The sequence below is a fragment of the Thermosynechococcus sp. QS41 genome, assembly GCF_031583515.1.
GTDB lineage: Bacteria > Cyanobacteriota > Cyanobacteriia > Thermosynechococcales > Thermosynechococcaceae > Thermosynechococcus.
On the sequence record NZ_CP134181.1, the window covers coordinates 56,541 to 517,913 of the forward strand.

The 461,373-nt window shown below is 53.8% G+C and carries 401 protein-coding genes, 10 tRNA genes, 1 other RNA gene, 10 pseudogenes, 2 CRISPR repeat arrays, 1 riboswitch and 1 other annotated feature (2 of these 426 running past the window's edge); of the genes and pseudogenes, 176 read left to right on the plus strand and 246 right to left on the minus strand.

Features of this window, described 5'->3' with window-relative positions; translation table 11 throughout:
• A protein-coding gene (locus tag RHJ80_RS00275; protein WP_206200572.1) for a GNAT family N-acetyltransferase crosses the window boundary here: on the plus strand, positions 1–414 show its 3' portion. 87 nt of this gene lie to the left of the window's left edge; the window shows 414 of its 501 coding nt (coding positions 88–501); the start codon falls outside the window, past its left edge; it ends in the stop codon at positions 412–414.
• Here the strand turns inward: RHJ80_RS00275 and RHJ80_RS00280 are convergent.
• Positions 395–721 (minus strand): hypothetical protein, encoded by a 327-nt coding sequence (locus RHJ80_RS00280; RefSeq protein ID WP_310801222.1) that lies wholly within the window; start codon positions 719–721, stop codon positions 395–397. The two genes, RHJ80_RS00275 and RHJ80_RS00280, sit on opposite strands and share 20 nt — an antisense overlap.
• Positions 722–724: 3 nt before the next feature.
• Positions 725–1,273, minus strand: a complete 549-nt coding sequence (locus RHJ80_RS00285) for a thioredoxin family protein (RefSeq protein WP_310801223.1) — start codon at positions 1,271–1,273, stop codon at positions 725–727.
• A 264-nt stretch (positions 1,274–1,537) separates the two neighbouring features.
• Here RHJ80_RS00285 and RHJ80_RS00290 point away from each other — a divergent pair.
• Positions 1,538–1,610 (plus strand) — tRNA-Val (locus RHJ80_RS00290).
• Positions 1,611–1,626: 16 nt separating this feature from the next.
• On the opposite strand, the gene RHJ80_RS00295 is transcribed toward RHJ80_RS00290, so the two are convergent.
• From RHJ80_RS00295 to RHJ80_RS00310, 4 genes are read right to left on the minus strand one after another with little or no spacing between them, the layout of a single operon-like run.
• A complete protein-coding gene (locus RHJ80_RS00295; RefSeq protein WP_206200575.1) occupies positions 1,627–2,325 on the minus strand; it encodes an OB-fold-containig protein in 699 nt (232 codons plus the stop codon).
• A gap of 4 nt (positions 2,326–2,329) precedes the next feature.
• On the minus strand, positions 2,330–3,118 hold the full coding sequence (locus RHJ80_RS00300; RefSeq protein WP_310801224.1) for a TIGR03943 family putative permease subunit: 789 nt from the start codon (positions 3,116–3,118) through the stop codon (positions 2,330–2,332).
• 33 nt (positions 3,119–3,151) lie between these two features.
• The gene (locus RHJ80_RS00305) at positions 3,152–3,604 is read right to left on the minus strand and encodes a cytochrome C (protein WP_310801225.1); all 453 of its coding nucleotides are present in this window, start codon (positions 3,602–3,604) and stop codon (positions 3,152–3,154) included.
• Positions 3,605–3,641: 37 nt separating this feature from the next.
• A complete protein-coding gene (locus RHJ80_RS00310; protein ID WP_286626093.1) occupies positions 3,642–4,016 on the minus strand; it encodes a DUF4346 domain-containing protein in 375 nt (124 codons plus the stop codon).
• 119 nt (positions 4,017–4,135) lie between these two features.
• Here RHJ80_RS00310 and RHJ80_RS00315 point away from each other — a divergent pair.
• Positions 4,136–4,208: transfer RNA gene (locus RHJ80_RS00315), tRNA-Met, on the plus strand.
• 19 nt (positions 4,209–4,227) lie between these two features.
• On the opposite strand, the gene RHJ80_RS00320 is transcribed toward RHJ80_RS00315, so the two are convergent.
• The 10 genes from RHJ80_RS00320 to RHJ80_RS00365 all read right to left on the minus strand — a co-directional run bounded on the left by RHJ80_RS00320 (position 4,228) and on the right by RHJ80_RS00365 (position 20,508).
• The gene (locus RHJ80_RS00320; protein ID WP_310801226.1) at positions 4,228–6,897 is read right to left on the minus strand and encodes a DEAD/DEAH box helicase; all 2,670 of its coding nucleotides are present in this window, start codon (positions 6,895–6,897) and stop codon (positions 4,228–4,230) included.
• A complete protein-coding gene (locus RHJ80_RS00325; RefSeq protein WP_310743910.1) occupies positions 6,894–11,156 on the minus strand; it encodes a response regulator in 4,263 nt (1,420 codons plus the stop codon). Before RHJ80_RS00325 ends, RHJ80_RS00320 begins: the two co-directional genes overlap by 4 nt.
• Positions 11,157–11,174: 18 nt before the next feature.
• Positions 11,175–14,342, minus strand: coding sequence for a methyl-accepting chemotaxis protein (locus tag RHJ80_RS00330; RefSeq protein WP_310743911.1), 3,168 nt, complete (start codon positions 14,340–14,342; stop codon positions 11,175–11,177).
• Positions 14,343–14,541: 199 nt separating this feature from the next.
• Positions 14,542–15,072, minus strand: coding sequence for a chemotaxis protein CheW (locus tag RHJ80_RS00335; RefSeq protein WP_149817107.1), 531 nt, complete (start codon positions 15,070–15,072; stop codon positions 14,542–14,544).
• A gap of 4 nt (positions 15,073–15,076) precedes the next feature.
• A complete protein-coding gene (locus RHJ80_RS00340) occupies positions 15,077–15,442 on the minus strand; it encodes a response regulator transcription factor (protein WP_149817109.1) in 366 nt (121 codons plus the stop codon).
• Positions 15,443–15,522: 80 nt separating this feature from the next.
• Entirely contained in the window at positions 15,523–16,713 is a 1,191-nt protein-coding gene (locus RHJ80_RS00345) for a response regulator (protein ID WP_302676941.1), read from the minus strand.
• A gap of 58 nt (positions 16,714–16,771) precedes the next feature.
• Positions 16,772–17,407 carry a MerR family transcriptional regulator gene (locus RHJ80_RS00350; RefSeq protein ID WP_149817113.1) on the minus strand — a complete coding sequence of 212 codons (636 nt, stop codon included), beginning with the start codon at positions 17,405–17,407 and terminating at the stop codon, positions 16,772–16,774.
• A gap of 321 nt (positions 17,408–17,728) precedes the next feature.
• Complete coding sequence (gene aroA, locus RHJ80_RS00355; protein ID WP_310801227.1) at positions 17,729–19,051, minus strand: 3-phosphoshikimate 1-carboxyvinyltransferase; 1,323 nt, start codon at positions 19,049–19,051, stop codon at positions 17,729–17,731.
• A gap of 48 nt (positions 19,052–19,099) precedes the next feature.
• Positions 19,100–19,642 (minus strand): hypothetical protein, encoded by a 543-nt coding sequence (locus tag RHJ80_RS00360; protein ID WP_310437800.1) that lies wholly within the window; start codon positions 19,640–19,642, stop codon positions 19,100–19,102.
• Between the two features lie 14 nt (positions 19,643–19,656).
• Positions 19,657–20,508, minus strand: coding sequence for a hypothetical protein (locus RHJ80_RS00365; RefSeq protein WP_310437801.1), 852 nt, complete (start codon positions 20,506–20,508; stop codon positions 19,657–19,659).
• Between the two features lie 73 nt (positions 20,509–20,581).
• On the opposite strand from RHJ80_RS00365, the gene RHJ80_RS00370 reads away from it, so the two are divergent.
• A complete protein-coding gene (locus tag RHJ80_RS00370) occupies positions 20,582–21,607 on the plus strand; it encodes an alpha/beta fold hydrolase (RefSeq protein WP_310801228.1) in 1,026 nt (341 codons plus the stop codon).
• A gap of 8 nt (positions 21,608–21,615) precedes the next feature.
• Here RHJ80_RS00370 and RHJ80_RS00375 read toward each other — a convergent pair.
• The 3 genes from RHJ80_RS00375 to RHJ80_RS00385 all read right to left on the minus strand — a co-directional run bounded on the left by RHJ80_RS00375 (position 21,616) and on the right by RHJ80_RS00385 (position 23,935).
• A tRNA-Cys gene (locus tag RHJ80_RS00375) sits at positions 21,616–21,687 on the minus strand.
• 64 nt (positions 21,688–21,751) lie between these two features.
• Positions 21,752–23,656 (minus strand): sulfite reductase, ferredoxin dependent, encoded by a 1,905-nt coding sequence (gene sir, locus RHJ80_RS00380; RefSeq protein WP_310801229.1) that lies wholly within the window; start codon positions 23,654–23,656, stop codon positions 21,752–21,754.
• Between the two features lie 108 nt (positions 23,657–23,764).
• A complete protein-coding gene (locus tag RHJ80_RS00385) occupies positions 23,765–23,935 on the minus strand; it encodes a hypothetical protein (RefSeq protein WP_190278128.1) in 171 nt (56 codons plus the stop codon).
• A gap of 158 nt (positions 23,936–24,093) precedes the next feature.
• Here RHJ80_RS00385 and zds point away from each other — a divergent pair, with 158 nt between their 5' ends.
• Both zds and RHJ80_RS00395 read left to right on the plus strand, forming a co-directional pair.
• Complete coding sequence (gene zds / locus RHJ80_RS00390) at positions 24,094–25,533, plus strand: 9,9'-di-cis-zeta-carotene desaturase (RefSeq protein WP_310801230.1); 1,440 nt, start codon at positions 24,094–24,096, stop codon at positions 25,531–25,533.
• Positions 25,530–25,979 carry an SRPBCC family protein gene (locus RHJ80_RS00395; protein WP_310801231.1) on the plus strand — a complete coding sequence of 150 codons (450 nt, stop codon included), beginning with the start codon at positions 25,530–25,532 and terminating at the stop codon, positions 25,977–25,979. The genes zds and RHJ80_RS00395 overlap by 4 nt, the downstream gene beginning before the upstream one ends.
• Before the next feature lie 7 nt (positions 25,980–25,986).
• Here RHJ80_RS00395 and RHJ80_RS00400 read toward each other — a convergent pair whose 3' ends face one another.
• The 3 genes from RHJ80_RS00400 to RHJ80_RS00410 form a co-directional block, all read right to left on the minus strand.
• Positions 25,987–26,979 carry an inorganic phosphate transporter gene (locus tag RHJ80_RS00400; RefSeq protein WP_310801232.1) on the minus strand — a complete coding sequence of 331 codons (993 nt, stop codon included), beginning with the start codon at positions 26,977–26,979 and terminating at the stop codon, positions 25,987–25,989.
• A 3-nt stretch (positions 26,980–26,982) separates the two neighbouring features.
• On the minus strand, positions 26,983–28,365 hold the full coding sequence (gene thiC, locus RHJ80_RS00405) for a phosphomethylpyrimidine synthase (RefSeq protein ID WP_302679175.1): 1,383 nt from the start codon (positions 28,363–28,365) through the stop codon (positions 26,983–26,985).
• 10 nt (positions 28,366–28,375) lie between these two features.
• Positions 28,376–28,474: riboswitch (TPP riboswitch) on the minus strand.
• Positions 28,475–28,508: 34 nt separating this feature from the next.
• Complete coding sequence (locus RHJ80_RS00410) at positions 28,509–29,441, minus strand: septal ring lytic transglycosylase RlpA family protein (protein ID WP_310801233.1); 933 nt, start codon at positions 29,439–29,441, stop codon at positions 28,509–28,511.
• 519 nt (positions 29,442–29,960) lie between these two features.
• On the opposite strand from RHJ80_RS00410, the gene RHJ80_RS00415 reads away from it, so the two are divergent.
• From RHJ80_RS00415 to RHJ80_RS00440, 6 genes are read left to right on the plus strand one after another with little or no spacing between them, the layout of a single operon-like run.
• On the plus strand, positions 29,961–31,766 hold the full coding sequence (locus RHJ80_RS00415) for a DUF2339 domain-containing protein (protein ID WP_310801234.1): 1,806 nt from the start codon (positions 29,961–29,963) through the stop codon (positions 31,764–31,766).
• Entirely contained in the window at positions 31,763–32,398 is a 636-nt protein-coding gene (pdxH, locus tag RHJ80_RS00420) for a pyridoxamine 5'-phosphate oxidase (RefSeq protein ID WP_310801235.1), read from the plus strand. Before RHJ80_RS00415 ends, pdxH begins: the two co-directional genes overlap by 4 nt.
• 35 nt (positions 32,399–32,433) lie before the next feature.
• Positions 32,434–32,736, plus strand: coding sequence for an urease subunit beta (locus tag RHJ80_RS00425; RefSeq protein WP_310743917.1), 303 nt, complete (start codon positions 32,434–32,436; stop codon positions 32,734–32,736).
• Between the two features lie 33 nt (positions 32,737–32,769).
• Complete coding sequence (locus RHJ80_RS00430) at positions 32,770–33,525, plus strand: HEAT repeat domain-containing protein (protein WP_310743918.1); 756 nt, start codon at positions 32,770–32,772, stop codon at positions 33,523–33,525.
• A gap of 12 nt (positions 33,526–33,537) precedes the next feature.
• Positions 33,538–34,335, plus strand: a complete 798-nt coding sequence (locus tag RHJ80_RS00435; protein ID WP_310743919.1) for an ABC transporter ATP-binding protein — start codon at positions 33,538–33,540, stop codon at positions 34,333–34,335.
• 37 nt (positions 34,336–34,372) lie between these two features.
• Positions 34,373–35,536, plus strand: a complete 1,164-nt coding sequence (locus tag RHJ80_RS00440; protein WP_310801236.1) for a glycosyltransferase family 4 protein — start codon at positions 34,373–34,375, stop codon at positions 35,534–35,536.
• 6 nt (positions 35,537–35,542) lie between these two features.
• Here RHJ80_RS00440 and prmA read toward each other — a convergent pair whose 3' ends face one another.
• The 9 genes from prmA to RHJ80_RS00485 form a co-directional block, all read right to left on the minus strand.
• On the minus strand, positions 35,543–36,442 hold the full coding sequence (gene prmA / locus RHJ80_RS00445; RefSeq protein ID WP_310801237.1) for a 50S ribosomal protein L11 methyltransferase: 900 nt from the start codon (positions 36,440–36,442) through the stop codon (positions 35,543–35,545).
• A gap of 8 nt (positions 36,443–36,450) precedes the next feature.
• A complete protein-coding gene (serA, locus tag RHJ80_RS00450) occupies positions 36,451–38,034 on the minus strand; it encodes a phosphoglycerate dehydrogenase (protein WP_206200595.1) in 1,584 nt (527 codons plus the stop codon).
• A 145-nt stretch (positions 38,035–38,179) separates the two neighbouring features.
• Entirely contained in the window at positions 38,180–39,079 is a 900-nt protein-coding gene (locus RHJ80_RS00455; RefSeq protein ID WP_310801238.1) for a J domain-containing protein, read from the minus strand.
• Between the two features lie 32 nt (positions 39,080–39,111).
• Entirely contained in the window at positions 39,112–41,067 is a 1,956-nt protein-coding gene (locus tag RHJ80_RS00460) for an RAMP superfamily CRISPR-associated protein (protein WP_310801239.1), read from the minus strand.
• A gap of 12 nt (positions 41,068–41,079) precedes the next feature.
• Positions 41,080–41,469 carry a hypothetical protein gene (locus RHJ80_RS00465; RefSeq protein WP_310801240.1) on the minus strand — a complete coding sequence of 130 codons (390 nt, stop codon included), beginning with the start codon at positions 41,467–41,469 and terminating at the stop codon, positions 41,080–41,082.
• Positions 41,470–41,471: 2 nt separating this feature from the next.
• Entirely contained in the window at positions 41,472–42,269 is a 798-nt protein-coding gene (cmr4, locus tag RHJ80_RS00470; protein WP_302678557.1) for a type III-B CRISPR module RAMP protein Cmr4, read from the minus strand.
• Between the two features lie 72 nt (positions 42,270–42,341).
• Positions 42,342–43,448, minus strand: coding sequence for a type III-B CRISPR module-associated Cmr3 family protein (locus RHJ80_RS00475; RefSeq protein ID WP_310801241.1), 1,107 nt, complete (start codon positions 43,446–43,448; stop codon positions 42,342–42,344).
• Positions 43,449–43,526: 78 nt separating this feature from the next.
• Positions 43,527–46,583, minus strand: coding sequence for a type III-B CRISPR-associated protein Cas10/Cmr2 (cas10, locus tag RHJ80_RS00480; RefSeq protein WP_310801242.1), 3,057 nt, complete (start codon positions 46,581–46,583; stop codon positions 43,527–43,529).
• Positions 46,584–46,958: 375 nt separating this feature from the next.
• Positions 46,959–47,396 carry a hypothetical protein gene (locus tag RHJ80_RS00485; RefSeq protein ID WP_310801243.1) on the minus strand — a complete coding sequence of 146 codons (438 nt, stop codon included), beginning with the start codon at positions 47,394–47,396 and terminating at the stop codon, positions 46,959–46,961.
• Positions 47,397–47,593: 197 nt separating this feature from the next.
• Between RHJ80_RS00485 and gshA the strand changes: the two genes are divergently transcribed.
• Both gshA and lpxB read left to right on the plus strand, forming a co-directional pair.
• Positions 47,594–48,733, plus strand: coding sequence for a glutamate--cysteine ligase (gene gshA, locus RHJ80_RS00490; RefSeq protein ID WP_206200603.1), 1,140 nt, complete (start codon positions 47,594–47,596; stop codon positions 48,731–48,733).
• Positions 48,734–48,735: 2 nt separating this feature from the next.
• Complete coding sequence (gene lpxB / locus RHJ80_RS00495; protein ID WP_310801244.1) at positions 48,736–49,923, plus strand: lipid-A-disaccharide synthase; 1,188 nt, start codon at positions 48,736–48,738, stop codon at positions 49,921–49,923.
• Between the two features lie 50 nt (positions 49,924–49,973).
• On the opposite strand, the gene RHJ80_RS00500 is transcribed toward lpxB, so the two are convergent.
• The 3 genes from RHJ80_RS00500 to RHJ80_RS00510 all read right to left on the minus strand — a co-directional run bounded on the left by RHJ80_RS00500 (position 49,974) and on the right by RHJ80_RS00510 (position 51,408).
• On the minus strand, positions 49,974–50,414 hold the full coding sequence (locus RHJ80_RS00500; RefSeq protein WP_310744674.1) for a Spy/CpxP family protein refolding chaperone: 441 nt from the start codon (positions 50,412–50,414) through the stop codon (positions 49,974–49,976).
• Positions 50,415–50,485: 71 nt separating this feature from the next.
• Complete coding sequence (locus tag RHJ80_RS00505) at positions 50,486–50,806, minus strand: hypothetical protein (RefSeq protein ID WP_206200606.1); 321 nt, start codon at positions 50,804–50,806, stop codon at positions 50,486–50,488.
• Entirely contained in the window at positions 50,803–51,408 is a 606-nt protein-coding gene (locus RHJ80_RS00510) for a sigma-70 family RNA polymerase sigma factor (RefSeq protein WP_149817174.1), read from the minus strand. Before RHJ80_RS00510 ends, RHJ80_RS00505 begins: the two co-directional genes overlap by 4 nt.
• 158 nt (positions 51,409–51,566) lie before the next feature.
• Here RHJ80_RS00510 and RHJ80_RS00515 point away from each other — a divergent pair, with 158 nt between their 5' ends.
• The 4 genes from RHJ80_RS00515 (at position 51,567) to RHJ80_RS00530 (ending at position 53,831) form a co-directional block, all read left to right on the plus strand.
• Positions 51,567–52,226 carry a MotA/TolQ/ExbB proton channel family protein gene (locus RHJ80_RS00515; protein ID WP_206200607.1) on the plus strand — a complete coding sequence of 220 codons (660 nt, stop codon included), beginning with the start codon at positions 51,567–51,569 and terminating at the stop codon, positions 52,224–52,226.
• 105 nt (positions 52,227–52,331) lie between these two features.
• Positions 52,332–52,733: a DUF3110 domain-containing protein gene (locus RHJ80_RS00520; RefSeq protein WP_206200608.1), complete on the plus strand. Its 402-nt coding sequence runs from the start codon at positions 52,332–52,334 to the stop codon at positions 52,731–52,733.
• Positions 52,734–53,396, plus strand: coding sequence for a glycosyltransferase family 2 protein (locus RHJ80_RS00525; RefSeq protein ID WP_310801245.1), 663 nt, complete (start codon positions 52,734–52,736; stop codon positions 53,394–53,396).
• Positions 53,397–53,417: 21 nt separating this feature from the next.
• Positions 53,418–53,831 carry a hypothetical protein gene (locus RHJ80_RS00530; protein ID WP_310801246.1) on the plus strand — a complete coding sequence of 138 codons (414 nt, stop codon included), beginning with the start codon at positions 53,418–53,420 and terminating at the stop codon, positions 53,829–53,831.
• 61 nt (positions 53,832–53,892) lie between these two features.
• Here RHJ80_RS00530 and RHJ80_RS00535 read toward each other — a convergent pair whose 3' ends face one another.
• On the minus strand, positions 53,893–54,267 hold the full coding sequence (locus RHJ80_RS00535; protein ID WP_310801247.1) for a DUF4278 domain-containing protein: 375 nt from the start codon (positions 54,265–54,267) through the stop codon (positions 53,893–53,895).
• Positions 54,268–54,440: 173 nt separating this feature from the next.
• Here RHJ80_RS00535 and RHJ80_RS00540 point away from each other — a divergent pair, with 173 nt between their 5' ends.
• On the plus strand, positions 54,441–56,756 hold the full coding sequence (locus RHJ80_RS00540) for an ATP-dependent helicase (RefSeq protein ID WP_310801248.1): 2,316 nt from the start codon (positions 54,441–54,443) through the stop codon (positions 56,754–56,756).
• Here RHJ80_RS00540 and RHJ80_RS00545 read toward each other — a convergent pair.
• Complete coding sequence (locus RHJ80_RS00545) at positions 56,737–57,375, minus strand: hypothetical protein (RefSeq protein ID WP_149817184.1); 639 nt, start codon at positions 57,373–57,375, stop codon at positions 56,737–56,739. The two genes, RHJ80_RS00540 and RHJ80_RS00545, sit on opposite strands and share 20 nt — an antisense overlap.
• 47 nt (positions 57,376–57,422) lie before the next feature.
• Complete coding sequence (locus tag RHJ80_RS00550) at positions 57,423–58,115, minus strand: HAD family phosphatase (RefSeq protein ID WP_302676970.1); 693 nt, start codon at positions 58,113–58,115, stop codon at positions 57,423–57,425.
• 350 nt (positions 58,116–58,465) lie between these two features.
• Between RHJ80_RS00550 and RHJ80_RS00555 the strand changes: the two genes are divergently transcribed.
• Together RHJ80_RS00555 and RHJ80_RS00560 are read left to right on the plus strand one after the other, a co-directional pair.
• Positions 58,466–60,940, plus strand: coding sequence for an ATP-dependent Clp protease ATP-binding subunit (locus RHJ80_RS00555; protein ID WP_149817189.1), 2,475 nt, complete (start codon positions 58,466–58,468; stop codon positions 60,938–60,940).
• 14 nt (positions 60,941–60,954) lie between these two features.
• Positions 60,955–62,676 (plus strand): transglutaminase domain-containing protein, encoded by a 1,722-nt coding sequence (locus RHJ80_RS00560; RefSeq protein WP_310453085.1) that lies wholly within the window; start codon positions 60,955–60,957, stop codon positions 62,674–62,676.
• Positions 62,677–62,682: 6 nt separating this feature from the next.
• On the opposite strand, the gene RHJ80_RS00565 is transcribed toward RHJ80_RS00560, so the two are convergent.
• Entirely contained in the window at positions 62,683–62,838 is a 156-nt protein-coding gene (locus RHJ80_RS00565; RefSeq protein WP_206201713.1) for a hypothetical protein, read from the minus strand.
• 10 nt (positions 62,839–62,848) lie between these two features.
• Positions 62,849–64,660 (minus strand): translation elongation factor 4, encoded by a 1,812-nt coding sequence (gene lepA / locus RHJ80_RS00570; protein WP_206200614.1) that lies wholly within the window; start codon positions 64,658–64,660, stop codon positions 62,849–62,851.
• A 103-nt stretch (positions 64,661–64,763) separates the two neighbouring features.
• Between lepA and RHJ80_RS00575 the strand changes: the two genes are divergently transcribed.
• Positions 64,764–64,837, plus strand: a tRNA-Pro gene (locus RHJ80_RS00575).
• A 90-nt stretch (positions 64,838–64,927) separates the two neighbouring features.
• Positions 64,928–66,289 carry a TrkH family potassium uptake protein gene (locus RHJ80_RS00580; RefSeq protein ID WP_206201554.1) on the plus strand — a complete coding sequence of 454 codons (1,362 nt, stop codon included), beginning with the start codon at positions 64,928–64,930 and terminating at the stop codon, positions 66,287–66,289.
• Here RHJ80_RS00580 and RHJ80_RS00585 read toward each other — a convergent pair.
• Both RHJ80_RS00585 and RHJ80_RS00590 read right to left on the minus strand, forming a co-directional pair.
• Positions 66,286–67,362, minus strand: a complete 1,077-nt coding sequence (locus tag RHJ80_RS00585) for an isocitrate/isopropylmalate dehydrogenase family protein (protein ID WP_206200615.1) — start codon at positions 67,360–67,362, stop codon at positions 66,286–66,288. The genes RHJ80_RS00580 and RHJ80_RS00585 overlap by 4 nt on opposite strands.
• 199 nt (positions 67,363–67,561) lie before the next feature.
• Entirely contained in the window at positions 67,562–67,861 is a 300-nt protein-coding gene (locus tag RHJ80_RS00590; protein ID WP_149817201.1) for a 30S ribosomal protein PSRP-3, read from the minus strand.
• 91 nt (positions 67,862–67,952) lie between these two features.
• Here RHJ80_RS00590 and RHJ80_RS00595 point away from each other — a divergent pair, with 91 nt between their 5' ends.
• Positions 67,953–68,750, plus strand: coding sequence for a TIGR01548 family HAD-type hydrolase (locus tag RHJ80_RS00595; protein WP_310437815.1), 798 nt, complete (start codon positions 67,953–67,955; stop codon positions 68,748–68,750).
• Here the strand turns inward: RHJ80_RS00595 and rnhA are convergent.
• The 7 genes from rnhA to secE form a co-directional block, all read right to left on the minus strand.
• Positions 68,683–69,162 (minus strand): ribonuclease HI, encoded by a 480-nt coding sequence (gene rnhA, locus RHJ80_RS00600; protein WP_310801249.1) that lies wholly within the window; start codon positions 69,160–69,162, stop codon positions 68,683–68,685. The genes RHJ80_RS00595 and rnhA overlap by 68 nt on opposite strands.
• 79 nt (positions 69,163–69,241) lie before the next feature.
• Positions 69,242–69,640, minus strand: coding sequence for a 50S ribosomal protein L7/L12 (gene rplL, locus RHJ80_RS00605; RefSeq protein ID WP_149817205.1), 399 nt, complete (start codon positions 69,638–69,640; stop codon positions 69,242–69,244).
• A gap of 75 nt (positions 69,641–69,715) precedes the next feature.
• Positions 69,716–70,243 (minus strand): 50S ribosomal protein L10, encoded by a 528-nt coding sequence (gene rplJ / locus RHJ80_RS00610; RefSeq protein WP_149817208.1) that lies wholly within the window; start codon positions 70,241–70,243, stop codon positions 69,716–69,718.
• 18 nt (positions 70,244–70,261) lie between these two features.
• Positions 70,262–70,394 (minus strand) — a sequence feature (ribosomal protein L10 leader region).
• 32 nt (positions 70,395–70,426) lie between these two features.
• Positions 70,427–71,143 carry a 50S ribosomal protein L1 gene (gene rplA, locus RHJ80_RS00615; protein WP_190278287.1) on the minus strand — a complete coding sequence of 239 codons (717 nt, stop codon included), beginning with the start codon at positions 71,141–71,143 and terminating at the stop codon, positions 70,427–70,429.
• 84 nt (positions 71,144–71,227) lie between these two features.
• The gene (gene rplK / locus RHJ80_RS00620; protein ID WP_206200619.1) at positions 71,228–71,653 is read right to left on the minus strand and encodes a 50S ribosomal protein L11; all 426 of its coding nucleotides are present in this window, start codon (positions 71,651–71,653) and stop codon (positions 71,228–71,230) included.
• A gap of 14 nt (positions 71,654–71,667) precedes the next feature.
• Positions 71,668–72,351 carry a transcription termination/antitermination protein NusG gene (nusG, locus tag RHJ80_RS00625; protein ID WP_149817215.1) on the minus strand — a complete coding sequence of 228 codons (684 nt, stop codon included), beginning with the start codon at positions 72,349–72,351 and terminating at the stop codon, positions 71,668–71,670.
• 30 nt (positions 72,352–72,381) lie between these two features.
• On the minus strand, positions 72,382–72,597 hold the full coding sequence (gene secE / locus RHJ80_RS00630; protein WP_149817217.1) for a preprotein translocase subunit SecE: 216 nt from the start codon (positions 72,595–72,597) through the stop codon (positions 72,382–72,384).
• A 95-nt stretch (positions 72,598–72,692) separates the two neighbouring features.
• Here secE and RHJ80_RS00635 point away from each other — a divergent pair, with 95 nt between their 5' ends.
• A complete protein-coding gene (locus RHJ80_RS00635; protein WP_310801250.1) occupies positions 72,693–73,574 on the plus strand; it encodes an alpha/beta hydrolase in 882 nt (293 codons plus the stop codon).
• 6 nt (positions 73,575–73,580) lie between these two features.
• On the opposite strand, the gene RHJ80_RS00640 is transcribed toward RHJ80_RS00635, so the two are convergent.
• Complete coding sequence (locus RHJ80_RS00640) at positions 73,581–74,375, minus strand: hypothetical protein (RefSeq protein ID WP_310801251.1); 795 nt, start codon at positions 74,373–74,375, stop codon at positions 73,581–73,583.
• A 128-nt stretch (positions 74,376–74,503) separates the two neighbouring features.
• On the opposite strand from RHJ80_RS00640, the gene RHJ80_RS00645 reads away from it, so the two are divergent.
• Complete coding sequence (locus RHJ80_RS00645) at positions 74,504–77,560, plus strand: glycoside hydrolase family 38 C-terminal domain-containing protein (protein WP_310801252.1); 3,057 nt, start codon at positions 74,504–74,506, stop codon at positions 77,558–77,560.
• A 154-nt stretch (positions 77,561–77,714) separates the two neighbouring features.
• Here RHJ80_RS00645 and RHJ80_RS00650 read toward each other — a convergent pair.
• The 7 genes and pseudogenes from RHJ80_RS00650 to pseF all read right to left on the minus strand — a co-directional run.
• A pseudogene (locus RHJ80_RS00650) lies at positions 77,715–77,822 on the minus strand (IS630 family transposase); the annotation flags it as partial.
• Between the two features lie 231 nt (positions 77,823–78,053).
• Positions 78,054–78,365, minus strand: coding sequence for a helix-turn-helix domain-containing protein (locus RHJ80_RS00655; protein ID WP_310801253.1), 312 nt, complete (start codon positions 78,363–78,365; stop codon positions 78,054–78,056).
• Positions 78,366–78,401: 36 nt separating this feature from the next.
• Positions 78,402–79,556, minus strand: coding sequence for a hypothetical protein (locus RHJ80_RS00660; protein WP_310801254.1), 1,155 nt, complete (start codon positions 79,554–79,556; stop codon positions 78,402–78,404).
• A 7-nt stretch (positions 79,557–79,563) separates the two neighbouring features.
• Complete coding sequence (locus RHJ80_RS00665) at positions 79,564–80,244, minus strand: class I SAM-dependent methyltransferase (protein WP_310801255.1); 681 nt, start codon at positions 80,242–80,244, stop codon at positions 79,564–79,566.
• A 56-nt stretch (positions 80,245–80,300) separates the two neighbouring features.
• Positions 80,301–81,356 carry a pseudaminic acid synthase gene (pseI, locus tag RHJ80_RS00670; protein WP_149817230.1) on the minus strand — a complete coding sequence of 352 codons (1,056 nt, stop codon included), beginning with the start codon at positions 81,354–81,356 and terminating at the stop codon, positions 80,301–80,303.
• A gap of 25 nt (positions 81,357–81,381) precedes the next feature.
• Positions 81,382–82,473: a UDP-2,4-diacetamido-2,4,6-trideoxy-beta-L-altropyranose hydrolase gene (gene pseG, locus RHJ80_RS00675; RefSeq protein ID WP_206200627.1), complete on the minus strand. Its 1,092-nt coding sequence runs from the start codon at positions 82,471–82,473 to the stop codon at positions 81,382–81,384.
• Between the two features lie 79 nt (positions 82,474–82,552).
• The gene (gene pseF / locus RHJ80_RS00680; RefSeq protein ID WP_310801256.1) at positions 82,553–83,260 is read right to left on the minus strand and encodes a pseudaminic acid cytidylyltransferase; all 708 of its coding nucleotides are present in this window, start codon (positions 83,258–83,260) and stop codon (positions 82,553–82,555) included.
• A 48-nt stretch (positions 83,261–83,308) separates the two neighbouring features.
• On the opposite strand from pseF, the gene RHJ80_RS13160 reads away from it, so the two are divergent.
• Both RHJ80_RS13160 and RHJ80_RS00685 read left to right on the plus strand, forming a co-directional pair.
• Positions 83,309–83,437 carry a DUF29 family protein gene (locus RHJ80_RS13160; protein ID WP_149817236.1) on the plus strand — a complete coding sequence of 43 codons (129 nt, stop codon included), beginning with the start codon at positions 83,309–83,311 and terminating at the stop codon, positions 83,435–83,437.
• Entirely contained in the window at positions 83,412–84,329 is a 918-nt protein-coding gene (locus RHJ80_RS00685; protein ID WP_310801257.1) for a histone deacetylase, read from the plus strand. The genes RHJ80_RS13160 and RHJ80_RS00685 overlap by 26 nt, the downstream gene beginning before the upstream one ends.
• On the opposite strand, the gene RHJ80_RS00690 is transcribed toward RHJ80_RS00685, so the two are convergent.
• From RHJ80_RS00690 to RHJ80_RS00710, 5 genes are read right to left on the minus strand one after another with little or no spacing between them, the layout of a single operon-like run.
• On the minus strand, positions 84,326–85,180 hold the full coding sequence (locus RHJ80_RS00690; RefSeq protein WP_310801258.1) for a hypothetical protein: 855 nt from the start codon (positions 85,178–85,180) through the stop codon (positions 84,326–84,328). The two genes, RHJ80_RS00685 and RHJ80_RS00690, sit on opposite strands and share 4 nt — an antisense overlap.
• A 55-nt stretch (positions 85,181–85,235) precedes the next feature.
• Positions 85,236–86,045, minus strand: coding sequence for a class I SAM-dependent methyltransferase (locus RHJ80_RS00695; protein ID WP_310743937.1), 810 nt, complete (start codon positions 86,043–86,045; stop codon positions 85,236–85,238).
• 31 nt (positions 86,046–86,076) lie between these two features.
• Positions 86,077–87,000 carry a glycosyltransferase family A protein gene (locus tag RHJ80_RS00700; protein ID WP_310801259.1) on the minus strand — a complete coding sequence of 308 codons (924 nt, stop codon included), beginning with the start codon at positions 86,998–87,000 and terminating at the stop codon, positions 86,077–86,079.
• On the minus strand, positions 86,990–88,045 hold the full coding sequence (locus tag RHJ80_RS00705) for a glycosyltransferase family 2 protein (protein WP_310801260.1): 1,056 nt from the start codon (positions 88,043–88,045) through the stop codon (positions 86,990–86,992). Before RHJ80_RS00705 ends, RHJ80_RS00700 begins: the two co-directional genes overlap by 11 nt.
• A 25-nt stretch (positions 88,046–88,070) precedes the next feature.
• Positions 88,071–89,150 carry a hypothetical protein gene (locus tag RHJ80_RS00710; RefSeq protein WP_310801261.1) on the minus strand — a complete coding sequence of 360 codons (1,080 nt, stop codon included), beginning with the start codon at positions 89,148–89,150 and terminating at the stop codon, positions 88,071–88,073.
• 140 nt (positions 89,151–89,290) lie between these two features.
• Between RHJ80_RS00710 and pseB the strand changes: the two genes are divergently transcribed.
• From pseB to RHJ80_RS00740, 6 genes and pseudogenes are all read left to right on the plus strand, one after another.
• Positions 89,291–90,319 carry a UDP-N-acetylglucosamine 4,6-dehydratase (inverting) gene (gene pseB / locus RHJ80_RS00715; RefSeq protein ID WP_310801262.1) on the plus strand — a complete coding sequence of 343 codons (1,029 nt, stop codon included), beginning with the start codon at positions 89,291–89,293 and terminating at the stop codon, positions 90,317–90,319.
• Positions 90,320–91,483 (plus strand): UDP-4-amino-4,6-dideoxy-N-acetyl-beta-L-altrosamine transaminase, encoded by a 1,164-nt coding sequence (gene pseC, locus RHJ80_RS00720; RefSeq protein ID WP_310801263.1) that lies wholly within the window; start codon positions 90,320–90,322, stop codon positions 91,481–91,483. It begins immediately after the preceding gene.
• A 163-nt stretch (positions 91,484–91,646) separates the two neighbouring features.
• Positions 91,647–91,751 (plus strand): annotated as a pseudogene (locus tag RHJ80_RS00725) (IS630 family transposase); the annotation flags it as partial.
• Between the two features lie 102 nt (positions 91,752–91,853).
• Complete coding sequence (locus RHJ80_RS00730) at positions 91,854–93,596, plus strand: M48 family metalloprotease (protein ID WP_310743943.1); 1,743 nt, start codon at positions 91,854–91,856, stop codon at positions 93,594–93,596.
• A gap of 24 nt (positions 93,597–93,620) precedes the next feature.
• Positions 93,621–95,048: a protein adenylyltransferase SelO family protein gene (locus RHJ80_RS00735; protein ID WP_310801264.1), complete on the plus strand. Its 1,428-nt coding sequence runs from the start codon at positions 93,621–93,623 to the stop codon at positions 95,046–95,048.
• A complete protein-coding gene (locus RHJ80_RS00740; RefSeq protein WP_310801265.1) occupies positions 95,045–96,235 on the plus strand; it encodes a lipid-A-disaccharide synthase-related protein in 1,191 nt (396 codons plus the stop codon). Before RHJ80_RS00735 ends, RHJ80_RS00740 begins: the two co-directional genes overlap by 4 nt.
• Before the next feature lie 77 nt (positions 96,236–96,312).
• Here RHJ80_RS00740 and psbC read toward each other — a convergent pair whose 3' ends face one another.
• The 3 genes from psbC to RHJ80_RS00755 all read right to left on the minus strand — a co-directional run bounded on the left by psbC (position 96,313) and on the right by RHJ80_RS00755 (position 99,275).
• A complete protein-coding gene (psbC, locus tag RHJ80_RS00745; RefSeq protein ID WP_190278038.1) occupies positions 96,313–97,698 on the minus strand; it encodes a photosystem II reaction center protein CP43 in 1,386 nt (461 codons plus the stop codon).
• Positions 97,682–98,740 carry a photosystem II D2 protein (photosystem q(a) protein) gene (psbD, locus tag RHJ80_RS00750; protein WP_149818344.1) on the minus strand — a complete coding sequence of 353 codons (1,059 nt, stop codon included), beginning with the start codon at positions 98,738–98,740 and terminating at the stop codon, positions 97,682–97,684. Before psbD ends, psbC begins: the two co-directional genes overlap by 17 nt.
• Positions 98,741–99,125: 385 nt before the next feature.
• On the minus strand, positions 99,126–99,275 hold the full coding sequence (locus RHJ80_RS00755; RefSeq protein ID WP_310453105.1) for a hypothetical protein: 150 nt from the start codon (positions 99,273–99,275) through the stop codon (positions 99,126–99,128).
• Here RHJ80_RS00755 and rbfA point away from each other — a divergent pair.
• Positions 99,274–99,660 (plus strand): 30S ribosome-binding factor RbfA, encoded by a 387-nt coding sequence (gene rbfA / locus RHJ80_RS00760; protein ID WP_149820016.1) that lies wholly within the window; start codon positions 99,274–99,276, stop codon positions 99,658–99,660. The genes RHJ80_RS00755 and rbfA overlap by 2 nt on opposite strands.
• Here the strand turns inward: rbfA and RHJ80_RS00765 are convergent.
• From RHJ80_RS00765 to RHJ80_RS00775, 3 genes are all read right to left on the minus strand, one after another.
• Positions 99,657–100,544: a sulfite exporter TauE/SafE family protein gene (locus RHJ80_RS00765; protein WP_310801266.1), complete on the minus strand. Its 888-nt coding sequence runs from the start codon at positions 100,542–100,544 to the stop codon at positions 99,657–99,659. The genes rbfA and RHJ80_RS00765 overlap by 4 nt on opposite strands.
• Positions 100,545–100,547: 3 nt before the next feature.
• Positions 100,548–101,090, minus strand: a complete 543-nt coding sequence (locus RHJ80_RS00770) for a rhodanese-like domain-containing protein (protein WP_310801267.1) — start codon at positions 101,088–101,090, stop codon at positions 100,548–100,550.
• A gap of 63 nt (positions 101,091–101,153) precedes the next feature.
• The gene (locus RHJ80_RS00775) at positions 101,154–101,852 is read right to left on the minus strand and encodes an MBL fold metallo-hydrolase (RefSeq protein ID WP_024124642.1); all 699 of its coding nucleotides are present in this window, start codon (positions 101,850–101,852) and stop codon (positions 101,154–101,156) included.
• A gap of 200 nt (positions 101,853–102,052) precedes the next feature.
• Between RHJ80_RS00775 and RHJ80_RS00780 the strand changes: the two genes are divergently transcribed.
• From RHJ80_RS00780 to RHJ80_RS00800, 5 genes are all read left to right on the plus strand, one after another.
• Positions 102,053–103,516, plus strand: a complete 1,464-nt coding sequence (locus tag RHJ80_RS00780; protein WP_310801268.1) for an FAD-linked oxidase C-terminal domain-containing protein — start codon at positions 102,053–102,055, stop codon at positions 103,514–103,516.
• Positions 103,517–103,520: 4 nt separating this feature from the next.
• A complete protein-coding gene (gene cobW, locus RHJ80_RS00785) occupies positions 103,521–104,537 on the plus strand; it encodes a cobalamin biosynthesis protein CobW (RefSeq protein WP_310801269.1) in 1,017 nt (338 codons plus the stop codon).
• A 6-nt stretch (positions 104,538–104,543) separates the two neighbouring features.
• Entirely contained in the window at positions 104,544–106,880 is a 2,337-nt protein-coding gene (locus tag RHJ80_RS00790; protein WP_310801270.1) for an NAD-binding protein, read from the plus strand.
• A 284-nt stretch (positions 106,881–107,164) separates the two neighbouring features.
• Positions 107,165–107,818 (plus strand): FHA domain-containing protein, encoded by a 654-nt coding sequence (locus RHJ80_RS00795; RefSeq protein WP_310801271.1) that lies wholly within the window; start codon positions 107,165–107,167, stop codon positions 107,816–107,818.
• Positions 107,818–108,720 (plus strand): MnmC family methyltransferase, encoded by a 903-nt coding sequence (locus RHJ80_RS00800; RefSeq protein ID WP_310801272.1) that lies wholly within the window; start codon positions 107,818–107,820, stop codon positions 108,718–108,720. Before RHJ80_RS00795 ends, RHJ80_RS00800 begins: the two co-directional genes overlap by 1 nt.
• Here the strand turns inward: RHJ80_RS00800 and RHJ80_RS00805 are convergent.
• Both RHJ80_RS00805 and infC read right to left on the minus strand, forming a co-directional pair.
• Positions 108,713–109,456: a M50 family metallopeptidase gene (locus RHJ80_RS00805; RefSeq protein WP_310801273.1), complete on the minus strand. Its 744-nt coding sequence runs from the start codon at positions 109,454–109,456 to the stop codon at positions 108,713–108,715. The two genes, RHJ80_RS00800 and RHJ80_RS00805, sit on opposite strands and share 8 nt — an antisense overlap.
• A 17-nt stretch (positions 109,457–109,473) precedes the next feature.
• Complete coding sequence (gene infC / locus RHJ80_RS00810) at positions 109,474–109,968, minus strand: translation initiation factor IF-3 (protein ID WP_220131114.1); 495 nt, start codon at positions 109,966–109,968, stop codon at positions 109,474–109,476.
• A gap of 278 nt (positions 109,969–110,246) precedes the next feature.
• Here infC and RHJ80_RS00815 point away from each other — a divergent pair, with 278 nt between their 5' ends.
• The 3 genes from RHJ80_RS00815 (at position 110,247) to RHJ80_RS00825 (ending at position 117,095) form a co-directional block, all read left to right on the plus strand.
• The gene (locus RHJ80_RS00815) at positions 110,247–111,455 is read left to right on the plus strand and encodes an efflux RND transporter periplasmic adaptor subunit (RefSeq protein WP_310801274.1); all 1,209 of its coding nucleotides are present in this window, start codon (positions 110,247–110,249) and stop codon (positions 111,453–111,455) included.
• A gap of 6 nt (positions 111,456–111,461) precedes the next feature.
• Positions 111,462–114,596: an efflux RND transporter permease subunit gene (locus tag RHJ80_RS00820; protein ID WP_310801275.1), complete on the plus strand. Its 3,135-nt coding sequence runs from the start codon at positions 111,462–111,464 to the stop codon at positions 114,594–114,596.
• A 63-nt stretch (positions 114,597–114,659) separates the two neighbouring features.
• Positions 114,660–117,095: a DNA topoisomerase (ATP-hydrolyzing) gene (locus tag RHJ80_RS00825; RefSeq protein WP_310743951.1), complete on the plus strand. Its 2,436-nt coding sequence runs from the start codon at positions 114,660–114,662 to the stop codon at positions 117,093–117,095.
• On the opposite strand, the gene tilS is transcribed toward RHJ80_RS00825, so the two are convergent.
• Both tilS and ccsB read right to left on the minus strand, forming a co-directional pair.
• Positions 117,016–118,050, minus strand: coding sequence for a tRNA lysidine(34) synthetase TilS (gene tilS, locus RHJ80_RS00830; protein ID WP_310743952.1), 1,035 nt, complete (start codon positions 118,048–118,050; stop codon positions 117,016–117,018). The two genes, RHJ80_RS00825 and tilS, sit on opposite strands and share 80 nt — an antisense overlap.
• A gap of 13 nt (positions 118,051–118,063) precedes the next feature.
• Entirely contained in the window at positions 118,064–119,023 is a 960-nt protein-coding gene (gene ccsB / locus RHJ80_RS00835) for a c-type cytochrome biogenesis protein CcsB (protein ID WP_310453114.1), read from the minus strand.
• A gap of 183 nt (positions 119,024–119,206) precedes the next feature.
• Here ccsB and RHJ80_RS00840 point away from each other — a divergent pair, with 183 nt between their 5' ends.
• Positions 119,207–119,989: a YaaW family protein gene (locus tag RHJ80_RS00840; protein WP_190278036.1), complete on the plus strand. Its 783-nt coding sequence runs from the start codon at positions 119,207–119,209 to the stop codon at positions 119,987–119,989.
• On the opposite strand, the gene RHJ80_RS00845 is transcribed toward RHJ80_RS00840, so the two are convergent.
• The 5 genes and pseudogenes from RHJ80_RS00845 to RHJ80_RS00865 all read right to left on the minus strand — a co-directional run bounded on the left by RHJ80_RS00845 (position 119,986) and on the right by RHJ80_RS00865 (position 128,870).
• Positions 119,986–122,985, minus strand: a complete 3,000-nt coding sequence (locus tag RHJ80_RS00845) for a DEAD/DEAH box helicase (protein ID WP_310801276.1) — start codon at positions 122,983–122,985, stop codon at positions 119,986–119,988. The two genes, RHJ80_RS00840 and RHJ80_RS00845, sit on opposite strands and share 4 nt — an antisense overlap.
• 9 nt (positions 122,986–122,994) lie before the next feature.
• Positions 122,995–123,786, minus strand: a complete 792-nt coding sequence (locus tag RHJ80_RS00850; protein ID WP_310801684.1) for an EAL domain-containing protein — start codon at positions 123,784–123,786, stop codon at positions 122,995–122,997.
• 87 nt (positions 123,787–123,873) lie between these two features.
• Positions 123,874–126,879 (minus strand): annotated as a pseudogene (locus RHJ80_RS00855) (PAS domain S-box protein); the annotation flags it as partial.
• 159 nt (positions 126,880–127,038) lie between these two features.
• Positions 127,039–127,761, minus strand: coding sequence for a tRNA (guanosine(37)-N1)-methyltransferase TrmD (gene trmD / locus RHJ80_RS00860; protein WP_310801277.1), 723 nt, complete (start codon positions 127,759–127,761; stop codon positions 127,039–127,041).
• Positions 127,761–128,870: a S49 family peptidase gene (locus RHJ80_RS00865; RefSeq protein ID WP_310801278.1), complete on the minus strand. Its 1,110-nt coding sequence runs from the start codon at positions 128,868–128,870 to the stop codon at positions 127,761–127,763. The genes trmD and RHJ80_RS00865 overlap by 1 nt, the downstream gene beginning before the upstream one ends.
• A gap of 171 nt (positions 128,871–129,041) precedes the next feature.
• Between RHJ80_RS00865 and pipX the strand changes: the two genes are divergently transcribed.
• Complete coding sequence (pipX, locus tag RHJ80_RS00870; RefSeq protein ID WP_315863353.1) at positions 129,042–129,311, plus strand: transcriptional coactivator PipX; 270 nt, start codon at positions 129,042–129,044, stop codon at positions 129,309–129,311.
• A gap of 47 nt (positions 129,312–129,358) precedes the next feature.
• Positions 129,359–130,744, plus strand: coding sequence for a glutathione-disulfide reductase (gene gor, locus RHJ80_RS00875; protein ID WP_310801280.1), 1,386 nt, complete (start codon positions 129,359–129,361; stop codon positions 130,742–130,744).
• Here gor and ctpA read toward each other — a convergent pair.
• From ctpA to RHJ80_RS00890, 3 genes are all read right to left on the minus strand, one after another.
• Positions 130,731–131,969, minus strand: coding sequence for a carboxyl-terminal processing protease CtpA (gene ctpA, locus RHJ80_RS00880; RefSeq protein WP_310801281.1), 1,239 nt, complete (start codon positions 131,967–131,969; stop codon positions 130,731–130,733). The two genes, gor and ctpA, sit on opposite strands and share 14 nt — an antisense overlap.
• Positions 131,970–132,034: 65 nt before the next feature.
• Positions 132,035–132,898, minus strand: a complete 864-nt coding sequence (gene truB, locus RHJ80_RS00885) for a tRNA pseudouridine(55) synthase TruB (protein WP_310801282.1) — start codon at positions 132,896–132,898, stop codon at positions 132,035–132,037.
• Complete coding sequence (locus tag RHJ80_RS00890) at positions 132,898–134,337, minus strand: TolC family protein (protein ID WP_310801283.1); 1,440 nt, start codon at positions 134,335–134,337, stop codon at positions 132,898–132,900. Before RHJ80_RS00890 ends, truB begins: the two co-directional genes overlap by 1 nt.
• A 147-nt stretch (positions 134,338–134,484) precedes the next feature.
• Between RHJ80_RS00890 and RHJ80_RS00895 the strand changes: the two genes are divergently transcribed.
• The 5 genes from RHJ80_RS00895 (at position 134,485) to RHJ80_RS00915 (ending at position 141,610) form a co-directional block, all read left to right on the plus strand.
• Positions 134,485–135,123, plus strand: a complete 639-nt coding sequence (locus RHJ80_RS00895; RefSeq protein WP_310801284.1) for a methyltransferase domain-containing protein — start codon at positions 134,485–134,487, stop codon at positions 135,121–135,123.
• Positions 135,124–135,159: 36 nt separating this feature from the next.
• A complete protein-coding gene (gcvP, locus tag RHJ80_RS00900; protein WP_310801285.1) occupies positions 135,160–138,030 on the plus strand; it encodes an aminomethyl-transferring glycine dehydrogenase in 2,871 nt (956 codons plus the stop codon).
• A gap of 96 nt (positions 138,031–138,126) precedes the next feature.
• Positions 138,127–139,578: a cytochrome ubiquinol oxidase subunit I gene (locus RHJ80_RS00905; RefSeq protein ID WP_310801286.1), complete on the plus strand. Its 1,452-nt coding sequence runs from the start codon at positions 138,127–138,129 to the stop codon at positions 139,576–139,578.
• An 11-nt stretch (positions 139,579–139,589) separates the two neighbouring features.
• A complete protein-coding gene (gene cydB / locus RHJ80_RS00910; RefSeq protein ID WP_206200665.1) occupies positions 139,590–140,603 on the plus strand; it encodes a cytochrome d ubiquinol oxidase subunit II in 1,014 nt (337 codons plus the stop codon).
• 176 nt (positions 140,604–140,779) lie between these two features.
• Positions 140,780–141,610, plus strand: a complete 831-nt coding sequence (locus RHJ80_RS00915) for a Tab2/Atab2 family RNA-binding protein (RefSeq protein ID WP_310437850.1) — start codon at positions 140,780–140,782, stop codon at positions 141,608–141,610.
• 1 nt (position 141,611) lies between these two features.
• On the opposite strand, the gene RHJ80_RS00920 is transcribed toward RHJ80_RS00915, so the two are convergent.
• The 4 genes from RHJ80_RS00920 to RHJ80_RS00935 form a co-directional block, all read right to left on the minus strand.
• Positions 141,612–143,102, minus strand: a complete 1,491-nt coding sequence (locus tag RHJ80_RS00920; RefSeq protein WP_310743958.1) for a hypothetical protein — start codon at positions 143,100–143,102, stop codon at positions 141,612–141,614.
• 9 nt (positions 143,103–143,111) lie between these two features.
• Entirely contained in the window at positions 143,112–144,158 is a 1,047-nt protein-coding gene (locus RHJ80_RS00925; RefSeq protein WP_302678611.1) for a PstS family phosphate ABC transporter substrate-binding protein, read from the minus strand.
• Positions 144,159–144,238: 80 nt separating this feature from the next.
• A complete protein-coding gene (locus RHJ80_RS00930) occupies positions 144,239–145,603 on the minus strand; it encodes a glycosyltransferase family 2 protein (RefSeq protein ID WP_302678612.1) in 1,365 nt (454 codons plus the stop codon).
• Positions 145,524–146,531 (minus strand): radical SAM protein, encoded by a 1,008-nt coding sequence (locus tag RHJ80_RS00935; protein WP_206200669.1) that lies wholly within the window; start codon positions 146,529–146,531, stop codon positions 145,524–145,526. Before RHJ80_RS00935 ends, RHJ80_RS00930 begins: the two co-directional genes overlap by 80 nt.
• A gap of 344 nt (positions 146,532–146,875) precedes the next feature.
• Here RHJ80_RS00935 and RHJ80_RS00940 point away from each other — a divergent pair, with 344 nt between their 5' ends.
• From RHJ80_RS00940 to RHJ80_RS00955, 4 genes are all read left to right on the plus strand, one after another.
• Complete coding sequence (locus RHJ80_RS00940; RefSeq protein ID WP_255521475.1) at positions 146,876–147,031, plus strand: Mo-dependent nitrogenase C-terminal domain-containing protein; 156 nt, start codon at positions 146,876–146,878, stop codon at positions 147,029–147,031.
• On the plus strand, positions 146,995–147,099 hold the full coding sequence (locus RHJ80_RS00945; protein WP_255521522.1) for a Mo-dependent nitrogenase C-terminal domain-containing protein: 105 nt from the start codon (positions 146,995–146,997) through the stop codon (positions 147,097–147,099). The genes RHJ80_RS00940 and RHJ80_RS00945 overlap by 37 nt, the downstream gene beginning before the upstream one ends.
• Positions 147,100–147,165: 66 nt before the next feature.
• Positions 147,166–149,955: a preprotein translocase subunit SecA gene (gene secA, locus RHJ80_RS00950; RefSeq protein ID WP_310743959.1), complete on the plus strand. Its 2,790-nt coding sequence runs from the start codon at positions 147,166–147,168 to the stop codon at positions 149,953–149,955.
• Between the two features lie 102 nt (positions 149,956–150,057).
• A complete protein-coding gene (locus RHJ80_RS00955; protein WP_310743960.1) occupies positions 150,058–151,791 on the plus strand; it encodes a phosphodiester glycosidase family protein in 1,734 nt (577 codons plus the stop codon).
• Here RHJ80_RS00955 and RHJ80_RS00960 read toward each other — a convergent pair.
• Complete coding sequence (locus RHJ80_RS00960) at positions 151,788–152,942, minus strand: peptidoglycan DD-metalloendopeptidase family protein (protein ID WP_310801287.1); 1,155 nt, start codon at positions 152,940–152,942, stop codon at positions 151,788–151,790. The two genes, RHJ80_RS00955 and RHJ80_RS00960, sit on opposite strands and share 4 nt — an antisense overlap.
• A 45-nt stretch (positions 152,943–152,987) precedes the next feature.
• Positions 152,988–154,313 carry a cobyrinate a,c-diamide synthase gene (locus RHJ80_RS00965; RefSeq protein ID WP_310743961.1) on the minus strand — a complete coding sequence of 442 codons (1,326 nt, stop codon included), beginning with the start codon at positions 154,311–154,313 and terminating at the stop codon, positions 152,988–152,990.
• A gap of 156 nt (positions 154,314–154,469) precedes the next feature.
• Here RHJ80_RS00965 and RHJ80_RS00970 point away from each other — a divergent pair, with 156 nt between their 5' ends.
• Both RHJ80_RS00970 and RHJ80_RS00975 read left to right on the plus strand, forming a co-directional pair.
• Positions 154,470–156,668, plus strand: coding sequence for a phosphoketolase (locus tag RHJ80_RS00970; RefSeq protein WP_206200674.1), 2,199 nt, complete (start codon positions 154,470–154,472; stop codon positions 156,666–156,668).
• 6 nt (positions 156,669–156,674) lie between these two features.
• Positions 156,675–157,865, plus strand: coding sequence for a Coenzyme F420 hydrogenase/dehydrogenase, beta subunit C-terminal domain (locus RHJ80_RS00975; RefSeq protein WP_310743963.1), 1,191 nt, complete (start codon positions 156,675–156,677; stop codon positions 157,863–157,865).
• Positions 157,866–157,939: 74 nt separating this feature from the next.
• On the opposite strand, the gene psbA (RHJ80_RS00980) is transcribed toward RHJ80_RS00975, so the two are convergent.
• Both psbA (RHJ80_RS00980) and psbA (RHJ80_RS00985) read right to left on the minus strand, forming a co-directional pair.
• A complete protein-coding gene (psbA, locus tag RHJ80_RS00980) occupies positions 157,940–159,022 on the minus strand; it encodes a photosystem II q(b) protein (protein WP_181494996.1) in 1,083 nt (360 codons plus the stop codon).
• A gap of 312 nt (positions 159,023–159,334) precedes the next feature.
• The gene (psbA, locus tag RHJ80_RS00985) at positions 159,335–160,417 is read right to left on the minus strand and encodes a photosystem II q(b) protein (RefSeq protein WP_206200677.1); all 1,083 of its coding nucleotides are present in this window, start codon (positions 160,415–160,417) and stop codon (positions 159,335–159,337) included.
• Positions 160,418–160,681: 264 nt separating this feature from the next.
• Between psbA (RHJ80_RS00985) and RHJ80_RS00990 the strand changes: the two genes are divergently transcribed.
• Both RHJ80_RS00990 and RHJ80_RS00995 read left to right on the plus strand, forming a co-directional pair.
• Positions 160,682–161,869 (plus strand): TRC40/GET3/ArsA family transport-energizing ATPase, encoded by a 1,188-nt coding sequence (locus RHJ80_RS00990; protein WP_206200678.1) that lies wholly within the window; start codon positions 160,682–160,684, stop codon positions 161,867–161,869.
• 19 nt (positions 161,870–161,888) lie between these two features.
• A complete protein-coding gene (locus RHJ80_RS00995) occupies positions 161,889–162,590 on the plus strand; it encodes an ABC transporter ATP-binding protein (RefSeq protein WP_315862896.1) in 702 nt (233 codons plus the stop codon).
• Here RHJ80_RS00995 and RHJ80_RS01000 read toward each other — a convergent pair.
• Together RHJ80_RS01000 and purD are read right to left on the minus strand one after the other, a co-directional pair.
• Positions 162,587–162,880, minus strand: coding sequence for a DUF3082 domain-containing protein (locus tag RHJ80_RS01000; protein ID WP_206200680.1), 294 nt, complete (start codon positions 162,878–162,880; stop codon positions 162,587–162,589). The genes RHJ80_RS00995 and RHJ80_RS01000 overlap by 4 nt on opposite strands.
• Positions 162,877–164,181 carry a phosphoribosylamine--glycine ligase gene (gene purD / locus RHJ80_RS01005; RefSeq protein ID WP_310453131.1) on the minus strand — a complete coding sequence of 435 codons (1,305 nt, stop codon included), beginning with the start codon at positions 164,179–164,181 and terminating at the stop codon, positions 162,877–162,879. The genes RHJ80_RS01000 and purD overlap by 4 nt, the downstream gene beginning before the upstream one ends.
• Positions 164,182–164,758: 577 nt before the next feature.
• On the opposite strand from purD, the pseudogene RHJ80_RS01015 reads away from it, so the two are divergent.
• Positions 164,759–165,419 (plus strand): annotated as a pseudogene (locus tag RHJ80_RS01015) (IS630 transposase-related protein).
• On the opposite strand, the pseudogene RHJ80_RS13165 reads toward RHJ80_RS01015, so the two are convergent.
• From RHJ80_RS13165 to RHJ80_RS01080, 12 genes and pseudogenes are all read right to left on the minus strand, one after another.
• Positions 165,372–168,072: pseudogene (locus RHJ80_RS13165) on the minus strand (BPTD_3080 family restriction endonuclease); the annotation flags it as partial. The pseudogenes RHJ80_RS01015 and RHJ80_RS13165 overlap by 48 nt on opposite strands.
• A gap of 108 nt (positions 168,073–168,180) precedes the next feature.
• Complete coding sequence (locus RHJ80_RS01030) at positions 168,181–169,065, minus strand: DUF3800 domain-containing protein (RefSeq protein ID WP_310801290.1); 885 nt, start codon at positions 169,063–169,065, stop codon at positions 168,181–168,183.
• Between the two features lie 2 nt (positions 169,066–169,067).
• Positions 169,068–170,303: a restriction endonuclease subunit S gene (locus RHJ80_RS01035; protein ID WP_310801291.1), complete on the minus strand. Its 1,236-nt coding sequence runs from the start codon at positions 170,301–170,303 to the stop codon at positions 169,068–169,070.
• 14 nt (positions 170,304–170,317) lie between these two features.
• A complete protein-coding gene (locus RHJ80_RS01040) occupies positions 170,318–171,085 on the minus strand; it encodes a DUF3800 domain-containing protein (RefSeq protein WP_310801292.1) in 768 nt (255 codons plus the stop codon).
• The gene (locus tag RHJ80_RS01045) at positions 171,066–172,586 is read right to left on the minus strand and encodes an N-6 DNA methylase (RefSeq protein WP_310801293.1); all 1,521 of its coding nucleotides are present in this window, start codon (positions 172,584–172,586) and stop codon (positions 171,066–171,068) included. Before RHJ80_RS01045 ends, RHJ80_RS01040 begins: the two co-directional genes overlap by 20 nt.
• Positions 172,583–175,246: an EcoAI/FtnUII family type I restriction enzme subunit R gene (gene hsdR, locus RHJ80_RS01050; protein ID WP_310801294.1), complete on the minus strand. Its 2,664-nt coding sequence runs from the start codon at positions 175,244–175,246 to the stop codon at positions 172,583–172,585. The genes RHJ80_RS01045 and hsdR overlap by 4 nt, the downstream gene beginning before the upstream one ends.
• 38 nt (positions 175,247–175,284) lie before the next feature.
• Positions 175,285–175,695 (minus strand): annotated as a pseudogene (locus RHJ80_RS01055) (type III restriction endonuclease subunit R); the annotation flags it as partial.
• Positions 175,696–175,715: 20 nt separating this feature from the next.
• Positions 175,716–175,928 carry a DUF2283 domain-containing protein gene (locus tag RHJ80_RS01060; RefSeq protein WP_310801296.1) on the minus strand — a complete coding sequence of 71 codons (213 nt, stop codon included), beginning with the start codon at positions 175,926–175,928 and terminating at the stop codon, positions 175,716–175,718.
• Positions 175,925–176,173, minus strand: coding sequence for a DUF4258 domain-containing protein (locus tag RHJ80_RS01065; RefSeq protein ID WP_310801297.1), 249 nt, complete (start codon positions 176,171–176,173; stop codon positions 175,925–175,927). The genes RHJ80_RS01060 and RHJ80_RS01065 overlap by 4 nt, the downstream gene beginning before the upstream one ends.
• Positions 176,173–176,790, minus strand: a complete 618-nt coding sequence (locus tag RHJ80_RS01070; protein ID WP_310801298.1) for a hypothetical protein — start codon at positions 176,788–176,790, stop codon at positions 176,173–176,175. The genes RHJ80_RS01065 and RHJ80_RS01070 overlap by 1 nt, the downstream gene beginning before the upstream one ends.
• A gap of 6 nt (positions 176,791–176,796) precedes the next feature.
• A complete protein-coding gene (locus RHJ80_RS01075; RefSeq protein WP_310801299.1) occupies positions 176,797–178,929 on the minus strand; it encodes a DUF559 domain-containing protein in 2,133 nt (710 codons plus the stop codon).
• A gap of 437 nt (positions 178,930–179,366) precedes the next feature.
• Positions 179,367–182,210, minus strand: a complete 2,844-nt coding sequence (locus tag RHJ80_RS01080) for a UPF0182 family protein (RefSeq protein ID WP_302677038.1) — start codon at positions 182,208–182,210, stop codon at positions 179,367–179,369.
• A 102-nt stretch (positions 182,211–182,312) separates the two neighbouring features.
• On the opposite strand from RHJ80_RS01080, the gene RHJ80_RS01085 reads away from it, so the two are divergent.
• The gene (locus tag RHJ80_RS01085; RefSeq protein WP_310453140.1) at positions 182,313–182,852 is read left to right on the plus strand and encodes a peroxiredoxin; all 540 of its coding nucleotides are present in this window, start codon (positions 182,313–182,315) and stop codon (positions 182,850–182,852) included.
• A 4-nt stretch (positions 182,853–182,856) separates the two neighbouring features.
• Here the strand turns inward: RHJ80_RS01085 and RHJ80_RS01090 are convergent, their stop codons facing one another.
• Entirely contained in the window at positions 182,857–183,702 is an 846-nt protein-coding gene (locus RHJ80_RS01090; protein ID WP_206200691.1) for a lipopolysaccharide assembly protein LapB, read from the minus strand.
• Between the two features lie 135 nt (positions 183,703–183,837).
• Here RHJ80_RS01090 and RHJ80_RS01095 point away from each other — a divergent pair, with 135 nt between their 5' ends.
• The 3 genes from RHJ80_RS01095 to RHJ80_RS01105 all read left to right on the plus strand — a co-directional run bounded on the left by RHJ80_RS01095 (position 183,838) and on the right by RHJ80_RS01105 (position 185,620).
• Positions 183,838–184,065 carry a hypothetical protein gene (locus RHJ80_RS01095; protein WP_206200692.1) on the plus strand — a complete coding sequence of 76 codons (228 nt, stop codon included), beginning with the start codon at positions 183,838–183,840 and terminating at the stop codon, positions 184,063–184,065.
• Between the two features lie 21 nt (positions 184,066–184,086).
• Positions 184,087–185,112, plus strand: a complete 1,026-nt coding sequence (locus RHJ80_RS01100) for an ABC transporter permease (protein WP_302677774.1) — start codon at positions 184,087–184,089, stop codon at positions 185,110–185,112.
• A 70-nt stretch (positions 185,113–185,182) separates the two neighbouring features.
• Positions 185,183–185,620 carry a peroxiredoxin gene (locus RHJ80_RS01105; protein ID WP_206200694.1) on the plus strand — a complete coding sequence of 146 codons (438 nt, stop codon included), beginning with the start codon at positions 185,183–185,185 and terminating at the stop codon, positions 185,618–185,620.
• A gap of 60 nt (positions 185,621–185,680) precedes the next feature.
• Here RHJ80_RS01105 and RHJ80_RS01110 read toward each other — a convergent pair.
• Positions 185,681–185,767: transfer RNA gene (locus tag RHJ80_RS01110), tRNA-Ser, on the minus strand.
• Between the two features lie 94 nt (positions 185,768–185,861).
• Here RHJ80_RS01110 and RHJ80_RS01115 point away from each other — a divergent pair.
• A complete protein-coding gene (locus RHJ80_RS01115; RefSeq protein WP_310743980.1) occupies positions 185,862–186,545 on the plus strand; it encodes a class I SAM-dependent methyltransferase in 684 nt (227 codons plus the stop codon).
• Positions 186,546–186,579: 34 nt separating this feature from the next.
• Here the strand turns inward: RHJ80_RS01115 and RHJ80_RS01120 are convergent, their stop codons facing one another.
• The 5 genes from RHJ80_RS01120 to RHJ80_RS01140 all read right to left on the minus strand — a co-directional run bounded on the left by RHJ80_RS01120 (position 186,580) and on the right by RHJ80_RS01140 (position 192,925).
• Positions 186,580–186,933 carry a hypothetical protein gene (locus RHJ80_RS01120; RefSeq protein ID WP_310743981.1) on the minus strand — a complete coding sequence of 118 codons (354 nt, stop codon included), beginning with the start codon at positions 186,931–186,933 and terminating at the stop codon, positions 186,580–186,582.
• Positions 186,934–188,037 (minus strand): cobalt-precorrin-5B (C(1))-methyltransferase CbiD, encoded by a 1,104-nt coding sequence (cbiD, locus tag RHJ80_RS01125; RefSeq protein WP_310743982.1) that lies wholly within the window; start codon positions 188,035–188,037, stop codon positions 186,934–186,936.
• A 5-nt stretch (positions 188,038–188,042) separates the two neighbouring features.
• On the minus strand, positions 188,043–188,723 hold the full coding sequence (locus RHJ80_RS01130; protein WP_302677043.1) for a HEAT repeat domain-containing protein: 681 nt from the start codon (positions 188,721–188,723) through the stop codon (positions 188,043–188,045).
• A gap of 107 nt (positions 188,724–188,830) precedes the next feature.
• Positions 188,831–191,269 (minus strand): phosphoenolpyruvate synthase, encoded by a 2,439-nt coding sequence (gene ppsA / locus RHJ80_RS01135; RefSeq protein WP_310801300.1) that lies wholly within the window; start codon positions 191,267–191,269, stop codon positions 188,831–188,833.
• A gap of 360 nt (positions 191,270–191,629) precedes the next feature.
• Positions 191,630–192,925 (minus strand): glutamate-5-semialdehyde dehydrogenase, encoded by a 1,296-nt coding sequence (locus RHJ80_RS01140; protein ID WP_310801301.1) that lies wholly within the window; start codon positions 192,923–192,925, stop codon positions 191,630–191,632.
• A gap of 121 nt (positions 192,926–193,046) precedes the next feature.
• On the opposite strand from RHJ80_RS01140, the gene glgA reads away from it, so the two are divergent.
• From glgA to RHJ80_RS01165, 5 genes are all read left to right on the plus strand, one after another.
• Complete coding sequence (glgA, locus tag RHJ80_RS01145) at positions 193,047–194,471, plus strand: glycogen synthase GlgA (RefSeq protein WP_206200701.1); 1,425 nt, start codon at positions 193,047–193,049, stop codon at positions 194,469–194,471.
• 20 nt (positions 194,472–194,491) lie between these two features.
• Positions 194,492–195,790 (plus strand): recombinase family protein, encoded by a 1,299-nt coding sequence (locus tag RHJ80_RS01150; protein ID WP_310801302.1) that lies wholly within the window; start codon positions 194,492–194,494, stop codon positions 195,788–195,790.
• Between the two features lie 136 nt (positions 195,791–195,926).
• Complete coding sequence (gene hrcA / locus RHJ80_RS01155) at positions 195,927–196,985, plus strand: heat-inducible transcriptional repressor HrcA (protein WP_310801303.1); 1,059 nt, start codon at positions 195,927–195,929, stop codon at positions 196,983–196,985.
• Positions 196,986–197,078: 93 nt separating this feature from the next.
• A complete protein-coding gene (gene carA, locus RHJ80_RS01160) occupies positions 197,079–198,227 on the plus strand; it encodes a glutamine-hydrolyzing carbamoyl-phosphate synthase small subunit (protein WP_206200704.1) in 1,149 nt (382 codons plus the stop codon).
• Positions 198,224–199,102 (plus strand): carbohydrate ABC transporter permease, encoded by an 879-nt coding sequence (locus tag RHJ80_RS01165; RefSeq protein ID WP_206200705.1) that lies wholly within the window; start codon positions 198,224–198,226, stop codon positions 199,100–199,102. Before carA ends, RHJ80_RS01165 begins: the two co-directional genes overlap by 4 nt.
• On the opposite strand, the gene RHJ80_RS01170 is transcribed toward RHJ80_RS01165, so the two are convergent.
• The 8 genes from RHJ80_RS01170 to RHJ80_RS01205 form a co-directional block, all read right to left on the minus strand.
• Entirely contained in the window at positions 199,095–201,122 is a 2,028-nt protein-coding gene (locus RHJ80_RS01170) for an IMS domain-containing protein (RefSeq protein ID WP_310437900.1), read from the minus strand. The two genes, RHJ80_RS01165 and RHJ80_RS01170, sit on opposite strands and share 8 nt — an antisense overlap.
• 224 nt (positions 201,123–201,346) lie before the next feature.
• The gene (locus tag RHJ80_RS01175) at positions 201,347–201,805 is read right to left on the minus strand and encodes a hypothetical protein (protein ID WP_302677050.1); all 459 of its coding nucleotides are present in this window, start codon (positions 201,803–201,805) and stop codon (positions 201,347–201,349) included.
• A 25-nt stretch (positions 201,806–201,830) separates the two neighbouring features.
• Complete coding sequence (locus RHJ80_RS01180; protein ID WP_302677051.1) at positions 201,831–202,361, minus strand: hypothetical protein; 531 nt, start codon at positions 202,359–202,361, stop codon at positions 201,831–201,833.
• A 42-nt stretch (positions 202,362–202,403) separates the two neighbouring features.
• Entirely contained in the window at positions 202,404–202,997 is a 594-nt protein-coding gene (locus RHJ80_RS01185; RefSeq protein WP_310743983.1) for a 2OG-Fe(II) oxygenase, read from the minus strand.
• 33 nt (positions 202,998–203,030) lie between these two features.
• Complete coding sequence (gene lptC / locus RHJ80_RS01190) at positions 203,031–204,260, minus strand: LPS export ABC transporter periplasmic protein LptC (protein WP_302678631.1); 1,230 nt, start codon at positions 204,258–204,260, stop codon at positions 203,031–203,033.
• Positions 204,247–204,942, minus strand: a complete 696-nt coding sequence (locus RHJ80_RS01195) for an NYN domain-containing protein (protein ID WP_149821272.1) — start codon at positions 204,940–204,942, stop codon at positions 204,247–204,249. The genes lptC and RHJ80_RS01195 overlap by 14 nt, the downstream gene beginning before the upstream one ends.
• Before the next feature lie 65 nt (positions 204,943–205,007).
• Positions 205,008–206,597, minus strand: a complete 1,590-nt coding sequence (metG, locus tag RHJ80_RS01200) for a methionine--tRNA ligase (protein ID WP_302678633.1) — start codon at positions 206,595–206,597, stop codon at positions 205,008–205,010.
• A 13-nt stretch (positions 206,598–206,610) separates the two neighbouring features.
• Entirely contained in the window at positions 206,611–208,671 is a 2,061-nt protein-coding gene (locus RHJ80_RS01205; protein ID WP_310743984.1) for a hypothetical protein, read from the minus strand.
• A 66-nt stretch (positions 208,672–208,737) separates the two neighbouring features.
• Here RHJ80_RS01205 and pxcA point away from each other — a divergent pair, with 66 nt between their 5' ends.
• A complete protein-coding gene (gene pxcA, locus RHJ80_RS01210) occupies positions 208,738–210,123 on the plus strand; it encodes a proton extrusion protein PcxA (RefSeq protein WP_310743985.1) in 1,386 nt (461 codons plus the stop codon).
• On the opposite strand, the gene RHJ80_RS01215 is transcribed toward pxcA, so the two are convergent.
• A complete protein-coding gene (locus RHJ80_RS01215; protein ID WP_302678636.1) occupies positions 210,124–210,540 on the minus strand; it encodes a heavy metal-responsive transcriptional regulator in 417 nt (138 codons plus the stop codon). It lies immediately after the preceding gene.
• Positions 210,541–210,663: 123 nt separating this feature from the next.
• Here RHJ80_RS01215 and RHJ80_RS01220 point away from each other — a divergent pair.
• Positions 210,664–210,744 (plus strand) — tRNA-Leu (locus RHJ80_RS01220).
• Positions 210,745–210,748: 4 nt separating this feature from the next.
• Here the strand turns inward: RHJ80_RS01220 and cax are convergent.
• Positions 210,749–211,819, minus strand: a complete 1,071-nt coding sequence (gene cax, locus RHJ80_RS01225) for a calcium/proton exchanger (RefSeq protein ID WP_302678637.1) — start codon at positions 211,817–211,819, stop codon at positions 210,749–210,751.
• A gap of 12 nt (positions 211,820–211,831) precedes the next feature.
• Here cax and folB point away from each other — a divergent pair, with 12 nt between their 5' ends.
• The 4 genes from folB to RHJ80_RS01245 are packed head-to-tail and all read left to right on the plus strand — an operon-like array spanning position 211,832 to position 215,896.
• Positions 211,832–212,215: a dihydroneopterin aldolase gene (gene folB, locus RHJ80_RS01230; protein WP_255521478.1), complete on the plus strand. Its 384-nt coding sequence runs from the start codon at positions 211,832–211,834 to the stop codon at positions 212,213–212,215.
• Positions 212,199–214,235 (plus strand): thioredoxin domain-containing protein, encoded by a 2,037-nt coding sequence (locus RHJ80_RS01235; RefSeq protein ID WP_310743986.1) that lies wholly within the window; start codon positions 212,199–212,201, stop codon positions 214,233–214,235. Before folB ends, RHJ80_RS01235 begins: the two co-directional genes overlap by 17 nt.
• A complete protein-coding gene (gene gcvT, locus RHJ80_RS01240) occupies positions 214,228–215,304 on the plus strand; it encodes a glycine cleavage system aminomethyltransferase GcvT (protein ID WP_302678638.1) in 1,077 nt (358 codons plus the stop codon). The genes RHJ80_RS01235 and gcvT overlap by 8 nt, the downstream gene beginning before the upstream one ends.
• A gap of 49 nt (positions 215,305–215,353) precedes the next feature.
• Positions 215,354–215,896 carry a hypothetical protein gene (locus RHJ80_RS01245; protein WP_302678639.1) on the plus strand — a complete coding sequence of 181 codons (543 nt, stop codon included), beginning with the start codon at positions 215,354–215,356 and terminating at the stop codon, positions 215,894–215,896.
• On the opposite strand, the gene RHJ80_RS01250 is transcribed toward RHJ80_RS01245, so the two are convergent.
• From RHJ80_RS01250 to RHJ80_RS01290, 9 genes are all read right to left on the minus strand, one after another.
• A complete protein-coding gene (locus tag RHJ80_RS01250; RefSeq protein ID WP_302677061.1) occupies positions 215,893–216,360 on the minus strand; it encodes an EVE domain-containing protein in 468 nt (155 codons plus the stop codon). The two genes, RHJ80_RS01245 and RHJ80_RS01250, sit on opposite strands and share 4 nt — an antisense overlap.
• Before the next feature lie 23 nt (positions 216,361–216,383).
• Positions 216,384–217,331 carry an NAD(P)-dependent oxidoreductase gene (locus tag RHJ80_RS01255; RefSeq protein ID WP_310801304.1) on the minus strand — a complete coding sequence of 316 codons (948 nt, stop codon included), beginning with the start codon at positions 217,329–217,331 and terminating at the stop codon, positions 216,384–216,386.
• Positions 217,331–218,362, minus strand: a complete 1,032-nt coding sequence (gene hemE, locus RHJ80_RS01260) for a uroporphyrinogen decarboxylase (RefSeq protein WP_206200720.1) — start codon at positions 218,360–218,362, stop codon at positions 217,331–217,333. The genes RHJ80_RS01255 and hemE overlap by 1 nt, the downstream gene beginning before the upstream one ends.
• A 158-nt stretch (positions 218,363–218,520) precedes the next feature.
• On the minus strand, positions 218,521–219,099 hold the full coding sequence (locus tag RHJ80_RS01265) for a hypothetical protein (RefSeq protein WP_206200721.1): 579 nt from the start codon (positions 219,097–219,099) through the stop codon (positions 218,521–218,523).
• A 105-nt stretch (positions 219,100–219,204) separates the two neighbouring features.
• Positions 219,205–219,804, minus strand: a complete 600-nt coding sequence (locus RHJ80_RS01270; RefSeq protein WP_206200722.1) for a hypothetical protein — start codon at positions 219,802–219,804, stop codon at positions 219,205–219,207.
• Positions 219,805–220,108: 304 nt separating this feature from the next.
• Positions 220,109–221,812: a R3H domain-containing nucleic acid-binding protein gene (locus RHJ80_RS01275; RefSeq protein ID WP_206200723.1), complete on the minus strand. Its 1,704-nt coding sequence runs from the start codon at positions 221,810–221,812 to the stop codon at positions 220,109–220,111.
• Positions 221,805–222,833: a circadian clock protein LdpA gene (gene ldpA / locus RHJ80_RS01280; protein WP_302678644.1), complete on the minus strand. Its 1,029-nt coding sequence runs from the start codon at positions 222,831–222,833 to the stop codon at positions 221,805–221,807. The genes RHJ80_RS01275 and ldpA overlap by 8 nt, the downstream gene beginning before the upstream one ends.
• Positions 222,834–222,852: 19 nt before the next feature.
• A complete protein-coding gene (locus tag RHJ80_RS01285) occupies positions 222,853–223,638 on the minus strand; it encodes an RNA polymerase sigma factor SigF (protein WP_310743990.1) in 786 nt (261 codons plus the stop codon).
• Between the two features lie 233 nt (positions 223,639–223,871).
• Complete coding sequence (locus tag RHJ80_RS01290) at positions 223,872–224,693, minus strand: undecaprenyl-diphosphate phosphatase (protein ID WP_206200726.1); 822 nt, start codon at positions 224,691–224,693, stop codon at positions 223,872–223,874.
• A 134-nt stretch (positions 224,694–224,827) separates the two neighbouring features.
• On the opposite strand from RHJ80_RS01290, the gene RHJ80_RS01295 reads away from it, so the two are divergent.
• The 4 genes from RHJ80_RS01295 to folE all read left to right on the plus strand — a co-directional run bounded on the left by RHJ80_RS01295 (position 224,828) and on the right by folE (position 230,870).
• Positions 224,828–225,676 carry a hypothetical protein gene (locus RHJ80_RS01295; RefSeq protein ID WP_206200727.1) on the plus strand — a complete coding sequence of 283 codons (849 nt, stop codon included), beginning with the start codon at positions 224,828–224,830 and terminating at the stop codon, positions 225,674–225,676.
• Between the two features lie 15 nt (positions 225,677–225,691).
• Positions 225,692–228,079 (plus strand): ATP-dependent DNA helicase RecG, encoded by a 2,388-nt coding sequence (gene recG / locus RHJ80_RS01300; RefSeq protein WP_310743263.1) that lies wholly within the window; start codon positions 225,692–225,694, stop codon positions 228,077–228,079.
• 61 nt (positions 228,080–228,140) lie between these two features.
• Positions 228,141–230,036: an ATP-dependent zinc metalloprotease FtsH2 gene (ftsH2, locus tag RHJ80_RS01305; protein ID WP_206200729.1), complete on the plus strand. Its 1,896-nt coding sequence runs from the start codon at positions 228,141–228,143 to the stop codon at positions 230,034–230,036.
• Between the two features lie 183 nt (positions 230,037–230,219).
• Positions 230,220–230,870, plus strand: a complete 651-nt coding sequence (gene folE / locus RHJ80_RS01310) for a GTP cyclohydrolase I FolE (RefSeq protein WP_310437911.1) — start codon at positions 230,220–230,222, stop codon at positions 230,868–230,870.
• Positions 230,871–230,957: 87 nt separating this feature from the next.
• Here folE and RHJ80_RS01315 read toward each other — a convergent pair whose 3' ends face one another.
• From RHJ80_RS01315 to psaA, 3 genes are all read right to left on the minus strand, one after another.
• Entirely contained in the window at positions 230,958–232,565 is a 1,608-nt protein-coding gene (locus RHJ80_RS01315; protein ID WP_225901611.1) for a mechanosensitive ion channel, read from the minus strand.
• Positions 232,566–232,881: 316 nt separating this feature from the next.
• A complete protein-coding gene (psaB, locus tag RHJ80_RS01320) occupies positions 232,882–235,107 on the minus strand; it encodes a photosystem I core protein PsaB (RefSeq protein WP_206200733.1) in 2,226 nt (741 codons plus the stop codon).
• A gap of 23 nt (positions 235,108–235,130) precedes the next feature.
• Positions 235,131–237,338 (minus strand): photosystem I core protein PsaA, encoded by a 2,208-nt coding sequence (gene psaA / locus RHJ80_RS01325; protein WP_399364942.1) that lies wholly within the window; start codon positions 237,336–237,338, stop codon positions 235,131–235,133.
• A gap of 414 nt (positions 237,339–237,752) precedes the next feature.
• Here psaA and RHJ80_RS01330 point away from each other — a divergent pair, with 414 nt between their 5' ends.
• Entirely contained in the window at positions 237,753–238,151 is a 399-nt protein-coding gene (locus RHJ80_RS01330; protein WP_206200735.1) for a RidA family protein, read from the plus strand.
• Here the strand turns inward: RHJ80_RS01330 and RHJ80_RS01335 are convergent.
• The 6 genes from RHJ80_RS01335 to RHJ80_RS01360 form a co-directional block, all read right to left on the minus strand.
• A complete protein-coding gene (locus RHJ80_RS01335; protein ID WP_206200736.1) occupies positions 238,138–238,656 on the minus strand; it encodes a DUF4330 domain-containing protein in 519 nt (172 codons plus the stop codon). The two genes, RHJ80_RS01330 and RHJ80_RS01335, sit on opposite strands and share 14 nt — an antisense overlap.
• 49 nt (positions 238,657–238,705) lie before the next feature.
• Entirely contained in the window at positions 238,706–239,713 is a 1,008-nt protein-coding gene (locus RHJ80_RS01340; protein ID WP_225901612.1) for a WD40 repeat domain-containing protein, read from the minus strand.
• A gap of 11 nt (positions 239,714–239,724) precedes the next feature.
• The gene (locus RHJ80_RS01345) at positions 239,725–242,352 is read right to left on the minus strand and encodes an FHA domain-containing protein (RefSeq protein ID WP_310801305.1); all 2,628 of its coding nucleotides are present in this window, start codon (positions 242,350–242,352) and stop codon (positions 239,725–239,727) included.
• Between the two features lie 69 nt (positions 242,353–242,421).
• On the minus strand, positions 242,422–243,051 hold the full coding sequence (locus RHJ80_RS01350; RefSeq protein WP_302677081.1) for a response regulator transcription factor: 630 nt from the start codon (positions 243,049–243,051) through the stop codon (positions 242,422–242,424).
• 18 nt (positions 243,052–243,069) lie between these two features.
• The gene (locus RHJ80_RS01355) at positions 243,070–243,417 is read right to left on the minus strand and encodes a YbaB/EbfC family nucleoid-associated protein (protein ID WP_206200739.1); all 348 of its coding nucleotides are present in this window, start codon (positions 243,415–243,417) and stop codon (positions 243,070–243,072) included.
• 61 nt (positions 243,418–243,478) lie between these two features.
• A complete protein-coding gene (locus RHJ80_RS01360) occupies positions 243,479–244,180 on the minus strand; it encodes a lipid-binding SYLF domain-containing protein (protein WP_310744718.1) in 702 nt (233 codons plus the stop codon).
• 272 nt (positions 244,181–244,452) lie between these two features.
• Between RHJ80_RS01360 and RHJ80_RS01365 the strand changes: the two genes are divergently transcribed.
• The 5 genes from RHJ80_RS01365 to RHJ80_RS01385 all read left to right on the plus strand — a co-directional run bounded on the left by RHJ80_RS01365 (position 244,453) and on the right by RHJ80_RS01385 (position 251,603).
• Positions 244,453–246,432: an NAD(P)H-quinone oxidoreductase subunit 5 gene (locus RHJ80_RS01365; protein ID WP_310801306.1), complete on the plus strand. Its 1,980-nt coding sequence runs from the start codon at positions 244,453–244,455 to the stop codon at positions 246,430–246,432.
• Between the two features lie 49 nt (positions 246,433–246,481).
• The gene (gene ndhD1 / locus RHJ80_RS01370; RefSeq protein ID WP_310801307.1) at positions 246,482–248,065 is read left to right on the plus strand and encodes a photosynthetic/respiratory NAD(P)H-quinone oxidoreductase subunit D1; all 1,584 of its coding nucleotides are present in this window, start codon (positions 246,482–246,484) and stop codon (positions 248,063–248,065) included.
• Complete coding sequence (locus tag RHJ80_RS01375) at positions 248,062–248,883, plus strand: alpha/beta hydrolase (protein ID WP_310801308.1); 822 nt, start codon at positions 248,062–248,064, stop codon at positions 248,881–248,883. Before ndhD1 ends, RHJ80_RS01375 begins: the two co-directional genes overlap by 4 nt.
• 84 nt (positions 248,884–248,967) lie before the next feature.
• Positions 248,968–250,557 carry a glucose-6-phosphate isomerase gene (locus tag RHJ80_RS01380; protein ID WP_310801309.1) on the plus strand — a complete coding sequence of 530 codons (1,590 nt, stop codon included), beginning with the start codon at positions 248,968–248,970 and terminating at the stop codon, positions 250,555–250,557.
• On the plus strand, positions 250,545–251,603 hold the full coding sequence (locus tag RHJ80_RS01385; protein WP_310801310.1) for an extracellular solute-binding protein: 1,059 nt from the start codon (positions 250,545–250,547) through the stop codon (positions 251,601–251,603). The genes RHJ80_RS01380 and RHJ80_RS01385 overlap by 13 nt, the downstream gene beginning before the upstream one ends.
• Here RHJ80_RS01385 and RHJ80_RS01390 read toward each other — a convergent pair.
• Both RHJ80_RS01390 and RHJ80_RS01395 read right to left on the minus strand, forming a co-directional pair.
• The gene (locus RHJ80_RS01390; RefSeq protein ID WP_310801311.1) at positions 251,600–252,880 is read right to left on the minus strand and encodes a CCA tRNA nucleotidyltransferase; all 1,281 of its coding nucleotides are present in this window, start codon (positions 252,878–252,880) and stop codon (positions 251,600–251,602) included. The two genes, RHJ80_RS01385 and RHJ80_RS01390, sit on opposite strands and share 4 nt — an antisense overlap.
• Entirely contained in the window at positions 252,880–254,187 is a 1,308-nt protein-coding gene (locus RHJ80_RS01395) for a pentapeptide repeat-containing protein (RefSeq protein WP_206200746.1), read from the minus strand. Before RHJ80_RS01395 ends, RHJ80_RS01390 begins: the two co-directional genes overlap by 1 nt.
• A 92-nt stretch (positions 254,188–254,279) precedes the next feature.
• Between RHJ80_RS01395 and RHJ80_RS01400 the strand changes: the two genes are divergently transcribed.
• Positions 254,280–254,552 carry a YciI family protein gene (locus RHJ80_RS01400; protein ID WP_302677089.1) on the plus strand — a complete coding sequence of 91 codons (273 nt, stop codon included), beginning with the start codon at positions 254,280–254,282 and terminating at the stop codon, positions 254,550–254,552.
• Here the strand turns inward: RHJ80_RS01400 and RHJ80_RS01405 are convergent.
• From RHJ80_RS01405 to RHJ80_RS01415, 3 genes are all read right to left on the minus strand, one after another.
• A complete protein-coding gene (locus RHJ80_RS01405; protein WP_310801312.1) occupies positions 254,549–255,754 on the minus strand; it encodes an argininosuccinate synthase in 1,206 nt (401 codons plus the stop codon). The genes RHJ80_RS01400 and RHJ80_RS01405 overlap by 4 nt on opposite strands.
• Before the next feature lie 84 nt (positions 255,755–255,838).
• Complete coding sequence (locus RHJ80_RS01410) at positions 255,839–256,837, minus strand: 2-hydroxyacid dehydrogenase (protein WP_310801313.1); 999 nt, start codon at positions 256,835–256,837, stop codon at positions 255,839–255,841.
• A gap of 212 nt (positions 256,838–257,049) precedes the next feature.
• Positions 257,050–258,204 carry a DegT/DnrJ/EryC1/StrS family aminotransferase gene (locus tag RHJ80_RS01415; protein ID WP_310801314.1) on the minus strand — a complete coding sequence of 385 codons (1,155 nt, stop codon included), beginning with the start codon at positions 258,202–258,204 and terminating at the stop codon, positions 257,050–257,052.
• Positions 258,205–258,323: 119 nt separating this feature from the next.
• On the opposite strand from RHJ80_RS01415, the gene RHJ80_RS01420 reads away from it, so the two are divergent.
• Positions 258,324–259,673 carry a pentapeptide repeat-containing protein gene (locus RHJ80_RS01420; protein WP_310801315.1) on the plus strand — a complete coding sequence of 450 codons (1,350 nt, stop codon included), beginning with the start codon at positions 258,324–258,326 and terminating at the stop codon, positions 259,671–259,673.
• Here the strand turns inward: RHJ80_RS01420 and malQ are convergent.
• From malQ to RHJ80_RS01455, 7 genes are all read right to left on the minus strand, one after another.
• Positions 259,670–261,226, minus strand: coding sequence for a 4-alpha-glucanotransferase (gene malQ / locus RHJ80_RS01425; RefSeq protein WP_310801316.1), 1,557 nt, complete (start codon positions 261,224–261,226; stop codon positions 259,670–259,672). The two genes, RHJ80_RS01420 and malQ, sit on opposite strands and share 4 nt — an antisense overlap.
• A 25-nt stretch (positions 261,227–261,251) precedes the next feature.
• A complete protein-coding gene (locus RHJ80_RS01430; RefSeq protein WP_206200753.1) occupies positions 261,252–261,584 on the minus strand; it encodes a DUF3007 family protein in 333 nt (110 codons plus the stop codon).
• 5 nt (positions 261,585–261,589) lie between these two features.
• A complete protein-coding gene (ndhL, locus tag RHJ80_RS01435) occupies positions 261,590–261,820 on the minus strand; it encodes a photosynthetic/respiratory NAD(P)H-quinone oxidoreductase subunit L (protein ID WP_181495109.1) in 231 nt (76 codons plus the stop codon).
• Positions 261,821–261,851: 31 nt separating this feature from the next.
• Complete coding sequence (gene ndhK, locus RHJ80_RS01440; protein WP_206200754.1) at positions 261,852–262,565, minus strand: photosynthetic/respiratory NAD(P)H-quinone oxidoreductase subunit K; 714 nt, start codon at positions 262,563–262,565, stop codon at positions 261,852–261,854.
• Positions 262,566–262,685: 120 nt separating this feature from the next.
• A complete protein-coding gene (locus RHJ80_RS01445) occupies positions 262,686–263,612 on the minus strand; it encodes an isoaspartyl peptidase/L-asparaginase (RefSeq protein ID WP_310801317.1) in 927 nt (308 codons plus the stop codon).
• A gap of 76 nt (positions 263,613–263,688) precedes the next feature.
• On the minus strand, positions 263,689–264,840 hold the full coding sequence (locus RHJ80_RS01450) for a hypothetical protein (protein ID WP_310801318.1): 1,152 nt from the start codon (positions 264,838–264,840) through the stop codon (positions 263,689–263,691).
• A gap of 249 nt (positions 264,841–265,089) precedes the next feature.
• Positions 265,090–266,589, minus strand: coding sequence for a cryptochrome/photolyase family protein (locus RHJ80_RS01455; RefSeq protein ID WP_310801319.1), 1,500 nt, complete (start codon positions 266,587–266,589; stop codon positions 265,090–265,092).
• Positions 266,590–266,690: 101 nt separating this feature from the next.
• On the opposite strand from RHJ80_RS01455, the gene trpC reads away from it, so the two are divergent.
• Both trpC and RHJ80_RS01465 read left to right on the plus strand, forming a co-directional pair.
• Positions 266,691–267,617, plus strand: coding sequence for an indole-3-glycerol phosphate synthase TrpC (gene trpC / locus RHJ80_RS01460; RefSeq protein WP_206200758.1), 927 nt, complete (start codon positions 266,691–266,693; stop codon positions 267,615–267,617).
• An 11-nt stretch (positions 267,618–267,628) separates the two neighbouring features.
• The gene (locus RHJ80_RS01465) at positions 267,629–268,342 is read left to right on the plus strand and encodes an HAD family phosphatase (protein ID WP_310801320.1); all 714 of its coding nucleotides are present in this window, start codon (positions 267,629–267,631) and stop codon (positions 268,340–268,342) included.
• Here the strand turns inward: RHJ80_RS01465 and RHJ80_RS01470 are convergent.
• Genes RHJ80_RS01470 through RHJ80_RS01480 form a run of 3 tightly spaced genes read right to left on the minus strand, consistent with a single transcriptional unit; the run spans position 268,339 to position 271,202 of the window.
• The gene (locus tag RHJ80_RS01470; protein ID WP_310801321.1) at positions 268,339–269,739 is read right to left on the minus strand and encodes an NAD(P)(+) transhydrogenase (Re/Si-specific) subunit beta; all 1,401 of its coding nucleotides are present in this window, start codon (positions 269,737–269,739) and stop codon (positions 268,339–268,341) included. The genes RHJ80_RS01465 and RHJ80_RS01470 overlap by 4 nt on opposite strands.
• 5 nt (positions 269,740–269,744) lie before the next feature.
• Positions 269,745–270,023 (minus strand): NAD(P) transhydrogenase subunit alpha, encoded by a 279-nt coding sequence (locus RHJ80_RS01475; protein WP_206200761.1) that lies wholly within the window; start codon positions 270,021–270,023, stop codon positions 269,745–269,747.
• Between the two features lie 24 nt (positions 270,024–270,047).
• On the minus strand, positions 270,048–271,202 hold the full coding sequence (locus tag RHJ80_RS01480) for a Re/Si-specific NAD(P)(+) transhydrogenase subunit alpha (RefSeq protein ID WP_310801322.1): 1,155 nt from the start codon (positions 271,200–271,202) through the stop codon (positions 270,048–270,050).
• A 763-nt stretch (positions 271,203–271,965) separates the two neighbouring features.
• On the opposite strand from RHJ80_RS01480, the gene RHJ80_RS01485 reads away from it, so the two are divergent.
• Together RHJ80_RS01485 and RHJ80_RS01490 are read left to right on the plus strand one after the other, a co-directional pair.
• On the plus strand, positions 271,966–272,397 hold the full coding sequence (locus RHJ80_RS01485; protein ID WP_310743271.1) for a universal stress protein: 432 nt from the start codon (positions 271,966–271,968) through the stop codon (positions 272,395–272,397).
• 3 nt (positions 272,398–272,400) lie between these two features.
• Entirely contained in the window at positions 272,401–274,881 is a 2,481-nt protein-coding gene (locus tag RHJ80_RS01490; protein WP_310801323.1) for an HAD-IC family P-type ATPase, read from the plus strand.
• Here the strand turns inward: RHJ80_RS01490 and RHJ80_RS01495 are convergent.
• Both RHJ80_RS01495 and gpmI read right to left on the minus strand, forming a co-directional pair.
• Complete coding sequence (locus RHJ80_RS01495; protein WP_310801324.1) at positions 274,878–276,689, minus strand: ABC transporter ATP-binding protein; 1,812 nt, start codon at positions 276,687–276,689, stop codon at positions 274,878–274,880. The genes RHJ80_RS01490 and RHJ80_RS01495 overlap by 4 nt on opposite strands.
• A gap of 76 nt (positions 276,690–276,765) precedes the next feature.
• Positions 276,766–278,361 carry a 2,3-bisphosphoglycerate-independent phosphoglycerate mutase gene (gene gpmI / locus RHJ80_RS01500; protein ID WP_310801325.1) on the minus strand — a complete coding sequence of 532 codons (1,596 nt, stop codon included), beginning with the start codon at positions 278,359–278,361 and terminating at the stop codon, positions 276,766–276,768.
• Between the two features lie 281 nt (positions 278,362–278,642).
• Between gpmI and chlP the strand changes: the two genes are divergently transcribed.
• Positions 278,643–279,851: a geranylgeranyl reductase gene (gene chlP, locus RHJ80_RS01505; protein WP_310801326.1), complete on the plus strand. Its 1,209-nt coding sequence runs from the start codon at positions 278,643–278,645 to the stop codon at positions 279,849–279,851.
• Between the two features lie 25 nt (positions 279,852–279,876).
• Here chlP and RHJ80_RS01510 read toward each other — a convergent pair whose 3' ends face one another.
• From RHJ80_RS01510 to rpsD, 3 genes are read right to left on the minus strand one after another with little or no spacing between them, the layout of a single operon-like run.
• Positions 279,877–280,146 (minus strand): YciI family protein, encoded by a 270-nt coding sequence (locus RHJ80_RS01510; RefSeq protein ID WP_310801327.1) that lies wholly within the window; start codon positions 280,144–280,146, stop codon positions 279,877–279,879.
• 9 nt (positions 280,147–280,155) lie between these two features.
• Positions 280,156–281,250 carry a peptide chain release factor 1 gene (prfA, locus tag RHJ80_RS01515; protein ID WP_149821148.1) on the minus strand — a complete coding sequence of 365 codons (1,095 nt, stop codon included), beginning with the start codon at positions 281,248–281,250 and terminating at the stop codon, positions 280,156–280,158.
• Positions 281,251–281,268: 18 nt separating this feature from the next.
• Positions 281,269–281,877, minus strand: coding sequence for a 30S ribosomal protein S4 (rpsD, locus tag RHJ80_RS01520; protein ID WP_181495092.1), 609 nt, complete (start codon positions 281,875–281,877; stop codon positions 281,269–281,271).
• 156 nt (positions 281,878–282,033) lie between these two features.
• Between rpsD and RHJ80_RS01525 the strand changes: the two genes are divergently transcribed.
• The 9 genes from RHJ80_RS01525 (at position 282,034) to pgl (ending at position 288,629) form a co-directional block, all read left to right on the plus strand.
• Complete coding sequence (locus RHJ80_RS01525) at positions 282,034–282,210, plus strand: transposase family protein (protein WP_399384399.1); 177 nt, start codon at positions 282,034–282,036, stop codon at positions 282,208–282,210.
• Positions 282,211–282,380: 170 nt separating this feature from the next.
• The gene (locus RHJ80_RS01530; RefSeq protein WP_310801328.1) at positions 282,381–283,049 is read left to right on the plus strand and encodes an amino acid ABC transporter permease; all 669 of its coding nucleotides are present in this window, start codon (positions 282,381–282,383) and stop codon (positions 283,047–283,049) included.
• A gap of 29 nt (positions 283,050–283,078) precedes the next feature.
• Positions 283,079–284,050: an L-histidine N(alpha)-methyltransferase gene (egtD, locus tag RHJ80_RS01535; RefSeq protein WP_206200773.1), complete on the plus strand. Its 972-nt coding sequence runs from the start codon at positions 283,079–283,081 to the stop codon at positions 284,048–284,050.
• Between the two features lie 92 nt (positions 284,051–284,142).
• Complete coding sequence (locus tag RHJ80_RS01540) at positions 284,143–284,739, plus strand: ATP-dependent Clp protease proteolytic subunit (RefSeq protein WP_225901614.1); 597 nt, start codon at positions 284,143–284,145, stop codon at positions 284,737–284,739.
• A 46-nt stretch (positions 284,740–284,785) separates the two neighbouring features.
• Positions 284,786–285,196 carry a hypothetical protein gene (locus tag RHJ80_RS01545; RefSeq protein ID WP_310744000.1) on the plus strand — a complete coding sequence of 137 codons (411 nt, stop codon included), beginning with the start codon at positions 284,786–284,788 and terminating at the stop codon, positions 285,194–285,196.
• A gap of 12 nt (positions 285,197–285,208) precedes the next feature.
• Complete coding sequence (locus RHJ80_RS01550) at positions 285,209–285,682, plus strand: Tic20 family protein (protein ID WP_310801329.1); 474 nt, start codon at positions 285,209–285,211, stop codon at positions 285,680–285,682.
• A gap of 64 nt (positions 285,683–285,746) precedes the next feature.
• Positions 285,747–285,863 (plus strand): photosystem II reaction center protein I, encoded by a 117-nt coding sequence (locus RHJ80_RS01555; RefSeq protein WP_011056917.1) that lies wholly within the window; start codon positions 285,747–285,749, stop codon positions 285,861–285,863.
• A 78-nt stretch (positions 285,864–285,941) separates the two neighbouring features.
• A complete protein-coding gene (locus RHJ80_RS01560; RefSeq protein WP_310801330.1) occupies positions 285,942–287,891 on the plus strand; it encodes a DUF3769 domain-containing protein in 1,950 nt (649 codons plus the stop codon).
• 12 nt (positions 287,892–287,903) lie between these two features.
• A complete protein-coding gene (pgl, locus tag RHJ80_RS01565; RefSeq protein WP_310801331.1) occupies positions 287,904–288,629 on the plus strand; it encodes a 6-phosphogluconolactonase in 726 nt (241 codons plus the stop codon).
• Here pgl and mutY read toward each other — a convergent pair.
• Both mutY and RHJ80_RS01575 read right to left on the minus strand, forming a co-directional pair.
• Entirely contained in the window at positions 288,626–289,732 is a 1,107-nt protein-coding gene (gene mutY, locus RHJ80_RS01570; RefSeq protein WP_310801332.1) for an A/G-specific adenine glycosylase, read from the minus strand. The genes pgl and mutY overlap by 4 nt on opposite strands.
• Before the next feature lie 3 nt (positions 289,733–289,735).
• Positions 289,736–290,062 (minus strand): DUF760 domain-containing protein, encoded by a 327-nt coding sequence (locus RHJ80_RS01575; RefSeq protein ID WP_024124133.1) that lies wholly within the window; start codon positions 290,060–290,062, stop codon positions 289,736–289,738.
• 185 nt (positions 290,063–290,247) lie between these two features.
• On the opposite strand from RHJ80_RS01575, the gene deoC reads away from it, so the two are divergent.
• The gene (gene deoC / locus RHJ80_RS01580) at positions 290,248–290,901 is read left to right on the plus strand and encodes a deoxyribose-phosphate aldolase (RefSeq protein WP_310801333.1); all 654 of its coding nucleotides are present in this window, start codon (positions 290,248–290,250) and stop codon (positions 290,899–290,901) included.
• On the opposite strand, the gene RHJ80_RS01585 is transcribed toward deoC, so the two are convergent.
• Entirely contained in the window at positions 290,902–292,242 is a 1,341-nt protein-coding gene (locus tag RHJ80_RS01585) for a TldD/PmbA family protein (protein WP_310801334.1), read from the minus strand.
• Between the two features lie 142 nt (positions 292,243–292,384).
• On the opposite strand from RHJ80_RS01585, the gene RHJ80_RS01590 reads away from it, so the two are divergent.
• Entirely contained in the window at positions 292,385–292,714 is a 330-nt protein-coding gene (locus RHJ80_RS01590; RefSeq protein ID WP_310743277.1) for a hypothetical protein, read from the plus strand.
• Between the two features lie 14 nt (positions 292,715–292,728).
• The gene (locus tag RHJ80_RS01595) at positions 292,729–293,364 is read left to right on the plus strand and encodes a ribonuclease H-like domain-containing protein (protein WP_310744730.1); all 636 of its coding nucleotides are present in this window, start codon (positions 292,729–292,731) and stop codon (positions 293,362–293,364) included.
• Here RHJ80_RS01595 and RHJ80_RS01600 read toward each other — a convergent pair.
• Genes RHJ80_RS01600 through RHJ80_RS01610 form a run of 3 tightly spaced genes read right to left on the minus strand, consistent with a single transcriptional unit; the run spans position 293,329 to position 296,565 of the window.
• Positions 293,329–294,099, minus strand: coding sequence for a PD-(D/E)XK nuclease family protein (locus RHJ80_RS01600; protein WP_310743279.1), 771 nt, complete (start codon positions 294,097–294,099; stop codon positions 293,329–293,331). The two genes, RHJ80_RS01595 and RHJ80_RS01600, sit on opposite strands and share 36 nt — an antisense overlap.
• A 3-nt stretch (positions 294,100–294,102) precedes the next feature.
• A complete protein-coding gene (locus RHJ80_RS01605; protein ID WP_310801335.1) occupies positions 294,103–296,166 on the minus strand; it encodes a zinc metalloprotease HtpX in 2,064 nt (687 codons plus the stop codon).
• 18 nt (positions 296,167–296,184) lie between these two features.
• Positions 296,185–296,565, minus strand: coding sequence for a DUF2237 family protein (locus RHJ80_RS01610; RefSeq protein ID WP_149821117.1), 381 nt, complete (start codon positions 296,563–296,565; stop codon positions 296,185–296,187).
• 134 nt (positions 296,566–296,699) lie between these two features.
• Here RHJ80_RS01610 and clpS point away from each other — a divergent pair, with 134 nt between their 5' ends.
• The 3 genes from clpS (at position 296,700) to RHJ80_RS01625 (ending at position 298,935) form a co-directional block, all read left to right on the plus strand.
• Positions 296,700–296,984, plus strand: a complete 285-nt coding sequence (clpS, locus tag RHJ80_RS01615; RefSeq protein ID WP_206200784.1) for an ATP-dependent Clp protease adapter ClpS — start codon at positions 296,700–296,702, stop codon at positions 296,982–296,984.
• Between the two features lie 110 nt (positions 296,985–297,094).
• On the plus strand, positions 297,095–298,810 hold the full coding sequence (locus RHJ80_RS01620; protein ID WP_302678679.1) for a diflavin flavoprotein: 1,716 nt from the start codon (positions 297,095–297,097) through the stop codon (positions 298,808–298,810).
• 43 nt (positions 298,811–298,853) lie between these two features.
• Positions 298,854–298,935 (plus strand) — tRNA-Leu (locus RHJ80_RS01625).
• Between the two features lie 130 nt (positions 298,936–299,065).
• Here the strand turns inward: RHJ80_RS01625 and RHJ80_RS01630 are convergent.
• From RHJ80_RS01630 to RHJ80_RS01655, 6 genes are all read right to left on the minus strand, one after another.
• Positions 299,066–299,139 (minus strand) — tRNA-Val (locus tag RHJ80_RS01630).
• Positions 299,140–299,168: 29 nt separating this feature from the next.
• The gene (locus RHJ80_RS01635; protein ID WP_206200786.1) at positions 299,169–299,657 is read right to left on the minus strand and encodes a Ycf51 family protein; all 489 of its coding nucleotides are present in this window, start codon (positions 299,655–299,657) and stop codon (positions 299,169–299,171) included.
• A complete protein-coding gene (gene sufU / locus RHJ80_RS01640; protein WP_302678680.1) occupies positions 299,657–300,142 on the minus strand; it encodes a Fe-S cluster assembly sulfur transfer protein SufU in 486 nt (161 codons plus the stop codon). The genes RHJ80_RS01635 and sufU overlap by 1 nt, the downstream gene beginning before the upstream one ends.
• 57 nt (positions 300,143–300,199) lie before the next feature.
• Positions 300,200–300,610 carry an MAPEG family protein gene (locus tag RHJ80_RS01645; RefSeq protein WP_310801336.1) on the minus strand — a complete coding sequence of 137 codons (411 nt, stop codon included), beginning with the start codon at positions 300,608–300,610 and terminating at the stop codon, positions 300,200–300,202.
• Positions 300,611–300,613: 3 nt separating this feature from the next.
• Complete coding sequence (locus tag RHJ80_RS01650) at positions 300,614–301,486, minus strand: 6-carboxytetrahydropterin synthase (RefSeq protein WP_206200789.1); 873 nt, start codon at positions 301,484–301,486, stop codon at positions 300,614–300,616.
• 93 nt (positions 301,487–301,579) lie between these two features.
• Positions 301,580–302,635: a phytoene/squalene synthase family protein gene (locus tag RHJ80_RS01655; protein WP_181496817.1), complete on the minus strand. Its 1,056-nt coding sequence runs from the start codon at positions 302,633–302,635 to the stop codon at positions 301,580–301,582.
• A 477-nt stretch (positions 302,636–303,112) separates the two neighbouring features.
• Between RHJ80_RS01655 and RHJ80_RS01660 the strand changes: the two genes are divergently transcribed.
• Entirely contained in the window at positions 303,113–303,763 is a 651-nt protein-coding gene (locus tag RHJ80_RS01660) for a phosphorylase (protein ID WP_310744732.1), read from the plus strand.
• A 28-nt stretch (positions 303,764–303,791) separates the two neighbouring features.
• Entirely contained in the window at positions 303,792–305,204 is a 1,413-nt protein-coding gene (locus tag RHJ80_RS01665; RefSeq protein ID WP_310801337.1) for a serine/threonine-protein kinase, read from the plus strand.
• Here the strand turns inward: RHJ80_RS01665 and RHJ80_RS01670 are convergent.
• Together RHJ80_RS01670 and secG are read right to left on the minus strand one after the other, a co-directional pair.
• Positions 305,170–305,667, minus strand: a complete 498-nt coding sequence (locus RHJ80_RS01670) for a GNAT family N-acetyltransferase (RefSeq protein ID WP_310801338.1) — start codon at positions 305,665–305,667, stop codon at positions 305,170–305,172. The genes RHJ80_RS01665 and RHJ80_RS01670 overlap by 35 nt on opposite strands.
• An 11-nt stretch (positions 305,668–305,678) precedes the next feature.
• The gene (secG, locus tag RHJ80_RS01675; protein ID WP_149821094.1) at positions 305,679–305,912 is read right to left on the minus strand and encodes a preprotein translocase subunit SecG; all 234 of its coding nucleotides are present in this window, start codon (positions 305,910–305,912) and stop codon (positions 305,679–305,681) included.
• A 109-nt stretch (positions 305,913–306,021) separates the two neighbouring features.
• Here secG and RHJ80_RS01680 point away from each other — a divergent pair, with 109 nt between their 5' ends.
• From RHJ80_RS01680 to radA, 3 genes are read left to right on the plus strand one after another with little or no spacing between them, the layout of a single operon-like run.
• Positions 306,022–306,342 carry a phasin family protein gene (locus tag RHJ80_RS01680; RefSeq protein WP_149821092.1) on the plus strand — a complete coding sequence of 107 codons (321 nt, stop codon included), beginning with the start codon at positions 306,022–306,024 and terminating at the stop codon, positions 306,340–306,342.
• Positions 306,336–306,824 (plus strand): FKBP-type peptidyl-prolyl cis-trans isomerase, encoded by a 489-nt coding sequence (locus RHJ80_RS01685; RefSeq protein WP_149821090.1) that lies wholly within the window; start codon positions 306,336–306,338, stop codon positions 306,822–306,824. Before RHJ80_RS01680 ends, RHJ80_RS01685 begins: the two co-directional genes overlap by 7 nt.
• Positions 306,825–306,842: 18 nt before the next feature.
• The gene (radA, locus tag RHJ80_RS01690; RefSeq protein ID WP_310801339.1) at positions 306,843–308,234 is read left to right on the plus strand and encodes a DNA repair protein RadA; all 1,392 of its coding nucleotides are present in this window, start codon (positions 306,843–306,845) and stop codon (positions 308,232–308,234) included.
• A gap of 3 nt (positions 308,235–308,237) precedes the next feature.
• Here radA and cobU read toward each other — a convergent pair whose 3' ends face one another.
• From cobU to cutA, 13 genes are all read right to left on the minus strand, one after another.
• On the minus strand, positions 308,238–308,804 hold the full coding sequence (cobU, locus tag RHJ80_RS01695) for a bifunctional adenosylcobinamide kinase/adenosylcobinamide-phosphate guanylyltransferase (protein ID WP_310801340.1): 567 nt from the start codon (positions 308,802–308,804) through the stop codon (positions 308,238–308,240).
• A gap of 16 nt (positions 308,805–308,820) precedes the next feature.
• Positions 308,821–309,651 carry an ABC transporter permease gene (locus RHJ80_RS01700; protein WP_302678686.1) on the minus strand — a complete coding sequence of 277 codons (831 nt, stop codon included), beginning with the start codon at positions 309,649–309,651 and terminating at the stop codon, positions 308,821–308,823.
• Between the two features lie 7 nt (positions 309,652–309,658).
• The gene (gene argF, locus RHJ80_RS01705) at positions 309,659–310,573 is read right to left on the minus strand and encodes an ornithine carbamoyltransferase (protein WP_302678687.1); all 915 of its coding nucleotides are present in this window, start codon (positions 310,571–310,573) and stop codon (positions 309,659–309,661) included.
• Between the two features lie 141 nt (positions 310,574–310,714).
• Positions 310,715–311,350, minus strand: a complete 636-nt coding sequence (gene plsY, locus RHJ80_RS01710) for a glycerol-3-phosphate 1-O-acyltransferase PlsY (RefSeq protein WP_310801341.1) — start codon at positions 311,348–311,350, stop codon at positions 310,715–310,717.
• 10 nt (positions 311,351–311,360) lie between these two features.
• A complete protein-coding gene (locus RHJ80_RS01715) occupies positions 311,361–312,329 on the minus strand; it encodes a DUF3086 domain-containing protein (protein ID WP_206200799.1) in 969 nt (322 codons plus the stop codon).
• Positions 312,319–312,723, minus strand: coding sequence for a DUF3119 family protein (locus tag RHJ80_RS01720; RefSeq protein ID WP_206200800.1), 405 nt, complete (start codon positions 312,721–312,723; stop codon positions 312,319–312,321). The genes RHJ80_RS01715 and RHJ80_RS01720 overlap by 11 nt, the downstream gene beginning before the upstream one ends.
• 9 nt (positions 312,724–312,732) lie before the next feature.
• Positions 312,733–314,076 carry a hypothetical protein gene (locus RHJ80_RS01725; RefSeq protein ID WP_310801342.1) on the minus strand — a complete coding sequence of 448 codons (1,344 nt, stop codon included), beginning with the start codon at positions 314,074–314,076 and terminating at the stop codon, positions 312,733–312,735.
• 69 nt (positions 314,077–314,145) lie between these two features.
• Positions 314,146–314,850, minus strand: a complete 705-nt coding sequence (locus RHJ80_RS01730; protein WP_310801343.1) for a biotin--[acetyl-CoA-carboxylase] ligase — start codon at positions 314,848–314,850, stop codon at positions 314,146–314,148.
• A gap of 9 nt (positions 314,851–314,859) precedes the next feature.
• Positions 314,860–316,386 carry an NYN domain-containing protein gene (locus RHJ80_RS01735; protein ID WP_310801344.1) on the minus strand — a complete coding sequence of 509 codons (1,527 nt, stop codon included), beginning with the start codon at positions 316,384–316,386 and terminating at the stop codon, positions 314,860–314,862.
• A 75-nt stretch (positions 316,387–316,461) separates the two neighbouring features.
• Positions 316,462–317,931, minus strand: a complete 1,470-nt coding sequence (locus RHJ80_RS01740; protein ID WP_310437930.1) for a glycosyl hydrolase family 57 — start codon at positions 317,929–317,931, stop codon at positions 316,462–316,464.
• A gap of 3 nt (positions 317,932–317,934) precedes the next feature.
• Positions 317,935–319,116 (minus strand): ABC transporter permease, encoded by a 1,182-nt coding sequence (locus RHJ80_RS01745; protein WP_302677132.1) that lies wholly within the window; start codon positions 319,114–319,116, stop codon positions 317,935–317,937.
• A 70-nt stretch (positions 319,117–319,186) separates the two neighbouring features.
• Positions 319,187–320,353, minus strand: a complete 1,167-nt coding sequence (locus tag RHJ80_RS01750; protein WP_310437931.1) for a DarT ssDNA thymidine ADP-ribosyltransferase family protein — start codon at positions 320,351–320,353, stop codon at positions 319,187–319,189.
• 2 nt (positions 320,354–320,355) lie between these two features.
• Entirely contained in the window at positions 320,356–320,733 is a 378-nt protein-coding gene (cutA, locus tag RHJ80_RS01755) for a divalent-cation tolerance protein CutA (RefSeq protein ID WP_315863339.1), read from the minus strand.
• 31 nt (positions 320,734–320,764) lie between these two features.
• Here cutA and RHJ80_RS01760 point away from each other — a divergent pair, with 31 nt between their 5' ends.
• On the plus strand, positions 320,765–321,859 hold the full coding sequence (locus tag RHJ80_RS01760) for a beta-ketoacyl-ACP synthase (RefSeq protein WP_206200808.1): 1,095 nt from the start codon (positions 320,765–320,767) through the stop codon (positions 321,857–321,859).
• On the opposite strand, the gene dxs is transcribed toward RHJ80_RS01760, so the two are convergent.
• The 3 genes from dxs to RHJ80_RS01775 form a co-directional block, all read right to left on the minus strand.
• Positions 321,856–323,769, minus strand: coding sequence for a 1-deoxy-D-xylulose-5-phosphate synthase (gene dxs, locus RHJ80_RS01765; protein WP_310801345.1), 1,914 nt, complete (start codon positions 323,767–323,769; stop codon positions 321,856–321,858). The genes RHJ80_RS01760 and dxs overlap by 4 nt on opposite strands.
• A gap of 104 nt (positions 323,770–323,873) precedes the next feature.
• On the minus strand, positions 323,874–324,452 hold the full coding sequence (locus tag RHJ80_RS01770) for a hypothetical protein (RefSeq protein ID WP_310801346.1): 579 nt from the start codon (positions 324,450–324,452) through the stop codon (positions 323,874–323,876).
• A 77-nt stretch (positions 324,453–324,529) separates the two neighbouring features.
• On the minus strand, positions 324,530–325,045 hold the full coding sequence (locus RHJ80_RS01775; RefSeq protein ID WP_310801347.1) for a cofactor assembly of complex C subunit B: 516 nt from the start codon (positions 325,043–325,045) through the stop codon (positions 324,530–324,532).
• Positions 325,046–325,187: 142 nt separating this feature from the next.
• On the opposite strand from RHJ80_RS01775, the gene RHJ80_RS01780 reads away from it, so the two are divergent.
• Positions 325,188–326,606 (plus strand): sugar transferase, encoded by a 1,419-nt coding sequence (locus tag RHJ80_RS01780; protein ID WP_399384584.1) that lies wholly within the window; start codon positions 325,188–325,190, stop codon positions 326,604–326,606.
• Here RHJ80_RS01780 and RHJ80_RS01785 read toward each other — a convergent pair.
• Complete coding sequence (locus RHJ80_RS01785; protein ID WP_302678694.1) at positions 326,559–329,087, minus strand: EAL domain-containing protein; 2,529 nt, start codon at positions 329,085–329,087, stop codon at positions 326,559–326,561. The genes RHJ80_RS01780 and RHJ80_RS01785 overlap by 48 nt on opposite strands.
• Positions 329,088–329,403: 316 nt before the next feature.
• On the opposite strand from RHJ80_RS01785, the gene RHJ80_RS01790 reads away from it, so the two are divergent.
• A complete protein-coding gene (locus RHJ80_RS01790; protein WP_225901617.1) occupies positions 329,404–330,897 on the plus strand; it encodes a pitrilysin family protein in 1,494 nt (497 codons plus the stop codon).
• Between the two features lie 118 nt (positions 330,898–331,015).
• On the plus strand, positions 331,016–331,378 hold the full coding sequence (locus RHJ80_RS01795) for a hypothetical protein (protein ID WP_302677141.1): 363 nt from the start codon (positions 331,016–331,018) through the stop codon (positions 331,376–331,378).
• A 154-nt stretch (positions 331,379–331,532) separates the two neighbouring features.
• Here RHJ80_RS01795 and RHJ80_RS01800 read toward each other — a convergent pair whose 3' ends face one another.
• The 4 genes from RHJ80_RS01800 to RHJ80_RS01815 form a co-directional block, all read right to left on the minus strand.
• Complete coding sequence (locus RHJ80_RS01800) at positions 331,533–332,450, minus strand: ABC transporter substrate-binding protein (RefSeq protein WP_310801349.1); 918 nt, start codon at positions 332,448–332,450, stop codon at positions 331,533–331,535.
• A 65-nt stretch (positions 332,451–332,515) separates the two neighbouring features.
• Entirely contained in the window at positions 332,516–335,401 is a 2,886-nt protein-coding gene (gene infB / locus RHJ80_RS01805) for a translation initiation factor IF-2 (RefSeq protein WP_310801350.1), read from the minus strand.
• 199 nt (positions 335,402–335,600) lie between these two features.
• The gene (gene rimM, locus RHJ80_RS01810) at positions 335,601–336,152 is read right to left on the minus strand and encodes a ribosome maturation factor RimM (RefSeq protein ID WP_310801351.1); all 552 of its coding nucleotides are present in this window, start codon (positions 336,150–336,152) and stop codon (positions 335,601–335,603) included.
• The gene (locus tag RHJ80_RS01815) at positions 336,133–336,747 is read right to left on the minus strand and encodes a precorrin-8X methylmutase (RefSeq protein ID WP_149821050.1); all 615 of its coding nucleotides are present in this window, start codon (positions 336,745–336,747) and stop codon (positions 336,133–336,135) included. The genes rimM and RHJ80_RS01815 overlap by 20 nt, the downstream gene beginning before the upstream one ends.
• A gap of 186 nt (positions 336,748–336,933) precedes the next feature.
• On the opposite strand from RHJ80_RS01815, the gene RHJ80_RS01820 reads away from it, so the two are divergent.
• The 3 genes from RHJ80_RS01820 (at position 336,934) to mtnA (ending at position 339,561) form a co-directional block, all read left to right on the plus strand.
• A complete protein-coding gene (locus RHJ80_RS01820; protein ID WP_206200818.1) occupies positions 336,934–337,425 on the plus strand; it encodes a CGLD27 family protein in 492 nt (163 codons plus the stop codon).
• 43 nt (positions 337,426–337,468) lie between these two features.
• Complete coding sequence (locus RHJ80_RS01825; RefSeq protein ID WP_255451666.1) at positions 337,469–338,416, plus strand: asparaginase; 948 nt, start codon at positions 337,469–337,471, stop codon at positions 338,414–338,416.
• Between the two features lie 77 nt (positions 338,417–338,493).
• The gene (gene mtnA / locus RHJ80_RS01830; RefSeq protein WP_310801352.1) at positions 338,494–339,561 is read left to right on the plus strand and encodes an S-methyl-5-thioribose-1-phosphate isomerase; all 1,068 of its coding nucleotides are present in this window, start codon (positions 338,494–338,496) and stop codon (positions 339,559–339,561) included.
• Here mtnA and RHJ80_RS01835 read toward each other — a convergent pair.
• Entirely contained in the window at positions 339,558–339,905 is a 348-nt protein-coding gene (locus RHJ80_RS01835) for a hypothetical protein (RefSeq protein WP_310800394.1), read from the minus strand. The two genes, mtnA and RHJ80_RS01835, sit on opposite strands and share 4 nt — an antisense overlap.
• An 88-nt stretch (positions 339,906–339,993) precedes the next feature.
• Between RHJ80_RS01835 and RHJ80_RS01840 the strand changes: the two genes are divergently transcribed.
• From RHJ80_RS01840 to ilvD, 3 genes are read left to right on the plus strand one after another with little or no spacing between them, the layout of a single operon-like run.
• A complete protein-coding gene (locus tag RHJ80_RS01840) occupies positions 339,994–340,299 on the plus strand; it encodes a hypothetical protein (protein ID WP_206200821.1) in 306 nt (101 codons plus the stop codon).
• Positions 340,289–341,266 carry a stage II sporulation protein M gene (locus RHJ80_RS01845; RefSeq protein ID WP_310801353.1) on the plus strand — a complete coding sequence of 326 codons (978 nt, stop codon included), beginning with the start codon at positions 340,289–340,291 and terminating at the stop codon, positions 341,264–341,266. Before RHJ80_RS01840 ends, RHJ80_RS01845 begins: the two co-directional genes overlap by 11 nt.
• A 41-nt stretch (positions 341,267–341,307) precedes the next feature.
• Positions 341,308–342,990: a dihydroxy-acid dehydratase gene (ilvD, locus tag RHJ80_RS01850; protein ID WP_310801354.1), complete on the plus strand. Its 1,683-nt coding sequence runs from the start codon at positions 341,308–341,310 to the stop codon at positions 342,988–342,990.
• Here the strand turns inward: ilvD and RHJ80_RS01855 are convergent.
• The 10 genes from RHJ80_RS01855 to RHJ80_RS01900 all read right to left on the minus strand — a co-directional run bounded on the left by RHJ80_RS01855 (position 342,953) and on the right by RHJ80_RS01900 (position 350,084).
• A complete protein-coding gene (locus RHJ80_RS01855; RefSeq protein WP_310801355.1) occupies positions 342,953–343,744 on the minus strand; it encodes a cobalt-precorrin-6A reductase in 792 nt (263 codons plus the stop codon). The genes ilvD and RHJ80_RS01855 overlap by 38 nt on opposite strands.
• The gene (locus tag RHJ80_RS01860) at positions 343,745–343,921 is read right to left on the minus strand and encodes a hypothetical protein (protein WP_206200825.1); all 177 of its coding nucleotides are present in this window, start codon (positions 343,919–343,921) and stop codon (positions 343,745–343,747) included.
• Between the two features lie 21 nt (positions 343,922–343,942).
• Positions 343,943–344,905, minus strand: a complete 963-nt coding sequence (locus RHJ80_RS01865) for an aldo/keto reductase (protein WP_206200826.1) — start codon at positions 344,903–344,905, stop codon at positions 343,943–343,945.
• Positions 344,906–345,009: 104 nt separating this feature from the next.
• Positions 345,010–345,195: a hypothetical protein gene (locus RHJ80_RS01870; RefSeq protein WP_206200827.1), complete on the minus strand. Its 186-nt coding sequence runs from the start codon at positions 345,193–345,195 to the stop codon at positions 345,010–345,012.
• Positions 345,192–345,749: a 16S rRNA (guanine(966)-N(2))-methyltransferase RsmD gene (rsmD, locus tag RHJ80_RS01875; RefSeq protein ID WP_310453186.1), complete on the minus strand. Its 558-nt coding sequence runs from the start codon at positions 345,747–345,749 to the stop codon at positions 345,192–345,194. Before rsmD ends, RHJ80_RS01870 begins: the two co-directional genes overlap by 4 nt.
• A 171-nt stretch (positions 345,750–345,920) precedes the next feature.
• Entirely contained in the window at positions 345,921–346,451 is a 531-nt protein-coding gene (gene ftnA / locus RHJ80_RS01880; protein ID WP_310801356.1) for a non-heme ferritin, read from the minus strand.
• Positions 346,417–346,665: a FeoC-like transcriptional regulator gene (locus RHJ80_RS01885; protein ID WP_206200830.1), complete on the minus strand. Its 249-nt coding sequence runs from the start codon at positions 346,663–346,665 to the stop codon at positions 346,417–346,419. Before RHJ80_RS01885 ends, ftnA begins: the two co-directional genes overlap by 35 nt.
• A gap of 2 nt (positions 346,666–346,667) precedes the next feature.
• Positions 346,668–348,965 carry a Fe(2+) transporter permease subunit FeoB gene (gene feoB, locus RHJ80_RS01890; protein ID WP_310801357.1) on the minus strand — a complete coding sequence of 766 codons (2,298 nt, stop codon included), beginning with the start codon at positions 348,963–348,965 and terminating at the stop codon, positions 346,668–346,670.
• Positions 348,966–348,979: 14 nt separating this feature from the next.
• On the minus strand, positions 348,980–349,519 hold the full coding sequence (locus tag RHJ80_RS01895; protein WP_399364497.1) for a ferrous iron transport protein A: 540 nt from the start codon (positions 349,517–349,519) through the stop codon (positions 348,980–348,982).
• A gap of 322 nt (positions 349,520–349,841) precedes the next feature.
• Entirely contained in the window at positions 349,842–350,084 is a 243-nt protein-coding gene (locus RHJ80_RS01900; protein WP_310744014.1) for a hypothetical protein, read from the minus strand.
• Positions 350,085–350,532: 448 nt separating this feature from the next.
• On the opposite strand from RHJ80_RS01900, the gene RHJ80_RS01905 reads away from it, so the two are divergent.
• The 3 genes from RHJ80_RS01905 to RHJ80_RS01915 all read left to right on the plus strand — a co-directional run bounded on the left by RHJ80_RS01905 (position 350,533) and on the right by RHJ80_RS01915 (position 351,538).
• Positions 350,533–350,606 (plus strand) — tRNA-Pro (locus RHJ80_RS01905).
• A gap of 57 nt (positions 350,607–350,663) precedes the next feature.
• Entirely contained in the window at positions 350,664–351,317 is a 654-nt protein-coding gene (locus RHJ80_RS01910; RefSeq protein WP_302678700.1) for a DUF3318 domain-containing protein, read from the plus strand.
• 2 nt (positions 351,318–351,319) lie between these two features.
• Complete coding sequence (locus tag RHJ80_RS01915; protein WP_206200833.1) at positions 351,320–351,538, plus strand: hypothetical protein; 219 nt, start codon at positions 351,320–351,322, stop codon at positions 351,536–351,538.
• A gap of 69 nt (positions 351,539–351,607) precedes the next feature.
• Here the strand turns inward: RHJ80_RS01915 and RHJ80_RS01920 are convergent, their stop codons facing one another.
• On the minus strand, positions 351,608–352,699 hold the full coding sequence (locus RHJ80_RS01920; protein ID WP_302679141.1) for a chlorophyll a/b binding light-harvesting protein: 1,092 nt from the start codon (positions 352,697–352,699) through the stop codon (positions 351,608–351,610).
• Positions 352,700–352,927: 228 nt separating this feature from the next.
• Here RHJ80_RS01920 and RHJ80_RS01925 point away from each other — a divergent pair, with 228 nt between their 5' ends.
• Together RHJ80_RS01925 and RHJ80_RS01930 are read left to right on the plus strand one after the other, a co-directional pair.
• On the plus strand, positions 352,928–354,604 hold the full coding sequence (locus RHJ80_RS01925; protein ID WP_206200834.1) for a diguanylate cyclase: 1,677 nt from the start codon (positions 352,928–352,930) through the stop codon (positions 354,602–354,604).
• Positions 354,605–354,672: 68 nt separating this feature from the next.
• Positions 354,673–355,317 carry a response regulator transcription factor gene (locus tag RHJ80_RS01930; protein WP_206200835.1) on the plus strand — a complete coding sequence of 215 codons (645 nt, stop codon included), beginning with the start codon at positions 354,673–354,675 and terminating at the stop codon, positions 355,315–355,317.
• A gap of 48 nt (positions 355,318–355,365) precedes the next feature.
• Here the strand turns inward: RHJ80_RS01930 and RHJ80_RS01935 are convergent, their stop codons facing one another.
• The 3 genes from RHJ80_RS01935 to RHJ80_RS01945 form a co-directional block, all read right to left on the minus strand.
• Positions 355,366–357,792, minus strand: a complete 2,427-nt coding sequence (locus RHJ80_RS01935; RefSeq protein ID WP_310801358.1) for a sucrose synthase — start codon at positions 357,790–357,792, stop codon at positions 355,366–355,368.
• A gap of 82 nt (positions 357,793–357,874) precedes the next feature.
• On the minus strand, positions 357,875–359,305 hold the full coding sequence (locus tag RHJ80_RS01940) for a sodium/glutamate symporter (RefSeq protein WP_310801359.1): 1,431 nt from the start codon (positions 359,303–359,305) through the stop codon (positions 357,875–357,877).
• 54 nt (positions 359,306–359,359) lie between these two features.
• Positions 359,360–360,280 (minus strand): alpha/beta fold hydrolase, encoded by a 921-nt coding sequence (locus RHJ80_RS01945; RefSeq protein ID WP_206200838.1) that lies wholly within the window; start codon positions 360,278–360,280, stop codon positions 359,360–359,362.
• A gap of 83 nt (positions 360,281–360,363) precedes the next feature.
• Between RHJ80_RS01945 and sat the strand changes: the two genes are divergently transcribed.
• Positions 360,364–361,560: a sulfate adenylyltransferase gene (gene sat, locus RHJ80_RS01950; protein ID WP_302678705.1), complete on the plus strand. Its 1,197-nt coding sequence runs from the start codon at positions 360,364–360,366 to the stop codon at positions 361,558–361,560.
• A 756-nt stretch (positions 361,561–362,316) separates the two neighbouring features.
• Here the strand turns inward: sat and RHJ80_RS01955 are convergent.
• Positions 362,317–362,460, minus strand: coding sequence for a hypothetical protein (locus RHJ80_RS01955; RefSeq protein ID WP_181495457.1), 144 nt, complete (start codon positions 362,458–362,460; stop codon positions 362,317–362,319).
• Between the two features lie 349 nt (positions 362,461–362,809).
• Between RHJ80_RS01955 and RHJ80_RS01960 the strand changes: the two genes are divergently transcribed.
• From RHJ80_RS01960 to rlmB, 3 genes are all read left to right on the plus strand, one after another.
• Positions 362,810–364,369, plus strand: a complete 1,560-nt coding sequence (locus tag RHJ80_RS01960) for a glycoside hydrolase family 3 N-terminal domain-containing protein (protein WP_310744016.1) — start codon at positions 362,810–362,812, stop codon at positions 364,367–364,369.
• Between the two features lie 85 nt (positions 364,370–364,454).
• Positions 364,455–365,765 (plus strand): META domain-containing protein, encoded by a 1,311-nt coding sequence (locus RHJ80_RS01965; RefSeq protein ID WP_206200841.1) that lies wholly within the window; start codon positions 364,455–364,457, stop codon positions 365,763–365,765.
• A 28-nt stretch (positions 365,766–365,793) separates the two neighbouring features.
• Positions 365,794–366,681 (plus strand): 23S rRNA (guanosine(2251)-2'-O)-methyltransferase RlmB, encoded by an 888-nt coding sequence (rlmB, locus tag RHJ80_RS01970; protein WP_310744017.1) that lies wholly within the window; start codon positions 365,794–365,796, stop codon positions 366,679–366,681.
• Here the strand turns inward: rlmB and RHJ80_RS01975 are convergent.
• Together RHJ80_RS01975 and RHJ80_RS01980 are read right to left on the minus strand one after the other, a co-directional pair.
• Positions 366,678–367,886 carry a 4-hydroxy-3-methylbut-2-enyl diphosphate reductase gene (locus RHJ80_RS01975; protein ID WP_206200843.1) on the minus strand — a complete coding sequence of 403 codons (1,209 nt, stop codon included), beginning with the start codon at positions 367,884–367,886 and terminating at the stop codon, positions 366,678–366,680. The two genes, rlmB and RHJ80_RS01975, sit on opposite strands and share 4 nt — an antisense overlap.
• Positions 367,887–367,928: 42 nt before the next feature.
• Positions 367,929–369,116: a 1-deoxy-D-xylulose-5-phosphate reductoisomerase gene (locus RHJ80_RS01980; RefSeq protein WP_310801685.1), complete on the minus strand. Its 1,188-nt coding sequence runs from the start codon at positions 369,114–369,116 to the stop codon at positions 367,929–367,931.
• A 117-nt stretch (positions 369,117–369,233) separates the two neighbouring features.
• Between RHJ80_RS01980 and RHJ80_RS01985 the strand changes: the two genes are divergently transcribed.
• Positions 369,234–370,412: a DNA double-strand break repair nuclease NurA gene (locus tag RHJ80_RS01985; protein ID WP_310801360.1), complete on the plus strand. Its 1,179-nt coding sequence runs from the start codon at positions 369,234–369,236 to the stop codon at positions 370,410–370,412.
• Between the two features lie 2 nt (positions 370,413–370,414).
• On the opposite strand, the gene RHJ80_RS01990 is transcribed toward RHJ80_RS01985, so the two are convergent.
• Positions 370,415–371,905: a hypothetical protein gene (locus RHJ80_RS01990; RefSeq protein WP_310801361.1), complete on the minus strand. Its 1,491-nt coding sequence runs from the start codon at positions 371,903–371,905 to the stop codon at positions 370,415–370,417.
• Positions 371,906–372,022: 117 nt separating this feature from the next.
• Here RHJ80_RS01990 and RHJ80_RS01995 point away from each other — a divergent pair, with 117 nt between their 5' ends.
• Both RHJ80_RS01995 and RHJ80_RS02000 read left to right on the plus strand, forming a co-directional pair.
• On the plus strand, positions 372,023–372,724 hold the full coding sequence (locus RHJ80_RS01995; RefSeq protein WP_206200846.1) for a YggS family pyridoxal phosphate-dependent enzyme: 702 nt from the start codon (positions 372,023–372,025) through the stop codon (positions 372,722–372,724).
• 379 nt (positions 372,725–373,103) lie between these two features.
• Entirely contained in the window at positions 373,104–373,400 is a 297-nt protein-coding gene (locus tag RHJ80_RS02000; protein WP_310801362.1) for a hypothetical protein, read from the plus strand.
• Positions 373,401–373,550: 150 nt separating this feature from the next.
• Here RHJ80_RS02000 and RHJ80_RS02005 read toward each other — a convergent pair whose 3' ends face one another.
• The gene (locus RHJ80_RS02005; protein WP_310801363.1) at positions 373,551–373,691 is read right to left on the minus strand and encodes a hypothetical protein; all 141 of its coding nucleotides are present in this window, start codon (positions 373,689–373,691) and stop codon (positions 373,551–373,553) included.
• Positions 373,692–373,922: 231 nt separating this feature from the next.
• Between RHJ80_RS02005 and RHJ80_RS02010 the strand changes: the two are divergent.
• Positions 373,923–374,315 (plus strand): annotated as a pseudogene (locus tag RHJ80_RS02010) (transposase); the annotation flags it as partial.
• A gap of 23 nt (positions 374,316–374,338) precedes the next feature.
• On the opposite strand, the gene RHJ80_RS02015 reads toward RHJ80_RS02010, so the two are convergent.
• The 5 genes and pseudogenes from RHJ80_RS02015 to RHJ80_RS02035 all read right to left on the minus strand — a co-directional run bounded on the left by RHJ80_RS02015 (position 374,339) and on the right by RHJ80_RS02035 (position 379,538).
• Positions 374,339–374,719, minus strand: a complete 381-nt coding sequence (locus RHJ80_RS02015) for a GxxExxY protein (protein ID WP_302678709.1) — start codon at positions 374,717–374,719, stop codon at positions 374,339–374,341.
• Complete coding sequence (locus RHJ80_RS02020; protein ID WP_149820529.1) at positions 374,716–375,657, minus strand: GDP-L-fucose synthase; 942 nt, start codon at positions 375,655–375,657, stop codon at positions 374,716–374,718. Before RHJ80_RS02020 ends, RHJ80_RS02015 begins: the two co-directional genes overlap by 4 nt.
• Before the next feature lie 2 nt (positions 375,658–375,659).
• Positions 375,660–376,169 (minus strand): annotated as a pseudogene (locus tag RHJ80_RS13170) (GDP-mannose 4,6-dehydratase); the annotation flags it as partial.
• Positions 376,170–377,201: 1,032 nt separating this feature from the next.
• Positions 377,202–377,777 (minus strand): annotated as a pseudogene (locus RHJ80_RS02030) (GDP-mannose 4,6-dehydratase); the annotation flags it as partial.
• 3 nt (positions 377,778–377,780) lie between these two features.
• Positions 377,781–379,538, minus strand: a complete 1,758-nt coding sequence (locus tag RHJ80_RS02035; RefSeq protein WP_310801364.1) for a TolC family protein — start codon at positions 379,536–379,538, stop codon at positions 377,781–377,783.
• A 225-nt stretch (positions 379,539–379,763) separates the two neighbouring features.
• On the opposite strand from RHJ80_RS02035, the gene RHJ80_RS02040 reads away from it, so the two are divergent.
• The 3 genes from RHJ80_RS02040 (at position 379,764) to RHJ80_RS02050 (ending at position 380,805) form a co-directional block, all read left to right on the plus strand.
• Positions 379,764–379,855 (plus strand) — tRNA-Ser (locus tag RHJ80_RS02040).
• A 137-nt stretch (positions 379,856–379,992) separates the two neighbouring features.
• Positions 379,993–380,199, plus strand: a complete 207-nt coding sequence (locus RHJ80_RS02045) for an NAD(P)H dehydrogenase subunit NdhS (RefSeq protein WP_315862972.1) — start codon at positions 379,993–379,995, stop codon at positions 380,197–380,199.
• Positions 380,200–380,202: 3 nt separating this feature from the next.
• Positions 380,203–380,805, plus strand: coding sequence for an HAS-barrel domain-containing protein (locus tag RHJ80_RS02050; RefSeq protein ID WP_310801366.1), 603 nt, complete (start codon positions 380,203–380,205; stop codon positions 380,803–380,805).
• Here the strand turns inward: RHJ80_RS02050 and RHJ80_RS02055 are convergent.
• From RHJ80_RS02055 to RHJ80_RS13075, 13 genes and pseudogenes are all read right to left on the minus strand, one after another.
• Positions 380,789–381,454, minus strand: coding sequence for a cytochrome b/b6 domain-containing protein (locus RHJ80_RS02055; protein WP_310801367.1), 666 nt, complete (start codon positions 381,452–381,454; stop codon positions 380,789–380,791). The genes RHJ80_RS02050 and RHJ80_RS02055 overlap by 17 nt on opposite strands.
• Positions 381,455–381,456: 2 nt before the next feature.
• Positions 381,457–382,287, minus strand: coding sequence for a M48 family metallopeptidase (locus RHJ80_RS02060; RefSeq protein ID WP_302677174.1), 831 nt, complete (start codon positions 382,285–382,287; stop codon positions 381,457–381,459).
• 196 nt (positions 382,288–382,483) lie between these two features.
• Positions 382,484–386,464, minus strand: a complete 3,981-nt coding sequence (locus RHJ80_RS02065; RefSeq protein WP_310801368.1) for a DNA-directed RNA polymerase subunit beta'' — start codon at positions 386,462–386,464, stop codon at positions 382,484–382,486.
• 19 nt (positions 386,465–386,483) lie between these two features.
• Positions 386,484–388,352 (minus strand): DNA-directed RNA polymerase subunit gamma, encoded by a 1,869-nt coding sequence (locus tag RHJ80_RS02070; RefSeq protein WP_302678714.1) that lies wholly within the window; start codon positions 388,350–388,352, stop codon positions 386,484–386,486.
• 77 nt (positions 388,353–388,429) lie between these two features.
• Complete coding sequence (gene rpoB, locus RHJ80_RS02075) at positions 388,430–391,756, minus strand: DNA-directed RNA polymerase subunit beta (RefSeq protein ID WP_302677177.1); 3,327 nt, start codon at positions 391,754–391,756, stop codon at positions 388,430–388,432.
• 235 nt (positions 391,757–391,991) lie between these two features.
• Positions 391,992–392,636 (minus strand): Uma2 family endonuclease, encoded by a 645-nt coding sequence (locus tag RHJ80_RS02080; RefSeq protein ID WP_310744024.1) that lies wholly within the window; start codon positions 392,634–392,636, stop codon positions 391,992–391,994.
• Between the two features lie 41 nt (positions 392,637–392,677).
• Entirely contained in the window at positions 392,678–393,373 is a 696-nt protein-coding gene (locus RHJ80_RS02085) for a DevA family ABC transporter ATP-binding protein (protein ID WP_206200858.1), read from the minus strand.
• A 9-nt stretch (positions 393,374–393,382) separates the two neighbouring features.
• Positions 393,383–394,537 (minus strand): ABC transporter permease DevC, encoded by a 1,155-nt coding sequence (gene devC / locus RHJ80_RS02090; protein WP_206200859.1) that lies wholly within the window; start codon positions 394,535–394,537, stop codon positions 393,383–393,385.
• A gap of 9 nt (positions 394,538–394,546) precedes the next feature.
• Complete coding sequence (locus RHJ80_RS02095) at positions 394,547–395,710, minus strand: ABC exporter membrane fusion protein (RefSeq protein WP_206200860.1); 1,164 nt, start codon at positions 395,708–395,710, stop codon at positions 394,547–394,549.
• A gap of 91 nt (positions 395,711–395,801) precedes the next feature.
• Positions 395,802–396,401: a pseudouridine synthase gene (locus RHJ80_RS02100; RefSeq protein ID WP_302678716.1), complete on the minus strand. Its 600-nt coding sequence runs from the start codon at positions 396,399–396,401 to the stop codon at positions 395,802–395,804.
• Between the two features lie 10 nt (positions 396,402–396,411).
• Positions 396,412–396,598, minus strand: a non-coding RNA gene (gene ssrS, locus RHJ80_RS02105) — 6S RNA.
• A gap of 37 nt (positions 396,599–396,635) precedes the next feature.
• Positions 396,636–398,714, minus strand: coding sequence for an LAGLIDADG family homing endonuclease (locus tag RHJ80_RS13070; RefSeq protein ID WP_315863355.1), 2,079 nt, complete (start codon positions 398,712–398,714; stop codon positions 396,636–396,638).
• Positions 398,715–398,735: 21 nt separating this feature from the next.
• Positions 398,736–401,126 (minus strand): annotated as a pseudogene (locus RHJ80_RS13075) (ATP-binding protein); the annotation flags it as partial.
• A gap of 126 nt (positions 401,127–401,252) precedes the next feature.
• Here RHJ80_RS13075 and miaA point away from each other — a divergent pair.
• Complete coding sequence (gene miaA, locus RHJ80_RS02115; RefSeq protein WP_310801370.1) at positions 401,253–402,155, plus strand: tRNA (adenosine(37)-N6)-dimethylallyltransferase MiaA; 903 nt, start codon at positions 401,253–401,255, stop codon at positions 402,153–402,155.
• Here miaA and RHJ80_RS02120 read toward each other — a convergent pair.
• Both RHJ80_RS02120 and RHJ80_RS02125 read right to left on the minus strand, forming a co-directional pair.
• Positions 402,134–402,877: a type 1 glutamine amidotransferase gene (locus RHJ80_RS02120; RefSeq protein ID WP_310801371.1), complete on the minus strand. Its 744-nt coding sequence runs from the start codon at positions 402,875–402,877 to the stop codon at positions 402,134–402,136. The genes miaA and RHJ80_RS02120 overlap by 22 nt on opposite strands.
• A gap of 6 nt (positions 402,878–402,883) precedes the next feature.
• Entirely contained in the window at positions 402,884–404,479 is a 1,596-nt protein-coding gene (locus RHJ80_RS02125) for a DUF6930 domain-containing protein (RefSeq protein WP_310801372.1), read from the minus strand.
• A gap of 42 nt (positions 404,480–404,521) precedes the next feature.
• On the opposite strand from RHJ80_RS02125, the gene RHJ80_RS02130 reads away from it, so the two are divergent.
• The 5 genes from RHJ80_RS02130 to RHJ80_RS02150 all read left to right on the plus strand — a co-directional run bounded on the left by RHJ80_RS02130 (position 404,522) and on the right by RHJ80_RS02150 (position 409,635).
• Complete coding sequence (locus RHJ80_RS02130; protein ID WP_302678719.1) at positions 404,522–404,953, plus strand: resolvase; 432 nt, start codon at positions 404,522–404,524, stop codon at positions 404,951–404,953.
• Positions 404,954–404,991: 38 nt separating this feature from the next.
• The gene (locus RHJ80_RS02135; RefSeq protein WP_310801373.1) at positions 404,992–407,028 is read left to right on the plus strand and encodes a ribonuclease R; all 2,037 of its coding nucleotides are present in this window, start codon (positions 404,992–404,994) and stop codon (positions 407,026–407,028) included.
• Between the two features lie 5 nt (positions 407,029–407,033).
• Entirely contained in the window at positions 407,034–407,417 is a 384-nt protein-coding gene (locus RHJ80_RS02140) for a YkgJ family cysteine cluster protein (RefSeq protein WP_302678721.1), read from the plus strand.
• A gap of 67 nt (positions 407,418–407,484) precedes the next feature.
• Entirely contained in the window at positions 407,485–407,838 is a 354-nt protein-coding gene (locus tag RHJ80_RS02145; protein WP_302677191.1) for a hypothetical protein, read from the plus strand.
• Positions 407,839–407,865: 27 nt separating this feature from the next.
• The gene (locus RHJ80_RS02150; protein ID WP_310801374.1) at positions 407,866–409,635 is read left to right on the plus strand and encodes an ABC transporter ATP-binding protein; all 1,770 of its coding nucleotides are present in this window, start codon (positions 407,866–407,868) and stop codon (positions 409,633–409,635) included.
• Positions 409,636–409,748: 113 nt separating this feature from the next.
• Here the strand turns inward: RHJ80_RS02150 and RHJ80_RS02155 are convergent, their stop codons facing one another.
• Positions 409,749–409,892 (minus strand): hypothetical protein, encoded by a 144-nt coding sequence (locus RHJ80_RS02155; protein WP_310437954.1) that lies wholly within the window; start codon positions 409,890–409,892, stop codon positions 409,749–409,751.
• Between the two features lie 149 nt (positions 409,893–410,041).
• Here RHJ80_RS02155 and RHJ80_RS02160 point away from each other — a divergent pair, with 149 nt between their 5' ends.
• On the plus strand, positions 410,042–410,791 hold the full coding sequence (locus tag RHJ80_RS02160; protein ID WP_310801375.1) for a pseudouridine synthase: 750 nt from the start codon (positions 410,042–410,044) through the stop codon (positions 410,789–410,791).
• Here RHJ80_RS02160 and RHJ80_RS02165 read toward each other — a convergent pair.
• Positions 410,761–413,097 (minus strand): heavy metal translocating P-type ATPase, encoded by a 2,337-nt coding sequence (locus tag RHJ80_RS02165; protein ID WP_310801376.1) that lies wholly within the window; start codon positions 413,095–413,097, stop codon positions 410,761–410,763. The two genes, RHJ80_RS02160 and RHJ80_RS02165, sit on opposite strands and share 31 nt — an antisense overlap.
• Before the next feature lie 226 nt (positions 413,098–413,323).
• Between RHJ80_RS02165 and eno the strand changes: the two genes are divergently transcribed.
• A complete protein-coding gene (gene eno / locus RHJ80_RS02170) occupies positions 413,324–414,604 on the plus strand; it encodes a phosphopyruvate hydratase (protein WP_206200874.1) in 1,281 nt (426 codons plus the stop codon).
• 3 nt (positions 414,605–414,607) lie between these two features.
• Complete coding sequence (gene rsmA, locus RHJ80_RS02175; RefSeq protein ID WP_315863356.1) at positions 414,608–415,402, plus strand: 16S rRNA (adenine(1518)-N(6)/adenine(1519)-N(6))-dimethyltransferase RsmA; 795 nt, start codon at positions 414,608–414,610, stop codon at positions 415,400–415,402.
• On the opposite strand, the gene RHJ80_RS02180 is transcribed toward rsmA, so the two are convergent.
• From RHJ80_RS02180 to pheT, 3 genes are read right to left on the minus strand one after another with little or no spacing between them, the layout of a single operon-like run.
• Positions 415,379–416,167 (minus strand): E3 ubiquitin ligase family protein, encoded by a 789-nt coding sequence (locus RHJ80_RS02180; protein ID WP_310801378.1) that lies wholly within the window; start codon positions 416,165–416,167, stop codon positions 415,379–415,381. The genes rsmA and RHJ80_RS02180 overlap by 24 nt on opposite strands.
• A gap of 60 nt (positions 416,168–416,227) precedes the next feature.
• The gene (bioB, locus tag RHJ80_RS02185) at positions 416,228–417,238 is read right to left on the minus strand and encodes a biotin synthase BioB (RefSeq protein ID WP_206200876.1); all 1,011 of its coding nucleotides are present in this window, start codon (positions 417,236–417,238) and stop codon (positions 416,228–416,230) included.
• Positions 417,239–417,247: 9 nt separating this feature from the next.
• Complete coding sequence (gene pheT / locus RHJ80_RS02190; RefSeq protein ID WP_310801379.1) at positions 417,248–419,713, minus strand: phenylalanine--tRNA ligase subunit beta; 2,466 nt, start codon at positions 419,711–419,713, stop codon at positions 417,248–417,250.
• 501 nt (positions 419,714–420,214) lie between these two features.
• Here pheT and RHJ80_RS02195 point away from each other — a divergent pair.
• Positions 420,215–420,880: a transposase gene (locus RHJ80_RS02195; RefSeq protein WP_310744253.1), complete on the plus strand. Its 666-nt coding sequence runs from the start codon at positions 420,215–420,217 to the stop codon at positions 420,878–420,880.
• A gap of 3 nt (positions 420,881–420,883) precedes the next feature.
• On the opposite strand, the gene RHJ80_RS02200 is transcribed toward RHJ80_RS02195, so the two are convergent.
• From RHJ80_RS02200 to RHJ80_RS02215, 4 genes are all read right to left on the minus strand, one after another.
• Entirely contained in the window at positions 420,884–421,528 is a 645-nt protein-coding gene (locus tag RHJ80_RS02200; protein WP_206200878.1) for a ribonuclease HII, read from the minus strand.
• Positions 421,529–421,530: 2 nt separating this feature from the next.
• The gene (locus RHJ80_RS02205) at positions 421,531–422,910 is read right to left on the minus strand and encodes a UDP-glucose/GDP-mannose dehydrogenase family protein (RefSeq protein ID WP_206200879.1); all 1,380 of its coding nucleotides are present in this window, start codon (positions 422,908–422,910) and stop codon (positions 421,531–421,533) included.
• Between the two features lie 14 nt (positions 422,911–422,924).
• Positions 422,925–423,881 (minus strand): UDP-glucuronic acid decarboxylase family protein, encoded by a 957-nt coding sequence (locus RHJ80_RS02210; RefSeq protein WP_149820594.1) that lies wholly within the window; start codon positions 423,879–423,881, stop codon positions 422,925–422,927.
• 102 nt (positions 423,882–423,983) lie between these two features.
• Positions 423,984–425,294, minus strand: coding sequence for a dihydroorotase (locus RHJ80_RS02215; RefSeq protein ID WP_310801380.1), 1,311 nt, complete (start codon positions 425,292–425,294; stop codon positions 423,984–423,986).
• A gap of 190 nt (positions 425,295–425,484) precedes the next feature.
• Between RHJ80_RS02215 and nuoH the strand changes: the two genes are divergently transcribed.
• From nuoH to RHJ80_RS02270, 11 genes are all read left to right on the plus strand, one after another.
• Positions 425,485–426,603, plus strand: coding sequence for an NADH-quinone oxidoreductase subunit NuoH (gene nuoH, locus RHJ80_RS02220; protein WP_302677202.1), 1,119 nt, complete (start codon positions 425,485–425,487; stop codon positions 426,601–426,603).
• Between the two features lie 29 nt (positions 426,604–426,632).
• Positions 426,633–427,223: an NAD(P)H-quinone oxidoreductase subunit I gene (gene ndhI / locus RHJ80_RS02225; protein ID WP_310801381.1), complete on the plus strand. Its 591-nt coding sequence runs from the start codon at positions 426,633–426,635 to the stop codon at positions 427,221–427,223.
• An 11-nt stretch (positions 427,224–427,234) separates the two neighbouring features.
• Positions 427,235–427,837, plus strand: a complete 603-nt coding sequence (locus RHJ80_RS02230; RefSeq protein WP_206200883.1) for an NADH-quinone oxidoreductase subunit J — start codon at positions 427,235–427,237, stop codon at positions 427,835–427,837.
• 9 nt (positions 427,838–427,846) lie between these two features.
• On the plus strand, positions 427,847–428,152 hold the full coding sequence (gene nuoK, locus RHJ80_RS02235) for an NADH-quinone oxidoreductase subunit NuoK (RefSeq protein ID WP_011056517.1): 306 nt from the start codon (positions 427,847–427,849) through the stop codon (positions 428,150–428,152).
• A 75-nt stretch (positions 428,153–428,227) separates the two neighbouring features.
• Entirely contained in the window at positions 428,228–429,397 is a 1,170-nt protein-coding gene (locus RHJ80_RS02240; RefSeq protein WP_206200884.1) for an HhoA/HhoB/HtrA family serine endopeptidase, read from the plus strand.
• Position 429,398: 1 nt separating this feature from the next.
• Entirely contained in the window at positions 429,399–430,412 is a 1,014-nt protein-coding gene (locus tag RHJ80_RS02245) for a DUF3326 domain-containing protein (protein WP_302678731.1), read from the plus strand.
• A 39-nt stretch (positions 430,413–430,451) separates the two neighbouring features.
• Complete coding sequence (locus RHJ80_RS02250) at positions 430,452–430,727, plus strand: DUF2887 domain-containing protein (RefSeq protein ID WP_310743310.1); 276 nt, start codon at positions 430,452–430,454, stop codon at positions 430,725–430,727.
• Positions 430,728–430,730: 3 nt separating this feature from the next.
• The gene (locus RHJ80_RS02255; RefSeq protein ID WP_206200887.1) at positions 430,731–430,925 is read left to right on the plus strand and encodes a hypothetical protein; all 195 of its coding nucleotides are present in this window, start codon (positions 430,731–430,733) and stop codon (positions 430,923–430,925) included.
• A 116-nt stretch (positions 430,926–431,041) separates the two neighbouring features.
• Positions 431,042–431,752, plus strand: coding sequence for a phosphoadenosine phosphosulfate reductase (gene cysH / locus RHJ80_RS02260; protein WP_255521485.1), 711 nt, complete (start codon positions 431,042–431,044; stop codon positions 431,750–431,752).
• Between the two features lie 4 nt (positions 431,753–431,756).
• A complete protein-coding gene (gene glyQ / locus RHJ80_RS02265; RefSeq protein ID WP_206200889.1) occupies positions 431,757–432,644 on the plus strand; it encodes a glycine--tRNA ligase subunit alpha in 888 nt (295 codons plus the stop codon).
• Between the two features lie 24 nt (positions 432,645–432,668).
• The gene (locus RHJ80_RS02270) at positions 432,669–433,592 is read left to right on the plus strand and encodes a polysaccharide deacetylase family protein (protein ID WP_206200890.1); all 924 of its coding nucleotides are present in this window, start codon (positions 432,669–432,671) and stop codon (positions 433,590–433,592) included.
• Here the strand turns inward: RHJ80_RS02270 and RHJ80_RS02275 are convergent.
• Positions 433,589–434,095 (minus strand): hypothetical protein, encoded by a 507-nt coding sequence (locus RHJ80_RS02275; RefSeq protein WP_206200891.1) that lies wholly within the window; start codon positions 434,093–434,095, stop codon positions 433,589–433,591. The genes RHJ80_RS02270 and RHJ80_RS02275 overlap by 4 nt on opposite strands.
• Before the next feature lie 103 nt (positions 434,096–434,198).
• Between RHJ80_RS02275 and RHJ80_RS02280 the strand changes: the two genes are divergently transcribed.
• The 11 genes from RHJ80_RS02280 to RHJ80_RS02330 all read left to right on the plus strand — a co-directional run bounded on the left by RHJ80_RS02280 (position 434,199) and on the right by RHJ80_RS02330 (position 451,499).
• The gene (locus RHJ80_RS02280; RefSeq protein ID WP_302678735.1) at positions 434,199–434,819 is read left to right on the plus strand and encodes a flavin prenyltransferase UbiX; all 621 of its coding nucleotides are present in this window, start codon (positions 434,199–434,201) and stop codon (positions 434,817–434,819) included.
• Positions 434,819–435,334, plus strand: coding sequence for a hypothetical protein (locus RHJ80_RS02285; RefSeq protein WP_302678736.1), 516 nt, complete (start codon positions 434,819–434,821; stop codon positions 435,332–435,334). Before RHJ80_RS02280 ends, RHJ80_RS02285 begins: the two co-directional genes overlap by 1 nt.
• Positions 435,335–435,364: 30 nt before the next feature.
• Complete coding sequence (locus tag RHJ80_RS02290; RefSeq protein ID WP_286668649.1) at positions 435,365–436,027, plus strand: SDR family oxidoreductase; 663 nt, start codon at positions 435,365–435,367, stop codon at positions 436,025–436,027.
• 55 nt (positions 436,028–436,082) lie between these two features.
• Complete coding sequence (locus tag RHJ80_RS02295; RefSeq protein ID WP_399364952.1) at positions 436,083–436,706, plus strand: lysozyme; 624 nt, start codon at positions 436,083–436,085, stop codon at positions 436,704–436,706.
• 194 nt (positions 436,707–436,900) lie between these two features.
• A CRISPR array of direct repeats spans positions 436,901–437,609; the repeat unit is 36 nt; unit sequence CTTGCTTCCCTTCGGGGAAGTAGATTAAATGGAAAC.
• A 216-nt stretch (positions 437,610–437,825) separates the two neighbouring features.
• Positions 437,826–441,377: a methionine synthase gene (gene metH, locus RHJ80_RS02300; RefSeq protein WP_310801382.1), complete on the plus strand. Its 3,552-nt coding sequence runs from the start codon at positions 437,826–437,828 to the stop codon at positions 441,375–441,377.
• A 269-nt stretch (positions 441,378–441,646) separates the two neighbouring features.
• Positions 441,647–442,990, plus strand: a complete 1,344-nt coding sequence (locus tag RHJ80_RS02305; RefSeq protein ID WP_310801383.1) for a four-carbon acid sugar kinase family protein — start codon at positions 441,647–441,649, stop codon at positions 442,988–442,990.
• 95 nt (positions 442,991–443,085) lie between these two features.
• Complete coding sequence (locus tag RHJ80_RS02310) at positions 443,086–443,460, plus strand: cytochrome c (RefSeq protein WP_310801384.1); 375 nt, start codon at positions 443,086–443,088, stop codon at positions 443,458–443,460.
• A gap of 92 nt (positions 443,461–443,552) precedes the next feature.
• Complete coding sequence (sipA, locus tag RHJ80_RS02315) at positions 443,553–443,768, plus strand: regulatory protein SipA (RefSeq protein ID WP_310801385.1); 216 nt, start codon at positions 443,553–443,555, stop codon at positions 443,766–443,768.
• A 13-nt stretch (positions 443,769–443,781) separates the two neighbouring features.
• On the plus strand, positions 443,782–444,921 hold the full coding sequence (locus RHJ80_RS02320) for a glycosyltransferase (protein WP_310801386.1): 1,140 nt from the start codon (positions 443,782–443,784) through the stop codon (positions 444,919–444,921).
• Positions 444,922–444,976: 55 nt separating this feature from the next.
• Positions 444,977–448,131: a CRISPR direct-repeat array (repeat unit 36 nt; unit sequence GTGCTCAACGCCTTACGGCATCAGAGGTAGAGGCAC).
• 465 nt (positions 448,132–448,596) lie between these two features.
• Positions 448,597–449,610 (plus strand): 23S rRNA (adenine(2503)-C(2))-methyltransferase RlmN, encoded by a 1,014-nt coding sequence (gene rlmN / locus RHJ80_RS02325; protein ID WP_310801686.1) that lies wholly within the window; start codon positions 448,597–448,599, stop codon positions 449,608–449,610.
• A gap of 53 nt (positions 449,611–449,663) precedes the next feature.
• Entirely contained in the window at positions 449,664–451,499 is a 1,836-nt protein-coding gene (locus RHJ80_RS02330; protein WP_310801387.1) for an NYN domain-containing protein, read from the plus strand.
• Here the strand turns inward: RHJ80_RS02330 and RHJ80_RS02335 are convergent.
• On the minus strand, positions 451,496–452,224 hold the full coding sequence (locus tag RHJ80_RS02335) for a response regulator transcription factor (protein WP_206200901.1): 729 nt from the start codon (positions 452,222–452,224) through the stop codon (positions 451,496–451,498). The genes RHJ80_RS02330 and RHJ80_RS02335 overlap by 4 nt on opposite strands.
• A gap of 482 nt (positions 452,225–452,706) precedes the next feature.
• On the opposite strand from RHJ80_RS02335, the gene RHJ80_RS02340 reads away from it, so the two are divergent.
• Together RHJ80_RS02340 and RHJ80_RS02345 are read left to right on the plus strand one after the other, a co-directional pair.
• Positions 452,707–454,374: a DUF3370 domain-containing protein gene (locus RHJ80_RS02340; RefSeq protein ID WP_310801388.1), complete on the plus strand. Its 1,668-nt coding sequence runs from the start codon at positions 452,707–452,709 to the stop codon at positions 454,372–454,374.
• A gap of 11 nt (positions 454,375–454,385) precedes the next feature.
• Entirely contained in the window at positions 454,386–455,141 is a 756-nt protein-coding gene (locus RHJ80_RS02345) for a metallophosphoesterase (protein WP_310801389.1), read from the plus strand.
• Here RHJ80_RS02345 and lspA read toward each other — a convergent pair.
• Positions 455,138–455,614, minus strand: coding sequence for a signal peptidase II (gene lspA, locus RHJ80_RS02350; RefSeq protein ID WP_310801390.1), 477 nt, complete (start codon positions 455,612–455,614; stop codon positions 455,138–455,140). The genes RHJ80_RS02345 and lspA overlap by 4 nt on opposite strands.
• Positions 455,611–456,690 carry an Mrp/NBP35 family ATP-binding protein gene (locus RHJ80_RS02355; protein ID WP_149820305.1) on the minus strand — a complete coding sequence of 360 codons (1,080 nt, stop codon included), beginning with the start codon at positions 456,688–456,690 and terminating at the stop codon, positions 455,611–455,613. Before RHJ80_RS02355 ends, lspA begins: the two co-directional genes overlap by 4 nt.
• Between RHJ80_RS02355 and RHJ80_RS02360 the strand changes: the two genes are divergently transcribed.
• The 3 genes from RHJ80_RS02360 to RHJ80_RS02370 all read left to right on the plus strand — a co-directional run bounded on the left by RHJ80_RS02360 (position 456,689) and on the right by RHJ80_RS02370 (position 460,444).
• Entirely contained in the window at positions 456,689–456,901 is a 213-nt protein-coding gene (locus tag RHJ80_RS02360; RefSeq protein WP_310801391.1) for a hypothetical protein, read from the plus strand. The two genes, RHJ80_RS02355 and RHJ80_RS02360, sit on opposite strands and share 2 nt — an antisense overlap.
• Entirely contained in the window at positions 456,898–458,505 is a 1,608-nt protein-coding gene (gene guaA, locus RHJ80_RS02365) for a glutamine-hydrolyzing GMP synthase (protein ID WP_302677225.1), read from the plus strand. Before RHJ80_RS02360 ends, guaA begins: the two co-directional genes overlap by 4 nt.
• A 61-nt stretch (positions 458,506–458,566) precedes the next feature.
• Entirely contained in the window at positions 458,567–460,444 is a 1,878-nt protein-coding gene (locus RHJ80_RS02370; protein WP_206200906.1) for a hypothetical protein, read from the plus strand.
• Positions 460,445–460,511: 67 nt separating this feature from the next.
• Here RHJ80_RS02370 and RHJ80_RS02375 read toward each other — a convergent pair whose 3' ends face one another.
• Positions 460,512–461,270 (minus strand): ChaB family protein, encoded by a 759-nt coding sequence (locus RHJ80_RS02375; protein WP_302677228.1) that lies wholly within the window; start codon positions 461,268–461,270, stop codon positions 460,512–460,514.
• A gap of 102 nt (positions 461,271–461,372) precedes the next feature.
• Position 461,373, minus strand: partial view of a replicative DNA helicase gene (gene dnaB / locus RHJ80_RS02380; protein WP_310744039.1) — a 1-nt sliver only. Its footprint extends 1,349 nt past the window's final position; a 1-nt sliver of its 1,350-nt coding sequence is all that appears in the window; its start codon lies beyond the right edge, outside the window — the gene reads right to left on this strand; its stop codon straddles the right edge of the window (only 1 of its three bases is visible, at position 461,373).

Sequence of the window (461,373 nt, forward strand, 5' to 3'; positions counted from 1 at the left end):
CAGCCTTTGGGGTCAGAAGTAGACTGGATTGTCCAGTGGGTGGGCGATCGCTTTAGTGCCGGTTGGCGCAGTGAAGTGGCTCTTGCCTTGAGTCAGCGTCCGCCACGGGGACTGATTGCCGTTGAAAATGGCGAACTTCTAGGCTTTGCCTGCTACGATGCAGCCGCCCTAGGACTGTTTGGGCCAATGGCTGTGGCCGAACCCTATCGCGGGCGGGGGATTGGTCGCCTGCTGTTGCAGTTAACCTTGGCTCAGATGCAGGCAGCGGGCTATGCCTATGCCGTGATTGGCTGGGTTTCCTCAGAGGACTTTTATGCGAAGACCGTTGGTGCCATGCCGATTCCCAATTCGCGGCCCGGACTCTGGCAAACGGCCTTAAACCTTGGGCAGTTGACTAACCCGTCAGGCTCTTAACCAAAATGCCAAGGACAAATCCCAAACCAGCAAAGCGGACAAAGTGCCAAAAGTTTTCTTGAGCCAGAATGTCCTGCCAGCATTCCCGCGCTGCTTCCCCTAAATGGAACAGGAGGGTCAGGCCAAACTCCGCCTCTAGTTGCCGCAGCTCTTGGACGAGGCGATCGCGCTCTTGATCTAGGGCAGCCTGATTACGTCCTTTTAACCGTGCTTGGGTGGCTTTGATCTGCTCGTACTCACGGTAAAGCTCTGCCATCCGTGTTTGCGTCTCTTCATAAACCTGACGCACCTCATCTTGGGGTTCCACAACCTAGCCCCCATGACTGCGGGGATCATCCCTGCGTTGGCGGGCGAGGGGACTCGTGAGTTGGGACATTTCACCCGTCAGTTGACCGTAGGGCAAGGGGAGGTTATTGCTGAGGGCTTCAAGATTTTTGGCCATCACTTCCTTGGGTTGCAGGCCGATCGCCACCGCTTGGGGTTCCTGTCGCCGATTCAGAAAGACAAAATGGGGAATGCCATCCACATTAAAGCGCTCAATTTCCGGTAGCCACTTGGTGTTGTCCACATTCAGCATGACGAAGTTCAGGCGATCGCGATATTGCGCCTTTAATTCCGCCAAATCCTTGGCCATGGCGCGACAGGTGCTACACCAGTTGGCGTAAAACTCCAAAAGTGTCGGCTTGCCATTGACTTGAGCCTCCTCCCAAGGGGTGGCTTGGCGGGCTTGCTCGGCGAGGGTGAGGGGTTGATTGCTACTGCGCAGACCCGCCAATAGGGCAAGACTAATGAGAATGGCGACAACAGCAATCACAAAATTCCGTAACCGTTGACCACTGGCTGCCGTTGCTGCTCCCATAGGGCATTCCTTGCACGTCTCGACACGTTGATCCTAGCGGATTTTCTTCGCAAGAGTTGACCCATGTTGACGTAACACAGCGCTTTTCACAGGGATTGAACGGGCTTGAAAGGTTCAAACTTCTTTGACACTCATCCCGCTAACGCTAGGCGTATAGCAGGAGATTCCCCGTTCACAGAGTCATAGAACAAGTTCCTATCCGCTTTGTGTACCGTTTTTTAGAAACAGGCTATACCTTATGCTATGATAGATATTCTGGAACTTGGGCGGTTAACTCAGTTGGTAGAGTATCTCGTTTACACCGAGGCTGTCGGGGGTTCGAGTCCCTCACCGCCCATCCTAAAATCAATGCCTCAGGAATCTTCGCTATCTTTGATCTGAGATTGCCGCTGCTGGCGTAACCATGTGGCTTCATCCAAGCTGTCTTTGGCCACGACGATGTACTCATTCTCTTGGTGATCAATAATTAAAATCTCCTGACCATGCTGGGGGGTGACCGTTGCCCAAGGGGGGAGCACTGCCGGCAGAATCAGCCGATTGCGATTGGCATCCAAAACACTCACTTGGCCAATACCAGTACCACTGTGGGGAATATGGGCAGAACTGACGTGGCCACTGCACCCCAGCAGGCGATCGCGACTGGTATCTTCACTAAACTGCGCAAAAATTTGCCCCAAAGGCCGTGAACACAGCCCCCCAATTGTTAGCGCTAACAGCAGTGCCGCGATCGCAATCACCCCAGACCACACCACCCCCGGCCAACTGCCACTCAGGGTGTAAAAGAGAACATTAAAAAACCAGCCCAGCACGCCCAAAAGGCTAAAGTCTAAGGCGAGCAAGAGAATGAGGGGCGCTCTCCCCACCCCCAACCAATGCAAAATTGTCAGAAATGAGATGCCCTCCTCTAGATCGACCTCCACTTCCAAGGGATCGGCATCTCCCTCTAGCTCGACCTCTTCAGCGCCCACATCGCCAAAGATCACCGTCAAAAAGAGCAAGACCCCCATGCCCAAGACAATCCAGTAGGGAGTGTGAATCAAGTGAAATAGCATTGCCTTAGTACATAAAGGGATTTTCAGGCTCAGGAATCGGCGTTATCGTCTCAGCAACCAATACCAATTGGCGGCGGTCGTTGAGGGTTTCTGTGGTCATCCGACCTTCAACGCGAAACCACTGATCTTGGGGATAGGCTTGGCGCGATCGCCCCAATTTCACGGGCAGTCCCACAGGATAGGCATCCGCTGCACAACAGGTAATGACAAAACGGGTGAGCGTGAGATAAGTCTCTGGCAGTTGGGGACTATGAACCGCAAATCCCTCAATGCGAGCGGGCAACCCCCTATAGGCATCGGGTTCGGGATAGACATCAAGGGTGCGAATCCAGTCAATGAGCGTCCGCTCCTCAGGCCGTTGATTGAGGCGAAAGGCCACTGGACTATTGCGGGTCACTGTCAAGCCATCCTCGAGACCGCGATGAATGGCCGTGGCACTATTGAAAGGACGGGGCGTCATCACCAAACCCACGACTGCCGCGAAAATCAGAATACTGAGCGTCCAACGAGCCGGTAAGAGGGCAACATGCTGCACAGGTGTCACTCGCCCCCGCCATAACCGCCACCCTTGCCAACCACTCACGGCAAGTAGCACAAAACCAGCGGCGATCGCCAGCGCAAAATAGTTGGGGTGAATTAGTAACCCCAGTCGCCCCTGCCACCAATATCGAAGAAACAACATTCCCCAGAGGAGAAGTGCCCCAACCGTCCACCACTCTTGCTGTAGCCAGCGACGGCGCATCATCATGCGTTGGACACGCGGAGAATAGCGATTGGAGGAGCTAGAAAACATCGGGCGGTGGAAAATTCGCCATCCCTAAACATTCTAGGGGGAATCCTGCCACTGCGGACTTAGCTCACGAAAGTTAAAGAGGGTGGCCTTGGGATGACATTGGGCACAACCATCGAGGGTAACGGGCTGCGGTACCGCAACACGGGGATGGAGGATGCGAAAGAAGGGCGATCGCCCGACGCGAAAGGGAATTTGGGCATCGTTGGGCAGGGGTCGAGAATAGGTGCGCAAATAGTTCCACAGGGGAACCAGCTCTGGGCGGGGAATGGGTTCGAGGGTTGCGCCGTAGTGATTGGTATCTTGAATCAGTACCTGCCATGCCTGAGTGGGCAATGTTTCCGGGGGGACTGCGAGGTGACAACTGCCACAGCGCCGCAGATAGATTTGCGCTCCCAACTGGGCATTCAAGGGCAAAACATCGACGGTACCGCTCCAGTCTGGGGTGGCGATCGCTGCTAAGGCTGTACCCACTAGGGCACAGAGCATCAAAAGAACTGCCCCTACCCCCCAGCGCCAGTGTTGTCTAATCTTGGATATACTCAAGCCCTTCATCCAAACAAAACTGTGCCCGCATCAATTCACGACCGAGATAGGCCGCATGGTCAAACATCGTCACCAGTTGGCGATCCTTTTCAAAGAGTTCAATACACAACTCCTTGGCTGTTCGACCGCTAAGTACTAGATCGGGTTCCCGCGTTACTTTCCCTTTGGTGGGAATGGGTTCTCCCGTATCGGGATCCACCGCTAAGCCCTTCTCATTGATGTCATTGGGATAGTGTTTCATCCAGATCAGTTCTTGCTCAGGGTCAATGTAGATAATGAAATACCCTGCCGGATCGAGATGAATAAATCGCTGCGATAGCTTGTTGTCAAGCGCCGTGCGTTCTGCTTTGCTCAACGCCTATCTTTCCTCTAATGGATCCACTCTTTATTGTACGGCGAACTCGACTGGAATCTGCAGGCCGAGCCTTGAGTTTTGGGACATTTGCGTTATAATGAAAATCACGCAAAAATTTCGGCTCAGTAGCTCAGTGGTTAGAGCAGGGGACTCATAAGCCCAAGGTCGCAGGTTCAAATCCCGCCTGAGCCACTCCTTATGACGATTCAAACTATACCGTTGCTGCCTCTAGCTCGACTCCTTCTAGCAAGTCATTCACGGGGAAGCGATCGAGGAGGTAGCGTGCCTGCTGGGCGCTTTGGCGTAGTTGCGGACTAGTGTGGGGCGCATGGGGAATCTGGGAAAGAAAATCGAGGGTGCGCCGCAGCAACCGCACAATATCGCCGGCATCGAGATTGGTTTCAGTGCACAATTCATTCCACGGCGTGCCCAAAGCCCACTGCTCTACCAAGCCAATGAGATCCCACTCGTACCAGAGGGGAAAGATGATGTGATGGCGACGCTGCACCTGAAACAGCCGGCGGCGAATCGGACTAAGGGCGGCAAGGCGTTCTTCCACTTCACTGGGAATGGGGTAGTTGCACCAACTGTCGGAACGGGGCGTTTCAGTCACTAGAGCTGCGATCGCTGCCGCCAAGAGGTGGGGGGGCAAGTCATCGAGTTCACCAGAGGCCAAGGCCAGAGCCAACCACAGTTCATTTTCGCCGCGCAGAGCAGCGGCCATTTCCCCAAGGGGGGTGGGGGTTAGGTCGTTGAGGCCACCAAAGTCCTGCAGGGCAGCAATGAGGGCAAGAAATTGCTCCCAGTGGCGTTGGGACTGTTGCTGGAGCTTGTGCTGGCGATCGCGCAGTTCCGTTTGTAGCCGTTCTTCGCGACGAACTAAGCGTAGCAGCGAATGGACATTTTGCGGCAGACTGGCTTGGAGTTGCGTGAGTTTGGCCTCAAGGTCAGCGATTTTAGCGGCTTGAGCCGCCACTTCCGGCGCGGCTAAGACAGGTGGCAGATCCGGGAGGGTACCGAGGTAGTGATTCGCCTCATTGCAGGGATAACTTTCCCCTAGGCGCAGTTTCATTGCCTCTGGGGGCGGGGGGAGATTGCTACAGGGGGGGCGATCGGGATAGACAGCCAAAATGTCATCAATGCCAACGACCCGAAAGCGACCATCAGCCGCAAGGCACAGCCAGTGGGGCAACTGCCCGGAACCAGCAACGGGTTGACAGAGGACGGCGGCTAAGGGGGGATGGTCTCGCAGGGGGGATTTGATATGGAGCCATGTCCCCGGCGGCACCGCCATCATAAAGGGGAGGAGTTCTTGGGCACGTTCCTGCTCCGCCTGCTGTTCGAGGATTTTCAGGAGGCGTTGATCCTGTCGTAGCCGTTCCCGCAGCTTTTGATACTGCGCTAGTTGCTGCCGATCAATGCCTGTGAGGCGTTGTTGCACGGTTTGCAATTCCGTTTCCAGTTGGGCGATCGCCTGCCGTTGGGGCGTGAGTTGCAATGTGGCCAAGTATTGACCAAAACTGCGCTCCACCAATTCCCGCGCTTCTTCAAGGGTGTGGCGTTGGAGCAGGTTCAAGACCATGCCATAGCTGGGGGTAAATTGGCTAATGAGGGGATCCGGGGCGGCGGTGGCCAAAAATGCTGCTTCATGGGCGCCCTCAAAGGGGGTTTGCAGCGTCACCACATGACCCACGGTATCCATACCGCGGCGGCCGGCTCGCCCTGCCATTTGCAAAAATTCAGAGGCCGTCAGGAGGCGATGACCGCTGTCGGTGCGCTTCGAAAGGGTGGAAATGACGGTGGTGCGCGCGGGCATATTGATCCCTGCGGCCAGCGTTTCCGTGGCAAAGACGAGTTTGATCAGGCCTTCTTGAAAGAGGGTTTCCACAAGGGTTTTCACCACGGGTAGCACCCCGGCATGGTGAGCGGCAATCCCTTGGTAGAGGGGGGCAATCATTTGCGGGGCAACAATGTCCTGATGTTGTGCCAAAAAGGCCTCGACCCGCTCCGCTAGTGCTTGCTGTTCTGCCTTGGTGAGGAGATTCATGCCCAGGACCTCTTGAACCGCTTGGTCACAGCCGCGCCGACTAAAGATAAAGTAAATGGCCGGCAGCATCTCCCGCTGTTGCAGTTGGCTGACCACGTAGCGGATGCTCAAAAAGTCCCGCTTGCCGCCGCGTCGCCGCAGTTCGGGCTGGCCGTGGAGCTTCGGGTTGAGGCGTTTGCGTTGGCCGTCCAAGAGGGGGAAGAGTCCCTTGCTGTTGCAAAAGTAAAAGTGCAGCGGTATCGGTCGCCAGTCGGAGTAGATCAGTTCAGCATCCCCATGGACGGATTGAATCCAGTCGGTGAGTTGTTCGCCGTTGGCGATCGTGGCGGAGAGGGCGACTAGTTGAATTTCCTTGGGGCAGTAGATGATCGATTCTTCCCAAACGGTGCCCCGCTGGCGATCGTTCATGTAGTGGCATTCATCGAGCACCACCACTTCAACCCCCGCAAGGGAGGTACCCACTTCGCCAATGGGAGTGCCGTAGAGCATATTGCGGAAAATTTCCGTCGTCATCACCAGAATCGGGGCATCGCGGTTAATCGAGACATCCCCGGTCAAGAGGCCGACCTGCTCTGCACCAAACTGCTGCTGAAAGTCACGCCACTTCTGGTTTGAGAGTGCCTTGAGGGGGGTGGTGTAAAAAACCCGCTGCTGCCGCGTCAGGGCACGGTGAATCGCATACTCACCAATGAGGGTTTTACCTGACCCCGTAGGAGCACAGACCACCACAGAGCGACCGGCATCAAGGGCAGCGATCGCCGCTTCTTGAAAGGCATCCAGTTCAAAGGGGAGTTGGGCAAGGAAGTCTGCTAGGGCCGGCGATCGCTCACTCATGGGGTAGGTGTCGGCTCCTGCTGCACCAGAACTTCACCCCTGAGGAGCCGTGCCGCCGCATCCAGTAATTGCTCCTCGAGATAGGGCTTGGTAAAGTAGCCCCGTGCCCCCAGTTGTGCGGCCATCTTGCGGTGGCGATCGGCGCCCCGTGAGGTCAGCATGGCGATCGGCAGATGGTTGAGTTTGGGATCTTTTTGAATCCGCGAGAGCAACTCCAAGCCATCCATGCGTGGCATCTCAATGTCACAAAAGACTAAGTCACAGGGCAAGCCCGAGCGCAGTTTTTCCCACGCATCTTGACCATCCCGTGCCTGCTCAACGCGGTAGCCTGCCCGCGTAAAGGTCATTGAGAGCAACTCCCGCACTGTAATCGAGTCGTCGATAATCAGCACCAAGGGTTCGGAGGCTTCCTCGGGTTCCGCAACATCCATGGTGTGACCAAAGCCACGCCAGTCGCGATCCATGCGTCCTAGGGACAGGTCAATAATTTCCAGCACGTCGGCGATCGCCATCGCGCGACCATCCCCTTGAACTGTGACTCCCGCTACCCCCACCGGCTTCGGCACCGGTCCAGACAACTGCTTAATCACGATTTCCTGTTCGCCGATGACCTGATCCACCTCCATGGCCACGAGATCATCGCCGCTGCGCAGCACAACAATTGAGACCATGCCATCGTCTTGGCTGCTCCCGCCATAGACATTGCTGCGGCTAATATTGCGGCTGTACTTGAGCAAGTCCCCAAGTTTACGCACTGGCAGCAGGCGATCGTGCCACGAGAGGACACGTTGACCATCTTCTAGGGTTTGGATGCGCTCTTGGGGAATATCCAGCATATCCTCCACACCGTCAATGGGGAAAGCAATGCGGCAGTGGTTATCAATGCAGCAGAGGGCTTTGGTAATGCTCAGCGTCAGCGGCAAGCGGATCGTAAAGGTGGTGCCTTTGCCCACCGTAGAGTCAATGTTAATCGTGCCGCGAATGTCCTCCAGATTTTTGCGCACCACATCCATCCCCACACCGCGACCGGCAAGGGCATCGGCTTGATCTTTGGTGCTAAATCCCGACTGAAAGAGGAAGGCATAGACCTCTTGGCGCGACAGGTTGGGGGCATCCGCCTCCTTCAGGAGACCCTTCTCGATTGCCTTGCGTTTTACCCGTTCTGGGTCAATCCCCGCCCCATCGTCACTGACGGAGATAATCGCTTGACTGCCTTGATAGAAGGCTCGCACGCGAATCAGGCCTTTTTCAGGTTTGCCCAATCGCCGCCGCTCTTCGGGGGGTTCAATACCGTGATAGACGGCGTTATTGATCAGGTGGGTCATCGGGTCAAAGAGCTTTTCGAGAATGCCCTTGTCAATGAGGGTATCTTCCCCTTCAATCTTCAGTTCCACCTGTTTGCCAATGGTACTGGCAACGCGGCGCACGGCACCCGGCAAGCGGACAGACATTTCACGGAAGGGCACCATTCGTGAGCGGCTCAACCCCTCTTGAACTTGGGTAGTGACTTGACGAAACTGCCGTGCCACCTGCTCCACTTCATCAATCACGTACTGGATGTCATCCGCTGCCTCCCGCACCCGCACGATCCGCTCAATCACCTCCTGAGAGAGGGTGTGGAAACCGGTAAAGCGATCCATTTCCAAGGCATCAAACTCGACCCCCGTGGCGTGGGTTCCCCGTTCCCCTTGGCCATTGGCTGCCCGTGCTGTCGTTACGCCCAACAGTGAACTCTCAAGGAGCGATCGCTCGTAGAGGTCTTGCATTTGTTGGCTGACATCCCCAAGTTGTTGGACTTGGTAGAGCAAGTTATCAAGAAACTGCCGCAGGCGTTCTTGGGTGTCTTCGAGGCTATTGCGGTTGACCACCAACTCCCCAACGAGGTTACTCAAGGTATCGAGGTGGCGTACGGGTACCCGCATGGTTTGCTCCACCAAGGCGCTACCTTTTGGCCCTGCCCCGGCTCGGCGAGGAGTGGCCGCCTTCGCACTACTCCCTGCGGGTTGGGGAATTAATTTCTCTAAATCGGCAAAACTATCATCCGCAGTCGAGGGGGCTGTTGTGGCCGGCGGTGGGGTGGGTGCCGTAGGGGTGGCTTGACCCAAGAGTTGCTCGAGATCCTCAAAGGCCGGTGGCGCCACCGTCTCTAAAAGCTGATCCAATTCGTTGAACGTGGCAGCCTCAGCTGGGGTTGTACTCGTTGCACTTTGCTCAATCAACCCCTCCAATTCCTCTAGGACGCTTTCGGGGGTGGCAGGCACAGTGGCATCATTCATCAGTGCCTCCAGTTCAGCCATGCTGGCAGCTTCAGGGGAGGGAATGGATTCCTCCACCACCGCTTCGGGTTCCGTCATGCCTGCAGCTTCAGGAGAGGTGAAGGAGGCTTCCATGAGGGATTCTCGCTCGGTAATGCTACTAGCAGTCTCAGGAGCGGGTACAATCTCCTCCACTAGGGGTTCGGGTTCAGCAATATTTGCCGCTGTGACTTCAGGCATACTTGGCTCAGCGATCGCCGGTGCCTCGGATAGCGTTTCTGCCCAAGGATCATCAGGGCTTGGCGGAGCAATAAATTCCGCGAGGGCTTCTTCCGCCGCATTATCCACAACCAAGTTTTCTAGGACATCGTTGAGACCCGGCACCTCTTCGAGGAACTCAGCCACATCCTCAGCAACATCACTGAGAGCAGGGATCTCAAAGTCCTCTTCTAAGGGAAGCAGATCGGGAGCCTCAGTGGTTTCCACCTCACCCAAAAAGTCTTCTAGGGAAGCAACTGCCTCATCAAGAGCGGCCATCTCTGAGGGGGCTTCCTCGGCGAATTGTTCAAGAAATGCATCCAGACCAAGTTCGGCGGGTTCTGCGGCTGCACTCTCCTCAAGAGGACGGTCAAGTGTCAAGGGCGCCTCAAGGGCCTCAGCCATACTTTCGGCGATCGCTGGCGGTGTGAGGTCATCGAGGGGGGCTTCCTCCACCTCCGCAGAGACCAGCTCACCCGAGAGTTCTTCAATTTCATCGAGAATGGCATCAAGGCGGGGTTCTGCCTCAGGCAACTCCTCAGCAGCGGTTATGTTCAAAAAGTCGGAAATCTCCTCATCAAAGGCCGCTTCATCCCCCAGCTCTAAACTGGCCAAATCCTCCTCAAGGGTGTCCTCCAGCCAGGCCGTCGGCAGCGCTGTGGCATCACTAAAAATGTCACTCAATTCTTGGAAATCAGTCCCACTCTCCTCACCAAAAACAGTGACACCATCGCCACCGCTGCTCATTGGCTCCATTGGCTCGGAAATCTCTTCTTCAGGCACCCTCACCTCTAGCGGAGCAACCTCAGAGGCCATTTCAAGGGGTTGCAGTGGTTCCTCAAGGGTGACGGGAGCTGATTCTAAGACCACAGGCTCTGGCGCTTCTGGAACAACAGCCGGCGCTTCCTCAATCACAGGGGGCTGAAGCGCCACTAAACTGTCACTGGGACGAATCGCACTGCCTTGACCATTGAGCACCAAGTCGCGAGCCGCCATAATCTCTTTAATCACCACGGGTGCCAAGGCCGTGAGGGGCTGAGCTGTGTTACTCACCGCCTGTTGGGCGATCGCCAGCAGTTCAACCCACTGGGGCAGCGCAAAGGTTTCCCCCAATTGACCCAAATTAGAACAGGCCTCCGCCAATTCTTGCCGCACTTGGGGCGAATCGGGTTGCTTAAAGAGTTGCAACATTGCCCGCAAGCGATCGGGCACCTCCGTTTGAAAGACTAAGCGGTAGCTGGAGTCAGCAACGGGTTGCACCGGCGGCTTAACAGGTTCGGCCACAGGGGGAGAAGGCGCAGCTACAGGGGGCGCCACCTCTGCTCCTTGGGTCAGGTGGCTCAAGTGGGCTTGCAGTTGATTGAAGACTGGCTCCACCCGATTCAGCGTTGCCGTTGCTGTCTCCTCCGTCAAACCAAAGGGGCCTTGCAATTCATCGAGGAGTTCCCGCAGCGCATCAAAGGCTTGCAAAAAGAGTTGCTCTAGGGTTTCATCCACCGTTACGGGGTGTTCCCGCAGAATTTTGAAGTAGTCCTCCAGCTTGTGGGCGGTGTGCTGAATGCTATGGAGTCCGAGCATAGCCGCTCCCCCTTTGACGGAGTGGGCTGCCCGAAACATTTCACTCATCGCCTCGGGGTCATTGACCACCTGCTGGAGATTCATCAAACTGTCTTCAATGGTGGTCAGGTGTTCCTGCGCCTCCTCAATGAAGTAGCCAAGAATGCGCTTTTGTTGATCGCTTTGCATAGCCCCCTCCCGGATTGCTTAGGCTTGATCTTCAGTATTTTCAACGCGGAACCGTTCCACCGATGCCTGCAAGTTGCGCGCCACACTCACTAGACCTTGCAACGAGTCAGACACCCGCTGTGCCTCCTGAGAGGTGGCCTGCGCTGTCAACTCAATGGATTGCATCACCTGAGCCATGGCTCGCGCCGATTCTGTTTGCTCGACCGTAGCGTTGGTAATCGAGCGCACAAGGGTATCAATTTGCGACGACACTTGGATGATGTCCTCAAGGGAGTGCTTGGCCTGTTCAGCCCGCTTCGTCCCCTCAATCACCTGCTGTGTCCCTTCTTCCATGGCGGTCATCACCGCGCCGGTTTCACTTTGAATTTGCAACACAATCTGCTCAATTTCTTTCGAGGCTTTGGCTGCGCGGTCTGCCAGTTGGCGCACCTCATCGGCGACCACCGCAAACCCCCGACCTGCTTCCCCAGCTCGTGCGGCCTCAATACTGGCGTTCAAGGCCAACAGGTTCGTGCGGTTGGCGATCGACGAGATCACACCGACAATCTTGGCAATCTCTTGGGAAGATTCCGCTAGGCGCTTCACCTTGCGGGTGGTCTCGGCCACCGTTTCCCGAATTTGCAAAATACCCGCCACTGTGCGTTCCACCGCCTCACCACCACGGAGGGCTGTTTCTGAAGCATTGCGTGCCACCTCATTAGCTTCTTGGGCACTTTCGGCCACCCGCTGAATCGCATTGGTCATCATCTGCACCGAGTTCAGGGTGACGGCTAGCTCCTCCGCTTGCCGCAGAGCATCTGCTGAGAGACTACGGGCAAAAGTTTCGTTTTCTGCCGCACCGCGACTCACCTGCTGGGCGGCAATTTTCACCTGTTGCACAATCGTCCGCAGGTTGTGAATTGTCAGGTTAAAGGAGTCGGCCACTGCGCCGAGCACGTCCGCTGTCACTTCCGCTTGTACGGTCAGGTCACCGCGGGCAGCCCCCTCCACATCATCGAGGAGTCGGATCACTTGGCGCTGTAAATCATCCCGCTGCCGCTCGTTTTCCTCTGCTTTTTTCTGGGCATCAGCAGTAATTTGCTGGATGGTATCCGTCATTTGGTTAAAGCTTTGTGCCAAGAGTCCCAGTTCATCGTTACTGGTGACCGGCACCCGCGCCGTCATATCACCGGCAATCACGGCATTACACTGTGCCTGCAAATCCGTACAGAAGCGCTTGATGCGGCTGACACTGCGCTGCCCCATGGCATAGACGGCCACCCCGGCGGTGAGACCAGCAGCAGTACCACTCACTAAAGGCGCAGGGCCGGAGGCACTAAAGCCTAAACTAACGGCACCCGCAGCCAAGGCGGAAAGGACACCACTGGTTACGGCTGAGGTAATGTTTTGCTGGCCAAAGGAACTCGTGGCCGTTGAGGTTGCTGGGACTGTTCTAGCCACAGGACTAGGACTACGGGAAGGTGTTGGCGCAGTAGCTGCTGGTGCTGCAACGGGTACTTGCTCGGTAAAGGCTGACAGATCCTGACTTGCTGCAGGGGGTGGGGTTTCAGCGCGGCTAGCAGTGCTTTGACTCAGGTCGAGGCTAAAATCGGCCAAGTCCTCAAGACTTTGCTGGCTGAGATCAAATTCATCCGGTAAAACTGCAAAGGTCTCGGTGCCGGCATCGGCCATCACGGTGGCATCTGAGCCAACAGCCCCCATACCATGCACTTGAGGATTGGCAATGGTCATTTCATCATCAAATCCCGCACCGGAGAGATCTGCATTGCCAAAGGAGAGATCCTCTAGATTAAAGTCGGCAATGGATTCAAAGGGTTCAGCACCACCAGAGCTCGCTTCCCCTTTCGCGATCGCTGGTGCCTCTGGCTCCCTAACGGTTTCACCTGCGGGAAACTCAGACATGGCGATCGTTTGCTCATCCTCAAAGGTAGCGGGGTCAAAGGCCTCAGGAGACAGGGGTTCTGCCACAATATCTGGGGCTTCAAAAGCCTCAAGGGAAACCGAAAAGTCGCCAAAGAGATCGTCTTCCTCCTCGGCTGCATCAGAGGAACTTAATTCCGGCTGCGGCAACAATTCAATGGCATCTGCCGCCTCATTGGTCAACAAATCACTGATACCAGCGGCAGAGGTAGAGACTTCAGGAACATTGGTCTCAATGGATTCCGTCAGATTTGGCAAGAGGCTCTCTTCAGGAATGCTGGCTGCTGGGGCTTCCTCAATATCGCCAAAGAGACTTTCTGCCGACATATTTGCCGCTAGGGATTCCTCAAGACCGGGAAAAAGGCTCTCTTCAGAAGCGTTGGCTTCTCCCGATTCTGTAAGCCCCCCAAAGAGACTCTCTTCAGATACGGCTACTTCAGCAGCAAAGGGATCATCAAATGTTTCGAGGGCGGGGGGCGTCATTTCTTGAAACGGAGCCGCAGTACTTTCTGATGTCTCACCATCAAAAATAGGTCTGGCTGGTTCGGACGGGGTCAAAGGAGAACTTCCCATGAGCATTGTGACATCATCATCACTGATGGACTCTGTACCTAGGGGCTGCACGGATTCGCCGATGGGAATTTCTGGAATGTCCGCGACTGGCTCCTCCAAAGAATTGGCCGAAAAGGCAAAGGGATCCTGAACCGCCGCATCTTCGTCGAAGGGATTAAAGGCACCCTGTTCTAAACTGGCGCCAAATTCTTCCTCAATGCCGCCCACCTCAAGATCGTCAAAGGGGTTACTTGTCCCTAAATCGCTACCAAAGTCATCAAAGTGATCAAGACTCAATTCCTCTGAAGGGTTTGCGGCTTGGGGTTCCACAATGGGTGGCGTGGTTTGCAAAAAGGTATTGTCCCCCTGCAGTTGGGTGTGATCTCCTTGCAGGGGGGGGTGGTGTTCGCCGCCGTTTTTGGCAGGTTCAGCAGCGGGAATCAAATCCTTAATCTTGGCAAGGCTCTCGTTGGCCAAGTTGATCAATTCTGGATCCGTTGTGGCATTGAGAACCGCATGGTACTGCTCTTGAGCCTCGCTGTAGCGTTGTTGACAGCAGTAAATGTGCCCCCGCAGCAGCCGCAGGTTTGGATCGCCCGGTCGGGTGCCCACCAACTGGTCAGTGATTTTGGCTGCTTCTTCATAGTTGCCTTGCACATAAGCGGCAACCGCTTTTTGATATTCTTGGGTGTGTTGGGTGCTGCTGGATGCCATGGGCTTACTCCCAGAATGGACGATGACGAGGGGCAGAGAATTCTTAGGGACTACATCAAGGAAGCTTTAATTACTAAAGTATGCGCCAATCCTTGGGAAAGATAGCACGGGGGTGTTAATTTTCCTAAAGTGACTGGTGTTGATGGGTTCCATCGTGACACTTGCGGGCGAGTGTCATTGAGATTCTACTTTTTCTAGTTTAGAGTCCCCAACGAGCACTGCGTAAAATGGCGAGGGGATCCAAGAGCTTAACAATGTCCTGTTGCTCGGCATCAAAAACCCATTCGCCACGGACAAAGGGAGCCATCTGATCGCTGACATGGGTCGCGGGCTTAATGGTGTCATTGTTGAGCCACTCCATGCCTCGGACCTGATGAACTGCTAGCCCTACCATTAACTCATCATCTTCAATGGCAATAATCGATAGCTCAGAGCGATCGGTATTCAAGGGGGTGTCATCGCCAAGAAACTTACCGGTATCCGCGACCCAAATCACCTGCCCTCGCAAGTTCAAAATCCCCAGTAGCAGATTGGAGGTATTGGGCACTGGCGTAATGCGATCGGGAGTCACGGCCACAACTTCGCGTACCCCAATAGCCGGTAGGGCTAGGGTATCACCGCTAGGGATGGTAAAGAGGATATGTAAATCCCCCTCTGGGGTTCTGAGGTCATCGATATTGCCACTTTCGATGGGGGCATTGGTTGCGAGTAAGTCTGAGCTACTAAACATTTTTTTAGCCTCGCAAGAGTTGCTTGATGGTGCCAACCAATTCTTTGGGGTCAAAGGGCTTCGTAATATACGCATCAGCCCCCTGTTTCATGCCCCAATAGCGATCAAACTCCTCACCTTTGGAGCTACAGATCACCACGGGAATGGATTGGGTGCGGGGGTCGGACTTAATTTGGCGACAGACTTCATACCCATTCATGCGGGGCATGACAATGTCGAGGACAACCACATCGGGCGTGCTCTGCTGCAATTGCTCCATGGCCTCGACACCATCGGTGGCAACGGTTACTTCAAAGCCTGTTTTCGCCAGCAATTCGCTGATCATTTCCCGCTGGGGTGGACTATCTTCGACAACTAAGACTTTACTCATAGGGGGTTACACGTAGAATTCAGGGTTTGCTTTATATTCTAAAAGCCTAAGAGGTTGACAGGTTGATGATAGCTAACCTGCTAACGGGGCGTCTCAAGGCCTGATTTTGGTTCTAGCACGTCGCCAAAGGACTCGTCTGTTAAGGAGGTCACAGGTGGCGCTGCACCAATGTAATGGTGCGTAATTGTTAACAATTCTTGAGTTGAAAAGGGCTTGCTGAGGTAATCAGTGGCACCGGCCACTTTGGCGCGCAGGCGATCGCTCCAACCAACGAGGCTAGTCAGCATAATAATCGGCGTATAACGGAAGCGAGGGGTGTGCCGTAGAAGGGTGCAAAATTCGTAGCCATCCAATTCGGGCATGGCAATATCGAGGAAAATCAGGTCGGGGTTGAGTTGGAAAATGAGACTCAAGGCCGTTAAGGGGTGGGCGATCGCCGTGGCTTCATAACCTGCGGCTTGCAGGGTGGATTCAACCACTTGACGGACAGTGGCGGCATCATCCACACACACGACCCGGGGCGATCGCCGCCAAGAGAGGGGGGGAAATGTACGGGTGTGGCCATTGGTTCCCCAAGAACTGACTTGTAAGTACCCTTGATGGAGATAGGGCAGCAGGAGTTTGCCCACCGTCACGCCATCTCGTCCCAGTTGCCGACTCAGACGGCGCAAGGTGATCCGCTCGCGCACGAAGGGTTCCAGTTGGCGAAACCACTGATCCGCTGGATCGTTGCCTGTGGGTTTAATATCCGTCAGTTCGAGGGATTGATCAAGGGAACGCAACTCTGGATGCAGTTTTTTCCATTCCCGCAGATGACTCAGGCTGTCATTGAGCAGCATTGTCAGGGAGAGATTGTGCCATTGGGGGGTGAGGGGACTCGCACTATAAAACTTGAACCAAGCGCGATTGAGGCTAACAACGTCAAAGAGACTCTCCCGCAGCAGCGCCCGCCACACGCTATGGATTTGATTGAGCTTGCAGTGATCGAGGAGCCACCACAGGCATTCGTATTCCACCCAACTGGCACCGGCTTTGCTTTCGATGAAGCTATCGGGACTCGGCCAAGGAATGCCCTGCCCATAGAGCAGATCCTGCAACCGCTCTAAACTGTGGCTGTGGCGATCGGCAATATACACTAGGTGGCCATGACTCAAAAAGAGAAGCCACGTATGACCGGCATCATCTTCGAGGTAGAGTTCCCCGGTGCGCTGGCCAAGGGCAAGGGTTTGGCACAGCGTGTAAATATCCGTATCGTTGAGGCATCCTTCCATGGCGCTATTATAGCGATCGCCAGCGGGCTGACCGCGACACCGGATAGTTCAGTCTCAGTTAGCGCTGGGTATAGCTAGAGAGCAATTGCACCAGTTGCTTCACAAGGGCTTCCTGATCGCGATTGATCTGGGGAAAGTTAAAGTCATCGCGAATATGAACCTCAAAGCCCGGCACCACCTCAATGCGCTTCCAAGATTCTGGTTGCGGTGAATGGCTCGGGGGCGGTACCTCGCGGCGGCTGACACTGGGACTGACGCGCATGGGTTCCCCATAGCGATGCTCAGAGCGGTCTTGTACCTGTTGCAAAAAGGCCAAAGCTGGGTTGATCGGGGGTGGATTCAATTGCAGATGAACCCCTTGCTCAAGGAGTGCCCGCAGTTCTGGGGTGCTCATACGATACACCAGCTTGTAAATGGCACCTGCGGTATAGCCCTCCATCAACAGCCGCCGCACCACCAGCAATTGCACTAGGTGGCGATAGCCGTAGCGCCCTTCGCGGCCAATGCGAGCGGGACGGTCAATCAATTTGCAGGAGGTGTAATGGCGCACCAGACGCGGGTTGACCTCTTCCAAAACACGGTTTTTGGAATCCTCCTGGGGGAGGTGCTGGGGTAAGAGTTCGTTGGCGATTTCCACCAACTCATCTAATGACCATTGATCCTGAACGTGGATGAAATCTTGAATTGTTGCCATGATGAACAAACACAGCCTTTTTTGAACGAAAAAACAAAGAAGTCAGTTAGAGAGGGATTTTCCTGTCCCAGATAGAGCGCAAGGGCGCCCCTAGAGCAGGAGTGAAACTATATTATCGTATTTTTTTGGTTCTGTATCATTTTGGGTCTAATTTAGTCTTACAATTATCAAGGAAAGTAAACACCTGAATATTACAAGGCTACAGAGAGTTCAACGCAACGCGAAGCTGCATTGTGACACCAAAACAATTTATTTGATGCTAGCATACAGCGTTTGGTGTTGAGTGAAGTTGTCCCAAAAATTACTGGGATTTTTGTGTTGTCAAGCAATTTGTTGCAGAGTTGTTACAAATTCAGGATAGGAGACGGCTGCCGCACTGGCGTTGTGAATGTGGCTGGTTCCTGTGGCATTGAGGGCAGCGATCGCCAGACTCATGGCCATGCGATGATCGCCGTAGGTTTCCACATGGGTGCCTTGCAAGGGTACGCCCCCCTGAATATCGAGGCCATCACTGAGTTCAGTGACCTTAGCGCCCATTTTTTGCAATTCTGTGGCCACGGCCTTGAGGCGATCGCTTTCCTTCACCCGTAGTTCTGCTGCATCCCGAATTTCGGTGATCCCTTCGGCAAAGGCAGCAGCCACAGCCAAAATCGGAATCTCATCAATCAAGCGGGGAATCAATTCACCGCCAATACGGGTTCCCTTCAGCCTCGCCGATCGCACCCGCAGATCTGCCACTGGTTCGCCTGTGACGAGCCGCTCATTTTCAAGGGTAATCTCGGCCCCCATTGCCCAAAGCACGTCGAGAATGCCGGTGCGGGTGGGGTTAACTCCCACATTGGTCAGTACTAGTTCTGAATCAGGGGTAATGGAGGCTGCCACCAACCAAAAGGCGGCTGAACTGATGTCGCCGGGCACAATCACCTTCTGACCCTTTAAGACCGCAGGTCCTTCAAGACTCACCGTACAGGTGCCCTCATCTACGCTCAAACAGGCACCAAAAGCCTGAAGCATACGTTCACTGTGATCCCGTGAGCGGTGGGGTTCGCGAATAATGGTGGTGCCTTCGGTGTGGAGGGCGGCGAGCAATAGCGCTGATTTCACCTGAGCGGAGGCAATGGGACTGTAGTAGGTGATTGGCTCTAAGGGCTGCCCCAAAACGGCCAAGGGGGCACGGCTGTGGTGTTGACGCCCCCAAATCTGGGCACCCATCTGCATCAAGGGTGTGACGACCCGTGCCATGGGGCGCGATCGCAATGAGGCATCCCCAGTCATCGTAAAAAAGCGACCTGTTTGCGCTGCCAATACCCCCAACAACAACCGCATCGTTGTACCAGAGTTGCCGGCATTCAGGACATCCACGGGTTCTTGGAGATGGCCAATTCCCAAGCCTTGAACCGTGACTGCTGTGGCATTGAGATCTGAAATCTCGGCACCAAGGGCACGAAAACAGGCGGCGGTACTACAGGTATCTTCACCCACGAGCAGGCCTTCAATATGGGTAGTGCCCTCTGCCATTGCTCCCAACATCAGGGCACGGTGGGAAATGGATTTATCTCCCGGTACCTGGAGGGTGCCCTGCAGGGGATGGCCATCGGCCTGAATTTGCCAAGTGTCGTCGGATGTAATCTGAATAACCGCCATGGGATATTTGGATAAAACCGCGTTCTCGATTGTCCCACGTCTGTTGCGCTATAGCCCCATTGAGCGCTTCAGTTCCTCAAGGGCAGTTTGCAGTTCCAAGCGGCGAAACTCAGCTTCAATTGGGTCATTCAGGTCACTGGTCATGCGTGGTGGCGGTGGGGGCGGTGGTGGGGGCGCACTGGCGGTAGGCACACGGTTCATGATTTCTCGCCGGCGATCGCGAATCTTTTGCAGCAGCTGCTGGGTAACGGGAATTTGATTGAGGGCGTCGAGGCGTTGCGTCCACAATTGTTCCCCCCGTTGGCGCAATTCGGCCTCCCGTTGTCGTGCCAATTCGGCCAGATCAGGACGCTGAGCGGCCATAGCGGTGTGGGTACGATCGCGCCAGCGGCGAATCTCGGAAACAAGGCCTAAAATTTGCTGTTCGCAGGTATTGACTTCCTGTTGCAGCCGCAGTAGCCGCTCTTGGGTTTCCCGTTCTTGATCCTCTAGCTCAAGGAGCAGTAGATTGAGTTCAAGCTGCGGATTGGCACGAATAAAGTCCTCGAGTTTTTGCTCTAGGAATGCATTCAAGTCGCGGAAAAAGCTCATGAGTGCCCCTTTTTTTAAAAACTTTGGCCAACAGTGAGGGAGCGCACTTCCCCTTGACGCCGTAGCACCGCCCGCTGATTTTGAATCTGTACCAGTTGCCAGCCGTCGTTGCCAATTGTATCGCCCACACTCAAGCGCAGTGTTTGGCCATTGCTTTGAAAAAGAGCCACTGAGCGATCGCCCAGTTCGAGGATGCCAACTAAGGTATGTTGGGGGGGCGCCGGTGTAGGGGCAGGGGGTACCGGTGTGGCTGCCGGCGTAGGAGCTGTCACCGTTGGTAAATTGGGCAGGGTCACCGTTGGCGCGCTGGGGGCTTGGTAGACGGGAACGTAAATGCGTTCAACCGTCGGGGTGGGGGTTGAGGGGGTGGGAACCGAATTGCTGGCGATCGCTGGCGATGCAGGGGTTGGGGGGGCGGCCCGTTGGCTGAGCAGCTGAAGGGAGGTTTGCAGATACTCAGCGAAGGCAATGTCCGCAGGGCTGGTGGTTGTGGTCACCGTAGCGTCAGGGGCAACTGCAACTGGTTGGCGATTCAGACTGATCCAAAGGCCAACTCCTAGGACAAAGGAGGCAATGCCAACCCCCATCAAAAAGCGATCGCCCCAAGAAAAGGCCTGCTCTGGTTCCGATCGGTGCAGCCAGCGAGAAGGTTCCGCCGGTGGTGGGGGCGGAGGAGGAGTTGTCGCTTCAAAGGGGACGAGGAGGGAAGGTTCCGGTTCTAAGACCGCTGCTAGGGATTCTGGCTCATTGAGGTCGGCCTCCACAGCGGCAAAGACTTCATCCAGCAAGCGGTTGGCTTGGACATCTGTCAGACAGGTTTCCATGGTATAGGGGTCTGTCCTTTGCGGATCATCGCTCCGTGTCATCACCCATGCCTCACAATGATCACCAAAAACGCCCAACCTTACCTATTTTGCTTACGATGGATGACTAAATTCTATGCAATCCCTATCCTATTGGCCACCACTGCCGCTGCACTCTGGCGTGATCCACACGGTCTTTACTGCCTATGTCCAACGCTGGGGGTGCCTCTACCCTTGGCAACCACAAACCAGCCATGTTTTCCATGGGGCGGCGGGCGTGCCCCTGTACGGTGAGGGGTATCGGGTTGGCCAAGCACGCGGAACCATCATTGCCACCTACGGCATTACGGGTGATCTCAAGAATCAATGGTACTTGCATACCCTTGCCCATTGGGCGATCGCCCGCCGCTTTGATGTGGTGCTCTTCGACTGGCGTGCCCATGGCCGCAGTGCTGAACTTTCTCCGGCGTTGACCAGTGATGGGCTTTACGAAGGCCAAGACTTTGTCGCGATCGCCCAACAGTGCCAAGAACTGGGCTATAGGCCGCCCTACTGGTTTGTTGGCTATTCCTTGGGGGGGCAGTTAGCCCTTTGGGGGGCGTGGTATGCCCAACAGCAAGGGACAAAAGAGATTGGGGGGGCGGCTGTGATTTGCCCCAACCTTGACTCCAACCGCTCCCTTGCCCACCTCGGCACGACTTTTTGGGGACGGCAATTTGAACGCGCCATCAGCCGTCAACTCCAACACTTAGCTCGCCACCTGCATCGCCTTCATCCTCAAATCTTTGATCTCAACACCATTGCCCAGATTGACACCATTGCCGGTTTTGATGCCGCCCTCGTCATTGACCGCCTTGGCTTTGGCAGTGTGGCCGAGTATTACGCTGCCAGCAGTCCCTTGCCGTTGCTGCCGCAACTGAACCTACCAGTCTGGATTCTCTATGCCGCGGATGATCCCCTATTTGATCCCAATCTGGTGCCAGAACTCCTAGCCATTGCCGAGGCCAACCCTGCCCTCACCCTGCTGATGACAGAGCAAGGGGGTCACGTGGGCTTTACCAGCGATCGCAAGTGTCAACGCCTCTGGGGCGATCCCGACTACTGCTGGGGGATTCATCGGCTCTTGGATTGGCTAGCACAGCAGAGTTACACCAGAAGCTAAATGACCAAAGGCGGCACCCGGATTCGAACCGGGGGATAAAGGTTTTGCAGACCTCTGCCTTACCACTTGGCTATGCCGCCCTATTTGGCGATTTCTCATTATAGCCGATAGCGCTCTTCCCATCCTTGATTGTTTTAGCTTACCTTACTGACCAGATTGCTCAAGGTAACGCTGGATGGCTTCACGGGTCACTGCCGCCAGAGACATGCCCTTGGCCGCTGCTAATTCCTTAAGCTGCTGGTATTGATCGGCACGCACATCCACGCGGTAGCGCTTTGTCGCGGTAGCTGGAATATAGGTAGCGGCAAATTCCCGCAAGGCAGCCAAGCCGACGCGGTGGCAAAAGTCCCCAAAGGATTCGCCCTTGTGCCGGCGATCGCGATAAAAAACTAGCAATGGCTCTAGGGCTGTTTCCAGTTCGGCAATCGGTAACCGCTCAATATAGACCTCTGCTAAGCGGGTTTGATCGGGACTCCCCCCCAACCAAGTCTGATAGGCGCCGGGGACAATGCCAACAAAGCCCAATTCCGCCAAGTAGGGGCGGGCACAGCCATTGGGGCACCCCGTCATCCGAATCACAAAGTGCTCTTCTTGGAGTCCCAGCCGATCCATGAGGCGACGAATCCGCTCCAGTACCCCCGGAATTGCCCGTTCCGACTCGGTAATGGCCAAGCCACAGGTAGGCAACGCCGGGCAGGCCATGCTATAGCGTTCGAGGGGATCAATGGCATTGACATCACGCACCCCGTGCTGCTCAAGGATGTGCTGAATTGCATCCTGTTGATCGGGAGAGACATCACACAGGAGCAGATTTTGGTGAGGCGTGACCCGCAGGGGGAGCTGAAAGTCTTTGATGATTTTCTTGAGGGCCGACTTGAGTTTGAAGTTCCCCTGATCAAGGATGCGGCCATTGGCAATGGAGAGGCCATAGAAGAATTTGCCATCTCCTTGGGGGTGCCAGCCCAAAAAGTCCTGATAGCGCCACGGCGGCAGCGGGCGAAAGGGTTCGAGGGGTTTGCCAAAGTATTCTTCCACCTTGGCCTTGAATTTTTCGACTCCCCAATCGTGGATCAGGTATTTCAAACGGGCGTGGCGCCGATTATAGCGATCGCCATAGTCCCGCTGGGTGGCCACGATCGCCTTCACCGCCTCATAGACATCTGCCGCTCGGACAAAGCCAATTTCATCAGCCATGCGGGCAAAGGTTTCTTCTTTGTTGTGGGTGCGCCCCAAACCACCACCGGCATAGATATTGAAGCCCTCAAGATGGCCTTGGGCATCTGTAATCACCACCAGTGTCAAATCTTGGGAGAAGAGATCTACGGAGTTATCCCCCGGCACCGTGACACAGCACTTAAATTTGCGGGGCATATAGTGATCGCCGTAGATCGGCTCTTCGTTATTGGGAAAGATCGTGCCATTGCCATTGCGCTGCCGTGCCGCCTTGACATCGGGGTGCTCTTCGGCGGAGATCACCTTTTCACCATCGAGCCAAATCTCGTAGTAGGCACCGGTTTGTGGGGTCAGCAGATCGGCAATGCGGTGGGCATACTCATAGGCAAGGGCATATTCCGGGCGATCGCGAAAGGGGGCGGGTGGCGCCATGACATTGCGGTTCAAATCACCGCAGGCGCCCAATGTGGATCCCATGCTGCGAATAATGGCTGCGATCGCTGCTTTCAGATTCTTCTTGAGAATGCCGTGCAACTGGAATCCTTGCCGCGTTGTTGCCCGCAGGGTGTGGTTGCCATACTCATCCGCCAAGCGATCCAAGGTTAAATAGAGCTGCGGCGGAATATACCCTCCTGGACTGCGGGTACGCAGCATGAACTGGTAGTCTTTCTCCTGACCCTTGACGCGGTTATCGCGGTTGTCCTGCTGATAGGAGCCGTGGAACTTGAGGATCTGCACCCCCTCTTCGCTAAAACGATTCGTTGGTTCTAGCAGTTCTGTGGCTAGGGGTTCCCGCAGATGTTGGCTTTGTTCCTTGAGAGCCTCAATTTTTGAGCGTTTCAGGGCAGCATCAGCAGAGGGGGGCGAAGCAACCATAGTGTTCTTTTTTCCAGCAGGTGAAAGTAACTAAAATGACGACAGCCAAAAGTCCCTAATCTTGATCGGGAAAGTGAGCTATCTCATTTTAGCGAACCTGTGGAACGATTAACAGGAGGGTTCTTCCTTGGAGGCACAGTCCTTTTGCCAGCAGCGTTCGAGGTAAGCATCGTAATACTGCCGCCAGAACCGTTTGGGATTGAGGGTAAAGCCCGGACTAAATAGCCGTTGGTTCAAATACTGCCAGAGGGGAAAGGCGAGGACACGACGCGTAGCCATAAGCACACCGTGAGCGTGAGCGATTCAAAAACTTCAACTTACCTTGATCATAGACGAGGGTTCTGGGGGGCAAGGGTCTCTGCCAAGTTTCTTAACGCGCGAGAAACCGTCCGAGGGGCGAAAAATGTTAAAATCTGTAAAGTTTTCTGGGATCACCGATGCGGGTTGTCATTGTTGGTGCAGGATTAGCCGGCTTAGCCGCCGCAGTGGATTTGGTGGATGCCGGTCACAGTGTTGAAATCTATGAATCCCGTCCCTTTGTGGGGGGCAAAGTCAGCAGTTGGCAAGATGCCGATGGAAACCACATTGAGATGGGGCTGCATGTCTTCTTTTACAACTACGCCAATCTCTTCGAACTGATGACCAAGGTGGGGGCGATCGCTAACCTACTACCTAAGGAACATACCCACACCTTTATTAATCGCGGTGGTCAGGTGGGAGAACTGGATTTTCGCTTTCCCTTGGGTGCCCCCTTCAACGGTCTCAAGGCCTTCTTCACCACCAGTCAACTCTCTGCTGCCGATAAATTCTTTAATGCCATTGCCCTTGGCACCAGTCCTGTGGTGCGGGGTCTGGTGGACTATGAGGGGGCAATGCGCCAAATTCGCGCCTTAGATCGGGTCAGTTTTGCGGAGTGGTTTCGGCGGCATGGCGGTTCAGAAAATAGCCTCAAACGCCTCTGGAATCCCATTTCCTACGCCTTGGGCTTCATTGATACCGAGCAGATGTCCGCTCGCTGTATGCTGACGATCTTTATGATGTTTGCCGCCAAAACCACTGCCTCACGGCTCAATATGCTCAAGGGATCACCGGCAGAATACCTGCTCAAACCCTTGGTGAACTACATTGAAGCGCGGGGGGCTAAGATTCATCTGCGGCGACGGGTGAAGGAAATTCGCTTTCGCGGCGAGGATCCGAGCACTTGGCAGGTGGAAGGGTTGGTGATTCCCCTAGGCGAAAAACTAGAAACAGTTACAGCGGATGCGTATCTGTGTGCCTGTGATGTGCCGGGGATTCAGCGCCTGATTCCGGCGGCGTGGCGATCGCACCCGACCTTTGACAACATCTTTAAGCTCGAGGCCGTGCCTGTGGCCACGGTACAACTGCGATTTGATGGCTGGGTTACGGAACTGCAAGACCCCAGTAAGCAAAAACAGGTGGCGGCAACGGGTATTGATAACCTGCTCTACACTGCCGATGCTGACTTTTCCTGCTTTGCGGATCTGGCCCTCACTAGTCCAGCGGACTACTATCGCGAAGGTCAAGGCTCCTTACTGCAAGTGGTGCTTACTCCCGGTGATCCCTTCATCAAAGCCAGCAATGAAGAAATTGCCCAACATGTGCTGCGCCAAGTCCATGAACTTTTCCCCTCGTCGCGCCATCTGAACATGACATGGTACAGTGTCGTCAAATTAGCGCAGTCCCTCTATCGCGAAGCCCCCGGCATGGATCCCTATCGTCCGCCCCAAAAAACACCCGTTCCTAACTTTTACTTGGCGGGCAGCTATACGCAGCAGGACTACATTGACAGCATGGAGGGCGCGACAATGTCCGGACGACAAGCCGCCCAAGCGATTTTGGCAGGAGGTCATGGATGAGTTGGTTAGAGCATACGGTTCAGATTGAAGTGGCAGCCGATGTCGATCGCGTCTGGGCACTGTGGTCGGATCTGGAGAAAATGCCCCTGTGGATGAAGTGGATTGAATCTGTGGTCGTCACTGAAGAAGACCCTACCCTATCGCGCTGGACATTGACCACGGGCAACTGGCACTTTAGCTGGCGATCGCGCATTTGCCGCCAAGTGAAGCACCAAATGATTCAGTGGGAGTCCGTGGATGGGCTGCCCAATCGGGGTGCAATTCGCTTTTACGATCGCCATGGCAGCACCATTGTGAAGCTGTCGGTGTCCTATGCCATTCCGGGAATTTTGGGACAAATGATGGATCGCCTTTTCCTTGGCCGCGTAGTTGAAAGTACATTGCAAGCAGATCTCGAACGCTTTCGTGAATATGCCCAACAGATGCAGCCCACACAGGTTTCCTGAGGTTGACTCAAAGTTGGGATAGACCAAAAGAGATCGCGATCGCCAGCAGGGCTGCACCGGGAAACGTGAGTACCCATGCCATGAAAATTTGCGCCCACACTTGCCAGTTCACTTCCCCTTGATGGCGATAGCCAGCACCCGTAATCGCACCCACCACGACTTGTGTCGTACTGACGGGAAAGCCCACCAGACTTGCGGCTCCCACGGTCAAGGCGGCACTGAGATTCGCTAAGCAGCCACTCACAGGGTCAAGGGGTGTAATTTTCTCCCCCGTGGTGCGGATAATGCGTTCGCCGCCGCCATAGGTACCGATCGCGATCGCCAAGGCACAGGCAGCCATCACCCAAAAGGGCACACCCGCCTCCGGTAACAGTTGTCCCCAACTCACAAGGGCAAGGGTGATCACCCCCATTGTTTTCTGGGCATCGTTGGCACCGTGGGCAACGGCCATCAATGTTCCGGAGAGAATCTGCAACCGTTGCCAGTGCTCTGGGGGGAGTTCTCCTTGCCATTGCAACCACTTTTCGACTAGGGTCATCAAACCAAGGCCGATGGCGATCGCCACCAAGGGGGACACGACCATGGGAATCACCACCGCCTCAACAATCCCCTGCCAATAGATGATTTGTGGGGACACTTGAAAGAGGGCTGCCCCCACCAAGCCACCAATGAGGGCATGGGAAGAACTACTGGGTAAACCCCAATACCAAGTGAGCAAATTCCAGCCCATCGCACCGAGGAGCGCGGCACTAATCACGCCAAACCAATGGGCACCCAAGGCACTGCTGTTGAGAATGCCGGCTTCAATTGTTAGCGCCACCCGCGTACTCAAGAAGGCACCACCAAAATTAGCCGCAGCAGCAAGGATGAGCGCCGATCGCAGGGAAAGGGCACGGGTGGCCACCACCGTTGCAATGGCATTGGCAGCATCATGGAAGCCATTGGTGACATCAAAAAGGAGGGCGATCGCAATCAACCCCCCCTTGAAATCAATGGCCATGCCCTAGGCAGAGGCACTCACTTGATCTTTGTCCTTGGCGAGGAATTTCTCCAGTTCGGCAAGGGCATCGGCATCTACCTTCGTTTGCATGGGGCAGAACTTCGGCCCGCACATGGAGCAAAACTCAGCCGTTTTATAGATATCTGCCGGTAGGGTTTCGTCGTGGTATTCCCGTGCCCGATCCGGATCGAGAGCCAGTTCAAATTGGCGGTTCCAGTCAAAGTTATACCGTGCCCGCGACAGTTCATCATCGCGATCGCGCGCCCCCGGACGATGACGGGCAATATCCGCTGCGTGAGCCGCAATTTTGTAGGCAATCAAGCCATTGCGCACATCTTCAGCATTGGGTAAGCCAAGGTGCTCTTTGGGGGTCACATAGCAAAGCATGGCCGTGCCGTACCAACCCGCCATCGCCGCGCCAATGGCACTGGTAATGTGGTCATAGCCGGGGGCAATATCCGTGACCAAGGGCCCAAGGACATAGAAAGGAGCTTCAGAGCATTCTTCCATCTGCTTGCGCACATTGAATTCAATTTGATCCATGGGCACGTGGCCGGGGCCTTCCACCATCACTTGGACATCGTGTTCCCAAGCCTTGCGGGTGAGTTGACCGAGGGTTTTCAATTCCGCCAATTGTGCTTCATCAGAGGCATCATGGAGACACCCTGGCCGCAGCGAGTCCCCGAGGGAGAAGGAAACATCGTATTTTTTGAAGATCTCAATAATGTCGCGGAAGTGGGTGTAGAGGGGATTTTGTTTGTGGTGATACAGCATCCACTTGGCGAGAATGCCGCCGCCGCGCGACACAATCCCAGTGATGCGGTTTTTTACCAAAGGCAGATATTCAATGAGAATCCCCGCATGGATCGTCATGTAGTCCACCCCCTGCTGGGCGTGCTTTTCAATGACATGGAGAAAGTCATCGGGGGTAAGCCGCTCAACGCTACCGTGGACGCTTTCAAGGGCTTGATAGACGGGCACCGTTCCAATGGGCACGGGTGAGGCATTAATAATGGCGGTGCGAATGGCATCCAAATCCCCCCCACCCGTGGACAGATCCATCACCGTGTCGGCGCCGTATTTAATCGCTAGCCGTAGCTTTTCGAGTTCCTCCTCTAGACTGGAGGAGTTGGGAGAGGCACCAATGTTGGCATTGACTTTGCACTTGGCAGCAATCCCGATCGCCATCGGCTCGAGGTTGGGGTGATTGATATTGGCGGGAATAATCATCCGCCCACGGGCGACCTCATCGCGAATCAATTCCGCAGGTAGGTTTTCCCGCCGTGCCACATAGTGCATTTCTTCGGTGATAATCCCTTGGCGGGCATAATGCATTTGGGTGACATTGTCGTGCCCCTTACGGGCGGCAATCCATTCGCTACGCACCATTGATAGAATCCTCTCTAGACAGCTTCCCTGCGCCAGCATGATCTGGTTCAGGTTCTAAGGGTTTGCTCTCAGCCTGCTCTGACCGCAGACACCCCTAGCATGTCGTTCATTCTACCACTTTGCCCTTGGGGGGGTGGGGATCAGTCTAAAACGTCAATGCGTACAGGCCCGACACCGGCACCAATGAGGCCAATGGCAGCCGCAGCCCCCCGCGAGAGGTCAATTTCCCGTCCCCCCGTAAAAGGCCCGCGATCGTTAATGCGCACCACTACTGAGCGGCCATTCTGGAGATTTGTCACCCGTACCCGTGTCCCAAAGGGCAGTGTGCGATGAGCCGCCGTCAGGGCATCCTGATCAAATCGCTCGCCATTGGCAGTGCGGGCACCATGGAAGCCGGGGCCATACCACGAGGCAATACCCGTCAACTGCATCCGAATTGGTCCCATGGCCACAACGGTATTTGGGCTACCCTCTACGCTGGTTAGGGCAGGGGCATTCCCCAGTTGGCGGCGGATCAGGTTAGCAATGCGCAGGGCGTTTTCATCATTGCGTTGTGAACTATTGGGAAGCGTGACTTGATGGTTCAGAGTCAGGAGAGGTTCTTTGTCAGCGTAGATGCGATAGTTCTGTTGTTGGGCATCCCAACCCACGCGCACAAGGTTGGCATCAAAGCCCTGTTCGTGGAGCTGATTGAGGCGAGCGGTGAGAAGGGTTGCCTGTTGGGCTGCTTCTGAGAGGGTGGTTTGCTCTGGTATCCCGGCGCCGTTGGCGGCAGCGACTTTGACGCCCTCTGTAGCTGCTACCCGTTGACCCAAGAAGGTGAGTACGGGAATCCCCCGCAAATAGACGGTTACGGCTTCGCGGCCTTGCTGTTGGTGACGATGCAGACTGGCGATCGCCCGGCTGGTGGGGGCAGTGGATTGACGTTCCCCCACTTTGGTGGCAACGACGGGGGAAGAGGGGGCTGAACCTGACTCTATGGCTGGTGTCGTCGTGGTTGCACGGCTACTGGAAAGGATTCCCAACACAGCCAACGTGGTTGTTGTCAGACCCACATAAAGCGTTTTTTTCATAGGCGTCCGTTAAAAAGGGCATCCATACGGCTGGACAGTAGGGCACCAACATCACACAGGGGTTACCCCTACTGGTGCCGTGTTCGCTCTCATCGCGGAACTGTTTCAACCTACCACGAAGGCCTAGAATCAAGCATCAGGGACATTTTGTTCATGGTAAACATTTTGAAAAAGAATAAAAAAGCGCTGAAGGCGGTGAAACCTACGCAGACTGGCATATTAACGGAATTTACAGTTGACGAAAGAAAATAAGAAAATTTTATAAACTTTTAACAAGTCGTTTTTAATTTCTGAAGATTTCTGTGACTCAGATCACCAAAAATAAAAATTTATCTAAAAGAGAAAATTTGCTTTTTGCGACCTTTTCTGTGTGCCATAGGACGATTTCTCACCCAATTTTGTTTCCCGTTTTACCCCTTTTGGCATGCGCCTCTAGCCACTTCATAAAGTGCATTGCCCAAGGAATGGCTCTCTCCTCTAGCGCATAAAACGGGGATATAGTCCGTAGGGAGCCGAACCATGGAAGATAGGGATGACTTGCGGCGTCGTCTTGAAAACTTAGAAGCCGCTGTGGCTGCCCTGCAGCGATCGCTCGAGATTCTGCAAAGAGCCATTCTCCGTGAAGACCTCTCCTCTTCTGGAGTTCCAGAACCTGCAACACCATCAACGCCACCTGAGGAACCGACGGCGATCGCTCCTGCCCCTGCGACTGAATTACAACCCCCAGCGCCTGAATCTCCAGCGGTGCCACCGTTACGCCCAGTGAGGCCTTCCCAAGCTGACTGGCTACAAAATTGGGAACTGTGGCTCAACCGTCTCGGCATCGGCCTGCTGCTGTTGGGGATTGGCTTCCTCTTTCGGTACGCCGTTGAATTGGGCTGGATTACCGATGCAGTTCTTGTGGCCATGGGCTTTATCATCGGTACAGTGCTGATGGGGTTAGGCTGGCGGTTGCAGCAGCGAGCCATCTTTAGCCAGTTTTTGCAGGGGGGCGGTCTGGCGACCTATTACCTGACGATCTTTGCGGCCTATCAGTTTTTGACCGTCATGCCTTGGGGTGTGGCCTTCCCGTTGATGGTGTTAGTGACCCTAGGAGCATTTTTCATCTCGTTGCGCCAAAATCGAGCCATTTTTGCGGTGATTGGCGTGGTTGGCGGCTTAGCAACCCCTTTGCTGCTCTACAACACAGAGATGAGTCGTCCCTTGGCCTTGGCCAGTTATACCTTTTTAATTCTCTTGGGCAGTTGGGCAATTTACGCAGTGAAGGGCTGGCGATCGCTCCTGCTGTCAGCTTTTTGGTTGGGATGGCTGATGTTAACGGTGTCTATTACTGCTCAACGGCTTGATCGGGTCGTGGCATTACAGATCATTCTGGCGTTGACTTGGCTGGGCTTTACGGTATTACCCCCTTGGTATCAGGGACGCGATCGCGACAGGGCAGGGGAGCTGTATCGCCCTCAGGAGACTTCCCCACGGTCCTATGGTCAGACGATCGCCCTCTTTAATCCGCTGATTGCTTTGGGCTTAAGTGCCTTCCTCTGGGATTGGTCGGCAACGCTAACGGGGCGGGTGTTTGTTGTTTTTGGGGTGCTCTACCTTGGCACCAGTCTGTTCTGGCGACACTTGCCGCAATCTTGGCGCTGGGTCTATAGCTTGACGGGACTGGTGCTCATTGCCCTTGGCATTGTTGTTCGTTACTACAGCAATCGCTTTATCCTCGCACCGCTGGCGATCGAGGGGCTGATTTTGCATTATTTGAGCCAACACTATGCCTCGCGCACCCTGCGGGTTATTGCCCATCTTTGGTGGGGACTGCTCGGCCTTGGTTTTGTTGGGCAACTGCTGTTTACTGCCGCCGATCGCCCCCCGCTGTTGAATCTGGCTTTTTTCTCCCATTTGGTGGTGCTTGGCGCCGCAGCAGTCAGTATCCGTTTTTTGCCCCCACCCACCCGCCCCCTCTACTGGATATTGGGCTATGGGGTGACGATGATCTGGATGCAGCACGAACTGGCGCCCTTTGGCACCGGGGCAGCCACCCTTGTCTGGGGACTCTTTGGCGTCGGACTGCTGATCTATGGGTTGCAACGGGACACCTCAGCGGTGCGCACGGTGGCTTTAATCACGCTGATCATTACTTTGGTGCGGCTTTTCTTCGTTGATCTCATCCATCTTGCGCCGGTGTGGCGAGTACTCCTGTTTATGGGGTTTGGTTTGATTTTTTTGCTGCTGAGCTATTTTTTCCGCGCCCTGTGGCGGCGATCGCCCGTGGAATCCTCTAGGATCAGTGAAGAAAGCCCAACCAACAAGTCCGAAGAAACCCCATGACCCGCATTGCTGATCTGCGCCGTGATTACCGTCGTCAACGTCTTCTGGAAAGCGAAGCCGCGGCAGACCCGATCCAACAGTTTCGCCTTTGGTTTACTGAAGCCGTTAAAGCAGAACTACCGGAACCCAATGCGATGACACTGGCCACCATTGGCTTGGATGGTATGCCCGCTGCGCGAGTGGTTCTGCTCAAAGATGTGGACGATCGCGGGTTTGTCTTTTTTACGAACTATCGCAGTCGCAAAGGTCTAGAATTAGCCGCTCATCCCAAGGCTGCCCTTGTCTTTTGGTGGGCAGAGCTAGAACGGCAGGTGCGCATTGAAGGCACTGTTGAGCAAATTAGTGCAGCGGAGTCCGATGCCTACTTCCAGAGTCGTCCTTTGGGTAGCCGTTGGGGGGCATGGGCATCCCAGCAGAGTGAGGTTTTAGAATCCTACGCCGAGCTGGAAGCCCGCCTTGCGGCAGTGGAAGCCCGCTATGGCGAAAATGTCCCTCGGCCAGAGCATTGGGGGGGCTATCGTGTTCTACCGACCCTGATTGAATTTTGGCAAGGGCGACCCAATCGCCTCCACGATCGCCTGTGCTATCGGCGCCAAGGAGACCACTGGCAGCGGGTGCGCCTCTACCCCTAGGATAGGGATATCTTTAGAGATTGGCTGAGATGCCCATGATTGCCGGTGAACTTATCCCCGCAGAGGGAACCATTGAACTCAATGCTGGCCGGCCAACGGTGACGTTAACGGTGGCCAATACGGGCGATCGCCCAATTCAGGGGGGATCTCACCACCACTTTTACGAAGTCAATCCAGCCCTCCAATTTGATCGTGAACAGGCACGAGGAATGCGCTTAGATATTGCCGCTGGCACCGCCATTCGTTTTGAGCCGGATGAGCGGGTGGTGCAACTGGTGGCCTTTGATGGCAGTCGCCAAATCTATGGCTTTCGCGGCGAAGTCAACGGTGCGCTCTAGTCGGGATTCCAAGCATCCTGTAGATTAAACAGTATGGATGACAATGATTTTCCCCTTCTCGACACTTCAGAAGATGCACTAGCGGCGCTGCCGAGTGAGGAGAGCGATCGCCCCGATCCCGAAGCCATGTTGCCCCTGCTGGCCTCCGCCGATGTGACGGAGCGGATGTTGGCGGCTCGCGCCTTTTGCGAATTGCAGGATGAACGCGCCACACCCTATCTCATCAATCTCCTGCAAGAACCCTGTCCCCTTGTCCGTGTCAGTGCCGCCTATGCCCTTGGCCGTAACCCCAGTTTGGCAGCGGTGGATGCCCTCATTCAGCAATTGGAGCGGGACTGGAATGGCTATGTCCGCAAAGGCATTGTTTGGGCATTGGGTAACTGTAGCGTGCGCTTTCCCTTGCCAGAAATTTATCGACGCACCCTTGATCCCTTGATTCGTGCCCTGCAAACAGATATTTCTGCCGTGCGTCTCTGGGCAGCGAGTTCCTTGGGTCAGGTGGCCGAAGCCAGTGAAGAGGCGGCGACGCTTGCCATTCCTGCCCTTGCCCTTGCCTTGGCTCAGGATGCAATTGCCGCTGTGCGCAGTAACTGTGCTTGGGCCTTGGGGCATGCCTGTCGCAAAATTCCCCTTGGGCCTCTTTACACGCAAGCCATTGATCAACTGATTGCTGCCCTGCAGGACAGTGATATGGGTGTCCAAGAAGATGCTAAAGCAGCCCTCTTTAAGCTGGGGGATGCACGGGGATTACAGGCGATCGCAGACCTGCAATTAGAAGCCTTTGGCTAGGGGATGCATCAAATGACTGAACCACTGGTAGAGCTGCGCGGTGTCTGCAAAGCCTTTGGCCATCAGCAGGTGCTCAATCATGTGGATTTGGCCATCTACCCCGATGATGCCTTAGTGATTCTAGGACCTTCGGGAACCGGTAAGTCAACCCTTTTGCGGATTATTGCCGGCCTAATCGCTCCCGATAAGGGTGAAGTGTATGTTGCAGGTGAGCGTCGCCAAGGGTTACGGCAAGAAGGTCTCTGTCGGATGCGCATGAGCATGGTCTTTCAGCAATCTGCCCTGTTTGATTCCTTAACAGTTGCTGAAAATGTTGGCTTTTACCTGTACCAGCATACGCGTTTGCCGGAGGCACGCATTCGGGAAATTGTTAGGGAAAAACTGGCGATGGTCGGCCTCGCTGGTATGGAAGACCTCTACCCAGCGCAGTTGTCTGGGGGAATGCGCAAGCGAGTCAGCTTTGCCCGCGCCATTGTGGATAATCCCGAAGATCCCAATGACAACCCCTACCTGCTGCTTTACGATGAGCCAACGGCAGGGCTAGATCCCATTGCCTCGACAGTGATTGAGGATTTGATTCGCGAATTGCGGGAGAAGACGGGGCATGCCTACGTTGTCGTTACCCACCAAAACAGTACCATTGAGCGCACGGGCGATCGCCTGATTCTCCTCTATCAAGGGCGCATTTGTTGGCAGGGCACCCATGCCGAAGCCCGCACGACCGATAATCCCTATTTACGGCAGTTTCTCAGCGGCGATGTCAATGGCCCCATTCGCATCATTGATCAGGTGGGTACCGCTACTCTATAAATAACGAAATAACGTAATAAATCAGGAATTAATAATTGTGACTTTACACATCGCGTGGCTTGGCAAAAAATCTCCCCCCTGCGGCAATGTCACCTATAGTCGTGAAATTACTAATGGGCTACTGGATCGCGGTTATCAGGTGAGCTTTCTGCATTTTGCCCAAGAGGATGAACAGGACGTTGAGAACGCAGGGGAGATGCCAGATGTGACGCTCCCTTGCCTCTATAAATCGCAAGTCTATACCCTGCCCTCCCTGCGAGCCAACAAAGTTCTGGTTGAATCCCTTAAAAAACTCAAACCCGATATTGTCCACGCCTCATTGACCCTGTCCCCCCTCGATTTCTTTCTGCCCGACATCTGCGAAGAGTTAAACATTCCCTTGGTTGCCACGTTTCATCCAGCCTACAGCGAAAAGTATCGTACCCTAACGGCGGGCACCGCCTTAATGACTTACCAACTGTATGCCCCCTTTTTGGCTCGCTATGACCGCGTGATTGTCTTTTCCCAATCGCAAAAGGAACTACTGATTCGTCTTGGGGTCGGTGCTGAGACGCTGCGGGTGATTCCCAATGGCGTCGATACGCGCAAATATACACCGGGACCTTCTACGGCCAAAGAGGACTTTAAGGCACGCTACCTCTATATCTATCAAGGCCGGATGGCTATTGAAAAAAATGTTGAAGCGCTGCTGCGCTCTTGGTGTGCAGCGGAAATGCCGGCGGATTGTAAGTTGCTGATGGTGGGTGGCGGTGCCCTGATGCCCTCCTTGATGGCCAATTATGGTCCGGATCAAAATATTCTCTGGCTGGGCTCGATCGTTAATGATCAAGAGCGGCTGCAAATTTTACGCGGCTGTGATGTGTTCATTTTGCCCTCACAAATTGAGGGGTTATCCCTGTCGCTCCTAGAGGCAATGGCCTGTGGCTTGGCCTGCTTGGCTACCGATGTGGGTGCTGATGGTGAAGTGCTCACTGGAGCAGGGATTGTCTTGAATCCCCAGTATGTAAAAACCCAGTTGCAAACGCTGCTGCCCATTTTTTATCAGCATCCGGAAATGATTCGCCTCTTGGGGGACAAAGCCCGCAAACGGGTGCTGGAGCACTATAGCCTCAGTCACAACTTGGATCGCCTAGAGGCCTGCTACCAAGAACTAATGGCTTCGTATTCTTTGGCGCGCCCGGCGGCCAAGGTGAAAAGCTAGCTCCCTCTAGTCTGGCAAACGCTCAAAGCGAGCATTGAGACAACACCATTCGTGCCGTCGCCAGACACTGCCCAAGCTCCAGCCCTGTTGTTCCAGTTGTTCTGCCACTCGATCCGCCTGATCTAAAAGAATGCCACTAAAGATGCCCCAGCCCTTGGGTTTCACAATTGCTGGCAAGTGGGGCAGAATCTCGATAATCACGGGTGCCAAAATGTTGCAGACAAGGCCATCCACCAGTTCGAGGACTTGTTCCCAACTCCCTTGCTTGACAATCAACTGGTCGGCTCTGATGCCATTGAGTTCAGCATTGCGTTGAGTCGCAGTCACCGCCAGATCCGAGGTGTCCACGGCATAGGCTTTGTTTGCCCCTAGCAAGAGGCTGGCGATCGCCAGAATGCCGCTACCACAGCCAATATCAGCCATCACCGTGGGTGGCAGCGGCTCAAAGGTTTGATCCAATTGCATCTCTAGAGCCTCAAGGCAAAGCTGGGTGGTTTCATGGGTGCCGGTGCCAAAGGCCATGCCAGGATCCAGTTTGATCACCAAGCGGGTGTTGTCAAGGGGTGGGGTTTCCCAAGCGGGACAAATGAGCAGGCGATCGCCCACCGGTATTGGATGCCAATAGGCTTGCCAACTATGGGCCCAATCCTGTTCATTCACCAACTGCCAGTGGAGTTTTGGCGAGAGGTAGCCCTGCGCCACCACATCTTGCTCAATCCAAACCCCTAGGGCAGCAATGTCCAGTAGGGTCACCTGCTGCTGCGGCACATAGCCTTGGATCAACACCCGCCCCTGCTGTTGCTGGGTTGCCGTACCTTGACAGCCAAAGGATTGAAGGCGCCAATAGACCAGCTCTTCCGCCTCAGCTTGACAAGTGACGGTAATTTCCCACCAACGCTGTACCACAACCGTGCCTACAGATTCACGATATAGGCATCACGAATACCGGGGACTTTCAAGATTTCCTCCAAGAGGCCTTCGGGTAGGGGATCGTCCAAGCTAATCACCATCACCGCGTTACCGCGTACCATCTTGCGTCCCACTTGCATACTGGCAATGTTGACATTAAAGCTCCCTAACTGGGTGCCAATTTTACCAATAATGCCTGGCATATCGCGGTGTAGCGTCAGCAACATATAACGGGTTGGCGCCACACTAATGGGAAAGTCATCAATACTGGTGATGCGCAATTCACTGTGAGCCAGCAAGGCACCAGACACCGAGCGGGTTTCCGAGGGGCTTTTAGCAATCAACGCTAGGGATCCCGCATAGTCACGCTGTGATTCATCGCGGGTTTCGACCACGCGAATTCCCCGTTCTTTAGCTTCTAACCCAGCATTCACGTAGTTCACCCGTTCCCGCAGCGCTGGTGAGAGTAGCCCCTTCAAAGCAGCAATCACAATCGGTTGACTGTCATTGGTGGCCAATTCCCCTTGCAAACGGACTTCCAGAGACTCGACCCGACCACCCGCCAATTGCCCCACAAGATTACCAAGAGTTTCCGCCAACTGCATGTAGGGCGCCAGTTTCTCAAGAACCTCCGGACGCAGACCCGGAATATTTACCGCCGATCGCGCCGGCAACCCTAGGAGCACATCGCGAATCTGCTCGGCAACATCAATGGCCACATTCACCTGTGCTTCTTCCGTGGAAGCCCCCAAGTGAGGGGTCAAGATGGCTTCCATCCCCAAGGCACGCAGCGGAGACTCCGCCTCAAGGGGTTCAGTTTCAAAGACATCGAGGGCAGCCCCCGCCAGCTTACCCGTCTTGAGCGCCTCCACAAGCGCTGCCTCATCAATAATGCCCCCCCGCGCACAGTTAATGATGCGGGCTGTGGGCTTCATCTTGGCAATGGTTTTGGCGTTAATCAGATGCTGCGTTTCTGGGGTCTTCGGCAAGTGCAGCGTAATAAAGTCGGATTCCGCAAAGAGAACATCCAACTCCACGAGGCGGCAGCCCAGTTGTTCGGCGCGTTCCGTAGATAGATAGGGATCGTAAGCAAGAAGCTTCATGCCCATAGCACGGGCAACGGTGGCCACGTGGGAGCCGATTTTTCCTAGGCCAATAATGCCCAAGGTTTTCTTATAAATCTCTACGCCCGTAAAGCGTTTGCGATCCCATTGACCTGCTTTCACCGCAGCATTCGCATCGGGAATATGACGGGCAAGGGAGAGCATCATCGCCAAGGTGTGCTCCGCAGCAGCAATGGTGTTGCCCTCTGGGGAGTTGACCACCATGATCCCTTTACGGGTGGCCGCAGGCACATCGATGTTATCTACACCAACCCCTGCCCGACCAATAATCTTCAGTTGGTTGGCGGCCTCAATGACCTCCTTTGTGACCTTGGTTCCCGATCGAATCATCAGGGCATCGTACTCGGGAATGATTTTGATCAGTTCTGCCTCTGAGAGGCCAAGTTTGACATCGACTTGTGCCACTTGGGCAAGTAAATCAAGCCCCACCTGTTCAATGGGATCGGAAACCAGAACTTTGGGCATAGGTAAACACTAGGTATAATGCCAGAACAGTTATGCTATCACATTTTATTTCGCTAAGGGTAGGGGTAGAATGCGTTTCAGCAAAACTCTTCCTAATAGGGGGGCGATCGTTCCTCCCTTCCTGTTTTTCTTGATTGCGCTCAGATTAGAATGGCTCACCCAAAAAGAGTTGCGACAGAAGTAGAACCACACCCGCTGCTGCAGCAATCTCTACACCGGCTGCAACTGTGCGCGCCCACTGCTTATCATCCTCTTTTTCTTTGATGGCCAAGAGCAGGAAAAACTGATCTTCATCACTTAAATTTTGAACGAAGGATTCTGAAAGCATTTCCAAGGGTAGAGTTTTGAAATAGTCAATCTGACGACGAATGTAACTAGATTGCTCCTGTAATCGTCGTTCTTTTTTCTGCGCAGCAGCGGCCTTTGCTGCTTCAGTTTCCTTTTTAATCTCACAGAGAATTTTGTATTTTCGGGGACTCACTGTTTTTGTCAGCATTGCCCCCAAGGTTCCCCAAAAGCAGAAGAAAGCCCACAGGTATCCCAGAAAGCCCAAAAGACCGCCTACACTCCCTACCAATAGGCCAACCAACAAGAGAATCCCCCCCTGAATAACATTGCCCCATTTGGTTGCTGGATCGACTGTATCCAAGTCGTCAATCTTGAGGCCGTGGCAAGCTAGCTTTTGCCGCTGTTGTTGGTCAATAGCATTGATTGATTGCTGATACTGCCGTTGAATGGCCTGCCGCTCTGTCTCCAGTTTCCGAGCTACGGCTTCCATACGAGCGGGATCGAAAATGGAGCGGGCAGTTCTAACATCTGTTGCTGGTTGGGTAGGTGGGGGCGGGCGATCGCCCTGCTCCATGAGGTAGGCATAGGCTTCGTTGATTTGCTTGAAGTGCTCCTCGACGATTTGCCGCGCCTTTTTGGGGGTCTCAGGAGGCAGTTTATCAGGGTGGCACTCTTGGCAGAGGCGGCGATAGGCTGCTTTGATCTGCTCTTTGGAAGCACCCGGCTGCAAGCCAAGAATGTCGTAGTAGTCGGTCATGGCTCCTTAGGTATTTATTCAAGCTCAAAAGGTCAAGAAGATTTGAAAGGAAATAGTTGCAAACATCTTCCAGACGTATTCAAGTGTTTCAGAAACTCGAGGCGCGGATCTTTATTGACGCCAAAAATCGTAATAACTTGATAGTTCCCTAAGTCAGCCACCCAAACTGGCGAGGGTTTGCCAGTGGAACCACAGAGGTTTTTGTCGTAGTTACCATTCACCTTAAGGCTAGGGTCATGAAGAAGGTTCACCTTAAGGCTAGGGTCATGAAGAAGGGCAAGGCCGTAGGGCTTTTCTCCTTTGGAATCACCACTGCAAACGACGATACGGCAGTTTCGATCAATTGCTTCTGCCCATTGGCCGGTAGTAACAGTGCCAATGGATAATGGTTGATTCGGGTTGATTGGGTGATTACTAAGCTGCCCTAAAGCTTTATAAAACCTTTGCAGTCGCTGTTGAAAAATTTCTTTGAATTCCTTGGCACAGCTGGGGCGTTCCCAAAAGGGATTATTGTTTTTAGGAATCAGATTAGAACCACGCCACCAGGGTGCTTGGTTACGGGTTTTACGAGAGTAGCAAGGGCGACGTGCCCCTTGACCAATGCCACCCAAGTGAAACATGAGCCACATCAAGTTGCTTGCCAGCTCTTTTAGCGTTTCTTTGTGGGCATCAGGAACTTCAGAAGAATAGTCTAATACCAGTGTCCCCTCTTCTTCTCCACAGGGATCGTTTTTACCTTGCTGATTAGGGCGTGCCTCAGGTTGGGTCACCCTCCCATTAATCACCCGTACCCGCAGGTAGCCATGTTTGGGTTGCGGCTGAATTGCACCAAAAATCATTCCTTCAAGGCTTTGGACTTCTGCTGGGGGCAACACCCCCCGCGCAAAGGCACGAAACCAGTATCGCAGCAGGGACTTAAAGGCTGTAGCTCGCACCTCGGCCTCTGGTTGCCCGCGCATCTGCCACGCTTGATTTCTAACGTTCCATTGCCATGACGTAGACGTACACTTTTGGCAACCGTGGATGAGTTGGCCTTGAACGGTAAAATCCACACTAAAGAAGCCACGCCCCACCTGTTTTAGGGATTCGACTAAAATGCCGTAGCCTGCATTCACTTGCGAACCAATTCCTTGGGTCAGGCCGCGAATCAACCAGTTCTTGACCTGTTTAAGCATTTGAGGAGAGCAATGATTGGTAGGTTTAATACCAATAAGAAATGAAGCTTCTCGCAGGGAAAAGAACACGTTTGGGTTGGCAGCATACTTGAGGTTGCCATTATTCCATGACCAAAGGTTGTTGGCCATGTCCACTGCTAGTCCCCCGTTCTTTTGTTCAGGCAAGGGGTAGGCGTCGAGGAAAATAATTTTGCCAGCTTTTTCGCTAGAGTCCCTGCTGTCGAGATAACCAAAGTAACGCTGGCCGACGAGTTTGTCTGCTTCAGCCCAAGGTACACCTTCGTTTTGCATCACCTCCCGAATGGCTTGGGCACGAGCAACACCTCGTAAGGTACTGGAGGGAATATAGGGAATGCCTAGATTATCAAAGGCAGGCAGAAGGATACTTTCAGGACCACGGTGGCCACCAACACGGATGCGCCATGGGCAGGTGACTGCAAAACAATTGTTTTTGCCGGCAATTTGGCGAGTGCGCTCTGTTAAGACCTGCAAACGTTGGCGATAGTCACCCTGCTCTGCCATTGTCATTAGTTCCACTTTCGTACCATCTTTGGCGGGGCTAGCGGGCGATCGCATCCAGCGCAGATACTCGACAAACCCTGCACTTCGATGGGGGTTGGGATTTGGATCAAGGGGATGTTCGAGCCATGGGGAAGGACGGGGTGGAGTGTTCCCACTGTTCCCACCCTTTTGGGAACCACCACTATTGCCTCTGCCACCTTTACCACTACCGCTATTGCCAGCGTTTCTTGAATTGGGACGCTGTGTTGCTTTATGAGTTTGAGGTCGCTGTAATGCAGGGTTATTTGTCATGTTGTCCTCCTCCTAGTCTGCATTGCCGATGTCAACGTAAAGGGCGGTTGTCCAGAAGCTAAATTCACGGGCAATTTGTAACCCTAAGCCGGTTAAGCCAAGGTAGGATTCTGTGTCAAGGTTCTTGAGGGTCTCCAAGCCTTTGTCATCCGCCAAATTCTGAACATGCGCTGTTTCTTCAAGGGCACGGAAAAAGGCTTTGACAACCTCCTTCTTCCCCTCTTGACTGAGAGCAGCTTCTTCCGCTTTTAGGCGCATCAGTCCCCAAGTGGCCAAGTAGGTGTAGAGTTCAACGGCTTGGCTTTTTTGCTCCCGCAGCCGGGTGTCATCTGCTGTGCGATGCCGTAGTTCGCTCAAGGCTTTATAGACTGGCTGTGCCATTGTGCGTGGATCAAAGGCCATAGCTAACTCCCAAGGGTTACAAGTTGGACAAAGCCGCGACCAAGGCTTTCTTGACCACCAATTTGGAGAATTGGGTGGCTATCGAAAACATCCCGCAGATCGCTTTCCACTTTTTCTGCGGCGCCATTGAGTTGGGCAACCGTCCCCCACGGGAAGTACATCAATGTATCGGGGGGAATGGCTTCCTCGTAGCGAAAACCGCCTTCAACGGTTTTATGCTGATCGAGTTTCACCTTGACCTGTCGCCACAGGCTGGTTTCAATGAGGGTTTTGCAGTGCTGATCGGGTAGAACCAAGACCTGTTGAATTTGGGTTTGCTCGCGGATCGGAATCCACTCTTGCCATTTCTCCCAAGGCTTGAGCTGATCGCCTTTGAGGATCGCGTCCTTGAGATAAACAGGTTTGCTGGTGTCTAAACTGGTGCTGTAGGCAGCGACTGTTCCTGAGGACTGACCAGTGAGGCGTTGCCAACGATGCAGCAGCATGGGGCAGCTAATCCAGATCACGCCATGGCTGAGGGAGGGAACCGGTACCCACAGGAGTGAACCATCGCCGACCCACACTTGCCCTTGGGTAAGGTTGGTGTTTTCGCCGCCCATGACATCTTCAATGGTGTTGCCCCAAAGGCGGTTGCGGTCTTTGTCGGGGGTACTGGCACGCAAGCGACCCCGAATCGTGCTGGAGGGAATGTAGGGCAACTCTGTGTGGGACTCCCGCGCAATGCCGAGAAGGTTGCCCTCTTGAGTGGTGCCACCCGTGTGGAGGGGGGAGAGAAGGTAGAGGTAGGCAAGGTTAAACATTGTTGATCATCCAGTCTCTTTGAGCTCAACATGTATCGGTGCTCACCTATTTATCCATTCGTATTCGGGGGGTTATGCAGTGCCCCAGAGCAATTGGCCGTAGTGAAGTTTTTCAAAGGTGGTGCGAGCTTTGGGGGCTACACCGCCGAGGAGTTGTTGGGGCTGGGGAGAGGGAGGCTGAGCAAAGCGATAGATAGTTCCCGGCCTGACATAGGCACGCTGTGCGGAATAGCCCAATTGGGGTTGCCCATTGCGACGGGTAAAGGTACTGAGACCACCAGCTAAAAGGGGGCGATCGCCCACCACACCAATCAGATGCTCTTGCCAATCATGGGGATACAGTCCATAAACAGGTGCGTCAGCCACCACGGGCGCCAAGCCGGGAGTCAGCACGTAGGCTAGGGTTTCTTGACCGGTGCCTTGAAACCCCTCTAGGTCTGCAAAGGGAGGTTTCTTTAGGGCATGCACCTGGGCTTGATGCCCCTCACCCCCAATGCGCACGACTCCCTCTAGATTGGCAACACTGATGCCGGCCACAAAGCCCCAGCCCGGATGCATCCGGTTGGCCACTTCCGTAAAGTAGCCGGCTTCGTCCTCCACATTGCGACTCTCAGCTTGCATTTTGATGTGGGGGAGGACTTGGGTTGACCACGGCAAATCATGGAAGTGCTCTTTGGCGTTGAGCTGATCCAGCTTTCCTTGGAGATAGAGGACAAGAGCATCCAAGCGCATGAGGGGAGCCGGTCGGCCTTGGGCTTGCTCATTCTCCCTAAGGGTCGGTTCCACAATAGGGCGTAACTTTCCCGGCAACGGATGGCGGACATCTTTCCAAGCAGGGTCGTCGGTGGCAGCGGGTTGAGTGCGGGCAAAACCCTTGACTTTACTGAGGTCGGCACGATCGTTGATGTCGGCTTCCTCGTTGCTTTTGTTGCCAATGCACACCAAATCTTTGGGCGTGTCTACCCAGACTTGGTTTTTGGCATCAATGAGGAAAGGCCCAAGAAACTCCAGATTTTGCGCGTAGGGATCACACAGGGAGCGTAAGGCTTGAAAGACCGTAATCGGCAAGGGAGGAAAGAGACTTTTTGCCCAAGAGCCTTCTCCCGGTTGAAAGGGTCGGGAGTCACGAAAAAGGAGGACATCTAGGGGATCTAGACGATACCAACTTAATTCAGTCATGATAATCAACCTCATGTGTCTTTCGTTATCCTTGAAGCAGAATAGTTTTGCCCAAATGAGTTTTAGAACTCTCTGCTTTCATCGATCGCCATCCTGATTACTCCCTGGGGGTACAAACCGTTTATCAATGAAGAAGGCCATGAGCCGCAACAGGTTGAGCAGGTCTTGCAGATCCGTTCCTAGCTGACCTTCATGCTGGAGTGCCCAGTCTTCCCATTGATTGCAACACCGACAAAGCTGCTCAATCAGTTCTGAAGGGATGTCTTTTTCGCGGCGATTGGCAATGCTAGCGATCGCCTTCTCAATGACCCGCTCTTTGCTCAACCAACAGTGTTGGGGCAACTCTGTCACGAGTCGGTACAGCAGCGGACTCACATCGTCATTTGCTTGCTCAAGTAGTCGGCTCCAAGCCTCTAGCAGTTCACCCTTCAACACTGCTTCGAGGACATTGCCAGACCCATAGAGCACCCGGAAACAGAGGCCATCTTTGCCGGGGAGTTTTTTCGCCCGTTCCTTTTCGGCTTGCCAGAGGTTTTCTAGAACCGTGGGCAGAGGAACACTCTTGTAGGCAATGACCACGCCCATACTCATTGTTGCCCCTTTGCCCATCGTAAACAGGCGACGCATGTCCAAGACCTTAGCCGCTGTCTTGCCCTGAACCGTTTGCCAGTAGTCGCCGTGGGGTTCAAATTCGCCGGCTGGATCCGTACCGCCACACCATGCTTGACGTAGGAGATGAATCGCCGAGAGGGCATCCTCTAGGGGCAAGACGGCCATGACATCATCGCCACCGCTATAGACCACACGGCCACAGTGACGTTGCTCCACTAAGTAGGGCACCAGACGATTCGAGAAATCTAGCAGGGCACGGTTGAGTCCCACATGGGTGGCAGGTCCCATGCGTTTGGGGGTCTGGTTGAGCAGTGTTTGCCACTCATCAGGATTTTCGATGTAGCTCTTTCTTTGCTGAATGTCTTCAATAATTTCAATAATGTTCGTAGCAACATACTCACGATACTTCTTCAGGTTACGACCGCGGACGTAGTTGCCCATGCTGTCGCCATCGGCCAAGAGGATACACCACCAGTCAGCAGGGGAGCGATCGCCCCAACCCACTCGTTTTTGTGTCTGATTCACCGCCCTCCGAAGTTCGGCCAGCTCCTGTTTACTGTCAAGACCTAAGGCTTCTGCCAACCACTTGGCCGAGAACATGACACCGTTGTAATTCCCTAGCCTGGCATCTACTTGGGGAATCTGGGTTGGGCGGCAAGTGGTGCTGTTAAAGCGAGCGTGATAGGGCTGTAAAGCCAGATCGGCAGTAAATTCTTGGTTCAATTCTCGCCAATACCGCTTGACCTGATTGGGATACTTCACCATAAAGCGAGCGGCAGCGATACTGCTGGCATTGGGAAAGCGCACCAAGTTTTCATAGTCCTCCTCAGGGCACGCAACTCCCAAAGACTCAGCGACACCGCCATGTTTCCATGCCATTCGCTTGGTGACTTCAATCGCATTCAAGCGCTCACTGCCATTAAATAGCCCCGGAAAGGCTTGGCTCATCACATACCAAAACAGGCGCAGGGAACTCGCCGGCAGGCCATGCCCCTCGCGAAAAGGATCACGGTACAGCAAATTCGGGTGCAGGGCACTGTAGGCTCCAGAAATCGAGGAGCGCTCACCCGGCGAAGCGGGAAACTGCCAGTTGCGAGTGTTTTTGACAGCGGAGAGGGCTGACCCAAGGCGCTGTTGCAGCAATGGCCACCATGTACCCACGTTAATCGTGGCATACACCTTTTCCTCAACCTGAGTGGGCAGGGGATCCTCGGCTTTTGCTAACGTGGTTTGGGCGGTTTTCCAAGTTGGGTAGGTGGATGCTCCACGCTGGCAGGTTAGAGGTTGGGTTGGCTCCCCAAGGGGCAAAGCGATCCAGTAGCTTTCCCAAAAATTCTCTAATTGGGCTTGCCAAAGGGCATTCCACTCCCAGCGTCCTCCCTGCTGCCAACTGAGAAACTCTTTCTTTAACTCCTCTTGTTCTGCCGCAGGAAACTGTGTATCAATCCACTCTTCAATGTGAGCAATCCAGTGACAATCTTCATAGCCACTCCGTACCTTGGTTTTGATGGCTTCGCGCACATTTTTGCCAAGGTTGAGCCATGTTTCCCGCAAATGGTCTTGAAGCTCTTTGCCAATCGTGTCTTTGTCTTGTTCAGGAATGAGTGCCGTAATCACGTTGGGAAAACCCGCTGTCACCAAGCTGGAGGACGGCTGCTCTTGCGCCTCAACTGGTTTGGGGATACCAAATTCCGCAAAGTAGGGTTCAAAGTCTGGGTATTTTTGCAGCAGAAAGGCATCAATGATCGTTTGGTTGTAGAGATTGGGGGTAATCACAACATCAGGGCCATAGCGTTCGGCAAGGAACCAGCAGGCCTTGGCACTTAGGTAATGGAGTAGATAGGAGCCTGACCAAAAGTCCAGCAGCTTGCGTGAAGATTTAATGAATTCCTGAACCGGTGAAAAGGAAAACATCAACAGCCATGGGTGCTGCGGTTTATCCCCATTACTGGCGTTTCGGGGAAAGAGGGTGCCGGCAAGGGCAGCGGTAATCGAGGTGTGAGCTTCGAGGGGGCAGTCGGGAATGCGTGTGTCTGAGGGTAACAGCAAGACATCTTTGGCATAGACCGCTTGATCTTTGATGCGCTGATCGCCAGCAATAGCTTCGCCATAAAACCGCCAAAACCACCAAAAGACCTTTTCAGCATCGGTTTCTTGGCGAATCTTGCTCCAGATGGACTGCGCCTCAATTTCAGCTAAAATCTCATCGCTGAGACTCCCTGCAAAGGCAAAGTTCAAATCACTTTTGGCACCAGTAATCGGGTGGCGAATTTCCACTTGGGTGATATTTGCAGTGGTTGTTGGAGGGGTGCTCATGCCGCGCTGAAAGCTTAGGCGATCGCTGGCCGAGGCAATATGGTCTGCGGTAACACCGCCGTGATGCTTCCACCAATTTTGCAAATCTTCGGCATGTTGATTCAGGCAAGACACCTGTTGCCATGAGCCTTTGAGAGCTTTGTTGCCGTACAACGCCTTGAGGTAGGGGTCGTGGAGGAGGGCAAAGAGTTTGCGTTCGTAGTACATGGATGGCCTTCCTAGAACAATTGACTCCACTGCGAATCGGCGACCGTGCGCCTTGGGCGATCGCAGCTAATGTTTTATCCAGTGTCGTGAGTTGGGATATGCAGTGGAAGCAAAATAAAAATTCTTTTGTAATATTTAACAGTTTTTTCTACTAGCTATAAGAATTGAAACATTTGGGTCTTGCTTCCGAGAGATCTGCCAAGTTGCCTCCAACCCTGATGCTTTCGTTGAATCCCTTAGCGTTTCTCAGGAAGCGGGTTTGAGTATTTTCTAGTATTTCAGGTGAAAATGACAATCCCTACCTAGGGGCGGAGCATTCAGAAGCTCCCCACTGGCCTCAAACCCTGATTTTAAGGGGACTCACTGCAAACTAACCTAGAAGCGATCGCCCGCCTCAAGAACTTTTTCAAGTTCGTCTGCCACCTCAAGAACCACGCGGATACTGGTGTAAAGGGCTTCGGGGTCACAGTCAGCAGCAACCTTCGTACAAAATACAGCGATATACCTATTGTCAGCAAGGGGACGCAACTCCCAAGCGCCAATTTTCTTATTGGCATTTTCAATTAACAGATAATTGGCTATCTCTTGGTCAAGAAAGCCCTCGCAACTGTAGCCCACAGACCAGACATCCCGAATTTCATAGCTTCCCAGCTGCTGGGTTCTGGAGTCAATAAAGGCCTGTTGCGTTCGACCGTTGGATAGCTCAAAGACAACGCGGTAATCACCATCCTCATCCACTTGATAGCGGATTCCCAGGCGATCCAAAACGCGACTGACACGGACATCTGCTTCGACTCGCCGCTGACCAAACATCTTGAGATTCTCACTATAGGGGTGATTTGTGTCATTGATAATACAGGTTAACTGATCAGGTTTTGATCGCCACAGGGGGGGTTTTACGAATGTTCATATGTGCGGCAGGGACGCGGGCATGGTATTGTGGCTAAGTAGCTCAAAATTCCCACTTTCTGCGAGGGGGCTCGCTGACCCAAGTTAGCCAAAGGGATGCCATGTTGTCAAAGGGCTTTGAGGTTGAACTCTACACGGGTAAGCCCACGGGCGAGATTGTGGGACTGTCGGATCGCATTGTGAGGGACTTACCGGGCTTTGTGCGTGAACCCGATAGCCGCAATGTTGAATTTACAACCCCGCCGGTCTTTCTATATGATCAAGCCCTCTGTGACTTGCTGCGTCCTCGTTTTCGGCTGCGCGCTTATTTGCAATCCCTAGGGGATTTAACGCTGGTTCCCGGTAGCACCCTGAGTCTAGGGGACAGTCAACGCTTTTATCGCTCTGACCCCCAGAATCCCTACCACACCTACATTGAGCAAACCTATGGCACAAGGGTTGTCACCGCCAGTGTCCACATCAACATTGGCCTGCGGGATCCAGAAGAGTTGATCCGTGCCTGTCGGCTAGTGCGGCTGGAGGCGTCCCTGTTTCTGGCGCTCAGTGCTGCGTCGCCGTTTCTTGATGGCAAGGTAACGGGCTATCACTCCACCCGTTGGGCAATCTTTCCGAAAACCCCACCGCAAGTGCCCCTATTTACTAGCCATGCCCACTTCATTGAGTGGACAGAGCAGCAACTCCAACTCGGCACGATGCAAAATGTGCGGCACTTGTGGAGTGCTGTGCGCCCCAATGGCGATCGCCGACCCTATGATCTCAATCGTCTTGAACTGCGAATTTGTGACCTAGTCACGGATGCCATTGCCCTACTGGCGATTACCGCCCTTCTAGAGGCGCGGCTTCTGCAATTGCTAGATACCCCTGATCTTGATCCCCTGCGGTGGGGGGATGGCGATATGTTGGCACAACTGGCAGACAACAATGAGCAGCTCGTCGCAAAAAGTAGTTTAGAGGCGGTGTTAACCCACTGGCGCGATCGCCGGCAACTAACGGCAGCCGCTTGGGTAGCCGAACTCTACGAAGAGGTTTGGCCGATCGCCAAGGCACAGGGCTTTAGCTGCTTTCTGGCACCGATTAAGAAAATCCTGCGACAGGGAAACACCGCCCAGCAATGGCTGGCTCACTATGCAGCGGGGCAATCGATCCCTGAGATTATGGCCACCGCCGTACAAGAAATGGCCGCTAGCGAACAGGAATTTGCCGATCAACTCTGTCAACCAGTGGCGGCAGTGCGGGGCTAGGCATGGCGCATTTGTTCATTAGCACCGGCGAAGTCTCTGGGGATTTGCAGGGGGCCCTGTTGGTCAAGGCACTCTATCGCCTCGCAGCAGAGCGGGGGATTCCCTTAGAAATTTCTGCCCTTGGGGGCGATCGCATGGCCGCTGCGGGGGCAAAGCTACTCTTTAATACCGGAGGAATTGGCTCCGTGGGGCTACTAGAAGCCCTGCCATTGATCAAGCCAACGATCGTGCTCCAACTCAAGGCTCGCCGCTATTTACGGCAGCATCCCCCTGATTTAGTGGTTTTAATTGACTACATTGGTGGCAATGTCGCCATGGGGCGGTTTATCCGCAAACATTTTTCTATTCCCATGGTTTACTACATCGCTCCCCAAGAGTGGGTCTGGTCCCATAGTTTGAAGGCCACTCGGCAAATTGTTGCCCTCAGCGATCGCCTGATTGCCATTTTTCCAGAAGAAGCCACCTATTACCGCCGTCATGGTGCCAATGTGGTCTGGGTGGGGCATCCCCTCTTGGATCGCATTGCTGCGGCTCCCAGTCGCGAAGTGGCACGCCAAAGTTTGGGCATTGCTGCCGATGAGCTGGCGATCGCCCTGTTGCCCCTTTCTCGCAAACAGGAAATCAAGTCCCTCTTGCCTCTAATTTTGGGGGCTGCCACAAATATCGCCAAAGCCTATCCTGAAGCCCGCTTTTGGTTACCCCTTTCGCTGCGGCAGTATCGCCCAGCCATTGAAGCAGTTCTCAAGGAATATCCCATTCGCGTCACATTGGCGGAAGACTCCCTGCAAGTTCTAGCGGCCGCAGATCTGGCGATCGCTAAATCCGGCACGGTGAATTTAGAAACCGCGCTGTTGAATGTGCCTCAAGTCGTGATCTACCGCGTCCATCCCCTGAGTTTGTGGCTTTATCGGCGTTTCCTGAAGTTTGACCTCAAATTTGTCTCTCCCCCCAATTTACTCGTGAATAGAGACATCGTCCCCGAACTCCTTCAGGAACGAGCCACTGTTGCCAACATTACCGCTGCTGCCCTTGCGCTATTGGATCATCCTGAAAAACGCCTAGCCATGCAGGCAGGCTATGCCAAAATGCGAGCTGCGATGGGGACTCCCGGCGTGGTCGATCGCGCTGCCACCGAGATTCTTGATCTGCTGAGCAACAAAAAAGTGCAGGATCCGCTGTCCCGCACTTAGGGAAGTCATGAACTCCTTTAGAGCTTTAGAGCGTTGCCAAGTTTAATGGGTTACTGCTGGGGTTTCATGGGGCGATTGCCCGGCCGCCGCTGCTGCATTTGGGCGGCCAAGGCTTGCCGTTGCTGCGGTGTGAGAATGCCCCGCATGGCCAGCATGCTTTCAAAGCGGAGAGAGGCGAGTTGGTTTTCCAGTTGGCGCACCTGTTGGTGCTTGCTGCGGATTTGATCCTCCGAGGCATTGCCACTCATCATCTGCCGCAGTTCTGTCTTGGCGGTGCGCAGTTGGTTGCGAGTTTGTTCCATTTGGCCTTGGTATTGTTGCTGCACGGCTTGTAAACGTTGCCGCTGTTCAGGTGTGAGGTTTAGGTTGTCCAGATTGGCTCTCCAGCGAGGTCCGCCATAACCGGGGTCAGCGACGCTCGGGGGAGCGATCGCCAGTAGGGGGCTGAGGCTACCACATATAAGAAGCGTGGCTAAAGATTTTTTCAACATAGCTGTGTTCTCCTTTGTCAAAACTTAACTTGTCAAAACTCAACAAAGAGTAAAAGTAGGGTGGACAGAATTTAGTCGAAGATGGCGGGTTCTGCGTCCTGAAACATTGCTTGCCAATTGGTGGTGATGAAGATAGCCACTGCATCCGGGGAGGTCTGCTTTGCCACTTGAGTTGAGGGTTTGAGGAACCACACACTGGTGGCGGTGGCGATCACCCCAGCCCCCAAAAGAGACACGATTTGCCAGCGTCGCTTACTCAGTTGATGTTGATGCAGAGCCGCTTGGACAATGCGCTGCTCCAAATGGGGGTGGGGGGGCGGGGGCGTCCCCGCATAGGTTTGTAAAAATTTAACCAAGGGTGTATCCTCCACAGGTGGGGGTTCACGTTTCATAAAGTGATTCCAGCCTCCGTAAAGTAAGTCCGCAATGTGCCTCGGGCACGAAAGAGGCGGGATTTCACTGTACCCACGGGAATCCGCAGAATTTCAGCAATTTCTTTTTGGGGCAAGCCCTGCAGATCATGCAGGACCAAAACACTGCGGTACTCCAAGGGCAGTGTGGCTAAACCGCGCTGAACTAAATCTTCGTAATGCAATTGTCGTAGATCCAGTCCAGGAGTGAGTGGCTCACTTTGAGACAGGTATTGCTGATGTCGCGATTTGCGCGTTGCCAGTTGACGGCGATAGTCGCAAGCCACATTCCAGGCAATCCGATAGAGCCATGTTGAAAACTTTGCCTCATGTTTGAGACCCTTTAGCCCCTTCCATGCCCGCAAGAAAACCTCCTGCACTAAATCATCAAGGGCAACCGCACCGCACAACTGAAACAGGAGCGATCGCACCCGTTGCTGATGCCGTTGATAGAGTTCCCGAAACCCATTTGGATGTCCGGAAAGGCACTGCTCAATAATCCGCCGATCGGGATCGATCACTTGGGGTCGGGTCACGATAGCCGTTGATGCCGTTGCCGCTGATAGGGGTAAAGATACACTCATGCGAGGTATCACTCCATTAACGTAATTGTCTATTTAGACGGGGCATCAAAAAGAGCGGTTCAAGACCCTTGGCACCACGGTTCGCTAGAATTTGGTAAACAATTGCGGCTACTGGCTGGACTATACTAAACGTCGGATGCTCTGACAGGGAACTGATCGTGAATATCGCCGAAATTTTTAACCGTGGTGGCTTGGCCATGTGGCCACTACTGATTCTCTCGATCTTGACCTTAGGCACCATTTTTGAGCGGCTTTGGTTTTGGAGCATTGTTCTCCGAGGAGAGACGAAACTGGCCGAGCAGATTCTGGATGCCGCTCGCCACGATTGGCAAGAAGCCATTGAATTAGCAGCCAATGCCTGTGACCAACCGATTGGTCGCTTCCTCTATACCCCTTTACAACTGATTGACACCAACCCAGAAATCTTTCGCCTAGCCCTAGAAGCTGCGGCTGATGAGGAGCTGAGTGCCATGCGGCGGGGAGAAAAGGTCTTGGAAGCAACGATTACGATGGCACCTCTACTGGGTTTGTTGGGAACGGTGTTAGGTCTGATTAGTGCCCTCAGTTCTATTCGCTTGGGGGATATTGGCACACCTGCAACCATGGGCGTGGGTCTCGGGATTAGTGAGGCCTTGATTAGTACCGCCTCTGGCCTGGTGGTGGCAATCATTGCCCTTGCCTTTCAGCGGCTCTTTCAAGCGTTTCTCTTGCAGCAGGCACAAATTTTTCGCCGCACCGGCAATGAATTAGAACTCACCTATCGCCAAGCATGGCTAGAGCAGCGGATCAAAGGGGAACCTGAAAAAACATTGTTCTAACTCAAGCTATTTTTGCCCCTTTGACAGTTCTGAAGGGGAAAATCCTACGGGTAGGGGGAACCAAAATCGTTATAATCGCTGTTGAGATTTCATTAGCGAGGCATCATGCGCGTTTACGTGTTGCTCTACAACCCGGGGACTGAAAATGAGGGCATTCATTCTCTGCAACTGGGCGATCGCAACCTGATTCTGATGTTTGAAAGCGAAGACGATGCCAGTCGCTATGCCATGCTTTTAGAGGCACAGGATTTTCATCCCCCCAGCGTTGTCCCCATTGATGCCAAGGAAATTGAAGAATTTTGCGAATCCTCAGGCTACACCTGTCACTTGGTTCCCGAAGGATTTGTGCCGACAAACGATGCTGAGCGTCTTTTCTTGGCACCCCCTGAACGCAATGTCGAAGAAACCGACTGGGAACTAGAAAATCGCGTGCCCCCCGCTGCTGAGAGTGAGTTCTCCGAAAGTGAACTGAATCAGTTGCGCCAACAACTTGAAAAGCTGCTGTAGATGGTGCGGGTCTGTGCCTGTCTAATTGTCAAAAATGAGGCAGCCCATTTGGCACGCTGTCTGGGCAGTGTCCAGCTTTGGGTAGATGAGATCGTTGTGGTAGATACTGGGTCAACGGATGAGACGATCGCGATCGCCCGCCAGTTTACAGAGCGCATTTTTACCTTCCCTTGGCAGGATGATTTTGCCGCTGCCCGCAATTACTCTCTAGAGCAGGCCACGGGCGATTGGATTTTGGTCATTGATGCTGATGAGGTGCTTGTGGCAGTGCAGGAGCCGCCTATTCCCCTAGGGCAACAGTTGGAGGGGAGCCCCCTGACTGCTTATCAACTCCTACGACGGGAAATCGGCACGGGGCAGCAATTTTCTGACTTTGCCATTGTGCGACTCTTTCGCAACCTGCCGACGCTGCGCTATCAGGGACGCTTCCATGAGCAGTTGGTTTCGACAGACGCAGAACCGCTGACCATTGGTACTCTGGAAACGCTGCGCATTGACCACTATGGCTATCAACCCGCACAAATTCAAGCCAAGATGCGCGATCGCAACATCCCGATTTTGGAACGCATCCGCGCTAGTGAAGGTCTGCCTTTGAATCTCCTCTTTGCCTTGGCGGATATGTACCACGCTGTGAATAACCCCACGGCTGCGGATGACTGCTAACAAGAACTTTTTGAGCGGCTCTTGCCCCATCTCCTCACCAGCCAACTGCCTGAGAATGCCCCTAGCGCCCTGCCCGAAATTCTGAATCAACTGGGGCGGCGTCTGCTGGCTATGGGGGATCACGAAACATTGCAACTCCTCTGTCAGCAAAGTCTGGTGTGGTTTCCCACCTATCCTCCCCTCAATGATTTGGCCGGGCGCTGGCTGATGGCTTTAGGATTCCCCTTGGGAGCAACGGCCTACTTTGAGTATTGCCTTGAACTGGGGCGCACCAATGGCTACAGCAAGCAGATGATTTTTCCCTTGGGCTATGTGCGGGAGATTGCAGCCGAACAACTAGGGCGTGCCTATGAAACCTTGGGCGATCGCGAGCGGGCGGCGGCGGCCTTTGCCCAAGCAACAGCTTTTCGCCAAGAAAGGGGCAATCACCAATAGAAAATAAAAAAAGTGCCGCTGTTAGCAACGGCACCGCAGTTTGGGTTTCGGTGATCCAACCTTAGGCAAATTGCTGCCACTCTTCTTCCAGCAGACTGATGAGATCTTCATTGCCCTGACTCCGAGCCACTTGCAGCCGCCGCTCAAGAGTTTTCAGAATTGCATGGCGATGGGCTTCGGCCAAGGAGTCACGCTTACGCTGGGGAAGTACTGAAGGGGCAGTACTCGTCGTCGGAGCGGTTGTGGTAACTGGTGTACCGTTCGTTTGGTAGGTCACCCCCCGCCAGCAGAGGACATGATTGGGTTGAGGAACCGGTTCAGCCGCTTTGTGCCCTACCCATTGCGCCCCCCGGTAGAGACCCTTGGCGCCCGATTCAACAAGGGGAATGTGCTGCTCAGAAGTTTCGTATTTAACGCCACGATAGATTACTTGCATAATTAAATCAAGGCTTCTAGGTGAATACTATTGACTCGTTATCAAGCTTTAGGTGGTCTGCGTTAGGAAACAACTTGCTTTTAAATTTCTGTATTCTATTATACGATTTTTCGATCTTCATTGGGTAGAAGCCGGTTTTTTTAACAAATCTTTAGCCCTCCCACAGTCCTCCTATGAACGTGTTGTCACTCCCCGCCAATGCCAGTCACCTTCTAAGGACGTTGCGTCCGGGTCAACGGGAAATTAGTGAATGGCAAGGGGGTCTCTTGGCGGTATCGGCAGTGCCCGGAGCAGGCAAATCCCATGGCATGGCCGTAGGAGCCGCGATCGCCATCGCTCGCGAAAAACTCCATCAGCAGCGGCAACTGGTCGTAGTCACCTATAGTCGTTCGGCAGCGGCCAATATCAAGGTGCGGATTCGCCAGTACCTGCGGGAAATGGGCTTGCCCCGCAATGGTTTTAGTGTGCAGACGCTCCACAGTTTGGCCTTGAAAATTGCCACCAGTCACCCCACAGCGGGTCTGCGTTGGAGTGGCGAGAATTTAATGAGTGAGCATGAGCAGCGACGCCTGTGTGTTACCTGTGTTAAGGAATGGGCGCGATCGCACCCCGATATTCTCGAGCAACTGATCCAAGGCTGCGATACCAGTCCCCTGAGTGACGTTGAACACGATGGTCGCAGAAGTGCGCTTTTGACTGACATCTTGGTGAAGTTGGCACAAACCGTTATTAGCAGTGCCCGCAGTATGGCGTTGACGCCCCATGATCTGCGGCAGTTGTCCCAGCAGTTGCGCTCCCAAAGTGCAGCCGCGGCAGAACCCTACCCCTTTTTAGAAATTGGTGCCGACCTTTTGGAACTATACCAGCACCATTTAGCGCAGCGAGAGCAAATTGACTATGATGAGATGATTTTGGCAGCGGTACAACTCCTAGAGGGCGATCGCCAGTGCCGCCAAGAATGGCAACAGCGGGTGTATGCCGTCTTTGAGGATGAGGCGCAGGACTCGACCCCCTTGCAATCGCGGTTACTGCGACTTCTCGCCGAGGACAACACCACAGGGCAAGTGAATTTTGTGCGGGTGGGGGATCCCAATCAAGCCATTAACTCCACATTTACGGCGGCAGACCCGCTCTTTTTCAATGAATTCTGTGACGAATGTGCCCGGCAGCAGGCCTTCTATAAAATGACCCAAGCGGGGCGATCCACTGAGTTGGTGATTCGAGCTGCTAACTATTTGGTGCGATGGGTCAATCGTGCGCTAAAGGATCAGGAACTCCCCTTTCGAGAGCAAGCCATTCAGCCCGTCTCGACGGATCCGCAACCGGGGGCGAACCCACCCCCCTGGGGAGAAGGGGTAGAAATTGCCCGACCAGCAACCGTTTTCGAGACCGTGCGCGAGCTAGCAGCACGTATTTCTGAGGTTTTAGCAGAGTATCCTGAGGCCTCAATTGCGGTACTGGTGCGTACCAACCGCCAAGGGGAATTTGTCGCGGATCTGTTGCGATCGCCCGCTAGCTTCAGCATTAATACCGACCTTGCCGCTCAGGGGATTCCGATTCTCGATGTATCGGGCATTGAACGGCGATCGCAGGTGCCCAAGGAATTGCTGGACATTCTTTATTTTCTCCACTGTCCCTATTCTCCCGAAGCGGTCAAAGCAGCTCTGACTGTTCTTCAGGAGCGCAAACGCATTTCTGTCCAAAATTTGGATCGCTTAGCCGCCCAGCCAGAGGTGTTTCTCTATCCTGGTCCTTTAGACCCCCCTGCCGAGGAACCGGTACTCAAGGCACGGCACTACTGTCAACGTCTCCTCAAAGCCCGCCTAGAGCTATCTCTATTTCCTTTGATCACGTACTGCGCTCAGGAATTGGGCTATGATGCCGCTGAATTGGCCACCAGCGATCGCCTGATCTGCCACTTGGCACAGCAGGAACCAACGCAACTGTGGGAGCGTATCCATCCCCGTTGGCAGGAGTTGGTGGCGACGGATCGCTTTGACGCTGTTGAGATGGAAGACCTCCATAGCCGCTTGGTGCGATCAGGGCAAGTGACGATTATGACGATGCATCGCGCCAAGGGTCTGGATTGGGATGCCGTTTTTGTTCCCTTCTTAGAGGCAAGAACCCTCCCCGGTGAGAGCTGGGTGGCGGCCAATGCCAAGTTCCTCAGTCCAGAGGTGGATTTTACGGATGTGGTGCGATCGCAACTGCGAGCCTACGGCCATCAGCAACCCCTTCCTGACTGGCAAACCGCCTATCAAAAAGCCACAGAGGCCAAAGTTGCCGAGGAATACCGCCTGCTTTACGTGGCCATGACCCGTGCTAAGCGTTTACTGTGGCTCGCCGCCGCCCACCAAGCCCCCTTTAACTGGCAGACCTTTGACTGGCGAGGGTTTTATCAACTGCAAGACAGTGACCCTTGTCCTTTCTTACCTGCCCTAGAGCAGAAGCTAAAGAAACATGCCAAGGCTACTCGCGGCGATCGCTAAGGCTATCACGCCCCGGCAAGCGTTCCATGGCTGCCAAGACGGCCCGTTCTGCTGCCAGAATATCCCGCTCCGCGCCCCCCAAAAAGAGTCGGCCAAAGCTGCCCACGGCTGAAATCTGCAAGATATTAATGAGTGCTGCCTTTTCCGCTTCATTGGCGGCCAGTGCGGCATAGGCGGCAGGTTCCACTTCAAACACATAGAGGGTTTGCCCCGCCAAAATCATATTGCCCCGCCGCGAACGGTTAATTAGTTGGGTGTGGTGGGCATCAATATTGCGAATGACTTGACTCGAAATCACCCGTGGCCGCAAGCAATCCTGTACCCGAGCGCCAATGGCATCTAAAATTGCTTGCCCTGCTGCGCGTACTTCCCCCTGATTGCCCGAATGCACCTCCAATAGTCCGTAGAGTCGCTCGATAAACAAAACTCCCGGCCGCACCACCGCAGACTTCAAGGCAATATCCAAAAGGCGATTGACATCAATCCCCGGTGAAATCTCCACCCAGAGGGAGCAATCCCCCGGCAAAGGCAAAAACCCTTGAGCCACGGTTCCCAAGTAGGCCGCGTGTTGCGGTTGAATCGAGTCGAGATAGACATAACTGCGCAGATCAACGCCCAAGGTGGTGGATTCCTAACGCGCCAGTACCCATGATCGCCGAAAATGCCCTAGGACAATAGCCATTGCAGGCGTGGATCCGTAAAGTCCTCAATGCAGACCTCTGCTCCTGCGGCTTGCAGTGCCGTTTCCGATTGCGTTGTTAACACTCCCCAGCAGAGCATCCCTGCCCGCACCGCTGCCATCACCCCTGCCACGGCATCCTCAAAGACAAGACAATGCTGCGGCAACACCTGCAACCGCTCCGCCACTAGGAGATAGCATTCTGGATCGGGCTTGCCCCGCTGCACATCCTGCTCCATCACCACCGTATCGAAAAAGTTGCCCACCCCCTCGCAGGAGAGCACCAATTCCACATTGGCAGCACAGGCCGAGGTGCCTAAGCCCAAGCGATAGCCTTTTTCTTTAGCACTTTTGAGAAAGGGCAATAGCCCCAGCAACAGTTCCAAATGGGGTGCCAAGAGTTCCCGAAAGACAGCCTCTTTGCCCGCGCCCCAGCGTTCGACTTCCGCTTCAGTGACCGATCGCCCCAAGAGTTCTGGCAGGAGTTCGGCATTGCGTTTACCCCCCATTTGCCGCAACTGTTCCAAGTTAATCTGCTGCCGCAGTTCAGGGGTGCGATCGACATAGACCCGCCAAGCTTCAAGGTGGTAGGGCATAGTATGGCAGATGACCCCATCCATATCAAAAATCAGGGCACGCTGCGAGGGTTCAACGGCAAGAAACTGGGAAAAATTAGCCATTGGCGAAAAATTTGGGCATCAGCAAGTGTAGTCTATCGTCTTTTGAGACTAAAGAGGCTGGCCAATCGATCAATCGAATTTTGCTGCAGGCTAGTCCCCAAAATCTCAATTAAAATACGGGCAACCACACCTGCAAAAAAATGAGTCAACATCTACAGTAGGAGTACAGCCCTTTATCTAAGCTATAGGGTACGTCAAGGGACGTTGATCCTGTTTAAGAGTGGATTTGACGGTTCTGGGTCTGTTCCATCTTTTGGGAAGAGGGCTGTAAATTGGCATACAAAAACACGCCAAAGTGGACGTGTTAAGATGAGTGTTACCAGCACGCAGGAGCCATTAGGGGAAGGGTCATGTTTGAACGGTTTACAGAAAAAGCCATTAAAGTCATCATGCTGGCACAGGAAGAGGCTCGCCGCCTCGGCCACAACTTTGTCGGTACCGAACAAATTCTCCTCGGATTGATTGGTGAAGGCACCGGTGTGGCTGCGAAGGTGCTACGTTCCATGGGGGTGAACCTCAAGGATGCCCGCATCGAAGTGGAAAAAATTATTGGCCGTGGGTCTGGTTTTGTGGCGGTGGAGATTCCCTTTACCCCCCGTGCCAAGCGAGTGTTGGAACTCTCCCTCGAAGAAGCCCGCCAACTGGGACACAACTATATTGGTACTGAGCACCTTCTTTTGGGTCTGATTCGCGAAGGGGAAGGGGTAGCAGCACGGGTTCTTGAAAATCTCGGCGTTGACCTGTCGAAAGTGCGCACCCAAGTGATTCGCATGCTGGGTGAAACCGCCGAAGTGGCTGCCGGTGCCAGCCAAGGGCGTACCAAAACACCGACGCTGGACGAATTTGGTGCCAACCTCACCCAGATGGCCATTGATGGCAAGCTAGATCCCGTGGTGGGTCGGCAAAAAGAAATTGAGCGGGTGATTCAAATCCTTGGCCGCCGCACCAAAAATAACCCTGTGCTGATCGGTGAACCGGGGGTAGGTAAAACCGCTATTGCTGAAGGCCTTGCCCAACGCATTGCCAATAAAGATGTCCCCGATATTCTGGAAGACAAGCGGGTAGTCACCCTCGATATTGGCCTGTTGGTGGCGGGCACGAAGTACCGCGGTGAGTTTGAAGAGCGGCTGAAGAAGATCATGGATGAGATCCGCCAAGCCGGTAATGTGATCTTGGTGATTGACGAGGTACACACGTTGATTGGGGCTGGGGCCGCTGAGGGTGCCATTGATGCGGCGAATATCCTCAAACCCGCCTTGGCTCGTGGTGAGTTGCAGTGCATTGGTGCCACCACGTTGGATGAGTACCGCAAACACATTGAGCGGGATGCTGCCTTGGAGCGCCGCTTCCAACCGGTGATGGTGGGTGAACCCTCCGTTGAGGAAACCATTGAGATCCTCTACGGCCTGCGGGAACGCTACGAGAAGCACCACAAGCTGAAAATTTCCGATGAAGCCCTTGAGGCGGCAGCGAAGCTGTCTGATCGCTACATTAGCGATCGCTACCTGCCCGACAAAGCCATTGACCTCATTGACGAAGCTGGCTCACGGGTGCGCCTGATTAACTCGCAACTACCGCCTGCGGCCAAGGAATTGGATCGCGAATTGCGGCAAGTGCTCAAAGAAAAAGATGATGCTGTGCGTGCCCAAAACTTTGACAAAGCGGGTGAATTGCGCGATCGCGAGATGGAACTGAAAGCGCAAATCCGTGCCATTGCCCAGCAGAAAAAATCCGAAAGCGCCAATGGTGAAGAGGAAACCCCCGTCGTTACTGAAGAGGACATTGCCCACATTGTTGCCTCTTGGACAGGTGTGCCTGTCAGCAAGCTCACCGAAAGCGAATCGGAAAAACTGCTGCACATGGAGGAGACCCTGCACCAGCGGGTCATTGGCCAAGATGAAGCGGTGAAAGCCATCTCCCGTGCCATTCGCCGTGCCCGTGTCGGTCTAAAAAACCCCAACCGTCCCATTGCTAGCTTTATCTTCTCTGGGCCAACCGGTGTGGGTAAAACCGAGCTAACGAAAGCCTTGGCCGCCTACTTCTTTGGTTCTGAAGAGGCGATGATCCGCTTGGATATGTCCGAGTACATGGAGCGGCATACCGTCTCCAAGCTCATTGGTTCGCCCCCTGGCTATGTCGGCTACAACGAGGGCGGTCAACTGACCGAAGCCGTGCGGCGGCGTCCCTACACGGTGGTGCTCTTTGACGAAATCGAGAAAGCCCATCCCGATGTCTTTAACCTGCTGCTGCAAATCCTTGAGGATGGTCGCCTCACTGACTCTAAGGGGCGTACCGTTGACTTCAAGAACACCCTCTTGATCATGACCTCGAACATTGGCTCGAAGGTGATTGAGAAAGGCGCTGGCGGTCTTGGCTTTGAGTTTGGCACTGAGGATGCTGCTGAATCGCAATACAATCGCATTCGCTCCTTGGTGAATGAGGAACTGAAGCAGTACTTCCGTCCAGAGTTCCTCAACCGCGTGGATGAGATTATTGTCTTCCGCCAGCTGACCAAAGACGAGGTCAAGCAAATTGCTGACATCCTCTTGAAGGAAGTCTTCTCACGCCTGACCGAGAAAGGAATCACCCTAGAAGTGACGGATCGCTTCAAGGAGCGACTCATTGAAGAAGGCTACAATCCCAGCTACGGTGCGCGACCCCTGCGGCGGGCCATTATGCGCCTCTTAGAGGACACCTTGGCTGAGGAAATGCTCTCTGGCCGTATTCGTGAAGGGGATACTGCCCTCATTGATGTGGATGAATCAGGTCAAGTGAAGATCCAAGCTCAACCTCGGCGTGAGCTACTGCCCCAAGCGGTTGAGTAGGGTATTGACTTCCTATGCCAGACACACCGCAAGAGGTTTATGGGGACTCCCTCAACTCCCGAGCGCTGGATCACGACTGGCGCACCATTTATCCCTTGGGTGCTTACCAAATCCACGGTCTGGCATGGGTCGATCCCCAAGCCCTGTGGCTACGTCAATTGCCCCGTTTGCCCTTTTGCCAAGCAACCCTTGGCGCCAGTTTTTTGGCCTTGGATCGGGTACGGGGCTTTATTTTGCTCATCAATGGCGAAAATGACCACAGTGAGATTCTCAATCCCTACGATCTAGAGCCATTTCTCGATGCCGATGGCCTCTGTCTCCATCGCGAAACCCTCTGGTTTTGCCGGGACACATGGCTCTATCGCTGTCATCTGCCTGACTGGCATGTAGAAAAGGTGTTGGCGTGCCGCTATCCCATTTACGGTGTGGCGGTGGATGACACAGGCATCTATGTGGCCTGTCAAAAATCGGGTTACATTCACTGTTTTGACGAGACGGGTCGAGAGCAGTATCGCCTCAGTGCGCCGGGCATTGGCTGTGAAAATTTAGCCCTTAAGGATGGCTATCTGTGGGTGAGCGATCGCTTAGAGCAATCCATCTATTGTCTCGATCACCAGAGTGGCCGTGTTGAATGGGTGGCCTTGACGCCCTTTGCCCAGCCAACGGCGTTTACCTTTGATGCGACGGGGCGACTGTGGGTGGCCTATGGCGGCGAAGAACCCTATTTGCGGGATAACCCCAACAACCGCGAAGCCCCCCTCGAAATTGATCATCGCGATATTTGCCTGATTCATCCTCTGCTCTATCAGACCCACAAAGAGCAGCATTACACGGTCTCCAATGGCTATCTGATTGAGATGGCCTACGTGGAGGAAATGTCTCCCCTTGATGCGCTGCACCTAGATAACCTAGAGTGGCGAATTGCTCTGCCCGCCAATTCCCTGCGCCAAAAATTGCTGCGGGTTGAACCCGTCGGTACCCCCTTTCACTTGGAAACGGTGGGTGATCAGCAGGTGGCGGTGTTTGATTTTCCTGAAGTGCGTCCCTACGAAGCCCGTCTTTTTGGTTGGCGTGCTTGGCTAGAAGTGAGAGGTATCAAGTACCATCTCAGCTTTGACGACATTGATGAGACGCTACCGCTGCCACCAGAATTTGCAGCACAGTATCTAGTGGATAACGATGAGTTGGCGATGGATCAACCCATTGTCCAGGAGGCGGCACGGCAAGCTGTGGGCACAGAGACCAATATCCTGCGTAAGATGCTCAAGATTCGTAACTATGTGTACGATCGCCTGAGCTATGCCATGCGACCCACGATTGAAACCCCCGATTTGGTTTTGAAACGGGGAACGGGGTCCTGTGGTGAGTACGTGGGGGTGCTCCTTGCCTTGGCGCGATTAAATGGCATTGCCTGCCGTACGGTGGGTCGCTACAAATGTCCCCCCCATCCCCAAAAGCGGGGCATTCCCCTCCAACCCACCTATAACCACGTTTGGTTGGAGTTTTATGTGCCGGGGGTTGGCTGGTTGCCCATGGAGTCCAATCCTGATGATGTCGTAGAGCGCGGCCCTTATCCAACGCGGTTCTTTATGGCACTGCCTTGGTACCACGTGGAAGCGGGTAAAGGGATTCGCTTTGAGAGCATGAATTATCGCGATCGCGGACTACGCCTTGGAGATTTAGCCCTCAATCATGTGCGCTTTACCATTCATAGTGAGCTGCCCCCAATTGCCTAAACAGTTCTAAGACAGGAGCACTCGCAGTAATCCCAAAGGAGCCGGCTGCCAATCGCCGCGCCAATCCAAAAGCTGTACTAACACCAAGTAGCCAATTCCCAATAACAGGGAAATGACACCGGTGACGATCGCCACCCATTTGCCCGATGACCGTTGAGACACCCTGAGCCTCCTATTCATTCTTGAGTCGCAATACTGCCATAAAGGCCTCTTGGGGGACATCCACCCGCCCGATCGCCTTCATCCGTTTTTTACCCGCTTTTTGTTTTTCGAGGAGCTTGCGTTTACGGGTCACATCGCCGCCGTAGCACTTGGCCAAGACATCTTTGCGTAAGGCGGGAATACTTTCACTGGCAATCACCCGTGAGCCAATGGCCGCTTGAATGGGAATTTTGAACTGGTGGCGTGGGATCAAATCCTTGAGTTTGCTGACAAGGGCACGTCCCACATAGTAGGCCTTATCGCGGTGAACAATCGCTGCCAAGGAATCCACTGGGTCGTTATTGATCAGGATATCCAGTTTCACCAGATCATTAGGACGGTAGCCAATCAGGTGGTATTCCATACTGGCATAGCCCCGCGATCGCGACTTCATTTCATCGAAAAAGTCCGTCACAATTTCCGCCAAGGGCATTTCATAGACCAAGGTGGTGCGCCCTTGGGTGAGGTAGCGCATATCCTTAAAGATGCCCCGCCGCGACTGCGCCAATTCCATCAGCGTTCCCACATAGATTTCGGGGGTAATCATTTCCAGTTGAACGTAGGGTTCCTCAATTTTTTCGCGGTATTGGGGTTCCGGTAGCAGGCTGGGGTTATCAATCGTCAGCACCTCCCCTTTCACCGTGGTGACGCGATAGACCACCGAAGGGGCGGTAATGATTAAGTCCAGATTGTATTCCCGCTCTAGCCGCTCTTGGATAATTTCCATGTGCAGCAGCCCCAAAAAGCCACAGCGGAACCCAAAGCCCATGGCACTGGAGGTTTCCGGCTCGTAGTGGAGCGAAGCATCGTTGAGCTTCAATTTTTCAAGGGCTTCCCGCAGATCCTCAAACTGATCGGCATCGGTGGGAAAAAGACCACAAAAGACCATCGGTTTGGCCTCGGTGTAACCCGGAAGAGGTTCCTTGGCTGGGTTTTGTGCCAATGTAATCGTGTCGCCGACACGAGCATCGCCAACGGCTTTAATGGCGGCTGCGAGGTAGCCCACTTCCCCGGCATGGAGACTGTCCACGGGTTTTTGGTTGGGGGCGAGGACGCCGAGTTCATCAATTTCGTATTCTTTGCCAGAGGCCATCAAGCGAATGCGATCGCCCTTGCGAACCACACCATCCATGACCCGAAAATAGACAATCACCCCTCGGTAGGCATCGTAGTAGCTATCAAAAATCAATGCCCGCAGGGGCTGATCTACCGTATCCCGAGGCGGCGGCACCAAATGCACAATCGATTCCAGAATTTCCTCAATGCCAATCCCTTCCTTGGCGGACGCTAGAACCGCTTGGGAGCAATCGAGACCAATAATCTCTTCGATTTCGGCCTTGACGCGATCGGGTTCAGCACCGGGTAGGTCAATTTTGTTGAGGACCGGAATAATCTCTAAATTATGCTCCAATGCCAGATAGACATTGGCCAGTGTTTGCGCTTCTACCCCTTGGGAGGCATCCACAACGAGGAGTGCCCCTTCACAGGCAGCCAGCGATCGCGACACCTCATAGGAAAAATCCACGTGGCCGGGGGTGTCAATCAAATTCAAAATATACGTTTCGCCATCGCGACTGGTGTAGGTCATGCGGGCAGCTTGCAGCTTAATCGTAATTCCCCGCTCCCGCTCCAGCTCCATATTGTCAAGAAACTGTTCCTTCATTTCACGGGGATCCACCGTGCCTGTAAATTGCAGCAGGCGATCGGCAAGGGTCGATTTGCCGTGATCAATGTGGGCAATGATCGAGAAATTGCGAATGTGGGAAACGGGGACGTCGGTCATACCAGCGAGGACAACCTTAACAAAATGAAAAACTCCTTTCTTGATTCTAAGCGTCCCTGTCCGATTGTGCTGAGAATTCGGTGGTAGGATAGAAATTAACTGCCGGGATGTAGCGCAGCTTGGTAGCGCATCTGCTTTGGGAGCAGAGGGTCGCAGGTTCAAATCCTGTCATCCCGATTCGTCGGAACCATAAACCTAGAACGATTGTTGCCCATACAATCCTGCGGTAGATTAGCCTCAGGCCTTTTGGATACGTATTCATTGATGCTGACGGTTCCACGGACAATTTGCCTTGGATTTTTGGCGGTGATTACGCTGGGGACGCTGCTGTTGTGGCTGCCTTGGTCCACTAGTAATGGGGAATGGAACCCCTTTATCGTTGCGCTATTTACCGCAACATCGGCCGTTTGTGTGACCGGCCACATTATTGTCGATACGGGAACCCACTTTTCTCCCTTTGGTCAACTGGTGATTCTGCTGTTGATCCAGGTGGGTGGTCTGGGGTACATGACGGCGACCACCTTTTTGATTATTTTGCTGGGACGCAAGTTTAACCTGCGGCAGAAGATAGCGGTACAGCAAGCCTTGGATCGGCGGGGCATGCAGGGGGCACGGCAATTGGTGCGCTCGATTTTGGGTCTCACGTTTCTCTTTGAACTGACGGGTGCCTTGTTGCTGTGGCTGATTTTTCGCCAAGACGTTAGTGATCCACGGGCACTGTGGCTGGCGGTGTTTCACAGTATCAGTGCTTGGAATAATGCCGGGTTTAGTCTGTTTAGTGACAGCTTGATGGGGTATCAAACCTCTGTGCCCCTGAATTTCGTGATTTCACTGCTGATTATTTTTGGCGGCATTGGCTATGAGGTGATCTTTGAATTTTATCTTTGGCTGCGGGAGCATCTGCGCCACTGGGGTAAACCCGCCTATCTAATCCGCAAGGCGAGCCAGATGACGTTTAGCCTCAATTTCAAAATTGTGACGAGTACAACGGCGATTCTCCTCATCTTGGGAACGGCGATGCTGTTTGCGACGGAGATGCGATCGCCAGAACGATTTGGTCTTTTTTCCTTTGATCAGAAGCTCCTCTTGGCCTGGTTTCAGTCGGTGACAGCGCGGACGGCGGGCTTTAATACCGTCAACATTGGTGAATTCAATAATGGCGGGCTATTTATTATGATTGCCCTGATGTTTATTGGTGGTAGCCCCGGTGGCACGGCAGGGGGCATTAAAACAACCACGTTGCGGATTTTGGCAGGGATTACCAAGTCAGCTCTGCAAGGGAAAGAGGTGGTGCTGCTCTACCGCCGTCAGGTGCCCCCCTCGCTGATCATGAAAGCGGTCGCTGTTGCCTTTGGCTCAATGTTTACGGTGCTGGTTTCCACTACCCTCATCGCGATCGCTGACCCCGAAGAGAATTTCATTAATATTCTCTTTGAAACCGTTTCCGCCTTTGCCACCGTTGGTCTCTCCACCGGTATTACCAGTGGGCTAACCGCCTTTTCCAAGTTGGTCTTGATTGTAACGATGTATGCCGGACGGGTAGGTATCCTGCTGCTGATGGCGGCAATTATCGGTGACCCCCAGCCTTCTAGCGTCCAATATCCTGAGGAAAACCTGCTGGTGGGTTAGGGGGCGGCGTACTCGGCAATGGCGGCAGCCATCTCTTGGGTACCCACGGGTTCTTTGCCCGCTGCAGCCAAATCATAGGTGACAAAGCGCCCCTCAGCAATGACTTTTTCCACAGCTGCCTGAAGACGCCGTGCCGCTTCCATTTCACCCAAGTGTTGCAACATCAACACACCAGAGAGAATCAATGCCGTAGGATTGGCTTTATTTTGGCCGGCATATTTAGGTGCTGAACCATGAATCGCCTCAAAAACGGCATATTCATCGCCAATGTTTGCCCCCGGTGCCACTCCTAGACCCCCAATCATCCCGGCACAAAGGTCGGAAAGAATATCACCGTAGAGGTTGGGCATCACCATCACATCATAGAGTTCAGGCTTCTGCATCAACTGCATGCACATGTTATCGACGATGCGATCCTCAAATTCAATTTCCGGATAGCGGCGGGCAATCTCACGGGCGCGCTCTAGGAAGAGGCCATCGGTAAATTTCATGATGTTGGCCTTGTGAACGGCGGTCACTTTCTGGCGATGGTTGGCCTTGGCATATTTGAAGGCAAACTCAATGATGCGATCGCTCCCCAGCACAGAAATCGGCTTGACACCAATGGCAGCATCCTCACGGATCGGCTTACCCGCTAGATCACTCAAAAAGGCACGGGCTTTGGCCGCCTCGGGACTGGTGTATTCAAACTCAATCCCGGCGTAGAGGTCTTCGGTATTCTCGCGAACAATGACAAGGTCAATGTTTTGAAAATAGCTTTTCACCCCAACAATGGATTTAGCCGGCCGTAGGTTCGCATAGAGATTGAGCCGCTTGCGGATCTCGACATTCACAGAACGAAAGCCGGTACCCACGGGGGTGGTAATCGGCCCTTTGATGGCAGTTTTCGTGCTTTTGATGGCATCGAGAACGTGTTCGGGCAAGGGGGTACCGTAGCGTTCCATCATGTCCACGCCGGCATCCACCACCACCCAATCAATTTTGACGCCCGTAGCATCAATGGCCGTGCGAGTGGCAGCGGCAACCTCAGGACCAATACCGTCGCCGCGAATTAAGGTAACAGCGTGGGACACGAGTTCTCTCTCCCTATGCAGAACTGAAAGACAAAGGTATTAGGAGGGTATGATGCCGCTAAATGAGCTTCACCGTACGTAGCGTGTGAAACAAAATTGTCGCCAAGGCGATCGCGCCCGCAACAATGACAAAGTACAAAACAATTCCCATCATGTTTCTCCTCAACAGGTAGTGATTTACCTCGGAATTCAGAATACCCTAGGCTGTGCCTACAAAACTAACATCACTAAAGCGCTTTTGTGCCTCGCTGACGGGACGATTTTTGCCTTCCTCTTGCCAGTAGTTAATGATTTCGGTGGCACGGTTGAGGAGTTCAATCCGCTCGGCTTCCGTAATCCAAGATTTCTTCTCTAACTCCGCCTTCAGGAGTTCCCAAGCATCGGTGCGCGGCCAAAAGAAGTAGGAGGTGAGGGGGCTTGTCCCTTTGCCAACAATTTGATCGACAGCGATCGCCACGTCTTTTTCTAACCAAAGTACTCTCAGGGTAAAGCGGGACAATTCTAACCTCCTAAAACTCGTTTTTCACAAAAAGCCATCCTTTATAATAACCAATCAGGCCAACTGCATACAAGTTTCTGGAGAGCTACCGTTGAGTACCCCCTGCGCCTGTGTCTTTTTTGATATTGATGGGGTGATTCGCGATGTCAGTCGTTCCTATCGCCGTGCCCTAGCGGATACCGTCGAGCATTTTACGGGGGGTGCCTATCGTCCCAGTCAAAAGGAAATTGACAACCTCAAGGCGGAAGGCTGCTGGAATAACGACTGGGAAGGGTCGCGTGAACTCATTTATCGCTACTTTGAACGCCAAGGGAAACCCCGCTGCCAAGTGCCCTTGGACTATGAACGCCTAGTGATCTTTTTTGAGGAGCGCTATAGTGGCGAAAATTGGTGCGGCTATATTCAAGATGAGCCACTGCTGGTGGATGTTGCCTATTTTCAGGCTCTTGATCAGGCACAAATCCGCTGGGGGTTTGTCAGTGGTGCGACGCGGGACTCGGCAGAATATGTTCTGAAACACCGCTTGGGTCTCGATCAGCCCCTTTTGATCGCCATGGAAGATGCCCCCGGCAAACCCGACCCCACAGGACTCCGCATGGCCTACCGTCAGGCCGCGGCTCAGGAAACCATTCCTGCCTTTTATGTGGGGGATACAGTGGCGGATATGCAGACCGTTGTCAATGCCCGCAAAGAACAAGCAACAACGCCGTGGATTGCCTTAGGGGTGATTCCTCCCCATGTCAAGCCCGAAGATCGGCAACGCTATGGCGATCGCTTGCGCTCAGCGGGAGCCAGTGCAGTTTTTGAACACACGCGCGACATTACCCCAGCGATGGTGGCAGCGTTCTTAGGGCAATTGGCTGCCCACGACTCAAACTGCGGGCAATAAGATCACAGCGTTCATTGCCGACATCGCCACTATGGCCACGCACATGGTGCCACTGGACTAAGGGATCATTGAGGGCATCTAGCTCCTGCCACAGGTCTTGGTTGAGAACAGGCTTTTTGGCGGCTGTTTTCCAGCCCCGCCGTTTCCAGTTGTGGATCCACTCCGTAATTCCCTTGAGGACATATTCGCTGTCGGTGTAAAGGGCGATCGCGCTCCCCGGAGCCAGTTGGCGCCATGCCTTGAGGGCTTCAATGGCCGCCTGCAATTCCATGCGATTATTTGTGGTCGCGGGGTGATGTCCTCCCAGTTCCTGCACAGAGCCGTCGGCAAAGTAAATGACCACGCCCCAGCCCCCCGGTCCCGGATTGCCTTCGCAGGCACCATCGGTATAAATGGCACGAATCTCGGTCATGAGTCTCTATGCTCTCCAAAGGTTGCAAATAAAAAAGGGTGGCCACAAGACCACCCCCGAAACAAATGGATACCAAAGACTACTTGATGCTGACTTTGGCGCCGGCTTCCTCGAGTTCTTTCTTAGCGGCTTCGGCGTCTTCTTTGGTGGCACCTTCTTTCACGGGTTTGGGCGTGGATTCCACCACTTCCTTAGCTTCCTTGAGACCCAAGCCGGTCAAAGAGCGCACCACTTTGAGCACGGCAATCTTCTTGTCGGCGGGGACTTCTTCGAGAATGACATCGAAGGCGGTTTTCTCTTCGACTTCTTCTGCGGGAGCAGCAGCCCCACCACCCACAGGAGCGGCGACCATCATGCCACCGACCGGCGCAGCGGCACTGACACCAAAGGCCTCTTCAATTTGCTTGACCAGCTCAGCGGCTTCCAGCAGGGTCAAGGATTTCAACTTTTCGAGAATTTCATCGGTTGCAGCAGACATTGTCAACTCCTATCGTTTCAAGGTTGGAAAACAAGAACAGGTGGCTTCCCAAGGGAAACCGAAAACAGGATCGATCTATGCCGCACCTTTGTCGGCGATCGCCTGGGTTGCCCGCGCCAAGGAAGCAGGAACCTCCTTGATGCCAATGGCAATCTTCGCTGTGACGGCATTGAGGGCACCAGCAATCTGCGCCATGAGTTGTTCTTTTGAGGGCAGATCACCAATGGCCTTCACTTGCGCTTCATCAAGGGCCCGTCCCTCCATGACCCCACCGCGTAGGGTGGTTTTTTTCGTGGCCTTTTGGAATTCTTGGTAGGCCTTGATCGTGCCGCCAATGTCATCCTTGACCAAGAGGAACGCCGAAGGTCCCTTAAGGAATTGGGTCATGGGTTGCCAAGTGTCACTTTCTTTAACCGCCAATTCCATCAGCGTATTTTTAGTGACCTTGCAACTGGCATTACACTTGCGCAAGCGTTGCCGCAAATCCTTCATCTCAGCATCGGTGAGACCTTGGTAGTCAATCACCAGTGCCATTTGTGACTCGCTCAGGCGTTCCTTTAGCTCCGCCACAATTTCTTTTTTGTTTGCTAGCGTGCGTCCCACGCGCATCACCTCCTGTAGTCAGTGAAAGAAAAACCCCAGCAGTGGTGCCGGGGCGATCGCCCAATCCCAACGGATGGACTTCGCAAACCTCGGCAGGAAGATTATGTCTGAGCCAGACCCCTGCGGTCTTCGGTTTCAGTCTTGAGTTGTCCTGTCCAGTATTGGGCAATAGGCAAGTCCTCCTTAGGCGGCTTCGGCCAGTTTTAGCTCCCGCAGGGCGTTGATGTCCACTTGAATGCTCGGCCCCATGGTGGCGGCCACATAGACACTGCGCCAGTAGCGACCCTTGGCACCACTCGGGCGGTTGCGGTCAATACTCTCTTGTAGTGCCTTGAGGTTGACGAGCAAGTCTTCGGCGCTGAAGCTAGCTTTGCCAAAGAGCACATGGACAATCCCGGTGCGATCGGCGCGGAATTCCACTTTCCCCGCCTTGAACTCTTGAATCGCTTGGGGCAAGTCAAAGGTCACCGTACCGGCTTTGGGCGATGGCATGAGCCCCCGCGGACCCAAAATCCGACCCACTTTGGCCACTTGGGGCATCATATCGGGGGTGGCAATGAGCAGATCAAAGTCCATCCGCCCCTTTTGAATTTCGTCAATGAGTTCCTCTGAACCCACAACATCGGCACCGGCGGCACTGGCTTCAGTCACTTTTTCACCCCGAGCAATGACCGCGACGCGAATCGTTTGACCGGTGCCTTTGGGGAGCGCCACAGTGGTTCGCAATTGTTGGTCGGTATATTTGGGATCAATGCCCAAGCGGATGTGGGCTTCTGCCGATTCAGGAAATTTGGCTGTGGCCGTTTCCTTCAGCAGTTGCAAGGCCTCGAGGGGAGCGTAGGGACGATCCTCCACCTTGGCATAGAGTTCGCGCAGTCGTCGCGAGAGTTTACGCATCAGAATTTACCTCCACGGGGTACTAACGAAACGCAGTTTCTCCCCCAACACAACAACGGACTCAACAGGAACACACGAAGGAAAGCTTTAGTCGGCAATGGTCACGCCCATATTGCGAGCGGTGCCTTCGATAATCCGCATGGCCGCTTCAATATCGTTGGCGTTGAGATCTGGCATTTTCTTCTCAGCAATTTCCCGCAGTTGGGCACGGGTGATCCTGCCCACTTTTTTCTTGTTGGGTTCGCCGGAGCCTTTTTCAATGCCCGCAGCTTTTTGAATCAGCACGGAAGCGGGCGGCGTTTTCAGAACAAAGGTGAAACTGCGATCTTCATAGACCGAAATTTCAACGGGAACCACCATCCCCACTTGATCGGCGGTGCGAGCATTGTACTCTTTGCAGAACATCATGATGTTCACACCGTGCTGACCAAGGGCCGGACCAATGGGGGGAGCAGGGTTGGCTTTACCCGCTTGAATGGCAAGTTTAATAACTGCGACGACCTTTTTCGCCATAGTGAGTTAGCGTCCTAATCTACTTTTTCCACTTGAGTCACTTCGAGTTCGACCGGCGTTTCGCGGCCAAAAATCGAGAGTAATGCTTTCAGTTTGCTGCGCTCAGCACTGACTTCAATCACCTCTCCCTCAAAGTCCTTAAAGGGACCATTGAGAACTTTGATCTTATCACCACTATTGAGATCAATGCGGTGAACCGGTTCTTGTTCTTGGGCTTTGCGGAAGATGCGATCCACTTCGGCCGGACTCAGGGGCATGGGCTTGACGTGACCGCGGCCGCGGCCTGTACTGCGGCGTTGCTCGGCACCCACAAAGTTAATCACATTGGGGGTGTTTTTAATCACCTGCCAAGCTTCATCATCAATTTGCCATTCACCCGTTTCGGGGGACTGCTGTGCCCGCACTTGGACAAGAACATAACCGGGAAAAACTTTTTCCTCAATGGTTTGCCGCGAGCCATCTTTTTTGATTTTGATGACGGGGGTTTGGGGAATTTCAATGCGAAAGATGCGATCGGCCACATCCAGCGTATGGAGCCGCTGCTCGATGGTGCTTTTCACTTTTTTTTCGCAGCCAGAGGCCACCTGCACGGCATACCAAAACCGTTTGACCTTACCCGCTTGATCCCCTTCGGCCACTTCAACGGTGTCGTCAAGAGGATCGTTCAGATCAGAATGATCAGTAAATTCACTTACCATAGGCGCGTACTCGTAGGAATCTTTGGCTGTCTAGAAAATCAGTGTGGCCAGCCAACGAAAGAGTTCATCCACTAGGTAGATGACCGCAGCCGAAAGGGAAACGATGAGAATGACTGCCGCAGATTCGCCAATCAGACGCTGGCGATCGGGCCACACCACTTTGCTGAGTTCTTCCTTGGTTTCGCGGAAAAACTCGGTTAGATTAAAGCCACTAGTGGGCTTTTCGCCTTCGGTACTCTTGGTCACGGCGGCACTCCTTAGGGCGGGGGCAGCCCGTTGCTACCCGTTTAATTCAGCGCGATTTATTATCATAGCAGGTTTCTTCTTTTTAGGAAATCCCGATGGTTGATTGCTTGCGATCGCGCACCCTCACGACGGCTATGGGTGAGGTGGCCTACGTTACCAATGATCTCGGCAATGTTAACCCTGCTCGGCCGCCTTTATTTTTTTGGCATGGCTTTGGCGGTGGCTCGAGCCGCTATGAATGGTCGGTAGTTTACCCGGCCTTTTCAGCCGAGTATCCCCTTTTTGCTTTGGATTTGCCCGGTTGGGGCGCCTCTGAGCATCGCGATCAACCCTATACGGTGGCGGCTTATGTGGATCATTTGCTAGAGTGCCTTGGTCAATTGACGGCAGAACCAGCGGTGGTGATCACGTCGTCACTGACGGCAGCCTTTGCCATCCAAGGGGCGATCGCCCATCCCCAACGCTTCCGTGGCCTGATTCTCACCTGTCCAACGGGGCTGAGTGATTTTGGTCAAGATTACCGCCAGACCCCCCTTGCCCAGATTGCCCGCCAGCCCTATGTGGATATCGCCTTTTATCGCCTCGGCGTGGCCAATTCCCTGAGTGTGCAGTCCTTTATGGCCAATCAACAGTTTGCCCGACCTAGCCGCATCAGCCCGGAAATGATTGCCACCTATACCCAAGTAGCGCAGTCGGCGGGGGCAGAATTTGCCGCGTTGGCCTTTGTGCGGGGTGATCTCTGCTGCGACCTCAGTCGCTTCTTGCCCCATTTGACGGTGCCGACCTACATCGTTTGGGGAGAGCAGGCAAAACTCCCTCCTGTGGCCGTGGGTCAACGCTTGGCACAGTTAAACCCCGACGCGATTCGTGCCTTTGATGTGATGCCAGAGGTGGGACTAACGCCGCAGTTGGAGTGCCCTGCGGTGATGATTGGCTGGATTGATCGCTACCTTGGCCAGTTGCTGGCCTCCCCTTGAGGTGATCTAACGCTGGGCATTGGCAGTGGCGGGTAGGGTTGTGCCATAGACACGGGGGCGATCGCCCTGGGCCAATTGGGTGCTGCCTTGAGTATCCACTGCCCAAATGGTGGCTTTGGGGTTCCCCATGGTTTGGGTTTGAAAGAGTACCCGTTGCGGATCCGTTGTGCTCCAGCCCAAAAGGGTGGCAAAGTCGTATTCATCAGCGGTGGGATAAACCGTGGCCACATGACCCACCCCCGCCTGCCAAATCCACGCGCCATCGCTAATTAAATCAGTGGCAAACAAGCCGCCAAGCTGGCGCACCAAGAGACGATTACCGGTTTCTGACCAGCCAACTGGAACTAGTACTGCAATCAGACCTTGACCTTGGGGCACCTCTGCCAAAAATTCAGGCGGCATTTCCTTGAGGCTTTCAATTCGCTGCTGACTGCCGCTCTGGCGATCGCGAATTTCAAGAACGCTCACCAGTTGTTGCCGTTGCGCCTCGGGATCAGCCGTGAAGTAGAGGGTGGCCTGTGCCACATAGCGGCCATCGGGAGAGAGATATTGGGGCGTCTGCTGAGTCAAGCGGAGAGATTTCTTAGCCTTTAGAGCAGCGGCGTGGCCGTCGTCAATCCATTTCCAAGGCAGCGGGAAAGGACTCTGAAGCGGATCTGTGACTACTGTTTGTACGGGTTGATCGGGGGCTGAGGGTCGCTGGGCTTGGGCAGGCGTTACTGGGGCGATCGCAAGGGCTGTCAGTACCCCACAGATTGAGGAGATGAAAAAGCCCCGCCACGGCGCAAATCGGGTTACCATGAGGTCACTCCTCTGAAATAAAGTTTGCTTATTTTATTGACAGTTTGGTTAAACGAGTGACGACGGCTCCTCACACCTCTAGCATAGCAATTGGCCTAGGCCGATCGCAGGAAAATTAACGAAGTTTTATGCTCTTGACAGAATTAGTCAAAAAATCTCGTGACTATTTGCAATCATTGGCAGTCATTGAGATTCATTCCCAGTGGTTTCCCCTCAGTTCCCCCTCGCTCAAAGATGCGGGGACGAGCCCCTATGCAGTGAATGCTAAAGGGCATTTGGCGTGGCCCAAGGGTCGGCACTCCCTCTGGTTGGGGCAGCGAATCACGGTACCCGCGACGGTTCAAGGCTATAGTGTGGCGGGTTTAACTCTACGCCTTGATCTCACGTGGTGGGCGGATCGGGCAACGGTGTATGTCAATGGTCAGGCGGTGCATCAGGGGGATTTATTTGATCATTCGGTGAGTCTGTGCCTAGGGGAGGCGGTGACTCCCGGCCAAGCGTGGGAGGTGGTGTTGCATCTTGTGAGTCCCGGCCACGATGACGGTGCTTTGGTGAGATCAGGCCTGCAGTTTGAATCGCCAACGGGAGTGGATCCCGACTTTATTGCCACTGAGTTGGACATTTTGGCGATCTTTGGTGAAACCCTCAACCTGCAACCCCTTGAACCCCTGCTGAAGGACGTTTTAGAAAGTCATGGACAGCGCCCCATCTTAGATCCGTTGCTGGCGGAGATCCACGAGAAAATGCAGGCGATCGCCACCCCCTTGCGGGACTTCACCATGCACCTGTGTGGCCATGCCCATCTGGACTTGGCGTGGCTCTGGCCGATCGCTGAAACGTGGCAAGTGGCACAGTCCACTTTTCGATCTGTATTACAGCTGAAGGAACGCTATCCCGAACTCACCTTTACCCACTCCACTCCCGCCCTCTATGCCTATTTGCAGATCCATGCCCCAGAACTTTTTGGGCGGATTCAGGAAGCCGTGGCAGCGGGTTGGTGGGATGTAGCGGCAGGCCTTTGGGTCGAACCGGAACTCAATCTCATTCATGCTGAGTCCATTGCCCGTCAGATTCTCTATGGTCAGCAGTACGTGCAGGAGGCCTTTGGTGGCATTAGCCCCATTGCTTGGTTGCCCGATACCTTTGGCTTTCCGGAACGGCTCCCCAGTTTCTTGGCTCAGGGGGGCATTCGCTACTTTGTCACTCAAAAATTGCGCTGGAATGACACCACGCGCTTTCCCCACGGTTGGTTTGTCTGGCGGGATGTGGCGGGGGCGGCGGTGAATGCCCTGATGTCAGCACCCATTGGCGAGGGGATTGCTCCCGTGAAAATGGCTACCTATGCCCAAGAGTGGTGGCAACAAACGGGAGCGCGGCGCAGTCTCTGGCTCCTTGGTGTCGGCGATCATGGTGGTGGACCAACGGCAGACATGTTAGAACGGGTGCGACGCTGGCAACACCTCGGTGGTATTGGGCCGCAGTGGCAATGGACAACCGTGCAGCAGTATCTGGAACAATTAACCCAAGAAACACCCCCTACAACCGCTTGGCAAGGGGAACTCTACTTGGAATTCCATCGCGGCTGCTACACCAGCCATGGCGATCAAAAGGCCGCCCACGATCGCGCCCAACGCCAACTGCAAGAGGCGGAACGCTGGTGTGCCCTCGCGGCAATCACAACTTCTTTTTCCTATCCCAAAGAAGAACTCAAAGCCTGTTGGCAACAACTTCTCTTTAACCAGTTTCATGATATTCTCCCTGGCTCCTCGATTCCAGAGGTCTATGCTGAGGTGGCGCCAACGTGGCAGCAACTCCTGACCACGACAGAGACAGTCCTAAGGGAAGCACAAACAGCGCTGTGCCAGTCCATTGACGGCGGTGAACCGCCGGTGACAGAGGCAATTCCCGTTGTGATTTTCAATGGATTGGTGGGCGATCGCGCCGGGGTTGTCCACATTGACTTGGCGCAGCTACCGCAGGAGGTTCCCTCTTGGCGGGTTTATTGTCCACGGGGCGACTACGATTTACCAGCGCAGTTGAATGCTCCCCAAGGTTGCTTGACGTTTCGTACCCCTGAGGTGACGGGAATTGGCTACACGCTGCTGTGGCTCTGCCCGCGATCGCGCCCTGATACGTTACCAACCCCACCCTTGGGCTATGTCTTAGAAAATAACTATCTCCACGTTGAAATTGATCCGGCAACAGGGGAAATCACTAATCTGTATGACAAGTTGAATCATCGTCCCTGCTTGGGCGATCGCGGTAATCAACTGCAATTTTTCCGTGATCAGGGGCAATACTGGGATGCTTGGAACATTGACCCCAACTATGGGCAGCATCGACTGCCGGGAGCGACCCTAGAGGCTATTGAATGGGTGACGTGGCATCAACTGGAGCAGCGACTACGGGTCAGATGGCGCTTTCAGTCCTCGCAGATTCAGCAGGAGTATGTGTTGCAGTATCAAACCCCGTGGCTGCGCATTGATACGGTGATTGACTGGCAGGAGGAACATATTCTCCTCAAGGCGGCTTTTCCCTTGGCAATCAGTGCTGAGCAGATCACCTGTGAAACTCCCGGCGGCGTTACGCTGCGCCCGACCCTTCCCAATCCCCACCTCAGCGCCCATGAGCAAACAAAATGGGAGGTGCCCTTTTTAACGTGGGTGGATCTGAGTACCCCAGAGTATGGGGTGAGTCTTTTCAGCGACTGCAAGCATGGCCTTGATGCCCAAGCGAATCAACTGCGATTGACCCTGTTGCGATCGCCCACTTGGCCGGATCCGACGAGCGATCGCTGTCAGCACCGCTTTAGCTATGGTGTGTTTCCCCACAGTGACTCGTGGCAAGTGGCCGGTGTCCCGCAGCAGGCGGCTCAGTTTAATCAACCTCTGAGGGGAGAAATTGCCCCCGCCAACCCATCAGGATCATTACCGCCCCACGCTCAGCTTCTCCATTGGTCGGATGCCCGCATTCAATGCCTTGCCCTCAAACAAGCAGAGGATGGACAGGGTTGGCAATTGCGAGTCGCTGAAGTGGTTGGTGAAGGGGGCACCTTGGAGCTGCACTCAACGTTTATTCCATGGCAAGTCAAAGAGCAGCAAACGCTCCTAGAGACGCCCGCAGGGGACACAGACTCAGTAACCCTCAGCCCGTGGCAAATTCAAGCCTTTCGGCTGCACCCTTGACCTGCAATTGCGCCTTGAGGATTCTTGGCGATTCTGAGACAAATCTCGCTTAGCCAAGCAAATTGATCCCTCACTGCATGGCAGTTCACTACCCATACTCTATTGATGAGTGCTCATTTTTTGCCTTATAGCTATTCCAATAAAGAATGAGACATTATCCAGCACAATAATTGCGAATCACCTCATCAATAGAACTGTTTGACCCTGCATACATCCGCGCTCGCTTCAGCGCACTAAAGTCGTGCTCAATCACATTCAAATCACAAACCCTACCGCATTCAAATATCTGCAAAACAGCATTGGGGCGATGAAGTCTTTCTGGTGTCTATACCGTCCTGCTACTAATACCAATTCAATTTGAAGATAGGGTTAATAAAGGCTGTGTAATGAATGACCAGCCCGTCAAAGAACGAATCACCCCCGCCGTCAGTTGTGACAATACAGCTTGCAGCTTTTGACGCAGGGCTTCTAGGGTCTCGAAGGACTGCCATGCTCATGCTGCTCGCAGATGTTGCCACAACCGCTCAATGGGATTGACCTCGGGGGCAAACACAGGCACGACATTGCGCACAATGCGATGCACCGTCGGGTAGGCGACCTCAAGCTGATGCTCCTGTCGCAGCCACTGCACAATCGCCTTGTAACTGTCAAACCCGCTGGGGTCTTGTAGGCGTTCCTGCAACTGTGCCATCACTGCTGGGGGGATGATGCGGGCGGCTCCGGGGAGCGTCTTGACTGCCAATAACTGCTTAGGAGGCAACCCATACCTAGGGCGAATCGAACAAATACACTCTGGCGTAATCACTTCCCCTGCCGCCTCTTTAATAGCTTGTTTTACCCACTACCTGTGGTCTCTTTCAAGGTCTAGAGTGGTGCAATGCAAACCACCTAGCATTGTGTAGCAATGACGCATTCTGACAGGAATAACAGTAAACCTTTTGGTTTCGAGGGCTTTAATTAGAGGGAGTTGCTGGTCATGAACCAAGACTGTATCAGGAGCGATGGAAAACACATTCAATCCTGCCCAAGGAGAACTCATGGTATTTAAATGAGAAATAACACCCATGGATAATAATTCTTCATATATAGGAAGGCGCACCTCATTATGAAAGGAGACTTCAGTTTCAGGCACGGGTACAACCTCTGTAAAGTATATTTTTTCCCACTTAGTAAATACTTCAGGACATGTAGACTCTTTTACTCTGAAACCATTTAAGAGAACCACTCCTTCACAAAGAGGTAATATAGTTGAATCTAAGTGAGAGGATCGATAGGTATACGTCAAATGAACTTTATACTCATTACCTAACACATCAGCAAGCCATTTGGCTCCTTTATGATTTCCAGTCGAAGAAACTAAGTATAAGATATCTTTTCCGAGTCTAATTATGTTAGCAGCATCAAAAATAATTTCATCCTCAGACAGGCGGTGAAATGTTTCATTTATTCCACCGCTTAGCTGCTGGTGTACTTGATCTTCCACGCTTTCTAGATCAGTTAAAGGACGTTGCAATAGCTGACGATATCCCCCTCTTAACTTTGGTGGTGGTGCAAATATCCATCTAAATCCTTCGTCAAAACAATACTTGTAGAGTAGGTCTTGAAAGGCATAAAACTCAAATAATCTAAATCTAGATGATGGAGCGCTGACAATTAAAGTATTTCCAAAAACAATGTGAATGTCTCTAACATTATATATATCAAAACCAGATGCCGACCAATTCGGAGTGCTAAAGGTGTGGTATTCTTCATGCCATGAAGGACGTAAAACCAGAGCTCCAGCTTCTCGTAGAATACTACACAATACCTCTAAATCTTCAGCTACTTCATCTAAATACCATTGGGGGTAGGCTTTACGGGCAATAGTTTCAGCCTTTGTCAAAAGCTCAAATGATCTTGAACCATCTATAACTTCTAATCCCGGAGAGAAATTTTCAACTGTGCCAACGACGACTGTCCTAAGTTTATCCCATTCATTATTAGATTTTATTTTCATTGCTAATTCACTCCTTTACACCAAAGAAAGTATATCTCAACTCGCTCCCTTCTTCACGAAAGGAGTAGTCATAGTAATCTAGATACACAGGCCTAAACAAGGAAAATTTCTTCGCCATTTCTTCTTTATCTCTCACAAAGTTAAGGTAAAGATCATAGTCTAAACGGTCAGTCTTAAATTGGACATGCCACAAACCGTCCCCAACATAAGTTGCGTGATTTCTATAGTAGTGCGCCCATCCATTCATAGAAGCATAAATTTTGGAACCAACTTTCATATTGTTATAAAGACACCTAATTGCTAAATCAAAATCTGTATTCGACAAAAAGTCTAAGGTCTGAATCGATATAACTATATCAAAGTTACCTCCAAAGAAAATTTGCTCTGGATTAGGTTCAGGATCAATAACAGCAAAGTGGGAAGCAATATGTGGCATTCTGCTACGAGCAACGGCAATATCGTTAGCCGCAATATCAACTCCGAAACAATCAAATCCTAAATTATCGAAAAAGGCCAAGGCAGCACCTTGTCCACAACCAAAATCTAGTAAACGTTCATGTCCTGAGCCGTCAATACCGTAGTCAAACTTCAGGATTCTGCCATAAAACCTAAAAATAAAGCTCTCTACGTTTGGAGCGTTGTAAGTTCCTGACCAATAACGAGCATTTGTTTGAAGATAGTCGTTCATCGATATTTCCTCTTGAGAATTATTTATGCTCTTAAGATTTAAACAGTTGGCTGAAGTTAGTCAATTATATCCCAAGATAGAGGAGTGCCTGCTTCCATCGTAACTTTGGCTTTTCTTCCGATTACTTGGTCGTAGAACTCAGGTAGTAATCCCCCTGAAGGTCGTATAATACGGACGTTTTCATGCGTAAATGTTTCTCCGCTTTTAATAGATTTCACAACATAGATCGAGGGACGTTCTTTCAGTGAAGTTTTTTCTGATGATAACGGCTCATAACAGACTTTGCCTAAACTTTCCCAAACCATCTCCGTACCTAGTCGAAGCTGGTGCAATTCTGCGGGCTCAATTGAAAAACTTGAGTCCACTCCTCTTTCAGAACGGGATAAAGTAAAGTGCTTTTCAATCATCACTGCTCCATGAGCAACGGCAGCAAACGCAGCATAAGGACTCAAAGTGTGATCAGATAATCCTACATAACAATTATAGCGACTTCTCAAGTCTGGTATTGTTAAGATGTTAGCATCTTTTTCAGTTGAAGGATAGGCACTAGTGCATTTTAGTAGAATAAAGTTTTCACAGCCTCTTTTTCTGATTGTTTCTACAGCTTTTTGTATTTCATCTAATGTTGCCATGCCAATAGAAAGGAGCAATGGTTTACCGCAACAGGATGCTTCTGACAGTAGAGGGATGTGAATAAGCTCAAATGATGCAATTTTTATAGCATCGACTCCGATAGATAGGAGAAATTCTAATGAAGAAATATCGAATATAGTACTGATGCAAGCCAAACCTTTATTGCGAGCAAATTTAAATAACTCCTCCTGCCATTCCCAAGGCATGTAAGCCTCAGAGTATAAATCCCAGAGATACTTACCAAACCATGGACTCTCAGAATCATCTATAAGAAACTCATGACGTTTGCTATCAATAGTTAAAGTATCAGGTGTAAAAGTTTGTAACTTTATAGCATCTGCACCATTTTTAGCCGCAGCATCGACAATAGCAAATGCTCTATCTATATTACCATGATGATTACCAGACATTTCGGCAATAATTAAGGGACGATAACTTTGTCCAATAATTTTAGAACCGATTGAAATAGATGTGTTCATACTATTACTTCAAATTTTTATGGATTTACTTGCTCATGATTAACTGTAGCATATGGCTTACTCGGCTAGCCCCTAGATGATCGCATACCGGATTGTGGTTGATCTTAAAACCTGAATAATTTTTTATAGCCTTTAACAAGAAGTCACATATAATATGAGAAGTTACCTTATTGTAATGACCCAAGTAGTTAATAAGGTTTTGTTTAAGTAAGCACATAACAGAGAGAATTTGATTTTCAGCTGTTGTTGTAATTAAACAAATTTTTTGCATAAATAAACCTTCTATCATAGAGTTGCCTCCCGAAGTTAAAAAAATATCAGCATTCTTAAGCAGGCTTGCTAAGCTCTCGGGAGCATAATGAATTTTTACTTCATCTAAGTCCTTACTGATTTTTTTAATTGTTTTTAGCTGTGAATTGAAACAACCAACTACTACATCAGTACTAACTTCTTGTTTAAAGCTAGGATGACTTTTCATTAGTAACTTTATTGATTTTAGCACTTTAATTGTCTCTCCTGTAGGATCACTTCCACCATAGGAAATCAGAATTTTCTTTCTATTATCTTGTACAGTACAGTCTTGATCACTATTCTTTACAGCAATAAAATGTGAATCAATTAGTGCATATCTTAAGCCTACTAATTGATGACAATTAGTTGATTTCTTTAGCAGATTTTTATCAAAAGGAATATCAATATCACTCAATACTATATCTGCATAGTGTTCTTTATTACGAAAATCATCAATCACAAGTATTTTGTATCCAGATTCAGCAACTCGTTGTTCCCACGAAATCCCCAAATTATAGCTATCTAGTACTACCCAATCAATTGACAAGTTTCTAATTGCTATTAATGTACATTCAGCATCAAGTAATTCTTTATTAAAGTTATTAGCAAATATATTACTTTTGGCCAGATTCCTATAAATGTTTCTCATACAAATATGATGAAAACCCTGTAAAAGATCGTGGCTAATTGACGAAAGAGAAACAATGTAGACACAAAAGCCATCTTCAAATAACTGTTTTGCTAAGGTTAAACAACGTCGTAAGTGTCCTAGGCCGATCTCTGAGTTAGCCTCTACCCTAATCGCAATATTACCTAATCTTCGCATATAAATAATGTTTCCTGAACAATGGTATTAGTTCTGTTTTTCAAACAGCCTAGATAAGAAAAGCCCCAGTAGAAAATGACTACCATGAATCCTGCACCACTTCGGTAGAGTACAGTACTTTATACAGAAGTTCGGCACGCTGCCAATCCTCAAGGGTATCGACATCCACAACCCGCCACTGGGGAATGACAAGACCAATACCTTGCTGATGAATACTGATGTCTGCAAGCCATGCTTCAGTTTTGCCCCAGTAGAACTGACCTGCATCATAATAAGCAGGCTCTAAATCCTGAGTACGTTCTTGCTCATACTCTGGATAAAAAGGCTCCATCTGACCAGATGGATGTCGTCGTAAAGCTCGCTGTATGGGAGAAGGAAAGATCGTCACGGGAAAAACATAGGGAGCATTAGAACTCAGTAGCATGTTTAAGGCAGCTTTGAGATCATCAGCCTGTAGCAAAGGAACAGCGGGGTAAATACAGCACACTAGTTCAGGATGACAACCCTGCTCTTGCAATACTTGAATACCATGAGCAATGACTTGTGTGGTGCCTGCATAGTCGTCAGCTAGGGAAGCTGGCCGCACAAAAGGAACCTCTGCACCCCATTGAGAAGCAATAATAGCAATCTCTGGGTCTTCAGTAGAAACAACGATGCGATCAAATAAGCAGGAGTCTTGAGCGATCGCGATCGCGTAAGCAATCATCGGCTTTCCACAGAAGTTACGGATGTTTTTACGAGGAATTCGCTTGCTTCCTCCCCGCGCAGGAATAATCGCGACTTTCATTATGTTAGGGTTGCGGTATAGTTCGTCAGTAGTTTACTGGTTCTCTTTATGAGTCATCCTGCGCTCTACAATACCGATTTTTATGCGTGGACGCAAGAGCAGTGTCAAGCTCTTGTCAATAAGGCATGGGCAGATCTGGATGGATTAAATTATGTTTTCCCCTGTCTTTATCTATAGCGATCGCTTCCTCGAACACCGCTGCCGCCAGTTTCACTTTGAGCGACCCGAACGGTTAGTGGCCATCCGTCAGCACTTAGAGGCAGCATTTCCAGCAGCAGAATGGCGTGAACCTACGCCTGTCGGAGAAGGATTAACTCCTTGGCTGGAAAAGGTACATAGTCGGGTGTATTTAGACCAATTAACGCGGATTGCAGCAGAAGGGGGCGGCTGGCTAGATCCCGATACCTACCTCAATGACCAGAGCGATCGCGTGGCGCGGTTAGCAGTACAGGCTTGGCTCGATGGTGTAGATTTGGCGGTGCAGCGGCAGCAACCGATTTTTGTTTTGGCACGCCCCCCCGGCCACCATGCGTTGCGGGAGCGGGGAATGGGCTTTTGCCTACTAGCGAATGCAGCCATTGCTGCCCATTATGCCCTCAGTCTGCCAAGGATAAGACGAGTCGCAATTCTCGATTGGGATGTCCACCACGGCAATGGTACCCAAGCACTGGTTCAAGATCATCCTCAGATTGCCTATTGTTCACTTCATGAGTTTCCTGCCTATCCCTATACGGGGGATGGGGGCGATCGCGGGCACCACAACAACGTCCTCAACTTACCCATGCCCACAGGCTCCACTGGAGCGGCCTATCGCACTGCTTTTCAAGATCAAGTCATGCCCTTTTTGCAGCAATTTGGCGCAGATGTGCTCATCATCAGTGCGGGCTACGATGCCCACCGCGATGATCCCCTTTCTAGTATTGAATTACAGGAGGCAGACTATGGCTGGATGATGCACCAGTGCTTGCAGATCACTCACTGTATTGTCATTGGCTTGGAGGGAGGGTACAACCTTAATGCCTTGGGGCGATCAGTAGTCAGTGCTGTCGAGGTAGTTGCTCGCCTCTAAAATCGTCCAGAAAATAAAGCCATTACAGACTTAATAAACTCCTTAAGCCAAAGCCTAACCAAGCCCAAATGAGTTGCATAAATTGAATGTTCAATAACTCTAGCATTAATAAACCTAGGATTAATAAAAATACGTCCCCCTTTTTGTTTTATTTGCCTGTGAAGCTCAACATGTTCACATACTTCTTCGTTATTTTCATTTGTTCCACAATATAAAACATCTAGCAAAATATGTTTCTTATAAATTGCACATCCACCAAATGCGGAATCGACTTCTATCCAATCCTTGCATTTAGATATGTTTAACATTCGGCTATATACAGCAGAGGTTAAAGCTGTATACCTACTAGAGCCGTGGTTTATTAGGAATTGGTAACTCTTCCAGCAGTCATTGGGAGACCATAAATAATGACGCAATGCCCAAATGTCATAATAGGGTCCATTTTGGCAAGCACAACAAACATCCCAATCGCTTCTCTCGAAGCAACTAGAAATAGATTCTTGGGTTAGTTGGTCACCTACTTCATCTAGATCAATAACCATGACATAGTCAATATTCTCATACTTAGGTGATTCTTTTAGCTTCTGTAGGTATAAATTTCTGCAATAAGCAAGTCGTTGTGTTCTAAGAGGTATCTTTTCCTGTAGTCTTCCTAAGCTAATAAATTCGAAATTTGAAACCAGTTGTTTTAGTTTCAATAACTCAACAATAGTGTCATCTTCACTATCCGATTCAATAATTAACCATTTTGTATCAAAAGCAGATTTTAGATTCTTTTCTAGTTTTAATACTCTTTTTAAGATACTATTTCCAACGTTACGGACTGTTCCAGTGATTAACAGGTTTATCATTGCTGATCACCTTAGTTAGAATCTTTAAAGTTTGAATTAGTTTTCTTGAGGTTATTTAATCATTAAGCATTAAGTAATGATCAGGTAAAGTTCTTGACTGCATTAGTTTCTTGATTATTAAGAATGATGCAAGGCTGATAAATCTAGTTGTTAGAAGGTGAAAAGCAAGTCTATTCAAATTTTTACGAGTAAACATATGTATACCGTTTGAGCTATAAAAGTTCATATTAAGTAAATTTGCTAATTTAGCAAGAGTTTTTGCTTGAAAAAAGCTAATATGCTGGCCTGTTTTAAATACATAATACCACCAGCTGATTGGTGGAGGTGAATCTCCGGAAAAAAGCTCAGTTGTGAAAATAATTGTTTCGGCAGAACTCATTGCAATTGTTTCCTTCATGAAAGTTAATGGATCAACCAAATGTTCCATTACTTCAATAGCTATGACAGCCTTACAACACCCTAGCTCACTAGTATATTCAAAACCGCGTGCAAATAAATTTTGGCAGTACTTATCATTCCAATAGCAATCAAAACCAATATCACGCATTAAGCGAGTTAGTATACCATATCCACCAGCAATATCTAGATACCTGCCTTCCCCTCTTTCATTAAAAAGCCAGTATAAAATTGATGCAACTTTAGGAAGTAAAGATAAATTACGGATCAGAATTCCTGTATCTGCTTTACTTATGGCTGATGAATATGCTTCACCTAACCAAAAGGGATCATCAGCTTTTAGATAGCCACATGTTTTACAGAAGTAATATTTAGCAAAATACTTATCTAATACTTGATGAGAAAAGCAAAACTCTAGGCTACTCCCACAAATAGGACATATTTTATTAAGCTGATAATATGTACTCATTTTTACAATTACTACTCCCTAAGAACTTGATTTAAAAAATAAAACGATAAAGTTTTTCCTTCAATAGCCTAATTACACTCAATGGCGAGTGTATAAACTTACCACCAAAATGCTCATTGAAGGTATACTTATCTGCTTCTACATCAACAGCCACTTCACTTGGATGTTGAATCTCTCCTATTGGAAAAACGGGCAAGTTTGCATGAATATGACCTGCAGTCTTTGTATGAGTTGCATCAGAACCAAAACCAATATTACTTACAAGATTAACATTGGGTGTTGCCGTTAACCCGCCATGATACCAGACACAGGCCGTCCATTGATAGTCCCATGTATTAATCTCACTTGAATACACTCGATTAAAAATCTTACGCCAGTATCCCTCCTCAACAGAGTTAAAGTGAAGATTTTGCCACGCTGATGATTTGCTCCACGCCGGCCAAAATGAGATGTTTACGTCGTATTTAGACCATGCCCGTTTCCACGTAGCCCAACCCCAGCAGTGATTATATTTAGAGAAATAATAGCTAGCTTTTCCACGCCACTGCCCATCCTGAAAGTTGTTTCCCGTGATAACCCAAACTCGTTCGTCTTGTTCGTAGTATTCAAGCAATTCATCACAAAACCTAAAAAAGTCAGGATGGGGCAAACAGTCATCTTCTAGAATAATCCCCTTTTCTTCGTGCTCAAAAAACCAAGTAATAGCACTACTGACCGCTACCTTGCATCCTAGGTTCTTCTCTCTAAAAAGAGTTTTAACTTCACAAGGCCAATCTACTTGCGTAACAATCTCCCTGACCTGTCTAACTTTCTCTGCTTCACCGTCATAGTTAGGTCTAGGACCATCTGCAGCTATATATAACCTTCTGGGTTTCACTTGACAAATCGCTTCAAACACTTTTGCAGTGGTTTTGGGGCGATTAAACACTACAAGTAATACCGGGCTACTTACCATAGGTCAAGATTCGTAAATTCCGAATAAATTTTAAGATAAATCGAAATAAAATCAAATCAATGTAGCTTATCACGACTGCTAAACGAAATGTCAGCCTTTGCTTTGTAAGGTCATTGACACCCCTTATATCTACTAGAGATAGACCAGAACAGATAACACTCTTAATTTGGTTTCGGTAATTCTTAGTTTCTTCTATAAGGATAAAGATTTTTTTAAGGTAATGAATATAAGTACTTGTAGTTCTTTTATCGTAATCAATAGATATATTAGTGCAAACAGTAACAACCTTCATGTAGTCAGTGTACAGCCGCTTTGTCCTTTCGTAATCTGTTGCTCCCCACGCTTCCCAGTGACACCTATTAAGAACTGTATGAACAAACCAGTTTCTATTAATGAAGAAGCAATTATATTTTAATAGTAAATCAAAAAAATAAATGACTGGAAAATAAGCATTTTCAATATTTTCATTCCACAAACTGAAGTTTATCAGTTTAGGCCTGAAGAAAAGCCCAGTTAATATAAATCCATTATGTAAATAGCGAATTGAGTTTATGGTTCCACATGGTATTAAGGTATCTCGCTCAAATGGCTTACACACTACACAATGAAGAGAACCATCTTCTAAGTATGAATATCTTGGCACAAAAAATGAACCTATTTGTACATTTGTGTTATTTTCGTAGCTAGTTAAGTTATCTATGAAATTAATTATATCAATTAAGACGTTCGGCTGTAAGTAGTCATCATCAGTTAGGATGCACGCGAAGTCAGCAGAAGATTCAAAGACCATATCACGAATATTTAGGCTCATACCTTTGTTATAAGTATTAGTCCTTATATCAACTATTTCTGGTAATATATCGACTTGCCTTCTTATTTCATCGCAGCTAAAGTTCGGAGTACAGTCATCAACGACCACAACACTTACTTTGCCAGCCAATTCAAATTGTTTAACCTGAGTTGTTATAGACTGTATCGCTCTTACTAGTGTTTCTAGTCTTTTATATGATGGAATAAGAAACTCAAGTTTTTTCCTTGGATACATGGCTACACTATAGATAAACTTACGGTTAATATTTAGAATTAAATAGCGATTTTATCCTAAAAGATAAATTAGATTTCAGCCTAAGTAGGATATTTAGAGATACTGCCGGTAAAAGCCTGATCATCTCAATAAAAAATATTGTCTTTAATGTTTTAGCGATTGCTAACGAGTCCAATTCTAACCCTAATACATCACTTACAAATTGCTTTTTCTCGTAACTGTTTTCTGGAGGTAAGCTAGAGAATAATTCTTTCTTGATTTGATGCGATATCATTGCCACTTCATCTCTTGGCTTAATCACACCCAATGGATTTTGAGGATGAGAAAAATTGTAGTAGACTGGCTCTTTACCAAGTATAAAGTATTTAACTCCTATTTCTTCACAATAAAACAACTCACTACCACCTGTTGGTGATGTTGCATAAAGAAAATTGGAGACTAAGTCATAAAACCTATCTACAAACAGCGGACTTTGTATTTCGCCTGCGCTGACTATTGGTATATTGTACTTTCTAAGCTTCTTATGGTAACCCTTTTTCACATCATGCATATACATACATATAACAAATGGTTTATAGTGATCTTCTAATGATTCCAGATTGTGGAAGTACTCATCCCAATCATAATCTATGATCTCAACTCTATCAGTAGAATGTGGATAAAAAATCAAAGTGCCTTTTGCTTTTTCCTTTAGATTATAACCAGCTATTTTTCTATAGATCACCCATGGATGTGTTATATGAACTACCTTCTTAATTTGGTATCTTTCAATGCTAATAACTCTCTGTTTATACCAAGATAGGTGGTAAGCAGCTTTATTGTTTATCTCATGTTCCTCAAACTCCCCTGAAAGTGCTGCACCATGATCTCCCTGGACCGGTATTGGTAATATATCAGGCCACTTTAACCATAAACGATAGCAACGACCAAAACTATAAAGCTCTGTAGGCCAAAATAGAGCAGGAAGTCTTGCAAAATTACTCTTAATTCTAGTATCTACTTTTTCCGAACAGATATATTCGAGATATGCATCATCAAAACCCTCGAAAGGATTTATATCCTCATAGTTTGGCCAAATTTTTTGAGGTTTGATAGGCTTCTTCATGCTTTATTTACGTTATGATAATTAAAACATCTCAATTTAACCGATTTTCAAGGCAGTTGTCAAGAGCAAGCTCGCCGTGGTCGCTCGACGGGATTTTTTGCGATTGATGGCTTGAAGCATAGTGGAGAGGATCTACAAGAATGCCTCAAGGATTAACGAAAGAGAGCAGCGTACTTGTGACGGGGGGCACAGGGTCGTTTGGCCGTGCGTTTGTCAAGGAGGTGTTGCGGCAGTTCCCTGATATTCGACGTCTCGTCATTTTCAGCCGTGACGAGCTAAAGCAGTTCGAGATGGCTCAGGAGTTCCCCTACCAAAAGTATCCAGGTATCCGCTACTTCATTGGCGATGTTAGGGATCGCGATCGCCTACGCCGGGCTCTGAACAAGGTCGATATTGTGGTTCATGCGGCTGCCCTGAAGCAAGTGCCGGCGGCTGAATATAATCCCATTGAGTTTATTCGCACCAATGTCATGGGGGCCGAAAACGTCATTCAAGCCTGCCTCGACACCGGTGTCAAGCAAGTCATTGCCCTCTCCACCGACAAGGCGGCTGCCCCCATCAACCTCTACGGGGCAACAAAGCTCTGTAGTGACAAACTCTTCATTGCTGCCAATAACTTTGCGGGTCGTGATCTGCGGTTCAGTGTGGTTCGCTACGGCAACGTTATGGGGTCACGGGGGTCAGTGATTCCTTTTTTCTTGAAAAAGCGCTGTGAGGGCTGCCTACCAATTACGGATCCAGCCATGACTCGCTTTAATATCTCCCTCCAAGAGGGGGTAGAAATGGTACTGTGGGCACTGCAGCACAGTTGGGGGGGCGAAATCTTTGTGCCGAAAATTCCCTCCTACCGCATTCTCGATGTTGCAGAGGCCATTTGCCCGGAATGTGAGCAACAGTTTGTGGGTATCCGTCTAGGGGAAAAGATCCACGAAGAGATGATTACCACTTCCGATTCTTACACCACGGTTGATTTAGGCCAGTACTATGCCATTTTGCCTATTCAAGGGCGGTTCACGCTAGAAGAGTACTGTGCCCAAACAGGGGCAACACGGGTTAAACCGGGCTTCAGCTATAATTCTGGCACCAACGATCGCTTCCTTAGTGTCGAGGAGCTGCGCACTCTGATTCGCCAACACGTTGACCCGAACTTTATCCCAGGCAGGGGCTAAATGGGCACAATTCCCTACGGTCGCCAAGACATTACGCCAGAGGATATTGCGGCTGTCGTTGACGTCCTGCAATCGGACTGGCTGACCCAAGGCCCCAAGGTTCCCGAGTTTGAAGCAGCACTGGCCAGTTGTTGTGGTGCACGGTATGCCGTTGTGGTTAGTAGTGCCACAGCAGCGCTTCACCTCGCCTGTATTGCAGCGGGGCTACAAGGGGGCGATCGCCTGTGGACCTCGCCGATTACCTTTGTTGCCTCGGCGAATTGTGGCCGCTACTGTGGTGCCACGGTGGATTTTGTTGATATTGACCCCCACACCTATAACCTGAGTGTTTCTGCCCTTGCCGACAAGCTAGCAATTGCCAAAAAGCAAGGGACGCTTCCCAAGGTTGTCATTCCTGTTCACCTCGCCGGACAATCCTGTGAGATGGCTGCCCTTGCTGAACTTGCACAGACCTATGGCTTTACCCTCATCGAAGATGCCTCCCATGCCCTTGGGGGTCACTACCGTGGCCGACCCATTGGCTGCTGTGAATTCTCGACGATGGCGGTTTTTAGCTTTCATCCCGTCAAGATTATCACCACGGGTGAGGGCGGTGCCATTCTCACCAATGATCCAGGCCTCTACCAGCAACTCATCCGTCTGCGCAGCCACGGGATTACCCGCGATCCCCAACACATGGTGAGCGACTCCCACGGCCCTTGGTATTACCAACAACTGGAACTGGGCTTTAACTACCGCATGAGTGACCTGCAAGCGGCCCTCGGCCTACAGCAACTGCAACGCCTCGATCAGTTTGTCGAGCGGCGGCGTTTTTTAGCCCAACGCTACCATCAATCTCTTGCGGATTTGCCCCTCACGCTCCCCTTTCAGCATCCTGATACCCGCTCCAGTTGGCATCTCTACATCATTCGCCTGAAGCGAGACCAAATTCAAGCTTCCCATCGCGAAGTCTTTGAAGCCCTTCGTTCCCTTGGAATTGGGGTGAATCTCCACTACATTCCTGTGCATACCCAACCCTACTATCAGCAATTGGGCTTTCAATGGGGAGACTTTCCCAACGCCGAGGCCTACTACCAAGAAGCGATTAGCTTGCCTCTGTACTATGGACTGACCCTTGCCCAACAGGATCAAGTCATTCAGGCGCTCAAGCAAGTCTTGGCTTAAGACCGCAACGCAAACAGCCCCTCCCCTATGCGAAAGTAAGCCTGCATCAACCGCTCAAAGCGATCGCCCAAGTCCCGTTTTGACTCTGCTGGCGATCATCTCACCCTAGGGGCTTTTAAGGTTTGAGGCCTCTTGCCTTCAAGAATTGTAGGAGGTCACTCCTTTGAATGTGATTGAGCACGACTTCAGTGCGTTGAAGCGAGCGTGGATGTATGCAGGGTCAAACAATTCTATTGATGAAGTGATTCGCAATTATTGTGCTGAATAGCGTCTCATTCTTTATTGGAATAGCTATAATTCTAACGAAGACCCAATTCACCCATGCCTAGTGATTAGACTATAAAGCATCAGGTGGCTTGAGGACAGTTTCATGGTGAAAGATGGGTTACGCTACTGGCCGCTGGGTGTTGTTCTTCTTTTAGGAGTGGCTCTTGAACCGGTTAGAGCAGCAGAGATGTCCCTACCCCAAACGGGTGTAGCAGAGGAGGAGTTGATTGCTCTCATTAAAGAAGACCCCTTTGCCCAAGCTCGCCTGCCGCAATCTGAAGGCTCTGCTGTCGATCTATTGCCGCTGCCACCCCAGCCCCCCGCAGAAGTCGTTCCGCCTGTAGAATCCCCTGCTCCCCTACCCACGAGCACTGAGATCAAGGATGATTCAGCAGCCCCCTCTGTGGAACCTGCACCAAGAACGACTGACAATTCTTCAGAAGCTCCAACAACAGTGGAACTGACCGCAGAGCAAGCCGCACAGGAGGCGCGGTTAGCACTTCTACGGGAGGGCGATCGCCACTGGCAATTAGGAGACACCGTCACAGCCCAAACCTATTACCAAAAGGCCAAGGCTGACCTAGATTTGCCACCCCCCCGTGTCACCCCCCCCGCTGTACTGGAAATTAGTCAACTGCCCCCCGCTGCCCAAGTCTATTGGCGAGAAGTTCAAGGAGGTTCCCAACTCTACAGTGCCCAAGCCGTGCCCCTGCGGCTGTTGGTGGAGCAATTCCCAGAGTTTATCCCCGGCCAAGTGCGCTTCGCTGAGTTTCTAGCGCAGCAGGGTTCCCTCAAAGAGGCCTATGCCCATCTCGAAAAAGCCGCCAGCCTCTATCCTGATCAACCCGATATTCAACGTAGCCTCGTCACCCTCTACGATCGCCAGCAACAGTGGCTAGAAGCGGCTCTTGCCGCCCAACGTTTTGCCCTCCTGAATCCTGACCACCCCGCCACACCCGAATTTCAGCAACTAGCCGCAGAGCGAATGCAACGGTTCCGTCGTCGCCTTCAGGGACAACTGCGCGAAGGCATGATTGTCGGCGCCCTCACTGGACTGGTGGGTGTGGCACTCACGGGCAATCCCTTACTATCCTTGGACTCGATTCAAATGATGGCCTTGATGATGCAGGGAGAATCTGCCCTAGGCCGTTCAGCAGCACAGCAAATTAGCCGCCAAGTCAAGCTCCTTGAGGATCCTGAGGTTCAAGCCTATGTCAATGAAGTGGGGCAACGCCTCGCCAAAGTGGCCGGTCGCAATGAGTTTGAGTATGAGTTTTTTGTGATAAAAGATAATGATCTCAATGCCTTTGCCCTGCCAGGAGGCAAGATTTTTATCAATTCCGGTGCAATTCTCAAAGCCAATACCGAGGCAGAACTTGCTGGCTTACTGGCTCACGAAATTGCCCACGCGGTGCTCTCCCACGGTTTTCGCTTGGTCACCCAAGGCACGGCCACTGCCAACTTGACGCGGTTATTACCTGCTGGTGGCTATGTGACAGGGATTCTCGTGACTAGCTATAGTCGAGAAATGGAGCGAGAGGCGGATATTTTGGGCACACGGATTCTGGCGAGGGCAGGCTATGCCGCTGATGGCCTACTTAACCTCATGCACACCCTCAAGAAGGAATACCGTCATCAGGAGCCACCGTTACCATGGTTTTCTACCCACCCACCGACCAATGAGCGCATTCGCTATATCCGTGGTTTGATGCGCGATCGCGGGTACACCCCCTTTGCCTTTGAGGGGGTCGAACGCCATCAACAAATTCAAGCGCGCTTGCGTACCCTTGTGGATCCCCCCAATCCCAAAAAGTCCAAACGGGAAACTGCCAAGACGCCGCAATAGCTGAGTCCGCTTTGAATGTTCTGAATGTCTCGACATTGCTTTCAAACCCTTGAGTACGAACCCGCATTTCTCTCCCTAGGGGAAGAGTACTGGGACGAGGTACAGGCGGCAACCTTTCCGCAGCATATTCTGCGTTTTCGCAATGATGCCCTCTTACCCCTGATGGGTCTGAATCCCGCCAAGGTAACCGATGCTGACTTTATTGCAGCCTTTGGCCAGTTTCAGGGGCGTGAACCTTTTTTAGCGATGCGTTACCACGGCTACCAATTTGGGGAATACAATGCTCGCTTGGGGGATGGCCGAGGGTTTCTCTATGGTCAGTTTCGCGGTGTGGATGGTCAACTGTATGACCTTGGCACGAAAGGATCCGGCACCACACCCTATTCGCGGGGGGGAGATGGTCGGCTGACGCTCAAAGGCGGTGTCCGTGAGGTTTTGGCCAGTGAACTGCTGCATCGCTTGGGGGTGAGCACCTTTCGCAGTCTCAGTTTGGTGGAAACGGGAGAATCCCTCTGGCGGGGGGATGAGCCATCGCCGACGCGATCGAGTGTCTTAGTGCGCCTTGGCCGTTCCCATATTCGCTTTGGTACCTTTGAGCGGCTCCACTATCTGCGGCGACCGGACTTGATTCGACGGTTACTCGACCACGTCATTTACTACTACTACCCCCACTTGCTAGAGATCCCAGACCCCAAGGAACGGGATTGTACCTTTTATCGTGAGCTAGTGGCACGCACAGCGGATCTGGCGGCGCAGTGGTTGGTGGCGGGGTTTTGTCATGGGGTTTTGAACACCGATAATATGGCCATTACGGGCGAGAGCTTCGACTATGGTCCCTATGTCTTTTTGAAGCACTATGATTTGGGGTTTACAGCCGCCTACTTTGACTACTATGGCCGCTACGCCTACGGCAATCAACCAGCAATTTGTGCTTGGAATTTGGAGAAGCTGCAAATCCCTCTGTCTTCAGTAATGCCCCTTGAGGAAATGCAAGTTGCCCTAAAGACCTTTGGCGATCGCTGCCAAACCACCTACTTGAAACTCATGCTCAAACGCCTCGGTTGGGCAGACCTTCCTCTAGAAATTGGCCATCCCTTGGTGGCAGAAACCCAAGCTTTTCTCAGCCGCAGCACCATCAGTTATCCCCAATTCTTTGTCAGCCTACGGCAGGAATTCTCCCCTGAGTGGGCTGTAGATCCCAGTCATATCTTTCGTAACAGCTCAACCCTCACGCCAGCAGATCAGAAATTGCTAGAGGTTTGGAAAAGAACCTATTTTGAGCTACTTCAGCAAGCCAGCCCACGGCAGCGGGCGGCAATTCCCCAAACCCTACAGGCAGCCAATCCCCTTGTCATCCTCACTCGTTCCCAGATCGAACACATTTGGCAGGCCATTGATCAGGCGGATGATTGGTCACGATTTACTACAGCTCTTGAGTTGATGCAGGCATGAAGCGACTCCTTTGCCTGAGTAATGGCCACGGTGAGGATGCGATCGCTAGCTCGATTCTGCAGGCCTTGCGGCAGCGGTGTCCACACTTAGACCTAATGGCGTTGCCCTTGGTGGGCTTAGGGTCTGCCTATACGCGGCTGGGAATTCCTGTATTGCAGCCTAGAAAAATACTCCCCTCTGGGGGCTTTATCTACATGGATCTGCGACAGCTATGGCGAGATCTCAAGGCAGGTTTGCTGGGACTCTTGGGATCACAGATTCGCGCCATTCAAGCTTGGCAGCAATCGGGAGGACATCTGTTGGCGGTGGGGGATATTGTGCCCCTATTGCTGGCCTATGGCACAGGGGGAACCTATAGTTTTATCGGCACTGCTAAGTCTGACTACTACCTATATGACACGACGGGGCGTCCCTATCGTTGGGGCATGGGCTGGGCGGGGAGTGACTACCTGCCTTGGGAGCGATGGTTGTGGCGATCGCCCCGCTGTCGAGGCATTTTTGTCCGTGATGAGTTAACCGCTAAAGGGTTGCGGCAATTCGGTTACACGGTTCACTACTGTGGCAATCCCATGATGGACTTAGTGATGCCACCCCCTGAGCGATCGCCTTTTACGACTAGAACCATTGTGCTACTGCCGGGGTCTCGTGCCCCTGAGGCCTACCGCAATTGGCAACAGATCCTACGGGTACTGGCGCCCTATCCCGATCAGCCGCTGACCTGTCTTGCCGCTGTCAGTCCCAGCCTTGATTTACGGATGCTTGAGCAAAGCCTTGAGGGTTGGCAACCCATCGCCAGTGCATTACCCCAGACCAGCGCATGGCAGTTGGGTCAGCAACAACTGATTTTAAGTTCACATCACTTTCGTGAATTTCTGCATTGGGCAGAAGGGGGCATTGCCCTCGCCGGCACAGCCACAGAGCAGTGTGTGGGCTTAGGGAAACCCGTGATCACCTTTGCGGGTGCAGGCCCCCAGTTTACCCGTGAGTTTGCTAGTCGCCAAAAACGCCTTCTCGGAGACTCGATTTTCCTACTCGATGATCCTCAAGAGGCCATCCCGACCCTTTGGCAGATTTGGGAAGATGCGACTTTACTTGCGCGAATTGCCGCCAATGGCAAAGAACGCATGGGCGACCCCGGAGCGAGTGATTGCATTGCTGAGCAACTGTTAAAAATACTCGGCAATTGAGTCCTGCTAAAAAAAAGACCCCCATCCGTAGATGGGAGCCAAGGAGGATTGAGTTTGGTTAGATGAAGTCAGTGACTCTAATCAAGGCTCGGCATCGAGAGTACGGGTTCAGACTCACGGTCAATCCCCTTCTCAAAACCAGCCGCCGCCGCACGGGCACGACCAGCATGCCACAGGTGACCCACTAGGAAGAAGAAGGCCAAGACAAAGTGGGACGTAGCCAACCAAGAGCGGGGTGACACGAAGTTCACCGAGTTGATTTCGGTGGCCACACCACCCACGGAGTTCAAAGAACCCAGAGGGGCATGGGTCATGTACTCAGCGGCACGACGCTCTTGCCAAGGCTGAATGTCATTTTTGATCTTGTTCAGGTCAAGACCATTGGGACCGCGCAACGGCTCCAACCAAGGACCACGGAAATCCCAGAAGCGCATGGTTTCACCACCGAAGATGATTTCACCCGTGGGAGAGCGCATCAGGTATTTACCAAGACCGGTGGGGCCTTGAGCCGAACCGACGTTCGCACCCAATTTTTGGTCACGGATCAAGAAGGTCATTGCCTGAGCCTGAGAGGCCTCTGGACCCGTAGGACCATAGAATTCACTGGGATAGACCGTGTTGTTGAACCAGACAAAGCAGGTGGCAATGAAGCCCATCATGGACAGGGCGCCCAAGCTATAGGACAGATAGGCTTCCCCAGACCAGATAAAGGCACGGCGTGCCCAACCAAAGGGCGTCGTCAGAATGTGCCAGATACCACCAGCAATGCAGATCAAACCGATCCAAATGTGACCACCGACAACGTCCTCAAGGTTGTTGACGCTGACGATCCAGCCCTCACCGCCAAAGGGAGACTTCAGCAGGTAGCCAAAGATCACCGTGGGGTCAAGAGTGGGGTTGGTAATGACGCGGACATCGCCACCGCCGGGTGCCCAAGTGTCATAGAGGCCACCAAAGAACATGGCTTTGGCCACCAACAGCAGGGCACCAATACCGAGGACGATCAGGTGGAAACCGAGGATCGTCGTCATTTTGTTTTTATCTTTCCAGTCGTAGCCAAAGAAGGAGGAGTATTCCTCAAGGGTTTCAGGGCCACGAATGGCATGGTAAACCCCACCAAAGCCGAGAACAGCAGAGGAAATCAGGTGCACCACCCCGACCACAAAGAAGGGGAAGGTGTCCACGACTTCCCCCCCAGGGCCAACGCCCCAACCAAGGGTGGCAATGTGGGGAATGAGAATCAGCCCTTGCTCGTACATTGGCTTCTCAGGAATGAAGTGAGCCAACTCGAACAGGGTCATGGCACCGGCCCAGAAAACGATCAGGCCAGCGTGGGCGACGTGAGCACCCAAGAGTTTGCCGGAGAGATTAATCAGACGAGCATTACCGGCCCACCACGCGAAACCGGAGGATTCTTGGTCGCGATTGGTGGCAAAAATCGAGTTACTAGAGAGCGTTACCACGGGGGAGTACCTCTTCTGGGAAGACAAAGTTTTCATGGGGTTGGTCTTGGGGCGCCATCCAAGCGCGAATGCCCTCGTTCAAGAGCAGGTTCTTCGTGTAGAACGTCTCAAACTCAGGGTCTTCCGCTGCCCGAATCTCCTGCGAAATAAAGTCGTAAGACCGCAGGTTCAACGCCAGACCCACCACGCCAATCGCACTCATCCACAGCCCCGTCACGGGCACAAACAACATGAAAAAGTGCAACCAGCGCTTGTTCGAGAAGGCAATGCCAAAAATTTGGCTCCAGAACCGGTTGGCCGTCACCATCGAGTAGGTCTCTTCCGATTGGGTGGGGCTAAAGGCACGGAAAGTGCTGGCGCCTTCGCCATCTTGGAAGAGGGTGTTCTCCACTGTGGCACCGTGGATGGCACACAACAGGGCACCGCCGAGCACACCGGCCACCCCCATCATGTGGAAGGGGTTCAAAGTCCAGTTGTGGAACCCTTGGAAGAACAGCAGGAAGCGGAAGATGGCAGCCACGCCAAAGCTGGGGGCAAAGAACCAACTGGATTGCCCCAAGGGATAGATCAAAAAGACGCTGACAAAGACGGCAATGGGGGCACTGAAGGCAATGGCGTTGTAGGGACGGATGCCCACCAAGCGAGCAATTTCAAATTGCCGCAGCATGAAGCCAATGAGGCCAAAGGCGCCGTGGAGGGCGATAAAGGTCCACAGACCGCCCAGTTGGCACCAGCGGGTGAAGTCCCCTTGGGCTTCGGGACCCCAGAGGAGCAGGAGGGAGTGCCCCATGCTGTTGGCGGGGGTGGAAACGGCAACGGTGAGGAAGTTGCAGCCTTCGAGGTAGCTGGAGGCGAGGCCGTGGGTGTACCAAGAGGTCACAAAGGTGGTACCGGTCAGCCAGCCCCCGAGGGCAAGGTAGGCGCAGGGAAACAGTAGGATGCCTGACCAGCCGACAAAGACAAATCTGTCACGCTTGAGCCAGTCGTCGAGGATGTCAAACCATCCCCGCTCTGCTGGCGCTCGTCCAATTGCGATCGTCATGGAATTAAATCCTCTTGCAGATATAGATGCCAGATTTAGAACCTTACAGTTGCTGGTAGGGCGTGATCGGCTCCCTAAAACTTAGGAGCGATCGCTCCAGCATCCTGTTAATTTGGCTTCATAAATAAGAAACCCATCCCTCGCTAACGCTTGAGCTAGTAGGTGGTTTTACCTAGTTGCTGTTGGCGTTCACCAAGGGTAGGTTAAGCTTCCCATCAGCATTTGCTGCGGGAGAACTATATTAACGTGATAGCGGAATTCTTACGAAATATCAAGGTGATTGTTGCCTAGCTTCTCAGCTTTCTCATTTTTGAGCAGGGGTCGCAATCTGGCAAGAGAGCAAGAAATTCAGGCCTCAACTTGCAGAGAACGTCAGCAAGAAATGTTAACTTTTGTAACACTGCTGCCAGCGGTTGCTGCCATAAAAGTCTTGAGCGATCGCCCACCCGCCAGAAACAGAGGGATAGCTGTCTTGATAAGATAGGAGACGTGCAGGATAGTCTTTGCCAACAACCGAGAAAAGGAGGCCCGCCATGGCGACCGAACGACGGGTGGCACGGGTAGCAGAATTAATCAAACGGGAAGTGAGCCAGTTGTTAATGTATGAAATCCGCGATGAGCGCGTGGGGGCGGGCATGGTCAGTGTCACCGATGTGGAAGTTTCCGGTGATTTGCAGCACGCCAAGATCTTCGTCAGTATCTACAGCACCGATGAGGTACGGCGCTCAACCATGGCCGGCTTGAAAGCGGCTTCAGGCTTTGTGCGACGGGAATTGGGGCAGCGCATTCGCCTGCGGCGGACACCGGAGGTCGTCTTTATTGAGGATCGATCGCTGGAACGGGGCAGTCGCGTTCTTTCGCTACTGAATCAAATTGGGCAACAGCAGAGTGCTGCAGAGACTCCTGAAACAGCGTCTTAGGTGCGGCTTGGTCTTGCGGGAACCGATGCAGTAAGGTAGTGCCTCGGCGGTAGGGAGGAGCTTTTGCTGCGCTGGGGAGGTGCCAGTAGGGTTTTCAGGATCACAAAGGCCGCAATGCCAATTAAGAAGTAACCAAAGCCCTGCTGAAGTCGCTTGGCAGAAATGCCGTGACTGAGATAGCTACCGATAACAGAACCGCTAGCGGCGGCTAAGGTGAGGGTCAGGGTTAAGCGGGGATCCAAGCTAACCGTGCCCAGATAGCCCCAAACCGCAGCTACGGAATTGGCGGTGATAATCAGCAGTGAGGTGCCGATCGCCTGCCGCATTGGAATTTTGCCCAATAAAACAAGGGCAGGCACAATGGCAAAGCCCCCACCAACCCCCACCAACCCCGTCAGAATACCCACACCAATGCCTTCGGTGGGTAGCCATAGCCAGCAGTACTTACACACAGGCGGAGTGTAGAGCTGACTCTCAAGGGAGCCATTGGGAGGCGTCAGTTCAGAAGCAGGGGGACGCTGTTGCCGCCGAATCATTAAAATAGCCGCCACCATCATGGCAACGGCAAAGAGTAAGAGTTGCACCGTATCGGTAATCCAAGGCAAGGCTGCCAGTCGCGCCCCGAGATAGGCACCCATCATGGTTGCCGAACCAAAAATCAGTGCCAGACGCAAATTAACGTAGCCGCGCCGCCACTGGGGAATGACTGCCAGTAAACTGACGCTGCCAACAATCACAAGCGTCATCGGGATCGCGACCTTGGTTTCAATGCCCATGACATAGACCAGCACTGGCAGGGCAAGGACAGAACCGCCGCCCCCCAATAGACCCAGACTCAAGCCGATGGCGATCGCCAGCCCATGCCCTATCCAGTAGCTCAGCATGGGTTATTTCACCTGTGGGCGATTGAAGGGCAGCAGTGCCAAAACCCGCGCTAGGGCACAGGTACCGGTGACACCGGCAAAGACCAAACCGGCACCGACAAAGCCCGACAGGAAGAAGAATCCCGGATTGACGGTAAAGCCCAAGATCACTCCCGTGAGAATCAGACTGCCGGCCACAATTTGCACCTGCCGCATCAGGCTGATGGGCGCACTAACCGCACCCGTGATCGGATAGCCCCCCTGTTTCCAGCGTTGAATGCCCCCTTCAAGGTTTTTCAGGTTTTTGAAGCCCCGACTGGCAAGGATTTCGCAGGCCATGCGCGATCGCCGGCCAGATTCACAGTAGAGCACCACCGGGGTGTCAGAATTACAGGGGGGTTCAAGTTCCTTCACATTGGCCAAAGGACAGAGCAGCGCTCCCGGAATGTGGGCATTGTTGTATTCGCTTGGCTCCCGCACATCAATGAGCAGTACCTGCTGGCGTTGCAGGGCATCGTGCAGTTCAGCCGCAGAAATAAGGGGAGACTCAGTCGTTGCTGTGGTCATCGTCGTTGGTTCTCCAGTGGTTACTCAGGGTTGGCTAGACAGGGGCGATCAGGGGTCAAAGGACTAGACGGCGGCGGCAACCATGCCACACTGTTGGTTAGCGGGCACCGCTTCCATAATTTTCTTGGGATCCGGCAGGTTCAGGTTGGCCATGAACTCAATGAACTGCTGGCGATCGCGACCGACAAAGCGGGGATTAAAGCGTTTTTCTTCACCAATGGTGGAAACGGTGTGACCGCGATAGTCATGGCCGGGATAGACCAATGTGGTGTCTGGGAGCGTAAAGAGCCGCTGTGTTACCGCATCGTACATTGCGCCTGCATCGCCACTTTGGAAATCAGTGCGGCCACAGCCACGGATAAACAGGGAATCCCCCGTCAGCAGGTGGGTACCATTCACGAGGAAGGCCATGTGGCTATCGGTGTGCCCCAAGGTGGCGATCGCCTGAATCGGAATGCTACCGACGTGAATCACTTCACCGTCTTTAATATAGCCATCGGCGCAGTCCACATGGGCATTTTCAGGCACAAGGGTTTTGCAGCCTGTGCGTTCGCGGACTTTGCCCGCCCCGGTAATGTGGTCGGCGTGGACATGGGTTTCGAGGCAGTAGCGCAGTTTCAACCCCAATTGCTCAATTAGCTGCACATCCCGATCCACCTGTTCAAGGACGCTATCCACCAAGGCGGCCTCACCCGTGGCTTCATCGGCAATCAGGTAAGAATAGGTCCAAGTGTCGTAGTCAAAGAGTTGGCGAAATAGCATAGCGGACTCCTTTATGGGGTAAAGCGTGAGGGGACTCGTTCAGCCTGAAAGCTAGACTTAAAACGGTTACTACTTCAGCTTAGTGATCCTAAGTATAATTTTATAACTATTCAGTAAAGAAATGTCAAATCCCCCCTGCCCCCATTTTTCCAAGGGAGAGCCAATTTAGGATAAGAGAAGGCAGTTTCAGAGCACTGGGGATGTCCACACTACAGCAAATTACCCCTTGGCAGCGGGTCACAGAGGAGCTAGCAGCCATTGTCGGCAAGGGGAGCGTCATCAGTGATGCAGCAGAAGCCCTTGTGTATGAGTGCGATGGGCTATCCATGTATCGGCAACGACCCAAACTGGTCGTGCTACCGCAAACCACTGCCCAAGTCTCTGCCATCCTCAAAGTGTGCGATCGCTATCGGATTCCCTTTGTTGCCCGTGGCTCAGGGACGGGGCTATCGGGGGGAGCCTTACCCCACACTGAGGGGATTCTCATCGTCACTTCTCGCATGAACCAGATTCTAGAGATTGATCTGGCCAACCAGCAGGTGGTTGTGCAGCCAGGGGTAATCAATGCTTGGGTAACGCAAGCCGTTGCCGATCAGGGCTTTTACTATGCCCCGGATCCCTCCAGTCAAATTATTTGTTCCATTGGCGGCAATGTCGCTGAAAACTCTGGGGGCGTCCACTGCCTGAAGTATGGCGTGACCACGAATCATGTGCTGGGACTGACGGTGGTGTTGCCCAATGGTGAGATTGTTGAACTGGGGGGTGCGGCCCCAGAAATGCCCGGCTACGATCTCATGGGCGTCTTTGTTGGCTCCGAAGGGACGCTGGGAATTGCCACAGAAATTCGGCTGCGTATTCTCAAACAGGCGGAGGCGATCGCCGTGCTATTGGCGGACTTCACCACGATTGAAGCAGCGGGAGAAACGGTTTCCGCGATTATTCGGGCGGGGATTATTCCCGCTGGCATGGAAATCATGGACAACCTCAGTATCAATGCCGTTGAGGATGTGGTGGCCACCAATTGCTACCCCCGCGATGCTGGCGCCGTACTCCTAGTGGAAGTGGATGGCCTAGATGCCGAAGTGCCCATTTTGCAGGAGCGCGTCACACGCATTTGCTATGAACAGGGAGCACGCCATGTAACGGTTGCTACAGAGGCTGAAGATCGCCTCCGCCTTTGGAAAGGGCGCAAAGCGGCTTTTGCGGCTGCGGGTCGCCTCAGTCCTAATTATTTTGTCCAAGATGGGGTGATTCCTCGCAGTCAACTGGCCACCGTCCTCAAGGAAATTGAACAACTGAGTCAGCGCAGTGGCTATCGCATTGCCAATGTCTTCCACGCTGGGGATGGCAATCTGCATCCCTTGATTCTCTACGATCAGGCAGTGCCGGGCGCCCTTGCCGAGGTGGAGGCTCTAGGCGGTGAAATCCTCAAGCTCTGTGTGCGCTTGGGGGGCAGCATTTCCGGTGAACACGGGATTGGTAGCGATAAGGCCTGTTTCATGGGTGAGATGTTTAGCCCAGCAGATTTAGAAACGATGCAGCAGGTGCGCTGCGCCTTTGATCCCAAACGCCTTGCCAACCCCGAAAAGGTGTTTCCCACACCCCGCACCTGTGGCGAAGCCGCCCATCAACTTCAAGATTTTCCCAGTATTGAGGCCTTTTAGCAGAATGAGTGCAAAAATTCCAGTCACGATTATCACGGGTTTTCTTGGGAGCGGTAAAACGACCCTAATTCGGCAGTTGCTCCAGAAGGCAGCGGGCAGGCGCATTGCCGTGATTGTGAATGAATTTGGTGATGTCGGTATTGATGGCGAACTTTTGCAGTCCTGTTGCGATCGCACAGCGGGCATCTGGGAACTCACCAATGGGTGCCTCTGTTGCACAGTGCAGGAGGAATTTTTGCCCACCATGCAAACCCTCTTGGCACGACGGCAGGAGATTGATCACATTGTCATTGAAACCTCTGGACTCGCCTTACCCAAGCCGCTCGTGATGGCTTTTCGTTGGCCGCAGGTGCGCCATGCCGCAACCGTCGATGGGGTGGTGACAGTGGTAGATGGCGTTGCCTTGGCAGCCGGTCAAGTGAGTGCTGATCTGGAGGCGCTCTTTGTCCAAAAGGCAGCCGATCCTAGCTTGGAGCATGAGGACACCCCCCTTGAGGAACTCTTTAACGATCAACTGGCCTGTGCCGACTTGGTCATCCTCAGCAAGGCGGATCAACTGACTCCCGATCAGGTAGAGCTGCTCATCGCTGAACTGCGCACTCAATTGCCCCCACGGATTAAGCTGCTGGCAGCTCACCAAGGACAGGTGCCGGCGGATCTGCTGCTGGGATTTAATGCAGCGGTGGAGGAGAATTTGGGGCAGCGACCCAGCCATCATGACTTTGAGGAGGAGCATGACCACGACGCGGAGATTCAAGCGGTTTGTTTAGAGCTAGGGGCTTGGGATCTGCAACGCCTACGTCAATCCCTCGAGCGCTTGCTGCAAATACCTGACATTTACCGCGTTAAGGGCTTTGCGGCCATTGAGGGCAAACCCATGCGTCTGGTGGTGCAAGGGGTGGGTCAACGGTTAGACTTGTTTTACGATCGCCCGTGGCAAGCGGCAGAGTCACGCCAAACTCGTCTAGTGGTGATCGGTCGTCAGTTGGATCCACAGGAGTTGCTGTCCCATTTTGGCTAGGAGGCTATGGCCAGCCTTGAGGATGTCATTGACCGCCAACTGCACCAACTATTGGGTAGCAGGGCAACGTGGTTCATTGATATCGGCGATCGCCACCTCAGCATCTGGGTTGAATCGACAACTTTAGAGCCAACAGATTTAGATCGCCTATCTAGGTGGGGCAAGACCCTTTGGCAGCAGTGGCAGCGGGGCAGTCTCCAACTCTTTGCGGCAGAACCCCATCAGCCCTTTCCCTATTGGTGGAAATCTTGGTCTGTTGCCTCAGCCACACCGCAGGCCACTCAAATAGGTGAAACGACTGCGGGCGATCGCTTTATTATCTGCGGCCTTGGGAGTTTGGGGCAATTTTGTATCCAAAGTCTGCGCCGCTTTGCCGGTGAGCATTTGGCCCTAGAGATTCGTGCCATTGAACGCCACGCCAACATTGAGTGGGAAATTCCGCAGTTGACGGAGTTGCTCAGTGAACCTGTGATCATCGGTGATTGCCGGCAGGAGGCGGTTCTGAAAGCGGCTGGGATTGATCGCTGTCGTACCTTACTGGCGGTGACCAGTGATGAGGCCACCAATATTGCGACGGCGATTGTGGCTCGGCGCTTAAATCCCGATGTCCATCTTGTGGTGCGCTCTAGTCGCGATAATCTCAACGCCCTTCTAGAGAAAAAACTGGGGAGCTTTGTGGCGCTCAATCCCACGGAACTACCAGCTCCTGCCTTCGCCCTTGCAGCCCTTGAGGAAAATATCCTTGCTGCGTTTACGATTGAGGGTCAGCAGTTTCGGGTGTTGCAACAAACGATTACCGCTGAGAGTCCCCTCGTGGGTACCCCTGCCCACCGCTGGCAGCGCCGTCACCAACGCCTCATTAGTGTGCGCTCGTGCCATGCCCAATCCTCAATCTTCCAGCCAACGCGCCCCCACCGCCTCTTTAACCATTGGCCGCCGGATTTGTGCTTTGCGGTGGGCGATCGCCCGATTTGGATTGAACGGGTAGAAGTGGTGAAATCCTTGCCCATCCCTGACCCCAATCCCACCCAGCGCCTCATTCAGCAGGTGCGCCAACTGCCTGAGCAGGTAGAACAATTCTGGCAGTGGATCCATGGCGATCGCTCTCGTGAGTTGATCTTCAATGGCCTTTGGATGGGCAGTGGTCTGTGGCTTGTGACCGCGATCCTGCTGCGCTACAACGTCCCCGAACTCACATGGCAAAAGGCCTTTGCTGCCGGCTTTATTCTCCTTTTGGGGGGCTTTGGCGATGTCTTTGGCGGGCTAGAAAACGATCCGATTCCCCCTTGGCTGCTGGTGGTCTGTATTTTGGTGGCGATCGTTAGTCTCCTCTTTATTGTCGGTGTCTTGGGACTTTTGGCGGAAAAGCTGCTGCAAGCGCGGTTTGACTTTCTCAAGAAACGTCCCCCCCTGCCCACGGCGGATCACGTGATTGTTGTTGGCTTAGATCGCATTGGTCAACAGGTGGTGCAAATCCTACGTGCCTTCCGTCAACCCCTTGTGCTACTGGTGGACAACCCAGAGCAAACTCAGCTTTTTGAAGACCTGCCCATGCTCCTTGGCAACATTCCAGAAAAGCTCCCCCAAGCCCATTTGGAGACCGCCAAAAGTGTGGTTCTCACCACTGCTGATGAAATGTTGAATCTAGAGGCAGCCCTAATTGCCCGCCAAGCCACGGAGCAGCGGGAATCCCCCATTGGGTTGGTCATTGGCATCTATGATCCCAGCCTTACTAATGATCTGCGGGATCTCCTACCCCGTGCCCGCCCCCTCTGTGCCTATGCCCTTGCTGCTGAGGCCTTTGCCGGTGCCGCCTTTGGCGAAACAATGTTGGGTCTGTTTCAAATTGATCAGCAGACGGTACTGATTGCCGATTACACCGTTACTGCCGGCGACACCCTTGAGGGCAAGTTGATTGGCGAGGTGGCCTATGGTTATGCAGTCATCCCCATTTTCTACAATCGCCATGAGCAGTTTCTCGGCGGTGAGATCAGTCATCAGTTTTTGCCCAGTGATACGCTGCAACTCACGGTGGGCGATCGCCTGATTGTTTTAGCAACCATTGATGGCCTACGGCGCATTGAACAGGGCAAAATGGCGCCCCGCCGTCTCTGGCGGCTTTGGGTGGGTCATCCTCGCAACGCGGAAGCTGCCCTAGAAATTGGCAATCTGATCACCAAGATTACGGGTCTGCCCCTGCCGCGATCGCGCACCTTTATCCAGCAACTGCCTGCGACATTGACCCTCGCACTTTACGAACCCCAAGCCTTTCGCCTCGGTCAACAACTGCAAGCCCTCGCCCCTGTGCGCCTCTTTCCTTTGGTGGCTCAGGAAACCGCGTAGGTGAAAATCGGCCTCACCTATCGCTCTACATTATCGAACAGATCGAATAAATTGCGAATAAATTGATTTTGGCATTATGACACAGAGTGCTAGTCTGATTATTTAGAACGATAAATGTTCTATCTAAATAATAGGGGTCGGAGTTTTGCGCTCCACGTTTAGGTTCTAGTTCCTGATGTTGAGAGGGGATGATTGTTGCCCTCAGCTTTTGTAGTATCTTTGAGAATTCTAGCCCTCAGGCTAAGATATTGATTAGCAATCGTCAATTAATCTAAGTTGTTCCCATGAGTGGTAACCGTGAGCACCATCTACTCAACATTGAGGACGAAACGGGTAAGCGCACGATCCCTTTGGATGCGGCAACCTACTCCATTGGCCGCGATGTCACCAATGCGATCGTGATTCATGGTCACGGTGTCTCACGGCAACACGCGCTGCTGCTGCGGATTCCTTCACCAAATGGCTATCGCTACCGCGTCGTGGATGGCAATGCTGATGGTAAGCCCAGTGCCAACGGTATCCTAGTGAATGGCCAGCGGGTGCAAAGCCATGAGCTAAAAGATGGAGATGAGATTAACTTTGGCGGTTCCGTTAAGGCGCACTATGCCACTGTGTCCATGGGCGAGGCGGAGTTTATTAAGTATTTGAAGAGCGTCAACTATCACAGCATTAAGGCCGTGCCCATGACCTCAACGATTACCCAAGCTGAGGAAGGTGCAGACGATAAAAAATCAGAAGAAGAAACGGAATTTAATGCCACGCCCCCATCGCTGCCAGCCAATGCTACCCCAGCGTCAGCACCCGCCCCTAAATCCTCTCCCCCTTGGTTACTGATTGTTGGCGGCATCGTTGTTGTTCTTTTGATCGCGGGAATTGGCGTTGTGATCATGAATCGACCACCTGCCCCCCAACCGGAAACTCCCACGCAAATGCAGTGATGGCCTATTCCCAAAACTTAGCTCCTGCCCTAAACTCAATCTGGCAGCCGCAACCAACGGCGGATGGCTCTTTTACGTTTTTTTCGCCAGAATTTCAGGAAACGTTCCATAGCCTTGGGGGAGCGCGTCAGGAAGCCTTTGAAAAGTTCGCGATCGCCACCGATCTGCCCCGCAAAGCCCAAGCGTCTCATCTGCGCCTTTTGGACATCTGCTATGGTTTGGGCTACAACACCGCCGCTGCGTTAGAGGTGATTTGGCAGCACAATCCCACCTGTCAAGTTACAGTTATTGGCTTAGAACTGGATCTGGGCGTTCCCCAAGCAGCCTTAGCAGTCATGCCCCCTTGGCCAGCATCGGTTCAAGGGATTCTTGAAGGACTCGCTCAGCAACAGCAGGTGACCACCCCCCACTGTGAGGCACGGCTTTTAATTGGTGATGCCCGCCAAACCATTCAAGACCTTGTTCGCCAAGGATTCCAAGCAGATGCGATTTTTCTTGATCCCTTTTCACCCCAGCGCTGTCCGCAACTCTGGACGGTAGAATTTTTACGTCTAGTGGCTCAGTGTTTGGCACCTGAGGGGCATTTGGCCACCTACTGTCGTGCTGCTGCCGTTCGTGCCGCTTTGCAGGCGGCGGGTTTACACCTTGGAACGCTACCACTTGTTGCCCCCCAGCAGAGTCATGAGTGGGCACAGGGAACCGTGGCTCGCTGGCAAGCCGATCAGCTTATTCCCCTGTCGCTGATGGAGCAGGAACATTTGCAAACCCGCGCGGGTATTCCCTACCGCGATCCGCACCTGCGGGATAGTGCGGAGATGATTCGATCGCGCCGCCAAGCGGAGCAACAAACCGCTAACCGTGAATCCACCAGTCGTTGGCGACACCGCTGGGGCATTACTTAGGGCGAGTATAGGCCACCTTGAGACTCCACAGCAGCAACCCCAAGGTCATCACAGAAATCAGCGCCCCCCACAGCCAATAGGGGAGCCAGAGGTACCGTTGGAGAAGCCCTGTATCGGAAAGCTGCCCCCCCGGCATGGCATAGGTAAAGAGGTAGTCCATCTGCTGAAATGTGCTAATACAGGCCTGCACCCCAAGGAATTGAATCGAAATCCCCTTGAGCCAGCGATTGCCGCGATAGGCCACCAGCAGAATGGCAATCCCCACCAATGTCATGAAGACAATGCCAAAGAGCGATCGCACCCACAGCAGCACTGAGGCGAGAATAATGATTCCTAGGGCTTTGAAGCAAATATCTGTGGCGCGATGAGAGCGGCTCGACAAAATAAAGACACTGCCAGCGATCGCGGGTCCTAGAGGTCCGCCAATGGCGACTAAGCCATGTCCCAAATTGCCCAGCAGCACCTCGCCCCCGTAGCGCGCAAATCCTGAACCACTGGGATAGATGACTAATTCGCGAAAGTAGCCCCCCAACAGAATCGCCGTGAGGCCATGCCCCATCTCGTGGAACCATGTGGCCAAGATTGTAAAGGGATACAGCAGATAGTTCCCCAAGGGAATCTGCCAAAGAAGAATCGTGACAAGGGCGGCGATCGCTAGCAGCAGTGCCGAACGGGGTTTCTCAGGGTCTGAAATATCCAGCGGCGTGGATTTAGGGTCTGGACGAAAGCCAAACATACGCCCCCCAGCATGGATTACCGCTTCGGTGCCAAAAACATGATCATATTGCGCCCCTCTTGCTTGGGTGCCTGCTGCACTTCGGCCACCGCTTGCAGGTCATTGGCCATGCGGTTGAGGAGTTCTTCTGCCAAATGGGAGTGTTGAATTTCCCGCCCTCGGAAGGTCACAGTGGCCTTCACCTTGTCTCCAGCCTTAAGGAAACGCTCGGCGCGGTTGATGCAAACGTTGTAATCGTGTTCTTCGATTTTGTAGCGCATCTTCACCTCTTTGACATCGGAGGTGTGCTGCTTTTTGCGGGCTTCCCGCGCCTTCTTTTCCTGCTCAAAGCGAAACTTGCCGTAGTCAATAATTTTGCAAACGGGTGGATCTGCCTTGTCACTGACGAGAACAAGGTCAAGTTCCTTTTCACGGGCGATCGCGATCGCCTCTTGGGACGACATAATCCCCAATTGGGAACCATCACTATCCACCACCCGCACCCGAGGAAAACGGATGCGCTCATTAATCATGGGTTGTTCTTGCTGTGTTTTCTTGGTAAGAGCCACTGGTACCTGTACTGTCGTTGATAAAGGTTAGCGCAAGGACTGTTCTAGCCTCTAAGGTGAGCTAGAAATGACCCCCTGCCCCTTGCTCTACATCTTAGCGGAGGATTGCCAATAGGGGCTATTCTCGATTTCGCCTAGATACACAGAAACTAATTATTAAAGCAGCACTCGCCATAGGCGCCTCTAGGATAGACTGAGGATATTTATTGCCCACTCTGGGTGACATTATTAAGGTCTGAGGTATGGTGCAACGGCAACTGTTCACGTCAGCTCTCCTAGGCAGTCTTTGCTTCTTTGCTACCGCCTGTGGCCAACCAAAGGCAACGGCTCCCCCACCAGCGGCACGGGTGAAACTTGCGGTGGTTCAAACGGAAACCCTTTCGCAAACTGCTGTTTACAATGCCTCTTTGCAATCCCGTGAGTCCATCACCCTCCAACCCCAAGTTTCGGGTCGAATTGCGCAAATCAATGTTCAAAATGGCCAGTTTGTTACTCAAGGTCAGCCCCTCATTCTCCTTGACCCCTCAGAACAGCAAGCCGTTGTGGCCAGCAACTTAGCTGCGATTCAATCCGCCCAAGCCAATGTAGAGAATGCCCGCTCGATCCTCCGCGCCCTTGAAGCCCAGCGCCGCTCCAATCTGGCCACCGTAGAGTTCAATCGGATTCAAGCGGAACGCTATACAGCACTCTTTGAAGAAGGGGCTGTTTCCAAAGAACAAGCGCAATCCTTCATCACCAGCTTTCGCACTGCCCAAGCAGCACTCCAACAAACCGAGGCGGATATTCGTGCCCAACAGGCTACCATTGCCCAGTTAGAAAAAGCCCTCTTGGCTGCCCAAGCCAATGCCCAGCAGCAGGCCGTTGTCCTGAATTGGTTTCAGGTGCGTGCTCCCTTTAGTGGTGTTGTCGGCAATATTCCCCCCAAAGTGGGCGATTTTGTAACGCCCCAAACCGACCTCCTCACCCTGACCTCAAATCAACCCCTAGAAGTCTATATCCAAGTGCCCATTGAGCAAATCCCCCGCATTCGGATGGGGACGCCGGTGGAATTAATAGACATGAATGGCAATGTCGTCGGTACGAGTTCCGTCTTTTTCATTGCCCCCAATACCACAAATAATACCCAAACCATTTTAGTGAAAGCGCTCTACGACAATACGCGGAATAATCTCCGTGCCGATCAACAAATTCAAGCCCGCATTCTTCTCGATCAGCAACCGGGGATTTTGGTGCCGACTACGGCGGTATCCAATCTTGCCGGCCAAAACTTTGTCTTTGTGGCCGAAAAAGACGCTGACGGCAAAATGATTGCCAAACAAAAGCCCATTCAAGTGGGGGCAATCCAAGGAAATAGATATCAAGTTTTTGAAGGCCTCAAACCGGGAGAGCAAATTGTTGTCTCGGGAATTCAGCGCTTGCGCGATGGTGTGCCCATTACTCCTGAGTCCTAAAAGAGCATGATTAGCGATTTTTTTATTAAGCGCCCGGTTTTTGCCACGGTTTGTTCTCTGCTGATTATTTTGGTGGGGACGATCGCGCTGCCAACGCTGCCCATTGAGTATTACCCTAACGTTACACCGCCAACAATTCAGGTGTCTGCCAACTATGCAGGTGCCAACGCTGAAACCGTTGAAACGAATGTCACCACGATCTTAGAAACGCAAATTAATGGCGTGGAGGGGATGGATTACATTGACTCCAGCAGTAACAGCTTTGGCAACAGCAATATCACGATCACCTTCACTGAGGGCTACGACGAAAACATTGCAGCGGTGGATGTGAATAACTTAGTGGCATCAGTCACCTCCCAACTGCCACCAGAGGTCATCAACACTGGGGTAAATGTCAGGAAATCCACAAATCAGATTGTTTTGGCCTTAGCCCTATACCCAAGGGAGGGATACAACTACGACGCCACATTCATTAGTAACTACGCGACCCTCTACGTGGTGCAACCCCTGCAACGTCTGAACGGGGTAGGGCAGGTTCAGGTCTTTGGTCAACGCACCTATGCCATGCGGATTTGGCTTGATCCCAATCGCTTAGCCAGTCGCGGTCTGACGGCTCAGGATGTGGTGCGTGCCCTCTCCGATCAAAATGTCCAGGTGGGAGCCGGGATTATTGGTGCCCCCCCAGCACCAGAGGGACAGGAGTTTCAAATTTCCATTCAAGCCCAAAGTCGCTTGGCCTCAGAGGAAGAGTTTGCCGACATTATTATTCAGCGCGGCGACGATGGTTCCGTGATTCGCATTCGCGATGTCGGTCGCACCGAGCTAGGGGCACAAAACTACAACACCAACTTTCAGTTTGATGGCCGTGACGCCGTTGGGATTGGTATCTATCAACTCAGTGGTGCCAATGCCCTCGACATTGCCCGCGCTGTCGAAGCGGAGATGGCTGTTTTAGCTGAGAAATTTCCCCCCGGTCTGAAATGGAGTGTGGGCTTTAGCACCACCGACGCAGTGCAGGAGTCGATCAAAGAGGTGGTCATTACGCTGATTGTGGCCATCATCCTTGTGATTGCCGTGATCTTTTTATTCCTGCAGGATTGGCGTGCCACGATTATTCCGTCGGTAACGATCCCTGTCTCCTTGGTGGGCACCTTTGCCTTTATGAAGGCTTTTGACTTCTCAATCAATAGCTTGACCATGTTTGGTCTGGTGCTGGCCACGGGGCTGGTGGTGGATGATGCCATTGTGGTCGTGGAAAATGTCACCCGTCTCATGGAAGACGAGGGCATGACCCCCCAAGAAGCTGCCAGTCGCTCGATGGAGGAAGTGACAGGGGCATTGATTGCCACCTCGTTGGTAATGATGGCGGTCTTTATCCCTGTGGCCTTTTTTCCGGGGGTCACTGGGCGGCTCTATCAGCAGTTTGCTTTGACGATTGTTTTTGCGATCGCCCTTTCTACGTTTAATGCTTTAACCCTCTCTCCCCCTTTGTGCGCCCTGCTCCTGCGGCGGGAACGCCCCCCGATGGCGAACTTTATTTTGTTTCGCTGGATTAACCGCTTTCTCGATACAATGCGACGGGGCTATGAACGCAACCTCAATGGGATTGTGCGATTAAAATACTGGGTGCTGGCGGGGTTCGTAGCGCTGCTCGGGTTTACCTACTGGCTATTTCAGATTGTTCCCGGTGGCTTTGTCCCCCAAGAGGATCAAGGTTATTTTGTTACCCTTGTGCAATCGCCTCAGGGGGTGTCCCTCGAATACACGAGCAATATTGTCTTCAAAGCAGCGGACGCGATCGCCCAAAATCCAGTGGTCGAACATACCTTTGCCATTGGCGGCTTTAGCTTCTTCGGCACAGGTTCAGACAAGGGAATTATCTTTACGAGTCTCAAGCCCTGGTCACAACGGCCAACCCTTGATCAGTTGCTGCCCCAGTTTCAGAAGGCCGTCGTGGGTGAACTCGGAGCAGTGGTGTTTTCATCCAATGTGCCGACCATTAACCTTGGTGGCAGCGGCCTTGGCGGCTTTGATATGCAGGTGATGGATCAGCAGGGTCTCGGCCTTGAAGCCCTTGCGAGTTCAGTGAACGAGCTAATCCTCAAAGCCAATGCAACCCCCGGCCTTGTGTCAGTGAATACCCCCTTTGCCATTAATGCCCCCCAGTTAAATGTAACGGTCGATCGCACCCGCGCCCTTGCCTTGGGGATTCCCCTCAAGGACATTTTTAATGCCATGCAGATTTACTTGGGGTCGTTATACGTTAACCAATTCACGATTTTTGCCCGCAGTTACCAAGTGATTGTGCAGGCGGATAAGCAGTTTCGCTCGAATCCCGATGACATCAACCGCATCTATGTACGCTCGGAGCAAAATGCCCTCATTCCCCTCAGTAATCTCGTCACGATTGAACAGGTCTCGGCACCGCCGATTATTTATCACCATAACTTGTTCCGTTCGGCGGAGGTGACTGGTCAAAATGTGCCACCCCTCAGTGATAGTCAAGCGATGATGACAATGGCATCCTTGGCTCAGGAGGTTCTCCCCAATGGCATCGGCTATAGCTGGACGGGGTTATCCCTAGAGTCCACCCGCTCCGCAGGCCAAGCACCGTTGATTTTTGGCCTTGGTCTCGTGTTTGTGTTCCTCGTGCTCTCGGCGCAGTACGAAAGCTATATTGACCCCTTGATCATTATCCTTTCGGTGCCTTTGGCGATCATGGGCGCTTTGTTGGCACAGTGGTTGCGGGGGCTGAGTAATGATGTATTTTGCCAAATTGGTTTGGTGATGCTGATTGGCCTCGCCAGTAAGAATGCGATTCTGATTGTGGAGTTTGCCAACCAAATTCGCGAAAGCAAGGGCACCTCCATTGTCAAGTCGGTGATCCATGCCGCCGAGGAACGGCTGCGCCCCATTTTGATGACGGCCATCTCCTTTATTCTGGGCATCTTCCCGCTGGTCATTGCTACGGGTGCTGGGGCAAAATCCCGTCACTCCTTGGGAACAAGTGTCACAGGTGGCATGCTTGCGGCCACATTTCTCAGTTTCTTTGTGGTGCCGATCATTTACATCCTCATTAAGGAACTAGTGGCGCGGCTGACCAAGGAGAAGCTTGAGGAAGCAACCCCAACGGAGTCTTAACTTACTTTACAATTCGCAAAACTCTTGTATCGTGGGGAATGATCCTTTGGCTCGCTCGTGATCATGCCCAAACAACTGGATTTGCTGACCTCTGGACAGGTGATCCCAACACCACTGCACAGTGAAATGCAACGCTCCTATCTGGAGTACGCCATGAGTGTGATTGTGGGGCGGGCACTACCAGATGTGCGGGATGGGCTAAAACCAGTGCATCGGCGGATTCTCTATGCCATGTATGAGTTGGGATTGACGCCCGATCGCCCCTTTCGCAAGTGTGCACGGGTGGTGGGGGATGTGCTGGGGAAATATCACCCCCATGGGGATCAAGCGGTCTATGAGGCACTGGTGCGCTTGGTGCAGCCCTTTAGCAGTCGCTATCCCCTCTTGGCAGGGCATGGCAATTTTGGCTCCATTGATGATGATCCTGCGGCGGCAATGCGCTACACGGAAACGCGCTTGGCAGCGATCGCCCACCGCACGCTACTGGAGAATATCAGCGACGCCATTGTGGATTTTGTCCCCAACTTTGACAGTTCCCAAGAGGAGCCATTGGTGCTGCCGGCGCAACTGCCGATTTTGCTGTTGAATGGCGCAACGGGAATTGCTGTGGGCATGGCCACAAACATTCCACCCCACAATCTGGGGGAAGTGGTGGATGCTCTGATTGCGCTTATTGACCGTCCCCATCTCTCCCTAGAGGAACTGCTCACCCACCTGCCGGGACCGGACTTTCCCACGGGGGGTGTGATTGTGGATGGGGCAGCATTGCTGCGCGCCTACGCCACGGGTCGAGGGACGATCACCCTGCGGGGGGTGGCCACCCTTGAGGATATTCAGCCCGGACGCGGCCGCCACCGTCGCCAAGCCATTGTGGTGACAGAGCTACCCTATCAGGTGAATAAGGCGGCATGGATTGAGAAGGTGGCGGATTTGGTGAATCAAGGTCGCCTTGAGGGCATTGCCGATCTGCGGGACGAAAGCGATCGCGAGGGGCTGCGGGTGGTCATTGAACTGAAGCGGGATGCCTCAGCGGCACAACTCTTGGAGCAACTCTACCGCCTGACGGCCCTACAAGTAACCTATGGCATCAACTTGATGGCACTGGTGGGCAATCAACCCCGCCAACTCTCCCTCAAGGAGATTCTCAGTGAGTTTCTGCAATTTCGCGAGCAGACCCTGCTACGGCAATATCGCCATGATCTCGAAACGGCTCAAGCCCGCCAGCATGTGGTGACGGGACTCTTAATCGGCCTCAATGCCGTGGATCAGGTGATTGAGATTTTGCGATCGGCAGCGGATGGCAGTACTGCTCAGCGGGAATTGATGACCCGCTTGGGTTTGAGCGATCGCCAAGCCAGTGCCCTGATTGCCATGCCCCTACGCCGCCTCACTCAACAGGAGCGCCAAGACCTAGAACGGGAACAGGCGGAGCTACAAGCGCGGATTGCCCAGTTGGCAACCCTGATTAGCCAGCGTCCTGAGCGCCTCAAGGCACTGAAGAAAGAATTGCGGCAGTTAAAGAAAGCCTTTGCCGATCCCCGCCGCACTCAAATCCTCACGGCAGCGCCGCCGCCCCCCACCGCCGTGGAGACCAATGATCGTGACGATACGCCCCTCTGGGTCGAAGTGAATCATCGCGGTTACGGGCGCTGTCTGTCCCAGCGCAGTCGGGGGAGTCTCCAGTGGCAAACGTGGCTACCGTGGTCAGAGCCATTGCCCTTGGCCTTCTCGGTACAGGCTAGCGATCGCCTGTGGGTGTTTACGGAAAGTGGCAAGGTGTATCCATTGCCCGTAGAGCGATTACCCGTTACCAGCCGCCGTGAGAGCGATCGCGGGCAACCGCTGCTGACCCTCTTGCCGGAGTCGGCGCAAGGGGAAACCCTCCTGACAGTCGTGCCCAGTCAACCCCCAGCAGAGAAGCTGATTTTGCTGACGCGCCAAGGCCGCACTAAGGTCATTCCAATCTCAGATCTGCAAGACCTGAGCGGGCGGGGTCTGCAACTGATGAAACTCAAGGCGGGGGATGCCCTCGGTTGGGTACTGCCTGCGGATACGGATCACTTAGTGTTGGCCACCTCGCGGGGGCGGGTCTTTCACTTTTTCATCCCCGACATTCCCGCTTTGGGGCGGCTGAATCCAGGTCAAGCGGCGGTGCACCTCAGTGGGCAAGAAACCTTGGTGGGGGCGATCGCCCTGTCGGAACTGGAGAATGTGATCCTCGTTACCACTTCAGGCCTTGGTAAACAAGTGCCGCTGCCCCTAATGGAAGTTGTGCCCCTTGGTCATTTAGGCCAGTTGGCGATGCCTCTGCGGCAAAAAGCGGATCGCTTGGCGGGCATTGGCCGCGGCGGTAGCCCCCTGGCACTGGTGACGAACCAAGAGCGAGCCTGGATCACCAACGGCGAAGAGATCCCCATCCTCAATAAAGAGGCGGTAGGGGTGGCGATCGCTCCCCTTGATCCGCAGGAACAGATTCAGGCGGTGGTGCCGTTGGCCTGATCAGTTCAAGCCACTGACCACAGACCCGCAGGTGGTACCCCCCCGGCAGCGTTGAGGTTTGGCTGCCATTACCTGCCGTGATCAGAGGACGCACCGCTTCAATCAGGCTGAAATCAATGCCCCGTTTCAGGTGCTGACGCAAAAATCGCTGGATCAAGCGGCGTTGCAGCGCAAGGGGCAATTCCCGTAGGCGCAGCCGCTCCAAGGCAGGGGGATGCTCGCGGATCACGGTGGGGGCAAGACGCTCCACCTCAGCCTCGAAATAGGCGCGATCGCTAGCCAGCAGTTCAGCGGTTTGGGCAAGCACCTCTTCCACATTCGGATTAAAGTGCGCTTGCAGATAGGGAATTAACTCCAAACGCAGCCGATTGCGGCGATAGTTGAGATGGTGGTTCGTTGCATCCTGCCAGACGGGTAACCCGTAGGTTTGGCAAAAGGCAGCCGTTTCCGCTCGCGTCATCCCTAGGAGTGGACGTACTAACTGAATCGCACCCAAAGCACGGCTAGGTAAGAGGGTGGCTAGGCCATCGGGGCTGGTGCCGCGCAGTAGATGTAGTAGGAGACTTTCGGCGCGATCGCTCTGGGTGTGGGCGGTCACCACATGGGTGCAATCCAACGCCTTGGCCACGGTCTCAAAGACTTGGTAACGCCATGAACGGGCTGCGGCCTCAGTTTTCGGCAGCGGCGGCGCACTCACCACCTCACAGGGTAGATGCCATTGCTGCGCTAGCGCTTGGACAAAATTTGCATTGGCAGCGCTATCTGCCCGCCAGCGGTGATCACAGTGGACAGCCGCCAAAAACCACCGCCAGTAGGGCTGTAGATCCAATAGCAGGCGCGTTAAACAAACGGAATCTTGCCCCCCCGATAGAGCAATCAGAATTCGTGCCCCCCCAGGGAGCCATTGTTGGGTTTTTAAGGTGGTATGCAGGCGGGCGTGGTAGATGCCCCACACGGGCAAAAAACCGCTAGAAAAACCAACCGTAGGAGTGTAGACCTTTCCCCAGCAGGTTCACCCCCAAGTAGCACACCCAGACCACCCCAAAGCCAACGGTGGCGAGAATCGCCGGCTTGCGCCCCTGCCAATCACGGGTCATGCGGGCATGGAGATAAGCAGCATACACCAGCCAGACAATCAGTGCCCAAGTTTCTTTGGGATCCCAACTCCAAGGCGCCCCCCAAGCCTCATTTGCCCAGACCGCACCAGAGATAATGCCGATGGTTAGCAGTGGGAAGCCAAGACCAATCATGCGGTAGCTCAAGTTATCGAGGGTCTCAGCCAAGGTGAGGCGTTGCAAACTCAATTGCAGGGTGGGTTGGGTCAGTACCGTGGTGCCACCGCCCCCAGTCGAGGGTTCTAAGGAAGGTTCTGGCGCGCGACTGCGGAAGCTGCCTGTGCCCACAGAGCTGCCCTTAAGGCTGACGGGTTTGCCCCATGTGACCACTAGGAAGGCGATCGCCAGCAGTGACCCCACCATCAAGGTGGCATAGCTGAGCATCATCACACTGACGTGCATCATTAACCAGTTGGACTTCAGGGCAGGCACCAGAGGCGCTGACTGCTGCATTTCCGGGGGGAGCGAGAGAGCCGCAAAAGCCGTAATTCCCATGGCAACGGGTGCAGTAACAACCCCCACAAGGCGCTGGCCACTGATGGACTCGGCGACAAAGTGCATGGCTGTCAAACCCCAGCACAGGAAAAAGAGGGATTCATAGAGATTGCTGATGGGAAAGTAGCCCCCCTCAATCCAACGCGCCGCCAGCAGGCCCGTAATACAGAGATTGGCGATCGCCATCCCCGTGCGACCCGCAGCCGTGAGAACAGGCCATTGGGGAAACGCTGCCCCACACCAGTAGAGCAACATCGTGATCAAAAGCACCGCAAAGGCCGTGTTATCGAGCCAACCTTCTAGGGTTAATAAATCCATAGCTTTTTATTTTGCCAGCCTGCTACTCTTTTGTATTGTACTGTCCGAACCGTGCTTTTCTGGGATAGTGGCGCATCTCCCATTCTTGTGAAAAGGGCTGTACCACAATTTCAGCCTGAATCCCTATAATCAGGGGTGAAGAATCATCATGTTCTATTGTGCTGCTGCTGGAGCGAGAACCCCATGAACGAGCTACGGGCTGCGCTGGAATTGGCGACGGAGGAGGAGTTGCAAGACCTAACAGAAATTCTGTTTCGTCGTCGGCTCAATCCCTTGGACTATCTCACAACGCCGGATCCCATTGCCGTCCAAGCTCAGGATCGCCAAGCATGGCTCGATGATATTGAGGAGCGGTTTCGCTTTTTGGCGGCAGATGGTCTGACAGTACTCAAGGGCAAAGCACAGCAAATCAGCTATCGGCAAACGTTGATGCGGGTCTGTCGCTATCTGAAAATTAAGTTTTCCCCCAGTTGGACAGTCCCCGAACTGGAAATGGAAATCTTCTTGAATGTGTTGCAGCGGATGTGGAAAAAGCTGGGGGATGAGGATCGCAAGGTCTTGGCTGCCCAAATCCAAGATAGCTTGCCCGAACTGCGCAACGGCCACCCGATTTCTATGGAAACTGTACGCCTGATCCTAGAGGGAGGCGCGGCGATCGCCATCAGTTCTGTTGTCCGCTCCATGGTGGTGCAGCAGGTGGCTCGTCAATTTGCCATTCACTTTGCTGGGTACAAGCTCTCCATCACTCCCTTGGTGTCTCGGGGCGCTGCCGTGGGAGCCGCTAAATTTGCCCTCGGTCGCAGCGTCTTAGCCTTTGCCAGTACAGCTTTGTGGGTGTGGTTTATTGCCGACTTGGGTTGGCGTGCCATTTCCACCAACTATGCGCGCATTATTCCCACCATTTTCGCGATCGCCCAAATTCGCCTCCTACGCGGTGAGCAGGCATCCCAGTGGGCAATGGCCTAGAGTGTGATCACCCGCTCTTTGTCCAGGGTGAGCAGTTGCCGCAGTTGATCGAGGTTGAGTTCGGTTAACCACTGTTCGCCACTGCCCACAATCATGTCCGCAAGCGCTTGTTTCTGCTCAATTTGCTCGTGGATCTTTTCTTCAAGGGTACCCGTGCAGACAAATTTGTGGATTTGGACAGTGCGGGCTTGGCCAATGCGGAAGGCGCGATCGCTGGCCTGATTTTCAACGGCAGGGTTCCACCAGCGATCGTAGTGAAAGACATGATTGGCACGGGTGAGATTTAAGCCCACGCCCCCCGCTTTTAGGGAAAGAATAAAGACCGTGGGTGCCTCAGGATCGTGCTGAAAGCGTTCCACCATGAGTTCTCGCTGGGCTTTGGGGGTGCGTCCCGACAGGAAAAAGATCTCCTGCTGTAGCGCCTTTTCGAGATAGGTTTTCAGGTGGGTGCCAAATTCGGCAAATTGGGTAAAGACAAGGGCGCGATCGCCCACTTCCTGAAGCTCTTGGAGCATTTCTATCAGGCGTTGCAACTTGCCTGAGCGATCGGGGGCATAGTCTTCCTGCTTGAGATACTGCGCCGGGTGGTTACAGATTTGCTTGAGTTTGGTGAGGGTGGCTAAGATATTCCCCCGCCGCTGGATACCTTCACTATTTTCAATGGCAGCAAGGGAGTCTTCCACCACCGCACTGTAAAGCTGCATCTGCTCTAGGGTGAGACCGCAATAGACCAGCATCTCCTGTTTTTCGGGCAGATCTTGGATAATGCTGCGGTCAGTTTTCAGGCGCCGTAGAATGAAGGGCTGAACATAGGTGCGCAGGGCGTTGAGGGAGGTAGTGTCACCATAGCGTTCAATGGGTCGCACATAGCGGTGCTGAAAGTAGGTGCGATTGCCCAAGTACCCCGGATGCAGAAAGTCCATAATCGACCAGAGTTCAAGGAGACGATTTTCTAGGGGGGTTCCCGTCAGGGCAATGCGAAACTGGGCGGAGAGTTCCCGTGCCGCTTGGGACTGCTGGGTGTTGGCATTTTTGATGTTTTGGGCTTCATCGAGGACCAGATGCTGCCATGACACCTGTTGCAAGGTGGCGCGATCGCGCTGCAGGAGGGCATAACTGGTGAGAATCAGATCGTGAGTTTCGACGTTTTTCAAAAACGCCTTGCCCTTGGGGCGATCGCTGCCGTGGTGGACATAGGCACGCAATGTCGGTGCAAATTTTTGGCACTCCCGTAGCCAGTTGCCCAGTACCGAGGTGGGACAGATCAACAGTGTCGGTCGGTAGGCACGTCCTGCTTCCTTAAGGTGGAGCAAAAAGGCCAACAGTTGAATCGTTTTCCCTAAGCCCATATCATCGGCCAAGCAAGCCCCCAACCGCCAGCGTTCCAAGAAACTCAACCACGCCACCCCTCGCGCTTGGTAGGGACGCAGTTCACCACAAAATTCCTGCGGTGTCGGCACTGGATCAAGGGTTTGTTTACCCGTGAGGCCATCGAGTAGTGCCTGAAGGGCATCATTGGCGTCTAAACCAAGAATGGGTAACTTGGCCACCGTTACCGTATCCCCGGTGGCAATGCGCAGCGTATCGGCAAGGGAGAGCTGGGTCTTTTGGGGAGACTGGAGAAACTCTTGAGCGGCCTTGATCTCTTGGGGACGCAGCAGCACCCACTCACCATTGAGATAAACAAGGGGACTCTCTTGGCGGCGCAGTTGATCAAAATCTGCTTCCGAGAGGGGATGCTGCCCCAACTGTAATTGCCACTGAAACTGCATCAAGCTCTCAATACTCAAGCCGCTGGTGGCGGTGGGCGGCAATGAAGCAATCATCCTCAGACCCAAGCGATGCTGGGCGCTATTGCGGCGCAAACTCGGCGGCACAATAATTGCAACCCCCTGCTGCTCAAGGAGCGGAATGGCACTTTGCAAGAAGGCATAAACTTCCGTGGTTTGCAGCGTCAGATCCACAGGGGAGGGTTCTTGGAGACTGCGATCGAGGGGACGATAAATGCGTGAGGCCAAACCCAGTCCCCGCAGCAGGGTTTCCTGGGGCTGCCAGAGCACTTGTCCGTGATAGAGGAGGGACTCTTGCGTACATTGCCAAATCTCGGCTGCCGCCAGCATCGTTTCCGTTTCGCCCTCCGTTTGTAGGCCAAAGGCCAAGCGCCAATCACCCTCGGCAGTATCTGGGGGCACCAGTTGCAGTGCCAAGCGCCATTGGGGGCGCAGATCCAACTGCTCGCGGTAGGGTTCTTGCCAACGTTGGAGCCGTTCCACAAAAGAAGGCGGCAGTTCCGTTGCTTGCCCTGTTTTGAGGAAAGTCAGCCAGTGACTATGCTCCTTAGCCAAGCCCACTTTGGGTAACTCTAGGGCGGCAAGGGCAGTGTGGAGATAGCCCTGCAAGGTGTGGTGCAGAAAATCTGCCAATAGATCGGTGGCATGGGGCGGAAACCGCAGCGCCGTGGCATCAGTTTGATAACAGCGACATAAATCCGGCATCCGTTGGCTAAATTGGCGAAAGCGATCGCGATCGCCCCCATGGGTGAGCAGAATCCGCCACCCTTCAGCCGTAGGCAAGTATTGGCCGCGCACAATTAAATCCAGTAACCAGCGACTAACGTGCAGCCAATAGCGCAGATCATCGCCAATAGCAGCGCTTTCGCGACCCTGAAGACCCAGTTGATGTAGTTGCTCTAAAACCCCTGAGGCAGGAATCGCCCAACCCGGCACCTGCCAGAGAAACAGCGGTTCGCCGTTGACTTCCGCTAGGGGAGGCGGTAATAGGTGATGCTCCTGAATCTGTGCGGGCAAAGCAGCATAGGCAACACTCGGACTGGCCTTGACCAGCGGAGGTGTCTTCAGTTGGGTGGCATAGGGATAAACAGGCACAGCAGTCGGAACCCAAGGCGTGATTGCCTGAGTGAGCGATCGCCATTCTTCTGCCCATACAAAAAAGCGCGGCGTCGGCGTTGCCAGCCACGTCCCACGGAAAACAGCCATGCCAATATTTTAGTGGGCTTTCAAGAGGGATGCGAGTGCTTCAGCAGGCATGGGTCGGGCAAAGAGATACCCTTGACCATAATCACACCCCAGTCGCTGCAGGATGTGCAGTTGCTCGTGGGTTTCAATCCCTTCGGCAATAACGCGGTAGCCCAACTCCTGAGCAAGGACTAAAATCATCTTGGTAATTTTGAGGTTGCGCTGGTTGTCTTCCAATTGCTGGACAAAGGCGCGATCCACCTTGAGGTGGTGAATCGGTAGGCTGTGGAGATAACTCAGGCAGGAATAGCCCGTTCCAAAATCGTCAATACTAATTTCAATGTGGCGCTCCCGCAGTGACTCTAGGAGACTCAGCATTTCACTGCCCAATTCAAGGGCGATGCTTTCGGTGAGTTCTAGAACCAACTGTCCTCTGCCCAAGGGATACTGTTGCTGAATGCGGCTAAGGTGGTGGAGGAAACTGGGGTGCTTCAGTGTCTTGGCCGAGACATTCACACTCAGGATCAAGTTGGCTGCCCCTTGGAACTGCTGTTGCCACAACCAAAACTGTCGACAAGCCTGCTCCAAAACCCACTTGTCAAGGTCAACAATCAGCCCTGTATCCTCAGCAATTGAGATGAAAGCACCCGGCAGAATCAGTCCGCGTTCAGGATGTTGCCAACGCACTAGGCTCTCCATGCCCACCAGTTGTTGATCTGCCAAATTAAAAAAGGGCTGATAAAACAGCTGCAGTTCTCCATGGCTGAGGGCATGGCGCAGATCGTGTTCAAGGTGGAGGCGCTCTAGCACCTGTTCGTACATCTGGGCGTTAAAGATGGCGTAGCGTCTTGTGGAGTGGGCTTTCGCTTGATACAGGGCAATATCGGCATCCCTAAGGACAGCAAAAGCCGTTTTATACTCATTTTGGGCAAAGACGACACCAATACTACTGCTGAGGAAAATTTGCCGCTCCTCTACGACCAAGGGTTCTTGGAGGCAACGGGTAATTTGCTCGCAAAGAGCAATGGCACTCTCCAAGTTGGGTAAAGCGGTTGCCAAAATCACAAACTAATCTCCGCCGAGGCGAGCCACAATATGCCTATTTTCGATGAGACGCCGCAGCAAAGTGGCAAAGGCAATGAGCAGGCGATCGCCCACTGCATGGCCGAGGCTGTCATTGATCACCTTAAAGCGATCCACATCCAAAAACAGCACGGCATAGTGAAGCTCAGGATTCCTTTGAGCTGCGGCAATTGTGGCTGCCAACTGCTCCATGAAGTAGAGGCGGTTGGGCAACCCTGTCAGGGGATCGTGATAGGCCTCATGCTCTAGCTGCAATTGCACCTGTACCCGACTGGTGACATCGCGGGAACTGGTCTGCAACTGTTGCAATTGTCCCTGACTGTCGTAGCGGGGCTTGAAGAGGGTTTCTAGCCAGAGCAACTCCCGATTCGCTGTACAGGCTCGATGGGTGATGGGCCAAAACCGCTGCTGCTGAATCATCTGTTGCAGTTCCTGCTTGACCCGCGATCGCTCATCGGGATGGCACAACTGCGTAAAATGCTGACCAATGAGCCTCCCAGAAGACCAACCCAATAGGGTTTCATAGGAGGGACTAACATACAAACACCGGCCTTCCCGATCTAAAAGGCACACAATATCGGTCATGTTTTCCGCCAGCAGTCGATAGCGTTCTTCGCTTTCGCGCAGCGCCAGTTCAGCAGCTTTGCGGTCTGTAATATCAATATGGGTACCCACCACCTTAGAGGGGCGATCTTGGGCATCCCGAATTAACACGGCATTGCTGTGGAACCAGCGGTAGGTTCCATCGTGGTGGCGCAGGCGAAAATCAATGTCATAGTCCGCTTCACCGCGCAGAAATTGCTCGTAGGCCGCAAGGGCGCGATCGCGATCCTCGGGATGGAGTTGCTCCTGCCAATCTGCGCAACTGAACGCTTCAGTCCTAGGCAGGTCGCCCAGCTGGGCTCTGTGGGTTGGCGAAACAAGCATGGTTCCCGTAGAGAGGTCATGAAAATAAAAGCCAATCTTGGAAGCACGGATAGCCACCTCTAGCTGGGCCTGCTGCTCCTTGAGGCGCTCTTCGGCCAAATGGCGCTCAGTGACATCCAACATCACGGTGTACCAGACCACGACCCCATTAGCCGCCAGTGTGGGCTGTCCGGCACCCTCTAGCCAGCGCACTTCGCCGCTGGTGGGATGAATAATGCGCCATTGCCAAAGCCATGGCGTCAAATTTGCCGCAGAACAGAGAACCGATTGCCATGTGGCTTCCCGATCCTCTGGATGTACCAGCTGCCACAAACTTTCACCATCCTCAGCAGCCACCGCCGCCGGGATGCCCCAAAGACGTTCGCACATTGGATTCAGATAAAATACCCGATTGCGACCATCGGGGTACTGTTCATAGCGAAACAGGGCACCAGGTAGGTGAAGAGCTGTCAAACGAAACCGTTCTTCACTCTTGCGCAATGCCGCGGCAAGACGGGAACGTTTAGCCAGTTCTTTGCGGGCTTGGGCGTATAGATTGGCCTGGTAAACCGCCACCTCCAGTTGGGTGGCAATGGTACGCATAAAATTGATTTCCACTTCTGACCACGCATGGGTTTGGTGCGGCACAAACAAACTCAGGCTGCCCCAAGGGCGCTCTTTAACAATCAAAGGCACCAGTAACCATGCCCCCGGCAATTGTTCCGCAAAGGCTCGATTCACTGCATCGGTCAGTTGGCAGGTGTCGGCGATGGCAACCACTTCTCCTGCCTTCAGCCGTGTGGCCAAGGGATTGTCCTGATCTGGGATTTCAAAGCCAAGAAACCGCGGCGCATTGGCATCGCTGTGATATTCAGCAACCGGCTGCCACACCTGCCTTTCCGGAAGGTAGCGAACCACACAGGCATCCCATCCCAGCCCTATTTCCACAATTTCCCGCACAGCGGTGTCAAAGATGGTTTCAAGGTCAAGGGAATTGCGGATGGCTTGGATGACACGATTGAGAGCCTGCTCGCGCAGTAGTTGATTTTTGAGCGTGGTCACATCTCGGCCAACGGATTGAATCCCACTGAGGGAACCATCAGCCGTAAAAACCCCTGAATTCAGCCACTGGATCCAGCGACTCCCTTTTTGGGGATGAGGTAGGCAACTTTCGCAGGTAAATAGGGGCGCAGCGGGTGTAAGCTGCATCACCTGCGCTTGGAAACAAACGGCATCTTCACAGCAGACCAACTCCCCTAAGGGGCGACCAATGACTTCAGCAGCAGAACAGTTAAAGAAGCGGCAAAAGGCCTCATTGGCAAATAGGATGGTGGTATCTGGGTGCAGGGATAGAAGAAAATCACCTTGGTCTTGGAAGATGCCGGAGTCACACTGCCTAGAATCAGGCTGCTGCTGACGAGAACAGGCAAGCCCTTGGGGCTGTATTTTCTGAGGTTGGTGCCCAGTAATGTCCTGAAACGTGAGCACAATGCACTGCAGATTGCCGCTGGGATCAACAATGGGGCGGGCGTGGATTGCTAGGGTTAATCGCCGATCGCTCAACAGCAGATCTACGTCCACAGAACAGGGTTCTAAACGCTGGTGGACTTGCCTATTGGGCAACTCTTCCTTGGGATAGGGGCGATCGCTACCGCAGTAGTAAACCTGCAGATTTGCCCAAATGTCGGCTGCCGCCGCTTGGGGATCCGTCACCGCCAAGAGTCTCTGGCCAAAGGGGTTAATGTAGCTAATTTCCCCCGCAGGATCAGCAAGAGCCACAGCAATCGGTAACGCCCCTAGGATTGCTGTTAGGTAGTGCCCCCCATCACTTTTCCCCATTCCATCTGATCGGTCGATCACTAAATCTGCACCGCCACTGGCATTGGGGGTGGCAGGCCTTAGGAAAGCGGGGAACAAACTATCCATAGGATTAATCGTAGGAAGTTACTGGGGCTCCAGCTAAGCGCAGCAGCTTTCTGATTACATATTCGTAATAATTACGATGATACTTGCTATTATTTTTTTTTTTTTTTTGACATATAACTGATTTATAACTAATTTTCTTAAGAAGTATAAAGTAATTTCCTATTCTCCTTCCCTGGTTTTGAGTGTGGCTTCCCGCTGAGCCAGCCAGCGCGCATACAGATCTGGGCGGCGTTGACGAGTGCGTTCAATTTGCTGTGCCCGCCGCCAAGCAGCAATTTCCCCATGGTGACCAGAAAGTAAGACCGGCGGTACCGTCCACCCCCGAAACTCTGCGGGTCGAGTGTAGTGGGGATAGTCCAATAGACCGTCCTCAAAACTGTCTTGATGCAGGGAAGCCGCTTTGCCCACCGTGCCGGGCAACAGTCGCAGCACACCATTGAGAATCACCAGAGCTGGAATTTCCCCACAAGTGAGAACAAAGTCGCCAATGGAGATCTCTTGGGTCACCAAATGCTCGACGACCCGCTCATCTACGCCCTCATAGTGACCACAGAGAATCACTAGTTGATCTCGCTCCTGCGACCAATGCCAGAGGTGCTGTTGGGTCAGGGGTTGCCCTTGGGGGGTGACATAGATTACTTCACGGCGGGGCAAGGAGGGCAGCGATTCCACCGCCGCAAAGAGGGGTTCAGGCTTCATCACCATGCCCACACCCCCCCCGTAGGGTTCATCATCCACCCGCTGGTGCTTATCAGTACTAAAGTCACGCGGATTCGTCAGGACGACCTCGGCAATCCCCCGTGCCAAGGCTTTGGCCATTAAGCCACTGCCGAGGGGGGAGGCAAAGAAGTCTGGAAAGAGGGTAATAATATCGAAACGCATTACTGACGGTGGCAAGAGAGGGAACCATAGTAGGCAAGGGCGCGCAATTGGCTGAGGGCACACAGTTGCTCTTGTTTCCACATTTGCTGGGTTTCTGGTGCTGGGGGAGGTGACTGGACACCAAAGAGTTGATTGATCAAAGGGGAGCGATCGCGCCGAAAACGGACAAGGGCATATTCTCCTTCCTTGAGCTTGGCAGCACTAGCAAGGGCACTGAGGGTGTCTGGACGGCTGCGGGTGCCATCAATGAGGCGATAGCGCTGCGCCTGCTCGTTACTGAAAATCATCGCTCCCATGTCGTTGCGAATAACGTTGGGATCAATGCCCCGTGCCTGCGCCACATGATTAATAAACTTGCTGTACTCCTGTTCAAGGCCGGCTTGGAAGACTTCAATTTCTTGGGGAGTGAGGCGACGGAAGGGATTGCCAATATCTTTGCTACGACCGGCGCTCAGTGTCCGTTCTTCAATACGGTTGGCAGTAACGCCTCCCATCAATAGGCCATTATCGAGACTGGTGGGGCGATCGTAGTAGAAAACACTAGGGCCGAGAATGCCAATACTGCCAATCATGCTGCCGTGATCAGCGTAGATCCGATCCGCTGTCACCATAGCCCAAACGCCACCGGAGGCAGAAATGCCCTCAATAAAGGCATAGACTGGTTTTTGGGTGGCTGCGCGGTAGCTCCTAATGCCTTCGGCGATCGCCTGCGAGCCAAAGATCGTGCCGCCGGGAGTGCTGATATTGACAAAGACAGCCTTAATCGTTTCGTCCTTAGCCGCCTCTGCCAACTGCCGCTGCACTTCATAGCCGTAGGTGACACCGACAAGGGGCGCAAAGAAGCTATCTTCTTCGTTTTGCGGGCTGCCGAGAATTGGCCCAGTAATGTCAATTCTGAGAATGCGATCGCGACTGCCCTCCTTGCCGCTGACGTGCTCGTAGGGACTGGTTTCACTGGCGGGCGCCAACAAGACCCCGAGGAGGGCAAAGAAGATCGTGGCACTGAAGCCCACCACCCCCAATGTGAAAAAAAAGGTTAGCGTGCCAAAAAAGATCACACCGCAGCGGTGAAACACACTGGGCCAAAAGGGGGGAAGGGAGCGCGTCATAGAGGAGGAAAGGGTTGAGTATAATCTGAAAAGTTTTTAGTCAAATGTTTTACTTATTTTAGCCGCCCCCTGCGGTTTTCTCCTGTTTTTGCCCCTCACAAGCCACCCTTGCCGTGTTGACCTGTCACGATCCTTTTGCGAGGTAGGTTCTCTCTACGAATGAAACCCTCGATGACCGCTGAGCAGTATCTCAATCACCCCACCTTTGGCTTGCTTTATGGGGTGTGCCCTATTGATGAGCATCGGCAACTTTTTACCACGTTGTATGCACAGCGGCTGTTCTTCATTGTCAGCCAACGGCCGGCAGGGATGGTGTTTGAGTCTATTAGTCGCACCGATGCGCGGATGCTCATTGAACAGCGGTTGCGATCGCTGCGCCGTCTTGGCAAAACTGCTGAATACCAAGCCCTACAAGCGATTCATCGCCAAGCCTTCATGTAACCCGATCCAGATTTCGCTAGACTGAGGCTAGGTTTTGGGGAGCAAGGATGAGCTACGACTATGACCTATTTGTGATTGGTGCCGGCTCCGGTGGCTTGGCGGCCTCAAAGCGGGCAGCTTCCTACGGCGCTAGGGTGGCCATTGCCGAAGGGGATAAAGTCGGCGGTACCTGTGTGATTCGGGGGTGTGTCCCTAAAAAGCTCATGGTCTATGGCTCCAAGTTTAGCCACCTCTTTGAAGACGCTGTCGGCTATGGCTGGCGCCCCGTTGCAGCCAAGTTGAACTGGGAGCGACTGATTCAAGCAGTGAACCAAGAGGTAAATCGCCTCAGCCAACTGCACATTAGCTACCTTGCCAAAGCCGGGGTCGAACTGCTGCCCTTTTTTGCCCGCTTTGCTGACCCCCACACCCTAGAACTCGTGGATCGCCAAGGACAGGTGCAACGGCGAGTGACAGCGGCGAAAATCTTAATTGCTGTCGGGGGCGAAGCGATTAAGCCCAATGTGCCGGGCATTGAACACAGCATTACCTCGCGGGAGATGTTTTTGTTGCCCAAGCAGCCAAAGCGCATGGCTATCCTTGGGGGCGGCTACATCAGTGTTGAGTTTGCCGGCATTATGCAGGGACTCGGCACGGAAGTCATTCACTTTCTGCGGGGCGATCGCCCCCTGCGCGGCTTTGATCAAGACATTCAAGATGGTGTCTATGAGGGGATGATTCGCCACGGCATTGATGTCCGTCCCCAGTGCCACATTACGGGCTTGAAGCTCACCAAGAAGGGCAATATCCGCATTCGCTACGAACAGCAGGGGCAAGCCTGTGAAACTAAAGTTGATACGGTGCTGTGTGCCGTGGGGCGTGCGCCCAACTTGCAGGGGCTAGGTCTTGATCAGGCGGGGGTGCATCTTACGGCCAATAGTCAAGGGATTGTCGCCATTGCTGTGGATGAATACTACCGCACCAATCAAGAACACATTTTTGCTGTGGGGGACTGCACTAACCGCGTCAACCTCACTCCCGTAGCCATTGCCGAAGGACGCGCCTTTGCTGATACGCAATTTGGTAATCTACCGCGCACCCTCAGCTATGAGAATATTCCCTCGGCGGTGTTTTCCCAGCCGGAGGCGGCTTCGGTGGGGCTGTCTGAGGCGCAGGCCAAGGCGAAATTGGGGGAAGAGAATGTGAAAATCTACCGTGCGGCCTTTCGCCCGATGTACCACAGTCTCACGGGTCGAGATGAAAAGGTGATCGTCAAATTGGTGGTGGAGAAAAATACGGAGTGGGTGCTCGGTGCCCACATGGTGGGGGATCATGCGGCTGAGATTATTCAAGGGATCGCGATCGCCCTCAAAATGGGCGCCACCAAGAAGGACTTTGATGCCACGATGGCCATTCATCCCTCGACAGCGGAGGAGTTTGTCACCCTGCGTTAGTGGCCACTTGCACCGGACTGTGGAGCAGCTCTAGGGCCGCCAGATATTGGGGATCTGCTGCTGTACCCATAGCCATGAGACTCTCGGGAGCGTCGAGAACCCGCCGATCTGGCTCAATCCCCACTTTGTTGATGTTGTGGTGATTAGGGGTTTCGTAGCGGGCAATGGTAACCGCAAGGCCAGAGCCATCACTGAGGTTAAAGAGGGACTGAATCGAGCCTTTACCAAAGGTGCGATCGCCCACCAGTCGAGCACGGCCATGATCTTGCAGGGCAGCGGCTAAAATCTCACTGGCACTGGCGGTTCCGCCATTCACGAGAACGACGAGCGGATCATGGGTGAGGGCACCGCCGTTGGCATTGAGGCTATCCACAATCCCTTGGCGATCGACGGTATAGACAATGACCCCCGAATCCAACCACAGTTGAGCAATTTCCACCCCCGCCTGCAACAGTCCCCCCGGATTATTGCGCAGATCAAGAATGTACTCCTCTGCTCCCTGCTGCTCTAGCATTTGAATGGCTTTGCGCATTTCTGTGGCCGCCATAGCGCTAAATTGACCAAGGCGAATATAGCCAATGGTGTGTCCCTGCACTTGGCGAACCTCAGCCATAACCGGATTAATCTCAATGTGTCCCCGTTTCAGGGTGATTTCTTGAGGAGCTTCACTGCCCCGTTGTAACAACAAATGCACAGCAGAACCGGCGGCTCCCCGCATTCTTTCGGCGGCTTCATCAAGGCTGAGCTGGGTGGTGGAGACGCCATCAATGGCAAGAATGCGATCGCGGGGTTGAATCCCCACTTGGGCAGCAGGGGAGCCATCAATCGGGGCAATGACTTCGAGGACACCGGTTTCAGGGTCAGTGCTAATTTGCAAGCCGACACCAGTGAGTTCCCCAGCCGTGGTGGTTTGCAGGCTACGAAATTGGGCGGGGCGCAGTAGCCGTGTAAAGGGATCCTCTAGGCTCGCCAACATGGTTTGAATGGCCTCATAGGTCGCCTCGCGATTGGGTAGGGGACGTTTCAGCGCCTTTTCGCGCACCAGCCACCAGTTTTGGCCATTAAAAGAGGGATCCACGTAGGCTTGGTTGACAATGCGCCATGCCTCATTAAAGAGTTTTTGTTCCTCCGTTAGGGCGATCGCCGAGTCAGTGGGGAAAATGCCCCAGACTCCCACCAAGACCACCAAACAACAAATGAGACGTTGCAGCCAACGAACCCCCATTCCTTCACCTGCTGATTGCTTCTTTTTCCTAAGCTAGCACTAGAAAAATGTTTCGGAAGACACCGTTATGCCTTGAGAACCACCTTGGGATGCAGGCGATCGCCCCCACTCACTCCGATCCCCACACAGGTAGCGGCAAAGGTGACGCCCACGAAACTCTCCGCCGGCGGTAGCCCCTCACCAATCACGGCGCGGCCATGATACCAGTCGTTGAGTTGTACTTCATTGAGTTCAAGCCACGGTAGATGTGAGAGAACCGCTTGGGGCGGGCGCAGTGGTAAATGCTCTGGCGAAATGCTTTCTAGGGAATGGCTCTCCTCAATCCTCAGGCCACCACTTTCAATCCGCTGCAGGGCTGCCAGCGTTCCCCCTACCCCCAGTGCTGTCCCCAAATCGCGGGCAAGGGCGCGAATATAGGTGCCACCGCCACAGGTAATGCGCAGGGTCAATACTGGGTAGTATCCTGCTTGCCAATCTAAGACATCAATGCTGTACACCTCAACAATCCGCGGCGGCACGCTCACGACTTCACCCGCACGGGCACGGGCATAGAGCCGCTGGCCATCCACTTGAATCGCACTATAGGCGGGGGGATATTGCTCAATCTGGCCAATGAATTGGGGAAGCTGTTCCTCAATGGCCTCAAGGGTGAGGTGACTGGCAGATTGTTCTTGGCAAATGTCACCCGTAATGTCATCCGTGGTTGTGGTGATGCCAAAGCGCACCGTGCCAATATAGGCCTTGCGATCGCTCAAATAGGGGAGGAGTCGCGTCGCTGCACCAAGGGCGATCGGCAGCACCCCTGTGGCCATTGGATCTAATGTGCCCCCATGACCAATGCGCTTGAGCCGCAGCCGCTTTCGCAGTTCGTTAATGCAGTCGTGGGAAGTGCAGCCAGCGGGTTTATTCAGATTCAAAAAACCAAACATCAAGGCGTTGCCGTCAAGGGTAAGCCACTCACAAAGCGTTGCAGGGCAGCGATCGCTCGGTTGTAGTCAATGGTAGAACTCAACAGGTTGCTCTGGGCTTGAATCAGAGCCGTTTCTGCATTGCTCACCTCCGCTTGGGTGCCAATCCCTGCTTGGAAGCGCAGACGGGCAAGGCGCAGTCCCTCGGTGGCTTGGCGCACCGCCACTTCATTGGTGCGGATATTTTCCTGACTGGATTTGAGCGTGTAGTAGGCCTGCTCCACTTGAAAGCGAATTAAGTTGCGAAAGGCGGCATACTGGGCTTCAGCGATCGCGGCAGCGCTTTCCTGCTGGGCGGCACTGGCACGGGAGACCCCGCCATCAAAGAGGGTCAGGTTCATTTGACCCCCAACGGTATATCCCCAACGGGGTGCCCTCCCATCTGTGAGGCTATCAAGGGTGTTAAAACTTCCGCCGGCCACCAACTGCGGTCCTAGATTCCCCAAGGCCACCCGGCGCTGCTGCAGTGCTGCATTTCGTTGTGTCAGTTGCTGTTCCAGTTCCACACGATTCCGAAACGCCAAGGCAATGCTCTCCTCAAGAGAGAGTTTCCATTCCCCAACTACCCGAATGGGGTCAGCCGCCCGCACATTGGCTTTGTCATTGAGACTGAGCAGCTGTGCCAGTTGGCGTTGAGCCGTTTGCAGTTGGCTTTGGGCTTGCACGAGTTGCTGTTGGTTATTGGCCAGTTGTACCTGTGCTGTGAGGACATCGAATTGCGTGCCTAAGCCAGCCCGTTCGCGGGCGATCGCATCCCGTAGACTAATTTGCGAGTTTTGTACCGCTGCTTCGCCAATGCGCACCAGCGCCTCCGCCTGTTGAATGTTGTAGTAGGCATTGGTGACATCCTGCCGCAGTTGTTCAAATTCTCGCTGCAGATCCAGTTCGGCATTGCGCACCTGTTCCTGTGCTGCTTTGATACTGCCATCCCGTTGGCCAGAGGTGAAAATATTGTAGCCCAGTTGCACCGTGCTGGTCCAAGTATTGCTCGTGGTGTTGAGCCGCAAGGGGGGTGGTAGTTGGGCATTTTGCAGGCGAATCGCCGCTGAATCCGTGCGACTAATCCCCAATTGCAAGGAGATGCTGGGATAGAGAGCCGCCTCCGCTTGGCGCAGAACCGCCCGACTTTGTTGCAGTTGTGCCTCAAGGATTTGCAGTTGGCGATTATTCCGCCGCGCCAGTTCAATCGCTTCGTTGAGGGTAATGGGGCGATCCAAATCAATTTTTACTTGATCGGGACGACTCGGGAGATAGAGGGGATCGGGATTGGGATTGAAGGGCAGGAGATCGGTGGCCGTAGGGTTGGGTTGGGCGATCGCCCCCCCGCTCATGGTGATCAAGACCCCCACAAGGCTCCCCAGCAGCAGACTGCTTTGTTGGCAGATGGATTGTTGACCCATGCTCACTCCCGACACCGTTACAACTACGGATTCTCGCTACCACATAAGACTATAACAGTCCTTTCTCAAGGAATCGTTACCCAAAAGGCGGTACACTGACACTCAACTGGTTCCAATTCTGCAAAATTCAAGGCTTGATCCAGCGCTGTGGCAACCATTTTACGCACTTGGAGCTATCAATATCCGTGGCTCTACGACACCATTAGTGCCCTCGCAGCAATAACGGTCGGGGGGAGCGATCGCCTGCATCGGTTGGCTTGGCAAGATTTGGACTTACCCCGCAGTGCCGTGGTTTTAGACCTTTGCTGTGCCCATGGCATTGTCACTCAAGCCTTAACTCAAGCCTTTGATCAGGTCACGGGACTAGATGCTTCCCCGAAGGCGATCGCCCGTGCTCGGCAGTGCGTGCCCCAAGCCACCTATGTGGAAGCCTTTGCGGAGAAGATGCCCTTTGCCGATGCCACCTTTGATCTGGTACACACCAGCATGGCGCTGCACGAAATGACTGCGGAACAACTGCGTGCCATTGTGGCGGAAGTGTGGCGGGTTCTCAAGCCCGGTGGCTGGTTTGCCCTGATTGATTTTCATCGTCCCCAAGTGCCTCTCTTTTGGCCGGGGATGGCCCTCTTTTTCTGGCTCTTTGAAACGGAAACCGCTTGGCAACTGCTGCAAACGGACTTAGCTGAGCAGCTACGGTTACAGGGCTTCACTGTCGAGCGGCAGACCTACCACCTCGGGCGCAGCTTGCAGGTGCTCCATGCCCGCAAACCCTGCCCAAAGAATTAAGATATATGAACGATTTACAACACGAGTGCGATAGCGATGGTAAGTTCACTGCCCCAACTGGAGATCAACTTAGAGACCGATGCCGAATTTGTCGCGCGGCACATTGGCATTACGCCCACCGATCTACCCAAAATGTTGAGCCTGTTGGGGTATGGCAGCCTCAAGGAGCTGATCACTGCCGTCATTCCCCCGGAAATTCGCTTGCAACGCCCTCTCGCTCTGGGTGAAGGTCTCAGTGAAACAGCAGCCCTGCAAAAATTACGCACCCTTGCCCAGCAAAACCAAGTTTGGCGCAGCTACATCGGCATGGGCTATTACAACTGCATTACGCCGGCGGTGATTCAGCGCAACATTCTGGAAAACCCCGGCTGGTACACCCAGTACACCCCTTACCAAGCGGAAATTGCCCAAGGACGCCTCGAAGCCCTCCTCAACTTTCAAACCCTTGTCAGCGATCTAACGGGCTTGCCCATTGCCAATGCCTCTCTCCTTGATGAGGCGACGGCTGCCGCTGAAGCCATGACGCTGAGCTTGAATGCCTGCCGTCAAAAGGGAGCCAACCGCTTCTTGGTGGCGCAGGATAGCCATCCCCAAACCCTAGCAGTGCTGCGCACCCGTGCCCTGCCCCTTGGCATTGAGATTGTGCCCATTGACCCGATCGCCAGTGAATTGCCTTGGGAGAATGCCTTTGGCCTGCTCTTGCAATATCCCGCCAGCGATGGTACGGTGCGATCGCCCGAAGCCCTGATTGCCGCTGCCCATGAACAGGGACTCTTGGTGACGGTGGCCACTGATTTGCTGGCCTTGACATTGCTGACACCGCCGGGAGAATTGGGGGCAGATATTGCCGTCGGCAGCTCCCAGCGTTTTGGTGTGCCCTTGGGCTATGGGGGGCCTCACGCCGCCTTCTTTGCCACCCGGGAAGACTTTAAGCGGCAATTACCCGGCCGACTAGTGGGGGTTTCCCACGATGCTCTTGGTCAAAAAGCATTGCGCCTTGCCCTGCAAACCCGTGAGCAGCACATCCGCCGCGAAAAGGCCACCAGTAACATCTGCACTGCCCAAGTTCTCCTCGCAGTTGTTGCCAGTATGTACGCCGTCTATCATGGAGCCGCGGGGCTGCGGCAAATCGCTGAGCGCATCCATCAACGGGCAGTGACCCTAGCAGCAGGCTTAGCAGCAGCGGGCTATCCACTCTACCATTCTGAGTTTTTTGACACCCTACGCATTGGCTTGGGGAACCTGCCAGTACAGGTGCTCAAGGAGCGGGCAGCAGCAGCCCAAATCAACCTGCGTTACTTTGAGGATGGCAGTGTCGGCATCAGCCTCGATGAGACCACCACCGAGCAAGATGTGGCGGATTTACTGGCGCTCTTTGGCACAAGTCCTGCGGCAGTTGCCGCGGGCGATCGCCTACCGCCAACCCTAAAACGCCAATCTGCTTACCTGCAGCACCCCGTCTTTCAGGACTACCACAGCGAACACGCCCTGCTGCGCTACATTCACCGCCTTCAGGCCAAGGATCTCTCCCTCACCACCTCGATGATTCCCCTTGGCTCCTGCACCATGAAGCTCAATGCCACGGCGGAAATGCTGCCCATCAGTTGGCCAGAATTCAATCAACTGCATCCCTTTGCCCCGGCTGAGCAAGCCCAAGGCTATCAGCAGCTGTTCCGTGAGCTAGAGGCAATGCTGGCAGAAATTACCGGCTTTGATGCCATTTCCCTACAACCCAATGCCGGTTCCCAAGGGGAATATGCGGGACTCCTAGTAATTCGCCAGTACCACCACAGCTGCGGCGAAAGCCAGCGCAATGTGTGTTTGATTCCCACCTCTGCCCATGGCACCAACCCGGCCAGTGCGGTCATGGCTGGCATGCAGGTGGTGGCAGTCAATTGCGATGCCCAAGGCAATATTGATGTGGCAGATCTGGCGGCCAAGGCCGAAACCTATGGCGATCGCCTAGCGGCCTTGATGATCACCTATCCCTCGACCCACGGCGTCTTTGAAACGGGAATTCGCCAAATTTGTGAGATCATCCATCGCTACGGCGGTCAAGTCTATATGGATGGTGCCAATATGAATGCCCAAGTGGGGCTGTGCCGTCCGGCGGACTTTGGTGCCGATGTCTGCCATCTCAACCTCCACAAAACCTTTTGTATTCCCCACGGCGGCGGTGGGCCGGGGGTGGGACCCATCGGGGTCAAGGCGCATTTAGCCCCCTTCTTGCCAACCACGCAGCTGATTCCCCAAGGATCGGAAATTGGCCCGGTGACTGCCGCCCCTTGGGGCAGTGCCAGTATTTTGCCGATTTCGTGGATGTACATTACCCTGATGGGGGGGGTGGGGTTGACACGCGCCACCGCAATTGCCATCCTCAATGCTAACTACATTGCCAAACGCCTTGAACCCTACTACCCGGTTCTCTACAAAGGTGCCCACGGTTTGGTGGCCCACGAGTGTATTCTCGATCTGCGTCCGCTGAAAAAATCCGCGGGAATTGAGGTAGAAGATATTGCCAAGCGGCTGATGGACTATGGCTTCCATGCCCCCACCATTTCTTGGCCGGTGCCGGGCACGCTGATGATTGAACCGACAGAAAGTGAAACCAAGGCGGAATTGGATCGCTTTTGTGAGGCGATGATTGCCATTCGCGCCGAAATTGCTGAAATTGAGGCCGGCGTCAGCGATCGCCAGCAAAACCCCCTGAAAAATGCCCCCCATCCCGCCCTGATGCTGGCCACAGAGCCATGGCCTTACCCCTATTCACGGCAAGTGGCTGCCTACCCCGCCCCTTGGCTGCGGGAGTACAAATTTTGGCCAGCGGTTGCCCGCATTGACAATGCCTATGGCGATCGCCACCTCGTGTGTAGTTGCTCAGTGCCCATCACTTCACCAGAGTCTTAAGCAAAGCTGAAATTTTTGCAGCGGTTCGCCATTCTCCTTGTCACCGCTCAAAGGGGGTTGCTAAAAGTAAGGCAGATCAACCCCTAGGGTGGTGTTATGACCTTGGCTAGTCTCGATACCATTGTTCTCTCCCGTTGGCAATTTGCCCTCACGGCCATTTTCCATATGCTCTGGCCGGTCTTGACGACGGGCATGAGCATTTACCTCGTGGTCATTGAGGGGCTATGGCTGAAAACCAAGAACCTGACCTACTATCACCATGCTCGCTTTTGGTCAAAGCTGTACATCCTCAACTTTGGTATTGGCGTGGCTTCGGGGTTGCCCATGGCCTTTCAATTTGGCCTCAACTGGGCACCCTTCTCGGAAGCAGTGGGGGATTTCTTCGGCACTGTCTTGGGGTTTGAGGGCACCATGGCCTTCATGCTGGAAGCCAGCTTCTTGGGCATTATGATTTTTGGCTGGCAACGGGTACCGCCAGTGATGCACTGGATTTCGACCATCTGTGTCGCCTTTGGTGCGAACCTCTCCACCTTCTGGATTCTCTCGGCCAACTCATGGCTCCAGACACCAGCGGGGGGCGTCTTTGTCGAGGGTAAGTTCCGCGTTCAAGACTACTTCCAAGCCATTGCCAACCCCTTCATGGTCAAGAGTTTTTTCCACATGTTCTTTGCCACCCTAGAAACCTCGCTGTTTGTTATTGGCGGCATTAGTGCTTGGTATCTACTGCAAAATCGCCTGCCCAATTTCTTCACGAAATCCCTGAAGGTGGTGTTGGTGATGGCCTTGGTGATTGCACCGCTACAGGTGTTTGTTGGCCACCTCAGTGCTGAGCAGGTCTATCATTACCAACCCGCCAAATTAGCCGCCATGGAAGCCCTCTGGGAAACAATACCCGCAGGCACCCCTGCCGATTGGAGTGTGATTGCCTTACCCAATGAGGCCGCCCAAGCAAATACCTTGGAAGTGAAAATTCCCGGCCTGCTGAGCTACCTACTGGAGTTGAAACCGCAGTTAGACACACCGATCTTGGGCTTGAAGGAGTGGAACGCTAGCGATCGCCCCCATTTGATTGGCCTGATTTACTATTCTTTTCGCCTGATGGTGGCCATTGGTCTGTACCTCGCGGCTCTCGCGATCGTCACCGTTTTTGTCTGGTGGCGCACAGGCCTCGAGGGCGATCGCCTACGCAATTACCAGTGGCTCTGGTGGGGCTGGATCTTTGCAGGACCCTTGGGATACCTTGCCGTCGAAGCCGGTTGGATTGTCCGCTGTGTCGGGCGTCAACCGTGGATTGTCTATGGCCAGTTGCGGACGGCAGAAGCGGCCTCCAATTTACCGCCCCAAGTGGTGCTCTTTTCCCTTAGTGGATTGGTTGCCCTGTACACCATTTTCTTCTTTGCTGCCCTCTTCTTCGGCAGTCGCATCATCCAAAAAGGCCCCAATGTTGCCTTGCCGGTGCCGGGGCTGCACAATGCAGAAGAACTGGAAATCCGCATCAAACTAGCGGAGCACCAACCGGATCGCCGTCCCCTAGAAACTCAACAATAAGGGAGTACACCATGGAACCGAATCCCCTTGCACCCTTGGAGCACTTTTTGCCGCAGGTATGGTTCTTTATCCTAGGGTTGTTTCTCTTTCTCTACATTCTCCTAGATGGGTTTGACCTGGGCATTGGCATTCTTTCTCTCACCAGCAGTAACGAACGGCGCCGCAATATCCTCATGACCAGCCTTGGCAATGTTTGGGATGCCAATGAGACGTGGTTGGTGCTGATGGGGGGGTCGCTGTTTGGTGCTTTTCCCTTGGCCTATGCCACCATCCTCAATGCCCTTTACCTACCCGCAGTGATTATGGTGGTGGGGCTAATTTTGCGGGCAGTGTCCTTTGAGTTTCGCGAGAATGCCAATAATAAACGGGTGTGGAACCTTGCCTTTGGCATTGGCAGTTTTTTGGCTGCCTTGGGGCAGGGCTTTGCGGTGGGCACTGTTTTTGAGGGCATCAAAGTAGATGCTGCGGGTCACTTTGCTGGAGGCATGTGGGATTGGTTGACGTGGCACTCGGTGTTAGTGGCACTGACGCTGATTCAGGGCTATGTGCTGATTGGGTCAACCTATCTGATTTACAAAACCACGGGTGAGTTGCAGCAAACCCACTACCGCACGGCCACGATTGCAGCTTGGACAACGTTTATCGGTGCTGTGTTGATTACCATTAGCGCCCCCATTTTCCATGAGCACCTGCGTGCCCAACTGTTTCAGCCACCGCTGTTCTACATTTTTGCCGCCATTCCCATTTTGGGTATCTTGCTGATTTTTCTATTGCTGCGTAGTTTACAAAAACGGGAAGAAGTCATGCCCTTAGTGTGGACGTTTTTACTGTTTCTCCTGTCATTTATTGGCTTGGGCTTTGTCATTTTTCCAAACATCATTCCCCCCAGCGTCACCATTTACGAAGCCGCCGCCTCTCCTAGCGCCCAAGTCTTTATGCTGATTTTCGTCGCTTTCTTAATTCCAATTATGCTGGCCTACAATCTCTACAATTACTTAGTGTTTCGTGGCAAAGTTGTGGCCTAGGTATTGAAAAAATTCAGGCCTAAAACACCCTAGCAGAGGAGGCAAAACAAGGCACAATAGCAACAGATAGCCTTTTTCTCTCGCTTGAGGACGCATCAGCAGAATTAGCGGCAAGCTTAGCGGCTTTCAATGGTTGTGAAAAGGCTGTTAACTTCCTTTGCTGCTCATTTCCGTCCATGTCCTGTTGGCAAGTTGACCTTTACCGTCGGCCGTTGCGTACCCCCAGTGGTCTTGATCTGTGGGAACTTGTGATTTGTGACCCTGAGGAAAATTTTTACTACACGGCTTTTTGCCCAGAACCCCTCGTGAGCAGTTCATGGCTGGCCACAGAGTTTAAAAGTTGCGGGCAGCCCCTGCCGCAGCGAGTGCAGGTTTTTCGTCCCCAGAGTTTAGGCCTCGTGGAAGTGGCTTGCCAAGAACTCAACCTTCCCCTCGAAGCCACCCGCCGCACCCCGGCTCTAAAGCACTACCTGTGCCAACGCACTCAGGAATACCAAAGCCTGAAAACCTACACCGGTGAAGCCTACGATCCCTTGGCCATTGAGCAGCCGCCGCCATTGCCCCTGCCCGATGATATTTGGGGAGATTCTTGGCAGTTTGCAGCAATTACTCCCCCCGACTTGGCACAACTGATGCAATATCCGCTGCGGATTCTGGCCTTTGAGATGGCAATGTTGCCAGAGTCTTTGGGGCTGGCTCCCGATACGTTGATTCCGGGAATTATTCTCTATGGCGGTCGCAAGTCCCTGAAGCTAGCGCGGTGGTTCCAAGAGCAACTGCCCTATCGTTTGGAGTTTGTGCCGGGGCAACCCTGTGGGGTGGTGTTGCACAGCGGCTTGCGCGATCGCTGGGTCTTTTTGACGTTTGAAGATACTGACATTGCTCGGGCAGGGGAAGTGTTTCGCGATCGCCTGCGCTCCACTCAGGGTCTGCACTTTCTTCTCATTCAACCGACTCCCAATGACACCACCTACACGGCTCTCTGGCTGCTCCAACCTCTTGAATAGCCTAAGGTTTGAGCCGTCCCTGTTCTAAGCTTTCCTGCAGGGCACGGGTTTCATCCAAAACCGTTTCAATGCCTTCAAGGTGGGTCTGCCGCACAAAATTAATTTTGATTTCCTCTAGCCACATCACCAACAGATCTTGAATCACCTTGCCCACCTGTTCCTCTTGGAGTTCGGCAGTCAGGGTTTGGCCAAATTTTTGCGCCAGTTGACTCACCAGTAATGCGCCTTCGCGGGGTGGATTGCCTTGGTGTTTGCTCGCTTGCTCCAATAGCAGAAAGAGGCGATCGCTAATCTCCTTGGCAAGGGATTGGTGCCAGTGGCGCGGTAAGGCCTCAAGGGATGGAATTTCCAATAGCCGCCGATAGGGGGGCGCTTGCCGCAGGACTTGATCGACACTGTAAGCCACTAAGCCTTCCACTTCTGGTCGCAGTTGGGGGATCACGCGGTAAATGACTACCTGCACAACTAAGGCTGCCAGTTCCCCCAGTTCATCAATGTCATTGAGCGTCTTGCTCCCTTGGCCGCCAGAGACACGCGGTAGCCAGCGACTCAATTGGCCGCGACGGATTGCTTTTTGCAGTTGGGTGAGGACTTGCAGGACAACCACTTCCGAAATATCGGTGGCGATCGCTGCCACAACCCCCTGCGACGCCTGCCGCTCAAGGGTATCAAGGCAGATAATCTCCGCTTGATCCAAGCGAATGGTCACTGGGATAATCCGCAGCCATGCCCACGTCGGTGCCAACCACCAAAAGGGAAAAAAGAGGAGCACATCATACCAGCGCCAAAACATGGCATCTCGCCAGTGATAAGCGCGATACTGGCGACTCAGCCAAAACGTCCGCCCCAAAAATTCAACAAAGAACAGGAGAGTGAAGGGAAGATCAATGGCATCAAAGCGGTCAATAAAATTTCCATCCTCACCGTAGCGGCGCCAATAGTTGGTAGCCATCAGGGGAATGATCTGCGCCTCAAACCAAGCAAGGCTGGTCTGCCAGTCCCGTTCATTGATGTACTCCGGACTCCAAAAGCGCTCAAAGGACTGTTTAGAGGAGGCATTGCGATCGCCAAAGACCCGCAACCGCATCAGGTTCTTGATTCGCTCAAGGGTGCCGGTTTTATTGGCAAGGGCAAAGGGGTCGGTGTCCACCATAGTTTTACTCTGCTCGCGCAACTGAGCTAGGAGTGCTTGCGTCGCCGCGGCATCCACCCCTTCAGTGGTAATCGTTTGCCGGAGTTGGTTGACCGTGTTGATGTACCGCTCCGTCGTCCGGTGGGGTTCGATTCCCTTAATGGGGTCATAAAGGGCAGTCATCGGCAAGGGCTGGGGCAGATAAATCACCCGCTGAATCAGGGGAATGCGGACCTTTCCCAAAAGCCAGAAGTCCCGTAGGGGAATATAGGTGAGATCAAAGAGCACCAACAGAAAATTGGCGCTGGCAATGGCCACCATGATCCGCTCATAGGTTCGATTCAATGGTTTATCAAACATCTGGCTCCCCTAGCGCAAGCGGACATAGCCGGCTTTTTCAATTGCGGCTTGACCCTGATCCGTTAATAACAGGTCTGCATAGGCACGACCGGCTTGGGCATCCGGGCTATTGTCATCCTTAGTAATGACAAACAGACGACGGGTGAGGGGGTAACTGCCCTCCTGAAAGGCGCGATAGTTCAGCGTATTCCGTCGCTGTGGACATTGAGACGGATCCACATAGGGCTCCTGATAGGGGGGAACATACTGATTGGGCTGCCGTCCCAAGGGCAAGGGTCGCACACTACACTGACCAACAATTTCCGGTGCCGAGGCATAGTAAATGCCGCCGGGGGTCGCCCCCACCCGCCGTAGGGCATCTGTGGTATCCCGCACCATCACCACCTTGGGACTGAATGGCTGGTTCCCCAAGACATCTTGGACGAAAAACTCTACCGTTCCGCCATCTTCCAGCCGCCGTGAAAAGGGAGTAATGGCTAGATTCGGACCGCCCACTTGGCTCCAGTTCGTGAGTTTTCCGGTATAAATATCAACCACTTGCTGTACCGTGAGGCCAGGAATCTGGAGGTTGGGATTGACAGCGATCGCGATGCCATCGATCGCCACCGGTAGTTCCAGCAATTTTATCCCTTGGCTCTGCGCCTGCTGCCGCTCCTGTGGATTGAGGGAGCGCGAGGACTGGGCAAAGGCAAGTTGATTATTGAGAACCATGCGAATGCCACTGCCCGAGCCTGGCGTGCCGGTGGGGGGGTTGGTGTAGCGCAGGCGAAAATTGGGCCAAGCTAACTGAATCAGGGGATCGACATCGCGGCGAATCGGTGCCCACGTCGTACTGCCCCCGTATTGAAACGTACCACTGGGAACATTGCTGACATCGCTGAAATTCGCAGCCGCCATCTCTGGCGTACTCTGGGGCACCCCCAAGTTTTCAGTCACCTGTTCAAGGGGATTTTGATTGCCCAGTAACCGAATCACGAGCACCGCCCCCACCCCCAATAGACCACAGGTGAGGACAAGAGACACCAGCAAAGGCAGCAGGTTGCTATTGCGAGACATGGCAAAACCAGTCAAAACTCTGACCCTAGCCTAGCTCAAGGTTGTCCCCACACTGATCTTTTTTTAGCCAATGTTTAGGTTTAGACGCCGTGGTGCAGGGTTTTTACCCACTTGAGACGCTTCGCCCGTACGGCCATACGCAGCGTCGTCGTACTCACCACTGGTAACCAATGGAGCATATAGAGGGTTCCCCGCAAACTTTGCCAAAAGAGTTGCCAGATGCTCACCGATTGTGCCTGCGGAATGCCCCGCAACATCCCCACCATCGAAATCGTAAAGCTCAGTGTCGTCAGGGGTACTAGCATCGGGCTGCGGTGACGCAGTAGAGCCATCAGCAGGTCGGGAATTGTGGCCGTGGGAATGGCGTATTTGATCAAAAACCAGCAGAGCACATCCCAACTTTTTTGCCAGCCAAGGCGATTGCGCAGCAGCGGTTGCCAGTAGTCCAAGTAGCTTTGATAGCCCCCTTCAGCCCAGCGGTTGCGTTGGTGCCACAGCGCCACGAGTGTGGTCACCCCCTCCTCCTGTACCGCTGGATTCATCAGCACGTCAATCTGCCAGCCATGGAGATGCAGCTTCAGACTGAGATCCAGATCGTCAGTAATGGTTTCTTCATTCCAGCCGCCACAGCGCTCTAGAGCTTGCCGCCGCACAAATTGGCCATTGCCCCGCAATTCCCCCATACCCCCGCAGGCGACCCGCTGCTGTTGATAGTAGGCATCGAGGATCATTTCTGCCGCTTGGCCTTGGGTCAGCAAATTGATGTCGGCATTACTAATTGCTTTGCGCACTTGCACCGCGCCAACGCTGGCCACCTGAAAGCGGTTGACCACCTCTTGCAATAAATCTTGGGGTACCGTGGCATCGGCATCAAAGACACCAATAATCTCCCCCCGCGTCAGGGGCAGGACTTGATTGAGGGCACCGGACTTACCCCCGCCCGCCCCCGGCAGCCGCCGCAGCACTTTGAGGTGAGGATATTGCTTTTGTAGTTCACTCAAAATATCGGGGGTGCGATCGCTACTGTTGTCATCAATAATCCACACCTCGTAGTGGGGATAATCCAAGCGGCAAAGGTTTTTGACGAGGCGACCAATCACCGCCTCTTCATTTTTCGCCGCTACCACCAAAGACACCATCGGCTGCACACTTTCTGCCGTCTCCAACGCAGGTAGCGTTTGTGGCTTGGCTCGCCAGTAGCGCAGTGTTTGCAAGCTCATTAGCAGCGTTAGGGCATAGATCAGCCAAATGCCACCCACAATCAGATGCAGGGCGATCGTGCTCCCCCAAATCAGAGAAAGCGCTAGGAAAGCCTTGCGACGGCGACCCTCAGAACGCGGTTGTAATGGAGGACTCTCTGGGGCATCAACCCACTCCGACAGGAGTTCGTCGAGGGGATCGGCTTCGTTGTAGAAACTGTTTTCGGGCCAGGAATTCTCCGGCATAGGTCACCTGATTGAGAAACCAGTACTTATCCACTCCCTTAAAGAAGCTGGGAATGAGATAACACCACACTGTGCAGCCTTCGCAGACGGAGAGTCGGCCTTGGGAGCGGCGATACTCCTCTACCACCTCGGAGGACTTGTACAGCTCGTACAGGCGACCGTTGATGGGGACTCCCTTCTGCGCAAAGTGGTAGCAGGGTAGAAGCAACTCATCATTGGGGGAAATGGCAATCACCGCATCCACCGCCTTGCAACGGGGATTTTGGGTATTGTTTCCCCCCGCACGGATGAGGGCTAATGCTGCCTTATTGTAACCAACATTGTTATACTTCTTCGCATTTTGTTCAATGTGGTCGGCAATTTCAGGGGTGGGGTTCTTCTTGTCGTTGTAGTGTTCATGGGCGGTAAAAGCGGGATTCAACCAAACCCGTACCCCTAGACTTTGGGCAAATTCGGCCACCTCACCAATCCGTTCATAATTTTGAGCAGTGACGGTGTGATTCAGCACTGGATATTCACCAAGCTCAAGGGCAATTTTGACGGACTCCACCAACGTGTCAAAAATTTTCACGCCCCGCGACTGATCATGGGTGGCCGCATCAGGCCCATCGAGGGAGAAGTTCAAGAAATCCACCAAGCCCTGAATTTCCCTAGCACGGCGGGGATAGAGAATCGTGTTGGTCGTCATGCTGGTGATGAAACCCAGACGCTTGGCTTCACGGTAGATGGCTGGGGCATCGGCACGCAGCAGCGGTTCACCCCCCGTAAAGTCCACATATTTGACCCCCAAACGTTTCAAATCGCGGAGATTGGTTTGGATGGCGCTAAAATCAGCTTCTTTGCCCGGTTCCAGTGCCCAAATGTCGCAAAAGTGGCAGCGGGCGTTACAGCGGTAGGTCAGGTAGTAGTTAGCAACCAGTGGACGCATTGAGTCTCTTCCTTAACGAATTCAAGCAAGGCCAAAATGAATAAAGCAGTCAATGAGTTTATGCAAGCAATTGAAAAATTTCTAGACAAAACTTCATCAGAGTTTGAGTTGCTGAACAGTTTAGCACTCTGCTGAGCTGAGGAATGGAGATCTATCCCTGAAGCGGCTGCAAGTTTAGCAATGCTTATTATTGATAAATATTTTTTATATTAAAAGCGTATTGCTATTTGCCTAAATTATCTTTTACCGTGAGGGTATGCGCAATTGTGAGGATAGCCCCATGAATCAACGCCTTGCCCAACGCACGTCTACTTCATTTAACGACCAAAATCCGTCAGTGGCTAATGACTTATCCGATCACAACGCCAGCGATCGCCCACCGCATTTGCCGCCTTATTCCAGCCCAATCTCCCTTTGCCCGCACCCTCTGCTTCTTGGGTCGGCCAGTCATCACCATTCCCCTCTGTGTAAACTCAATCCCTTTTATGAAGAAGTCGTGATGCTGCGGTTTCGTGCCCTCACCGACCTCAGCAATGTCTGGCAAGAGGACATCAGCCAATACGTCTAGGCAGCGAGGAACTTGCAGTTGCTATACGATTAAAATGTATAGCTTTGTATCCATGGTGCCCGTCCCATGCTGAAAGCCCTCTTTGGCGATCCCAATCAGCGCAAGATTAAAAAGTATCAGCCCCTTGTGGTCGAAATTAACCTGCTGGAGGAACAAGTTCAGGCTCTCAGCGATAGTGAGCTACAGGCAAAAACGGCTGAGTTTCGGCAGCGACTCGACAATGGCGAGACCCTCGATGATTTACTGCCCGAGGCCTTTGCTGTGGTGCGCGAAGCCTCACGACGGGTACTGGGGATGCGCCACTTTGATGTCCAGCTCATCGGTGGCATGATTCTCCACGATGGCCAGATTGCCGAAATGAAAACGGGGGAAGGGAAAACCCTCGTGGCCACGCTGCCGGCCTACCTGAATGCCCTGACGGGGAAAGGGGTGCACATTGTTACAGTCAACGACTATCTGGCACGGCGGGATGCGGAATGGATGGGGCAGGTGCATCGCTTTCTGGGTCTGACGGTCGGGCTGATTCAGCAGCACATGGCTCCCCAAGAGCGGCAGAAAAGCTATGCCTGCGATATCACCTATGCCACCAACAGCGAAATTGGCTTTGACTACCTGCGGGACAATATGGCTACGTCCATGGCTGAGGTGGTGCAGCGTCCCTTCAACTACTGCATCATTGACGAGGTGGATTCGGTACTGATTGACGAAGCCCGCACGCCCCTGATTATTTCAGGTCAAGTGGAGCGTCCCACCGAGAAGTACCTCAAGGCGGCTGAAGTTGCCCGCCTCCTGAAAAAGGACGAGCACTACGAGGTGGATGAAAAGGCTCGTAATGTCCTCATGACCGATGAGGGGTTTATCGAAGCTGAAAAACTATTGGGGGTGAGCGATCTCTATGACCCCCAAGACCCTTGGGCACACTATATCTTTAATGCCATCAAGGCCAAGGAACTCTTCCAGCGGGATGTGAACTACATCGTCCGCAATGGTGAAGTGGTGATTGTCGATGAATTCACGGGACGAGTCATGGTGGGTCGCCGCTGGAGTGATGGCCTGCATCAGGCGATTGAAGCCAAGGAAGGCCTAGAGATTCAAAATGAGTCCCAAACCCTCGCCACAATTACCTACCAAAATCTCTTTTTGCTCTATCCCAAGTTGGCGGGGATGACGGGGACAGCCAAGACGGAAGAGGCGGAATTTGAGAAAATTTACAAGCTGGAAGTGACGGTAGTGCCCACCAATCGCCCCAGCCAGCGGCGGGACTTTCCCGATGTGGTCTATAAAACGGAGCGGGGTAAATGGCTGGCCGTGGCCTCTGAATGTGCCGAGGTTCACGCTACGGGTCGCCCAGTGCTCGTGGGTACCACCAGTGTTGAAAAGTCGGAGCTACTGTCGCAACTGCTGCGGGAGTTGGAAATTCCCCATAACCTGCTGAATGCCAAACCTGAAAATGTGGAGCGAGAGTCGGAGATCATTGCCCAAGCCGGCCGCAAGGGCGCAGTGACGATCTCAACCAACATGGCAGGCCGCGGCACCGACATTATCTTGGGGGGGAATGCCGACTACATGGCACGCCTCAAGGTGCGGGAATACTTTATGCCTCGCATTGTCATGCCCCCCAGTGACGACCCGATGATGCTGTTGGGGCTGAAAATGGATCGTGGCGGTGGCCAAGGCTTTAGTCAGGCGGCGCAGAAAAACTGGAAAGCTTCACCGGGACTCTTCCCCTGCGAAATTAGTAAGGAGGCGGAAAAGCTGCTGCGCCATGCGGTGGATGTGGCAGTTAAGACCTATGGTGAGCGCAGTCTGCCGGAGTTGCAGGCGGAGGATATGCTGGCGATCGCCTCGGAGAAAGCACCGACCCAAGACCCTGTGATTCAAGCCCTGCGGGATGCCTTTAACCGTATCCGCGAAGAATATGAGGTGGTCACCAAGAAAGAACATGAAGAAGTGGTCGCCCTCGGTGGTTTGCACGTGATTGGGACAGAACGCCATGAATCGCGGCGGATTGACAACCAGTTGCGGGGACGGGCAGGACGCCAAGGTGACCCCGGATCCACGCGCTTTTTCCTGAGCTTGGAGGATAACCTACTGCGCATCTTTGGGGGCGATCGCGTCGCCAGTATCATGAATGCCTTGCGCGTTGACGAGGATATGCCCATTGAGTCGGGACTCCTTACCCGCAGCTTGGAAAATGCCCAGCGCAAGGTGGAAACCTACTACTATGACATCCGTAAGCAGGTCTTTGAATACGACGAGGTGATGAATAACCAGCGGCGTGCCATCTATGCTGAGCGGCGGCGGGTGCTGGAAGGGGAAGACCTCAAGGATCGGGTGCTGGAGTACGCCGAAAAAACCATGGACGACATCATTGCCGCCTATGTCAATCCCGATCTGCCGCCAGAGGAATGGGATTTAGAGGGCTTGGTGGCCAAAGTACAGGAATTTGTCTATTTGCTGTCGGATCTGCGCCCTGAGCATCTGGCTCATCTCAGCGTACCGGAGATGCAGGCCTTTTTGCATGAGCAAGTGCGCACCGCCTACGAGCAAAAAGAAGCAGAAATTGAGCGCATTCAAAGGGGTCTGATGCGACAAGCGGAGCGGTTCTTTATCCTACAACAGATTGACCTGCTGTGGCGGGAGCACCTACAACAAATGGATGCCCTGCGGGAGTCGGTCGGCCTACGGGGCTATGGTCAAGAGGATCCCTTGGTGGAGTACAAACGGGAGGGCTATGAACTGTTCTTGGACATGATGGTGATGATTCGCCGCAATGTCGTGTATTCTCTCTTCCAGTTCCAGCCCCAAGTGGCACCGCCCCCAGAGGAGGTGTCCTCGTCCTCAGATCAGGCCTAGCCGAGTTGCCCAAAATTGATCCTTGTTGCTCTGGAGCAATCTGTAGCGCTACGGGGTCAACTATACTGGCAGAGTTTCAGTGGGCAGGGTGTGGCGTTAAGCGTGTTGGCAAGATCGGCTTCTCGGGTTGTTGGCAGTGGGATTGCACTTGCGATCGCTAGCTCCAGCGCCAATATCGCATTACCTCAGGAAATTCAAGGCGATCGCCTGAACTTAAATGGCCGCGACTACCCCGTGGCTTGGCAGCAGTGGCGCGATAACCAAAATCAACTGCGCATAGGGATTAGCGATGGTGGCCTTGCCAATCGCTTCGGGGTTCTTCTTGGGGATACTACAGACCCGTTTCAGCAACCAGTGGCTTGGTTTCAGCCGCAATTTAGCCCCTTGGCGGTGCGCTTTAGCCCCAACGGCATGTATCGCTACTTGGACATTACACCGTGGATTGAGCAATATCAGTGGCAGGTGCAACCCCAAGGGAATACGCTCCAGATCAGTACCCCCCCGGCACAGATTCTCAGTTGGCGGCAGGGACGACAACCGTGGGGCGATCGCTGGGTCTTTGAATTAGACCGCCCCACCCCTTGGCAAATCAATCGGCTCACCTTTAGCCGCACAGGTCTTACCCCTCGCGATCTCAGCCTGACGATTGAGGCGACGGGACAATTGGCCACGATTCCCAATGTCAAAATTACCGCTACCCCCAATCGCACAGTACTGGAAACACAAATTCCTGGCACGGCTCGCCCAGTGGCCTCAATGCTGCTCAATCCACCGCGTCTGGTGATTGATTTTCGCAGGGATGCGCCCCCCCCGCGTACGATTCAATGGGCACCGGGACTGCGCTGGCAACAGCAAACCGTGACCCTCGGCAATCACCAGTTTCCAGTAGATTTGCTGGTCATCAATCCGCAACAGCCGGGGCTGCGTCTGCGTTCCCTCGGCATGACCCCCACAACCTTGGTGGGCTTAGCAACGGTGCCCGAACTGGCTCAACGCTGGCAAGCCGCCGCCGCCATTAATGCTGGATTCTTTAATCGCGATCGCCAAGCTCCCTTGGGGGCCATTCGCAGTGAGGGCAACTGGCTCTCAGGCCCGATTCTCAATCGCGGTGCCATTGGCTGGGACGATCGCGGCCAGATGGTTGTCGGTCGCCTGAGTTTGCAGCAGCGGGTGAGGACGCCGGCCGGTACGGTGCCCATTGTCACGTTCAATTCTGGCTATGTCCAAGCCGGTCTTGGCCTTTATACCCCCAGTTGGGGCGCGAGCTACCAAGGGAAAACGGGCAGTGAAGTGGTGATTACGGTGCGCAATCAGCAGGTGGTGGGGCAGCAACCGATCCATAACAATCAAGCGATTCCTATTCCCGCAGATGGCTTTCTACTGGTGGCGCGTAACTTTAATTCCGCCTTGGCCAACTTCCCACCGGGAGCTTCCGTGCAACTGGAAACCACGGCTGTGCCCGCTGTGTTTAATAGCATTCCCAATATTGTTGGTGCAGGTCCCCTACTGGTGGATCAGGGGCGAGTGGTCTTGAATGCGGCACTGGAGCAATTTGGAGCAGGTTTAGATGCGCAGGCAGCCCCCCGCAGTGCCATGGGCAACCGCAGTGATGGCAGCATTGTCTGGGTCACCACCCACAACCGTATTGGGGGTATGGGGCCAACCCTCGCCGAATGGGCACAAATTGTGCGGCAGTTGGGCTTGATCAATGCCGTCAATCTGGATGGTGGCAGTTCCACGGCTCTCTACATTGGTGGGGTCTTGGTGGATCGCCATTCGGTGACAACAACGCGGGTCAATAATGCCATTGGGGTCTTTTGGCAGCCAACCCCCTAAAGATAGGCCAAGGGATCGCTGGGTTCGCCATTGAGGCGCACTTCAAAGTGGAGGTGGGGGCCTGTTGAGAGTCCCGTCGAGCCAACTTCAGCAATGGGCTGCCCCTGTTGCACGAATTCACCTTCTCGTACGAGCAATCGCTGGGCATGGGCATAGAGGGTCGTCATGCCGCCGCCATGATCCAAAATCACGGTTTGGCCGTAGCCCCCTGACCAACCGGCAAAGATCACGGTGCCTGCTTCAGCAGCAAAGATGAGGGTGCCAAAATCTGCCCCAAAATCCACCCCAGCATGAAATCGCCGTGTGCCTAAAATTGGGTGAATCCGCCAACCAAAGGGACTGGTCAGCGGTGCTTGAATGGGGTAGGCAAGACGACCACTGCGGGGAAGGGGTGGGGCGCCCCTAGGGACATAACCGAGGCGTTGGTTAATGAGCTGCTGAATGGCGGCACTATCACGGGCGAGTTGGGCTTCAATGGAGGCAAGGGCTTGGCGATCGCTCCGTAGGCGAGCAATGAGTTGCCGTTGGTTTGCAGCTTCGCGCTCATAGATGGCCTGTTGCTGTTGCAGTTGTTGGCGTAGGGCTTGAATGAAGCGCTGTTGCACTTGAATTTGTCGCTCCTGCTGCTGAAGTCGCTGGCGATCGCGAACCAAGGCGGCCAAGTGCTGGCGATCGCGCTCATAGACCTGACGCAGACGCCCCTGCTGCTCAAACCAATCGTTAAGGGTTTCCGCCTCAAAGACCATTGCCCACTGCGGAATCTCGCGGTAGCGTTGGAGCCACCGCAGGCGATCGCTAATCACGGCCACGCTGGCTTCGTAGCGCTGGCTGAGGGTTTGTTGCTGTTCCTTGAGGTCTTTGAGCAGTTTTTCCGCTGCTTGCAGGCGATCGCTGGCCGCCATTAATTGCTGCGTTGTCGTGTCCACATTGGTTTCCAAACTCTCAAGGCGATCGCTCGCCGCTGCCTCAAGGCGTTCGAGTTGTTGACGCTGCTGACCCACCGCCTGCTGGTGCTGCTGATGTTGTTGGATCACCCGCTGCCAATACGCCAAGTTTTGGGAGGGCGCCGTTGCCCAAGCCACTAAAGTGGCGCTGAGGGTCACAAGTACCCCAAGGCAAACGTAGAGGCTATAGCGGTATCGCATCGGCATTGAGCGCCCTCAAATACTGCAAACATTACGTTGCCGTGAGTGGCATTATCCAACCTTTGCTGCCTGCTGCAGAAAGCGAATCGCCCACTGTGGATGGCCGCCCCAATGGAGATGGAGATAACTGGCGTGGAGTTGAGAACTGCCCCAGCCCTCGGCTTGACCGTCCAATTGCCACAGCGGCGTTGGCGGCGGCACACTCAAACAGGAATAGTGAAATTCATGGCCTTGAACCGTCTCTCCTGCCCGCAGACACACCGTTGTTTGTAAAGCCGTGGCTTGGCGATAGCCGAGGGTGAGTTTTTTACCCATGTGGGCAACCGTCGGCAAGTATCCCACCAAAGGATAGTAGTGTCCCTCGCAGGTTTGGATGCCTTGGCTGAGGTACATGAGGCCACCACACTCGGCATAGAGAGCTAAGCCCCCTTCAATGGCCTGCCGCAGTGATTCAAGAAACGAGTGATTCGCCGCTAGCTCTGGGGCAAACACCTCTGGAAAGCCACCCCCCAAGATCAACCCCTGTAGACCGGTGGGCAAGGGGGCATCCCGCAGGGGTGAGACCGGAATTAACGTTGCCCCTAAAGCGTGGAGCAGATCAAGGGTGTCAGCGTAGTAAAACTGAAAGGCGGCATCTTGGGCAACGCCAAGGGTGACTGGGGTCAGGGGGGAAACGCTAAAAGGGGGGGCTGCGGGGGTGGGGGCTGGGGCAAGGAGTGGCGTGAGGCGCTCCCAGTCAAAACAGGTGTTTCCTAAATGGGCAAGGCGATCGCCGAGGTGCTGAAATTCCCCTGATTCGTGGGGCGGCACTAAGCCGAGGTGGCGACTGGGGAGTGCCAAGGCCTGATCGCGATAGATGATGCCGAGAATGGGCACCCCAAGGGGGGCAAGGGCAGCTTCTAACATTTGCCGATGGCGATCGCTGGCCACCCGATTCAAGACCACGCCAGCAATCTGGAGGGAGGGATCATAGTGGCAAAAGCCATAGACCAAGGCCGCCACGGAAGCTGCCTGTTTTTGCACATCCAAAACCAGTAGGATGGGAGCCTGCAAGAGTTGGGCAATGTGTGCCGTACTGCCCTCATGGCTGCCCCCTCGGCCATCAAATAGCCCCATCACTCCCTCAATGAGCACTGCATCCATCCCCTGACTGTAATAGCCCACACAGGCGCGGACATAGTCAGCACTGGTCAAGACCACGTCAAGGTTACGGCAAGGCCGGCCACTGATAGCACTGTGAAACAGGGGATCAATGTAGTCAGGCCCCACCTTAAATGTTTGGACGCGCTGCCCCCGTGCCGTTAAGGCTGCATTCAAGGCCAAAGCAACCGTTGTTTTGCCGACACCACTGCGATCGCCCGCTATCACCAATGCCATCGTTAATCCCGTTCCCCAAGAAAAATCAATCTATGGCCACAATCCATCGCAATGCCTGCATTTCAGGGAGATTCCCTGCCCCAGCCGCCGTGAGAGCGCCCCCCACCCCTGTAAGATAGGAGACTAAGCGTGCAGTCAACAGTTGGGTCAAGGTCTATGACAGCGGTAACTTCGGTGCCCAGTTTCTGTGAAGGAATCCAGTATTTTGGCGACGATTGGCCAGACTGGGATCGCTATGGTCAAACACCGCTTCTGAATGCCCAACAGCCTGCCCTTACCGACTTAGACGCCACCGAGGCCGCTTATCAAACGCTGCTCTATGCCGATGCCCTCCGCTATCTGATCTTACAGATGACCGGCAGTAAAGCCTCAGGTCACCCCGGCGGGTTTGCCAGCCAAGCGGAAGCCTATGCCGCCCTAGTGATGTTGGGGCACAAGAATATCATCACGGAAGTGGGGCACCATGCCCCCGGCTTCTATGCCGCCATGTTCTTGGATCGCTCCCTCGAAAAGATGGGCATTTATACGGTTCAAGACCTGCGCGATCGCTTCCGCGAAAAACATGGCCTTCTGGGTCATCTCTCTGGCTATATTCCGGGAATTCTTGCCCCCGCCGGCCCCCTCGGACAGGGGCAGCACTTTGCCATGGCCGCTGCTTGGTTGCACCGCCAGACCCTCTTTCCCTTCACCTTAGGCGATGGCGGTCTGGGGGAACCCTACGTCATGAGCAGTATGGCCCACTTCCACACGGCTTTCCCAGAGGTCACCAACTTCCTGCCTGTCCTCGTGTGGAATGGCTTTAGCCAAGAGCACCACAGCATGGTCTCCCGCAAAACCAATCCCGAAATGATGGCCTACTGGCACGGCAATGGCTTCCAAGAGGTGGTGCTGGTGGATGCCAAGGACTTTGATGATAGCGACCAAGAGGGGGATTACGTTGATAGCACGCTCTTTTCCTTTGGTCAGCGATTGGCCTTCATGCAGGCGGTGCTCAAGGGGGTACAGGAGGCGGCGCGATCGGCTCTCTCCGGCAAGTTAACGGTCTTTATCCTCAAGCAACTGAAAGGCGCCGGCGTGCATGCCAAGGGGGCAAAATCCCATAACCTCTATGCCCAGCACACCCTCGACAACCCCGATATTGTCAATGCCCTGAAAGCCCGTGCCCTGTCTCCCGCTGCTTGGGAACTGGTGCGCCAAAACTGTGTTGCTGCGGCCGGTGGGCCTGCGGCAGAGGTGGTGGTCACTGAGCAGGTCTTAGATTTACCGCCCCTTGGGGAGATTTCCCTTGAGGCCTATGCCTTGGGGGAAAACAAAGTAGCCACAACGGCGATGGGGCGCATGGTGGCAGAAGTGGGACAGCGCGATCGCCGCTATCTGGTCACGAATGCCGATGGCAATGAGGCCTCTGGCATTGGCAACATCAACCAAGCCCTGAAGATCATTCACCCGACCACGGATCCCCTCTACAATCAAGTGCCCAATGGCCAAGTCTATGAACCCCTCAGCGAAGATGCCTGTGCCGGTCTAGCGGCAGGGCTTTGCTTGATGGGCAGCCGCAGTCTTTGGTGCTCCTATGAGTCCTTTGCCATTAATGGTCTCCCCATTTGGCAAACCGTCACCCAAGCCATGGCAGAGCTGCGCCGTCCGACGCCAGCCACAGTAACCCTCTTTACCGCCGGTGCCCTTGAGCAGGGGCGCAATGGCTGGACGCACCAACGCCCAGAAATCGAAGCCTACTACGCTGCCCTATTGCGCAATGGCAATGTCTTTGTCCTCTTTCCGCCGGATGCCAACAGCATTCAAGTGTGCTACCGCTGGGCACTCACAGCACAAAACAAGGGGATTGCCATCTTTGCCAGTAAAACACCGCTGCCGGTGCGCACCACGTTTGCCCAAACCGAACAGGCCCTTGATGAGGGCGCGGTAACCCTCTACGAGTCTGCTAGTGGTCGTGCCACATTGGTGCTAGCGGTGCTAGGGGATATGATTTTGCAGCCCGTGTATAGTGCCCTACCCCAGTTGGAACAGCTCGGCTATCGGGTGCGCATTGTCTCGGTCATTAACCCCCGCCGCCTATATCGGCCTACGGATGTGGCTTGGCAAACCTGTGCCGAACCCGATGGTGGCTTTGCCGATGAGGCCACCTTCCAACGACTTTTTGGTGGTGATGCCCTTTTGGGAGTCACGGGTGGGCCTGCGGCACTGTTGGAGCCAATTCTTTTGCGTGCCACCTGTCCCCGCGATGTCTTGGCTTGGCAACGGGGAGAAACGACGGCTAGCCCCGCCGAACTCATGGCCTACAATGGCCTCACTCCCGAAGCGATTTGCGATCGCGCCCGTTCACTGCTGAAGTAAGTGCCCATGACTGCTGCCCATCAAAAAGCCCGTGCCCTCAAGCCCGGCAGCCCTCGCCCCGCCAAAGCCCTCTGTAGCGAGTGTGGTCTTTGCGACACCTACTATATCCACTACGTCAAAGAGGCCTGTGCCTTCCTCAATCAGCAGTTTGAGACTCTCGAGCAGCAAAGTCATGGCCGTGCCCGTGATCTTGACAATTGGGATGAGTGCTACTTTGGCGTTCACCAGCAGATGATGGCGGCTCGCAAAACCGAACCCATTGCGGGGGCGCAGTGGACGGGCATCGTCAGCAGTATTGCCATTGCCATGCTGGAGTCGGGGTGGGTTGAAGGGGTGGTCTGCGTTCAAAATAGCGAGAGCGATCGCTTTACCCCCAAGCCCGTGATTGCCCGCAGCCGTGAAGAGATTCTCGCTGCTCGCGTCAATAAACCGACCCTGTCTCCCAATCTATCGGTTCTCGAGCAGGTGGAACAATCTGGACTCAGGCGGCTGTTGGTGATTGGGGTTGGCTGTCAAATTCAGGCGCTGCGAGCCGTACAGGACAAACTGGGTCTTGAAAAGCTCTACGTCCTAGGCACTCCCTGCGTGGACAATGTCACCCGTGCCGGTCTGCAAAAATTCTTAGAAACCACCAGCCGATCGCCCGCAACCGTCATTTACTACGAGTTCATGCAAGACTTTCGGGTGCATTTCAAGCACAGCGACGGCTCCACGGAAACCGTGCCCTTCTTTGGCCTCAAGACCAATCAACTCAAGGATGTCTTTGCCCCCTCCTGCATGAGTTGCTTTGACTACGTGAATGGCCTTGCCGATCTGGTCGTGGGCTACATGGGCGCCCCCTTTGGTTGGCAGTGGCTGGTGGTGCGCAACGAGCTTGGCCAAGAAATGCTTGACCTCGTGCGCGATCAGTTAGACATTCAGCCTGTTACGAGTGCCGGCGATCGCCACGCTGCCGTGCAACAAAGCATTCCTGCCTACGATAAAGGCGTCACGCTCCCCATGTGGGCGGCGAAACTAGTCGGCCTAGTAATTGAGCGCATTGGTCCCAAAGGGCTTGAATATGCCCGCTTTTCCATTGACTCCCACTTCACCCGCAACTATCTCTATGTGCGGCGCAACTATCCCCAAAAACTGGCCGCTCACGTGCCCGCCTTTGCCAAAAAAATTGTTGATCAGTATCAACTCCCTGCCCAATAATCGCGACAAAAAAAGCCCCCCCTATGGGGAGCGATATTTGGACTTATCACTAGAGCGGTTTAGGAGCGACCTGTTTAGGCTTCAATGCTTGGGGCAATCATCGCCACAGGAGCCGATTCACCGCTTGCCAAGTCGAGGGGGAAGTTGTGGGCATTGCGTTCGTGCATCACCTCAATACCAATGTTGGCGCGGTTGATGATGTCGGCCCAAGTATTGATGACATTCCCTTGCGCATCCACAACGGAGTGGTTGAAGTTGAAGCCATTGAGGTTAAAGGCCATCGTGCTAATGCCAAGGGCAGCAAACCAGATGCCCACCACTGGCCAAGCAGCGAGGAAGAAGTGCAGCGAGCGGCTATTGTTGAAACTGGCGTATTGGAAGATCAGCCGACCAAAGTAACCGTGAGCTGCCACGATGTTGTAGGTTTCTTCCTCTTGACCAAACTTGTAGCCATAGTTGGTGGATTCGGTTTCGGTGGTTTCACGGATCAGGCTGGAGGTCACCAGAGAACCGTGCATAGCGGCAAACAGGGCACCACCAAAGACACCCGCCACACCCAGCATGTGGAAGGGGTGCATGAGGATGTTGTGCTCCGCTTGGAACACAATCATGAAGTTAAACGTACCGGAAATGCCCAGCATCAGGCCATCGGAAAAGCTGCCTTGACCAATGGGGTAGATCAACAGCACAGCCGTTGCCGCTGCCACGGGAGCCGAGAAGGCCACGGGAATCCAAGGCCGCATCCCCAGACGGTAGCTGAGTTCCCATTCCCGACCCATGTAGCAGAAAATGCCGATCAGGAAGTGGAAAACAATCAGTTGATAAGGACCACCGTTGTAGAGCCACTCATCGAGGGAAGCAGCATCCCAGATCGGGTAGAGGTGTAGCCCAATGGCATTAGAGGAGGGCACCACTGCCGCTGTAATGATGTTGTTGCCATAGAGCAAGGAGCCAGAGACAGGCTCACGGATACCATCAATATCCACGGGGGGTGCCGCAATAAAGGCAATGACAAAGCAAATCGTTGCGGCAAGGAGCGTCGGGATCATGATCACCCCAAACCAGCCAATATAAAGGCGGTTTTCTGTGCTGGTAATCCAATCGCAAAAACGCTCCCACAGATTCGCTGTCTGACGACGTTGCAGAACTGTAGTCATAGTCGTTATGAATCCATGAATAACAACAGAACTTAAGCAGCAGCAATGAACGCTGCAAGTTCCTATTTATTGATTATATGGTTATATTTCTGAGCGGCAAGGGGTTTGAGGTCGGCTTTTATAGAATCAAAAGACCTTTGTCTATCCATTGACTTTTATCAATCTTTTAGATTGACGTTGGGCGGGTAGCAGCGTCTCTGAGACGTGGTTTCTTACCGTGTTGAGCGTGTTAATGCCTGTGGGCTATAACGCAATAAAAAACCGCCCCTAGTGCAGGAGCGGCTGTGTCAAAGTTCAGCAGATGAGTGTTGCTTAGCTGTTGATGCTGGGAGCAATCATGGCCACAGGAGCAGATTCAGCGCTAGCCAAGTCGAGGGGGAAGTTGTGAGCATTACGCTCGTGCATCACTTCCATACCCAAGTTGGCACGGTTGATGATGTCAGCCCAGGTGTTGATCACGTTGCCCTTGGCATCAATGACCGAGTGGTTGAAGTTAAACCCGTTGAGGTTGAAGGCCATCGTGCTGATACCCAGAGCGGTGAACCAAACCCCGACCACCGGCCAAGCGGCGAGGAAGAAGTGCAGCGCACGGCTGTTGTTGAAGCTGGCGTATTGGAAGATCAAGCGACCAAAGTAACCGTGGGCAGCCACAATGTTGTAGGTTTCTTCCTCTTGACCGAATTTGTAGCCGTAGTTGGTGGATTCCGTTTCGGTGGTTTCACGGATCAGGCTGGAGGTCACCAGAGAACCGTGCATGGCGGAGAACAGTGCGCCACCAAAGACACCGGCCACACCCAATTGGTGGAAGGGGTGCATTAGGATGTTGTGCTCAGCTTGGAACACAATCATGAAGTTGAAGGTACCGGAGATACCGAGGGGCATCCCGTCAGAGAAGCTGCCTTGACCAATGGGGTAGATCAAGAAGACCGCAAAGGCAGAGGCCAAGGGAGCGGAGTAGGCCACGCAAATCCAAGGCCGCATACCGAGGCGGTAGCTGAGTTCCCACTGGCGCCCCATGTAGCAGGAGGCACCCAACAGGAAGTGGAAGACAATCAACTGGTAGGGGCCACCGTTGTAGAGCCACTCATCGAGGGAAGCAGCTTCCCAAATGGGGTAGAAGTGCAAGCCAATGGCGTTGCTGGTGGGCACCACTGCACCAGTGATGATGTTGTTGCCATAGAGCAAGGAGCCAGAAACAGGCTCACGAATGCCATCGATGTCCACAGGGGGAGCAGCGATGAAAGCAATCACAAAGCAAATGGTTGCGGCCAGCAGGGTGGGGATCATAATCACACCGAACCAGCCCACATAGAGGCGGTTATCGGTGCTGGTCACCCAGTTACAAAACCGCTCCCACAAATTCGCGCTTTCGCGACGTTGGAGAGTTGTGGTCATAGTCGTGATAAGTCCAAATATATTTCCCGTTACAAACCCTTGAAAACAGTTATAAACTGCAAGGGCTTAAGCATTAACTTAATATTTGCCCCAAGGGATCGGGGAGAGGCCTAAATTATTGTTAATAAAGCTAAATAAGCAGTTGTATTTATTTATTTTTCTTAATGATTTTATTTTCATTGATTGCGAGCGATCGCCCCCCCCTGAGGACAAGCTCAAGGGTTAAGATATTTTAAGCAACCGTGTTTAGGGCAGGGCCTTCCCATGCGCGTAATTTTAATGACTGGCAAAGGTGGCGTTGGTAAAACCTCAGTGGCGGCAGCAACGGGGTTACGCTGTGCTGAGTTGGGGTACAAAACGCTGGTGCTGAGCACCGATCCCGCCCACTCCCTTGCTGATAGTTTTGACCTTGAATTGGGGCATGTCCCTGTGCCCGTCGCCGAAAATCTCTGGGGAGCGGAACTCGATGCTCTCATGGAACTGGAGGACAACTGGGGTGCGGTGAAGCGCTACATTACCCAAGTCTTGCAGGCGCGCGGGCTAGAGGGCGTTCAAGCTGAAGAATTGGCGATTTTGCCGGGGATGGATGAAATTTTTGCCCTTGTGCGCATGAAACGCCACTATGACGAAGGCCAATACGATGTCTTAATTATTGACTCTGCCCCCACAGGTACGGCACTGCGGCTGTTGAGTCTACCCGAGGTGAGCGGCTGGTACATGCGCCGCTTCTATAAACCCCTACAGCGGATGTCCGTGGCCTTGCGACCGATTGTGGAGCCAATTTTCAAGCCCTTGGTGGGGTTCTCTTTGCCCGATCAAGAGGTGATGGATGCGCCCTATGAATTCTATGAGCAGATTGAAGCCCTCGAAAAAGTCCTCACCGACAACACGCAAACCTCAGTGCGCTTGGTCACCAATCCAGAAAAGATGGTGATTAAGGAGTCGCTGCGCGCCCATGCCTATCTTAGCCTCTATAACGTGGCCACCGACTTAGTCATTGCAAACCGTATTCTGCCGAACACGGTACAGGATCCCTTCTTTGCCCGCTGGAAAGAAATGCAGCAGCAATACCGTCAAGAAATTCACGACAATTTCCGCCCGCTACCGGTGAAGGAAGTGCCCCTGTTTGCTGAGGAACTCTGTGGTTTGGCGGCACTGCACCGCCTGAAGGAGACCCTCTACGCTGATGAAGATCCAGCTCAGGTTTATTACCAAGAGCAAACGATTCGGGTGGTGCCCAGTGATGGCCAGTACAGCCTTGAACTCTATCTACCGGGGGTACCCAAGGAAAAAATTGAACTGAACAAGACGGCAGATGAGTTGAATATCCGCATTGGTAACCATCGTCGTAATATGGTGCTCCCCCAAGGATTAGCAGCACTGCAACCGGTGGGCGCGAAAATGGAGGCGGACTACCTGAAAATCCGCTTTGCTAGTGCCACCAGTAGCTAATTCGGCTAATCAATGACTGATGAGACTTGCCACTGTGACAACAACTGGGCTGGCGATCGCCACCACCAATCTGACTAAAGTTTATCGTTCTGGCCATGACGAGACCCCTGTTCTTCAGGGCATTAACCTGCAAATCCAGCGCGGTCATATCCATCTGCTAATGGGACCTTCGGGGTCAGGGAAAACCACCCTGCTCTCGATTTTGGCTGGCATTCTTGCCCCCACCAGTGGCCAAGTGGTTGTCTTAGGCCAAGAGATTACGCAACTGTCCAAGGCTGCACTGGCGAAATTTCGCTTGCAAAATATTGGCTTTGTCTTTCAGAGTTTTAATCTTTTCCCCGCCTTGACCGCGCTGGAAAATGTGGAACTGGCGCTCAATCTCAAGGGAATCAAAGGCAAACAGGCCAAGGAACAGGCGGCAGCCCGTCTAGAGGAAGTGGGGTTGGGTCATCGCCTCGACTTTGTGCCCGCAAATCTTTCTGGGGGTCAGAAACAGCGAGTGGCCATTGCCCGTGCCCTAGCGGGTGAGCCGCAGATTATTTTTGCTGATGAACCGACGGCTTCCCTGGATTCCCAAAATGGCCAACAGGTGATCAAAATTCTCTACAAGCTAGCAAAGCAAAAAGGCTGCACAGTGTTGATTGTTACCCATGATCCACGGATTACAGCCATTGCCGATCGCATCACCAAAATCGAAGATGGCAAAATTAGCGACGGTTAAGCCTGCTCCCGTTGTACCCAGCGTTCCCAAAGCAGTTGCAGCGTCAGCGCCACCAGACCCACGGCAATAATGCTAAAGACCCCCGTTGCGAGGGTACACAAGCCCACCACAAGGGTGCGCACGGCCACGGCCAAGCTATAAACCAGTTGATTGTGGTAGCTCACTGCGTGAGTGGCAAAGACGTAGGCGATCGCCCCTGTTAGCCGATAAAGGAGAATCCCAAGCGTGCCAGCAATCAGCGCACCAGTTAAACAGCGTAATGGGTTAGTTTTTGGGGGGAGGAGGGTCATGGATGGTATTCACCTTTGTGAGCCGATGATTCCAGAATACGGTAGCCAATGTCACGACGATAGTAGCAGTCGGCAAATTCAATGGCGCTGACGCCCGCATAGGCCTTGGCTTGAGCCGTGGCAAAATCAGGAGCCAAAGCGGTAATGTTCAATACCCGACCGCCATTGGTGTACCATTGCCCCTCTTGCCAGCGCGTTCCAGCATGGAAAACGAGAACCCCTTGGGCGATCGCTGCGGGAATACCCTGAATCACATCCCCCTTGCGGTAACTCCCCGGATAGCCCCCCGCCGCCATCACGACGGATAGAGCTACCTCATTGCGCCATTGCAACGCTCCCAAACTGGCTAAGCGTCTCTCGACACAGGCCAAGAGCACCTCAATCAGAGGGGTTTCCAAGAGGGGGAGGACAACTTGGGTTTCAGGATCACCAAAGCGACAGTTAAATTCCACCACGTAGGGATCCCCTGCGGACGTCACCATCAGACCGGCATAGAGCACCCCACAATAGTGGATTCCCCGATCCTGCAACGCCCCAAGGGCGGGTTCAAGAATCGTCTGTTGAATTCGTTGCATTAACTCTGGTGTCACCCAAGGGACAGGGGCATAGACCCCCATTCCTCCAGTATTTGGACCTGTGTCCCCTTCGCCAATGCGCTTGTGGTCTTGGGCGGGCAGCAGCGGCAGAATGGTTTTGCCATCCGTAACGGCGAGTACGGAGACCTCTTGCCCCTCTAGTACTGATTCAATGACCACCTGTTGACCAGCGGCGCCAAATTCACCCCCAAAAATCCGCTCGAGGGCAGCGATCGCCTCCCCTTCGGTGGCCGCTACCGTCACCCCTTTACCTGCCGCTAAACCATCGGCCTTAATGACAATGGGTGCCCCTTGGGCTTGAACATAACGAGAGGCCGCCTCATAATTGTCAAACACTGCTGCTTTGGCCGTAGGAATCTGAGCCGCCTGCATGAGCGCCTTTGCCCAAGCTTTACTGGCTTCAATTTGTGCGCCGGCCTTGACCGGCCCAAACACAGGGATGTTCAACGCCTGTAGGTGATCGGCCAAACCCACTGCCAAGGGAACCTCTGGCCCGACAACCACTAAATCAACGTTATTCTCTTTGGCAAATTCACCAATACCCGTGAGGTCGGTGGCTGCAATGGCCACATTCTCACACCGCTCCAAGCAGGCTGTGCCCCCATTACCGGGGAGACAATAGACCTGTGTCACGCGAGGAGAATCGAGTAATTTCCAAGCGATCGCGTGCTCTCGACCACCACTGCCAACGACAACGACCTTCACAGATGCACTCCAAAAAGATAAGCCATATTTTGAAATCAATCTTCAGGAGACTATCAAGTTTATCAGTCAATAGGCAACGTTCTCTCCAAAGGTAAAATGATTGGCTTATTCCTTTGCAGAAGTATTGAACAACAGTTTGAAGAGGTAGGAAAAAGAGAAGAAATATTGTATTCTTCCCTTAAAAGATTAAAAAACAGTCAATTTACTATGGCATCTTTTGGAGCTATTGTCAAGTCTATTCTCAGGCGCCTCAGCCCTTGCGACTATCCCGTCCTGAACTCACAACTGCTCTTCAAAATCTGGCTGACGTACATTTTGGACGCCAGCTTAAACAGTATGAGAGCCTTGTTTTATCGGCTCAATCAGTCAGGAATAACAGCCGTTTTCACAAGGATGACGAGAAACAGTAGTCTGGCTATGGCGTAAAGTCTGGCTATGGCGTAAAGTTACGTCCTATCAAGATATTGACCCGAATAGGAAACGGCTGTTCAGGTAGATATAGCTATTTCGAAAGGGAGTGAGATATTTTCAAGAGGGATAGGCTATACTCAAAGCGTCATGAATGTTACTCAAGAATATGAGCTATAGCTTGGACTTACGAGAGCGGGTTGTCTCCTACATCAAGCAAGGTGGCAAAATCAGTGAAGCGACTCAAATTTTTCAGGTGAGCCGCGCCACTATCCATCGCTGGCTGAAGCGAGACGACTTAGCCCCCACAGTTGTCCCCCGTCGTCCTTGGAAGCTGGATTGGGCGGCCTTAGCAGCCGATGTTGCTGCCCATCCCGATGACCGTTTAATCGACCGTGCCCAGCGATCGAGTGGAGTCTGAGTATGGGTGGTCAGCGCGAGGCCAACGAATTGATGGAGAGCGAGCGGGGAAGCGTCAGAAAAGAGAGAGTTGAGTCGCAGGACGGTATAGACACCAGAAAGACTTCATCGCCCCAATGCTGTTTTGCGGATACTTGAATGCGTTAGGGTTTGTGAGTTGGCTGAGTCAGTACTGTTTGCCGACGTTAAAGAGACCGTCGTTGTTGATGATGGATAATGCACCGATTCATCCAAAAGGGGTGATTCAGGCAGTGGTGAAAGCGGCGGGTCACGCGGTGTTATTTTTACCGAAATACTCTCCTGATTTGAATGTGATTGAGCACGACTTCAGTGCGTTGAAGCGATCGCGGATGTATGCAGGGTCAAACAGTTCGATTGATGAAGTGATTCGCAAGTATTGTGCTGGATAATGTCTCATTCTTTATTGGAATAGCTATATCCTGAATCTCACCGGGCGTCTTCGCTACTTCCGCGCGCCATCGCCCGAAGCCGCCGTGCGCGTTCACAGCTTCGCACCACTCTGCAAGATACTGACGCTTCACCTTGTCCTGCTCCGTATCCTGACCCTTTGTTTCTAGAATCAGATGATCACCGTTCTTCAGCCGCACCAGGAAATCAGGCCGGTACTTGCGCACCACACCGCGATAAACGTAGAGCACTTCGAAGCCTAGGTGGTCATTCTTGACCCAGGCAGCCACCGCGTCACTGCTATCGAGCGCGAAGGCGTCGGACGCTTCCCATGTGCTGTCGTAGACGCAGACGTTGATATGGGATTTCTCCGTGCGCTCGCAGGGCTTGCCCGTGTACCAAGTGCGCATCTCGCCTGTGGAGCGGATAGGATGATCGCGGTCGAAGACCGGCTCGATGCGATCGGTGTTCTCCTGCCGAACCGCCTCCCATATATGCTGCACCACCCGCGACAGGTTCAGCGTGATGATCAGCCGTCGGCGCAATTCGTCCTGATAAAAAAGCGGTGGCGTAATATGAATACGGTCGGAGCGGATGAATTGCTCGACGATGCGAATCAATTGCGCCAATAATACTTCGCGGCTGCCTTTCCAAGCGGTCTGCATTTGGTCAAAGACATCGCGCACCGTCTCGAAAATGATGCGTTGGGTGCGGAATTTCCCCGCCAGCCGCTCCAACTTGATGCGGTTGATCCGGGTGATGTCTGGCTTGCCTTCGAGGATCGGCGCCAGCTCGGCGACCTTCGCTGTCTGCGCCGCGTCCAGTTCCAATGGTCGCACCTTCGACCAGTCCAAGGTCAGCGTCGGTTGAAAGACGCGCTCGATGCGCACCACATTCGGCCAGCGGATCTCGAGCTGTGCCTTGGCCGGGTCTGGCTCAACGGCGGTCTTGGGCGTGGGCGGCGGTGGCGGGTCGTTCTCGCCGCCTTCGTGGGGCAAGAAGGTGAAGGGCACGCCGAAGATGTTGACGTATTCCGGCTCGAACAGCCCCGTTTCCGGGTTGACTTCGTACGAAGTGCGCCGCAAGCCGCGACCGACCACCTGCTCGCACAGCAGCTGCGACGTGAACGCCCGCAGTCCCATGATGTGCGTCACCGTCTTGGCATCCCAGCCCTCGGAGAGCATGCCGACGGAGATGACGTTTTGGATTCTCTCGCCCGGCTGTCCCACCTTGCCCACCGTGTCCACCATCTGGCGCAAGCGCTGGCCTGCTGGGCCTTGGTGAGTTTTGCGTTTTGAGTTGCTGGTTTTGCGTTTTCTGCCGTTGCCTCGACCCCTTCTTCATCTTCGACAAACTGACCACTCGAAACGAAAAACTCTTCTTTCGCTTCCGCCTCATCGAGCACCTTCGAGTCGATATGCAGGATGCGCTCTGGGTCGCACAGTTCGTCGATGTGGATGCGCCGCGAATCGAAGGCGTGCTTCACGCGCGCCGCGGTCTCGGTGCGGTTGCAGACGGTGATCATCACCGGCGGCGTGGACAGCCCGGCCGCCTTCCATGCCTTCCACGTCTCGCGCCAATCGTAGCCCAGGAGGTAGTAGGCGTTCAGCACTAGGTCGGGCAGCGGTTCGTGTGGTTCGGCGCGGCGGTTCAGGTCGTCTTTCACGTCCGGGTCGTTGTAGATGTGGTAAAGGCGCGACTTGTAAGTTTTGGCATCGGGGACGGCATCGTCGCGCACCACCACGCGCGGGGTCTTGACTAGGCCAGACTCGATGGCGTCATTCAAGCCGAAGTCGCTAACGATCCAGTCGAAGAGCGCCTCTTCGCTGCTCTTTTTGCCCGAAGGCGTGAAGGGAGTAGCGGAAAAATCATAGCACCTGAGGATGCCCCGCGAGCGGTGCAGGCGATCCAGCCCGCCGATCCACACCGTGGCCTCCGCGGCGCTATCCTTGAGATCCCGCTGCCGCAAATACTTTCCTTCCGCCTCCCAGTTCACACGCCAGGCGTGGTGCGCCTCGTCGTTGATGACCAGAAGGTTGCGAGCATTGGCCATCTCGCCCAGCACCTCGCGCGTGTAGGCCTCGTCGCTTTTGACCCCGCGTTTGTCCACAGACTTGCGTTTCTTGATCTGTTCTTCGCTCTCCCAGGCGAGGGCGTGCCAGTTGCGCACCAGCACTTTGCCCTGGCGCAATTTCTCGAGCAAGGACGAGGGCACGATGTCGAAGGCTTCGTAGTAATTGCCGTCCGCGGCAGGGTAAAGCACTTCCAGACGCTTTTTGACCGTCAGCCCCGGGGCGATGACCAGCACGTTTTTGGAGAAACGGGTATCCTGCGGGTTGGCCACCTTGTTCAGGATCTGCCAAGCAATCACCATCGCCATGACAACGGTCTTACCAGTGCCGGTCGCCATCTTGCAGCATTGGCGGATGTACTCGCCGCCATCGCCGGGGATTTCGATGCCGGTGCGCTCAGCGGGGGCGGCCTCGGTCAGCCAGATGAGCGTCTCCACCGCCTCCAGCTGGCAGAAGAAGAAGCGCCGCCGGTCAAAGTTTTCGGGGTCGGTCCAATGTTCCAGCAGCCGCCTAGTGATGCTGGTGACGCCCGGAAACCCGCCTCGCGCCAAGCCTTGTCCTCGTCTTCCACCATCTGGGTCAAGCGGGAGATGCTCTGGGTGTAGTAACCGTTGCCCCGCCATATTCGTGCTCACCCGAGAAGGCCATAGCTGCACTATCTCGTCGTAGAGCGTAACGCAGATGCGCCGACTCATGAACTATCTGTGAACAGGCTGAGCTGCCCATCATCGATGTTCAAAGCGAGCTTTACCTTGTTGTATGGGCTGCCATTCTGGTCGGGGAAGGCCCAAAGGTTGAACTTCCGGTGGAGTCCGAATTTCTGCTGCCACGGCGGTTGCTGCAGATCGCGGTACCAGCGGACAATCATCTCCCCGAGCTCGCGCTTTGTAGGCCGGGAGGAGCCCGCCACCAGCGCCATTTGGGTCGCGCCGAGCAAGAGGTCGCACAGTTGCAAAAGATCTTCCTTGGCGGAGTCGCGAAGCTCCAGATCCATATTTAGGAAAGGATAACTCGGCGATTGGCTCAACAACGAATCTAGCTCCGCACGAGAGGGCAGATACTGTTCGAAGTTATCAGTCAAGTCACGATCCGGTCTGGTTGCGCGATCTTTGGCATCGGAGATGAAGTGAACGATCAGGTCATCCAGATTCTGGGGGCCAAGGTGCCAGGCGATACCTGCCTTGAGAGCCATCGCGGTGAAGCGGTTATAGGCATGAAAATCTCTGGCAAAGCGCTTGTGCTCATAGCGGGGGCTGTGGCGGTCCACGGCAAGCGTTGAAAAGAACACACGGTCGGATAACCCTTTCTCAAAACACCGCATCCATTCTTGTGCCACGCGGGCCTTCGCACTCCAGCAACCATCAAAGTTCTTGGGCAAATCGGAGAAATGGATTTCACCGCTGTAGTCTTCCTGCATGCGAAAATCTTGCAAAGCAGCCTGAACCTCATTGAGGTGTTGCGTTTGAACGAAGAGCAAGCCGATCAGAAGCCAGCGCTTGTTTGGCATACTTTCGTCATGGAAGACGTGGTATTCGGCAGTTCGTCGGATGGGTTGGCCCCAGAGGTTTCGTTGCATTCTTATAGCTCTCCCCGAAATGCTTTGTCCAGAATTGACTGTTCCAAGCGTTTGAGCTCGGCCTCGGTGGCCGATTGCCCCGTCTTGAGCGCCCGGATGTGTTCCCGCACCTCTTCCAGGTGCGCCACGATGCGGCGTTGCTCGGAGAGAGGGGGGAGGGGCACCGATTGTTCCATGAAATCGCGGATGCGGAGATTGCGAAGGCCAGATGTCGTATCTTGCGCTCCCAGATAAAGAGAACGGGCTATTGGGCTATGTAGGTAGAAGAGCAGGAACCAAGGTTCCAATAACTCTTTTTCAGGCCTGAGCCGGAGCATGAAGTTTGAGAATAAGTAAGTCCTACCGTCATGTGGGTCTTCAAAAATGGCTGGCCAGCCCACTAAATGGGGGCTACCACTTGACTTATTAATTAGAATGTCGCCCGCCTCTAGTTTGTAAGCCCAAATCTGCTTTGATCTGATAGCTCTAACGGAAGCTTTCTGAGGCATAAGGACCATGCCATGGATTTCCGTTGAACGGACAACCGGAAATCCTTTGCTTGAATCAGGGGCCTCCGGTCCCCAAATCCCCGTCTTATGCCTACACACCTCCCCCAACCGGACCCACCGCCAGCCTTTGGGGAGGTCCTGGCCGGGGTGGGGGAAGGTGTCGGCGAGGACGGACTGCCACAGGCGTTCGGCGTCTTCTAGGGCCTCTTGGCGCAGCCGCCGCGCCTCCCGCACCCGCGCCATGAGCTCCTCAATCCGCGCCACGATGCGGCGTTGCTCAGAGAGAGGGGGGAGGGGGATGGGGGTCTGCCACAGGGCATCTAAGCGAGTTCTGGGCTGGCGGCTACCCGTGGTATTTGCAGAAGCGTACGCAACAAAAGACGGGGTGCGAAGGAACGCACCAAGGTACTCGGGCTCGAGCATATCCGGGAATGGAAAAATTGGAACAAACTCGGTGGAAGCAACCCCTTCGTTGCTCGGCACGACAACCTTGTTGAGGTATGGCCTGAGTTTTCCATAAAGCACCAGACCTCGGCGAAACACCACAACCTGGCTTTTGATTTCACTGCCGCTTACCTCTACCCCTCTCGGCTCCTCCCACTGCCCAGGTCCAACGTGTTCCATACTGAGATACCGGAATCGCCTCGATGGATAGTCGCTAGGCTTTAATAGCGTAGCCTCGCGCCGTGCCACCTCCCCCAACCTCACCCACCGCCAGCCTTCGGGGAGTTTGTAGAGTGGCTCCGTCATATCCACATGCCTCCTTAGGGGAACTCCTTCAAGCCCCAACCCTGATAACTGGGATACCGATAAAGCCTTGGCTCAATCAGATCCCACCCAGGGTAACTGGAGGCCGCGTCATTCTTGCGCCACGAATACGCGTAGCGGGCGACAAAATCAGCAATTTGAAGGCCAAGAGAATACCTGCTATCTCCAAAATGGACTTCAAGAATGTTTTTGAAGTCCACCTTCCATTCGTAAAACGTACCGTAGAATTCACTGAAACCAATACCACCTGAGCCCTCCGTGAGGAGTTGCCCTAAATGTTCTTGCTGTTGTTCTTCCTCGCGTTTGTTTTTGTCGACCAGTACGAGTCCTTGAGCGTCTTGATCTTCAAGAAACCCCTGAAATCGCTCAAAGAGAAATCGCGAAGCAAGGCGGCTTGGATCTTCTGGAGAAGAGTATTTTTCTTTATGCCGAAATTTATGGACACACACTAAAAAATAAGTTACCTCCTCGTGATTGAGGTATGCATCTATTACGCGTTTTCTAAGGTCCGGGGCCTTGCCCCACTGGGTCTCTCCTCTATCTACAGACTTTGCTTTGATTTCTTCTCCGTGTCCCAATCGGTCGGCGTACGTGTGAGGTAGGTTAAGGTTTTTGATGTCTTTGCGAATTCTCGCGTATACACCATCTATGCGCGTTGTGGGTATAGCCACCGCCGACAAGATGTAAAAAGGCTGTTCTTGGATACTAATATCGCTGTCCCACTTCTTAACGTACCCGCACTCATCAACGAATATTAGGTACATTTAAGCCCTCCTGATTGCCATTGGTAGCAAGCAATTCGTCCAACTCCTCCACGATGCTCAGGATCTCCCGTTCGCGCTCAAGGAGGCCTGCCACAATCTCCATCGGCGACGGAAGCGCCTCGGCCTCCTTGCGGTTCGGGTTGCGGGCGGTGAGGTCATAGCCGCGTTCTTTTACCTCTTCCACAGGCACAATCCAGGCGTTTTCCGAGAGGCAGGCTTCCCGCGGCCCCTTGCCCTGGCGGTAGGCATCCCATGCGGCCCAAAGCCGGCGTGCCTCGGCAAAGTGCTCGTCCTGGATGGGGCTTCCCTTGCTGAATTTCTTGAGGCCTTCCGGGAGAGGGAGTTCGTAATACCAAATCTCCTTCGTGGGTCCCGGTCGCTCGAAAAAGAGAAGGGCAGTCTTGACATCCGAATACGGCGCGAAGGTGCCCGGCGGCAGGCTCACGACGGTGTGCAGGTGGAACTGCTCAAGAAGGTCCTGCTTGACAGCGGCAAAGGCGCCGTCCCGGAAGAGCGTGCCTTCGGGTACGACCATGCCGCAGCGAGCGCCGTCCCGGGGCTTGAGCTTCTTCATGATGTGCTGGAGGAAGAGCAGCTCGGTGGCGGTGGCCTGCACCGGGAAGTTGGCCTGGATGTGCCGGCCTTCCGTGCCGCCGAAGGGGGGATTGGTTAAGACCACGTCGTAGCGCTCGGAGGCAGAGCGGATGTTTTCTTCTAAGGTGTTCCGGCGGACGATGCGAGGCGCCGTGACGCGGTGAAGCACCATGTTCATAAGCCCGAGAAGAGCGGGAAGGGGCTTCTTCTCCTGGCCGAAGAAAGTGCGTTCCTGAAGCGTCTTATGGTCCTCGATGGTGCGTTCTTGGGGTTTCATGTGCAGGTAAGCCTGGGCAAGAAAGCCGCAGGAGCCACAAGCCGGGTCGTAGACCGTTTCGCCGATCTTCGGCGCGATGAGGTCCACGATGAAACGCACCACCGGGCGCGGTGTGTAGAACTCGCCAGCCATGCGGTTTTCACTGCCCAGCCTTCGCAGCAGCTCCTCGTAAACCTGCGAGACGGTAAAGATGTCGTCTTGGCTATGGAAGTCAATGCCGTTGATGATTTGGAGGACCTCTTTCAGGTTGTAGCCTGAAGCGCAGACGATTACGTTGCGTTCGGCGAAAACGCTGCGGATCGTCTCCCAAAGGGGGTCACCGCCCAGGCTTTGGAGGTCGGGGATGAGCCGCCCGTGAACAAACTCCAGCAGGCGGTCGGCGGGCCAATCTTTCGTGGCCCACTGGGACCAGCGGCGCTCCCCGTCGAGGATGCGCGTATAGGGGCGGCCGGCGAGCTGGGCTTGGGTCTCCCACTCTTCCTCTTGGGCATCGAGGAAACGGAGGAAGAGCAGCCACGCCAGGTGCTCGATGTACTCCATGATGCCGCCGCAATTGTTGTCGCGGCGTAAGATGTCGCAAGCGCGCCAGATTTCGTTGGCGAGGGTTTCGCGTGTTTGGGGTCCGTTCATGTCACTGTTTCCTTAGCGTAGATTTTTTCCCGCATGGTTTGCATGGTGTGGCCAAGCTGCTTCAGGTCGCCGAACCAACGGCTGATTGTGGTTGCCCCACCCCATTCGCGGAAGGGTGAGACGCCAAAGATTTCCGGTTCCAGCTGCTCGATGCCACCTACCCGGTACTTCTCCAGCAGCTCGAGGATGACTTTCCTGGCCCCTTCCTTATAGGCGTTGATGAATGCCTGCTCGCGGTTGCGGAAAGCCTCAGCCCGTTCGCTGCGCGTACGGATAGGACTACCAAAGGCGATGTGGCAGAGAAGATCGAAGGCATCGGCCTCCGGCTGACCGAGCACCTCGGCAAGGATTTCCGGGTGAATGCTGGATTGGCGGAGCTCCGCGAGGAAGGACTGGCGCCGGCCGCTGTCCACCCAGATGTCGCGGAGCCTCTGACGGTTAGGGGCGTCCGCCCGGATGCGCTGTCGGGTGTAGTTCCGATACTGCTCCAGCGTAAGCTGGTCGCGCGTTTCCTCGATGAGGAACACCGCCTCGTCGGCAATGGTGACCTCAAGCCCTTCCACGCAGATCTTGCCGCTCTTTTTCAAGGCCGGCTTGAGCGGCACGTCCACGGGAAGCGTTTCATCCGGCGCGGTTTCCAGGGCAAGGGTGCGGCTGGTGAAACCACTGGCACTGACCACGAGTTGAAGTGAACCCGCGGGGAGTTGTGGAAACTGAAAGCGGCCGTTTTCATCTGTCAAGATAGGCCCGCGCTGGCTGTTCGGGCCGGTGCGGATGCTCACCCGGGCTTCCACGATGGGAGCCTGCGTGTCCGCGTGGAACACCTGCCCTTGCACGGCCGCCGTGAGTGAACCCGTGGAGGGTTCCGGCGGCGGCAGAGGCGGACAATCCCATTCATCGAAGAGGCGCGTGGCGCCGGTGTAATCAATGATGCGAAACCAGTACTTGCCGGTGGAAAAGTCGAGCCGGCTTCCCCGGCCCACAATTTGCTTGAAGAGTGTGGGCGAAGAAAGGGTCTTCATAAAGACGATGTTGCGGCAGGATGGAACGTCCACACCGGTGGAAAGAAGCTCAGCGGTGGTGGCGACCACCGGCGCCGGCTTATCGGAGTCGGCGAAGGCTTCGAGTGCCCGCCGCCCCTCCTCGCCTTCTTCCGAGATAATGGGCACGGCGTAGTTGGAAAGCCCGGTTTCAGGGCCGAACTCGTCCTGCAGCAGACGAGCCACCAGCCGCGCGTGCTCCATGTCCACGCAGAAGACCATGGTCTTCTCCCTCGGCCCAAAGCGACGCAAAAGCCCTGCCAAATGGGAGACCATCGCCCCGGTGCGATCAGGAAGAGAAATTTCCCGCTCGAACTGTGGCGTGGTGTAAAAGTCCCGTGGCTCGACGTCATCGGGGATGAAGACCTCGGCTCCCTGCTCGATGGCGTCCTGGAGGTGCAGGCCCGTGGCGTCCACGGTAGTGCGCACCCTGTGGACCTTATACGTGGCGAGAAAGCCGTCCTCAATACCCTGGCTCAGACTGTACTGGTAGGCGGGCGGCCTCCAGGTGCCACGCTCGGGGTGGTCCGGATCAATGGCAATCTCTGGTTCCTCTGCGCAGAAGTAAGCGTAGGTGTCCACATTTTCGTCCTGTTTGGGCGTGGCGGTCATGCCGAGTTGCATGGCGGTGCCGAAGTGATCAAGGATCTCCCGGTAGGTCCCAAAACCCGAACGGTGGCACTCGTCGATGATAACGAGATCAAAGAAGTCTCGCGGAAATTTCTCGAAGAGGCGTTTACCCGCCTCATCCGGGCTCCACAGCGTCTGATAGATCCCAAAGTAGAGGTCCCGCATCAAGTTGGCCGGATGTCCTTCGATCTTGAAACGCGGCTCGCTCGTTCCATCAGCGAACGGTGCGAAGGTATTGTATGCCTGGTCGCGCAGCACGGCGCGATCCGCTAGGAACAGAACGCGCCCGGGGCGGTCGGAATGCCGGCGCTGGAGCCAACCCGATTGAACGAGCTTCCAAACGATCTGGAAGGCGACAAAGGTTTTGCCGGTTCCGGTGGCCATCGTCAGCAGGACGCGCTTCTGGCCATGTATAAAGCGCTTGATGACTTCGCGGATGGCCACTTCCTGGAAGTAGAACGGCATTTTCCCGCACAGGTTTTTCGGGCAGTATGGATAAAGGAGTGGATTGTTCCGCTTGACTACGCCGTATTCCTCTGGGCGCTCGGCGACGCGCGACGCATCTGGGCTTCCCTGATTCTGTTGCCACCTCTCCCACAGCTCACCGGGAGTCGGGAATTGCTTAAGATCCTTGGTTGAGTTCGTAAAGAAGTCGAATTCGACGATCTGGTGACCGTTCGTGGCGTAGGCGAACGGGATCCCTAGATCCCTAGCGTAGCGCTTGGCTTGTTCAAGCCCAGCTTCGGCCGCTTCCCCCTCGGACTTGGCTTCGACAACGGCGATGGGAAAAGAATCCGAAAGACGCAAAAGATAGTCCACCTTGCGGACCTCGCCCCTGCGAATCCGATTGCCCACCAGGATGACGCGCCCCTGCGTATACTGCTGATCCCGCTGGTAGTAGTGCTCCCTTGTGATTTGTGTATCGGCCCACTCTGCGGCTTTCAGTTTTGGATCGATGAGCGTCGCCCGCGTATCCGCCTCGTTTTTCATGCGGCAGCCTCCACTACGTGAAGGAGATCGTCCGCCGGCTCTCCGCCATCACGGGGAATCTCGATTCCCACGCGCCCGGCAGCGGGCGCTTCGGTGAGCCAGATGAGCGTTTCTACCGCCTCCAGTTGGCAGAAGAAAAAGTGGCGCGCCTCGAACTCCTCTGGATCGCGCCAGTGCTCCAGCAGCCGCTTGGTGATGCTGGTGACGCCCGGATAGCCCGCCTCGCGCCAGGCCTTGACGCGCGGTCGGATCTGGTTGACCAGTGGAATCTCGACGAAGATGCCCGGGTCATCGAAGGCTTTTGAGCCGGGCGTTGCTACGACGTACCCCGCCGGGCGGCGGCCTTCGACCAAGTCAAAGAGCCGCGTTTCCCGGTCATAACGCCAGTGCCGCTGCGGCTCCTCGTAGGGCGAGTTGATGATCAGGCGGTCAATGGTAGCGCGAGGCATAGCGGTGGTTTCCTCCGGTTTCAACCTGCTTCGGGCACCGTTTCGAACTGCAGCCGCCGCAGATCTAGGTTCGGCGCCCGCTTTGACAGGTACAACATCTCAATGCCGACTACGCGATCCTGCTCATCGTAATCCACAAAAACACCCGGCGAGACTTCTTCGGTGCGGCTCGCGGGCGCATCACTCAAAGTCAGGTAGAGGGCGTCGGCCTGTTGATCCACTTTAAGCTTCATGGGAGAGTCCTCCTTCGATCAAAGAATGCGGTCACGACTAATGGCGGTGTTTTCTTCGTGTTGACGATCACGCGCAACACCCGATTGCCAAACTCTGGAATCCGAGCGAGGCGATGTTCCGGGTTCGGATCCACCCGATCGGCTTCCGTCGCCTCTGGAGCATTCAAGGCGCGTTCCAGCCAGGCAAGTGCAATCTGCCGCTTTTGCAAGGCGTCTCGGTCGTGTTCCGTGAGCACGTACTCCATCAGCCTGTCCCATTCAAGACGACGATCTTCAAACTCTCGATCCCCCGGTCGTCCACGATCTTCACCGCGATGCGCTTGTGTTCGCCTGGCTCAAATGGCAGAGAAACCGTGCCGCGGTAGGCTTCGATCCGTTCCTCATCAATCTCGGCCTTGAGATTGCGCGCCAGTTTCGCCCAGCCTTCGCCCTCGCCCGCCATCGGGAAGAAGACTTGGCGCGGGTAGAGGCTGCGCCCATCGTAGTCGGTGTCCAGCATCCAGACGGCGATCTTGTCCGCGCCGCCCGACTCGATTCCGCCGGTCTTGGTGTTGTAGTAGTAGTAGTCGAAGCCGTGCACCGAGACGACGAACTTGCCCTTGTCCCCGCTCTTGGTGATGCGCTCGACCTGCACGTCGGGTTGGCCGATGAGCCAGAAGGATTCGTTGCTGGCGCGCTTCTTCTTGAGGTCGTCGGTGAGCAGATCGGCGTTCATCTGCACCTTCAGAAACTGCATGCCCGCGAGTTCCGGCTTCATCTCGTCGATGTCCTTGGCGGCTTCCGGGTCGAACTGGAAGGCGGCAAAGACCAGCAATTTCGGTTTTGGCACGAGCGTCCGCGCCTCTTCCCAAGCATGTTCCACCTGGCGCTACTCCAGCGGGGCATGTTCGGGTCCGAAGGAAACGACCACGCGCATCGGGCTGTAGGCTGGGCCGGTCTCGCGCACGGAGTCGGCTCCTTCGTCGCTGGGACGCGTCTCGCCGTCGGCGTGGAGCCAGCGGCAACCGGGAAGAGGCTCAAGCCGAGCAAAGCGAATATACTGCCCCGCCTTGCCGCGGATGCCGGTGCGCAAGAGTTCATCGCGCCATTTGGCTTGGCGCAGCGTCTCGCCGGAACGGGCGATGGACGTGTCGGCTGGTTGGGATCTGGCTTCGAGAATCTCCTCCGGCGACTTGACCGCCGGCGCGGGCACGGCCTCCACCGTGAACGGGCCAGTGACGCGCACCTTCTTGCGGTCCACCAAGGGCTGGTCGTAAAGGGTTTCCTGCGGCGCGTGGCGGGCGATCGCCTCATCCATGGCTTTTTGCATGGCGCGGCGGGTGGCGTGGAAGGCGTCAAAGGGTTTGCGGGCCGCTTCGGGCCAATCGGCAGGGAACGCGAAGGGCACTTCCCATTCCATAAGCTCGCTGACCTTCACCACCTGACCCGAAGGCATGGTGAAGGTGTCGTCCTCCGGCGCGGCAAAATCCACGAAATGCCCGGCCCGGCAGCCTTGCGTGACCTTGAAACGGGGATAGCCCTCACCCCCGGCCCACCTGCCCCCGTCAGGGGGTCTCCCAGCGGGAGAGGGGAGACGGAGCGCGGCGTTGAGGTCTGCCAGCGCCTGTTCGATCGCCGGGTGCATGCGGGCGTAGATGCCGTCGATCTCCGGGTTGTTGGCGATGGACTTGAGTGTCACATGCGGCACGGTCTTGTACTTGAAGCCGCTGCCCACCCCCTCTTCGGGATGCGCCAGCTCGTAGTAGTCGAAGGCCGCGGTCATCAGGCGCTGGCGGGCGAGGGTGAGCGCCACGCGCGAGGTGTCGCAGGTGATCCAGCGCCGGCCCCACTGCTCGGCCACATAGGCCGTCGTGCCGCTGCCGCAGTTGTGTACGGCGCAGACTTCCGTTATAAACGAGTGAGCGTCCTCTACTTCTAAATCGTAAACCTCTTCCTCGGACAAGTCTCTAACCACCTCCACAACGCGCACGGGAACGCGGTCGGGACCGTGGAACAGGATGTCTCCCTCTTGTATCTGCTCTGCCTCCATCCACTGGGCATACTCTGGCGAAAGTTGCTCTTTACACGCCTGTTCAATAGCAGTGCAAACCCCTTCGAGATTATGCTCTACTTCTGCGGCGGGAACACGCAGCACTTTTAGATTCAGCGCGTGCATGAACTCATCGCGAACACGGTCATGTTCCATGGCGGCCGGAGTGCCATGAGCCATGGCGCCGTCCACTTCTACCACTAAGGCAGCTTCACGGCAATAGAAATCGGCGATATAGGGGCCAATAGGGTGCTGACGTCTGAAGGTAAAGCCCAACCCATTGCCTCGCAAGACTTTCCAAAGTTTCCGTTCAGGCGGAGTCATTTCCTTGCGGAGTATTTTGCTTCTGCCGCGCAGCGCTTTGGGAATACCTGACCAGTCGGAATGTCCACCCAGGCTGTGCGGTCGTCTGTGGGCCAACACCCTGTGATCGGGCGTAAGCCATAGGGTTTGCCCGCTAAGGTCGTGACGGATGCCGATCATCACGCCGCGATACATTCGCCGTATCGTGCGCACGACGCGATGGGGCAAGCCATCATGCGCCAGCAGGTAGTCGACGGGGTGGATGTCTTCGATGGCGATGAGGCGGTTGGTCCAGCCATGCCGGTGCCGGTAGAACTCGACCGCCTCGCGCAGGGGATCCTGGCGCTCGACCTCGAACAGCCCCAGTTGTACCGGCCCCTGTTGCCCATTTTTCTTGCGCACCGCCTCGATGATCGTTCGCGGGTCGATGCGCTCGTGCACGTGCAGGGAGACGGTAGGAACTTCAAACGAGGTATGCTCGGCTTTGCCCGCCCAGACCAGTTGCGGGTCGAGGTGCGGGTCGTAGGCGTAGCGCTTTTTCTGCTGTCCGGTGTCGGGGTCTGTCTCCGGGGTCACCAAACCAACGGGTGGGTTGTTGACGCGCGCTTTGTCCCGATGCTCGTAGGGTGCGATCGGACGCTTGGTCTCGGTCTTCTTTTTTCGGGCCATCAAGTCCTGTCTGCAGATTGGTGGTTTTGAAAGCTAAACAGTAATTAAACTGCAATAGTAGATACGTATGCAAGGACTTAATTTGTAACGATAAACAGCATAGAGACCCCATACTTAACCTGCTATCTAAGCAAAATACCCAAACAGAACAATGGCCTGAGTATCGAAAGTGGGTGCGCTTTTACCTGCATTTCTGCAACAAGTATGGGTCGGATTCTGGCAGCCTGCACTAGCTTCCAAGAGACAGACGGTGAAATAACAGGCCGAAGCCCAGTAGTCGATTGGTTATTACAGACCCCTCCTCTCGCCATTTAGTCAACCAAGGGGAAAAGCCCACTCCGAAACCATGGAATCTGTCACTGCTGATGAGAAATCAGGTGCTCCCATTACGGAAGTAATACCAATTAAACTATCTTTCAACGTTTCTGCGATGAAAATTAATCAGGAAACAGTTTTTGCAAAGCCTCCTCTAGGGTAGGTGCCATCACAATCCGCTGATTGTCCATAACAATGACCCGTGCCAAGGTGGGCAGTTGATTTTGATCGGCTTCGAGGTAAATGGGTTCGACGTAGAGGAGCGATCGCTCGATGGGGATAATGAGGAGATTTCCCTGCACCGATCTTGACCCTTGGCGATTCCAGAGGGAAATTTGCTGTGAAATCATTGGGTCTTGATTGATCCGCGCCTCCATTTGTTCAGGGCCAAAGACCAGTTCTTGCTTGGGAAAGACGTACAGCAGGAGCTTGCCATAGTTTTGACCATCGGAGCGAGCCGCTAGCCAACCAATGAGGTTGGGACGATTCACGGGCGTAAAAGGAACAAGCAGAATAAACTCCTCAGTGTAGCCAATGGGCAGCTTGGTAATCAGATAGTAAGGGGCAACGGCTTGGGGCTTTTCGCGGTAAATCTCCTTGGGAATTTGCCAGAGGTCTTCGCGGTTGTAAAAGACCACGGGATCCGTCATGTGGTATTTCAGGAGTTGTTCCGACTGCACCTGCATCAAATCAATGGGATAGCGAATGTGGCGGTAGAGGCGGTGGGGCATGGCACTCAGGGGATGAAAGAGGGTTGGAAAAACCCGCTGCCACGTGCGAATTATGACATCGTCGGGTTCCACCACATAAAACGTGACATCGCCGTTATAGGCATCCACCACCACTTTGACAGAGTTGCGAATGTAATTAAAGGAGTGCTCGCCGGGATCGCCATAGGGATAGTAGCGACTGACGGTATAGGCATCAATAATCCAGTAGAGATAGCTCACCCCTGTGGCGCTAGGACTGGCGGCAATGTCCTGTTCAGAGCGTGGATCGGCGACCACAAGGTAGGGTTCACTGTCAAAACGTAAAAAGGGGGCGATCGCCCGCACCCGCTCTTGAATTAAGCGACGAAAAAGTACCCGTGAGTCCGGTCGTAAATTGGGGGTCAACAGCAGTTGCCAGTCACCAAAATAGACACCGTAGACCAAGCGCCGCCACCAACTGGCAATGGGAACCCCCCCCGTACCGTCGTAGTGGTTATAGACATTTTCGGCGCCACGGGGAAAATCCAGCTCTGGAACCGCCGAAGGGGCAAAGACATAGGTATGGGTAAGTTCACCGTAGTAGATCCGGGGGTAGAAAAAGGGAATGCTTTCACGGATTTGCGGCGGATCGACCAGTAGCTCACCCGTATCGCCAATATCGCGGACAAAGTATTTGGGCAGACCATTGGCTTCGGCGGTATTCACGGGACTCATGGTGAAGCCATAGCCGTGGGTAAAGACCAAGTGCTCGTTAATCCAAGTACGGGCAAAGCGCTGAACCGCACTGTAGTCCACTTCGCGAGCGGCAATGAGGACTTGGCGAATTTCTGATTGGTCTTGCTCAGGGGATAGTTTGAGATAGTAGCGATCCAAAAAGGCCGCTGGAAACCGATAGTAGGAGCGCAGTTGTTGCAGTTGCCGGTTCGTTTCTAAAAGGGGGCGGGTATCCCAAAGGCGGATATTGCGGGTGGTGGCGGCGTTGGCAGCAATGATCTCGGCGTTGAGGTTATTTTCCGGCTGAAAGGGTTCGACCCGCATTTTTTCAAGGTTAAAGCCTTCGCGGGTGTGGGTAATGGTGCGTTGAATGTAGGGGAGTTCCCGTTGCAGTTGATTGGGTTGAACAATGGCCGCTTCAATGGCTGTGGGCAGGAGCCAATCGGCAATCAGGATGACCACTAAATAGCCCAATGTAAAGCCAAAGAGGCCGGGGGCGATCGGTCCTAGCCGCCGCTGCCCTTCGCCGCCCCGTCGAATCGCTGACCAAGCCAGTAAACAGGCGACGCCAAAAGCCGAGGCTGAAAGCCAACCATAGAGGGGTAAGCGTACAGTGACGTCGGTATAGCCGGCGCCAAAGGCAGCCCCATTGGTCGAATAAAGAAGTTTGTAGCGTTCTAGCCAGAAGCTAAAGGCCACTGTGGCAAAGACAAAGGCACTTAAGCCCTGTAAATGCCGCCGTTGCGATCGCACGAAGCCGAGGAATTTGCCATGACTGAGACTTTCATTGGCAAGGAGATAACCCAAGGCCGTTCCCCCTAAGCCGACAACACTGAGGTTCACCAGCCATAGGCGCAACAGTTCCCACAGGGGGATTTCAAACAGGTAAAAGCTAATGGAATGGCGAAATAGCGGTTCCGTATGGGGATCACTGGCGGCAAACAGTCCCTTGAGCACCACCGGCCAGCTCAGGCAGGCGATCGCCCCCATGGCAACGCTCAAGAGAATTGCAACCCCCTGAAAGAGGCGCAGGGGCAACCACAACCCCAGTACCAATGCCGCCAAACTCGGCACGAGTAGCCAAGGATTCTGCACCACTAGAAGTGATAGCTCTGCCACCCGCCAGACACTCAATTGCGGCAGCAGAGGGCTGTTAAAGGTGATTTCTGAACGCTGTTGCCACAGTTGCAGCGCGATCGCCCCAATGTGGTAAGTAGCAACAATTAGCAGCCAAATGAGACCACTGGCACACAACAAAAGCCGCCACAGCCCCAGCCCCCGATAGGTACTCTGGGCGGTCAGGGTGGGATCGAGGGTCACGGTGCGTTGCCGCAGGAGCCAGTGTTGCTGCCAGCCATAGAACAGTGCCGATGCCCCCGCAACCGCCAGAAACAGTAAAGCTTGGACACTCCAGCGCTGCCAGACCACCGCCAAATAGCCCAGTTGATCAAACCAGAGGCTTTCGGCAATGAAGCGACACAAGCCAACCCCAAGGGCGATCGCTAGAACCAGACCACCCAGCCAGCGCAGCCAGCGGGGCATCAACTGTACAAGAGGGAGTGACGGCATCAACCTCGAAAAATCGTTAAAACTACGGTACAGTGCAGCTAGATGCTTTCCTAAGGCCAGTTTAGCGATTTAACTATGTTCTTGCGCTCACTACTTGTTGCCCTTTTGAGTTTGATTCTGTTTCTGAGCCCATCAGTTCCCAGTTGGGCTCTCGGGGGTGAATTGCCGCCCCTCAATGCCCCAGCACCCGACTTTTCTCTTCCCAGCAGTGTCGATGGCCAGCCGATTTCCCTGAAGGATTATCGCGGCAAGTGGGTGGTGCTGTACTTTTACCCCAAGGACTTTACCGCTGGCTGTACCCTCGAAGCCCAACGCTTTCAGCGGGATATTGAGCAATTTCATGCCCACAATGCTGAAGTCATTGGCGTCAGTGCCGACTCCGTGGACTCCCATGAAGATTTCTGTGACAGTGAAGGCTTGACCTTTCCCCTCCTCTCTGACCCCGATGGCCGCGTCAGCAAGGCCTATGGCTCTTGGTTGGGGTTTGTCTCGCTGCGCCACAGTTTCATCATCGATCCTGAGGGGATATTGCGCGAGCGGTTTGTCAAAGTGAATCCCGCGATCCACAGTCAGGAGGTACTGGCTCGCCTAGAGGAACTGCAACAGCAAGTTTAGGCCTCTATTGCTGTGGCGGGGGTTCAGGGGTTGCTGGAGATTCCTTTTGCACCTGCTGCGCTGCCTGCTGAATGGCATCTTTATATTTGGCGGGTGCAAGTTCCACGGCTTTGGCATACAGAGGCGCAGCTTCTGTCTTTTTCCCCTGTTCCGTCAGTGCCATCGCTTGGGCAAGCACCGGGCGAAAATCGTTGGGGTTTTCTTTGCCCAGATTTTGGAAGAGGGTCAGCGCCTCATCGTAGCGTTTTTGCGCCATATAGACATCGCCAAGGAGAAGTTGTACCGCCGTGACATCGACGCTCCCTGGTTGGACTTTGTTGGCTTGCTCTGCCCCTTGCAGGGTCTCTTCAATGAGGCCAATGGCCGCTTGGGGGCGATTTTCCTTCAAGTAGAGATCCACTAAAGCCCGCAGGGCATTGAGATTGCCGGGGGATTTGGCCAGAACCCCTTGAAAGGTTTGGGCAGCCCCCTCGCGATCGCCCGTTTGCTGCTGTGCCTGTCCCAGCAGAATCGCATAATCGGTTTGTTCGGGGCGTTGAGCAGCTAAGCGGCGCAGGGGGTCAATGACGCTAGCAATTTCTCCTTTGCCCAGTTGAATCAGTTGCAGCCGAGCCAGCACCAACCCTTCTAAGGCTGTGGCATTGTTGGGTTCACGCTCCAGCACCAGTTGGTAGCCTTTTTCTTGGGCTTGCAGTTCGGCAACTTTGTCAGTGGCGGCAGGACTGGTCACGGGGCTTGGCGTGGGTTGCGCTGGGCTAAAGGCACTGCTGAGCAGGGGCATCACCGAAATGGCAATGAAAGGAACCACGCCCAACAGCAAAACCAAAAGGGTGAGCCACTTCTTGCGCATTGTGCCTCCTTGAGGGTGCCCAGCATTTCCAGTGCCAGTATGATTCTAGCCTAGGAGCCGAGGGGAATCACGGCCAATTTTCAGGTCGGCCACCTTCCCCCTGTTAAAATTTGAGCAATTCCTCGGAGAGCTGCCATGGGTGAACTAACGCCAGAAACCATCAATTGTGCAGAGGCCTGTGTCAATGGCTGTGTCTTGGGCGATCGCTGTCCCAACCGTGAGTACATTGCTGCCGCCACCAAGTTTATGAATGATACGCCCCTCGATCAAATTCTGCAAATTGCAGCGGATAGCTATCCCAAACGTCTTTTGGCCGCGATTGAGCGCGATCGCCAGCGAGCGGCGAACCCACCCCAAGAATAGCTATTTCCAGATGCTGTGATCATGTCTCGTCTGCGTGCATTGCAGGGGTACCTGCTCCTGCGGCTTTTACTTGCGCCGCTGATGCTGTGGACGATTGTCACCGTCGTCTTTTTGCTGCTGCGAGCCACGCCGGGGGATCCCGTGGATGCGATTTTAGGTCCCCGTGCCCCGGTGGCTGTCAAGGAAGCCTTGCGAGAACAATTGGGCTTGGCTCAACCCCTGTGGCAGCAATACTTGACTTACTTAGGGCAACTCCTGCGATTTGATCTGGGAACCTCCCTCACCAGTCAAGGGGAAGCCGTCACGAGTATCATTGCTCAGCATTTCCCTGCAACGGCAGAATTAGGCCTTGCGAGTCTGGCGATCGCCTTTGGTTTAGGGGTGCTCATTGGCAGTCTGGCTGCGGTCAAATCTGGCACTGCTTGGGATATCGGAGGGCGTCTCTTTGGCATCATCACCTATGCCTTGCCCCTCTTTTGGCTGGGGATGCTTTTGCAACTGCTCTTTGCGGTGAATCTGCGTTGGCTTCCCTTGGGTACCCGCTACCCAATCACGGAAACACCCCCCCAAGGTCCCACAGGGCTGTACCTGCTGGATGCGCTCCTGAATGGTAATCTCCACCAACTGGGAACTGCTTTTAGTTACTTGCTCCTGCCTGCGTTGACGCTGGCGATCGTCCTCAGTGGTATCTTTGAGCGCATTGTGCGGGTGAATCTCAAGCAAACCCTAGTGGCCGATTATGTGGAAGCCGCCCGTGCCCGTGGTATCCCTGAGCATCGGATTCTCATTCACCATGCCCTCAAGAATGCCTTGATTCCAGTGATCACGGTTTTGGGGCTGACCCTTGCCAGCCTCTTGGGGGGAGCCGTGTTGACAGAGGTGACGTTTTCTTGGCCGGGGCTGGGTCAGCGACTCTACGAGGCCATTGCTCTGCGGGACTATCCAACCGTACAGGGCATTGTGGTTTTCTTTGCCGTGATTGTGGTTGCCGCCAGTATTCTCATTGACTTGCTCAATGCTTGGATTGACCCCCGCATCCACTACTAACTTTTTGGCATCTGCCGATAAAATAAAGAACAAGCACGTAATAAAACTTAACATTAGGAGGTTATCCCCCATGGCTTTAGCCGTTGGTACACCCGCCCCTGCCTTTACTGCCAAAGACACCCATGGCAATACGGTGTCCCTCAGCGACTTTGCGGGCAAAACTGTGGTGCTCTACTTCTACCCTAAGGATGACACCCCCGGCTGCACCAAAGAGGCTTGTAGCTTCCGTGACAACTATGCCGCCTATCAGGGCAAAGAGATTGTCGTTTTGGGGGTGAGTACCGATGACGAAACCTCGCACCAAAAGTTCACTGAAAAATACAACCTCCCCTTTCCCCTCTTGGCAGATGTGGACAAATCCATTATCAAGGCCTACGACGTGGATGGTGGCGGCTACGCCAAGCGAGTCACCTATGTCATTGATGGCAATGGCATTATTTCCCACGTCTATACCAGTGTGAAAACCGATACCCACGCCACCGACATTTTGGCAGATCTTGGTCTGTAAGGGTTTCCAAGAGTGATGTTTCGGCGGCTAGAGCAGTTCTAGCTGCCTTTTTTCATCCAACGGAGAGAGAGGGATTCGAACCCTCGGTGACATCACTGCCACACTCGATTTCAAGTCGAGCGCATTCGACCACTCTGCCATCTCTCCCAGTATCCTATATTGTAACCTCAGCTAGGATAAGGTAGAGCCACAAGAAGTCGCTGCCGGAAATACTCCCATGAGTTTTAGTCCAGAGTACCTAATGACAACAGAAGCCTTAGCCCATAACCAGAAAAGAATGGACGGCTATTTTGGGGATTTTTTTGGCCTGATGCGGAAGGCACTCGTTGCTGGTGGCTCAGAGCTGGGGTTAGGAATGACCCTATTTTCTCTAGCCGTAAGTATTCGCGCTACTCGGATCATTGAAATTGGACGTTTTAAGGGCTTTTCAACTCTCTGTCTAGCAAGTGCCCTACGATTCATTGATATTGGCTGGCAAGAACCACAACAACATAAGCAGCGACCTGACATCAATTACAACGAATTTGAAGCGCCGAAAAAACGACAACTGCTTTCAATTGATCCATTTCCAACCAAGGAAGCTGAGGAATTAATTCTTGAAGCAAATCTTGAAAACTATGTTGAATTTATTAATACCCGTTCAGATGAAGTCACGATTGACGGTTTAGTTGATCTCATTTTTATTGATGGCGATCATAGTTATGAGGGGTGCAAAGCGGATGTTTTTAATTATGTGCCTTGGCATTTACGACCGGGTGGCTACTTTATTTTGCACGATTACTATGGCTGGTATGATGCTGAAGGTAATAATAACTCACCCGTGAAGCAAGTTATCGATGAATTGATTGGAGAGGAACTATTTGAGCATATCTTAATTGATACTGGCTATCAATCTTTTACCGTCTTTAGAAACTCCAATCCTTAGTAGACTACTTTTCTTAGCTTCTATGAGATCAACCCTAACTCTGAGATAGATATTCGTTAATGTTCAGTTCATCACTAACATTGATATTGGGATTTTCCTCATCGGGATAGAATACAATTTCTAATCGCACTCTACCCTTATGCCAACCCGTCTTATCGAGCATCATAACTCTTGCTGAGCAACTTCTAACTAATGGTGGAATCAATCTAGCATCATTAAAAATAAGCTTTAGAAATTCTTCTGGATAAGTAATATCAGTATTACGGTGTTTGTAAATAATTCTTGAGTTATCATCTTCATTCGGGATAAAACGAATGACCTCTTCGCGATCAAGAACATGGCAGTTTGTACTCATAAGTGCTGGTACACATTTTATTGAGTCTTTCACTTAGTATAGCCTAATCCTTGTCAAAATTAGGTTTCCTGCCTCGCTGATGGCAACAATTTGGCGATCGCGCCCAAACAAAGCACATCCCACCTGTAATGACCGCCCCATGGGAGCAGCACAATGGGCATGGATATAGGTAATGGCGCGCTCATCAATGCGGTTGGCAATGTGGCTGAGAATCTCAGGCAAGGCTTGGGGAGCCATTGTTGCTAAAAATTTGAGGGCAGCTTCAACCGTTGGTGCTTGCCACACCTGATGCAGAATCTCTGGGTCTAAACCTGCAAGGGCACAAAAGGCGGTGAGAATTTCTTGGCGAGCATCCGCAAGGTGGTGATGGGTATGGAAAATGCCGCCAGCGAGTTTAATTAATTTGCCGTGGTAGCCCAAGAGGAGCAACTGTTGAACCTTGTGTTGAGCAGCGGCCACCAGCATTGGCCCTAGCCAATTGGCAGTTTTTACACACAGGGAAGGGGGAATCTGGAGTTGCTGCGCCACCTGAAGGCCGTTCTCGCCAATACAAAAGACGAGGATGGGAGATTTTGCTGCCTTCTGGGCTAAGTCCTCGCGATAGCGATCCAGTTGCTCCGAGGCTGTGAGGGGTTGGGCTAAGGCAGTGGTTCCCAGTAGGGAGAGTCCCTCAACAATGCCAAAAGCCGCATTCGAGGTGCGCTCTGCCAAATCTCGCCCTTGGGGCAGGAGAATCGTGACGGCGATCGCCCGCTCCTTAGGACAATAGAGCAACAGGTTAGTGGTTAACAACAAGCGGGCATAGCGGTAGATAGCTGCCTCGCCCGTGGCGCGATCGCGCCCCACCCCAAAGCCTCCCTCAATGTGAATTTTGGGAGCCGTTACAGGGTCTTGCCAGCGCACCCAAGCCCAGATCGGGGTATGGCGGGTGAGATCAAGGGGATCACTGGGTTCACTGTAGGTAATGGCTAAGGCCTGTTGGGCATCTAAGCATGCCCCTTGGGCAATCCTAAAGGTTTCACAGCGGTTGGGGCGCAGCAGCGCAAGGGTGATTTCCTTAGGACAGGTTCCTTCCGTAAGGCAACGCAATGCCGCCACCGCCGCCGCCGCCGCAAAAACTGGTAGCGTATAACCCACGGGTGTTAAGTAGTTAACTGAGCCAAACTAGTGCGAGCCGCTTCGGCAACCGCTTCCGCAGAATCAGTGGTCAACTGTTCCAGCAGGGGGCGAGTCTCTGGAGTGCCAATTTGGCCAAGGGCGATCGCTAGGCGATGGCGGACTTGCCAATCGGGATACTCGACAAACTGCCGCAGCTGGACAATGCTTTCTGGTTGTTTCAGTTCACCCAAGGAACCAATGGCGGCTAATTTCACCAATTCTTGGGGATTATTGAGGGCTTCCGTGAGCAGCCCAACAGCAGCAGGATTGCCTAGGGCACCCAAGGCGGCAATGATACTAAACTGCAACAGCCAATCATCGGTACTGTGGTAGGCCGTTTCTAAATCTTCAAGGGCAAAGGGAACTTGTAGGGCAGCCATCGCATCCGCTGCAGCAGCACGGACATCCGTTTCGCTGTCATGGAGCAGGCGATCGCGCAACAGGTCATGGGCTTGATTGAGATTGACGTGCCCAAGGCTGGCAATTTGACTCACCGCAGCGTAGCGGACACGGGAATTTTCATCTTGGCTGAGGGGTTGAATGAGCCGAAAGGCATCGTTGGGGTCAAGGCTACGCAGTTGATTGATGCCCCGCAGGCGATCGCCCACATCCGCTGAGGTAATGAGTTCCTGAATTGCTGCTGTGTCCACGCCAATATTCTCCACCTGATTCCTTTGATCCTACTGGGTTGCGTCACCCACAGAAAAGGGCAGAGCGATCGCGGCTTCAATTCTCTGCCCTCAGCTTAGGCGTTGTCACTGGGTTGTGCACTCTAGGCCTGTTTTTCAGCCTCAGCAATTTGCAGCATCGTCTTCAGGACGGAGTCGGGGTTGAGGCTAATGGAGTCAATCCCTTGCGCTACCAAGAATTGAGCAAACTCAGGATAGTCACTGGGGGCTTGACCACAGATGCCAATTTTGCGCCCCTTGGCCTTCGCCGTTTGAATCGCTTGCGCCACCATGCGTTTGACCGCTTCATTGCGTTCATCAAACAGGTGCGCCACCAAGGCCGAATCGCGATCCAACCCCAGTGTGAGTTGCGTCAGGTCATTGGAGCCAATGGAGAAGCCATCAAAGACCTCGGCAAAGGCATCCGCCAACACCACGTTGCTGGGGAGTTCGCACATCACATAGACTTGCAGACCATTTTCCCCTTGCTTCAGCCCATGTTTGGCCATCTCTGCCAGTACTCGCCGTCCTTCCTCTGGGGTACGACAGAAGGGAATCATCAGAATCACGTTCGTCAGCCCCATCTCATCGCGGACTTTCTTCATGGCGCGGCATTCAAGGGCAAAGCCTTCGGCATAGTTGGGGTCGTAGTAACGGGAGGCGCCCCGCCAGCCAATCATTGGGTTTTCTTCATGGGGTTCAAACTGGCGACCGCCCAAGAGGTTGGCGTACTCATTGCTTTTGAAGTCGGACATGCGCACGACCACAGGCTTGGGATAAAAGGCGGCAGCGATCGCCCCAATCCCCTGAGCCAACTTATCGACAAAGTATTCCGCCTTGTCGGTGTAGTTTTGAGTCAGCTCGGCAATTTTCAGCTTCGCCACCTCATCGGTCAACTCATCGTAGTGGAGCAATGCCAAGGGGTGCGCCTGAATGTGGTTGGCGATAATAAACTCCATGCGTGCCAACCCCACCCCATCATTGGGGATTGCCGCCAAGCTGAAGGCCTCTTCTGGGTTACCCACATTCATCAGGATTTGGGTGCGGGTTCGCGGCAGATTTTCCAGAGCCACTTCCTCCACATGGAAGGGCAGTAATCCTTGATAGACGTGCCCCTCTTCCCCTTCTGCACAGGAAACTGTGACCTCAACACCATTGGGGATGGTTTCGGTGGCATCACCACAACCCACAATCGCAGGAATGCCCAACTCACGGGCAATAATCGCCGCATGGCAGGTGCGTCCCCCCTGATCGGTGACAATGGCACTGGCTTTTTTCATGATGGGCTCCCAATCAGGATCCGTGCGGTGGGTCACCAGCACTTCCCCCGCTTGGAACTGATCGATATTGCGGACATTGAGAATGACGCGGGCACGGCCTTGGCCAATCATTTCGCCAACTGCCCGACCTGTGGCAAGGAGCGTTCCTTTTGCTTCAAGATGGTAGCTGCGCAGCACGTTCGTGGCTTTTTGGGATTGGACGGTTTCGGGGCGCGCCTGCACGATAAAGAGTTCACCTGTGAGGCCATCCTTTGCCCACTCAATATCCATCGGGGTGTAGGTTCCCCGCAGAGCAGAGTAGTGCTCCTCAATGAGGCAGGCCCAGCGGGCTAGGGTGAGGATTTCTTCGTCGCTGAGGGCAAATTGTTTCCGCAGGGGCTCAGGCACGGGTTCATTGCGGGTGAGCTTCGTTCCGCCAAGGGCATAGACCATGCGAATTTCTTTGGTGCCGAGGGCTTTTTTCAGGATCGGCTTATAGCCCGCCTTCAAGGTTGGCTTAAAGACCAAGTATTCATCGGGGTTGACGGCGCCTTGGACAACGTTTTCACCCAAGCCATAGGCGGCCGTGATCAGGGCAGTGTCCTTAAAGCCCGTTTCTGTGTCAATGGAGAACATCACCCCAGAGCAGGCCAAGTCGGAGCGCACCATTTTTTGCACCCCCACCGACAGGGCCACATTGAAGTGGTCAAAGCCTTTGATCTGGCGGTAGGAGATCGCCCGATCCGTAAAGAGTGAGGCAAAGCAGCGATGACAGGCGTCGAGAACGCCCTTGAGACCATGGACATTGAGGTAGGTTTCCTGCTGACCGGCAAAGCTAGCATCGGGCAAATCTTCAGCGGTGGCACTGGAGCGAACCGCCACGTCCGTATTCGAGCCATAGCGATCGCACATTTTTTGGTAGGCGGCAGCAATCGCATCCGTCAATTCTTGGGGAAACGGCGTGTGCAAAATTAGCGAGCGAATCGCTTGCCCCACGCGGTGGAGTTCTGTGACATCCTCGACATCGAGACCTTCAAGGAGCCGCCGCAGTTGGGTATCAAGATTTCCCGCTTGGATAAAGTAACGGTAGGCATAGGCTGTGGTCGCAAAACCATCGGGGACATTAATGCCTTTGGGCGTCAGTTGTTGGAGCATTTCCCCCAAGGAAGCGTTTTTGCCCCCTACCAGTGGCAGGTCTTTGCAGCTCAAGGAATTCAGTTCTAAAACAAACGCTGTTTCCCGATGGGTCACTTCACTGGTTGGTCTAGGGATGGATTGAGTCATTGTTATGCTCCCAAACATTAAGTTTCATTGATTAAATTGCCGTTTGCTGTCCCTCTGGGGATGCAACAGCAGTGCTTGAGCCGTTAAAGTTTTGAGTGTCTTTGGCTCCCTTTGCTATCGTGAATCTGTGAATCACCTAACTGCACGCAATTCCCAAGTCAGAATTGTCCGTTGACAAACGCAGGCTGCTCCTTTGCTCAAACACTGGGTAAAGCACGCAACACATTTCCAACGGAGACTGGATAGGCAAAGTTTGCAGCGGTCATCATCTGCACGGTGGTTAAATCACTATTGCCCTATATCTCCATTCTGAAACAGAAAAATTGGCTTTGTTTGTTGCTTAACAATCCCTTAAATTCGTTAGGATTCCAAATCACGATGGGTAAAGGGTTTGGCATTGGCGCCGCTATAGGTTGCCACAATGTGGCCATTCCCCACCAGTTGGTATTTGTAGGTGACTAATCCCTCTAGCCCCACCGGGCCTCGCGGCGGTAGTTTGTGGGTACTGATACCGACTTCAGCGCCAAAGCCATAGCGGAAGCCATCGGCAAAGCGGGTGGAGCAATTGTGAAAAACGCCAGCGGCATCCACCTCTTGCAGAAAACGGGCGGCGGCGGCAGCATCCTCGGTAACAATGGCTTCAGTGTGCCCCGATCCATAGGTGGCAATGTGATCCAGCGCGGCATCGAGATCCGGAACAACTTTGATGGAGAGGATCAAATCGCAGTATTCTGTCGCCCAGTCGGCTTCACTGGCAAGGGTCATGGGCACAAGGTGGCAGGCGATCGCGTCCCCCCGCAATTCCACCCCTGCTTTCTCAAGGGCAGCAGCCACTTTGGGTAAAAAGGCCTCGGCAATGCCCCGATGGACAAGAAGCGTCTCAATGGCGTTACAGGCAGCCGGGTACTGGGTTTTGGCGTCGAGGGTAATGGCGATCGCCTTCTCCAGATCTGCAGCGACATCCACATAGAGATGACACAGACCATCGGCGTGCCCCAGCACAGGAATCCGCGTGTTGTTCTGGATATAACGTACAAATTCATTGGAACCCCGCGGAATGATCAGATCAACCCATTGATCCAGTTGCAGCAATTCCGTAATTTCTGCCCGCCGCATCAGGAGGGCGATCGCCCCAGCGGGCACTGCCGACTTTTCTAGCCCTCTGTGAATGGCCTGCATAATCGCTTGGCACGAGCGACTCGCCTCCTGTCCTCCCTTGAGAATGGCGCCATTCCCCGATTTAATTGCCAAGGAAGCGATCTGCACGACGGCATCGGGACGCGCTTCAAAAATTACCCCCAGCACCCCCAAAGGGCAGGTGACGCGACTGAGAATTAAGCCTGTATCCAATTCGCGATGGAGTTGGCGCTGACCCAGAGGATCCGCAAGGGCCGCCACTTGACGCACCCCGGCGATCGCCGCCGCTAGTTTACTGGGACTCAGTTCCAACCGCGCATAGAGAGAAGGATTGAGCTGATTGGCCTTGGCCTGCTCACAGTCGGCAGCATTGGCCGCCAGAATCTCCTCCCGCGCCGCTTCAAGGGCACAGGCCACCTGCTCTAGGGCATCATTGCGGGCAGTGGCATCCAGCTGAGCCAACAGACGCGCCTGCTCATGAACTTCTTTGACCCGTTGCACGAGGGGAGAATCTGCCATAGGGGTTGCCAATTCCAAAGACGTATAAGAGCGATCGTACGCCAAATTGTCCCGCACTTGTGGTAGGTTAACGGCAATTGCGTTGCCCTAGAATTGGCCAAAAAACAGGTTCAGGAGGATCATGCGAATTCTATTTGTTGCTGCTGAGGCGGCACCGCTGGCGAAAGTGGGGGGCATGGGAGATGTGGTGGGTTCCCTGCCCAAGGTGTTACGCCGCATGGGACATGATGTGCGCATCTTTATGCCCTACTATGGCTTCTTGCCCGACAAGGTGGAGATTCCCAAGGATCCCATCTGGATTGGCCATGCCATGTTTCAGACGTTCCATGTCTATGAAACGGTGTTGCCGGGGTCGGACGTGCCCCTTTACCTGTTTGGCCATCCCTGCTTTAATCCCCGCCGCATCTACTACGGGGAGGATGAGGACTGGCGGTTCACCTTCTTTGCCAATGGGGCAGCAGAATTTGCTTGGAACTACTGGAAACCCCAGATTATCCATTGCCACGATTGGCACACGGGAATGATCCCAGTGTGGATGCATCAGGATCCCGACATCACCACTGTGTTCACCATTCACAACTTGGCCTATCAAGGGCCCTGGCGGTGGCGCCTCGAGCAAATTACTTGGTGTCCGTGGTACATGCAGGGGCACAATACGATGGCAGCAGCACTGCAGTATGCCGATCGCGTCAATACGGTTTCGCCCACCTACGCCGAACAGATTAAAACCCCCGAATATGGTGAGAAATTGGAAGGGCTGCTGTCGTTTATTAGTGGCAAGCTCTCCGGCATTCTGAATGGGATTGATACAGAGGTCTTTGATCCCAGTACCGATCGCGCCCTTGTGCAAAACTACACCGTAGATACCCTTGAGCGGCGTAAGGCCAACAAAATTGCGCTCCAAGAGGAACTGGGGTTGGAGGTGAATTCCGGTGCTTTCTTGGTGGGGATGGTCACCCGCTTGGTGGAGCAAAAGGGGTTGGATCTGTTGATTCAGGTGCTGGATCGCTTTTTGGCCTACACCGATAGCCAGTTTGTCCTCTTGGGAACGGGCGATCGCTACTACGAAACCCAAATGTGGCAAATTGCCTCACGGTTTCCGGGGCGCTGTAGTGTCCAGTTGCTCTACAGCGATGTCCTCTCACGGCGGATCTATGGCGGTGCCGATGCCTTCATCATGCCGAGTCGCTTTGAACCCTGTGGCATTGCTCAGATGATTGCCCTGCGCTATGGCTGTGTACCAATTGTGCGCCGTACCGGTGGCCTTGTGGATACCGTCTTTCACCATGACCCCGAGAAGCAAACGGGAACGGGCTACTGCTTTGACCGCTATGAACCCCTTGACTTCTACACCTGTCTAGTGCGGGCGTGGGAAGGGTATCGCTACAAACGGGAGTGGCACACCCTCCAGCAGCGGGGTATGCGCGAGGACTTTAGCTGGACAAAATCAGCACTAGCCTACAATGCCCTCTATAACTCCATTTATGGCTTGCCGCCGGAGACCATGCCCAATCCTAGTCCAACCCTAGTACCGGCAACGACCTGATCCTCAGGACGATGTAATGTGTGGTCATTATTGCCTACGAGTACATTGATCCCCTGTGGCAGCCCCTACCCGATCCCCAAGTGTGGGGGCAGGAGATTGACCACTGGGTACTGGATGTGGAGGCTGCTCGGCCGCAGTTGCGGTACTGGTTGCAGCGGTTAGCACCGGGCTATTGGCTGTTGCACCAATTAAGTGCCCTTGGCCAAACGGTGATGGAAGTGAGCGATCGCCTGCGGCAACTGGAGGCAGCGGGTATTATGGTGATTGCCCTAGCCGAAGGCTACGTAAGCGATCGCCCCCCCAGCGGAGATCAGCTGCTATCCCTTTGGGATCAAGTAAAGCAGCAACTCCATCACCACACTCTCTGCCATGGCCATGCCCGCAATCGCCTCAAGCATCGTCCGCCGCCGGGTCGTGCTCCCTATGGCTATCGCCGGGGCAAAGAGCACTATGTCATTGATCGAGCGGCAGCCGTTGTCGTCAAGGATTTTGTCGAGCATTTTCTCCTCTATGGCTCCCTCAGTGCAGCGGTGCGCTTTATTGCCACCACCCACCACAAGCAGATTAGCGTAGCGACCGGTCGGCGCTGGTTGACCCACCCCGTCTATCGCGGCCATCTGTACTACCAAGGGAAAACGGTGATTCCTCAAACCCATGCCCCCCTGATTGCCCCCGATGAAGCGGCTCAGGTGGATCGGCTGTTGCGACGCCAACGCTCTCTGCCTCGTCGCAGTGCCAGTGCCCCCCATCCTCTGGCGGGATTGGTGATTTGCCGCCAATGTCAGCAACGCTTTGGCCGGACTCAGGTGCAGCCTTACCGCCAACCGAGCCAATATGCTTATTTGCGTCCCCTGCACTGTCCCCTCTCCCCCAAATGTCGCAGCATTCCCTACGACGCGGCCTTGGCTGCTGTGATTGATCACATTGCTGAGCGCCTGCCGCCCGCGATCGCCCAACTGTCGCTGCCGCCGCCACCGTTGACGGCTCAACTGCAAGCAATTGAAACCCAACTGCACCGCCTTGCCGAACTAGAAGCCCAAGGCCTCTTGGATCCCGAAACCGCTCAACTGCGCCGCTATAAACTGGCTGGGGAACGGGCACAAATTGAGGCACAGCAGGCCCAATTGCCCCCTAGTAATCTTTTGCAACTGGCGGTTACCCTTGGTCAGCCGCAATTTTGGTACCAACTCTCGGCAGCAGAGCAACGGTTCTATCTACGGGAGTTTTTACATGCCATAGCGGTCACCAGCCGCCCGCCACAGCCTTGGTCGATCCATCTGCAATTTATTTGGGAATCCCCCATTGGCAGTACTGCTTAGCCCTTTCTAGCTGAGTTTTTAGTCACAAAAGACCAATCGCCATAGCCGCAAGTTGCAACTCAGAATTGCTGAAATACAAAGGCTAGTTTATAGATAGATAAAAAACACAGATAACAAGTCACAGGTGTAAGGGGTTATGACGATTGAACTCAGCGATCGCCAAAAACAAATTCTTGGCGCCACGATTAACCATTACATTGCCACGGCAGAACCCGTCGGCTCAAAAGCGATCGCCACGGAATACAACCTCAACGTCAGCCCGGCCACGGTGCGCAATACGATGCTGCTCCTCGAAAAAAGTGGCCTGCTTTACCAACCCCACACCTCCGCAGGGCGGGTGCCCTCTGATTCTGGCTATCGCGTCTATGTGGATGAACTGATCCAGCCCATTCCCGATGTGGCTCGCAAAGCCGAGAGTCTCTTGAGTGAGCGGTTTATCTGGGGACAACAACGCCTTGAGGTGATCTTGCGGCAAGCGGCGCAGTTGCTCTCGGATCTCAGTGGTTACATTACCCTGATTACGCTCCCCAATCGTTTGGAGCGGCAGATTCGGGTGATTCAACTGGTCGCCTTGGATTCCCAGCAGGTGATGGTGATTCTTGTGCTCGATACCTACGAAACCCAGTCGGCACTGATCCAATTGGGGCAAGGGGAAGAGGATCCTGAGCTGCGGGAGCGGACTGTACAGGTACTGACTAACTTCCTCAATCATCAGTTGCAGGGGCGATCGCTGGTGGAACTCAGTGCCATTGACTGGCAAAAACTGGATTTGGAGTTTCAGACCTACAGTCAGCAGCTTCAGACCCTACTGCGGCAGTTGAGCGATCGCTACAGCCACCAAGGCACTTCCTTTGTCATCAGTGGTCTTGCCGATGTTCTCCAGCAGCCGGAGTTTTCCCAAGTGGAGCAGGTGCAAATGCTACTGCATCTTCTCGAAGACCAACAGGATCAACTGGCTCCCTTGATCAGTGGCGATAGCCAAGCCCCCTCGCAGGTGCAAATCCGCATTGGCAGTGAAAATACCTTAGCGCCGATGCAGTCCTGTACACTGGTTTATTCCTGCTATTGCTATGGGGACTCCCCCGTGGGCAGTATTGGCATTCTAGGGCCGACGCGGATGCCCTATGCACGGATTATTCCCCTAGTGGCCACAGCGGCAGATTATCTAACCGAACAGGTGAGTCGCCGCAAGTAAGAAAATCAAAACATCCGAGAATTCTTGTGCAGTCAACGGCCGGCTTTATCATGCACAATAAACTATTGGGCTTTCCCAGTTGGAGATATTGAAATGCCGACACCCGCCTTGCTGGTTCTTGCCGATGGTTCAGTCTTTCGCGGTTTTTCCTTTGGGGCACCGGGAACAGCCATTGGCGAAGTGGTCTTTAATACCGGCATGACGGGTTATCAAGAGGTACTCACTGACCCAAGCTATTGTGGTCAAATCGTGACATTCACCTACCCTGAGTTGGGCAATACTGGAACCACGCCCGAAGACGATGAATCCGATCGCCCCCAAGTGCGCGGTGCGGTTGCTCGCCATATCTGTGACATTCCCAGTAACTGGCGATCGCAACAATCCTTACCTGATTACCTCAAAGCCCATCGCATTCCCGCCATTTACGGGATTGACACCCGCGCCCTCACCCGCAAAATTCGTACTGTCGGTGCCATGAATGGCGGCATCTCCACGGAAATCCTTGATCCCGTTGAACTGCTGCAAAAAGTCCTTGCCGCTCCCAGTATGCAGGGACAAAATCTAGCCAAGGTGGTGACCACCCGCACCCCCTATGAATGGACAGAACCGACGCCTCCGGCTTGGGAATTTCGTCCCCAAACAGCCACCGAAGAGCCACCCTTGACAGTTGTGGCCATTGACTTTGGCGTGAAGCGCAACATTCTCCGTCGCTTGGCTAGTTATGGTTGCCGTGTGATTGTTGTGCCGGCGGATACCCCAGCGGAAACGATTCTCAGCTATGACCCCGATGGCATTTTCCTCTCCAATGGCCCCGGCGACCCTGCGGCGGTTCAGGAAGGCATTGAAACCGCACGCAAATTACTGGCGGCTCAGCGTCCCATGTTTGGCATTTGTCTGGGGCATCAGTTGTTGGGACTTTCTTTGGGGGCGGAAACCTTCAAGCTGAAATTTGGTCACCGCGGGTTGAACCAGCCCGCTGGCCTGACCCGGCAAGTGGAAATTACCAGCCAAAACCACGGCTTTGCCATTACTGAAGAATCCCTTGCCCAAACCCCCGTTGAGATTACCCACTTTAACCTCAATGACAAAACCGTTGCCGGTCTGAAGCACCAAACATTGCCGATTTTCTCAGTGCAGTACCACCCTGAGGCCAGCCCCGGTCCCCACGATGCTGATTATCTCTTTGGCGACTTTGTGGCGCAAATGCGTGCCTATCGTCAACAACACCCCCGCAGCCAATGAAAGGGCGATCGCTCACCCCCTATCTCTTTCTTGCCCCGGCCTTGGGGTTACTCACACTGACGGTCTTTTGGCCAGCCCTACAGGCCTTTTTCCTGAGTTTCACCCGCTATGAGATGGATCTCCTGAGTCCGCCTGTGTGGGTGGGATGGGCCAACTTTGCGCAATTGTGGCGCGATGGTGTTTTCTGGAAAACCTTGGCCAATACTTTCCTCTATTTAGTGGTCGTGGTGCCGATTCTGGCGATCGCCCCCCTGCTGTTGGCGATTCTGGTCAATCAACCTCTGCGGGGCATCCACTGGTTTCGTGCTGCCTACTACAGCCCCGTGATTATCTCAATGGTGGTGGCGGGGATTGCTTGGCGCTGGCTCTATGCCCCCAATGGCCTCTTCAATCAACTGGTACAGGGTCTGCATCTGCGGGACACCCCGATTCCTTGGCTGACAAGTCCCCAACTTGCCCTCTTTAGTGTCATGGCCGTCACGATTTGGAAAGGCTTGGGCTACTACATGGTGATCTATCTGGCGGGACTTCAGGGGATTAGTGGTGAACTCTACGAAGCGGCAGCACTCGATGGCAGTGACGGCTGGCGACAGCATTGGGATATTACCCTACCGCTGATGCGTCCCTATATTCTTTTGGTGAGCATTATCTCAGCAATTTCTGCCACGAAGGTCTTTGAAGAGGTCTATGTCATGACCCAAGGGGGGCCCCTCAATAGCTCCAAGACAATTGTTTATTACATCTATGAGAATGCCTTTCAGCGCTTAGAGATCAACTACGCCTGTACGATGGGACTGGTCTTATTCCTATTTATCCTGTCGTTGTCTCTCTTGAATCTCAAGTTTGGCCGACAGGTGGAAATGCCCCTTAGCTAACCACCTGCATGCGTTGAATCAACCATTGATTGCCGCGACGGGTAAAGGTGTAAATGACGCGGTAGGGATCGCTATAGGAAATATCATTGCGTAGGGTTCCCTGTTCATAGAAACGGGCATCCTCATTGACTTCCACCAATACATCCACGCGATCGCTGCCTCGGGGACGGACTTCCTTCACTTCTAGGTTCCGCAGGGTATAGACCCAATGGCTACCCTCGGATTTTAAGCTCTGTGCCCGCGATCGCCAGCGGCTGAGTTCTGGCTCCGCCAAAATCGTTGCTAGTTTGTCCATCTCAAATGCCGTGCCAAGGGCTTGGGCTTTAATTTGCTGCCACGTGCGGAGGCGATCGCGTGCCATCTCCGGCGTTAAGGTGGTGGCTAAGGTCGTTGGTTGTGGCGTTGGGGTTGGCGTTGCCACAGGAGTTGGCGTCGGGGTCACTGGCGGTGGTGGTGGTGGGGCTTCAGCCGTTTTGGCTGGCCAATAGACTTTTGCCAAGGCGCCTAACCCAACAAGAACAACCCCTGCACCCATCCAAAACCAAGTCTGACGTTTTTTGTGGTGACTGGTTGGAGGGCGGCGCCGTTTGCGAGTGGATGCTGGGGGCGTGTCGGTCTCCGTTGCGGTTGAAGAGCGGGTAGCAGCCGCTGCCGAAAAGCCTTGACCCAGCCCAGTATGATACTCCAAGGGCAACGTTTCCGCTGTGAAGGAGACGGGCGGCGGCACGGCCACCGTTGGTCTAATGACTTCGGGGAGGGCAGAGGCAGTGGTGCTGGGCGGTTCAGGGGCAAAGGAGTCGTCACTGAGAGCCTCTAAGTAGGTTTGGATATCGGGATCCGCAAAGTAGGCATCCAAGGCCACCGGCGTTTCCCCCAAATCCCGAAAAGCAGGATAAATTTCTTCCCGTAGCCATTGCTCTGTGTAGTAGTACAGGCCCGGCAGCAGATCGCTGGAGTCATGGGAATGACGGCGGATAAAGGCGAGACTCTGCTGATCTTGAGATTTATCGAGAGCGGCCAAGGCCTCAGCAGGTTGTCCCAACAGCAGTAAACAACTGGCCAGTTCGAGGTAGATGTCTTGATTGGGGGAGAGTCGCTCTAGTAAATTCTTGGCACGGCGAATATAGCTCGGCTGAAGTTCCTGTACGCCCCGTGCCACCAGCGCATGCACTGCCAGATAGGTCGCTACTGCTGAGGGACGGCGGGATTCTCGTTCAAAGAGTTCCTGTTGCTCTGCTACGGTGAGATGGCTGCGCAGTTGCAAAATAAATTTGAGAAAATCCTCAACCCCTAGGCCAGAGTGATCATCATGACGACCTTCAATGCCCCCGCGATCGCTGAGCATCTCCCGCAGCAATAAAATACCCCGCTGCCGATTCACACTATCGGATAGAGGCAGTGCCAGTAACTCCAGAATGCGGTAGGGACGCAGCCGATGCAGTTCCGTCTGCAACTGCTCCTGGAGGTCGGGAAACAGGTTCGCCCGCTGAAGTACCTCTAGACCGGCTTCGAGGCGAGAGGCGGCTGCTTGGTAGGACTGCCGCTGCCATTCCTCGCGTCCCAATTCCAAATAGGCCAAAGCCACAGTCAGCGTAATGTCAGCAACGGCGGCAGAGGAAGTATAGGGGCGGTTGAGATCAAAAGCATCCTCCTTTAGGAATTGTTCTCCCAGTTTGACCACTTGGGAGTAGTTCCCCAGTTCATAGAGCAGGAGGAGCGCCCCCGAAAATTGCTGATCACTAATTTCAAGGTGGGGAGCGGTGGCATCGGGATCCAACTGGGCAATCAAATCATTGGGGTCAACGGCACAGCAGTGGCGATCGTAGGCATGGCGCTGCTCAGGTTCTCGCAAAACCGCATAGGCTTGCTCAATGAGTTCACGACGGGTGGCAACGGTGGTGGGGGAGTGTTGATGGGTGGGCAGTTGCAACAGCCGATCCTGAAACGCTTGCTCGATTTGCTCCGGCGTTGCCTGAATTGGCACACCCAGCACTTGGTAATAGTCGAGGGGAATGCGCACCTGAACCCAAACCTCTAGAGATAAACCAGTCCATCAACCGCAACACGTGCCTTGATTTAGGAAGAACAGGGAACCCCTCCAAAAATGGCTAAGGGTTTAGAAATGACACCAGAACCCTTTGGGAATAACCCTACAGAGGATTCCCAGAAAAAAGGGAGCATCAAACATTCTAGGATATCACAATTTTTGCCCCTCAGTGCGAGTTTGCGCAGAGATTGGCTGGCTTAGCCGCGCACTTTTGCTGTAAAGCCAGAGGCCTTAAATTGCTCCAACTGCAAAGGTGTTGGTTGGTCGTAGGGCACGCTAATGCGAATTTCAAAATCGCTAATGCCGGGTGGAATCACATCAATTGCCCCAACCCGTGTGCGGTTTTGCAACACTGGATTGCCATTGGCATCGTAGATGCGGCCAAAGACATCGGCATCCACCACTGTTTTGCCGGATTTATTCTCTGCTTTGCCAGTAATCAGGTAGCAGTTGGCCTTGAGGGTCGTGCCCCCGGGTGTGACTGAACCTTCACCAATTTCTGGCGGGCATTCGTGGTAACTGAGGTCAAAGAGCCGCACTTGAATAGCGGCGATCGCCGGCAGCGGGGCGATACTTGACCAGCACAGGACACTCAGGAGCAAACACACCACTCCTCGACGCAGATATGCCACAAACCGATTCGCACTCATGGTCATCGCTCAGCACTTCAACACGCCCCTATTATCCCACAGTGGTCAAAATCCACAGATCAACCGCTCCCAATAGCAGCGTAAAGACGGCCAAAATACCGTACATCCAAGGCTGAGCAAGGGGCTTAATCACCTCTGTGGGCAATCCCGTATGAGCTTCAATGGCACGCATCATTTGGGCAAACCCCGCCACTCGCATCGGCAGAAGATACCCCTGACCTGTGGCAGTGACTAGATAATAGACCAAGCCCCCTTGGCTGGTACTGCGGGGCTGAAGCCCTTGAATCTCTGACCAAGCCAGTTGCCACTGCCGCCGCAGGAAGGGGGGCACCCAACCGGGATAGGTGAGGCAAATCCCTTGCGCGTCCAGTTCTACCCGCTGACTCAGTGCCCCCCAGAGCAAAATGCCCCCACAGGCGATCGCCCCCCAAAGCAGCAGGGGTGAAACAGGCGCCGCCGTCTGTGCCGCCAAAAAGGGGAGAGGAAGTGTGAGTGCGCCATAGAGGGCAATGAGCGTTCCAGAAATCAGGGGCGAGGTTTTGAAGCGCAGAGGTTCAGTCATGGTTGTTGCTGAGTTATTGCCTCAAGGGTTCATGATCATCCATCAATAGAATAGCCAAGTGGCAAAGGCATATTTAGTCCCCTGCACCACGGGCAAAGCCGCATGGGGATGGGTGTAGTAGGCAGGGAAAACAACAACATCCCCCGTCCGTGGGGTGACCTTCACCCCTTGGCGATCGAAATAGGTTTCTCCCCCCTGAAAGTCCTCGTTGAGATAGCCCACTAAACTCACATCCCGTGTTGGGATACCTTGCGCCAGTTCCATTTGCCGACTGGCCAGCAGCAGGTTGTCCACATGGCGGCGATAGCCCTCGCCCACGCGATAGCGCAGGATCGAGAAGTTCTCAATTTCAGGAAAGCGAATGCCATAGTGCTGGTAGAGAACAATCTGAATCGTTTGTGTGGCTTGAAGCAGAATCTGCCGCATTGTCGCCTGTTGGGGATCTTGGGGATCAAAGCGGAGCAAACTGCCGCCGCGCACTGAGCGATCGACCGTCCCCATGAGAATTTGTGCATCCTCAAACCCCACCTTCTCAGCCGTAGCAATCACCTGCTGACACTGGTGAGCCGGAATCAAACGCTGAAAAAGGAGAATCTCACCCCCCAAGTCAAGAATTTGCAATGGTGCAGCACTCATAGGGCAAAGATTGTTGCTATCTCTACCATCGGTTTAGGGGAGGCGTAGTTGCAGCGGTACTTCACTTTGGACATTGCCACTGACAATCACCTCTTGGCGATCGAGCCACCCCTTTGCCCGCTGTCCCTGAATTTGAATGCGGGGATTGCGCTGGCGGTAAAAGACGCCCCCTTGGGCTTCCACTTCCTGTTGAGGAATCCGCCAAATCAGTTGAGCCGTGCGCAGGTGGGCATTGGGGCGCTGAATTTCCACTTGACCGCTGGCTTCCACCCGCTCTTGGGGAATCCACCAATTGAGGCGTTGGGCACGCAGTTGTGCCTGTTGAGGTTGGCTATTGATCTGGGCATTGTCAAAGATGGCGCGGTTTTCAGCCATCAGGAAGACACCACGATTGGCCTGCCCTTGAATGCCTTGAGTGGAGGACTGCACCCGCACCGGGCGATCGCTCACCAATTGCTGCTGCGGAATCAACCAGCGTACCGTTTCTCCTTCAACCCGTAGGGCAGGGTTGGGAAGCTGCACTTGAACACCCCCCTCAAGGGTAACTACCTGATCGCTAATCGACCAGATGGCCCTTTGGGCTTGCAGCCGCTGCCCTTGGCGATCGCCCGCCACACCGCGGACGGTGACCCCCCCTTGACCAATCACCCCTGCCAACAGTCGATTGGGTTGCTGCTGCCACACTAGACTCTCCGTACTGAGTCGCAAATCCTTGGCCTCCTTGGCTGACGAGGTCACCTGAACGGCATTGAGGGCACGCAGTTCTTGGCGTTGGCTATCGGCTTCGAGGCGCTTAGCAGTAACAGTGACTTGGGGATAGCGGGCTTGCAAGTTTTTCTGGGCAATGAGAACGCCGCGATCGCCCTGCCAGACCAATTGATCGGCCACAATCGTCCCCTTTTGCTGGAGATCAGTGACGGTGGTGCGGCCTTCAATCCAGAGTTGTCCATCCCGCTGCCGCACATTGACTGCCTTAGCTTGCACCTTGTAAGCAGTTTTGCCCTCTGCCTTTAATTCCCCCGTCAGGTTTTGAATCTCCAATTGCTGGCGATCGTCATCGCGATAGCGCGCTCCCGCCGCTTGTAATAACCAGAGAAGTTCACCTTTGGCATTGGTTTGCCGTAGGGTCAGATTTTGCAGCTTGACATCCCCCGTGATTTCTGGTTCTGGTGAGGGTTCCTCGCCCACCCATTGATCCACCCAGCCGCAGCCTGTCAAGGCCAGTACAAGGCAAAGGGGGAGGAGGGGTCTAGGCAGAGGCATTGTTGTCTAGGTTCTCTAGGGTCTCGGGTGACTTATTGGGCGCAGCTTCATCTTTCCCTTCGGCGGTATCTTGCTCCCAATGGGGAGTCACAATGGGGGGCGGCGTCAGGCTACCCGTGACGGGGCGATAGGTATAGGTTGGGCGGGGTGCTTTTTGGATTTCTTCGCGGATGCTTTCGAGATCAATGTAGCGATCGGCAACGTTAATCAGGCTATCGCTCGTCATCGATCGCAAGCTCACCACCTCGACCCGTGCCCCCCGATAACTCACAGCATCCACCGCATAGGCCAAATCCCCATCGCCGCTAACCAAGATGGCCGTATCATAGCAGCCCACCAGTGCCATCATATCGACGGCAATTTCCACATCAAGGTTGGCCTTTTTCGAGCCATCCGGCAGCTGCACCAGTTCCTTGGAGACGACACGGTAGCCATTGCGGCGCATCCACAGCAAAAACCCCTGCTGTTTTTCATTGGTGGGGTCAACCCCTGTATAGAAGAAGGAGCGAAAGAGACGGGAACCTTGGGTCAAGTAGCAGAGGAGTTTTGAATAGTCAATTTCAATGCCCAGTTGCAGTGCTGCATAGAAGAGGTTGGAGCCATCAATAAAAATGGCAACGCGCCCGCGATTTTGTAACACCTGTTCTGGCGTGTAAATAGCTGAAGACGAAGATGTAACCATGTAGAAATCATCTCAAAAAAAGTGTGTTATCGAAATATGAAGTCATACCTCTAGCGTATCGCGCGTCAAGGGGAATCAGCGACAGTTGCAGGCAGCGACAGTTTTTGGAAAATCGGCTCTGGATTGGCCAGAGGTTGTGACGCAGGTAAAACACCCCACTGGGCTTGGCGATCGCCCAAAAGGTCGGGGTCAACTGATCCGTTAAATTTAATACTATAGCCCAACTGCCCATAGATAGCCTCACTCAGTTGGGGGATAATCGGGGCAAGGACATAGGCCACAAGGCGCACTGACTCCAATACACAGTAGAGAATCTCCGCCACCGCTTGCGTTTCCCCAGCCTTATAGCGTTTCCACGGTGCCTCTTCATCAAGGAACTTATTCCCCGCCCGTGCCAGCGTCAGTGCCTGTTGACACACCTCATGGAAGGCCAGTTGCCGATACCCTTGGCCATAGGTTTGGCAGAGGTGCTCCGCCAGTTGCCGCAGGGGATGCTCGCGCGGAATCGCTGACCCTTGGACATTGGGTACTTTCCCATCGGTATATTTCCAAGCCATTTTCAGCGTGCGATTGAGCAAATTGCCCAGATCATTGGCCAGATCCGCATTGAGGATATTGACAAAGCGGGTCTCGCTAAAGTCACCATCGCGGCCAAACTCCACCTCTTTCATGAAGTAGTAACGCACGGCATCGGCACCGTATTGCGCCACCAAGGCAAAGGGATCAAGGGTATTCCCCAGACTTTTGCCCATTTTTTGACCATCCTTGGTGAGAAAGCCATGGACAAAGATCTGCTCTGGCAGTGGCAAACCCGCCGACATTAACATTGCCGGCCAAGAAATGGCATGGAAGCGAAGAATATCCTTGCCAATAATGTGCAGATCAATCGGCCACCAAGTTTTGAGGGCATTGGCTAAGGTTGGCTCATCTTCTGGTTCCAAGAGGGCAGTGACATAGCCCAAGAGGGCATCAAACCAGACATAGAGGGTCTGATCTGGATCCGTGGGCACGGGAAACCCCCATGCCAGATTCACCCGCGAAATGGAAAAGTCCTGCAGCCCCCGCTCAATAAAACTCAGCACCTCATTGCGACGGCTAGGGGGCTGGACAAAGTCAGGATGTTCAGCGTAGTAGTCCAAGAGCGCCGGCTGATACTTCGAGAGGCGGAAAAAATAGTTGCGCTCATCTCGCCATTCCACCGTCCGATTCACGTGGATCGGGCAGCGCCGACCCTCAAGCAGTTCGCGTTCCTCCTTGAATTCTTCGCACTCGACACAGTACCAACCCTGCTGCTGACCGAGGTAAATGTCGCCGTTGTCCCATACCCGCTGAAAAAACTCGTTGACAATGGCGTGGTGGCGAGGACTGGTGGTGCGGCTAAAGCGATCGTAGTGGATATTCAATTGTTGCCACAGGGCTTGAAAACCAGCGGCAATCTCATCGCAGTGGGCTTGGGGACTGAGACCCCGCTGTTGGGCGGTGCGCTCAATTTTTTGGCCATGCTCATCGGTACCGGTAATGAACCGCACCTGATAGCCCTGCAAACGATAGAAGCGAGCAAGCACATCGGCAGCAATGGTTGTGTAGGCACTGCCAATGTGGGGAAGGGCATTGACGTAGTACAGGGGGGTAGTGAGTGAAAAGTGCGGTGACAAGCAGTGTTTCTCCCTAGGAGGACGAGCAAATCGCGTTATTTATCATAGTGCCATCGGTAACAGCTTGGAGGCGATCGCCCACCGCCAGATCCACCCAAGGACTCAGGGGGCCTTCTTGCTCACTGCCATTGGCAGCCAAGTCACTGTGGCAAAGGAATAGGCGATCGCTCACCCGTGAACATAGATCCACCAGTAAATGCTCCAGACGTTCTGACTCCAATTGCCACACCCGTGCACTGGGACTCGCCGCCCCCTGCCGCAAAAAGATCGGCGCCTGCCAAAGACATTGCAAGCCGCCATCCTGCCAACGCGGACTGCCGACATCTAACCAAAAATGCCAGCGATGAGCCAGTTGGGCACTGCGATATTGAAATGTGGTTGCTAGTAAGACCCCTTGGGGCTGCCGCAGGGGTGGAGCGGGATCAGCGGTTACAATTCCCCGCCGCAGTAGGGCGATCCATTCCCGTAGTCGCTCAGCCGTTGGCGTAGCTCGGTGTTCTGGGAGGTGATCATAAATTTGCCAGTAGGCGGCTGTGCCCTCAAGGAGCGATCGCAGGGGAGCCAATTCACTGGCTGTCAGGTTGTGTGGCCAGAGATAGCGTTGAATCGCCGCCTCTAGGAGATACACAGGCATTTGGCTAGGATCTAGTGTGCTCAGCCAATGACGCAAGTTCTCATAGGCGTCCGTGGCACGATGACCAAAGCGATCCCAATGGCTGTACTGGGTTGTACTCAGCAGTTCGGCTTTCTCCAGACCCGGCTGAAAACAATAGCAAGAGAGCAAGCCTGCCCGCACAGGATCAATCGCTCGCGGCAGCAAAACCGTTAACATCTCCGCAACCGCCGTTGCCTCTGGGATCATTCCCGTTCGCGGATAAACAAACAGCAACAGCGTCAAAAGGGCACGCACAAAGGGGGATTGAATCAGAGGGCGCTGCTCATTCCAGATCACCAAGGGAATGTCGCGTTTTTTTAACTCAGTGCTAAAGACATGGCGGGCAACGCTATCTAAACCGGGGGCAAGGATGGCGATCTCGTTTGGTTGCACCATCCCTTGATGAATGGCGGTGGCGATCGTTGCAACCACTTCCTGCAACAGTTGCATCCGCGAAGTGGTCTGAATAGCCGCGATGTTTTCGGGCAGCGTAGCTTGGGGCGTAGTGAGGCGTTCTTGAATCTCAGTTTGGAGAGGGGTGTTGCCAAAAATCGTTTCGGCAGGGCAGGGTTGCTCAATGACGGTGGCTTGGTTTTTCAGGCTGAGAAACGCATCGGGATCAGCTCCCAGACCGAGACGGACAGCGCCAATGGGTTGGTGAGTCAGGACAATCTTGATCCCCTGTTGGTTGAAGCGGGCGATCAAATCCGCCATCACCGCTGGATAGTTGTGGGTGTTGTCAGCCAAAAGACACTGAAACCGTTGCCCCAAGGAGGCTTGGTATCGAGGATGGTCAAGGAGAACTCGGCCAAATAAATCCGTGGTAATGCCGTAGGTGAGAAGGCTGTGGGCAGTACACCAACTTTGCCACTGTTTCAGGGCAGTGACGATCGCCCCCACGGTTTCTGAAGGCATCTCAAGCTGATGATCCCAAATGAGTTGGGGTAGATCATCGAGGCTGAGGCGGGCAAAGGCAGCCAATTGAAAAATATCAAGCAGATGGCGAGTGGCGCGATCGCGATTTTCACTGAGGACAGCAAACGTCTGGTTGGCAAGCCAAGGCTGCCACAACCGCTGTGCCCACACCAACTCCGTTTCTGGTTTCAGACGCAAAGGGGGATGCGGATCGACGGCCTTCGTCTGCACCAGAAGCGGCCAAAAAAGTTCCACCTCATCCTGCATGAAGCCCACTGGCGTGGTGATGTAAGGTCTGTAGCCACTGCCCAACTGTGACTCAATTTCCCGTTGGATGGCTTGGCGGCCTTCTACGCTATCCGTCAAAAAGAGGAGCGATCGCTCACGGGGAATCACGGACTTGTCCTGCCCGACCCACTGGGCAAATTCCCTTACCAGTGCACAGGTCTTGCCACTGCGACTACCGCCACTGATCCACTGCAACACCGCCAACAAAGCCCGCAAAGCCAATTTGCTACGATTCTATCTATCCTATCGATTTATTGCTGCTGCGGTAAGAGAACAATAGCAATGTCCAGCAACCCCTTTATTCGCCTCAGAGACTGGATCAAGCGTGCAGAGCAGTGGTATCGCACAACTCCGAACCGCGCCCTACAGGAAGCCTATGAAGCCGCTCTGAAAATTCGCGCCATCGAACTGGAACACTTTGACGGTCAACCGATTAGTCTCCTCAATCTACCCGTGGGAGAAGTCTCTAGCTACTTCGAGACAGAGCTAAAACAACTGCTAAAAACCATTCGTATGCGGATGATGGAGTTTCGCGCCAGCCGTCAAATTTTGCCCCTTGCTCCCCCCCAAAGCCCCCCCACTCCTGTCAACGATAGTGTCAATGGTGCAACGGCAACCTATACGGTGACGGCTACCGTCAGTAGCACGACCGAGGAACCCAGCGTTTATGAAAAGCTGCGGGTGATTGATGCCACCCTCAACCGCTATAAACGGCAGCGTGAAAAGGAACTCAATGCCCTTGCCCGTCCCAGCCTCAGTCGCCAAGATCCCCAACAACGCCAGCAGGCGGCTGCCCTCGACAAAATTGAGGATGATTCCCTTTATCTTTCCGAATATATCAGTGATGATCTCACCGATGATTCCAAGCTGGACAGCAGCAGCTTTATTCCGCGCTCGATTTTGCGCACCGCCGATCGCTTTCGCCGTGAACTCAATTCTGATGAAACCACCGAAGCTGAAGTCGTTCGTGATTTTCGCACCTCAAAGCTGCGCACCCGTCTGGCGGTTCGTTTTATGCTCTTGCTGGTGATTTTGCCCCTGTTGACCCAGCAAATTTCCAAGGCACTCATTGTCAGCCCCCTCGTCAACCACTTTAAGGCGGTGGGGCAAATTGAACGCATCATTAACTCCCAACTGGAGGACAACATTCTCGATGAACTGGCTCGCTTTGAAAATAAAATTCGCTTTGAAAGTCTGGTGAGCAATGTTCCTGTTTCTGCAGAGGAAATTCAAGCCCGCATCCGCGAGAAGGCGATCGAGCTATCCACGGAATACCAAAAGCAACTGATTGAACCCCTGAAAAACATCCTTTCCGATGCCTTGGGGTTTACCGTCTTTCTGGTGCTGGTTTTCACAGGTCAGCGGCAACTGGCCATTGTCAAGGTCTTTTTGGATGAAGTGGTTTATGGCCTCAGTGACAGTGCCAAAGCCTTTATCATTATCCTATTTACGGATGTCTTTGTCGGATACCACTCCCCCCACGGCTGGGAAGTGTTGGTGAACAATACCCTCGAGCACTTTGGCTTTCCGCGCAATGAGGACTTTATCAACATGTTTATTGCCACCTTTCCGGTGATGCTCGATACGGTATTTAAGTATTGGATTTTCCGCTATCTCAACCAGATTTCCCCTTCGGCAGTGGCCACCTACAAGAATATGAACGAGTAGTTAGGAGCACACCACTGGCTGGAGAATGGGACAGATCCTGCCCTCTTGGAGTTGCGCGGGCGATCGCCAGCCGGAGAGGAGGCCTTGCAATTCCTGTTTAAGAATCTGCAACTGCTGAATTTGTGCCTCAATGGCCGCCAATTTTTCCTCTAACTTTTCCTTGATGTGATCACAGGGAATCTCACCGCGATCGTATACCTCAAGCAAGGCTTTGATGTCGCTCAGGGTGAGGCCAAGGGACTGGGCACGTTTGATAAAACTTAGGCGAGCAAAAACATCCTCAGCAAAGAGGCGATAGCCCCCACTGGTTCTGCCAACAGTTCGCAACAGCCCCAATTCCTCGTAATAGCGAATGGTCTTGACGGGCAGGCCACTACTGTGGGCAACGGTACCAATCAAGTAGGCAGCTGCATTCATGGCAGTTCTCCCAAGATCAGCAAGACAGCGATTTTAGAGAAGGGCACTTTAATTTTCTGCCATCGAGAGGCCAGATCACCACTTTCAGAAATTCAGCCATCTGCGCTATAATCATAAAGCTACGCGGATGTGGCGGAATTGGTATACGCGCACGTTTGAGGGGCGTGTGGCTTTGCCTTGCGAGTTCGAGTCTCGCCATCCGCATTGTTTATGGGTGAATAAAGAAGGCGATCGCCAGCACGAGGTAAGTCATTATCAGCAGGACGCCCTCTAGCCAATTGCTGCGCCCATCACTACTAATGGAGTTAGTGATCGCGACAGCAGCCACAACTGCCAGTAGCTCAAAGAGGTTAAAGCTCAGGTTCATCTCCCGTTGTCCCAAGAGCCAGCCCACCAGCACAAGCACCGGCGCCACAAAAAGGATAATCTGCAGGCTAGACCCAATCGCCACCGCCACTGCCCCTTCCATACGATTATTGAGGGCAAACTTGATACAGGTGATGAACTCAACCACACTGCTGAAAATGGGAATGAGAAACACGCCTGTAAACAATTGGGTCAACCCGATTTCACTAATGCTGTCCTGCAAACTATCCACGAGGATGTCGGAAACAAAGACTAGCAAAATCGTACCCACCAGCAGAATGGCAAGGGGCACCTTGAGATTGACAGTGGGGGAGGGTTCCTGACCAGCGATCGTCTCATCCATCAGGTAGAGGTGACGATGGGTTTTCATGGAAAAGAGCAACATCAGACCGTAAAAAATCAGCAGCAAAATCGCCGACGCATAGGAGAAGTGATCAATCAAGTGAAGCGGCACACTGGGTGCCGCCGCCTGAATCGCGGTCGGGGTCATCAGCACAATCACCGATAGGGTGAGGGCAGAGGCATTAATGCGTGCCACAGGTGCTGAGAACTGCTGCTCTGGAAATCGGATGCCCCCAACAACAATGGCCAGACCCAATCCCAAAAGCAAATTGGCAATAATGGCACCGCTGAGACTGGCTTTTACCACCTCTGCCAGACCCTGACGCAGGGCGACAATGGCGATAATCATCTCAGTGACATTGCCAAAGGTGGCATTCAAGAGTCCGCCAAGGGCAGGGCCAATGACTTCGGCGATCGCCTCTGTGGAATTGGCAATCCCAGCCGCAAGGGGCACAATGGCGAGACCACTGAGGATAAAGCTCACCATTGGCGGCATTTTGACGATAAAGTTAAGGAGGGCAAGGGGCACAAAAATCAGTAGGCCCAGCAGAATTTTTTCCTGTGTTGTCATGGATCGATCCCCTTGAGCGAATCATCAACTGACTGTCTCCACCTCTCGGGAATTCGCTACTACGGCTATACGGGCGCCCTACCAGAGGAACAAATTCTCGGCCAGTGGTTTGAGATTGATATTAAGCTCTGGTTGGATATGGCACAAGCGGCGGCCAGCGATCGCCTTGAGGACACCCTTGACTATCGCCCCCTCTTGCAAGCCATCGAGCAGTTAATGCAGCAGCAACGCTTTCACTTAATTGAGACCCTAGCAGCAGCAATTATGAAACTGTGCCTAGCGCCCCCCCAAGTGCAGCGAGCTGCTGTGCGTGTAACCAAACTTGCCCCCCCCGTGCCCAATTTTACGGGTCAAATTAGTGTTGAAATGGTGCGCTGCCATGCCGAATCGCCTTAGCCAGTGCCAAAGTCTCTATTTGCGCAAGCATGCCGAAAACCCCATTGACTGGTGGCCGTGGTGTGATGAAGCCCTTGCCAAAGCAGCGGCAGAGGATCGGGTGATTTTTCTCTCGATTGGTTACTCCAGTTGCCACTGGTGCACTGTCATGGAGGGGGAAGCCTTTTCGGATCTGGAGATTGCCGCCTATCTCAATGCCCATTTCCTGCCGATTAAGGTGGATCGCGAGGAGCGACCCGATCTGGACAGTATTTACATGCAGGCACTGCAACTGATGACGGGTCAAGGAGGCTGGCCGCTCAATGTATTCCTGACGCCGCAGGATCGCCGTCCCTTTTATGGTGGTACCTACTTTCCTGTGCAGCCGCGCTATGGCCGTCCGGGCTTTTTACAGGTGTTGCAGGCGGTGCGCCGCTTCTATGACCAAGAAAAGGACAAGCTCGCTGCCCAACAGGCCACGCTCTGGCAATATCTCGCTCCCCCCCCTGAGATGGGAGAAGCCGTCCCCTTGACTGAAGAACTCCTAAGGGCAGGGATTCGCCAAGTGACGCCGATTTTGCGCGATCGCCCCCAAGGCACCTGCTTCCCCATGATGCCCTATGCCCAAATGCTCCTACAGGGGCTGGCGTTCAGTCCCGATCCCCCAGAACTGTTGCAGCTGTGTCAGTTGCGGGGACACAACCTCTTGCGGGGGGGGATCTATGACCATGTGGGCGGTGGTTGGCATCGCTACACCGTGGATCCCCAATGGACAGTGCCCCACTTTGAAAAAATGCTCTACGACAATGGCCAAATTGTGACCTATCTAGCGCGGCTGTGGCAGCAGGGCGATCGCGCCCCCCAGATTCCCGCTGCAATTGCCCAAACGATTCAATGGCTTGATCGCGAAATGACGGCCCCTGAGGGCTACTTCTATGCAGCACAGGATGCCGATAGCTTTATCAGTGCCAATGATCCTGAACCCGAGGAGGGCGCCTTTTATTGCTGGCAATATGCAGAGCTAGAGCAGACCCTAACCCCAACGGAATTGGCACAACTGCAAGCCCACTTTGACATCTCTCCCAGGGGCAACTTCGAGGGCAAGATTGTGCTCAAGCAAGTGCGCCCGCCGGCGAATCCTGAGGTGCTAGCACCGATTCTGCGTAAACTCTTTGCTCGCCGCTATGGTGCCGATACGCCCATGGATCAACCCTTTCCCGTGGCCACGGATAATGCAACCGCAAAGGGACAGGCTTGGCCGGGACGGATTCCGCCGGTCACTGATACAAAAATGATTTTGGCTTGGAATAGCCTGATGATCACTGGCTTAGCAACGGCAGCCCAAGTCTGGAGAGAGCGCACCTACTGGCAGCGAGCGGCTAAAGCGGCACAATGGCTCCACGAGCATCAATATCAAGAAGGCAAACTCTACCGCCTCAACTATGGCGGCACCGTGGCCGAAGTGGCGCAGGCCGAGGATTGTGCCTACTGGATCCAAGCCCTGCTTGCCCTGCATCAAGCCAGTTTAGCGGTGGGGGAGGCGGCTCAGCCGTGGTTGGAATTGGCCACGCAGTATCAAACCCTCTTTGATCAGGAATTGGCGGCAACAGAGGGGGGCTACTACAATGCACCGGAGCGCGCCGATTTGATTGTGCGCCAGCGGGAAGGTCTCGATAATGCTACACCTTCTGCGAATGGGGTGGCGATCGCCAACTTGGTGCAACTCTTTTTGCTTACAGAGAATCCTGCCTACCTCGAACAGGCAGAAAAGGGATTGCGTTTCTTTAGCCCGTTGATGAAGGAGTCTCCCCAGAGTTGTCCGAGCCTTTTGGCGGCGTTGCAGTGGTATCTGCGTCCTGTCTGTGTGCAAGCGCGGCCTGATCAGGTTACAACCCTCTGGGAGCGCTACTTGCCAACGGCTGTCCTCAAAGTTCGCGATGACCTCGAGCCAGTCGCCCTTGTCTGTGAAGGCTTGCGCTGCCGCGAACCGGCACTGACCCCCACCCAACTACAACAACAACTGGATAATCTCTATGGCTGAAGCGTTGCGTCGTACGCCCCTCTATTCCCTGCATCAAGGGGCACGGTTTACCCCCTTTGGCGAGTGGGAGATGCCCTTGCAGTACAGCAGCATTTTGCAGGAACACCAAGCGGTGCGGCAGCGGGTGGGGATGTTTGATATTTCCCACATGGGCAAGTTTCTGCTGCGCGGTTCTGAGGCGATCGCGGCACTCCAAGAACGGGTACCCACCAATCTCAGTCGTCTCCAGCCCGGCCAAGCGAAATACACCGTTCTCCTGAATGAGGCCGGGGGCATTGTCGATGATGTCATTCTCTACATAGGCGAGGGTCAAGTGCGTTGTATTGTCAATGCAGCCACCACTGCCAAGGACTGGGCATGGTTGCAGACGTATTTACCCGCCAGTATTGAGTTCATTGATGAGTCAGCGACACAGGTACTGATTGCCCTTCAAGGCCCTGCCGCGACAGCGACCTTAGCTCCCCTGTGCGATCGCCCCCTAAATGACCTCAAGGCCTATCGCCATGCTCAAGTGAACCTGTTGGAACAGCCCGCTTGGATTGCGCGTACGGGCTACACCGGCGAAGACGGTTGGGAAATTCTTGTGGCACCAGAATTGGGGCAACAGTTGTGGCAAACCCTGCTGGCGGCGGGTGTGACTCCCTGTGGCTTGGGGGCGCGGGATACCCTGCGCTTGGAGGCGGCCATGCTCCTTTACGGCCAAGACATGGATGAGCAAACCACTCCCCTAGAGGCGGGTCTCGATTGGCTGATTGATTGGCAAAAGCCCGATTTTGTGGGTCGTGCGGCTCTCTTAGCCCAAAAGCAGCAGGGGATTGAGCGGCAATTGGTGGGGTTAGAACTGGTGGGCAAAGGCATCGCTCGCCACGGCTATCCTATCTATGCGGGGGCACAGGCTGTGGGGGAGGTTACCAGTGGCACCCTATCTCCCACCTTGGGGAAGGCGATCGCCCTTGGCTATGTCTTTCCAGAGTTTGCCCACATCGGTCGTGAACTGGCGATACAGGTGCGCGATCGCCAAGTCCCAGCCGTGGTGGTTCCTCGCCCGTTCTATCGCCGTCCTCGGTAGCCGCTGCAATTCCGCTAAAATTTGATTCATCAGTCGTAAAGTGCAACGAATGCTGGAAATTTGCCCTCGCTGTGGTGCTCGTTTAGGAAAGCCCTTGTCCTCTGGCCGCCAAGTGTGTAGTGCCTGCGGTTGGAGTACAGTGGTTATTGAGCGATCGCCGCCACCGCCCCCCACGGGATTGTCTCTCCTTCTCAGTCAAATCAGGCGGCTGATCAAGCGTTTTTTCCAGTATCTAGGAGGACAACTGCAACGCTTGTGGCGATCGCTGACCGCTCGTTCGCAGCAGCAACAACCGCGCCGCAACCTATGGGAAAGCCTCGTCACCAAGCTCAAACACCTCGAGGAAAAAATTCCCACCGGTGATCCCAGTAAGGAGTGGCTGACTCCTGAAGAGGCCTTTCAACTCTTGGGCGGCAACCCAGATAACCCCAACTCCAAGGTGAGTACCCTCGATGGCAAGCGGCGGATTGGCTTATCGGCCTTTCGGCGACTGGTGAATACCGCCGAATATGCGGATTTTGGCTTTCAATACTCTAGCGATCGCCACCTGAAAAATTTACCCTATTTGCGCCGTCTGCCTCGCCAACCCTAGGGCGATCGCAAACCGAGAATAATCTGCCACTCCTGTTCGGTGACCGGTTGTACCGAGAGACGGCAGCCCTTTTGCAACAGCAGCATCCCCTCTAGGCCGGGCGTTTGCCGCAGTTCTGGAAGTGTAATTGGCGGTGAAAAATCGCGGCGATACTGAATATCCACCATGAACCAGCGGGGATTGTCAGGCGTGCTTTTGGGGTCAAAGTAGCGACTGTCCGGATCCCAAGCAAAGTGGTCGGGATAGGCGGCCTTGACGACTTCGGCAATGCCCATGATGGCTGGTGGGTTGGCATTACTGTGGTAAAAGAGCACGCGATCGCCCACCTGCATGTGATCGCGGATAAAATTGCGAGCTTGGTAGTTGCGTACCCCTTCCCAACAGGTGGTTTGTTGTGGGGCTGCCTGCAAATCCTGCCAAGAAAAAACGCTTGGCTCCGACTTCAGTAACCAAATCCCTGCCATCAAAGATTCCGCAATGGTTAAGTTTAGAGGTCTGCCGTGCCCAAGCTACAGCGTAGCAAATCCTCAACGGTTGCACAGTAGGGAGTTAGCCCCAAGGTTTGAGGATTGAGCACGGTGTCATAGGTGAAGTTACGATAGTTCAAGCAAAAATAATCCCACGGCGACATCTGCACTCGAAATACCCGCACAAAGAAGTTGATCACTGGCAGCGTCAAGGGGACTTGCAAATAGATGGGCAGCTTTGCCGCAGCGCACAACTGCGCCAACATCTCATTGACAGTAATTGGCGGGTTACCCAGAGCCACCCGACGCGGTACGGGATACTCAGGATGCTGCAACAGGTAGAGAACCACTTGGGCAATATCGCGGGCATGGACAAAGTGAAAACTGGCATCAGCACGGAAAAAGCGAGCCAACCACAGCCACTTGAGCACTTCGCGCATGCCCTCAGTGATGAACGAGGGACGCTTACCATCAGACCCGCCGCCAAACACCATTGTCGGAAACAGTTCAATCACGCGATCGCCCACGGGTAACTGCTCAATGGCATGGAGACACTCATACTTGGAGCGAATATAATCCGTTCCCAAGGTGCCTGCTTCCGGCAGCGGTTCCATTTGATGATTGAGGATACTTGCCGTTGAAAAATAAAAGACCCGCTGGCAGCGTTGCGGATCCAGTTGCTTGAGGAGATGGCAGGTTTGCTCGTAGTTGATGGCAAAGACATTGTTCCCTCCCCAAGCGGTTGCCGTTAGGATCGCAAGATCGAGGGTGGGCAGTAGCGGTTCCAAGGGGGTCAAATCCATGAGATCCGCCTGAATCACGTTCACCCCGGCCCTTTGGTGAGGATCAATCTGCAACCGTGCTGGATCCCGCACCAGCAAAAAGAGCTCATGATCCGTCTCTTGGATCAGCGCCTCAGCGATGTACTGGCCAATGCAACCACTGGCACCCGTGATTAAGATGCGCATTAGCCGAGGGACTTCACCAGATCAAAGAGAAAACCCACGTTCTCCTCAGGGGTTCCTTGGAGAACGCCGTGGCCAAGGTTAAAGATATATTTGCCCTTGCGACCCGCTTCGATAATGGCTAGCGCTCGTTCCTTGAGCACTGGCTGGGGGGCAAAAAGCGTGACGGGGTCTAAATTCCCCTGAAGACCGACACTGGCAGGAAACTGCTGGCGAATCGTGCCGATGTCCACGGTCCAGTCAAGGCTGACAATATCTGCCCCAGTTGCTGCCATGCGATCGACCACTGCGGCACTGCCATTGATATAGAGGATGATTGGCACATCGGGATAGACGGCTTTGACCTGCTGAACCACCTGCTTTTGGTAGGGGAAGGCAAAGGTATCGTAGTCCTGACGGCTGAGTTGACCCGCCCACGAATCAAACAGTTGCACCACTTGGGCACCACAGTCAATTTGATAGCACAGGTAGTCGGCAATGGCAGTGGCCAAATGGTTTAAGAACTTGTGGAGCAACTCTGGCTCACGGTAGGCCATGGTTTTGATTTCAATGTAGTCCTTGGAGCTTTTGCCCTCAATGGCATAGGCGGCAAGGGTCCAAGGGGCACCGGCAAACCCCAGCACCGTGGCGCGATCGCCCACCTCTTGGCGTAGGGTCGAGAGAATTGGACGAATAAAAGGACAGGCCACTTCCGGTTCCAAGGGATGGAGTTGTTGCACCTGCTCAAGGGTACGGATGGGTGGATCAATGATCGGCCCTTTACTCTCGACAATGTCAAAGGGAATACCAATCCCCGGCAAGGGCGTGAGAATATCCGAAAAGAGAATCACACCGTCTGGGGCAAAGGCACGAAAGGGTTGGAGTGAAATTTCAATAGCCAGTTCAGGGATTTCCGATCGCTCACGAAACGAGGGATAGCGATCGCGCAGGTCACGATAGACCTTCATGTAGCGTCCAGCTTGCCGCATCAACCAAATGGGGGGACGCTCAACGCTTTCACCACGGGCAGCACGTAGGAGTAAAGGGGTGGTCATCCTAAAATGTGTAATTCCAATCGTTTTCAATGGCTCTGGAAGACTCGCTCAGCAAGCCCTATTGAAGTCAGGTGTTGCCTGCGATTCACAGAGTTTAACCCTACAATCATACCCTAGGGGGCGATCGCTCCCACACCTCAGAGGAGAATTCCCTTGCTTTACCACGCGCGGGGCTGAAACTGCGGGTCGTTGAGAATTGCCACGCCATCTCCCGACTGTGCCAACACAAATAGACCCTGCCGATAGGCATAGCGAGCCACCTCAGGCGGCACAATCATCCCCGCCACGGCTCCCAAGAGTTTTGTACCCCGATACTGATGAGCCAAACGGCGAAATTTGGCAATCCGCTCTAGGTGTTCATCGACATCACTTTGGCTGAGCTTGGTTTTCACCTCAACGAGAACGGCTTCATCGGTGTTAACGACCAACAAATCAATCTCTAGGCTCTCATTCCCATCTTGGAGGATCACATCGCTGTAGAGTTGGGAGACAGCAATCCCCCGACTCTGAAATAAGCGCAGCACGGCTGGACGTACCTGCCATTCCACAAATTCTCCAAGACGGTTGCCCAGTTTGCCAATTTGTTGGTTAAGTTGGCGAGCTTCTTCTCGCAGTAACCGTTCAGTCTCTTGAAAACGCCGCTCAGTTTCTTGAAATCGGCGTTCTGTTTCCTTTTGAGCTTCCAGCAGCTCTCCCAATAACCGCCAAACATCCTCAGGGGTATGGGCTTGTGTCATGATCTTGGTCGGGTTTTCTAGGCTACAGCTAACCCTCTCATCATAGCCTAGGAGGCGCTCAGAGAATTTCCATCATAAACTGCGCAAGGGCACTGCCACTGTGCTTTACCACGCGCGGGGCTGAAACTGCGGGTCGTTGAGAATTGCCACGCCATCCCCCGACTGTGCCAACACAAATAGACCCTGCCGATAGGCATAGCGAGCCACCTCAGGCGGCACAATCATCCCCGCCACGGCTCCCAAGAGTTTTGTACCCCGATACTGATGAGCCAAACGGCGAAATTTGGCAATCCGCTCTAGGTGTTCATCGACATCACTTTGGCTGAGCTTGGTTTTCACCTCAACGAGAACGGCTTCATCGGTGTTAACGACCAACAAATCAATCTCTAGGCTCTCATTCCCATCTTGGAGGATCACATCGCTGTAGAGTTGGGAGACAGCAATCCCCCGACTCTGAAATAAGCGCAGCACGGCTGGACGTACTTGCCATTCCACAAATTCCCCAAGACGGTTACCCAATTTACCAATCTGTTGGTTGAGCTGCCGTGCTTCTTCCCGTAGTAAACGCTCAGTCTCTTGGAAACGTCGGTCAGTTTCTTGAAAACGCCGCTCAGTCTCCTGAAATCGACGTTCTGTTTCCTTTTGGGCTTCCAGTAACTCCCCCAATAATCGCCAAACATCTTCAGGGGTGTATGCTTGTGTCATTGAATTGATTATTGACTTGATTATTGACTTGATCGATGATTGCCGCCAAGCTCAGGTATTTTCTATACGATCATAGCCTAGGGAATAGAACCCATGAATGATCCACTACTCGCACAATTTCTAAACCTCAGCCGCTGACAAACAGGAACCTGCATTCATGCCCAAACTATACTTACTGCGCCCAAGATGAGGCCACCCGTGTCATTTTTGGCATCCCCAAGCAGGCCATTGCCCTTGGCGGTTGCAGCATATTTTGCCCATTGAGCGCAGAGGTGCCTTTTTGCAGGCGCCGGTAAATCCCTAATTAGCGTGACAGATTCGGGTAAATCCGCAGCCGCCGATTCGGCTCTTCGCCAAAGCTACAGGAGGTCAACTGGTAGTGCTCAATCAACTCGTGTTGCATTCGCCGAATGTTGGCCGATCGCGGAAGTAGCTCCACTGCTTGCCCCTTGGGAATAACAATTTCTTCCACAGCTAAGCGCGCCTCCTCAAGGGCTTCCAATTCGTCATCACTGCCCGTTGGACTAAAGAGGGAAAGATCTGCTGACTCGGCTGGACTGGGGTCTTCAATGCCAAGCAAATGCCGTAACCCCCGCACAATTTGCGCCATACTATTTGTCTTAATGGCATGGACGGGGAGATGGTGAATATGGGCAAGGTGCCGCAGCTTGCTTTCCCCCTTGAGATGGGAGCGGAGCGTCAAAATCACATCCGCTTGATCAATATCCTTAGTGACAATAATGGGTAGGTTGAGAGTGCGAATGGCTTGCTCTAAATGATGGCGGCTGACGGCATAGGGAAAGACGTGGAGGGGGAGTTCTTCGCCATTCGGCCCAACCGTGGGGGCATCCAATGTGGCTTCGAGCAGTTGGGCAAAGTTGGCTCGCAGAGGTTCTTTGTTGGCATCGACGACGGGTAGCATCTGGCCACTCTCACGCCAAGAGGGACGCTGAGGCACAGATTTGACCTCCGATCGCTGGGAAGGAGGCTCAGGACGACTAATCACCACTGAGCCATCGGCAGCAACACTGCGAATTTCAGGTGAGGGTTGGCGACCCCGCAGTAGGAGATCCACACTGGCGGCCACATCGAGATGCACAACCCAGCGATCGCGCTCCAGCATTTCCACGGCTATTTGAAAAGTGGGTGGAGCTTTGCGTTCAAGAACACTCTTTTGGGTGCCCCGCCGCCGCGCTTCTTCATCCCCAAGGGTGACCGATTGAATGCCCCCCACCAAATCCGCGAGGGTCGGGTTTTTCATCAGGTTCTCAATTTGGTTGCCGTGGGCAGTACCAATCAGTTGTACGCCTCGCTCCGCAATGGTGCGTGCTGCTAGTGCCTCTAGTTCGGTGCCAATCTCATCAATGACAATCACTTGGGGCATGTGGTTTTCCACCGCCTCAATCATCACCTGATGCTGAAGTTCCGGGCGAGCCACCTGCATTCGTCGTGCCTTGCCAATCGCTGGATGGGGAATATCACCGTCGCCCGCAATTTCATTAGAGGTGTCAATAATCACTACCCGTTTGTGCAACTCATCGGCCAAGACGCGGGCAATTTCCCGTAGTGCCGTTGTTTTACCAACACCGGGGCGACCTAAAAGCAAAATAGACTGGCCACTTTCCACCAAGTCGCGAATCATACCAATCGTGCCAAAGACGGCTCGCCCCACCCGGCAGGTCAAGCCAATAATCGTTCCTTGGCGATTGCGCAGGGCACTAATGCGGTGCAGCGTACGCTCAATGCCAGCGCGATTGTCACCACTAAACTCACCCACCCGATCCACGGCATATTGCAACATCTCACGGCTGACGGGCGTCTCGGCAAGGTATTGGGTGCTGTGGATAAACCGTGCTTCCGGCAATCGCCCCAAATCGAGAACGATTTCTAAGAGTTCTTCCCGCTGTGGATGATCGGTGAGGGACTGTCCAAGGGGCGGCGGTAGGATCGCCAATAATTGATCGAGATCGTCAGTGACTTGGCGTTGTCCAGCAGTCAATTCAACCATAGGGTACAGAGGGTGACGGGACAGATTTCAAAGGAGACACAAGGGTAGCTGCTTCAGCAACAGCCGCTGCAAGGACGGCAGGAACAGTTTGCCAGGGTTGGTCGGCGATCGCGTGGAAAGGGGCAAGGCGTTTGCGAGCATAACTACCATAGGCAACACCAGCAATTCCCTGTGGATCTAGCAATCCCATTGCCCTGAGTTTAGCAACCGTATGGCCATTTGTGCCGCCCGCCAACTGCACAAATCCGGGTAAATTTGCCCCTAAAATGGCTTGACCCAATTGAATGGTGGCTCGTGTTGCACCATCGCCAATATCGCCACTCATGGGACGACCATCCGCCTGCCAAATGAGGGCACACTGCAACGGTTGAATCTGCCCATTGATCCAGCGCAAATAGTCAATTACTCCCTCGCCTTGGGGACAACTGATAGCTAGCACCTGCAAATATCGAACCCAGGGGCGGACGCGCTGCCAAAGCTGGGTAAAGTCATTGTAGCGCTGGGGTTGGGTGTGGATTTCTAGGGCTTGAATGGTGCCTTGGGCAATGAGGGGAGTGATCTGCTCAAACACCGCTGGCTGCTCATAGGTGGAAATCAAACCCAAGGGGCACAGGGGTAAACAGCGGCCACAACCATAACAGCGATCGCGCACCACCCCCTGCACCTGTTCATCAAAGCGAATGGCGGCAGCAGGACAAATGCGTTCACAGGGGCGATCGCACCTTGGGGGACAGCGACTCGGATCAAACGTGGCCTTACGAAAATGCGGGTCAGCCCCATCATTAATACTCACCATCAGCAGGGGGCGAGTGGCCCCAAGGCTTGCCGCAACTGTCAAAGCGTGATTAGCCGCGTAAATCACGGCAGGGTCGGCGGCCACATCAATACAATCAGCCCCTGCCAGTGCATAGGCCAACGTCAAGTTATAAATTTGGGCAACATCTTGGAAACTGGCACCGTTAATGAGTTTGAACCAACGATGTGCCGCTAAAGCCGCTAGGGGGGCAGCAAAATTAACCATAAATATATTTTATGCGTTTTCAGGATTCAGCGTCGTCGTGACTCATCATCCGTTGTAGGGCTTGCAGGCCTTTTTTAATCTGGCGAGAAACTGTGACCGCACTTAGACCCAAGAGTTCAGCAGTTTCTTTTTGACTCAAATCGTGCAAAAAGACAAATTCCAGAATCTGACAGGTGCGGGCTTCTAGTTTTTGCAGACACTGCTGCAAACGAATGCGATCTTCTTGGGCGAGTTGAAAACTTTGGTACCGTTGATCGGGCACGATGTCCCCTAGGCAAACACTGTCCTCTTCCCCTTCGAGGGCGGGGGCATCTAGGCTGACCGGGGTGGTGTGGTAGTTGGCAAATTTTGCCGCTTGCCATTCTTCAAGGGGAACATCGAGCGCTTGGGCAATTTCGTTATCGGTGGGGGGGCGATGCAGTTGTTGGCGGAGTTCTTGAATCACCCGCTTTCCTTGGCTTTGGAGGGCTTGCCAACGGCGGGGGACGCGAATTTGTGGACTTTTGTCGCGCAAATAATGTTGAATTTCACCGCGAATGTAGGGAATGGCAAAGGAACTAAAGGCCACGCCCTTACTGGGATCAAAGCGTTCAATGGCGTGAATGAGGCCAAGGGTGCCCACTTGCATCAGGTCGTCAAAGCTTTCTTGGGTGCACTGTACCCAGCGATGGGCTTCCTTGCGTACCAGTCCCATGTTCAACTCGACAAGGCGATTCCGCAATTCGCGTGCAGGGTTGTCTTGGTATGCCTGCAACAGCGAGAGGGTGGAATGCTTGAGGTCAGTATTGGCTGTCGTGCTGAACATAGAACACACCGTACCTTAAATCCCCCACAGCTTCAAAATGAGCAGATCAATGAGCACATCCTACGGTCTTCTTGGGTTATTGAACAACAACTTAAATAGATACCTGAACTAGATATCAACTGCGACTATGAAATCGCCTATTCTTACGATTCCACATCTAGTATGGCAAGGCATCCGTAGTTTCCCTGTGATCTCGACCACAGGTTAGATTAAATTTTGCTAAATGTTGTTCCTTAGGTTCGCAGACTACCGAGGGCGATCGCGCCCCACAATGCAGTTCCCAAGCCAATGCGATACCAGATAAAGACCCAAGTGGAATGGCGTTGCAGGAATCGCAGCAGCCAAGCGATCGCCAAATAGGAAAAAACCATGCTCGAGAGTGTGGCAATCACAAGAGGAATAAACAGCGTCCCCTCATCAAAAACATCTTTGGCTTGGACAAGGGTGGCGATCGTCAGTGTGGGAATGCCCAACAGAAAAGAAAAGCGCGCCGCTGTTTGCCGCTCCAGCCCTAAAAATAAAGCTGTCGTTAGCGTGGAGCCTGAACGCGAAGCCCCCGGCAGCAGGGCAATCATCTGGCCACAACCCACTAGAAAGCCATCTAAAATGCCAATGTCTTGATAGGTGCGTTTGCGGGAACCCCATTTTTCTGCGAATCCCAAAAGAATTGCCATGGCGATCGCCATCGTGGCAATGATCTGAGGCCGATCCAACTCAACTTTGGCCCATTTCAGAAGAAGTCCTGCCGCTAGTGCGGGAATCGTGCCCACCGTGATCCCAACCAACAGTTTCCATTCTTCCCGCTGCCAATCCCGCTGTTGCCATGCCTGCCAAGCCCCTTGGACAATTTGGCGAATATCCTGCCAGAAATAGCCAAAAACCGCGATCACGCTACCAAACTGCATCGCATCTAGGGCAGTTTTATGCCAGACACTTTTCCACCCCAAGAGGTCACTAAAGAGAATCAAGTGAGCGGTACTGCTAATGGGCAAGAACTCTGTAATACCTTGCACGAAGCCGAGGATGACTGCTTGCAGCCAGAGAATAATATCCACGTTTCTGTCTCACCTTTGCAACCCCACTATCTTGCCATGAGTCGGTGAACAGGCTATCCTCGCCAAGATGTTGTAATAGATTGTAGAAACAGTCTTCTTAAACGCAGCAGCACTGTTTTGCCAGTTAGGCGTGTATGTCGGGTAACTTAGAAGCCGTTGAGCGGGAAATTTTAGGGTTACAGGGGATGCTATTGGCCGCCTTGGCGGAAATGCGTCAGCTTTATGATGTTTATCTAGAAATGCTCGCCCCCATTGCCCGCCAGCAGTTGATCACCGTCAGTTATCAGGTGTGCACTCAAGTCTTTCCAGAGAAATTTTTGACCCTTGAAGACCCAGAGCGACAGGATCTTCAGCGTCAGATTGTTGAACTGGCGATCGCCTTGGAAACCACGATTTTAGGCCTACAGCCCCGTCGCCAAGAAGACTCAACTGCAAAGCAAGAGGCGACGAATGGGGAAGAAAACGCAACCAAGGAACAGGAACCCCCCTCCCTATCGGAGCAATTGAGCCAAGTTCTTTATCAAAGTTCGCTCAAGATAAACCATCTACTGCAACGGGCGGCTATCTTACCGCCTGCCCCAATCGCGGTCATTTTAGAGATTGCCAGTAAGGCGGAAAACCGTCCCCTTGGGCGGATTCCCCATTTGTTGACGATGATGCTAGATGAGCAGAAACTACAAGAGGAGGGCGAAGAGGAGCGAGACACCAGTGAGTCCCCAAGGGAATCTTCCAGTCATCACCCCATGGCAGCCATTTACCTGCAACTTGAGGAACTGGAGTTTCAGCATCCTCCCCTCGGCAATCAGCGCAGTCAAATTCGCCAACTGGAAGCACGTCTGGCCACCCTCCAGAAGCAACTGCATAAAAAACAGCGGCAATATCTGGTTCTCAAGGCCAGTCGGGCATGGTGGCAAACGTGGAAAGCCAATGAAGCCGCAGACGCGACCGCCAGTGTCCCCGAAGCAATGGATGGTGAGCAATAGGGAAGGAGGCCTGCTGTGTCCCTTGACTGGCCACGCCTACAACGCGCCCTTGCCATTGAAACGGAGCGGGGTTTTTGCAACCTTCAGGGCAATACCTATCGGTTTAATGAGTATTTACACGCAGCGTTAACGCAAGCCCCTCTGCAACAACTCCCCCTTCAGGTGCGCGATCGCTGGCAGGAAACGGCGGCAGCCTATGCCCACTACAACGATCTCTCCCCCAGCCAACGACAACACCTCGTGGTGAAAACGCGCCAACTGCTCCACGATGTCCACAAACAACTCACGAGTCCGCCCCCGCGCCCCCGTCCCCTCGATCAAGCGCTCAAAACAGTGAATGGGATTGGTGAGCGCACTGCGGCGAAACTGGAAAAACTTGGGCTTTATACGGTTGCGGATCTCATTTACTACTTCCCCCGCGATCACATTGACTATGCCCGCCAAGTGCCGATTCGGCAACTCCAAGCTGGGGAGACCGTCACCCTTGTGGGTAAAGTCCGCCGTTGCAACTGTTTTACCAGTCCCCGCAATGCCAAGCTGACGATCTTAGAAATTGTTCTTCAAGATCGCACCGGGCAAATTCGCCTGAGTCGCTTCTATGCGGGTGCCCGCTATGCCCAACGGGGGTGGCAAGAGCAGCAAAAACGCCTCTATGCCCCACAGACCATCGTTGCTGCCTCTGGCCTCGTGAAACTGACGAAGTATGGCCTTACCCTTGAAGATCCGCAGTTGGAAGTGCTGGATCATGCTGGGGCAGAAATAGACTCCCTCACGATTGGCCGTATTGTGCCGGTCTATCCCTTAACGGAGGGAGTATCTCCCGATGTCATTCGCCGTGCGGTCGATCGCGTTCTGCCCTTGGTGCAGGGCTATCCTGATCCCCTACCCCAGGGGCTACGCCAACGTCACCAATTGATTCCCCTAGATACGGCGCTGCGTCACATTCACTTTCCGCCAGATCAAACGCAACTGAGTCTGGCACGGCGGCGGCTGATTTTTGATGAATTTTTCTACCTGCAACTGGGATTGCTCCAACGGCGGCGCCAGCAGCAACAGCAGGCCAGTGCCCCCCTCAACCCCCAAGGGGAACTGATTGAGCAGTTTTACCAGGGGCTGCCCTTTCAACTCACAGGGGCGCAGCAGCGGGTGGTGGCGGAAATTTTGGCGGATTTAGAGCGCCCGATTCCCATGAATCGCCTTGTCCAAGGGGATGTGGGATCCGGCAAAACCGTTGTCGCTGTGATTGCGCTATTGGCGGCTGTGCAGTCCGGCTATCAAGGGGCACTAATGGCACCCACAGAGGTTCTGGCAGAGCAGCACTATCGCAAGCTCTTGGAATGGCTCACCCCCCTCCATGTGCCGGTGGAACTGCTCACAGGATCGATACGTACAGCCAAGCGCCGCCAGATTCTGGATCAATTGGCAACAGGGGAATTACCGGTGCTGGTGGGTACCCATGCCCTGATCCAAGAGGGGGTGACGTTTCAGCAGCTGGGTCTGGTGGTGATTGATGAACAGCACCGCTTTGGGGTGGCACAACGGGCAAAGCTGCAAGCCAAGGGACTCCTGCCCCACGTGTTGACTATGACGGCGACACCGATTCCCCGCACGCTTGCCTTGACCCTCCATGGGGATTTGGATGTGAGTCAAATTGATGAATTGCCCCCCGGTCGGCAGCCGATTCAAACAACCGTCTTGGGACGGGGCGATCGCTCCTGCGCCTATGATTTAATCCGCCGTGAAGTGGCCCAAGGGCGGCAAGCGTATATTGTCCTGCCTTTGGTTGAGGAATCGGAAAAACTAGATCTGAAATCCGCCATTGCCGAGCACGAGCGATTACAAACGGAGATTTTTCCCAATTTTCGCGTCGGGCTGCTCCACGGTCGCATGGCATCGAGTGACAAGGATGCCACGATTCAAGCCTTTGCCAAGGGGGAATTGGATATTCTGGTGGCTACCACGGTGGTCGAGGTGGGGGTGGATGTCCCCAATGCCACGGTGATGCTCATTGAACATGCTGAACGCTTTGGCCTATCCCAACTCCATCAACTGCGGGGGCGGGTGGGGCGGGGTGCCCAACAGTCCTATTGTCTGCTGCTCAATAGTTCTCGCAATGATGCTGCCAAGCAACGGCTGAATGTGCTGGCGCAGTCTCAGGATGGCTTCTTTATTGCAGAGATGGATCTGCGGCTGCGCGGTCCGGGGGAGGTTTTGGGGACGCGGCAATCGGGATTACCGGACTTTGCCCTCGCTAGCCTTGTTGAGGATCAAGATTGCCTAGAGGCGGCGCGATCGGCGGCCAGTGAACTGATCGCCCAGGATCCTGAGTTACGGGGCTATCCTCTGCTGCAAGCAGTTCTCCAGCAACGGCGCGATCGCCTGCTTGAGGGCATGATGAACTAATACTCCCCCTTTGGGAGGGATATGTTAAATTTAGTTAAGAACCTGATAAAAAGCGCCGCCAATGAAAGTCTCTTGGAAAACAGTTCTCCTTTGGTCAATCCCCCTACTGCTCATGGGGGTTCTCCTCTGGCAGGGGGCGAGCAACTTTATGCTCAATCAAAGTCAGCCTCCTCTGAATACTGCCAGTACGCGCATGAGCTATGGGCGATTCCTCAACTATTTAGATGCGGGTCGCATTAGTAAAGTGGACATTTTCGATAATGGTCGCACCGCCATTGTGGATGTCTCTGATCCAGAATTGATTAACGGTCGTCCCCTGCGGGTACGGGTAGATATGCCGGGGACGGCTCCAGAAGTCATTAGTAAACTGCGGGAGCAGCACATAGAAATTGATGTCCATCCCGCTCGCAATGATGGTGCCCTGTGGGGACTCTTGGGTAATTTACTCTTCCCCGTCTTGCTCTTGGGGGGACTCTTTTTCCTCTTCCGCCGCTCCAGCAACGTGCCCGGAGGACCAGGTCAGGCGATGAACTTCGGTAAGTCTCGCGCCCGCTTCCAAATGGAGGCCAAAACGGGTGTCATGTTTGACGATGTTGCTGGTGTCGATGAAGCCAAGGAAGAACTACAAGAGGTGGTCACCTTCCTGAAGAAGCCCGAGAAATTTACAGCGGTGGGTGCTCGCATTCCCAAAGGGGTTCTCCTAGTAGGTCCCCCCGGCACGGGGAAAACGATGCTCGCCAAGGCGATCGCGGGTGAGGCAGGGGTACCCTTCTTCTCCATCTCGGGTTCAGAATTTGTCGAGATGTTTGTTGGTGTTGGTGCCTCCCGCGTCCGGGACTTGTTCCGCAAGGCCAAGGAAAATGCTCCCTGTCTCATCTTTATTGATGAAATTGATGCTGTGGGTCGCCAACGCGGGGCTGGCATTGGCGGCGGTAACGATGAGCGGGAGCAAACCCTCAACCAACTGCTGACCGAAATGGATGGCTTTGAGGGGAATACCGGCATCATTGTGATTGCGGCAACCAACCGCCCGGATGTCTTGGATGCGGCTCTCCTGCGTCCGGGTCGTTTTGACCGACAGGTGGTGGTGGATGCGCCGGATATTAAGGGTCGCTTGGCGATTCTCAAGGTGCATGCCCGCAACAAGAAATTGGCGCCCGAAGTTTCCCTTGAGGCGATCGCTCGCCGTACCCCCGGCTTTACGGGTGCCGATTTGGCCAACCTCCTCAATGAAGCGGCGATTCTCACGGCCCGGCGGCGGAAACCCGCCATCACCATGCTGGAAATTGACGATGCCGTGGACCGGGTTGTTGCTGGTATGGAGGGCACACCGCTGATTGACGGCAAGAGCAAGCGCCTCATCGCCTACCACGAAGTGGGTCATGCCATTGTCGGTACGCTGCTCAAGGATCACGATCCTGTGCAAAAAGTGACATTAGTGCCTCGTGGTCAAGCCCGTGGCCTGACTTGGTTCATGCCTTCAGAGGATTCCGGATTGATCTCGCGATCGCAACTGATGGCGCGGATGGCTGGTGCCTTGGGCGGTCGGGCTGCTGAATACGTCGTCTTTGGCGATGCTGAAGTCACGACTGGTGCTGGCAATGACCTGCAGCAAGTGACAGCGATGGCACGGCAAATGGTGACCCGCTTTGGTATGTCAGATCTAGGACCTCTCTCCTTGGAAACCCAAAACGGTGAAGTGTTCTTGGGGCGGGACTTGGTGTCTCGAACAGAATACTCCGAAGAAATTGCGGCTCGCATTGATGCCCAAGTGCGGGAGTTGGTGCAGCACAGCTACGAACTTGCCATCAAGATTATCCGGGACAATCGCGTGGTCATTGACCGCCTCGTCGATCTCCTAGTAGAGAAAGAAACCATTGATGGTGAAGAGTTCCGGCAAATTGTTGCTGAATACACCGTTGTTCCCGATAAAGAGCGCTTTGTACCGCAGCTTTAGATAAGCTAAATTAGTAGATTCAATCGCCCTAACCCCTCTCCCAGTGCGGATGAGGGGGATTTTATTTTGACTGCTTTTCCTCTGTAAATTCTATGCTCAACTAAACCGACTTTCATGTCAGTTTCCTTGACACCATTTCCACCAGTAAATAGAATGATAATCGTTATTATTTTTAGGTACCCTATGTCCCAGCAATCCCGTAACCAGTTGTTAACCGTGCAAAGCAGCCTTGAAAGTATACCCACCTGCGTCTCGACCCAGGTGTCAGATGCTGAGATGGAGCAGGCGGTTCGCACACTCCTCATCGGGCTAGGGGAAAATCCTGATCGCGAAGGCCTGCGGGATACCCCCAAACGGGTTGTTCAAGCCTTGAAGTTTTTAACCAGTGGCTACCGCCAATCCTTGGATGAGTTGCTGAATGGTGCCGTTTTTTACGAAGACACCAATGAGATGGTCTTGGTGCGCGACATCGATCTCTTTAGTTGTTGTGAGCACCATATTCTGCCAATCATTGGGCGAGCCCATGTCGCCTACATTCCCAATGGCAGGGTCATTGGCCTGTCAAAAATTGCCCGCATTTGCGAGATGTATGCGCGGCAGCTACAGGTGCAGGAGCGCCTGACCCAACAAATTGCAAATGCTTTGCAAGGACTCCTGAAACCGCAAGGGGTGGCTGTGGTTGTTGAGGCCACCCATATGTGTATGGTGATGCGAGGCGTACAAAAACCGGGCTCTTGGACGGTCACCAGTTCAATGCAAGGGGTGTTTGCTGAAGATGCCCGCACCCGCCAAGAGTTCCTAGATCTGATCCGCCACCAACCCTCCTTCCGCTAGTCTGATTACCAGACGAGGGGGAGAGGACACCTTTCTCCCCCTTTTGTGGGAAAAACTGAATCCCTAGGCCAGCTCTTGCTACTTGCCTCAATTATTTTCAGAATTTCTGCCTTTGAGCAAATTCAGCCATTCCTCAACTTGAGCCGCTGCAATTTGCCGGCATCCCAAGCCAAAGGCAAGGGCGATCGCCACCGCAATAGAACCAAAGAGCAAGCCAAAGGCTAAATTGACAATGCTCGTTGCAATGCCCATCTGCTGCAGAGCCATTGCCCCCACAAACGTCATCGTTGCTAGCCGTGCCGCCTGAGCGAGAAAACGCCCTTGGGAGGTGCCAGAACTAGCAACAAGCCGAAATACTAAATTGGCAAAGTACAACCCTACCGCTAAGATCAGCGTTCCGACCAACACCCGACCAATCACCACTACTAGGGCAGTGACAAAAGCACTGAGAGCAGGAATATCCAGTACATCAACGGCAGCGATCGCTCCAAATAACAAAACGCCAACAAAGGCAACGATGCCCATCACTTCTGAGGGCTGTCGCCAGCGCTGCTCGGGTGCCTCCGCAGGCTGAGACTCCTGAGAATCCACCATCGGACGCTCTAGACCTAGCCAGACCAACACTTGATCAAAGCCGATGGTTTGCAGGAAATTGGTAACCGTCTCCGCCACAAAGCGGCCAATTACATAGGCCAGCAGCAGAATAATGGCTGCAGTAAAAATTTTCGGCAATGCCGTCAGCACTTGGTTTAGCATTGCCGTTGCCGGTTCCGTAATGGCCACGATTTGTAGCGCATCAAGGCTAGCGATCGCCGTCGGAATCAAGATTAAGACATAGACAATCGTACCGATGACCGTTGCTAGGGATTCCCCTAAACTGGTTTGCCCTAGACCGAGGCGCTGACCAATGCGCTGAATTCCCATGGCCGTCATTAAGTTAATGACTAAACTGCGGACAATGCGGGCAATAAACCAACCGACAACCGCGATAATCACCGCCTTAAAGACAAAAGGCAGTGCGCCTAGAATATCATTCAAGAGATTTTGTACAGGCTGCAATGAGCCTTGCAGATCAAGCACCCCCAAAATTAGGGGCAGGAAGAAAAGAAAAACAAACCAATAGAGGGTATTTCCCAACATCTCAGCCACAGACATGGTGGCCGGCCCCTCTGAGGAACCATTCCCCTCAGATTCAAGGGGGAGTTGACGATCCAAATTCAAAGAACGGGCAGACTGAGTGACCACCATTTTCGATATAGTTGCTACTACCCAAGCTACATCCGCCAGCAGGATCGCTGCCCCCAGCTTTGGCAGGAAACTAAAAACTTGATTGAGAAACGCATTGAGGGGCTGTGACACTGTCGTCAAGCGCAGGGCATCTAAAAAGGCCACCACCGCCAGCAAAAGAATGACCCAGAAAACTACTGCTGCCAGAATCGCAGTCACTGATATGCTTTGGAGCGACTCATTTCCACCAAAGAATTGGGTCAATCGTTCATCAACCCGCATTCGTTTCAAAACCGAGCGTGTTATCTTTGCCAGAATAGTGGCAACAATCCAGCCAATGAGCAGCAAAGCAACTGCAATAATGACTTGCGCTAAAAGGCTCCCCAAATTGTTGAGATCAAAAGCTGGATTCACTGAATTTTCACCGACAATTTGGGAAGTTTCTTCAGTATTAACTTGAGCCAACAAGCCTTCAATAGGGTTCTTAGATGAAAACCTTAAAATAGCTAGGTTAAATGTATCACGCATTACAACCGTCCTCAATTCAGACACACCCTTATCAATGCAAAATTCAGTCCTAGGATATCTAAAAAGTAGCGTGATGTCATTGAAAAACGTTTTTAGGTACTGAGATATTGAGATATGTTAAAAAATCCTAACTGTGGTCACTAGCAAGGAATCAGTTGGCTCGCTCTAAAACAAGCAGCTACAACTTGTTATCAAACACAAAAATCCCCCACCTAGAGGCAGGGGAGCTGACAAAATTTAACTTAACTTAAGTAGATCAACCGAACTTGGCTGCGGTTGAGGCAATCAGGAAGGCCGCATAGGTCAAGATGTAGCCAACGCTGAAGTGTGCCAGACCCACCAAGCGGGCTTGCACAATCGACAGCGCCACCGGCTTGTCTTTCCAACGCACCAAGTTGGCCAAGGGAGTGCGCTCATGCGCCCACACCAAGGTTTCAATCAGCTCTTGCCAGTAACCACGCCAGCTAATCAGGAACATGAAGCCTGTTGCCCACACAAGGTGACCAAACAGGAACATCCATGCCCACACCGACAGGTTATTGGTGCCGAAGGGGTTGTAGCCATTGATGAGCTGGGAGGAGTTCAACCAGAGGTAATCCCGCAGCCAACCCATGAGGTAGGTAGAGTTTTCGTTGAACTGAGCCACATTGCCTTCCCAGACACCAAGGTGTTTCCAGTGCCAGTAGAAGGTAACCCAGCCAATGGTGTTCAGCATCCAGAACATGGCCAGATAGAAGGCATCCCATGCAGAAATATCGCAGGTACCGCCACGGCCGGGGCCATCGCAGGGGAAGGCATAGCCGAAGTCTTTCTTATCTGGCATCAGTTTAGAGCCACGGGCATCCAACGCACCTTTGACCAAAATCAAGGTGGTGGTGTGCAGACCCAAGGCAATGGCGTGGTGCACCAAGAAGTCCCCAGGGCCAATCGTCAAGAACAGAGAGTTGGTGCCACTGTTGATGGCATCGAGCCAGCCGGGTAGCCAGACATTGCCGTAGTTCGGCCAAGCGGTGCTAGCAATGCTATCGGGGTTCGACAGCAGCGTATCAAAGCCATAGAGCAGTTTGCCATGGGCCGCTTGAATGAACTGAGCAAACACCGGCTCAATGAGGATTTGCTTTTCGGGGGTACCAAAGGCCACCACGACATCGTTGTGGACATAGAGACCCAAGGTGTGGAAGCCCAAGAAGAGGGACACCCAGCTTAGGTGGGAAATGATCGCCTCTTTGTGTTGTAGTACCCGATCCAACACATTGCCTTTGTTTTGGGCTGGATCATAGTCCCGCACCAAGAAGATAGCCCCATGGGCAAAGGCACCCACCATCAAGAAGCCAGCAATGTACTGGTGATGGGTATAGAGGGCAGCCATCGTGGTGTGGTCTTGGGCAATGAAGGCATAGGGTGGCAGCGAGTACATGTGCTGTGCCACCAAGGAGGTGATCACGCCCAAGCAGGCCAAGTGCCAACCTAACTGGAAGTGTAGCGAGTTGTTATAGGTTTCATAAATGCCTTGGTGAGGCATGTTGAAGGGACCTTCCACCTTCGTGCCAAAGAAGTCCTTGGCATCCATCATCTCTTTAATGCTGTGGCCAATCCCAAACTGGGTGCGGTACATGTGACCCGCCACAATAAAGAGCACCGCGATCGCAAGGTGGTGGTGCGCCATATCCGTGAGCCACAGGGACTCCGTTTGGGGATGGAAGCCACCCAAGAAGGTGAGAATCGCCGTTCCAGCACCCTGTGCCGTGCCAAAGATGTGGCTAGCCGTGTCAGGGTTTTGGGCATAGACACCCCAGTTGCCCGTAAAGAAGGGCGCCAAACCAGCGGGGTGGGGCATGGTGCTCAGGAAATTATCCCAGCCCACGTGCTGACCACGGGACTCCGGAATGGCCACGTGAATCAGGTGACCCGCCCAAGCCAAGGAGCTAACGCCAAACAGACCGGCCAAGTGGTGGTTCAACCGCGATTCGGCATTTTTGAACCAAGAGAGGCTAGGACGGAATTTGGGTTGTAGGTGCAGCCAGCCGGCAAAGAGAGCCAGCGAAGCCAGAATCAGCAGGAAGATGGCACCTTGGTAGAGGTCACCGTTGGTGCGCATACCGATGGTGTACCACCAGTGATAGACACCGGAGTAGGCAATGTCCACAGGGTTAGCAGCCCCCGCTTGGGTAAAGGCATCCACTGCGGCTTTGCCAAATTGAGGATCCCAGATCGCATGGGCGATGGGACGGGTGTTGACAGGGTCTTGAATCCATTGTTCAAAGTTCCCCTGCCACGCAACGTGGAATAGGCTACCAGACACCCACAGGAAGATGATGGCCAGATGCCCAAAGTGGGAGGCAAAAATCTTCTGGTAAAGATTTTCCTCGGTCATGCCATCGTGGCTTTCGAAGTCGTGAGCCATGGCGATGGCGTACCAAATCCGGCGTGTGGTCGGATCCTGTGCGAGGTCTTGGCTAAACTTCGGAAATTTAGTTGCCATAGTTGGTTATCTCCTCCTCGCCCCTATCCTACAGAAATAATCCGAGCTAGGAAGAATGCCCAAGTAGTGGCAATCCCCCCTAGGAGGTAATGGGCTACACCGACGGCACGGCCTTGAATAATGCTCAGGGCACGGGGCTGAATGGCCGGTGCAACTTTCAGCTTGTTGTGGGCCCAAACAATGGACTCAATCAGCTCTTGCCAGTAGCCACGACCACTGAAGAGGAACATGAGGCTGAAGGCCCAAATGAAGTGAGCACCCAAGAACAACAAACCATAGGCGGATAGGGCTGAACCATAGGAGCCAATCACCTGAGAAGCTTGTGCCCACAGGAAGTCCCGTAGCCAGCCATTGATGGTGATGGCACTTTGGGCAAAGTTACCGCCCGTGATGTGAGATACCGTGCCATCGGGAGCAACAGTACCCCAGACATCCGACTGCATCTTCCAACTGAAGTGGAAAATCACAACAGAGATGCAGTTGTACATCCAGAACAGACCCAAGAAGACGTGATCCCAACCGGAGACTTGGCAGGTACCGCCACGACCGGGACCATCGCAGGGGAAGCGGAAGCCCAAGTTGGCTTTATCGGGAATGAGGCGAGAGCTGCGGGCAAAGAGGACGCCCTTCAGCAGAATCAGCACTGTCACGTGGATGGTGAAAGCGTGAATATGGTGCACCATGAAATCGGCCGTTCCCAGAACAATGGGCATCATGGCGACTTTGCCACCGACAGCAACCACATCACCACCAAAGGCAACACTAGCGGTGGCAGCAGCATTGGGAGCCGTACCACCGGGGGCTAGGGTGTGTAGGTGTTGTACCCATTGGGCAAAGACAGGCTGAAGCTGAATGCCAGTGTCGGAGAACATATCTTGGGGACGACCAAAGGCACGCATCGTGTCGTTGTGGACGTACAGACCAAAGCTGTGGAAGCCCAAGAAGATGCACACCCAGTTGAGGTGGGAAATGATGGCATCGCGATGGCGCAGTACCCGATCCAGAACGTTGTTTTGATTCATGGCCGGATCGTAATCACGCACCATGAAGATGGCACCGTGGGCAGCACCACCCACAATCAGGAAGCCGCCAATCCACATGTGGTGGGTAAACAGCGACAGTTGGGTTGGATAGTCGGTGGCCAAGTAAGGATAGGGGGGCATTGCATACATGTGCTGCGCCACAATAATGCTCAGCGAACCCATCATGGCTAGGTTGATCGCCAGTTGGGCATGCCAAGAGGTGGTCAGCACTTCGTACAGACCTTTGTGGCCGGCACCGGTGAAGGGGCCTTTGTGGGCTTCAAGAATCTCTTTGAGGCTGTGGCCAATCCCCCAATTGGTGCGGTACATGTGACCGGCAATGATGAAAAGGACAGCGATCGCCACGTGATGGTGAGCCGTATCCGACAGCCACAGGCCACCAGTAACAGGGTTCAAGCCGCCGTTAAAGGTCAGGAAATCCGAGTAGGCAGCCCAATTAAGGGTGAAGAAGGGAATGACGCCACTCAAAAAACCCCAATCCACTTTGGGATATAGGTCGGCCATCAAGCTGGGGTTAAGGATAAACTCGTGGGGCAAGGGAATATCCTTAGCAGCAACCCCTGCATCCAAGAGTTTGTTGATGGGTAGCGAGACGTGGATCTGGTGACCTGCCCAAGCCAAAGACCCCAAGCCAAGCAAGCCGGCGAGGTGGTGGTTGAGCATGGATTCCACGTTTTGGAACCATTCCAGCTTAGGAGCGCGCTTGTGATAGTGGAACCAGCCTGCAAAGAGCATTAAGCCAGCCATGACCAAGCCACCGATTGCGGTGCAGTAAAGCTGGAACTCATTGGTGATCCCAGAGGCACGCCACAGTTGGAATAGCCCCGAGGTGATTTGGATGCCGTGGAAACCACCGCCGACATCACCATTGAGAATGCCTTGACCCACAATGGGCCAGACCACTTGAGCACTGGGCTTGATACCGGTGGGATCGGCCAGCCAAGCCTCATAGTTTGAGAATTTTGCACCGTGGAAGTACATCCCACTCAGCCAGATGAACACCACAGCCAGATGGCCGAAGTGTGCACTGAAGATCTTGCGGGAAATATCTTCAAGGTCGCTCGTGTGTGTATCAAAATCGTGGGCAAGAGCGTGGAGGTTCCAAATCCATGTGGTGGTTTGGGGTCCTCTGGCCAAGGTGCGGTCAAAATGCCCGGGTTTTGCCCATTTTTCAAACGATGTGGGCACCGGGTCATTGTCAACCACGACTCTGACCTTTGGCTCTCGCTCCGGTGGACTGATGGTCATCGAGTCTCTCCTCTCTCTTAGGCAAGGAAGGAACGAGGGCATTCACCTCGGCAATATAGAAAGATCTTTAGATCAATGATTGTGAAGAATCGTGAATCTAAAGACCCAGAATGGAACGATAAAGCCCGTTCAGGAGGCGAATGCTCAATTCAGCATTATAGAAGGGGAGTACAGACTTTGCCGATAATTAACATTATTTAAGATGCTTGAATTCTTGACATGATTGTGGGGGTATAAATGCATAATATATGCGCTATCATATCCATTGATTTAATACAGGTGGCCGTGGCTCAATTCCCTGTAGAATCGGCTTTTGGGGCGATCGCCCCCGATATGTAAATTGTTTTAAGTTTTATGACAAAAGTGATTATTTGTACCACTGATGCGCCTAGGCCGGTCGGTCCCTATAGTCAAGCCGTGCGGCAAGGGGAATGGGTCTTTCTCGCAGGGCAAATTGCCCTTGATCCAAAAACGGGTGAGATTGTTGGTGGCGAAGATGTCAAGGAGCAAACCCGCCAAGTGATGGATAATCTCAGTGCTGTCCTCAAGGCCGCCGGTAGCGATTGGTCACAGGTGGTGAAAACAACCGTGTATCTTGCAGACCTCAATGACTTCGCCGCCATGAATGAAATCTATGCTCAGTACATGGATGCCGAGACAGCGCCTGCCCGTGCCTGTGTGGAAGTATCGCGCCTGCCGAAGGGAGTCAAAGTTGAAATTGACTGCATTGCCTACTGTCCTACAACGGCCTAACGGCAATCACCGAGGCACGGAAATTATACTCTTTGCCCTCTAATTCTACGGGCGTTCCCACTTTGATGGCCATATTCCCTAGCACCGGGCCATTGTTCGTGATTTGGCCTCGGCCTTCGAGGGTCAGGAGCAAGTTGCTACTGTAGGCCATCTCTGGGCGGGGATCTGGCAGCGCTTTAACCGACCCATCGGGCTGGGAAACAGTAACTGTGCGCGGCAGAACCTGGACATTTTTCACAGTAATTTGGCCGTAGGGCTGGTTGCGAATAATAAAGTTGGCGGTACTGCTCTTGGGAATTAGGTCTTGGGGAGTGGGAGTACTCAGACCCAGAACGAGAACATCTACTTCAATAGGTTGGGCAGCGGTCATTTGTGCCAACGAGGTGCCCGATCGCCCCGGCAGGAGGAACAAGCCCGCCAAAACGCACAGGAGAACAAGCCCTGCCCCAAGGTCTAGAAGACTCAGTTTGCCAAAAAGACGGCCATAGCGATCAATGAGTTTCATCGGCACTCTAGCTTAAACCCGCAGCAACATCCTACCACACGGGTTCTCCCTAACCGGCTTGCCAAACCCAGAGTTCCCCTTGGGTGCCCCCGGCGGCTAAATACGATCCCTTGGGGTGCCAAGCAAGAGTTGTGAAGTATTCTTGGGCACCTTGCAGTAACTCCTGCGGTTGAGTTTGCTGCCAATAACACAGCCATCCCTCATCGCCACTGGACACGAAGCCTTGACCTTGGGGATGAATAGAGAGGGCGCGCACAGTGCCACGGTGCAGATCCAGCACTTGGGGTTGCCAGCCGCTTGCATCCTCGCTGAGGCGCCAGAGGATAATCCCCTCTTGGGAACTGCTCAGGAGCTGGGGGGCTTGGTTGGCGGTTTCCAACCAGTGAAGATGCCGCACTTTACCGGGAAAGCCCTGCATGTGCCACGGATACTGATCGCCCCAACGCCAGACAAAAAGGGTGTGATCCATGTTGCTGGCCGCGAAATATTCCCCTGTGGCGGACCAAGCTACGCCCACTGTCGCAGACATAAACCCTAATTCTTGGGGATCGGCATCCCAATCTTTAGCCGACCACACCCGCACACCGCCATAACCGGCAACGGCCAAAGCATCACCCGTAGGTTGCCAAGCCAAAGCGAGCACTGACGAGGCCGCAAAATCAAGGGTGGCAATGACATCGGCTTGAGCCGCATCCCAAATCTGGACGTAATGACCAAGACTAAAAGCAACCCAAGGCAATGTGGGATGCCAAGCCAGTTGATCAATCCAGTGGGAACCGTAGTGGAGCACCTGAAGATTCTCAGGGTGAGCTAAGGAACCCATGAGTACCCGTCCCTGCTCTCCCGCCGCTGCCCACCACTGGCGATCGCTGGCCACCGCGAGGATCGTTAAGCTTTGATCGGTCGCCGTTTGCAAGATGAGTTGCTCACCCACCTCTGGATCAATGTGATAGACCTCTCCTGCGGCGGAAGCGGCCAACAGATGGCGATCGCCCCACGCCAAGGCGGTGACGTACTCTTGAAGTTGGGTTTGTCCTAGTGGGATCAGAGAATTCACCAGTCACGCCCCTAGTGGAGGGTGTCGAAATAGATCTGAATGCCGACAATCATGGCAAACATGAGGACAATAAACAAGCTGATGATCAGCCAGTGCCCCGCCACATTCACGTCAAAGATCTCACCATAAATGCCGTAGAGCCGGTCAATAATGCCTTCCGCTTGGCCAATGGCTTTTTCCCGCTTCAGCATCCAGTTAGAATACCGTTCCTGCCAAATCTGCAGATCATCCTTGTAGTTGGTCATCTCCTCTTGGAAGGTGGCAAAGGCGGCTGGGGTGGTTGGCGTTGCTGGTTCCGTGGGCTTTTGCGGTTCGGCCTCATCAAGGGCTGGGGTGTAGTAGCCACGAACCCCCGGGAAGTAGCAGGTCTTAAAGAGTTGGGCACCCGTGCAACGACAGCTTTCGGGGGGATGGGTTTCATTGGGTTTCGTCCAGCAGGGATCCAAAGCGACATCCTTGCCCACTTTTGTAATTGTGACAAAGGCTTCAAAGGGCCACTTGGTTAAGGTAAAGACATTCATGACTTGGCCAATCGGATTCATCTGGGAGGGGGCAATAATCCCGCCCCCAAATGTGACTTGGGGAATAATAAAGAGAATTAACAACAGGGGGGCGATCGCTGTATTGGGTGACAGTGCCGACACCAACAGCCCCATCATCATGCCACTGAAGGAGGCCAAGAACATCGTCAGCCATAACTGCACTTGAGTGAGGCTATCGCCGGGAAAATCAATGGCAATGTTTTTGAATAGGAGAAAGGCCGAGGCCTGATAAAGTGACAGCAATAGCGCCACCGTTGTCTTAGAAAAGACATAGGCACCAATTTTCAGTCCTACGAGGTGTTCGCGGCGGTAAATCTCTCGCTCTTTGGCGATTTCGCGCATCGTAGTTAAATTACCCACCATCACCGCCACCAAGGCTGTGGCAAAGAGCATCGTAATCGCTGAGGCGGCATCCCCCTTGCGAATATCAAACAGGTGGCGATCCCAAACTATCAAGTCCAGTAAACCAATAAAGAAAGGGATCGAGAAATTCAAAATTAAGCTGACGCGATCGCGCATTAAAACGGCTGCTTCCCGCTGCAACAGGATCAGGTACTGCCGTAAGCCTGAGACAGGGTGGTACTGGGGAATTTTGCTGGCACGTTTCCCTTGGGCATCTGGCGTGCGTCCCTGATCGAGGTGGCAGACTACTGCCTTCTGGCGATCGAGAACATAGGTTTTGTACTGTTTCGACTGCAAATATAACTGCTGCCATTCTTCAGGGCTGCGCTCGCGCTCAACCAAGGGATAAATGTCATTAAAGGACTTGACACCAAAGTAGTCAGGAGCTTCATTGGGGAGGCCAAAATAGGCAATGCGACCGCCAGCGGCGAGAAACAAGACCAAATTACATAGCTTGATATTTTCTGTGACGTGAGTAATCAGGACAACAGTACAGCCACCATTGGCTAAGCGCCGCAATAGGGTCATGACATCTGCCTCGGTACCCGGATCCAGACCCGAAGTGGCCTCATCGAGAAAGAACAAACTGGGTTTGGTAATTAACTCAACACCTATGGAGACCCGCTTCAGTTGGCCGCCACTGAGATTTTTGATTGGCACATCCCGCCGTTGGCTCAGCCCCAAAATCTGCATCACCTCTTCCACGCGGCTGTGGCGTTCAGTAGGTGTAATATCAGCTGGCATCCGCAATTGGGCGGCAAAGTCGAGGGCTTCCTCAACGGTGAGTTCCTTGTGGACGATGTCTTCCTGAGGCACATAGGCAAACTGAGAGCGGTAGGCATCAAAGTTGTGGTAGAGATCGTTGCCATTCACCAGAACCGTGCCACTGGAGGCGGGGTTAAATCCCGTCAACGCCCGCAATAGGGTCGATTTGCCACACCCACTGACGCCAGCAATGACCACAAATTCACGGGGCAAAATGGATAGGGAGACATCGTGGAGGAGCTTTTTATTCCCTTTGACGACTTTCTCTAGGCCAAAGGCATCAAGGCGAATACTGCCCGTTTCATTATCAACGGTGATCGTTTCGTCAACATTGATTTGCAGGAGATAGGGGCCGATGCGAATTTTGTCGCCAATTCGTAGGGCATGGGGTTTGGTGAGGCGCTTGCCATTGCAAAAGACACCGTTGGAGGAATTGAGGTCTGTAATGACAATGGAGGTGCCTTGACGTTCAATCTTGGCATGGTGGCGGGAGACTTGGGGGTGATCAATTTGAATGTCATTGTCGTCACCCCGACCAATCCGCAGAACCGTCTTGCCCTGAAAGCTAATGGCTTTTTGCAGAAACTGAGCTTGGCTTTCACGGAAGGTGATCTTGACGTTGACACCGATGTAGAAGGTATCCTCGTCCTTGAGGTCTTTTTCCTTGATGGGGCGATCGCCATAGACCAGACCGAGCTTACTGTCCAAGTCACGGATGCGATAGCCAGTGTCCGTCTTAACAATTTCAAAGTGATGCCGCGAAATGGTCGGATAGGAAATCACAATTTCGTTGTGGGGCGATCGCCCTACCCGTACCGTGGGTTGCAAGAGTGGAAACTCCTCGACGGAAGCGGGCGTACTAATTTGCAGAAAGGGGAATGATTCTTGATCCGAGGCTAAAACCGTTGCCTCATTGCTATGGGATGCCATGGGACACAGGCTCAACACACCGACGGTTCCCCTTCACGATAACAAGTGCCCTTGAGTCTTGGAGAAGGCCTAGACTAAACCGTTACGAAGTGCAACAACCGCCGCCTGCACACGGTCATCCACCGCCAACTTGTTCAAAATACCCCGCACATGGGTCTTGATAGTATTTGGACTGAGAAACAGCTTACTGGCAATTTCAGGGTTACTATAGCCTTCCACCATCAGCTTCAGGACATCCAGTTCCCGCTGCGACAGGTGATAGTCCATTGTCGGTTGGGGCGGATGCAGGTGCTGGATCACATGGCGGGCAATCTGGGGATCAAGGTAGGTGGCTCCCTCTTGGGCAGCAGCGATCGCCATCAGTAATCGCTCAACGGTTTCTCCCTTGATACAGTAGGCATCGGCACCACTAGAAAGGGCAGCAACAGCTTCAAGAGCCGATTGGTGGGAGGTAAGCATCACCACATGAATGTCAGGAAATTCTCGCTTCAGCCGTTGGGTGGCGGCAATCCCGTCTAGCCTTGGTAGGCCAATGTCCATAATGACCACTTGCGGCTGCAACTGGCGTGTCATATCAATGGCGCCATAGCCATCTTCGGCATAACCCACCACAGCAAACTGCTCTCCTAGGGCTTGTCCTAGCCCCAGTTGCATCATTGGATCATCTTCCACAATCAGGAGCCGCAGCTTGGGTGCCATGGTGGGCGGGGAAGTGCATTAACCGAGACCCGGAACGTTCAAGCCACCTGTTAACTCTTCCATCCGTTCCCGCATGGTAGCGGTGGATTTTTGGTAGGCATCGCGCATGGCGGCGGTCACCAAATCAGAGAGCACTTCAGCCCCTTCACTCAGGAGATCTGGGCTGATTTCGACGCGGCGGGGTTCTTGGGTACCACTCATAATCACTTTGACGGCACCCCCCGCTGCTTGACCCTCAATGTCCATTTTTTCGAGGTCTTCTTGCAGCTTCTTGGCGCCTTCTTGAACTTGTTGTGCTTTCTGGATGGCTGCGGCCAGCTCCTTCATTTTGCCAAGACCGAAGCCAAAACCCTGTCCCTGTGCCATAGTGTTCCTTCTATACAGTGCGGACTATTGACTGCTATCTTATCACTGTCTTGAGAAGGGATTAGCGCGCTGCACGGGCAAGGGCATTGTAGAGACCATTGAGGACGGGAGGGGAAGGGAGGGGGGGCGAGTTCTCAAAAATTTGCATTGGCGTCAGGTTAGGTCGGCCATAGAAGCGGGTACTGGCACTACGATCAAAACTAATATTGGCGCCTTCTAGGGCAACGCCGGCAAACAGACCCGCACTGCGTGTGTAGGAAAAGACTTGGGGACTCGGATCTGTAGGACTGACGACTTCGCCACCCACAGGGCCTGCCGCAACGGAGACATTGCCCCCTAGACGAAAGGACTGCGCCAAGCTGCGCATGACGACGGATTTATCCATGAAGGCCAGCACCACATCCGTGGATTGGGCACCAATTTGCAGGCCAAAGCTCCCGCCGGTCATTGTGATAAAGGCGGGCTTACTCCATTCATTATTTTCATTGCGCACAAGCAGAATACCGGCGCCACGGCGGCCCCCAAAGAGAAAGCCCGCTTGAACGACATTGGGAATAATGGCAATTCCTTGAGCGCGCTGGACAATCCTCGGTGGAATGCGGTTGTTGTTGTTAAATGTAAACTCGCCAAGGACAAATGTGGCATTCTCGACCCGTTGCACCATGCGAGAATCAGGGGCATTTTGGGCAAGGGTGGTATGGGGGATGAAAATCAGGGCGATCGCCCCTACAATTGCAGCGCCAGTTCGGTGAAATCGTGCCATAAGAAAACTCAATTCCATCGCAATTCCTCTTATTTGTGCGTCAATGTATTGTTAGACGAGCCAACCTTACCTGCCTGTTCCCTGACCTGTCATGCCTTGGTTGGTAGTAACAAACCTGAAGAAAACCTGTTTTTTGATTTTCTGCAACCGATTTCCGGCATCTGTTGTTAAAACGGATGTGGCAGAATGTAAAGGGTTTTGCCTGCACTAGTGATTCATACCTAGTTCGTTTTCCCAAGCAGGCAGCTCTCATGGAAAGTTAGGTGGCACGCATGGAACCCCTGTATCAATACGCTTGGCTGATTCCCGTTTTACCCCTCTTGGGAGCGCTGATTGTTGGCTTTGGCTTGATTGCCTTTTCAGAGACCACCTCGAAACTGCGGCGACCCAGTGCCATTTTCATCATGGCGTTGATGGCGATCGCCATGGTGCATTCTCTGAGCCTTTTCTGGAGTCAAGTCCAAGGCCACGCCCCCTATACGCAAATGATTGAATGGGCAGCGGCGGGCAATCTCCACATTGCCATGGGATACGTGATTGACCCCTTAGCGGCATTGATGTTGGTCATCGTCACAACGGTGGCCTTTTTAGTCATGCTCTACAGCGATGGCTACATGGCTCATGATGCGGGCTATGTTCGCTTTTTTGCCTATCTCAGCCTGTTTGGCTCCTCGATGCTGGGGTTGGTCGTCAGTCCCAACTTGGTGCAGGTCTATATCTTTTGGGAATTGGTGGGGATGTGCTCCTACCTGCTGATTGGCTTCTGGTATGACCGCAAAAGCGCGGCGGAAGCAGCACAGAAGGCATTTGTTACCAACCGTGTCGGTGATTTTGGCCTTTTGTTGGGCATGGTGGGGCTATTTTGGGCAACGGGTACCTTTGACTTTGGTGGCATGGGCGATCGCCTGACGGAACTGGTCAATACCGGCCTACTTTCCCCTAGTCTTGCCGCCATTCTTGCCATCTTGGTCTTTCTCGGTCCTGTGGCCAAATCTGCCCAGTTTCCCCTGCATGTGTGGCTACCAGATGCGATGGAAGGTCCGACCCCCATTTCTGCTCTGATTCACGCGGCAACCATGGTGGCAGCCGGGGTCTTCCTGATTGCGCGGATGTTCCCTGTGTTTGAGCAATTGCCCCAAGTGATGACGATCATTGCTTGGACGGGGGCCTTTACGGCATTTATGGGGGCAACCATTGCCATCACCCAAAACGACATCAAAAAGAGCTTGGCTTATTCAACCATTTCCCAACTGGGCTATATGGTCATGGGGATGGGCGTGGGTGCCTACAGTGCTGGCCTTTTTCACCTGATGACCCATGCCTACTTCAAAGCGATGCTCTTTCTTGGATCGGGGTCAGTCATCCATGGCATGGAAGGGGTGGTTGGCCATAACCCAGACTTGGCTCAAGATATGCGCTACATGGGGGGGCTGCGCAAGTATATGCCGATTACGGGGGCAACGTTTCTAGTGGGGTGCTTGGCCATTTCTGGCGTGCCTCCCTTTGCTGGCTTTTGGTCAAAGGATGAAATTTTAGGTGCCGTTTTTCATGCCAACTCGGCCATGTGGCTGCTGACGTGGCTCACGGCGGGCTTAACCGCCTTTTACATGTTCCGCATGTACTTCATGACCTTTGAGGGCAAGTTCCGTAATGTGCCCCCAGAGTTACAGGAGCACTATGATCACAATGCCCACCACGATCAGCACGCTGCTGAACCCCATGAATCTCCTTGGACAATGACGTTGCCCTTGGTGGTGCTAGCGATTCCCTCGACGTTGATTGGTTTTGTGGGTACCCCCTTCAACAATCTCTTTGAGGCCTTTATCCATGCTCCCGGTGAGGAGATGGTGGCGGAGCACGCGGTGGATTTGACAGAGTTTCTCATCCTTGGCGGTAGCTCTGTGGGCATTGGTCTGCTTGGCATTACCTTGGCCTCCCTGATGTATCTCAAGGGCACTCCCAGTCCGCAGGCGATCGCCAAAGCCATTCAACCGCTGTACCAGTTCTCACTGCATAAGTGGTATTTCGATGAACTCTATGAAGCGGTCTTCATTAAAGGCTGTCGTCGCTTGGCGCGTCAGGTCTTGGAAGTGGATTACAACGTGGTGGATGGCGTGGTCAACCTCACGGGCTTTGTCACGATGGTCACCGGTGAAGGGCTGAAATACTTCCAAAATGGCCGTGCCCAATTCTACGCCCTCATTGTGCTGCTGGCGGTGTTGGGATTTGTCATCTTCTCGGTGCAAGCCTAACCCCGGTCATGGTTCTTTCCCAACTGCTGGAGGAGTAAACACGACTGCCATGAGTACGTTTCCTTGGCTGACAACGATTATCCTGTTCCCAATTGTGGCTTCCTTGGCGATTCCCTTCATTCCAGATCCCACAGGCAAAGGACGCCCAATCCGCTGGTATGCCCTGACGGTGGGGTTGATTGACTTTGCCTTGATTGTCTATGCCTTCACGAATTTCTATGACCTGAACACCCCCGGCATGCAACTGTGGGAAAGCTATGACTGGATTCCCGAAATTGGCCTGCGCTGGTCAGTGGGGGCAGATGGCCTCTCGATGCCGCTGATTTTACTCACGGGCTTTATTACCACGCTGGCGATTTTGGCGGCTTGGCCAGTGACCCTGAAGCCGCGACTCTTTTATTTCTTAATGCTGGCGATGTATGGTGGCCAGATTGCCGTTTTTGCCGTGCAGGATATGCTGGTCTTTTTCCTTGCGTGGGAACTGGAGCTGATTCCGGTGTACCTGCTACTGGCCATTTGGGGGGGGCACAAGCGTCAATACGCGGCAACAAAGTTCATTCTCTACACGGCTGGTAGCTCCCTCTTTATTTTGGTGGCGGGCTTGGCCATGGCCTTCTATGGCGACACGATTAGCTTTGATATGCAGACCTTGGCGGCCAAGGACTATGCCATTGGGTTTCAACTGCTGGTTTATGCCGGCTTTTTGGTGGCCTACGGCGTCAAGCTGCCGATTGTCCCCCTGCACACGTGGTTGCCGGATGCCCACGGTGAAGCAACAGCGCCGGTGCACATGCTGCTGGCGGGGATTCTCCTGAAGATGGGCGGCTATGCCCTGATTCGCATGAATGTCGATATGCTGCCGGCAGCCCATGCCAAGTTTGCCCCCGTTTTGGTGATTTTGGGGGTGGTCAACATCATCTATGCGGCGCTGACCTCCTATGCGCAGCGCAATCTCAAGCGCAAAATTGCCTACTCCTCGATTTCCCACATGGGCTTTGTGCTGATTGGGATTGCCTCGTTTACCAATTTGGGCATGAGTGGGGCAATGCTACAAATGGTCTCCCACGGCTTGATTGGGGCGAGTCTCTTCTTTTTGGTGGGAGCCACCTATGACCGTACCCACACGCTGATCCTTGAGGAAATGGGCGGTGTTGGCCAGAAAATGAAGAAGATCTTTGCCATGTTTACGGCCTGCTCCTTGGCCTCCCTTGCCCTGCCGGGGATGAGTGGCTTTGTGGCTGAACTCATGGTCTTTATTGGCTTTGCCACCAGCGATGCCTATTCTTTGCCCTTCCGCGTGATTGTGGTCTTTTTGGCGGCAGTGGGGGTGATCTTAACGCCGATTTACTTGCTGTCGATGCTGCGGGAAATTTTCTACGGCCCTGAAAACAAGGAACTGGTGGAGCATGAAGCTCTTGTGGATGCTGAACCCCGCGAGGTGTTTATCATTGCCTGCCTGTTGGTGCCGATTATTGGCATTGGCCTCTATCCCAAGCTATTGACGCAAATTTACGATGCCACCACGGGGCAGGTGATTGCGCGAGCGCGGGAAGTGGTACCGACACTGGCTCAGCAGGTGGATCAACCCTTAGGGACACTGGTGGCACCGAGCCTGAACTCAAAGACTAAATGAGTTGGCTACAAGATTGGGTACTGGGGGAGTGGAGTTGGTTGCGCTTGGGGCGATCGGCACTCCTGATTTATCTGATCATTGCGGTCTATCTCTACTTTGGCGCCGATGCCCTGATCTTCCATCCACCCCGTCCTACCTACTCCCTTTCTGAGGAGATCCGGCTGATTCCAGTGGGGCAGGGCGATCGCCTTGCGGTGCGGTATGTTGCCAACCCAGACGCTCACTTTACGCTGCTGTTTAGTCACGGCAATGGGGAAGACCTCGGCATGGTGGAACCCTTTCTACAGACGCTGCAGCAGTGGGGGTTTTCCGTCCTCGCCTACGACTATCGTGGCTACGGCTTGAGTTCGGGTCGCCCTAGTGAGCGTCATGCCTACGCAGATGCTTTGGCAGCCTATACCTATCTCACAGAGGAACTGCGAGTCCCCCCAGAGCGGGTGATTCTCTATGGCCGTTCCCTTGGCGGTGGGGTGGCGACGGAACTGGCAACACAGGTTGCAATTGCGGGGTTGGTCTTAGAAAGTACCTTTACTTCCATCTTTCGGGTGGTGGTACCTTTCCCGTTGTTTCCCTTTGATCGCTTTATCAACCGAGATAAACTGCCGCAAGTCAAGGTGCCGCTGTTGATTCTCCACGGTACTGCCGACAGCATTGTGCCCTTTCGTCATGGCCAATACCTTTTTGCCATTGCCCGTGAGCCAAAATTTTCCCTCTGGGTCGAGGGTGCCGATCACAATGATTTTGTTGAGGTGGCGGGCGATCGCCTGCGGATAGCGTTAGAGGAATTTGCTGCTTTTCTGAAGGCACAATCTGCCTAGGGTGTTTATTAAGGGAAAGCTGATGTTCCCAGTAAGGGACAGTTGTTGAGGTACGCTGAGATCGTAGCGCGAAAATATTGTCTTATGGATGCTTTGGCTCTTTGGCAGCATTACCAAGACTGGTTGTACTACCACCCTGAGTTGGAGTTCTATGTGGATGTCAGTCGTATGGGGCTGACCCCAGAAGTGTTACGCCGCCTAGAGCCAGCTTTTGAGCGCGCCTTTCAGCAAATGAAGGAATTGGAAGCAGGGGCGATCGCCAACCCCGATGAGGGCCGCATGGTGGGGCACTACTGGCTGCGGGATGCCGATTTGGCACCAACTCCAGAACTGCGTGCCGAAATTCGCGATGCCATTGCCCAAGTGAAGCAGTTTAGCCAGCAAGTCCACAGTGGCGCCATTGCTCCACCCCAAGGGGGTCGCTTTACCGAGATTCTCTCCATTGGCATTGGGGGGTCTGCCCTAGGTCCGCAGTTTGTGGCGGCTGCCCTTGCCCCTGTGAATCCGCCCCTGAACATTCACTTTTTGGACAACACCGACCCTGCCGGGTTTGAGCGGGTTTTTGCGGAACTAGGCGATCGCCTGCGGACGACATTGGTGATTGTCATTTCCAAATCGGGGGGGACACCGGAAACCCGCAATGGCATGCTAGAAGCCCAAGCCCGCTTCCAACGTGCCGGCCTTGCCTTTGCCGATCACGCCGTCGCCATCACCCTGCCGGGCAGTGGCCTTGCCCAAGTGGCGGAGTCCAACGGTTGGCTGGCCATTTTCCCGATGTTTGACTGGGTGGGGGGGCGCACCTCGGAACTGTCAACGGTGGGTCTATTGCCCGCTGCCCTGCAAGGGATTGACATTGATGCCCTCCTCGCGGGAGCAAAATTGATGGATCAGGCAACCCGCGTGCCGAAGATTCGCCAAAATCCCGCTGCCCTACTCGCCTTGGCTTGGCACCATGCGGGCAATGGTCGGGGTGAAAAAGATATGGTTGTCCTGCCCTACAAAGATAGTCTGCTCCTGTTTAGCCGCTACTTGCAGCAGTTGGTAATGGAGTCCCTCGGCAAGGAAAAAGACCTCGACGGCAACATTGTCCACCAAGGGATTGCGGTCTATGGCAACAAGGGAACCACGGATCAGCATGCCTATGTGCAGCAGTTGCGGGATGGCCTACCTAACTTCTTTGTCACGTTTATTGAGGTGCTGCGGGATGGCCAAGAACCCGCCATTGACGTGGAGCCGGGGATTACTTCCGGGGATTACCTCAGTGGCCTACTCCTCGGCACGCGCCAAGCCCTCTATGAAAAGGATCGCCCTTCCCTGACGGTGACGATTCCAGAGGTGACGCCCAAAACGGTGGGTGCTCTGATTGCCCTTTATGAGCGAGCAGTGGGTCTTTATGGCTTCTTGGTGAATATCAATGCCTACCATCAGCCGGGGGTGGAAGCTGGCAAGAAAGCAGCAGCAGCGAATTTGGCGTTGCAACGGCAGATTGTTAAAGTCTTAGAACAGAGCGACGAACCCCTAGACTTGCAGGCGATCGCCGACGCTGTGAATGCGCCGGATCAACTGGAGCGGATTTACCTGATCCTACGGCACCTTGTGGCCAACGATCGCGGCATCGAGCAACTGGGGGATCCAGCGCAGCCAAGTCAATTGCAGTTTCGGTGGCAACGCTAATGCAGCGGCGGCAATTTTGTCAGGGGTTGTTTGCCTTGGGGGCGATCGCCCTCAGTGGTTGTCAAGCCACTGCCAATACAGGACTCACCGTCTATTTACTGCGAAAATCCTTACCCCCCCAATTGATTCAGCGCTTTCGTCAACAGGCCGGCGTGGGACTTCAGCTGCGGCTGCGGGAAACCCCCCAAGAGTTAGCCAACACCTTTGCAGCGGGAATCCTCGGGTCAGCCGTCCTCAGTCTCGGGGATGCTTGGATAGCTCAGGCCGTGGCGCAGCGACAGATTGCCCCTATTCCCAAACCACTGATTCAAAACCGGTGGGACTGGGCTGAACCGTGGCAGCCATTACTGCAACTCATTGGCAAAGACGATGCTCTCTGGGGTCTGCCCTATCGCTGGGGGGCAACAGTCCTCATTTATCGCCGCCAGTTCTTTGCCGATTTGGGCTGGGAACCCACAGATTGGGATGTCCTATGGCATCCAAGCGTTCAAGGCCACTATAGCCTGTTAAATCAGCCGCGGGAAGTGATTGGGTTGACGCTGAAATCCCTAGGGCTATCCTACAATGCCCCACCCACCCACCCCGAATTACGGCAACGCTTGCAGCGTCTCCGCCAAGGGTGTCGTTTTTTTAGTTCTAACGCCTACCTGCAGCCACTGATGCTGGGCAGTACACAATTAGCAGTGGGTTGGTCAACGGATGTACTGCCGCTGCTGAAGCGAGATCCGCAGACCTATGCCGCCGTGTTTCCCGCCAGTGGGACGGCGCTGTGGGTGGATTTGTGGGTCTGTGGCCAAAATCCCGATGCGGCAGCCTTGGCTTGGTTGAACTACTGGTGGCAACCGGAAGTTGCTGAGCAACTCAGCCAGTTTAGTGATGCTCCCTCGCCGCTGGTGAGCGATTTAAGACGCACTCTCTTGCATCGCTATATTCCCCTAGCGACTCCCACCGCCTTTGCCAAGAGTGAACTCCTGCTCCCCCTCGATGTGGCTGCCCAAAAACGCTATGACACCCTTTGGCAGGAAATGTTTTTGCCCCTCTCCTAAGTGTGCCGCGGTTGCCTTGAACCACCTAGGATTTCTGCCACATAGGCGAGGGCTTGGGGGCGATCGCGAATTTCTCCCCGCGCTTGCGCCGCTTCCACAGCTCGCAACAATTCACCCACACGCGGCCCCGGCGAGACCTGAAACACTTCTACCAGATCGGCACCCCGCACCAATTGGGGGGGATGGGCAATGGCATCCTTGGGGTCTAACCACCCTTTGACCAAGGGCACTAGATGCGCTTTGGAGATGCCCCGGCTCAGGGCAAGGGCAACAAAGGCTGGAAAATAGCTACCCGCCGCGCGAAATAGATAGAAGGCTTGCTCGCGGTTCAGGGGCTGTTCGAGGGGGACTAGCCAGTGGTTGAGCAGTCGGCACAGAACTTGGACAATGCGAATTTCATCGGTGGTGTAGGTGAGGGCAGTTAGTTCCTCGGCCGCTTGGCGATCGCTGGCATTCACGAGGCAGGTGAGCTTGGCCAAAGCCACTAGGGTTCGCCGTTGGGGTTCGCCGGGGGCAGTTGTTGCGGCAATAGATGTCGTTAGCGCCGGCCAAAGGGCTGGGAAGGGAAACTTCCCTAGGGTGGATTCAAGGGCATGGTAGTGGGTAATCCGCTCCTCGGTGACCGACGGCAGCCACACCGCCAACACGCCATCGCGAAAAGCAAGGGTGAGATAGGGGGCACTCTCAAGGGCACTGAGAAAATAACTGAGTTCCACCCGCACCCGTTCTGGGGCGACTCGTCGCAGTTGGGGGGCAAGGGTTTGGATCACCTGCCGCGTTTCGGGCGTAATCGTAAATTGCAGTTGGGCGGCTTGGCGATAGGCGCGTAGGAGTCGCAGGGGATCGGCAGCGAGATTTTCTGGTGCGACATAGTGAATTTGGCGGCGTTGCAAATCCAAAAGGCCACCGAGGGGATCGACAATGTGGTGGTGGTGAATGTCGTAGGCAATGGCATTGAGGCGAAAATCGCGATCGCTCAAATCGGTCAAGAGGGTTTCTCCGTGCCGCTGGGCAATATCCACCGTTGTATTAGCAAAGACTAAGCGGGCAATCTGCCGCTGCCGATCCAAAACCACTAAACCAGCCTTGTACTTATCCGCCAGTTTTTGGGTCAGGGCAATCGCATCCCTCGGCACAATAAAATCCAAGTCGGGGCACGAATTGATCCGGCCTAGGAGCGCATCCCGCACCGCTCCCCCCACGAGGTAGGTATCGGTCGGTAAATCACTGACCGCGATCGGCCAGCGACTAAAATCAAAGGGTTGAAGGGCGACCATTAGAGCTGGTTGAGAGCGATCGCTTGCCCCCCAAGGGTGACCCTCAAGTTTTCCCCCTGCACACAGACGAGCCCTGCGGCGGTTTCAATGGTGAGGCAGTTATTTTCAAATTTGAGTAAGCCGTTCCAAGGCGGGACTGCTGGGGCAGAGGTGGTGGGCAATCCAGACGGGACACTTTCTAGCCAAATCAGCGAGGCATCCCCAGAAAAGTGGCGATCGCCCATCGCCGTTTTGATTATCAGACCACCGCCCGCCGACGGTGAAAAGGCAATATCGCAAATGGGCTGCCACTCCTTGCCCACCAACAGTTGCAATTGCTGTGGCTCCTGAGGTGTGGCAGTGGACTTGAGCAGTAACCACCAAGTTTTCCAAAGTTGCCGTGCCGTTCCCCAACGCACCACCTGCCCCGACGGAATGGCGACCTGTTCGTAGTGCCACGCCGGTACGGGTTCACTGACGTATTGTGTGGGCAAGAAGGAATGGGCTTGGAGGACACTGGCCACCACATCGGCAAAGGGCGCCTCGGCAAAAAGGGTTACTTTTTCATTGGCCACACTCTCACCTTCTACTACCGCCACCACCGTTTCCGTGACCGTGCGCAATTGATAGCAGTGATTGCCGAGGCTAACCACCTTCAAATCAGCACTTTGGTAGGTACTGGGCAGGGGGTGTTGTTGCAGGATCAGCATTTGAATCACCTGCTCGTTTGTCCACTCAATCACGGTGGTTTCGTTTGCAGTGGCCATTGGCTTAGCCATTGGCGTTGGGGCGGGCAACGGAACCTCTTCCATTTCCCCAGCCTCAAAGACCACTTCGCCATTGGGCAGTATAGTTCCTGAGAGCTTGGCTTCCTCTAAGTCTTGGCGGCGGGCGATCGCCCCGGTCAGATCCGCCTCTGACAGATCTGCCCCCACCACATTTGTATCCTTCAGATTACTGTCGTGGAGCACCGCCCCCTTGAGGATGGCACCACTGAGCACCGCCTGCTGTAAATTGGCGCGTGAGAGGTAGGCACCCACTAGGATGGCGCCACTGAGCATGGCTTCCTGCAAGTTGGCATCGGTCAGATTAGCACCACTCAGATCTGCACCAATCAGATTTGCCCCCCGCAGATTGGCATTGGCCAAGTTGGCCTTGATCAAATCCGCTCCACTCCAGTTGATGCCCTGAAGATCCGCCCCCGCTAGATCCACATGGCTCAGTTGCACCAGAGGGAACACACTGCCCGCCAAATTCACACCCCGGAAATTCCGCACCCCACGGGCAAATTCGCTTAACAAGGTTTCAAGGGTAATTGCTTTGCTCATAGCCGCTCACTAGCAGGGCACCACAGAGTTTTTCAAGCCCACTGCTATAGCTATTCTAGGTCTTGATTCCCATCCAGAGGAGCCAGTCAGCGATGCCATGGTTTGTCAAAATTGAACGCGGTATTGTGGACAAAGCCACCTTTGATCGCCACGTTCCTGCCCACCGTGCCTATGTGCGCGCCCTCATTGCCGCAGGGCATCAAGCCCGCACGGGATACTGGGCTGAGCGCGGGGGTGGCATGTTGTTGTTTCAGGCGGATTCCCGGCAAGCCGCTGAAGAAATTGTTGCCCGCGATCCCCTCGTCCAACACCAGTGTGTCCACTACGAACTCCACGAGTGGTGTATCGTCGAAGCCCCCGATTAGCCTTGGCGCAGTTTCTCCGCCCAGACGCGGGTGGGTAGCCCCCACACGTAGATAAAGCCCTCGGCTGCCCTGTGATCAAATTGATCCTCGGCACCATAGGTGGCCAAATCGGGCGTATAGAGGGAATAGGGAGAGCGTCGCCCCACCACCCGTGCCGTTCCCTTAAAGAGCTTGACGCGCACTGTGCCTGTGACCCGCTGCTGGGTCTGTTGAATAAAGGCATCAAGGGCTGCTTTGAGGGGGCTATACCAAAGACCGTTATAGACCAAACGGCTGTAGGTCTCTTCAATCCCCCGTTTGTACTGCGTCACATCGGCGGTTAAGGTCAAGCTTTCCAAATCGCGGTGGGCGTCAATGAGCACCAAGAGGGCAGGGGCTTCGTAAATTTCGCGGGATTTAATGCCGACAAGGCGATTTTCAATCATGTCAATGCGACCAAAGCCGTGGCGCCCCACCCGCTCATTGAGTTCACTCACCAGCGTTACGGGATCGAGGGAGCGGCCATCGAGGCTAACGGGAATTCCGGCCTCAAAGCCAATATCCACATACTCCGGGGAGTTGGGGGTATTTTCAATGGCTTGGGTCATCAAATAGATTTCCTCAAGGGGTTCAATCCACGGATCCTCAAGGGGGCCGGCTTCAATACTGCGTCCCAAAAGATTGCGGTCAATGCTGTAGGGGGAAGATTTTTTCACAGGCGCAGGAATGCCAAAGCGTTCGCCATAGGCAATGGTTTCTTCGCGGCTCATGCCCCATTCGCGAGCGGGTGCCAGGACCTTGAGGTTGGGATTCAGGGCGGCGATCGCCACATCAAAGCGGACTTGATCATTGCCTTTCCCTGTACAGCCGTGGGCAACGGCATCGGCACCATACTCAGCAGCCGCATCCACCAAGAGCTTGGCAATCAGGGGGCGAGCAAGGGCCGTCGAGAGGGGATAGCGATTTTCGTAGAGGGCGTTGGCCTGAATGGCTGGAAAGGCATAGTTGCGGATGAACTCAGCTTTGGCATCGGCCACCAGTGAGGCACTGGCACCAGCATCAAGGGCTTTTTGGCGAATGGGTTCCAGTTCATCCCCCTGTCCTAAATCAGCGGCGAGGGTAATGACTTCCTTCACGCCCCACTCGTGCTTGAGATAGGGAATACACACGGAGGTATCCACTCCCCCCGAATAGGCCAAAATGACTTTTTCTGCACGCCCCATGATTCTTTCCTGAAATAAATGCGATCGCTACTATAGCGGATCTGTTTGCCGGAAACGTTATGGGGATAACCGTTTCGCCGAGCCTTACATCTGTTTCACTTCGTTTGCTAGAGGCAGGCCTTGCTCAAAACAGGTCAGATTTTCAATTGTCGTACGGGCAATATCCGTGAGGGCATTGCGGGTAAAGAAGGCTTGGTGAGCAGTAATCACCACATTGGGGAAGGATTGCAGGAGTTGGAAGGTGTCGTCCTGAATAATCGTGTCCGAAAGATCTTGGAAAAAGAGGGAGTCTTCCTCTTCATAGACATCAATGCCCAGATAACCAATTTGGCCGCTTTTAATGCCCTCAATGACTGCTTTGGTGTCCACCAGCTTGCCACGACTGGTATTGATCAACATGACACCGCGCTTCATTTGGGCGATCGTGGTCGCATTGATCATGTGTTCATTTTCGGGGACAAGGGGGCAATGAAGAGTGACAATGTCCGATTCAGCCAAGAGGGTTTCTAGGGTTGTGTAGGTGCCTATCTGCTCAAAGTCTTTGTTGGGGTAGGGATCATAGCCGTAGAGGTGGCAGCCAAAACCATGCATAATCCGGGCAACAACACGCCCAATTTTGCCTGTGCCAATGATGCCGACCGTACAACCATGGAGGTCAAAGCCCATCAGCCCCTCCAAGGAGAAATTGTCATCGCGCACACGGTTGTAGGCACGGTGGAGTTTGCGGTTTAGCATCAAGATCAGCCCCACTGTATGCTCCGCTACCGAATAGGGGGAATAAGCACTGACGCGGGTAACTGTGATGCCCAAGCTGGCCGCTGTTGCCAAATCCACATTGTTGAAGCCCGTACAGCGCAGCGTCACCAGACGCACCCCCAACGCTGCCAGCCGTTTGAGGGTCTCTGCCCCCAGATCATCATTGACAAATACACAGACGGCCTCATGTCCCTCGGCAAGGGAAACTGTTTGAGGACGCAGCAGCACATCGTAGTAGGTGAGGAGATGGGGATGACCTTGAGCTTCATTGGCGGCATTCAGAAACTGGCGATCGTAGGATTTGGCACTGAAAACAGCAACTTTCATAGCATGGCTCTCCTAGCCCAAGTGACATTACAGCCCTTTTCACTAGGGTTGAACACTCTGAATCCTGAGAACGTTAATGGCGGACAGCATGCCGATGTGTCCTGTCTGTTAACCCCATATTTCACAAAAGAGCTGTAGTTAGCTTAGCGAGTGTCAGCTTAAGGTTGTGTTAAGGGAGGACAAATACCCAGACAACTGCTTAGGGGATGCCCTTAGCGCTTGCGAAAAAACTGGCGAATGGTTGCGGCAATATGCTCAATGGTGGCATCGCTCAATTCAGGCCAAATGGGTAAGCTGAGAACCTCGCTGGCAAGGCGATCGCTCACAGGATTGGGCGGAGATTGCCCCTTATACATCGGACAGTGATCTTGGGGAATGGGGTAGTAAATCATCGAACTAATACCAGCCGCCTTCAGGTAAGCCGCGAGCGCATCCCGCTGGCCATTGAGCACCCGAATGGTATATTGATGAAACACATGCCCTAGAGATACTGCTGGGGTCACCACCGCCTCAAGACCCGCCAAGGCTTGGTTATAGGTTTGGGCGACTCGCCGTCGCTCTTGATTCCAGCGATCGATATGGGGTAGCTTCACCCGCAGAATCGCCGCCTGTAGGCTGTCCAAGCGAGAATTGTAGCCAATCATTTCGTGGTAGTAGCGTTGACGGGAGCCGTGAACCCGCAGCATGCGCGATCGCTCGGCTAAATCATCATCATTAGTAGTAATCAGCCCCCCATCGCCATAGGCACCGAGATTCTTGGTGGGAAAAAATGAAAAGGCCCCCATGCTGCCGATCGCCCCCGTGAACCGATGAGCTAAAGCCTCTTGAGTTGCCGTTTCACATTGACAGTTCTCACAGGGCGGACAATAGCGGGCACCAAAGGACTGGGCACAATCCTCAAGAATGGCTAACCCATGCGCTTGGGCAATTTCAGCAATTGCTCCCATAGCAGCTGGCCGCCCAAATAAATGAACCGGCAAAATCGCCTTGGTGCGGGGGGTAATGGCTGCGGTAACTTTACTGGGATCAAGGTTAAAAGAGTCCAGTTCCACATCCACAAAGACCGGGCGGGCACCCACCAAACTAATCGCCTCTGCCGTCGCAAAAAACGAAAAGGGGGTGGTAATCACCTCATCCCCAGCACCTATTCCCAAACTGCGCAGGGAAATCACCAGTGCATCTGTCCCTGAATTAACTGCTACCGCATGGCGCACCCCTAAATAGGCGGCTACCTCTTCCTCAAAGGCCTGTACCTCTGGCCCTAGAATGAACTGACCGGATGCCAGTACGCGGGCAACTGCGCGATCGATGTCTGCTTGCAGGAATTGATATTGGGCCTTGAGATCAAGAATAGGGATGGTATCCATGAGAGAGCGCAAGTCTTTATTATCATCCTCTCACGAGCGTAGTGTGGTTTTAGCGAATTAAGCTAGGCTTAGAGTGTAGAGCCGTTCTCAAGGGCGGGGTTCCAGACCCGTTTTTTTTGATGAATCCCCAAGAGTTCTTAAAACGCTATGCCAGCGGTGAACGGGACTTTAATCGTGCCAGTTTGACAAATGGCGAGTTTATCAACGCTGATTTACGGGGGATTATTCTCTCCCGTGCCGACATGGAGTGGGTCAACCTGAGCGGAGCCAATCTCAGTGGTGCGGTGCTGTGTGGCGCAGAAATTGTTAATGCCATGCTCATCAAAGCAGAATTGGTGGATGCCAACCTCGCTGGCGCAAACCTTAGCCGCAGTGATCTCAGTTGGGCAAACCTGACGCGAGCCAATCTCAGCCGCGCTGAACTTAGTGAAACCACCCTGCGGGGAACGGTGCTTCAGGGTGCAAATCTCTCTCGTGTGGACTTGGCGAATGCGGATCTACGGGGATTGACACTCGACGGCGTTAACCTTTCGGGGGCAAATTTACAGGGCGCGAATTTGCATGGCACGGATCTAAAGCAGGCGAACCTAACCCGTGTGGATTTAATTCAGGCGGATGTCAGCAATGCCAATCTCAGTGGTGCGAACCTCAGCGGTGCCAACCTGAGTGGCGCGAACTTAACGGCGGCGAATCTCACGGGAGCCAATCTCAGCCGCGTTGATCTCACGGAAGTCAAGCTCAGTGAAGCCAACCTTGCCAAGGCCAACCTTGTCGGCGCGGAACTGGCCAAGGCGGATCTGTCCTCCCTAGAACTTTCAGATGTCAACCTCAGTGGTGCCAATCTCAGTGGCGCGAATCTGAGCCATACCAACCTTAGCCGTGCGGATCTCAGTGGGGCAAATTTACGGGGCGCCAACCTCAGCCATGCCAAACTGGTGGGCACCAATCTGCGGGGGGCGAATCTCCAAGGGGCAAACTTGCAGGGGGCATTGCTGGACAATGCGGATTTGAGTCAAACGGATCTACGCAGTGCCAATCTCAGTGGCCTCGTCTTTAATGGCGTGAAGCTGCGGGGTGCCAATCTCAGTGGTGCCAATCTTCGCGAAGTGGAGTTAACGGAAGCCAACTTTAGCCGTGCCGACTTGGTAGAAGCAAATCTCAGCCGTGCCCGCTTGGTGGGAGCCAACCTGAGTCGTGCTACTCTCTCAGAAGCGAATCTCAGCCGCGCCACCCTCAGTGGAGCCACCCTGAGCCGGGCAACGTTTAGCGGCAGCTTACTGGGAACTGTAGATCTCAGCGGTGTTAACTTGAGTGGGGCAGACTTAGGAGATGCCAACCTCTCAGGCTCTAACCTGTCGCGGGCGGATTTGACGCGGGTGAACCTGACTGCTGCGGATATGAGTGGCGCCAACCTCAGTGAAGTGGATTTGCGGGGTACGATTATGCCCGATGGCCGACGGCGAGCTTAGGCGGGGTCTTTTTCGGGGACGGCTTCTTCGGCAGCTTCAACCGGCTGGGGTCTCGGTGGCGCTTGACGGCCAAAGAGGTGCACCAAGTGCTTCAAATGAGCGGCAAGTTCAGGGGTAAGTTGGCTCGCAGTTAGCCGCCACGCCCAGTTGCCTTCGCCAGTACCGGGGAAATTCATGCGGGCATGACTATCGAGGCCGAGCAAATCTTGAACGGGAAGAATGGCTTGGTTGGCAACGGTTCCCAAGGCCATGCGAATCAAAGCCCAGTGGGGTTCGCTGGGGGTATAGCCCAAATAGTCAATGAGGCGCTGCCGTTCCCAGTCACTTAGGTTGCGGTACCAGCCGACAGTTGTGTCATTGTCATGGGTGCCAGTGTACACCACACAGTTGCGCTCTTGATTAAAGGGTAAAAAGGGATTATCCGAACCACCGCCGAAGGCAAACTGGAGAATTTTCATCCCCGGAAACTGAAACTGATCCCGTAGGGCAATGACATCGGGGGTAATATCCCCTAAATCCTCGGCGAGAATAGGCAGTCGTCCCAAAGCAGCTTGCAAGGTTTCAAAGAAGGCAGCACCAGGACCCGGTTGCCACTCACCGTTGACGGCTGTTTCCTCCCCTTCGGGCACTTGCCAGTAGCCCTGAAAGCCGCGAAAGTGATCCACACGGATAATGTCCATGTAGGAGAGCAGGGCACGGAAGCGCTCAATCCACCAAGAGTAGCCATCGGCAGCAAGGGCTTTCCAGTTGTAAATGGGGTTGCCCCACAGTTGACCCGTGGCACTGAAGTAATCTGGAGGCACACCGGCCATGAGGGCAACCGCACCCGTTTCTGGATTGAGTTCAAAAAATTGGGGAAAGGCCCAGACATCGGCACTGTCGTGGGCAACATAAATGGGAATATCACCAATAATCTGAATCCCCTGTTGATTGGCGGCTTCCTTGAGGGCGTGCCACTGCTGGTAAAAGAGAAATTGCTGAAACTCGTACTCAAAAATGCGCTCTTTGAGAACGGCTTGGATCGCGGCAAGGGCGGTTGGTTCGCGATCGCGCAAAGGGGCGGGCCATTCATACCACGGCTGTCCCTCGTGGTGATCCTTCAGCGCCATAAAGAGGGCATAGGTGGGCAGCCAGTAGTGGGCAAGGGCTTGAAAGTCGCGAAAGGCCTGCCAGTCTTCTGGGGTGGCTTGATTCTGAAAGCGTTGAGCAGCAAGGCGGAGCAGGGGGAGTTTTTGGCTAATGACAGCCTCGAAATCGACGCGATCGCTATTCTCAAGCGTGAGTCCTGCCAAATCTGCTTCCGTTAACCAGCCCTCCTTGACCAGTTCATCCAAGCTGATCAGCAGTGGGTTGCCGGCCATCGCGGAGTAGCACATATAGGGGGAATTGCCAAAGCCCGTTGGCCCTAGGGGCAAGACCTGCCAGTACTGCTGATCACTGGCAACCAAAAATTCAAGGAACTCACGAGCTGCCGCACCCAAGTCACCAATGCCATGACCACCAGGCAGGGACGTGGGATGAAGCAGTAAACCACAGGAGCGGGGAAAGTGCATTATTTAAGCCACGGGGAAACTTGAGCTAATTATCGCCCAATTCTGGATCGGCAATCTCGCTGGATTCCGCTAGAATTTCTGCTTCAAGGGCGGCTAGCTCCTCTGGCGACATCCGCGCAAGGCGATCGCTCATCACGGCCTCTTCATAGTCTTTAAGTTGCTGGTGGTAGGTCATCCGTCCTGTAAAGACCCGCAGGAGATAGGTGGAGAGCCAACCCAGAACCACCAAGACAAAAATGGCTTGACTCCAAATCCCGGCTTGAAGCGGCTCAACTCCCGCAATGCGCAACAGCAGATAAACCAAGCCGCCCGCAAGGAAAACACCAATACCAATCCCTAGAACATCAATGCGGCGCATAGCACCTAGGAATCGAGAGAGCGCGGTTGGGGACGAAAGTTAATAAAGGGAGCCAGCAGGAGTAATCCCGGAAAGAAGAACGTCACCAGAAAGTACATAAATGCCCGCTCAAAGGAGCCAGCCACATACCAGCGAGCATTCAAATAGGCATAGACGATCGCTGGCACCACCAGCAGATATAGCCCTGCCAAGGCGCCATAGACACCGAGTACCAAAAGCTCTGTTGAAACTGCCATCGATGACTACCTCTTCACCAAAACGACTAGATTATTCTGAAACGGTGCTGGTTTCCCTCACCGCTTCCCCAAGGGCAGGAACAGCAATTCCCATCGCTGCAGCAAGGGCAGGAGGAGGCGCTTGGCGACTGGGAGCATTGAGATATTGACCGGTGAGAATAGGGGGCACCGGCTTCATCTTGTGCTTGGCGGTAAAGAGGCGATGGGTTTGGGCAAGGTTGCCACGCTCACTGATATGCTCATTGGCAATTTTCTTGCGCAGCTTGACGATCGCATCCATGATCGCTTCTGGACGGGGCGGACAGCCGGGCAAATAGACATCCACGGGAATCAGCTTGTCCACACCACGCACGGCGGAATAAGAATCAGAGCTAAACATCCCCCCTGTGATCGTGCAGGCACCCATCGCAATCACGTACTTGGGATTGGGCATTTGATCGTAGAGGCGCACCAAGGCGGGTGCCATTTTCATCGTGATGGTGCCAGAGGTGATGATCAAATCCGCCTGACGGGGGCTGTTGCGGGGCACCAAGCCAAAGCGATCGAAATCGAAGCGCGAGCCAATCATGGCCGCAAACTCAATGAAGCAGCAGGCAGTGCCATACATGAGCGGCCAGAGGCTCGATAGCCGTGCCCAGTCATAAACATCGTTGAGGGAAGTAAGGATGATATTTTCCGCAAGTTCTTGGGGAACTTCAGGACGAGCAATTGGATTGAGGATGGCAGGCGAGGTCGTATTGGTCATAGGGTTCCCTCAAGGGACATCGGCCAAATGTAAAAACACTTAAAATTATAGGCCTTTACCCTAACAGATGCAGCCAATTGCATTGAGCTGGCAATAAAAAAACTTGACAGCAAGGATAAATTATTTTTGGCCGCCCACCTGCAGGCCGGGGGGTAGGTCTAAGGTGTCACCAATGGTGATGCCATTCCAGTAGGCCGCCAGCAGGACATCACAGGTTTTGCCCCAGGCGATCGCCCCTTGATGGTCGAGGCCAATGGCGCCAAAATCCCGTTGCCGACTCGCGGCTTCCCGAAAGGATTTTTCAAAGGCCGCCTCAAGGGAAAGCCCATCGGTGACGCGCACCACAATCCGCGTGGCTAGCGCCTCATCCAGAATATCCTCACCAATGCCAGTACAACTGACTGCTGCTAAGCTGTTGGCATAGGTGCCGGCTGGCGTTGCGGAGTCACTGACCCGCCCAATACGCTCAAAGCCCTTGCCGCCAGTGGAAGTCCCCACGGCCAAGTGTCCCTGCTGATCTAAAACCACAACACCAATCGTGCCCCGCCTTGCCTCCTCAGCCACGACTCCGGCCATCGATGTTTGGAAATTGCCTTTGCGTTCCTCGAGCCACTCGTAGAGTCGCTGATCCGTGAGGGGTTGATACACAGGAAGCTGCAATTCACGAGCGAGCTCTGCTGCTCCCACATCGGACAGAATACGGTCAGGGCACTGTTGCAACCAATGCGCAAGGTCAATGGGATTTTTCACCCGTGAGACATTAATGACACCGCTGAGGCGCTGCCGCTGCCCATCCATGAGCGAGGCACTCATGCGAATTTGACCGTCGGATTGCAGCACAGACCCCGTGCCTGCATTAAAGCGCGGTTCATCCTCTAGGAGCCGACACCCCAAAACCACTGCCTCAATCGCCGTTGCCCCTTCTTTTAGGGTCTGAACCACTTGGCTGACAATGGCATGCAGGGATTGGCGGACGGGAATGAGACTGCCTTTGTCTTGGAGCGAGCTGCCGGCGCCGCCATGGAGAATCACAGTGGGTTGGGGCATCCTGAATAGGCGAGATAGAAATCAATGGACTAAATTCACGATACCCCGCGGCGAGGGTCTAAATCCACGGGCTGCCCTAAGCAACTGCTGCCGCTGGCATGGTCTCTGTCTGAGTCGTGGCTTCCTCAGTATCCAGTAGCGCTTGTAGTTCTTGGATGGCTTGTTGGGTATCTTCCACTTGACTGAGGAGCGATCGCGCGATTTTTTCCCCAGAGGCGGTGGACTCTACAACCTCGCGAATGTGATGGCGAAAATGATTGGCCATTTCCTCTACTTGTTGGTTGGCAAAGACCACTTGGTTGGCCAGTTTGTTAATTGCCTCACTGATAAAATCGAAACCAGCCATCTGCTGGCCACTGCGACTGGCAATCAGCCCCGCCTGCACCGCAAGGTGTTTCACCTGACGGGTAATCTCAGCAATTTGATGGGTGGCTTGGTCGATAATTTCCACGTCCTGTTTTAGCCGTTCGCTGAGGCGATAAACCTCCGCTGTGTGACGGCTAATTTGGTTAACCCCGGTGAAGGTTTGCTGAAAGGCTTTGCGCCCCCGCTGGGAAAGAACTTGGCTAATGGAGACGAACCGTTGATTGAGTTGGGCAATCCGCTCCGCTTGCTCACGCACAGAGCGCTCCTGCTGCTCTAGGGCTTCGTTCATCTGTTGGGTGCGGGTCAGCTCGCTTTCAAGGCGCTTGGCATAGTCTTGGTTCCGCTCTTTTTCCACCTTTAACTTCTCAAGGAGTTGCTGGGTGTGGAAGTGCTGCTGCTGAATGAAGAGATTTTTCTTGCTCAGCACTTGCGCTTGGGCAATCAGGATCAGCCGCATATCCACCAACACCAGTTGCTTGCCCTTACGCACGACCACGGGTTCGTAGACAAAGGCGGGGGGGCGACTCAAGGCCTGTTCCACGGCTTCTTCCACAGGAGTGCGTGCCATCAAAACAAGGGGAGGTACTTGGGGTGCAGCAATTTCTGGCAGCAATTTAATCGGGCGCGGCAAGTAGAGATCGCGACCAAACTGCTTGCTCATGCGCTCAAAAAACTTGACCTTGGAGATCATGCCGATGACGCGATCGCCTGCCACCACCAGTACCCCCGGTAGCTCAGGATAACGTTGAAATTCATCAGCCACTTTTTCAGAGATGGTTTCAGGGGAAACCTGATAGGAAAAATAGGGTAAGTCAGCCAACGTAGCGGCTGCAGACAGTTGGATATTGACTGTCTCATTCATTTGATTGTCCCCCAGAATGAGTATTCAATTGTTTTAGCGTGAAGACTGTACTCTGCTTTACCTCACTTAAATTATCTCGACTTAAGAGTAGGAAGAAATTATTTTTTGGTTATCTTTTGGTTAAGTTCGATTCCCACTAGATTTCAAAATACCCGAATTTTTCGTTTATTCCAGATTCACTGACTTCGGATTAAATTTAAGACGTATGGCAAATGAATGTTATGTAGAATACACTTTTTATTTTCGAGGCTATGAATTTTCAGCATACCACTGCTGCACCTGCTGTTGAATGGCTGCCGTTTCTGTGGCACTCAGTTTATCCAAATTTTTGAGGATAATGCTCATGCGTCCTTGGCGACTCAAGATTTTGCGGTGCCGGGCTAGAAAGTGCCAATAAAAAAAGTTAAAGGGACAGGCGCGATCGCCCACTCGTTGCTTGGGATCATAGGCGCACCCTTGGCAATAATTACTCATGCGCTGAATGTAGTTAGCAGACGCCGCATAGGGCTTGGAGGCCAACAGCCCGCCATCAGCAAATAAGCCCATGCCGAGGACATTGGTTTGCATCACCCAGTCGTAGGCATCAATAAACACGCTGTGGAACCAGTTTTCCACTTGTTGGGGAGACAAGCCAGTAATCAGGGCAAAGTTGGCGAGGATCATCAGCCGTTGAATGTGGTGGGCATAGCCTGTGCGCTCAATTTGCTGCAGAACGTGGCGCAGACAGTTCATGGTGGTGCGATCGCTCTGCCAAAAGAACGTCGGTAAGGGGTGAGTGTGCTGAAAGAAATTATGCTGGCAGTAGTCAGCACCAAGGTAGTGATAGAGACCATACATATACTCGCGCCAGCCGAGAATTTGGCGAATAAAGCCCTCCACACTGTTGAGGGGCAGCGGCCGTTCCCTATAGGCGGCTAAGACAGCATCGATCACTTCTTGGGGGTGCAATAGCCCTAGGTTCAAATAGGGGGACAGCAAACTGTGCCACAGGCTCTCTTCTCCTGCCACCATGGCATCTTGGTAGGGGCCAAACTGGGGCAAGCGGTATTCAATAAAGTTTTCCAAGACCTGCAGCGCTTGGGCGCGGGTGACTCCCCAGTCAAAGGGTTCGATGTGGCCGTAGGTGTCAAAGTTGCCTTGGCGCATTGTCTCAATGACTTCTTGGCTGATCTGATCGGGAGAAAAGCGCAGCGGTGGTGGCGGTTTGAGGCGAGTAGGCGGCGGTTGGCGATTTTCGGCATCGTAGTTCCACTTGCCACCCACGGGGGATTTACCGTCCATGAGAATTTGAAACCGTTGGCGACCGGCGCGGTAGAAATACTCCAAGACCAGCGTTTTGCGACCTTTCGCCCAGTCCTGAAATTCTGCTTCTGACCAGAGAAAGTGATTGTTGGGCAAGAACTTAATGGTACAGGGGAGATCGAGGGTAGCGATCAGATCCCGAAAGGGGCGATCGCTGGGTGCCATAATCCGTAGTTCGTGGATATGGTGAGCTTCAATCCACTGTCGCAAGGGGGTAGCAAAGTCGGGGGCGATCGCGTAAGTCACCGGCCAACCGGCTGCCTCAAGTTCTTGGGCAAAATGCCGCATGGCCGACCACACCAGCACGAGTTTTTGGGCATGGTAGCGGCGTTGTTGCACCCATTGGCGGGACTCAATGAGGATGACGGGCACAGGGGTTGGACAGCTTTGCAGGGCTGATTGCCCTTGCCACAGTTGATCGCCTAAAACCCAAACGCCAATGGCCATCCGAACTCAGATTGTAAATAAGGACTAAGGGAGAATGGTTTAGTACAACCAATGTGATTTATCTTAGTGTTCAACTGTTGCAACTCCATACGACACTCATCATGCAAATTCGCCGGCGTCCCCCTAATCCCGCTGTAACCGTTCGCAACCTCCACTACCAAGTACCGGTGGCCGATGAAGCTCCCCGCAATATCCTTGAGAAAATCGTTTGGCACAAGGAACAGGAGGTAGAGCAACTGCGGGAAGTGCTGCCCCTGCCGGACTTGCAACGTCAGGTACTCGATGCACCACCCGTACGCTCCTTTTTCGCCGCGCTGCAAAACCCTGTCACCCAGCCAGCACTGATTGCCGAGGTCAAAAAGGCCTCTCCCAGTAAAGGGGTGATTCGCCCCAACTTTGACCCGGTGGCGATCGCCCAAGCCTATGTTGCCGCTGGCGCGACTTGCCTTTCCGTCCTAACGGACAGTGAGTTTTTCCAAGGCAGTTTTGAGTACCTGGCTCAAATTCGCCAAGTGGTGGACGTGCCACTGCTGTGCAAGGACTTTATCATTTACCCCTACCAAATGTTCTTAGCGCGGTTGCGGGGCGCTGATGCGGTTCTCTTAATCGCTGCCATTCTCTCGGATCGCGATCTGCGTTATTTCCTGCGCATTGCCCATGGCTTGGGGCTAACCGCATTAGTGGAGGTGCACAGCGCCGAGGAGATGGAACGGGTACTTGAGCTGGAGGACGTACAGTTGGTGGGCATCAACAATCGCAATTTGACGGATTTTAGTGTTGATCTAGCCACCACTGAACAGCTTTTGGCCACCTATGGGGCGCAACTGCGCGATCGCGACATCCTCGTGGTCAGTGAATCGGGCATTCATCAGCGCGCCGATGTTGAGCGGGTGACCCAAGCGGGAGCCAAGGCGATTTTGGTGGGAGAATCCCTTATGCGACCCCCAGCAGAGATGGCGCACCTCAGCGCTGCGGAGCAACTCCAAGCACGGATTCAGCAGTTATTCCCAGAGTTGGCACACAAGTAGCGCAGTTAACTATGCCCCTGAAGGCAGTCTTATTGGATTTCAATGGGGTGATCCTTGATGATGAGGCGATCCATGCCGCCCTCATTGATGAGATTCTGCTGCAAGAGAACTTGCGACCCCAGCGGGGGGAATACGATCTCTTTTGCTTGGGACGCAGCGATCGCGCCTGTTTGGATAATCTCCTCAGTCGCCGCGGCCGGGCAGTGACCCCGGCCTATCTCGACAAACTGGTGGCACAAAAGGCAGCTGCCTACCGCGCACGCTTGGCCAATATGGAGCCTTTTCCCTTCTTTGCGGGGGCGATCGCCCTGCTGGAGAAACTCCATGCTGCGCAATTGAAAATTGCCATTGTCACCGGTGCCCTGCAATCCGATGTGGACTTGGCTCTTGAGCGGGGAAACTTGACTGGCATTGTGGACTGCATTATCAGTGCCGAAAGTGTGGAACGCGGCAAACCCTATCCCGACCCCTATCTCCGTGCCATTGCAGCCTTGCAAGCCCTAGGGGGCGATCTCACAGCCGCTGATTGTCTGGCGATCGAGGACACCTTGGTGGGGGTGCAATCCGCCCGTGAAGCTGGTGTCAAAGTCTTGGGGGTCGCGCACACCTATCCCTTTCACATGCTCCAGCGTCGTTGTCAGTGGGTGCTCGATCGCCTTGATCAGTTTGACCTAGCAGAAATTGCCCCTGTTTTTGACCGTCGCGTGGCTAGGGCAACTGCCTAAAGGTGTTTGACCTCAGCAATGAGTTGATTGAGCACTTCCTTGGCATTGCCAAACAGCATTAGAGTTCTGTCCTTGTAGAACAACTCATTGTCAATACCGGCAAAGCCCGGATTGAGGCTGCGCTTGATCACAATCGTGTGTCGTGCCCGATCCACATCGAGAATGGGCATCCCATAGACAGGGCTACCGGGGTTCGTGCGCGCGGCTGGATTCACGACATCATTGGCACCAATGACCAGTGCCACATCCACATGCTCAAACTCTGGATTAATGTCCTCCATGTCCTTGAGTTGGGGGTAGGGGACATTGGCTTCGGCAAGCAGCACATTCATGTGACCGGGCATGCGACCTGCCACCGGGTGGATCGCGTATTTGACATCCACACCCAGCCGCTCCAGTTGATCTGCCAGTTCTTTGACACTGTGCTGCGCTTGGGCAACCGCCATCCCATAGCCGGGAACAATGACCACAGATTTGGCATAACCCAGCATCATCGCACTTTCTTCGGGGTCAATGGTGCGCACTGACTTCGCGGTGGTATGAACACTACCCTCAGCACTGCCTGTGGTCGAGCTACCAAAGCCACTAAAGAGCACATTGGCCAAGGAGCGATTCATGGCCTTGCACATAATTTGGGTCAGAATCAGCCCCGCAGCCCCCACCAAGGCACCCGCGATAATCAGCATACTGTTGCCAACGATGAAGCCCGCAGCACTGGCAGCCAAGCCCGAAAGGGAGTTCAAAAGGGAAATCACAACCGGCATATCAGCACCGCCAATGGGCAGGACAAAGAGCACCCCCAAAATGCTGGCGATCGCCACCAAGCCCCAGAAAATCGGCATCTGACTTGGATCCAACCACACCCAGCCACTGGCCACCAAGAAAGCCACCAGCAAGCCGAGGTTAATCGCCTGCTGCATCGGGAAAATGATCGGGGTTCCCGAAATCAATCCCTGAAGTTTACCAAAAGCAACAAGGCTACCAGTAAGGGTGACGCCACCAATCAGCACCCCCAAAATAATCGTGATCAGCGTACTGGGGGTCAGCGGTTCACCCACGGCCACAATGCGGCAAAATTCCCCAATGCCCACCAAGGCAGAGGCCGCCCCTCCTAAGCCATTGAGTAACCCCACCATCTGGGGCATGGCCGTCATTTCCACTTTGTAGGCAGCGATCGCGCCAATGACACTGCCGAGGCCAATGGCCGCTAGGATGCCCGTATAGCTAATAATCTGGCGATCGAGGAGCGTGACCACAATCGCAATCAACATCCCCAAGGCGGCAAGACGATTTCCTTGACGGGCCGTGGCCGGAGACCCCAGTTTTTTCAAACCGAGGATAAAGAGCGCCGCAGCACCCAGATAGCTCAATTCTTCAATGCGTGTTAGCCAATCCATGGTTCCTACCGCTTAAACATCTGCAACATGCGATCCGTGACCAAAAAACCGCCCACCACATTAATCGTGGCGAGCACTGTCGCAATAAATCCCAAGACCACCGTTAAAGTGGTGTGCCCACTCCCCGCCATCAGTAGGGCACCAATTACGGCAATCCCCGAAATGGCATTGGAACCAGACATGAGGGGAGTATGCAGCGTGGGCGGGACTTTGTTAATCACCTCAAAGCCAATGAAACTGGCCAGCACAAAAATCATCAGACCGACAAGAATGGGATCTGTCATAGAACGAATCCTCTAGGGACATCTCTAAACCGTTGTTGCCAAGGTTGGGGCAGGATGCAGCAGTTGCAGTACCCGTGGGTTGCGAACCTGCCCTTCATGGGTGACACAGGCGGCATCCACAATGTCATCGCCAAAGTTCAACACCCATTCCCCCTTGGGAGCAAGGTACTTCAGGAGCGTTGAAATGTTTTTGGCATACATTTGACTGGCATGCACCGCCATTGTCGAGGGCAGATTAATCGGGCCAATAATGGTGACCCGCTGATGACAAATAGAGCGCCCCGGTTCTGTGCAGGCACAGTTGCCCCCCTGCTCAGCGGCTAAATCCACAATCACCGAACCCGGTTTCATGCTGGCCACCATCCGTTCTGTCACCAAAAGAGGGGCAGGCTTGCCGGGAATTTGAGCAGTGGTAATGACCACATCGGCACTGTGGACATGGGCAGCGATCGCCTCTTGGGTTTTGTGCTTCGCCGCCTCAGAAACCTCTTTGGCATAGCCGCCGGCAGCAACCGTATCCTCCTCAAGGTTGACTTCGACAAATTTGGCACCGAGGCTTTGTACTTCCTCCTTGACCGCTGGGCGAATATCAAAGGCTTCAACCACAGCTCCCAAACGCCGCGCGGTGGCGATCGCCTGCAAGCCAGCCACCCCTGCTCCAATCACAAACACCTTAGCGGGGGGAATCGTACCCGCTGCCGTCGTCAACATCGGGAAAAAGCGCGGCAAATTAGCAGCGGCCAATAACACCGCCGCATAGCCTGCCACCGCTGCTTGGGAAGACAAAGCATCCATACTCTGGGCACGACTCGTGCGGGGAATGCACTCGAGGGCAAAGGCAGTAATCTGCCGCTCTGCCAAGTGTTGCATCTGCCATGGATTGCCCAAGGGATTGAGAAAACTAATTAAGGTGGTGCCGGGTCGAATCCACTCCACCTCGCGATCGCGCAGCGGCGCCACTTTGAGCAGCACATCCACACCGCCCCAGACCTCTTCAATGGAGTAACCAATTTCCGCACCTGCTGCACGGTAGTCATCATCGCTGAAGTGAGCCATATCCCCTGCACCGGACTCCACACAGAGGTGATACCCCTGCTGCACCAGCTTGGCAACGACTTCGGGAATCAGGGCAACCCGTTGTTCACCCACTTCGCGTTCCTTAACGACCCCAACTTTCATAGGCACTCTTGGATAGGGTTTGCAGTCTTGACAGAACAATTCCTTGGTGTACTCATCCGGGCATTTTTATAACCGCCCGACACCGTCACAACACATTCACCTGCTGTCCTGTACTGATACTCAAGCTACTGCGATCCCCTAACGAATGCGAGGAAATGTCAGCATTTCATGGGGATTCTCCACAAGTCTTATGATCCCCAGTAACGTTTGTAACAAATGTTGACATTATCATTGAGTACTTTTACTTAATTTCCCCTCGTCATCCTTTTGTATGCTCAAAGGAGCTATACCTCATTTGGGGTTGCCGGTGGAATTTCCTAGTAATAGCGACTAATTGCCTTATCAAAGGGATTACGTTCAAAGCAAAACTTAAAGTAGTTATGCCAAATGTCGGGATTAATCGCGTTGTTAACTTCGGCAGCCGTGAAGTGATTATTACACTTGCGCTTAGACCCCTGATAAAAGAGAGCGAGCCAGTCTGACAACCGATAGTCAACCAAGGGAGCACGAAAATTGCGAGGCTCTGGATAACCCAATTGACGACGGATGCGCTCATCCTGCCAGCGAATCGGTGTGATGACATCCTGACTACCACAAAACTGGGAGAGGGCAATTACTGGTGCCAGCAGTTTTACGAGTTTTCAGGAAAATAAACCGATAGGTGTGGTTAATAATCATTGCGAATAGCTATCCAGAAGGGCAGTTTGACCGCTACTTGCGCTCTTGTGGCAGACTAGGAGATTGCAAGTACAGAGTCACAGGCATGTTCAAAACAATTTTAGTGGCCCTCGATACCAGTGAGCTATCGGCACGGGTGATGGCAGCGGTGACCCAGTTAAATCTTGACCCAGATGCCCAAGTGATTCTCAGTCATGTGATCTCACCGGCAGAGGCGGGGTTTGGGGTCAGTGCCGATCGCCCCTCGTTGCATCCGCAAATGGGCACCTACCGTAGTATTGAGCAGCATTTACAACAGTTCCAAAGCCACCTCCCCTGTGACTCGGAAATTGAAATTGTTACCGGTGACCCCGTCGAGGAAATTTTACGCTTGGCCAATATCTATGGGGCAGACCTGATTGTGCTGGGGAGTCGCGGCCTCACGGGGGTTGAGCGGGTTGTGCAAGGCTCAGTAAGTGGCGCCGTTGTGGCGGATGCCCCCTGTTCGGTGTTTGTGGTTAAGTCAGCGGAAACTTAGGGTATGACAGCACCATTGACGGGTCTGACAGCGGCGGAAGTGGCGGAGCGGCAAGCCAGAGGTCGCATTAACCGTCAAGCGAGTGAAAGCAATCGCACCTATGGCGACATTTTGCGGGAAAACCTCTTCACGTTTATCAATGGGGTTTTTGCTTTTATTAGCGTCATTTTGCTCTTTTTAGGTCGTCCGGGAGATGTGGCCGCCATCATCGTGGTGGTGTTTCTCAATGCCATCATTAGCATCCTGCAAGAAATTCGCGCCAAACGGCAGTTGGATGAAATTAGCCTCCTCACCCGTCCCCGTGTCAAGGTGCTGCGCGATCGCCAAGAGGCCATTATTGATCCCGCAGAAGTCGTAGAAGGGGATATTCTCCTTTTGGAGCCGGGGGATCAAATCGTTGCCGATGGCACTGTCGTTGGTGATGGACAGATCCAAGTGGATGAGTCCTTGCTCACAGGGGAGTCGGATCTCATCTCCAAGCAAGCGGGCGATCGCCTGTACTCCGGGAGCTTTTGTGTACGCGGTGCCGCTGCCTATGTCGCCGAACAGGTGGGGGAAGCCAGTACCGCCCATCAACTAACTGCTGCCGCCAAAACTTACCACCACAAACTGACCCCCCTGCAACGGGAAATTAACCTGATTATTCGCGTCATCCTTGCCCTTGCCATTTTCCTGTGGCTATTGGTGTTGCTTTCGCTGTTGGTACGCCTGACCACCCTACAAATGAGTGTGCAAACGGCGGCAGTGGTGGCGGGTCTTGTCCCCGTGGGCTTGTATCTGACAATTACGCTCACCTATGCCTTGGGGGCATTGCGCATCTCCCGTGCCAATGTCTTGGTGCAGCAGGTGAATGCCATTGAGTCCCTCAGTGGCGTCGATATTCTCTGCCTTGATAAAACGGGCACACTGACGGCCAATGCCCTTGAACTCCATAGCTGGTACGCCCTCACCGAGACAGAGGAAAAGACAAAAGCAGCTCTTGCCACGTTTACCGCCAGTGTTAGTGCTCCGAACCGCACCCTTGTTGCCCTCACGGAGGCCTTTGACGGCAGGCCCCAGCCCCTCCGCCTCGAAATTCCCTTTTCCTCCGCCTACAAGTGGAGTGCCGCAGCGTGGCAGGACTCGGAAACGTTTATCTTGGGGGCACCGGATGTTCTCTTCAAGGCTGAAGACCTCTCCCCTGAGGTGACTGAATTACTCCAGCGGGGACGGCAGCAGGGATTGCGGGTGCTTCTCTTTGCCCGTAGTTGCAGTGATCCGCAATGGGATGAGCGGCAGGAGACTGCCCTCTTGCCCCCAGATCTTGAACCCTTAGCAGTGATTTGGGTGGGCGATCGCCTGCGACCCCAATCCCGTGAGGTTCTAGAACGCTTTCAGCAAGCCGGAATTCAAATCAAAATTATCTCCGGCGACCACGCGGAAACCGTTGTTGCCCTTGCGAAACAAGTGGGTCTCGATGATGGGGCGATCGCCATCTCCGGCACAGAACTCGCCGCCATGGATGATCCTAGCTTTGATCAAATGGCTGAGAAAGCCACGGTTTTTGGTCGCATTACCCCCGAGCAAAAGGCGAAACTCGTGACTCGACTACGCGCCCTTGGGCATCAGGTGGCCATGATTGGCGATGGTGTCAATGATGTGCTGTCCCTGAAGCAGGCCAACGTGGGAATTGCTATGGAAAGTGGCAGTGCCATTACCCGGAATGTGGCTGATATTGTATTGCTTGCGGATTCCTTTGCCGCCTTACCAGCCGCCTTTCGGGAAGGACAGCGCATCTACAACGGCATTCAGGATGTCACGAAGCTCTTTTTGGTGCGGGTCTTTAGCTTTAGTTTGCTTTGTCTAGTCACCGTCATGGCAGGGCGCGCCTTTCCGCTGCTGATTAAGCACAATAGCCTGCTCACCCTGTGGGGGGTGGGTCTGCCGACCTTGGCGGTGGCTTTTTGGGCAGTGCCGGGGCCGCGTCCCCATCGATCGCTGATTCGTTCATTGTTGCACTTTGTCATCCCCGCCACCCTAAGCCTCGCACTGTTGGCCATTTTCATGTACTTGGGGGTTTTGGCACGGGAACTGACGCCCCTTGTGGAATTGCTCCAAGGACGCTTTGATCCAACGCTGTTGAATGGCCGCGAGGTGCTCTTAGAACTGGGGCAGAGTGTGGCGATCGCCCGCACGGCCTTGGTGACGACCCTGATGCTGGCCTCCCTTTGTTTAGTCCTGTTTCTCAAACCTCCCCATCCCATATGGGTTGGCGGCGCACCTTTAGTGGGCAACTGGCGTTATGTTGCTGTGGTTTTAGCTCTGCTGGCTGCCTTCCTGATCATCAGCTTCTCGCCGACCCTACGGGCAGTGGCCGAGTTGGAACCCCTGTCGTGGTCACTATGGGCATTGATTGTGCTGATTGTCTTGCTATGGGTGGTGGTCTTGCGGGCTTTTTGGCGCTATCGGCTTTTGGATCGCTTCCTTGGTGTCGATCTCAGTTAGGCATGGGGGGCGCGATCGCGCTGAATCGAGTAGAGATGGGCATACACCCCCCCTTGGGCGAGGAGTGTCTCATGGTCTCCCTGCTCACGGATTGTCCCTTGATCCAAAACCACAATTTGATTGGCATCCCGAACCGTACTGAGACGGTGGGCAATCACAATCATTGTGCGAGTACCCGTAATGGAGCGCAGGGCCAGTTGAATTTCCCGCTCCGATTCATAATCCAGACTTGAGGTCGCTTCATCAAAAATCAACACATCGGGATCTGCTAAGAGGGCACGGGCAATCCCTAACCGCTGCCGCTGTCCCCCCGAAAGCCGCAAGCCCCGTTCACCCACAATTGTGCGATAGCCCAAGGGCAACTGCTGCACAAATTCATCCACCCGCGCAATGGCACAGGCCTCATAGACGGCGTCGGCACTGACCTCAGGATTGGCATAGGTGAGGTTATCCCAGAGGGTGCCATTAAAGACATCCACCTCTTGGTGGACAATGGCCAAACGGCGGCGATAGGCGCGGACATCGAGGGTTTGAATATCTTGGCCATCAATGAGAATCTGCCCCTGATCCGGCTGGAAGTAGCGAAAGAGCAGCTTGATCAAGGTAGATTTCCCGGAACCCGATCGCCCCACCAAGGCCACCGTTTGGCAGGGTTCAATCAGTAAGTTAATATCCCGCAGAATGGGACGCCCCGGCGTGTAGCTAAACCAAACGTGCTGAAAATCCACTTTGCCCGAAAACTTCAGGCTAGGAATCTCCTGTTGCTCCAGATCAATGGCATCGCGACCGGGGGGCAATTCCATAAATTCATGGAAGCGCAAAATGGAGGCATAGCGGCGCGCAAACACCTCCGACACCTGCGAGAGGGGGGTAATTTCGGCATAGGCCATACTGGCAAGGGTGTAAATCGTAATAAAGTGACCAATGGAGACCCGGCCGGCGATCGTGGCTGCTAGGGAAAACCCCAACAAACTGAAAAGACAGAACTGGACTACGGTTCCCTGCCAAGTAATCAGGTGCATATAGCCGCGATGGATGCGGTCAATGACCATCTTGAACTCGCGATCGAGGCGCTGCTGTTGACGAGCGAGTTCACGGGCTTCCGTGGCAAAGGCCTTGACGGTTTTGATATTGGTAATGATTTCTGAGGTGCGGCTTTCTGTGCTTTCGATGTGGCTATCGAGAATTTCTTCCTTTTGAATGATCCGTCGCAGGGTGCGCAGGGTCAGCACCAAGATCACTGTAAAGGAGAGCAACAGTCCAAGGGCGATCGGCCAATCAAGCCACCAGACAATCACGCCAATCCCCAGCACCCGTACCAGTTTGGGAATCAGTTGACCGGCAATTTCGGGATAGCTCCACGTATGGTTGGAAATCCCTTTGCTAACACGATTGGCAATGCGACCCGGGTTGTTTTCCTCAAAGAATTCTAGGGGCAGCGTCAGGATTTTCTCGACGGCTTTGCGAGTGTGGTCGCGGCGGGCAGCCAAGGCAATCCACCAGTGGAACCATACCCCCAGCCACGGTTGAATTGGGGCACGCACCACAGTGGCCAAAAAGACAATACTGCCGAGAACGGTGAGATTGACGCCAAAGGCATTGTTCCAGCCCGTCCATGTTTGCAGCGTATGGGCGATCGCCACCACTGGCGGATCGAGGGGTTGTTGCGAGAGCAGGTTGAGAATTTGACCAATGGCATAGGGCACGAGCAAATCCACCAGTTCGCAGAGACTAGCTGCGGTAATACTGGCGATCGCCATCCCCCGATAGGCGCGATAGTAACCCAGAATGGAGCGAAACGTGGCCATAAAAACAGGACAAGCACTGTTCTTATTTTAAGATTTCTTAAAATTTTCTGCCGTCGCTCTTGGGTTGAGAATGCCCTTAGACCTTCACAGAGACTGGGGTGCGATTGAGGCGCGTTTCATAGGGGGCACTGGCAATCAGCGATCGCCCGGTCATCTCAGGGGGTTGAGGCAGCCCCAAAATTTCCAGAATTGTTGGCGCAATATCCGCCAGACACCCATCCTCTCGCAGGCTCACATCTGTAGCATGGCCGGGGATTTTGCGTTTCTCCCCTTCCACCAAGATGAAGGGAACGGGGTTAGTGGTGTGAGCCGTCCAAGGGTTACCGTCCTCGTCAATCATGTACTCAGCGTTGCCATGATCAGCGGTAATCAGCAGCGTGCCCCCCACCTTTGTTGTTGCTTCCACCAATACGCCTACACAGCGATCCACGGTTTCAATGGCTTGAATTGTTGCCGCTAATTGCCCCGTGTGCCCCACCATATCGGGGTTAGCAAAGTTCACCACAATTAGGGCATATTCCTGTTTCTCAATGGCCTCCTTAACCGCTTCTGTGACGGCAAGGGCAGACATGGCTGGCGCTTGATCGTAGGTGGCCACCATTGGACTGGGGATGAGAATGCGATCTTCGCCGGGGAAGGGTTCCTCAAGGCCGCCATTGAAGAAATAGGTGACGTGGGCATATTTTTCCGTTTCCGCTGCCCGCAGTTGCTTCAGGCCATGCTCGGCAATCACTTCCCCAAGGATATGATTGAGGTTTTGGGGCGGGAAGGCGACACCACAGTTAAAGTTGGCATCGTATTGGGTGAAGGTCACGTATTCCAAAGGCGTAATTAGCGTCCGTTCAAAGCCGCTAAAGTCAGGGTCAATAAAGGCTTGGGTGAGTTGGCGGGCGCGATCGGGACGGAAATTAAAGAACACCACGCCATCGCCGGGTTCAACGGCTCCTTCAGCAATGCGCGTGGGGACAATAAATTCATCGCCAATATCTTGGGCATAGGACTTACTGGCGACATCCACCGCCCGCAGGGGTTGAATATTTTCATTGCTGGTCATGACGCGGTAGGCCGCCTCGGTACGATCCCAACGGCGATCGCGATCCATGGCATAGTAGCGACCACTCACCGTCACAATTCGTCCGCAGCCAATGGTTTTCAGGCGTTGCTCCAATTCCTCAAGGACACCTGCGGCATCGCGGGGGGGTGTATCGCGACCATCGGTAATGGCATGGATACAAGCGGGCAAGTTCTGGCGCTTGGCCAGTTCCACCAAGCCGTAGAGGTGATCAATGTGGGAATGCACCCCGCCTGCAGAACACAGACCGATAAAATGGAGCTTGCCGTTGCGTTCCCTCACCGTTTGGCAGAGGTTCACGAGGACGGGATTGGAAAAGAAGCTCCCCTCTTCGACGGCATCGGAAATACGCACCAACTCTTGGGGCACAATGCGCCCAGCTCCAATATTTAAGTGTCCCACCTCGGAGTTACCCATTTGTCCCTTGGGGAGTCCCACTGCCTTCCCAGAGGTATCAATCAACGTGTGGGGGTAGACTTGCCACAAACTATCCATCACTGGCGTATGAGCAAGGGCGATCGCATTACCGTAAGTCTCTTCGCGATAACCCCAGCCATCCAAAATCATCAAAACAACGGGCGCAACAGGAGACGGTGCCATGTGAATGCCCTACCTTAACTTCTCTGGGAAATGGTGTAAGTTTTACAACCTCGCAAATGATACCATTCTCGACCGCGAGAGACAAATTGGGTAGCTTCTGCTACACTTCCCAGGCTGGATCAATTCTGCATCAATAGATGGATCTATCCTAGCGGATCAACGATGGCCAAATGTTGAAAACTGTTACAGATGCGGCTTTTCGGGATTAAATCCTTGAAGACAAAAAATTGCCGTGATAGTATCCAAACTGTTGTTTGTTAGCCAAAGTTGGGAGTCGTCCGTTGTCACTTCGGGTAGCAGTGGTCGGTGGTGGTCCAGCGGGTTCCTCAGCCGCCGAAACCTTAGCCAAAGCCGGAATCCAGACCTATCTCTTTGAACGTAAATTAGACAATGCCAAGCCCTGTGGCGGTGCGATCCCCCTGTGCATGGTCAGTGAATTTGACTTGCCGCCGGAAATCATTGACCGCCGCGTGCGCAAAATGAAGATGATTTCCCCCTCCAATATCGAGGTGAACATTGGCCATACCCTCAAAGACCACGAGTATATCGGTATGTGTCGCCGCGAAGTCCTCGATAGCTTTATGCGCAATCGGGCGGCGGATTTGGGCGCCAACTTGATCAATGGCACCGTCTTTAAGCTGGAGCAGCCCGCCACCAGCGATCAGCCCTACACCCTCCACTATGTCCAAGAGGATGGCACAGCTCAGACCCTTGAAGTGGATGTGGTGATTGGTGCCGATGGGGCAAATTCCCGCATTGCCAAGGAAATTGATGCCGGCGATTACAACTACGCCATTGCCTATCAGGAGCGCATCCGCCTGCCTGAGGACAAAATGGCCTACTACAACGAGTTGGCAGAAATGTATGTAGGGGATGACGTGTCCCCAGACTTCTATGCATGGGTTTTTCCGAAATATGACCATGTGGCCGTGGGCACCGGCACCATGAAGATTAACAAAGATCGCATTCGGGAGTTGCAAGCGGGAATCCGCGCCCGTGCTGCTGCCAAACTGGAAGGGGGGCAAATTATTAAAGTGGAAGCTCACCCCATTCCTGAGCATCCGCGGCCGCGGCGGGTGGTCGGTCGCGTGGCTCTGGTGGGAGATGCAGCCGGTACGGTCACCAAGTCTTCTGGGGAAGGCATTTACTTTGCCGCCAAGTCAGCCCGCATGTGCGCTGAAACCATTGTCGAGACCTCCAACAGCGGTCGCCGTATCCCCACCGAAGCAGATCTCAAGCTCTACCTGAAGCGCTGGGACAAAGCCTACGGCATGACGTACCTAGTGTTAGATCTGCTACAACGGGTCTTTTATCGCTCCGATGCCACCCGTGAGGCTTTTGTGGAGATGTGTAGCGATATTGATGTACAGAAGCTCACCTTCGATAGCTACCTCTACAAGACGGTGGTGCCGGCTAATCCCTTAGTGCAGTTGAAAATTACGGCAAAAACGATTGGTAGCCTGATGCGGGGCAATGCCCTTGCGCCCTAAGTGAGTTGCGGATCCGCCCTCGCCCTTAGAGGGCTTGGATCCACTCATGAATGCTGTACTCTGTCCACACCTGATGCTGCCAGTAGGGGTCGTTTTCAATCAATTGGCGCACGGTCTCTTCGCTATCCGCCTCGTAAATGGCAAAAAAGTAGCGCAAGTCTTTCGTAGGACCAATGGTGATGAGCACCCCTTGGGCTTTTTGAGCCGCAAGGCCGTCGAGGTGTGCTTGGCGATGGGGGGCACGCCGTTCGAGGACATCCTCACAGTAGCGTCCCCAAGCCACAAATTTGGTCATTTGATCCTCCTAGGCTTGTTCGGCAGCCAGTTGTGCCAGTTGTTCCTGCTGATCACGGCTGATGCAGGCTTGAATAATGGGTTCTAGATCCCCTTCTAGGACACTGCTGAGGCTAAAGTTCTGTCCCAAGCGGTGGTCGGTGACGCGATCGTCTTTGTAGTTGTAGGTGCGAATTTTTTCGGAGCGATCGCCCGTACCCACTTGGGAGCGACGCATTGAGGTAATGGCTTCCTGCTGTTCCCGCAGCTTCATTTCGTAGAGTTTTGCCCGTAGGATTTGGAACGCGCGCTCCTTGTTTTTCAGTTGGCTACGCTCTTCGGTGCAGAAGATGCGAATACCCGTCGGCTTATGGAAGAGGTCAACGGCTGTTTCTACTTTGTTGACGTTTTGGCCACCGGCACCTCCGGATCGCGCTGTGGTGAGTTCAATATCCTTGGGATCAATTTCTACTTCCACTTCATCCACTTCGGGCATTACCGCCACGGTGGCCGTAGAGGTGTGAACTCGCCCCCCCGCTTCGGTGACAGGCACCCGCTGCACGCGATGGACACCGGATTCAAACTTCAGCTTGCTATAGACGCGATCGCCCTTGATTTCGAGGATGGCTTCCTTGAAGCCCCCCATTTCTGCAAGGGATTCACTGACTAAGCTCACCTGCCAGCCTTGGCTTTTGGCGTAGCGGGAGTACATTCGCACTAAATCCCCTGCCCAAATTCCCGCTTCATCGCCCCCAGCACCCGCTCGAATTTCGAGCATGATGTTTTTATCATCATTGGGGTCACGGGGCAGCAGCAGAATTTTTAGGCGTTCCTCCAGTTCAGCAATGCGGCGGCTGAGATCCGCGACTTCTTCTTCAGCCATCTGGCGTAGCTCGGGTTCATTGACTGCTTCTTTAAGCAGTTGGCGGGCATCCACCAGTTGCTGATTGAGGGACTGCCATTCGTGATAGGCGTTCACCGTCTCCTCTAGGGCAGCACGGGAGCGAGCCACCTTCTGAAATTCGGTTGGGTTGACCGCCACATCGGGATCCGCCAAGCGACGGGTAAGTTCTGTAAAGGTTTGCTCGACAGTGCGGAGTTTTTCCAGAAGATAGGCTTCTGCCATAGGAAGGGCGGCGATACTCTAGACTTTGCGGGAGTAGTACTCAACCACGAGGAGTTCATTGACTTGGAGAGCAACCCATTGCCGTTCGACAATACCAGTGACTCTGCCGGTGAGGGTGCTTTTATCCAGTTCCAAGTGGCTGGGAAGATTGGCAAGACCGGGATTTTGAAGGTTGGTTTCCACCAAGCGGCGCGATCGCTCATTATCGCGGACGGTAATCACGTCCCCCGGACGGCACTGATAGCTGGGAATAGACACACTACGGCCATTGACCAGAATATGGCCATGATTCACCAGTTGGCGGGCTGCTGGAATCGTTGGTGCCATCCCAAGGCGGAAAACAGTGTTATCCAGCCGCATTTCCAACAACTGTAGAAGGGTTTGCCCCGTGGAACCACTGACCCGACGGGCTTTGCGCACATAGCGTACAAGTTGCCGCTCCGAGACCCCGTAGTTGAAGCGCAGTTTTTGCTTTTCGTCAAGGCGCAGGGCATATTCCGAACGCTTTTTGCGGGCTTGGCCATGTTGACCGGGGGGATAGCTCCGCTTGGGGGCTTTGCGGGTGAGACCAGCCAGTTCACCCAGACGACGGACAATTCTCAAACGAGGGCCACGATATCGAGCCATGCAACTATACCCAACCTACAGTGATGATGGTGTCCAACCAAAAATGTGCAAAAAATACACTGATCTGCCGAGGGCAACTTAATCAGCTTGCCTAGTATATCAAGGGGATGGGCGCGATCGCAACCCTAGGACAAAGTAAGCCAATCGTTTGTGGGAATGCCACCATGCCAACCCTCTGCCCGTCTGCTCGACCACGTCAAAACCCTAGAAGACCCCCGCGCAGAACACTTGCTAGAGCATCAACTCCTTGACATCATTGGTCTGACCATCTGTGCCGTCCTCTGTGGTGCAGAGGTGTGGGTGGAGATTGAGGACTACATGACTGGACTGTAGTGTACGATAAAGACTTAATCCCGTCCCCATCGTAGCTAGCTTCCGCGTCGCGGTGGCGAATCGATAAGTGCGGGGAGTCCATGTAGCTCACCTTTTAGGTAGAGCGCGGTACTGATAGCTCCCTGAACCCCTCATTAAGTTAGAGCAACAGGTGTAACCCAATCTCTTCGATGGAACTGATTCAAGCTGCCCTGCCGGCCTTTTTGCGGGGAGCACTAAATACACTCATTTACTGTGGTATTTCCTTTCCGCTAGCGGTGTTGCTAGGCATTGTCCTCGCGGCCATGAGCACCTCCCCCTTTCTGTTTCTGCGCTGGCCAGCACTTGGCTTTATTGAGCTAATGCGCAATACCCCCATGATCACCCAACTGCTCTTGCTTTACTACGGCGTCGGTGCAGTATTAGCCCAGATGAATCTTGCGACTTGGGTAAATGCGTGGACAGCGGGGGTGACAGCCCTGACGCTCAACTATGGCGCCTATGAAGCAGAGGTCTTTCGTGCGGGCCTGCAAGCGGTGGATGTGGGGCAACGGGAAGCGGCTCTCTCCCTAGGCATGAGTCAACAACAGGGATTTGTGCGCATCATTTTGCCCCAAGCCATTCAAATTGTGATCCCACCCCTAGTCAATGACTTTATCTACATGCTCAAGGATTCGGCCATTGTCAGTGTGATTGCCGGCGTGGACTTAACCTCAGTGATGCGGGTGTGGGTGATTCGCAACAGTAGCCAGCCATTTCCTCTGTATGCGCTGGCCTTAATTCTCTACCTGCTAATGAGTTTGCCGATCGCGTGGTGGGGACGGCGTTTGGAGCAGCGGCTAAAGGCTAAAATATCTTAAGGTCTGCACATTCTGGAGCCGCTTTCCCTGTGAGCGATCGCCTGCACCTGACCCACTTACCCAGTCTCGCCACAGAACGGGACGGCCAAGATGTTATCCGAGGTCTGACTCAGCAACCCAAGTCTCTTCCCTCCTACTACTTCTACGATGCTGCGGGATCACGCCTCTTTGAGCAAATCTGTGAGCTGCCGGAATACTACCCCACCCGTACAGAATTGGGCATTTTAGAGACCGCCGCCGGGGCGATCGCCCAACTCACGGGCGCCTGTGAACTCGTGGAACTTGGCAGTGGCAGCGATCGCAAGATTCGCCTTCTCCTATCGGCCTATGCCCACATACAACCTCGGCTTTATTATCGTCCCATTGATGTCAGTGGCTCGATCCTCAAAACCAGTGCCATGGCTCTTCTTGCCGACTATCCGCAGCTCAGTATTCATGGTCTTGTCGGTACCTATCAAGTGGGCTTAGAGCACCTACCGCCCCCCTTGGCACCTCGGCGCTTGCTCTGCTTTCTCGGTAGCACCATTGGCAACCTCTCCCCCAGCGAATGCCAGACCCTTTTTCAACAGATTCATCGGGTTCTTAGGGACGGGGACTATTTCCTGCTGGGCGTGGATCTGATCAAAGACACGAGTATTTTGCTCCCTGCTTACAACGATGCCCAAGGGGTGACGGCTGCCTTTAACCGCAATCTCCTCCATCACCTCAACTGGCGCTTTCAAGGAAATTTTCAGCCCGCAGCCTTTGCCCATCGCGCCATCTATAACCCGATTGCCCAGCAAATTGAAATGTATCTCGATTCACAGCAGCGGCAAACCGTTACCTTGGCTGCCCTTGATTTTCAGTGCACTTTTACTGTGGGTGAACCGATTCTCACCGAAATTTCCCGCAAGTTTGATCTTGCTGCCCTCAAGGCGGCATTAACGGCTGCTGGATTTCGATGGATCAAGGCCTTTACCGACCCTCAGCAGTGGTTTGCCCTCTGCCTCTGCCAGGTTTAGAGCGAAGGCCTTTGGAATAGGTTAGAATCAGGGAGAAAAGCCGCCTTCATGGCTCAGGTTGCGGCGTTGATAGCTCAGCGTGGAAGGATTCTATGCCCATCGGAGTACCCAAAGTCCCCTACCGGATGCCCGGTGAACCCTACACCCAGTGGATTGACATCTACAACCGTCTCTATCGCGAGCGGATTATTTTCCTTGGTAAAGAAGTCGATGATGAGATTGCCAACCAAATTGTGGCAGTGATGCTCTACCTTGACTCCGAAGATCCGGGCAAAGACATCATGCTCTACATCAACTCCCCCGGTGGCTCCGTCACCGCTGGCATGGCAATCTATGACACGATGCAACATATTAAATCCGATGTCGTCACCATTTGTGTGGGTCTGGCTGCCTCGATGGGGTCTTTCCTCCTTGCAGCCGGTACCAAAGGCAAACGGTTGGCATTACCCCACTCCCGCATCATGATTCACCAGCCCTCTGGTGGTACCCGTGGCCAAGCAACGGATATTGAGATCGAAGCTCGCGAAATTTTACGGGTACGGCGACAACTCAATGAGCTATACGCCCACCATACCGGCCAGCCCCTCGAAAAAATTGAGCGGGATATGGATCGTGACTTCTTCATGTCCGCCGAAGAGGCAAAAAACTACGGCTTGATTGATCGGGTGATTGAGGAGCGTCACAGCTAGTTTGCTGGCACATTGGCTGAGAGTTCAAATGAACATGAGGTTGAACATGTTGCAATTGCTCAAGTCGGCTATCGGCATTCCCCTTGTGATAGGTGGCATCCTTGTCCTAGGAGTAGGTCAACCAGTGCGTGCCCAAGGCGCCAGCCCGCTGCCTCCGGAAATGATGAAGACCATGGTTGAGCAGCTGAGTGATTCCTTGGCAAAATATGTGTCACGGGCAAGTTGTACAGATATCGCCCAGTTGCTCAAAATGCTACCCACCAATGGTACTAACCCAGCTCCCGATTCCGGTTCCATCATCGGTGCTGCTATCCTGTCAGTCAGAAATAATCCGGAGCTGCAAGGGATCATTGTCTCGCGAGTGGGGCCACCGCTGGTCAGTAAAGTTGTGGAATGCAACATGATTTCGGCGGATCTACTGCTGAAGGCCATGAGTCAATCCCCCTCCAACCCCTAAAAGGAGCAACCCATGACTTGGCGTGCCACGACCACTGCGTTAGATCGTATCCTTGCCAGCTTAGCGTATCTGCTGCCGCTCTTCTACGTCATGCCCTTTGGTGGCTTTTTGTTTGATTTGTTTCCACCACTGCAAGCACTGGTGTTAGTGGTTTTACCGGTAGCCTTGATCTACTCCATTCCCTTTGCTGGCCTAATCGTTTTTATGCTGTTGTACCTGCTGGTGGTGCGCAACAGTCGTATCAGCCTTTTTATTCGCTATAACACGATGCAGGCACTGTTGATGGGGATTGTGCTGTTTATTGTCCAACTACTGGTACAACTGCTGATCCGCGTTGCTAGTTTTGACCTGCTGATTAAAGTGCTCTTCAACTTTGTCTTTATTGCCACGGTGATTGGCGTCGTCTATGCGGTGGTGCAGTCTGTACGCGGCATCTATGCCGAAATTCCCACGCTGTCGGATGCCACAAAAAGCCAAGTGTTTTAGGGGATGCGAGGGAGTCCCTCATCCCGTATGATCAGAAGGTGACGCTACGAAAAACGACAACATCATGGAAACACTCAAAATTACCGTTTATATCGTTGTGACCTTCTTTGTCCTGCTCTTTGTTTTCGGGTTCCTTTCGGGTGACCCAGCTCGTAACCCCAAGCGTAAGGATCTCGAGTAATCCTCGCCAAAGGGGGTGGGCATCGGGTAACGTAACTAGACGTAACTAGGCAGTGGTCGTGAGGAAGTTTGGCCGTTGTTGTTTTTACCCCTTTTTGCTAGTCTGCCCCCCCCTGCACAACCCGCAGAAATGACTGAGGTCAGCGGCGCACCACAAGCGGAGCTACTTGGAACAACGGTAGCTCCTGATCTCAGCAGTACAACGCCGATCAGCCCTAGGCCAACACCGGATTTTACAGCCCCCCTCCGTCTTGGGGAGGCCAATGCTGAAACGCCCGTTGTCCGTGATCAACCCTTGGAGGTGACGGCCGATCGCCAAGAGTTTGATCTGATGCGGCGATTATTTAATGCCATTGGCAATGTTTTCCTCCGATTTAAGGAAGCTGAACTCACCGCTGATCGCATTCAAACCGATATTGACGCCCAAATTCTGGTGGCGGAAGGCAATGTGACGATTACGCGCGGCGATCAAGTCCTGCAGGGCGATCGCTTGGAATATAACCTCAGACTCGATCAAGGCTCTCTCACCAATGCTCGCGGCGTCGTCAATACCGCTAGGGTGGATCAAGACCTGAGCCTGACTCGCTCTCCTAGCCCCCCACCCCTTAGCCCTCTTCCCGGTCTTGACGAACAGGGCACAGCTCCCCAAGCCGAAGTGACAGAAACCTTTGATCGGTTGCGCTTTGAGGCCGATCGCCTAGAGTTTGATGGTCGCCGCTGGTTTGCTGCCAATCTGCGGATTACCAATGACCCCTTTAGTCCGCCAGAGCTGGAAGCACGGGCTCAGGAAGCCACCGCCGAACCCCTCAGTGCCGATGAAACCCTGCTCAAGGTACGACGGGGTCGTGTGGTCTTTGATCAGCGGGTGGCCTTACCCATTGTGCTGCGGCGGTTTGTTGTAGGTCGTCCCTATGAAGTGTTGCCCTTTGAGTTTGGCTATGATGAACAAGATCGCGGCGGCGTATTTCTCGCCTATCGGTACAGAGCAATCAATACCCCCAATACCCAAATCACCTTCCTGCCATCCATCTATTTAGAACGGATCATCAACAATGACTTTGATGTTTTTGATGCTAAAAGCTACGGGGCGGCGATCGAGCTAGGCCATCGGTTCACGCCGCAGACTCGTGTGCGCGGTTACGGCTTCTTGAATACGCTCAACCCTAACGACTGGCCGAGTACGTCACGCGCAGGGGTAGACTTGTTCCACAATTTTGATGCCCGCAATCTCCTAACTGTTTCTGCCCTTTATCGCCAACGGGTTTTTAATCGTTCCCTTGGGGAGCAGGAAATTACCAGTAGCTTTGGCGGCACGTTCAGTGGTACAGGTATTCCCTTAACTCAGGGCCTAGCACTCAGTTATCTTCTGGGAGGTCAATACGTCACGGCAGCCAGTGATGATCCCTCCCTACCCCCTAAGCCAAGCCTAGGTCGTCTTCAAGCTGCCGCAAGTCTTAACTGGGTGATGCCCATTTGGCGGGGCACTCCCTTACCGCCGACGCGAACCCAAGGCCTGCGCTATAGCCCCCGTCCTGTACAACCCTTCTTGCAGTTCTATAGTCAGGTAGGCGGTGTAGCGAACTACTATACCAATGGCAGTACCCAACCCGCGTTAGTTGCAGGGGCAGGGTTTCGGGGTCAAGTGGGTCATTTTTCTCGTCATTGGTTTGACTACACCAGTTTTGATGTGGGATTTACACAGACATTGAGTGAGCCATCCTCGCCCTTTCTCTTTGATCGGATTACTGACTTTAGTGTGCTCAACGTGGGATTGTTGCAGCAGATTTACGGTCCGCTGCGAGCGGGTGCCCAAATGCAAATTAATATGGACACAGGGAGAGTTTTTGATACAAACATTATTGTGGAATATAGCCGTCGCACCTATGGGGTGGTGTTTCGCTATAACCTCGATCGCCAGTTGGCGACGATTCTTTTGCGCATTAATGGGTTTAACTGGCGCGGCAATGCTGATCCCTTTTCCAGTCCCGGACTGGGTACGGCGACCGATGGTGTGATTCGCTCCAATTAGGATGATGCTTCTATGCCAACACCCAATGTACGTGTTTTTCCAGATTTGGCTGCCCTGACGGCGGCGGCAAAGCAGTTTGTTCTTGAGCAGGCCACTGGGGCGATCGCCCAACGGGGGCAATTTACGCTTGCCCTTGCCGGCGGCAACACGCCTAAACCGTTGTATGAAAGCCTTATCTCTGCGGATACTCCTTGGTCACGGTGGCACATTTTCTGGGGTGATGAACGCTATGTCCCCCTCGATCATGCCGACAGCAATGCGGGGATGGCCTTTCAGGCGTGGCTCAATCATGTACCGATTCCCAAAAATCAGATTCACCCAATGCCAACGGCGGATGCGGATCCGCAGACCGCTGCCGATCGCTATGAGCAAATCCTGCGCCAAACCTTTGGCATCCGTGAAGGAGAAGTTCCCAGCTTTGATCTGATTTTGCTCGGTATGGGACCCGATGGCCATACGGCCTCCCTGTTTCCCCACACAGCAGCCCTGACAGTGGGCGATCGCCTGATTACCGTGGGCAACAAGGATGGCCAGCCCCGCCTCACCTTCACGGTGCCCCTGATTAACCATGCCCGTCAAATTCTCTTTCTTGTGACGGGTGCCAATAAACAAACTGCCCTACGTCATATTTTCTCTGGGACGACTGATCCCCATCTCTATCCGGCACGGCTGATTACTGGCAATGCCCTTTGGTTTTTGGATGCGGCGGCGGCTGAGGGTGTTGTTGCAAACGCCTAGGCTGTGGGTCTGCCCCGTTCGTGAATGGCCTGAATAATTGCAGTATTGGCTTTCGGAAAGGGAAACTGCTCCAATTCCTTAGGGGTCACCCAACGGATGGCATCGCACCCCAAGGGCTGAGGACTTCCTGAAAGATACTGGCAGTAATAGACATGGAGCGTCACCCGAAAATGGGTGTAGGCATGATCAATGTCAATCAAATGCTCACCAACACTAATCTCAATGCCCAATTCCTCACGAATTTCCCGCTGAATACACTCCTGAACCGTCTCATTGGGTTCAATTTTGCCCCCCGGAAACTCCCATAGTCCCCCCAATAGACCTGTTGGTGGCCGCCGATCAATGAGAATCTGACCTGCCGCATTCCAAATCACCGCGACACCAATCTTTTTATGGGGTAAGGGGGAACGGCTCATTTTGCGAGGAATCTCATGGGTTAACTGCTGTTGGTAAGCCACGCAATGGTGTTGCCAAGGACAAGCATGACACAGGGGTTGGCGGGGTGTACAGATCGTTGCCCCCAGATCCATCAGGGCTTGATTAAAATCGCGGGGGGCTTGGGGACACAGCAGTTGCGCCGACCACTGCCACAGTTGGGCTTCCGCTTGCTTGGGGGGGATCGTGAGTCCATAGAGACGGGCAAGCACCCGTTTGACATTGCCATCGAGAATCGGCTGGGGCTGATTAAAGGCAGCACTGAGGATCGCACCTGCGGTACTGCGACCAATTCCCGGTAATGCCACCACGGCCTCGTAGGTGCAGGGAAATTGCCCCCCATGATCGGCCATGATCTGTTGAGCCGCGCGGTGTAAATGGCGTGCCCGTGCATAGTAGCCCAATCCCTGCCACAGTTTCAAGACGGTTTCCAAATCGGCAATCGCTAAGTCGGCGATCGCGGGAAAGGTGGCTAGCCAACGTTGATAGTAGGGAATCACCGTGGCCACTTGGGTTTGCTGGAGCATAATCTCTGAGACCCAGATGGCATAGGGATCGCGCGTGTGCCGCCAAGGTAAATCCCGCCCCTGCTGCTGATACCACTGTAAAAGTGCAAAACGAAGGGCAGGTAGTGTGTACCCGCCCCCACTGTCCTGTACCGTTGGCATGGGTTATTTGCTGTCTTCCGCTTGGGCAGCCGCTTGGAGCGATCGCTCGAATTCAAGACGTTGCTCGGCACCGCGCAAGAAGTAACCACTCATCATTGCCGAAGCCAAGAGACGCCCAAGGTGCTCCCGATTCGTGGTAATGGAAACCTCAAACCCCTCCGGTGGCAAGTAGCCCAGCAGGTTACCAATGTGGCGTTCCATCACAATGGCCATTTCTGGCGACGCGGGACGGGACAGGCGAGCCACCACTTCTGCATCCAAACTTTGCAGATAGTTCCAGAGGGAATCAGCACTTTCTTGAAGATTGCGAGGGTTCATGGTTGGCTCCATAGAGTGTCCTCCCAAAAAGGTAGTCTGGCCAACAGGTCAGCGTGCCTGTGATAGCCTAGCTTTAATCTAGCAAGGGTGAATTTTAGGTGGGGGGTGGGAGAACCGATCTCCCAAGGTCTCATTTTCCGTCCCCGTTTTTATTATTATTTAGTTAATAAAAATAGGGTTGTTCTGGGTGAATTCCTATGACGGAACGTGATTTGTTTGACCTTGCGCCCTACATTGATCATACCCAGCTTGACCCCTTGGCAACCACAGCAGAGATTGAACGATGCTGTGCTGAAGCAGAACAATGGAAATTTACCGCCGTCTGTGTCATGCCCGTCTGGGTGAAGACGGCAGTTCAGTTGCTCCATCGCACACCCGTGAAAGTGTGTACCGTCATTGGCTTTCCCAGTGGTGCCCACACCAGTGCCACGAAACTCTATGAGGCGCAGGAGGCGGTTGACAGTGGTGCGACAGAGTTGGATGTGGTGCTCAACTTGGGTTGGCTCAAGGAGGGCAACACCGAGGCCGTCTATCGCGATATTGCCCAAATCTGCGCGGAAACGGGGGTGACCGTCAAGGCAATTTTGGAAACCACGGTGCTGACAGAGGAAGAAAAACAACTGGCCGTGGATATTTGCTTGGATGCGGGGGTGGCTTTCCTGAAAACCAGTACGGGCTGGCGCGGGGGTGCCACGGTTGCAGATGTGCGTCTGCTCAAGCGCCTGAGTCGCGATCGCGTGGGCATTAAGGCCTCTGGCGGCATTCGTACGCGGGAGCAAGCCCTTGAACTGATTAATGCGGGTGCCACTCGCTTAGGTACATCCCGCAGCCTCGACTTGATGCAGGTCTAGCTATTCACCGGTAATCGCAAGGGGACTCACCCACACTGGCGGACAACAACCATAGGGGGTGACTTCAACTTCAGTGCCCAGATGGAGAATACCTTTCAGCAGGCTGCGAATATCGCCGGCCACGGTGGCCGCTTCAATGCTGATGGCTTCGCCGTTGCGCAACAGCCAACCGTCAAAGGGGAGGGAAAATGAGCCTTGAAGGGCTTTCACGCCCGCGTGGAGGGCATGGAGTTCGTCAATCCAGACAAGACCATCGGCGCGATCGCCCCCTTCACCCGCTGGGACATCGTAGAAGTGACCACTCACTGTCACCTTTGCCCCTAAGTTGGCATGCCCCGTGGGTTGGGTTTGAAAGCGACGCGCCGTACCGGCACTGTGGTAGAGACCCGTGAGAATGCCCTGCTCAATCAGAGGGGTGCGGCGGGTGGGGGTACCTTCGCCATCAAAGAGGGGCTGACCCACATTCTGGGGATGGCGGGCGTCGTCGTACACGCTCAAAAGGGAGCTGGCGATCGCCTGATGGAGGGACTCCGGCGTCGAAAGGCTTTGACGATCCAAAATGTTTTGGGCATTAAAGAGATTGCTAAAGGCATTGAGCAGGCTGAGGAAGGCGGCGGGTGAAAAAAGAACGGGGTACTGACCCGAAACAATGGGTTCATAGGCCAAGTGGCGAATGGTTTTGTCGGCCACTTCATCAATGCAGCCCGCAATGTCTAAGTGCTCAAGATCGGGACTGATGCGAATGGCACCCGCACTGCGGGGTTTGCGACCCGCCTCATCGGTTTTGCTGTAGAGATAGAGCGTGGTTGTGGTGGTGGTTTGCTGGCGATTGGCACCCTCGCTGTTGAGATAAACCCGTTCTAACCGTCGCTGGCTGAGACCATTGTAGGGAACGCTAGCGATCGCTGGATGTCGCCCCAACAGCTCCCGTTCGGCGGCAATCAGTTGATCTAGGAGGGTTTTTGCCGAGGCAAGGGGCACATCAGCCGTTGTAAGTGTTGTGTCACCAAGGGGGGCGGTGGCCAAGGGACTAAAGTCGGGGATGTCCTCTGTAACACCAAAAGCACTGGCTTCTTTGGCCATTTCTAGAGCCGTCTCTAAACCGCGATCGTCCAATTGGGTGGTGCTGGCTACCCCTAGGCGACCCGTTGAGTTCCACACCCGCACGGTAATCCCCGATCGCTGCGAGGCCTTCACCTGTTTGGGTTCCCCCTGCTGTACTTGGACACTCACCTCATCCACATGGGAGCCACCAAGGTCAAATTTTTCAATGCCAAGGCGGCGGGCGATCGTGGCTACCCGCTCATGGAGGGTTAAGGCAGGGGTCAGGGTTACCGTCATGGTGTTCGGATCAGTGCATTAACAAATCTTAAAACTATTCTAGCCCTATCCTCGGCGTGGTGGGCGATCGCCTAGGTGGGTTAAAAATCACATCGTTTCTCGCTAAGATTTTTGGAGCAATGTTGATCGCGAGAAGAAAGCCATGGTGCAACCATCCCTAGGGGTCGATGGTGACGGTGAATGGTTGGGGGGAAAATCGCCCCAGTGGTCTGAGCGCCGCGCCCGCCTTGAAGAATTAATTGTGACACTGCGGGTTGCCGATGAATTGGCGGCTGGTAAATACTTGATTACCAGTGGTGAATTGGCAGAATTGATGGATGTGCACGCCAGTGCCGTCACCAGTCGCGGTGAAGAATGGACATGGCGCAATTGGCAGATCTCGCGGGTGCGCCGTGAAAGCAACCAAATTCTCTGGCAATTGGAACGCATTGATGTCGCCAAAGAGCAGTCCTCAGAATTGCCCCCGACGTAGTTTGCGAGCGAATCATGGAGCTGGATTTTCCCCTTGAGTGTTTTGACCACGATTTAAGTGCGACGGCCTTAGCGCACTTTCTGAATGCGGATCAGTTGGCCGTGGATACGGAAACCATGGGCTTGAATATCCCCCGCGATCGCCTGTGCTTGGTGCAGGTGTGCGACCCAGAGGGACAAGTAGCAGTGATCAAGATTGCCCGTGGCCAGAAAGAGGCTCCCCACCTGCAGCAACTCCTCGAGCACCCCCGCATTACCAAAATCTTTCACTATGCCCGCTTTGATTTGGCCACGTTGCGCTACCACTTGGGGATTCGGGTTCACCCTGTCTTCTGCACCAAAATTGCCAGCAAGATTGCCCGTACCTATTCCCCCCGCCACGGCCTCAAGGACTTGGTCTTGGATTTGTTGGGCATAGAAATTGATAAATCCGCCCAAAGTTCCGACTGGGGCAATGCCATGGCCCTGCGGGAAGATCAACTGCGGTATGCGGCCAATGATGTGCGCTATCTGATTCCCCTGCGGCAGCAGCTCACAGCCATGCTGAAACGGGAAGAACGCTTTGAGTTAGTGCAAACGGCACTGAGTTGCCTGCCCGCGATTGTGGATCTGGATTTAGCGGGGTACACCCAAGTCTTTGAGCACGGCTAGGAACGGGTCAATGGTCGAAACAGAAGTTGGCTGGCCACGCTGACACCGTTCACAAAAGGGGCACTCATAGCAGTATTTCGACACTTGGGTCTCGGAAACTTGAGGGAGATTCTGCCCCTGCTCATAGGCTGGCAGCCATTGGCGCAGTTGGTTAAGGCACTGCTCTAGGGTGTGGTGGATTTGCTCGTGGATGGCCTCACTGTAGGGAAAGGCGTAGAAATTTGCTCCCTTCTCTCCTTGGGCAAACCAGTAGGTCATGGAAATCTGGCTGGGGGGGTAGGGACTAGTGGCTGCTAGGAGATAACAGTAAAGGCGAGTCTGCCAATGACGGGCTAAGGTGTCTGGGGCGGGTGGGTGGGCATAGGTTTTCCAATCGAGAATCTGCGCTTGCCCTTGGCCAAAAATCACGTAGTCATACACGCCCACAAGGGTGAATTCCTGCCAGCCCAGACTGCGGACATGCTCTGCTTCCCCTTGACCCTCAATCATGGGCGGTGGCATGGTTTGAAAGGCCGCAAACCACGGTTGTAATTCGGGCTGCGCCTCAAGAATTGGGCGGATATCGAGTCCTTGAAAGTGCTGTTGCATCAGGCGGTGGAAGTCGCGACCCTGCTTTTGGGCAGTGGTTTCCGTTAATTGTGTGGCCTCTGGCAGCATCAAGCTGTCAAGATAGCGGTACTGATATTGCCGTGCACAGGTTTGCAGGGTGCGTAGATGGGCTTGGGAAAGTTGCATCGTCTAGATCCAACCCAATAGTGTCATGAGGCCGTAGAGAATCCAGAGCGTGGCAATGGCGATCGCCCAATAGGGGGCAGCCCAAGATTGCTTTTGCTGTAAATCCGGGGAGTGCCACTCACTCACCTCAACAAAGGGAACTGTCCCACGTCGAAACCAGCCGCGTACCACCAGCGATCGCCCCGCCAAGGTTTTCAGATAGGCTGGCTCAAGGATTGGCCAAATCGGCCCCCAAGCTCGATGGCAGCGCAGGGGAAACAAGCCCTGATCCGTCTCCAGCCACAGGTGCTGTCCTAGACCATTGCGCAAGCCCGTCACTGCCCGTAAATGCCCCTTTAGCTCGGCAACGGGACTATCAAGGGGCAAAAGACGATGAAGAAGCTGACCCAAGGTGTAGGTTTGGGGAGGCCGAGGCGGGTAGTAGGCATTCAGGCGTAAAAAGAGACCTAACCCAAGGCCAATGGGAATGAAGCCCCGTGCCAAGGTTAACCCATCCGCCAACCACCACAGAGGAAAGGCGATCGTCCCCGCCCGCAGTGCAAATTGACCAACGCCCGTGAGGATAATCGTCGTGATGACTCCCGCGATCGCCCCCCAGAAGGGAGCCAGTTGTTGCCCAGCCCGTTGACAGCGAAGGGAGGAAGTCGAGGGCAGGGAAAGCAGGGGTTCCAGTCGCCATTGCCGCGCATAGGTCATCAGGGCTTGCAGGCGTAGTCCAAGGGGACGATGGGAGGAGGTCAAGCGAAACCAATACCGCAGGGGATGGGCGGTATCCCAGCGGAGCAGCATTGGCCAATCGAGGGGTTGATTGCCCCACAGGGCAGCTTGGGTTGGATTTAGGGGTAGAAGCAGGCGCAAGGATTCTAGGGGGGCACCGATTTCCCCTTGGGCACACACCGTCGTTGCTGTGGCTGCCATGAGGCGAAACCAAGCCATCACAAGGGTATTGGGATTACCGATCAAGGCTGCCCCTTGGCGATCGCTATAATACTGCCGCAGTTGATTACTCCAGAAACAGAGCATCTCTAGTCCGCGGAAGAGAAGATAACTCCCCTGACCCACCATGGCACAGAGGAGATAGAGGGTACCCCTGATGATCCGCCGTCTCCAGTGCTTGCCATAGGGAGGGGCAAAGCGATCGCCCCAACGGCTGCACCAACAGTACAAGTCATAGGGCAGTTGCAATAGCAGTACAAGAGGGGTCACTAGGGTATTCAGCCCCAGTCGTAGTTGGGCAATTTCACCGGCCATTAAAGCCAGCAGTTCCTCGCTAGAGAGCGATCGCAATAGACCTTCGCTGACAATAATGCGGCGCTGCCAGCGTCCATAGCTAAAAATGATCGGTGCTGCCGTCATCAAGCAGCCTATTTGGGGACAGGGTTGCCACCACGACCACGACAAACGCCCCAAGAGCATCACCGTTTCGGGACTATACTCCTCAAGTTCGCCAAGACTCACAGGACGCAAACCATAGCCAGCTCGCAATCGCCATGACCACAGCCAACTGCCAGCGCTGAGTAACCCCAACCCCAAGCAGCCCAGCAAAAACCACGCCATCACCCCTTCCCAGCCCCGCAGGAGTGCCAGTGGATCATTGGCGTAGTTAAGGAGGCCTGCAATCAAAACCTGTAGCGGTTTTTGGAGTAGCCACGCGATCAGCAGCAGTGTTGCCCCCTGACTTAGCCAGAGATAAATGCGAGGCACCGGTCGCAGTTGCATAGGCGGCCTTGAACTCGGCGCTGAAACACGCTCAAGGTAGGAGGAAGTGGGTTCCTCATCCAAGTAGCGTTCCAATTCTGGCAGATGTTTTTCTGCCCAAGCCCGAATGGAGGGGAGGGGCGATCGCGCTAGAAGTTGACAGAGATCAATGGCCTCTTGCCACTGGCGGGTGTGGGCATAGGCTTTAATCAGGTGCAGATGAGCCTTGAGACCTTCGCGGCGTTGACCGTGGCTGGCAATGACGGCTTTGAAGGCGGCGATCGCCAGTTGATAATCTCCGCGATTAAAGGCCGCTAAACCCGCAATATAGCGAGGATCTAAGCGAAAATCGGATTCTGGATCGGGCATACTTGAGTATTCCCCAGATCACGGTTGCTGGTTACCACCAAGGGCGTGGGCTTTCAAATCCTCTAGGGAGACATACTCAAGGGCACTGACATGGGTTGCTTCCAGAATTACTGGGGGAGCTACGTCAGCCTCTAGGGCTTCCCGCCAACGGGAGGCACACAGACACCAGCGATCGCCCGGTTTCAGCCCCGGAAATTGATAGGCGGGCACTGGCGTCGAAAGATCATTGCCCCGCGAACGGGTAAAGGTGAGAAATTCGGCGGTCATTTCCGCACAGACCACATGGGCACCGACATCTCCTGCCCCCGTCCGACAAAAACCATCGCGATAGAATCCTGTGAGTGGATTTTGACAGCAGCACACCAAGGGTGTTCCCAACACATTCATTGCCGTCATTATTGATGCCCCCAAGTTTTTCACCCTAAGTCTAGCTATAGCATAAGCCTGTGCCCAAGAGGCCTATTGCAGCCAGTCCTTGGCCAATGCGCTAAACTAAAACTCAGAAATAGTATTGTTGTTGTTTTGTTTGGCCTATGCCTAGCGTTGTTCCCCAAGAGCGGCAACAGGTTATTCGCAAGCACTACCCCAACTACAAAGTCATTGTCCTCAACGATGACTTCAATACGTTTCAGCACGTTGCTAACTGTTTAATGAAATATATTCCCAATATGACCAGCGATCGCGCGTGGGAATTAACGAATCAAGTTCATTACGAAGGCCAAGCCATTGTTTGGGTGGGGCCCCAAGAACAGGCGGAACTGTACCATGAGCAACTTTTGCGGGCGGGGCTGACAATGGCACCCCTCGAACCCGCATAGGCATTGCCCTTTGTAAAGAGTGTTATCACCGCTATTAAAAACTTTGAATCCTGTTACCTTTCTTCATGTGTCACTATAAAAGGTAGTTTCATAAGGTTGAGGAACTGCCAATGGCCGTCACGACTGCCAAGCGTCCGCCGCGCTTAACCCTGCAGGTGTTGGAGATCGCCGCTGATACGACGGCAATTCGCTGCCTAGATTGGGATCGCGATCGCTTTGATATTGAGTTTGCCCTTGAAAATGGCACCACCTACAATTCCTTTCTGATCAAAGGGGAACAGATTGCCCTCGTAGATACGTCCCATGCCAAGTTTGGCGATCGCTACCTCGAGCAACTCTGGCAACGGGTGAACCCCAGTGACTTGAACTATCTCATCGTCAGCCATACCGAACCTGACCACAGTGGCCTCGTCAAGGACGTATTGGCAAAAGCCCCCCATGTAACCGTGGTGGCCTCAAAGGTGGCGTTACAGTTTCTGGGGGATCTGATCCATCAGCCCTTTAGTCAGCGACAGGTGAAAAATGGCGATCGCCTTGACTTGGGGAAAGGGCATGTCCTTGAGTTTGTGATGGCCCCCAATCTCCACTGGCCCGACACCATCCTCACCTATGATCACGGCACCCAGACCCTCTTTACCTGTGATGTTTTTGGTGCCCACTTCTGTAATGATGATCCCTTTGACACAGAACCTGAACTGCTAGCGCCAGATTTCAAGTTTTACTACGACTGCCTCATGGGACCCAATGCCCGCTCCGTCCTCTCCGCCTTCAAGCGCTTGGAACCCCTGCCCCCCGTGCAACTAGTTGCCACAGGTCATGGCCCACTGCTGCGCCATCATCTCCCGCAGTGGCTAGATTCCTACCGCAACTGGAGTCAAGAGCAGGCCAAAGCAGCAACAACGGTGGCCATTTTCTATGCTGCTAACTATGGTTATGCCAATGCTCTGGCAGAGGCGATCGAACGGGGAGCCGCCAAAACTGGGGTTGTTGTCGAAAAAATGGATCTGCTCACCGCTGAACCCCAAGATATTCGCGAACTCACCGAGATTGCTGCTGGGATCATTATCGGTACACCGCCCACCACTGCCGTTGCTAAAACTGCCCTGAGTACGATTCGTGCGGCTGCCCATGCCAAACAGGCCATTGGGGTCTTTGAAAGTGGTGTGGCCGACGCTGAACCCGCCTATCCCCTGCTCAACCAGTTTCGGGATGCGGGACTGACGCCTTCATTTCCTGTGATTCGGGTCACAGCAGCACCCACTGAGGCACTGTTCCAAGAGGCGGAAGAAGCGGGTACTGACATGGGTCAATGGCTGTTGCGCGATCGCACGGTCAAGCAGATGAAAGCCTTGGATACTGACCTCGATAAAGCCTTGGGTCGCCTGAGCGGTGGGCTATACATTATCACCGCCCAAAAGGGTGCCATTAACAGTGCCATGTTGGCCTCCTGGGTGGCGCAGGCCAGTACCGAACCTCTTGGGGTTTCCATTGCGGTGGCCAAGGATCGGGCCATTGAGTCCTTTCTACACGTGGGGGATACCTTTGTCCTCAATGTTCTTGAAGAAGGGAACTACCAGCCCCTGATGCGCCATTTCCTGAAGCGATTCCCACCGGGCGCCGATCGCTTTGCCCATGTGAAAACCTATCCAGCCAGTAATGGCAGTCCCATTTTGGCCGATGCCCTTGCCTATATGGAATGTACCGTTGTCAGCCGTCTGGATGCCCACGATCATTGGATTGTCTATAGTACTGTGGATAATGGTCGCGTCTCAAAGCCCGATGGCATGACTGCTGTGCACCATCGCAAAGTGGGGAACCATTACTAAACTCGGGCACTCCCTACCCAAAGTGCGCTAAACTAAGTTTGCTGCGGACGTGGCGGAATTGGCAGACGCGCTAGATTTAGGTTCTAGTACCGCAAGGTGTGTGGGTTCAAGTCCCTCCGTCCGCATTCAAAAGCTTAGCAATTGAGGGCACAGTTTGCAGTTCGCAGCCAAGAAAGCATTGGCAAAAACCTTTCCCTAAATCTTTTTGGGGACTTGACTGGGATGTTTTTCTTTGAAGTGAAGATTTTAGGAGGATGGACACAACTGGACTCGAACCAGTGACCCCCACGATGTCAACGTGGTGCTCTAACCAACTGAGCTATGCGTCCTCGGAATTCCTAATATAGCATACACAAGGCTAACCTTTAAGTAGTTTGACCGTCACATTTGTATCGGTGCGATCGCTCAACGAACGAGTGGCCACCCCTAAAACGACTGGCTCAGTCACCCCCGGTTCAGGATGTTCGATGGTTCGTGCAATCACGGTCAGGCGATCGCTCCCTCGGCCGAGCCGTCCCAAGGAAAATAAATCATTCGCTGCCTGTACCAGCGTTGCCTCAAGGGTACTGCTCTCAATGTCCGGGGGCACTGTGATCACAACTTGCGTTGCCCCGTTGTCATAGACGAGGGTGTATTTGCCGGCACCGGGCACTGGGGAGTGCACAATCGGTACAATACTCAGGGCAAAGAGTCCCACTGTCACAACACCGAGAAACCCCGTAATACCAACAAAGCGAAAGCGCACACCCCAGCGAAAAACAAATGTGAGTGCGGTTAAGCCAGCCATGACAAGGGTGGCAATGCCAGCCCAGCGGCTATAGGTGGCAAAATCGGCGGGGGTCAGCACTACTCTTCCTCCTCATTACTGACAAAACCATTCACAGGGGCTTGATCCTGCTGCAACGCTGCCCGGAGGGTATGCCATGTCAATGTCGCACACTTAATCCGCACCGGGAACTGAGCCACCCCCTGCATGACATTGAGCTTGCGAAACTCTCGAGGGAACTCAAACTGCCCCTTCATCATCGCTTGGAACTGCTCCACCATTTGTAGGGCACGACTCACGGGTTGCCCCCGCAGGGCATCGGCCATCAAATCCGCTGAGGCCATGGCGATCGCGCAGCCTTCCCCCTCAAACTGAATATCCTGAATGATTGTCTCCCCCTGCTCATTGGTGCCTAGGGCAACCGTTAAATCAATGGTGTCGCCACAGGAAGGGTTATGTCCCCGCTGCTGACGATCCACAGGCTGCGTGCGGCCACGGTGGCGAGGTTTCTTGTAGTGCTCTAGGATGACTTGCTGGTAGAGCGTGCGGAGATGATCAAGAGACATTTAGAATACTCTATGCTCAGTGCATTTCCTCAAGGATTTTATATTTTATAAACTATATTAACGGCTAAGGGCGGTGAGACTTTGCCAAAAAAGCGTCAAGGTGGCTGCTGTGCCGACACCAAACATGAGGGAGCGACCAAGGGGAAAGTTGGCAATATAGCAGATGCTGTACAAAAAGCGAGCCGCGACAAAACTCAGGCTGGCGATCGCCACCGTTGCATTATTCACCCCCGCAAAAAGGGTCAGCAACACTGCCGCCGCAAAGGGCATAAAGGTTTCAAAGCTATTTTCGTGTGCCCACACCGCCCGCTGCGCAAAGGGGGGCAGTTTCTCAAAGAGGGAACGGGGAGCCGCCATATCAAAGCCCGCCTGCCAGCGCCCCACCACAACAAAAATGTAGGGGAAATAGATCAGCAGCGTTGCTGTCAGTAAACTGGCGGCTAGTAGCCAAGGGATATTGCTCAACATCACCTAGACTCGCTCCAACACTGGCAGCGCACCACTGAGCACCCCATCGCGAGGGGGCAATTCCTCACAGAGAATTTCGCAAGAGTTATTGGGACTTTCAATCAACTTCACCTTATGCAGCGTCGCCCCCAACTGGCGAATCGGTTCCTGTAGCAACTGGGCAATGTAAATGGCGATATTCTCTGCCGTCGGCACCACCGTCGCAAAATAGGGAATATCTTTATTCAAAAACGTGTGATCCAAAGGTTCAATCACCTGTTCCTTGAGCACCTCCTCGAGCTTGACCAAATCAACAATCATGCCCGTCCGCGGATGAATCGCCCCCTTGACCGTAATCTCCACGTGGTAGTTGTGGCCATGGCCGTGGGGGCGAGCACACTTGCCATAGATGCGGCAGTTTTCTTCGTAGCTGAGATCCTCAAGGGCTAGACGATGCGCCGCACTAAAGTGAGCACCAACAGAAAGATAGGCTTCCATAGGGTCTCCCGTGTAGTCCGCCCAAAGGCGGGGATGTTCAAACAGTTGAATGCGCACAAGGGGTAAATGGGGAGAGAGTCGATCCCAAATCACCCGTGCAATATGTTCAGTCGTGGGTAATGTGGCTTGAAACTCTGGCCACACCTCATTGAGATAGGAAAAATTCAGGGGTTCAATGACTTCACGGCGAATGATGTGCTTGACATCCGATAGGTTCAACACCATGCCAAAGTCATCAACAACGCCGCCCATTGAAACAAACAACTCATAGTTATGACCGTGGCCGGGAAAGCGACTATTGGCACCAAACCGAGCCAAATTCTCTGCTTCAGACCATTCTGGCAACCAGTAGCGATGACTGGCGGCAAACTCAGCACGGCGGTGAATAATACAATTCATGTCAAATTATGAAGATTTGCAACAATTCAGCAATCTCCCCCTATCCTAACGGATTCTGGTTCCCCCAACCATTGGCTTTTTTGGCACATTTCCCTAAAGTCCGCCAAGGATGAAAGGCTTTTGCCGTACTTGGCCAATCAGCCAGCGCAGACTGTGGTTACTGAGAATCGATAAAGGCCCCATGACCATCAGGGATTTCACCTCTGCACGGCTAATTTTAACTACCCCTCCCGGTTGCAGCATCGCCGTCGAGTGAGTGAGTTCCCGCAGGGTGGCATAGGCAAAGAGCAGCGGCAGCACGCAAAAGAGGCGAATCGGAATTGCCGCCTTGGGCACGGATAGCAAGTAGGCTTGAGCTTCATCGAGATCATGCCAAGCAAGGGCAATCAATTCCTTAATGGCGGCATGATTTTGCTCAAGATGTTCAGCACTGAGGATGGACTGGTGGCTACTGCCTTGGAGCAGCAGAGATTCATTGGGGATATAGATCGAGTTTTCGTGCTCCGCATCCCAAGCAATATCCTTGAGAATGTTCACCGTTTGCAGCGCTTCACCAAAGGCAGCGCAGCGCTTGAGGAGTACTTGGTATTCATCGGCACCAATGCTGGGGGAATGCTCGTACCACAAATCCGTCAGGAGATAGCCAACGGTACCCGCGACGTAATAACAGTACTCTTTATATTCATCGAGGGTTTGAATGCGAATGCCATTGGGATAGAGGTTAATAAACTTTTTCATCCCATGCACCATTTCGCTCACCCAGCGTTGGACGTGCTGTTGGGACGTGAGGGGCAAAGAACGGTAGAGGGCAAAGACGAGTCCCGTATTTTTCACCAGTTGCACATGGGCTGGCTCCCCCTGAACCCCCCGTGCGGTTTCACCATAGCTATTGGCTAGATCGGCACTGTCAAAACACTCCAGCAGGTGATCCAATAGAGCGGTTTTTGCGGGGATACTGGCAACCGGATCATCCTCAACGGTATCGGCAATGCGACAGATGAGATAGGCCACCAGAACCGCCCGACCCAAATTTCCGGGGAGGAAGCGAATACTGAGGGCAAATGTGCGCGAGACTTGGGGGAGTATCTCTTGGCAAAAGCGCTCAGCATCCTTGACGGAAACTGGGTTCTCCAGCACCATTTGAATCATATGGGGGTTCACTCCTACACGCATTGATCGATAGTTGAGTCAATCCTCGACCGTTCCTCAGGCCAACACTCTAGGGCAGTCAATTCACGATTCTCCAAAAGGGTCTCGCGATCGCAACCCAGCAGGGGACGACTTCCACAAACAAGGATTGAGCAAAATCTATAGCTATCATACTCATTTTTGTTTGTCTAGGTGGCCTGTGACAGTTGCTGAGATTGCCTGAGGTAGAATGGTGGATAGCTCACAATTTGCCAGAACAATAACATAGCTTCAACAATTAACAACGGTATCAGATTTGGCGGAAAATGCCTCTCGTCCACCATAGCGGACGCTTGAGTGTGACACTCTTTCCATTGGTCAGTTTCTAAATTGCCCGCGATCGGTCTATCCAAAAGTTAAGACGGTAATCAGCTCGAAAATGTGTACTCCCAGCGTAGCGGTTGTGTCAACAGGCCAGCACAGCAAAGTTCATTAACAATGACTCCATGCCTCGTCCTTGTGCCCCAAGGGGCAGAATATCAAGCGGTACAACGAGGGCTACAGGCGTCCAATGTGGTGATTATTCCGATCCGAGCGGGGGCAGCCACAGTGACCACACCGGCATTGATCAGTGCCCTTGAGGAATCGCCTGCCATGGTTCTCATTTTGGGGGTTTGTGGGGGCTTGCATCCCGATGATCGGGTGGGTGAAGTGGTTGTCTATACTACTTGTCAGGATGAAGCAGGGCAAACGTATTCTTTAGACCAGACGTTATCGGCGAAATTGGCGCCTGCGTGGCGACGGGTGAAAGGCATCACAACGGCGAAAACCGTTTCTAAGGCTCAGGAAAAACAAACCCTTGCGGCTCGCTGGGGGGTGGAGGTAGTGGATATGGAAGGGGTGCCACTCCTCAAGGCTTTAGCGGGAATGCCGGTGGTGATGGTGCGGGTGATCAGTGATGGTGGCGATCGCGACCTCCCCGATTTGAGTCAAGCCTTTGATGCTCAAGGCAATTTGCGGCCGGGGCCACTGGCTATCGCAATGCTGCGCAACCCCCGTGCGGCGGCACACTTGATTCAAGGCAGCCTCAAAGCCCTCAAGGTGCTCACAAGAATTGCCCCAGAGATTGTGCAGCAACTCAATGGCTAAGATAGGGGTAGCCAGCTTGGAGAACGCTGTGGCGCAGCTCATTGGTGAAATTTTGGGCGATCGCTATGAACTCCTGCGCGAACTGGGGTCTCATCCGGGGCGGCGCACCTATCTGGCGTTGGATCGGCGGCGCTATGAACAGGTGGTGCTGAAGCTGCTGCTTTTTGGTGGCGGCATGACATGGGACGACTTTAAGCTCTTTGAACGGGAAGCGGCTGTGCTGCAAACCTTGGATCATCCGGCCATTCCCCGCTATCTCGACTACTTTGAAATCAATACCCCTGATCTCAAGGGCTTTGCTTTGGTGCAAACCTACATTGAGGCAAAATCCCTCGCCATATGGCAAGCAGAAGGGAGAGTGTTTAGTGAAGAGGATTTGCGGTTACTGGCCGATCGCCTGCTGGATATTTTGATCTATCTCCATGGCCGTCAACCGCCGGTGATTCACCGCGATATTAAGCCGACAAATATTCTCTTGGGCGATCGCTCCGGTCATGATCTTGGCAAGGTCTATCTTGTGGACTTTGGGGCGGTACAAACCGCGATCGCAGGCAGCACCCGAACCGTGGTGGGTACCTATGGCTATATGCCCCCGGAACAATTCGGCGGTAAAACCCTACCCGCCAGTGATCTCTACGCCTTGGGCATGACCCTCATCTACTTAGCAACCGGCACTCCCCCCGATGAGCTGCCGCAAAAGGAACTGCGGGTTCAATTTCAACCCTTGGTCTCCTTGAGTCCCCCTTTTATCCGCTGGCTCGAAAAAATGGTCGCGCCCGCCCTTGAGGAGCGATTTGACTCCGCGACTGCGGCTCGCCAAGCCCTAAAGCAACTGGACACATCACCCCACGAGGCCTCACTCATAACAAAAACGCCGCCCTACGGTTCCCGCCTACAGGTGAGAGAAACACCCCAAGGGCTACTGGTGCAAATTCCCCCCGTTGGATTTAATGTCAGTCTCTTCTTCCTGATTCCCTTTGCAGTGGCTTGGAATGGGTTTTTGGTCGTCTGGTACAGTCTAGCGATTAGTTCTGGCTTTTGGCTGATGGCTGTTTTTGCTACTGGTCATCTTGCTGTCGGTTTAGGCCTCATTGGCGGCATTCTTTACATGCTATTGGGATGGCAGGTGCTGATGGTCACCCGTAAGGATCTGCGCTTCTATGAACATATCCTTGGTTTCCGCTGGCGTCGTCCTAAAGTCCTGCCGCTTGAAGTGATTGAACAGATTGAATTTCAGCCCCACAGCACGTACCGCGATCGCGAGGGCGATCGCCAAGAGCTATCGAGCAAACTGGTGATTCGTGCCGGTAGCCAAGCGATCGAACTGACTGAAAATGCCCTTAGCGTGACCTCAAGGGATCTGGAATGGTTGGCCTACACCCTTGGCCGCTATCTGGGGCGACGGGTCACACAGGCTCGTCAGGATGTCCGAAGTGCTTGAGAGCATCACCACTGAGGCGGCAGATACGCCAGTCAGGTAGCACAGTCGCACCCATGCGCTCATAGAATTGAATCGCAGGAGTATTCCAGTCCAAGACGCTCCACTCGATACGGCCATAGTCGCGATCGCTGGCTAGCCGGGCTAATGCCTTCAGCAGAGCAGTGCCCACCCCTTGACGCCGATAGGCAGGGAGGACAAACAAATCCTCTAGCCAAAGGCCGGGGCGGGTGAGGAATGTGGAGTAGGTGGTGAAAAACAGGGCGTAGCCAATAACGTCTGTGGGGGTATGGGCAAGAAGTACCTCGGCGTAGGGGCGATCGCCAAACAAATGCTGCCGTAGCGCCTCCTCTGTGCCCGTTACTGCGTGGCTGAGCTTTTCATAGGCCGCAAGCGCTTGGATCAGTTGGAAGATGATTGGAGCATCCGCCGGGGTCGCTGCACGAATCGCAAAGGAGAAAGACACGCTAACCCAAACTAAATTGAGCGCAGCCAACCGGCACTCAGAGCAACGGTAAGCGCCATAAACAACACTGTCAAAGTCCACGTGGCACGGTTTAAGGTCGCTTCTGCACTTTTGGTGCTGGTAAAGAGCTGGGCTTGACCGCCAATACCACCGAGGCCATCCCCCTTGGGACTGTGGAGCAAGACCAATACAATCAGGCCAACTGCTGAAAATGCCCACAGACCAATGGCAATTTTTTCAATCATCCTCAACCTCGCTGGCGATGCGAATCTATACAACTTGACCTCTCCCTCATCTTACCGCAAGCCTAGGAGCCAATGGCACAATACAAGATAGGCGTTTTGAACGTGCCCCATGAACCAGCAAAATCTGCTTCAGCAATTGCTTTTAATTGGTGTTGGCACCACCTCCCTTGTGGCCGAGAAGTTGCGTCAAGTGAGCGACCAATGGGTGAAAGAGGGACGCCTCAATGCCGATCAGGCCAAGGCAATGGTGGATGAAGTCCTTGCTCACCTCAAAGAAGATGCCGCCTCCCTCGATGAAGCGGTGCAACGACAAACGCGCCAGTTTCTAGAGAGCTTGGGGGTGCCACAACAGTCAGAAATTGATGAACTGCGGGGACGCATTGATCGCCTAGAACGGGATGTTAGGGAGTTAAAAAATCGCTCATGGTAAGACAACGGGTGCATCGAGCCTACGGCTGGCTCCTCTGTGGTATTGTCCTAGTAGTGGTATGGTTGGTGGCCGCTCCGATCGCGATCGCCAGTGTGCCGCTGGAAGCGTCAACGGAGGCTGCGGGACTTATGGGGAATCCAAAGGTGGTGACCACTCCTTCAGGTTTGCAATACGAAGATATGGTTGTCGGCTCAGGGGCGCAGCCTCAAGTGGGCGATCGGGTAACGGTGCACTACACAGGAATGCTCACCGATGGCCGCATTTTTGATAGCTCCCGCGATCGCGGTCAGCCCTTCCAATTTCAAATTGGTGTCGGTCAAGTCATCAAAGGCTGGGATGAAGGAGTTGGCTCAATGCACGTCGGGGGGCAGCGGCGGCTGATTATTCCCCCGAACCTAGGCTATGGTGCACGCGGTGCCGGCGGGGTCATTCCTCCCAATGCGACGCTGATTTTTGACGTTGAACTTTTGGGTGTGCAATAGGATTGAACTCGGCAAGGGATGCCCAAGGCCAAGGTACTGTATATCTGCCGCGAGTGTGGTGCCGAGTCTGTGCAATACTTTGGTCGCTGTCCCAACTGTGGTCAGTGGAATACCCTTGATGAGCAGGTGGTTAGCCCTGTAGAGACCGCTGCTCGACCCACAACCCCCCGAAAATCGACCACTCCCCACCCCCGCAGTGCCAAGGCCCTAGGAGAGATTAGCGAACAGACACAGAGCCGTTCTGCCTCTGGATTTGCCGAGTTGGATCGGGTTTTGGGAGGGGGGATTGTGGTTGGCTCCCTCGTGTTGGTGGCCGGCGAACCGGGAATTGGCAAGTCCACGCTTTTGTTGCAGATGGCAGCCACCTTAGGGCAACAGCAGCGGGTGCTCTATGTCTGTGCTGAGGAATCGGCGCAGCAGGTGAAATTGCGATCGCAACGACTGGGCATTGCCGCCTCCCCTTCCCTTTATCTCTTGGCCGAGACGGATTTAGAGGTCATCCTGCAGGAGCTGACCCATCTGCAACCCCATCTGGCGATTATTGATAGCATCCAAGCGGTGTATCTGCCCCAATTGACGGCTGCCCCCGGCTCGGTCTCTCAGGTTCGTGAGGGCACAGCCGCCTTGATGCGCTTAGCCAAGCGGGAGCAGATGAGTCTCTTTATTGTGGGGCATGTTACAAAGGAGGGGGCGATCGCCGGTCCGAAGGTGCTGGAACATTTGGTGGATACCGTGCTCTACTTTGAGGGCGATCGCTTTGCCAGTCACCGCCTCGTACGCGCTGTCAAAAACCGCTTTGGGGCTAGTCAAGAAATTGGCGTTTTTGAAATGGGCGCGCAGGGCTTAGCCGAGGTCACAAATCCTTCGGCGCTGTTTTTGGGCGATCGCGAGCCAACCCCCGGTACCGCCACCATTGTGGCCTGTGAAGGCACCCGTCCGCTTGTGGTTGAGTTGCAAAGTTTAGTTAGCCCCACCAGTTATCCCTCTCCACGCCGCACGGCCACGGGCATTGAGTACAATCGCTTTTTGCAAATTCTCGCCGTCCTAGAAAAACGCCTAGGGGTGCCCCTCTCGAAGCTAGATGCCTATGTGGCGTCCGCTGGCGGGCTGAATGTGGCGGAACCCGCTGCTGATCTGGGGGTGGCAGTGGCTGTTGTAGCTAGTTTTCGCGATCGCTGGGTGCACCCCCAAACGGTGATCATTGGCGAAGTGGGCTTAGGGGGACAGGTGCGAGCGGTTTCCCAGTTAGAATTACGGCTGCGGGAGGCGCTGAAGTTGGGATTTCGCCGTGCCATTATTCCCGAAAACCAAGCCTGTGCGATCGCAGGGCTAGAGATTTATCCTGTACGTCGTGTCACCGATGCCATTGTGGCTGCCCTTGCCCCCATGACCACTGAGGAATCCCCCTGAGGGCTATCTTTGCGAGTCCAATTTATCCCTAAGATGTCTGAGACAGATACCCCATTGGTGGAGCGGTAGTGCAAAGCCAGTTGTGACAAGATACACTTCCGCCATCAACGGACTCAATTGCTGACACAGTTCGCCAAGGCGATCGCGAAAACAGCGACCACTGGCATAGGCAGGAACAACTCCCCAGCCCACCTCTTCAGCAACAAAAATGAGTTGAGCGGCACACCCTTGCACACTCGCTAGGAATTCAGTAACGGTTGCTTGCCATTGATCTTGAGATTGATCTAGGCAATTGGCCACCCATGTTCCCAAGGAATCCACAAGGGCGCAATGATCAGGCGGCAGGTCACGCAGCAGGGCAGCTAGTTCGAGGGGGCACTCCCGCAATTGCCACTCAGCGGGGCGGCGAGCACGGTGCTGTTCAATCCGCTGCAACCATTCTGTATCCTCTGGGGGGGCGATCGCCGTCGCAATATAAATCACCGGTTGCTCGCTTTGGGCGGCAACGGCTTCTGCCCATTCACTCTTGCCACTGCGACTCGGACCGGTCACCAAGACATGAGCAGGCATGATTAGGCACTGTTGGTTAACTCAACTGTCGGGGATCAAGACGTTCTCCCAAGCCCTCACCAAGGAGCGACAGACCCACGACCAGCAATGTCATGGCTAGACCCGGAAAGAGCGTCGTCCACCAGATGCCCACCGACAACCCATCCAAGGCCTGTCGTAGATCCTGCCCCCATTCGGGTACCTGCGGCGGCAACCCTAAGCCCAAGAACCCCAGCCCTGCCAAGGTCAGGATGGCATCGGCAGCATTGAGGGTAAAGAGCACGGGGATACTGGGAAGCACATTCACCAAAAGATACCGCTGTAGAATGCGGGGGGTCGAGGCACCAAGGGCGCGGGCAGCTTCGATAAAGACCTCATTTTTTAGGCTCACCGTGTGGTTGCGCACAACGCGATAGTACTGGGGAATATAGGCGACACTAAGGGCGATCGCGGCATTAAGCACCCCCTTGCCGACCACAAAGGCCACCGTCACCGCTAGGAGTAGCCCCGGCAACGTGTAAATCGTATCCATCAAAAAGAGCAACCCGCGATCGAGCCAGCCCCCGCGGTAGCCACTCAATAATCCCAAGGGCACCCCCACCACCAAGCTCAACAGCGTTGCCACCAAGACCACCTGCAAGGCTGCTTGGGCACCAAAAATCGTGCGGGAAAAGACATCATAGCCCAAGCGATTCGTGCCAAACCAGTGCTGCGGCGAAGGCGGCGCGTGAATCGGAAAGTCAAGAAATTCTTGGGGATTGGCAATCCAACCAAGAGCCTGAGCAAGGGGAGCAAGAACCGCCAGCAGCAGAAACCCCCCACAAATAATTGCCCCCACCAGCAACAGCCGATCCGAGAGGCTATTCATGCATGCCCTATCCCAACAAACTGGCTAGCAAAGCTTTCTGCGCATGGAGACGATTTTCCGCCTGCTCCCAAACGCGAGACTGCGGCCCTTCAAGGACACTGGCGGTAATTTCCTCCCCACGGTGAGCCGGCAGACAGTGAAGAACGATCGCCCGTGGATCCGCAAGGGCTAGCAGTTGATCATTAATTTGGTAGGGCTGAAAAATGGGCTGGCGATCGCCCGCTTCTGCTTCCTGTCCCATACTCGCCCAGACATCCGTGTAAAGCGCATGGGCACCCTTAGCCGCGGCCTGCGGATCCGTGAGAACGGTCACTTCACTCTTACCGCCACTCAATGCCTTGGCTTGCGTCACAATATCGGGCAAAGGGGCAAACGGCGGTGGCGAAGCCACCCGAATATTCACCCCCAAGAGGGCACAGCCCAGTAGTAAGGAATGCGCCACATTATTGCCATCGCCAATGTAGCAGAGGGTCAGTCCCGCCAATGTGCCAAAGGATTCCCGTAGCGTCAGCAGATCCGCCAAAATCTGACAGGGATGCTCGCGATCAGTGAGGGCATTAATCACGGGTATCCGTGCATAGTCAGCAAACAGTTGCAGTTCTGCCTGACCATAGGTGCGAATCGCCACCGCATCCAAATAGCGATCCAATACCCGTGCTGTATCGGGCAACGGTTCACCACGCCCCACCTGCATGGATTGGGGATTCAGGTCAATGACTTGGCCGCCCAGTTGATACATCGCCACCGTAAAGCTGACACGGGTACGGGTCGAAGCCTTCTGAAACAGCAGCCCCAAGACCTTAGGACACTGGGGAGCCACCTTGCCGATTTTCATCTGTGCTGCTAAATCCAGCAGATATTCTGCCTCTGCCCGTGAGAGGTCGGCGATGCTCAGCAAATCACGCCCCCGCAGTGTTTCCATCACAAATCTCCCCACCAAAACTGGTATCCACTCATGGTAGCAACCTCAGAGGCCTTCCAAATGTACAAATACAACCCTTTTCTCAAATCTGGGGGGCATTAAGGAACGCCGAACCCGTCCAAAAGTCACCTTCTAAGAGGTCTATCCTTCCGAGGCGCCCAACCGTGGCTCTGTCCCTGCAAGGAGGCGTTGGATATTACTCTGGTGTCGCCAAATCACAAAAGCACCTGCAATCACACTAAAACCGACAAACGGCCACGACTGCGTAAAGAACCAAAACCAGAAGGGCAAGGAGATAGCAGCAGTGATTGAACTCAGGGAGACAATGCGGCTGGCCGCCAAGACCGACAGAAACACCGCAAAGGTGGCTAAGGCAGTGGGGGCATTGAGGGCAAGGAGCACCCCTAAACCAGTGGCAACGGATTTGCCGCCGCGCCAGCCCAACCAAATCGGCTTACTGTGAGCCAAAACTGCAATGAAGGCGATCGCCAGCAGGACAAATTCCAACCAAGTGGTCGGTACCGTACTCCAAGATTGCCCCAGAACCCATCGCGCCAAAAGAACTGCCCCTAGTCCCTTGGCCACATCGACTAAAAACGTCACCAGTCCGGGGCCTTTGCCCACTACCCGCAGCACATTGGTCGCCCCCGTTGAGCCAGAGCCATGCTCACGAATATCAATCCCCCGCAGCGCTTTGGCCAAGAGGTAGCCCGTGGGAATTGAGCCGAGCAGGTAGCTAGCGAGCGCCAGCAGTCCAAGGATGAGTGCAGTGGTCACAGGAGCCTCCCTACTCAAAGAAATCAGAACTACGGCTAGGACGCAACTGGGGTTCAGGGGCAAAGCCCAAGAGCAAGGGATATTGCAGTAGTGAAAGGCTGACTTGGGGTTGGGAATCATCAATAAGAATCAGAGGGATGTAGTCCTCCTGCTCGAGGCGATCGGCACGAAAGGCCAAGGCATCCGCAGATTCAAAGAGCGCCACCCCCTGATCAGGGCCAAAATCTTGACGGCTAATCCCTAAGCAGTCCTGCAATCCCCGTCGCCAGTCCCCCAGTCGCTCAGGGGAATCAGCCAAAACCAAAACCCGCAACATATCGCCATAGAAGTCCCGTAGAATCGAGATGATTGCCGAGGCAACAAGGATATTTTGCAACCGACTGGGGAGCGATCGCAGGGCACCCCGTCCCCCGAGATCAAAGAACCAACTTTCTACCCGCTCAGCATGAACTTGCTCAAACGTACGTCGCAACTGCCAAGGAGGGCCATAGTAGTTGGGGCTACTCCGATATTGCTCTAGCAAACGGCGAATCCGATCCGCTTCCTCCTGAAATCCCTCATCAAGAACTAACTTGGGCGGCGTTGTCGCTGTTGCTGCTGGAGCAGAGGCAGTTTCCACGACAGCGGGCGTCGGGGGCAGCAATTCCATTTCCTCAACGGTGGCTGCCAACTCCTGCATGCTCTTGACGAGAAATTCCTTGAACCCCTGCACTCGAATCGCGAGTTCTTGGGAGGCACCCACAAAGTTGCGGCGGAGCTCCTGTTCGATGCGTTCCTTGCGCCGTTCTAGTTGCTCAATGGTGAGTTGCAGACTTTGTTGCCGCTCTTCAAGGGACTTGAGGCGATCGTGCACAAGACGATGAAACTCAGCATCAAGGGCTTGAATTTCAGCTTTGAGGGCATCCCGTTGAGCTTTGAGGGCAGTTAGTTCCTCTGGAGTAGGTTCAGAGGCATCAGTCACCGTAGGGTCATCCGTCATTGCGAACCGTGGAAATAAAGGCTGTGCGTGGGCAGCGTTCTTGGAGGCATTGTACTAAAGTTTTGGCGTCAAACAGAATCGGCAGAAAGTGGATATTCTTGACCTCCCGAAAATAAAAGAGCACGGGAAAGGCTGGCCAAAAGACCTCCCAATGCTGCCATTGCTGATAGGGAAAGTGGCGAATTTGTCGGCTGCCGCGATAGACATCTAGTGCTGTTGCCGTAAATTCTAGTCGCAGGGTAGCCGCCTGCACAGCCAAGAATAGCGCAAACAGGGAGATGGGCAAGCCCAGCCACCAGCGCAGCCACCACAGGGGCAGACTTAACAGCAGAACTCCCAGAGGAACAGCAAATGAGGGTTGAAGACGTACTGTGGCCAGTGAGGTTCCTTGCATGGTTTTACTCTACTCCTGAGGGGGCGTCGGTTCTTCTAATTGTGGCAAATCCTCTGGAGTGGGAGGAGTTTCCTGTTCAGTGACCTCAGGTGCAGTGGTCTCTAGAGTCGGTTGCTCCAAAGGTGGGGACGGCTTGGATGGAACTCGCGGGCTAACGAGAACAGAACGAGTCGGGCTTTCTGCTTTCTTGAAGGGATTCAGGCGCTGCCAGAAGGGCTTTTGCGGCGTGGGGGGCGGTGTCTCTTCAGCTGCTTTGACGGTGGGTTCTGGGGTTGGCTCTGGTGCAACGGGCGTTTCCTCTACAGGTTCAACGGTGCGTGTTGGTGCCTCTACTGCCGACGTTGGTGTAGGTTCCTCAGCAACGGGGGTCTGAGCGGCAGATTCTTCAACAACAGCTGTTGGCTCTGGGGTCGGCTCGGAGGGAGCGGCGGATTCCTCAACGACAGGTGTTGGCTCTGGGGTCGGTTCAGGAGGGAGGTTGCTGGGGAGATCCGGACTGAGGCTACTTTGAAGATTTTTGGCGGCCAGTTCTCCCCGCAGCAGGCGCGAGAGGACATCCTTGCCATTGGGTTGATAGGTCACGAGGCGGGTAATGGGATTGTAGGGAGAGGGAATACGCTGACCATTGCCATCCAGAAGTTCGAGCCGTACCCAGTTATCCCCCGGCTGGAGTCCAGTGAGATAGTAGGCCTGCCAGCGATCGACCGTGAAGGATTGACCATTGATCGTGCAGCGCACCTGCCAGACTTTCTCATTGTTTAATTGTTGATCCAACGGCAGGTTGCTGAGATAAAAATCAAGGAGCACTGGTTCAGCGCCATAGGTGCCGCTGGGCTGATTGTAGGTGATCAGGGGAAGACTAGCAGATCGAGTGTCCTCATCTGCAGTATAGAGATGAAAGGCCGTTTGAGCATAGGCAAGGGGATTTTTCAGACTTTCACCCCAAGGGTACACAACAAAAGCACGGAGAAGGTGCGTTCCCGGCTCAAGGTTCGTAAATTCAATGGGGGTGTTCAGGTCATAGACACTGCGGCTGGGCAGATCATCGAGCACCACCTCCACATGGGGGCCTAACCCTGTGCGCTGATCTTGAAACAGGCGTAGCCCTTGGACACTTAGCTTGACGGTGACGTTGCGGCTTTGGAGGGTTTGGTTGGCTTCGGGGGTGAGAATTTTCAGCCGCGGTTCATAGCGATCGAACCAATCCTTCATATCCTCAATGGCCACAGGAGCCGCCACCTCTGCCAGCGAGCCACTGGCTTTTGCCGCGGCGATGTCCCCCACTGACCACAGGAGAACGATGCTGAGAACCAAAGCGATCGCCCGTTGCCAACAGACCTGCCAACCCTTCATGCACACCTCAGATGCTTGTAGTACCAAGGACAATTTTCGCAGACGGGCTGCCCACTTCCGCAATCAATTCTAAGCGTTGTAGATCACATGGCCACTGCTAAATTCTCGCAACTCCCCATTGTTCAGACGTACTTGCAACGTCCCGCGATCGCTAATGCCCACACCGATGCCCTGCCACCTTTGTTCTCCTTGGACAAGAGTGAGCGATCGCCCCCGCAAAAAATCCCGCTGCGCCGTGATCTGAACCCCCTGGGACTGTTGCCAACACCACAGAAGCTCAGCGCGAATCGCCGCTAGCAGTTCCAGATCCGTAGGCACCGCTTGGGGAGAATGAAGCAGCGTGTGGAGGCTAATGGCCTGGGGAAGACCCATTGCTTCAACGTCAACACAGCGGTTCAGTCCCACCCCCACCACCAGCCAGGGGGAACGGCGTTCACAGAGAATTCCCGCCAGTTTCTTGCCCTGAGCCATCACATCATTCGGCCACTTCAATTGCAGATGGCGTTCCACCGTTGGTCGCAGCCCACTCAACGCCCGCATCACGGCTATCCCGGCTTGGACACTGGGCGCAACGATCGCCGCCGACTGCGGCAGGATAAAGGAGGCTGTCAACACCCCCTTTGGGGACTGCCAAGTACGGTTGTACTGACCTCGCCCCCGTGTTTGTGCCTGAGTGTAGATGACTTGACCGCCATAGAGTTGATCGGCATGGTGCAATGCCCAGGTATTCGTGCTCTCACAGGTCTCTAGCCACACTAACCAAGGAGACTCCATGGCGATCGCTTACTTGGGTACAGAAACAGATGGCTCAATGAGTGCCCGCAACAGTTCTGGTTTCGGATGCGCCCCTACCCGTTCAAAAAACACCCGAAGGGTCTGATCTAGCCACTGCGCCAGTGCTGCATAGCTTGCGGGAAGGGTTGTGATTTTCGCAGCAACGAAATAGCGATCGCCACTGTGGGGAGCTGGCACAAGAATATTGGCCGCTTGGCAGTTATTCAAGGCAATTTCAATTTGACTGCGACCAATCTCCGCTGGGGCGGTTTGCTCAATCATGGCGGCCAGTTCTTCTAGGGTGGCAGCGCAATCGCGATGGTCAAGGAGCCACGCTAAAACATAGGCTAAGGCTGGGGGTTGGGCGATCGCCACCCGTTCGTGACTGAGCAAAGCGCGATAGGTTGCCAGACTATGGAGGGGACGCTTTTCAAAATTGGCCATCACCACAGCACTGGGGGGAAGATGCTCCCGTAGGCCAAGACGCAGTTGATTGGCACTGCCCTGCCGATGAAAGACGCAGAAGATCGTGTTTTTACAGACGTAGCGCAAGTATTCCGAGAACTTGACCATCCCCAACTGCAAAATGTCAAAGTTGGGCAGCAGGGCTTGTACCGCCCCTTGAACTTTACTAATGGGTAGCCCTTCCTCCCGCAGGAGCTTGCCACACTCCGAATCACGGCGGTACCAATCGAGAATCTGCCGCGTTTTGGCGATCGCTCCCTCGGCATGGCGAGCCAAACTGACACTCAAGTCCGCACACAAACGACGATTATCAGGATCTAAGGGAATGGCGGAGGGTGGGATGCTGGGCGGCGGCGCTTCAATGGGGGGAGCGGGACTGGCGACAGGTGGGCGGGGTTTTACGGTTGGATCAGGGATGTGGACAAAGGCATCACAAATGGCCTGAAAACTCTTGCCAGCCGCATCTTCGTAGGCGCAGCCAATGACTGTTTTGCCGTACTGCCGTAACTTCTTGGCAAGGGAGCCAAAGCCACCATCGCCGGAGACAATCACAAACGTATCAAAGCGGTCATCTTGAAAAATCAAATCCACCACATCAATCGCCAATTGAATATCAGCAGCATTTTTGCGATTTTCGTAGGAAAAACCAAAGACCTGTACAGGCTCAATGCCCAATTGGTGCATTTCCCGGCGCAGTGACCCAAGGCGAGCATCACTCCAGTTGGCATAGGCACGTTGCAGCAGCACCCGCTCGATGGGGTAGGCTTGGCGAATATGGGCTTGGATGGCAGCGAGGGAAATTTTGGCCACATCTGCGGCTTTGATGTTGTAGCCTTTGATCAGGTTTTCAATGTCGTAGAAAATAGCGGTACGCCGCTGGCCATTCCCAGAAGTGCGGGTTTCAAGGTGTTGCAGTCTTTCCTCTAAACGTTGGAGGAGGTCTTCGATCTGGGGGGTTAGGGAATGACGTTGACGATCTTGCACCCAAGTGCCCACCAATGCCCCCGCAGAACTGACCGCCACCACAGGAAGCGGTTCACGGGTAAGGGTGACGGCGAGGGAACCCGCCACAATCGCTCCTAAAGGAGGTATGCACCAGTTCTGCCATGCCATAACTTATTTTACGAATTCTTGGAAAACTCCCTCTCAAACGCTGGTTTCTTGCAACAGTGCCATCCCGCGATCGCAAATCGTTTTTGCATAGTCTGTCCAGCGGCCACTGCCCCAGTAGCGAAAACAACTGGTTTGCGATGTCAGCACATAGAGGAGCGCTTCGCGGTAGGCAGGGCTTTGGGTCACTTGCGGGTCAGCCGCCACCAAAGGATCATAGATGCGGTGAAACTCGGCACTCAGGCGTTCCATCGGTTGCAGAACGGTCTCATAGCCCTTGACCCAACTGAGGTGATTCGTCCAAGAGGCACCCTCCATGGAGAAGTGGGGATTGGTTTGTTCAAGGTGGGCGATCGCTGCCGCAACCCTTTCTGGCGTTATCGGGCTATCCCCTAAGGTCTGCCAGAGTAGATGTTGGTGTACCGCTTGACAGCGAGGAAAGCGATCGCTAGTCACCCCCTGAGCCGCCAAGAGGGCAAGGTACTCACTGCCATTGAGACCCACCACCCCTGCCTGCGGATTCGCTTTTATCTCATGCCACACCGGCATAAAATCGCGGGGATATTCATTCATCATCACACCACCGTTTTCACCATCGGCAATTTGACTCACACAGGGGGGACCGAGGGGAGCCTGCCAGTGAGTGGCCAGATGCTTAGCTTCGTGATAAGGCTGCATTTGCGCCACAAGTTTCGTATCCGAGCCTTGGGTTTTAATCAGCACCGTTATTTCCGCCACCTCTCCTTGGGAGTTGCGCGCCACAAGGACATTCGGTACATACTTGGCAGCGTAGGGTAGCGGCGACCCATCCAACTGTTCAACACTGTGCTCCTGTACCAGCAACCAACTATATCCACAGCGTTTGAGGCAGGTCACCAAGGTAAAGAGCGTATCCGGATGGTTGGGCAAATGCATTTCTGGCAGTGAAAAGCCCTGTACCCTTTGCAGCGCTTCAACGCCAAAGAGGGCTACAAATTGATGCTGCCAAGCCCGAATATGCAACTCAATGTCAGCGATTGGAGTGGAGGGAATCACCGCATGTCCCCAGCAGGTGCCCAGCCATTCCACGTAGGGAGCATAGGCATCCACAGTAATCCGCCGCAGGGCGTCCAGTACCTCCTCCTGTCCCATCTGCTCCAGCCCCCAGAGGAGGTTGCCGGAGTAATCGAGCATAATCCGCGGTTGACAGTCCTCAGCCACCAACTGGGGAATCCAGTCCCCCATGCGCCGATAACACCAGAGAAATTGGGTCGCGTTGTGATTGTCCCCCTCGTGGGGATGCATCAGCATATACTGCAAGTGACTGATGAGGCTGCCGCCCTCCCCCGCTGGAATGGTCGGCTGGTGCATATGGAGGGCACAGGCAAAGGCGGCGCGAATAGAGGGGAGCATTTGGGGGGGCAAGGGGGGGCAACGGGGCACTTCACTCAACGCCTGTTCCCAACCACTGAGGACAGGTTCTCCTTGAGGCGGACAGGTTGACCAAGGGAGGGTAGGGCGGGGCATGATTCAAGCTCGAAAAACTTGGGCGGGATCAAGGCGCATCACTTTTTGAATCGCCAATAGGGAAGCACTGACACACATGGCGACGGTGGCACTAAAAACGGCGAGGGCAAGTTGGGGAGTCATGATAATTTGGATGGCACGGGCTTGCATGGTCCACATCCCCAGTCCCCAGCACAGGCCTAAACCGGGCAGATAACCCAGTACGGCCATCCACAGGGCTTGCTCAATAATAATGCGATACAAGTACCCGTCAGAAGCCCCCATTGCTTTGAGGGTGCCATACTCCTGTAGGCGATCGCTCACCGAAGAATAGAGAATTTGACTGACAATGACCACCCCTACAACCACGCCAACCCCTGCCCCCAGTCCTAAGATAAACCCCACACTGGTACTGGCTAGCCAATAGCGCCGCGTCATTTCAGTCAGGGCAGCACGACTGAGCACTTGATAGTTGGGAAAGGCTGCCCGTAAGCGTTCCTGCACCTTTGCTAAATCCTCCCCCGACTTGGCTTTCACCATGACATAGGTGATGCGGGTACTGGGGGACACCAACGGCAGAAATTCGGGTACCGGCTCACTGGTATCAAACCGAGGGAAGTTTAAGTAAAGGTTCGCAGTTTCCAGCGAAGTAAAGACATAGGGGCTAGAGACAATGGATTTGACACCGCGCGTCCAGCCAATGACCGTCGCTGGGTAGTTATTCACGCGACCTTGCTCCCCTAGAGCCGTAAGGGAAAGGGCATTGAGGTCAATGCGATCCACGATGACACTGTAGGGTTCTTCTAGCTCCGTCAGGGTTGCACCAGCAACTGTCGTCAAGGGCAGCAAGGTGCCTGTCGGTTCAATACCCACCACCTGCACTGGATCGATCGCCTCTGTCTCTGAACGGCGCCACATCGCTGACTGGATCAACAGAGGTTCTGCGGCTGCAACCCCTGCAACTGCCTGGGCATCGAGGACAACTTGATACTCAATAGGCAACGTTAAGCCAAAATAGCGCAACTCACTGGAGGCAATCCAGAAATCCGCTTGACTTTTGTTCACCAAGAGTGTGGCCGATCGCCCAAAGCCCTCAAGGAGTCCAGTTTGAACTGTGACCAGACTGACGGCAAACGTGATGCCTAGTTGAGCCACGAGAAAGCGGCTAAAGTCTTCTAAGAGATTTTTGCGGGCAAGGGAAACCATTTTTCTATCTTAAGTTTGCGATGGGGGCATGTCTAGACCGTGCTAGGCAGTTGGGGAAAAAACGGCCACCTTAGGCGGCTAGTAAAAAATCCCTAGTTAAAAACTCTGCTGGTACCTCTTGTTCTTGGGGCAAGTAAATAGCCACTTGAATCTGTATTTGTGAAAGATAACGACACATCAGTGGTCCTATTTCCCGCCAGTCTAGACCCCCCAAGCCACAGCCAAGGGCGGGAACAGCAAGAGATTGAATGCCTTCTGCTTGATAGCTATCCACTAACCATTGCAAACCTCGCTCAATTCCTGTAATGTCAGACGATTGTTTCCAGTGAGTTTTAGTCGGAAAGAGTAAAAACCATTTATTGGCATTCAAGTTGGGTAAGCTCAAAGGTTCATCCGCTAGATCGCTGTCTAGAGAAGCTTCACGTTTATACAAATATGGTTTCCCCATTGTAAGTTGCTTTTTCTTGCAGACATCTTGATAGACGACGTACATATCCGGAAATTGATATTTTGCCCGTGAGGCTAATCCCTTACCCATTACACCGACGGTATTGACACTGATTGTTAAGGTTTGCATTTGGGAGAAGAACATATCTCCATCCACCCAAGATAGATGACTCGTAATTGCAGCACGTCGTCGGGGTTGGAAAAACATGTGGGGTTCAACTATGACTTCAACAGAACTGAACTGTTGTCGAAGGCGCTCTGCCATCTCCTGACTTGCAACATAGATAGAATGAATCTCAGTGGGGGGAACCACTTTTGGAACCAAGCATTCCGCCATAATTTTTCGCTTTGTACCATCTTCAGTTTTCCACCAGTCATTATTGAGAATGCTCCAATAATCGCGATGGATGATTTGTAGTCCAGTTTTAGCATCGCGGATTTCAGTAACGGAGTGGGCTGCATTCCCTAAAGCAATGAAGGTTCCTTTGATATCTAGGACACGGGGTTTAATTCCTAAAATGACAACATTGTTTTTATTGATTTCACTTAATACTTTATAAAGCATGGGATTTCGGGGTTGAAAATAGAGGTTGGCATATTGCCATAGACTCTGACCATTTGGTGCGAGGCGGTGTTGCCGACGCACAACGATGTCTGCGTTATAGATAGGTGTCGGGGAAAGACCGCGTTCTACGACTTGCTCATGTGCAAGAATTCTGTGTTGGAATATAGAGGAGAGGTTGTTCACATGGGTAATGTAATATAAGCTTTTGATCTTGGGTTCAGGCATTCTTAACCTCTAGAGATTTTTTGAGTTTGTTCTTTGACCCAACTCAAGTAAGCAGGAGAACCGGCAATAATGGGTAGGGCAATGATTTCTGGAACTTCATAACTGTGTAATGCCAGCAGGCGATCGCGCACTTGCTCAAACAGGGCAGTGCGGGTTTTAATGAGCAGTTGCCATTCGGGATCGCGATGTACGGTTCCTTGCCAGCGGTATATTGATTGAATAGGCAGAATTTGCACACAGGCAGCGAGGTGCTCAGCCACGAGTTGATTGGCTAAAGAGAGTGCTTCAGTTTCCGTAGCAGTGGTAACCATCACCACACAGTACTCTGTTGCCGTTTCCAAGCCCGCTGTCCTCACGTCACGCTTGATGATGTCGATCATATCCTGAACAAATCTTGAATAAAATCGTGCAGTGAATGTTGTTATTACCGGTATTGGGCTGTGGACAGCTCTGGGGGAGAGCGCGATCGCCACGTGGCAGCGCTACTGTCAGGGGAAAACGGCACTCATCGCCACGCCTGACGGACTGGTGGGAGCAACGACCTTGCCAGTCGAGAAAATTATTGCAACGACAACGACTCAAGCGCTCAACGATGCAAAATTAACCCCTCCTCTAGACAGTGCTGGGGTAGTGGTCGGGTCAAGCCGTGGCTTTCAAGCACAGTGGGAAACATGGTTACGGCAGCCTTCTCTTTCGCGACAAACATGGTTACAAACCTTACCCGCCACTGTATCCCAGCAAGTGGCACAAATTGCCGGCACCCAAGGGATAGTTCTCAACCCCACAGCGGCCTGCGCGACGGGACTGTGGGCGATCGCCCAAGGGGCACTGTTGATTGAGCAGGGTTATTGTGATCTGGTGTTGGCGGGAGGGGTCGAGTCCGCCGTCTCGCCCTTAACCTTGGCCGGGTTCCGCCAGTTAGGGGTGTTGGCTCAGGCGCGGGCGGCTCCCTTTGATCGCCAGCGGCAGGGATTTGGCTTAGCAGCCGGTGGTGCCATTGTCGTCCTAGAATCCGAGGCACGGGCGCGATCGCGGGCTGTTACACCCTATGCGCGAATTGCTGGGGTAGGTCTCAGTGCCGATGCCGAGCATATGGCTGCCCCCAGTGTCCAGCAAACCGGTGCTCTCCTAGCCATTCAAAAGGCCTTGGCTCAGGCGGGGCTAACACCGCACCAGATCGACTGTATCCATAGTCACGGTACGGGCACACGGCGTAACGATGCCGCTGAAGCCACTTGGATTCAAACCCTTTTTGGTCAAGGGGTTGCGGTCACCAGTCACAAAGGTGCCCTTGGGCATACCCTAGGTGCTGCTGGCGCGATCGCGATCGCTCTTTCCTGTCTGTCATTACGGGCACAGGAGATTCCCCCCTGTGTTGGCTGTGAGACTCCCGACTTTGACCTCGACATTGTCCAACACAGCCGCACTGCCCCTTTAGGCCACATTCTCTGCTGTAGCTACGGCTTTGGTGGTCAGAATGCCGTGATTGTTCTAGCGCATCCCTAGGAGGCAGTGACCACCCTTGGTTGAGCAACCCCAAACTTTTGCATGATCGTTTTAGCCATTTGTGGGGGTGTGAGTCCTAAGTCAGCTTTTGATTCCTCAGGACTAGCGTGCTCAACCAAGATATCCGGTACCCCCAAACGCAACACAGGCAGCAGAATATCCGCCTCTTGGAGTGCCTCGAGTACCGCCGAGCCAAAGCCCCCCATCAGGCAGCCTTCTTCTAAGGTGACCACGCGGCCAATTTGTTTCGCCAAAGGCAGAATCAACTCAGTATCTAGCGGTTTGGCAAAGCGGGCATTGATCACTGCGGCACTCATGCCGTGTTCCTTGAGGATTTCTGCCACTTGCATCGCCGGATAGACCATTGAGCCGTAGGCCACCAAGAGAATATCTTCACCGGGGCGCAGGAGTTCCCCTTTGCCGATTTCGAGGGGTTCCCAGCCTTCCTCCATGAGGGCGACACCATAGCCATTGCCCCGGGGATAGCGTAGGGCGATCGGGCCATCGGTGTAGTTGATGCCCGTTACAATCATGCGTTGCAATTCCGCTTCATCCTTGGGTGCCATCAGCACCATATTGGGTAGGCAGCGCAAATAGGCAATGTCGTACATCCCTTGGTGGGTCGGGCCATCAGCACCGACAATCCCCGCCCGATCCATGCAGAAGAAGACGGGTAGCTTTTGGATGCAGACATCGTGAACAATTTGGTCGTAGGCGCGCTGCAAGAAGGTGGAGTAAATCGCCGCTACGGGGCGCATGCCTTGGGTGGCCATGCCGGCGGCCATTGTTACGGCGTGCTGCTCGGCAATCCCGACATCAATGTATTGGTTGGGCACCCGTTTTTGGAGGATATCTAGCCCTGTACCCGTGGCCATCGCCGCTGTAATGCCAACAATGCGCGGATCGTTTTCTGCGAGTTTAGTCAGGGTTTCGCCAAAGACTTTGGAGTAGCTGGGGGGCTTGGGTTTGCTGGAGGGTTTGGCCTTACCAGTGACGAGATCAAAGGGGTTTTGCGCATGGTAGCCCACTTGGTCTTTCTCGGCGATCGCGTAGCCTTTGCCCTTAACCGTTGCCACATGAACCAAGACAGGACCGGGAATCGTATGGGCATGTTGGAATGTGGTAATGAGTTCTTCCAAATTGTGGCCATCCACCGGACCAACGTAAGTAAAGCCCAGTTCCTCAAAGACGGCGCCCACCTTAGGAACCGCAAGGCGTTTCATGCCCTCCTTGATGCGCTGCATCTCCGGGGTTAGGTTTTCACCAAAGAAGGGGATATGTTTGAACTGCTCTTCGAGGTTATCAGTAATAAATTGCACCTGCGGCGAGAGGCGGATTTTATTCAGATAGCGGGGAATCGCGCCCACATTGGGGGAAATGGACATCTCATTGTCGTTCAGCACCACCATCAGGTTGGTGTGGGGCAAGTGGCCGGCGTGGTTAATCGCTTCTAGCGCCATCCCCCCAGTTAGGGCACCATCACCAATAATGGCCACGACTTTGAACTTCTCTCCCTTGAGATCGCGGGCGATCGCTATCCCCAAAGCTGCCGAAATACTCGTGGAGGCATGACCAGCGCCAAAGTGATCAAAGGGACTTTCGCGGAGGTTGAGATAGCCAGCAATTCCTCCCTTTTGCCGTAGGGTATGGAAGTTGTTGTAGCGACCCGTCAACATTTTGTGGGGGTAGGCTTGGTGCCCCACATCCCAAATCACGCGATCTTTATCTAAGTCAAGGGTTTGGTAGAGTGCGAGGGTGAGTTCGACAACCCCCAAGCCTGGTCCAAGGTGTCCTCCCGTGGCCGCCACCGTTTCCAAATGTTTGTCGCGGATTTGGGCGGCAATTTGACTCAATTGGGCAATGGACAACCCATGCAACTGGTTGGGATGGGTGAGTTCACTTAAGTGCATAGAAACCCGACCTCGCAAGATACCTAGGAGCGATAGCCTACCGCTGACCACAGAAAAACTATCTGTTGACTGATTCTAGCAAAGTCCCCCACCGAAGTTGGGCATTATTTCGCCCCTAGACGCGGTGAAAAGCCGCAATAATCCCGAAACAGTTGATCATAAATTTCTAACGCTGTTTCATAGAGTTCGCTCAATTCACGAATTTCTTCCGTGGATTCATTGGTGTAATTTTCCACCAACCAAATCACCCATTGGTAAAATCGCTCCCGACCCCACTGTTGCCAGTAGTTGGCGAGAATTCCCCGCGCAAGGTCAGTTCCCAACCGTTTGGGGTAACCGTGGCTTGTGGCCAAGTCTTGGAGATCCCCTAGGAAGCGTTCGGTCATCGCACTGAGGTGACTCAGGGACATCTGAGCACATTGACAAGCCCGCTCAAAGGCAGCGTTGGTCTCTAGGGAACTGGGCTTGACCGTTTCAGCCATCAAGCGACCATGACTATCTACCTGACGCTCGACAGCGCAGTGGGGAACTTTAGTGAGGGGGTAGCCTTCACAGGCGAGATACACCCGAAAGTTTTTCTCTAAACGATCCACTTCTTCGGGACTGAGGTGGATGTCGAGTTCAAGCAGGAGCTGACCAAAGGTACGCTCATCAGTGGTGGTGGTGGTTTGCGAGTAGGCCATCGCGAAGTCCCTCACAGGTCGTCAAAAGATTATCCTGTGATCTTTTTTTCGTTATGCACCTCAGCCAAGAAGGCAGCCTACAAAGCTCCCAACACCGTGTCCTCGAAAGTCATTAGTTCATCGCGGTGTCCCTCTAGGGTGACTTGGGTACCGATCGCATGGGGTTGCAAAGAGAGTTTGACGGTTTCGAGCCGCTGGGCACCTCGCCAATAGAACCAAGGGGCAATGGGGGTTAGACCAATGAGACCAAAGGCCAAAATACCGCGATCGGGAAAGAGGACGGTCAACACAAGGGCGATCGCTGTGGCACCGGAGACGGCAAGGCCAAAAAGCAATGCGGCCAAAAAGGGACTAGCAGCAACATTTCCCTGAAACGTCACTTCACTGCCATCAGCACTGACGGTATGCAGGCGGTAGCCCCGCTGCTGGAAATACTGCTTGAGGCGGGGAGCCAGTTTGGCAATGGGCTGGGCAATGAGCCATTCTTTGGTTTCAATGCGTTCTTTGGTGGAGGCACGAATAAAAAACACAAATCCGACGGCCAAGAGGCTGGTGAGCAAGAGAGTGGAAGGATAAATTAAATCGCTGGACATGTTGAGGGGGTCTGAACGGATGGGCTTGCTACCCTCATTGTCGAGGATTTGTTGTGGTCTGCAAAGAGATATTGCAGGGCGATCGCCCCTTGGGGTTCTGCGGAATACTAAACCCTAGCGATAGTGATTTTGCTGCTCCATGATGCGGTCTCACACGTCTCCCCGCGATATTCGGGCACCCCGCTGCCGTCGGATGTGGTTACGCTCAGAAACGGCCTTTGCCCTGCTGCTATTGACCAGTGACCTCGTGGGGTTGGTGTTGGCTTGGAAGTTGGGCTTACAACTCAATCGCTTTTATGCGCCGTTGCCCCCTGATTTAGCAGCGTGGTACTGGCTGGGATTGCCCAGTGTCTTTTGGCTCTTTGCCACTGGTCTATTGTTTTTAATTGCTGTGAGTGGGCTGTATCACCCGCGCGGCCATTGGAAAAATTATCTGCGCCTTGCCAAGGTACTGAGCTTGGGCTATTTGTTGGCGCTGGCGATCGCCTACTTCTATGACCCCACCGTAGATTTACCCCGCTCGCTGTTTTTTAGTGCTTGGGGTCTCAGTGTGGTTTTCGCCGTGATCTTGCGCTTAGCCGTGAGTCTGGCGTTCAAAATTTGCACCCTACAGCAACCGATTCGCGCTTTTCTGGTGGCGCCCCCGGAGCGACAGGAGCATCTCAGCCGCCTACTAGAGCAACGCTCGAACTATAAGATTGTCGGCAGGGCGATCGCCACCATGGCCAATGAACCCGAAACCGTGACCGAGATTCTCAACTGTCAAGCCCAAGAGGTGATTGTAGAAGGCCTCCCCCCAGCCCATCTCGCTTCAGCCCTCTATTGGCAACTACGCCAACATGGCATTGCCCTACGGTTGATCCCCTCCAGCTTGGAAATGCTCTACCGCCGCGGCACTCCGGAAATTGTGGCGGCTTTGCCCACCCTGCGGGTAGATATGACGTATCTCAATGGTTGGGAATATCGGCTGAAGCGCTATTTGGACGTGATTTTGGCACTCTTTGGCATCGTGGTGCTGGCACCCCTCTTTATTGTGGTGGCGATCGCCATCAAACTCACCTCCCCAGGGCCTGTCTTTTTCCGCCAAGAGCGGGTAGGACTCCACGGCCAAGTCTTTCAGATGTGGAAATTTCGCACCATGCGTGCCGATGCCCCGCAACTCCAAGCGCAGTTGGAGGCGCAAAATGAATCCGCCGATGGCATTCTCTTCAAGGTAAAAAACGACCCTCGCCGCACGCGCCTCGGCAGTTTCCTGCGCAAGACCAGCATTGATGAACTGCCGCAACTGTTTAATGTCCTTTGGGGAGATATGAGCTTAGTGGGGCCGCGTCCGCTACCCCTGCGGGATGTTGCCCGTTTTCATTCTTGGCACCATATTCGCCATCAGGTGATGCCGGGGATTACCGGGCTGTGGCAAATTTCTGGCCGCTCTCAAATTGGCAATTTTGATGAAGCCGCCCGCCTTGACCTTTACTACATCGATAACTGGTCTTTGAATCTGGATTTGGAAATTCTAGTGGAGACCGTGCACATTGTGCTCTTTGGTAGTGGGGCGTATTAGGTGCGGCAACAATTGGCTGGCAAATAACTGTTCCACCTGTTGAGCTGAGAGGGGGCGGGCAAAGAAATAACCTTGGCCATAGTTACAGCCGAGGGCTTGGAGCACACGATATTGTTGACGGGTTTCGATGCCCTCCGCCACCACCTTTAGTCGCAAAGAATGCGCCAGCATGAGAATCGTGTGCACAATTGTCGCCGAAGATTCCTCACTATTGAGGGCGGAAATAAACGTGCGATCAATTTTTAGTGTATCAATGGGAAAACGGTGCAAATAACTCAGGGAAGAATAGCCCGTGCCAAAATCATCCATATACAGGCCAATGCCCATGGCGCGAATTTCCTCAAGGGTGGCGATCGCCACCTCCTTGTTGTCAATCAAGATGCCCTCGGTCACCTCAAGGCGCAGTCGCTCAGCGGGAAATTCTGTTTCTGACAAAATTGATCTTAAGTTGAGCAGCAGATCCGCTTGCTGGAAATGACGACCGCTGAGGTTGACACTAATGCTTAAACTGCGACTGCGGGGAAACACCTTTGACCAGCGTTGCATTTGCCGACAGGCTTCTGCCATCACCCACCAACTAATGGGTAGGATCAGACCCGTTTCTTCGGCGACAGTCATGAATTCACCGGGGGAGACGATTCCCCGTTCGGGATGTTGCCAGCGCAGCAGCGTTTCAAAGCCGACAATATTGAGCGTTGATAGATCAACAATCGGTTGATAGTACACCAAAAATTCATCGCGCTCTGCCGCCCGTCGCAGATCAGTTTCCATTTGCATCAGGGCAATGCTCTGGGCACGCATCGTCATGCTAAAGACTTCATAGCGAGCTTTGCCCAAGGATTTCGCGCGGTACATGGCGGTATCCGCATCCCGCAACAAGTCCTCAGCCGTTTTGCTTTCCTCGCTGGGGAAGGCAATGCCAATACTGGCACTGGTAAAGACTTCATGCCCCTCAAGGAGAAAAGGACGGCTCAGAGCCACTAGCACTCGTTCTGCCACTTCGATCGCTTGGGCGGGAGTCGTTAACTCCTCCAAGAGAATGGCAAATTCATCACCCCCAAGGCGGGCGATCGTGTCCTCAGCGCGGGTACAGGCCGTCAGTCGCTGGCCAATGCCAATCAGGAGTTGATCCCCAGCTAAGTGCCCCAAGCTATCGTTGATCACCTTAAAGCGATCCACATCTAAAAACAGCACCGCAAAGAGGGAGTTGGGGCGCCGCACGCGACGGGTAATGGCTTGCGTCAGCCGATCCATAAAGAGCACCCGGTTGGGTAGCCCCGTCATGGCATCGTGGAGGGCATCGTGGAGAATTTGCTCCTGAATCAAGTGGTACTCTGTGACATCGGTCATCGAACCGGCCATGCGATAGGGCTGTCCCTCTTCATTGCGCAGGGCTTTGCCCCGCGATCGCATCCAACGGTAACTGCCATCGGCGTGTTTAATCCGAAACTCACACTCAAAATGGGGACGGGTACCGAGAAGATGCTCCTTCATGCTCTGGCGTAGCCGCTCTAGGTCATCGGGGTGGACACGCCGCCACCATTCCTCGATGGTGGGTTGTAGGGTACCGGGGGTTTCGCCAACCAGCAGTTCCCAGCGGGGAGAATAATACATCGAGCGATCGCTAATCTGCCAATCCCAAAGGCCATCATTGGCGCCCTCAGCCGCCAGAGCATAGCGTTCTTCACTAATGCGCAGGGCGAGTTCAGAACGTTTGCGTTCAGTAATATCGGTAATGTAGCAGCGAATTAATTGGCTCTCCCGCAGCAGATGGATTGTCACTTCGTAGGTGCGATCGCCAACGTTGATTTCTTCAACAGAAAATCGCTTTTCCTGCAACGACCAGCTTTTGAGGCGCGATAGCAGCGGATGCTGCACATCTGGTTCCCCAAGATCGGGAAATTCCTGAATGGCCGCTGGGTTGAGATAGGTAATTTGGCCATTGGGAGCCAGTTCAATGATCGGATAGGGACTTAACTCTGGAAAGGAGGACAACCGCAGCAGTTGGATTTCGGTCACCTCAGACATTTCACTGCTGACGAAGGCACCCCCCCAAGAGGCCACGTCTTGATCTGAGATACTTGATGCTTCGAGGGCGCGGGTGTAGCGATTGAACCCGGAGTCAGAAATATTGGCGATCGCGTGGTAGCGGGCGCGCACATCACCGCCAAAGACGATCAAATCCTTATGCTGAAGAATGTGGGATTGACAGGGCTTGCCATTGACCGTCAGACCATTGACACTGCGCTTCCCTTGTAAATCGCCATCAATGAGGCGAAAGAAAAAATTACCACTGCTGGGATCCAAAACCCGTAGCAAAACAGCGTGCTGACGGGAAACCATTGGCGACTTAAGAACAATCGTATTGCTAGGATGTCGCCCAATTGTATAGGTACTGGCTTCCAAGGGAATGGTACGCCGACCCTCCTGATCCTCAATAACGAGGAGATGGCGCCACTTCTTCGGCGGATCAGACTTCACATCAATGGCCTCGGCAAATTGTCATGAGGAAACGGTTTTCACTAGAAACTCCTCAATCAAACCGGTATTGATGAAGAGACTCACTTGCTATTCTAGGACGTGAGATTTTATCCTGTTTACAGAAAATTTACTGGGTTGCAGTGCAGTCTTTATCCTGACAATACTTAGAATAAGTTAAGCATTTCTTAACAGTGTAATGTGATTTTCATGGGTGGCAGTCTTTTTCACATCGATGGAACACACTTAAAACTGTGAAAGCTGCTCTGGGAGAGGATGATATCCCCCTCACATATCCCATAATTTGGAAAACCGTTATATGTTGGCTTCATCCTATCGGATTATTTTTATTCTTTTTCTCTCGATGGCTGTCTGGCTCCAAAGACGCCGTCCAGTGGGGCGATCGCTTTGCCTTGGACTCGTAGCGGCTCTCCTGCTATGGTTGATCCCACCCTCTTTGGCAGCAGCCATGACCCCCAAGCACTACACTGAGCTGACATTTCCCCCCTTACCGGAAATTCAAGTGCCGGCCTATGAACGCCGTCAGTTGGCCAATGGGATGGTGGTCTATCTCCTAGAGGATCACGAGTGGCCCTTGGTGCGAGGCACCTTAATCTTTCGGGCAGGTAGTCGTTGGGATCCGCCGGCTCAGGTGGGTTTGGCAGAAGTCAGTGGCGACCTGATTCGCACGGGTGGCACCCAAGTTCATCGTGCCGCTGAAATTGACCAATGGCTTGAGGATCGAGCAGCAGCCATTGAATCGGGTGTCGGCAAAAGTTTAGGGCGGATTAATTTCAACAGCCTCAAGGAACACAGTGAAGCGGTTCTAAGCCAACTAGCGGAGATGCTCCAAGCGCCAGCAGTAGAACCAGAGCGATTTGAACTGGCGATTCGGCGCCGACAGGGGATCATTCAACGCCGCGATGATCAACCCAATGCCCAAGCAGAACGGGAATTTTACAAGCTGATCTACGGTGCGGAGAGTCCCTATGCCCGCACCCAAGAGTTAGAAACCCTTGCCAAGATCACACCGGCGGATGTGCAGCAGTTTTACCGCAGGTACCTCGCTCCCTCCCGCTGTATTTTGGGCTTGGTGGGCGACTTTGATGCCTCACAAATGGGCGATCGCCTTGAAGCAATTTTTGGCTCATGGCAAGATCCACCGAACTTACCTCCTTTGCCCCCCTTACCTAGGGTAACAGTTGATACGTCGCCAACAACGGTGGTGATTAATCGCCCCCATCTCTCCCAAAGCTACATCTACACGGGGCAATTGGGGGGGACGCTCAAAGATCCGGACGTGTTTAACCTCTATGTTCTCAATGGGGTTCTCAATGGCTTTGGCGGGCGTCTTTTCAATGAAGTGCGATCGCGCCAAGGCTTGGCCTATAGTGTTTATGCCGCTTGGAGTCCCGAATTTGACTATCCAGGGGTCTTCTATGGGGTGGGACAAACCCAAACCCAGACTACAGCCAAGTTTCTCAGCGCCCTACGGCAGGAAATCCAGCGACTGCAACAGGAACCCGTTAGTGCCGCAGAACTGAACTACGCCAAAGACAGTATTCTCAACTCCTTTGTCTTTAATTTTCGCGATCGCCTGCAAATTCTCAATCGTCTCCTGCGCTACGAATACTACGATTTGCCCAAGGATTTTATCTTCCGCTATCAGCGAGCCGTTAAAGCCGCAACGGCAGCAGATCTGCAACGGGTGGCACAAACCCGCCTAAAACCAGAACAGTGGCGTACCCTGATTGTGGGCGATCGCATCCCCTGCCCTACGACAAATTGCCAGCAACGACAATCTCAATCCTAAGAGCAAGATGAGCTTTCGCATTCAGAATATTGCGCGGCTGCGCCAAATCAAGCAATCATCGTTAGACTAGCGATACAGACCTTTTCCGAAATCAAGTAACAAGTTGTGAGGAAACCCTATGTCAGCTTTGCGTCTCGCTCTTTTAGTCAGCCCTACCTTTTTGGCATCCGTCCTGAGCTTGGTCCCATTGATTGCACCTGCCCATGCCCAACTCAGTACCCCCATTCCCGTGCCACCTCCAGAAAGCAGTGAGTGTGTCACCAATCCCCACCAGAAGTTTCAACTGGTCTGTACTCGCCTAGGCGCTCAGGAAACGAAACTGCAAGCTAGCCGTGATAATGGCTCGCTGCCCCCTCCTGTACTAGAGTTTACTGAGGAAGAAAGTAATACCGCGATCGCGCTATTTGGCTGTGATTGTCCCCTGTGTCTAAATGCCCTACGGCAAATGCGTGGCCAGCCTCCCCTCAATCAACTGGGTTAATACTGGATACAAGGGAGTAGGATCCAAGTATGAGCCGCTGGATTAACCTGCTTGCCCTGCTCCCTAATACCATCCTCACAATTTTATTTAGTCATCCCTCGCCCCACAATCGAGAAGTGAGGTTGAGAACCGTAGGGTCAGCGTCGGGAGGATGTCACACAATCCCAATTTGGGTCTGTTGATCATTCCACATTTTCCATTTTTCGTAGATGCGGCGTAATGTGCCGTCCTTCTTGAGGATGTCGATGGCTTGATCAACTTCTGTTTTGAGGGTTTCTCCTTTGGGGTTGTTCTTATTAAAGGCAATCACATAGTTATTCAAAAAGGTCGGGACACCAATTGGGCGCAGGCTATTGTTCACTGTGCCCCCCGGACCGGCGCCAAGAACGTAGTACGCAACAATCGGATAGTCTAGCATCACGGCATCAATCCGCCCTTGGGCGAGATCATCAAAGGGCAGGTTGCCATCGTAGGCACGGGTTTTAATGTTTTTGTCCCTTTCAAGAATTTCTTGGGCTTTGTAGCCAATGCCAGTGCCGACAGTCATGCCAGCCAGATTGGCCAGTGTGACTTCACTCGTGGCAGTGTATTGCTCAAAACGGGGGTCATTGGCTCGGACAACGATCTGTTGGCCATAGCGATAGTAGGGCTGGGAAAAGAGCTGGGTGCGATCGCGATCGGTGGTGATCTCCCAACCGTTAAGAATCATGTCAAAGCGATTGGCGGCAAGGGCAGCGGACAGTTGATCGTAGGCAGTGGCAATGAATACGGCATTGACCCCCATCAGTTGGGCGATCGCGTCGGCAATTTCCACCTCAAAGCCAATCAACTTACTGGGATCAACTGGGTCGTAAAAAACGTAGGGAGCACCACTAATCGCCTCAGCCCCCCAAGCCAATGTACCGGGATTGAGGAGACCTTTGCTGGAGACAGTGCCTGTAGTTGACGTTCTAGAGGTCGAATCGACATTGCCGGCACAGGCCGTGAGTAGGGTTTTACTCCCTGTGGCGATCGCGATCGCCCCCATCCCCTGTGCCACACGGCGCAAAAACGTACGACGGTGCAGTCCCATAGCGCTCTCCTCATATCAGGTTGATCTTGAATTTAGAGTTATCAATTGATCAACTCTGACTCAGTTTAATTTCTATCGCTACCGCTGCCAAGACTACGACGTTTTGTTACTGTTTGGAAGGCGTAAATAATATCTCCTTCCTGCCATTGTTGAAAATCATCCAAGCGCACACCACATTCGTAGCCCGCCGCAACTTCGCGGACATCGTCCTTCATGCGTTTTAGCGAACTCAAGATGCCTGTGTGAATGACACTTTGCTGGCGCAGCACCCGTACTTTGCAGTTGCGCACGAGCTTGCCATTGAGGACATAACAACCGGCCACAGCTCCTTTGCTGAGGGGGAAGATAGCTCGCACTTCGGCTTGACCCAGTTCTTCCTCGACCAGTTCGGGTTCCAGCATCCCCTCCATTGCCCCTTGAATATCATCGAGGAGCTTATAGATGATGTTGTATTCGCGGACATCAACGTTGTGCTGCTCAGCCGCTTGGCGTGCCCCTGAGGCAAGGGTGGTATTAAAGCCAATGATGACGGCACTACTGGCGGCGGCAAGGTCAACATCGGTTTCAGTAATTTCGCCGGGGGCAGCCAACAAGACTCGCAACTGTACTTGATCTTGGGGCAGTTGGTTGAGGGCCGCCAAAATCGCCTCGACGGAACCTTGAACGTCGGCTTTGAGAATGAGATTGAGTTCTTTGAGTTCCCCTTCGCGGGCTTGACTGGACAACGAGGTAAGGGAGACCCGCCGGGCGGCTGCGGCTTGGGCAAGGCGGGATTGGCGTTGAGCGGCGGCTCGCTCCTCCGCAAGGGCACGGGCGGCTTTTTCATCGCTGAGGACTTCAAATTCATCCCCGGCAGCAGGGACATCCGCCAGACCCAAGACTTCGACAGCAAAGGAGGGGGTTGCTGCCTCGACACGCTGCCCGCGATCGTCAATCATGGCGCGAACCCGACCAAAACAGGCACCTGCCACCAGAATATCGCCGACCCGCAGGGTACCGTTTTGTACCAGCAATGTGGCCACAGGTCCCCGTGCCCGATCCAAGTGGGCTTCAATGACGGTGCCTTTGGCAGGGCGATCGGGATTGGCGTAGAGATCCTCCACCTCAGCCACCAGCAGGATCATTTCTAGGAGCGTATCGAGATTTTGCTGTTGCAGGGCACTGACAGGCACCATAATCGTGTCGCCGCCCCACTCTTCGGGCACCAAGCCGTATTCAGTGAGTTCCTGCTTGACCCGCTCCGGTTGGGCAGACTCTTTGTCAATTTTGTTAATGGCGACAATGATCGGCACTTTAGCTGCTTTGGCGTGGCTAATGGCTTCAATGGTTTGAGGTTGCACCCCATCATCGGCAGCAACCACGAGAACAGCAATATCGGTGACCCGTGCCCCCCGTGCCCGCATGGCGGTAAAGGCTTCGTGACCGGGGGTATCGAGAAAGACTACCTGATGTTTTTCGCCGTTGTGTTCGACATCCACGTGGTAGGCGCCAATGTGTTGCGTGATGCCGCCTGCTTCCCCTTGAGCCACTTTGGCATTGCGAATGGCATCGAGAAGGCTGGTTTTGCCATGATCCACGTGACCCATAATCGTGACTACGGGTGGACGCCGTTGCAGGTGATCGAGGTCGCTCGACTCCAGCATTTCGGTAACTTTTGTGGCCTCGGCTTTCTGCTGTGCCGTTTCCACCGTAATCCCCAATTCCTTGGCCACGAGTTCAATTGTTTCCACCTCAAGGGTTTGGTTGATGGTGGCGGCAATTCCCTTAAAGAAGAGAATTTTAATGATTTCCGCTTCGGGGCGACGCACTAAACTGGCCAACTCCTGCACTGACATCGGGCCTGCAATCGTAATGTGATCGGGCGGTGGTGCTTCGGCTGGCTCTTCGTGACGGCGATCGCGATGCCGGGGTTGTTTTTTCTCGCTGCTTTTTTCGGTTTTCGCCGCTGGTGTAACGGGACGGGCGGGACGAGGCGCCTTGGGCTTGGGTGGCCGTTGCAGCGATTGGCTGACATCAACGGTTACTTGGTGTACCCCGACCAAACGGCTGGTGAGTTCTAGTTCTTCCTCTTCGTCAATGACTTCTTCACGCAACTTGACGACGCGGGAGGATTTCCGTTTGTTCTCCTCATCATCAAAGTCTTTGTGACGGTGGCGGTCTTTGATGACTTTGCTAACGGACTTGTCATCGAGTACCTCAACGGTTTCGGTGACGGGCTTGGGTGGATTGGGTGCCCGCAGGACTGGCGCAACGGGTTTGGGTGGCGGTTGTAGCTCTGGTAAAGCTGGCTTGGGCGCCATTTCCGGGGGGTTGACGGGTGCCGGGGGAACTGCCCGCTGGACAATTTCAATGCGATCTTGACTGCTGGGTTTCGCAGGAGCGATCGCCACCTTTTCTTTTTTGGGGGGTTCCTTTAGCTCTTTGCGGGGTGGGGGAGCCGCAGCGACTTTTTCCACTTTCTTGGTGGGGCGGGCGGGCGGAGGGACTAAAGTAGGCGCTGGACGCGGTGGTGTCGGTTCGGGTTTTGCGGGAGGTGTAGGGGGTTTGGGCGCCACAGGTTCCACTGCCTTGGTGGCAACTGGTGCAGGGGGTGTGGGTCGCGCAGGGGGCTGCGGTGCTTGGGGACGAGCGGGAGGTTGTTGTAATTGAGGCTTGGGCGCTTCTGGCGTCTCAGAGCGGGGTTGAGTGTGGACAGCAACAATTTGCTGCGTTTTTGGAGGGGCTGGGGCTTTCTTCACAGGAGGAGGTGTTTTTGAAACTTTACGGGGTGAGGCACTATGGGGTTGATAGGTTTTGGCCGCTTCGCGAATGCGATCGGCATCGGCATCGGAAATTGTGCTGCTGTGACTTTTATAGGCAATTCCCAACTGTTCACAGATCGCCAATAAATCTCGATTATCTAGGTTGAGTTCTTTTGATAGGTCATAAATGCGAACTTTACCAATGCTCATGCTGTCTCTCAAAGGCTCTGAAATCTCTACAAAGGGCAAACGGTAGGGCGATCGCGATCGCTCAGGTAAAGGCTACCGTCAAGGTGGAATTAATGGGTTTTAAGGGATGGGTTGGGGCAACTCACTCAACAACAATCTCAAGAGTCGGGGCTAAAAAAATAGAAGTATCCCTATTATTAACGATTTTGGTAGGGATTGATCAGGGTAACAGCCCTAAGGGGGGATCAATTTCAATTCTGCGGGCTGCTAGATCAACCACCGGCACGATGGCTGGCACAAAGGGAATATACACTGATCGGGGGGCTTCTTGCGCTGGGTCGAGTAACTGCACTTCCAGTAAGTCATTGCCGGCATTGACCAAGCCCACCACTTCGCCAACTCGCTCACCTTGGTGATACACGGCAAGTCCAATCAAGTCCATGAGGTGGTATTCATTTGCGGCAAGGGGTGGGCGATCGCTGGCGGGGACTAAAATTTCTGCCCCCTTGAGTGCCTCCGCTGCGGTGCGATCGCTGACTTCGGCAAAGGTAACCACAAACTGTTCGGCACGGGGTAAAAATCGCCCGCGCACGAGGGTAACCGCATAGGGTTGGGGCTGCCGGGGCGATCGCAACCAACGAGAACCCGCCACGGTAAAGCGTTCGGGAAAATCGCTAAAGGGCTTGACCTTGACCTCCCCCCGCAGGCCGTGGGCACCGACAATTTGGCCGATACAGAGCCATTCACTTGTCTCAGGGAAGGGGGTCACCATAGGCCGTCCAAGCCAACTTGAGTAAACCGTTCATAATTGCTGTGGCAACGCTCACGCCCCCCTTGCAACCCTTAATGGAGATGTGGGGCACCCAAGACTTTTGCAGGCGATCCAAAATGGGGGGGAGAAAATTGGGGGCAGCGTCAATAATTAAGGCAGGGCGAATTTCCTGAGCCTCCACTAAAGTCAGGAGAGGTTCTAGGGCTGAATGATCACTACTGAGGACAAAAATAGCCGTGGGATGGCGTCGTGCCAAGGTTTCTATGCCAAAAGCAATGCGGGACTTTTCCTGCTGCGGACGGGTGAAGGTTTCTGCCCCACAGTAAATGGGATTGCCAAAGGTGTTTTGGGTGTAGGAGAGCACCCCCACCTGCACCATCGTCACATCCACCACAATCGGGGTATGAGCGGCAAGGGCAGCCACACCGGATTGCAGGGCCTGCTCTGAATAGACAATCAAATTCAGATATTCTAAATCCCCTGTCGCATAAATCACACGGCGCGTAATATCATACTGTGCTGGACTCAGGTTGTGCCCGGCCAGCAACTGGTCAATAACCCGTAGTTGTGCAACGTCAGACTGGTGCCATTCCATCAAAGGTGCCGCAAGGGAGCTAGGGAATAATCAATATAGCAACAAAGTTTTCCCCCCACTAGATGCGGGGTAGGCGTGACACCCTCTAGTGTACGGGGCGATCGCCCGATTTCATGCATGGTGTGGCGATCCACGATTTCAGCGAGACTGGTATGCTGGAAACAGCGTCCTTGAACTTGTGCCACTGTGTCTCAGATTCTCTGTCCTGTCCCGGCAGATCAACGACCGATCAACGAATATCGTGACCTCAAAGCCTCTTGGTTTTTTGAATGGTCGAGTTGGCCGCGGCCGCGTTTTCAAAGGCGTTTGCTACTGCTGTGGGGGATGGCTTGGCTCATTAGTGGTCCGGTGGCGATCGCCAGCTTTTCAGTGCAAGAGGCACCCCTACATGTTTTCTTCGCTGGGGTGCTAGGAGCAAACTTCCTGCTGTTGCTGATTCTTTTGCGCCTTGTACTCGGTTGGGCTTATGTGGGCGATCGGCTGCACCGTCCCACGGTCATTTATGAGGAAACGGGCTGGTACGACGGTCAAGAGTGGCAAAAACCCGAAACTGAATTGGCTCAAGATCGCCTGATCTATACCTACGAGTTGCGCCCGATTTTACAACGGTTACAGGTAACCCTTTTGGCGCTCGTGATCTTTTCTTTGGGACTGACCCTTGCTTGGGCACTCCTGTAGCTGCTGCTGATATTGTTGCTCATTGACCTGCATGACCGAACCTATGTCCAAACGCACCCAAGCCCCTCTGCTCGATGTTTGCTTACTGCGGGAAGGGATTGTTGAGTCGCGCCACCATGCCCATGCCGTGGTCTGTGATGCCCGTGGCCGAATTCTTGCCCTTGCAGGAAACGCGGAAACCGCTGCTTTTATCCGCTCTGCCCTCAAGCCCTTTCAAGCCTTGGCAGTGACCACCACGGGAACGATGGAGCGGTTTGACTTGAGCGATCGCGACCTCGCGATTATCTGTAGTTCCCACCAAGGGCGTATTGAGCAAGTCCGCCAAGTCTTTAACATCCTCTGGCGTGCCGATGTGGATCCCACTGCCTTGCAATGTCCCGTTCCCCCCGGCCGCCAAGGGGCACTGCAGCACAACTGTTCGGGTAAACATGCGGGGATGCTGGCGGTTTGTCAACAGCGCAATTGGCCATTGGCAAGTTATCTGCACAAAAATCACCCCGTTCAGGCTCTGATCCTCTCCAAGGTGGCGGAACTACTGAAGATGCCCGCCGCAGAATTTATCTGTGCCCACGACGACTGTGGGGCGCCCACGTATTTGATGCAACTGGTGCAGATGGCCACCCTTTACGGCCAACTGGCCTCGGGCAATGACTGGGCAATGGAGCGCGTCGTTCGTGCCATGACCCACCACCCTGATTTTGTTGCCGGTCCCGGTGCCTTTGATAGCGAGCTGATGCGCCTCACGGAGGGGGAAATCCTCAGTAAGTCCGGAGCTGAGGGGATTCAGTGTGTGGGTCGTGTGGGCGAAGGGATGGGATTGGCGATTAAGGTGAGTGATGGTGCGAAGCGTGCTAAGTACGCCGTTGCCATTCAATTGTTGAAGCAACTGGGCTGGATTACTCCCAGTGTGGCGGAAGCCTTGGGGGAGCAGTTTCTGATTCCCAACCAATTTACCCGTCTCGAGGTGAATGGTGAACTGACCTTTGCCTAGGGGGCTAAATTCTAGCCTGAATAGGTTCTCCCTTGGGTTATGATTTGTATTCAATTTTAGTGAGCACGGAGGCTGTTGTGGCTGTCACAGCAAATGTCGGAACCATCTTTCCTGTGGTGTGGGCGGGCGATCGCGTGCAGTTAATTGACCAAACCCGCTTGCCAGAACAGTATGAACTCAAGGACATCACCACCGCAGCGGAGATGGCCACCGCCATTCGGACGATGATTGTACGGGGTGCGCCAGCGATTGGTGTGGCAGCAGCTTTTGGTATGGTCTTAGGGGCACGGGAATACACGGGGAGCGATCGCGAGGGCTTCTTGGCTCACCTAGAGAATGTCGCTTCCGAATTGCGGCAAACCCGCCCAACGGCAGTGAATTTATTTTGGGCCATCGATCGCATGCTTGGGGCAGCCCAGCAAGCCACAGCCAGCCTTGAGGAACTGCAGCAGCACCTTCTTGAAACCGCCCAAACCATTGCCCGTGAAGATGTGCAAACCTGTCAAGCCATTGGTGAAAACGGCCTTAGTGTCCTGCCGAAAACGCCCGAGAAGTTGCGCCTGCTTACCCACTGCAATGCCGGTGCCCTAGCGACAGCAGGCTATGGAACAGCGTTAGGGGTGGTTCGTGCGGCTTGGGCGGCGGGTCGCTTGGAGCGAGTCTATGCCGATGAAACTCGTCCTCGTCTTCAGGGAGCGAAATTAACCGCTTGGGAATGTGTGCAAGAGGGCATTCCTGTCACCCTGCTGGCGGATACGATGGCGGCGCACTGTATGCAGCGAGGGATGATTGATGCGGTGGTGGTGGGCGCCGATCGCATTGCCTTGAATGGGGACACCGCCAACAAAATTGGTACCTATAGTGTTGCCCTCGCCGCCAAAGCCCACAACATTCCCTTCTTTGTCGCCGCCCCCCTTTCTACAATTGATACTAAAATTGCTACTGGGGCGGAAATTCCCATTGAGGAGCGCCACCCCCAAGAAATTTATCAGGTGGGGTTTAGCCGCGTTACACCCGCTGGGGTAGATTTTTACAATCCGGCTTTTGATGTCACCCCTGCCCATTTAATTAGTGGCATTATTACAGAGCTAGGGGTTTTTGCTCCTGCTGACCTTGCACAGGGTATTGGTGCAGCAGCAGGTTAACGGCGGCAGACTGCACGGGCAATATCACCCGCTATCGTACCGGGAGGATAGCTTTTGGTTCCCGTCCAATCCCAACCGTAATAATCACTCTTAACATCGTAGGGATTACAGGACGCCGTTGCCCGATGCCAGTAATCGTCGCCAAGGGTCGAGAGGCTAAAATCCACTTGGATAATGCCATTCCTATTTCTATAAAAGCGACGGGAATCCATATCCACAGTGTAAACACGGCCTCTACTGTCGCGAGCCACTTCCACTTCCATTTCTGCGAAAGCAGGCGGGGCGATCGCCAGACTGAGGCTCAACGTTGCTGCCCCCACAAGGGCAACAGGTGTCCGAAACATGGTCACAAAACCTCTTTTTTTGCTAACACGATCGTAGCAACTGTGGTAGAAAATCGTTATTCCCAATTCAAAAAGCTTTATAGAAAAGATGATTTCCTCGCCATCCTCTTTAAGTACAACCGACCTCAACGCCCTTGCTGAACGGATCCGTATCGCGGCTGAGCGAGCCAATGGAAATGTCCATGACCTGTTGGCATTGCTGCGGCTTTTAGAGCAATTGCATCGCGAAATTTGTGACAATCAGTTTCAAGCGGCCTTGCCCACCAACCGCCAAGCGCTCTATCAACTACTGCGGGATATTGAAACCAATGGCGGCTGGCCTTACATTCCCCGCAAACGCCTAGAGTCTTTTTTGGGGGCAATTCAAGAGGAATCAGATAGTCATGAATGTTGAACGCTGGCTGATCCGCCAAGAGCCGCAGTGGCTAGAGCTAGAACACCTCCTCAACCGTGCTGAGACAGAGGGGATTCAAGCGCTATCGGCAACGGAGATTTGCCGCCTCAGTCAGTTGTACCGCTTGGTTAGTGCGGATTTAGCGCGGGCAAAAACTCGCCGCTTGGGCAGTAGCATCGTCAACTATTTGCAGGGTCTCACCTTGCGGAGCTACAGCCAAGTCTATCAGGGTCAGCGCTCCCAAGATTGGCGCAAAGTTTGGTTGTTTTTCCAGCGGGGCTTCCCAGCGGTTGTCCAGCAAACATGGGTCTATACGGCCTTTGCCTTGGGGGTATTTCTGGTGGCGGCGGCGATCGCTTGGTGGTATGCGTGGAGCGATCGCCAGTTTTTGGAACTAGTGGTACCCGCAGACATCCTTTCCCTCGTGGAAGAGGAGGGCAAGCTCTGGATGGGATCGATCGTGGGGGTTGAACCCCTAGCCTCCAGTGCCATTATGACCAATAACCTGAGTGTGGCTTTTGCCATGCTAGCGGGAGGTATCCTAGGGGGACTAGGAACCCTCTATATCCTCTGGAATAACGGTCTGCACATGGGGGCGATCGCTGCCTTGGTGGCACAAAACAATCTAGGGTATCCCTTTTGGGCCTTTGTCAGTCCCCATGGTGCTTTGGAGCTGCCTGCAATTTTTCTGGCCGGCGCTGCGGGTCTGTTGTTGGGGCAAGCGATTCTCTTGCCGGGGCGTTACCGTCGCCTGAGCGCACTCAAAGGCAATGGCGCCTTGGCAGCACAACTGATGTTTGGCATTGTTCCCCTCTTGGTGATTGCGGGCATTATCGAGGGCTTCTGGTCGCCCAATCCCCTGATTCCCAACAGTGTGAAATATTTGTCTGGCCTAGGGTTGTTTGCGGCTTTAGGCTTTTATTTGGCTTGGCCGCTAGAGCGATCGCCCACGGGTGAGGGAAAATAGAAGGATGCTTTATTGACGTTTAGGCCGATCGCGAGAACACTATGGCAGAAAACTGGCGCAGTCGCATCATTACAGAAGGCGTTCAACGCACCCCCAACCGAGCCATGCTGCGAGCCGTGGGCTTTGGCGATGAGGATTTCAACAAGCCGATTGTTGGGGTGGCCAGTGCCCACAGTACGATTACCCCCTGCAATATGGGGATTGCTGCCCTTGCCAGTCGCGCCGAAGCAGGCATTCGGGCAGCGGGGGGAATGCCGCAGTTGTTTGGCACAATTACGGTCAGCGATGGTATTTCCATGGGCACGGAGGGGATGAAATACTCTCTCGTCTCGCGGGATGTGATTGCTGATTCGATTGAGACCGCCTGTAATGCCCAAAGTATGGATGGGGTGCTGGCGATCGGTGGCTGCGACAAAAACATGCCCGGCGCGATGATTGCCATGGCACGGATGAACATTCCCGCCATTTTTGTCTATGGGGGCACGATTAAGCCGGGTCATTGGCAGGGTCAAGACCTGACGGTTGTTAGCGCCTTTGAAGCCGTGGGTCAGTTTAGTGCCGGCAAAATGGATGAGGCGACGCTCCATGCGATTGAACACCATGCCTGTCCGGGGGCGGGTTCCTGCGGCGGGATGTTCACGGCCAACACAATGTCCTCAGCCTTTGAAGCTATGGGCATGAGCCTAATGTACTCGTCAACAATGACAGCAGAGGATGCTGAAAAAGCCGACAATACAGAGTTGGCGGGCAAGGTGCTGGTGGAGGCGATTCGTAAGAATATTCGACCCCGCGATATTATCACCCGCAAATCCATTGAAAATGCCCTCAGTGTGATTATGGCGATCGGTGGCTCGACAAATGCCGTGCTGCACTTTCTGGCGATCGCCCACAGTGCCGAGGTTCCCCTCACCATTGATGACTTTGAAACCATTCGCCAGCGGGTGCCCGTTCTCTGCGATCTCAAGCCCTCGGGTAAATACGTGACTGCGGATCTACATCGGGCAGGGGGCATTCCCCAAGTAATGAAAATGCTCCTCAATGCTGGCTTGCTCCACGGGGATTGCCTCACGATTACGGGGGAAACCATTGCCGAGCGGCTGCGGGATGTGCCCGATACCCCCGACCCCAACCAAGAGGTGATTCGTCCGTTTGACAAGCCTCTCTACGCCACCGGCCACCTGACCATTCTCAAAGGGAATTTAGCCACTGAGGGCGCTGTCGCCAAAATCTCTGGGGTAAAAAATCCGCAGATTACCGGTCCGGCGCGGGTCTTTGACTCTGAGGAGGCCTGTTTAGAGGCCATTTTGGCCGGCAAGATCAACCGCGGCGATGTTATTGTCATTCGCTATGAAGGCCCCGTTGGCGGTCCCGGAATGCGGGAAATGCTGGCTCCCACCTCTGCCATTATTGGTGCCGGTTTAGGGGATAGTGTTGGCCTCATTACCGATGGTCGCTTCTCTGGTGGAACCTATGGCATGGTCGTGGGTCACGTGGCTCCGGAGGCGGCAGTGGGTGGCACGATCGCCCTTGTGGAGGAGGGAGACTCGATCACCATTGATGCCCATCAGCGGCTGCTGCAACTGAATGTCAGTGAGGAAGAACTGGCAGCGCGGCGGGCTAAATGGCAGCCCCCGGCACCTCGCTATACCCGTGGGGTATTGGCCAAGTATGCCAAACTAGTGTCTTCTAGTAGTCTGGGGGCGGTGACTGATCGCTTTGTTTAGAGGTGGCTAATTCCTGCAAAAAGGCCTCGATACCGGCGCGATCGCTCGTTTGGCGCGGATAGACCAGAGCAGGGCGTTGCAGGGTAATCAGCTTCACCCCCAGCTCACGGGCAAGGGTCTGCTTGATCTGCTCACTCTCGGTACCCGAGGCCTTGGTCACCACCGTTGTAATCTGCCACTGTTGCCAGAGGGCGCGCTCTAACTCTCGCGATACGGGGGGGAAAATGGCAATTAAGCGCTGGCGATCGAACCCCGCCGCCAAGGCAGCCTCCAGTGCGCTTGTTGTGGGCAAAATCCGTGCAAAGAGGGTAGCCTGACGCTGGAGGGGCGCAAAAGCTGCCAAATGTTTGACTCCTAGGGTCAGCAACACCCGCTCACCCATGAGGAGATCCCCTTGCAGCAGTGTTGGCAAATCAGTATAGATGCCAAGAGCTGGCGGAAATGCTGGGCGTTCAAAGCGCAGGTAGGGCAAGCCAAATTCTTGGCTGATGGCAATGGCAAGGGCAGAGATTGCCACCGCAAAGGGATGGGACGCATCCACCACGGCTTGAATCGAATGTTGCTCGATAAACTCACGGGCACGCTCAGGGGTCAAGCGCTCGATATGGCAACTCAACAACGGATGCGCGTCATAAAGATGGCAGGCCGCCGCTGTGGTCACGCTCACCCAGCAGGGAAACCCTTGGCAGACAATTAATTGGGCAATCCAGCGACTCTCTTGGGTGCCGCCAATCAGCCAAATCGCTCCAGTCACCTAGCCCAGCAACGCTCGGCGAAAGTTTTCTCGATAGGACTTATTCATCAGTAGCGGTAGCCACAGCACGCTGAGAACAAAGCGCGATTGTGTGTAGTAGGTGCGGTGAAACCCTTGCCAAAAGCGCAGCGCAATCAAGAAGTAGAGAACAATTGCACCCAGACCGAGGAGTTCCATAAAGACGTTAGTGGATCTGAACTACCACTTCCACATTACTGGATTCTCCGGATCAAGGGTAGCAATGACCGGCCGGCTAATTTCATCGAGCATGGCCAAAATGGACTTATCTAACTGAAGGTCAGCCGCTTTGATATTTTCTAGCACTTGTTCCGGATGGCGGGCACCAACAATGGCACAGGTTTGCGGTTGATGCAGTAGCCAAGCCAACGCCAAATTCCCGACACTGCTGCCCAAGCTCTGGGCAATCGGTTTCATCAACTCAATCGCTTCAAGGGCACGGTCGTAGGTTTCTCCCTGAAAGAGCTGGTTTTTAGCACGGTTATCCTCAGGGTCAAACTGGTGGCCGGGACCAAAGCGACCCGTGAGCAACCCTTGGGCGAGAGAGGAGTAGGCCAAAACGGTAATCTCATGCTCAATACAGAAGGGGATGAGTTCTGTTTCTGCCCAGCGCCAAAAGAGGGAATAGGGGGGCTGGACACTCTCAATGCGTCCGTACTGCATCGCCTCCGCCAGTTGAGCACGGGAAAAGTTGGAGACCCCAATGGCACGGATTTTGCCCGCCACTTGCAACTCCACCATGGCTTGCATGGTTTCCTCGATGGGCACGATTTCTGAGCCAAAGGAGCCGGCAGGCCAGTGAATTTGGTAGAGGTCAATGTAATCAGTGTTCAGGTTGCGCAGCGATCGCTCGCAGGCGGCAATGACCTCCTTGTAGCGCAAGTGGTTAGCAAACACCTTTGTTGCATAGACACAGCGATCGCGCAAATCACCGACCGCTGCGGCCACAATCCGCTCTGAATGCCCATCGCCATAGACCTCAGCCGTATCAATGGTAGTCATCCCTGCTTCCACAGCCGTGCGGATCGTGCGAATGGACATCTCATCTTCTATACCGACCCACCAACGCTTGCCCGCTTGCCACGTGCCAAGAATGAGTGGCGTAATTTGGATATCTGTACGACCAAGGGGACGAGTTTGCATACAATCCTTCTCTTAAAGGAACAGCTAGGGGGGATGGTGGGAGACTGCACAATGGGTTTGACGATGACGTGATTGCGCTCTTGGTGCTTGGCTTCATAAAGCGCCTAATCCGCTGCATTAAACAGCTCTAAGGGGGAATCATTTCCCCGCGGAATCAGTAAGGCCACCCCAAAGCTCAGTCTCCCACAGCAACCCGCTGAAGAATATTCATGGACAATGTATCTCGCTTGAATCGCCTCCTGCAACTGCCACGCCACCAACTCCGCACCACCAATGTCTGTAAATGTCAATTTTTGTGACAAACCAAGAAGAGTACTGTCGTGCTGCCATAGATTTTAATGCGTTGCTGCTGCCAGCCGATCGCCAAGATCGCCTCTAAATCTGGTGGATTTTTTGTGCGACACTCAACAGCAATTTCTCCCTCAGGGCTAAGACACTTTTGCTGCCAAATTAACTGGAGAACGGGTAGATATAAGTCACTATTATAGGGAGGATCAAAGTAGATGAAGTCAAACTGAGGCACAGGGACTTGGGTCAATTTCTGGCGCACATCTCCCCGCAAAACTAAAGTGTGCTGATGGGGCTGGGCAAGGGTTGACCAGTTTTGGCGGATGACTTGACAGGCTTGGGGAGACTGTTCGATCGCCACCACCCACTGGGCACCCCGCAGCAGGGCTTCCGCTCCCATGGCACCGGTACCAGCACACAAATCCAGCCAACAACATCCTTGGAGGCGACCCTGCCAAATATTGAAAATGGCTTGGCGAACTTTGGCACGGGTGGGACGGGTACTGTGACCGGAAAGGGTTTTGAGCGATCGCTGGCCAGAAATTCGCAGAGGCATACGCTTAAGGTAACGGCTTTCGCCCAAAATAAAAAGCCCCGGGAGTCTTGCCGTGTTTCGACCCCAGGACTTTTGTTTGCGAATCACTCCTCACTACCTACAAGATACTCTGAGTCCTTGGGAACTCCTGTAGCGACACATGACACTTTCTCAAGCGGCACCCTTTTGGCTTTAGGCTGCGGGCGTTGACTGCATTGTCGTGGTTCCTTTGGTTTGGGCAAGCCTGCCAATTTCCTGATCAATAAAGAAGAGTCCTTGCCCCTCCGTGCCAATCAGTTCAATCTTGTCAAGGATACTCTTGAACAAAAACTCTTCTTGGTGCTGCTCGGCCACATACCACTGCAAAAATTGCAACGTCGCATAGTCAGGCTCCGTATCCGCTAACTGCACTAACTCATTAATTTTGTGAGTTACAAACTGTTCATGCTCATAAACTTGACTGAACATCTCCCGCAGGGACTGAAATGTGTGTGGGGGAGCTTCCATACCGCCTAGGATTGCCAAGGCACCGGTTTCATGCATGTAGTTCAAAAGCCGCCGCATGTGTGCCATTTCTTCATCAGCATGTTGACTGAGGAACGCCGCACAACCCTCAAGGGCTTTGTGGGCACACCAGGAACTCATCTGCAAGTAGAGATGTGCTGAATAAATCTCAAGGTTGATTTGCTCATTGAGCCGGTTGGTCATTGCTTGGGATAGCATTGTTGATTCTCCATTCGTAAAGTTCAAGAGGGTAAAAACCACACTGATGACAGCCGCCACAGTGGCTAGGGATGATTTTTTTCACCCGTCCTTTGCGGATGAGTTGGCTAAGGATCAGTTCAATCATCGCTGGCGGTACCTGAAAATGGGCAACCAATTCTTCCAAGGAAACCACGTGGTGCTTCTGAATATAGTCCTGCAGTTGCAAGAGCATAATTATGTCCCCTGTGGCGAGGAAAACCGCTGGCGATCGCCCCAATATTTCAAGGCCATGATTACCATCCCCATCACTGCCCCTAGAGCCAGTAACCAAATTAGCGAGAACATCGGATGCGCCGCAAAGGTCATGAGTTGGTAGTAAGCAGTGGCGACCCAGTAGGCCAATCCCGTTGTCCAAGCCGCTACAAAGATAGTCCAGCCCAAATTGGTTTCTCGATAGACGGCGGCAGTGGCCGATACACAGGGAAAGTAGAGCAAAACAAAGAGCAGGAAGGCGATCGCTGCCGTTGTCGTGCCAAACCGTTGTGCCATCTGGCCAAATGTTGTGTAGTGCACGCTCTGAAGTTCAGCTGCGGCTTCGAGGTTATCTGCCTCTTGCAACACATGGAACCCTAAAGGATCAAGCACCCGTTGCCCCAGCTCACTGAGATTTTTGGGAATGCTGAGCACCGCTTCCTTTAATCCCCCCCAAACTGAAAAGGGTTCTTCTGGTCTATCTCCAGCTTCAGTGCTTTGGGCTTCTTGGCGAGCTAACTCTGTATAGAGGGCATCCATCGTTCCCACCATCACTTCCTTGGCAAAGATCCCCGTAAAGAGTCCTACGGTTGCTGGCCAGTTGTCGGACTGAATCCCCATTGGCGAGAAAATCGGCGTAATTTGGCGACTAAAGGCGCTCAAAATTGATTGAGTACTATCCTTTTGGCCAAAGCGACCATCGGTGCCGACAGAGTTGAGCAGTCCGAGAATGACCACAAGGACGACAATCATCTTGCCCGCTCGACTAATAAAGGTTTTTAGCCGCTCCCAAGCCCGCAGGAGTACCCCTCTGAAGGTGGGTAAACGGTAGGGGGGCAATTCCATTACAAACGGAGCAATCTCTCCTTGAAAGAGGGTGCGCTTCATCAAGAATCCCGTGAAGATGGCTGCGGCAATTCCCACCACATAAAGCAAAAACACGATATTTTGGCCGCTGCGGGGGAAGAAAGCAGCAACAAACAGGGCATAGACCGGTAGGCGGGCACCACAGGACATAAAGGGATTCATCAAAATCGTCATCAGGCGATCGCGCCGATTCTCGAGTGTGCGGGTGGCCATAATGCCGGGGATATTGCAGCCAAAGGAAACCATCATCGGTACAAAGGACTTACCGGGTAAGCCCAGCCAGCGCATCAACCGATCCATGACAAAGGCTGCCCGTGCTAAATAACCAGAGTCTTCAAGAAGTGTGAGAAAAATAAAGAGCAAGCCAATTTGAGGAATAAATGTTGCCGTTGTTTGGATACCGCCCCCCACTCCCTCTGCCAGAAGACCAATGAGCCAACCGGGGGCATTAAATGTTTCCAGCACTTGGGTCGGCCAACCCACGACCAGCGTTCCGACACCAATATCAAAAAAGTCAATAAAGGCACCCCCCACGTTAATCGAGATGAGAAATATCAAGTACATGACGGCCAAGAAAATGGGAATTCCCAACCAGCGGTTGAGTGCAATGCGGTCAATGCGATCAGAGACTGTTGTTGTCAGGCGATCGCCCTGTTCCAGAACCTCAGCCATTAGGTGCTGAATCCAGCAATAGCGACTATCGGCAATCACAAGGTCTATGTCTTCTCCTAGGGTCTGGTGAATCCGCTCTCGCCATTGGCGCAGTGGTGCTACAACATCATTGGGAACTGATTCAATATATTGCAGCCAAGCCAAGGCCTGTGCCCGATTTTTGAGGCCTTGAGTCAGCAAATCAGCAATAGCCTCTTCAATCACAGGGGGTTGGGGCACACTAACGCTAGAAACAGGTGGTGCTGCCAAGGCAGTGCGAATAGTTTGCCGCAGTTGAGCAAAATGCTGTTGTTGTTTGGCACAAAAAGGCAGCACCGGTAGACCTAAGCGCTGGCTCAAGGCTGGGATATCCATCTTGATTTTGGTGGCACGAGCCACATCCATCATGTTGAGGACAAGGATAAGGGGGACTCCTAGATCAAGCAATTGTGATGTGAGGTAAAAATTGCGCTCTAAGTTAGCGGCATCCAGAATATTCACTACCAAGTCATATTCCCCCGCCAATAGAAACTTGCGGGCAATCTGCTCGTCTAAGCCAGTGCTATCCTCAGCATCGAGGGCATAGACCCCCGGTAGATCCACAACTTGGACAGTGATGTCGCGATCCCGATAGCGGCCTTCCTTGCGCTCAACAGTAACTCCTGGCCAGTTTCCCACCCGCTGATTTGCCCCCGTAAGACCATTGAAAATTGTTGTTTTGCCACAATTTGGGTTACCAATTAACGCAATTGTTGCTGCCATGTCACACTCCTTTGCTAGAGCAGATGGACTTTGAGAGCATCAGCTTCATCCTTACGCAAGCTCAAATGAAAGCCTCGCACCTTAATATCTGTGGGATCACCCAAGGGGGCATGGCGGACAACCTCAACTTCGGTGCCGGGGGTTAAACCCATGGCTAATAATTTGCGTTTGTAACTGGGGGTGGTAGGGGCATAGCCGATAATGCGCAGGCGAGCACCAAGGGGGGCACTGCGTAGGTTTACAGCTGCCAATTCCAGCTCTTTGAGCAAGATGTTTTGGGCTAGCTCGTGGTTCACACAAAACCGCTTTGAGTCAAGAGCCACCATGACTGCCCCGCGATCGCCCCGATGGAGGATGCTAATTATCGCCCCCGGTGCCAGACCCATCCCCAACAGTTGCTGGGTATTGCTGCACATTAATTTCACAATGCAGTAGCGATCGCCCACCTTAGCTTCAGCAAGAGAAATCAGATTAGACATGCCTCGTCTCCATCGCTGTCTTCGAGAGTGGGGGTCGGCGATATAGGTAAAGGGTGGCCACAAAGGTGATGACATATTGCATTTAATGATTTTTTGAAAGCTAATTATTGCATATGATTCTCAATTTATAGCACAGCTTTGCAGTGGCACCGTGACTTTAGCAAGTCTTAACCTATCTCCAATCATCCTAAGAGCTGAGCCTATTTGAAAGTTTTGGTGTGAATTTTGTCTTAAGTGAGATATTGAGACTTGCAATAAGTCTTTTATTGAGATGTCTAATCTCATAAGAGATTTTACAAAGAGCGTTTTTTATGGATGCGCAAAGCTCCTGCAAGTCACGGCGATCAAATCCGCTCAAAACGACGAAAGTCCCTATGGGTTTAGAAATCACCCTTGCTCATAAAGGCAGCTTGAAAATTTGCCTAAGTTTTGTCGTTAGCCAAGTTTTGATGCTGTTTTTCTGCGATTGGGTCATCTCCGCCTCGATAAAACAAATAAACAGGCCAGCGAGGTCAGAGCTTGTGATTGCCAAGTAGCGTTTGAACTCATTGGGTTTTTCAGGCCAATGGGGTAAGGTGTCATCCCCCGTTCCCAGCACTTTGGCAGCGACAATTAAATCGTAGTAATCCGTGTGGGTCATCCATATCGGGGAAAAGCCGAGCGTTGCCAATCAGGTAAAGGAGAGCGACTAGGATCGTTTTTCTGGTGCGGTAGAGCTGTCTCGGCGGGCAATGTTCTGCTGTGAGCAGATGAACAAGACGAATCAGGGCAAACACGCGACTTAAGGTGATCTCGAAGTCTGACCGTACTTGATGAGGGGGGATGTTCTTCTCCTTAAGGTTTACAGTTGCCATCCCCAGAGACAAGCGTTGCTATTAAACCCTTGGAAAACGGCTCTACCTGACTGGTTCTGTTTGACCGATTGTGGGTGCCGCAATAGAGCAGATTTTTCAAACTCCCTTCTGAAGAGGGTTTTCACTGCCTTAGTTTGAACTATGGACTAAAACTGGACTAAATTTCCTAGGTTGTGCCAACCGCTCCATCGCCATTGAGGAAAACCCCAGCAAGTGTTATCTTAGATAAGTTATCGGGATGTAGCGCAGCTTGGTAGCGCACTTCGTTCGGGACGAAGGGGTCGCAGGTTCAAATCCTGTCATCCCGATTGGTTAGCCTTAAACTGTTAAGATAGGTAAGAAATACCCTTGGATTTTCTTGTGCTATGACCTCGGCTGCATCCTCAGTTGCCCGTTCTGACTTAGCAGAATTGCGTCGTCTCAAATCTCTCTTGCCACCAGAGCTGCAAAGCTGGGTGACGATCGAACCGGCCAGTGGGGTGAATCCTCCCCTCATTACCTGCGAAGAAATTGGCAAAGATGAGGTGGAGATTCAAATTGATTTAGCCCGTTGGGATCAATTGGCCAAGGATCAGCGCAATCTCCTCTTTTGGCATGAGGTCGCCCGCATTCAAAATGACACGATTCCCCGCGATGGCTGGGAGATGGCAGCACTGGCGATTGGTTTAGGGGGTGCTGTGGGAGAACTCTGGGTGCAGGATGGCCTGTTGCTGCTGCTTGCCCTTGGGCTGTGTGGCTTTTCGGGCTGGCGGCTCTACCAGCGCAATAATGGTGAAAAGGTTCTCAAGGAAGCCATTGCTGCTGATGAGCGGGCGATCGCCCTTGCGACTCGTTTTGGCTATGAACTCCCTAACGCCTACAAAAGCCTTGGCAGTGCCCTCAAGCTCCTAATTGAGCAAGCCCCCAATCGCCGCCAACGCAAACGCTATGAGATGCGTCTGCAAGCCCTGAAAAAAAGTGCGGCCAAAGCCAAAGCCCGCATGCAGGCCATGCAAAACGACACTCCAGCAGAATCTTAATCATGGCTCGGCCAAAACGCCAACTGCTGCTGCCAACCCTCATTCTCCTATGGACAGTGGCCAGTCTAGGGTTTATGGCGCAGTGGGATTTACATCCTGTCCTGCGGTACTATGGCTGGGTCTTCACGGCGCAAGTTGCCTTTTTGATTTTCTTTGCGCCAGCGATCGCCCGACAGCTCAGGGGTACCAAACGTTCCCAAAAAAATGAAAGCCTGCCTTGAATTCATAAAAAACCCTCGATCGCTCTGACCGAGGGCAGCACCTATGGCTCAAGAGGGGAACTATTGCAATTAATTTTCAAGAGCTGGATTGAGAAAAGTCTCCAATTGTTTGAAATTGAATCCCATGGCGCGCAGGGCATGCCAAAGGTGACCCTGTAGGAAGAAAAAGGCAAGGAAGAAGTGGGCATTGGCCAACCAAGCCCGCGGGGTATGCTGCCCAAGGGGTAAATCAATGGTGTCCGCAAAGTAGGGAGCAATTCCCAGTTTCACTTCTAGGGGTGGTCCGTAAAACTCTACGGGATAGGCGAGGGTATTCACCGCACAAAAATAGGCCGCCACAAATCCCGCGAGGGCAATGCCGCCAAGGGAGTAGGAAAGGATAGCTTCAGCATTAAACATCAGCACTTTCCGTGCCCAATTCAGCGGCGGCACAAGAATATGCCAAATGCCACCCGCAATGAGCAAGAGGGCAACATAGATATGCCCGCCCACGAGATCTTCCAAATTGTTAATACTGGCGAAGTGGGTTTGATAGCCATAGATGACAAAGGGATCCAAGGTGGGCTGGGTGACAAGGCGTACCGTCTGCAAATTGGCATCGTACAACCCGCCCCAGATGGTTGCTTTGAGCACTAATAGCAAGGCACCAAACCCTAAAAAGAGCAAATGATGCCCCAAAATAATCCCCAGTTGTTTCGGATCGTCCCAGCGGAAATGGAAGCGCCGCGCCCGCCCTGTGGCGGTACTGAGATCGTGAGGGGCACGAAAGGTATGAAAGAGGGCACCCGCACCCAGTACGGCTGAGGAAATGAGATGCACGGCGCCAATGACAAAGTAGGGGTACAGATCCACAACTTTACCGCCCTCGCCAATGCCAAACCCTAAGGTCGCTAAATGGGGCAGCAAAATCAAGCCCTGTTCCCCCATGGGTAGATCGGGTTTGTATTGGGAAATTTCGTAGAGCGTAAAGGCACCCGCCCAAAAGACAGTTAGCGCTGCTTGCGCCACATGGGCAGCAATAAATAGACCCGACAGGTTCACGAATCGGGCATTGCCTGCCCACCAGTCGTACTTGACATTGGCTTGGCCATAGGTTTGTAAACCTGCACCTGTTGGTGGTGGTGTAGTCACAGAGGTTGGGGATTCACTGGCGATCGCCATACATTCCTCCTTCGATAAACGCATAATATCGACGCTGAACTTATTGAGGATAAATCTCAATAAAGCCTAGGCCTACTATAGCACCACTATTGAGAATTATTAGCATCTGGCAAGGATAAAATGTAAAGATATGTAACTCCCCTCCAGCGGCAATCTGTATCTCCGAGAACTTGAGCAAGATCAAGCCAAGGCAGTAGGGTAATAGCAATAGGCTGTTGGCGAGCAAGTATGGCCATTTTGCTTTATCACGACGACGTGGCAACGGCAGCAACGTTGGTCTCCATCTTGACCACTGCGGATCATCGGGTGGATGTCGTTGCTCGCTCTGAAGACCTCTGGGGACTATTGGCCAGTAGTCGCTATCACCTATTGATTGTGGATGAGTCCCATTTAGGCACGGCAGTTGAGGCCTTTTGCCAGCAGGTGCGCGATCGCGGGTTTCAAGAGCCAATTTTGATTCTTACCCGCAAGGATTGGCCAACCCAGCCAGAAACCCAAGTGATTTATTACCACTATCCCTGCTCCCCAGCAGCGCTCCTTGAAATCGTCCAGCAGCTCCTCAGCGCGATCGCCACCTCCAAGCCTGACAATCATAACGACTCAGGCCTGCCCCTTGTCCTGCACATTGATAACGACGCCGAGTTAGTTCGCTCCCTTGAGGAGCACTCCGTTGATGGTGGGTTCCGCTACGTCGCAATGGATAGCTGGCCGCTGGTCAACACCTTACTTGAGGAATGCTGGCCCAATGCTGTCATTCTCAATCCTGAAGTGATGCCTGATGAGGTAACCACCCGCGAGTTCTTGCAGCAGTTGCGGCAACATCGTCCCCCCATCCCCGCCCTAGTATTTACTGCCCGTGACACCTGGCGCGATCGCCTCGCCGCCATTCGCCTTGGCTCACGGATCACCTTGAGTAAGCCTGTTGATCTTGAGCGACTCTTGCAGACTCTCGAACAGTTACTGCAACCTCAAGAAATGACCTCCGCTAGTATCCTGACCGTGGATGATGACGCCGTCACCCTAGCCATCTTGAAACGGCTCTTGGAACCCTGGGGAATGAGTGTCACCTCCCTTCAGGATCCCGATCAATTTTGGGATGTCCTAGAGGCCACCAACCCCGAATTGGTTATTCTCGATGTCCAAATGCCCGGCATTAACGGCCTAGAACTCTGCCAAGTGGTGCGCAATGATCCCCACTGGAACCAGCTGCCAATTCTTTTTCTTACCGCAACCACCGATCCAGCCCTTGTCACCCAACTCTTTGCCGCTGGCGCCGATGATTTTGTTAGCAAGCCAATTGTCGGCCCTGAGCTAATGACGCGGATCATCAATCGCCTAGAGCGCACCCGCCTCCTGAAACGCTTGGCAGAGGTAGATCCCCTCACGGGATTGAGCAATCGTCGTAAAGCCACAGAAGAGATTGAACGCTTTTTGACCCTTGCCAACCGCCAACAGCAAACTCTTTGCATCGCCGTTTTGGATTTAGACCATTTCAAACGCATCAATGACACCTATGGTCACGACGTTGGCGATCAGGTATTGGTGACCACCGCTCGAATGTTGCGACAGTCCCTACGGATGGAAGATGTCGTGGCTCGCTGGGGTGGCGAAGAATTTTTAATTGCCCTCTATGATATTTCCCTTGATGTGGCCAAACACCGCCTTGCCATCTGTTTACAGCGATTGCGCAACCATACCTTCCACGCCCCCAACCATGACAGCTTCAAGGTGAGTTTTAGTGCCGGCATCAGTCAGTTTCCCACCCACGGGGAGACCTTACTACAACTGGTGAAGATAGCCGATGATGCCCTCTATGCCGCTAAGGCAGCGGGACGTTCTCAGATTGCCACGGCGCCAAAGGAGATGTCTCCAGAGCTGGCCAATGCTTCCCCCCAACAGGAATAAGCTATCCTATAGGAGCACCCTCATTCTTAGTAAGACTTGGCGTCAGCACCGTTAACTGCTCTGAATGTATGAACCTTGAGGCGTCCCCTGCGCAAAATGCCACGATTCTACTGGTAGATGACGACCCTAATCTTGTCCTCTTGGTCAAGGATTACCTTGAGATGCAGGGGTATCGTGTACTGACGGCAGCCCATGGCAACGAAGGTCTGGCAATTCTGCAGCAGCAGACGCCCGACTTAATTATTTGTGATGTGATGATGCCCCAGATGGATGGCTATAGCTTTGTCAGTGCAGTGCGACAACAAACACACCTCAGTTGGTTACCGGTGCTCTTTCTCTCGGCCAAGGGGCAAACCCACGATCGCATCAAAGGGTTGCAAACCGGCGGTGATGTTTACCTAGTCAAGCCCTTCGAACCGGATGAACTCCTCGCCCAAATCCAAGCCCTCCTCAAACAAACGGCTCGCCTGCGGGAAGCGCAACGACTGCAATCCCCTCCTGCGCCTACACCACCCCCCGGTGTCGAACTCACTCCCACAGAAACCCGAATTCTCCAATACGTTGCCCGCGGAATGTTGAATCGTGAAATTGCGGCAGAACTACATGTCAGTCAGCGTACCGTAGAAAGCCATGTCAGCAATATTTTGGGTAAAACCGGCTGCCATAATCGCACTGAATTGGCTCGCTGGGCGATCGATTACCATTACGTGTAACATACTCTCGACGATCGCGGGGCTTCCCACCTAGTCGCTAAACCCATATCACCGCTGCATGTGTTCTGCCAATAGGGCTTGGGCGCGGGGTTTATAGAGCAGATAGAAGAGTGCCTCCATATAGCGCATCATGTCTTCGCGGTTTTCTTGGGAAGAGAAGTTCCAGAAGCCGTAGATCTTGGCAAGGGAAAGCAGGCGTGTACAGTGAATTTTCCAAGTGTAGGTGCTATAGACCCGCTGGATACCCGCTTTGGAAATTCGTTGCCACTGCTGCGGATCGCGATCGCAAGCCTCTATAAAGCGGCGGATAGTCTCCGCCATTTCTTCTAGGTGGGTTGGGTTGATATAAAAACCATTCACCCCATCTTGGATAATTTCCAGAGGGCCACCAAAGCGGGTACCAAAGGTGGGCAGACCACTGATCATGGCTTCCAAAATCGTCAGGCCAAAAGCTTCAAACAACGCCGGCTGGACAAAAATCCCTTGGCGATCGGCAATGATGCGGTAAACTTCCCCCGAATCTGCTTTCGGTAAACGAATCCCTAGCCAGCGAATCTTACCGTGGAGATTGTACTCGTGGATGATTTGATAGAGCTTCTCAATTTCGGCGATTTCCTCGCGATCGCTGGAGTCTTCGGTACGCAATTTCCCTGCCACCAAAATTAAATTACACCGCTCTTGCAGTTCTTTGCTGCGGCCAAAGGCTTCTGCCAGTCCTGTGAGGTTTTTAATCCGATCCAGCCGTGCCATCGAAAAGAGAGGGCGTTTGTTCGGATTTTCTAAGTAACCATAGATCTGCTGCGGATCCTCAAGGGTAAAGAGCAGTTCCTCCAACCGCTGGCGATCGCCCTCTAGCCGCTCCGTATAGTGGTAGTAGGGAAAGTAAACCTGTTCATTCACCCCCGGTGGCACCACATTAAATTTCGGGCTAAAGAGTTCAATGCCATTCACCACATGGTACAGGTCAGGCATCGTAAAGGATTGATAGGACTCGTACTGGCCAATGCTATCGGGCGTCCCCACAATCTCTTGGTAGGTACTACTGATGATGAAGTTGGCAGCATTCATGGCAATCAGATCCGCCGTAAATTGCATTGAGAAGTGATATTTATCCTCTAAGTCCTGCCAGTAGAGGTTACTAAAGAGGTACTTGGATTTCTCGAGGGCATGGGCAATGTTGCATTGGGTCACCTTCATTCGCCGCGCCAGCAAAAAAGCCACCAAGTTGCCATCGGAATAGTTACCAATAATTAAATCGGGCACATGGCCAAATTCCGCCCGCAACTCCCGCTCCGCGTCAATGGCAAAGGTTTCCAAATAGGGCCAGATTTCAAAGCGAGAAATCCAGTTTTGGGTCACCTTGGGATTAAATTCCCGAAACGGCACCCGCAGGATCCAGGCGTTGTTGGTGCCGTAGATTTTCTCTAGGCGTTGGTTGCACAGCGTCCCTTCGGCATTGGGAATCAGGCGAGTCAGGACAATAATTTTAGGCCGTGCCTCCAGTACCCCCAGCCCGGCCAGTTCTAAATCCTCCCGCATTTGTTTTTCGAGGCTTTTCACTTGATCGAGGATATAGACCACCTGCCCGCCGGTGTCGGGTCGCCCCAGCACCCCCTCTTGGCCAAACCAGCCGTGGGGAGAAATGAGGGCAATGCGAAAGAGCATCGGAATCCGCGAGACAAAGGCCTCTAGCACTTGGTGATCGGGCGAATCTAAGAGTTGATCTAAAATTTCTAGGGTGTCGCGTACCCGTGCCGCCGTATTGCCCCAACCCGGTTCAAAGCCCAGATTTTGGAGTTCAAAGCGAAACTCACTGTAGGCCTCGTCGGAGGCGCGATCGCTCAGTGCCACTAGGGCTTGTTTGACCTGTTCTGAGAGGTGTTGAGGAGAGCGAATCCGCTCATTAATCAGAAGTTGATAGCCGTTATAGCGGTGAATTTGCAAAAAGTTAAAGAGGTTCTGCTGCCACTGGCGCGGGTCTTGGAAAAGCTTGCTGGATAAATAGCGATTGAGAAATTCCACCCCCTTACCGATATTCTTGGCATCACGGATAATTGGCGAGTAGTCATAGAAGGGCTGGACATCAATTTCAAAAACATCCCCCTCATTGGGATGGTACCGATTGACTAGGCGATCGCGCAGATCCAGTAGCTCTGGAATTGTCATCGGCACGATCGTCAAATCCTCCACCAGTAGCCGACACACCTCCTGCTGCGCAATCCGTGGCCGAATAATCCAACACAGACTTTCGTTGTCAACAATGATCTCTTGGGTATAGAACACCAGCTTGCTGAGGCGGGATTCGAAGGGTGTGGGGACAGGGCGATCGAGGTCGCGACAGTAATCTGCAAAGGCGCCCAAAATATCATTGCGCAGGAGATAGCGTTTTTCCCCTAGTTGCAGGATGCGTGAAAATTGGCGCAGATCGGCACGTTCATCACTTTCAACAACGGATTTGAGGAGCACAGAGGTCATCGGCAAACTCACAACACGGCTTTTACCTGAGACGGCACAGCGGCTCAAGTCGTTTCTATTCTAGGTTTCTCCCTGAATGGGGTCAATTTTGCGCTAGCGATCGCCGGATTTGGCCATAGTTCCACAATCCAAACACTAACCACAGGCCTAACAGCCCGCCCGTGAGCGCCAGTACAGGCACCACACCAAAATTACGGATCAGAATTGGTGCCGCCGCCGTAAATAACCCACCGCCGACAATCGGCTCAAAGAGAATCTGTTTGTAGGCAAAACTTTCCAAGGCGCCCGATTGGTTGTGGGGATCCACCATACGAATCAGCAATAGCCCAGTAGATGTCACCCCCATCGATTGCCCCATGTCGCCAATTCCCCGCTCAAACCAGAACATGGGCAAAATTCGCGGCGCTAAATAGAGCATGACAAAGAGATTCCAAGCAATTCCCCCCACACTCAAGAGGAGAAAGGGAATGAGATTTTCACCAATGGCGGCTAAAGAGAGGGTGGCCAAGGCGGTAATAATCGTCACATCCAAGGCGACACCGCCAATACGGTTAATCAGTGGCCGGCTAATCAGGTACTGTTTGCGCCAACGGGTCAGGATGAGCTGCACAATAATGCCACCGATCAGCGCCAAGGGAAATAGGGGCACATAGGCCATGAGCTTTAAACCCGTTTGTCCCCAAGTGAGACGCTCTAGGAGTCGCAGCGCTTCAAGAATCACCCAGCCCACAATAATCGCCAAACCCACAAAACAGAAATTTAATGACAAAGGATCAATGAGTAACTCCCGCAGCAGTTGTCGCCGCCGTTGCCGTGTTTCTAGGTCATCGTGGGGATGAGGGTCGAGATTCTCCGCGGTTTCAGAGTCCACCAAGGGTTTGATCTGCAAGCGTCCTGTGCGCCGTGCCCAGTTGATCAGTGCCACTCCAAAAACCACCCCAGAGACTAAGCCCACAGTGGCCAAGCCCAAGGCCATATCAGCCCCAGCGGTAAAGTTTAACTCCCTAAAGGTATCGGCCATGCCAGCAGCAGTCCCATGCCCCCCCTCAAAGGTGATCTCAATCAGGGCACCAGCAATTGGATCCATGCCAAATACAGGAGTGAGAACAAGCAACGTCAGCAGCAGCCCCACCACGTATTGCCCCCAAGCCAAAATCTGACCAAAGGCGACCTGCGGTGAAGCTTTCTGCCAAATTTCCCGAGGGCTAGGGATGATCTCCCCTAGAAATAGACAGGCAAAAACTATGTTGATGAAAATACTGGGGGACTGCTGCCAAACTTCGCGGATGTCTTCGGCAAAAAGACCGTTCCCTAAACCGGAGTTGGGAGCAATTTGACTGGCGATCGCCCCAAGGACACTAGGGCCAAGAATGAGTCCCAAAACGCCCGCAATGACTGAACTGGGCATATAGAGCGATCGCATCAGTGCCCAACGCTGCCGCACAATTCGCCCCAACAGCAGCAAAACACCAATAAAAATAAACGCCCAGAAAACCGTAATCAGCCTAAACATCTGCCATGCCAACTCTGAAGATTGTCGTGATCATAGAGCCTGCAACCGTAGGACTCAACCCCTCACAAGTTCGTGGCTGCGCAACCAATCCAAAAGCAACGCATTGACGCGATCGGGCTGCTCATCGTGGGGACAGTGCCCCGTGTGATCCAACTCCACCACCTGCATCCTTGGTTGTACCTGTTGAAACTGCTGGCTCAGCATTGGCGGGATGAAGCGATCCTGTCGTCCCCAAATCAGCAATAGGGGTTGGGGCACGCTCTTGAGCATTGTCTTGGCACTCGGCCCAAAGTCCGTGCGGCTCATGGCGCGAATGATTTGCCCAAAGGCGCGATCGCTATCACGGTCATAGGCAGGGGTGAGCAGGATGTCCAGCAATTCATCATCCACACAGTTGGGGTTGGCGTAGGCCAATTGTGCCCAACGCTTGACAATGAAGGGACGGCGAATCGTGTAAAAAAGGGTGCGCAGCAGCCAAGGAGCCGTAAAAATCTGTTCAATTCCGCTCACAAGGGGAGCGATCGCCCTCGGAATCAACTCCTCGCGCACCGCTGGATCCGGCAGACTTAGCATCACCACCCCCGCCGCCATCTGCGGATAGCGATAAGCACAGGTCAGGGCAATCAACGCCCCAATGGAGTTGCCAACAATCACCGCTGGCTGCCCGACAATCTTTTGCCAAAAGGCATGAACCTGAGCCGCCCAAAACTCAGCCCCATAGGCCGCAATGGGCTTTTCTGCTGCCCCCAATCCTATTAAATCGAGAGCATAGGTCGGCTGATAGTCTCCCAAAACCCGAAGATTGTATCGCCAATGCCGTAGAGACGCCCCAAAGCCGTGGAGCAAAATCACTGGAGATCTCCCCTTCTTCTCATCTACAGCAGCAGGCCACCAAAAGCTATAGCGACTCTGCCATCCTCGCCAGCACCACTCCCGCTCGACGCCATAACGATAGGGGTCTACCAGTTGTCTCATGCACCTATTCGTCCAATAATGACTTCTATCTTAGTTATGAAGTTTTGCAACAGGTTCATCCAACCCCAAAAAGGAGTTCCACATTGAGTCCATCACCGACAGTACAGACAAAGGATGCGATCGCCCCCCACGGCGGTATCCTCGTCAATCGGATTCTCTCCTCCGAACAAAAACAGGCGTGGCTCGCCCGTGCCGATCAATTGCCCCGCATTACCCTTGATGAGCGCGCTGTCTCCGATTTAGAACTCATCGCCATTGGTGGCTTTAGTCCTCTGACGGGGTTTATGGGACAGGCCGACTACGAGCGGGTCGTTGAAGAAATGTACCTTGCCAATGGTTTGCCTTGGTCAATTCCCATTACCCTCTCTGTCAGTGCGGAGGTGGCTGCTCGCCTAGAAATTGGCCAAACCATTCGCCTCGATAACGCAGCGGGTCAGTTTTTGGGTATTCTCGAACTCACCGAAAAATATACCTATGACAAACGCCGTGAGGCGCGCTGTGTCTATCGCACTGAAGATGACAAACACCCCGGTGTCAAGGTGGTCTATGAACAGGGAGAAGTCAACCTTGCAGGCCCGATTTGGCTCCTAGAGCGGCATCCCCATCCCCAATTTCCCAACTACTGCATTGATCCGGTGGATTCCCGTGCCCTCTTCCGTGAAAAAGGTTGGCGCACCATTGTGGGGTTCCAGACCCGCAATCCGATCCACCGCGCCCACGAATATATCCAAAAATGTGCCCTTGAAATCGTCGATGGTCTCTTTTTGCATCCCCTCGTAGGTGCCACCAAGGAGGATGACATTCCCGCCGATGTGCGGATGCGCTGCTATGAAATCATGCTCGAGCACTACTTCCCCAAAGATCGGGTGATTCTGGCCATTAATCCGGCAGCCATGCGCTATGCAGGGCCACGGGAAGCGATTTTCCATGCCCTCGTCCGTAAGAACTACGGCTGTACCCATTTCATTGTTGGTCGCGATCACGCGGGTGTGGGGGACTACTACGGCACCTACGATGCCCAACATATCTTCGATGAATTTGATCCAGCAGCCTTGGGGATTATTCCCTTGAAATTTGAGCATGCCTTCTACTGCACCCGCACCCAGTCTATGGCCACCAGTAAAACCAGTCCCAGCAAACCCGAAGAGCGCATTCACCTCTCAGGGACAAAGGTACGGGAAATGCTGCGCCGGGGCGAATTGCCACCTCCAGAGTTTTCGCGTCCAGAAGTAGCAGCAGAACTGGCACGCGCCATGCGACAACCGCAACTCACGCCATAGCCTAAACATAAAACGAGGGGGTCAAGCTGATGGCAGCAAGACCCCTAACGAAGTTAGCAATGACGAAGTAACTCAACAACTAACGTGGACAAAACGTGGTTTTAGCTGGCGATCAAAACCCCCACTAGGCGATCTCAACCGATCAAGCTTGGAGCATGGACACTAGGTAATGGATTGCTGTCAACGTTGACGACCTTGGATACTAGGAGGTTACCTAGCTTTGCCTTAACTCCCATGGACGACAGGATGGGGACTTCGGCAGTAACCACACAAACGATAAGGCTGGATAAAGCGAGAGGACAACTATACAACGGTGAAGCTCAAAGGATTGGTTTTGATATTACTCGCAAGACAGGAGTGAGATTTATCTTGGAGTAACTTTGCTTTATCCCGAACTCAAGGACTGGGAGGCACAAGCCTTAAGTTCACTCTTATCGTTAACCTTTCTTTCTGTGCCTACTTTTAAGTTAGCATAGGCCTTTGGGAATGCTCAAATGTTAACGGGAAATTCAATATCTGAAATATTCCTTAACTGATTCTGAAATATGCCGTTAGATTCAGTGGTTGCAACCTTTTGGTGGTACCCTTAGCGCTGAGCGTTATTTCTAGGTTTTAACAGTTTGGGCGATCGCCCCAAGCTCATAAAAAACTGCACCAGCCCCATGATTGCCGCTATGGCGGAGCTGATGCGGAAGGAATACCAGTTATTTTTACCTGTAAAGTCTCTACAGGGATTCTGCTTGCGGAAGACAGTAACTAACTCTTACGGGAGGGTGTTCCCGTGAAGGGCTGTGCTCCTGTGGAAGGATAGTGATCATTGCGAGGGGTGAAGATGCGCCCAAATGCCTCCATCAAAAAGACCATCATACTTTGCAGTTTCTCACGTAGTGCTTTTAACATAGGTCAACTCCTAAAGAAAGCGATTTAGGCTTCAGCCTTTGGCTTAATGATTGAACACCGCAGGAAAAACTTGAAACTTGCTCTACCGGAGCAACGGAATCGGACTTTGCCTCAAGATCATTAGGTACAGCCCTTTTCACATGAATGGAACACACTCAAAACAACTAAGGCTCCTATAGAGGAGGTTCATTTCCCCTTATGCAGCCCGTACTTAGAAAAGGGCTGTAAAGGCTGTACTTTTAGTATAAAAAATCAGACCAGTTACCTGAGAGAGTTTGAGACAATTTTTTATATGCTGAATAAGAAAGTTATTCATTTGTGAAATTTTGCTCTGAATGAGATCACACCCATGACATTTATTCCCCCTCTTTCTGAGCTTTCGCTGCGGGCACAGGTGGCGCAGATGGTGGTTGTACGAGCCAGTGGCTACCTCTACGACAGCCAGATTCAGTATCCCGCTTGGGAGCCGCCCCAAAACACCTTAAAACACTGGATTAAAGACTGGGGAGTTGGTGGGGTGATTCTCTTGGGGGGCAGTGCCGTCGAAGTGGCAGAACGCTGTCGGCAACTCCAATCTTGGGCCACGATTCCACTATTACTAGCAGCGGATATTGAGGAGGGGGTTGGTCAACGCTTCAGTGGTGCCACACAATTTCCCCCGCCAGCAGCTTTAGGCGCCATTGCCCAAAAGAACCGAAAACGGGCGGTTGACCTTGCAAAGGAAATGGGGGCATACACCGCAGCCGAAGCTTTAGCCATTGGCTTGAATTGGGTTCTCGCCCCGGTGGTGGACGTGAATAATAATCCCGCAAACCCAGTGATTAATGTGCGCGCCTTTGGCGAGGAGCCAGACATTGTGAGTGCCCTTGCAACCGCGTTTATTCAAGGGGCACGGGCCTATCCAGTGCTCACAACGGCAAAGCATTTTCCCGGCCATGGGGATACAGCCACGGATTCGCATTTGGAACTGCCCGTGATTCCCCACGATCGCGATCGCCTGCAAGCTATTGAATGGCCGCCCTTTATTGCTGCCATTGCTGCCGGGGTGGATACCGTCATGAGCGCCCATGTCCACCTACCCGCCTTGGATGCCGAGCGACCCGCCACCCTGTCTCCCCCGATTCTCACGGGAATCCTGCGCCAAGAGATGGGGTTTAAGGGTCTAATTGTAACCGATGCCTTGGTCATGGGGGCGATCGCCAACACCTACGGTACCGCCGAAGCTGCCGTCAAAGCCGTAGAAGCAGGTGCCGATATTCTGCTCATGCCCTTGGATCCGCCGGCAGCCATTGAAGCGGTGGTTGCCGCCGTTGAGTCAGGGCGGATTCCTCCTGAGCGCATTCAGGCCGCTGTAGCCCGCATTCAAGCCGCGAAGGCTCGCCTTCAGCCTCTAGCATTACAGTTGGACTATTTCCAAACGACACCAGCCGTTGAGGTGGCCACCACCATTGCCCAAGAGAGTCTGGAACGTGGCGGTTCAGCCTTGCAACCTGTGCCCTTAGGGGTGAATTGTCTGATCGTGGATGATACTCTGCACGCTAGCTTTTTGAACCGTACTTGTCCCGCATTGACACTGCCCCCCACTTGGGGCTTTGACCAACGGGTGGTGATTGATCAGCAAACGCCCCTCACCATGATTGAGGGCTTCCCCAAGGCACCGACCTTAGTGCAGGTGTTTAGTCGTGGCAATCCCTTCCGAGGCAAAGCGGGTTTAAGTGCGCCAGCGATCGCCACCCTCGAACGACTGCAAGCCCAAAATCAACTGGCGGGTCTGGTGGTCTATGGCAGTCCCTACGCCTACCGCGAAATTGCCCAGCATCTGCACTCCGATGTGCCCCGCGTTTTTAGCTATGGGCACTACAGCATCGCCCAAGGTCTGGCTCTAGCGTCCTTGCTAAAGGTTTCCTGATCTTTTGCGAGGGAATCGATAGGGAACCCCTATACTCTCTGTACGTCCCTAGAGATACCCCCATAGAGCTTGGTCTTTCATCACCATGATTAAGTTTCCCACTGCGGTTGGCTTGGCAACGCTCTACACAGTCACCACAACGCTGGCGATCGCCCCCATGAGTTTCGCCGCCCCCCAGTCTTGGCTCGATCAACCGCCGCGCAACTGGAATCCCAACCTTCCTATCCTAGAGATTCCCCCACGGGGCAATCCTGATCCCAGTGAGTTGAACCGCTGTCGCAGCACCCTACGTTCTCCCCAATCCATGGCCGATCGCCTGATCCAACAGCGAGGCTGGTATCTCGTGGGCACCCCCATTCGCCATCAGAATGTGGAAATTATTCTTGGCAATAGTCGCTTTGATGGCATGTGTCGCCCGATGGGGTATCAGGCCTTTGTTTTTTCCGGAGGACGTTACTTGGGAACGCTATCGCCGAATCTCATGGATTCCCGCGCTGATGGCTCATTCCTAGGCGAGGTCAAGTTCCAAAACGATGGCACCTTCACCGCAGACTTTGCCCGCTACACGCCCAATGATCCCCTCTGTTGCCCCAGTCGCATCAGTACTGTCACCTATCGCCTCGAAGGGGGACTCCTACCCCTGCCGCGCTTGGTGCCTGTGGCGGTTTCCACACAAGCAACAGCAAATAACCCTCCCTCCCAACCCCCAGAACTGAGCCTCAGCGGTCAACGCTGGCGTCTCAGACGCATTGGCAATCAAGCCGTGCCAGTGGATACCGCCTTTATTGAGTTTGATAGTGCTAACCGCCGTGCCAATGGTTTTACGGGCTGTAATAGCTTTAATGGTGGCTACACCGCCAACGGCCCGCGGCTGCTTTTTGCCCCCTTAGCCACCACCCAACGCCTCTGCGGCCAAGAACCCCTTCAGAGTGTGGAAACCCAGATGCTACAGGGACTAAGTCGCACCAATCGCTACCGCGTTCAAGGAAATACGCTGCAACTCTTTGAGGGCAATCGCCTGCTATTAACCTTTGAAGCGGGTGCGACGGAAAGTCCCCTCAGTGGCCGCTGGCAACTGCAGCGCCTAGCCAATATGCCGATGCCACCGCGCAATCCCATGAATACGGCGTTTATTGAGTTTGATAGCAATGCCCAGCGAGCAACGGGCTTTAGTGGCTGCAATAACTTTAACGGTGGTTACAGCGTCAATGGCCAGCAATTGCGGTTTTCGGCAGTGGCGACAACGCGGCGCGCCTGTATTGGCCAACGGGCACAAAGGATGGAGATGTCGTTTTTACAGACCCTTGAGCAAACGAACCGCTACCGCATTGAGGGAAATACATTGACGTTCTATGATGGCGATCGCCCCCTTGCGATGTTTCAGCGAACACCCTAGGGAAGATCTGCAATCTTAGTGACTCTTCATGACCGAGAAACCTCGTCCCCGCAAAAAAAACCGACCGACCGCGACCCGCCCTCCTCACCCCCAGCGACGCACCCCAGCTCAACCAATTCGGAAAGCACCCCCACCCCCAACTGCCGAGGATGTCCCCGAACTCCTCTATGGTCGCCATGCCGTGCTCTCAGCCCTTGAAAGTGGCCGCCCCTGCAACCGTATTTGGGTGATTCCCTCGCTGCGCTATGATCCACGCTTTCATCAACGCTTGAATGACGCAAAACAGCAAGGAGCGATCATTGATACTGTAACCCCCGAACGCCTCGATCAACTGTGCCAAGGGGGGCGCCATCAGGGGATTGCCCTTCAGGTGGCTGCCTATCACTACTGGTCTCTTGAGGATCTCTTGGCCAAGGCCGCAACCGTGAATCAACCCGTTCTTCTAGCGGCAGATGGCATTATGGATCCGCAAAATCTCGGTGCCATGATCCGCACCGCAGAAGCACTGGGCATGCAAGGAATGATTATTCCTCAACGGCGAGCCGTGGGCATTACTGCAACAGTGGCCAAAGCCGCTGCAGGGGCGCTGGAGTATTTACCGGTGGCACGGGTGATTAACCTCAATCAAGCCCTTGAAACCCTGAAGGCGGCGGGCTATTGGATCTATGGCCTCTCGGAACGTGGCGCGGTGCCCCTACCGAAAATTACCTTCGATCGCCCCACCGTCTTTGTCGTTGGCAGTGAAGGGGAAGGGATTAGCCTACAAACCCAAAAACACTGCGATGAGATTGTCGCTATTCCCCTAGCGGGGCGCACCAATAGCCTCAATGCATCAGTGGCAGTCGGTATTGCCCTCTACGAGATCAGTTGTCAGCGATCGCCCGCTTGGGATTTGACCCAAGCATCAGAGGCCTAGGAAACCGCTACCACAGACCGCAGGGCAAAAATTTTATTGAGAACCGCCTCGACCACCTTATCGGGAGTGGAGGCACCGGACGTAATGCCAATGGTGATTGGGCGATCGGGCAGCCAGTTCTCGGTAACGGTGAGAGCGTGATGCAGCGGTTTGTGTTCAATGCGATTCCCCGGCCCAATGCGATCGGCAGAATCAATGTGGTAGGAAGGAATCCCATGTTCAATGGCAATTTCTTGAAGGTGGGTGGTATTCGAGGAGTTGTAGCCACCGATCACCACCATCAGATCTAAGGGTTCCTTGACCAAGTTCAGCATCGCATCTTGGCGTTCTTGGGTGGCATCGCAGATGGTATTGAAGCTCATGAAGTGCTCATTGAGGCGATCGGGACCATACTTTTGGATCATCGTGCGTTCAAAGAGTTTGCCAATTTGTTCGGTTTCCCCCTTGAGCATCGTTGTTTGATTGGCAATGCCGACCCGCACCAGATCGCGATCGGGGTCAAAGCCCGCAGAACAGGCCTTGGCAAACTTGGCCATGAAGGCCTCGCGATCGCCCCCTTTGAGGATGTAATCGCAGACATAGCGGGCTTCTTCGAGGTTGAGCACAATCAAATAGGTGCCCGCAAAGGAACTGGTGGCGATCGTTTCTTCGTGGTTGTACTTACCGTGAATGATCGAGGTGAAATTGACCTTTTTGTGCTTTTCAACACTGTGCCACACCTTCGACACCCACGGGCAAGTGGTATCGACAATCGTGCAGCCCCGCTCATTCAGCAGTTGCATTTCTTGGACACTGGCACCAAAAGCGGGCAAAATCACCACATCCCCTTGGCGCACCTCACTAAAGTCCTTTGCCCCATTGACCACCGGAATAAATTCCACGGCCATTTGCCGCAGGCGCTCATTCACCGAGGGATTGTGGATAATTTCATTCGTGATCCAGATGCGCTCGGTGGGAAAGTGGGTGCGGGTTTCATAGGCCAAGGCAACGGCACGTTCTACCCCCCAACAAAAGCCAAAGGCCTCCGCCAAGCGAATCGTTACATCCCCCTGTTGCCAGCGATAGCCATTGGCGCGGATTTGTTGAATCAGCGAACTTTGATACTCCCCTTGCAGCTGCTGGTTTACTTCCTCACCGTGACCAAAGCCTTTGCGGTGGTAGTTTTCGGAACTGTGTAGCGATCGCTTGAATGCGCGGGTATCCATTGGTTTTCCTCTGAAGCAATCTGTATGGTATTTTGACACACTCTATAGCGCAATCATGGGGCGAACTCCCCGTTGTGCCAACTCCTGTACCGTTTCTCGCGCCCAGCGATCGGCGGCCAAAATGTCCTCTAGGGTAGGGTTGTTAATGTTTTGGGCAGAGTAGCGATCGCAGGTCATCTCAATCAGGCGGGGAATCTCAAGGAACGAAATCGCCTCGGCAATAAAGAGCGCCACCGCCTGTTCATTGGCAGCATTCAGGACTGCCGGCATGGCTCCCCCAGCGCGACCCGCCGCATAGGCCAGCCCCATACAAGGATACTTTTGGTGATCCGGCGATCGAAAGGTTAAATCCCCCGCCTTCACCAGATCCAGTGCCGACCAATTCGTGGGAATTCGCTCTGGCCACGAGAGGGCATACAACAGCGGCAACCGCATATCTGGCCAGCCCAACTGCGCCAGCACGGAGGTATCCTGCAACTCAATCAGCGAGTGGATAATGCTTTGGGGATGGATCACAATCTCGATATTGTCGTAGTCCATGCCAAAGAGGTAGTGGGCTTCAATCACCTCTAGGCCTTTATTCATCAGGGTTGCCGAGTCCACAGTAATTTTGGGTCCCATTGACCAGTTGGGGTGTTTGAGGGCATCGGCCACCGTCACTTGCGAGAGTTTTTCCACCGGCCAATCACGAAAAGCGCCTCCGGAAGCAGTGAGAATAATTTTCCGCAGTCCTCCCTCGGGTACCCCCTGCAAACACTGAAAAATTGCCGAGTGCTCAGAATCAGCGGGCAAGAGCTTGACACCGTACTCCTGAAGCAGCGGCAAAACCACGGGCGCACCGGCAATCAGCGTTTCCTTATTGGCCAAGGCAATATCTTTACCCGCTTTAATGGCGGCGATCGTCGGCACCAGACCGGCACAACCAACAATGCCGGTGACCACAACATCGGCATCCCCATAGGCCGCTACCGTCGCAATACCGGATTCCCCCGCCACCAGTTGCGGTTTTTGGGGCAGATCGGCCAGTGCCGCCTCTAACTCTGGCAGTTGCTTGGCATCGGCAATACTGACAATCTCCGGCTGAAATTGGCGAATTTGCGGAATGAGTCGCTCCAAGTTGCGCCCGGCAGCAAGGCCAACAATACGAAAGCGATCGGGATATTGGGCAACAATGTCAAGGGTTTGGGTACCAATGGAGCCAGTGGAGCCAAGGAGAGTGAGTGCCTTCACAGTTTTTGGGGGAGGGTCAGTGGACACCTTAATATCTACCGCAGGAGGGGACACAAGGCAAACCCATACCTATTCCGTTGAGAATAGCAAGAGGCGTTTCTCTAGTCTTTCCCAGTCATGGTGTTACCCCTTTCCCAACTGGTGCAGCAACTAAATCATAAAAAGGCCGAATTTCTCAGCTATGACACCGCCCTAGCTCAGGTGCGACAGGCCTATCAACAGGCTCTCAAGACATGGCAGCAGCAAGCCATTGCCGACATCACCGCTGCCATTGATCCGCAGATCCCAGATTGGGGGGCACGTCCTATTGAACCATGGCATCAGGGGTGGCGCATTCCCTTGGGGGTACAGTGGCCCCATCGTCAGGCGGCGCGGGAGTGGGCAATGACTCAACTCATGGATGTCACCACTGTGGCGGTGGATGGTTCCCAGATTGTGCCCAGTGAAGAGCTATTTTTGCCCGTGGGTGTGGTACAGGCGGGGTGGTTTCTCAATCCCCATCGGCGCGATCGCCCCTACGCCAAGGAAATTGTCCTTGAACTAATTACACCAGCGGAACTGCGCCAAGCGGAAGAACAGTTGCGACAGCCGCAAATTTATCGCTTCCACGAACGCTATATCCACCTGCGCCGCTTTGAACTGGAACTAAAAACCCTTCGGGAGCGCATGGCCGAGGTAACCGCACCCGCATTGCTATTGTTTGATGGCTCCTTTGTAGCCACGTTTGCCGAGTCCTATGCCCCCGAGTGGCAGAGGCGATATGTGGCGGCACTGTGCCAAACCCTTGCCGCGAGTCGGCAACACCAGATTCCCTTGGTGGCCTATATTGATAGCTCTCAGGCACGGGATTTGGTGACCCTTTTAGGACATCTGGAGCAGCTGGCGCCGAGTCCCCACCTCTCGGATGCCCAACTGTTGAGCACGGTGTTGACCCAATGGGGCGATCGCTCCCCTGTGTTTATCTGCGATCGCGGCGGCATCCTTGAAAATTACGGTGCTTGGGCCAAGGGCATTGGCTTTTGCTACCTCAAGGCCCATCAAGGCTATCCCGTGCGCCTCGAACTCCCTCTCTGGCTCTACGAAGCGGGCTTACTGGATCAGGTGATTCGCTGGCTCTGCGGCGAGCTGATTACCGGTCAAGGCTATCCCTATGCCCTCGAAGCGGCGGATCAATTGGCCGTTCTCCAAGGGAGCGATCGCCAAGCCTTCCTCAAGCAATTGCAAGTCTGGGCAGAGGGCGTCGGCATGGAACTGCGCTTTAGTCGCAAATGGGTGAGTAAGCAGCAGCGGCGTTAGCTCTATTGGGACGAATTTTGCAGCGCCTTCAGTGCCTGTTCCAATTCCCCTTGCGACCTCGGCATCCAGTCTTTGCCCCGCAATCGCCGCAACATTTCTAGGGCTTCCTCACGGGTTTGACCGGTATTTTGTTGGTGCCGTTGCCAGAAGTCGTCCCACCAGCCGGGGGGTTCCTGCTTGCTGCCTGTGTATTCCGTGGGGCGCCCAGTGTCACCATCAATCACGAGGCTGCCGACATAATCGGCATTGCTATAGACCTTGGCAATTTGATCATGGATGTGGCGCATATCTTCGGCAGCAACAACGCCATTATCGGTGGCTTTATAAAATTGCACCGTGACGCGGATGGGGAAGCGGGGATCCCGCTCGATCGGCAGGTTATCAATTTCAGTGAAGGGGCCTTCCACCTTGCCATAACTAATGACTGCCGCCTCGACATTGGAGCGACCAGCGCTAGGTGCTGCCTCCATGAGGGCGGGGGCGGGCATCGAGAAAGGGGGCATAACCGATCGGGGCCGAGGGGCTTGCTTCAGGGGCACTTGGATCAGCATCACCATATTCATTCCTGCTGCCTCCGCTTGGGCAGAGGTGATCTCGCCACCGCCGCTTCTCACTCCAAAATCACTGGCGCGTTGTCCCACTAGGCTCGCCCGTTCGCCATTCTTATTGAAAAATAATCGCTGTCCCCACGTCCTGCCGGCTTCAAAGGCATCCCGCTTGTTGTCAATAACGGTGGCACTGGTACCTTGGCGCGTGACCAAAATGGCTAAGACGGCTGGGTTCTTTTCATAGCTTTGGTAGTTAAACAGCACAGGGTTAAAGGTGGCTTCCCCTTGGGAGGGAATGGGTAGGAAACAGGCTTGGGCACTGACGAGGACATGGCTATCGCGATCGGCCAAAAGGGAGCGACGATTTCCTGCCCACGATCGCGGGTTGTGGAGATACTTGCGGAAGTTACCGAGAAATTCCTTGAGGTTGACCCGTTGGAGTGGCTTGCCCTTTTCATTGCCCACAAGGATAAAGAAGCGCTCAAGGGGAATATCCGCTGTGCGATCGCTAAAATTGGGAAAGCGAATCACGGGCATCAGACTCAGTTCATAACTCTTGGTGCGTGGGTTGTACTGCTGAATTTGAATCGTCATGTCACTGATATTAGGGCCGACGGCAGAGTTGTGGTAGCGAGCGGTGTCCTCCCATGTGATGTCAAGAATGTTCAAGCCATATTGCTCGGCAAGCCGCCGCGCTTCTGAGTTGTGGATCATGCTGCGGGTGCGCTCAATGACTTGGCGGTAGCGATCGTAGTCAGCCACAGAAACGCGCGGTGGCGGTTCAGGTTTAGAGAGTGGCGAGGGGTTTGATTCAATTCCCCAATTGGGTTGACCTTGGGCAGAGGACATAAAGTTTTCTCCTGGGGAGAGCAACTTCCCCGCTAAAAGGGTACCGAGAGCGAGTAAACCAATGAGGCCAAGGGAGAGTTTGAGGGGCACAGCCATAGTAGCGTTCTGAATCCTACCCTCTAGCCTAGTCAAGGAGACTGAAAATCCTGCCATGGTTTCACTTTTTGCAACAGGGTTTTAGGATCAAAAAGCATCCTTGCCCGCAAATTGCCTGTGTTATCCGCTGCTGAAATTCGCGATCGCGCCACCCACCTCAAATCAACACTTCCCCCCCATGTCCGCCTGATTGCCGTGAGTAAGTTTATGCCAGCGGCCGCGATTCGGGCTGCCTACGAAGCTGGCATTCGGGATTTTGGCGAAAGTCGCGTCCAGGAAGCAGCCAGCAAACGCGCTGAATTGGCTGACCTCACGGATATTACTTGGCATCTCATTGGCCACCTGCAAACCAATAAAGTGCGGCAGGCGCTGCAACTCTTTGACTGGATCCACACCGTTGACCGCTGGAAATTAGCCGAGCGCATCAATGCCATTCTTAGGGAAACCGACACTCCCAGTCCCCACTGTCTATTGCAGGTGAAGCTCCGCCCCGATCCCCAAAAACACGGCTGGGAAAGATCCGAACTGGAAGCAGCCCTGCCCCAACTCGATGCCCTCTCCCATCTGCGCTGCTGTGGCCTAATGACGATTCTGCCCTTGGGGTTGCCTCCCGCAGAACAATTGCAAGTCTTTCAGGAATTGCGGGCTTGGGGCGAGGAACTGCGTACAAAACCGTGGCAGCAGCTGCAGTGGCAGGAGTATTCCATGGGTATGACGCAGGACTATCCCCTTGCGGTACAGGCCGGGGCAACCATGGTGCGCATTGGCACGGCGATTTTTGGCGATCGCCAAGCAACGCTAGAAATTCACCATGAGTAATGTCCTTGGAAGGGGTTGGTTCGGGAATCATCGCCGGTGGCGGAAAGAGGGGACTGCCCGGCGACCAAAGTTCAACGCTATCGCAGTGCTGATCGTAGTACTCAGGATCAGTGGTGACCCGCACCGCTTGGGGTAGGCCGGGGGCGAGGTAGGTCACATCTTTGCTACCAAGGCCAATTTTGACGGTGACGCCCGGCGGCAGTAGGTGGGGTTGCTCAAGCAGCGATCGCAAGTCGGCCAAGGTATAGGCGGGTTCAGACTGGGGCGGTAGGCTCAAGTCCAAATCAGGGACGGGATCGAGATCAACCGTAGCCGTAGGCGAGGTGGCGGCCATGGCGGCTAATTGTTCCACTAGTTGGGTCTGCGGTTGCTGCCGTTCTTGGCGACGACTAAAAATCAGGGTGGCAATAGTGCTTTGCAGATTGGCCAAAACGGGCTGAAGCGACAAAATGGGCTGCAAATTGCCGACAAAGGTTTTGAACTGGGCAATGCGCGGGCGAGGTACGTATTGCTGAGCAATTTCAAGGGGCATCGGGCCATAGTGGCGTTCCATGGCTTTGAAGAGGTGCGCCAGCATTCGCCAGTCTTCGCGGCTCGGAGCAGGGCTAGCAGTGAGTTCAAAAAAAGCGACAAAACTGCTCTGCTGTCCACCTTGGGGGCAAGCCCAAGAGATTGAGCAAGTCCCAAACTTCGATTCGGATCCACTTGCATGGGTGTCGCCGTGAGCAGCACTAAACCTTGGGTGCGATCCTTGAGGTGCTGCATCAGCCGCAGCAATTGGTTGGGGCGATCGCGGGAGAGGCCTTGCCGCCGCGCATGGTGGGCTTCATCGAGGGGGAATCTGCACCAAATGCTGGTGGATCACCTGTCGGAATTCATGCCCGCGGGCGATCGCCAGTGCTTCCTCGGGTGCCAGCTTCCAGTTGGGCGAAAGCGGAATCACCCCCCCACAGTAGGGACACGTCATCGTTCGCGCCCAGAGGAAATTTGTTGGGATAGCATTTGGGTTGGGTTCGTTAGGAAAGTAAGGTAATAGTCTCTCTTCCCGTCGCTTGAGAAATTCATTTTTGAGGCGGTTAAATTCCTCTAAGAGAGCTTTGCCATATTTGGCAGGCCATTCGTAGGTGGCTTTTTGAACCAGAACAGCTACTCGTCGGGCAGAGTCAATTTTTCGTCTAGTTGCAACAGGATCGCAGCGCGAGGCCAACGAATTGATGGAGAGCGAGCGGGGAAGCGTCAGAAAAGAGAGAGTTGAGTCGCAGGACGGTATAGACACCAGAAAGACTTCATCGCGCCGATGCTGTTTTCAGGATATTTGAATGCGTTAGGGTTTGTGAGCTGGCTGAGTCAATACTGTTTGCCAGCGTTAGAGAAACGTTCCCTGTTGATGATGGATAATGCACCGATTCATCCGAAAGGGGCGATTCAGGCAGTGGTGAAAGCGGCGGGTCACGAGGTGTTATTTTTACCGAAATACTCTCCTGATTTGAATGTGATTGAGCACGACTTCAGTGCGTTGAAGCGAGCGCGGAGGTATGCAGGGTCAAACAGTTCGATTGATGAAGTGATTCGCAAGTATTGTGCTGGATGATGTCTCATTCTTGATTGGAATAGCTATAGGTTCACTTCAATAATTTGCGGCCGATCCCCTGCTGTAGAAGTGGAAAAGTTGACGACAACCCCTACAGGAATTTTGAGGGTTTCCATATACTTCTTGACTTGCTTGACTTCCTTATCGCCAATGTTCTGAACAGCCTTGAGTTCAACGACTACAACCGCTTGGCCATGGTCACGCACAATGAGATCGGGAATGGCCTCCCCCACAAAATAACCGTGAAAGAAAATCGGTACCTTGCGTTGTTCTTCGTACTCAATTTGCCGTTCCCGCAGGGCAACCTCAAAAGCTTTTTGATAGATGGCTTCGCTGAAACCACTGCCTAATTCTTGGAAGATGTCTTGGGCAATCTCCTGAATAAGCTGGATCCAGTGTCTCATAGGGACGTAGCGTGCTGACGGTACCAAGCAATTGTACGTTCTAAGCCTTCTTTGAGGGGAATTTGGGCACGAAACCCAAAGGCCTCTTTTGCCTTAGTGGTATCTAGGCAGCGGCGGGGTTGACCATTGGGCTTATCGGTTTGCCATTCAATCTGGCCTTGAAAGTCCATCAGGTCGCAGATGAGTTCAACTAAATTCTTAATGGTGATTTCTTCACCCGTACCGAGGTTAATCGGATCAGGATGATCGTAGGCTTGGGTGGCCATGACAATCCCACGGGCAGCATCTTCAACATAGAGAAATTCGCGGCTAGGGCTGCCATCCCCCCACACGGGAATCACCCTCTCCCCCTGTTGCTGAGCAATGTAAACTTTGCGAATTAAAGCAGGAATCACATGGGAACTCAGGGGGTCAAAGTTATCCCCCGGCCCATAAAGATTCACGGGCAAGAGATAGATACCATTAAAGCCATACTGCTGCCGATAGGCTTGCAATTGCACGAGAAGGGCTTTTTTAGCAATGCCGTAGGGGGCGTTGGTTTCTTCGGGGTAGCCGTTCCAAAGATCGCTTTCTTTGAAGGGAACAGGGGTAAATTTGGGATAGGCGCAAATCGTCCCCACACAGACGAATTTCTCGACTCCCGCGCGATAGGCACAATCAATGAGTTGTGCCCCCATCATCAGGTTGTCATAAAAGAGTTCAGCGGGCTTGACTTGATTGAGGCCAATTCCCCCCACATGGGCAGCAAGGTGAATGATAATATCTTGGTTTTGAACGACGGCTTGGCAAGCAGAGAGTTGGCGTAGGTCGTAGTCGCGCGATCGCACCACTGTGATTTGCTCAGGCACTGCCCCGGCGTTTTGCAACTGCGCCACCACTTGGCGTCCCAAAAATCCCGCCCCACCGGTGACAAGAATCCTTTTTTTACTGAGATCCATCACTAGTCTGCCTTACTGATAAACTGCCGCTGGGCAATGAGATCCAGCACGGTGTCGGAGGTGGTTTTGGGGGTTGTTCCTTGAATCCCCACCGCATGGAGATCCGCTTCCACCATCAACGCCACCAGTTCCGGAAAGGTAACCGAGGGCTGCCAGCCCAAAACGGTTTTGGCTTTGGTTGGATCCCCCAAGAGTAAATCCACCTCTGTGGGACGCAAATAACGGGGGTCAAATTCCACATAGTCCTGCCAGTTGAGACCGACATGACCAAAGGCGAGTTCTAAAAATTCCCGCACGGAGTGGGTTTCGCCTGTGGCCACCACATAGTCATCGGGTTGCTCCTGTTGCAGCATCAGCCACATGGCACGCACATAGTCCTTGGCGTAGCCCCAATCTCGCTTCGCTTCTAGGTTCCCCAAATACAGCTTGTTTTGCTGGCCAGCCACAATGCGGGCAACGGCACGGGTAATTTTGCGGGTCACGAATGTTTCACCGCGCCGCGGGGAGTTATGGATCCAGCCTTGGCCAATACCGGCATGAAAGGTGCCAGAGGTGGTTGCCAAATCGAATACCCATCCTTCATGGGCGATCGCGTGGGCTTTAATGACTTCGTCCTTGGGTTTACAGAGATGCTGTCCCGATTGGGTGGTCTGGGGACTGTTCAAATTCAGCTTGTAGTAGGTGCGATCGCCCCGTTCTTCGAGGCCAAGGGTAATACGCTGCTCTAAGGTGGTGCTCACCAACCAATAGAGGCCTGCCGCCAATACGGGTGAAGCCGTGCAAAAGCCCTGAAATTCATAGGTACAAGGGGTAGTGCGCAAACCATCCCCAGCGTTAAAGCCCTCAAGAAACGCCAAGCGAGCCGCATGATCAGCGTTGAGAATGCGTTGGGGAATCCGCTTGTGACCCTCACGGGTATAGATTTGGGGGTAGAGGTAGCGGCCATAGTCGCAATTGCCATTGAGATGCAGTTGGGTCACAGGCTGAGCGTTTGGGAAGCTGCTCGCAGCAGTGTACTCACTGGTATATCCTGCGGCAACTTTTCGCCATGTGGCACTGACCCGCGCCAATAATTCTGGGTCTTGGCTAGCGACTTTCACTTTACCGTCAGGGGTAAGATGCCCCTCTGCAACTAGAATCCCGAGGAGCCAAGCTTCGCTGGGGCTGACATCCACTTGCTCCGTAGGGGGGGGCAGATCAATGAGGGCAAGGCGATCGCCCACCTGAACCTGCTGTGTCTCTTTCGCACAGGGCGTTTCCCTATCGAGGACAAAAACTTGATGATCAGCAGTTGTTTCGTAGAGAGCCGCCCCTGCCATGATCCGATGAACGGTTTTATCGCCGCCATTCCAAGTGGCCGTCATACAGGTCACACTGGTCCAGCCTTCGGCATCCCAGACCTCAAAGCGATCCTCGGGTGCCAAGTCGGTTGTGTAGCGTTTACCCTGCTTGGGATCACTGCGATGGGGAACAACATCGGCAATGGGCAGAATATCCATCAGTCCCCGCCGCCGCAGAATCACTGGTGTGGTGCCAGTCACACACTCATGGTTAAAGAGAATCCCATTACAGGCAAAAAGATTATAGGCCTCGCGATAATTCACCGTTTGCCAGTGGGCATAGACCTTGGCACAGGCATAGGGACTGCGGGGATAAAAGGGGGTCGTTTCCCGCTGCGGCACTTCCTGCACAAGGCCAAACATCTCCGAGGAACCCGCTTGGTAAAACTTCACCTGTTTGCCCGTGCGCTCTTGGTATTCGCGAATCGCCTCTAGGAGTCGCAGCGTCCCCATGGCCACCGTTTCGACGGTGTATTGCGGCGCATCAAAGCTCACCCGCACATGGGATTGCGCTCCCAAATTGTAAATTTCATCGGGCTGGCTCAGTTCTAAAATCCGCCGTAGGGTACCGCCATCGGTGAGATCGCCATAGTGCAGGCGCAGGGGAGCGCCCTCTTGGTGGGGGTCAACGTAAATGTGGTCAATGCGATCGGTGTTAAAGGTGGAGGTGCGGCGAATAATGCCGTGAACTTCATAGCCCTTTTCAAGCAGGAGTTCACTCAGATAGGAACCATCTTGACCTGTGATACCCGTAATTAATGCCCGCTTGCGATCGCCCATCCTTTATTGCCTTGCGCCTAAACGTGTTTGTTCTGGATAGCCCACAGCCCGCTTTAATGCGGCTAGGGAGCGATTATAGTTCAAAATGGCAGCAAGAAGGTTCCCTTGGGCTTGGGTCAAATTCGTTTCGGCATTAGTGACTTCTTGTTGCGTTCCTACCCCCGCTTGAAAACGCAGCCGAGCGAGGCGCAGCCCTTCAGTGGCTTGGGTAACCGCTGTCCGTGCTGTAGCAATGTTTTTCTCATTGGCTCTGAGATTGGTGTAGGCTGTTTCCACCTCTAGGCGGATGATGTTTTTCTGATTGGCATATTGTTCCTCAGCGGTTGCTGCAAGGGCTTCTTGGCGAGCCGCACTGGCGCGGGCATTGCCGCCATCAAAGAGGGCTAATTGCATTTGCAGTCCTACCCCATAGCCAAAACGAGGTGCCAGATCATCGGTGACCTTGTCCAGCAGATTGCCACTGGCAAAGAGACTCAGTTGGGGACGGGTAGCCGCCAATACTACCTGACGATTGTTCAGGGCAATCGTGCGCTGTAGCAGCCGCTGCTCTAGCTCAACACGGTTCTGATAAGCAAGGAGAATACTATCCTCAAGGGAAAGTGACCATTCTTCAGCGGGTTCAACGCGGTCAGCGATCGCCACATCCGCCGTCTGATTCACATTTAAGCGCTGCGCCAACTGTCGCCGGGTGGTGATTTCCAAATGGCGCGCTTGGCTCAAGTTTTGTTGGGCATTGGCAAGGCTCACCTCTGCGGTCAACACATCCAAGAGCGTCCCAATCCCGGCTTGCTCAAAGGCCGTCGCATCCCGCAGGGTCACTTGGGCATTGGCTACGGCAGCTTCAGCAATTTGCACCTGAACCTTGGCCTGTTGCGCCAGATAGTAATCACTGGTTACATCAAGGATCAGTTGTTGAAGTTGGCGTTGTACCTCTAGTTCACTGAAGCGCACTTGGTCGCGAGCTGCTGCAATGGCCGCCGATCGCCCGCCCCCCGCAAACAACGTATAGTTCATCACTAGGACTGCATTCGATGTTGCCCCACTCGTTGCCCCAAAAAGATTGGTGAAAAAGTTCGTAAAATTGAGTTGATTTACTGGTGCAAGGGTAATGGGAGTGAAGTTGGAGGGGGTAGCCGCCTGACTGGCACTATTTTGCAGTTGTTGCAGTTGCTGTTGCAGCTCAAGGTTTTGCTGATCCGAAAACGCCGTGAGTTGGGGGCCTTGAAATCGCTGTTGTAGTCGTTGCACCTGAGTATTCAAAATACGGCTGGCGGCCAGTTGCTGCGTGAGAAGCTGTTGCTGCGCCTGTTGCTGTTGCTGCTGTTGTAAAGAGAGTTGCTGCTGAAAGTTGAGGGGCAGGTAGGCAGGCTGGCCACCGGGGGAGGTATTTTGGCCAATGCTGGCTTGAAACGCAAGGGTGGGATAAAGCTGTGCTTGCACCTGTCGCAGTTGTGCCCGTGCCCGTTGTAGTTGTAGCTCACTAATCTGTAGGCCAATGTTATTGCGAATCGCCACCTCAATCGCTTGCTCGAGGGTAAGGGGTTGATTGAGATCAATCTTGACCGTCTCAGGAAGCGCCAGTCTATCGGGATTGGGGTTGAGGGGCGTGAGGACATCCGAGGCTGGCGTTTGGGAAGATGCCTGTGCCACTGGAGTCGTGGTGGGTGTAGCTTGAACCGAGCTAGACAGCGTCACGGGGGCGATCGCGAGGAGTCCGGCCATCAGCATTGTCTTGGGATTCAAGGCAAGAGCATTCATCATGAGGACTTAGACGCACAACCTACTCAACTCAGCCCCTAGAGGAATTCGCCTAAGCACCGCTAAAGCTTGCCAGCATCCAGCCATGTGCTTCACTCCCACAACACACCCATTCTGCAAAACTCTAGCATGGATTCTCGATTGCGATCGCCCCCTAGAGCAACAGCCGCAGACCACGAGGATTGAAAAGGGGGAGAAAACTGATCTACAATAAGGAACCCTCAAAAAGGAGAGGTGGCTGAGTGGTCGAAAGCGGCAGATTGCTAATCTGTTGATAGGCAGGTAACTCCTATCCGAGGGTTCGAATCCCTCCCTCTCCGTTGAAGAAAAGATCATCCAACCCATTGCGGAGACTGAATCTTGTTGCAAGTCTAACTCCAGTTGGAAGCGGCCAAGGTCAGGGGATAATAAAGGCACATGACCTCTTTGGGATGAGACAATGGCCAGCGACTTAGCAATGACAATTCTCCCCGGTATGACCGTGAAGGTCACCAATCCCAACGATACCTACTACCAATTTCAGGGGATTGTACAGCGGGTTACAGATGGCAAAGTGGCAGTGCTCTTTGAAGGCGGGAACTGGGATAAATTGGTTACGTTTCAGCTCAGTGAGCTAGAGCCAGTGGTGACCACGCCCAAGGGAAAAACGAAAGCGAAAAAGTAAACGATGGCGCGGCGATCGCCTCCCCCCCAGCCCTTTGCGGAAATTATCCAGACAGCAACGGATCACTGCATTGCGCAGTGCCACGAACCCGCTAGCCTCGATTTTCCCGTGGTGCCCGCCTTGGGTAGTTGGGTGCGGATTCCTGAAGGCGATCGCGTGATCTACGGCGTTGTTGCCTATGTGGTGACGGCTCCCCTCGACACCATTCACCGTGCCACCGCCTTGGGGTTATCCCTAGAGCAACTACGGCAGGAGCAGCCCCACATTTTTACCCTGTTGAAAACGGAGATCACGATCGCCATCACTGGCTTTCAGGAACAGGAACGCTTTTATCACCACTTGCCCCCCCGCCCACCCCAAATGCACCAGCAGGTCTATGGCTGTCCTGTTGAGGAAGTGATTGCCTTCAGTGGTACATTGACCTTTTTGCGAACACTGTTGACCCTGCGCTATGGTCCCGGCGATGCCTTGGTGGCGGCAACGCTGCGTTCCTTGTATCAACTCCGCCAGCGCGATCGCCAGTGGCTGGTGCAGGCAGCCCAATACCTGAACCGACTCCTCAAGGATGACTACGATCGCCTGCGGGGCATTATCGAGCAGTTATGATAGCGGGCAAAACAAAAGCAATCACCATCCCCAGCAAAATAACAATTTCTAGGCTCAACAACACTTGATTGGAAGGCTTGAGCCTACCGCCACGCCACCAGTTCCCGATCCGCCGCTCCTCTGGGCGGATTGCAAAACTCACCATTGAAACCAAAAGTGGCCGCCCCCCTGCCTTTGCCCCCAGAATCAAGTGAGACAGCAAACTCAGGAGCACCACACTCCAAGCCCCTAAATGAGCCAAGTACCAGCCTCGATTTAGCTCGCCTGTGGGCAACCACTCCTCCTGCATCATCCGCCCGCTGATAAGGGCAAACGTGACGGCCACTAGCATTAGGGTATTTGCCAACCGTTGCCAAGCGTGCCAATTCCCTTGGGAAAGTTGCGCCAAGGATTTCTTGTGCAACAGCCGGCGATCGCCCCAATGAAAGCAGTAGAGCGCAAAGAAGGGAAACAGCAATAAAAGGACGAGGGCAATCGTCCCGTGGAGGCCTTGAATATCGGGAATCTTGGGTAGGGGCAGTGATCCCCAGCGGCCATCGTAGGTGTTATAGACCCAAAACCCTGAGATGAGAGCGAGGAGTACCAAAATCGCGATCGCCCCATGGGCAAGGCGGAGCAGAAGGGGTTGATAGGGAATCGGTTTGGCCATCGTTATTGACGAGCGGGATGTAATTGCTTGACGAGGCGATCGTACTGCTGCGTTTCCGCCCAATCTAGAATTTCCCGAGCCCGCAGCACCGGTAGTGGGTGAGTCAGTTGACTGGCCTGCAATTCCTTGAAAAGGTTGTACCAACCCCGATCAGCGGCCTCATAGTCACGTGCTTGGGCAATGAAGGCATCGAGATTCAGGCGATCGCTCCACTGGGGCGAGCCACCACAGAGTTTCATCAGCACCGAGGCCACAACCCGCGGGTCTTGGGTCACCAACAAGGCCGCGCGATCGCAGGTGAGTTCAGCACAGCGCAACCAATGCATCAATTGGGTTTGCAGTCCTTGCGCCAAGAGCAAGCCCCAAGGGGAGAGTTGACTGGTGGCAAACAGCAGCAGGTTGGCGATCGTCAGATACACGCCATGCTCGCACTTGAGATGTCCCAACTCGTGCGCCAGTACTGCCTGCAATTCCTTGGGTGTCAGCAATTCCACAAGGGAGGAGTGCAGTACCACAAAGGGCTGCTTGCCCCGCATGGCAAAGGTATAGGCATTGGGGACAGGATGCTGTTTCAGATACAGTTGGGGTGGCTCTAGGCCTAAAATACGGCAAGCCTCGATATGAAGCCCGTAAATGTCTGGAAGTTGCTGTTCACTTAGGCGCAGACTGCTGCCAATATTTTCAAGATAAAAGGCCTGCTCCGCCACCGAACCTAGGAGCGATCGCACGAGAAGATCTAACCCCGGCAGTTGTTGGAGGGCTTGGGTGGCCTCGCGATCGCAGGGATGACGAAACTGATCAGCCCTCAGGCTGGAATACGCTGGAACAGGCATGAAATCGTGATTTTTACTTTGACCCCTCTACTGCCAATTTTAGGGTATGGCACAGGTTTCTCGCATCCCTGCCAAAACGTTCGGCGGTGTTGGGCATGATCTGCGACCTGAGACCAAAAAAAGCTACGGCAAGTGGCTTGCTCCTAGATTAGGTGCTAACCTCTACCGTAGCCTTCTTTAGTCAAGGGAGTTTTAGTTAAAAGGCGTCATCCTCCTCTTCCTCCCCATAGTCATCGTCCTCGTCTAGGAGTTCGTCCTCTTCATCGTCAGCATCACTACTGGCGAATTCAAAATCGCGAGTCCGTCCAGTGATTTTTTCAATCACGTGGGGCGCCGTTTCATCGTCAATGAGGACATCCTCACCGAGGTCAGCGGTCACATTGACCGTCATTGAGGGGGGTTCGGGTTCAGGGCTGATAACGTGGGTTTGACCCAAGCGATCTTCACCCTCTTCCCACTCTTCGTCGCCGTTGCTACTTTCCTCGTAGCTGTTGAAGCCGGTGCCCGCTGGGATGAGACGGCCAATGATGACGTTTTCCTTGAGTCCCCGCAGCCAATCGGACTTGCCTTCAATGGCTGCTTCCGTGAGTACCCGTGTTGTCTCTTGGAAACTGGCGGCTGAAATAAAGCTATCGGTATTCAGCGAAGCCTTGGTAATCCCCAAGAGGACAGGGGTATATTGGGCAGGTGCACCACCGGTGAGTGCCATGGGTTCGTTGGCTTGCTCCGCTTGGCGCAGACTCATGAGTTCCCCAGAGAGAACGATTGTATCGCCGGCATCATCAATCCGTACTTTCGAGGTCATCTGGCGGACGACCACCTCAATGTGTTTATCGGCAATCTCAATCCCTTGGGTGAGATACACCGACTGCACCTCATTGACCAAGAAGGATTGCACCTTCTCAAGGCTAATTTGGGCGGCTTTGAGCAACCCTTGGGGTTTGTAGTACTCAAAGTAAATGGAGAGGATGTCGTGGGGATCCACAGGGCCATCGGTGAGGGGGTCAGCGAGATTGACCTTTTGACCATCCACCACCAAGGGGTTTTGACCCGGCAGAACAGGGTATTCCTGAATCGTGCCATCCTCTTCAATGACTTTGATATCTACGCTGTCATCACTGTTGTAGGTGACTTGACAGGTGCCGGGGCGCACAGCCAGCACGCATTTTTCCTTGGGATGGCGCGCTTCAAGGAGTTCTTCAATCCGAGGTAACCCCTGAATAATGTCCCCCGTTTTCGCCCGCTCAAACACCAACAGGGCGAGGTTATCCCCGCGCTGCACAAGGTCACCGTCCTCAATTTGCAGCACTGCCCCCGGCGAGACAAGGTAGGGACGAGCTAAGCGCAGGATCACGTGCTCATCGGCCACCGCCATGACCGCTGCTGTTTCTGGGGCAGTCACCCCCTTGGCCAGTTCATCGCCGGGACGCACGAGATCGCCAACTTTGACCGTGGGTTTAGCCCCGTTGGTCTCGATCCGCAGGCGATCGCTCTCAGTAACGACCAGAATACGGCGAACCGATTCCCCACTGCGCAAGATCCCCTGCACTTCACCTGCCTGCTTGGCTTTGATGTCCGTGCGGGCAATCACGGCACCGGGGCCAATGTGATCGCCATCCTTGACCAAGAGGGAAGTAAACGTACTGCCTTGGGTTTGATCGGCAGCAATGTCACGGCGAATCACCAAGGATTCCAGAATCACCAGTTGGAGGCGCTGGGCTTCTGGATCCACCTCATCCGTCACAATTTCAATGTCAGCAGCCAGTTGGGGGGCTTCGTTGCCAATTTCAAGGACTAACTGTGTCCGCAGCAGATCAACGCCATCAACGGACTTAACTCGCTCATCGTGTTTGTAGGGCAACCGCTGCACAGCCCGCAGGCGAATGGACTGTCCTGAGCTATCACTGGAGTCTTGGCTGGGTACCGATGGCTCATCAGGCACGCTAAATTCTTGAACGGGGCGCAGCAGAATCGCTGGTCCTTCGGGAGTGTCCTCCAGATAATCCACTTGCGAGAGGGTTTCGACCACAAGGCCGGGGAGTACCTCTTCACCCGGACGCGCCAACACACCATGCTTCAGCCGCGCGGCTTCCGGATCATCCACAAGGTGCAGTTCGCCGGGCTTGATAATAATTTCCCGCAGGATGTCGTTTTTCTGGATGACTTCGACGACACCGCTGTTTTGACAGAAGATGTCCTTGACAACCTCCGTCCCTGCTTCGACGTATTGGTTGTCCTCGACCATGAGCAGCGAGATGTCTTTATTGACCTCATGGGTTTCTTCGGGAATCCACAGGAGCGTCCCCCCCTTGAGGACTTCGTAGCCCTGCTTGGCTTTGCCTTTTTTGGCCACTTCAATGTCGGCATATTTGAGGATACCGCCAGTCGTGGTGTGGTAGCGATCGTCAATGAGTTCGGCCACCACTTGACCATTGGCAACTTTCGTACCGGGGGCAGCTTTCAAGGAGAAGCGCTGACCAGTGGCGGTTTCAATAATGTAATGCTCGCGTCCCTGCTGGGTTTCTTTGAGCACCTTGGCTTTATCGAGCATCACCGAGGCAGTAATAATTTCCACCTCGCGACCGCCTTTGCTGTCCTGTTGCTCAGGGAGACGCACGACACCGCCATGCTCGGTTTTCACCGTAGTTTCTGCCAGCACGGCCCCGGCTTCAATGCGATCGCCATTTTTCACCACTGGCTCCGCACCGGGGGGCAGGTTATAGACTTCCCCAGACAGTACCCAAATCAAGCCACCTTTGGGGGCAATGCGCGTTGTGGTGCCTTGGCGATCGCGCTTCTCCTCTGCTTCGAGGTTGACGAACTTCACTTGACCCGCCAAATCCGAGGCCACATCCTTGGTCACTTTCTCCGTGGACTTGCGGACACTGCGGGAGGCCTGCGCCACTTCCGCCAACAATTGACCCGCTGCAACGGTTTCACCCTCTGCCACTAGCACAATTGACCCTTGGGAGAGGTCAAATTCTTGGCTTTGCTGACCACCTTTGATCACAAGCTTGCCAGCGGTTTCGACAATAAAGGCATCATCCCCGTGACGAGTGCGGTAGGGACGTACCCGTAATTTCTTGCCGTACTCCACCGTGCCAGCAAAGGGAGCGCGTTCTTGGCGAGCCACTTCCCCCGTAAACACCCCACCGGTGTGGAATGTGCGCATGGTCAACTGTGTACCAGGTTCACCAATGGATTGAGCCGCAATAATTCCCACCGCTTCCCCCATATCCACCAGTTGGGCATGGGCAAGGCTCCAGCCGTAGCAGAGACGACACACAGAGCCAGTGGCCTCGCAGGTAAGAGGCGATCGCACCACTACTTCTTCGATACCCGCATCAACAATTTTCTTCGCTAGATCAGCAGAGATGGCTTGATTTTTGGCCACCAGCACTTCGCCCGTTTCCGGATGGCAGACATCATTGAGCACCACTCGACCCAAAAGCCGATCCTCTAGCGCCAGTACCTTATCCCCCACCGTCATACTGCGCAGCGTAATGCCCCGCTCCGTTTCACAATCCTCTTCGCGGATAATCACATCTTGAGAGACATCCACCAAGCGCCGGGTCAGGTAACCGGAGTCCGCCGTCCGCAGTGCTGTATCCACCAGTCCTTTACGCGCACCGTAGGAGGAGATAATGTACTCCGTCACCGTCAGCCCTTCGCGGAAGTTGGTTTTAATCGGCAGGTCAATGATTTCCCCTTGGGGATTGGCCATTAACCCCCGCATTCCCACCAACTGGCGCACCTGCGAGAGGTTCCCCCGTGCCCCCGAGAAGGCCATCATATACACGGAGTTGAGGACATCAGTATTACGGAAGTGCCGCACCACCTCGTTTTTCAGTTCTTCGTTGGTGGTGTTCCAAGTGTCAATCACCTTCTGGAAGCGTTCTACCTCCGTAATTTCACCCCGCGAGTAGCGCTCTTGAGCGGTTTTAATTTCCTTTTCAGCAGCTTCGAGGAGTTCCTGTTTTTTCGGGGGCACGAGCAGGTCATCAACACTGATGGAGACACCGGCGCGGGTGGCATAGCGAAAGCCAAGGTCTTTGACTTTGTCGGCCATTTCCGCTGTGCGGGCGGTGCCAAAGTTGCTAAACGACCAAGCAATTAGGTTCCGCAAGCCTTTTTTGTCAATGATGCGGTTAAAGAAAACAGGCTTTTTCTCAGTCATGGTGTTGGGGTCTCCCAAATTAACTGGCTAGGGCTTCTTGAATCGTTTGGTTGTAGATGATGCGACCGGGGGTGGTGCGGATGTATTGGGAAATCAGTTGACCGTTAGCATCCTCCTTGACCCGCCGCAGGGAATACTCCAGTAAACGGGAACCATCTTCATAGGTCGTAATCTGAGGTTCACTGGTATCACCATCGTCCACCTCACCGTCGTAGCGCACCCAGACAAAGGCATGGAGCGGCAAGTGTCCCTGTTCGTAGGCCATGACCACGTCTTGGAAGTTGGCATAGTAGCGATCGCTATAATCTGGCAGCTTCGGATTTTCTGCCGTCAAGTAATAGCAACCCAAAACCATGTCTTGGCTGGGAGTAATAATCGGCTTGCCCGTGGCCGGCGACAGAATATTATTTGAGGCTAGCATCAGCATCCGCGCCTCCGCTTGAGCCTCAATCGAGAGGGGCACGTGCACCGCCATTTGGTCACCGTCAAAGTCCGCGTTGAAGGCAGGACACACCAAGGGGTGCAGTTGAATGGCACGCCCTTCCACCAGAATCGGCTCAAAGGCCTGAATCCCCAAACGGTGGAGGGTCGGCGCCCGGTTGAGCAGCACGGGGTGACCCTCAATCACCTCCTCCAGCACATCCCAAATTTGGGGGTCATTGCGCTGGATCATCCGCTTTGCTGCCTTAATGTTGTTGACAATTTGTTGGCGAATCAAGCGGTGAATCACAAAGGGCTGGAAGAGTTCAATGGCCATTTCCCGAGGCAGGCCGCACTGGTGCATTTGCAGTTTTGGCCCCACCACAATCACCGAACGACCGGAGTAGTCCACCCGTTTCCCCAGCAGGTTTTGGCGGAAGCGACCCTGTTTCCCCTCAATAATGTCGGAAAGGGACTTCAGGGGACGGTTATTGGCGCCCACTACCGTACGACCGCGACGACCATTATCAATCAGGGCATCCACCGCCTCTTGAAGCATGCGCTTCTCATTCCGCACAATAATCTCGGGGGCGAGAATCTCTTGCAGGCGGGCAAGGCGGTTGTTGCGGTTAATGACGCGGCGGTACAGGTCATTAAGGTCAGAGGTGGCAAAACGCCCGCCATCTAACTGCACCATTGGCCGCAGATCCGGTGGAATCACGGGAATGACCGTCAAAACCATCCACTCCGGCTTTGCTCCAGTGGCAATGAAGTTGTCAATGACCCGCAGCCGTTTGATCAGCTTGGCGCGTTTTTGCCCCTTGGAGTTGAGGATTTCCTGCCGCAGTTGGTCGGCCTCCCCTTGCAGATCTAAAGCCTGAAGCAGGCGTTGAATGGCTTCAGCCCCAATACCCACCTCAATACCCTCTAGCTCCGAGTCTTCGCTGTAGATCTCTTCTTCAATTTCCTGCCACTGATCTTCGCTTAGGAGCTGCTTGTAGCTGAGACCGGGGTGATTGCCCGGATCTAGCACTACATAGGAGTTGAAATAGACAATTTGCTCTACATCCCGCAGGGGCATATCCAGCAGGATCGCCATGTAGCTGGGAATCCCCTTCAGATACCAGACATGGGTCACTGGGGCAGCCAACTTAATGTAGCCCATGCGATGGCGGCGCACCCGCGATTCGGTGACTTCAACGCCACAACGTTCGCAGACAATGCCACGATGGCGCACCCGCTTGTATTTACCGCAGTGGCACTCCCAATCCTTAGCAGGACCAAAAATCCGCTCGCAGAAGAGGCCGTCCATCTCCGGCTTGAGGGTGCGATAGTTAATGGTTTCTGGTTTAGTCACCTCGCCCACCACTTGACCGTTGGGGAGCGTGCGCTGCCCCCATTGGATGATGCGCTCCGGTGACGCGAGAGACACTTTTACATAATCAAAGCGTTGCTCGATTCTGGGCATAAACTCACAAATCCTTTGGCGGTGAATGGATCAAGGGGGCGATCGCCCCCCAAACAAGCTGACTCAGTTCTAAGTGTTTAGAATGTCGTTGCCCCTTCTTTGTCGTCCGTGTCGTCGAGGGCACTGTAGTCAATTGTGGGTCGTGCCGGGGTACGGCGAGGGCTGACATCCACCATCAAATCCACCTCGGGGTCAGGTTTCATTTCGCCATCGTCATCAAAGCTGGGAATACTGGCCTTGCGCACGGAAATATCCAAGCACAGGGATTGCAGCTCCCGCATCAGCACCTTGAAGGACTCTGGCGTGCCCGGTCGTGGAATGGATTGCCCTTTAACAATGGCATTGAGGGCTTCATTGCGTCCTTGCATATCATCGGACTTGACCGTCAGCAACTCTTGGAGAATATAGGCGGCACCATAGGCCTCCAATGCCCACACCTCCATTTCGCCAAAGCGCTGACCCCCTTGCTGGGCTTTACCACCGAGGGGCTGTTGAGTAACCAAAGAGTAAGGCCCTGTGGAGCGGGCGTGGATCTTATCGTCCACCAAGTGCACGAGCTTCAGCATATAGGCCATCCCCACCGTCACTGGCCGGTCAAAGGGTTCACCGGTGCGGCCATCATAGACGACCATTTTGCCCGGATCCTCAGGATTAAAGACCCAATCTTGACCCGTGACTTCTTTGGCCTCTTGTAGCTTGGCATGGACGGTTTCGCGGGATTTTTCCTTGCCGTGCATTTCATCAAAGGGAGTAATTTTGAACCGACGACCAAGACACTCCCCAGCCCAGCCCAGCAAACACTCATAGACTTGCCCCACATTCATCCGTGAAGGCACCCCCAAGGGATTGAGGACAATATCCACGGGGCGACCATCGGGCAGGAAGGGCATATCCTCCACCGGGAGAATGCGGGAAATAATCCCCTTATTGCCGTGGCGGCCGGCCATTTTGTCCCCCACCTGAATTTTGCGCTTCTGGGCCACATAGACCCGCACCACCATATTGGCACCGGGGGGTAGTTCATCTCCCTGCTCACGGGTAAAGACGCGCACATCGACAACGCGACCTTTTTCACCATTGGGCACCCGCAGGGAGTTATCCCGCACATCCCGCGCTTTTTCACCAAAGATGGCACGCAGAAGTTTTTCTTCGGGGGGCTGATCCGATTCCCCTTTGGGGGTGACTTTACCAACGAGAATATCGCCCGCCTCGACAAAGGCACCGATGCGGATAATGCCGTTTTCATCTAACTGTCGCAAGGCATCCTCGGACACGTTGGGCACTTCGCGGGTAATTTCCTCTGGTCCAAGTTTGGTTTGCCGCGCCTCGATCTCGTACTTCTCAATGTGGATGGAGGTATAGACATCCTCTTGAACTAGCCGCTCGCTGATCAGGATGGCGTCTTCGTAGTTGTAGCCTTCCCAAGGCATATAGGCCACAAGGATGTTTTGGCCAAGGGCTAGTTCGCCCCCCTCAGTGGCGGAGCCATCAGCAATCACCTGTCCTGCCTGCACGCGATCGCCGACAAAGACAATCGGTCGTTGATTCAAGCAAGTATCTTGGTTGGAGCGCTGGTACTTTTGCAGCGTGTAGGTCATCTCAGGGCCGTTATCGGTTTTGACGCGAATTTGATTGGCATCCACATAGGTGACCACACCATTGGTCTGGCTGAGAATCACCATCCCAGAGTCCCGTGCTGCCTGAGCCTCTAGACCTGTACCCACTAAGGGACGGTGCGGTCGCAACAGGGGGACTGCCTGCCGCTGCATGTTGGATCCCATGAGGGCACGGTTGGCGTCATCGTGCTCTAGGAAGGGAATCAGCGAGGTGGCCACAGAGATAATCTGTACTGGCGAAACTGCCACGTAGTCCACCTGATCGGGGGTGGTGGTGGTGAAATCTTGACGATAGCGTACCGGCACCACATCCCCAAGGATGTAGCCGTTTTCATCGGTGGGCACATCCCCCGGTGCTACCCGCTTATCATCTTCTTCGTCAGCGGTCATGTAGATAGGCGGCTGATCCCTCAGGACGCGACCATCTTTCACCGGATAGAAAGGCGTCTCAATAAAGCCATATTCATTGACGCGGGCATGGGTGGCCAAGGAACCAATCAACCCAGCGTTGGGACCTTCAGGAGTTTCAATGGGGCAAATGCGACCATAGTGACTCGGGTGAATATCCCGCACCGCAAAGCCCGCCCGCTCACGGGTGAGCCCCCCAGGGCCTAGGGCACTCAAGCGCCGTTTATGGGTGAGTTCCGCGAGGGGGTTGGTTTGATCCATGAATTGGGAAAGCTGGCTAGAGCCAAAGAATTCCTTAATGGCCGCCACCAATGGCTTCGGATTCACCAGCGAAGTGGGCGTCAAAGAATCCGTGTCAGACACCGTCATCCGCTCGCGGATAATCCGCTCTAGGCGATTAAGGCCAACGCGCACTTGGTTTTGCAGCAATTCACCCACAGAACGGACGCGGCGGTTGCCTAGGTGATCAATGTCATCAATCGTGCCCAGATCAAACTCGAGGTTAATTAGATAATCAATGGCCGCAAGAATATCTTCTGGGGTGAGGATGCGTACCGAGTCGGGAATATTCAGCTGCAACTTGCGGTTGAGCTTATAGCGACCCACCCGGCCAAGGTCATAGCGTTTGGGATCAAAGAAGCGCGACTCCAGAAGCTGTTGTCCCCCTGAAACCGTGGGCGGCTCCCCTGGGCGTAGTTTTTTGTACAATTCAATGAGGGCGTCTTCTTCGGAGAATTTGCCTTCTTTTTCAACAGTTTTTTGGTAGTACTCGGGGTGACGCAGCCGCTCTAGAATTTCGCTATCGGTTAACCCCAAGGCCTTGAGGAGAACATGGGCTGAAAGCTTGCGGGTTTTGTCAATGCGCACCCACAGCAAATCATTCTTGTCGGTTTCAAACTTCAGCCAAGCCCCTCGGTTAGGAATCAGGCTGGCATTGTAGGTACGGCGACCATTTTTGTCGGTTTCTGATTTGTAGTAAACACCAGGACTGCGGACAATCTGGTTGACAATGACGCGCTCTGCACCATTGATAATAAACGTGCCGCGATCGGTCATCAGGGGCAGATCGCCGATGAACACATCTTGGTCAATGATATTACCATTTTCTTTGTTAATGAGGCGAGTCGGGACATACATTTGCATTGAGTAGGTGGCATCCCGCCGCTTGGCCTCATCGACGCTATACTTCGGCTCCTTGAGTCGGTAGTCCTTGGCCAAAAAGTGCAACTCAATTTTGCCGGTATAATCAGTAATGGGGGAGAAACTCTCTAGCTCTTCAATGAGTCCTTCTTCCAGAAACCATCGGAAGCTGGCCCGCTGAATCTCGACAAGGTCTGGCAAGGTAAAAGCGGGTGGCGTGTAAATCTGATTACTAGCCATGTATATCCTCTAGAGGGTATCGCTAAAACGCGGATCTTGCATCTTAAATGAAGAGGCGTTGCCCTGTCAAGCACACCAAAAGCTCCGCTTACGGCAAACACTGCCGCCGGAGACCTCTGGCAAGATGAAGCTGTTGGAAACGAGAAGAGTTGACAAGTGCCACTGCCGCGCTTGCAAGCCGCTACCTATGACCATAGCACAGAGTTCTTACAGTTAAGCGACAGTTCACTAATAGTTATGGGGTTTGCTGCAACTTCAATCCTGTGTGCAGGGTTTCCAAAACAAGCGTTAAATGACCGTCTCTTAGGGCTGGCCAGTGTAGCCACAATCCAGAGAAGTGCCCACTGCGAAAAATGCCGTGGTCATCGGGCGCTTGACGGCGGTAGCTTGTTCCTTCCCTGAGATACCAGTGAAAATCCTGCTCCGGTACCACCCAGACCAAGTATTCCTGAACCCCACAGCGACAATAAACCTCTAGTTTGTCGTGGAGATCGTAGGCGGCACTGCTACTGGCAATTTCGACAATGAGTTCAGGCGCCCCTTCAAGATAATCATCCTCGCTGATACGGGAGGTGCCATTGACAAGGCGCAGCAGGGCATCGGGTTGCACCACTGTTTGGGCATCTAAGCGGACGGTGGCATTATCGAGCACCATGACGTTGGCTGTTGCCACTTCAAAGGCCATCAACCAGCCCATGACGAGACTGTGGGGACGGCTGTGGGAATTCACCCGCACAGGGGAGGCCACGTACACGACTCCGTTAATGAGTTCAGCTTTTTTAATATGGGGACATTGGGCATATAGGCGCTCAAAGGCCTCGCGACTGAGGCGATCGCCACTCTCCAACATTGGCACTGTCCCCTGCGGAGCTGCAAACATGATCGGCGGATTTGCCCTGCACTGCTTGCCTCTATTCTAGGCTAGGCGGAAAGGCCAATTGTGGTTTCTGAGAGGCGGCCATCTTCCATGTGAATAATGCGATCGGCGACATCAAGAATACGGTTATCGTGGGTCACAATTAAAATGGTGCAGCCCTGTTCGCGGGCAAGGGTACGCATAATTTCCACCACATCGCGCCCGGATTTTTTATCGAGGGCAGCCGTCGGTTCATCGGCAAGGACAATTTTGGGATGTCCCACGAGAGCGCGGGCGATCGCCACCCGTTGCTTTTGCCCCCCCGAAAGTTCATGGGGATAGTAGTCAAGGCGCTCTCCAAGACCAACGGCACAGAGCATGGCTTCCACCCGCTCTCGAACTTCCTGTGGACTGAGGTGGGGTTGCAAATCCAGCGCCATTTGCACATTTTGGCGAGCCGTCAAGGCATGGAGCAGATTGTGCCCTTGGAAGATGTAGCCCGTTTGCCGCCGAATTTGAATCTGCTGCTCTTTTGTGGCGTTGCGTAGCTCCTGACCCAGAACCCGCAGACTGCCCTCTTGTGCCGATCGCAAGGCACCGATCAGGGTTAACAGTGTGGTTTTCCCTGACCCCGAAGGCCCCGTCATGATCACAATTTCACCCGCCTCAATGCGAGCGCAGAGATCAAAGAGAATTTGCTTGCGCAGTTGCCCCTGACCAAAGTAGTGATTGAGGCCTTGAATGTGGATCACTGGCTCCATAACACTCTCCTAGAAAATATCGGCAGGATCAGCTGCTTGGATCCGCCGCATGGCGATCGCCCCCGAAAGGGTACACATCAGCACTGTGAGGGTAAAGACCAAACTGGCGCGCTCTACGGTCATCCACACTGGCAGTGACGTGGCTCTGGCAATCAGGATGTAGAGTAAAAATGACACGATAAAGCCTGGAACATAGCCGATACAGGAGAGAATCAAAGACTCCTGCATGACCACGCCATAGAAGAAGATATCGCGGTAGCCCATGGCCTTGAGGGTGGCATACTCCGCCAAGTGATCCGTGACATCGGTGTAGAGAATTTGATAGACAATCACCGAGCCAACGATAAATCCCATCAGGGCACCAAGGGAGAAAATAAAGCCAATGGAGGTACTCTTTTCCCAATAACTGCGCTCAAACTCAGCAAACTCCTCACGGGTCATCACCAGTACATCATTGCCGAGGGAAGCATTCATCCGCCGTGCCAATGCTTTCGTATTCACCCCCGGCTGCACCCGTACTAAACCCACATCGATTAGCCCCGGATGACGTTCGGGGAAAAGGCGCAAAAAGTTCAAATCACTCGTGAGCAAATTACCATCGGCACCAAAGTTGGCTCCCATGCGAAACAAGCCTGCCACGGTGATTTTGCGGCCAGAGACTTCGGTCGTGACCTCTTCCCCCTGGCGGTATAGCTCAGGAATCGGGCCAAACTCAGCGCGGGATTGGGCATCAAAAAGAACATGGTCCGCTAGCTTAATCGCATCTTGCCAGTGGGGGGTATCGGATACGGCAATGGACACCGCCAGCGGATCGACGCCAATCACCATCAGTTGGCGAGTACTTTTGTTAATGGGATTGCGCCAGAGACCAAAACTCAGGTAGAGGGGAGAAACCGACTCGACCCCTTCAAAGCCCGCTGCTTGGTAGAGTCGCCGCCGCGGGAAGCTGCGCATGGCAATCAGCGCCGTGGATTGGGGACTAATGAGGACAATATCGGTGTTTAAGCTCTCGTGGAAGCGCACTGCCGCCTTAAAGAGGGCATCGCGAAAGCCAAACTGCATCAGCATCAGCACCACTGCAAAGGCAATGCCCGCGATCGCCACCAAGAGCCGAATGCGCTCTCGAATCAGTTGTAGCCAAGCTAAGGGAATTGCAAAAATCATCCTTGAACCTCAGCGCGGATCAATGGCAATTTCCACTTGCATATTTGTTAAACCCGCCACCGGCTCACTGTTGTCAAGGCGAATTTTCACTTCCACAACCCGCGCATCGGTTTTTGCGGCTGGATCCGTATCAGTCACGTCATTCTTGGCCACCACCAAACCCACTTGCGCCACGCGGCCGGTAATGGGGGCCTTCAAGGCACGACTGCGAATTTCCGCGGGCTGACCCACCCGCACACGAGGAACATCGGTTTCATAGACTTCAGCAACGGCATACATTTGATCGGTGTTGCCCAGTTCGAGAATCCCGCGTTCGTTGATGGTTTCGCCGGCTCTGGTGTGAATCCGCAGCACCCGACCATTGCGGGGGGCGCGAATAATGGTGCGCTCAAGGCGGGCTTCTGCCAGTTGCAGATTGCGCTCTGCTGAGAGGAGCTGCACTTGGGTTTGTACCCGTCCCAGATTGGCTTGGGCGGCTTCGATCTGAGCAGTGGCGGTGGCAAGTTCCGTACGCCGTTCCTCCTGTAGGCGAACAAGGTTGGCTTGGGCGTTGCGTAATTCTTCCTGTAAGCTCCGAACGCGAACTGTGCGATCGTCGAGATCCTGTTGCGACACTGCCCCATTGGCAAAAAGTTGGGCAAAACGCTGGTACTCGCGGTTGGCGGTCTCTAATTCCGCTTGAATGCGTTGAATCGTGGCCTGCTGGGCTTGAATGGCGGCAATGGCCGGTTCATTGGCGCGATCGCGCCGCCGCTCGGCTTCGGCAATTTGAGCAAGGGCGAGGCGGGTTTCGGCCTCATAGCGTAAGCGGGCTTCCTGCAACTGACTGACCGCCAAATCGCGTTCGGCTTTGCGCTCCGGATAGGTATCTAAATAGGCAAGGGGTTGACCGGCGACCACGCGATCGCCCTCGCGCACTAACAACTGTCCTAGCCGTTCGGTCATTGAGGGAGCACTGACGGCCACAACTTCCCCTTCGGGTTCCAATCGACCCAAGGCGGTAATGCGATCGCTCATGGGATTAGCAAGGGCTGCCTGAATTGTCTGTTCTTCATTGACCCGTTGACGTTGCTGCCAATAGTTCAAACTGAATGCCAAGCTGCCTAATCCGATGGCGATCGCCCCCCCGATCAGCCATGGACGACCAACTTTGCTGAGAAACGGCTGTCCCATGGGACGACCTCGTGAATGCAGTGCAGTCAAAAATAACAAGTGTTACCTCATCTTAATATAGACGCCCTCGGTTATTAAGGAATGCTAAGTGCTAAGCAAGTCGAGGCGGTCGCCGACCACAGGCTTGCCAAAGGGCTTGCCGTTCTTGGGGCAGAACCTCGCGCCATTCTCCGGGGGCAAGGCCACTCAATTGCAGATTGGCGATCGCCACGCGTACCAAGCGCAGCGTGGGTAACCCTACCGCAGCCGTCATGCGGCGGACTTGGCGATTGCGACCTTCCCGCAACGTTAGACTTAGCCAGTGGGTAGGAATAGAACGACGATAACGAATGGGTGGTTCCCTAGGGGGTAAAGGGGGTTCCTGTGCCAGTACCTGGACAACCGCAGGTCGCGTGCGACAGCCTTGGATGACAACGCCTTCGGCCAACTGCGTCAGAGCTGCGGGGTTGGGTTCACCTTCTACCTGTACCCAGTAGGTACGCGGATGGCCATAGCGCGGATCCGTCAAGCGGTGCTGCAACCAACCATCGTTGGTGAGAAGAACCAGCCCCTCGCTGTCATAGTCCAATCGCCCTGCGGGATAAACATCGGGAATGGGAACATAATCCTTGAGGGTCGATCGCCCCTCTTGATCTTGAAACTGACAAAGCACTCGATAGGGCTTATACAGGAGAATGTAGCGATGGTTCATGGTTAGGAAAAGTCTAACCGCGACGCCGTTTTACCTCAGTTTATGACCTAGTAAAGCCTAGGGGGGAATGCTAACCGTAGACTTAGAAGTTTCTGGCTCAATGGCCAGTCTACTGCCGCCCACAGTGTTGATTCCCAAATGTTTTGCAATTGTAGATCACAAAACAATATTGGCAGTCACCAACGTCGCAGCCAAACTAGAGCTACTATAGCACATCTACTCTGGGGGCTGGCTTTAGATATCGAGGTTTTCTAGGGCCAACTGTGGGCCATAGGTCTCGATAAATTCGCGACGAGGTGCCACGCGATCGCCCATGAGGATGGTGAAAATGCGATCGGCCTCAGCAGCATCTTCAATTTCCACCCGTTTGAGAATGCGCGTCTCTGGGTTCATCGTCGTTTCCCACAACTGCTGCGGCATCATTTCCCCGAGACCCTTAAAGCGCTGGATCGTGTAGTTGGCATTTTCCGGGAAGGCGGCAATCTGCTGCTGCAGCTCGCGATCGCTATAGCAATAGAAGTGCTGTCGCCCGCGTTCGACCTTATACAGGGGTGGGCAGGCAATATAGACAAAGCCTTGGTTAATCAATTCCTGCTGATAGCGATAGAAAAAGGTCAGCAACAAGGTGCGAATGTGGGAACCATCCACATCAGCGTCTGTATTGTGGGCACACAACCCACCGACACCACAAATAAAGTTTTCATCCCCCTCCACTGAGAAGTCATAGACATACTCACCCACGGGTGGAATTTCCGCAACTTGCGTCACCTCTAGTGCCATTAAGTCTTCACTAATAGGGGTAAAAGCCAGTGGCTTGTGGTGGGGCAAAGCCAGATAGGCCTTCAGGGATTCACTGTGGGGATGACGCTGCCAAATGGGCAGCGCCGCTTCCAGTTGGGGCTTGCCGCTCAGGGTGAGGCAATGCACTTCATGGCGGGTTGGTACCCGTGAATTGGCAACGGCTTCTGGTTTTAGCGTTGTCCAGCTTGCTACCCAGCCCAACTGACCAAACAGGTAGAGGAGGCCATCTTTGAGGGTAGGAGAAGTGGTGGTCATAGAGATGTGGCTGTGGGCGATCGCCCCATCGCCGAGGAAATACCCCTCCAAAAAGGCCAACTGTAGCTCTAGTGGCACCCGCCACACCAAGGAGGGCAGGCACTTCTCGTGGGCTTTGCCCCCCACCCCCAAGGCTTTGAGTAAGCAGGCTGCCAAGACACTGTGGAAGTAGAGTTTTTGTCCTTGACTTTCAGGGTCAGCATCGCAGTGAGGAGACTCGCCAAAGAGGGTTTCAATGATACGGCAGAGTTCAGGGATAAAGGGCTGGTCTTTTCGCCCCAAGCTGAGGCTAACTTGATGTTGACTCAGGCTTCCCTCGGCTAAATACCAGCCTAAAAACCACAATAACTCCCGATTGACCTCTAAATATCGGCCAAAAGCTTTGTCATGGTGGGCATGGGGCACAAGTTGCACCTCCCCAGTGAGGCACTCTAGTTCCGCAAGGGTAAAGCTATCGAGGGGCTGATAATCGCTGATTTGGCGGTAGGGAGCATTTTTGCTGTCGTCACTTTGATGCTGCATCCTCTCAAGCCGCGACGGCAACGTTTGGTATTGGAGTGGCTGATGCCACTGAATGGCCTCTAGATAATTGAGGAAGTGCTTCAGTGTGGGCGTGGTTTGACCCCGTTCCCATTGGGAAATAGTGATAGCTTGGTTTACCCCGACTTGGGCAGCAACGGCCTGTTGACTTAGCCCTTGGACTTGACGCGCTTGCCGTAGGGGTTCCCACAGCTGGGGATCATAGGCAACACGCGGTTCTTGCCCCTCCGAGGAGCACTCAACCCGTGCTAGCAGTTGTTGGCCACACAGGGCTTTGACACCTTCCCCCTTGAGATACAGGCCCTCCGTGAGACCCGCTTGGTAAAACAAGTGCAGCAAATCAATGCGCTCAACAATTGGGGGACGCGGTAAACGACGACTGCCAACGAGGCGATCGCCCACTCGAATCTCATTTCCTTTTTTCAACTTGATCTGACCGTCTTCATAAACATAGACACTGTGGGAGGCCGTCACCTTAATGGAGCGATGGTAGCGGGTTTGAATTGCATACATTGGCTCTTCATGGGAATGGCGAATCACTGCCTTCAGGGGTTGAAAGCGAGTCTGACCCGTCTTGGGATCAAAAGACATCACCTGATAGTGCTCAGCAATCCGTTGCCCCTCAATGCACTGATCAATAAACTCGCCAATTTTGACCAATTCCACATGGCCGTAGGCATTCATAACAAGGGTGGGTTCATCCCCGGCCACACTCATAATAATGATGCGGTGATAGCGCAACTTGGCAGGATCAAACTCCTCACCCTTCACGCCCAGACCAAGGGCAGTAATTAAGGACTGCACCTCATTATTCTTGTAGATTTTGGCATCATCCGTTTTTTCAATGTTGAGAATCTTGCCCCGCAGCGGCAAAATCGCTTGGAAGCGGCGATCGCGCCCTTGTTTGGCACTGTTGTGAACAAAAACGCCACTGGCCAGCGCAAAGTTATGGGTTCCTGGCACTTCTAAATCGTAAACATCAATCTTTTCACCCATAACCTCAATTGAGACAATGCGATGGTTATAGTTTTTGATTGCTTCTAAGGCACGATTTGAATCGCCATCAAAGTACCGATTACAGAAAGTTTCAAAGTGTAGGAGCGACTTATCACGTGTTTGGCAACGATATTCGCGATAAGACTCTAAATCAATATTACCTTGTTCTAACTCAATTTTCTTTAGGGCTTTAATTGTCTTGTCAAAGTAGGTCTTTGATAGTGCTTCTTTCCGCTTCTGACGGCACTTCTCCTTAACTTCAGGACGATGTAAGGTTTTATCAATGTGCTGGCGATGAAGTTCAAGATGTGCATCAGCAGACAGACGAATCAGATTCGTGGGATTATTGTTTCGCTTGTTGAAGTCAACATGATGACAATGCTCACCACTTTCTAAGGCGTATTTTTCTTGCCAGCGGTTATACCAATCTGCAAGCATGTGGGTAAACAGCCAAGAATTTGATCGAGGATCCCAAACCATTTCGTAGCCATCGATCGTAATTCCCGAATCAGCGCTGCTAGATGCTTTTCGATAAAGTGGCATTAGGGAATCATCGGGAGTTAACGCCTGTGCCTCTTTATACTCACCATTGCGGAGCATGAAACGGTGATCGGGGGTGCAGATAATCACCTCGCCGTTGTCAAGGGTGAGCTTAATGACTTCAGCATTTGTTTTGGTTTTGCGGACGTTGACCAGTCGCTCAATACCAATCGTGCCATCGTGGCGAACTGTGTAGCCAAAATGCTCCTCGCCTGCCGCTTGTTCTGCCATTAACTCCACAAAACTGAGGCAACGGCCATCGGCGAGAGCCACCTTTGTATCACCAGCAAAGCAGCCACCCGCAGAATCACCTTCGACAATGAAAATTTCCGAGACAGCGGGATCCCGTGAACTGCAATCCGCCAATTTCCCCGGCAGCGTCGAAGACTCCAGCACCGACTTGCGCCGTACCATTTCCCGTGCCCGCCGCGCCGCTTCAGCCGCATTAAAGGCTTGGATGGCTTTTTCCAAGATCGTGTCGGTGACGGTCGGATGAAAGTCAAGGTATTCCGTTAGGGCTTCGCCCACAATGGCATCCACAATGCCGCGTACTTCGGTATTGCCCAGCTTGGTTTTTGTCTGCCCTTCAAATTCAGGGTTGGGCACCTTTACTGAAATAATGGCGGTGAGGCCTTCGCGAATGTTTTCCCCCGCCAAATTGGCGTCCCCCTCCTTGAGTTTATTGCGCTTGCGGCCAAGGGCATTGAGGGTCCGCGTTAGGACTGCCTTTAGCCCCTCCATGTGGGTACCGCCATCAATGGTGCGGATATTATTGGCAAAGCCTAGCAGGTTTTCACTGTAGGCATCGGCACACCACTGTAGGGCCGCTTCCACCTGCACATCGTTTTTTTCCCCCTGAATGTAGATGATCTCTGGGTGAAGGGGTTCCTTTTCCTGCACCATGTAGCGGACATATTCACGGATACCGCCTTCATAGCAGTAGGTTTCACTCAAGGGGGGCGTAACGCGCAAATCCTTGAAATCAATACGAATGCCGGCATTGAGATAGGCCAGTTCCCGCAGCCGTGTCATCAGCACCTTGGCGTCAAATTCAATCGTTTCTGTGAAAATCTGGCGATCAGGAAAGAAGGTCACTGAGGTACCCCGCCGTTCCTCACTATCGGGGGTCTTTTCGAGGGGAGTAATGGGAACCCCCCGTTCATAGCGCTGATGATGGACAAAACCATTGCGCCACACCGTCACTTCTAACCATTCCGAGAGGGCGTTGACCACAGAGACACCCACACCGTGCAACCCCCCTGAGACTTTGTAGCCACCATCGCCAAACTTGCCCCCGGCGTGGAGCACCGTCATCACCGTCTCAACCCCAGAGACGCCGGTATCGGGGTGAATATCCGTTGGAATCCCGCGCCCATTGTCGGTGACCGTGACGGAGCCATCAGCATTGATCTGAACTAGAATGGTGGAACAGTATCCCGCTAAGGCTTCATCAACGGAGTTGTCCACGACTTCATAAACCAAGTGGTGGAGTCCCTTGGGGCCAGTGCTGCCGATGTACATCCCCGGTCGGGTTCGTACGGGTTCAAGGCCTTTGAGTACCCGCAACTGGGCAGAGGAATACTCGGCGGTCATGGCAACTCCCTAACTGCTATAGAATCGAGGCAAATGCGTCTTCACTTGCCCAAATGTCAAATCTGACCTAAATTTTAGCACATAAGGGTTATAGGCGATTCTAGGAAATTTTCAGGCTGTATTTGAGTGGGGGATGCAGGGCTAATTGTTATTGGGGGGGCAACGGCCACCGGCAAAACGGCACTGGCGATCGCCCTTGCTCAGCAATTGAATAGCGTGATTTTGAGTGCGGACTCCCGCCAAGTCTATCGCGGCTTTGATATTGGCACCGCCAAGCCCACCCCCGCCCAGCAACAGCAGGTGCCTCACCACCTCATTGATATATGTGACCCCCGCGATACTTTGACCCTAGCGATTTACCAAGCCAAAGCCCAAGCCCTCATTGCCCACTACCACGCCCAAGGAATCACACCCCTCTTGGTGGGGGGGACAGGATTGTACATCCGCAGTATTACCCAAGGGCTAACAATGCCCCAAGTCCCACCGCAACCACATCTACGGGCACAGTTGATGGCGCTGGGTCAGCAGGAATGCTATCAATGGCTTCAGCAGGTGGATCCTGTGGCGGCGCAACGCATCCATGCCCACGATCACGTGCGTACCCTGCGGGCTTTGGAAGTCTATTACGTAACGGGGGTACCCCTCAGCCAGCAGCAGCGGCGCGAACCGCCTCCCTACCCGATTGGGTACTTTGCCCTAGCAGGGGGCGATCGCCAACAGCAGCGGGCACGGATTGAAGAACGCACCCAGCAAATGCTGGCCATGGGATGGCTCGATGAAATTCGGCAACTGCAAGCGCAGTACGGTGATGAACTGCCCCTATTAGATACACTGGGCTATCGCGAGATGCGCCAATATCTGCGGGGAGAAGTCACACTTGCGGAAGCTATTGCCCTCACCGTGCAGCACACCCAACAATTTGCCAAACGGCAGCGGACGTGGTTTCGGGCAGAACCCGGCATCCATTGGCTGCAAGCCACCACCCTAGAGGAGCAACTAGCAGAGATTCAAGCACAACTGGGAATATAGCCCAGCACCACCTCAACAAAGCGGCGGATCAACTGATTGGCGTAGGGGGTAGGACGGGCTGTTTGCTTGAGTTTTTCCAGTTCGGCAGTGCCCAATTGATAGCGATCGCAATAACGGCTAATGCGGGCAATCAGGTCGCGATCGTCCACCTCGGGATGAAACTGAAAGCCATAAAAGGGCTTGCCCTCCAAACGAAAGGCATGGTAGGGACACAACTCACTGTAGGCCAGTAAGGTCGCTCCCGCTGGCAGGGTCAAGGCGCGCTCCTGATGTCCGGAAATGGCCAAAAAGGGATTGGGAAAGCCAGCAAACAATGGATCCGCAACCCCTGCTGGGGTGAGGTACAAAGGGTAGGTGCCCATTTCCATGGCCTCGCGATCCACAATCACTTGCCCCCCCAAGGCCTGCACTGCCAATTGAAAGCCAAAGCAGGAGGCCAACACGGGGATCTCCTGCTCAATACAGGCCAAAATTAAGTCCATTGCCGGCGGTACAAAGCGATAGATCTCTGGCTTGAGCACTGTGGCATCACTGGAGCCACCGATAAAAAGGGCATCAAAGCCTTGAAGACAGTCGGGGGTAAAGTCAGCACACTCAAAGCCATTGAGCACTGTAAATTGCTCGGCGGCCAAACCGCTCAAGCAGATAAATTCTGCCAATTCCTCTTGCTGCGTAGTGCGATCGCCCCGTGCCTGAAGCAGTAGAATCCGTAGGGACTTCACCGTTCTCTAGCGTTTAGAAATCTCAATGGGCTGAGGGGTCGGTGGACGTTGGGTGTCCACGAAACTAAAAACCAGAGACGTTTCAAAAAGTCCCACGATTTGCTTGAGGGTTGGCTGCATCCGCGTTTTGCCCGTCATGCCATAGGCCACAGCAAGGCCACAGGCACCCTCAAGGTCATTGACCTCCTTGATCCAATCGAGGAGCAGCGAACCACTTTCGGGGTCAAAGGTATCCAAAAGCCAAAGATGGTTGGCATTGGTTTGGGCAAGGAGCATGACTATTTGCTCGGGACCTGAGAGGGGAAAGACCGTTAGATGGTGAATGCCGCCCTCCTCAGCAATTTTGGCGGCGAGCGCCTCCGCTGCGGCTTTTTTGGTTTGAATCGTCAACACGGGATAGCCCTCAAACGCCTCGGGAATCTCCCCCTGTTGATGGTAAGAGACGGCTGCTTGTAATTCCTGTAGCTCTTTCGGCGGAAACAACTTAAAGAGGATATAGGCTTCCCCCGGAATTGCTTCCGTATCAATGGGAATCTGGTGCTGTGATTCGCTCTCCTCAGGGTCACCATTGATTTCTGCCATCATCGCTGGCACTGTTGCCACGTGCACCTGATAACTAAGGGCAGAATGGCGGGGTGAAGGAATCTTGAACCTCAGGTCTAGTTCAGGGCACTCCTCCTTCTCAAACTGTTTCTTGGTCTTTTTCCAGAATTTGATCAGAGCCTCGATTGCCACATAGACCATTTCCGCTTCTTCAGGGGCGTAAAAGGGTCGCATTCCCTCCAAAGGATGGATGACACCCGGTTCAATGGTGTAAAGATGCCCCTTGAGGACAAAAGAGAGATCATTGCCTAAATCCTCTTCGTCAACCTCGGAAAAATTCAAGAAGAGACAATCGTTGCGCAGAACCGTTTCCTCTAAGCGCTCATCATCGTCTTCGTCAATGTAGGGATATTCTTGATCAATCTGCTGCCAAAAGTTGCGTAGTGCCTCCTCCCCGCGGTAGAGCATTAGACCAAAGTCACGGTTGGCTCCTTGGGGGTTCACCAGTACCGCAAAGAGGGTGGGAGAGTCCCAAGCGTCGCAGTGGAGTTTAAGGGGGGTAAGACTGTCTAGGCGCCGCCAGATGTCCAGTTGAGCAAATTCCCTAATTTTCTGTGTGTAGAGGGCAACATATTCAGGGGGGAGCACCTCGATATCTTCATCATCACTGGTGACTTCCGCCGCAATGAATTCAAAAAATTCAGCCAGCAGGGGAATGTGGGCTTGATACTCCACCTGAATATCGAGGGGAGCCACCACACCGCGCAGAAAAAATTGCAACTCGCGGTCATCAACGATGATGGTGTAGGGACGGCAGGGCTGAGCTTGGGGATGGCGGGGATATTCGATCGCCTGCACCAACAGCCGCATCAGTTGCTCTGGGGTGGGTGGAAACTGACCCACCTCCATGCTGCGTACCCCCTGATCCTTGGGATCGAGCCAAGCCGCACAAAAGACCTCGTCGTTCTCGCTGTCCAGCCTGCGGCCGCCACCGACCCAAATGGCGGCAACTTGCGGTACATTCAACAGACGACGGATGGTCGCAGCGGGTAGGCTCACAGGGCGATCGCTCCCAATTCGATAACCTTTCCACTCTAGCAAATGACGCAAATGGGTCGCACTAAGTATTTATTGGGGTTTGATCCAGGGCGGGACAAGTGTGGGTTAGCCCTTGCCCTTGGTCAAGAAGTGGTGCGCTATGAAGTGGTGGCCAGCGATCGCGCGATCGCCCGTGTCCAAGAGTGGCATCAAGCCTACCCATTTGAACAGGTGATTATGGGCAATCAAACCACCTCCCGCCAGTGGCAGCAGCAATTGCAAGCGGCTTTGGCTGTAGAAATTATTCCAGTGGATGAGCGCAATAGTACCCTAGATGCCCGCGATCGCTATTGGCAACTCTTTCCGCCCCAGGGTTGGCAGCGGCTGATTCCCAAGGGGTTGCGCCTGCCCCCCCGACCCATTGATGATATTGTCGCCATTGTGCTGTTAGAACGCTACTGTGGTTATCCCCTGCTGCTCAGTCAGAGGCAATAAACTTTATAATTGTCAGGTTATGGTACAGCACGGCAGCCGTGGAGAAAGGCACCCTCATTGAATTTCGGGTCAATAACCAGCGTCGCTTGGCGGTGATCGATCGCCCCGAAGGTAAAAAGCATTGGATTGCCATTGATCAGCATTTACAAGCCCACACCATTCATCCGCGCCAACTGACCTTTACGGTGCCCGAGGAGCGGTTTCATCCCCAAGAGATTCCCACATTTTGGCAGCAGGTGCAGCCGCTCTTGGATGCCGACAGTCTAGAAGTGGCTTGGGAAATTATCCGCGAGGAAAACCGCGCCATTACGCCAGCGGATCTAGCGGAGCTGCTTTTTTCGGAGCGATCGGCGGTGGCCTGCTATGCGGCCTACTATCTCCTGAGTGAGGATCGTTTCTACTTCAAGCTCAAGGGGGAAACCTACGAGGCTCGACCGGCTGCCCAAGTGGCAGAACTCAAATATCAAAGCGAGCGGGAAGCCCAACGCTTGGCGGAGGAAGTCAGCTTCCGTGAACATTTGACCCAAGCCCTGAAGGGCGAAGCCGTGGCGTGGTCTGCCAGCGATCGCAAGCGCCTTGAGCAGTTAGAACGTTATGCTATAGCCATTGAACCCAGTGGCCAACACCAAGCAGCCATTGACCTCCTCAGTGAATTGCAGCGTCCCACCCAACCCTTGGGCGCTTTCCAACTGTTGGTGGATCTCGGCCTCTGGTCAGAGCACGAAAATCTGTTCCTGCGCCGGAGTCAAATTGACGTTGAATTCTCTGCCAAGGTACTTGCTGTGGCCCATGAACGCCTCACCTCACCCCCTACAGATATTGACGCTCCCCTGCGCCGCGATCTCACCCATCTCAAGGTCTATACCATCGACGACGAAAGCACCCAAGAAATTGACGATGGCCTCAGCCTCGAAGTCGTGGGCGATCGCCAAAAGCTGTGGATTCACATTGCCGATCCCACCCGCTGGGTGATGGTGGATGATGTCTTGGATCAGGAGGCGCGCCGCCGCGCCACAACGGTCTATCTACCGACGGGGATGATTCCCATGTTTCCCACGGAGTTGGCCACAGGACCGATGAGTTTGGTCGCGGGACAAACCTGTTGTGCGCTGAGTTTTGGCATTCTTTTAGCCGACAACGGCGAAGTGCTGGAGTACGAAATTTGCCCCAGTTGGATTCGCCCCACCTATCGCCTGAGCTATGACGATGTGGACATGATTTTGGAGCAGGGGGTGACCGGGGAAGCGGATCTGCTGGCGATCGCCCAATGGGGACAGCGGCGTAGTGAGTGGCGACAACAACGGGGAGCGATTCGCATTAATATCCCTGAACCCAACATTAAAGTGGCTGGTGAAGAGGTGGAAATCTCGCCCCTCCATGACTCCCCCGCCCGCCAACTGGTGGCAGAAATGATGATTCTTGCCGGTGAAGTAGCCGCCCATTTTGGCGCCCGTGAAGGCATCCCTCTGCCCTTTCGCAGTCAATCACCGCCAGAACTGCCCTCAGAGGAGGAATTGTTGCAACTGCCCGCTGGAATGGTGCGGGACTGTGCCATTCGTCGTTGTATGCCCCGCAGTGAAATGAGCACCCAACCCAATCCCCATGCCAGCCTGGGTCTTGATGCCTACTGCCAAGTGACCTCCCCGATTCGTCGCTACACGGATCTGCTGGCACACCGTCAGATTAAAGCCCACCTGCGGGGAGAAAGGCCGCCCCTGACACCAGAACAACTCAATGAAATTTTATTGGGACTGATGTCTTCGGTTCAGGAGTCCGCTTTGGTGGAGCGGCAGACCAATCGTTATTGGTGCCTAGAGTACTTGCGGCGGCATCGCGAAGAGGTGTGGCGGGGCATTGTGCTGCGTTGGTTGCGTCCGGAGGAGGGACTGGGGCTAGTACTGCTGGAGGATTTGGGGCTAGAACTGGCCATGCGCTTTCAACGGCAGGCAAAGTTGGGAGAATCGGTACTGGTGCGGGTGAGTCGGGTTGATCCGCGAGGCGATCAAATTTGGCTGGAGGAAGTGCCCCCAGATGCACTGACCTCAACAGAAACGGTCGCTTTATCTTCAACATGATCCCGATGAGAAAATGGCAATGCATGCAGGGGTGTGGCGCCTGTTGTTACCTTGAGTTGCGCGATCGCTCAGAAGTGCCCACCATTCTCAATGCAGAGGAATTTGCCCTCTACCAATCCCTCATTGGTGCCGATGGCTGGTGTATTCACTTTGACCCCCTCAGCCGCCGCTGCCGCATCTACGAGAATCGCCCCCGCTTTTGCCGCGTCACGCCAGAAGTCTTTGAGGATTTGTATGGGATTACGCCTGAGGAGCTAGACGAGTTTGCCATTCAGTGCTGCTGCGAACACATTCACGATCGCTACGGTGAGCGGAGTTTTGAACTGCTGCGCTATGAATATCTGGTGGGTCAGGGCGTAGATCCCCCGCAGGGGGAGGAGGCTCCCTAGGGCTGTCCTTTGTGAACGGACACCTATAATGACAGCAAATGACAACAGTTGTGTGCAGCCAGAGCCTATGGATGACTATCGGATGCGGGTCAACTTGGTCGAAGGCTCGGTGAGTTTTCGCTTCTCTCGGACAGCCGCAGAGGCCCTACGGCAAGAGATTCAGGCTTTAATGGAACGCATGCGGGCGATCGCCCATGCCAAAGCCAGCGGTACTCCCCTGTCTCCCCAAGCGGCCATGGAATATCAGCACGTGGGCGAGGTCTTCCTCGAAGTGTTTTGTAATCCCAATATCTGGCCCAATCCCTATGCCGCCAAGGTTCTATTGACCGTGCGAGATGATCGCATGCGCCTGACGACAGAGGCAGAGCTAAATCGTCTCGTGGAAGACCTCAACCAGTTTCTCGAAAGCGCTCCCCCCTAGGGGGACAACATCTGTTAGGTTGAGGATATGGTTACTCTTCCTAAGGCTGGCCGCTCTGGCCGTTTTCGTCGCCTCTTGGCCTATTTGCGTCCTCACCAAACAAAAATTTGGGGGGGGATTGTTGCGCTTTTTATCGTCAACCTTTTGGGCACCTATTTGCCGCTGCTCATTGGTACTGCGGTTGATGAATTGCAGGCCAAGTTTGACTTTCAGCGGGTGGTGTTCTATGCCCTGCTGCTGATTGGCTTAGCCTCGCTGATGTGGCTCATTCGCATGGCCTCGCGCCTCTGGATCTTTGGTGCTGGGCGATTGGTGGAATTTGACCTCAAGCAACGGCTCTTTGAGCATCTGCTGCGTTTAGAACCCAGTTACTTTGCGGAGAATACCCCCGGGGATCTCATTAGCCGTGCCACCAGTGATGTGGATAATATTCGCCGTCTGGTGGGTTTTGCCCTTTTGAGTGCGGCGAACACCGTGTTTGCCTACGGTATGACCCTGCCCGTGATGCTGGCAATTCATCCGGGGTTGAGCTTGGGGGCGATCGCCGTTTATCCAGCGGTTCTTTTTATTGTCCAAACCTTTAGCGATCGCCTGCGGGCAGAGCAGCTCGATGTGCAACAAAGCCTCGCGGAACTCAGCGATCTCATTCAAGAGGACATGAGTGGCATTGCCCTAATTAAAATCTATGGCCAAGAAGCCAATGAACAACGCCAATTTGACCAGTTAAATCAAGACTTACTCCGCAATAACTTGGTACTGGCCAAAACCCGCAACATTCTCTTTCCCCTCTTGGGGGGGATGGTCAGCTTTAGTTTGCTGATTTTGCTGTGGTTTGGCAGCCGCATGATTGCTGCCAATACGATTCAGGTGGGGGATTTTATTGCCCTGCTGCTGTACATTGAGCGGCTGATTTTCCCGACGGCACTCTTGGGATTTACGATTACCACCTACCAACGGGGGGAAGTGAGCATTGACCGGATTGAAGCCATCTTGAGCGTGGAACCCCGCATTACGGATGCCCCAGATGCTGTTGCCTTACCCCGCGATCGCGTTCAGGGACACCTGCGTTGTCAGAATCTAACTTTTACATACCCCAATCGCCGCACCCCTGCCCTCAATCAACTTAGTTTTGAAATTCAAGCGGGGGAAATGGTGGCGATCGTCGGCCCCATTGGCTGTGGCAAATCCACCTTGGCCAGTGCCCTGCCTCGACTCTTGGAGATTGCCCCGAATCAGATTTTTCTGGATGGCATTGACATTACGCAGCTGCGCCTTGCTGATCTGCGGGGGGCGATCGCCTACGTGCCCCAAGAAAGCTTTCTCTTTAGCACCACAATCAAAAACAACATTCGCTACGGCGAACCCGATGCCACGGAGCTAAAGGTGATTGCCGCCGCCAGCCAAGCCCAAATTCACAATGAGATCCTCAACTTTCCTAAGCAGTACGACACCCTTGTGGGCGAGCGGGGCATTACCCTCTCTGGGGGACAGCGTCAACGAACCGCCTTAGCCCGTGCCCTACTGGTGGATGCGCCGATTTTAGTCCTCGATGATGCCCTCGCCAGCGTTGATAACCAAACGGCTAGCCAAATTTTACAAGCGCTGCGGCAGCAACAGCACACACGCACGGTGCTCTTTATTTCCCATCAATTGTCAGCAGCGGCCACCTGCGATCGCATTCTGGTCATGGATGAAGGGCGCATTGTTCAACAGGGTACCCATGATGAACTGGTGGCAGCAGGGGGGTTATATCAATCCCTTTGGCAGCAGTATCAGTTAGAAAGCTCCCTTGGATAACTGGATCGCCCGCTGGAGAATGCCAATTTCCCATTAGAAGGGGGCAACCCTGACGGCTACCCCTAGCTTCAGTATCATTAAGAATAGACAATATCGCTAAAAGCTAAAAGGAACTACTGCCCTGGTGTTTGCGGACTGGGGGACTCGGTTGGCGTTTGGTTATCGGTACCACCGCCGCCACCACCACAGGCAACCAGCGTTGTCGAAAAGCCCACTAAAATTAACCCTAAGGCGGCGAGTTTGTAAAGAGATTTCATAGAACTCCTCACGGCAGATAATTAGTTAAGGATTGGACAGTTCTTTTCTACCAATTCTGCTCGGGGATTGGCAACTCTGTGGCAACGATTGGTCTATAGAGATTTCCCTCAAAAGTGCCACCACATCCTAGAAAGCAACTATACCCCCTATGACAACTGAGCGATTACAAAAAGTCCTTGCCCATTGGGGAGTGGCCTCGCGACGCCATGCAGAAATACTCATCCGCAGTGGTCAGGTCTTCGTGAATGGTCAGCGGGCAAAATTGGGGGACAAAGTGGATCCCACGCGCGATCGCATTGAATACAAAGGACAACCCCTGAACCCGCCCCGCCCACCCCAACGGCTCTACCTGCTGCTCCATAAACCCAAGGGGGTTCTCTGTACCTGTCACGATCCCCAAGGGCGCACCACCGTTTTGGATCTCTTGCCGCCTAGGTATCAGCAGGTGGCCGGTCTTCATCCTGTGGGTCGCTTAGATGCCGACTCTAGCGGTGCCCTGCTGCTCACCAATGATGGGGCGTTTACCTACTATCTCAGCCATCCCCGCCATCACATCCCCAAAACCTACCGCGTTTGGGTGCAGGGACAGCCTATGGAAGGGGTCTTGCAAAAATGGCGAGAGGGCGTTCCCTTGGACGGGGTGATGACGCTACCCGCAGCCGTTAAGCTCCTGCGCACCGAGGGCGATCGCTCCCTCTTGGAAATCATCCTGCACGAAGGTCGCAACCGCCAGATTCGCCGTGTGGCCGATCAGCTGGGTTATCCTGTTGTTGCCTTGCAACGGATCGCGATCGGCCCAGTTCACCTCGGCAATCTTCGCCCCAGAGCCGTTCGCCCCCTCAGCCGCCGTGAATTGGCCGCCCTTGCTTATCCAGCCAACCGCGAAGGCTCAGCCTGAGAGCCAGTCATTTTGGGTGGAATATGCTGCACCGGATGATCGGGATGGGTGGCTTCCCATTCGGCAAGAAATTCCTGTGTGTCTTTGACGGGCGGTAAGGGCAACGAGCCACCGGGACCTGCCAAGGGGCGCAATCCATTCAACTCCGCTAAGATGGCTGTGCCGTTGTTAATAACCACCGCCAAAATCGGGTCAAGGGCAAAGAAGACCCCCGACAGCAGCGCACCAATATTAGGAATGGCCACGATCGCTGTATTTTGCCAGACAATTTCCATCGCCTGCTTGGCAATCCGAATAGCAAGGGTCAATCCCCGCAAGTCATCCTCCATGAGCACCACATCGGCGGTTTCACGGGCAATATCGGTTGCCCCGGCAAAGGAAATAGAGACATCGGCATAGGCAAGAGCGGCAGAGTCATTGATACCATCGCCACAGAAAGCCACGACTTTACCGCTGTCATGGAGGGTACGCACCACCTCCACTTTCTTTTCCGGGAAGGCTTCGGCGTAGATATTGTTGGGGGCAATGCCTAAGTCTTTGGCCACCGCACGGGCAACGCGGCCAATGTCACCCGTCAGCATATGGGGAGTAATGCCTGCCCCCTTGAGTTCACGGATGACTTCAGGACTTTCATTGCGGATTGGGTCACTGTAGAGAATCACCCCAATCAAACGCCCATCCCCGGCCACATAGACAATTGACGCCCGCCCAGAATCGAGATCGGGGAAACGTTCATTGAGATCAATCAGGCAAATGTTTTCCTGCTCCATCATGCGGCGGCTGCCCACCCGCAGATCCACACCCCGCACTTTTGTGGCCACACCGAGGCCAACGCGGTATTCCCAGTCTTCACAGTCAAAGAGGGGCTGATGGGTTTCGCGGGCATGGCGGACAATGGCTTCAGCCACAGGGTGGGTGAGTCCCTGCTCGGCACTAGCGGCCATACTGAGAATGTCATCGGCACTGAAGCGCGGATCCATGACTTTAATATCCGTCACGCCAGCATGACCTTGGGTCAGGGTGCCCGTTTTATCAAAGACAATCGTGTCAATTTGCGCCAGTTTTTCAATCGCCCGGCCACTGCGAATGAGAACACCATGTTGAGCCGCATAGGTGAGCGCCGACAAAATCGTGGTAGGCACCGAGACCCGAATCCCTGTACCGAGGTCAAGGGTCAGCAGGGCGATCGCCCGATTGAGATCCCCTGAGAGTAAGCCAACACCTGTGCCAATGGCCAAGGTTGGAATGACGGCTTGGTTGGCCACCATGGCAGCATAGTTTTCAATGCGCGTGTCATGCACCGGTGCCGACTGCATTAAGTTCACAATCACACCTGCACGGGTATTGTTGCCTACTCGCTCCGCTAAGATCACCAGTTGCCCCTCGACCAGCAGCGTTGACGCAAAAACCTCCATTCCCTCGCTGCGCGTTACCGGCACCGATTCACCCGTCAGTTTGCACTGATCAATGAGACCTGTACCCCGCAGGATGATGCCGTCAACGGGAATTTGATCCCCCGGATAGACAACCACGCGATCGCCCTCGACAAGGTCTTTCACTTCAACTTCAACCTCAACCCCGTCCCGTTCCACAAAGGCGGTTTTGCCGAGGCAATCCAGCAAATCAAGGTTGGCGCGCTCCGATCCCCGTGCCGTGAGGTCGCGGATCACTTCCCCCCCCTCAATCAGACCCAGCATAAAGGAGGGGGCAAAATAGTGCCCTTGCATGGTGTGGAGGGAAATTGCCAAGCCATCGAGGAAGTCAATCGTTAACTGTTTCTCCTCTTGAATCGCTTCCCATGCTCGCCGAAACACCGGCATTGCCCCGGCAATCACCACACTGGCAATCACATAGCCGGGAATCGGTAGCCCCATCAGGGAGGCCACACTCAACCCCAAGCCCAGAGCCGGTAAGCCCAAGCGTTCCCAATAGTTAATTTCGTGAGCTTCCGCCGCAGGGGTGGCCTTCTCAGTACTTAGGGCGGGAAGATCTGGATTGGCCGCCACTTGAATCGACTCAAAAATTTGCCCTTGAATCGTTGCTAGGGCTTCCCCAAAGAGCTTGGGATTATATTCCACCACAAGGGAGCGGGCAGGGGGGTTAATGCGTGCCGTTGTCACCGCGGGTAAACTGCCCACAATGTAGAGCAGCCGTGCCCCATATTCAGCATCAAAGCCCAGTCGCGGAATGCGAATCCGAAAGCGACCCCTAATCCAATGCACAACTTGATAGTGAACGGTCTCTGTGGTGATAGGGTGGGTGAGTACTTCAGACTGCGGGGAACGACTTCGGGCAATAGTGGTCATAATGGATTCCTACGAATGGTCGGGCAAGTGAAGCTGGCTAAAAGTCTTAGTAATCGTTTTCCCCCAATTGTGGATGATAGACACCAAAATTGAGTCAAATTAAACCAGTCTCAGACAAGAAAGGCAATGCAATACAGGACACTTTATAGCTTAGGTCATCCTTAAGCCATTTCAGTTTTATCGGGCATCTATCGTACAATCTAGCTGCATATTGAGGAACAAGCAGATGATGGATACGGCGATCGCAACGATTCGTGCCCGCGAAATTTTGGACTCGCGGGGGCGCCCCACGGTAGAAGCAGAAGTTGAACTGGATTGTGGCATTGTTGGACTGGCGCAGGTTCCTAGTGGTGCCTCAACGGGGAGTTTTGAAGCCCATGAACTGCGGGACGGCGATCCCAAGCGCTATGGTGGCAAAGGTGTCCTCACAGCGGTGGAAAACATTGAAACCACTATTCTCAGTGCCCTTGTGGATCTCAACGCCCTTGATCAGACAGTGATTGACCAGTGCCTCTTGGAACTGGATGGCAGTGAGAACAAATCCAACCTTGGCGCCAATGCCATTCTTGCGGTTTCCCTTGCCACGGCCAAAGCAGCCGCAGAATATCTCGGTCAACCCCTCTACCGCTATTTGGGGGGGCCTCTGGCCAATGTCCTCCCCGTGCCGATGATGAATGTGATCAACGGGGGTGCCCATGCCGCCAACAACATTGACTTTCAGGAATTCATGATCATGCCCATTGGTGCCCCTAGTTTTCGGGAGGGACTGCGCTGGGGGGCAGAGGTTTTTGCCGCTCTGAGTAAAGTGCTAGCTGATAAGGGGTTACTGACCGGGGTGGGGGATGAAGGGGGCTTTGCGCCTAACCTCGACTCCAACCAAGCGGCCTTGGATATTTTACTTCAGGCGATTGAAACCGCAGGTTACACCCCCGGCACTGACGTTGCCCTTGCCCTCGATGTCGCCGCCAATGAATTTTATGAAGACGGCAAATATGTGTTTGATAATGCCAGCCGCACTGGCTCTGAGTTAATTCGCTACTATGAAGAATTGGTGAGCAACTATCCCATTGTCTCGATTGAGGACGGCTTGCAGGAGGAGGACTGGGATCACTGGGCACTCTTGACCGAAACCCTTGGCAGTCGTATTCAACTCGTGGGGGATGACTTGTTTGTCACCAATCCCAAACGCTTACAACGGGGGATTGACAATGGCGTGGCCAATGCCATCTTGATTAAACTCAATCAGATTGGTTCCTTGACAGAAACGCTGCAAACCATTGATCTGGCGACTCGCAAGGGCTACCGCTCGGTGATTAGCCACCGCTCTGGCGAAACCGAAGATACCACGATTGCGGATTTGGCTGTAGCTACCCGTGCGGGTCAAATTAAAACCGGTTCCCTCTGCCGCAGTGAACGGGTTGCCAAGTACAATCGCCTGTTACGCATTGAAGCGGAACTAGGGGATCAGGCAGTCTATGCGCCCACGGTGGGCTTGGGGCCGCGCTAGGTGATTCGTGCCCGCAAACGGTTTGGCCAGCATTGGCTGCGTAGTGAATCGGTTTTAGCTCAGATCATTGCAGCGGCTGAACTGCACGCGGGCGATCGCATCCTAGAAATTGGTCCCGGTCGGGGTGCCCTCACTCGCCCTCTTCTAGCCAGTGGTGCTGAGGTGGTGGCCGTTGAACTGGATCGGAATCTGTGCAGTAAGTTGCGGCAGCGGTTCAGCGGGGATCGATTTCAGTTGATTGAGGGGGATATTCTCAAGGTTGATTTAGCCCCCTTGAACTGCCACAAAGTGGTGGCCAATATCCCCTACAACATCACAGGGCCGTTACTGGGGCATCTGCTTGGCAGTATTGCCCGACCGCGTCGCCCGGCCTTTGAGCGGTTGATTCTACTGGTGCAAAAAGAAATTGGCGATCGCCTGATGGCCACCCCCGGTAGCAAGGCCTATGGTGCCCTTTCGGTGCGGATACAATTTTTAGCCACCTGTGAGCCGGTCTGTGCAGTGCCCCCCCGCGCCTTTCAGCCGCCGCCTAAGGTGGATTCTGTGGTGATCTGTCTGCGACCCCACGCGACACTGCCAAGGGTGCGATCGCCCCAATGGTTAGAAACGTTGCTGAAACAGGGGTTTGCCACTCGCCGTAAGATGCTGGCCAATGCCCTCAAGTCCCTTGTCGAACCCGATCAAGTGCGCCAAGCGCTGCTTCAGTTGGGGCGAGATGTCAATAGCCGCGCCGAAGCCCTCAGCCTCGAGGATTGGCTAGCCCTCAGTGAACTCCTACAGCAGCCCCACCAAGATTAACAAAATCCCCAACCCACCACAGGCGGCAGCGCCAATGGTTGAATAGAGCACGGCATTACTGGTGTCTTGACTCAGGCTGTCTTCTGATTTCAGGGAGACAAAGAACGTTTGTCCCTTGACGGTGGGACGTTCAATGCGTAGCGTGCCCGTTTGATCACTGGCGGTGCCCACGACCAACACCTGCCGATCCACTGGCGTGATCCATTCCTGATAGCGATAACCAATGGTATTGCCACTGCCAAAGGTGAGGCTGCCCACGTTTACTTGGAAGCTGCCAAAGCCAAGGCGGGCAGTGTTATTGGCGGGTCGAAATTCATCGAGGACTTGGACTGTTTCCATGTCAGCCCCCCGCGGATCCACTTCAATCTCGCCGTAGCGATCGCGCACGCGGAAGGGAATGGTTTGGCTATTGCTGCTAATCGTGTCGGAGCGGCGTTCAGTGCGCCAGCGGGTGCGGCCTTCGCTATCGGTTTCGCGCACCTGTTCTTCATACTCGCGGCTGACACACATGCGGTAATGGACGCAGGGCACCTGCTTTAACTCCGAGATCAGGGGCTGATCGACAACAATCTGACCAGAGACCTTCACATATTCCCGTAGGTTGCCACCGCCAATTTCCTGCGCCACCTGCTGTTGGAGCTGATGGAGATCCGCCGTGGTGGATGGCGTGGCTAGCTTAAGACTACGCAGCTTCAGGCGATAGTGGCGCTGTACAAAAAAGAGGGCAATCGCCGCAATTAGCAAAAGGCCACCAAAAATGCCCATCGGAGACTCCGCAACAGTAGCGCCGCCAATCCCTAGTTTAGCGATGGGTAGCCCATTATGTTATGGGGCGATCGCCCGCCCTTCGGGGTCTTCAAGGACAAAGCCAGCATCGGCAATCATTTGCCAGTCTTGGTGGGGGGCTTGGCCGGGGGTCGTTAGATAATCGCCGACAAAAATGGAGTTGGCAGCATAGAGGCCAAGGGGTTGCAGCGATCGCAGGTGTACTTCACGGCCACCGGCAATGCGAATCTCCTGACGCGGCAATAATAGGCGAAACAGCACCAAGATGCGTAAACAGTGGCGCGGATTGAGGTTGTGCTGTGTCCCAAGGGGTGTCCCCGGAATGGGAATCAGAAAATTCACTGGTACACTGGTCACCTGACGCTGCCGCAGGGAAAGGGCAAGATCAATGACATCGTCATCGGATTCCCCCATACCCAAAATGCCGCCAGAGCAAGTTGTAATTCCAGCGGCTTGGATATTGGCCAAGGTCTGGTCGCGATCGCTAAAGGTGTGAGTGGTGCAAATTTCGCCGTGGAAGTTTTCCGAGGTATTTAGGTTGTGATTGACGCGATCGACGCCTGCTGCCGCTAGCCGTGCCGTTTGCTCAGCGGTGAGTAAGCCCAAGCAGGCACAGATTTTCAGGGGATAGCGCTCCTTAACTGCCCGAATAGCAGCAAGTACCTGCTCAAAGACCTTCTCATTGGGCGATCGCCCGGAAATGACCATGCAAAAGGTACCGGCCTTGAGTTGGGCAGCGCGATCGGCCGCAGCAAGAATTTTTTCCTGCGAGAGCAGGGGATACTTTTCAATCTCAGCCGTGGAGATTTTTGATTGTGAGCAGTAGTGGCAATCCTCTGGACAGAGACCACTTTGGGCATTGAGCAGATAGTGCAGCCGTACCCGATTCCCCCAGTAGTGGTAGCGCACCCGATAGGCCGCCGCCAGTTGATTCAGGAGTTCAGTATCCGCGGCTTGTAACACCGCCCGCGCTTGATCGCGGCTGAGGCATTCATCGGCAAGGGCTAAATCGGCAAGGTGCTGCCAATCGGTCGTCAATACTGTGTTCATGGTTTTTTCTTAGCTACGGAGGGTCACGGCGTATTTTTCCACAAGGCTGTCGCGAATGCGCTGATGTAATTCATTCACCTCGGCCTCGGTGAGGGTGCGATCGCTGGCGCGGTAGGTGAGGCGAAAGGCCAAACTGCGCTGCCCTTCGGGAACACCAGTGCCACTGTACTCATCAAAAACCTCGACACTCTCAAGGAGGGAGTCGCGCCCGCCTGCAGCTTTCCAAATGGTGCGGCTGAGTTCTGCCACAGTGAGATCCGCCGGCGCAAAAAAGGCGAGGTCGCGATCGCTGGCGGGATAAGTTGAAAAGGGCTGAAAGATAATCTGGCGATAGCGTTCCTCAAGGCGGCTCAGGAATACCTCCAGATCCAGTTCAAAGACATACACCGCCGCCGGCAGGTCGAGGGTCGCCGCATACTGCGGGTGTAACTGGCCAAAAATACCGAGCCGTTCTCCATTCAAACAAAGGGCCGCCGTCCGCCCCGGATGCAAGCGTTCGTCTTGGCGATCGCTCTGATATTCCACATGCAAACCAAACCGCTGAAAGACACTCTCGAGAATCCCCTTAGCTTCATACCATGTGAGGGGTTGGGCTTGCTGTGAGCGGCGTACCCATTTCCCCTGCCACGGATCGCCACCGATGATGCCCCCAAGGCGATCGCTTTCCCAGAGACCCTCTTCATCTTGACCAAAAACACGGCCAATTTCAAAACCATTGAGGGGCGGATTCCCCTGTTCTTGGTTGTAGCGGAAGGCTTGGACGAGACCCGTAATTAGATCCGTACGCAGCGAGGAAAACTCCGCCACTAGCGGATTCACGACGGTCACTTGGTTGGGCTGACCACCTTTTACCCAAGAATAGTGCATCAATTCCGTCAGACCCGCCCCGCGAAAGGCCGCCCGTAGCTCCCGCAGTAGGGTGAGTTCCAGCGGTAGTGCTCCCAATTCCGATTGAGCGGGCAAGGTTTCCTCAAAGCGGTCGTAACCGTAGAGCCGCGCAATCTCCTCAATCAGATCCACCTCTCGCTCAATATCCCGGAAGCGGTAAGGGGGCACCGTCACCGACCACACCACTAACTCGTCCTCAAAGGTTTCTTGACGGCTGAGGTGAAAGCCAAGACGGCTGAGTAGCTCTTCAACGGTCTCTGCGTCCAAATAGGCGACTTCCTCGCTCTCCGCTTCGTCAGCAACCACGGCCCCCAACAGCCGGTGCACTTGTTCCAGCCGCAGGGTGAGGGTGCGCTCAAGGGGCGGACGCTGATCCGCTAGTGTAGTGTAGGTCACTGTCCCTTGAGCCACTTCAGTCAATAGGGCGATCGCTTCAGCGGTGGCCGCCTCTAGTTCTGCGGGGTTCACCCCCCGTTCATAGCGAGCCGAAGCTTCCGTGCGTAATCCTTGGGCGCGAGCCGATCGCCGAATCACTGGACTGGCAAAGAGTGCCGCCTCAAGGAAGACATTCTGCGTACCCTCGTAAACTTCAGTCTCTTCGCCCCCCATTACTCCGGCAAGGGCAACGGGCACATCCCCGGCGGTAATCAGGAGATTGTCGGCACTCAGCACCCGCTGCTCACCATCGAGGGTTTTCAGGGTTTCCCCGGCCTTGGCAAAACGCACGCCGACACTCACTGGGGTTTGGGTAGCAACCCCTTGCAACCGATCCCAATCAAAGGCATGGAGGGGCTGACCCCACTTCAGCAGGATGTAGTTGGTGATATCCACCACATTATTGATGGCACGCAAACCGGCAGCCTCTAAGCATTGCTGGAGCCAATGGGGCGAAGGGGCAATCTGGACATTGGTGATCAGTGTGCCACAGTAGGCAGGGCAGGCTTGGGAGTCGGCGATCGCCAGCTGTACAGGTACCTTAGCACGGGACTTTTTGGGGGCGATCGCCTTTGGGGCGGGTAGCGTCAGGGGAGCACCAGTAAGTGCGGCCACTTCACGGGCAATGCCTACCATACTCAGGGCATCCGCACGGTTGGCAGTTGAGGTCAGGTGCAAAATCACATCATCCAAGCCGAGGAGAGGACGTACATCTTCCCCGACGGTTACTGCATCAGCGAATGTGTGAATGCCCTCAGACGCTTTGGTTAGCCCCAACTCAGCAAGGGAGCAAATCATCCCCTCAGATTTCACGCCCCGCAGTTTTGCCGGTCGAATTTTCAGATCAATTTTGGCCAGATATGCCCCCGGTAGTGCCACAGGTACATACAAGCCTGCGGCGGCATTGGGTGCCCCACAGACAATCGTGCGGGGTTCCCCTTGACCCACATCCACTTGGCAGACCCGTAATTTTTGGGCATTGGGATGGGGTTCACAGGCCAAAATATGACCCACCACAACCCCTTCCGCCCATGTGCGCCGATCTTCAATTTCTTCGACTTCAAACCCCGCCATCGTCAGGCGATCGGCCAAAGTCATCACATCGAGATCAACAGCCACTAATTCCCGTAGCCACCGAAGGGAAACCCGCATGGAATCCTCAACAAAACGTCATACTTTGCCATTCTTCTTCAGCCTACCAAAATTCGCCGCAGTGCTCCGCCTATACCGCAAAGCGGTTAGGTGGTAGTGAGGTGATAGGCGACCATAGGGAGCAGTCACTCAATCTCAGCTTGTTGCTGGATATATTGAGCTAGCACCGAACATCGGGCGCGACTAATAGCTATAGTCCACTCATGCTCACCCTGACGTACGAGTACAGGCTAAAACTAACCCAGCAGCAGGCTAAGCAGATCGACTACGATCTAGACGTGTGTCGCCAAGTTTGAAATGATGCGCTGAGGGAGCGCAAAGACTAGATTGCTTCGCGCAAATGTCCAGTCAATGCCTGCTCTGTGCCTAGCGAGTACATCATCCCAGCGGATGCCCCCTACCCCAGCTTCAACGTGCAGTGTCAACGATTCACCCAAGCAAAGCAGACCAACCCTGATTTAGCGTCGGTTAACGCCCAAGCATCAGCAAGTCTTGAAGCGGGTGGTTGGCCTCGATGTTGGCCTAGAATACTTTCTCTCCACCTCGGACGGACTTCAACTAGCACGGCCTAGGTTTTTCGTAGAGATGCAACGCAAGCTTCAATTGCTGCAACGCAGACTGAAGCGGAAACAGATTGGGTCAGCCAACTGGAAGAAGATTCAACGCAAGGTGGCGAAGCTGCATGAACAGATTGCCCGCACCCGCAGGGACTGTCACTTCAAGGTTGCCCACCAACTTTGCGACGGGGCTGATGTGATTGTGGTGGAGGATTTGAATCTGATTGGCCTCAGTCGTGGGACGCTGGGCAAGCACATGCTGGATGCGGGTCATGGGCCATTCCTGAACTCGGTGTTGCCTTGGGTGGCCTGCAAGCGTGGCAAGGTGGTTGTCAAGGAGAAAGCAGCGGGCACCTCTCAAGAGTGTCCCAACTGTGGCGAAGCAGTCCGCAAAACGCTATCAATCCGTTGGCATGAGTGCCCCTGTGGCTGTTCAATGCCTAGGGATATTGCCGCTGCATTCGTGTTGCGGAATCGATTGATAGGCGGTGGGGCGCACCGTCTTGAAAATGCCCCTGGAGAGGTTCTGGCGGGGATGACTTTCGGGTCATCTAGTCAAGACTCTGTGAACGGGGAATCTCCTGCTATACGCCTAGCGTTAGCGGGATGAGCGTCAATGTCCTGTGATGGCATTACACAAGTGTAAGTCGGTATGAAGCAAGGATTTCAAGAACGATCGCCGATGCCAAGGGGTCAGGCCGTACTGATCAAGGGCTTGACGGTGTTGGGGGGTGCCGTAGCCCACATTGCGTTCCCAGCCATACTGGGGATAACGCCGAGCTAAGCGTGCCATGAAGCGATCGCGCCGTACCTTGGCAATAATCGAGGCACAGGCAATACTATAGCTGTGGCGATCGCCCCCGATAATGGCCGTTACCTTTTCAAAGGGCGCTGTTTTTGTTAATTTGCCGTCAATCAGGGCATGATCCCAAGGGGCAACCCGCGCTAGGGCACGCGCCATGGCTCGATAGGTGGCTTGCAGGATATTCACCTGATCAATTTCCGCCACACTGGCACTACCAATGCCAATGGCAATCGCTTGGTTATAAATCTGCCCAAAGAGGCGCGATCGCTGGCGGGCACTCAACTGTTTGGAGTCGCGCACCTCTGGAAGAGGCACACAGTCTACTGGTAAAATTACGGCTGCTGCCACCACTGGCCCCGCCAAACAACCCCGACCCACCTCATCCACACCGACCACGCGACAATAGCCCTGTTGCCAGTAGGCTTGCTCATAGATCAGGCTGGGCGGTTCCATGCTTAATGGCCAATCCCCACATAGCGGAAGCCGAGTGACTCTAGCCCCTTGCGATCCAAGAAGTTGCGGCCATCAATGATCACGGGTTGGTGCATCACCTTGGCCAGTTCCCCATAATCCACCTCTTGGAACTGTGGCCAGTCGGTCACCAGCACCAAAGCATCACAGCCATCGGCAAGGTGCAGCAGATCCGTTTCCACAATCACATGGGAGAGACCCGATCGCAGACCCGACTGGGACACGAGGGGGTCATAGGCCTTGACCTTGGCACCCAAGCGATACAGTTCCTCGATCAAATTCAGGGCAGGGGCATCCCGCAGATCATCGGTGTTGGGCTTAAACGTTAACCCCAAAAGGCCAATGGTTTTACCTTTGAGGATTTTTAGCACCTGTTGTAGTTTTTCAATGACAATAAAGCGTTGCCGCTGGTTGACTTGAACGGCTGCTTTGAGCAACTGGGCATCGTAGCCGTAGTCTTCCGCCGTGTGGATGAGCGCCGAAACATCCTTGGGAAAACAGGAACCACCCCAGCCCAAGCCCGCTTGCAGAAATTTCTCGCCAATGCGGGAATCTAGGCCAATCCCCTTGGCCACTTGAACCACATCCGCCCCCACGCGATCGCAAATATTGGCAATTTCGTTGATAAAGCTGATTTTAGTGGCCAAAAAAGCATTGGCAGCGTACTTAATCATTTCCGCCGAACTGAGATCCGTCACCAACACCGGCACGGGGGGCAAGGTGGGATCAGCCGCATACTTACGTTCAATGATCGGCGCATAGAGTTCCTGCATGATTTGAATCGCTTTGCGGCTACTACTACCCAAGACAATGCGATCGGGATTAAACGTGTCATAGACCGCTGAACCTTCCCGCAGAAATTCAGGGTTGCTGACCACATCAAAATCCAACGGCGGATGGGTCGCCCCCCCTTTAATGGCATCCGCTAGATCCGGTTCGCGCTCCACCACACCATCGAGAATAATCATTCGCACCCAGTCTCCTGAGCCAATCGGCACTGTGGATTTGTTGACAATGACTTTGTACCCCAAATGCAAATGGGCACCAATACCGCGGGCAACCGCTTCCACATAGCGGGTATCGGTTTCACCATTGGGTAAGGCGGGTGTACCGACGGCGATAAAGAGCACGTCACCAAACTCCACCCCAGCGCCAAGATCACTACTGAAGCGAATGTGGCCACTGGCAATGCACCCACGGAGTAACTCCGTCAGACCGGGTTCATAAATGGGGGATTCCCCCTGTTGCAGCAGCTTAACTTTATCAATGTTGTTGTCAATGCAAATCACCTCATGGCCGATATGTGCCAAGCACACTCCCGTCACCAAGCCCACATAACCGGTGCCAATCACACATACCCGCATTCCCTGTGGCCTCCCTAAACTTCCACCATCATAGGCGTATAGGGCACGCCTAGTCGCTCGGCAAAGTCAGGAATTGTGCGCTGTAATCCCTCGAGGAGGGGGACGGTCGGTTGCCAGCCCAACACCGTGCGAGCAAGGGTAATGTCAGGACGACGGCGCTGGGGGTCATCACTGGGCAGGGGCTTAAACTGAATTTCCACCCCCGGATTAATCAGGGCTTGGATTTTTTGGGCTAGCTCCAGCACGGTGTATTCATCAGGGTTGCCCAGATTCACAGGGCCAATGTGATCGCTATTCATCAGCCGAATTAACCCTTCCACCAAGTCGCTGACATAGCAAAAACTGCGGGTTTGGGAGCCGTCGCCATAAACGGTGAGGGGAATGCCCTGCAAGGCTTGAACAATAAAATTGCTGACTACGCGGCCATCGTTGACTTGCATTTTGGGGCCATAGGTATTAAAAATCCGTGCCACCCGCACATCCACATTGTTTTGGCGGTGGTAGTCAAAGGTGAGGGTCTCTGCCACCCGCTTGCCTTCGTCGTAACAGGAGCGGATACCAATGGGGTTGACATTCCCCCAGTAGGACTCAGATTGGGGATGCACCAGCGGGTCACCATAGACTTCTGAGGTGGAAGCAAGGAGAAACCGTGCCTTTACACGTTTGGCCAACCCCAGCATGTGGAGGGTGCCCATGACATTGGTTTTAATCGTTTTGACGGGGTTGTACTGGTAGTGAACTGGCGAGGCGGGGCAAGCCAAGTGATAGATTTGATCCACCTCAAGGCGAATCGGATCGGTGACATCATGGCGGATCAGTTCAAAATTGGGGTGACCCATCCAGCGCAGAATGTTGCGCTTTGTACCAGTGAAGTAGTTATCTAAGCAAATGACCTCATGACCCGCTTCCATCAGCCGATCAACTAGATGGGAACCAATAAACCCAGCACCGCCAGTAACCAGAATACGCATTGTGTTGTCTAAATAGAGTTACGCTATTCCTTCTTTGCCTCAGATTAGCACGAGTTCGTAGGAACCCAGTAATGTCTCATTCCAGTTCGCGATCGCTCCCCCTTAGCCGCCAAATTGAAGGGGGCGGCCGCGCACAGCGGTATTCACCCGCCCTTGGCTAAAAACAATCTCACCATTGACAAAGGTGTAAACTGGCCACCCCGTCAATGACCAGCCCTCAAAGGGACTCCAGCCGCACTTGGTGAGCAGTTCCTCGCGGCGCACTGGGCGATAGGTCTGCAAATCCACAAGCACTAGATCCGCATCGTCACCGGGGGCAATTTTGCCTTTATTGGGAATGTCGTAGGCCGCAGCAACGGCAGTGGACATCCAACGCACCACTTGGGGCACCGTACAGCGACCGGCCATTGCTTGGGTCAACATCAGGGGCAAAGAGGTTTCCACCCCCGGCATACCCGAAGGGCTTTGGGGATAGGGCTGCGCCTTTTCCTCTAGGGTGTGGGGAGCATGATCGGTGGCAATAAAGTCAATCACCCCATCCAATAATCCCTGCCAGAGTTTTTCATTATCTCCTGCGGTGCGTAGGGGCGGGTTCATTTGGGCAAGGGAGCCAATGTTGGCATAGGCCTCTGTGGTGAGCAATAGGTGCTGGGGGGTAACTTCCACCGTTATCCAAGGAAGCTTGTGCTCGCGCAGAAAGTCCACTTCAATTCCTGTGGACAGATGGAGAATGTGCAGGCGGCGTTCGTATTTACGGGAGAGCTTCACTGCTAACTGGGTGGCGTTGAGGGCAGCAATCTCGTCTTGAATTTGCGAGTGTACGGCCACATCGCTAATGCCAGCAAATTGTTCGCGACGGGCACAGATTCGCCCTTGATCTTCGGCATGGACAGCAATGAGGCGTTTGCCCTCACTAAAGATACGGTCTAAAATTGGCTCCTCATCCACCAAAAGGGGGCCGTGCATTGACCCCATGAAAATCTTGATGCCACAGATGGGGTGAACGGTGTTGAGAACGGCAAGATTCTCCTTAGTGGCGCCAATGAAAAAGCCATAATTGACGACACATTTGGCGGCAGCACGGGCGAGTTTATCGTCGAGGGTGGCCTGATCAATGGTCAGTGGCCGAGTATTGGGCATTTCTAAAAAACTGGTGACCCCCCCCTTGGCACAGGCACAACTGGCAGTAAATAGATCCTCTTTGTGCTCTAAGCCCGGTTCGCGAAAATGGACTTGGGGGTCGATCACACCGGGCAGGAGAGTGAGACCAGTCGCATCAATAACCGTATCCTCTGGGTGGATGGTGACAGTTTCTGCGACTTCGGTGATGCGATCGCCCTCAAGGCGTACCTGTTGTTGTCGCAGTTCTCCCTCTGGGGTACAAATCACCGCATTTTGGATTGCGATCGCCACCCTGTTCTCCTGCAAAATTGGCTCTCTCCCTTGATCCTACTGACATCTGAGACCCAAAGACACGAGGTGTAAACTATAAACATCTGTAATACTTGTGGTGATAAAAATTTGCCCCAGATCTATCTTCGTAACGGAAATAAAACCCTTATACTGTAGAGCGTGTCTGTAGGTGGGGCGCGATCGAATCGCTATGGAATCTGGTATTGACTTACAGGGGCAGTTTATTCGTGCATTGGAATCCCTTGGCCTCTCCCATGATCTGGCCAAGCTGCTATGGTTACCCCTGCCAATGTTAATGATGCTCATTGTGGCCACCGTGGGCGTACTGGTGGCCGTTTGGCTAGAACGGAAAATTTCTGCCGCTGTGCAACAGCGTATTGGCCCGGAATACATTGGTCCATTGGGGATTTTGGCACCCTTAGCCGACGGCCTAAAACTGATTTTTAAGGAAGATGTTCTCCCCGCGAATACCGATCGCTGGCTGTTTACCCTTGGGCCGGCGGTGGTCGTGATTCCTGTCTTTTTGTCCTATATTATTGTCCCCTTTGGCCAAAACCTACTGATCTCCAACTTGGCGATGGGGGTCTTTCTCTGGATTGCCCTCTCCAGTATTGCGCCCATTGGCCTGCTGATGTCGGGCTATGCCTCCAACAACAAATACTCCCTACTGGGGGGACTGCGGGCAGCGGCACAATCCATTAGCTATGAAATTCCCCTTGCCTTGGCGGTGTTGGCAGTGGCCATGATGTCCAATGGTTTGGGTACGGTGGAAATTGTCGAGCAGCAGTCGGAGTATGGCATCCTGAGTTGGAATGTCTGGCGGCAGCCCATCGGCTTTTTGATCTTTTGGATTGCAGCTCTGGCAGAGTGTGAGCGCCTCCCCTTTGACTTGCCAGAAGCCGAGGAAGAACTCGTGGCTGGCTACCAAACAGAGTACGCTGGCATGAAGTTTGCCCTCTTTTACCTTGGTGCCTACGTTAACCTTGTGCTTTCGGCACTCTTGGTCAGTGTTCTTTACTTTGGGGGTTGGAGCTTCCCCATTCCCCTAGAAACCATTGCTAATCTTCTTGGGGTGAGTGAGAGCAATCCCTTTTTGCAGATTGCCTTTGCAGTGCTGGGCATCACGATGACCCTGATTAAGGCCTACTTCTTTGTCTTTTTGGCGATTCTGCTGCGCTGGACTGTGCCCCGTGTGCGCATTGACCAACTCCTAGACCTTGGTTGGAAATTCCTATTACCCGTGGGTCTAGTGAACTTGCTGCTGACCGCTGGCTTGAAGCTCGCCTTTCCCGTAGCCTTTGGCGGTTAAGAAACTCCCCATTTCCATGAGGTGACACCATGAAATTCCTCAATCAGATTACCAACTATGCCAAAGAGGCAGTGCAGTCCGCTAAGTACATTGGTCAAGGCCTCTCCGTGACCTTTGATCACATGCGGCGGCGGCCGGTGACGGTGCAATATCCCTACGAAAAACTCATTCCTTCGGAACGGTTTCGGGGACGGATTCACTTTGAGTTTGACAAGTGTATTGCCTGTGAAGTGTGCGTGCGCGTCTGCCCGATTAACCTGCCGGTGGTGGATTGGGTCTTCAACAAAGAGATCAAGAAGAAAGAACTGAAGCACTACAGCATTGACTTTGGTGTGTGCATCTTCTGTGCCAACTGTGTGGAATACTGCCCCACCAATTGCCTTTCAGTAACCGAAGAGTACGAGTTGGCCACCTACGATCGCCATGAGTTGAACTACGACAGTGTGGCCATGGGGCGCATTCCCTACAAGGTGACCCAAGACCCGATGGTGACCCCGATCCGCGAGTTTGCCTACCTGCCGGCGGGGGTAATGTCTGGCCATGATTTGCCTGCGGGTGCCCAACGGGCGGGAGAGCGTCCAGAGGCGATCGCCAACACTGCTGAATCATCTGAGAACTAGGAGTTGTTGCTGTGGACTTAGCCACCCTGACCCAAACGATTACCTTCTTTGCCCTTGCCGCTGCAGTGATTGTTGCTGCCCTTGGCGTTGTGCTCCTGAACAATGTTGTCTATTCCGCCTTCTTGCTGGGGGGCGTGTTCCTGAGCATCTCTGGGCTGTATATCCTCATGAATGCTGACTTTGTCTCAGCGGCACAAATTCTCATCTATGTCGGCGCGGTGAACGTTCTCATCCTCTTTGCCATCATGCTCGTCAATAAGCGTGAGGCCTATACCCCAGTGCCGGGGCGTTGGCTGCGTCAGGGGGGTGCCGCAGTAGTCTCCCTTGGCGTCTTTGCCCTGCTGACAAAAATGATTTTGCAAACTCCTTGGCAGCTCAGTTCCCTGCCGCCCACGACTGACAGTATCACAACCATTGGCCAGCACTTTTTTAGTGACTTTCTTCTGCCCTTTGAGTTGGCCTCGGTCTTGCTGTTAATGGCCTTGATTGGGGCAGTGGTGCTTGCACGGCGCGAACTGGTCTTGGAACCTGAACCCATCTTAGGGGAAGAGGTGGTACCCCCCTTGGAGTTGCCGGAACGTCCCCGTGAACCTGTAGCCTTGTCTGAAAAATAGGGGAAGACGATGCAGTTAACCTATGTTTTGATCTTGGCAGCACTGCTGTTTTGTATTGGCATCTATGGCCTTGTCACCAGTCGCAATGCTGTGCGTGTGCTCATGTCCATTGAGTTGCTTTTGAATGCTGTCAACCTCAACTTGATTGGGTTTGCCAACTATCTGGATGGCCAGCAAATCAAAGGGCAAGTCTTTGCCGTGTTTGTGATTACGGTAGCAGCCGCCGAAGCAGCCGTGGGTTTAGCCATTATTTTGGCCATCTATCGCAACCGTGACACTGTTGACATGGAGAAATTCAACCTCCTGAAGTGGTAGACTAGAAGTCGGAACTTGCTTCCCTCAATTGCCGTCTACTTTCAAGAACCAGTGTCAGCAAAAGGGCAATCACCTATGACAGTGCGTCTTGGTAAATCGGTCACTTATCTGTCGTTAATGGCATTGGGGGCAGCCGCTGCAATGTTTGCCACCCACCTAATGCCAGCGTCATCGCCCTTGGTGACCCCCAGCTTGGCGCAGTTACCGGCACCGCTACCAGCGGGAAATGACATTAACTTTATTGCCCGTGCTGTTGAGCAAGTCGGCCCGGCGGTGGTGCGGATTGATGCTTCCCGTACGGTGCAGACCCGTGTGCCCGCCATCTTTAATGACCCTTTCTTTCAGGAATTTTTTGGGCCAATGATGCCCCCCCGCAGCCGCGAGGAGCGGGGTCTTGGGTCTGGCTTTATCATTAGCAGTGATGGCTTGATCCTCACCAATGCCCATGTAGTGGATGGTGCTAACCGGGTGCGAGTAACCCTCAAGGATGGCCGCACGTTTGAGGGGCAGGTTTTGGGTCAAGACCGTCTGACGGATGTGGCCGTAGTCAAGGTGAATGCCAACAATTTACCGGTGGTGCGCCTTGGCAATTCTGATCATTTACGTCCCGGTGAGTGGGCGATCGCCATCGGCAATCCCTTGGGTCTCGATAATACGGTGACTGCGGGCATCATTAGTGCGACGGGACGTTCCAGCGGTGATATTGGCGTGCCCGATAAGCGGGTGGGCTTCATTCAAACCGATGCGGCCATTAACCCTGGCAACTCTGGTGGCCCCCTGTTGAATCAACGGGGAGAAGTCATTGGCATGAATACCGCGATTATTGGTGGTGCCCAGGGCTTGGGATTTGCCATTCCCATCAACACGGCTCAACGAATTGCCAACCAACTGATTGCCAACGGTCGTGTCGATCACCCCTTCTTGGGTATTCGCATGGCCAATCTCACCCCTGAGGTGCAGCAACGTCTCAACGCTAATCCCAATAGTCCCGTCCGCGTCCAAGAAAGTTCGGGAGTTTTGATTTTTCAAGTCCTGCCTAACTCGCCAGCCGCCCGCGCGGGTCTGCAACCCGGCGATGTGATCCGTCGTATCAATGGCCAAAACATCACCAAAGCGGATCAAGTGCAGCAAATGGTGGAAAGCACAGGCATTGGTCGCACCATGGAACTGGAAGTGCGCCGTAGGGGTCAAACGGTGACCGTGGCCGTGCAGCCGGCTCCCCTCCCTACTCAGGCTAGTCGCTGACGTGCTGACGGCCGTTCTGATCATTCCAACGGGCATTGGGGCTGCCATTGGTGGCTATGCGGGTGATGCGATTCCAGTTGTTCGTGCTTTGGCGCAGGTGTGCGATCGCCTGATTACCCATCCTAACGTTCTCAATGGGGCGATGCTCTATTGGCCGCTGCCCAATGTTTGGTATGTGGAAGGCTATGCCCTTGATGAATTTGCGGTTGGCCGTTGGGGATTGCTGCCACCGCGTCCAAATCGCATTGGCCTGTTACTGGATGCAGCGATTGAAGCGGATCTCCAACTGCGCCATCGTCAAGCAGCGGCGGCCTGTTCTGCCACCTTGGGTCTAATGATGACTGAACCTGTGATTACAGATGAACCCTTGGGCGTGCAGTTGCAAACCGCTGCCTCGGGGGCAACCTGGGGGACTCTGGCGAACCCCGCTAGTTTATTGCGGGCGGCAGAAAAGCTGATTCAAGTGGCTCAGGCAGAGGCGATCGCAATTGTGACCCGCTTTCCGGATGATCCGGGCACAGACGCATTGCACCACTATCGCAGTGGCCAAGGTGTCGATCCCCTCGCCGGGGCAGAAGCGGTGATTAGTCATTTGGTTGTCCAGCACTTTCAGCTTCCGGCAGCCCATGCCCCCGCCCTGCAACCATTGCCCCTAGAGGAGACTGTGCACCCCCGTGCCCTTGCCGAAGAAATTGGTTATACCTTTTTGCCGTCCGTGTTGGTGGGGTTGAGTCGTGCTCCCCGCTATAGCCCAACTGCCCCGCAGGCGCTGTGGCGACAGGAGGTGAATGCGGTGATTGTACCCGCCACTGCCCTTGGTGGACGGGGAATTCTGGCCTTGGCTCAGCAGGGCGTCCCCATCCTAACGGTGACTAACAATACCACAACCCTTAATGTTACAGCTGTCGATTTGGGGATAGAGACAATCCCTTGCCAGTCCTATGCCGAGGCCATTGGCGTGTTGAGTGCGATGAAGGCGGGCGTGTCTTGGCAAACGGTTACACTGGCAACCTGAAAAAATTTTTGCTTCTATCCCCATCGTCAAGTGGAACAGGTGTCCTTTGAACCCTATGAGGTGTTGGTGAATAGTCATCACCTGCATCGGGTCTATCTGAATGAATTGGAGTCACTTGAGACATTGCCATTGAGCCTAGCGCTGATGCAACTCACTGTGTTACCCGAAGCAAAAATGCCGACAGCAGCACGGTTGTTGGCAGAGCGAACTCGCACAGAGGCAGTGCCAAGGCCAAAAGTCATAATAGAGTTATATGGCTATTCCAATCACTGGAACGGTGGTCGGGGTGCCCCTGCTGGACAAGTGATGCTCTGAAATGTGGAAACGCGGCAAGTGGTGGGCACATGGCCTGCACGGCTGGAAAATCGCTACTATTGGGTCGTGCAACCCGAAATTGTGGTAGCGCCGGGGCGGTATGCAGTGTTGACCTCCAGCCCGCAAACGTGGTCTTATAATGCGACTTCCAAAAATGCTGGCATGACTTGGATTGAAGGGTACCCAATGCCTCGCTAGTGTCAAAGTTGGAGAAATTGTTGGCAGGGGGGCGATCGCGAGTCGCAGGGCGGGGCTTTAGACCCAATTCTTTGGTAAGCTAAAGAATGCTTTCTAAAACCGTGCTAAAACCTCCTATGGCTGCATCCGTAAGCTTTGACCTCGATGCCCTGAACCAACGCTTTGAGGGGGCACATCCCCGTGAAATTCTAGCGTGGGCAGTGGCTGAAATTCCCCAAGGGCTGGTGCAGACCAGTGCCTTTAATGTCGATGACATGATGATTACGGATTTGCTCTACCGTGATCTACGCCCCAATCCGCCGGTGCCTGTTCTCTTTTTGGATACGCTGCATCACTTTCCAGAAACCCTTGAATTTGTGCAGCAGGCCAAGGAAAAATATGGTCTGGATTTGCGCACCTACAAAACCCCCGATGTGGACAGTCGTGAGGCCTTTGCTGCTCGCTATGGCGACAAGCTTTGGGAAACCAATGTTGAGCAGTTTCACCATCTCACTAAAATTGAACCACTGCAACGGGGCTTAGCAGAACTCAATACGGTGGCTTGGATTACGGGACGGCGTCGGGATCAGGCGGTTACCCGCGCCAATATGCCCTACGTGGAACTGGACAAGCAGGGTCGTCTGAAAATTAATCCCCTCGCTGCTTGGACACGCAAACAAACATGGGCCTACGTGATGGAGCACGGAGTAATTTACAATCCCCTCCACGATCGCGGCTATGCCAGCATTGGCGATGAACCCCTCACTACCCCTGTAGCCGAAGGGGAAGACGAACGGGCAGGTCGCTGGCGTGGCATGGGCAAAACCGAGTGCGGCATCCACATCTAAGCCCATGTACTTTCAGGACGTTATTGCCACACTGCACCAGTTTTGGGCGGCTCAGGGATGCCTGATTGCCCAGCCCTATGACGTGGAAAAGGGCGCCGGTACCAAAAGCCCCCATACCTTTTTGCGTGCCCTCGGCCCTGAGCCTTGGGCAGTGGCCTATGTCGAACCCTGTCGCCGACCCGGAGATGGCCGCTATGGCGAGAATCCCAACCGCTATCAGTACTACTACCAGTACCAAGTGCTGATTAAGCCGTCCCCTGAGAATATCCAAGAGATCTATTTGGAGTCGCTACGCGCCCTTGGCATTCGCCCCCAAGAGCATGACATTCGCTTTGTTGAAGACAACTGGGAGGATGCGGCCGTTGGCGCGTGGGGTGTGGGCTGGGAGGTCTGGCTCGATGGTATGGAGGTGACGCAGTTTACCTATTTCCAGCAGTGTGGTGGCTTAGATTGTCGGCCGGTGTCCATTGAGATTACCTATGGCTTGGAACGGTTGACCATGTACCTCCAGGAGGTGGATGCGATCGCCAGTATCCGCTGGAACCCCACGCTCACCTATGGCGATGTCCATTTGCAAGGGGAAATTGAACAGTCCACCTACAACTTCGAGGCCTCAGATCCGGAACGATTGTTCACCCTTTTTAGTCTCTACCAGCAGGAGGCGGAGCAGCTTCTAGAAAAGCAGTTGGTACTACCCAGCTTGGATTATGTGCTCAAGTGTTCCCACACCTTTAACTTGCTGGATGCCCGTGGTGTGATTTCGGTGGCAGAGCGCACTCGCTACATTGGTCGCATTCGGGGCTTGGCACGGCGGGTCGCCCAAACCTATGTGCAACAACGGGAAGCCTTGGGATTTCCACTGCTAAAGGAGCCAACGCCGATCGCCCCCTAAGTCACCATCGCTCAAGGAGTATCCATGGGACGGCAGTGGTACCTGTCGGTGGTCTTGGCCTTGTTTGCAGCATCGGCAACGCTAGCAGCGGATGTGCCACGCTTTCTCAGTCCTAGCAAGTTTTGGGGGCAGTTGGTCTCTCAAGTCAAACCCTTGAAGCCCGAAAAAGTGGTGGCGCTGACCTTTGATGATGGCCCTTGGGGAACCTCAACCCGCCAAGTGCTGCAAATTCTCAAGGAGGAGGAGGTCAAAGCCACATTTTTTGTGATTGGTAAGCACGCCCTCATGTACCCCGATATCATTGCTGACATTGTCAAAGCCGGTCATGCCGTTGGCAACCATAGTTGGAGTCATCCCTATCAGCCCGTTGGTCCTGAAGTCGCCAAGCAAGAAATTGAAAACACCTCTGCGCTCATTGCCAAGCAAAGCCAAGCGCAAACGCGCCTGTTTCGGCCACCGGGGGGCAATCTGACCACGGGGCTAGTGGATTATGCCAAGTCGAAAAACTACGCCATCATCCTGTGGTCGGTGGATACCCACGACACCCGCCCCAACACCACAGCAGCGGACATTGTTGAGCGCACCCTCAAGGAAGTGAAACCGGGTAGTATTATTTTGCTTCACGATGGCGGCGGCGATCGCGCCACTACCCGCAAAGCTCTCCCCACGCTGATTCGTCGCCTGCGGCAAAAAGGTTATCGCTTTGTCACTGTGCCGGAACTGCTGCAACTGGCAGTTAAAGCCCCCACGCCGAAGCCTGAACCAACACCAACACCTCCGCCTCCACCGACAATCACACCAACACCCACCCCTGAGCCAACTGCCACCCCGAAACCCAGTCCAAGCCCAGTTCCCACCCCAGAAAGCCTGCCCAGTCCTGAGCCGATACCGACCCCTCCCGTCCCCAGTGAACCGCAATTGGAGCCGCCACGCATGCCCCCTAACTAAGGCTCTAGGGGAAATTCACTAATCTGTGGCGTCGAGGTACCATTGAGGGTTTCCCCCAGTTGATGGAGGGGTTCATAGACCGGTTCTAAACTGGCTTGGGTGTGGGCGATCGCCCGCAGGAGTTCAGCCGTGAGATATTCCAAGGGATGGGGAGGGGGCGGTTGGCGGCGGCGGTATTTGGGAGTGGGCACAAACTCACTGGCTACGGCCTGAAGCTGGTAGGCCAATGCTTTCACCTTGGCAAGGTAGGTCAGGGTTTCCTCAAGGTGCTGGGTAATTTGCTGGTGTTGGGCTTGCAGTTGTTGCCACTGTTCGGGGGCGATCGCACCCGCTGCTGGTTTGAGATCGAGGGGAGTCAAATCCTGAAACAGTGCTTCTATGTCTGGGGTTTCACTACTCACGAGTCCCTCCAACAAGGCCGCATCAAATAACTCCCCGAGCACTTCGGGAGAGACGGCTGCCCACTCACTGGGGGAAGAAAATGCAGGGTCAGGCGCTGTCATGGGCATTTACCAAGTCGCGTTGGGCGGGATTGCAGTGCATCAAAAGGGGACGGTTGCCCTAACTTTGTTAACCTTATAACGGTTTTGTTTGGTGATCGCGGTTGTGACCTCCTCTTCTTTGCCAATTGTTTTGGGTGTAACGGGTGCATCGGGTCTCATTTACGCAGTGCGTGCCATTAAATTTCTATTACAGGCGGACTATCCTATTCAATTAGTGGCATCAAAGGCCGTGCACCAGGTGTGGCAAGCAGAATATGGCCTCACCCTGCCGATTCAGCCCGAGAAGCAGGAACTGTTTTGGCGCCAACAAGCCCAAGTCTGGACGGGATCCCTCACCTGTCACCGACCCACGGATGTGGCAGCGGCGATCGCCAGCGGTTCCTTTCGCACCTTGGGCATGGTGATTCTGCCCTGTAGTATGAGTACGGTCGCTAAGTTGGCGGCAGGACTGAGTTCGGATCTCCTAGAGCGGGTGGCCGATGTCCACCTCAAGGAACACCGTCCGTTGGTGCTGGTGCCCCGCGAAACGCCTTTTAGTCTCATTCATCTGCAAAACCTCACCCAATTGGCAATGGCCGGGGCGCGAATTGTACCCGCCATCCCTGCATGGTATCACCGGCCGCAGACCATTGAGGATCTAGTGGATTTTGTCATCGCCCGTGCCCTTGATCAGTTAGGGTTAGATTGTGTGCCGCTGCAACGTTGGCAAGGACCCCTTTCCTAATGCGCGCTTGGATTTATCTGGGGGCGATCGCCCTGCTCAGTACACTGGTCGTCCAAAATTGGCAGCCGCTGGTCTCGCTGCGCTTTTTGGGACAGCAAACTCCGGCGCTCCCCCTTGCCGCTTGGCTTGTGGTGGCAGCCCTCTCAGGAATCGTGGCGGGGCAGTGTTTACTCTGGCTAACCGCAGAAGCGCCAGTAGCGCGGCCAACCCCGCGATCGCAACCCCCTGAACCAGAACTGGATGCCTCGATGCGTCCGCCGGAGGATGAACCAGAGATCGATACCAGCGATGTGGAGGATTGGTTTAGCGAGCCTGAGCCAGCCCCCCGCGAACCAGAGATTCAAGATCGCCCCCGCACGACCTACTCGTACCAATATCGCCCTTCCCGCAAAACCACCGCCAAAGCCCCGCCACCCCCAGAAGAGGTTGTGGATGCCGAATACCGCATTCTGACGCCGCCACCCCCCAAGGACGCTCCCCCAGAGGATGAAGAAGACTGGGATATTCCCCTATGATCAAAGGCGTTGCCATCGGAGGAACAGCTTGTGAAAGTTGCCGTGGTTGGTGCCACAGGTCGCACGGGTCATCGCATTGTGAGTGCCCTACAAGCGTCTGAGCATCAGGCGATCGCTGTTGTGCGCAATCCCGCCAAAGCCCAAGGGCGCTGGCCAACGGTAGAGATTCGCACCGCTGATGTGACCCAGCCGCAGACGCTACCCCCAGCGCTCAAAGAGTGTGAAGCAGTCATCTGTGCCACGGGAGCCAGCCCCAGCCTCAACCCCTTGGAACCCCTAAGTGTGGATTATCTGGGCACCAAGAATCTGGTGGATGCCGCCAAAGCTGCCCATGTGCAGCAGTTTATTCTCGTCTCGTCGCTGTGTGTCTCGCAATTTTTCCATCCCCTGAATCTTTTTTGGCTGATTTTGTATTGGAAGCAGCAGGCAGAACGTTATCTCCAAGAAAGCGGTCTAACTTACACGATTGTGCGGCCGGGGGGTCTGAAGGAAACCGATGACGGTGGCTTTCCGATCATTGCCCCAGCGGATACCCTCTTTGAGGGGAGTATCGCGCGATCGCGGGTGGCGGAAATCTGTGTGGCAGCCTTGGGCGAGCCGAGTGCCTACAACAAAATTTTTGAGGTGGTCAGCCGTCCTGATCAAACCCCAGCCGCCTATCCAGAGTTATTCCGCTCAATTGCGGCAGTGTGAGGATCAGTTGGTGCGGTTTTCCCGTTGGTTGCTGGCGATCGCTCTTCTAGTGGGCATGGGCTATTTCTTTTTTGGGTCGCGTTCAAGTGCCCTCTGGTGGTACTGGTACCGCTGGCAGCCGGGTCAAATTGCCCCCTTAGTCATGCAGGGGGGTGATCCCTATGTACGGGCACTGATGCGCACCATTTCTGCCAGTGAGGCCAACGACGCCAATCCCTACACCCTGCTCTATGGTGGCGAACACGTCCAAGACCTCAGCCAGCATCCCGATCGCTGTATTCCCATTCGCCGCGGTCCCAATCAGCACCTATGTACCACCGCCGCAGGCCGCTATCAATTTCTCACCACCACTTGGGAAGAAAAAGCCGCCCGCTATCATCCCCAACCGCCGAGCTGGTTTTGGCAGGGCTATAGCTTTGCCCCAGAGTATCAAGATCAGGTGGTCTATCGCTGGCTGACAGATCCGGCCGCTTGGAATGCCGATATTCCCCAACTCTTGCGGGAGGGACGTGTACAGGAAGTTTTTGCCCTACTGTCGGATACGTGGACTAGTCTGGGCTACGGCCTTGAAAGCAACCTGATCACACCCCACCTCGAAGAGATTTACCAGCAACTGTTGGCTCAAGAATTAGCCGCCTCCCAGACTGCACACTCTCCGGGGAGGGATGCGTTACGCTAGTCAATTTTCTCTGCCGACGGATCTATTCGAGTGCCCCAATTTCTGATTCTTGCGTAGAATCCCTCGGAGTCGCTCTAGAAGAGGGTTTGAGTATTTTCAGTGGCTTCGTAGAAAATGATTTGACACCCCTCGCAGGGGATCCCTCGGAACAGGGGGTTGCAATCCGCTCAGGGAGAGGCTATATTGAAGATGCTCTTGCTTCCCTTCGGGGAAGTAGATTAAATGGAAACTTAAAGCCTTTGCCTTGCGTACTAGTGCCTTGTCTTTCTTGCTTCCCTTCGGGGAAGTAGATTAAATGGAAACAGGTAACAGAGTTCTAACTCCAAAGAAATGGGCTTGACTTGCTTCCCTTCGGGGAAGTAGATTAAATGGAAACAAGTTTTTTGTCTTGTTCGAACAAATATCTTTGCATCTTGTTCTTGCTTCCCTTCGGGGAAGTAGATTAAATGGAAACACCAATTGTTTATAACACACCTTTTTATTCCATAGGAACTTGCTTCCCTTCGGGGAAGTAGATTAAATGGAAACAACAATGTTTTCCATTTCTCGGAATAGCCGAGAATGGGCTTGCTTCCCTTCGGGGAAGTAGATTAAATGGAAACTACTTACTTAATTCAAAAGTTAAGAGAAAAAGAACGAAGAACTTGCTTCCCTTCGGGGAAGTAGATTAAATGGAAACTCCTCCTTAAAAACAACAAAAAGTACCAATAAAAAAACTTGCTTCCCTTCGGGGAAGTAGATTAAATGGAAACTTTGCAACCCTGCGTTTGTTGCGCTTATTCTTCATAAAACTTGCTTCCCTTCGGGGAAGTAGATTAAATGGAAACACCCACAAGACTAAATCTTGTTGGGGCTTGGAGAATTTACCTTGCTTCCCTTCGGGGAAGTAGATTAAATGGAAACAACAAGAACAGAGAAATACTGTCATCAAAAACAGGCTGAGTACTCAGTTTTTTGAAGGGGGGTGTTGAATTCTATTTTTTCTGCACCCCTAATTTTTTTGTCGCAAGAAGTGTCAAGGCCGAGCTGTCAGTTCCATCCGTGAGCAAAGGGCTGTACCGCTCCCGGAGAGATTAAAATCAGAAAAACCCTCTGGTGCAAATCGGCTGGCCTTGGTGGATGTCTATGTCGTTTCTTGAGTATCTCCATGCAGAACCGCGGCGCGTCATTGTCTTTGATGGCGCAATGGGCACGAATCTTCAGGCGCAAAACCTGACGGCAGAGGACTTTGGGGGCAAGGCGTACGAAGGCTGCAATGAATACTTGGTCATCAGCAAGCCAGAGGCGGTGGCCAAGGTGCATCGGGACTTTTTGGCAGCAGGCGCCGATGTCATTGAAACAAATACCTTTGGAGCCTCCTCCGTTGTTCTCAGTGAATACAATTTGGGCGATCGCGCCTACGAAATTAGCAAGAAAGCCGCCGAACTGGCCAAGTCCGTGGCCGCTGAATTTAGCACCCCCGAAAAACCCCGCTTTGTCGCTGGCTCAATGGGGCCTGGTACCAAACTCCCCACCCTTGGCCACATCGACTACGACACCCTCTACACAGCTTTTCGCGAACAAGCGGCGGGTCTCTTTGATGGCGGGGTTGACCTATTTATTATTGAAACCTGCCAAGACGTGCTGCAAATCAAGGCGGCACTCAATGGGGTAATGGCCGTCTTTCGGGAGCGGGGAGAACGCCGCCCTCTCATGGTCTCCGTGACGATGGAGCAGCAGGGCACGATGCTGGTTGGCTCGGAAATTGGTGCTGCCCTGACGATTCTGGAACCCTATCCCATTGATATTTTGGGACTCAACTGCGCCACAGGGCCTGACCTGATGACGGAGCATATCCGCTACCTCTCGCAGCACTCCCCCTTTGTGATTTCCTGCATTCCCAACGCCGGCTTGCCTGAGAACATTGGTGGTTGTGCCTACTACAAATTAACACCGATGGAACTGCGGCTGGCTCTGACCCGCTTTGTCGAGGACTTTGGGGTGCAAGTGATTGGCGGCTGTTGCGGCACTCGACCGGATCACATTGCTGCCCTTGCCGAAATTGCTGCCACCCTGACCCCCAAGGCGCGATCGCCCCAACGGATTCCCGCGGCTGCCTCGATCTACAGCCCGCAGCCCTACGACCAAGAGAATTCCTTCCTGATTATTGGTGAGCGGCTCAATGCCAGTGGCTCGAAAAAATGCCGCGATCTCCTCAATGCCGAAGACTGGGATGGCCTCGTTGCCCTTGCCCGTGCCCAAGTGCGTGAAGGTGCCCACATCCTTGATGTCAACGTGGACTATGTGGGGCGCGATGGCGTGCGGGATATGCACGAGTTGGTGTCGCGGTTGGTTACCAATGTCACCCTGCCCCTGATGCTTGACTCCACTGAATGGCAAAAAATGGAAGCGGGGCTAAAGGTGGCTGGCGGGAAATGCCTGCTCAACTCCACCAACTTTGAGGATGGTGAACCCCGTTTTTATAAGGTCTTGGAACTGGCAAAAACCTACGGCGCTGGCGTTGTGGTCGGCACGATTGATGAAGAGGGGATGGCACGAACGGCTGAGAAGAAGTTTGCCATTGCTGAACGGGCTTATAAAGCCGCCCTTGACTACGGCATTCCCCCCTACGAGATTTTCTTTGACCCTTTGGCACTGCCGATTTCCACAGGGATTGAGGAGGATCGGGTCAACGGACGTGAAACCATTGCCGCCATTCGCCGTATCCGCGCTGAACTGCCGAACTGTCATATTTTGCTGGGGGTCTCGAATATCTCCTTTGGGTTAAATCCAGCGGCGCGGCAAGTCCTGAACTCGATGTTTCTCCATGAGGCGATGCAGGCGGGCATGGATGCTGCCATTGTCAGTGCTGCCAAGATTCTGCCCTTGGCGAAAATTGAGCCAGAGCACCAAGAAGTGTGCCGTGATCTGATCTATGATCGGCGGCGATTTGAGGGGGACGTGTGTGTCTATGACCCCCTTGCGGAACTGACCCGTCTCTTTGAGGGCAAAACCACCCAACCGGATCGCTCGCAGATGGAGAACCTGCCCATTGAGGAGCGGCTAAAGCGCCACATTATTGATGGCGATCGCCTGGGGCTGGAGGACACCCTCGCCAAAGCCCTTGAAACCTATGCTCCCCTTGAAATTATCAATACCTTCTTGCTCGATGGCATGAAGGTGGTGGGTGAACGCTTTGGCGCTGGGCAGATGCAACTGCCCTTTGTTTTGCAGTCCGCAGAAACGATGAAGGCCGCCGTCGCCTACCTCGAACCCTTTATGGAGAAATCTGCCACGGGGGACACCGCCAAGGGCACTGTCGTTATTGCCACGGTGAAGGGGGATGTCCATGATATTGGCAAAAACTTGGTGGATATTATCCTCACCAACAATGGCTATCGGGTGATTAACTTGGGGATTAAGCAACCCGTTGAAAATATCATCCAAGCCTATGAGGAGCATCAGGCAGACTGCATTGCCATGAGCGGCCTCTTGGTGAAATCCACCGCCTTTATGAAGGAGAATCTGGAGGTCTTTAATGAGCGGAGCATTACCGTTCCCGTGATTCTGGGGGGGGCGGCCCTCACACCCAAATTTGTCTACGAGGATTGCCGCGCCACCTACCACGGTCAAGTGATCTATGGCAAGGATGCCTTTGCCGATTTGCATTTTATGGATCGGTTGATGAGAGCCAAGGCCGCAGGGCAGTGGGACGATCGCCAAGGATTTTTGGATGGCACAACGGTCTCTCCCCCAGAGGCAGAGGCCACACCGGCGATCGCCCCCGAACCCCCCTTGGTGACTGAACCCGAAACGCCAGAAGTAGTAGATACACGCCGTTCTGAAGCTGTTGCGGTGGAGATTCCCCGCCCCACACCCCCCTTCTGGGGCATTCGTCACCTCAAGGCGGATCAGATTCCCCTTTCTGAGGTCTTTGCCTATCTGGATCTCCAAGCCCTGATTGCGGGTCAGTGGCAGTTTCGCAAACCCAAGGATCAAGACCGTGCCACCTATGATGCCTTCCTTGCCGAGAAGGTTTATCCCATCCTTGAGGAGTGGAAACAGCGCATCCTTGCGGAAAACCTACTCCATCCTGAACTGATTTATGGCTACTTCCCCTGCCAAAGTGAGGGTAACACGGTCTATATCTACGATCCGCAGCGGGTTGGTGACAAAAGTGCCTGCGTCCCTGAGCGGGCGATCGCCCAGTTTACCTTCCCCCGCCAAAAGAGTGGCCGCCGCCTCTGTATTGCCGACTTTTTTGCCCCTGCGGCATCGGGCATCATTGATGTCTTTCCCATGCAAGCGGTGACCGTTGGTGAAATTGCTACCCAAGTGGCGCAGGAGCTATTTGCGGCCAATCAATACAGTGACTACCTCTACTTCCACGGCATGGCGGTGCAAACGGCGGAAGCCCTCGCAGAGTGGTGTCATGCCCGCATTCGCCGTGAATTGGGCTGCACTCCCGATCCAGAGTCGATTCGCGATATTCTTGCCCAGCGCTACCAAGGCTCCCGCTATAGCTTTGGCTATCCTGCCTGCCCCAATATGCAGGATCAATATACGCAACTGCGACTCCTCGAGAGCGATCGCATGGGGATGTATATGGACGAGAGTGAACAACTCTACCCTGAGCAATCCACCACGGCGATCATCTGCTACCATCCCACCGCCAAGTATTTCAGCGTCTAAGCCTCAGCTTTCTTCGTGCTAAAACTAATCATTCAAAAGACGGTGCCATGGGTACACCAAGGGCATCCCCTAAACAGGCACCCAATAATCCATTGACAACGTATTCAGCATTCATAGGGAGCAACCAGATCGGATTTTTCAAGAGTTCTCAAGAATTCTTATCACCCTAGGTACCCCATATTTTACTTATCACCCTAGGTACCCCATATTTTAGAAAAGAACTGTCGCGATCGCCCCAATGATAAACTGCAAACGAAAGAGTGTCGGAGATGCCCTCGGTGACGCGCCCAAAAATGATTGTTCTAGATGATGACCCCACCGGTTCGCAGACAGTTCACAGTTGCCTGCTGTTGACCCGCTGGGATGTGGATACCCTCTGTCGTGGCCTCACCGATCCTGTGCCCATTTTCTTTATCCTCACCAATACCCGTGCTTTGCCACCAGAAATCGCAGCGGAGGTCACGCGCACCGTTTGCTGTCATTTGAAGGCGGCGATCGCCCAAACTGGTACCACCGATTACATGGTTGTCAGCCGTTCCGACTCCACCCTCCGCGGCCACTATCCTCTGGAAACCGATGTGATTGCCGCTGAACTGGGACCCTTTGATGCCCATTTTCTGGTGCCTGCCTTTTTAGAGGGGGGGCGCATTACCCGTGATAGCCAGCACTATCTGCTTGTTGCAGGTCAGCCGGTGCCCGTTCATGAAACGGAGTTTGCCCGCGATTCCGTCTTTGGCTATCACCACAGCTACTTACCCGACTATGTGGCCGAAAAGACCCAAGGGCGCATCCCTGCCGCAGCCGTAGAGCGTTTTGTCCTTGCCGATGTGCGCAATCCAGAGACCCTGCGCAGCCGCTTGAGTCAGTTACAAGGCAATGTCTGCGGGGTGGTGGATGCTGAGAGCCAAGAAGATTTAGACCAGTTTGCAGCAGCAGTGCTTGAGCTTGCCAGTCAAGGAAAACGCTTTTTGTTCCGCAGTGCTGCCAGTTTGCTCACGGCCTTAGCGCAGCTGCCGCCCCAGCCCACCCCCCCAGAGGCAATGGCTGCCTATTGCCGCCCTAGCCGCTATGGTGCGATTTTGGTGGGTTCCCATGTCCGCAAAACCACTGAACAACTGACCGCTTTGCTGGAGGAACCCGATGTGTTTCCCATTGAAGTGCCCGTGGCTCGATTGCGCGACAGTGGGGCGGCTGAACCTGACATCATCAACGAAGTCTTGGCGGCAGTGGATCAGGCGATCGCCAGTGAGAAAACCCCCGTCATCTTTACCAGTCGTGAGGAACTCACCTTCGCGGATGCAGCGACACGGTTAGCCTTTGGGCAGCGAGTCTCGGAAGTGCTGATGGCGATCGTCCAGCAGTTGCCCGCCGATTTGCGCTACCTGATCAGCAAGGGGGGCATCACCTCCAACGATGTCCTCAGCAAAGGGTTAAACCTAGCCACCGTTCGCCTCTTGGGGCAAGTGATTCCCGGCTGCTCCGTGGTGCGCACAGGTGCTGATCATCCCCGTTTTCCCGAATTACCAGTGGTGCTGTTCCCCGGCAATGTCGGCGATCGCGCAGCCCTGTGCACGGTCTATCATCGCTTTCAGGGCAATGGCACCGCAGTTTAGGAATTTTTACTTAGTGGCTTGAATCTGGCTGAGTGCAGGGTTTAGAATGCAGTTGTAACAATAATAAACAATTTTTAATCTTTCCCGATAAGTGAATGAGCTTAGTCAACACGGTTGGGGTTCGATCAACGGTATGGCGCTGGCTGCTGCCTGTCTTGGTCGTGCTGGTAATGGGCAGCGGTTGGGGGGTTTCTCTGCTGTTGCCCCTGCGGGACCCTTACATTCAATCGGTACGGGCGGCGGTGGGCGATCCCAATCGCGGCGAGCAAATTTTTATTCTCAACTGTGCGGCTTGTCATGGCATTGATGGCAAGGGCGAAGTGGGTCCTAGCCTTGTGCAGATTAGCCACCGCCGATCGCAAGCAAAGCTCATCCAGCAAATTATTAGCGGCGATACCCCTCCCATGCCCAAGTTTCAAGCCCAACCCCAAGACATGGCCGACCTATTAAGCTACTTGAAGACACTCTAAAACTTTTGACAAAAATCTCACAGGGGAAGCCAGTATATTAAATTGAAAATTGTGCTACCAGAATTACGAATTTCGAGCATTCTTTGGTGGGAATGGAAGAAGCCTTTGCGGTGGGCGATCGCGTTCGCCTTGTGGAACTGCCCCCCTATGTGAAAACAGCGGAGCCAATGCCAATGTTGCGTCCCGCCAGTATCCTCACCCTCGGTGAAGAGGGGGTGATCCTCGGCCAGCAAGCGGGGAACTATTGGGTCGTGCGCCTAGAGCGGGGTGCCTTTTTGCTGGAAGCCAAGTATCTCAAACGGCTGTAGTGCCTTCGCTGCTATGGCTCCGCTGCTGTCCCTGTGCATGATTGTCAAAAACGAAGCCCATCAATTACGGCGCTGCTTGCAGTCGGTGCAGCCTTGGGTGGATGAAATCATTGTTGTGGACACGGGTTCCACCGATGAGACGATCGCCATTGCCCGCGAGTTTACCCCCCATGTCCACGCCGTTGTCTGGCAAGCAGATTTTGCTGCCGCCCGCAATGCCTCCCTAGCCCATGCAAGCGGGGAGTGGGTCTTTTACATTGATGCCGATGAGGAATTGGTGGTTACAGATCCCCAATGGCGAGACCAGTTGAGCGCTGAAAGTGGGGATGCCATCAATCAGTGGAGTCTGCTGCGCCGTGAACAGGCGAGCGATCGCAACTGGAGTGAGTTTTGGAATGTCCGCTTTGGCCGCCGCTTCCCTGATCTCCATTTCGCCGGGGCACTCCATGAGCAACTCTATTACCGCGAACGCCCAGCGGTGGTGGGTCAATTGCAGGGGGTCTATCTCATTCACCACAGCCAACAGACGCCAGATCAGTTTCTGGCAAAGCTTCGCGATCGCAACATTCCGATTTTGGAAAAAATGGTGCAGCAGGGCGATCGCCGACTGCAAAACTTGGTGTGTCTTGGGGATCACTATGCCGCCTGTGGCGATGGCGATCGCGCCCAAGCTTGGTATGAACAAGCCCTTGAGCAAATTGCCCCTGCCGTCGAACAGGGAGTTTTGCCGAAGGACACCACATGGCTGCGTCATCTCCTTTTTTGGGTGAGCTACCGCGCCTTTGAGGCCAAGGACTACGAAACGGCTCAGTATTACCTCAGCTATGGCCTACGCTTCTTTGAACGCTATCCGCCCCTACTCTATGTTGCCGGACTCCTCATCTTTGAATTGGGCTTGCATCGGGGGGCACTGCCCTACTTTCACCGCTGTTTAGAGCTTTTTGAGCAGGGAACCTACGATCGCGCTGAACCCTTCGATCGCCAGTGGATGACCACTCAACCCGCCTATAGTCTAGGTTTTACCTACATGACCCTTCAGGAGCGCGATCGCGCCATCGCCTATTTTCAAAAGACCCTTGAATTTAACCCTGACTATTCCCCTGCGCAGATGTACCTGCAACAACTGTTGACGGCATCGGCAAATCAAGGGTGATGCAAGTTCCCGCCCCTGCTGCCGAGCGAATCCAGTGCTCAACGCCTTGCGGCCTGTGCTCAACGCCTTACGGCATCAGAGGTAGAGGCACATTCTTGTTTCAACTTATTACTTGCCAAAAACCTAGCGTGCTCAACGCCTTACGGCATCAGAGGTAGAGGCACAATAAAAGAGGTTTCTGGTTCTTTTCTTACTTGCTGTGCTCAACGCCTTACGGCATCAGAGGTAGAGGCACCCCTCTGCCCCTGCCCTCTGCCCTCTGCCCTCTGGTGCTCAACGCCTTACGGCATCAGAGGTAGAGGCACGGCAACATTGGCGTCTCATAACCCCAATCAATGCCGTGCTCAACGCCTTACGGCATCAGAGGTAGAGGCACTTGTACTCATCTCTTTCATTGCAAAAGCTGAACTGTGCTCAACGCCTTACGGCATCAGAGGTAGAGGCACTGCAGAAAGCGGCAACAAAGCATCCAAAAGAAGTTGTGCTCAACGCCTTACGGCATCAGAGGTAGAGGCACAACATTAGTTTTGCCAATGCCTACGGAAAACGCGTGCTCAACGCCTTACGGCATCAGAGGTAGAGGCACATTTCTGCGTCGTCCCTGCGTCATTCCTGCGTCATGTGCTCAACGCCTTACGGCATCAGAGGTAGAGGCACACCCCCTGAGAAGGTCAGTGCACCAAGTCCCCAATTGTGCTCAACGCCTTACGGCATCAGAGGTAGAGGCACACACGCTCCCTACTTTGGATGAATACTTGGAAAAGTGCTCAACGCCTTACGGCATCAGAGGTAGAGGCACAGCTTTTAGGATTGTGTTTAGGGTTACTCAAAAAGTGCTCAACGCCTTACGGCATCAGAGGTAGAGGCACAACCTGTAATTCCCGATCTATTAAAAAACTATATTGTGCTCAACGCCTTACGGCATCAGAGGTAGAGGCACCCGATGCTTATATTGAGCATATGCGGCAATTGGCGGTGCTCAACGCCTTACGGCATCAGAGGTAGAGGCACCCTAGCCTAATTTTCTAGGCGATTATTTTATTTGTGCTCAACGCCTTACGGCATCAGAGGTAGAGGCACTGTTAAACCCTCATTTGTTTATTTAGGAGACGGGTGCTCAACGCCTTACGGCATCAGAGGTAGAGGCACATAATTTATCTATGTTAGACATAGTCACCGCTATCGTGCTCAACGCCTTACGGCATCAGAGGTAGAGGCACAATGGAAGGTCAGAGACCCTTATCTTCCCGAGATCGTGCTCAACGCCTTACGGCATCAGAGGTAGAGGCACATCTTTAACTTCTGCAGTTACTTCTGGAGTGAACTCGTGCTCAACGCCTTACGGCATCAGAGGTAGAGGCACGCAGTAAGTTTAGATGTTTGTAAGCATTTGGGTTGTGCTCAACGCCTTACGGCATCAGAGGTAGAGGCACGCGAAGATGGTACGTTTGTCAGTACGCTGACATGTGCTCAACGCCTTACGGCATCAGAGGTAGAGGCACCTTTAATCTGTTTAACAATTGCCTCTACTGTAGTGCTCAACGCCTTACGGCATCAGAGGTAGAGGCACGAGAAGCCACAACAAGAACGAGAAGCCACGGCAAGCGTGCTCAACGCCTTACGGCATCAGAGGTAGAGGCACTGTAAAAGCTTAATAACTTCTGTAAAATGTTTTACGTGCTCAACGCCTTACGGCATCAGAGGTAGAGGCACGGTCGTTTTGGTCGTTCTGGTCGCGGTCTCGGCGTGCTCAACGCCTTACGGCATCAGAGGTAGAGGCACAGAAGTGGCAACCCAGTTTTGCTTGGAGCGTGAATGTGCTCAACGCCTTACGGCATCAGAGGTAGAGGCACTTTTTTGATTAACATACTCTAAAATTTGCTTCTCAAGGTGCTCAACGCCTTACGGCATCAGAGGTAGAGGCACATTTCAGGCGACCAATCGACAGATTGCCAATGCTGTGCTCAACGCCTTACGGCATCAGAGGTAGAGGCACTCAAATCTTTAAACTGTTGTTTTTCTCGCTCTTGCAGTGCTCAACGCCTTACGGCATCAGAGGTAGAGGCACAAGAAATCCAAGATCTTGCTTGCAATAATTACTTGTGCTCAACGCCTTACGGCATCAGAGGTAGAGGCACTTGATTCAGAAATCAGCATCTCAAAACCTTTACAAGTGCTCAACGCCTTACGGCATCAGAGGTAGAGGCACACTGCCCTAAGTGAGGAAAGACTGCCCACTGCCGTGCTCAACGCCTTACGGCATCAGAGGTAGAGGCACGTGAAAATTTGATGCGCGAAATCGCGCGTCAAGTTGGTGCTCAACGCCTTACGGCATCAGAGGTAGAGGCACAAAAGATTTAAGCTAGGATTAAAGTTACCTAGACCGTGCTCAACGCCTTACGGCATCAGAGGTAGAGGCACGTAGGGAAATCAGCAAACTCCATACCTTGAAAAATATAGTGCTCAACGCCTTACGGCATCAGAGGTAGAGGCACAGGGAGCCTAAGAGGGCTCCCGTTGCGATCTATTGCGTGCTCAACGCCTTACGGCATCAGAGGTAGAGGCACCGATCGCTGGTGGTTGCTACGAAGACTGATCTCGTGCTCAACGCCTTACGGCATCAGAGGTAGAGGCACGACTACGCCTAGGCTAGCCTAAAATTTTCGCAACGTGTGCTCAACGCCTTACGGCATCAGAGGTAGAGGCACTTCGTGCTCTAGTTGATTTTGCACTGGAGAAATGGAAGTGCTCAACGCCTTACGGCATCAGAGGTAGAGGCACATAAAGGTGGTGCACGAGTACTTTCTTTCATACTTAACGTGCTCAACGCCTTACGGCATCAGAGGTAGAGGCACAGCCAGCAAAGGCATTATTGTCGCTAATTCCCCTGGTGCTCAACGCCTTACGGCATCAGAGGTAGAGGCACAATTGGACGGGGCTCTATTATTTGCCCGATAAATAGTGCTCAACGCCTTACGGCATCAGAGGTAGAGGCACCTTCTAATTTTGTATTTGTATATTTACGTGTAGCGGGGTGCTCAACGCCTTACGGCATCAGAGGTAGAGGCACATACGCAAAGAAAGAAGATATTACAACAAAAGCTTGTGCTCAACGCCTTACGGCATCAGAGGTAGAGGCACCGCCAATTCCAGCGCCGCCTAACGCAGCTTTTCGTGCTCAACGCCTTACGGCATCAGAGGTAGAGGCACAGCGGCGCCCTAGAAATGCCTCTAGGACTAGCTTAGCACAGTCACTTTTCAAGCACCTCTGGCACTTGGTTTTTTTGTGACTGTAAAATTTTTAGCCTCGGCCAGTATTCAGTTGTCAATCCCGCTCTGGGGAATAGGTTCAGAGATTTTCAAGCACCTCTAAATCTAACAAAAACTCTCAAACCTAGTCAAGGGGCTGTATTTGAATATCGGTGCGTTCGGAGAATATTTGAGTCCAGAGGTGCTTGCATGCGCCACAATCTTGGACAAAACTCAGCTGGCATTCTCTGGGGTCTCGCAAATTTTAGTGCTGCTGACCCGTCAGCAAGAGAAAGATTAACTGCTCTTAGCAAAACTGCAAAGCAATTGTCCCAGCGCCTCAGCGTTCTTTCTTGTGCCCCTATTCCAGAAAAGAGCAGGTTGGCAGTTTGTTAGGATCAAGGGGAAGTGAAGCGGTTGAACACTATGGCGCTGCTGGGACAGTCCGCAGTAGAATTGAAAGCATGGGTCGAAGCCCAAGGGCAGCCTAGCTATCGGGCACAACAACTCCATCAGTGGCTCTATCAAAAGGGGGCGCGATCGCTCCAAGAGATTACAGTTTTTCCCAAGCAGTGGCGTGACGCCCTTGCTGAGGTAGAAATTGGCCGCTCTCAAGTTCGCTATCGCCATGATGCCCAAGATGGCACTGTGAAGCTTCTGTTGACCTTAGCTGATGGCGAAACCATTGAAACGGTGGGCATTCCCAGTGGCGATCGCCTGACGGTGTGTGTATCTTCCCAAGTGGGTTGCCCCATGGCCTGTGATTTTTGTGCCACGGGCAAAGGGGGCTATCGCCGCAATCTGGGTTGCCATGAAATCGTCGATCAGGTGCTAACGATCCAGAGTGAAATGAGGCGGCGCGTCAGCCATGTGGTGTTTATGGGTATGGGAGAGCCACTCTTAAACTTAGCGGCTGTTATCCCAGCAGTCACCTGCTTGAATCGCGATATTGGCATTGGTCAGCGGCACATTACCCTCTCAACGGTTGGTATTCCCCAACAAATTCAGCGACTGGCACAATATCAGTTGCAAATCACCCTTGCCGTCAGCCTCCATGCCCCCAACCAAGCCCTACGGCAGCAGCTCATTCCCAGCGCCAAGCACTATCCCCTCAGCCAACTGATTGCCGATTGTCGTGCCTATGTGCAGCAAACGGGGCGCCGCGTCACCTTTGAATATACGGTTCTGGCGGGGGTCAACGATCGCCCCCAGCATGCTAAGGAACTGGCGCAGCTATTGCGGGGCTTTCAAAGCCATGTAAACCTGATTCCCTACAATCCCATTGCAGAAGCAGCCTATCAGCGTCCCAGTGATCAGCAATTGCGACAATTTTTGGCTCAACTGCACGCCCTAGGCATAACCGCGAGCATCCGGCGATCGCGGGGATTGGATCGGCAAGCCGCCTGTGGTCAACTGCGCCAAGCCCAACTCAGTGCCTAAACATTTTTTGCTATCATGATTTTCTAATTCGTGTAATTCCTATCACATTTTGAATGAAGCCAGAGCTTTGGTTCATTGCTCCTGTTAGCGCGATCGCCCTCGGTGGTATTGCCACACTAATTCAACCCCAACAACCCTTAGCAACCCTTTTAGGGAGTGGCATCGGTGCCCTTGCGGGTGCACCCCTCATTGAAAAGAACCAACGCCGTAGCGATCGCCTGCTTCGAGACATTCACACCGTCCTCTCCTCCTCCCCAGAGACCACCGAACTCAAAGCACTTCTGCTGCGAGAACTGGAGCAACAACGCCGACAACTCACTGACCTTGAACAGCAACTGCACCAAGCACTTCCTGAAGCCCTGCACCCGATTCTCCACGAGATCGCCCAGACACGGCAAACCCTCACGGACAATCTAAGGGACGCCTCCCCACTAGCTGCCCAGCAACTTGAACCGCTCATTGAAGCCATTCATGCCCAGAGTGCGGCTCTGCAAACCATTCAAACCCTTCTGCAAAGACCCCAACCCCCAGCAACCACCCTAAAAACCGCTGTCCTCTACGACATTGAGAACTTAGTCTTTAACCAAGGGCAGCGACTAGACCCCGCCCAAGTGAATGAGCTTGTTTCCCTAGACAACGTTCTGGAGGCAATTAAAAGCACTATTGATCTGGGGGAAATTGCCATCCAGCGTGCCTATGGAAACTGGCAAAATCAAATTCTCCAAGCCCTCAACGCTCAACTGGAGCGATCGCAAATCGAGCGGGTTGGCGTCTATGGTCGCAATCACAATCAGCGTAATGCAGCGGACATTCAACTTGCCCTTGATGCCATTGATCTAGCCTACCAACATCCCGACATCAATACTTTTGTGCTCATCTCCGGGGATGGTGGCTTTGGCTCCATTGCCCTGCGCCTGCGGGATTACGGTAAAACCGTGATTGGCTGTGCCTACCGTAACGCCGCCAGTGATAGCTTTCAGCGGGTGTGCCACCAATTTATTTTCCTTGAGAATCCCTTCATTCAGTCCGACCCCGCCACCAATGGCAGAAACGGCACGCCTCCCCCGCGTCAACCCAATCGAGAAAATCGCACCGCGCCATCCTCACCTCGGCGTCTTCCCATTGAGCCGTTGAACTATGAACAAATTCCGCCATCGGCGATTCAACAACGGGAAACTGAAAAACTTTTGGAGCTATTCTCCTACTACACCACTGATGCAACAAGACGGCGAGAATTGGCTAGGGGTATGGTCTTTAATACCGTATTTTTAGAAATGAGATCCGTTGCCCCCCAATTGGATCCGCTGCGATTTGGCTTTTGCAAGCCCTCTGAATTAGTGGCCTACTTAACCACACACCATCAGTTACAAATTGGCGTTGCGGTGAATGGTCAATTGGGTAGAACGATTCTCTGCTGGCGCAATAACCTACCTGAGCGCTACACCCTGCGCACCTCCAGTCCCCAAACCATTCACACCGTCTCGATCTACCGTGGTATCTTTGCCGATGAAGTGGCGGCAGATTTTTTACTGACTCAGGTGGGACAGTGGTTAATTGCCCATCGTCCCCGCAATGCCCCTTTTGAGAGAATGATAAATATTATTCTTGAGCAAGCTCGTCGGCAGCAGCAGCGCATTGGTCAGCAGGGGATTAAGCGGGCGATCGCCAACTATGTCAAAGCGGGCATTCTAACACGAACAGGGAACACCCTCACCCTCAACCCCGCCATCACGGACTTTTCTAGTTTGGCGATCGAGCTACAAATTCGCTTTCGCCAAGCCGTGGTAGAACGCCTCAGCAAGATTGGTGAAACCATCAATGAGCAGGTCTTTGCCCAAGCGGTTCCCCTCAAGCCTCTACAACTACCGACTGCGAACAACCCAACCTAGGATGCAGATGGTGGCTCAATCTGACTGGGCAGTTCTAGACAGTAGCCAGCCCCATAGACGGTTTTGATATAGCGCGGATTCCGCGGATCCGGTTCTAGTTTTGTCCGCAGGTGACGCACATGGACGCGGATAGTTTCAATATCATCATCGGGGTCATAGCCCCAGACTTCCTTGAGAATTTCACTGGGGGAGACCGTTTGGCCATGGCGTTGCAGCAGGCAGTGCAGGAGTTCAAATTCAAGGCGCGTCAGCTTAATAATTTTGCCAAACCAAGAGACCTCAAATCGTTCAGGCACTAGTGTCAATGGCCCATAGCTGAGGATTTCGCGATGGCCTGCCGTGGCGGGAATGCGATCGGCGCGGCGCAAGAGGGCGCGTACCCGAGCCAGCATTTCCTCCAATTCAAAGGGCTTGGTGAGATAGTCATCGGCACCGGCATTAAATCCTTCCACTTTATTATGGGTTTGGCTGAGGGCCGTCAACATCAAAATCGGAATATCTTGAGTACGGGGATCGCGGCGCAGGCGTTGGCAAATTGTAAAGCCATCCACTTGGGGCAACATCAGGTCAAGGAGAATCAGATCGGGAGAGAGTTGCACGGCGAGGGCTTGCCCTTGCATCCCATCTAAGGACTTTGTGACCTCGTAGCCCGCCATTTGCAGGTTAATTGCCAAAACGTCAGCGATCGCAGGGTCATCATCAATGATTAAGATGCGGGGCTTCATAAAATTGACAGTACTCAATCCTCACGGGCGGCCAACTACCGCTTCTGAGAGAATTATAAACATGGCAGCAAAAACCTTAAGACTTTGTTGAGTTTCTTTAGATTTTCTGAATATTTGACACCAATCTAGGGATACAGAACTTACTCTAAAATAAGGGATACCTCCAGCAGATCAGAGGCTATCCTGCATCAACTTGTCCAGTGCTGAGCGTGGCCAATCTATAGGACACTGAACAATCGAGAATTGGCCTAGACCACTTTCTAATCAGCACTTGGCGCAGTCTGAAACCCAGTTCTAGGCTGGCATTACGCGCAGCAAGCTAAACCGGAATTACGTTCATGCCGCGAGCTTTATGCGGTCTTCAGCGGATTTTCTACAAACCTAGGCTATACTTTGGGAATGCAACTTTTGGGCAGAAACGATGATCCTGTCCTGACTTTTGCGAACTGCTCACTCATGTAATGCTGTGGTTTGGATCGAATATGCTTGCTCCCATTCTTGTGGCACAAGCCGCTCTAGCAACTCCACCCCAACATTCATCCACCGTTGTACAGGAATATTCGCCTCGCTCGAATGTTGTTGTTCAGGCCAATGCGGTACCCGTCAACGTTCCACCCCCTGAAGTCCCTTCCCCACCCGCTGCAACGGCCTACGTCACACCCACCAATTTTGCCTATTTTCCCCAAGACATTCGTCCACTCCCCGGCCAATTAGATGATGTGCCGGTCTTTAACAGCAACAGTCCAGAGATGGTGCGTTCTGAGGGGATTCTCCTCTCCACCTTTCCACCCCACGGGAAATGGCAACCGGCGGCTCACCTCAACTATCCCTTAGAGGGGCGCTTTGATGTCTTTGCCCACCACATTACCCAATCCAATCGGGCGGTGAGTACGCCAACCCTCTATTTGGGGCTGCTGGCCTATAACCCAACGGATCGCTATGTCACGGTGAGATTTCATCAAGCCGCTAGTTTTTTAAGTACGCCAGATGCTCCCTTCCGCAATTTGCCCGCCATGCTCGATAACCCCACGGGCTTTGTTTTTTCAGGGCCTGGGAGTCGCGTCACCAACCAAGTGCTGCGGGGGGTACGGCAGACGTTCTTTCCCTCACAGATAACCATTCCCCCTCGCGAAGCGCGGATGCTGGCGAATTTGCCGCTGCCGTTGCCCACTCAATTTCCCAATGCGGTACTCAATCGGGTTCGGGCAGAGTTTATGCTCAATGCCGATGGCAGCGTCGGCCCCAAGTTACCCCTAATCCCGGATACAAATCCCTTTGGTGAGGTCTCCTCCTCCAATGGCCGTTCCACCCTGATGTATTTAGAAAGTAGTGGCCCGATTTACTTAGCGCAAATGTCAATGTTTGCCCGCATGAACGAGCAGGGCACCGAACGGGCACCCACCCTAGAGGAATGGTGGGCAATGCTCCATCGCGGTCAACTGGTTACCCCCCGCGACATTCCACCCACGCCCCCCAATAGTGGTCAGTTTGGGCGCTTCTTTTATGGCCGTGTGGCCGGTGTCAGTCAAGGCTCTCGCTGGCAAGCCACCCTCACCGATGGCCAAAGCCATGGACAGGCTTTAACGATTCCGGCACCGGGGCGAGCCATCTCCTATGGCATTAGTACGCTGCACCGCGGCACCCTTGGCACGGGTCAAATTCAAAGTGCCCCCATGTTGGTACGCTATCCAGACACCGCCTACTACGCCCATGGCAATTATGGTGTTCACTATAGTTTGACCTTGCCCTTGGTCAACAATACCCGTCAGTTCCAGTCGGTGGTGCTAACGCTGCAAACCCCTCTCAAACAAGATCACCGCAGTGTCGTCCTCCAATTTTTGGAACCCCCGGCTCCCCAAGTGTTTTTCCGGGGAACGGTGCGTGTTCGCTTTACAGATGATTTAGGACAGAGGCAAGAGCGCTATGTCCACTTGGTACAGCGGCGGGGTCAGCGGGGAGAACCATTAGTGACATTAAATATGCGTCCAAGTGAAAAACGGGATGTTATTGTGGATCTACTCTACCCACCCGATGCCACCCCACCCCAAGTGCTGACAGTAGCGACATTGCTTGGTCCTAGCTATGAGAACACGACTCAAGTGCCGGCCGCTCCCAATTCTTTGTCCCTCACACCCGTGACGACACCCTAGGAGTGACGAGAGTGGGCGATCGCGCCGCGTGGCCAAAGGACAATCGCCTTGTTCTCATTGGGGATGTCCACGGTCACTATGAAGGCCTGTGCCGTTTACTGGATCTCATCTCACCTCGGGTGGGCGATCGCCTGTACTTTCTTGGCGACCTTGTGGATCGAGGGCCGAGTAGTGCCGCTGTCGTGGAATTAGTGCGCCAGTGTGGCTATGGTGCTGTGCGCGGCAACCACGAAGACATGATGCTCCTCACCTTCGAGGGCAAACAAATCAATGCCGCGCGGCTCTTTGTCTGGTGCAATAGTGGTGGCGATGAGACCCTTGCCAGCTACACCTCCACAGAGTTGCTTTGGCAGCACCTCGACTGGCTGCACAGAGTACCTTTTTATCAGGATTTGGGAACGGTGTTTATCGTCCATGCGGGGCTTGATCCAACACTACCCCTAGTGCAGCAAACCAGTAAAGAGTGCTGCTGGATCCGCGAGTCGTTTTTAGGCCACCCCATCCCCTACTTTGTGGATAAAACAATTGTGGTCGGCCACACGATTACCTTTACGTTTCCCAATGTCGAAGCAGGACAAATCGTGCGGGGTGCTGGCTGGATAGACATTGAAACCGGTGCTTATCATCGCCGCAGTGGTTGGTTGACGGCGCTGGATTGGACGAATCAATGGGTCTATCAAGTGAATGTCCTCTACGGCGGTACCCGCCAAGGGGAACTGGAAACATTCCTTGTGGATTTGGCAGATTTCTCTTGGAGCACGAGCTAGCGCTGGCGCCATGCCGACCACAAAAGACACGCAATGCCGATATTAATGGCAATATCCGCCACGTTAAAGACGGGAAATTGAATCCAGCGAAAATCCAAGAAGTCAACGACTTCGCCCGTGAGAAAGCGATCAATGCCATTGCCTAAGGCGCCACCCAGTAAACAGCCATAGCCCACTTGCTGCCAGCGATCTAATCTCGGACCGAGCACCGCCCAAGTGATCAGACCCAAGCTCACGATGAGAGACAGCCAGCGCAACCAGACACTGCCATTGGCAAAGAGGCTAAAGGCCGCCCCAGTATTTGTAACGTAGGTAATGTGAAAGACACCGGGGATAATGGGCGTTGTTTGCGGCGGCACTGTTAGGGCATAGGTGGCCACAATCCATGCTTTCGTCAGGCGATCGCTAATTAAGGCGAGGCCAGCCGCCCACCAAAAAAGGGGATTCTTGATCTTGAGCCGCTTACTGCTCATCCCACAGGACTAAGGGCGGCCACTGAGACCCGTGCCGCCACCTGTTGGGCGATCGCCCGTAGGGCTTGAGCCGAAGCAGACTGCGGATCCGCAATGAGAATCGGTTGACCCAAATCTCCCCCTTCCCGCACGGGCAATTCCAAGGGCACCTGTCCTAAAAGGGGTACACCCATTTCCGCCGCCAAGGCTTCACCGCCCCCACTGCCAAAAATGTCATAGCGACGATTGGGCAAATCAGGGGGAATAAAGTAGCTCATATTTTCCACCAGCCCAAGGACCGTGACTCCCAACTGCTGAAACATCCGCAATCCCCGCCGCGCATCCCCAAGGGCAACAGGTTGGGGCGTTGTTACAATCACTACACCTGCCATTGGTACCGCTTGCGCCAGTGTGAGTTGGGCATCCCCAGTGCCGGGGGGCAAATCCACAATCAGATAGTCCAATGCGCCCCAATCGCTTTGGTAGAGAAATTGGCGAATAATGCCATTGAGCATGGGACCGCGCCAAATGACCGGCTGATCACGATCAATCAGGAAGGCCATCGACACCACTTTCAAACCATGAGCTACCGGAGGTAACAGGACATCGCCTCTGGCTTCCTTGCGCACTTCGACAATGGCATCCTCTAGCCCCAGCATCGTGGGAACATTCGGCCCATAGATATCCGCATCAATAATGCCAACGGCAGCCCCCGCTTGGGCAAGGGCAAGGGCTAAATTCACCGCAACGGTACTTTTGCCGACCCCCCCTTTACCACTGGAGACGGCAATAATGTTCTTGACTCCTGCTACATCGGTGCGATCGGGCAGGCTCTTTTGCTGCGGCGTTTCAGCGGTAACCGCCACTTGCACATCCATCACCCCCGGCAGAGTAAAGACGGCCTTCTTGCAATCCTCGACAATAAATTCCCGTAGGGGGCAAGCCGGGGTTGTCAGCACCAGTGTAAAGCGAACCGTGCCATCCTCAATGGCAACATCGCGGATCATGTTGAGTTCCACTAGCGATCGCCGTAACTCGGGATCTTCCACAGGACGGAGAACGGCCAACACAGACTCAACAGTAAGGGGGGCACTCATGCAGGTGATTCGTTACATTCGCTACTTAGATAGCGATCGTACCACCGTTGGGCAGATTCCTCCGCCAGCCACAGCAGCGATACAGCCAACGATGCAAGCCAAGACCGCTCTCAGACAGGATCACACCCCCATTTGCCTACACCATATTTCAGAAAAGGGCGGTATTCTGGAAAGTATTAGCCATTTGGGATCAGAAGGATTGCAACGTTGACTCACTCCACCCTCCACCAACCCGCCACAGCCGCCGGCCAAGGCCTGCAACGCCAACTTATTGTCATTCTTGATTTTGGGTCGCAATACTCGGAACTCATTGCCCGCCGCATTCGTGAGACGCAAGTCTATTCCGAGGTCATTTCCTACCGCACCACTGCTGAGCAACTTGCCCAATTAGCCCCCAAGGGCATCATTCTCTCCGGTGGCCCCAACTCCGTCTATGACGAGAATGCTCCCCAATGTGATCCAGAAATTTGGAACCTCGGCATTCCCATCCTTGGCGTGTGCTATGGCATGCAACTGATGGTGCAACAGTTGGGGGGAACTGTGGAGCGAGCCACCGCTGGCGAGTATGGCAAGGCAGCGCTCTTTATTGACGACCCCACGGATCTGCTCACGAATGTTGAGCAAGAAACAATTATGTGGATGAGTCATGGTGATAGCGTCACCGAGTTGCCCCCCGGTTTTCGCGTCTTGGCGCATACCCACAATACGCCAATGGCAGCGATCGCCCATCCAGAGCGGAAACTCTATGGCGTTCAGTTCCACCCAGAGGTGGTGCACTCCGTGGGCGGTATTGCCCTGATCCGCAACTTTGTCTATCACATCTGCGATTGTGAACCCACTTGGACAACGGCTGCCTTTGTCGAAGAAGCGATCCGTGAAGTGCGCGCCAAAGTGGGGGACAAACGGGTACTCCTTGCCCTATCGGGGGGGGTGGATTCCTCGACACTGGCCTTTTTGCTCCACCGCGCCATTGGCGATCAACTCACCTGTATGTTCATTGACCAAGGGTTCATGCGCAAAGGCGAACCGGAGCGACTCCTCAAGCTCTTTCAAGAGCAGTTTCACATCAAGGTGGAGTACGTCAATGCCCGCGATCGCTTCCTTGCCCAACTGGTGGGCGTCACAGACCCCGAAGAAAAGCGCAAACGCATTGGCCATGAATTTATCCGCGTTTTTGAAGAAGAGTCGCAGCGGCTAGGACCTTTTGACTACCTTGCTCAGGGCACGCTGTATCCCGATGTCATTGAATCGGCAAATACCAACATTGACCCGCAAACTGGCGAGCGCGTAGCGGTGAAAATCAAGAGCCACCACAATGTGGGCGGTCTGCCGGAGAACCTGCGCTTTAAGCTGGTGGAACCCCTGCGCAAGCTCTTCAAGGATGAAGTGCGCCAAGTGGGGCGATCGCTGGGTCTGCCCGAAGAAATTGTGCGGCGGCATCCTTTTCCCGGTCCCGGTTTAGCGATTCGGATTCTGGGGGAAGTGACCCCGGAACGCCTAGAGATTCTGCGGGATGCGGATCTGATTGTGCGGCAGGAAATTAACCGCGCCGAGATGTACCACGACTTTTGGCAAGCCTTTGCGGTGCTGCTGCCGATTCGCACTGTGGGGGTAATGGGCGATCAGCGAACCTATGCCTATCCAGTGGTGCTGCGGTTTGTCACCAGTGAAGATGGAATGACCGCTGATTGGGCACGGGTGCCCTACGATCTCCTCGAGCGCATTTCCAACCGCATTGTCAACGAGGTGCCGGGGGTGAATCGGGTGGTCTATGACATTACCTCCAAGCCACCGGGAACCATTGAGTGGGAATAAATTTGCCAGAAAGGGGAGCGATCGGTTTAACTGGGAGAGATGGTGGTGTGAGTGATGTGGCATGAATGGCAAATGGACGCTGGCCCTTGGCTTTAGTGCAGGTGTATGGCTGCCCCTCGCGGCAACGGCGCAATCTAGCCCGCCCCAATGGCAAATTGAGGCTCGGCCAATAACTCACCCCACCTTTGAAGTGGCACCAACGGTGGAAGCACTGCCCCAATGGCAAGCCGTTCCCGAACCTAGGGGCGATCGCCCGTGGCAGCCAGCAACGCCAGAAGAACTGGCGCAACCCATTTTGCCCCCTGTAGCTGAGCAGGCACCGACACCCGTCATTGCCGAGGAACCCCAGTATCGCATTCCTCCCTTAATGCGTCCGCCCACCCGTCTCTTTAACTTGGAGACTGCCAATATCCTGCCGGAGCAAACCCTTGAACTACGGGGGGGAATTCGCAACTATGATCCCCAAGTGGCTGGGGGCGGCGGCGGTCTGCAAATTTTCTATGGCTCCATTGACTATGCGATCAATCATCGCTTGCAAGTGAGCTTTAGTGGCAATTACTACGACGATCCCTTGGGACGCTTGGTGAAGGGGCTACAGCCCGACCTTCAGTTTGGGGCGATCGCTGCTGGTCTCAAATATCAAGTGCATCGCGGCGAGAATCTATCGGTGGCTGTGGCTGGCTCCCTAGAGGCAGTACGGGTGCGATCGGACAATTTCCTCTTTGTGCCGGGTGCTGCCCAAGCAGGTACTTGGACGGTTGCCGCCTCATTGCAAGCGCCAATGACCTATTCCTTTAATCCCCAGTTGCAGTGGCACTTTACGCCCAACCTCACCTATTTTCCCGACACAGTGAACAAGGGAGGGGAATTTTACGGCACGAACTTCAACTTTGGCACAGGCATCAGTTGGCAGCCCCATCCTCGCTTTAATCTTTTTGCCGATGTCAATATGCCCGTCGGTCCGGGGGGCAATGCCGTGCGCAGTAGCGATGGCGCGATCGTCAACCTGCCCGTGTGGAGTGCCGGTGTGCGCTTTCTAGTGAACCCTTCAGTGAGTATTGATTTGGCAGCCACCAACGCCTTTGGCATTACACCTGCAAGTCGTACCTTGGCTTTTTTGCCCGGTGCGGATCAAGTGGGTGTCATGGCGGGATTAAGCTATACCCCCAATATGGGGCCTGATTTTGCGCCACCCTTTTTGCCCAGTTTTCGCAGTGGGCCGCGGCAACCCCTCACGGATCGCGATCGCCAGCTTTTACTCAATGGCCTCACCCTTACCTCCCCCAGCACCCTTGATCCGGGGATGCTGCACCTGCGGGGCAATAGCGGCACCACAGGAACCGGTTTTCAAGTGGGCTTTGGTCTTGCCTACGATGCCCAATTTGCCATTGCCATTGAACAGTGGGAACGCGGCGAAACCCTCATCGAAAACATCAACTACAGCGGTAACTTGCAGTTGGGGCTAGCAGCGAAGTTGCGTTTCCTCGATCAGGCTCAAGGGGATCCCTTTTCTTTGGCCTTTCAAGGCTCATTTAATCGTGGCATTAAGCAGGGGGGAGGTGGCAGTCGTTCCCTAGGCGGCTTGGAACTGGCCTTTATGTATGAGCCAACCAAGAATGTGGCACTCCTGTTGAATCCCAAGTTGGGCATCTTTAGTCCCAGCCAAAAAATCGTCGGTGGTGTGGGGGTCGGCCTCAATGTTGAGGTAGTCCGCAACCTCCAATTCATTGCCGAAGCCACGCCGGTCTTTGGGCAAACGGGGGTCTATAGTGCCGGCTTGCGTTACGTCGTGCCCCAGTGGGGACTAGGCATTGATCTCTATGGATCAACGGCAGTCGGCAGCAGTATTCCCAATGCAGGTCTTGTCGGTCAGGGGTCGCCGGGGGTGGGGGTCAACCTCCATTGGCTGTTTGGCGGATCGCGGCCACAGGAGAATTAAAGTCATGCAAACTCAATAGTTGTTAGTCCCCCCTCAAGCGCAATGAAGGGGGAGCAGGGGCTAACGCCTAACTGCCGTAGATGCCTTTATCATCCCGTTGGAAGAGGCGTTTGATGTGCTCCCACGCCTTAATGAGGGCATTTTTTTCATCGTTGGACTCCTTCAGCGCCTCGTTGTAGGCTTCGACAAATTTAGACTGAGCGGCCTCCGAGAGATCTGCGCGTACCTCTGGGGAAATATCCTCTGGCCCAGACAACTGCCCCTCAGGCTGACGCGGAATTTGCATCTCCGTAATGGCTGCCTCTTGACCGCCAGCGGATTGCAATAGGAGAAAAATCTCGCCGGCTTTGTCCTCAGGGACTTCAACGACCAGCAAAAATTCACCTGCCTGTACCCGCGTTTGATAAATGGCAGCTTTGTCCTGCGGCATCCCCAAGGAAATCAGTGCGGATCCTAGGCCGGCGCCCAAAGCACCATAGAGCGCACCACTGGTCGCCCCCAAAAGGGCAGCCGCCAGAGGGCCAGCAGCAGCCACAACGCCAATAAAAGGAATAAACAGAACGCCGACTCCGGTCAGCAAACTCAGCAGTGAACCAAACACCGAGCCATAGAGGGCACCCGTGGTGACGCCATCCAAAATAATATCTTTCTTAGTAATAAATCCACTAATGCGGGCTTCAGACTGAAAATTGCGGCCAATGATTGAGATATTTTCCTTGAGCACACCGCGATTCAAGAGTCGTTCGATCGCCTCTTTGACTTTGGCCTCTTCCTTGAAGGTGGCCGAGACACATTTTGTTGCTGGTTGAGCAAAAGTCGTACGCATTGATGGGTTTCCTCATCAGGACATGACCCCAGTATAGATACGAGCAATTATCGTTGACACCGAACCTCCAAGGTGAGGAAACAGAACGCTCTCCCCACTCGAC

What these genes read in the sequence shown, in the direction of transcription:
- rbfA (WP_149820016.1), top strand. Translation starts at nt 99,274, where the DNA reads ATGGCGACCGAACGACGGGTGGCACGGGTAGCAGAATTAATCAAACGG.
- RHJ80_RS02180 (WP_310801378.1), bottom strand. Translation starts at nt 416,167, where the DNA reads ATGGGCATTTTTGGTGGCCTTTTGCTAATTGCGGCGATTGCCCTCTTT.
- RHJ80_RS02145 (WP_302677191.1), top strand. Translation starts at nt 407,485, where the DNA reads ATGGATGACTATCGGATGCGGGTCAACTTGGTCGAAGGCTCGGTGAGT.
- RHJ80_RS01485 (WP_310743271.1), top strand. Translation starts at nt 271,966, where the DNA reads ATGTTCAAAACAATTTTAGTGGCCCTCGATACCAGTGAGCTATCGGCA.
- rimM (WP_310801351.1), bottom strand. Translation starts at nt 336,152, where the DNA reads ATGGTGACCCCCTTCCCTGAGACAAGTGAATGGCTCTGTATCGGCCAA.
- ldpA (WP_302678644.1), bottom strand. Translation starts at nt 222,833, where the DNA reads ATGGTTAATTTTGCTGCCCCCCTAGCGGCTTTAGCGGCACATCGTTGG.
- RHJ80_RS01645 (WP_310801336.1), bottom strand. Translation starts at nt 300,610, where the DNA reads ATGTTGAGCAATATCCCTTGGCTACTAGCCGCCAGTTTACTGACAGCA.
- prfA (WP_149821148.1), bottom strand. Translation starts at nt 281,250, where the DNA reads ATGGCAGAAGCCTATCTTCTGGAAAAACTCCGCACTGTCGAGCAAACC.
- zds (WP_310801230.1), top strand. Translation starts at nt 24,094, where the DNA reads ATGCGGGTTGTCATTGTTGGTGCAGGATTAGCCGGCTTAGCCGCCGCA.
- pseB (WP_310801262.1), top strand. Translation starts at nt 89,291, where the DNA reads ATGCCTCAAGGATTAACGAAAGAGAGCAGCGTACTTGTGACGGGGGGC.
- RHJ80_RS00330 (WP_310743911.1), bottom strand. Translation starts at nt 14,342, where the DNA reads ATGGCATCCAGCAGCACCCAACACACCCAAGAATATCAAAAAGCGGTT.
- RHJ80_RS02335 (WP_206200901.1), bottom strand. Translation starts at nt 452,224, where the DNA reads ATGAAGCCCCGCATCTTAATCATTGATGATGACCCTGCGATCGCTGAC.
- RHJ80_RS00940 (WP_255521475.1), top strand. Translation starts at nt 146,876, where the DNA reads ATGACTTATCCGATCACAACGCCAGCGATCGCCCACCGCATTTGCCGC.
- RHJ80_RS01790 (WP_225901617.1), top strand. Translation starts at nt 329,404, where the DNA reads ATGTTGGCTTCATCCTATCGGATTATTTTTATTCTTTTTCTCTCGATG.
- RHJ80_RS00850 (WP_310801684.1), bottom strand. Translation starts at nt 123,786, where the DNA reads ATGTACGAACAGGTGCTAGAGCGCCTCCACCTTGAACACGATCTGCGC.
- RHJ80_RS01075 (WP_310801299.1), bottom strand. Translation starts at nt 178,929, where the DNA reads ATGGCCCGAAAAAAGAAGACCGAGACCAAGCGTCCGATCGCACCCTAC.
- argF (WP_302678687.1), bottom strand. Translation starts at nt 310,573, where the DNA reads ATGGAAACACTGCGGGGGCGTGATTTGCTGAGCATCGCCGACCTCTCA.
- RHJ80_RS01065 (WP_310801297.1), bottom strand. Translation starts at nt 176,173, where the DNA reads ATGGAGTACGTGCTCACGGAACACGACCGAGACGCCTTGCAAAAGCGG.
- folE (WP_310437911.1), top strand. Translation starts at nt 230,220, where the DNA reads ATGTCCCAGCAATCCCGTAACCAGTTGTTAACCGTGCAAAGCAGCCTT.
- RHJ80_RS01175 (WP_302677050.1), bottom strand. Translation starts at nt 201,805, where the DNA reads ATGACCATGAGTGCGAATCGGTTTGTGGCATATCTGCGTCGAGGAGTG.
- pseC (WP_310801263.1), top strand. Translation starts at nt 90,320, where the DNA reads ATGGGCACAATTCCCTACGGTCGCCAAGACATTACGCCAGAGGATATT.
- RHJ80_RS01935 (WP_310801358.1), bottom strand. Translation starts at nt 357,792, where the DNA reads ATGACCTCTGTGCTCCTCAAATCCGTTGTTGAAAGTGATGAACGTGCC.
- RHJ80_RS00755 (WP_310453105.1), bottom strand. Translation starts at nt 99,275, where the DNA reads ATGGCGGGCCTCCTTTTCTCGGTTGTTGGCAAAGACTATCCTGCACGT.
- gpmI (WP_310801325.1), bottom strand. Translation starts at nt 278,361, where the DNA reads ATGGCACCGTCTCCTGTTGCGCCCGTTGTTTTGATGATTTTGGATGGC.
- RHJ80_RS01550 (WP_310801329.1), top strand. Translation starts at nt 285,209, where the DNA reads ATGACTTGGCGTGCCACGACCACTGCGTTAGATCGTATCCTTGCCAGC.
- RHJ80_RS01105 (WP_206200694.1), top strand. Translation starts at nt 185,183, where the DNA reads ATGGCTTTAGCCGTTGGTACACCCGCCCCTGCCTTTACTGCCAAAGAC.
- RHJ80_RS01195 (WP_149821272.1), bottom strand. Translation starts at nt 204,942, where the DNA reads ATGGTTACATCTTCGTCTTCAGCTATTTACACGCCAGAACAGGTGTTA.
- lepA (WP_206200614.1), bottom strand. Translation starts at nt 64,660, where the DNA reads ATGACCGACGTCCCCGTTTCCCACATTCGCAATTTCTCGATCATTGCC.
- RHJ80_RS00305 (WP_310801225.1), bottom strand. Translation starts at nt 3,604, where the DNA reads ATGCTCTGTGCCCTAGTGGGTACAGCCTTAGCAGCGATCGCCACCCCA.
- RHJ80_RS00335 (WP_149817107.1), bottom strand. Translation starts at nt 15,072, where the DNA reads ATGTTTAGTAGCTCAGACTTACTCGCAACCAATGCCCCCATCGAAAGT.
- RHJ80_RS02100 (WP_302678716.1), bottom strand. Translation starts at nt 396,401, where the DNA reads ATGAACCATCGCTACATTCTCCTGTATAAGCCCTATCGAGTGCTTTGT.
- RHJ80_RS01930 (WP_206200835.1), top strand. Translation starts at nt 354,673, where the DNA reads ATGAACCTTGAGGCGTCCCCTGCGCAAAATGCCACGATTCTACTGGTA.
- hrcA (WP_310801303.1), top strand. Translation starts at nt 195,927, where the DNA reads ATGACGATTGAACTCAGCGATCGCCAAAAACAAATTCTTGGCGCCACG.
- carA (WP_206200704.1), top strand. Translation starts at nt 197,079, where the DNA reads ATGCCGACACCCGCCTTGCTGGTTCTTGCCGATGGTTCAGTCTTTCGC.
- hemE (WP_206200720.1), bottom strand. Translation starts at nt 218,362, where the DNA reads ATGACCACCCCTTTACTCCTACGTGCTGCCCGTGGTGAAAGCGTTGAG.
- RHJ80_RS01925 (WP_206200834.1), top strand. Translation starts at nt 352,928, where the DNA reads ATGGCCATTTTGCTTTATCACGACGACGTGGCAACGGCAGCAACGTTG.
- secG (WP_149821094.1), bottom strand. Translation starts at nt 305,912, where the DNA reads ATGATTGAAAAAATTGCCATTGGTCTGTGGGCATTTTCAGCAGTTGGC.
- RHJ80_RS01775 (WP_310801347.1), bottom strand. Translation starts at nt 325,045, where the DNA reads ATGTCCAGCGATTTAATTTATCCTTCCACTCTCTTGCTCACCAGCCTC.
- bioB (WP_206200876.1), bottom strand. Translation starts at nt 417,238, where the DNA reads ATGAACACAGTATTGACGACCGATTGGCAGCACCTTGCCGATTTAGCC.
- RHJ80_RS01985 (WP_310801360.1), top strand. Translation starts at nt 369,234, where the DNA reads ATGGTGTTACCCCTTTCCCAACTGGTGCAGCAACTAAATCATAAAAAG.
- RHJ80_RS01745 (WP_302677132.1), bottom strand. Translation starts at nt 319,116, where the DNA reads ATGGTTTCCCTTGCCCGCAAAAATCTCTTAGAAGACTTTAGCCGCTTT.
- RHJ80_RS00285 (WP_310801223.1), bottom strand. Translation starts at nt 1,273, where the DNA reads ATGGGAGCAGCAACGGCAGCCAGTGGTCAACGGTTACGGAATTTTGTG.
- cax (WP_302678637.1), bottom strand. Translation starts at nt 211,819, where the DNA reads ATGACAACACAGGAAAAAATTCTGCTGGGCCTACTGATTTTTGTGCCC.
- RHJ80_RS01360 (WP_310744718.1), bottom strand. Translation starts at nt 244,180, where the DNA reads ATGGCACGATTTCACCGAACTGGCGCTGCAATTGTAGGGGCGATCGCC.
- RHJ80_RS01975 (WP_206200843.1), bottom strand. Translation starts at nt 367,886, where the DNA reads ATGGATACCCGCGCATTCAAGCGATCGCTACACAGTTCCGAAAACTAC.
- glgA (WP_206200701.1), top strand. Translation starts at nt 193,047, where the DNA reads ATGCGAATTCTATTTGTTGCTGCTGAGGCGGCACCGCTGGCGAAAGTG.
- RHJ80_RS00865 (WP_310801278.1), bottom strand. Translation starts at nt 128,870, where the DNA reads ATGACGCGCTCCCTTCCCCCCTTTTGGCCCAGTGTGTTTCACCGCTGC.
- infB (WP_310801350.1), bottom strand. Translation starts at nt 335,401, where the DNA reads ATGAGCATTGGTAAAGTTCGCATTTATGACCTATCAAAAGAACTCAAC.
- RHJ80_RS02295 (WP_399364952.1), top strand. Translation starts at nt 436,083, where the DNA reads ATGGGCTATTTCTTTTTTGGGTCGCGTTCAAGTGCCCTCTGGTGGTAC.
- RHJ80_RS01430 (WP_206200753.1), bottom strand. Translation starts at nt 261,584, where the DNA reads ATGCGCCGCATTGATGTTCTAGGGATTGGTATTGGTGTTTTCCTTGCG.
- RHJ80_RS01960 (WP_310744016.1), top strand. Translation starts at nt 362,810, where the DNA reads ATGACATTTATTCCCCCTCTTTCTGAGCTTTCGCTGCGGGCACAGGTG.
- trmD (WP_310801277.1), bottom strand. Translation starts at nt 127,761, where the DNA reads ATGCGTTTCGATATTATTACCCTCTTTCCAGACTTCTTTGCCTCCCCC.
- ccsB (WP_310453114.1), bottom strand. Translation starts at nt 119,023, where the DNA reads ATGGATTTATTAACCCTAGAAGGTTGGCTCGATAACACGGCCTTTGCG.
- RHJ80_RS01920 (WP_302679141.1), bottom strand. Translation starts at nt 352,699, where the DNA reads ATGGCGATCGCCAGTGAATCCCCAACCTCTGTGACTACACCACCACCA.
- RHJ80_RS01180 (WP_302677051.1), bottom strand. Translation starts at nt 202,361, where the DNA reads ATGACTGAACCTCTGCGCTTCAAAACCTCGCCCCTGATTTCTGGAACG.
- RHJ80_RS01470 (WP_310801321.1), bottom strand. Translation starts at nt 269,739, where the DNA reads ATGGATTGGCTAACACGCATTGAAGAATTGAGCTATCTGGGTGCTGCG.
- pheT (WP_310801379.1), bottom strand. Translation starts at nt 419,713, where the DNA reads ATGCGGGTTTCCCTTCGGTGGCTACGGGAATTAGTGGCTGTTGATCTC.
- RHJ80_RS00935 (WP_206200669.1), bottom strand. Translation starts at nt 146,531, where the DNA reads ATGCGTCCACTGGTTGCTAACTACTACCTGACCTACCGCTGTAACGCC.
- RHJ80_RS02095 (WP_206200860.1), bottom strand. Translation starts at nt 395,710, where the DNA reads ATGGGACAGCCGTTTCTCAGCAAAGTTGGTCGTCCATGGCTGATCGGG.
- RHJ80_RS01400 (WP_302677089.1), top strand. Translation starts at nt 254,280, where the DNA reads ATGCCATGGTTTGTCAAAATTGAACGCGGTATTGTGGACAAAGCCACC.
- RHJ80_RS01330 (WP_206200735.1), top strand. Translation starts at nt 237,753, where the DNA reads ATGACAAAAGTGATTATTTGTACCACTGATGCGCCTAGGCCGGTCGGT.
- cmr4 (WP_302678557.1), bottom strand. Translation starts at nt 42,269, where the DNA reads ATGTTTAACCTTGCCTACCTCTACCTTCTCTCCCCCCTCCACACGGGT.
- ndhD1 (WP_310801307.1), top strand. Translation starts at nt 246,482, where the DNA reads ATGAGTACGTTTCCTTGGCTGACAACGATTATCCTGTTCCCAATTGTG.
- RHJ80_RS02330 (WP_310801387.1), top strand. Translation starts at nt 449,664, where the DNA reads ATGAAGCCAGAGCTTTGGTTCATTGCTCCTGTTAGCGCGATCGCCCTC.
- ctpA (WP_310801281.1), bottom strand. Translation starts at nt 131,969, where the DNA reads ATGGGGGTTCGTTGGCTGCAACGTCTCATTTGTTGTTTGGTGGTCTTG.
- gshA (WP_206200603.1), top strand. Translation starts at nt 47,594, where the DNA reads ATGTTGTCAAAGGGCTTTGAGGTTGAACTCTACACGGGTAAGCCCACG.
- RHJ80_RS01585 (WP_310801334.1), bottom strand. Translation starts at nt 292,242, where the DNA reads ATGACGGTAACCCTGACCCCTGCCTTAACCCTCCATGAGCGGGTAGCC.
- RHJ80_RS00460 (WP_310801239.1), bottom strand. Translation starts at nt 41,067, where the DNA reads ATGACAAATAACCCTGCATTACAGCGACCTCAAACTCATAAAGCAACA.
- RHJ80_RS00805 (WP_310801273.1), bottom strand. Translation starts at nt 109,456, where the DNA reads ATGTTTGGCTTTCGTCCAGACCCTAAATCCACGCCGCTGGATATTTCA.
- RHJ80_RS00770 (WP_310801267.1), bottom strand. Translation starts at nt 101,090, where the DNA reads ATGACCACAGCAACGACTGAGTCTCCCCTTATTTCTGCGGCTGAACTG.
- RHJ80_RS01895 (WP_399364497.1), bottom strand. Translation starts at nt 349,519, where the DNA reads ATGTCATCACCTTTGTGGCCACCCTTTACCTATATCGCCGACCCCCAC.
- pseI (WP_149817230.1), bottom strand. Translation starts at nt 81,356, where the DNA reads ATGAACACATCTATTTCAATCGGTTCTAAAATTATTGGACAAAGTTAT.
- RHJ80_RS00930 (WP_302678612.1), bottom strand. Translation starts at nt 145,603, where the DNA reads ATGCCGGAGAATTCCTGGCCCGAAAACAGTTTCTACAACGAAGCCGAT.
- RHJ80_RS00370 (WP_310801228.1), top strand. Translation starts at nt 20,582, where the DNA reads ATGCAATCCCTATCCTATTGGCCACCACTGCCGCTGCACTCTGGCGTG.
- RHJ80_RS01955 (WP_181495457.1), bottom strand. Translation starts at nt 362,460, where the DNA reads ATGTTAAAAGCACTACGTGAGAAACTGCAAAGTATGATGGTCTTTTTG.
- RHJ80_RS00820 (WP_310801275.1), top strand. Translation starts at nt 111,462, where the DNA reads ATGATTAGCGATTTTTTTATTAAGCGCCCGGTTTTTGCCACGGTTTGT.
- dxs (WP_310801345.1), bottom strand. Translation starts at nt 323,769, where the DNA reads ATGCACTTAAGTGAACTCACCCATCCCAACCAGTTGCATGGGTTGTCC.
- RHJ80_RS00825 (WP_310743951.1), top strand. Translation starts at nt 114,660, where the DNA reads ATGCCCAAACAACTGGATTTGCTGACCTCTGGACAGGTGATCCCAACA.
- hsdR (WP_310801294.1), bottom strand. Translation starts at nt 175,246, where the DNA reads ATGAAAAACGAGGCGGATACGCGGGCGACGCTCATCGATCCAAAACTG.
- RHJ80_RS02055 (WP_310801367.1), bottom strand. Translation starts at nt 381,454, where the DNA reads ATGGCCAAACCGATTCCCTATCAACCCCTTCTGCTCCGCCTTGCCCAT.
- RHJ80_RS01250 (WP_302677061.1), bottom strand. Translation starts at nt 216,360, where the DNA reads ATGGCAGGGATTTGGTTACTGAAGTCGGAGCCAAGCGTTTTTTCTTGG.
- RHJ80_RS00970 (WP_206200674.1), top strand. Translation starts at nt 154,470, where the DNA reads ATGACAGCGGTAACTTCGGTGCCCAGTTTCTGTGAAGGAATCCAGTAT.
- RHJ80_RS01940 (WP_310801359.1), bottom strand. Translation starts at nt 359,305, where the DNA reads ATGTTTAGGCTGATTACGGTTTTCTGGGCGTTTATTTTTATTGGTGTT.
- RHJ80_RS00775 (WP_024124642.1), bottom strand. Translation starts at nt 101,852, where the DNA reads ATGCTATTTCGCCAACTCTTTGACTACGACACTTGGACCTATTCTTAC.
- RHJ80_RS01740 (WP_310437930.1), bottom strand. Translation starts at nt 317,931, where the DNA reads ATGCCCCGCCCTACCCTCCCTTGGTCAACCTGTCCGCCTCAAGGAGAA.
- RHJ80_RS00555 (WP_149817189.1), top strand. Translation starts at nt 58,466, where the DNA reads ATGTTTGAACGGTTTACAGAAAAAGCCATTAAAGTCATCATGCTGGCA.
- RHJ80_RS01405 (WP_310801312.1), bottom strand. Translation starts at nt 255,754, where the DNA reads ATGGGGCGTGCAGAAAAAGTCATTTTGGCCTATTCGGGGGGAGTGGAT.
- RHJ80_RS00800 (WP_310801272.1), top strand. Translation starts at nt 107,818, where the DNA reads ATGGCCTATTCCCAAAACTTAGCTCCTGCCCTAAACTCAATCTGGCAG.
- RHJ80_RS01115 (WP_310743980.1), top strand. Translation starts at nt 185,862, where the DNA reads ATGACAACAGAAGCCTTAGCCCATAACCAGAAAAGAATGGACGGCTAT.
- trpC (WP_206200758.1), top strand. Translation starts at nt 266,691, where the DNA reads ATGCAAATTCGCCGGCGTCCCCCTAATCCCGCTGTAACCGTTCGCAAC.
- cutA (WP_315863339.1), bottom strand. Translation starts at nt 320,733, where the DNA reads ATGATCGACATCATCAAGCGTGACGTGAGGACAGCGGGCTTGGAAACG.
- RHJ80_RS02360 (WP_310801391.1), top strand. Translation starts at nt 456,689, where the DNA reads ATGCAGGTGATTCGTTACATTCGCTACTTAGATAGCGATCGTACCACC.
- RHJ80_RS02035 (WP_310801364.1), bottom strand. Translation starts at nt 379,538, where the DNA reads ATGATGAATGCTCTTGCCTTGAATCCCAAGACAATGCTGATGGCCGGA.
- pseG (WP_206200627.1), bottom strand. Translation starts at nt 82,473, where the DNA reads ATGCGAAGATTAGGTAATATTGCGATTAGGGTAGAGGCTAACTCAGAG.
- sufU (WP_302678680.1), bottom strand. Translation starts at nt 300,142, where the DNA reads ATGTCTCTTGATCATCTCCGCACGCTCTACCAGCAAGTCATCCTAGAG.
- RHJ80_RS00965 (WP_310743961.1), bottom strand. Translation starts at nt 154,313, where the DNA reads ATGGCATTGGTGATAGCGGGCGATCGCAGTGGTGTCGGCAAAACAACG.
- RHJ80_RS00435 (WP_310743919.1), top strand. Translation starts at nt 33,538, where the DNA reads ATGACTGAACCACTGGTAGAGCTGCGCGGTGTCTGCAAAGCCTTTGGC.
- RHJ80_RS01350 (WP_302677081.1), bottom strand. Translation starts at nt 243,051, where the DNA reads ATGGCACCCAAGCTGCGGCTCCTGATTGTGGAAGATGATCCAATGATG.
- RHJ80_RS01380 (WP_310801309.1), top strand. Translation starts at nt 248,968, where the DNA reads ATGGATGCTTTGGCTCTTTGGCAGCATTACCAAGACTGGTTGTACTAC.
- rplL (WP_149817205.1), bottom strand. Translation starts at nt 69,640, where the DNA reads ATGTCTGCTGCAACCGATGAAATTCTCGAAAAGTTGAAATCCTTGACC.
- sipA (WP_310801385.1), top strand. Translation starts at nt 443,553, where the DNA reads ATGGAAGAAGCCTTTGCGGTGGGCGATCGCGTTCGCCTTGTGGAACTG.
- RHJ80_RS01750 (WP_310437931.1), bottom strand. Translation starts at nt 320,353, where the DNA reads ATGCCTGAACCCAAGATCAAAAGCTTATATTACATTACCCATGTGAAC.
- RHJ80_RS01465 (WP_310801320.1), top strand. Translation starts at nt 267,629, where the DNA reads ATGCCCCTGAAGGCAGTCTTATTGGATTTCAATGGGGTGATCCTTGAT.
- cobW (WP_310801269.1), top strand. Translation starts at nt 103,521, where the DNA reads ATGAGTGCAAAAATTCCAGTCACGATTATCACGGGTTTTCTTGGGAGC.
- RHJ80_RS01450 (WP_310801318.1), bottom strand. Translation starts at nt 264,840, where the DNA reads ATGAATGAGACAGTCAATATCCAACTGTCTGCAGCCGCTACGTTGGCT.
- RHJ80_RS01215 (WP_302678636.1), bottom strand. Translation starts at nt 210,540, where the DNA reads ATGAATGCAGCTGCCTACTTGATTGGTACCGTTGCCCACAGTAGTGGC.
- RHJ80_RS00765 (WP_310801266.1), bottom strand. Translation starts at nt 100,544, where the DNA reads ATGCTGAGCTACTGGATAGGGCATGGGCTGGCGATCGCCATCGGCTTG.
- RHJ80_RS01780 (WP_399384584.1), top strand. Translation starts at nt 325,188, where the DNA reads ATGCGGTCTCACACGTCTCCCCGCGATATTCGGGCACCCCGCTGCCGT.
- RHJ80_RS02210 (WP_149820594.1), bottom strand. Translation starts at nt 423,881, where the DNA reads ATGCGTATTCTGGTTACTGGCGGTGCTGGGTTTATTGGTTCCCATCTA.
- RHJ80_RS02375 (WP_302677228.1), bottom strand. Translation starts at nt 461,270, where the DNA reads ATGCGTACGACTTTTGCTCAACCAGCAACAAAATGTGTCTCGGCCACC.
- RHJ80_RS00640 (WP_310801251.1), bottom strand. Translation starts at nt 74,375, where the DNA reads ATGGTAACCCGATTTGCGCCGTGGCGGGGCTTTTTCATCTCCTCAATC.
- RHJ80_RS01825 (WP_255451666.1), top strand. Translation starts at nt 337,469, where the DNA reads ATGTCCAAACGCACCCAAGCCCCTCTGCTCGATGTTTGCTTACTGCGG.
- RHJ80_RS00395 (WP_310801231.1), top strand. Translation starts at nt 25,530, where the DNA reads ATGAGTTGGTTAGAGCATACGGTTCAGATTGAAGTGGCAGCCGATGTC.
- RHJ80_RS01270 (WP_206200722.1), bottom strand. Translation starts at nt 219,804, where the DNA reads ATGACACAAGCATACACCCCTGAAGATGTTTGGCGATTATTGGGGGAG.
- RHJ80_RS01555 (WP_011056917.1), top strand. Translation starts at nt 285,747, where the DNA reads ATGGAAACACTCAAAATTACCGTTTATATCGTTGTGACCTTCTTTGTC.
- RHJ80_RS00295 (WP_206200575.1), bottom strand. Translation starts at nt 2,325, where the DNA reads ATGCTATTTCACTTGATTCACACTCCCTACTGGATTGTCTTGGGCATG.
- RHJ80_RS00540 (WP_310801248.1), top strand. Translation starts at nt 54,441, where the DNA reads ATGAACGTGTTGTCACTCCCCGCCAATGCCAGTCACCTTCTAAGGACG.
- RHJ80_RS00710 (WP_310801261.1), bottom strand. Translation starts at nt 89,150, where the DNA reads ATGAAGAAGCCTATCAAACCTCAAAAAATTTGGCCAAACTATGAGGAT.
- RHJ80_RS00385 (WP_190278128.1), bottom strand. Translation starts at nt 23,935, where the DNA reads ATGGCTACGCGTCGTGTCCTCGCCTTTCCCCTCTGGCAGTATTTGAAC.
- RHJ80_RS01545 (WP_310744000.1), top strand. Translation starts at nt 284,786, where the DNA reads ATGTTGCAATTGCTCAAGTCGGCTATCGGCATTCCCCTTGTGATAGGT.
- rlmN (WP_310801686.1), top strand. Translation starts at nt 448,597, where the DNA reads ATGGCGCTGCTGGGACAGTCCGCAGTAGAATTGAAAGCATGGGTCGAA.
- RHJ80_RS00960 (WP_310801287.1), bottom strand. Translation starts at nt 152,942, where the DNA reads ATGCCGATGCGATACCGCTATAGCCTCTACGTTTGCCTTGGGGTACTT.
- RHJ80_RS02165 (WP_310801376.1), bottom strand. Translation starts at nt 413,097, where the DNA reads ATGACCACTATTGCCCGAAGTCGTTCCCCGCAGTCTGAAGTACTCACC.
- RHJ80_RS01415 (WP_310801314.1), bottom strand. Translation starts at nt 258,204, where the DNA reads ATGGATACCATCCCTATTCTTGATCTCAAGGCCCAATATCAATTCCTG.
- pipX (WP_315863353.1), top strand. Translation starts at nt 129,042, where the DNA reads ATGACCGCTGAGCAGTATCTCAATCACCCCACCTTTGGCTTGCTTTAT.
- RHJ80_RS00990 (WP_206200678.1), top strand. Translation starts at nt 160,682, where the DNA reads ATGCGCGTAATTTTAATGACTGGCAAAGGTGGCGTTGGTAAAACCTCA.
- pgl (WP_310801331.1), top strand. Translation starts at nt 287,904, where the DNA reads ATGCCAACACCCAATGTACGTGTTTTTCCAGATTTGGCTGCCCTGACG.
- RHJ80_RS00690 (WP_310801258.1), bottom strand. Translation starts at nt 85,180, where the DNA reads ATGATAAACCTGTTAATCACTGGAACAGTCCGTAACGTTGGAAATAGT.
- RHJ80_RS01510 (WP_310801327.1), bottom strand. Translation starts at nt 280,146, where the DNA reads ATGACCAAATTTGTGGCTTGGGGACGCTACTGTGAGGATGTCCTCGAA.
- mutY (WP_310801332.1), bottom strand. Translation starts at nt 289,732, where the DNA reads ATGCCAACGGTACAGGACAGTGGGGGCGGGTACACACTACCTGCCCTT.
- malQ (WP_310801316.1), bottom strand. Translation starts at nt 261,226, where the DNA reads ATGCACTTTCCCCGCTCCTGTGGTTTACTGCTTCATCCCACGTCCCTG.
- RHJ80_RS01860 (WP_206200825.1), bottom strand. Translation starts at nt 343,921, where the DNA reads ATGGAACTCCTCGGTCTGGGTGCAATTGTTCTCTACTTCTTGATTGCG.
- RHJ80_RS02155 (WP_310437954.1), bottom strand. Translation starts at nt 409,892, where the DNA reads ATGAAATCTCTTTACAAACTCGCCGCCTTAGGGTTAATTTTAGTGGGC.
- cobU (WP_310801340.1), bottom strand. Translation starts at nt 308,804, where the DNA reads ATGCCTGCTCATGTCTTGGTGACCGGTCCGAGTCGCAGTGGCAAGAGT.
- RHJ80_RS00475 (WP_310801241.1), bottom strand. Translation starts at nt 43,448, where the DNA reads ATGACTGAATTAAGTTGGTATCGTCTAGATCCCCTAGATGTCCTCCTT.
- RHJ80_RS00790 (WP_310801270.1), top strand. Translation starts at nt 104,544, where the DNA reads ATGGCCAGCCTTGAGGATGTCATTGACCGCCAACTGCACCAACTATTG.
- RHJ80_RS02160 (WP_310801375.1), top strand. Translation starts at nt 410,042, where the DNA reads ATGACAACTGAGCGATTACAAAAAGTCCTTGCCCATTGGGGAGTGGCC.
- RHJ80_RS02050 (WP_310801366.1), top strand. Translation starts at nt 380,203, where the DNA reads ATGGCGCGGCGATCGCCTCCCCCCCAGCCCTTTGCGGAAATTATCCAG.
- RHJ80_RS00525 (WP_310801245.1), top strand. Translation starts at nt 52,734, where the DNA reads ATGGTGCGGGTCTGTGCCTGTCTAATTGTCAAAAATGAGGCAGCCCAT.
- RHJ80_RS01530 (WP_310801328.1), top strand. Translation starts at nt 282,381, where the DNA reads ATGGAACTGATTCAAGCTGCCCTGCCGGCCTTTTTGCGGGGAGCACTA.
- ftsH2 (WP_206200729.1), top strand. Translation starts at nt 228,141, where the DNA reads ATGAAAGTCTCTTGGAAAACAGTTCTCCTTTGGTCAATCCCCCTACTG.
- gor (WP_310801280.1), top strand. Translation starts at nt 129,359, where the DNA reads ATGAGCTACGACTATGACCTATTTGTGATTGGTGCCGGCTCCGGTGGC.
- RHJ80_RS02150 (WP_310801374.1), top strand. Translation starts at nt 407,866, where the DNA reads ATGGTTACTCTTCCTAAGGCTGGCCGCTCTGGCCGTTTTCGTCGCCTC.
- RHJ80_RS01245 (WP_302678639.1), top strand. Translation starts at nt 215,354, where the DNA reads ATGCTGGAAATTTGCCCTCGCTGTGGTGCTCGTTTAGGAAAGCCCTTG.
- RHJ80_RS00320 (WP_310801226.1), bottom strand. Translation starts at nt 6,897, where the DNA reads ATGAGTGAGCGATCGCCGGCCCTAGCAGACTTCCTTGCCCAACTCCCC.
- RHJ80_RS02020 (WP_149820529.1), bottom strand. Translation starts at nt 375,657, where the DNA reads ATGGATCTCAGTAAAAAAAGGATTCTTGTCACCGGTGGGGCGGGATTT.
- RHJ80_RS00815 (WP_310801274.1), top strand. Translation starts at nt 110,247, where the DNA reads ATGGTGCAACGGCAACTGTTCACGTCAGCTCTCCTAGGCAGTCTTTGC.
- RHJ80_RS01650 (WP_206200789.1), bottom strand. Translation starts at nt 301,486, where the DNA reads ATGAATTGTATTATTCACCGCCGTGCTGAGTTTGCCGCCAGTCATCGC.
- RHJ80_RS00695 (WP_310743937.1), bottom strand. Translation starts at nt 86,045, where the DNA reads ATGAGTACATATTATCAGCTTAATAAAATATGTCCTATTTGTGGGAGT.
- RHJ80_RS00780 (WP_310801268.1), top strand. Translation starts at nt 102,053, where the DNA reads ATGTCCACACTACAGCAAATTACCCCTTGGCAGCGGGTCACAGAGGAG.
- psbA (WP_181494996.1), bottom strand. Translation starts at nt 159,022, where the DNA reads ATGACTACAGTTCTGCAACGTCGTCAGACAGCGAATCTGTGGGAGCGT.
- RHJ80_RS01410 (WP_310801313.1), bottom strand. Translation starts at nt 256,837, where the DNA reads ATGAAAGTTGCTGTTTTCAGTGCCAAATCCTACGATCGCCAGTTTCTG.
- clpS (WP_206200784.1), top strand. Translation starts at nt 296,700, where the DNA reads ATGCCTAGCGTTGTTCCCCAAGAGCGGCAACAGGTTATTCGCAAGCAC.
- RHJ80_RS01165 (WP_206200705.1), top strand. Translation starts at nt 198,224, where the DNA reads ATGAAAGGGCGATCGCTCACCCCCTATCTCTTTCTTGCCCCGGCCTTG.
- RHJ80_RS00995 (WP_315862896.1), top strand. Translation starts at nt 161,889, where the DNA reads ATGAGACTTGCCACTGTGACAACAACTGGGCTGGCGATCGCCACCACC.
- RHJ80_RS02060 (WP_302677174.1), bottom strand. Translation starts at nt 382,287, where the DNA reads ATGCCTGTTCCAGCGTATTCCAGCCTGAGGGCTGATCAGTTTCGTCAT.
- RHJ80_RS01575 (WP_024124133.1), bottom strand. Translation starts at nt 290,062, where the DNA reads ATGGAGCCAACCATGAACCCTCGCAATCTTCAAGAAAGTGCTGATTCC.
- RHJ80_RS02310 (WP_310801384.1), top strand. Translation starts at nt 443,086, where the DNA reads ATGAGCTTAGTCAACACGGTTGGGGTTCGATCAACGGTATGGCGCTGG.
- RHJ80_RS01000 (WP_206200680.1), bottom strand. Translation starts at nt 162,880, where the DNA reads ATGACCCTCCTCCCCCCAAAAACTAACCCATTACGCTGTTTAACTGGT.
- RHJ80_RS00975 (WP_310743963.1), top strand. Translation starts at nt 156,675, where the DNA reads ATGACTGCTGCCCATCAAAAAGCCCGTGCCCTCAAGCCCGGCAGCCCT.
- RHJ80_RS00340 (WP_149817109.1), bottom strand. Translation starts at nt 15,442, where the DNA reads ATGAGTAAAGTCTTAGTTGTCGAAGATAGTCCACCCCAGCGGGAAATG.
- RHJ80_RS00500 (WP_310744674.1), bottom strand. Translation starts at nt 50,414, where the DNA reads ATGTTGAAAAAATCTTTAGCCACGCTTCTTATATGTGGTAGCCTCAGC.
- ftnA (WP_310801356.1), bottom strand. Translation starts at nt 346,451, where the DNA reads ATGCTATCCCAAGCAATGACCAACCGGCTCAATGAGCAAATCAACCTT.
- RHJ80_RS01770 (WP_310801346.1), bottom strand. Translation starts at nt 324,452, where the DNA reads ATGGCCTACTCGCAAACCACCACCACCACTGATGAGCGTACCTTTGGT.
- metH (WP_310801382.1), top strand. Translation starts at nt 437,826, where the DNA reads ATGTCTATGTCGTTTCTTGAGTATCTCCATGCAGAACCGCGGCGCGTC.
- RHJ80_RS01655 (WP_181496817.1), bottom strand. Translation starts at nt 302,635, where the DNA reads ATGATTCAAATGGTGCTGGAGAACCCAGTTTCCGTCAAGGATGCTGAG.
- RHJ80_RS00660 (WP_310801254.1), bottom strand. Translation starts at nt 79,556, where the DNA reads ATGAAAATAAAATCTAATAATGAATGGGATAAACTTAGGACAGTCGTC.
- RHJ80_RS01495 (WP_310801324.1), bottom strand. Translation starts at nt 276,689, where the DNA reads ATGGCCACGTTTCGCTCCATTCTGGGTTACTATCGCGCCTATCGGGGG.
- RHJ80_RS13160 (WP_149817236.1), top strand. Translation starts at nt 83,309, where the DNA reads ATGAGTCATCCTGCGCTCTACAATACCGATTTTTATGCGTGGACGCAA.
- RHJ80_RS01335 (WP_206200736.1), bottom strand. Translation starts at nt 238,656, where the DNA reads ATGAAACTCATTGATCGCTATGGCCGTCTTTTTGGCAAACTGAGTCTT.
- RHJ80_RS01990 (WP_310801361.1), bottom strand. Translation starts at nt 371,905, where the DNA reads ATGGCTGTGCCCCTCAAACTCTCCCTTGGCCTCATTGGTTTACTCGCT.
- RHJ80_RS01725 (WP_310801342.1), bottom strand. Translation starts at nt 314,076, where the DNA reads ATGAAGGGTTGGCAGGTCTGTTGGCAACGGGCGATCGCTTTGGTTCTC.
- gcvP (WP_310801285.1), top strand. Translation starts at nt 135,160, where the DNA reads ATGGTAAGTTCACTGCCCCAACTGGAGATCAACTTAGAGACCGATGCC.
- RHJ80_RS01730 (WP_310801343.1), bottom strand. Translation starts at nt 314,850, where the DNA reads ATGGAGTCTCCTTGGTTAGTGTGGCTAGAGACCTGTGAGAGCACGAAT.
- RHJ80_RS02045 (WP_315862972.1), top strand. Translation starts at nt 379,993, where the DNA reads ATGACAATTCTCCCCGGTATGACCGTGAAGGTCACCAATCCCAACGAT.
- RHJ80_RS01080 (WP_302677038.1), bottom strand. Translation starts at nt 182,210, where the DNA reads ATGCCCCGCTGGCTGCGCTGGCTGGGTGGTCTGGTTCTAGCGATCGCC.
- RHJ80_RS01030 (WP_310801290.1), bottom strand. Translation starts at nt 169,065, where the DNA reads ATGCAACGAAACCTCTGGGGCCAACCCATCCGACGAACTGCCGAATAC.
- RHJ80_RS01680 (WP_149821092.1), top strand. Translation starts at nt 306,022, where the DNA reads ATGAACCAGCAAAATCTGCTTCAGCAATTGCTTTTAATTGGTGTTGGC.
- RHJ80_RS00700 (WP_310801259.1), bottom strand. Translation starts at nt 87,000, where the DNA reads ATGGTAAGTAGCCCGGTATTACTTGTAGTGTTTAATCGCCCCAAAACC.
- RHJ80_RS02005 (WP_310801363.1), bottom strand. Translation starts at nt 373,691, where the DNA reads ATGACGTGTCCCTACTGTGGGGGGGTGATTCCGCTTTCGCCCAACTGG.
- RHJ80_RS02065 (WP_310801368.1), bottom strand. Translation starts at nt 386,464, where the DNA reads ATGACTGAGAAAAAGCCTGTTTTCTTTAACCGCATCATTGACAAAAAA.
- RHJ80_RS01845 (WP_310801353.1), top strand. Translation starts at nt 340,289, where the DNA reads ATGAATGTTGAACGCTGGCTGATCCGCCAAGAGCCGCAGTGGCTAGAG.
- lspA (WP_310801390.1), bottom strand. Translation starts at nt 455,614, where the DNA reads ATGAGCAGTAAGCGGCTCAAGATCAAGAATCCCCTTTTTTGGTGGGCG.
- RHJ80_RS00520 (WP_206200608.1), top strand. Translation starts at nt 52,332, where the DNA reads ATGCGCGTTTACGTGTTGCTCTACAACCCGGGGACTGAAAATGAGGGC.
- RHJ80_RS01275 (WP_206200723.1), bottom strand. Translation starts at nt 221,812, where the DNA reads ATGGTTGAATTGACTGCTGGACAACGCCAAGTCACTGACGATCTCGAT.
- RHJ80_RS01490 (WP_310801323.1), top strand. Translation starts at nt 272,401, where the DNA reads ATGACAGCACCATTGACGGGTCTGACAGCGGCGGAAGTGGCGGAGCGG.
- deoC (WP_310801333.1), top strand. Translation starts at nt 290,248, where the DNA reads ATGACGGAACGTGATTTGTTTGACCTTGCGCCCTACATTGATCATACC.
- RHJ80_RS01865 (WP_206200826.1), bottom strand. Translation starts at nt 344,905, where the DNA reads ATGCAAACTCGTCCCCTTGGTCGTACAGATATCCAAATTACGCCACTC.
- RHJ80_RS01235 (WP_310743986.1), top strand. Translation starts at nt 212,199, where the DNA reads ATGCCGAATCGCCTTAGCCAGTGCCAAAGTCTCTATTTGCGCAAGCAT.
- aroA (WP_310801227.1), bottom strand. Translation starts at nt 19,051, where the DNA reads ATGGCGGTTATTCAGATTACATCCGACGACACTTGGCAAATTCAGGCC.
- RHJ80_RS00705 (WP_310801260.1), bottom strand. Translation starts at nt 88,045, where the DNA reads ATGTATCCAAGGAAAAAACTTGAGTTTCTTATTCCATCATATAAAAGA.
- RHJ80_RS00925 (WP_302678611.1), bottom strand. Translation starts at nt 144,158, where the DNA reads ATGTCTCGCAATAGCAACCTGCTGCCTTTGCTGGTGTCTCTTGTCCTC.
- RHJ80_RS00730 (WP_310743943.1), top strand. Translation starts at nt 91,854, where the DNA reads ATGGTGAAAGATGGGTTACGCTACTGGCCGCTGGGTGTTGTTCTTCTT.
- nuoH (WP_302677202.1), top strand. Translation starts at nt 425,485, where the DNA reads ATGGAATCTGGTATTGACTTACAGGGGCAGTTTATTCGTGCATTGGAA.
- RHJ80_RS00410 (WP_310801233.1), bottom strand. Translation starts at nt 29,441, where the DNA reads ATGAAAAAAACGCTTTATGTGGGTCTGACAACAACCACGTTGGCTGTG.
- radA (WP_310801339.1), top strand. Translation starts at nt 306,843, where the DNA reads ATGCCCAAGGCCAAGGTACTGTATATCTGCCGCGAGTGTGGTGCCGAG.
- RHJ80_RS02305 (WP_310801383.1), top strand. Translation starts at nt 441,647, where the DNA reads ATGCCCTCGGTGACGCGCCCAAAAATGATTGTTCTAGATGATGACCCC.
- RHJ80_RS01815 (WP_149821050.1), bottom strand. Translation starts at nt 336,747, where the DNA reads ATGGAATGGCACCAGTCTGACGTTGCACAACTACGGGTTATTGACCAG.
- RHJ80_RS02085 (WP_206200858.1), bottom strand. Translation starts at nt 393,373, where the DNA reads ATGGAGCCAGTGATCCACATTCAAGGCCTCAATCACTACTTTGGTCAG.
- RHJ80_RS00425 (WP_310743917.1), top strand. Translation starts at nt 32,434, where the DNA reads ATGATTGCCGGTGAACTTATCCCCGCAGAGGGAACCATTGAACTCAAT.
- ndhL (WP_181495109.1), bottom strand. Translation starts at nt 261,820, where the DNA reads ATGGCAGTTTCAACAGAGCTTTTGGTACTCGGTGTCTATGGCGCCTTG.
- RHJ80_RS00400 (WP_310801232.1), bottom strand. Translation starts at nt 26,979, where the DNA reads ATGGCCATTGATTTCAAGGGGGGGTTGATTGCGATCGCCCTCCTTTTT.
- RHJ80_RS02370 (WP_206200906.1), top strand. Translation starts at nt 458,567, where the DNA reads ATGAATGGCAAATGGACGCTGGCCCTTGGCTTTAGTGCAGGTGTATGG.
- RHJ80_RS01040 (WP_310801292.1), bottom strand. Translation starts at nt 171,085, where the DNA reads ATGTACCTAATATTCGTTGATGAGTGCGGGTACGTTAAGAAGTGGGAC.
- serA (WP_206200595.1), bottom strand. Translation starts at nt 38,034, where the DNA reads ATGCCCAAAGTTCTGGTTTCCGATCCCATTGAACAGGTGGGGCTTGAT.
- rsmD (WP_310453186.1), bottom strand. Translation starts at nt 345,749, where the DNA reads ATGCCTCTGCGAATTTCTGGCCAGCGATCGCTCAAAACCCTTTCCGGT.
- RHJ80_RS01355 (WP_206200739.1), bottom strand. Translation starts at nt 243,417, where the DNA reads ATGGCACAGGGACAGGGTTTTGGCTTCGGTCTTGGCAAAATGAAGGAG.
- RHJ80_RS02355 (WP_149820305.1), bottom strand. Translation starts at nt 456,690, where the DNA reads ATGAGTGCCCCCCTTACTGTTGAGTCTGTGTTGGCCGTTCTCCGTCCT.
- cas10 (WP_310801242.1), bottom strand. Translation starts at nt 46,583, where the DNA reads ATGTACTACGAACGCAAACTCTTTGCCCTCCTCCACGACCCCTACCTC.
- RHJ80_RS01095 (WP_206200692.1), top strand. Translation starts at nt 183,838, where the DNA reads ATGGGTGAACTAACGCCAGAAACCATCAATTGTGCAGAGGCCTGTGTC.
- RHJ80_RS01605 (WP_310801335.1), bottom strand. Translation starts at nt 296,166, where the DNA reads ATGCCCGATCCAGAATCCGATTTTCGCTTAGATCCTCGCTATATTGCG.
- rpsD (WP_181495092.1), bottom strand. Translation starts at nt 281,877, where the DNA reads ATGGCTCGATATCGTGGCCCTCGTTTGAGAATTGTCCGTCGTCTGGGT.
- RHJ80_RS00635 (WP_310801250.1), top strand. Translation starts at nt 72,693, where the DNA reads ATGGTTGATTGCTTGCGATCGCGCACCCTCACGACGGCTATGGGTGAG.
- RHJ80_RS01265 (WP_206200721.1), bottom strand. Translation starts at nt 219,099, where the DNA reads ATGACACAAGCCCATACCCCTGAGGATGTTTGGCGGTTATTGGGAGAG.
- RHJ80_RS01525 (WP_399384399.1), top strand. Translation starts at nt 282,034, where the DNA reads ATGCCACCATGCCAACCCTCTGCCCGTCTGCTCGACCACGTCAAAACC.
- RHJ80_RS01600 (WP_310743279.1), bottom strand. Translation starts at nt 294,099, where the DNA reads ATGCAACTTTCCCAAGCCCATCTACGCACCCTGCAAACCTGTGCACGG.
- RHJ80_RS01700 (WP_302678686.1), bottom strand. Translation starts at nt 309,651, where the DNA reads ATGAATAGCCTCTCGGATCGGCTGTTGCTGGTGGGGGCAATTATTTGT.
- RHJ80_RS01185 (WP_310743983.1), bottom strand. Translation starts at nt 202,997, where the DNA reads ATGAGTGCTGCACCATTGCAAATTCTTGACTTGGGGGGTGAGATTCTC.
- infC (WP_220131114.1), bottom strand. Translation starts at nt 109,968, where the DNA reads ATGATTAATGAGCGCATCCGTTTTCCTCGGGTGCGGGTGGTGGATAGT.
- RHJ80_RS00365 (WP_310437801.1), bottom strand. Translation starts at nt 20,508, where the DNA reads ATGACACGGAGCGATGATCCGCAAAGGACAGACCCCTATACCATGGAA.
- RHJ80_RS02275 (WP_206200891.1), bottom strand. Translation starts at nt 434,095, where the DNA reads ATGACAGCGCCTGACCCTGCATTTTCTTCCCCCAGTGAGTGGGCAGCC.
- ndhK (WP_206200754.1), bottom strand. Translation starts at nt 262,565, where the DNA reads ATGACCAATACGACCTCGCCTGCCATCCTCAATCCAATTGCTCGTCCT.
- RHJ80_RS00645 (WP_310801252.1), top strand. Translation starts at nt 74,504, where the DNA reads ATGCTCTTGACAGAATTAGTCAAAAAATCTCGTGACTATTTGCAATCA.
- lpxB (WP_310801244.1), top strand. Translation starts at nt 48,736, where the DNA reads ATGGCGCATTTGTTCATTAGCACCGGCGAAGTCTCTGGGGATTTGCAG.
- RHJ80_RS02270 (WP_206200890.1), top strand. Translation starts at nt 432,669, where the DNA reads ATGGGACGGCAGTGGTACCTGTCGGTGGTCTTGGCCTTGTTTGCAGCA.
- RHJ80_RS01285 (WP_310743990.1), bottom strand. Translation starts at nt 223,638, where the DNA reads ATGTTCAGCACGACAGCCAATACTGACCTCAAGCATTCCACCCTCTCG.
- RHJ80_RS01420 (WP_310801315.1), top strand. Translation starts at nt 258,324, where the DNA reads ATGAATCCCCAAGAGTTCTTAAAACGCTATGCCAGCGGTGAACGGGAC.
- RHJ80_RS00455 (WP_310801238.1), bottom strand. Translation starts at nt 39,079, where the DNA reads ATGACCGACTACTACGACATTCTTGGCTTGCAGCCGGGTGCTTCCAAA.
- RHJ80_RS01795 (WP_302677141.1), top strand. Translation starts at nt 331,016, where the DNA reads ATGTCAGCTTTGCGTCTCGCTCTTTTAGTCAGCCCTACCTTTTTGGCA.
- RHJ80_RS00685 (WP_310801257.1), top strand. Translation starts at nt 83,412, where the DNA reads ATGTTTTCCCCTGTCTTTATCTATAGCGATCGCTTCCTCGAACACCGC.
- RHJ80_RS01345 (WP_310801305.1), bottom strand. Translation starts at nt 242,352, where the DNA reads ATGGCATCCCATAGCAATGAGGCAACGGTTTTAGCCTCGGATCAAGAA.
- RHJ80_RS02240 (WP_206200884.1), top strand. Translation starts at nt 428,228, where the DNA reads ATGACAGTGCGTCTTGGTAAATCGGTCACTTATCTGTCGTTAATGGCA.
- rplK (WP_206200619.1), bottom strand. Translation starts at nt 71,653, where the DNA reads ATGGCGAAAAAGGTCGTCGCAGTTATTAAACTTGCCATTCAAGCGGGT.
- RHJ80_RS00665 (WP_310801255.1), bottom strand. Translation starts at nt 80,244, where the DNA reads ATGAACGACTATCTTCAAACAAATGCTCGTTATTGGTCAGGAACTTAC.
- ppsA (WP_310801300.1), bottom strand. Translation starts at nt 191,269, where the DNA reads ATGACTCAATCCATCCCTAGACCAACCAGTGAAGTGACCCATCGGGAA.
- RHJ80_RS01085 (WP_310453140.1), top strand. Translation starts at nt 182,313, where the DNA reads ATGTTCTTGCGCTCACTACTTGTTGCCCTTTTGAGTTTGATTCTGTTT.
- rpoB (WP_302677177.1), bottom strand. Translation starts at nt 391,756, where the DNA reads ATGGCTAGTAATCAGATTTACACGCCACCCGCTTTTACCTTGCCAGAC.
- RHJ80_RS01035 (WP_310801291.1), bottom strand. Translation starts at nt 170,303, where the DNA reads ATGACGGAGCCACTCTACAAACTCCCCGAAGGCTGGCGGTGGGTGAGG.
- pseF (WP_310801256.1), bottom strand. Translation starts at nt 83,260, where the DNA reads ATGAAAGTCGCGATTATTCCTGCGCGGGGAGGAAGCAAGCGAATTCCT.
- RHJ80_RS00510 (WP_149817174.1), bottom strand. Translation starts at nt 51,408, where the DNA reads ATGAGTGTATCTTTACCCCTATCAGCGGCAACGGCATCAACGGCTATC.
- pdxH (WP_310801235.1), top strand. Translation starts at nt 31,763, where the DNA reads ATGACCCGCATTGCTGATCTGCGCCGTGATTACCGTCGTCAACGTCTT.
- RHJ80_RS01375 (WP_310801308.1), top strand. Translation starts at nt 248,062, where the DNA reads ATGAGTTGGCTACAAGATTGGGTACTGGGGGAGTGGAGTTGGTTGCGC.
- RHJ80_RS01915 (WP_206200833.1), top strand. Translation starts at nt 351,320, where the DNA reads ATGGCTCGGCCAAAACGCCAACTGCTGCTGCCAACCCTCATTCTCCTA.
- sir (WP_310801229.1), bottom strand. Translation starts at nt 23,656, where the DNA reads ATGGTTGCTTCGCCCCCCTCTGCTGATGCTGCCCTGAAACGCTCAAAA.
- RHJ80_RS02015 (WP_302678709.1), bottom strand. Translation starts at nt 374,719, where the DNA reads ATGAGACACTGGATCCAGCTTATTCAGGAGATTGCCCAAGACATCTTC.
- cydB (WP_206200665.1), top strand. Translation starts at nt 139,590, where the DNA reads ATGGAACCGAATCCCCTTGCACCCTTGGAGCACTTTTTGCCGCAGGTA.
- RHJ80_RS02205 (WP_206200879.1), bottom strand. Translation starts at nt 422,910, where the DNA reads ATGCGGGTATGTGTGATTGGCACCGGTTATGTGGGCTTGGTGACGGGA.
- RHJ80_RS00300 (WP_310801224.1), bottom strand. Translation starts at nt 3,118, where the DNA reads ATGTTTTCTAGCTCCTCCAATCGCTATTCTCCGCGTGTCCAACGCATG.
- RHJ80_RS01885 (WP_206200830.1), bottom strand. Translation starts at nt 346,665, where the DNA reads ATGCTCTTGCAACTGCAGGACTATATTCAGAAGCACCACGTGGTTTCC.
- RHJ80_RS01835 (WP_310800394.1), bottom strand. Translation starts at nt 339,905, where the DNA reads ATGTTTCGGACACCTGTTGCCCTTGTGGGGGCAGCAACGTTGAGCCTC.
- RHJ80_RS01965 (WP_206200841.1), top strand. Translation starts at nt 364,455, where the DNA reads ATGATTAAGTTTCCCACTGCGGTTGGCTTGGCAACGCTCTACACAGTC.
- RHJ80_RS01475 (WP_206200761.1), bottom strand. Translation starts at nt 270,023, where the DNA reads ATGACAGATCCCATTCTTGTCGGTCTGATGATTTTTGTGCTGGCCAGT.
- RHJ80_RS01455 (WP_310801319.1), bottom strand. Translation starts at nt 266,589, where the DNA reads ATGGCCATTGGCGTTTGGGTTTTAGGCGATCAACTGTGGCAAGGGCAA.
- RHJ80_RS01390 (WP_310801311.1), bottom strand. Translation starts at nt 252,880, where the DNA reads ATGGTCGCCCTTCAACCCTTTGATTTTAGTCGCTGGCCGATCGCGGTC.
- RHJ80_RS00845 (WP_310801276.1), bottom strand. Translation starts at nt 122,985, where the DNA reads ATGGCTGTTTTCCGTGGGACGTGGCTGGCAACGCCGACGCCGCGCTTT.
- RHJ80_RS00345 (WP_302676941.1), bottom strand. Translation starts at nt 16,713, where the DNA reads ATGGAAGGATGCCTCAACGATACGGATATTTACACGCTGTGCCAAACC.
- cysH (WP_255521485.1), top strand. Translation starts at nt 431,042, where the DNA reads ATGGCTGCATCCGTAAGCTTTGACCTCGATGCCCTGAACCAACGCTTT.
- ndhI (WP_310801381.1), top strand. Translation starts at nt 426,633, where the DNA reads ATGAAATTCCTCAATCAGATTACCAACTATGCCAAAGAGGCAGTGCAG.
- RHJ80_RS02070 (WP_302678714.1), bottom strand. Translation starts at nt 388,352, where the DNA reads ATGCCCAGAATCGAGCAACGCTTTGATTATGTAAAAGTGTCTCTCGCG.
- truB (WP_310801282.1), bottom strand. Translation starts at nt 132,898, where the DNA reads ATGTTTGGTTTTTTGAATCTGAATAAACCCGCTGGCTGCACTTCCCAC.
- nusG (WP_149817215.1), bottom strand. Translation starts at nt 72,351, where the DNA reads ATGGTAAGTGAATTTACTGATCATTCTGATCTGAACGATCCTCTTGAC.
- RHJ80_RS00350 (WP_149817113.1), bottom strand. Translation starts at nt 17,407, where the DNA reads ATGGCAACAATTCAAGATTTCATCCACGTTCAGGATCAATGGTCATTA.
- RHJ80_RS02130 (WP_302678719.1), top strand. Translation starts at nt 404,522, where the DNA reads ATGACGCAAATGGGTCGCACTAAGTATTTATTGGGGTTTGATCCAGGG.
- RHJ80_RS00485 (WP_310801243.1), bottom strand. Translation starts at nt 47,396, where the DNA reads ATGTTTGGTCAGCGGCGAGTCGAAGCAGATGTCCGTGTCAGTCGCGTT.
- psbD (WP_149818344.1), bottom strand. Translation starts at nt 98,740, where the DNA reads ATGACGATCGCAATTGGACGAGCGCCAGCAGAGCGGGGATGGTTTGAC.
- RHJ80_RS01720 (WP_206200800.1), bottom strand. Translation starts at nt 312,723, where the DNA reads ATGCAAGGAACCTCACTGGCCACAGTACGTCTTCAACCCTCATTTGCT.
- RHJ80_RS01045 (WP_310801293.1), bottom strand. Translation starts at nt 172,586, where the DNA reads ATGAACGGACCCCAAACACGCGAAACCCTCGCCAACGAAATCTGGCGC.
- RHJ80_RS01900 (WP_310744014.1), bottom strand. Translation starts at nt 350,084, where the DNA reads ATGACCCACACGGATTACTACGATTTAATTGTCGCTGCCAAAGTGCTG.
- RHJ80_RS00840 (WP_190278036.1), top strand. Translation starts at nt 119,207, where the DNA reads ATGAACGAGCTACGGGCTGCGCTGGAATTGGCGACGGAGGAGGAGTTG.
- RHJ80_RS00740 (WP_310801265.1), top strand. Translation starts at nt 95,045, where the DNA reads ATGAAGCGACTCCTTTGCCTGAGTAATGGCCACGGTGAGGATGCGATC.
- RHJ80_RS00325 (WP_310743910.1), bottom strand. Translation starts at nt 11,156, where the DNA reads ATGCAAAGCGATCAACAAAAGCGCATTCTTGGCTACTTCATTGAGGAG.
- RHJ80_RS01620 (WP_302678679.1), top strand. Translation starts at nt 297,095, where the DNA reads ATGGCCGTCACGACTGCCAAGCGTCCGCCGCGCTTAACCCTGCAGGTG.
- RHJ80_RS01060 (WP_310801296.1), bottom strand. Translation starts at nt 175,928, where the DNA reads ATGAAGCTTAAAGTGGATCAACAGGCCGACGCCCTCTACCTGACTTTG.
- RHJ80_RS01840 (WP_206200821.1), top strand. Translation starts at nt 339,994, where the DNA reads ATGATTTCCTCGCCATCCTCTTTAAGTACAACCGACCTCAACGCCCTT.
- RHJ80_RS02080 (WP_310744024.1), bottom strand. Translation starts at nt 392,636, where the DNA reads ATGTTTGCAGCTCCGCAGGGGACAGTGCCAATGTTGGAGAGTGGCGAT.
- glyQ (WP_206200889.1), top strand. Translation starts at nt 431,757, where the DNA reads ATGTACTTTCAGGACGTTATTGCCACACTGCACCAGTTTTGGGCGGCT.
- RHJ80_RS01595 (WP_310744730.1), top strand. Translation starts at nt 292,729, where the DNA reads ATGGAGCTGGATTTTCCCCTTGAGTGTTTTGACCACGATTTAAGTGCG.
- RHJ80_RS02340 (WP_310801388.1), top strand. Translation starts at nt 452,707, where the DNA reads ATGCTTGCTCCCATTCTTGTGGCACAAGCCGCTCTAGCAACTCCACCC.
- RHJ80_RS01365 (WP_310801306.1), top strand. Translation starts at nt 244,453, where the DNA reads ATGGAACCCCTGTATCAATACGCTTGGCTGATTCCCGTTTTACCCCTC.
- secA (WP_310743959.1), top strand. Translation starts at nt 147,166, where the DNA reads ATGCTGAAAGCCCTCTTTGGCGATCCCAATCAGCGCAAGATTAAAAAG.
- pxcA (WP_310743985.1), top strand. Translation starts at nt 208,738, where the DNA reads ATGTCCAGCAACCCCTTTATTCGCCTCAGAGACTGGATCAAGCGTGCA.
- RHJ80_RS00920 (WP_310743958.1), bottom strand. Translation starts at nt 143,102, where the DNA reads ATGTTTGATAAACCATTGAATCGAACCTATGAGCGGATCATGGTGGCC.
- RHJ80_RS01800 (WP_310801349.1), bottom strand. Translation starts at nt 332,450, where the DNA reads ATGGGACTGCACCGTCGTACGTTTTTGCGCCGTGTGGCACAGGGGATG.
- RHJ80_RS00430 (WP_310743918.1), top strand. Translation starts at nt 32,770, where the DNA reads ATGGATGACAATGATTTTCCCCTTCTCGACACTTCAGAAGATGCACTA.
- RHJ80_RS01590 (WP_310743277.1), top strand. Translation starts at nt 292,385, where the DNA reads ATGGTGCAACCATCCCTAGGGGTCGATGGTGACGGTGAATGGTTGGGG.
- RHJ80_RS00795 (WP_310801271.1), top strand. Translation starts at nt 107,165, where the DNA reads ATGAGTGGTAACCGTGAGCACCATCTACTCAACATTGAGGACGAAACG.
- RHJ80_RS00415 (WP_310801234.1), top strand. Translation starts at nt 29,961, where the DNA reads ATGGAAGATAGGGATGACTTGCGGCGTCGTCTTGAAAACTTAGAAGCC.
- RHJ80_RS02200 (WP_206200878.1), bottom strand. Translation starts at nt 421,528, where the DNA reads ATGGAACCGCCCAGCCTGATCTATGAGCAAGCCTACTGGCAACAGGGC.
- devC (WP_206200859.1), bottom strand. Translation starts at nt 394,537, where the DNA reads ATGATTTTTGCAATTCCCTTAGCTTGGCTACAACTGATTCGAGAGCGC.
- RHJ80_RS02285 (WP_302678736.1), top strand. Translation starts at nt 434,819, where the DNA reads ATGCGCGCTTGGATTTATCTGGGGGCGATCGCCCTGCTCAGTACACTG.
- lptC (WP_302678631.1), bottom strand. Translation starts at nt 204,260, where the DNA reads ATGCCTCTGCCTAGACCCCTCCTCCCCCTTTGCCTTGTACTGGCCTTG.
- RHJ80_RS01395 (WP_206200746.1), bottom strand. Translation starts at nt 254,187, where the DNA reads ATGAGCAAAGCAATTACCCTTGAAACCTTGTTAAGCGAATTTGCCCGT.
- RHJ80_RS01685 (WP_149821090.1), top strand. Translation starts at nt 306,336, where the DNA reads ATGGTAAGACAACGGGTGCATCGAGCCTACGGCTGGCTCCTCTGTGGT.
- ilvD (WP_310801354.1), top strand. Translation starts at nt 341,308, where the DNA reads ATGGCAGAAAACTGGCGCAGTCGCATCATTACAGAAGGCGTTCAACGC.
- RHJ80_RS01445 (WP_310801317.1), bottom strand. Translation starts at nt 263,612, where the DNA reads ATGCCCCAACCCACTGTGATTCTCCATGGCGGCGCCGGCAGCTCGCTC.
- RHJ80_RS00360 (WP_310437800.1), bottom strand. Translation starts at nt 19,642, where the DNA reads ATGAGCTTTTTCCGCGACTTGAATGCATTCCTAGAGCAAAAACTCGAG.
- RHJ80_RS00505 (WP_206200606.1), bottom strand. Translation starts at nt 50,806, where the DNA reads ATGAAACGTGAACCCCCACCTGTGGAGGATACACCCTTGGTTAAATTT.
- RHJ80_RS01480 (WP_310801322.1), bottom strand. Translation starts at nt 271,202, where the DNA reads ATGAAAGTTGGGGTCGTTAAGGAACGCGAAGTGGGTGAACAACGGGTT.
- rlmB (WP_310744017.1), top strand. Translation starts at nt 365,794, where the DNA reads ATGACCGAGAAACCTCGTCCCCGCAAAAAAAACCGACCGACCGCGACC.
- RHJ80_RS00735 (WP_310801264.1), top strand. Translation starts at nt 93,621, where the DNA reads ATGTCTCGACATTGCTTTCAAACCCTTGAGTACGAACCCGCATTTCTC.
- eno (WP_206200874.1), top strand. Translation starts at nt 413,324, where the DNA reads ATGATGGATACGGCGATCGCAACGATTCGTGCCCGCGAAATTTTGGAC.
- RHJ80_RS00535 (WP_310801247.1), bottom strand. Translation starts at nt 54,267, where the DNA reads ATGCAAGTAATCTATCGTGGCGTTAAATACGAAACTTCTGAGCAGCAC.
- psaB (WP_206200733.1), bottom strand. Translation starts at nt 235,107, where the DNA reads ATGGCAACTAAATTTCCGAAGTTTAGCCAAGACCTCGCACAGGATCCG.
- RHJ80_RS01295 (WP_206200727.1), top strand. Translation starts at nt 224,828, where the DNA reads ATGTCGGGTAACTTAGAAGCCGTTGAGCGGGAAATTTTAGGGTTACAG.
- psbA (WP_206200677.1), bottom strand. Translation starts at nt 160,417, where the DNA reads ATGACCACAACTCTCCAACGTCGCGAAAGCGCGAATTTGTGGGAGCGG.
- RHJ80_RS02140 (WP_302678721.1), top strand. Translation starts at nt 407,034, where the DNA reads ATGAGAAAATGGCAATGCATGCAGGGGTGTGGCGCCTGTTGTTACCTT.
- RHJ80_RS00915 (WP_310437850.1), top strand. Translation starts at nt 140,780, where the DNA reads ATGTCCTGTTGGCAAGTTGACCTTTACCGTCGGCCGTTGCGTACCCCC.
- RHJ80_RS01090 (WP_206200691.1), bottom strand. Translation starts at nt 183,702, where the DNA reads ATGCGCAAGAAGTGGCTCACCCTTTTGGTTTTGCTGTTGGGCGTGGTT.
- RHJ80_RS01100 (WP_302677774.1), top strand. Translation starts at nt 184,087, where the DNA reads ATGTCTCGTCTGCGTGCATTGCAGGGGTACCTGCTCCTGCGGCTTTTA.
- RHJ80_RS00890 (WP_310801283.1), bottom strand. Translation starts at nt 134,337, where the DNA reads ATGGGTCAACAATCCATCTGCCAACAAAGCAGTCTGCTGCTGGGGAGC.
- RHJ80_RS00550 (WP_302676970.1), bottom strand. Translation starts at nt 58,115, where the DNA reads ATGGCTAATTTTTCCCAGTTTCTTGCCGTTGAACCCTCGCAGCGTGCC.
- RHJ80_RS01140 (WP_310801301.1), bottom strand. Translation starts at nt 192,925, where the DNA reads ATGGCAGATTCTCCCCTCGTGCAACGGGTCAAAGAAGTTCATGAGCAG.
- RHJ80_RS00905 (WP_310801286.1), top strand. Translation starts at nt 138,127, where the DNA reads ATGACCTTGGCTAGTCTCGATACCATTGTTCTCTCCCGTTGGCAATTT.
- feoB (WP_310801357.1), bottom strand. Translation starts at nt 348,965, where the DNA reads ATGGCAGCAACAATTGCGTTAATTGGTAACCCAAATTGTGGCAAAACA.
- RHJ80_RS13070 (WP_315863355.1), bottom strand. Translation starts at nt 398,714, where the DNA reads ATGAGTGTGGCCGGGGATGAACCCACCCTTGTTATGAATGCCTACGGC.
- RHJ80_RS01255 (WP_310801304.1), bottom strand. Translation starts at nt 217,331, where the DNA reads ATGCGCATCTTAATCACGGGTGCCAGTGGTTGCATTGGCCAGTACATC.
- RHJ80_RS01660 (WP_310744732.1), top strand. Translation starts at nt 303,113, where the DNA reads ATGACTCCATGCCTCGTCCTTGTGCCCCAAGGGGCAGAATATCAAGCG.
- RHJ80_RS00560 (WP_310453085.1), top strand. Translation starts at nt 60,955, where the DNA reads ATGCCAGACACACCGCAAGAGGTTTATGGGGACTCCCTCAACTCCCGA.
- RHJ80_RS01540 (WP_225901614.1), top strand. Translation starts at nt 284,143, where the DNA reads ATGCCCATCGGAGTACCCAAAGTCCCCTACCGGATGCCCGGTGAACCC.
- nuoK (WP_011056517.1), top strand. Translation starts at nt 427,847, where the DNA reads ATGCAGTTAACCTATGTTTTGATCTTGGCAGCACTGCTGTTTTGTATT.
- RHJ80_RS01945 (WP_206200838.1), bottom strand. Translation starts at nt 360,280, where the DNA reads ATGAGACAACTGGTAGACCCCTATCGTTATGGCGTCGAGCGGGAGTGG.
- RHJ80_RS00465 (WP_310801240.1), bottom strand. Translation starts at nt 41,469, where the DNA reads ATGGCCTTTGATCCACGCACAATGGCACAGCCAGTCTATAAAGCCTTG.
- rnhA (WP_310801249.1), bottom strand. Translation starts at nt 69,162, where the DNA reads ATGACCGAGATTCGTGCCATTTATACCGATGGTGCCTGCGAAGGCAAT.
- RHJ80_RS01715 (WP_206200799.1), bottom strand. Translation starts at nt 312,329, where the DNA reads ATGACGGATGACCCTACGGTGACTGATGCCTCTGAACCTACTCCAGAG.
- gcvT (WP_302678638.1), top strand. Translation starts at nt 214,228, where the DNA reads ATGGCTGAAGCGTTGCGTCGTACGCCCCTCTATTCCCTGCATCAAGGG.
- RHJ80_RS02320 (WP_310801386.1), top strand. Translation starts at nt 443,782, where the DNA reads ATGGCTCCGCTGCTGTCCCTGTGCATGATTGTCAAAAACGAAGCCCAT.
- RHJ80_RS01910 (WP_302678700.1), top strand. Translation starts at nt 350,664, where the DNA reads ATGACCTCGGCTGCATCCTCAGTTGCCCGTTCTGACTTAGCAGAATTG.